Source organism: Chryseobacterium sp. UF-290 (assembly GCF_058245615.1).
In genome coordinates, this window is record NZ_JBSICB010000001.1 from 173,015 (window position 1) to 559,311 (window position 386,297).

The following is a 386,297-nucleotide window of genomic DNA, read 5'->3' on the forward strand; positions in this document are numbered from 1 at the left end:
AATTTATTAAGTTTCATTGTGTATCAAATTTTAAAAATCAACATTAACTCCAAATGTATATATTCTAGGTCTTGGATAGAAGTTGGCGTCTATCGCATTGAAGTTTTCAGGATCCTGTCCTACATAATTATTGGTAATAATGAATGCGTTGTTTACAGAACCATAAATTCTTAATGTTGTCCCTTTAAACAGGTTATCAAATTTATATCCTAACGTAATATTTTCACAACGAAGGAATGTAGCATCATGTAAGTTATAATCAGATAATCCCTCTGCGCTTGCTTTTGTTGTAAATCTTGGATCTGCCGCTCCATCATAGAAATTAAGAACGTTATACAAACTATTACTGTTCACCGGGTTAGAAGCTTCCGTATATCCTCTGTTTACTCTTGCTGCATAATATACTTTTCCTCCAAGCTGCCCTCTGAAGCTAGCTGTCAAATCAAAATTCTTATAATTTAAAGATGTACCGAACCCGAATGTCCATTTAGGTCTTAAAGGAACAAAGGATTTATCTGCATCATTGATGATTCCGTCTCCGTTTTTATCTACAAAGACGCCAGGTAAAACTCTTCCGTCGCTGTCATAAACCTGCTGATACACCCAGGCAGAATACGGCTGCTGCCCAACAGCATGCTGTGCCAAGATCACACCGGTTCCTGCAAATGCCAGAGAAGATTCATTAGCTGCCACTTTATCTCTTCCTTTTAAATCGTCTACATTTCCAATATTATATGCTATGTTTCCATTTAAATCCCAGTTTAGATTCTGTGTTCTTACAGGTGTGGCATTAAGAGAAGCTTCGAAACCTTTATTTGTTAAACTTCCTACGTTATCAATGAACTGGTTGGTCAACATCTGTCCTGACGGAAAAGGAACCTGTGCCAATAAATCGGTAGTTTTTCTGTGATAATACTCAATAGATCCTGATATTCTTCTGTTTCTGGTCCCAAAATCAATCCCGGCATTGTACGTTGTTGTCTTCTCCCACGTCAGGTTCGGATTATAAGCCAAAGCTGTATACAATTCTGGCAGAATAGTTCCATTGGCTAAAACCGTTCTAGGGAAATAGAAATATCTGATATCCCCAATTTCATATAACGGGCTATACGGATAGAAACCTGCTGATCCTGTTATATCCTGCTGTCCCGTTCTACCCCAGCCTAATCTTAGCTTTAATTCTGAGAAGCCAGAGTTTTCCATCCATTTCTCATCATTGATTTTCCATGCAAAAGCGGCTGCCGGGAAATGGCCCCATCTTTTATCTGAAGGAAACAGAGATGAACCGTCAGCACGGTAACTCAAAGTAAATAGATATTTATTCTGAATATCAATATTTGCTCTACCAAAGAATGATTGAATGTTCAGTACATTTCTGTAGTTATTGGCATATTTGCTGTAAGGTGATTCTTCACGGATACCGGTTGGAGAATCCATATTAAACAGCTGCTTCTTTCCTTTATTATCAAAGTTCTGATAAGAGTATCCTCCCTGAATATCAAATTTTGAAATAAATTTATCATCAAATTTCTTACTATATGCCAAATAAGCATCCATAAGCCGGTTGAAAATATTCTGATCTTCACCATAGTTCAGGCCAGGATTGTAAACACCTCCTACAGCAACATCACCCTGATAAACTGGTTTATAAGACTGTAAGGCATTTCCACCATATACTTCACGGATTTTCGCATAAGAAGACTCGGCTCCTAAATTCACCACCGCTCTTAAATCTGGCAGAAAGTGCATTTTATAATCAAGCTCAATGTTTCCTAAAAATTTTTGTACTTCTTCGGGTCTTGTACGCTGCATCAGAACGGCCACTGGGTTTATTGCACCAGTCATTACATATCCGTTAAAGGTCTGATAGTAACTTCCGTCTGCATTATATATTGGTTTTGTAGGATCTGCAGTAATTGCTCCACCAATTGCCCCTTCAGCATCAATGGTATTCTTCTTGGAAATGATATTCTTGATGTTAATATCTATTTTCAAATGATTATCAAATAAAGTCGGGTTCAACTTCATAGAGGCTGTATACCTGTCATAATCATTTGTTTTTACAATCCCTTGTGTATTATTATATCCAAATGAAAATCTGGCCGGAATTGATTTAAACAGGTTCGATCTGATACTCAGGTTATGATCAGTGGAAACAGAAGTTCTGAAAATCTCGTCCTGCCAATTGGTATTGTACATCACCTGTTGTCCATTTTCTGTAACTCCAAGCATATTGGCATATGTCGGATTATACTCATTCATGAATCTCTCAAAAGTAGGACCATCCATTACATCAATAGTCTTGGTTACTTTACCTATAGAGATATTCCCACTATAGTTGATTCTCATTTTTCCGGAAGAGCCTTTCTTTGTCGTGATAATAATAACCCCGTTTGAAGCTCTGGAACCATAGATGGCAGTAGCAGAGGCATCTTTCAATATTGAAAAAGACTCAATATCATTTGGGTTTACCAACGACAATGGATTTGACACTCCTGCCGGATTGGAAGAATCCAAAGGAACACCATCAATCACAATAAGCGGATTATTGTTTGCAGTTAAAGAAGCACCTCCCCTGATCCTGATATTAGGCTTTGAATCCGGGGAACCTCCGTCATTGGTAATTCTTACCCCAGGAGCTTTACCATTGATCAGCTGGTCTGCAGAAACAATGGCTCCTTTGTTAAAGTCCTTTTCAGAAACCGCAGTTACAGAACCTGTCAGGTCAGACTTCTTTTTAGCACCATACCCAATCAGCACAACCTCTTCAATTTTCTTCTCATTGGTGATAGAGTCTTTAGTCTGCGCGTGCATTACTGTGCTGGCCAGTAAAAAAGCAGGCGCTATTTTTAATACTGTTGTAAAATTCTTCACAATCTTATTTTTATAGTTTCGTTTTCAGTTTTATTTTGGCATAAAGCCAGTTTTGCAATTTATAAAAAAAATAGAATTATCATAAAATTAATATAATTTAGGATAAAATTATGTATATTACGATACTTTAATAAATTAATTATCTAAAGTTCAACATTTTAAACGATACTATGCTAAACATAATATACAGTTCAGTTTAACTCAAAGTTAAACAAATGTTTAACTTTATTTCATATTCAACTCCTGAAATCGGGTTATAGCGTTTAAGAATTCCACTGTTAGTGGAATTCGGGAGATAATCCTTATCTTTGCAGTCAAAACTTTACTATAAATGTCAAACAGAAAGATGATTACGGCAGCTTTGCCTTATGCAAACGGACCGGTTCATATAGGACATTTGGCAGGTGTTTATATTCCTGCGGATGTTTACGCAAGATTTCAGAGAAGATTAGGAAAAGATGTAGCGTTTATCTGTGGTTCGGATGAGCACGGAATTCCTATTACCATAAGAGCCAAAAAAGAAGGCGTTACCCCTCAGGATATTGTGGATAAATATCACGAAATCATTAAGAAATCTTTTTCTGACCTGGGAATTTCATTCGATGAATATTCAAGAACGACTTCCAGGAATCATTATGAAACCAGCCAGGATTTCTTTAAAGTTCTTTATGAAAAAGGAAAATTCACTGAAGAGGTTTCTGAACAGTATTTCGATGAGCAGGCAGGAGAATTCCTTGCTGACCGATATATTGTAGGAACCTGTCCAAACTGCGGCAACGAAAATGCTTATGGAGACCAGTGTGAGAAATGTGGTTCTACCCTTTCTCCTTCAGAACTGATCAATCCGAAATCAATGCTTAGCGGAAATGTTCCTATCCTTAAAGATACAAAAAACTGGTATCTGCCTTTAAATGAGTATGAAAGTTTCCTGAATGAGTGGATCATTGAAGGCCACAAAAACGACTGGAAGCCTAATGTTTACGGACAGGTAAAATCATGGCTGAATGACGGATTGAAGCCGCGTGCCATGACCAGAGACCTGAACTGGGGAGTTCCGGTTCCGCTTCCGAATGCAGAGGGAAAAGTACTTTACGTTTGGTTTGATGCACCGATCGGGTATATTTCGTTCACCAAAGAATGGGCAGAGAAAAATGGAAAAAACTGGAAAGATTACTGGCAAAGTGAAGACAGTGATCTGGTACATTTTATCGGAAAGGATAATATTGTATTCCACTGTATCATTTTCCCATCAATGATGAAAGCGCATGGAGATTACATCATGCCTAAAAACGTACCAGCATTTGAATTCCTGAACCTTGAGAACGATAAGATCTCAACGTCAAGAAACTGGGCAGTATGGGCGCATGAATATGTAGAAGATTTCCCTGGTCAGCAGGATGTTTTAAGATATGCTCTTCTTTCATCGGCTCCGGAGACAAAGGATAACAACTTTACATGGAAGGATTTCCAGACCAAGAATAATTCTGAATTAGCAAATATTTTTGGTAACTTCATTAATCGTGTTTCTGTATTAATTAATAAAAACTTTGAAGGAAAAGTTCCTGAGGGGGACATTAATGCACCTGAATTAGAAGAAATTAGCAAAAGAGCTATAGAAATCAGAAATTTTCTTGAAAATTATGAATTCAGAAATGCATTAACAGCATTTATGAATCTTGCAAGATTTGGAAATCAATATTTGCAAAACGAAGAGCCTTGGAAGACAGTTAAAAATGACATTGAAAGAACTAAGAATACGCTGTTCATTGGTGCGCAGATTTCAGTTGCATTAGCAAATTTAGCCGAGCCATTCCTACCTTTTACAGCTCAAAAACTTTATGAAATTTTTAATGTTAAGCAAAAAACATGGACTGAAGTTGAAAATTCAAAAGTTTTAATTGAAGCTGGTCACTCAATAATGGCTAACGCTCCAATTTTATTTTCTCAAATTTCAGATGATGTAATAGAAGCTCAGATTCAAAAGCTGGAAGACACCAAACAAAACAATAAAAAAACAAACCCTAAAGCCAATCCCATGAAAGAAGAGATCACATTTGATGATTTTACTAAAATAGATCTTAGAACTGCGACCATTTTAGAAGCTGAAAAAGTAGAAAAAGCAGACAAGCTATTAAAGCTTACTGTTGATACGGGAGTAGATGTAAGAACGGTTGTTTCAGGAATTGCAGAAAGCTTTACTCCTGAAGAGGTAGTTGGTAAGCAGGTAATGATCCTGTTGAACCTTGCCCCGAGAAAGATCAGAGGAATTGAATCTCAGGGAATGTTGTTATTAACAACCAAACCGGACGGAAAATTATCTTTTGTAACACCGGATGACCATACTGTTGAAAATGGTATCGAAATCGGATAATCATTTGCAACTTAATATATATAAAGGACTGTTTTTAAAAGCAGTCTTTTATTTTTGGATAGGATTGCTTTGTTATTGGATAGAGCAAAGGTTGTATTTCCGATAAAATTGAGTATTGTATATTTTACATCAGACATTTATCCTACTCATTTTTATTTATATTTGCGACCGTAATTTATGGTGAATAGAAATGTTTTAAGGAAACTTTCCAATTTTGAATTGGAAAATTATCTGAAAGAGGAAAACTGCTTTATACCCGAAGCAATTCAGATGGCTTTTGAGATTCTGGAAGAAAGAGGACGTATCTTCACAGAGCAGGAAAAAAATGCGGTGCAACAGCTGATTCGCAGCAAAAAAGAAGCAGAAGAGACAAAACTTGCGAAAGAGAAAGAATTGTGGAAAGATCATATTACTGAGGATCCCAACGCTATCAAGCTTTATTCAAGAGAACTTATCTTACTTATTAGTATCATTCTGGGAACGATTCCCAGCTCAATATTATTGGGATTAAATTTTATTAAGCTCAAAAAATATGGCCCTGCAATCCTGACCTTTATTTTTGGTTTTATATTTTTACCTATTCAGAATTTTGTCGTTCACTTTATGTATCACAATACTCAGCATATTTTTACCTACAAAAGAAAAAGCCCTGAATTTTTTATGGCAGCTACAGGAGCTTTGATCCTATTGGTATTCTGGGTAGTATTTACACCCAAAAAGCTGCCCTACAGAGCAGCTTCCTATATTTTTCCTATTGTCATTTCAGTGATAACGCTGGCTTTAATAGCAACCAATTATCAGGGATGGTTCTCAAGCTATATCTTAGTCAGCCTGGCTAAGTAAGAATCTTCATCCTTTAATACTTTTTCTATTTTAAAACCATTGTGCTGAGCCGCATTTTTTAAAGTATTGAAATCAAGATACAGCCATGTGATCGGTTCCTCAGACTCACCTTTGTAATGAACAACATAATCCAGCTCTCCATAATATCCTCCGGCAGGAATATATACACCTCCATCCTTATCACGGTCAAACATATAAAGGATGTCGGTACTGTCGATCAGGATCTGCCCGTTTTCACTTAATAAAGTATGCAGCTTTTGAAGGTAGGCATCAATTTTAGCCAGGCTTTCAAAAATGCCGGTTCCGTTCATGAGCAACAGGATAGTATCGAAGGTTTCCCCTGAAAGATCAAGTATATTTTTACAGACCGCTTTCTTTATTCCCCTCAGCCTGCAAACGTCAACAGATTTTGGAGAAATATCCAATGCTAATACGTCAAGGTTCCTTTCATTCTGAAGGTATAAAGCATGGGAACCAGCTCCCGCTCCAATATCCAGGACTTTTCCCTGAGACAACTGTAAAGCTTTCTGCTCAATATCATTCATTTCTTCAAAATCTCTGAATAAATAATCTACGGGAAGTTCATCCAGTTCAGAAATTGATGTTTCAGTCTGCAAGTCCTGAGGATCCTCGTTGTGGTAATAATCCCAGATCGCTCTGCCCATTAAGTCTTTCATAAATGCAAAGATAAGGCTTCAGGGCTCAAAGTTCAAACTCAAATATCAAAATCGATTTGCCTGTATTGCAGCTTTAACGGTAACTCTACACAACATATAGAGCCTGTTTAAATTTGTATTAAAATATTATTTCTCGCTGATTTTTCAAATCTCGCTGATTTGATTTACGAATAATTATCTGCTGAATCGGGAAAATCAGTGGGAAAATAAAAAATAAAACGTTAAATTAATCAGACAAAATTTTAGCAATTAAATTTAAACAGGCTTATAAAGTCTTTCATGATTTATAGAAAGCAATAAAACAAACTTAAAATTTATATCATTATCCTTTTAAAGCGTAAAATCCCGGCCTTTATATAAGGACCAGGATTTTACTAGTGAAAAACAAGGTTATTTTTTATACTGCAGGTCCGGCTGCATCTTTTATCTCTTCCAATAGCTGTTTTCTTTCACGGAGTCTTCTTCTTGCAATAACGGATTTACCTCCCAGTACTCTCACAAATCTGAAATACCGGAATCGTTTTGCACCAAAATGGTGCGTTAAAACATAGAACAATACTCCAAAACCAACCAGAATAATATATCCGAATATCTTTTTGGTAGCTATAATAATCGCATTAAGCTGAATCGCCTTCATATTAGCGGCAACATTCTGAGGACTAACTGTCATTCCGTCCATATAAACAGCAAGATCCCCTATCGCAGTAACCTGAAAACGATACTGGAACCATGAATATAAGGTCGAAAAGATACCAACTGCCAGGAACGTTCTCCAAACCAGTACAAGTCCGATGGCCGCAAGCATTTCATCCATTTCAAGTTTGTCCAGCGTATAGAACCATACAGAAATAAATAATGAGCACATCCCATAGCCTTTTAAAAACATAGGCAAATACCAATTGTCATAACTGAACTCCAGCACCATGGAAAAATACATAATGACCGCATAGCCCATCATCCCGGCAAACCCCGAAAAAATATACATTTTCAAAGGTTTTTCTTTTTTAAACCAGAATATGGCAATGACACCGGCTACAATAATTCCGGGAATCATCATCACACTAAGCTTTGCATTCGTCAGCTGATCATATCCCAATACTCCTACTGCAAAGGTATTCTGAATAGAAGCTGTACCTAAAAACATTCCCAGCCAAAACAACATAAACAAGCCATGCTGTACATTGTTCTTTGTAAAGATTTTGAATGAAAGATAAGGTCTCTTTAACGTTAACTGGCGTATTGAAAGCAGAGCAAAACTTACAAAAGCCGCAATGCTCGCATTGATGATGTTCTTCGAATTCAGCCAATCCTGCTGTCTTCCGAATGAATATACATAAGCCGAAAACATAAATGTGGATATGAAAAGAAGGATGCTTAGCCAGTCGATATAATGTAAAGGAACCTTCAATGCAAAGTATTTATCATGCATAAAGACCCAATGTATCAACGCCAGTATAAAGCATAAAACCGAAGTGAAAAGGTAAAATTGCTGCCAGTTGTAAAGAAGGGAAAACTCGGCGGAATAATACACCGCAACCTGGTTCATCACCAATACAAATGTATAGAATACTCCATAGAACATTCCACGGTTTCCGATCATTACCATCAGTGGCAGAAATAGCTCAATGGTTACCATCATCTTCAGAAACCCGATAAGCAGGGACGTAAATACAAAGATCATGGGCTGTAAGGTCGTTCCATTCACATAGCTCAGCAATCCCAGGAGCATCAACAGCAATACCATTTTATCTCTTACCTTGAATCTCATCTTAAATCTGAGAACAACAGGCATACAGGCTCCCATTCCAATCGTGGTGGCATAATTCGCCCACATAAAATATTCTGTCAGCGCTCCGGTACCACTCACCAAATGGCTGATATTTCCCGTATACACCCCACCGAGAGGCATCACTACTGCAAGCAGCAATACGATCAGCAGCAGCTGTACGGGTTTGGGTACCCAATCGCTATATAATCCTTTGTTGTACATGGTAGAGAAATTAGAAGTTAGAGATTAGAAGTTAGAGCTGGAAGCTTTCAGCATAAATATTCCTAATCTTTAAATCTTTCAATTTTTTAAATTTTTTAATTCTGATTGATATTCACATTCATATTCATTCCCGCGCTCAGCTTATCCAGAGCTTCTTTTTTATTGGAAGCGGTAAACTCTATTCTTACAGGAATTCTCTGCTGTACTTTGATAAAGTTTCCTGTAGAGTTATCTGTCGGCACGTTTGAATATCTTGATCCTGTCGCTGCTGAGACAGCTGTGACAACTCCTTCAAACTTCTGTCCGCCTAAAGCATCAGCCGTCATGGTCATTTTCTCTCCTACTTTAATATTCGGCATCTGGCTTTCAAGGAAGTTTGCGGTTACCCATTTCTGACCGTTCAGCACGATAGTGGCAACCTGCTGCCCCGGCTGGATCAACTGTCCTTCAGAAATTGTCCTCCTTCCCATTACTCCATCATAAGGTGCCGTAATGACCGTATAAGAAAGGTTGATCCTTGCCATATCCAGTGCAGATTTAGTTCTTTTGATCTCTGCGTCATTGACCCCCAGTCTGCTTTTTACCTCAGTAGTAGAAAGATTAGCCGATTGCTTTTGATTAACCAACGTTTCATAAGCCGCTTTTTGAGCATCATACTCGGTTTTTACCTGATCATATTGCTGTCTTGTTACTGCTTCTGCCGCCAAAAGGTTTTTATATCTGTTTAAATTCTGTTCAGCATTCCAAAGCCTTGCCTTTGCACCGGCAATATTGGATTCCATTACATTGATATTATTGGAAACCGTATTTACTGAAGAGCTTGTCGCTGTTTTCTGGGCTATTGCATTTTGATAGGCTGCTTCAGCCTGTCCAAGCTGGGTCAGAATTTCACGTTCATCCAGAATCACCAGGGTATCTCCTTTTTTTACTCTTTGGTGCTCAATAAATTTAATTTCTTTGATATAAGCGGAAACCCTGGTATTGATCGGGTTGATAAATTCTTCAACCTGGGCTGCTTCTGTATACGTTTTGTTTCCGATATGGAAATATTCACGGATCAGCCAGAATAATCCGAAGCCGATCACCAGAAAAACGACGATATTGGAAATGATCGCTCTGGTCTTGTTGGTCTTATTTTTCTTTTTATTGCCGTCTCCGCCTGGTCTTGCCGGAGCCTGGGCTGTATTTTGAGTGGTTTGTTCCTTGTTTTCCATTGTGTTGATTTTCAGTTTTAAAAAATTAAAGTGTTCCGGTAGATTTCAAAAGGTTATAATATTGATACAAAACATTGATCTCAGCATTCGCATAATCCAGTTCTGACTGAAGTTTCTGATTCTGAGCATCAATCATTTCTGCCTGCACGGCCAGCTGGTTCAGATATTTGGCTTCAGTAATCTTGTAGTTTTCTTCAGCCAGCCTTTTGGAATCATTCAGTATCTCTGCCTGCTGGATGGCCTCCTGATACTTTGTATAGGCGGCATTTACCCCCATATCTACATTCTGCTGCACCAGAGTCATCGCATCATTGGCCTGTGTCTTTTGCAGCTCACCTAATTTTACTTTTTCTTTTGTTCTGTACAGATTATCAATATTGTAACTAAGAGAAACTCCTGTCTGCCATCCTCCTGAATACATATCTAAAACAGGATTCCTCGTAGTAACAGGTCTTTGTAAAGTATACCCTCCAAATCCTGCCACTGTAGGCATATTATCTGTTTTTACAATTTCAATATTTTTATCAGCTACATCTATATTTTTCCTGGCAGATTTCAGCAAAGGATTGCTTTCATGGGCAAGACTGGCATAATATTCCATTCCGATACCTGATTCTTTGTTCTCTAAACTTTCAGTAGGAATAATCTCCGTATCGGTGGATAAACCTAACGCAATACTTAAATTATAATTAAGGATCTTTCTATTGTTTGAAAGCGTCAGGATTCCCTGGTCCAGGTTTTTAATAGCCAGTTCGCCACGGATGACCTCGTTTCTGGTCACCATTCCCTGCTGATAGAACTTCTGGATATTTTTGAGCCGTTCCTGAGCCAGATTTTTATTATTCCGGAACACCTCTTCCTGGTTCATAATCTTATACACATCCAGATAATTTGAAATCACTAAAAATTTCACATCCTGCTTGTTCTTTTCCAGATCCAGCTCAGAAAGCTGCTCTCGAAGTCCTGCCATTTCGATAGATTTATTTACCAGTCCTCCTTTGAAGATCAGTTGAGTGGCCTGTACAGCATATGAGCTGCCGTAATGTGGCATCGGAACTTTTGTTGAATTTGAAAAATCTTTATCGATCGCTACAGCATCCCCCAAATAGAACTGGCTTGTAGAAGCCGTAATGGCAGGCAGCTTCTGAAGCTTTGCAATATTGATATTCTGTTTGGCTATATCAATATTCTGTGCAGAGACTTTTAGCTGCTGATGATTTTGAATGGCCAGTTCGGCCACCTCACCTGCGGTCATCTGCTTGATCTGTTGCGAAAAAAACAGCGCAGGAAAAGCTGCTATCACAAGTGATAGTGCTGTTTTTATTTTCTTTGTCATTTTACCTTGTTTTACAGATGCAAAGTTAGGTGAACAACAAAATCAATCAAATGTTTGATTTTTGGAAAAAGATGTCCAAATGTAATATTTTAGTTCTCGAACTGATTTCTGTACTGTGTAGGGCTGACTTCCAGATGCTTCTTAAAAAAGTGAGAAAATGAGTATTGATCACTGAAACCAAGAATAGAAGAAATCTCCGAAACCGGCTTATTAGAAGAGTTTAGAAGCACTTTCGCCTCATTGATTACAATTAAAGCAATGATCTGGCTGGCAGACTTACCCGTGATCGCCTTTACCACCGATGAAAGATGTCTGGTTGTAATTGATTGCCGCTCAGCATAAAATTCTACGGTCCTTTCTGTAAGATGATATTCGGAAAGGTCCGTAAGAAATACGAATACGATCTCTTCCTGTCTGGACATCTGATTCATAGAATTATTATCCTCTTTGGAAATAATTCCTGCCATCTGGTAGCAGAATACAGAGAAGAGATGCTCTACCATTTCTTTTTTATAAAGCATTTCCGTATCAGAATCCAATATATATTTAAGGAAATTTACGCTTTTCCAGACCACTTCCATCTCATTTTCAGGAAAGGGTACGCCTTTATTCATCTGCTGTCTGAAATAACGGTACGTAATAAGACGGTTAAACTTTAATGATAAAGCGGAGATAAATTCTCTTTTATAGGAAACCATCCGGGATTGAAAGTCGTCAGTCACCGATACTACCTCATAGATGGTCTGCGGGTCGGTGACCATAAACATATTGGCGGAAACCTCCAGATCGCTGAAGTGCTGGCGAAGCTTTATGGTTCCTGATTTAATAAAGATAAAGGCCGGATTTTCAGGACGGAAAGGCTTATCAACAGCAATTCTCTCGAAAATATTACGTTGTGTAAAAATCTCAACTCCGAACTTTTCTAAGGCAGACATAGCACAAATGTAAGCAATCTTACCAGTGATTACAAAATTTTATTATTTTAGCATTTATCAAATTCCCGCTGCCATGAGAAAGGTTGATTTATTATTTGCGGAATATAGCAAGAGCCATAGAAACGCAACCAACAAATTGATTCACTGGATCTGTGTACCTTTGATTTTCTGGACCATTCTAGGATTTGTATCCCTTATTCCGGCTCCTCACCTCTGCATTTCTTATTTCGGATGCATCAGTATTGTAAGCATCATTACAGTAATTCTTATTACGCTGTTTTACCTGAGATTATCCCTACTCATAAGCGTTATCATGGTTGTGTTGACACTATTAGCGGAACATTCCATCTATCTCATCAATATTCATTTCGAAAGACAATCCTGGATGATCTACCTATCGGTCTTCATTATCACATGGATTTTGCAGTCTATTGGGCATAAGATTGAAGGAAAAAAGCCATCATTCCTTCAGTATCTTCAATTCTTACTGATTGGGCCGATCTGGCTGTTAAGCTTTATTCTGAAAAAGGCCGGAATCAGGTATTGATTCTCAAAATAGCCTTCAATCTGTCTGTTATTTCTTCTATAATATTTTATTCAGCCATTCCTTATCCGCTCAATAGATCCGGGAAGCATAATTTTTTTTGAAAAATAAAAGAAATTCAGGATTTCAGTAGTTTTTTACCTCGTAAAAATCTTTTTTATCATATTCCATGTACTTAATTTACATTTTATCGGTTTTAAGCACACTTTTTGATAATATCCATAAAAAAACTGTATGAAAACTATACTTTTACCTTTATTCTGTCTTATTCTTATCAATTGCAATAAATCAGGAGTTGCCCGGCATGAAGCAGTATTTGAATTGGCTGAGCCTTATTCAAACAAAGCTCCCGTTGCTGATATTCCTCCTCCGTCTGCAGTCAGTGAAAAAAGTTCTGCTGACCAAGGTATCTCCAGTACAGCCAACAGTGCACCAAGGAAAACAGATACTATTTCTAAAAAGATTATCAGAAACGGGGATATGAGAATTCAGGTGGGAGATATTAAAAAAGCTCAGGGCCTTATCGATGATATTTTAAAAAAGAACAATGCCTATATCCAGAAAGAAGATTTTCAAAATACAGATATGAATGAAAACCTTAATCTGACCATAAGGGTTCCTCATAAGAATTTTGATGCGCTGGTGAATTCTTTTTCAGACGGTGTAGGATCTGTTCTCTCCAAGAGCATATCATCTAATGATGTAACCGAAGAATATACTGATGTTTCTATAAAACTGGCCAACAAAAAGATCTATCTTGAAAAATACAGAGACATGCTTAAAAGTGCCGCTACTACAAAAGATATGCTGGAAATTCAGGAAAATATCCGTGAGCTGGAAGACGAGATCGATGTATCTGAAGGCAGGCTTCGTTTTATTGATGACCGGGTGAATTTCAGTACCATGAATTTAAGCTTATACAAAGAAAAAGTAAGAAGTTCAGCTACTTCAAAAATTGGTTTTGGAAGCCGCTTTGTCGATTCCCTGACTGAAGGATGGAATAGTTTTGTAAGCTTTTTCCTCGGTATGATTTCATTATGGCCATTCTTTTTATTGCTTCCTGTGGTTGTCTTTCTTTGGAGAAAATGGAAGGGTAGAAAAAGGAATAAAAATTAATAGTAAAACTCCGGGCATCTGCGATGCCCGGAGTTTTACTATTATAATAACTTAACTATTAAAATGATCTTTTACTGTTTCCAGTACTTTTTCTTCTGTCATCTGCTGGGATGTTCCCAATGTGATTTTCAGATCCCTGAACTGAGCGGTATCATGAAGGAAATGCTTCAGCTCTTCCTGCATAACTCCCGGACCTGTAATGAATACTTCCTGAGAATTTGTCAGTAAACGTTCAATTTCTTTAAAAAACTTATTCCGATTGGTGATCTCAGCATTGTTACCTGCATTTTCACTGGAATTACCATGCTGAATTTCTGCTTTTACAGGTTTGCACAGGGAAAATTCAGAAACATTCTGAGCATCATGATTTTTAGCTACAACAGCTTTCTCTGTATCAATCCAGATTCCTGCTAATTTCTTGTCAGACATAATTGTATTATTTTAAGTGATATCTGGTGAAAAACAAGAATAGTGCAATAAGGATGTTAAGGGGTGTTAAATGTTTTGGAAAGCAAAAAGGTGAAAGGGTAAAGAAAGCGAAGAAAGCTGAGAAGGCAAATAAGCAAATCCGCTATTTTGCTGTTTACTGTTTTGCTGTTTATAATTAACAATGTTTTTTCTTTGCTTCCTTCACTTTCTCAGCTTTCTTTGCTTTAAAATAAAATTATTTCCCCAATACGAATACTGCCGGAATCTTATGAAGTTCCGGTTTTTGCTTTTGCCAGTCTTTTATTGTTTTTGTTTTGATGAATTCGTGCTCCGGATCATTGATATTAGCAGCAATACAGAGCTTTGTATTCGGTGATAAAAACTTACACAGGTCTTCAAAAAGCTGATTATTCCTGTACGGCGTTTCCATAAAGATCTGTGAATATCCGGTTTTCTGAACCCAACCTTCCAGATTTATGATCTGTTTCTTCTTCTCTCCTTTATCGATCGGAAGATATCCGTGGAAGGTAAATTCCTGGCCATTGAAACCACTGGAGATCAAAGCAAGAATAATGGATGAGGGTCCTGAAATCGGGATTACCCTGATATTTTTTTCGTGGCACCATTTTACCATAAGATTCCCCGGATCTGCAATACAAGGCAAGCCTGCTTCTGACAATAATCCGAAATCCTGTCCTTTCAGCATCAGTTCCTGGGCTTCTCTGATATCCGCATTTTCTGTGTATTTATCCAATAAAAACAGCTTCAGGTCGGCCTGCTTTTTTTCAGGAGCAAAGAATTTCACTACTTTTCTGGCTGTTTTTTCATTCTCCACAAAGAAATAATCCGTCTGCATGATATAATCCTTTATAACAGGTGAGAAATGGTTAATAGAGGTATTTTCTGATAAATAAGCAGGGAGTAAAAAAAGCATTGTATTATTTTTTAGTTCTTTCGTTTAATGAGGGTTGTGAGAAATATTCTGTAAGATCCATGGAAAAGGTAACAGAAGTGATTTTCCAGACACCGTTGATCTTCATCAGGGTCCAGATTTCTTTTCCCCAGTTTTCCATTTTGCCATTATACCAAAAGCTGTAATCGAAATTGGCAGAAGCGATTGCTCCATCTTCAACGATCTTAATATTGTCAAATTTTTCTTCAGATTTGTCATCTTTAAAACTTCTGATAAAAGCTTTATAATCATCTGCAAAGTAATATTCCGCCTTAGGGTTTTTGTCCAGACGTCTGGCCTGTGTTCTGTCTTTGTAAATCCCCGTCCAGAGTACAGGTTCCTGAAATAAGGATAGAAATTTGGCTTCATCCCTGGTTTTAATGCATCCCATAAAATCATCCATTACTTTACGGATCTCTATTTCATCTTTGGTTTGGGCAAAAGAGAAACTAAAGCTTAACAGAAACAATAACATTAGTTTTTTCATAATTATTATTCTTGTATTTGGTTTTTTATGGCTTCACATCCTTTATCTAAAAGCTGGAAGACCTCTTCGAAATCTTTCAGATCTCCCCAATACGGATCAGGAACCTCTGCATTTTTATGATCTCCCGATACTTCAAGAAACAATGAAACTTTTTGACGCTCTTCTTCATTTTCAGCCTTAGAAATCACATCTTCAAATACATCAATATCCATGCAGTAAATCTTGTCAAAAGTCTCAAAATCGGCCCTGGTAATAGGTCTTGATCTTTGTCCGGATATGTTGATACCATGGTTTGCCGCTGTTTTAACAGCTCTTTTATCAGGATGCTCGCCTTCATGCATGGAGATGGTTCCTGCAGAATCTACAACGAAACCTTCCGGCAATTTTGTTTTCATAATTCCTTCTGCTAAAGGGCTTCTGCATATATTTCCAAGGCAGACCATCAATATTTTCATATTCTTTTATTTAAAGGCAGACCAAAAGTATAAAGATTCTAAGGTCTTACATCACAAAACTAAATAAAAAATGAAGAATACATCGATTCTTCATTTCATTTTATTTTGGCTTAACGGTGATAGCTTATTGTTTGATTCTTTCCGTAAGATCTTTAACGTATTTCTTGATCTCTTTATCAATTTTTGATACATCCTTGATGGTATCGCACGCATACATTACCGTAGAGTGATCTTTTCCTCCCATTTCTTCACCGATCTTAGTAAATGTAGAATTGGTGAATGCTTTGGAGAAATACATGGCAAGCTGTCTTGGTAATGCAATCTCTCTTTTTCTTGTCTTTGATAAAAGCTGCTCTTTTTTGATACCAAAATATTCACATACCACATCCTGAATATAAGGAATATTGATCACTTTTTTCTGGTTTGCGGCAATCCTGTTAATCGTTTCCTTCAGCAATTCAAGGCTCAGGTCTCTCTTATATACTGTAGAGTAAGCGATCACAGAGTTGATAACCCCTATCAGTTCTCTTACATTGGTCTTTGCTTCAGCAGCTAAGAAGTCAAGCATATCATCAGGAAGAACAATTCCGTCTCTGCTTAGTTTATCTTCAATGATCTGTCTTCTTGTAGACAAATCAGGAGATTTGATCTCTGCAGAAAGACCCCATTTGAAACGGGAAACAATTCTGTCCTGAATATCCATAATATCCGCCGGAGCTTTATCTGAAGTAAGAATAATCTGCTTTCCGTTCTGATGCAGATGATCAAAGATATGGAAGAAACTGTCCTGTGTAGCTGATTTCCCTGACAGGAACTGAATATCATCGATAATCAGCACATCCACCATTTGATAGAAATTCGCGAATTCTGTCTGCTTGTGAGCTTTAGCAGCTGAAATAAACTGCTGAATGAACTTTTCTGAAGACAAATACAAAACTACTTTGTCCGGAAACTGGTTTTTCACTTCAAGACCTACAGCCTGACCCAAGTGGGTTTTTCCTACTCCATACCCTCCATATAAGAATAACGGGTTAAAAGCTGTTGCCCCTGGTCTTTTGGCAATGGATCTTGCTACAGTGGCTGCAAATTTATTGCTTTCCCCTTCCACATAACTATCAAAAGAATAGTCAGGCTTCAGGTTAGAATCTATGTTTACTTTTCTTATTCCAGGAACCACAAAAGGGTTTACAATATTAGCTGAGAATCCTTGTGGCATTGTTTCCTGTGTTTTAGGAGTAGGAACGCTCTGTCCCTTCATATTCATGGTAACCGGCTTTTCTTCACCTTTGGGTCTGTTTTCCATTACAGAATACCATAATTTCACTCCTTTTCCTATATTTTTCTTCAGGGCAGCAGAAAGTAAGGACAGGTAATTGTCCTCAATATATTCCTTATAAAAATCACTCGGTACGATAAGCGTAAGGTTATTAGCGACCAATGAAAGCGGCTGTACCTTATCAAATAACATATCGAAAGATTTTTCAAGTTTTTTCAGGTCAGAATTATCTTCAGCTGCGTTCAAGTTATCACGCATAAACTGAAGGCACTTCTGCCATATCATCATTAAATTGTCATCCATTTTTTATGCCCTGATTATTCTTTGTTTGTACTGTTTTTAGAAGGAAGACAAAGGTCCAATTTTTTCTTTTTAAAAAAAAATTTTGCAGGTATTGATTATTTAAAAATATATTTGTATGTATAATTTAGCACTCAAAATGATACACACAAAACACTCAATACGAGTACGTTACGCAGAAACAGATCCTATGAAATATGTATACTACGGCAACTATGCCGAGTACTTCGAGATAGGCCGGGTTGAGCTCTTCAGAAGCATAGGTATTTCATACGATGAAATTGAAAACCAAGGAATTTGGCTTCCTGTTTCAGAGTATAAAATTAAGTATATCCGGCCAGCTTTGTATGATCAAAAATTAGAAATTCATACCTATGTAAAAAAAATTCCGGGAGTAAGAATTGAATTTGAATATGAAATTTACAATGAAGAGCATATTAAAATAACGGAAGCTTCCACTACCCTCTTCTTCCTTGATGCCAAAACGAATAAGGTCATCAAATGTCCGGATTTTTTGATGGACATGATTGAGGCGAATTGGAAGTAAGGAAGTAGGGATTGGGGGAGAGAGCCAAGATTCAAGAACCAAGAACCAAGACAAGAGATTTAGAGATTTGAGAAGAGGACCGCATAACCGGCAATTTTAGCCCCTGAACCTTAAACTTTAACGTTGTTTGTGAATTAATTCGCACCTTTGTACTTTTATTGATCACACCTTATAATTACTAATTTATGAAGATTGCTTTTTTGGGACCCCATGCCAGTTTCACACAGCTTGCCGCTGCACAGCTTTTCCCGGATGAGGAGCTTTTGCCACAAGCCAGTATTCTGGATTGCTTCAATGCAGTGGAAAGCGGAGAAACATTGAAAGCCGTGGTTCCCCTGGAAAATTCTATTGAAGGAACCGTTTCTATGACACTGGATTATTTATATAAAACCCCCTCCATCAAGATCGAGGCAGAAGCGGTAATGCCCATTGTACACCACCTGATGATCCATCCTGAGAATTCCATAGAAGAGATTGAAAGAATATACTCTCACCCTCAGGCTTTAGCGCAAAGCTTCCATTTCCTAGACACCCATTATAAAGAAATTCCCAAGCAGGATTTCTCCTCTACAGCAGCAGCAGCAAAATATATTTCCGAAAACAAGGAGAGTAAAATTGCCGCAGTAGCCAATCAGTTTGCAGCCAATTTATATGGATTAAACATCATCAACCGAAATATCCAGGATTTTGAGCAGAACCATACCCGGTTTATCATCATTTCAAAGCAGCAGAACAAATACGATAACAGCCAGCTGGAAACTTTAGGAGAGAAATCAGGCATGCTGATTACCCTTCCGGAAGATCATCCGGGTGGACTGCATCAGGTCCTTTCAGTATTTGCCTGGAGAAAGATGAACCTCAGCAAAATCGAATCAAGAACCTTAAAAACAGGATTGGGTAATTATTTCTTCTTTATTAATGTTGAAGGGAAATGGGAAGACATTCTTCATGGAAATGCTCTTAAGGAACTAGAATCCATCAATGCAGATGTTGACTTTCTGGGAAATTATAAAGAATTTCTTTTAGAAAGCTAAAACAGAGCAATAGCCCCACTCAAAATTAACACTGTCTTTTACGACAGTGTTTTTTTATGGATAAATGCCGCAAAATATCTAATCCTGTCATAATCAATACTTGGCCAATATCAGCTTATATGTGATCAAAAACCCCCTTACACAGAAGGAAGAATTATTTCTCATAATACCTCCTGATCCTGGCACAAACCTCAAAAACAACATACTAAATTGTAATCAAATTATGAAATAATATAAATCAAAATACAAACATATATTTAAAAATATTACACCATATTATGATTAAAATTAAAAATTTCACAATGAAGGGTATAATTTTTGTTGTATATTTGCTTAGCAACTAATTAAAAATATTGATCATGAAAACTAAAATCTACAGTCTACTGTTAGCTTGTGCGACCTTACCTTTATTTTCGCAAGTTGGTATCAATACCGCTAACCCGTTAGCAACCCTGGATGTGAACGGAACATTGAAAGTTCGTGACACTCCTCAAGCAACTGCATTACCTGGATTTCAAATTTTAGCGCTTAATCAGGGAGATGCGGCTGTTTACATGATGGACCCTCAATTATTAATAGCTGCCTCTGGAGCCAATACCAGCGTATATTCAGCCAAAAAAAGCTCAGGCATCAGCCTTCTTAGTGTAGGCGTTTTCCCTTCAGCCTTCCAGCCTGTCAATTTTTTAGCAACAGACCGAACGATAGGTAGTGGCACTTTATTTACAGATGCTGACGGCTCTTATAATATACCATCTACAGGTGTCTATGCTGTTGGATTTGCATTCAGATATGGAACAGGGCTGCAGGCATCTTTATTATCCGGAGCTCCGGGTATCGGAATAGCCAGAACCAGATCGGGAGTATCTACTATAATAGACAGTCGTCCCTTCAGTGGTGTCAATCTTGCACTGGCCATTAACCTGACTCTTTCTGATTCCAGCATCAATTCCCTGTATTCATTCCAGCAAGATGATAAAATATCTTTCGGACTTGTAGATTCAGGGAATATTAGTGTAGGATTATTAGGATCCAGCATCGCATCGTTCTACATTTACAAAGTATCAAACTAGTAAAAACATATTGTTAGTTATCTATACCGTTAGCCCGTCACTCATATCATGACGGGCTAATTTTTTGGCAGCATTCCCCAACATTTCTTTATATTTGATAAAAACTATGAAATGAGTGAATATCTTGCTGCCCTATTAATTATAGTTATCATCTTCATTTTCAACAACCTGAACTCCAAAATCAGAAAACTTGAAAAAGAGCTCTCTGATCTTCATTCCAAAATAAATCAGGCTGTTTCTCAGCCTGAAACGAAAGCAGCTCCGGCTGAAAAAACAATCGTCCCCCAACAGGTACAGCTTCACGAAACAGATAAAGAGAATATAATACCTCATGAAAACGGGGAAGTTCCGACAGACATTCAGAAAGACTGGCTAGGTCCGGTATTTGATTTTTTAAAACAAAATGCACTTACCATTGTTGGTATTTTCACTCTGGTTCTGGGGATTGGTTATTTTGTAAAATACGCCATTGACAAAAACTGGATCGGAGAAACCACAAGAGCCGGAATAGGGTTTTGTACCGGCGCCTGCATTATACTCATCGGGCATTTTCTTAGAAAAAATTATACAACATTCGCTTCTATCATTACAGGAGGAGGAATTGCCGTTCTATATTTCACAGCAACCATAGCTTTCCGGGAATATCATCTTTTTTCCCAGAATACCGCTTTTGCTATTACCACTCTGATCACGGCAGTCTCCATCATCCTGTCTTATTATTATAAAAGTGAGGTACTGATCATTTTTTCCTTAATCGGAGGCTTTTCAGCTCCTTTAATGATCAGTACAGGACAAAGCAATTATCTTTTCCTTTTCATCTATCTTAATGTTTTAAATATAGGAATGCTCGCTGCAGCCTTTCTCAAACACTGGAAAAGCGTGGGATGGACAGCCTATATTTTTACCAGTCTTTACCTTTTTTCCTGGACATTTGAGAAACCTGCACTTTTAAGCGTTACCTTTTATATGATCAGCTATGTGATCTTCTATGTTTTCGCCCTGCATGATTATATCAGGAAAAATATACTTTCAACTTCAGATATTTTAATGCTTGCTCTCATTAATTTTTCGAGCATTATAGGACTGGTTTATACTTTCAATGATCTGAGGTATGAACCTGTGATCATCTTCCCGCTCATTTTCGCACTGATCAATTCCATTCTTCTTTTCAGGGAATACGGAAGAAAAAATTTCGGGATTGCTTATTCCGTCTTTACGGGAATAACTGCCAGTCTCATCACTATTGCTGTAGCGCTTCAGTTCCAAACCCATCTCATCACCAGCGTATGGGCTATAGAGGCTACTCTTCTCCTTTTCATCTGGAAAAAGTCAGGACATACAATCTTCAAGGCCTGCTTTTATATCCTTTTTCCTCTGGTAATGATGGCACAAGTCGTTACCTGGACCGAGTATTTCCATACAGAAAAACTGAGCATTATATTCAATCCTGTATTTCTCACCAGCTTGGTTACAGTGATTTCAACAGTTATCAATTTATACCTATTAAAAAACAGCAAAAGGGAAAGTCAGGAAAAAACAGGTAACTTTTTTGAGGACCTCATTACGTTTATCAGCTATGGTGCAGTTTACACGGCTCTTATCCTTGAGATCACTTACCACATCTCTGATATGCCCTGGGCTGCCATTACAAACGTAGGATTATTATTCAGCATCTATTATGTCTTCGTATTATTACTTTTCAGAAAGCATCTGAATATCAGTAACGGGCTTCAGACAGCACTGATCTACCTGATGCTCTTCCTGCTGACCATCAACATCTCTTTTTCCACGTCATCAGTAGTCACCGCCATTTTATTAAAAAAACTTCAGTCCGGTTTCTATTTATTACATCTGCTTCAATGGATCCCTTTTATATATCTATTTTTTACAATCATCCCTTCTTCAGAATTTCATAAACACAGAATATCTTACTGGGTGCTCTCTTTAGCGCTCATCACTGCAGTAAGCTGTGAGCTGCACCATTCATATGTTTTAATAGCCTCACATGACATTCTCCATTCTTATGAGATACAGGAACATTTCAATATCCTTTATTTACCGATAATATGGGCGGTACTGGCCAGTCTTTTTATTTATTTCGGTTTGAAAAAAGATATTCAGGAATACAATAAGATCGGTTTTGCTTTGGTAGGCCTTATGATTTTAAAACTTTACACATATGATGTGTGGCAAATGGACAATATTTCCAGGATCAGCGCATTTATTGTTCTGGGAGTGATCTTATTATTGAGCTCTTTTACTTTTCAGCGATTGAAAAATATCATTAAAAATATGGTTGACAAAAGGGATAAAAATCCGGAAAACCAGGACTAATTTCCCGGGAAAAAGTTTTTATCAGTAAATAGAACTCAAAACAAATCAATATTTCATTCACATTTTACAAAAAATAACTATATTTATCACGTTTTTAATATTTACATATTCTGGTTATGAAAAAATTACTCTACTCTTTTTTAATACTGTCCTCCGCAACTTTATTTGCACAGCAAAAAAATCCTGCTGTAAAGCTTGCAGTAGCTGATAACATTATTGGAACAGTTGATTTGTTCAATGCAAAGAAAAACGTTTTACAGGTTTCGAAAGTATATAATACCGCGGCAAGCCTTCCTCAAAGCTTAAAAAAATACAGTTCTGTTTTTACAAAAGGAGTAACTGAATATAAATTCAAAAACGGAGAAAATATATTTGACAGAATGCCATTGTCAGATATCAATATTCAATATAATCTTCCGGCTGATACCCCGGTATTTATTGAAGGGTATGAATTTACGGATACAAGTACAATGATATACCCGGAGATCAAGAAAAAAACAGAGATCAAAGATCACAACGGAAAGAAAACATTATTCATCTACACTACTGAGTAATTTTAATCGATATACTAAAAAAAGGATACTGCTTTCACAGTATCCTTTTTATTAATATTTATCATTCCACTTTTTCTTCAGCTCATCATAAATTTTCTTTTCGGTAGAATTATTCCCGGGTTCGTACAGCTTCACTTCTTTAATTTCTTCGGGAAGAAAATCCTGCTCTACAAAATTCCCCTGATAGGAATGGGCATATTTATATTCTTTTCCATAATCAAGATCTTTCATCAGCTTTGTAGGTGCATTTCTTAAATGAAGCGGAACAGGTAAGTTTCCGGTCTTCTTTACCAATGCCAATGCATCATTGATAGCCATATAAGCGGAATTACTCTTAGGAGACACTGCCAGATATACCGCCGTTTCACTCAATATGATCCTTGCTTCTGGATTTCCAATGACATTTACTGCCTGAAAGCAATTATTGGCTATCACCAACGCATTAGGGTTGGCCAGTCCAATATCTTCAGCCGCCAGGATCAGCATCCGTCTGGCTATAAACTTAATATCTTCACCGCCGGCAATCATCCTTGCAAGCCAATACACCGCCCCATTAGGATCACTCCCCCGCATTGACTTGATAAAGGCGGAGATAATGTCATAATGCTGCTCTCCATTTTTATCATAAAGAGCCATTGTTTCCTGAAGAACTTCAAGAACCACTGCATTGGAAATTTCTGTAACTTTCGAATTCTTATACTGATTCAAAACCAGCTCTACAGAATTGATAAGCTTTCTGGCGTCTCCTCCTGAATACTGAATGAAAGCTTCTTTTTCAAGAATTTTAAAGTCGGTACCTTCATCTTTATTATATCTTTGAGAAGCGATATCAATCAATTCTTCAAGCTTTTCATAGCTTAAAGCTTTTAAAATATAAACCTGGCTTCTCGACAGCAAAGCGGAAACCACTTCAAAACTTGGATTTTCCGTAGTAGCACCGATCAGCACAATCCAGCCTTTCTCTACGGCATGCAGCAGGGAATCCTGCTGGGATTTATTGAAGCGGTGGATCTCATCAATAAACAAGATAGGAGATTTTCCTGAAAATAAGTTCTGCTTCTTTGCGTCATCAATCACATCACGCACATCTTTTACCCCTGAAGAAACGGCTGAAAGTTTATAGAACTTTCTCCCAGACTGCTCTGAGATAATTTCTGCCAGGGTAGTTTTTCCTGTACCCGGAGGTCCCCAAAAGATCAGGGAATTCAGGGTATTGTTTTCGATCATTTTTCTGACCGTTCCTTTTTTGCCGGTAAGGTGTTCCTGCCCCAGTACTTCGTCCAGGGTTTTCGGTCTTAGTTTTTCAGCTAATGGAATATTTTGATTCAAGGTAATTCTATTTTTTAAGATGAATATTTCAGATTTCCGATCTCTGAAACTTCTAACAAAATTAAACTAATTTTCATTTTTTTACCCTATTTTTGCATTGTTTTGAAACTTACATTCAATAAAATCATTACATTTCCCTTGGTAATTTTGATCAAATTTTACCAGTGGTTTATTTCGCCCTTACTTCCTAAAAACTGCCGTTATGAGCCCACCTGCTCCCATTATATGCTGGAGTCACTTCGGGTACACGGTTTATTTAAAGGTTTCTGGATGGGATTTAAAAGAATTTTAAGATGCCACCCATGGGGAGGAAGCGGCTATGATCCGGTTCCGCCCAAAAATAAAAATCAATAAAAGAACTATTAAATCAATAGAAAGATGAGTCATTTTTTTTTCAGAATTTACCTTATATTGTTTGCATTGATTACCCAATGCCTTTTTGCACAGGAATATCCTGGAGGTTTATCTGACGGTACTTTAGACATCAACGGAAACAATGTTCCGGTAAAGATCTACTCTACTACAGAATTGGGAGACCTCAGCGCTTTTCCGGACAGGGCTATCAGTAATAATGTTCTGGTTATCCTTAATGAATCCAATTTTGAACCTGCCTACTATAGTTACGGCGCATCGACTTTGTCAAGATTCAGGGATTCGAAATACCAGTTCTTTGATAAAAACTTTAAACTCATTGATACTGCTCCTACCAAAGACAATATTACTACATTCAAATATGCTGTAAAATCTGCAAAACCGATCACCGATTCTGATAAAGTAGAGCTTAAAACTCCTTTTAAGATATGGGATCCGTCAAAAGGCCTTCAGCTGGGACCGGTTACCCTGCACTTTTATAGCCTGATGTTTGTATTTGCATTTGGCTTCGGATATGTTTTAATGACCAGAATCTTTAAAATTGACAACGTTAATCAAAAATACCTGGAACCTCTTTTTACATGGACATTAATAGGAACAATCCTTGGGGCAAGATTAGGACATGTTATTTTTTATCAGCCGGAATTGTTTAAAGAAGATTTCTGGAGTGTATTTTTACCGATCAGTACGAAAAACGGATTTAAGTTTACAGGATTTTCAGGATTAGCCAGTCATGGGGCAACAATTGCACTGATCTTTACAACGCTTTATTATTCATTTAGGATTATCAAAAAAAATCCTTTCTGGGTATATGACAGACTGGGAATCGTAGTTGCTTTAGGGGGAGCGTTTGTAAGAATGGGGAACTTTTTCAATTCTGAGATCGTAGGAAAACCTGCAGATCCACACTCTCCGTTCGCTTTACTTTTCCCTCAGCAAAGCAGTGAATATGGACTTACCGTACCACGCTATCCAAGTCAATTGTTCGAAGCTGCAGGATATGTTGCTCTTTTCATCCTGCTTTGGATCCTGTATAGAAAAACGAATAAAAAATATCAGCAGGGCTGGTTATTCGGACTGTTCTTTATCATTCTCTGGGCTATCAGGTTCTTTGTTGAATTCCTTAAAGAGCCACAAGGTGATGAGTTTATCCAAATTGGCAATCTGAATACCGGACAGGTTCTTTCTATTCCATTTATGATTGCAGGAGTCATTATTATGATCGTTTCCAGAAAGTTTAAAATTACTCAGGCAGAAAACGAAAAGCCGGAATAATAAAGACTAAATGTTAAAATATAAAAAGGCAAACTCGCGGATGTGCGAATTTGCCTTTTATTTTTTAGTGAACTATATAAGCTAGATACTTCAAATTCAACTAAAAAACCATGTATCTATAGTTTATATTTTTTAACTACATAGATATTGTTTGTGAAGAAATCTGCGAAATCTGTTTGATCGGCGGAAAAAATATAATCGCCATTAATACACGAATCATTTATCTATGCATTAGCAGCAAATCATCTTCTAAGAATTTTTCAAAAAGAAAAAATCTATTAATTTATGAGCTTAACCGTTATAGATTTCTTGCAACCCTGCTGTTCAGTTCTTCAAAGACACTTCCCAATTCATTGATCACATCTGTTGGAAGCATGGATTCTTTTGAATGTTTCTCCGAAGCGAGTTCAGCCGCCCTTCCATGCAGCCATACTCCTAAAATACAGGTATGCTCTTCAGAATATTCCTGCGCTAAAAGTGAAGTGAGAATTCCGGTGAGAACATCACCACTTCCCCCTTTGGCAAGCCCCGCATTTCCGGTTATGTTATAGAAGACATTTCCTTCCGGAGTAATGACTTGTGTATGATGATCTTTCAATATGATATAAATATTCAGATCCTGAGCTTTTTCTCTGGCCAATTCCAATCTTTTAAAGGAATTTTCTGTGCTTCCGAAAAGCCTTTCAAACTCTTTGGGATGAGGGGTGATGATAGACCTTTTGGGAATTAACTTCAGATTTTGCTGATCTTTGGAAATAATATTGAGAGCATCCGCATCCAGAATCAATGGTTTATCATAATCTTTCAGAAATTCCAAAAGATTCTTTTCTGTATTCGGGTGAGTTCCCAAACCCGGACCGATTCCGTAAGTCAGATCTTTATCATTTCCGAAGTTTGTAACAAAAGCTTCGCCACCTTCCATAAACATCGCTTCCGGACAGGAAGTCTGAAGTATTTCATAGCCACATTTCGGAGCAAGTGCAAAAGTCAGCCCTGCCCCTGTCTTTAAAACGGATTGTGTTGCCAGCACCGCCGCACCAATCTTCCCATAACTTCCCCCTACAATAACAGCTTTGCCATAGTTTCCTTTATGAGAAAATTCGGATCTTGGCTTAAAAACAAGCCCAACAAGACAGTCATCCGTTACAAAATATGCTGTTCCAGCTGTTTCTGAATATTCTTTACTTAAATCAATATCGAGAATCACCGTTTTTCCGGTATATTTTCCGGTTTCAGGGTGTAGGAAACTTCGCTTCCAGCATTGGAAGCTCAGCGTATAATCAGCTTTCAGGACAATATCATTATTACTGAACATTCCGTCGGCAGACAATCCGGAAGGAATATCGATCGATATTTTAAGATTATCCTTATTATTTAACTGTTCCACCAGCATTTTATAGATTCCCGCCAGAGGTCTGGATAGTCCTGTTCCAAAAAGAGCGTCAATAATAATGGTCTTATCATCAAAATTATAGTGGTCAATTTCACTGAACTTTTTCACCGAAATTCCCGAAATATCCCGAAGCCTTTTCAAATTCACCAATGCGTCATCGGAAAATTTACCTTTGGGATCATCCACAAAAACATCTGCATCAAATCCTTTCAGGTAAAGCATTCTTGCAACAGCCAGTCCATCACCTCCATTGTTTCCGTTCCCGCAAAAAACAACCATTTTTTTATGATTCTTACAGTGATCAGAAATCCAGCTGGCAACAGCCAGTGCTGCTCTTTCCATTAACTGAACGGAAGAAACCGGTTCTTGAGAAATTGTAAACTGATCCCAGATGCGTATTTGTTCTGCGGTAAAGATTTTCATAGGATGTTGTCAAAACTTTTAAGCAAATTACAAAAGATTTTTCATTACCACGATACACTCTTAATAAATCCAGAGCCATCATGAATCAGATAAAAAAGTGGCTATGAATCCAGAATAAAAATCCATTTTTTTAAGACAAAAAACTGTGAAAAGTAATGTTTTTTACATTTTTTAATTATATTTTTGTGTGTATACTAATTAAAAAAATATAAATTATGGGATTTGTTAAAGAATTTAAAGAGTTTGCTTTCAAAGGCAATGTTCTTGATCTTGCTGTCGGTGTGATCATTGGGGCAGCATTTGGTAAAATTGTTTCGTCTTTAGTTGAAGATGTTATTACTCCCCTGATCCTGAACCCTGCACTAAAGGCAGCAGGAGCAGAAAATATCGCTAAGCTTACCTGGAATGGTGTTGCCTACGGAAATTTCCTTTCTGCAGTGATCAGCTTCCTATGTATCGCAATGGTTCTTTTCTGGATCATCAAAGGGGCAAATAAAATCAACAAAAAGGAAGCCGCGGCTCCTGAAGGACCTACCGAAGATCAGAAATTATTAATGGAGATCAGAGACCTGCTGAAAAGCAAAAACAATTTATAATCTTTTTGCATTCTACAGTTTAAAAATAAAAAGCACCTTACGTAAGGTGCTTTTACTATTTTTTATCTCAATTATGAATCTGCAGAATACTTGAAATCTGCTCTGCCAGTGAAAGCCCGATCCTGTCCTGCGCTTCAAGGGTGGAAGCACCTGTATGAGGAGTCAGGGAAATCTTGGAATGATTAAGGATCTCTTTAGAAGGTGTAGGCTCATTAATGAATACATCCAATCCTGCAAACCTTACTTTACCTGAATCCAGGGCTTCAATAAGGGCTGCTTCATCAATCACTCCTCCTCTGGAACAGTTTACGATAGCCACTCCCTCCTTCATTATATCAAATTCATTTTTACCGATCATATATCCGTCTTTCTGAGCCGGAACATGCAAAGTGATAAAATCCGAATGCTTTAAAACATCCTGCAATGGCTCGGTTTCTATATCAACATTGATAAACTGGTTATTGTAGAATTTCACTTTGATACTGGCTCTTCCTACATTATTATCAGCAGCTACCACTCTCATTCCAAGTCCTAAAGCGATTCTAGCAACTTCCTGCCCGATTCTTCCCATCCCAATGATTCCGATGGTCTTTCCTCTCAGCTCGATTCCGGCAGCATATGCTTTTTTAAGTCCGGCAAACTCAGTATTTCCTACAGATGGCATTTTTCTGTTGGAATCCTGAAGAAATCTGGCACCTGAGAACAAATGAGCAAAAACAAGCTCTGCAACCGATTCTGAGGAAGCCGAAGGTGTATTGATCACATGGATCCCTTTTTCTCTTGCATAATCTACGTCGATATTATCCATTCCCACTCCGCCTCTGCCGATAATATCAATCGAGGGACAGCCGTCAATAATATCTTTTCTTACCTGTGTAGCACTCCTTACCAATAAAGTACGGATCTTATGCTCATTAATGTAATCCACCAAAAACTCCTGTGGAACTTTTGTAGTAATGACCTCAAAGCCTTTTTCTGTTAATGCATCAATTCCTGATTGATCAAGGCCGTCGTTTGCTAAAACTTTCATAAATACAACTATATTTAAAAATTGAAAGATTTAAAAATTAATGGAACAGGTTCACATTTAATCTTTAAATCTTTGAATTATATTTTTTATTCTCCGTCTTCTTTGAATACTTCAATCATCACTTGTTTCTCTACCAAATCTGTAAATCTGCCTTTATACCTTGTAGCTCTCACCAAATGGTTGTCTATCCAGTGGTAGTTTCCTCCTCTTGGTTTCCCGCAAAGCACACTGTGATATTTGAAGCCATGCTTATCCAGCCAGTCTATTGTGATTTGTTTCAGGTTTTCGGTTCTTGAGGTGAAAAAACAGATCTGATGACCTTCATCATACCATTTATTGATGGTTTCCAGTGCGTCAGGATATGGCTCGCAGGTAACCATTCTTTCCGGTTCTTCGTTGGGAACATCATCAGTAATGGTTCCGTCAATATCTATTAAGTAATTTTTTATTCCATCCTTCAGAATAGGACTAATGTGCTCTATGTATTCTAATTCCATCATTAAACATTAAGCAGCAAAGTTAGCATTTTTACAACTATCAGACTTATTAAACTTAATTTATGTTAAAATTTTACTACAAAAACAGCTATACAATGAATAATATAAATATTTTATTCGTCATTTAAGTGTTTCTGATTAAAAATTTTCGTTTTCAGTTTTGTTTTTATGGTTATGAGCGAGAGGTAAAAAAGTTGAGAAGGGAAAGTGTTTATAGTTTAACAAGCAAATTTTCCTATAAGTCTTTTCTTCCCTATTCATTATCAGCAAAACTCAATATAAAAAAGATCACAGGAATGACCACAGATTTTATATTTAGTTACAGCTTAACAATATATCTGCTTTATTTCATTTTTTAAACCCGCTCTTAAGTATCTGATAATAAGCTCTATTTATACTTTAAATCTGAATATCTTGTACTCAATTTAATTTTTTTTCAAAAAAATAATTGTGTTAAAAAAATAATATTATATTTGCAACTAAGGAGAAGTCAAACATTTGAATTTATAACTCTCGTGGTGCCAAAATAGGGGCGTGTAATCCTCTCTTCTCCTTTTTTTAAAAAAACACCAATCAATGATGACCAGGAAAGAATTTTTATCCTTAAGTTCTTTAGGGATTGCCTCATTACTAATTCCCAACTTTTTACTTTCAAAAGAAAGATCAGAATATCATTCCTCTGATATTAATACATTATTGAAGTCCGCATCAGATCTCAGAAAGCAGAAGAAGTATAATCAGGCAAAACAGATTTACAGACAGATTATTAGTCAGTTTCCTAATGAAATCAGGGCATATGATGGGATGAGAAAAACCCTGTTATCTGAAAAAAATAAAGAATGGGAAGTCATTCTTATGTTCAGGACCGCTTTGGCATTAAAACCAGATAATACAGACCTTAAAAGAAGACTTTACAGGGAATATATGAATGCTTCTTTAGGCAATAAGAAAATTAAAAAAATGATTGCCTTTAACGGGAATCTGCTCTCTGATGTGAAAGAGAAATATAAAGGTTTTACCAATATAAGCGCCACAGGCAAAAATAGTGATAAGCAATATTCCAAAATCTGTAAAATGATTGAGGTTAATGCTGATTCTGAAAATCCCCATAAAAATAAAGCTTTAAAAGCTTATAGAAAAGAACAGTATAAAAACTTTAAGGACAGGTTTGACCCTCTTACTGCCAGCCAAATGGAGGCTAAACTCAGTACTTTACTATCCAAACCTTATTCCAAGGACCGCACTCAGCATATCCGGGAACTTTACGTGCTTTCCTTCAGGAAACTCCGGAAAGAAAAAAATAATACAGAAGCATTGAATAAAGCACTTGCCTATTACAATACAGTAGATAAAAATGATCCATTATTTTTGAAATACATCCGGGATTTATCAAAACTTCAAAAGAAATATGATACATTAATCACTATAGAAACTCAAAATCATGCTTTTAAAAAAAGCTTCTGGTCTGCATTGGCTTTACTGGATGCCCATATAAAAAAGACTGAACATCAGCATATTTCTATTACTTCTACTACTTCTTCCTTAGTATCCTTTTTAGAAACCCAGGCAGATTCTCCTGATAAAAAGTTTGAACTCATTACACGTAAAATTAAACTTGATATTTTGGGAAACCAGCTTAGCGGGGCAAAAGATAAAATATTAAATCAATGTAAAAGCATGTATGGGATCTCCAATACCCATTCCATAGACCGGATGAATATGCTGGCGGCCCATTATTATGTAAAAAATGGAGATCATGAAGGCAAAAACAAGATATTAAGCATTGCCGTTAACCCTCAGTCCTATATTGAATCTTCTGACAATTTTATACAGGCATTAGCCTTAATAAACCAGAATAGAAACTTTACCAAGACTGTTCACACCCAAAATCTTCAAAGGCTGATTGGCAAGCTATAAATGATCCTGACCAGGACAGCATGAAGGTCAGGAACACAAATTACATTAAAACACTGAAACATACGTATGAAAACGAAAGCTATTATTTCTTTTCTTCTCCTTATATCCGGCGGAAGCTTTCTTTATTCCCAACTCCTGATCACAGAGGTTTATAATAATACTCCCTACAATGAAATGCTTCGTTACGAAAAAGAAATCAACGGAGTAGTTACCGATGTTAATGCTAAAAGGCACCACTGGGGAGAATTTGTTGAAATTTACAATTACAGTGATAAGGATATTAGTCTTAAAAACTGGTATTTAAAAGATCTGCAGGGAGTATTTTGGCTTCCTGAAGTAACCATTAAGAGCAGACAGTTTATGATCATTACATACAGTCCTCAAACTTATAACACTGCAGTCTTCCCGGAACTGTTTGCTACTACGGCAGGAAAAGAAAGCCAGATCATCTATCAGGACCAGATCCTTTTAAGAAACAGAAAAGACCGTATTGCATTGGGATATTCCCTTAATGGATATACATTTCTTGAAAAAAGTTCTATGGTCTGGGAATTTAGGAATGAGCCACCTACCAATCTCGTTCCAAGGATATGGAATACTCCTTCAGCCTTCTATACTGTAAAATCCCTACAGTACCATCCCAATCCATTATCTACGATGGACCCCAATGCTCAGCCAAATAATGGTGATATTTATAATTATACCGCCACTCCTAATCCTTTGGAGGCTACATATGTTCCTGACATGGAAAGCTATGACGCACTTGTAAAGGATGAATACCAGCATTACTATTCTTTCCTGGACTGGAGTGATAATGTGAATGTCCTTATTGATAAAATTTGCCCTATCAGTATTGAAAAAATATCTCAGACCCCTTCCGGTTCTTACAGTGGAAACGGGAGCAGTTGTTTTTCATATGACAGTGCCGGCAATATGATCTCCGGCTCCAGTTGCAGTAATAGTGGTACACCATCCCCGGGTTCGTCTGGGTTTTCAGCTGATGAACTGGAGGAGATCAAAAACAACATCACCATATATCCTAATCCTGTTACATCAACCAGTGGTTATAATGTAACCATTTCCTGGTCCGGAGCCGCTTTGGGTAAAATTCAGAGTCTCCAGGTCTTTACATTTACCGGAGTTCAGTTATACAGCTATACGCCCGGAATAAACACGACCTCATTCAATATACAGAATCAGCTTCCGGGAACATTTATAGCCAATTTCATTTTAACCTCCGGGCAGGTAGTATCTAAAAACATTTTAAAATGGTAATTTCACAGATGAGACTAAAAATATATTCCCTACTCGCTTCCTTTATACTGTTTACATTATTTCCTTCACAAGAGATTAAGGAGATCTCATTACAATACAGTACTTCCGGTTATGCAGAAAATCTCGGAGTTTCTGCTAAGAAAATAAATCCTTCCGATATACTGGTTCCCTCTGTGAAAGCGGAAATGAGTGTGAGTGAATCAGGTGCTCTTACTTATACACTCCCTATAGAAACGGTAAAAGGGCTGAATAACTTCCAACCCAATATGGCACTCATTTATAATAGTCAGGGCGGAAACGGACAGGCTGGCTGGGGATGGAATATCGCAGGACTTTCTACTATTACACGGGGAGGAAAAAGCAAAGAAATAGATGGAATTACAATAGGCAGCCAGTTCGATAATACAGATCCTTATTATTTAGACGGTCAAAGACTGATCAAAATTAACGAAACTACTTTTGCAACGGAAAAGTTTTCCAAGCTTAAAGTAAATAAGCCGGCATCAGGAGAATTCCGATTTATCATTCAGTATCCTGATGGAAAGATTGCCAGATATAAGGAGCTGGTAACAGGACAGTTTTATATTTCATCATTTACAGATTCCTTCAATAATGAAATACATTACTCCTATCAGGTAGAGAATAATGTGCCGGTTGTTACAAAAATTTCATATGGAGGAACAAGTCCTGCGAATGATAAGTTTTATATTAATTTTACGTATAAGGCAAGGCAAAGAAACATCCAGATTTTCAGGAAGGGAATATCCTATATTACCTCAAAGGTCTTATCGGAAATAAGTACAGGTTCCCTGTATACTCCTTTATACAGAAAATATGCTCTTTCCCATGACTTTATTGAAGATCATAGTGTAGAGCGTCTAAGAACAATTCTCGTCAATAATGAAAACGGTGAAAGTCTAAAACCCCTTAATTTTAATTATAATACTTCTTCCCAGGGAATCGTAAAAATAAACAGTGGAACTGCACAGTCTGCATTAGGGAGTACCACAACAGGGCTGGGAAGTGTAACGGTGGGAAATTTCCTGCATAGCGACAATGATAAGATTCAGCCTGTTTTTCAGGAAAGGCTTACCAATGGCTATACCATAAAAGTGGGAGCAGGAGAAACCTCTACTCATGTTTCCAATATTTCTACCAATAATTCCGGAACTTTATTATTTTCAGGTAAGGTGTTGGATTTGAATAAAAAGATAACCGAAAAAGACCAGCTGATCGTAGTTAATGAAACATCTGTGGGAGCAGCGGATGATATTAATCCCGGTAACCCTTCCAATCAGCAGCTCAAAGATGAAATCAGTTTTGAAATCAAAAACCTGATTACCGGGGAACAGAGAAAAGTAATTGTTCCCGTGAAAGGAGGGCTGGTAGAAGTTCAGAACTATATTCCACCTGATCCTTATGATAATTACCGTGACGGAACCTATGAAACTACTTATACCCGTGATGAAACCAGAAGGGAATATATACAGGGTGATTTCAATAATGACGGACTTATAGATTTCCTAATCATAGAGCCTAAAAACTTTACCCGGGGAAATCGTCTGTACTGGGTGGAAATTGGGAAACAAAACTCAGGAACTTCTGTACAGGCAGCTCCGGTTATTCTGAATGAGAACTTATTTCTTCATGGCAAAGATATCTATCCCATTGAATTTGATGGGGACGGGCTTCCTGAATTACTTGTTGTAGATAAGTATACTGCAAAATATTCGGTATACAAGATCAATTTCAGTAATAATACTTTAGATACTTTGATATCGGAAGTGCCCCTTTCTAATTTCGGAAACAAAACACCTCTTTTCCTTGGAGATTTTAATGGAGATGGGCTTACCGATTTTATAACTCCACAGACTGTATATGAAATTCCTGAGGATGACAACTCCGGACTGAAGATGGCAGATACCTACTACAGGATGCAGACCGAAACACTACTTTGGTGGAAATATACAGGAAACGGAGTTTCTTTTACTAAAAACCAGGAAGACTATACCGAACAGAAAATAGCGTACCTGAAGCCTTCACAAAGCAATTATATCAAAAAGTCCACTTTCTGGCAGAAGTTCTGGAATGGAAAGCCTGATGAATATGCATATACCAGGTATTCCACTCATAATATTATCATTACTGACTTTAATAATGACGGCCGTTCAGATATTGTCACCCTTAATAAAATAGGAAAGGCTAAATATAATGTCAACGGATCACTGGCAGGTGTTCCCATAGATAACCTGAGCAGTAATTTAACAAGGATGACCGCTCCTCTTGTCTATCAGGAATTTAATTCTGTAATAGCCAACCGTATCAATTTCTATGAAAATAAAACATTAAACGGAGGGACATTCCGGCAGCTATCTACTCTTCCTTTAGAAGGAAACAGGATATCGCCGCTTTCTCTTATTCTTTCTTCCCAAAATTTTGATTACCTCAATACATCCCAATCCGGCGTTTATATTTATGACCCTTTAGTAGGTTTTTCCATGAATATTGCTATTGACAACAGCAATTTCCTTGAAAAACAGATCCAGGAGGTCAATAATGGGACGGAGGTTTTGCAAAAGGTAGAATACAGGAATATGGTCCCTAAAGACAAGTATTTCTCGCAGGATCATAGTGAAGTTACCTACCTTTATAAACCGCAGGGTGAGCTAAGGTACCCTTATTATGTTCACAAAAGCAATCCTGCCCTTTATCTGGCAGGAAAGATCCATACCGTTTTTGACGGAAAAATCCTGACCAGGGAATACCGATATGAAAACGGGATACAACACCTGGAAGGGAAAGGTTTCATGGGATTCCAGAAAACATACTCCAGTGACGCATATGAATCTGAGGTAAAAAACGGGAAATACATCAACAAAAATCCTGCAAAAGCTGTTTTCTGGAATATAGAAACCAGAAACCCCGAGATGGACAATATGGTGATGAATTCCACCTATGGAGGGATCAATAAGTTTTTCACTGAGAATCTGACAAGAAATAAGAAATTTGATCAAGGAAACCACCAGTATCTGATCCTTACAACAGATGAGATCTCCATAGATTATCTTAAAAAAGTCACGATCAGGAAAAAATATGTTTATGATGAGGCAGACGATCTGAAACTTAAAACAGCCTATACAGATTTCGGCGGAGTTGGATCTTCGACATCCCATTATGCCTATAAACCTGAATTCTCAGACGGTGAGCATTATTTCTATGGGAAGATAGCATCTGTAGAAAACACAGTATCCAAGGATGGGCTTTCTTTTACTACCAAAGATGAATCCGATTATTTCCCCAACGGAAGCGTTTCTCAGGTACGGAAGTATGGGAACCAGCCGGGAGCAGCTCCTGTGGTCACTTCATATACCTATGATAATACCGGTAACCTGAAAACCGAAACTCTATCTGCTGCCGGAGTCGCATCACAAACCACTGCTTATGACTATGAAACAACAGGCAGGTATGTCAATAAGACCACCACACCAGACGGATTATATTCCACCGCAGTTATTGATGCGCTGGGACGTACCTCTTCCGAAATATCTCCGTTAGGGCTTACTACTTCCTATACTTACGATTCCTGGGGAAACATTACAGAGATCACCGATTTTTTAGGAAAAAAAACCACGGTGTCAAAATCTGTTGCAGATGCCTCTACAGGAGGAGTATATAACCTTCACAAGAAAAGAGAAGGCGGAACAGAGACCATCGTCACCTTTGATAAGTTTGACAGGGAGATCCAGACCAAAACCCAGTCTATTAACGGAAAATGGACCGCTGTAAAAACAGAATACGATATTTTTGGCAGAAAAGTAAGATTCTCTGAACCTTTCTATGAAGGAGAGCCCGTAAGATGGAACTCCGTAGAATATGATGAGCTGAGCCGCCCGGTAAAGAACAAAGACTTCAAGGGATATGAGATAACGACGTGCTATGAAGGGCTGAAGGTTACTGTAGATGACCTGATAAGCAAAAAAACGTCCAAAACCCTGGATGCTATGGGGCATACCATAAGACAGCAGGACCATGGAGGCGTTATCAATTACTACTATTATCCTAACGGAGCAATTAAGGAAACCAATTACGAAGGAATCAAAACCACCTTTGAAATTGATGGCTGGGGCAATAAAACGAAGATGACAGACCCTTCTGCAGGGACTTTCACCTACGAATATGATGTCTTGAGCAGGATTACAAAGGAAACCACTCCTAAAGGGTACACCTTATACAGCTATGATGACCTCGGAAGGCCACTTACGGAGAAAACCTACGGAAATACCCCTGCTGAAAAGACCTCCATAGAGAAAACCTATACCTACAACGGGCAGACCAAACTTCCAGAAACCATTACAGGGGTAAGTAACGGAAAAACGTTTACCTATACCACCTACTATGACCAATACTTCAGGATAAAGGGCAAAAAAGAGGAAACCCCGGATTTTACCTATACCGCCTCCACTACCTTTGACGCATTGGGAAGGGCTGATATTGTAAGCACATCTACTATTCTTGCAAACCCAGCCTATACATCCAGCTCAGCTGTCAAAAACGTATATGATGCCAACGGAATCCTTATCCAGCAGAATGACAACAGTACAGGGGCTATGATATGGCATCTGTCTGATGTGAATGCCAGGGGGCAGATAAAGCAGACGGAATATGGAAACGGCTATACCTTGGTCAACCAGTATTCCGATCTGAATTATACCCTGTTCAACATCAGGCACCAGAATACCAACAATGGGCATATGGCGCTGGATATGGATTATAACCAAAATACAGACCGCGGAATCCTGAACTTCAGAAGAAACAATATCTTCGGACAAAAAGAGGATTTCACCTACGATCTGCTCAACAGATTGCTGACGGAAGCGGTAAACGGCACCGTGACCAACCAGTATACCTATGATAAAAGAGGAAGGATAACATCCAATACAGAGCTTGGAAAATACAATTATAATGAAACGGATTATAAGCTTCAGGGCATTGACTTTAATACCAACGGGCAGAGTGTAAATGCACAGAGAGGATTTGCCACGGTACAGTATAACGCCTTTAAAAGCCCTGTTCAGATTACCCTTGCAGGTAAGGAAGACCTGAGTTTTGAATATAATATCCTTAAGACAAGGTATTCTATGAAGTCTTCCGTTACAGGCCAGCAGAAATTGTATTCATCAGATTTTGCTGTAGAGATCACTAAAGAGGCCAGCGGAAAGACACAGCTTATCACCTATATTACCGGGGATCCTTACTCTGCCAACTACATCAAAAAAGAAGTTCTGAATGGGGGTACGCTTACAGAAAATGCCAATTACTACCTGCACCGTGACAATATAGGCAGTATCCTGGCTATCTCTAAAACAGATGGCTCTGTAGTGGAAAAACGTTTCTTTGATGCCTGGGGCAACCTGAAAGGGCTGGTAAACGCAGCAGGACAGATAATTACTGATCAGGCGGCTATCAGTAGCTATACGTTATTTTTAGACAGAGGGTATACAGGGCATGAACACCTGTGGAAGACCGGGCTTATCAATATGAACGCCCGCCTGTATGATCCTGTTCTAAGGAGATTCCTGAGCCCTGATAATCTGGTGCAGGATCCTTTCAATACCCAGAGCTATAACCGTTTTGGATATGTGTACAACAATCCGCTGCTGTATGTGGATATAGATGGAAATGAGTTTATATCTATCACTTCTGCTGTGGTCATTGGGATAGCAGTCGCTGTTACCACTAAGGCCATTATGAACATGATAAGCGGTATCCCGGTATGGTATGGCATGGGGAAAGCCGCTGTAATGGGAGCTGTATCCGGCGCTATCAGCTTTGGTATAGGGTCAGCAGCCACTTCCCTGTTCGGGCAGGTCCTCACCGTAGGAAAAGCCCTCTTTGAAGCGGGGGCTCACGCTCTGACAAGCGGAGCCATGTCTGCCATAGACGGAGGGAAATTTGAAGCAGGAGCTTTGAGCGGGGCGGTCTCTTCCCTTATGGCAAGCGGAATACAAAGTTTGGGCATAAATTTTGGTGCAAGTACAGAAACCAGAACGGTTTACAATACCTTTGGAAGAGATTATATGAAAGCTACTATGCTCGTAATGGGAGGATTATCCGGAGGTATCTCCTCTACCATTGCAGGAGGAAACTTCTGGGATGGTTTCAGGCAGGGGATTATAACGAGTGGGCTGAATCATTTAGGGCATTTAGGTGTTGCTGCAATTAAAGCAACTGAACTACGAAATCATATAAAAGATCGAATTGTAGAAAAGTATGGTAAAGATTATTTAAATCAGCCTGTAACTGAAGAAATATTAAAGGATTTATCAGAAACTTTTCCTGAATTATATCAATTAACTGCAAAAGATTTTAGCATTGCAGACCTTCAAAATATTAAACCTTTTGAAGGTGATGGATATAGGTTATTTAAAAATGGCCAAATTTGGAAAAATGGAACAGAGTTAATAAATGGTATAACCGATTTATTTGGAAGTGGCAAAGTATTAATTGCACCAGCAAGAATGAAAGCAGGAGTATTAAAATTTGCAATGACATGGTTTCATGAAGGTATTCACTCTATGCATGCTGTATCGGGATTCATTATTGGTGTATATTCAACTTTTATAAATGCAGGATATGAAAAAAATGCAGGTAGATTAGCAGTAGATGTTTCTGAATTTATTGCTCATAGCTTTGTAAGCTTTCTCACTGGAACGCCAATGAGTACTTATGCGCATGATAATTATAATTCAGGTTTTAATTCTTGGTTAAACTTAAAAAAATAAAAATGAAAAAAATTAGTATAATAATGTTCATCATTACTTTTAGTACCTTTTTTTCTCAAATAACTATTCCTGAAGGATATAAAAAGATACCTGACTCTTTACACTTTAGAGATAATCTTTATCAATTTATAGTTCCTAATATTAAATATAAATATTGGCAAGTCATTCGGAAAGATGATACAATAGTACAAGATCTAATATATGAAAGTGAAAAACATAAAAATGATAAAAACTCAGCTTATTCTCCTGACAAAGGATTTTTCAATGAATGTAAACCTGACTGGTGTTTTTCCTATATAATTGCGTTTAGGAATAATAAACCTCAGTACTTTACTAATGAACAAGAATTGAGAAATTTTATTGGATATGTTGATAATATATCAGAAGCCTTACTCATAGCTAGGACTTATGGCTTCTGGTTTGACGATAAAAATCAAGTTGGAGGTTCCTTTAAAATATCTAATGATTCCATTTACATGTATCTTGCAAGATTTGAAAGTTGTCCTGTTACTCGTGAATCGTTCTATGTAAAAATTGATAGAAAAACAGGAATACTTCAATACGAATCACAAGGCGTATATTATAAAACAAATGATTGCTATAGTTCATAAAAAACATTTAACCCTTTAGGAGTGGTTAATATTATGCAGAAGGTGTCACCAACCCTATTAATGATAAGGTGATTTTAGCTCCATCTTTATTACAAGAATCTGTATATAAATTAGCGAAAATATTTATTCACGAACAAACCCACTCTATAGATTTTAAATTAGGGTACTTAAGTGACTTTTGGAATCCCATCAATGAACTTAAAGCCTATTCTGAAGTTGCAAAGTGGACCGGATTTATAGATTCCGGAGTAAGACATTATATGTCAGGAGTAGCTAATATTTTTTCTTTGTTTCGCTTTTAATTAATTTTTATGAAATATTTTAGCCTTTTATGTATCAGCTTATATGCTTGTATATCATTAAAAAATGAAAAATTTGAGTATATAAAAATAAACAAATCACAAGATGTGGATTTGTTTTACAAAGTAGAAACTGATAGTCTACACTTAAAAAAAATAAATTACTATGTAAAAAATAAAACCAATACCACTTTTATTATTGATCCTTTCGGATACAGAGGTATTACCAATATTTACAAAGATGAAAAACGAATGAAGCCCTATATGCTCAGACTTGAAGGCTCTTATGAAAGATCAAATGATAAATCGTGTAAAAGAGATTTAGTAATTTTATTACCAAAGGAGATTAAAAAGCTAGAAATATTTAACACTAATTATAATGATAATGCAATGTATCATTTTTTCAAAGGTAATAATTATCATGAATCTGTTAAATCAGTACATAACAGACAAACAGCCACTTACTTTGGCTGTGATGAGTATATTCGAAATCTAGAAAAGAAAGGATATCGTGTTTTGGAAGATAGTATCAATACAAAAATACCTATTTTTCCTATAAGGTTTTCAGAAGATAAGAATAACTAAGCTCTGTTTTATTACACAAGATGCTTTTTTGTATTTGTAGAACATACTTTGGAGCTAATTTTTTAACAATTAGAAGATATAGTAATATTAGGATATCTTTTTAGGATATGTTTTTATCAACAAAAGTAATATTTTACATAAATAAAATTAAACATATGAAGACAATTAAAATTGCATTTTTATCAATTGTATTTATCGTTTTTACAAATTGTGCAACTTCGCCATCAAAATCGGGTCTTATTCCTGAAAACTATGCCATAATCCAGAATAAAGGGGTTGTTTTTGGTACTTTTTCAATATATAAAAAGCCTAGATTTTCTACCTACAGTCTAAATTTCAGAAAGGATAATGCCTTTGAAATGGAGAAAGAGCAAGAGAATAGGATTTTCATCTCAACAAATCGTGGAGGATTTACAGCAACATTAGTTCCTGATTTCACATATAACGAAAATATAGCAACATATTACTTCTTTTTTGAAAGAGACCCCGGTAATTATGAATTTAGTACATTAAATGTGCATTCACAAGGGTACATGTATTCAACACTTTATAATGCTACAATAAGTCTACCTTTCAAAGTTGAAGCAGGAAAAATGAAATACTTAGGTGAAATAATATTTAATCCTAACAGTAATGATTTCATATCTGTAAAGGATGAATACAACAGAGATATTCAAAAGTTTGCTGAAAAATATAAATCAATAGACTGGAGTAAATCTGTAAAAAATGATCTATTTGAAGTAAAAGTACTAAAACAGCAATAAGAACATTTCTATTAGACCCTTAAATAAACAGCAGACAGTTCCTAAATTTAACATCAAGCAAAGTCTTGGGAAACTTTGTAAAAGATTATATGAAAGCAACTATGCTCGTAATGGGAGGGTTATCCGGAGGCATCTCCTCTACCATTGCAGGAGGAAACTTCTGGGATGGTTTCAGGCAAGGGATTATAACAAGTGGGTTGAATCATTTAGGACATATTGTGAAAGAAGGATTTGATAGAAGTAATTATGACAGACTTTATAAAGAGGTAAAAAAAGTAATGGGAAATGCAAGTGAGCATTTTTCCGGGAGACCGGAGGATATGTGGAAAATGATGCAGAATGTTCCTACATTAAGAAAATTATTAAATCGTCTCCACGGAACTAAGCTCCATGCTGTGGTACTCAAAAATCATCCGAATCGTGATAAATATAACGGACAAACTGATGAAAATGGAGATGGTAGTCTAAGTATAAAGCTTTATTTAAAAAGCTATTCCACAAATATTGATGTTGCTCTAACTTTAGGACATGAATTGTGGCACGCATGGCTTATAGTAAATGGGTCAGAAACAATATGGAAAAGTATGATAAAATCAAGTGCCGGTAAAACGGTTATTGATAATTATGCAGTGCATCAAAGTGAAGTTGCTATTTACATGAGCTGGAATGCTGTATATGCAGACAGCCAAAGAACATATGACTGGGCTTTAGGACAATCTAACTATAATATGGCACAGGCTAATGAATTATTACAAATGTTTGGAAAATAAAATATGAAGCAAATAATATTACTAATAATCTTAGCAACATCTTTAAGTTGTACCCAAAAAGGAATAAAACTTAACTTTTGTGATAAAACTTATCACACAAATAGAAATTCTTGTTTGGTATTCAAAAACGATACAGATATAAAATATATTTTTTACCCTCCCTCATTTATTAATAGCAATGAATTAGGGATATTTGGAGGAAGTATATTGATAACTGATAAAGAGGGCAAAGAGCCTCTTGTCAATAGAACCTATATTGACAGAATTCAACCTACAGAAATAGCGATGGATCAATTCATTTTAGATGAACATAAAGATTCTTTACTATGGAGAAGTTTATTGGCCCAAGGAGTTCGGATTGACTATTGGGGAGCGAAGAAATATAAAGTAATTACAAAGGCAAAATTTGTTCTTTCCCCAAATAAAGAGAAGAAAATCTCAAATAGAATTTCCTTTTTTAAAAAGGATTTGGAAACTTCAGGTACCTATTATAGTTTTGATAAAAAAAAGGAATATTTTATCCAGATAGAATTAAACTTTGATAGTACAAAAATAAAAGAATACCTTACACCAACTAATCTAGATTCCTTAAAAAGAAATAATATCAAAATATTTCATGGTAAATTAAAGACAGAAAAAATACCATTACTATTAGATTAAAGTGAAAGGGGTGATCTCTTCCCTTATGGCAAACAGAATATAAAGTTTGGACATAAACTTTAGTGCAAGTACAGAAACCAGAACTGTTTACAATACCTTTGGACGAGATTATATGAAAGCTACTATGCTCGTAATGGGAGGGTTATCCTGAGGTATCTCCTCTACCATTGCAGGAGGAAACTTCTGGGATGGTTTCAGGCAAGGGATTATAACAAGTGGGCTGAATCATTTAGGGCATATTGTGAAAGAAGGATTTGATAGATCAAATTTTGAAAAATTAATAAAACAAGTAGAGAAAATTGTTGGTAAAGGTAATGCGTATACAAAGTTTTCCGGTAAAAAAGAAGATTTGATAAAGTTACCCTATTTTAAATGAATTGCTTATGAAGAATAAGCAAGCAAGGGACTGTCGTATGGTTTAAAGTTAAAAATATAGGGACAGATGCAAATAATCCTACTCAAGCTATTACGACACCAAATGGAAATGGCGGAAGCACAGTTGAGTTATGGTGGGATACTGCAGACACATGGATTGGAGTTGCTCGAACTTTAGGACATGAATTAATACATGTTATGAACGAATCTTTAGGAATGCATGATATATGGAGAAGCAATGTAGATCCTCTTTATGCACAAGATTACGCTAGAGCGAATTCCGAAGCAGCTGCTTACATGTGGGAAGCTGCATATTCTGGTTCGGGTAGTGATTATAACTATAGCATACAACAGTCACAAATTTGGCTTAATAAAGCAATGAAACTATTCCAAAATAATGAACGACATTAAAAATAATTTTCTCATGAAATCTGTGTTGATATTTAGTTTAATTTTCCTATGTAATTCATGTAATACTGATATTACATATAACTTTGCCGATAATGAATTTAATATTAATGCTATTAGACATAAATTTATATTGGAAAATAACTCCGAGTTCCACTATGTATTTTACTCTTTTAATCCTACTGGTATTTCAGATCCTTTAATCAGTAAGAATAGTATAATAATCACTGATGATCAGAATAACAGAATAATAGAAAGGCCAGTTTTTATAAATTATAAAGATAATTATAATTACAAAAAGGATTCTATGATAATGAATTATTATAAATCTAAAAATTTTTTAAAAGATCTGTACTGGTTTAGAACAAATAAAGAAATTAAAAAAAATGCTATTTTCTTGAATAAAGAAAACAAAAAAAAATTTAATGGGGACATTGCTTTGTCTTTTAATCAGATTAAAAACTCAAGTTCATATTTTTTATTGGAGAAAAATATGAAATATAGTATACAACTAGTTATAGATTTCGATAGTATAAAAATTAAAGAATATTTAACTCCTGATGATTTAGATTCCTTAAAAAGAAATAATATCAAAATATTTCATGGTAAATTAAAGACAAAAAAAATACCATTACTATTAGATTAAAGTGAAAGGGATGATCTCTTCCCTTATGGCAAGCGGAATATAAAGTTTGGACAGAAACTTTAGTGCAAGTACAGAAACCAGAACGGTTTACAATACCTTTGGACGAGATTATATGAAAGCAACTATGCTCGTAATGGGAGGATTATCCGGAGACATCTCCTCTACCATTGCAGGAGGAAACTTCTGGGATGGTTTCAGACAGGGGGTTATAACAGGTGGGCTGAATCATTTAGGGCATTTGGCTACTACAGCCATAGAAAATGGTAAAGTAAATGGCCAAATTAAACAGAGAATTATAGACAGATATGGAGAAGGTTATCTCAATAAACCTATAACAGAAATGACCTTACAAGAATTAGCAGAAATATTTTCTGAAATGTACAATAAAATATGAATTTGCAAATAGCAGCAATATTTATGACAAGATAGAAATTGAATATGGTAAGCTATACAGTGATGGAAGAGAAGTAAATGGTGTAACAGATTCGTTTTCAGGAAAAGTGCTATTATCTCCCGCTTTTTTGGGAAGTAAAAATGTTTTATCTTTTGCAGCTACTTGGTATCATGAAACTATTCATTCTATTCATGCTGTAAGTGGTTTTTTCATAAATACAGTGAAATCATTTATGGCAAATGGAAACGATTATAATATGTCAGTTAGAAAAGCTATAGATGTATCTGAAACGATAGCACATTTACAAACTCAAAATTTTGGAATAGGTATCCCATTTAGAACCCCAAACAATACCATAAGAAAATATAGTATTAGCTATATAGAATTTTTAAGTTTAAAATAATATAAATTATGAAATATAAAATAAAAATCCCATTTATTGTTAAAATAGCTTCTATATTAATTTTTTGTTTATCTTCTCATTTGGCATTCTCTCAAACAACTATTCCAGATGATTATTTAAAGATTCCTGACACTTTATATTTTAAAGATGGTTTATATAAATCAATAAAACCAAATAAAAAATACACTTATTGGAAAGTTATAAAAAAAGATGCAATAACAGAAAATTTAATTTATGAAAATAAAAAAAAGGAAAATGTAACTTGTAAAGAAAAGCTTTCAATCGAAGATGGCTTTTTTTGGGAATGTTTACCCGATGGGTGATTTACATATATAATTGCATATCAAAACAAAAAAGCAGAGTATTTTACAAATGAAGAAGAATTAAGAGATTTTATAGGATATGTTGATGGTCTGCCTGAGGCATTACTTATTGCAAGAACTCATGATTTATGGTTTGATCGTAAAAATCCAATTGGTGGTTCTTTCAAAATCGAAAAAGATTTTATATATCTATACCTTGCAAAATTTGAAAGCTGCCCAGTAAGTAGCAAAGCTTTTTTTGTAAAAATAAATAGAAAAACAGGAGAACTTGAACAAGAAAATAAAGGTATTTATTATATGACTAGTGATTGTTATACTTCATAATATGAAAGTGCTATAAATGACGCACACTGAGATGAGCTGGAATGCTGTATATGCAGACAGCCAAAGAACATATGTCAAAAGCAATGGATATATAAAAAGCAATAGCTCACTTCCAAACCAGAAAGCGGACTTGTCTATAACTTTTTCCTCTATCCGTCGCCTTTATCCGTCGCAAAAAAACATGATGTTTATCTAAAAATTTCCAAAATACATTTATTACACTTACATTTGTAGAAATGGAAGAATTTGTAGTTTTAGTAAATCCTGAAGATGAAGTTCTGGGTCTGATGGAAAAGCAGCAGGCTCACATCAATGGTCTGTTGCACCGCGCTTTTTCTGTATTTCTGTTCAACAGCAAAGGAGAAATGCTTCTTCAGAAAAGAGCCTCAGGAAAATACCATTCTCCTAATCAATGGACCAATGCCGTATGCTCACATCCCAGAGAAGGAGAAACTTATCTGGCAGGAGCTACACGCAGACTGAAAGAAGAACTGGGAATTGAAACGGAGCTTTCAGAAAAATTCAGCTTTATCTACAAAGCAGATGTAGGTGGTGGTCTTTGGGAACACGAACTGGATCACGTATTTGTAGGAAATCATGAGGCTGATTTCAATCTCAATAAAGAAGAAGTAGAGGAAGTAAGATTCATATCTCCTGAAAATCTGGATAAAGAAATTGCAGAGCACCCGGAGAACTTTACGGAATGGTTTAAAATCATTCTGGAAGAATATAAACACCATTTTTAGTCATGAAAAAAATACTGCTTTTTTCTGTTCTTTTATCAGGAAGCCTGTTTTTTGCCCAAAAAGCAACAACTTATGACAGCCCAAACTATTCTATCAATGTTCCTGAAGGCTGGAAATCTACCAATGACAGTGATATTGTCAATATTTTTCCCACCAATGAGATCGGAGCGATTACCATTTCGGAATATCATGACCTGAATCTTCCCAAGGCCGAAACAAAGAAATTCATACTGGCTCTTTACCAATCAGAAGATCCTGAAAACAAAATAAAAGAGAGCAGAAGTAAAAAAGGATATACAGAATATTTCTACGAATATTTTGATGAAAAAGAAAAACTGTTCTGGATCACCAGAGCCTTTCAAAAAGACAAGGAACTGTATCTGATCACCATCAACTGTGGCCAGAAATTCTGGAACGGAAACTATATGACCCTATTCAATGAGACTTTCAACAGTTTTAAAATAAAGAAATAAAAATTAAATATGAAGAAAACAGCATTGTACGACAAACATGTTTCTTTGGGAGCTAAGATCGTACCTTTCGCAGGTTTTGAAATGCCTGTACAATATTCTGGAGTAACTGAGGAACATTTTGCAGTAAGAGAAAAAGCCGGATTGTTTGATGTTTCCCACATGGGACAGTTTTTCATCGAAGGTCCGGGTTCAAAAGACCTGTTGCAGTTCGTAACGACCAATAATGTAGATGCTCTGGAAAACGGAAAAGCTCAGTATTCTTGCCTTCCGAATGAAAATGGCGGTATTGTGGACGATCTTATCGTCTATAAGATGGAAGATGACAAATATTTCTTGGTTGTAAATGCTTCAAACATAGACAAAGACTGGGATCACATCTCAAAATATAATACTTTCGGAGCTAAGATGACCAATGCTTCCGATGATATGTCATTATTGGCAATCCAGGGACCTAAAGCTACGGAAATCCTTCAAAAACTAACTGACGTCAACCTTTCTGAAATACCTTACTACAACTTTACCGTAGGAAGTGTTGCGGGAGTAAATGATGTGATCATTTCCAACACAGGATATACAGGAAGCGGAGGTTTTGAGATCTACTTCAAAAACGAAAGTGCTGAAAAGCTTTGGGATGAAATAATGAAAGCAGGTGAAGCAGAAGGAATCATTCCTTGCGGATTGGCTGCCAGAGATACTTTAAGACTTGAAAAAGGATTCTGTCTTTACGGAAACGACATCGATGATACGACTTCGCCAATTGAAGCCGGTTTAGGATGGATTACAAAATTTGATAAAGATTTCGTTTCCAAAGAAACTTTTGCGAAGCAGAAAGAAGAAGGTGTTACCAGAAAGCTGGTTGGTTTTGAGCTTACCGACAAAGGAGTTCCAAGACACGACTACCCTGTTGTAGATGCTGAAGGAAATGTAATCGGGAAAGTAACTTCCGGAACTCAGTCTCCAATGAAAAAGATCGGATTGGGTCTTGCTTATGTTGACAAGCCTCATTTCAAATTAGGTTCTGAGATCTTCATTCAGGTAAGAAACAAGAACATCCCTGCAAAAGTGGTAAAAGCTCCTTTTGTATAATGTGTTCTAAAAAGATATTGACTAAAAAGGATGTCCTGAGGACATCCTTTTTAATTTCATTTTACAGGCTCCATTCTCCCGGAAATCCTGATACAGGAAAAATAGACCCAGCCTATAAAAAACAGCTGAAGTGGGATTCTATACCATAGATAGGCTGTTCCGTCTCCGGAAAAGTCACCTGCCTTCATATTGACATGCTCAAATGCCGCATATACATTAGCAGGAAGGATCAGAACAAAAAACAGGATCAACAGCCAGCCAATAGTTTTCTGAAATCCCGGAATCAATATGGCTACTGCTGCTGCAATTTCCAAAACACCGGTGATATAAACCATTCCGGTTCTGTAAGGGATCAGTTCCGGAATCATCAAAGCCATTCCTTGCGTATACACAAAGTGAGCTATTCCGGCTGCTAAAAGCATGACCGCCATAGCAATTCTGGCTGAAAGAGCAACCTCATATTCTTTACGGGTGAGTTTAAAAATGATCAGTGAGATGATCAGAACGATAGGTAAAATAGCTTCGGGCATTTCTTTTTTTGCAAAGTTCTTTCATATATTCCTGCAAAACAATGAACCCAGGTTAAGAAATTCTGCGTCTGATCCGGCTGAGAGCCTGTGGAGTAATTCCAATATAAGAAGCGATATACTTGAGAGGAATATATTTTAAAATTTCCGGCCGCTCTGAAAATAAGGCCAGGTATCTTTCCTCAGCCGTCTGCGTCAGCAGGGATATCTCTCTCTTAAAATTTTCAAGATAAAGCCCTTCGCTCGCCAGCCTTCCTATTGTGTTCCCTATTTCAGTTTCAGCATAGATAGTATTAAGATCCTCAAATGAAATACGCCAGAGAATGGTTTCTTCAAGCGCCTGGACATTATAGCTACATGGCTTACGTGTAAGGAAAGAATCATAGGCACTGACAAACTCTCCGGCAAAGGAAAATGAAAAAGTAAAATCATCCAGATCCCCGGGAATATAAAATCTTGTACTGCCCTTTTCAATGAAGGAAAGATAATTTTCGGTTTCTCCAACAGTAATAAGATGCTGTTTTCTGGAAAATGTCTTCCTTACCAGTTTTGAAGCAAACATTTCCCAATCCTTATCAGACATTGCTACAGTTTTTTCAAAATAAGTGCGGATCTGTTGCATAGCAGAATATAAAGAGTTTATAAAATCTGAAAGCCTTTGTTTAAAAAGCTCTTTCCAATATAATATTTTTTGATGATAATAAAGACAAGAACACTTCTCCTGATCTCAATTAACAACTATTCGTCAATATTTGTACATTCAAAAGACATATCCTTATACCAAACTCGATAAAAAAGCCACAGAATATCTGCAGCTTTTTGATTTCTGTAAGTTGAATATTTCTTACCGGTACACCAGAATATTTTTCACAATCCTGGTTCCGTAATACCGTCTTTCAGATTCTGAGAAATACAACTTGTTTCTTTGATTGTTAAAACTAACAGTTTTGTAAGGTAATCCGGCTTCCCAGGTAATCAGCATTTTGGTTTCATTCATGATCGGATAATTGATATCTGAAAATCTAAACAGAGATTTTGTAACGATCATACTATCCCTTGAGCCCGGTACGCTCCAAATGGTCTGTGGCTGCATCTTGTCCATTTTCGATAACAAATAAGAAAAGCTCTTTCCGATATATTTCTCCTTATTGGTTTCAAAGGTCTTAAGGTAACCAAGCGTATCTATCTTGCTATTCTTAATAGACTTCATTGGTTGTACAGCTTTATTCTGAGCATTGAAATAAGTGTTCAGCAAGCAGAGCAATAGTATTAAAAACTTTATCTTCAATTGTTTTTTCTTATAAAAAATGATAAAAAAACTTTAGAATAAAAGTATTTAATTTACCTCAAAGAACTCCTTCAAAGCTTCAACATTCGTCTTATCATTCCCTACAAAAATTTCATTATCCGTAAGGAAAACCGGTCTTTTCAAAAATGTATAATGATCCAGGAGAAGTTCTTTAAAATCCTTTTCCTGTAAAGACTTTACATCTAAACCTCTTAACTTGATCTGGGTAGATTTTTTACTGAACAGTGCTTCGTATGATTTTGTTTTTTTATGCATTTCTGTCAGCTCTTCTTTGGTGATCGGTTCTTTTTTGATCTCACGAAGTTCCCAGTCTGTAAGGTCAAACTGTGCTAAAATTTTTCTGCAGGTATCACATGTGTTGAGATAAAATACTTTCTTCATTAGTCTTTCTAAATCTTTTATGGGTTAAAATTCTCTTTCATTGAAAGTTTCGTCTTTCAAAAGTAGGATTTAATCTAAAACTTTGGAAATTATTGAATAACTTTATTCAAATTTTATAAAGATGCAGAATAAGCCTATTACTTTTCAGTTTATTTCGGAGCCTTCCGACGTTAATTACGGAGGAAATGTACATGGAGGAAGTGTAATGAAATGGATTGACCAGGCAGGGTATGCATGCGCTACCACATGGAGCGGAAATTATTCTGTAACCGTCTATGTAGGCGGAATCCGTTTTTATGACCCAATCAAAATCGGGGAAGTGGTAAAAGTAGATGCCCAGGTCATCTATACCGGAACTTCAAGCATGCATATCGCGATCAACGTATTTTCAAGAAATCTGAAACAACCTACTTTTGATAAGAAAACCCATTGCATTATCGTCTTCGTTGCCGTAGATGAAAATGGTAAGAAGCTTCCGGTTCCTAAATGGACTCCCACAACAGAGGAGGAAAAACAACAGGAGCAATACGCCAAACGCCTGATGGAGCTGAGAACTCAGATTGAGGATGAAATGAAACCATTTTTATAAAGAACCGGGTTACAGATAATAGGATGAGATTAAGGGCTTCGGACGAGACAGAATGAAAATAAGGCTTAAAGTTCAAGGATTATAAGGCTAACAGCAACCGACCATCAAAAAGGCTATCAAGAAAACAAGATATTCCTATATAAAAAAGCCAGATGAAGGATAAGGCCGGGAAGTCAGCGATATCTCAAGACAGGCAGATAAAAGTCCTATTGAGTTTTAATAACAAAATCTTTTAATCTTTTAATCTTTTAATCTTTATTCATATATTTGCATTATTAAAAGGAAATGGTGTTCTTCCTTCCCCAACCGCTTTACAAAAGCTGATGACGCCTGATTAAGAGATTATTAACAATAACTGATCAGGATTATTATGTCAAAAAATCAACGAACACTTGGTAAAAAAGCAATTTTTCACACTCATTTTTTCTTCAGAAAATTTCCGGCTTTGCCCTATATTTTAAAATGGCTGGTGATCAGCATTATCATTGGTGCTTTGGTAGGAACCGCTTCAGCAGGATTTCTCCTGTCTTTGGAATGGGCTACAGATTTCAGAGAAAGTCATTTGTGGCTGATCGCATTACTTCCGGCAGCAGGTTTTCTGATCGGGCTTTTATATTATTATTTCGGAAAAGACGTTGAAGCCGGAAACAATCTTCTGATCGATAATATTCATGATCCAAAGGAGATTATTCCGTTCAAAATGGCTCCTTTTGTTTATATCGGGACTATCGTCACCCATTTCTTCGGAGGATCCGCAGGGCGTGAAGGAACCGCTCTTCAGATGGCTGGAGCTATTGCAGATCAGCTCAGCAAACCTTTTAAGCTTGATAAAAGCGAAAGAAGAATATTGATTATTGCTGCTATTGCTGCCGGATTTGGTTCGGTTTTCGGAACCCCATTGGCCGGAGCTGTTTTCGGACTTGAAGTTTTTCTGATTGGAAGAATCCGCTATAATGCTATTTTTCCGGCGTTTGCTTCAGCCATATTGGCAGATTGGGCCACTAATTTGTGGAATGTAAAACATACCCATTATCATATTGACCTTATCCCCAAACTGGAGTTTTTACCAATCCTGTACAGTATTTTAGCAGGTATTGCCTTTGGAATCTGTGCTGCGGCTTTCAGCAGGATCATTCATTGGATGGGATCGGTTTTTAAATCAAAGATTAAATATCCTCCATTTCGTCCTGTAGCCGGAGGTATTATTATCGCCATAGCCGTTTTTGCCATGGGAACAACCCGGTATATAGGATTAGGGGTTCCTGTGATTGTAGAGTCTTTTGAAAAACAGCTGCCATTGTATGATTTTGCCTTAAAGATGATCTTTACGGTTGTTACACTTTCAGCAGGATTCAAAGGTGGAGAGGTTACTCCCCTGTTTTTTATTGGTGCCACCCTGGGGAGTGCATTATCCCTCTTTATTCCGCTGCCATTCGGATTACTGGCAGGAATGGGGTTTGTAGCTGTATTTGCAGGTGCAACGAATACTCCCCTGGCCTGTATGCTGATGGGAATAGAGCTATTTGGTGCTGAATGCGGAATTTATGTAGCGATTGCATGTGTTGTATCTTACCTTCTTTCCGGTCATAACAGCATTTATACCAAGCAGAAAATCGGAGAAGCGAAAAACAGGAGATATGAGAGCCAGCAGGATAGATCTATTTCGGATTTTTTGTAGAAGATCACCTCTCTCAACCTTCACCATTACGCTTAATCCCCAACTAGCAACCATAAACCAGCAACGCTCTCCTTTCATCACAAAACTTACCACTATAATTCGTAATTTTGCCCTATGTTTGATTACAGATTAAAAGTCTTCCATACGGTAGCTTCCAGACTCAGTTTTACGAAGGCCTCGGAGGAGCTTCATATTTCCCAGCCTGCTGTTACAAAGCACATCAAAGAAACTGAGATTCAATTGGGTTCCAAATTATTCGACCGCAAAGGAACTTCCATTCAGCTGACCCAAAGCGGGAAAATTCTTTATGAATATGCTGAAAAGATCAGACATATCTACCGTGACCTGGAATTTGAGATCAGTCAGATCAATCAGCAGCACAAAGGAAAACTGATTATCGGGGCAAGCACGACTGTCGCCCAATATATTCTGCCTGAAATCCTGGCTAAATTCAACAGCTACTACAAGGATATCAAGATCGAGCTTCTTACCGGAAACACTGAATCTATTTCCGTTCTTTTAAAGGATGAAAAAATTGATCTGGGAATTATTGAAGGCGAATCCCAGTCTTCCTATTTTGATTATAAATCTTTTAAAGCAGATGAGATTGTGCTGGCTGCCAGATCAGGTCATTCTTTGGCCAATAAAACTCTACATATAAAAGATCTCTATGATATTGACCTGGTTTTGCGTGAGCAGGGCTCCGGAACGCTGGAATTCATACAGAACCGGCTGAGGGAAAAAGGAATCAGTATCAACGAATTAAATACCGTAATGCAGCTAGGAAGCAGCGAAAGCATTAAAAATTACCTTCTCCATTCCGATACAATGGCCTTTCTCTCTATCAGTACGATCCTGAATGAACTGAAAAGCAACACCCTGACCGTTATTGACATCAAAAATTTCAGTATCGAAAGAAATTTCCACTTTATTCTTCCTAAAGGGGAACAATCTGAGCTGATCAGGCTCTTCCTGAGGTTTGCTGAATGACCAGTGTGATTCTGGATTCTGACTGATTTTCCTTATAATCCATAATCAAAGATATAACTTATAGTTATTAAATATAACAAAATACGATTTACTTTGTAATACTAAATTCCGGAATTTTGATGCAGATTTTAAAAGTTTGCATTATGAAAAATTTCATTCAGAATGAAATGACACGGAAAGTAGTTTTTATGGTATTGGCTGTTGTATGTCTAACTCCGGTGGTATCTTCTCCCATAGCTCTCGCTTTAGGCTTCGCATTGACGGTTTTTATCGGGAATCCTTTTGAAAAGCATCTTCATCAGTATATCCACCTGCTTTTACAGATCTCTATTGTGGGCCTCGGGTTCGGGCTAAAACTGGATGAAGCGCTGCATGCCGGAAAGACGGGATTAATGTTAACTGTCATAAGTATTGTAACCGTAATGGTTTTTGGATATTTTTTAGGGAAAGTATTCAGGCTGGAAAGACCTTTATCTTATCTCCTTTCTGCCGGAACGGCTATTTGTGGCGGAAGTGCGATTGCTGCCGTTACCCCTATTATCAAACCTGATACGAAACAGATTTCCCTGGCACTTGCCATCGTTTTTACACTTAATTCTATTGCTTTATTCATTTATCCTGCCATCGGGCATCTGCTGAACCTTTCACAGGAACAGTTCGGATTATGGTGTGCGGTCGGCATTCATGATACAAGCTCTGTAGTGGGGGCAGCCGGTAAATATGGTGATGAAGCTTTAAAAATAGCGACAACGGTAAAACTTGCCCGTGCTTTATGGATCATCCCGGTTTCCGTGATTACCATGTTTATTTTCAAAAGTAAAGATTCTACAATCAAAATTCCCTGGTTTATCGGATACTTCATTATTGCAATCCTTTTGAATACTTACTTTCCTTTTTTTGATCGGTTCAGCGGCTTTATCACTGTTTTAGCAAAATCAGGATTAAACCTGACCTTATTCTTTATTGGTTCCACGCTTTCTATCCGGACATTGAAAACGATAGGGTTCAAACCTTTGTTTACCGCAGTGCTTCTATGGGGAATCATAAGTATAGGCAGCTTACTTTACATCCTTCATTAAAAGAACCGAACCCTTCTGAAAATCAGAAGGGTTCGGCATATTAAATGTGGAAATGTTTATTTCATATCGAAATAATGTCTTAAATAGCAGACTGGTCACAAGTATACACCTGAGGGCAGGCAATATATTCAATACAGTACTTAGGACCTGTCACAGATCCCGAGCAGCTACAGCCGCAAAGGGATATATCTTTTTCAATATTAGCCCAGCTATCAAGGCCTCCGGTAATATTTTTAAGATCCTGTTTTCTTAGCTTTTTAGCATTTTTAATAATGTTCATGTGATTGGGTTTTGATTAAACAATATAGTTTTAGTTACTTCCCAAAGTTAAACAAATATTAAATATTCACAACATAATTTAATATAAATTTCAATAATATATTGATTTTAACCTTATTAATATAAATAAACAGGCAATAATCCATATTTATTTATTAAACAAAATAAATCACTCCATAAATTAAAGCTTCTGACTCAGACTCGCATTGCTGCCAGATATATCTTATGTTTCTGAGAAAAATAAAACCTTTCGATTTCTCAAAAGGTTTTTATAATAAAATGTTTTCTACTTAACAGGTTATTACCTGCAGGCATCTTTTGTATTTGATACAATATGACGGACCTGTTACTGCGCCCGTACAGCTACAGCCGCACAGTGAAAGATCAGGGGTTGCTATACCACTTACACCTCCTGCGATATCTTTAAGGTCGTTTCTTTCCAGCTTTTTGGCATTTTTAAAAATTTTCTGTGACATGATGATTTGATTTTAGTTAAACAATATAATTCAGTTTACTTTCAAAAGTAAATAAATAATAATCATTCAAAGCATAAAAAAATGTTAATTAACTCATAATCTTATATTTAAACCTAAAAAAACTGAGCTATTCAGTAAATTCAAGATCCCTGTCGTGGGTTTCCGAAATAGTAAGTGAGGAATAAAAAGCAAGCCCGAATACCACTACTCCTACAATGGCAGCGCTTTCCACTACTGAAAAACGGCCTTTAAGCGAATCAAAAGCCAGAATCATGACAGGCACAAGCCCTCTGACCATATTCGGAACGGTTGTCGTTGCTGTATTTCTGATGTTGGTTCCGAACTGCTCCGCCGCTAAGGTTACAAACATGGCCCAATATCCTGTTCCAAAACCCAGCCATATGCAGAACATATAATATTTTGTTTCGGTATTGGTATTTCCGAATAACATGATAGCAACTCCGATCAGCGTAAAGATCAGCATATAGAAGATCGCCATTTTACGGGATTTCAACGCATGGGAGATAAACCCACTCAGCAGATCACCCACAGAAATCCCCACATAAGCCCACATAATCGCTTTTCCGGGGTTGATATCCTTTATACCCAATTCAGGGGCAAACTGGTTAGCTAAAACAGCCAGAATCCCTATACAGTACCAGGTAGGCAATCCCACTGCTATACACTTTAAATACCTTATCAGCCTGTCTTTATTCGTGAAAAAGGACAGAAAATTCCCTTGGAGATATTTTTATGCTCCATATTCTTATAAATTCCGGACTCGGATACACTTATCCTCAGCAGCAATAACAGGATTCCCATTATCCCGCCGATGATATAAGAGATATTCCACCCTCCGGCCAGCTCTACCGTCAGTTGGGCCACTACGGCCCCCATCAGTCCGAAACCGGCCACCACTGATGTTCCGATCGCCCTTAAATTCTTTGGCAGACTTTCAGAAACAAGGGTAATTCCGGCTCCCAGCTCTCCAGCCAGACCGATACCTGCAATAAACCTTAAGGCGGCATATTGGTACACTAAATGCTCTTTCGGAAAGTAAGGCAGAAAACCACAGGCGATGTTAGCCAAAGAATACACCATAATAGAGCCGAAGAGTACGGAGAGCCTTCCCTTCTTATCTCCAAAAATGCCCCAGAACACTCCTCCCAGGAGAAGTCCCACCATCTGACAGTTCAGAATAAAGGTTCCGTCTGCATCCGGGTCAAGCCCCAGCGCTTTTAAACTTGGAATTCTTACGATTCCGAATAAAAGGAGATCATAGATATCTACAAAATAGCCTAAGGCGGAAATAATAACGGGAATAGAGAAAATGTACTTCAGTTTTGAAGACAGGGACAGTTCTTGCATTTTTAAGTTTTGATAAAAATAAAAAAACCTTTCAATTTCCTGAAAGGTTTTTATAAAATATCTTGATCTGAATATTATCTTGCAATATTCACGGCTCTCGTTTCTCTGATCACCGTTACTTTTACCTGTCCCGGATAAGTAAGCTCATTCTGAATCTTTTCAGAGATGTCATAGGACAGCTGGGAAGCTACTTCATCATTTACTTTTCCGCTCTCCACCATTACTCTCAGCTCTCTGCCTGCCTGGATCGCATAGGCGCTTGATACACCATCAAAGCTTAATGCAGCAGATTCAAGGTCTTTCAGTCTCTGGATGTAAGATTCCAGTACCTGTCTTCTTGCTCCGGGTCTTGCTCCTGAAATGGCATCAGCTACCTGAATGATCGGAGATAATAATGATTTCATTTCGATTTCATCGTGGTGAGCTCCAATTGCGTTAACAACTTCCGGGTTTTCACCGTATTTCTCTGCCCACTGCATCCCTAATAAGGCGTGTGGCAATTCAGATTCCTGCTCAGGAACTTTACCAATATCGTGTAAAAGACCTGCTCTTTTAGCCAGTTTTACATTTAATCCTAATTCAGCAGCCATTGTTGCGGCAATATTGGCTACCTCTCTTGAGTGCTGTAATAAGTTCTGTCCGTAAGAAGAACGGTACTTCATTCTACCCACGATCTTGATCAGCTCAGGGTGTAATCCGTGGATTCCTAAATCAATGATTGTTCTTTTTCCTACTTCAATGATCTCCTCTTCTATTTGCTTTCTGGTTTTTTCAACCACTTCCTCGATTCTTGCCGGGTGAATTCTACCATCCGTAACCAATCTGTGAAGTGATAATCTTGCGATCTCTCTTCTTACCGGATCGAAGCATGAAAGAAGGATGGCTTCCGGGGTATCGTCAACGATGATCTCTACTCCTGTTACCGCTTCCAAAGCACGGATATTTCTACCTTCTCTACCGATAATTCTACCTTTTACTTCATCAGATTCGATGTTGAAAACAGAGACAGAGTTTTCGATTGCCTGTTCCGTTCCGATTCTCTGAATGGTCTGGATAACAATCTTTCTGGCCTCATTCTTAGCATTCATCTGAGCTTCTTCCATAATGCTCTGAACATGGGCCTGAGCTCTTGTTTTAGCTTCTGCTTTCATGGTTTCTACCAATTCAGCTTTAGCTTCTTCCGCTGTATAATTAGCGATTTTCTCCAAGATTTCAACTTTTTTAGCGGTTGCAACATCCAATTCCTGCTGTTTCCTGTCTAAAATCTCGTTTTTCTTTGCATAATCTGCGATCTGCTTATCCAGATCCTTTTCAAGCTTTCCTGTTTTGCTAAGCTCATCATTCAGCTTGTGCTCCTTGTCCTTGATTCTTTTTTCTACCTCCTGCATTTTCTTTTCACGAACCTGGATATCAGCATCATGCTGAGATTTTAATTCCAGGAACTTTTCTTTAGCCTGAAGGTTCTTTTCTTTCTTTATGGATTCAGCTTGTACGTTAGCTTTTTCTATAAGGTTTTCGGCATTTTTCTTTGCATCATCTATGATAAATTTTGCTTTAGTATTCAGTGAGCTTTTAGAGAAAAAAATCCCTATTACCGCCCCAATAACTAAACAAATAACGCCGACTATAATGGCTGTTGTCATAATATATATTGAGTTTTAATTGTCTTCATATCCAAATAAAAAAGCCCACAACAATTCAGCGATTGAGAGTAAACTCCTAATCAACACGATTTGAACTGATTTCCACTGTCTGTAATCCGGAAGTCCGGCACGCCATTCAATGGACATTTGCTCGGTAATTGTTTAGCGTTGAGTTTACCTTTAATGTGTTAGAATTATTGTAGGCAGTCTGTCCGGGAAAAAAAATCTATTTCCCGATTTCATTCAACGACTGATTAATTTGTGTTAATCTTTCGTTGGTAGAATTAATATTTTTCTCGTAGTTAAGAGACACGACCTCCGCATTGGTTCCCAGTTTCAGGGCACACATCGCCAAAGCGTCCTGTTTATCTCTTACATCGAAGTTCTGTTCAAAATCTTTAATCATATTCTCGATCTGCTTCCCTACCTTACGCAATGTTTCCTCTTCTGCTGCGGGTACGTTCAGCGGATATACTCTTCCTGCAATGTTGATGGTTATTCTCCTTACCTCCATTATAATCCACTGTTTTGAAGCTGAGCAATACAGAAATCAATTTCTTTCACCAATCTGTTGATATGGTTTTTCATTAACCTATTATGTTCAGGATTTCCTGATATTGCTGAATAAAGTTTTATATTTTTTTGTTCTTCTGCTAAGACCTGATTTCTTCTTCTTTCCTCATCATACTTCTTCTTCAACTCTTCATGCTCAATACTTAATTCTGATAACTTTTCAGTAAGGCTCCTGTAGTTCTTTTGCAGAGCCAAAATTTTTCTCTCTAATTCTGAAAAATTGTTTTCTAAGTCTTGAAGCATTTCAGGTTTTGTATATTCTAACTAGAAGCAAAAATAAAAAAATATTAACACTAACAAAAATAAAACGCCCTATATTTTGGACTACCTACAAAAAAGGAGACGCTAAAGCGTCTCCTGTATATTTTCAATATGATATTTTCTTATTCAAATTTCAGAACAAACATAACCGCTCTTGTCTGTAATGTGGAAACCGCAGATGACCAGTAAGGAGGTGTAGTCGCGTTATCCGCCACTTTTTCATTGTTCATGAAGAATGTTCCCCTGATTGCCGGTGTCAATTTAAATTTGTTGAAATAAAACTGAATTCCCATTTCTGCAGACCATGCAAAATTGTGTGTTGTGGATCTGAAGATCCCCTGCATGTTATCATCAGTAGAAGTTGCATTAGACTGGAGGTTTACGATATAGTTTACCCCTGCAGCAACGTAAGGCCTTGAATTGTACCATCTCTGCCCATGAAGTTCCAAAAGAACAGGAATATCGACCAAAGTGGATTTAATTTCTCTTACTTTATCTCTCTCCTGTAAAGGGAACGGCGTGAAGGGAGGATTCGTTAAAGATCCACCTGCATAGACGTCATTAGATTGAGTATTAAAAGTCAACTGTCTTTGTGCGAACTGTAAACCCGGCTCTATTCTTACATCAAGATAGTCGTTCAGCCTCCATTTTGCAATAAGTCCCGCACCGAAACTGTAACTTTCTTTAGAGGTAACAAGATTCTGATTATCATTTGAACCATATCTTGGATGTAATACAATGCGGTAGTCCAGCCTGTTCCCGTTCAAATAAAAACCCCAACTGAATTTCTGTTCGTCGAAATCTTCCAACTTATCCATTCTGTTTCGGGTTCTGAATTGCGCGTCTGCAAAAACGGCAACATTTACTGAGGCTAAAACCAGTGCTCTTAATAAAAATTTATTCATAGGTTACTTTGTTGCTTTATAAATTGTGGCTATACCTAAACTTAGTTTTTTATATTCTACTTTCTTAAATCCCGTATCTAAAAGAATTTGCTTCATCTTCTCCCCGAAAGGAAAAGCATTTACAGAATCCGGAAGGTATGTATACGCCCTATTATCTTTGGAAACCAGTCTGCCTATGGCAGGTAATATATTTCTGAAATAAAACATATAAAGCGGTCCCATGAAACCCTCAACCTTTGAAAACTCCAGTATATAAACACTCTTGTTATCTTTAACAACTCTTCTTAACTCTGCCAAACCTTTGGTAAGGTTCTCAAAATTCCTCACTCCAAATGCAACGGAAACAGCATCGAATCTATTGTCCTCGAAAGGTAAATTTTCTGCATCTCCTTTTTGCATGGAAATTTTGCCGTCTAATTTAAGTTTTTTTATTTTAATAACGCCAACATTCAGCATTTGTTGTGATAAATCTAAACCAACTACTTTAGAACCGGTTCCTTTTTCAATGGTAATTGCCAGATCTCCCGTTCCTGTAGCCACATCCAGCACTTCCTGCGGATTGTCATTTTTCATCCATCTTACCAGTTTATTTCTCCACAGAACATCAATTTTCATGGATAAAACATGGTTCAGAAGGTCGTACTTCGGTGCAATATTGTCGAACATATCCTCTACCTGGCTCTTCTTTGTAGCCTCTGAATTGTAGGGAGTAACTTTGGTGATATCTTTTGTCAAAACTTAAAACTTGTAATATTCTTTATAATAATTTAGGTAATCCTGCTTTCTGAAGATCTTTGATCTTGATTCCACTTTCTGGATGTTTTTGATTACCTTATCGTAATCTTCATCTACATTGTAATAAAAATCTTCTGTGTAAAGCTTATTGAAGCGTTTCGCCCCTCCGTAATAATCCTTTCCGTCAATCACGGTCTTATCAAGTGCCATCAGCAATGAATCCTTTTTAAGATTATAGCCATAATACTGTTCGTTTACGTAGTAATCCTGATGCGCAATATTGACCAGACCACGCAGCTTGTTCACTTCAAATGCCGAATCGTAAAGCATTTTTTTATTCTGATCATAAACCTGAATAGAGTTTTTCCCTTTATTCAAATCCACATGCACATACTGCCCCGCTGAAATGATTCCTTCAGATCCGTTATTGATCTTAAAATAATACGTATTCGGGGTAGGATTATCTACAACATAATAATTCTTCTTGGCTAAAAAAAGGAAGTAGATCCCAAAGGCAACGATAAACGCCACAGCTGCAATGAGTAAGCCTTTTAAGGACGGGTTGTTTTTCATAGATTGTAAAGTACAATTTTTGCAAATTTAATAATATTTTTAATTCTTCGTTATTAATATTAATTATTAACTTTGCATCTTTAAAAAAATCATATAAACGAATGCCGAATACGATCATTATTGGCTCTGGATGTTATATTCCGAACAGAGTTATTGGTAGGGATTATTTCATGAATTCCGAGTTCTACACAGAGGATGGTGTAAAGATTGAAAAGCCTGTGGAAGAAACTATTGCGAAATTTGTAGAAATTACAGAAATCGAAAACAGGAGATTTATTGAAGATGATCTTTCCAATTCAAAAATCGGTTATGAAGCCGCAAAAATTGCTCTGGAAGATGCAAAAGTAGACGGCGAAGAATTGGATTATATTATTTATGCAAGCAATTTCGGAGAAGTTACTGAAAACGGATATGCTGATTTTATGCCGACAATGGCTGCAAGAGTAAAGAACAAACTGGGCATTAGAAACAGAAAATGTGTAACTTATGATATGCTTTTCGGATGTCCGGGATGGGTGGAAGCGATGATCTTAGCTGATAATTTAATTAAGGCTAAAGTTGCAAAAACTATTTTGATCATTGGAGGAGAAACGTTAAGCCGTGTAACAGATCCGCATGACAGAAACAGAATGATTTTTGCTGACGGCGCAGGAGCTGTTGTTGTAAAAGCCACTGATGATGAAAATGTAGGCATTATCGCACACAATACAATCTGTGACAACGGTCCGGAACTGAACTACCTTGAAAATCAACCTTCTATCAACAAAGAAGTAGACCAAAGACGTCTTTATGTAAGAATGCTGGGCAGAAAGATTTATGAATATGCTCTTAAAAATGTCCCGGTAGCCATCAAAGAAACCATTACAGACGCTGGCCTTTCTATTGAAGATATCGATAAGATCCTGATCCACCAGGCTAATGCCAAGATGGATTATGCGATGATCGAGAGACTTCACAAGCTTTATGACGTAAAAGAATATGATCACGCAATCTCTCCCATGACGATCCAGGACCTTGGAAATACCTCTGTAGCAACCATTCCTACTATGTATGATTTAATAATTAAAGGAAAAATGGAGGGTCAATCGTTTAAGGATAAAGGTAACATTGTGATGACTTCGGTAGGTGCCGGAATGAACATCAATGCTATCGTTTACAGATTTCCTTAAAAGTAATTTTAATTTAAAAATATAAAAAGCACAAAGGAAGTCTTCTTTTGTGCTTTTTTTAAACCAGAATATGCAGAAGAATTTTTTAATCATCGCCGGAATCTTCCTGTTTTTGGAGATTTATATTTATCAGGCCATAAGAACCCTGACTGAGAATTCCTGGCTAAGAATTGGGTATTGGGTGATATCCCTGATCATTTACGGAATTTTCGCATACGAAATTACCCATCTCCAAAGATCAGACAGAAGCACTGCCAGAGCCCAGATTATGGTTTCATTGTTTGTGATATTTATCCTTCCCAAAATCTTTGTGGTTTTATTTTTATTGATCGATGACATCGTCCGTATCGGCGGCTACCTGATCGGTTTTGCCCAACCTACAGAAAATTTCTTTCCGGAAAGGAGAAAATTCTTGAGCCTTGTAGGGCTGGGAATGAGCGGTGTGCTTTCCGCTTTATTCATAGACGGAATTACCTTCGGGAAATACCGTCACAAAGTAAGAAAAGTAAAAGTAAAGTTTCCCGGTCTTCCCAAAAGCTTCAAAGGCTATAAGATCATTCAGATCTCCGATGTACACAGCGGAAGCTTCTCTGATCCGGGAAAGCTGCAACACGCTGTCGATCTGATCAATGAGCAGAAACCGGATCTTGTTCTATTTACCGGAGACATGGTCAACAATGTTGCTGACGAGTTTAAGCCTTTTATTCCTCTGTTTTCACAAATTCAGGCTAAAGACGGTAAGTTTGCGGTATTAGGAAACCATGATTACGGAGATTATGTATCCTGGGCTTCCCCTAAAGCTAAAAAAGACAATCTTGAAACCCTGATCGATTATGAAAAACAGGCTGGCTTTGACATGTTGAGAAACGAGCACAGAGTGATTGAGAAAAATGGAGAACAACTCTACATTCTCGGAGTTGAAAACTGGGGGTTAAAACCTTTTCCTCAGTTCGGTAAAATTGATGATGCTTTGAAAAATGTGCCGGAATCCGCAACAAAGATCTTAATGAGCCACGATCCTACCCACTTTGACTATGTGGTAAAAAAACACCCTGGAAACATTCACCTGACCCTTTCCGGACATACTCATGGTATGCAGTTCGGCCTGGATCTTAAAAATATCAAGTGGTCACCGGTTCAGTACCGTTATCCAAAATGGGCCGATCTCTATGAAAGTGAAGGAAAACTCTTGTATGTCAACAGAGGATTTGGAGTTCTTGGGTACCCTGGAAGAGTTGGTGTATTACCAGAGATCACGCTTTTTGAATTGAGCTAGCAGAATGTAGGTTTCAGGTTGAAAAGTAAAGATTGGAAAAGAGAAGATGTAAAATCAGAGTTTAATAAATTGTATATATAGTTTCTGGTTTTATAAGTGTATGTTCCGGTTCTGGCCTCACTACTGATATTCAAGCCTAATCCCTGCTACTACCTACTCCTGACATCAGCAACCTGCAACCTAAAAAACATAATCTTTCATACGGGAAACCGCAAGCTCTTTCCCGTTGATAAAAGTAAGGAGGACATCTAATTTGTCCTCCATTTTTTTGCCCGAAAACAGGCTCCGGTAAAATGGGATATCAAAACGGTATTTCTTAAAATCCGTAAACTGCCAGGAATTGAGATAGATCAGAACAAATTCTTCATTCTGTAGGGTTTCGAGAATCATAGTCTGATAATACTTCATTGGCAGGATCTGAAATACAAAATCATTGTACGGCAGCTGACTGTAAGGAGAGATACTTTCCGGCACCATACTCAGGCCGTTTTCTTCCGTAATTTCCGTATCTCTCTTCAGACGTTTGAAAGGAAAAAGAATATTGGCATTATCAATATTCGAAACATAATTAAACTCCATCATCTTCAAACTTTCCTGCGGCACCTTCATATCCTTCTGACGAATTCCCCTAATCTGCTTTTCCAAAAGATCCTGAATATTCTTCTTCGTATTTTCAATTTCCTCAAGGTTTGAACCTTTATTGTAAAAAGCAATTTCATGCCCTTTGGATGAAATTGCTTTTATAAGATTCTGCAGTTTTTCAGCGATAGAAACTTCGATAAAAAAACTTGCTTTTATGTCATGAATCTCTAAAATCCTGAGAATAGCTTTGGTATTATCTTCTGTAATTTTCAGTCTTTCCTCATCAGTGATCTGAACACCATTTTTAGGTTCAGCTTCAATATTCATGATGTTAAAAGTCAATAATACCATTTAAATTAAATTTTAGATAAAAGTTATAATAAATTAAAAATCAGATGTTAAAACAATAATTAATTAAATCTTTACTTTACATTATTATTTCTTAGCTAATTTTACTTTAAGATTTCTGATCATATCTTTTGTCATTTCAGAAATTCCGAAATCATACGTCAGCCCCCAGTCTTTTTTGGCTACAGAATCATCGATGGAAGCCGGCCATGAATCTGCAATCGCCTGTCTGAAATCCGGGTTGTAATCAATCGAAAAATCCGGGATTTCTTTTTTGATTTCTTCCGCCAGTTCTTTTGGGGTAAATGACATCCCTCCTAAATTATAAGATGAACGAACCGTCAGACTTTCCTTAGGAGCTTCCATCAATTTCAACGTTGCATTGATCGCATCATCCATATACAACATTGGCATTCCTGTATTCTCAGAAATGAAGCTTGTATATTTCCCCTCCTCTATCGCTTTATAGAAAATCTCAACGGCATAGTCTGTGGTTCCACCACCTGCCGGGGTCTTCCATGAGATCAGACCAGGATATCTGATACTTCTTACATCTACTCCATATTTGTCAAAATAGTACTCGCACCACTTCTCTCCGGCCATTTTAGAGATTCCGTAAACAGTTGTCGGATTTAAAACCACATCCTGTCCCACATCATGTTTTGGAATTCCTTTTCCAAACACAGCAATAGAACTTGGCCAGAAGATCTTTTTAAGAAGTCCTTCTTTCGCCATTTCACAGAAATGAAGCAGAGGTTCCAGATTCAGTTTCCAGGCAAAAACAGGCTGCTTTTCAGAAGTTCCGGATAAAAGGGAGGCCAGGTGATACACTGTAGTGATGTCATAGTCTTTGATCACCTGTCTTACGAGCTGCGTATTCGTAACATCCATTCTTTCATAATGCCCTGCGGAAGTAATTCCTTCCTGCCATCTGTCCAATCCTGAAGCAACAACGTTCTCTGCTCCGTGGATTTCAACAAGTCTGTTAGTAAGTTCGGTGCCGATTTGTCCCAGCGCACCTGTAATCAGTATTCTTTCCGTATAGGATTCCATTTTCAGATTTTTTTAGAATTGTACAAAAGTAAAAAAAACATGTCAACCATAATAAAAAAGGGGAATTAAAAAATATACCTTTGAAAATCATCTTAATTCTTCACCATCCTGCTTTCTTCAAATGATAGAAAAAATCAAATATAAAGATCCCCAGCCCCCGTTTACATAAAAATCGATAATTTTGTTTCAAAGAAAAACAATCATATGAAGAAGATTTTAATGGCTTCGGTTCTGTTAGTAAGCCAACTTGGATGGGCGCAGTTTACGGACATCAATATCATAAAGGAAGTACAGGTAAAGAAAAAGGGTGTAGTAGTATCCGCACATCCTCTGGCCAGTGAAGCCGGAGCAAAAATCTTACGGATGGGGGGCAATGCTTACGACGCTGCCACTGCGACACAATACGCATTAGCAGTTGTGTATCCTCAGGCAGGAAATATAGGCGGAGGCGGATTTTTAGTAGGGGTAAAAAACAACGGTGAAAAATTCACACTGGACTACAGGGAAACAGCTCCCAAAAAAGCTTCAAGAGACATGTACCTTGACAAAAAAGGAAAAGCAGACACTGATCTGTCTCAAAACGGAAGGCTTGCCGTAGGAGTTCCGGGAAGTGTGGCCGGCTTTTTTGCCACCTTAAAATACTGTAAACTTCCGATGGAAAAAATCATCCAGCCTGCAATTGATCTGGCTGAGCAAGGATTTGCCATTACGGACAAGGAAGCAGATATGCTGAATAACAACAAAGAGAAATTTCAGAAGCACAATAAATCATCTATCATTTTTGTAAAAGATACTCCCTGGAAGGCTGGCGATATTTTAGTTCAGAAAGATTTGGCAGAAACCCTGAAACTGATTCAGAAATCAGGAGCAAAAGGTTTTTATGAAGGAAAAACAGCAGAGCTGCTGGTTGCTGAAATGAAAAGAGGTAACGGAATCATCACCCTGGAAGATCTTAAAAATTATAAAGTGGCAGAAAGAAAGGCTTTAGAGTTTGATTATAAAGGCAACAATGTTGTATCAATGCCTTTACCGTCCAGTGGCGGACTTCTTCTTGCCCAGATGCTCAGAATGGCAAGCTTTGAAAACCTTGAAAAATACCAGCAGAATTCTACAAAGGCTGTTCAGATCATGACAGAAGCAGAAAGAAGAGCTTTTGCAGACAGAGCGGAATATATGGGTGATCCGGATTTTATCCAGGACAAAACCTCTTACCTGACTTCTGATGAGTACCTGAAAAACCGATGGAAAAGCTTTAGCTTTGACAAAGCGACTCCAAGCGCAGAAGTTGGAAAGATCATAGCACAACCGAAAGAATCTACACAGACCACCCATATTTCCGTACTTGATAAAGACGGGAATGCAGCCTCCGTGACAACAACTCTTAACGGTTATTACGGAAGCAAAGTTCTGGTTTCGGGTGCCGGATTCTTTTTAAACAATGAAATGGATGATTTCTCCATCAAACCCGGAATTCCGAATATGTTCGGAGCGGTAGGCGGAGAAGCCAATTCGATCCAACCCAACAAAAGAATGCTTTCCTCCATGACGCCTACCATCCTTCTGAAAAACGGAAGGCCTTACATGGTAGTGGGAACACCGGGAGGAACCACCATTCCTACCTCCGTCTATCAGTCTATCGTAAATGTAGTTGATTTTAAGCTGAATGCGAATATTTCAGTAAATGCTCCTAAATTTCACCACCAGTGGCTTCCGGAAACCATCAGTGTAGAAAACAATTTCCCTGAAAGTACTATTGCTGAATTGAAGAGCAAAAATTATGTGATAGAAAAGGTAAAACAGATCGGAAAAACCGAAATGATCATCCTTGATGAGAACGGAAATATCCACGCAGTAGCAGACGGCCGTGGTGATGATTCCGTGGCTACTGAATAATTAAATGAGTCAATATATTATTGATAAAGCATGGTTGGATTTGAATATCCAACCTTTTTTGTGCCCATCCACTCGACAAGGCTGAAAACATCAATATTTTTTAACGTATTACTAATACATTCAGAACGCTATGATTTTTGTCATGTTTTAGAAAAAATTCATAATTTCACCTTCTCAAAAAACAATTTCTATTGAAATCAAAAAAAATCTATCAGCAGCTTTATTTCCAGGTAATCATAGCTATCATTGCAGGAATTCTTTTAGGAAGGTTCAATCCTGAACTGGGAGAAAAGATGAAGCCTTTAGGAGACGGCTTTATCAAGCTGGTCAAAATGATCATTGCTCCGGTAATCTTCATTACCTTAACCCTCGGGATCGCCCATATGACAGATCTTAAGAAAGTGGGAAGAATTGCAGTGAAAGCCATGATCTATTTCTTTACGTTTTCAACGCTGGCACTTATTATCGGTTTGATCGTAGGAAATCTCCTCCAACCCGGCCACGGTTTAAATGTTGATCCTTCTACTCTTTCCGGAGATGTTTCGCAATATCAGGAAAAGGCACATGAGACTACCCTTACGGGTTTTGTCATGAATATTATCCCTGAAACCCTTTTTAGTCCGTTGGTAGGGGAAAATATATTACAGGTACTTCTTGTTTCGATCTTAATGGGAATTGCCCTGGTTTTAACAAAAGAAAAAAGTCAGAAGGTCACTGATTTTCTTCAGGACTTATCGACTCCCATATTCAAGATCGTTCATATGCTGATGAAGCTTGCGCCTATTGGAGCTTTCGGGGCAATGGCTTTTACCATAGGAAAATATGGCCTCCATTCTATTCTTAATCTTATCTTTCTCGTTGCCACCTTTTATATTACTTCCATACTTTTTGTTGTGCTGGTATTAGGGGCAGTAGCCTGGTGTAACGGATTTAATATTTTTAAGCTGATGTTCTACCTTAAAGAGGAGCTTCTTTTGGTATTGGGAACCAGCTCCTCTGAGTCTGCGCTTCCCGGGATCATGGATAAACTGGAGAAAGCCGGCTGTTCAAGAACAATCGTCGGACTTGTAGTCCCTACCGGATATTCTTTTAACCTTGACGGAACCAATATTTATATGACACTTGCCTCCCTCTTCATCGCACAGGCACTCAATATTCATCTTCCTATTGAAAAACAGCTGATGCTTCTTTTAGTTGCAATGCTAAGTTCAAAGGGTGCAGCAGGAGTTACCGGAGCAGGATTTGTGACATTAGCGGCAACATTGGCTGTCGTTCCGGAAATTCCTATTACCGGAATGACACTGATCTTAGGGATTGATAAATTTATGAGTGAATGCAGGGCACTTACCAATGTAGTAGGAAATTCTGTAGCGACAGTAGTGGTAGCAAACTGGGAAAAGCAACTCGACAAAGAACAGCTTCATTACTCCCTTAATCACCCTGGAGAAATTGAGAAAAAACTGGAAGTTTAAAAAGCATTAAAATAAAGTATGTTTTTTCATAGGAAATGTTTTTATCATAGTAAAACCATAAACACTTTACAACAAAAACAATATAAATAGAAAAATTCAATAATTAAAATGTAATTTAATTAAAAAATAAATAATAAAATTCGTAATTTATTGAAATATTTACATTCATAATTTCAATATAATGCAGTAATAATGGCTCTCACTCAACCTTGGCATCAGGAACTTATAAAATCAGGATTTATTAAATCTCTTCTATAAAAGCTTTACTTTTCCAGACCTTTCCCCTGTAAAAAGCAGACAGAAAATTTTAAACCAGAATATTCAGACTTGAAGGCTGTACTTTCACGTGGATCGGTGACTGTATTTTATTAAATTCTCCGTCCAGGTGCCAGTTTTTGGTATTTACCTTAAATGAAATCTCAGAAACCGGAAGATAAGTAACATATTCATCATCCTTCAGTCTCTTGGTAAACATCCTGAAAGCAAAGAGCGCAGAATAAGTCAAAGGAAATTTTTTCACCAAAACCATATCAACCAGACCGTCACTTTTACTTGCATTTGGGGCAATGTAAGCATTATTACCGAACTGGCGGGTATTGGCAATATTCAGCATAAGATATTTTCCGCTATACTGCTTGTATTCTTCATCAAAAAACTTGACCTTGATCGGCTTATAATTGAAGAACGTTTTCAAAGATACTTTAATATAGTTTTTGAATCCACGGCTTGTTTTTTCAAATTCTTTAACGACTTTACCGTCAAATCCTGTTCCTGAAACATTGATAGAAAGCCTGTCATTCACAGTAAATGTATCGATCTTTCTGGATTTCTTCGCTTTTATCTTCTCCAAAAGCTCATTAAGGTTTTTACTGAAACGGGTTTCATTGGAAAATCCGTTTCCTGAACCCGCTGGAAAAATAGCCAGAATTTTTTCGGTATTGATCAGATTTTTGGCTACAGTAGAAATTGTTCCGTCTCCTCCGATCGCCACAAAGATGTCCACCTCCTCAAAGTGGTTCTGAATAAACTCATCTGTTGCCGGAATAGATTCGGAGACATAATACAATGGATTGTCAACCTTAGCTTTAAGCTCATTCAAAAACGGCTGATAATTTTTTTTGGCTGAAAAGGGATTGATAATAAAAGCTACTTTGTTCATCACCGCAAAAATAGAAAATGCTTCCTGAACTGGAAGCATTAATTTACTTAATTTTCATTCTTTCTTTAAATTCTGCATTTAATGTTCCCTTTAATTCTTCCCAGGAAACAGGAATCGTAATATCACCTGCTGCAAAAGCAGCAATTTCGTAAGGACTATAGTGAAAATACAGGTTCTTTTCATCAAAATAAAAGTTGTCTGAAGCCGGAATCTTCTCAACCAAAAGCATTTCTGAGTTTTTCACCTCTCCGTCACTATCCGTTGTTCCGCTGTTGATCTTATCGATATTCTTCATCAGGATAGCCTCAATTTTATCTTTACGCATTGAGGTAATATCTTTCAGCTCAAGCCTTTTACTATTCTTAAGGTCAAAAACTCTTTCTGAAAACCCATATTCGTCGTGAGCTCCACCTATATATGCACTTCCGGTATATTGAATGTGCATATATCCGTTGTTATTGGATTTTAAATTCATAAAAGAACTTGAATACCAATTCTGAGCATAGGTCATATCTGAATACCAGTCTTTATTATCCTCCTTCATAGACCTGAAATAATTATTTTTTTCATTTTCCAGGTATGCCTGAAGACCAGCCTTGGAAAAGTCTTTAATTTTTGAATTCTGAAAATATATACTGTCTAAAAGCTTATGATCTTTTAAAGAAGGAAATACCAACAGCTTTGATGTATAAGAAACTTTTAATGAATCGGTAATTTTTATAGAATCATTTACTTTTACAGAATCCACCACGAATTCTTCGGAAGGTTTATTTTCCGTTTTTTCTGCAATCTCTCCTCTCGTTTCATTTTTTTTACAAGCTGTGAAGGCTAAGAATGAAGACAGCACTAAAACTGCAATCGTATTTTTCATAATTATCAATTTTCCGATATCAATACAAAAACCATTCATCTTTTTGAATGGTTTTGAAAAAAATATATTTTTTTAATGGTCAGCGTCCTGCCGTCATTCAAATATTACTTTTGAATCAGGCTTATTACCTGATTTTCAAATTTTGAAGCAACACCCCAAATCTGTTTAAACGCAGAATAATATTCTTTAGGATAATCTGCACTTGCTACTTTTGTAGTGGAAGTAATTTCCAGTTTGTTTCTATATCTCAGATCTGCCTCGTCAAAGACAGGCAGAGAAAGAAATTTATGTAATGAAAATAATATATTAAATACCAGGCAGCTTACCGCTAAAGTTTAGGACTTATTTTCATCATGGTTATTAAAATTATGCAAACATAAGAAAATCTTAATAAATGTTAAAATACAAAAATGAAAAGACTCCAAAAGCATGGAGTCTCATTAATACTTAAAGTACTATCCTAAATCTGCCCGTACAGGCTAAAAACAAAAATAATGGAAGGATGATATGAGGTATTTATTGGTACACCTCATGACATGAAATAATAAACATCATGCATCTCACTGATTCCAAATTTAATATAATTAACTATACAACTCATTCAAATGATGTAGAATTAATTCTAATAGGATATAAAATTAATTCTACCATTTTCTGCAATAAAAAAGACTTCATTTCTGAAGCCTTTGATTTTTAATTTTTATTAGTCATTTGGAATTCTCTTACTATCATAAGTATCGCTTCCAAGCCCAAGAACCGGAATAAAAATAAATCCAAATAAGAGGATCAAAATAGTGTACAGAGGCGTTTCTTTTGCAAAGCCTTTGGCAAGCCTGTCATAAACCACCCAGCATGCATAAATATTGACCAAAGGAATAAAGAACAAGATGATCCACCATATCGGTTTCTTGACAATATCCAGCAGTACTATCGAATTATAGATCGGGATAAAAGCTGCCCATGCATCTTCTCTTCCGGCTTTCTGGAAGATTTTATACATACAATATCCGTAAAACAGATAGGCCAGTAAGCCTATGATCATTGTTCCAATCCCTAATCCCGCAGCAGCTGCACCAGATACCGCATCTACCCCCTCGTAAGGGTCTGTTTGTAAAAGAGTTAACATATTATTATTTTTTTTTTGGTTTATCCAAATATAAAAAAAGCTTCCAAATAATCAGAAGCTTTTGTATTATATTTTTAAAAACGTTTATGCATCAATTTTTGCATATTTCGCATTCTTTTCGATAAACTCTCTTCTTGGTGGAACCTCATCTCCCATCAACATAGAGAAAATGCTGTCTGCCTCCACCGCGTTATCAATAGTTACCTGCTTCAAGATTCTGTGCTCAGGATTAAGGGTTGTTTCCCAAAGCTGCTCAGGGTTCATTTCCCCAAGACCTTTGTAACGTTGTACTTCTACTCCTTTTCCATCCGGAGAGATCTCTAAAGTGAACTCCTCACGCTCTTTTTCGTTATAAGCATAAACTTTTTTATTTCCTCTTTTCAACAGGTATAAAGGTGGCTGAGCGATATAGATATATCCGTTCTCAATAAGCTCCTTCATATATCTGAAGAAGAAAGTAAGAATAAGAGTAGAAATGTGAGATCCGTCAATATCGGCATCGGTCATGATCACGATCTTGTGGTATCTCAGCTTTGATAAATTCAAAGCTTTGCTGTCTTCTTCTGTTCCTACAGAGACGCCAAGTGCCGTATAGATATTTCTGATCTCTTCATTATCATATACTTTATGAAGCATGGACTTTTCTACGTTCAGGATCTTACCTCTCAACGGAAGAATAGCCTGGAAGTGTCTGTCTCTTCCCTGCTTAGCCGTTCCCCCTGCAGAATCTCCCTCTACCAGGAAGATTTCAGATTCAGCCGGATCTTTGGATGAACAGTCAGACAGTTTTCCCGGAAGACCGGAGCCCCCCATTGGAGATTTTCTCTGAACCATTTCACGGGCTTTCTTTGCAGCCTGTCTTGCTTTTGCAGCCAAAACTACCTTCTGAACGATCTGTTTAGCTTCTGTAGGGTTTTCTTCAAGGAAATTGGTAAGCATTTCCCCTACGATTTTATCTACAGCTCCTGAAACTTCAGAATTCCCTAGTTTTGTTTTCGTTTGTCCTTCAAACTGAGGTTCCATTACTTTTACAGAAATTACGGCAGTCAATCCTTCACGGAAGTCGTCTCCTGTAATCTCCACTTTTTCTTTCTGAGGAATTCCCAGATCATCAGCATATTTCTTAAGGGTTCTCGTCAAAGCACGTCTGAAACCTGCCAGGTGAGTACCCCCTTCATGGGTGTTGATATTGTTTACGTAAGAGTGAAGATTCTCGTTGAAAGAAGTGTTGTAACGCATGGCAACCTCTACCGGAATGTTGTCCCTTTCTCCTTCCATGAAAATCACGTGCTCCATAATAGATTCACGGCTTCCATCGATGTATGCAACGAATTCCTTTAGCCCTCCTTCAGAATGAAAAATTTCTGATCTGAAAGAACCGTCTTCCAATCTCTCTCTTTCATCAGTAAGGGTAATGGTAATTCCTTTATTAAGGTAAGAAAGCTCTCTTAAACGGCTTGCTAAAGTGTCATAGTTATAAACTAATTCTGTAAAAATGGTATCATCCGGCTGGAAGAACTGCTTTGTTCCTCTCTTGTCACTATTACCAATTTCTTCAACTCCTGTTTGAGCTTTTCCCTTGGAATACACCTGCTGGTAAACATTTCCGTCTCTGTAAACGGTAGTGATCATTTCGTTGGAAAGGGCGTTCACACAAGAAACCCCTACTCCGTGAAGACCTCCTGAAACCTTGTAAGAATCTTTATCGAACTTACCTCCGGCTCCAATCTTTGTCATTACAACCTCCAGGGCTGATTTTTGTTCCTTTTCATGGAAGTCAACCGGAATACCTCTACCATTGTCACTTACTTCAATTCCGTTTCCTTCTTTAATGCTAACGAAGATCGTATCACAGTATCCTGCCAACGCTTCGTCAATAGAGTTATCTACTACTTCATAAACCAAATGGTGGAGTCCTCTGACTCCTACATCACCAATGTACATTGAAGGACGCATACGAACGTGCTCCATTCCTTCCAATGCCTGAATACTACTAGCTGTATATTGTTTCTGACTCATATCAAATTATTAAATCCTGCCAAATGCAAAGACCTACAAATATCGTGATTTTTTTCGAGGTATGAAAGTTAAAAAATGTCAAAAAAGTATTGTTATCAGCATAAAAAAAGAAGATTAAAGTTTCTCCTTATTTTTAGAGTAATTATTTAAAACATTACAATTTCAAAATCAATTTTTTACCATTTTTGAAAACCATGATATCAGATTTCCAGGTCATTTTAAATATGTATATTTTTCATTAAAATGGCTATTGCTTTCAAAGCAGCAGATTTTTACAGAGGGATAAAGAAAACAAAGTTAATATACTTTTCATCAAGTCATACTGTATTAAATCATACTTGGGATCAATAATTTATACGTAAATTTATTTACTCAAAAGTTGATATTATGGATGATTTTATTGCGGCTCGTGCGCAGATGGCCTTATCTCTGGGCTTCCATATCATTTTCTCCTGTGTGGGTATGGTGATGCCTTTCTTAATGGCCTTTGCCCATTGGAAATACTTAAAGACCAATAATGAAATATATAAAGGACTTACAAAAGCCTGGAGCAAAGGGGTAGCAATCCTGTTTGCCACCGGTGCTGTTTCCGGTACCATGCTTTCCTTTGAACTCGGGCTTCTGTGGCCTGGTTTTATGAAACATGCAGGTCCTATTTTCGGAATGCCTTTTTCTTTGGAAGGAACAGCTTTCTTCATAGAGGCTATTGCCATCGGGTTCTTTTTATATGGCTGGGAAAAATTCAATAAGTGGTTTCACTGGTTCTGCGGCTTCCTTGTTGGCGTAAGCGGTCTTGCCTCCGGAATTCTGGTCGTTGCGGCCAATGCATGGATGAATTCTCCTTCCGGTTTTGATTATATCAACGGACAGTACCTTAATATTGATCCTATTAAAGCAATGCTGAACGACGCCTGGTTTCCTCAGGCTCTTCATATGACCGTGGCTGCATTTTGCGCCACCGGGTTTGCTGTAGCCGGGGTACATGCGTTTTTAATTATGCGGAGAAAAAATGTTGAATTCCATACCAAAGCTTTCAAAATAGCGGTAGGATTTGCGCTTATCGGAGCCTTTGGAGCTCCTTTGAGTGGTGATATTGCGGCCAAATCGGTAGCTGAGAGACAGCCTATTAAATTAGCGGCTATGGAAGCTCATTTTGAAACTGAGAAAGGCGCATCATTCGTTATCGGCGGAATTCCTGATGCGGAAAAAGGTGAAATCAAATATGCCATTAAAATTCCCAAAGTATTAAGCTTTCTGGTCAGCAATGATTTTAATTCTGAAGTAAAAGGGCTCAAGGATTTCCCTAGAGATGAATGGCCGCCTGTTGCCGTTACCCATTATGCATTTCAGATCATGATCTTTTTCGGAGTCGTGATGATCTGCATCGGAATGGTCTATTTATATGCTTTCTTTTTCAAAAAGGAATGGCTGACGAAAACGTGGCTATTAAAAACATTCTTAATCGCAACTCCTTTCGGATACATTGCACTGGAAGCCGGATGGACGGTTACCGAAGTGGGAAGACAACCCTGGATCATCTACGGAATCATGAGAACGATAGATGCCGTGACACCAATGCCGGGAATTCAATATTCTTTTTACTTCTTCACGGCTATCTTCGTATCATTATCACTGATCCTTATCTTCCTTTTAAGAAGACAGATACAGATGGTACCCAGACTTTACGACCCTACTGACCCTCAGTTTAACGATAAAAACAAGAAATCATGATTTACATTGTTATAGGCTTTCTCTGGCTTTCCATCTGTCTTTATATTATCCTGGGAGGTGCTGATTTCGGAGCAGGTATTGTAGAGCTTTTCACAAATAAAAAAGCCCGTCATAAAACTCATGAGATCATGTATGAGTCTATCGCGCCAGTATGGGAAGCTAACCATATGTGGCTCATCATCGCTATTGTAATCCTTTTTGTAGGATTTCCTGAAATCTATACCACCATGTCTACCTATCTTCATATTCCTTTGGTACTGATGCTCGTAGGAATTATCGCAAGGGGAACAGCATTTACATTCAGGCATTATGATGCCGTGAAAGATAACTGGCAGATTTTATATACCCAGATATTTTATTTTGCAAGTCTTTTGACACCTTTCTTTCTGGGATTAATAGCGGCTGCAACCGTTTCACACTCCATCAATCCTGATGCCGTAGGATTTCTGGATCTGTATGTTTTCAGCTGGCTCAACTGGTTCGGTGTTTCTGTAGGCCTGTTTACCGTAGCGCTTTGTGCTTATCTTGCCTCCATCTTTTCATTGAGAGAAACCAAAGACAAAGCTGAACTCCTGCTGATGATCAGAAAGTCTAAACAAACAATGATATTTGTGGTCATTACCGGAATATTAGTGTTTGTGACTGCTTATATTTCAGATATTCCGCTTTTAATGTGGGTATTCTCTAAACCTTTAGGAATTATGGCGATTGCTTTTGCAACGATTGCCCTGTTGCTGATCCTTAGGGCAATGAACCGGCAAAAGCTGCTTCCGGTAAGGGCTTTGGCAGGATTTCAGATAGTCATGATTTTGGTAGCAGCCACCTATCAGCACAATCCTGATATTATTTTATTAGGAAACGGGCAGCATCTTTCACTGTTGGAGCATATGGCTCCTGCAAAGACCATTTCTGTTTTGGGATGGGCACTGATTCTGGGATCATTATTTATCCTTCCCTTCCTGTTTTACCTGATGGCTTCATTCAGCAGACTGAGAAAATAAAAACATGATGCAGAATTATAAGGACAAAACCGAGCTTATCGAGGAGCTGAGAAAAAGATATCAGCTTTACGACCAGGAATTTGATGACATAAAAGAAGCTGACAAAGATCTTCTAAAACCAGGTGTCGATAAAACGCCATCACAAAATATCTCTTATCAGATCGGATGGACCCGTTTACTTTTACAATGGGAATCTGATGAAAAGGAAGGAATGGAAGTGAAAACGCCTACTGCTGATTATAAATGGAATAATTTAAAGGGCCTTTATCAGTCCTTTTACAACCAATATGGAACTTACAGCCTTCGCGAGCAAAGGAATCTATTGCAAATCCAGGTCGATGAGATTATAAAATGGATAGAAAGTCTTGATCATGAAACATTATTCGTACCGGAACAAAGAAAGTGGGCGACAACTCCTGCAAAATGGCCTGTATGGAAATGGGTGCATATCAATACCGCAGCTCCTTTCAAAAACTTCAGAGCACAGCTGCGAAAGTGGAAAAAAGAAATGGGACAATAGAGACTTGAGACAAGAACTGCAAAGATATATTTTAGTCAATAAACAAAAAATCCTCCAAAAATTTAATTTGGAGGATTTTTTGTTTATATAAATCTTGATTAAGCTAATTTCATTAAAAGACTTTCGTCGGTCTTTTCAACTTTCACCAGATTATTCTTTGTCAACGTTTTAGAAGCTTTATCCCACTTCTTACCGGATAGCTGGCTTCTTTCTTTTACTTCAGCTAAAGCCATTGGTTCTTCCTGAGAATTAAGAATTTCAAGGATTACCTTTTCATCTTCTCCTAATTCAATTTGTGGAACTGCTTTTTCAGGTCTCATCTGAGGGAAGAACAGTACTTCCTGGATAGAGGCATTGTTCGTTAAGAACATTGTTAATCTGTCCATACCGATTCCTAATCCGGCTGTTGGAGGCATACCGTATTCCAGAGCTCTTAAGAAATCCTGGTCAATAAACATAGCTTCATCATCTCCTTTCTCTGAAAGCTTCATCTGCTCTTCAAAACGCTCTCTCTGATCAATAGGATCATTAAGCTCTGAATAGGCATTGGCAACTTCCTTACCACATACCATTAATTCAAAACGCTCTGTTAAGCCTTCTTTGCTTCTATGCTTTTTAGTCAGAGGAGACATTTCGATAGGATAATCCGTAATGAATGTTGGCTGAATAAAGTTTTCTTCACACTTTTCACCAAAGATTTCATCAATAAGCTTTCCTTTACCCATTGTTTCGTCTACTTCAATGCCGACAGACTTTGCGAAATCATACAATTCCTGCTCGGTTTTTCCCGTGATATCAAAGCCGGTAAATCTCTGGATTGCCTCTGTCATAGAAACTCTTTCAAAAGGTGCTTTGAAATCAATCTCGTGTTCACCAAATGTAGCTTTGGTTGTTCCGTTTACCTGAATTGCACAGAATTCCAATAATTTTTCAGTAAAGTTCATCAACCAGTTGTAGTCTTTATAGGCCACATAAATTTCCATTACAGTAAATTCAGGATTGTGCGTTCTGTCCATCCCTTCATTTCTGAAGTTTTTAGAGAACTCATATACTCCGTCAAAACCACCTACGATCAGTCTTTTCAGATACAATTCGTTGGCAATCCTTAAGTATAATGGAATATCCAAAGCATTATGATGAGTAATAAACGGTCTTGCTGCTGCTCCTCCCGGAATGGACTGTAATACAGGAGTTTCTACTTCAAAATATCCCGCATCGTTAAAGAAAGTTCTCATCGCGCTGAACAGCTTTGTTCTTTTCACGAAAATGTCCTTTACATGTGGATTTACCGTTAAATCTACATACCGTTGTCTGTATCTTAATTCCGGATCTGTAAACCCGTCATGTACCACTCCGTTTTCATCGGTCTTAGCCTGAGGAAGCGGACGTAAAGCTTTGGTAAGGAGCGTAAAGTTCTTTACTAAAACGGTCTTCTCTCCTACCTGAGTGGTAAACAATTCCCCTTCAATACCGATAATATCACCAATATCTAAAAGGTGCTTATAAACTTCGTTATATAATTCTTTGTCTTCTCCCGGACAGATCTCATCCCTGTTGAAGTAAACCTGAATTTTTCCTTTAGAATCCTGCAATTCTGCGAAAGAGGCTTTCCCCTGAATTCTGCGGGACATCAATCTACCAGCGATCTTCACCTGTTTACTTTCAGAAAAATCCTGTTTTATAGATTCTGTAGTATCTGTAATGGTATACTCATCCGCAGGGAACGCATTAATCCCCATTTCAGTAAGCTTATTCAGCTTTTCTCTTCTAATGATTTCTTGTTCTGATAATTGCATTTCTTATTTTTCTAAAAGCGTACAAATTTAGGCATTTTTGCGCTGTCCGTCAATGGCTTTTTTCAGAAATTTTAAAACGGGAATCATGAAAGGTGTTTTTAAAGATATAAGAACCAAGAGTCAAGACGCAAGACGCAAGATAAGAGACATTGACATATTGAGACTATAGCCGGAAACTCAGAAATTGGCAACCCTATACTAAGGGCCTGTTTAAATTTGTATTAAAATAGTATTTCTCGCTGATTTTGCAAATCCTGCTGATCTGATTTACGAATAATGATCTGCTGAATCGGGAAAATCTGCGGGAAAATAAAAAATAAAGCGTTAAATTAATGAGACAAAATTATTAGCAATTAAATTTAAACAGCATCTAATAGACAATCAAATTTAAGACTTGTATAAGAAATTGATTATTACAACCAATCTTTTTGATTCTGTTGAAGAATAAACGTCCAGGCCAGCATCCGGCTTATTTTCTGTCCCTGGGCCATATCAATAATTTTGAAATACGCTTTATGCTTCTTCAAAAGTGCAGTCAATTTAGGTAAATTGTCTTTTTTTGAAACCAAACAGGTAAACCAAAGAACCTGCGATGGGTATAAAACGCTTTCATTAATCATATTCGTAATAAAAGCGATCTCACCCCCTTTGCACCACAGCTCGGATTGCTGTCCGCCGAAATTAAGAAGGGGTTTCTGTTTCTTTGATTTGTTAAGATTTTTTGTTTTCCTGATATTTCCTTTTATGGCAGATTCTTCAGAATCATGAAAAGGAGGATTGCACATGGAAAATGTAAACCGGTCCTCAGGCATAATTATATTTTTAAAGATATGATCTGAGCCGGGCTGGTGCTTTAACTGAATTGCTGATGCTAAATCCGGATTATGCTCTAAAATTTCATGGGCATTTCTCAGGGAATCTTCGTTGATATCCGTTCCTGTCATCTCCCAGTCATACGACCTGTGTGCAATTAAAGGATAAACAAGATTGGCTCCTGCTCCGATATCCAAACCTCTTATAAGCCTCCCTGTAGGGATTTCTCCAAAGGATTCCGCTAAAAGATCGGCGATATAATGGACATAATCGGCACGTCCGGGTATAGGAGGACATAAGTTGGCATCTGGAATATCCCAATCCTTAACATTATAAAAATGTAAGAGTAGTGCTTTATTGAGCAGTTTAACTGCCTTTGGAATGCTAAAGTTAATGGTTACCGTATGATAAGCATTGACGAAAACATAGTGTTTCAGTTCCGGCACACAAGAAATAAGCCGATCAAAATCATAGGGATTGCGATGCAGGTTTCTTGTGTGCAGACTGGATTTTTCAGCAGGCATATTTTATTTCTTCTGACTTAAAATATATTCCACCATTTTTTTGGCATCTTCTTTAGATACCTGTGGATGAGCAGCCATTGGGACGCCTCCCCAAACTCCACTTCCGCCTTCTATGATCTTGGAAGCCAGCAGTTCGATATCCTTTTCAGAATATTTGGCTGCGATTTCCTGATAAGAAGGTCCTATCATTCTCTCATTCACAGAGTGACATCCGGAGCAGTCTAATGTTTCTATGATCTGATCACCTGAAAGATTAGATTTTGCCGGCTCTGAAACAGATGCTGTTTCAGAAGATGAAGCCACTTCTGCTGTATTTTCTTTTTTAGAACAGGAGAGCATTATAAGACTCAATGCCCCTGCCAAAAGTGTTTTTTTCATTATTTTTTCGCTGTAGAATCTGTTTTTGCAGCTTCAGGGGCAGCAGGAGTTTCAGCAGCTGGTGCAGCAGGTTTAGCAGTAGAGTCGGCAACAGTTGTTACTTCCGGCTCTTCAAGCATAGTGTTGCTGTCTTGTAATGAATGATCTACTTTTTTAGAACAGTTTACTACTAATAAACCTCCGATAAATGCAATTGCTAATACTTTTTTCATTGTTTTCTAATTTGGAAGCAAAAATATAAAAAATAAACTTTTAAACTTATGACAAATGTTTTCTTTGAAAGAAATTTTAAAGATAGAACCTGATTTGACCGGATAAAAAATAATTCAAAATACAGGGAAATTTAAATAAGGTTATTATTTTTGTGTAACAATCAATCAAATCAAGAATATTATCCTTTAATAAAAAACTTATGACCACAAGAAATTTATTTAAAACAGCCTTAATTGGCGTTTCCTCAACCATTCTCCTATCCTGCGACAGTTCTTCATCAGATCCTCAAACCTCAGAGTATTCGGATAAAATAGAATCAGTCACACTATTAAAAGCAACAAAATCATGGGATGGAACATTGTATGGCAGCTATCCCGGCGGACAACCTGAAATATCAGTCCTTAAGATTGCCGTTCCTCCCCATTCAGCTTTAGATTGGCACAAACATCCTGTCATCAATGCAGCTTATATAGAAAAGGGAGAAATCCAGATAGAAAGAAAAGAAGATGGTAAAACACAGTGGGTAAAGAAGGGACAGGTACTTCCGGAAATGGTTAATATCGCCCACAGAGGTAAAACAGGAGATAAAGGAGCTACCCTTATCGTTTTCTACAGTGGCTCTACAGATCTTCCTCTATCAGAACCGGTACATTAAATAATCTGAAGTGCAGGAATCGCAGGCAGTATAAAACTTTTACATTTTGTTTTCAGTTCGCAAAATGACATCTTTCAGCAATGAAAATATTTAAAATAAGCTTTGGGAATATTAATATAATAAAAACAGTCTGCTATATGAAAAGATAATATTAAATTTAAGCAATGATTTTAATCTCAAAAATTCTGTTCTTCACCAGTCATCATGGTTTTTATACTGTGATACTTCTCTTTTTATTTTTTGGATTGCTTTCATATGTAACAAGAAAAGCATTGTTTCTGATCCCGATCATTCCTCTCGCCATTTTAAATGGATTGGGGGGACAGTTTCTCAGCGCATGGTTCCTGAATAAATATGGAGTTGAAAGCACTGCGATCATCACCTCTGATGTAGAAACCAACTCTACTTTGAATGACATGTACATTCATGATTACGAAGCGATTGTAAAGAAACAGGATGGTAAATATGTCACAACCTTCTTTTCTACTACCACTGCCGCAATTTATCCAATTGAGAATGCAATCAGGATTCCAAGAGTAGAGGTCCCATTTCCGGTAAAATATATTCCCGGATACGAAAAGAATATTGTTATCCTTTACACTCTGTCTGAGGAAGGAAAAGCAAATCTGAAATATTCAAAGCTTGCCCCGGTCAATTCTGCAAAGATCAAATATGAGGCAGACAGGACCAATAAGGAATTCATTGAGGAATACATCTCTGCTCTGGAAGATTATACAGCATCCTATGATGATGAGAATTATAAATCAAAACTTAAAGAACTCAAACAGGAACTGGAACACCTGAAGTAACCTTTCTGATGTTAAGTTTCTTTAATTTTGCACTTTTTTATTTTTTGTATTAAAAAATTTTCTACTTTTGTAGCATGTTTAACATGAGCAACAATATTTGGTGGTGGCTTTCAAACTCTTCGTCGGGTCTGGAAGTATTGTCATGTTGTTAACTGTACAGCAGAAATAATCAAAATAAACAATATATAGGCTTTGACGGATACCGTTGAAGCCTTTTTTTATTCCTTAATCTCACAAAAAAATAAAACAGCAGATGCTTACTGATACAATCAAAATAAAAACCGTTTCGAAAAAAACACTGGGAGATATTCATACTCCCATGAATATTTATCTTAAGATCAGAGATAAATTCCGGGATACAATTCTTCTGGAAAGTTCTGATTCAAAGAGCATTGATAATAATTTCTCCTTTATTGCCATCAATGCCATTGCCGGAATAGAAGTGAAAAACCTTACTGAATTTGAGGTAAAGCTTCCTGATTCCGCCCCGGTCAAGGAGCTTATTGGGGAGCGTAACATTACCGATATATTTGAAAAGTTCCGCAAGGTCTTTGATTGTGAAAGAACTCATGATCCTATAGAGCAGACCGCTCAAAGCCTTTTTGGATATACAAGCTTTGAAGCTGTGCAGTTTTTTGAAAACGTAGATTTAAAAGCACAAAGTCCTGAAGTGGAAATTCCTGTTCTCAGGTACAGACTCTATCAATATGTAATTGCCATCAATCATTTTAATGATGAAATGTACATCATTGAAAATCAGATCAACGGAATAAAATCTGAGCTTCATCTTTTGGAAAACCTCATCAAAAATCAGAATACCCCGGTCTACCCTTTTGAAAAGAACGGAGAGGAAACATCAAACATTACGGACGAAGATTATATTGAACTGGTAAAAACAGCTCAGAAGCACTGCATGAGAGGTGATGTCTTTCAGCTGGTTTTAAGCAGAAGGTTCGAGCAGAAATTCAAAGGTGATGAGTTTAACGTATACAGAGCTTTGAGAAACATCAACCCGTCTCCTTACCTGTTTTATTTTGATTACGGAAGCTATAAACTATTCGGTTCCAGTCCTGAAAGCCAGCTGATCATCAAAAACAACAAAGCAATTATTCATCCGATTGCCGGAACAGCGAGAAGAACAGGAAATTTTGAAGCCGACCTTCAGGCGATTGAAACATTAAAAGCTGATCCTAAAGAAAATGCAGAACACACCATGCTGGTGGATCTGGCAAGAAATGATCTCGGAAAGCTTGGAAAAAATGTAACGGTTACAAAGCTTAAAGAAATACAGCTTTTCTCACACGTTATCCATATGGTAAGTGAAGTAACGGCCGATGTCACAGAAGAGATCAACCCGTTGGAAATGGTTTCCGCTACCTTTCCACAGGGAACTTTAAGCGGGGCGCCAAAACATAAAGCGCTTCAGCTTATCAATCAGTATGAAAAAGACTCCAGAGGATATTACGGCGGATGTATTGGGATGATTGGCCTCAATGCAAACTGTAATCAGGCTATTATGATCAGAACATTCTTAAGCAAAAACAATACGCTGTATTACCAGGCAGGAGCCGGTCTTGTTGCAAAATCCATTCCTGAAAACGAGCTACAGGAAGTGAATAACAAACTAAATGCACTCAAAAAAGCAGTGGAGAAAGCGGAAAAGATCGTTGAAAACTAATAACAGGCACTACAAAATATCTGCAACTAGCAAAAAAACAAAAAAGAAATGAGCAACACTATAAACAGTACCCCATCAGCTTCTAAAGTTCTCGTATTTGATAATTATGACAGCTTTACTTACAACCTGGTTCAGATCATTGAAAGAATTCTGAACCAGAAAGTAGATGTCGTGAGAAATGATAAAATAACTCTGGAGGAAGTGGATCAATATGATAAGATCATTCTTTCACCAGGTCCGGGAATTCCTGAAGAGGCTGGAATCTTATTAGACCTGATAAAAACATATGCCCCCACTAAAAGTATTCTGGGAGTATGTCTCGGTCAACAGGCTATTGCCGAAGCTTTCGGAGGAAATCTGATCAACCTGTCTGAAATTTTCCATGGAGTGGCTACAACTACAGACCTGGTAAAAGAAGGTACAAAACTGTTTAAGGATCTGAATTCAGGACTTGAAGTCGGAAGATACCACAGCTGGGCAGTCGATCCTGAAAGCTTCCCTGAAGAGCTGGAAGTTACGGCAATAGATAAGGACGGAATGATCATGGCTTTACAGCATAAAACCTATGATGTACACGGAGTACAGTTCCACCCTGAAAGTATTTTGACTCCTGACGGAGAAGTAATCATTAAAAACTTTCTCCTACAATGAACACCGCGGAAATTTCCTCAACGATAAAAACACCTCAAATGAAAGAAATATTACAATACCTTTTTAACCATCATACTTTGTCAAAATCCGAGGCAAAAGCAATGATGATTGAAATTGCCCAGAATAAATTCAATGCAGCAGAAGTCACAGCTTTTATCAGTGTTTTTCTGATGCGCAATATTACATTGAATGAGCTTGAAGGTTTCAGAGAAGCCTTATTACAAATGGCCGTTCCTGTTGATCTCAATGCCGGTGATGCCATTGATATCGTAGGGACCGGAGGTGACGGAAAAAACACAATCAATATATCAACATTGGCCAGCTTTGTGGTGGCCGGAGCCGGACAGAAGGTGACAAAACATGGAAATTACGGGGCTTCTACCACTACAGGCTCTTCCAATGTGCTGGAAGAGCTCGGATATCAGTTCAAAAAAAATTCTGAACAGCTGAATGAAGACCTTGAAAAGGCTAATATCTGTTTTTTACATGCTCCTTACTTCCACCCTGCTTTACAGTCGGTAGGATTATTGAGAAAATCTCTGGGATTAAGAACATTCTTCAATCTTTTGGGTCCGTTGGTCAATCCTGTAAAACCTCAGTTTTCAATGATTGGAGTTTACAACCTGGAAATTGCCAGGATTTATCAATACCTGCTGCAAAAAGAATCCCGTGAGTTTATCCTGGTACATGGTCTTGATGGTTATGATGAAATCAGCCTGACCCATGACAGTAAAATCATCACGAAGAACGGGGAAGAGATCTTTTCTGCTGAGGGTCTGGGATTCAGTCCTGTAACTCTTGAAGATATCAAAGCCGGAAACACCATCCGGGAAACAGCAAAGATCTTCAGAAATATCCTGGAAGGTAACGGTACTGAGCAACAAAATTCTGTAGTATTGGCCAATGCCTCTGTAGCCTTGTTTCATACCCGCCAATTCGGAACTTATGAAGACTGTCTGCTTTTAGCCAAAGAAAGCCTGGAAAGCAAAAAAGCACTGAAAAGCTTCGAACTCCTGATCAATTAAAAACGAAAACTATAGTAGTTTAACGACCTCTCTAACTTCTAACTTCTAACTTCTAAACACAAAAAATGACCATACTCGATACAATTATTGAAAGAAAAAAAGAAGAAATCGCTGTAGCAAAGTCTGGCACTTCTGTGGAACAATTGAAAGACACTCTGTTTTTTCAAAGAGCGACCTATTCCCTGAAAGAATCGGTCAAAAATAAAAGCGGAATCATTGCTGAGTTTAAAAGGCAATCTCCATCAAAAGGCATTATCAATAACAATGTTCTGCCATTAGAAGTTGCTTCAGCTTATGAAAAATCGGGGGCCAGCGGAATTTCTATTCTGACAGATAAGGATTTTTTTGGAGGAAGCTTTAATGATATTCTGAATGTAAGAGACCTCATCAATATCCCAATTCTACGAAAAGATTTTATGATCGATGAATACCAGTTCTATGAAGCAAAAAGTATCGGAGCTGACGTTGTTCTGCTGATCGCTTCCTGCCTTTCTCCATTTCAGGTTCAGGAGTTCGCTGAACTGGCCCATGAGCTGAATATGGAAGTTCTGCTGGAAATTCATACCGAAGAAGAATTGGGCCACTTCAATTCAGAAATTGATCTGGTTGGAATTAATAACAGGAATTTAAAAGATTTCAAAGTGGATCTCCGGCATTCTGTTCAGTTAAAGAATCTTCTTCCAAAAGATATTTTGTCTGTTGCAGAAAGCGGGATTTACAGCCTTGAAGATTTCACCTATTTAAAAGAACAGGGATTCGACAGTTTTCTGATGGGAGAATATTTCATGAGAAATGCAGATCCGGCCAAAGCTTTTGAAGAATTTACCTTACAAATCTGAAAATGAATAACAATCTGCAAAAACTATCTATCACCAGCAACTAACCGTTATGAAGCATCAACAGGCAGCTAGCAACCTAATTCCTAAACTCAAAGTCTGTGGTCTAACAAAACCGGACCAGATTCAGGAGCTTATTGCTATGAAAGTAAACTTTCTTGGTTTTATCTTCTATGAAAAGTCTCCAAGATATGTTCTGAGCCATTTGACTTTAGAGCATATTTCAAAGATCGATCATATTGGAAAAACAGGGGTTTTTGTAAATGAAAAGATCGATAAAGTGGCTGAGATCGCTGAAAAAGCAAGGCTTAATTTTATTCAGCTGCATGGTGACGAGGATTCAGGATTTATCAAAAAATTAAAAGTAAAACTTCCGGAAATACCCATCATAAAAGCGATCAGAATCAACTCTGTCATTCTGAAGGACGAAGAATCTCTTCTCAACTTTCGACATCGTTTCTTCACTTCATTCCATTCCATTCAGAATGATATTGACTATATTCTTTTCGATACTGATTCCAAAGCGTTTGGGGGGACAGGACAGACTTTTGACTGGAGTATTTTGGAACAACTGGAATTTGACAAGCCCTATTTCCTGAGTGGAGGTATATCAGAAGAAAATATTGGAAATATTGAAGCATTACATCAGAAACCTTTTGCATTGGATATCAATTCAAAATTTGAAACAGAACCGGGTAATAAAGACATCAGCAAAATAAAAAGATTCATATCATCCTTATGATAAGGACATTCAGAACATAATCAGACATTGCCCTAATTAATTGAATTAATCACTAAAGAATAAAGAAAATGAATTATAAAAACCCCGATGAAAACGGATATTATGGAGAATTTGGCGGAGCCTTCATCCCCGAAATGCTCTATCCCAATGTAGAAGAATTGCAGAAAAACTATCTTGACATCATAGAATCTGAAGATTTCCAGAATGAGTATCAGGATCTCCTTAAGAATTATGTGGGACGGGCTACTCCACTTTACCTTGCCAAAAATCTAAGTGCAAAATATAATACCCGGATCTATCTGAAAAGAGAGGACCTCAACCATACCGGAGCTCATAAGATCAATAATGCTCTGGGACAGGTTCTGCTGGCAAAACGTCTTGGAAAAACCAGGATCATTGCTGAAACCGGAGCAGGACAGCATGGTGTTGCCACCGCTACAGCCTGTGCCCTGCTTGGCCTTGAATGTATCGTTTATATGGGTGAAATCGACATTCAGAGACAGGCTCCGAACGTAGCAAGAATGAAAATGCTTGGTGCGGAAGTCGTTGCAGCCACTTCAGGATCGAAAACATTGAAAGATGCAGTAAACGAAGCATTAAGAGACTGGATCAACCATCCTGTTACCACCCATTATGTGATCGGAAGTGTAGTAGGTCCCCACCCTTTTCCTGATCTTGTTGCCAGATTTCAGAGTGTTATTTCAAAAGAAATTAAAGAACAGCTTAAAGAAAAAACAGGAAGAGAAAATCCGGACTATGTGATCGCCTGTGTAGGCGGCGGAAGTAACGCGGCAGGAACCTTTTATCATTTCGTGGAAGAGGAAGGAGTGAAAATCATTGCTGCTGAAGCCGGAGGTCTGGGAGTAGATTCCGGGAAATCTGCCGCTACAACCTTCTTAGGAACCCTTGGAGTACTTCACGGAAGCAAAAGCCTTGTCATGCAGACTGCAGACGGACAGGTTATCGAGCCGCATTCCATTTCTGCAGGATTGGATTACCCGGGGATCGGACCTTTCCATGCGCATCTGTTCAAAGAAAAACGGGCAGAATTCTTCAGCATCAATGATGATGAAGCTTTAAAATGTGCTTTTGAGCTCACAAAGCTGGAAGGAATTATTCCTGCACTGGAAAGTTCGCACGCCCTGGCTGTACTGGATAAGAAGAAATTCAGTGAAGATGATATTGTTGTTATTTGTCTGAGCGGGCGCGGAGATAAGGATATGGAAACTTATTTGAAAAATCTGTAAATTCTGTAAAATGTAAAAAGTATTGATGTAAAATGATTTAAAAACAAACAGTACCAATCATCAACGTGATTTAAAATTACATTAATACATTTTACATCAATACATTAATACAATGAAAATGAAAATGAAAAAACTAAACATATACTTCACAGCAGGTATCCCGCAACTGGATGATACTGCTGATATTATACGACTGATCCAGGATTCCGGAGCGGATATGATTGAGATCGGAATGCCCTATTCTGATCCGGTAGCAGATGGTCCTGTGATCCAGAAAGCTCATGAGCTGGCATTACAGAACGGAATGACCATAGAAAAGCTTTTTTCCCAATTAAAAGCCATCAAAGATGAAATAAAGATACCTATCATCCTGATGGGTTATATCAATCCTGTCTTAAGCTTTGGCTTTGAAAGGTTTTGTGCAGCATGTTCGGAAAGTGGTGTTTCAGGACTGATCCTTCCTGACCTTCCTCCTATTGAATTTGAGAAAAACTATCAGCAGATCTTAAAGAAATATAACCTCAATTTTACATTTCTGGTAACTCCTGAAACTTCCGGTGAAAGGATTATGTATCTTGACTCCTTAAGCTCAGGATTCCTGTATGCTGTAAGCTCTTCTTCTACAACAGGAAATGAAAATGCTGTTTTAAAGAATGAAAATTACCTCAACAGATTAGCTGATCTTGCGCTGAAAAATCCTGTAATGATCGGATTCGGAATCAAATCAAAAGAAGATTTTGAAAATGTGACTGAAAAAGCTGACGGAGGGATCATCGGAACTGCTTTTGTGAATATTCTATTACAGGATAAAGACTGGAAGAAAAGTGCCATAGATTTTATCCATTCCATAAAAGGGTAAAATTCACTAAATTTGTATACCAAAAATTGAAATGAATACAAATCAGAATAAAGCAGTAGAATTTGAAGATTTAGGGATCAGAGAATATCAATCCGCCTGGGATTATCAGGAAAAACTGATGAAAGATATTATCGACACCAAAATAAAAAACAGAGATCTTCCTGCTGAACAGCACATTACCACTCCGAATCATCTTCTTTTGGTTGAGCATCCGCATGTTTATACATTAGGAAAAAGCGGACATGAAGAAAATATGCTTGCCGGTATTGATAAGCTTAAAGAGCTGGAAGCAACTTATGTAAAAACCAACCGGGGGGGAGATATTACTTATCATGGTTACGGCCAGATTGTAGGCTATCCTGTCCTGGACCTTGAAAATTTCTTCACAGATATCCATTTGTATATGAGAAATCTGGAGGAAGTGATTATCAGAACGATTGGTGAATATGGTCTCAAAGGAGAACGTTCCCAGGGAGAAACCGGTGTCTGGCTGGATGTTGGAAAACCTTATGCAAGGAAGATATGTGCAATGGGTGTAAAAGCTTCCCGATGGGTAACATTACATGGCTTTGCTCTGAATGTTAATACAGATATGCGGTATTTCGAATATATTATTCCATGTGGTATCAGGGATAAGCAGGTTACTTCTTTAAAAAGAGAGCTTGAGAGAGACCTGACACCGGAAGAGCTGGAAGATATCAAGGTAAAGATAAGAAAGCATTTCGCCGATGTTTTTCAGGCTGAACTGATCTATAAATAAACCAACAAAAAACTTATTTTTCCTATGCGTCATTACCATTGATACATAGGGAAATTTTTATTTAACGCCATCACTTACACATAAGAAAGATATTTTTACTGATTAACCTGCTATATAATAGCATTTGAAATATAAACATTCCTTCTCCAAAGCCTGTTCTATTATCTATCTTATAAGTTTTTTAAGTTTTTATTAAAAAATATTTGCACGTATTTTAAATTTTCCTACTTTTATTATCACAAAACCGTGAACTATTATTAAGTTTTAAAAGTTCACTAAAACACCACTAACCACCAAATTTTGAGAATTATGAAAAAATTCCTTTTTTCCATGATGGTATTTGTGACCATGCTGTCATTCAATGCCTGCGCAGATTCAAGCGCCAATCAAGATCAGAGTTTACCCTCTAAAGAATCCAGCGACATTGCTCTGAAAGATTTCGGAAGAACTGTTCCGGTAGGGATAGAAAAAGAGAATGGAAAATTTAAAGTTTCGTTTATTGTTACGGCTCAGCCTTATGAAATTAAGGACAGTAAGGAAAATGAAAGCTATATCTCCATGATCACTCAGGCTGTAAAAGATGAGTCTCCGGTTCATATTTTCCTTAAGCCCAATACAAATGAAATTGCAAAAGTAGAAAAGGCGACAGAGGAAGATATTCGTTATTTCAAATCGGTTCTGACGAAAGAAGTAAGGGAAGACTCCAGAAAATTAACCAGTGTGATTCCGAATTTAGCAACTTTAAACAGCTTATTTGCTCAGATCAAAAGCCAGGCTTGCGGTACCACCACTGCTTCTTCGCCTTGCATCACTTTCAGATATCCTGTAGACGGCTGCTATGCAAGAGCTCACAAAATGCGACAAATTTTGCTCAATGCAGGCTATGATTGTGAGAAACAGTTCGTTTATGGAAACCTGAGAGCGTCTACCGGTACCTGCTGCGTATCGTGGGTCTATCACGTTGCCATATTGGTAAGCTTCAAAAATGCTTCCGGAATTGTTGAAAAAAGAATTATAGATCCTTCATTATTCTCAAGCGGACCAGTCACTGACACTGCATGGAGAAGTGCCTGCACCAATACTTCTTGTGGATCTGCTTCTGTCTCTTCTTTTGCCAATACGGCAGGAAATGTTTACTACAGAAGCCCGTCAGGATCTTTATTGTATGACAATAATTACATAAATACCAATTGTGTATTGACCAAATTTTCATCCCTTTCAGGATGCTCCCCTTCCCCTGCACCTAGTGTAGCAAGCTGTGGATTCTAACTAAACTTATAGAGCTCCTGCTTATATAATATTTATATTGCAGGAGCTTTTACTTAATAGCACACTTATGAAAGCCTGGACCTATTTATTATTACTATTCTTTATGATCACATCCTGCTCCGGTACCTCAAGTTCACAGAACCTGACCTGGTATAATAATTCTACCATTACCAATATAACAGAAGATCCGGACAAGCCGGAAGATGTCGTACGTATCTCCATCGGGATAAGTGCCCAGGTTTTTTATATTTCCAAAAAATCTTCAGACTCTAAAGCTCTTCTGGAAAAAGCAAACCAAAGCTTTAAGAACAGTAAACCATTCAATATAGGGATTGAAAATAATACCAATATTATCAAGCAGATCAATGAAGTCAAATAATTAATAAGGGTTCATTACTTTCCACATCCCTTTCGCTTATCTTATCACTGAAATTCCGGCATCTACCTTTATTTCTGCTCCATGAATATAAGAAGCTTCATCCGAGGCCAGGAACAGTACGACATTTGCAATTTCTGACGGCTCTCCCTGTCTTTTAAACGGAATTGCAGGAATAATATCCTGTACTGCACTTTTGATCTGCTCAGAAGTTAAACCTGCATTATTAAAAATATTGGTTTTAATACTTCCCGGACTTACTCCATTTACCCGGATTCCGCGCTCAGTAAGCTCTACTGCGAATGTTTTAATAAAAGACTGTACTGCTGATTTTGCTGCAGAATACACTGAAAAATTATGCATTGCAATATCAGTGGCCACCGATGTATTAAAAATAACGGAACTTCCATTTGCCATCAAGGGTAATATTTGCTGAACTGTAAAAAAAGAACCTTTCGCCAGCATATTGAAAAGTTCATCAAAATGATCCCCATCAACATACTCAATAGGAGCAAATTTTCCATAACCTGCATTTACAAAAAGAATATCAACCTGTTGCGCATACCGCTTTACTTCGTGTTGTAAATTCATCAGGTCTTCCATACTTCCTGCGTTCGATACAATTCCAAAAGCCTTCTCCCCTAGTTTTTCCAAAGCGTTGCTTACAGTCTCTTCACTTCTCCCTGTAATAATCACTGTCCCACCTTCATCAATGAGCTTCTGTGCAGTGGCAAAGCCCATTCCATTTGTTCCGCCAGTAATTAAAGCTGTTTTGTCGTTAAATCTCTGCATTGTTTTTTGTTTAAAATTCGATTACAAAGATTGAAATACTATCACTCTGAAAAAATCCGAATCGTGTGGAAAAAGGGCAGAAAGGCTAAAAAGGATGAGAAAGCAAAGAAGTTTAGCAATTTTTTTTGCCCTTTTTTTGTTTTTTTCTTTATTAAAAATCGTCATCAATAAAATTTTTCAAAATTAAATTGTGTACAATTTAATTTATTGTATATTTGCATTGTTATTTTAATCCATGAAATAAAATCCAGGGATTTTTATAATCATCAAATAGTTTAATTTAAAAACCAAAAGAAAAATGTCATTAATAGAAAACCTTAACTGGAGACATGCCGTAAAGGCCTATGACCCAACCAAAAAAGTTTCATCAGAAGACTTAAATACCATTTTAGAGGCAGCAAGACTTGCTCCTACTTCTTCAGGATTACAACCTTTCCGTATTATCGTTGTAGAAAACCAGGAACTAAAAGAGAAAATGGTAGCAGGGGCATTCAACCCTGAAGTAATGAGAGATTCATCTCATGTTCTGGTATTCGCTGCCTGGGACAGCTATTCTAATGAAAAAATAGACAAGGTTTACGATTATCATACTGATGTAAGAGATCTTCCAAGAGGGCGTTTTGGAAGCTATACCGATAAAATCAAGGAAATATACGGGGCACAGACTCCTGAAGAGCATTTTGCCCATACTGCACGTCAGACCTATATCGCTTTAGGCTTTGCTCTTGCACAGGCTGCAGAACTTAAAATTGACAGTACCCCGGCAGAAGGTTTCAGCAATGCCGTAGTAGACGAAGTACTCGGACTGAAAGAACTAGGATTGAAAAGTGTAAGTCTTTTATATCTTGGATATCGTGATGAAGCCAACGACTGGCTGGCTGCTATGAAAAAAGTAAGGATTCCAATGGATGAATTTATCATAAAAAAGTAATACCTTCATCGAATCTTTCGTCCCTAAACTTATGGAAAATTCAAAAACCCCAAAATTAGAAAACCAGATCTGCTTCCCGTTATATGTGATTGCCAAAGAGATTACCGGGCTTTATCGGCCTTTTCTTGATGAGCTTGACATCACTTATCCTCAATACCTTGTCATGATGGTATTATGGGAAGGTGACGGCCTTACCGTAACCCATATCGGAGAAAAGCTGTTTCTTGATAGCGGAACATTAACCCCGCTCCTTAAAAGACTGGAATCAAAAGGATTTATCATAAGAAAACGGAAAAAAGAGGACGAAAGGGTTGTAGAAGTATTTTTAGCAGAAGCCGGAAAGCAATTGCAGAAAAAAGCCTGCGAAATTCCCGGGAAAATCCAGGAAAGGCTCGGCATAGGACCAGAGGAACTGCTGCATCTTAAAGACACAGTATTAAAAATATTAAACAAAATAGAAAAATAAATGAAAATCTTATATACAACAAAAGTTACCGCAACAGGAGGAAGAAACGGTCATGTAAACAGTGAAAACGGAGTCCTGGATATTGATGTAAAAATGCCTAAAGCTTTAGGCGGGGCCAATGATGATTTTGCCAATCCTGAAATGCTTTTTGCGGCGGGATATTCTGCTTGCTTCGATAGTGCACTGAACAGAGTAATCAGCTTGTCTAAAGTAAAAACAGGAGAAACAAGCGTTACAGCACAGGTAAGTATAGGCCAGCTTGAAAATGGAGGTTTCGGATTGGCAGCAGAGCTGGATGTCAATATTCCCGGAGTTTCCCTTGAAGAGGCACAGGCTTTAACGGAAAAAGCTCATCAGATTTGTCCTTATTCCAATGCTACCAGAAACAATATGGAGGTAAAGCTTTCTGTTACCAACAACGATTAATCCAATTTTTTTAAGCATAGTTATAATGAAATGAGCTGTTTCCGTGGAAACAGCTCATTTTTATTTTAACCACAGATTTCTCAGATGAACACAGATTATTTTAAATATTTTAAAGAAAATATTGCGGTCTTTTTAATAATTTTACTCAGACATCATCATCAATGAAATTGATCATTTATATATTGTTTTTGGGGGTAATTTTTAGTTGCTCTAAAACTGAAAAAGAGGAAAGCAAGTTGTTTATTTCTAAAAACAACTTTATTGTATCTGACTTTAATAAAAAACTGGATAGCCTGGCTCAATCTTACATTAAAAATGACTCTTTGGAATTACCTATTCCTGTTAAATATGACAAAAGGTTAAACAAAAATTATTCGGTGGGAAATATTCATTTTATTGTTCTTGATGAAAATACGTCTTACTATATCATAAACAGTCTGGAACCAAATTTTTTAATCTGCGGAAATGAAGCCTTATTCTCCCAACAAGATTCAATTCACTTTATAGAAAAAAATAATAAGTTAATTGACAAATCTCAACCCATAAAAACATCAGAAATTACAAAAATTTTAAGGCAAAATCAGAAAAGAATTGTAAATACAGAAAGAAACATTCTATTGAACATTTCTTTCGCCTTCAAAAGTGATACTTTACAAGGGCCAACAATGTATAACATTATACACTTCATGGAAAATAACGGAATGAAAATCTACACCATCAGAAGAATAAATGATTATGAACTACAAAGAACAAAACCATAATCATCATCTATTATTCAAATCACTTTTCTGATAAGCATCTACTTTTTTGTATGAGTCATTCTTTTCTTTTTCTTTTTTATCAGAAATCAGAATTCCGAAAAGATGGTCGATTTCGTGCTGGAAAATCACTGCGGTAAATCCTTCTACAATTTCTGAGTATTTCTGACCTTTCAGATCCACATATTCCAGTTGAATCACCTTACTTCTGTAAAACTGATCTCTGAAATCCGGGATGGACAAATCTCCTTCAGGTCCCAGATTCTGCAGATCAGATTTCCATACGATCACAGGATTGATGAAATATTCTAACGGTGCCCCTTCTTTATCAAAGCGCTGTACCCAGATAATCTTTCTGTTAATTCCCACTTGTGGTGCTGCAATTCCTACTCCCCCATCCGTTGAAAGTAAAGATTCCTTCATTCTTTTTACCAAAACTACCGTATTCGGATCAAGCGGATCGATTTCCGTAGAAAGGTTCAGCAATGTTGTATGCTGATTGACATCGGTAGTCTGATAGATCGGTAATGCTTTATTTAAATCTCCCTGGTTAATGATTGAAAGTTCGTTTGGAGTAAGCTTTTGGGCATGGATCAATCCTATAAAAAGGATAAACAATACGGACAGTTTTTTCATATTTTTTGAATGTAATACAAAGGTAAATATTGTGATATAAAAATGATTCATAAGTTTAATTTAATTGGCCAACAAAGATTTTGCATTGCTATTTTCAGGTTTTGGCTAAAACCACTGGATGTTTATCCATAAAAAAACGGGCTAAAGCCCGTTCCTATTGAATTCTGAGATAATTCATTATAAAAATTTATCCATTAAATCTGCAAAATATTCACTCTGCAAAAATTAAAAAGTTTTGGTCATATCTTCAGGAATAATCAGATTAAATTCTGTTGGAATATAATCTTTTGCAGGAACCTTCAGCTCAGGGTCCTCAGATTCAAAAACAGAAATTACCGCCATTTTAAGGTTAGGATTCTTCTGTTTGATATACCAGTAGATCCCTCCAAATTCTTTACTGTGATAGTTTCCGTTATAATGAATGAAGGTCTTGCCTGCCTGCAGGTTTTTCAGGATAGATTCTGCCATGGTGGCATCTTTTGTTGCCTGCGCAGAAATAAAGTTCATCACTTTTGTTCCTTCTGCATGGTCTCCCATCATTTTTTTCATTTCAGGATATCCCGGGGTTTCCAGGGTTACTTTGATGGGTAGCTGCGCAATATAGGATTTCTCTTTATCACTAAGTTTATTTAAAGATTCAAGCCCTTCTTTTGCTGTTTGTGAAGCGTATCTTCTTGGAATATTGGTCGCAACAAAGTTCAGTTTTTTATTTTTAGCAAAATCTACCAACGGCTTATAATCCGTCGTATAATTATTCCATAAACGGGCTGAGTCTTTTAGTGTTTTGGCATCAAACTTTCCATTTAAATATTGGTCAAGCTGAGCCTGGTTGTCTCTTTCAAACATTTCCGCTCCTAAAATAAGCTGTCCGTTCTTCTTTTCATACAAAGCTTCCGTAATCTTTAGCTGCAGCCAGTGATTGATAGAACTGTTATGGTTTTCTCCGAAAAACACCACATCATAGTCAGCCAGTTCTTTGACGATCTTATCCGTCTTTACTTCCTTTCCTTTTTTATCATAAAATTGATATGCCTTAAAATTCTGTGCACCCAGTGAACAGAAACCTATCAGCAGAATCGCTATGAATATATTCTTCATTTTATTTATTTAAACACAAATTACACAAATATTTCGGCACAATAACATTATAACAGCAAATTCACAAATTTACTTTTTCTGCCTTTTGCAATAAAAAAGACCGCTTTGAATTTACAAACAAAACGGTCCCATTCAAATTATCTAATTATTATTGCTCTAATGTTGCTACAAGGTCCTTCCACTCCTGAAGCTCAGGAATTCCAGGTTTTCTTTTTCCGAAGAACTGAACGATAAAGTCTCCTTCTTTGTTGAATACTTCTATAGCAGTAACTTCTCCGTCTTCAGTCGGTTTCTTTACGATCCATGCTTCTGCGATCTTCGTAACATCCAGGTGTAAGTTGAAATCCGGATCCATCACATTGAACCACTGCTGGTGCCAAAGTGTTTTCTTTACATTCCCTGTATGGATCTGAATGATTCCTCTGTTGCCTACGAAAACCATAATCGGAGTCTTCTTTTCAGAAGCATCCTCAATGATATTCACTACTTTAGCATTGTCGATTTTCTTTGTGAATCCTTCCGGAGCCAGTCTCAATGCCTGAGTTCTGCTTACCCCGAATTTTCTTGTCATCATGAAGAAATCGTGAGTATCTTTTAATTCTGTCCATGCTTTTTTGAATCCTTCCACATCAATTTCTGCGTCTGATTTTTCAGGCTGTTTTGGAGCTACCGCTTCAAAAGTAAATGCCTGGTTCTGATCCTCAGCTCTGAATTTTTCTACGATGGCCTCAAAAGCACCTTCATTACTATTCTTTGTCAGATAGATCTTGTGAAGCGCCAGTCCGTCTTTACCGAAAAACTGAAGGCTTTTTTTATCTCCCTCAACGACTGCAAAAGCAAATTTCCAATGGTTAAGGAAAATTCTAAGATCAATATCCTCACCTACGAAAAGCTGTGCATGAGGACTGCTGAAATCACCATTCTGATAAATTCCTTTTCTCTCATGAACACATTCATCATTACGGGTAAGAGCCATTACTTTTCCCAATTGCTCTGCTTCAGTAAGAATAGCCGGAAAATCAGGGTTCAGGACAGTTACACCTTCCCCTACACCTGTCACTAACAGCTCTGCTTCACTTACTCCCAATTGAGCCGCTGCATTTCTTATTCTTATATGTGGATTTTCTGCTTTCAGAGCTTCCCATTTTGCCTTTAAATCATTAACTAATGTGCTCATTATTTTATTTTTTTATGGTTAAAATTGTATAAATTCTTTGTATCGTTTCGTCTCCTGTTTTACTTTTTATCTCTTCTTCCTTTTCAGAAATTTTCATCCTTTTAAAATGGCTTTTAGAAACAAGCTCTTCCATTTCATCATTATTGTACAGTGTAAAATCATAGGCTGTAAATGGTAACTTTTCCATGAAATCCCTCTGTCCGAATGTCAGAACGAAGGTACCGTCATCCTTCAGCACTCTGTAGATCTCATTCAGAAATTCCACCGGATTTTCCCAGAAATACACAGTATTGACTGTAAATATTTTATCAAATACTTTATTATCAAAAGGAAGCTTTTTCCCTTCATACAACACAAAATCAGCCTGCTTATCAAATTCCTTATTCAACTTTTTGGCTTCAGTATGCATGGTTTCAGAAATATCAATTCCTGTATACTTCAGATTGGTGGCTAGCTTTAAAATATTTTTCAGGTGTCCTGCATTTCCGTGTCCTATTTCAAGGATATGCTCATCATCTTCAATCAGAAGGGCTCTGATACTTTCTACCGTCATTCCGATGTTAGTGGCATTCATCATTTCACCGATCTCAATACCTTTTTCCCCCTGAGGGTTAGCAAGATTCCGGGCAAGGATTTTTAGTTCTTTTTTTTCCATGGTTATCCAAAAATGATCATTGGGTTATTGGTAATAGGGTGTTCACAGATGGTACAGGGGAAATTATAAGCATTGCTGATGTTCTCTGCCGTAAAAACTTCCTGTGGGGTTCCATACGCAGAAACCCTTCCCGATTTCATTAATAAGACCTTATCTGCAAATTGTGCAGCAAGGTTCAGATCGTGTAAAACAACAATGGCGCTGTTAGCTTTTTGGGTAAAGTTCCTGATAATTTCCAGTGCTTTATACTGATGCTTTACATCCAGATTATTCAAAGGCTCATCCAGAAAAACCAGTTTATGGGCAATATCATTTTCGAGCTGTGCCATTACTCTTGAAAGATGTACACGTTGTTTTTCTCCTCCTGAAAGCGTGTTGTATTCTCTTTCCTTAAGATGAGTAATATCCGTTTCATGCATCATTTTGTTCATCGCTTCAAGGTCTTCATTTCCGGGCTGGGCATCAAAATAAGGATATCTTCCCATCATGACAACATCTTTCACCTCAAGCGGGATATCATTACTGTTATGCTGTGAAAATTTGGCCTTGTGCTTTGAAAGCTCTTTTACGTTCCACTCCCGGATCGGTTTATTTTTAAACAAAACTTTTTGTTTTCCAACTCTTATTTCATCAGCCAAAACACTTAAAAGGCTTGACTTCCCAGCACCGTTGGGTCCTACAATGGCTAAAAATTCACCATATTCCAAAGAAACATCTACTCCATCCAGAATACGGAATTCCTTATGTTTATAATTGATCTGATGTGCCTTGATCATTACAATGATTTTTTAAATTTAACCAATATAGCGATAAAAATAGGACCTCCCATTAAAGCCGTCAGAATCCCTATCGGCAGCTCTGAAGGAGCCACAATGCTTCTGCTGAACGTATCAGCAGTCAGTAACAGAATACTTCCGCATACAGCTGATAAAGGCAGGATAAAAGCATAGTTGGATTTGAATAAAAGCCTTAAGATATAAGGAACAATAAGTCCCACAAAACCAATGGTACCTGAAAATGCCACACAGCTTCCCACCATTAATGCTACAATAATAATAATCTGCTTCTTCAGCCTTTCGACATTGATTCCCAAATGCTGCGCATCTTTCTCCCCCAGCATCATTGCATTCAAAGCCTTCCCTTTAGGCAATAAAATAATATAGGCAAGTCCCAATACAATGGCCAAAATAATATTCTTCGTCCATGTTGCCGCTGCCAGGCTTCCTAAGTTCCAGAAAGTTAAATCCCTAAGCTGCTCGTCTTTTGAAATATAGATCAAAAAACCGGTAATCGAAAATCCGATCGCTGTAATGGCAACTCCCGTCAACAGCATCATGACCACATTGGTTTTTCCGCCGCTGGTTGAAATTCTGTATACCAACATCATTGATATAAAAGAGCCTATAAAAGCAGAGATCCCTACCAGTGAAAATTGTACAGCTTCAGGAAGATATTCTTTGAAATGTCCTCCTAAAACAATCGCAATTGCCGCCAGCAGTGTTGCCCCCGACGTAAGTCCTATTAAATCTCCCGTTGCCAAAGGATTCTTGAACAGCCCCTGAAGACTTGTTCCTGAAACCGCCAGCATACTCCCTATTAGAATAGCCATAACAATTCTGGCTGCCCTTACATCCCAAACCACATATTTATCACTCAATGATAAACCCGGATCTCCCTGTATTACTTTTCCTAAAACTTCAAACGCGGATCTACCACCAAAATCGTAGACCCCTGTATTAATAGACCATACTGCTATAATAGCAAGCAGTATGGTACTTATTGTCATGTAAAAGTATAATTTACTTTGTGCTTTCAACTAATAATTTGTTTAATCCTAATGCTGCTTCTCCTAGTCTCGGTCCGAAACCTGACACTAAACCTCCATCCATTGCGATGATCTTCTTATTTTTCCCGGCATTCGTTTGAGAAACTCCCGGCATTTTAAGCGCTGCTTCGTTTCCTCCCGCTCCCTGCAGTCCTGTTTCGAAGAAGAATAATACATCAGGATTAGCTTTTACTACCGCTTCAGGTGTCAATGGTTTGAAATCTTCAAAATCATTTATTGCATTTTCCCCTCCCGCAAGGTTGATCAACGCTTCCATTGGAGTATTTTTACCTGCCACCATCAACATATTTCCTCTTGCATAGATGAATAATACTTTAGGCTTTTTAGCAAGCGGCTGTATCTGCTTAAGATCGGCATCTATTTTATCATTTAATTTCTGATAATCTGTATTTCCGATAGCCTTTGCAACATCTGCAATGAGTTTCTTAGTTCCGTCAACGGTGTACTCCTGTTTGAAAACTTCAGTTTTGATTCCTGATGACTTGATTTTTCCTAACAGCTCCGGATTAATGTCTTTATCAGAAGCTAAAATTAAAGTAGGACTTACTGCCATGATCGGCTCTATAGTAATTGATCTTACATGTCCTAAATTTTTGGCTGTAGTCTTTAATGATTCAGGATATGTACTGGTAACATCTGTTCCTACGATTTCTTTTTCGTGACCCAAAGCAGCAACGATTTCTGTAATACCACCGCTTAGAGTTACAATTTTATTATTGCTTTTCGGAGCTTCAGAAACAGCTTCCGTTGTATTTTCTTTTTTGGCATCTTCTGCTTTTTTGCATGAGTATACTGCTATAAGAACAGAAGCTGCAAGAATGAATTTTTTCATGATATACTATTATTTGATTTATTATAAGGGTTCGAATTCAAAGTTAGGATAGCCACGTTCTCCATCCTGGTTTTTCATTTTATTAAATCTAAGCTTAAAATAAAAACCTTCTGCATCTTTTAGTACAAAGAATCGATCTGCATACACAAATGCTCCTTCCACTTCTGTTGTTCCTGTAGTAGTTCTCCACTTATCGCCGATTGCTCTCTGGTCATTAAAAATAAACTTACTAGGATCAACATCTTTCAATGTAAATACACTATAAGCCTGATCAAGACTTCCTGTGACACTCACCTGGTAAGCACCTACTCCGTTAAGAATATTGGTTGATATAAAGTCTGCAAAAAAATAACTACCGGCACTATTACCGTTCATAAATACTTCATTGGTAAATGTCGTAAATACAATGTCCCATTTTTTCTTCTTAGGCTGAATGTTTACGGGAGTACCTGTTTTAAGGTTAAAAAACATAAAGCTATATTCTGTATCTTTTGTAATAATATATTCTTTAATATCTGCACCTCCTGCGTTCAGGTCAGCATATCGGATTTTATATCCGTTCGGTGCTCTTACAATCTGAACTTTCTTCCATCCCCTTGGATCTCCGTTCAAAGAAACCGTTCCAGTTGCTATACCAGTGGATTTAGGTATTTCCCTGCCCAGGTTGATTAAATAAATAGGATTTTCAGCATCATTTTCTTTAATGGCATCAATACCGGAAGTCTGAGTTAGAAAATTACCTTTCGGATTGTCTACGTACTGCAAATTTTCAGGAGTAAATGTTCCCACCTGAGCAATTTCCTTTAACCCTATAACATCTGCCTCCTTCACATTAGTAATATCAGTTGCATTAGGAATTTTAATGACCGTCATTGCAATAGATCCGTTCATAATTACCCTGAATTCATCACCTGTATAAAAGCCAAGATCCCAATCCGTTCTTTTATTGATGGACGGATTTTTATAATCACTTAAATCGATCCATACCTGATTAGGTTCTGTAGGACCACCCACTTCAACATTCACTTCCGACCCTGTCATAGGAGGAACCGCTACTGGATCCTCATCAGCAGAAAGACAAGACTGGGTAGCAATCATCACGGAAAGAAGAGAAAATATTTTTAAAAACTTCATAATAGTAATGTATTATTTAAAATTGAAAAATTAATCTGGCAAAATAGCTTCTGCCGTAATATAAATTAACAGTACCTGATGCGGCAGTATGGGCTGAGCCCGCTATCCCAGTAGAGTTCAAACGGGTTACATCAAATATATTTTTCACTCCTGCAGAAATTTCAAAATGATTGTTCCAGAAAGGCTGACTCACAATGAAATCCATCATATGAAAGTCTTCTGTTTTTCCAAGACGGAACCCACCGGCAGCATCCGACACATAAATTCTTTCCGGGCCGGTATACTTGTAATAAAGGGAAAAATTAGTATTGGTATCTTTCAGTTTATAGGTTGCTGAAGCTCCTGCCTGTACATTGTATTGAAAGTCCTTAGGTGCAGAAGATTTTAAATCATTCATTATTATAGAAGTTCCGTTTAATGAACCTCTTAGAGAAAAGGCAAACTGATCCTTTTTAAAGTTCACATTTGCAGATAGCAACATATTCTTATATCTGTTGATATTCATATATTTGTAGGTAGATGGTTCTTTTACCATAACCATTTCTATCCTGTCTTGTACATCAAGATATAGCGCATCTACATTATAATTTATTTTCCAATCAGCACCTGTAGTAAAATTCTGATCCCAGAAGGCCCCTACTGAAAACCCTTTCTCCGGATCTAAGTCAGGATTGCCCTGTAGATCATGATTGATGTTTACAAAATAGGTGTAAAGTTCTTCATATTTTGGGAACCGGTTTGCTGATCCCACGATGGCTCTAAGATTTGAATTTTCAGAAGTTTTTAATCTGGCAGAAAGGGAATAATTGTACTGATTATCAAAATTTTCGCTAACAGAAAGTCTTACTCCGGGCCTTAAGGAGAACTTGTCTGAAACATTCCATTCTGCAGAAACGAAATTGGAATAAGTAAATATTTTTCTTTTTACAGCTTCCCCAAAGAAATCTCCCGCTATCAAAGCCGCATATCCGTCCGTATAATCCAATTCATATCCAACCTGGAAATCAAAGATTTTACTATCCAGGAAATTACTGAACATTCCTCTGGAGTAGATTACATCTGTTTTATAATACGATCTTTCGTCCTGACTGTTTTTTATTGTTCTATTTGGGATATCATAATTATAATCAAAGTACTTTCTATCCTGGCTCTGATATGAAAAATCACCCATATACCGAATATGTCCCAAGTTGGTCTGAATATTGAACTGATGCACCCAACGTTCAGTATTGTACTCTCGGTCTATACTTTCATATGCTACACCACCCAATCCATCATTAAGGGGATTTCTAATGACTTCAGGATTATAGTAATTGAACTTCTCATGCAGATAAGACAATTTATAAAAGAATGTAGTTTTATTTTTTGTATATCTTATCAATCCGGAAGCATCATACTGATCCTTCGGGTTCCATTCATTCCCTCTTTTGTTATCCTGACCAAAATATTTATATCCTTTGCTTTCTCCTTCATATCCCATAAACTGGTTATGGTTAAAATTCACATTGGCAAACCATTCATTATTAATATTATAATCTAAATTAAGATTCTGAATATGTCTGCCATTACCCTTTTTCTTAATGTCATAGTTATCTCTTACAGTTTCTTCCTGAAGCGAGCCCCTTACATTTATTTTTTTTGTACTGTTTTTCTTTGTAATAATATTGATTACTCCTGCTACCGCTCCATTTCCGTATTCAACCCCCATGCTTCCCTTTACAATTTCAATTCTCTCTATATTACTTAAAGAAATCTTTGTCAGGTCAATATTGCTCCCCAATCCTGTATCACCAACCACCGGTATATTATCTATCAGAATCTTTACATAATTACCATCTAGTCCCATAATATTAGCCGTAGAATTTCCCGATCTTGTATCTGGTGTGATTTGTATATTAAGGCTTTGATTCAAGACATCCGCAACATTGGTTGCTGCCATATTTTTGATCTGCTGTGCATCAATAATTTCTACTTTATATATAGATTTGTTAACAGACTGTTGCATATATTGTCCTGTAATGACAACTTCTTCAATTTTCTTCTGATTAAGAGAATCTTTTTCCTGTGCATTCATCCAAAAAATAGTGGATAATGATAGAATTGAAAGCACTTTCTTCTTCATAAGGGTACAAATTTTCGACAAATATATAACTTTATTTAGAACGATTAAAAATAAATAATCGTTTTGTGGAATTATTAAAGCAAAAATGGAATTATGGATTAAAAACTGCTTTAAAAATCATTCAAATACTATATACCGTAACGACTTTAGAATTATTATGATTTATGTCAGGTGGTAAATAATTGAAGAACAGATTTAACCACCAGAGTTATACTCGAACATAAAAAAGACAAAAATCATGTTTTTATTTAGAACTATTAAAAATAAATATTTACTTTTGTGGAATAATTTTTAAATAAAAGAATATGAAAACAAAGCTACTTTTGGCTTCAATGTTTGCATTAAGTGTAAGTCAAACTGTATTAGCACAAGTAGATGCTAATGGATACACAACGGTTAACTTAACAACAGGGCCTAGCTACCAAAACCGTGTTTTTTTTGATTTAAGTGCTAATAATACCGTATCACAGCAAGCTGATACATGGGACGTTGCATTTTGGAGAGTTAATGTTATGGAATATGGAACAAGAATTAATGATGCTAAAGGCATTGAGGTATATACTGCATCAACAAATCTTGCTGACTGGGACAATATTAATATAGCTAATATCACTTCTTGGGGAGATCCTCTTTACAATCCTGATCAGACAAATAATTTATGGGAAGGAGCATTTGAAAAAGGTCCTATAACCTCCAGCAACCCAATGCTTCCCGCAACAGGATGGGGTATGTATAATGGTCTTACTCACCATATTGAAGGAAAGGTAATCTTTGTATTAAAATATCCTAATGACACATATGTAAAATTTGCTATTGAAGATTATTTTGGAGGATATACATTTAAATATTCGAAATGGAATGGTACTTCTTGGGATGCGACACAAACAAAAACAGTCGCAAACGGCTCAGACGACGCATACTTTAACTATTTCTCATTCACTACAAACGATAAGGTGAGCAATCTTGAACCACCAAGAGCCAACTGGGACTTAATGTTTACAAGATATTGGACAGACTATACATATCCTGGAGGATCCATGATGTACAGAATGGCTGGTGTTATTCAAAATCCAAATATTTCTGTTGCAAAAGTACAACCGGAAACACAGGAAACTGCAACTGCAACTTTACCTGCAACTTATTCTAATAATATCACTACTATTGGGCATTCATGGAAGCCAACAACAGGAATTTATTCTGATGTAGTTTATTATATAAAACAAGGATCAGATTATTACAGAATGTATTTCATTTCCAATGGTGGGCAAACTACCGGAAATATGTACTTCAAATACAAAAAGATCACTGAGACTTTAGGAATCACTGAGGTAGGTAAAAAAGCAAGTTTTGGAATTTATCCTAACCCAACAACCGCAGACAAAAAGGTTACGGTTTTATTTGATGTTAAAGAAAAGACAGGCAACAAAGGGAATGTAGAAGTATATGACCTTACCGGGAAAAAAGTATATTCTGCAGAACTTACCAACCAGACAGGATTCTACAGACAGGATTTGAACCTTTCCCACCTGACTTCAGGAAATTACATGGTAAAAATCACTTACGGAGGGCAATCGGAAACGAAAAAGCTTATCGTAAAATAAACATTTCATTTTAATACTTTCTATTTTTTCTAATAAAAAGGCGGTTTCAGAATCTTGAAACCGCCTTTTATTTTTTAATTAAAAAATATAGAGATTACCATGCGCATATTATATCCAGTCATTAATTTTTTAATCTCTCAATCTCCTAATCTCTTAATTTTACCTAGTATATTTTAAATCCCTTATAAACTTCCACTGAGCTTTCCATCATTTTGGAAGCGTCTCTGCGGAAATCCAGCAGGTGATCCTGGCCGTTATGCCTGTTGTGGTGGTCAACACTTTCCCACAGCTCGATCAGAAAAAAGGTTCCTTTATTATCCTTATCCTCAATAAGATCGTACTGAAGGCAGCCTTCTTCTTTTCTCGTTTCTTTCACCAGATTCTGAAAAAGCTCTACAGCTTCCATCAAATAATTTTCATTAAACTTAAAAAGTGCAATGATATGTAAATTCATGTTCTAATATTTAGTGATGTAAAAGTAAAATATTTTCAAAACCAAATATGTTTTTCATGCTTTTATTTTTTGGAATTAAGCGTATTTTTTAATTAAAAACTGATTTATAAATAGTTATAGAGCTCATGATAATAACAAGCAGGCCAATGATCAGAAACATTTTCTTCACCGGAAGCTTGGCTGTAAGCATTGCAGAGAAGGGAGCGGTAATAATTCCGCCGATTAGAAGCCCCAGAATGATATTCCAATGCTGGATGCCCAGGGTAAAGAAAAAAGTAACAGCAGCTGTTATCGTCAGTATAAATTTAGCGACCGTTGAGCTGCCTACAGCAAATCTGGGGGTAAATGCATTTTTGATCAGCGTTCCGGTTACCAGGGGCCCCCATCCTCCTCCTGCAAATGAATCGATGAAACCACCGATTACTCCAAGCCTGGTAAGATTAGTTTTTCTTTTCAGGGATTTGCTTTGTTTATCCTTAAAAGCATTCGACAGGATTTGTATTCCAAGATAGAGGGTGTAAAATGCAATTATGGTTTTGGTGATTTTAGCATAATATTCCCCAAGATAGGTCAGGGAAACAGCTCCGAGTATGGCACCAATGACAGCAGGAACGGCCAGTTTTTTGACCAGATTTTTGCTTACATTTTTAAGTTTGATGTGGCTTATACTTCCCGCAGCTGTAGTAAAACTTTCCGCAGAATGAATGCTTGCACTTACAACATGTGGCGGAATATTAAGCATCATGAGGGTTGTCGTACAGATCACCCCATATCCCATTCCCATTGAGCCTGCCACAACTTCAGCAAAAACACCTACCAGAAGCATCCAGTAAAAAATATAATTGTCTTTTGCTAAAAGAGTTAAAAGTTCATCCAGATAACCCAATTCATACATGGAAAATACTACAATTCCCAAAACTGTAACCGTTATGAAAAGTACATTAAGCCTTACCTGAATTTTTCTTGAAATTACCATAAATAATATTTCGTTTCAGTGTGTAATTGCTTCCTCTGAAGCATTGCAAATATCTGATAAAAATATTATCCTACCAAAAAGATAGACTAATAATTCAAAAAAAGGATCGGGTCAGTCGACCAGATCCATTAAAGTTTTTCTCTCCAAAATATTCAGGGAAGCATCCCGGACTTCGATCAACACGTCATGCAAGCCGCAGTGATCTTCATTACAGTCTTCACATTTCTCGTAGAAATTCAGACTTACGCATGGAAGCATCGCAATAGGTCCGTTTACAAGACGAATGATCTTTGCCAGCTTCACATTTTCAGGATTTTCCTTAAAAAAATACCCTCCGCCTTTTCCTTTTTTACTATCAAGGATATCCGCTTTTTTCAGTTCAAGCAGAATATTTTCCAAAAACTTTAAAGGAATCTTTTTATGTTCCGCAATTTCGGAAATAAGAATTGGGCCTTCATTCCTTTTTTCTACAAGATATGAAAGTGCCTTAAACGCATATTGAGATTTTTTCGAAAGCATTACAGCAAAAGTAAGAAAATAGTTTAATATCTGAAAAAGGCATAAGAGTGAAACGACGAAAGGGTAAAAGGACAGAATGTGAAACAGTGAAAAAGTAAAGAAGGCTAATAAGCAAAGTAATGTATTAACGGTAACCTCTGATAAAAAGGTAAGTATAATCCCGGAAACTTAAATAGGTCCAATAAACTTCTTTGAATTTTTTTTCTCTGCCATTCGTTTTGATTTAAACAAATAGCCTGTTTTCAAACTGAAGTAAAAAACTTTCTTTACCTTCTCAACTTTCTTTGCCCTCTCAGCCTTACCAGCTTTACCCATCTGCCCACTCTAACAATTTTGACTATTGACCTTTTTGCCTTTTTGCCATTAAATCATTATGTTTGTTCTATGTTCAGTAAACAAGAGGCACAGCAGTTAAAGAAAGACTTTTGGACAGCTTTTGGGAAATCTTTTCCGAGAAAGTGGATTCTCTACGATACCAAAGTCAAGGATATGGCATTCAAATTTTCTGCAGACAATAAAAAAGCAGAAGTGTCATTAGACATCGAAATGAAAGATGAAATCTTCCGTAATGCTTATTATGAAAAGATCTGGTCATTGGAAGATATTTTAAAAGATTTTATCGGGGACTTTTACAAAGAAGAACATTTCCAGCTAGAAAATGGTAAGATTATCAGCAGGATTTGGGTGGAAAAACATGACGTATCGATCTTCAATAAAAATACATGGCAGGAAATTTTTGAATTTTTTGTTGCCAAAATGGATGGATTTGAAAGATTCTACTACGAATATGAGGATTTTATAAAGGATATTTGATATACTTACGAAAATAATACTATAATACACTTAAGGTTAAGATAAAAAAGAAAACTTATCTTTGCTTCATACCACTTAAACTAATAGATGAAACTAACTAACATGATTAAAAATGAGAAAAGTGTACAAAAACATTTTTGGAGAAGTCATCTCCAAAAGCAGTGCTGTAAAGCAAAGTGAACATCATCTGTATTATTATGAAGATGGTTCGGATTTCCTCAAAGAAATTGAATTTATCAGTGAGGACAGTATATACAACATCAATTATTTTCTGAGTGACGGAGAAGATGAGAGCAGGGTATTCAATTACCTGAAGGAAAAGTCCGATTTTTTTGACATTGAAAGAAGAGAAACGTCTGACGGTTTTATTATTTCTACCAACAAACTTTATTCTCTGTCTGTAGGTGATCTGCCTTTAATATCCAAAACCGTCTTTAGAGCAGATGATCCTGAAAATTTTATCTGTTCCCAGGTCATTGACAATGAAACACAGGAGCCACAGCTTGAAAAGACCATAAAATGCTGGTATACTACTGATGAAAATGGTGAAAAGTATGCTGCCATAGAATGCAGCTACCAGGAAGACGGAAAACTGGAACTTGCCATTGACAAGACTTCTGATCCTGAAAATGAAGAAAACTGGGCACATTATGATTATGATACCTTCCAGGATCTTCAGGAACAATGCCCTTCTGATATCAGTTATTACAGAACAGCAGCATTACTTCCTCAGGAAGCCTACCAAGACTAAATCGTTTATTTTATCACCTAATTACAATTCATTGCTTATGGAGAACAGCTCAATTTTTTTTGCAGACGGAAATGACCCGGAAATGATCAGGGCGTATCAGAAAGCACAGGAAACATTTAAGTATTTCTGGCGTGAGCAGTCCTGGGAATATAGAAGAATTATCCCCGGACTCAATGTAGCCTGCGTCAAAACCCTTTTTCAGGAACAGGATGAAGAAACCGGAGAAAATCTGGTTGAACATATGTGGATCAATGAAGTGCTTTTTGATGGTGAGAATGTCAAAGGATACTTGATCAACGAGCCTCACAGCCTAAAAAACATACAGGTTGGCGATTATGTTGAAGTTCCTTTAAACCATATAAGCGACTGGCTTTTCGCGATCACTCCCAATGTACAGAAACCCAAAGGTCTTTCCAGACTGTTTTCTTCGTCATCTCCCGTGCTTCCCAAAGCCTACGGCGGCTTTACCATTCAGAAAATGCGTGCAGATATGTCCGGGACGGAAAGAAAGGAACATGACGCGGCATGGCAGCTTGACTTCGGAGATTTTAACGACATCCAGGTTGTCAACAATCAGAAAGAAAATCCGGAAAACCTCATTGAGCATCCTATGAGCAAAAATATGAAAGAAGAGTTTGCTCAATTTTTACAGCAATATCCCGATGAGATTTTCCATATGGATGAAAATGGACTGACCCTTCTCCACCGGGAAACCATTGCCGGGAATTTAACCATTGTGCAAGCCGCTCTGGATGCGGGAGCTGATAAAAACATTCAATCAGGAAAAGGAAAAACAGCACTGGATTATGCAAAAGAATTTAAATGGGAACACATTATTCCGGTATTGGAAGGGTAAATTAATAATGAAACAGATTAATGCCTAACCGCAGACACTAAGATTAAATACTTTTGAAACATTTAAATACAGAGAGGCATGTGCTTCTCTTTTTTGTTTACGGTTTTATAAATATTGACGAAAATTTCTATACAAGTTTATGGAAAGTATAATCCTCCCGCAGATTTCACAGATGACGCAAATGCTTATATCAAATATCTTCTTATCCTGAAAGATCATTTCTTTTTAGTAATTTACCTGTAACAAAACAGCTTTGACAAATGTCTTATTATAAAAAACATATGGAAAGAATTTTATTATTGATTTTTATTTCTTGGATATTGACCTCATGCCATTCGGTAAAGCAATCCCATCATATCAATCATAGTATCAGTGATTCTTTGAATATGGCTATAGATAAAATATACCAGCAGGGATCATTCAATGGTTTCGCGGTTTCAATTGTTGACGAAAGATCAACTTTATATCAAAAGGGATTTGGTTTTTCAGATGTGAAAGAAAAGAAACCTTATACTGAGAACACCATTCAGAATATCGCATCAGTATCTAAAACATTGGTAGGAATTGCCCTTTTGAAAGCACAGGAACTGGGAAAACTGCATCTGGATGATCCTGTCCAAAAATATTTACCCTTCACAATTACCCATCCGAATTTCCCACAAACCCCCATTACGATCCGGCAACTGGCTACTCATACCTCTTCTATTGTTGATAATGAGTTTTATTTATCCAAAAATTACTTTCTCAAATCCAATCAAAACTTAAAGGATTTAAAGCTGAATTTTGATGATGAGCAGGTATTTAATCCGTCAGATTCTATCATTTCAATGGCTGTATTTTTAGAAAATGTACTGGCAGAAAACGGAAACTGGAATAACAACAGCTTTTCACCCCATAAACCGGGAACGATCTATGAATATTCAAATACAGGAACTGCTCTGGCCGCCTTTATTATAGAAAAAGCAACCGGAAAAAGCTTTAGTAATTTTACCAAAGAATATATCCTGGTCCCTTTACAGATGAAAAATTCCGGATGGTCATTTGACGAAGTAAAGTTTTCAAATTTTTCCAGACTGTATGAAAGCCCCGATACCCCTCTTCCCTACTACCAGACAGCCACTTATCCTGACGGTGGATTTATAACGGACATCAATGATCTGAGTAAGTTTTTAACCGAGCTTATCAAAGGGTATAACGGAAAAGGGACCATCCTGACACAGAAAAGCTACAAAGAATATTTTACACCACAGCTTACTGCTGCCAACTTTATTGAAAGAAATGACCAAAACCCATACAGTGAGTCTTATAATGCAGGAATATTCATGGGATTTGGCTATACCGGATATATTGGCCATACAGGTGGAGATCCCGGGGTAATGTCAATGCTATTCTTCGATCCTGAAAATAATCTGGGAAGAATTATGATCTTTAATACCAATTTTTCAGATAAAAAAGGGAATGATGCTTTTTACGGGATCTGGAACGCGCTGGAAAAATATCAGAATAAGCTAAAGAGCATACAATAAACCTGTAGATTTATTTCTTTTCAATTGATCAATTTTTCAATCAAAAAATTGAGTTTATAGTTTAAATGATCAATTATTTTAAATCATAAAACGCTCAAACTTCATCTGAAAAATCATCATTTTAATATCATTGCGGATTTACATTGTAAATCTCTCAAAAATAAGTATTTCCACGCAAAATAATATTTGGTTATTTATACTCTAATACCCCTCTCTTTTTCTTTGTTACTTTGAGTTATTAAAACAGAAAAGACCAGCTCATTATAATATTATAACGGGTAAAAACTAATCAATAACCAAAAACAAAAAAAATGGAAACAATTGAAATCACAAGAACTGAGGTAGGAATTAATGATCCTTTTAAAAGAGTAATTTTCGAAGAACCGGCAAGACTGGCAGGATCAGCTACAGAATCTTATTCTATCGAGGTAGCAGGGCAAGGTCAGCTTACAGGACTTTCTTATACAGTACCAGCCCATGCAGAAGGAAGAATCAAGGCAAAACTTCAGATCAACGCTATGTCAAGCGAAGATGTAAGAAAACTCAACGAGCTTGCCATGGGTATGTTGAATGCAAGTGCCCAGGAAGAAGTTAAGGAGTTCGAAAAAACAGCTGCGAGCGCCAATCTTTCGATCTGGACCTGGTTCTTCGGTGGTGGCGGTGCTTCTGCATCTTATGAAAAAACAAAAGAGTCAATGAAGTCAAAAGGGCTTACTGAGGATCAGATCACTGCCTTGATGGATACTTTCCTGGCACTGGCCAAAAAAATGTCAACGGTAGAAATTAATTTTTACGTTAATAATTCTACAAACAGTTATTCTGTTTCGGGAGATCTTTATCTGTACACGGTTTCCGGAACTATTAAAACTGAAAAAGGAACAGCACAGTACCGTATGTTAGCAGATCAGGCTTCTGCCGGTGGTCCTCCTCCTGCAGGCGGTGGAGCTCCTTCTTCAGGAACCATTAAACTGAATTAATTGTACCAGGCTGAATAGTATTGAAATAAAAGTCCGGAAGAAAATTCTTCCGGACTTTTTATATTCTATCCAAACTTCTTTTTCCTCAGCCAGAAAAACAATCCTCCAATCAAACCAATAATTGCCAGTGGGAGCAATAAGTTCAGCCACTGCCAGTTGGATTTCTCATCGGTAATTCTTTGCCTGTCCAGAAGTCTTTCTTCAATATTCCTGTTTCTCAGCTCCATCAGGTTACTGTCATCCAGCAGATAGTCTAGTGCATTTCTAAGGAACTGCTCGTTTCCAAACTGTTCGTTCGTCAATAGATCTACCCCTAACGGAAGCGGTTTTCCCTTGATTATTTTATTTCTTCCCACATCTCCGTCTGCAATTACAATCATTTTGTTTTCCGGGCTTGCTGCTTTAAATCCAGGATAAGATTTTCTTTCAATTCTTGATGCATAAGCGGAATTAAACTTTCCTTCCAAAGCTACGGCAAAAATCTTCGGCGTACTCGGCTTTTCCATTTGTCCAAGACTGTCTACACTTGCAATTTCCTTCAGATCCACGTAGTTAGGAACCTGTTTCAGCAATGTTCTTTCGCTGGATTCGAAAAGAACTTTTGTACTGATGTTCTTTCTTCCTCCCAATGTATCGATGGAAGTCGGGAATTCAAATTTTACAGGATTGATATTTTTTGTTACCGGGTTATTGTTTTCAGCAATTCCAAGTGGAAAATAAGGCCACGGTAAACTTGTATATTGTGGATTTCCGCTCACCTCACCTGTGACCAATCTTAATAAAGCAAACTTTTTAACGTCTTTTACCAAAGCATTGTTGATTCTTATTCCATAATTGAAAAAGAAATCTGTCATATTAATATCAACCGGGAAAGGCATTACTTTTTTGGATCTTGTCAGCGTATCCATTTCGGCATTTACAGCATCAATCATCCAAAGGGTTTTCCCGCCATTCATAATGTATTGGTCAAGGATCACCTTTTCATTATCTGTAAAAGCTTTTCTTGGTTTTGCAATGACCAGAGCGCTCATCTGCTTCAGTAAAGGAACATCTTCCAGAGAAAGCTCAGTCTGATTCTTAGGAATAATGGGTCCGGCATCATAATTCTCCATCGCCAATTGCACAAACCCCTGGAACTCATCAGGATTCAGTTCATCATGATTGACCAGAATTCCTATTTTTTTTCTCTCACCAGCGGCAATATTCTTGATGTTTGAAACAAGACTGTATTCAAGACCTTCGATGGATCTTGTAAGCTGCTGGTCCGCATCAATCCCAGCCTGCTGTACCACCAGGGGAATAGAAACCCCATCAGTCCCATATTTGATAACGGCATACGGAAAAAGAGTGATCTGTGAAATCTTTCCGTCTTTAACGTCCGGAAGGATCGAAGGCTGCATTCCCATAGCCATCAGTGTATCCTGAGACATCTTGGTTTTAATCGGGTCGATAAACTTAAAATCGATCTTCGGATTGATCTTCCTGAACTCTTCGAGCATGAACTTTGTTTCACCCTGAAGCTGCTTAAAGCTTGCCGGGAAGTCTCCTTCAAGATAAACCTCAACGGTCAAAGGTTTTTTAACGGATTCCAATACTTTAATAGTGCTGTCTGAAAGCGTATATCTTTTTTCTTTTGTCAAATCTAATCTGATTCCTGAATAGGTCAGGATAATAACCAAAGGAATAATAGCAATTAAGAAAATTCCCAGTGGAGATTTAGCATTGATCTTCTTCATAACTCTACTTCTTTTTATTAATAAAATGATTGGACAATACTAACGAAGCACCGATCACCAGAATAAAATAAGCCACATCCTTAAAGTCGATAAGACCTCTTGTAAAGCCTAAGAAATGCTGGTAAAAACCTATATTCTGAAGAATAAAATCCGCACCACCCAAAAGTTTATAACTTGCCAGCTGCTCGATTCCAAAGTACATGATAAAGCACATGAAAACACCCAGCAGGTAAGCCATGATCTGATTCTGAGATAATGAAGAAGCTAAAATTCCCACTCCTGAAAATGCTGCAATTAAGATGACCAACCCGATATAACTCCCGAAAGTCATCCCAAGGTCAATATTTCCGGCAGGAACCCCCAACACATACACCGTATAAAGATAGATCAATGACGGAATCAGGCACAAAATTCCTACGATCCATACGGAAAGGAATTTTCCTGTTACCAGATCTGAAACTTTTAACGGCTGTGAGAAAAGCCAGTTTAATGTTCCGGTTTGCTGCTCTTCCGCAAAAGTCTTCATTGAAAGGGCCGGAATGATGAACATCAGCAGCCAGGGAACCAATACGAAATAGCTCTGCAAAGACGCCATTCCGATCTCAAAAATATTAGAGTCGTTGTCGAAAAAGAACAGGAAAAGGGTTGCGATCAGACTGAAAGCAGCAATGATCACCCATGCGCTCCAGTTTCCAAAGTAACTCCAAAGTTCTTTCTTTAAAATTGCAATCATAGTTTTTTTTAAAATGTAAAAAGTATTAACGTATGAATGTATACACTACACTTCAACAATTATTTGTTTTTTTTATTTTTATTAACCAGTTTTACGGTCATCATGATCAGAAATACAAGAACGAAAAATCCTGTGATTAATTGCCACCAGTATTCAATTGCCATAGATTTTAAGATGACGGTAAATACTACCAGGAACAGAATGAAAGTAGCAATTTCGTTCGCCTGTCTCAGCTTGATATTGGCAATTTCTAATGTATTTCCGTTCAGTGTCTTTAATTGAAGAACCTTTTTCCAGCACCAGTAATGGTAAACGGCAAGCCCGATAAGGAACGTCAGTTTCAAATGAAACCAGCCCATTTTCATCAGTCCCGGATTTAAAAAGATCATAACCAATCCGCATACCGCCATAATGACACCTGCCGGAACGGTAATGATATTCCACAGCCTTCTGGCCATAAAGGTATACTGCTCTCTCAGAATTTTCTTTTTTTCTTCCGGAAATTCATCAGTATCCTTATAATAAACAAAAATCCTCACGAGATAGAAAATTCCCGCAAAGTAGCTTACCATAAAAATAATATGCAGCGCTTTGATTATTGTATAAAGCATTCAGAAAAAATTAACAGCAAAGATAAGCTTATTATACAATTGTTAAAAATAATTTTCTTTTGATCAGGAAAATCCAATCAAATCTGATTTATATAAAAAATTGTTCGGCTCAGGCAGCTTCGCTGCCCTGAGCCGAACATTATATTTTCATTGTATTGGCCAATCCAAATATTAAGAAATCACTCCTAATTCTCTTCCTACTTTTTCAAAAGCAGCAATCGCTTTATCCAAATGCTCTTTGGTATGCGCAGCGGATAACTGTACTCTGATTCTGGCCTTTCCTTTAGGAACCACAGGATAGAAGAACCCGATTACATAGATTCCTTCATCCATCAGTTTTTCAGCCATTTTCTGAGAAAGCGGGGCATCATAAAGCATTACCGGAACGATGGCAGCATCACCATCCGGAATATCAAAACCTTTAGCTTTCATTTCAGTTCTGAAATAGTCAGCATTCTCCATTACTTTATCTCGAAGTGAGGTATCTGCAGAGATCATATCCAATACCCTCAGGGCAGCACCTACGATTCCCGGAGCCAGTGAGTTCGAGAATAAATAAGGTCTTGAACGCTGTCTCAACATATCGATGATCTCTTTTTTACCGGAAGTAAACCCTCCTAAAGCACCTCCTAAAGCTTTTCCTAATGTAGAAGTGATAATATCTACTCTTCCCATCACCTCATTAGCCTCGTGCGTTCCACGGCCTGTTTTTCCGATAAATCCGGTTGCATGGGAATCATCAACCATTACCAAAGCATCATACTTATCAGCAAGGTCACAAACGCCTTTCAGGTTAGCAACAATACCGTCCATAGAAAATACTCCGTCTGTGACAATAATTTTGAAACGGTGATTTTTTTCAGAAGCTGCAATTAACTGAGCTTCCAGATCAGCCATATCATTATTTTTATATCTGTATCTTGCTGCTTTACAAAGACGAACCCCATCAATGATAGAAGCATGGTTCAGCTCATCTGAAATAATAGCGTCCTCTTCGGTAAATAAAGGTTCAAAAACACCTCCGTTGGCATCAAAAGCAGCCGCATAAAGGATCGTATCCTCAAGACCAAGGAAATCAGCGATCTTCTTTTCCAGTTCTTTATGAATATCCTGTGTTCCACAGATGAAACGTACCGATGACATTCCGTATCCGTGTGACTGGATCATATCCTGTGAAGCTTTCATTACCTCAGGGTTGTTGGATAATCCCAGGTAATTATTGGCACAGAAGTTTAAAAGCTTTTTACCGTTGGCTTCTATTTCCGCACTCTGCTGAGAGGTGATGATTCTTTCTCTTTTGTAAAGTCCGTCATTCTCAATATTCTGAAGTTCGTTCTGTAAATGTTGAAGGTATTTTTCAGAGACCATTTTTAGTAATTTTTAGATGTGCTAATTTACTAAAAAGGCAGTAAAATAAAACCTTTTATAAGTTTAATTCTAAAAATTTGATCTCATATTCAGTTTTAACACTATTAGTCTATAAATTTAGTAGGATAATATTTATATATTTGCTTAAAATACGAGAACATGAAATTAAAGCCGGTAGAAAAAATAAAGAAAATCAGTTCAGAAACTTTTGTTAGCAGCTATATGAAGCCCAGGCTTCCCATTATTCTTGAAGACTTTGTTGATCCGGACAGTCCCGCGTTTAAAAAATGGAATTATGACTATTTCAAAGAAATAGCAGGGAATCATAAAGTCAACATATATGGCAGTGAGCTTGACTCATTAGACAGGGTGGCAAGTGATCCCATTGCGCAGACTACATTTTCAGAATATCTTGACCTGATAAAAGCCGCTCCCACTGAACACAGGCTTTTCTTATTCAATCTGCTCAGCATTCAGCCTGAACTTAAAAATGATATTATATACAATGACGTGACAAATGGTAAAATATTAAAGTGGCTTCCTTTCATGTTTTTTGGAGGCCAGGGATCTGTTACCAGAAATCATATTGATATCGATATGTCTCATGTTTTCATCACTCAGTTTCAGGGAATCAAAAGGATCTGGCTTTTTCCCTGGGAGCAGTCTGATTTGATGTATAAACTGCCCTATAATTTTCATAGTCTGGCACAAATAAAAAATCCTGATTACAGAAAATACCCAGCCTTACTCTATTTAAACGGTTATGAAGCTATTCTTCATCCCGGTGAAACCCTTTACATTCCATCAGGCTGGTGGCATTATATTCAATATGACACTGAGGGGTATTCTGTATCTGTAAGGGCATTGCCTTCAAGTCCTCTTGAAAAATGGAGAGGTTTTAAAAACCTGGTGATCACAAGACATTTTGATAATATTATGCGTAACCTGTTCAAAGAAAGATGGTTCAGGTACAAGGTAAAGATCGCTAAAGAAAGAGGAACAAAAGCAGCAAAAGAACAAAGAAGCTTTCAAATATGAAAGCTTCTTTTATTTTATAATTACATTTATCAGTGTTTAATAAATTTAATATTCTTCTCTTCAACAGTAAAAATATAAGCTCCGGGAACAAGCTCTGCAATTCCTATTGTCTTTCCAGGCTGATAGGTTCCCTTTCTTACCAGCTTTCCGTCAATTGAATGAATAGAATAATCTGTTGCTCTGGCTACTCCCTTCAGGTACAATTCATTCCTGGCAGGATTGGGATATAAAGCAAAACCATCTTTTTCTGCTGCGGAAACACTTAAAGTATTATCCTGAGTAACCGTAGAGTTCTTTTCCAGGATCTGATTCTCATAATTAAACTGTACACTTGCAATCGGGAAAGATACCGACTCCTGGAAATACTGATTATTTGAAGTGTTATTGAGCACCAGGTACGCAGTCTGTCCTCCAGTTCCGTTCACTTTTACAGGTAAAGGCATTTCAAAGAAACTTACCGTAGGACTGCTTTGGGTCTGAATAACATTAAATAAAGTCTGACTTCCGGACTGCTGCCATCTTATTTTATAGGAAGGATATCCTTCACCATACACCCAATCATTAAAAAACTCCGTAAAATCTTTTCCTGTAGACTGAAGCAATGAAGCATTAAGGTCTGAAGTCCTCGCATAGCTGTAAGCCAGAGCCGGCCGTGCATGATATTCTTTAAGCGCCTGATAAAAAGCGTCATCACCTAACACCCATTTCAGCATTCTCAGGATATATCCTCCTTTTGCATAGGTAAGCCTGCTGTCAAATATCCTGCCAATACTGGAAAGACCACTATCAGGAACATAAACACTTCCTCCTGCATTTCCTGTAATATAATCGATCTGATCTCTCAGATAGTTCATAAATTCAGTGTTGGTCATGAGTAATTTTTCATAGGCCACATGCTCTCCAAAGGTAGCAAAGCCCTCATTAAGCCAGATATCGTTCCATGCACCACAGGTTACTTTATCTCCAAACCACTGGTGGGCAAGCTCATGAGCGATAAGCGTTTTATTCCATCCCCCCATGGAAGACATGGTCTGATGCTCCATACCTCCTCCATACAAATATTCCATATGCCCGTATTTTTCATTGCGGAAAGGATATTCCCCAAAATACGTTTCAAAAGTATTCATAATCTGTTTGGTCCAATTGATATTGGTTATACTGGACGGCGTTGCATTGGTGGACGGATAGATATAATTGATAAATGGAAACGGAGGGTTTCCGATGGTATCCGTTAACTTGACAAAATTTGTGATAGACAGTGCGATCAGATAAGCCGGTGTAGGATACATGGTCCTCCAGAATGTAAGCTTTGTGGAACCGGTAGGAAAAGTTTCAGACATCAGCTTTCCGTTGGCAGCTACACTGTATGCGCTAGGGGTAGTGATTTTAAAATCAAAACGGTCGATCTTATCATTCAGGCTCTGCTTGGTAGGAAACCAATCCTGTGCTCCATAAGGTTCGTTTAGTGTGGAAAGGACAGGAACACCTCCCTGTAAGCCGGTAGAAAAAGCATCATTGGCGGAAGAAGGAACTCCTGAATAATAGATTGTAAGAGAATCTAAAGTATTCGCAGGAATAGAAGCCGGAAAATCTATCTTTATTTCTTTGGATGAAAGCTGCTGAAAGGAAGTAATATTGTTCCCGTGGTATTTCACCTGGGAAACTGTAAGGGTATTGGAAAGATCAAAATAAATACTTCCCATATTCTGCGTAGGTTTAAAATGAGAGGTCACCGAACCGGAAATGCTTTTAACTGCCGGATCGAGGCTAACATCCATTCTTTGGTACTGCAGGTCATAATTCAGGGTGTTGGGGTTGACATTACCGATATTCATTTTATGGGTAAAGGATTTTTTTTCTTTTTCGATCAATCCTTTTTTATCAATATTTTCATCCTGTTTCTGTCCGTAAAACGGTTGGGATATCAAAAATCCCAATATCAAAAGATAGAACTTTTTCATACTTACAAATATTTTAATCAAATATAAAAAAAACCTTTTAATCAATGATTAAAAGGCTGTTATAATATATAAAATAAAATAATTTTAAAGATCTAATGCAGGTTCAAGAATTTTTTCCATTCTCTTTTTCACCATATCCACCGACCCGGAATAGTTGTTGACCATTAAAGAAAAAACCAGGGTTTTACCTGAATTTGTTTTCAGATATCCTGCCAGTGTCTTTACTTTGTTTAAGGTTCCCGTTTTAGCAAAAACCTGCCCGTTACCTTCTCCGAGAAACATTCTTTTTAAAGTTCCGGACTGTCCGCCAACCGGTAAGGAAGTAAGATAGGATCTGTAATATTTTTCATCCATTAAAGAGGTCAAAAACTTAACCTGTGAGATCGGAGTCACATTATTGTTTCTTGAAAGTCCGCTCCCGTCCATGTAATTAAGACCGATCATATCAAAACCTGCTTCTTTCAGGTGGTCCGTCACAACTATTCTTCCTGTTTCAGAAGTCTGATCTCCCATTTTCTGGAATCCTACTGTTTTCAGTAGGGCTTCAGCAAGTGAGTTATCACTGCGCTGGTTGGTATAATAAACGATATCTCCTAACGTCGGAGATTTGTAAGCTGAAAGCATTTTTCTGCTCTCCGGTGTTGCATCCGTCATTTTCGGGGTTACTTTTCCTGTTACAGGAATTCCGCTTTTCGCCAATGTCGCCTTAAAAGAATTGGCCAGGTAAGCCGGCGCATCCGGAAGCTTTGTTGTTAAAACCCCATCCCCGTCATACTTTTCTGCATATACCATTTGGTGAGCATATGGAGAAACATAGAAGAACTTCTTATCTGTAGAAAAGCCTCCTTTCTTTACGATCAGCTTTTCATTGGCCGGGTTAATCCCACGGGTAGTTCCTACAGGCAAATAATAATTATTGTTTTCCAACCATACAACATTTTCCGGAAGCATTGATATATTGCCTTTGAAAAGCGCTGTCTGAATGATAATATCACCATTTACCTTTCTGATTCCCTCACGTGAAAGCCCACCTACGAAGTCTGAAATAATGTCTCTGTATGACCATGCCCCTGCCTTATTCGTTCCCAGAGAAGGATCTCCGCTTCCTATGATGTAAAGGTTTCCGTTTAACGTCCCGTTTTCATCAACCGTTCCTGAATACTCAAGCTGAGTCATCCAACGGTAGTTTTCTCCCAGGAGATTTAAAGCAGTTTCTGTCGTCAGTAATTTGGTCGTCGAAGCCGGAACCAAAGGAGTGCTTTCATTATACGAAGAGATCACCTTCTTCGTTTTCGGATCATACACTACGAATCCCCAGTTTGCATTTTTCAGCACAGGATCCGCCATCATTGTGTTTACATTAATATCTACAAGTTCTTTTGCTGACAAAACGGTCTTTTCCACCACCGAGCTAACGGGTGAGGGCAGATTTAAGCTGTTTTTCTGATTGTCATAATTCTGAGAGTAAAGAACGGTAGAAACGGTAGATTGAGCCAGGAAGAAACCGGAAGCCAATACCGCTGCGCTTGAAATATATTTTCTGTAATTTACCATCTATCTTCTTTTTGTTCTGTAGTTTGACACTATAAAAAATGATAGGTTAAATCATTCAATACAAAAGCCAAACACTTAATCAACGTCCAAAAGTAGAAATTATTGTTATATAACGGACCATCGCCGTCTTATAAAAGAGTGTAAATTTTGTTAAAAATTGTTAAAAATCTACAAAAACCTCCTTTTTAATGCTTTGATATGCAGTGATTTCATCAAATTCTTTCAAACTTATCAAAACCATACTCTTGAACTTCTCATAATTTTTTCCACGGGGCAATTTAAGCAGAATCTGGAATTGATATAAATTATTCAGCCTTGCAATCTGAGCTCTTTCCGGACCTAAAACACAATCTTCCGGCAGGTATTTTCTTAAGATAGAACCCAAGAACTGAGACGCACGATCCGCTTTGTCTTCTCTTCTGTGTTTCAGCTCGATCATAATCAGCCTGGTAAATGGCGGATAATGGAATTTCTGGCGTTCTGTAAGGATGTATTTATAGATCTTCGCAGGGTCGTTCATCTTGATCAGCTGAAATACGGAATGGTCTGGATTATAGGTCTGGATTAAAATTTTTCCTTTTCCGGATACCCTGCCCGCTCTTCCTGAAACCTGGGTGATCAGCTGATAAGCCCTTTCTTCCGCTCTGAAATCCTGTACATACAACAGCGAATCCGCTTTTGGAATAGCCACGATTTCAATATGGTCAAAATCAAGACCTTTGGAGATCATCTGTGTTCCCACTATAATATCCGTTTCCCTGTCTTCAATCTTCTCATACAGCTTTTCGTAGGCGAATTTTTTACGCATAGAGTCCACATCCATCCTGTCCACTTCGTTATCCGGGAACAGCCTGGAGACTTCCTCATGGATCTGTTCCACGCCTACTCCTCTTTCATTCAGGTTTTCAGAATGGCACTTCGGACAGGTTTTCGGTTTTGAAGCTCTTTGCCCGCAATAGTGGCATTTCATTTCATTGGCTGCTTTATGGTAGGTCATTACCACATCACAATTGGAGCAATAATTCACATAACCGCAGGTTTCACATTCCACTACATTAGCATATCCACGGCGGTTGTGAAGAACAATAGCCTGATTTTTATCGTCTACAGTCTTTTTGATCTCTTCAATCAGCCTTAAGGAAAAGTTTCCGGAAACTTTTTTAGATTCCTGAGCTTCTTTGAAATTGATCAGCTCATATTCCGGCAGATTCACATTCCCGAATCTTTCATTCAGGAAAACGTATTTCATTTTATCTTTTCTGGCCCGGTAATAGCTTTCAACAGAAGGAGTAGCAGATCCTAAGATCACTCCCGCATTGTAAAGTCCACCCAAAACCAATGCTACATCTTTAGCATTAAAATAGGGAGAAACTTCTCTTGGCCTGTAGGCCGAATCATGTTCTTCATCTACAACTATGAGTCCCAGATTCTGATAAGGCAGAAACAAAGCATTGCGGGTTCCTATCAAAATACGGATATCGTTCTGCTTTATCCTTCTCCATACTTCCACCCTTTCAAAATCAGTCAGCTTCTGATGGTAAAACCCAAGCTGCCTGCCATATTTCTTTTCTAATCGCTGGGTAATCTGCTTGGTTAGAGAAATTTCAGGAAGTAAAAACAAAACATTCTTACCTTGTTGTATACATTCTTCAATTTTTTCTAAATAAATATGCGTTTTCCCGGACGAAGTCACCCCATGAAGCAGAACATTTTTCCCTTCTTCAAAAGCTTCATCAATTTCAGATTTGGCTATTTTCTGCTGTTCGGAAAGCTCTTCCAGCTCTTCAATTTCTCCTTCATAGCTTTCAATCCTGTCCTTCTGCATATGGTACTCCTCTACCAGACCTTTGTCTGCTAAAGCTTTGAAATGAGAGCTGCCAAAGTAACCATCTTCAAACAGCTCTGCCTTCTTTACAGGAATATCCGGATGTTCAGTCTGCTTTTCCAGAATCAGAAGAAACAGATCTTTCTGCTTAGGAGCTTTATTCAGCTTTAAAAGAATTTCAGTAAGATTCTGATTTCCTAAAGCATCATCACTGATCTTTACATAAGCCACTTCTTTGGCCTTATATTTTTCAGCAATTTTCTCATCGATCTCGATATACTGCAGATCGATCAGCGAATTGATGGTTTTGATGATATCTTTTTTGGGTATAAATGCTTCAATGTCCGTCAGGTTGATCAGCTGCCGTACTTCCAAAGCCTGAATCAGGTACATTTCATTGACATCCAGATTTTCAAAATCAACAACCGCACCGGGTTTTAGTTTTAAGTAAGTCTCGCTTTCCAGTTTTAAAGAAGAAGGGAATGAAAACCTGTAAATTTCTCCAAGCCCGCACAAATAGTAATCTGAAAGCCAGTTCCAGAATCTGATCTGCTCCTCAGGCAGAATCGGCTGATCATCCAGCATACTGATGACTTCCTTTGCTACAAAGCTTTCCGGAGCATTGTCATGAAGTTCAAATACAATTCCCGTATAAATCTTCTTTCCGCCAAAAGGCACCAGTACACGCATTCCCGGCCGGATCTCAGCCATCAGTTCTTCAGGAACTTTATAGGTAAAAGATCCTTTCAGGTTCAGGGGTAAAACAATTTGAGCGTATTGCAAGAGAAATTTTTAAAGTGTAAAATTAGATTTTTCTTCAGAAAACTGCAACTTTGTCGGGATGGTTTCGCTTCGTCCAACGAAGATCTGATGTTTTGATTCAACTATTAAAAAAGCAGTTCTGTTACCTTATACCAAAACGCAGAAGTGAAAAATCCCACAATGATGCTGACTCCAATGATCAGATTTGTCAGCTTTGTATTCAGCCTGAACTGCTCTGCAATGATACTTGAAGTCACCAATGTCGGCATTGCTGCTTCAAATATGGTGATTTTAGCTATATCTCCTTTTATTCCCAGCAACAAAGCTAAGCCTAGAACAATAGCGGGAGCCAGCACCAATTTATAAAGCATTGACATTGACATTTGAGGGATCAGTTTTTTCCAGCCATTAAATTTCAGCTGCAGTCCGACAGAAAATAGAGCCAAAGGGCTTACCGTGGCGGCCAGCTTGTCAAAGAATGGTTCTGCTATCGTAAAATCTATGAATTGAGATAATATCAACGCAGAAATACAACCTATCAACGGAGGAAATGTGATCAAACGCTTTAAAATAAATGCTGCGCTTACTTTTCCCGATTTACTGCCACCTTTCACTGCAGCTATGATTCCTAACGTAGACAAGGCAAAAAACATCGTCTGGTCACAGATAATCGCAATACTTAAAAGCCCTTCTCCATAAAACGCGCTGATCAGAGGAAAACCGATGAAAGAGGTATTACTATAGCCGCTTGCCAGCTCCAAAGTACTTCTTGAACGCCTTGAATATCCTCTGCTCTTACTGTAAAACATCATAAAGAAGAAACAGAAAACAGAAATTAAAAACGTAGCGACGATTGGGAACAGCATTTCTGTTGTCCATTTTACTTTAGGCAGATACTTAAATGAAACTGCCGGAAGAGCAAGATAAAGAATCCAGGTATTGATACCCTTGTGGGCATCGGGGTGGATAGATTTTGTTGCTTTGAATATCATCCCTGCAATAATGCACACTGCAATCAGAACAAAATTTACCATAACTGTAAAGGAATATGGTGCAAATTTACGGCTGATTTTTGAGTTGAAGGGGTAAAATTGATATTTTTTTGAGGATGATTCTATTAAAAAAATAAATAAATGAAGGATGTGATAAGAAAATTTATTTTCAGACTTGAAACCTAACAGGTTTTGGAAACCTGTTAGGTTTAGCTTTTTCCAGTATCTTTTTTAAACTCCCGCTGATTACACAGATCTGATTGGTGAAATTTGTTGCAATCTGCAACATTTTTTTAATCTTTGAATCTATTTTTCAGATCGGTTTCCGCACCTAAAATTCTGATAATTTCAAATTCATCAGTTTCGATGATTCTGTAGAAAATGATATGCTTATTTGATAGAAACCCCAGAATATCAGGAGCAACTTCACTGTAGCTTTTTCCCATCTTTGGATTTTCCGCAAGCATCTGACAAAAACAGACCAATTCATAATAATATTTGTCAGCCTGAAATTCCGACCAAAATTCATATGTATATTCGTAAATTTCAGAAAGATCTTCAACTGCCTTATTAGTAAAAATATATTGGCCCATTATTTTTTCATTTTGGCCTTTAAGAATAGCAGGTGTTTTTCCGGATCAAAATCATTGGCCTTTCCACTTTCAACTCCTTCCTGAATTGCATTTTTAAGGAGCTGAAGCTTATTTTCCTCTTCTTCTAATAATCTTAATCCAGCACGAATCACCTCACTTGCATTTTTATACCTGCCTTGAGAAACTTTATGATCAACAAATTCTTCAAAATAATCTCCTAAAGAAACTGATGTATTACGTCCCATATCTTTTTCGATTTTTAAACTCTATATCAAAGTTACCAAAAATTGGTAACTCAATCAAATTTATAAAAAAGTATTGTAATTTTTCTTGAAAATTTATTGCTGGCTTTACCCCTAACAGGTTTTAGAAACCTGTTAGGTTTAGCTTTTTCCTAGTCTCTTTTTTAAACTCCCACGAATTACGCAGATCAATAGGAAAATGTATTTTAATTCTTTATTCCATCCCAAAGGCTCATTACCTCAACTTTTTCCAAAGGCCTGGAAAGTGTAATGATCTTTGAAGTCTTTGGTAACAGATCAAAAAAATTGTCACTGAAATGGGTATCTCCCATCAAATAGACATCTTTCGCCAAAACATCTGTTGACACTTCAATTTTAGTTGGTGATATTTTTCTGATGGAAATATCCGGTTTTGAAAGTTTCAAATCTTTTGGTCTGCTAAAAAAGAACAGCTTTTCAAATTTTAAATCATCTTCAGAACTGATCTTTAAAACAACCTTTGACAAATCGAATTGAGCAAGATCTGATTTACTGACGCTCAATATTTTTTCACTTGCATTTGCCTTCAGGTTACCCGGTTTATTATTTTCCCAAAGCTTTTTACCATCAAAGTCAAACCCTTCTAATTTCAGGTTAAAATGTAAGTCTTTAAGCCAATCGCTTATCAGGTAAATGTCATATGTTTTATCTGTTTCTGCAACGGATATCAATGTTGGCTCAAAGCTTCTTTTTGCCTGATAATGGAATGCTTTCCAGTTTCCGAGATAATCAACAGATGACCATGAAACTACAGGCCAGCAATCATTAAGCTGCCAATACAGGGTTCCCATATTATAGGGTTTTGCTCTACGGTGAGCCTCAATAGCCATCTGCATTCCTCTCGCCTGCAACAACTGTGATACGTAATTGTATTTCACAAAATCAGCAGGGATATGGTAATCACGCTTCATATATTCATTAATGATCTCCCAGCCTCTGCTGTGTTTTTCATGGGCTTTGATGGCTGGATTTTTCAAACTCAGATCCGGAGCTCCTGAAAACATTGCTTTTGTGGTTTCAAGTGTAGGCATTCCCTGAAATCCATATTCGGACATGAAGCGTCCTACTTTTTCGTTGTAAATCTCAAATGGCTGTTCGCCCCACCAAACTCCCCAATAATGGGAGTCTCCTTCCGTAAGGCTTTCTTTATGCCCCCATCCGATCGAAGGAGAACTTGGCCAATAGATATTTTTATCCGCAGTAAGATTTTCTTTTAAAGAACCGGGAATCACTTCGTGAAAGAGCTTTTTATAATCTTTCCAGACCTGTAATGAATCATTTTTTGAATACTTAAACTGCTTCTGATAGCCCCAGTTGACAATGGCTTCATCAATTTCATTATTTCCGCACCATAAAGCTATTGACGGGTGGTTCTGAAGCCTGTTGACCTGATCCTTCACTTCTTCTTTTACGTTGTTCAGAAACTCATCATCCGCCGGATAAAAGCTTCCTGCAAACATAAAATCCTGCCAGACCAGAATTCCGTTCTCATCACAGGCTTTATAAAACTCATCATCTTCATAAATTCCGCCTCCCCAGATGCGGATCATATTCATATGGGCATCTTTGGCATCTCTGATCAGCTTTTGATATTTTTCTTTGGTAACCCGGGGAGAGAAACTATCGGCAGGAATCCAGTTGGTGCCCTTGATATACATAGGTTTACCATTAACTTTAAAGTGGAACGATTTTCCTTTTTCATCCTTTTCCTGTACCAGCTCTATTGTTCTCAGCCCTATTTTCACCATTTCATCAGAAAGCAGCTGAGCCTCTTTCTGCAGTGAAATTTTCACCTCATACAAATATGGCGCTCCCCAACCATTAGGTTGCCATAATTCCGGGTTTTGAATACTATAAGGAACATCGATCTGATTTTGTCCTTTTTTTAATTGAATCGTATGGATTTGATTGTTAACCGTAATTCTGTATTCTCCTGCTTTATCCGCAGAAATCAACGCGTGAACAGCCAGGTCTGCATTTTCACCGGATATCTTTTTCTGCTCAATTCTGACATTTTCCAATATGGCATGATTCCAGAATATGATCTTTGCATCTTTCCAGATTCCTGCCGTTACAAGTCTGGGTCCCCAATCCCAGCCAAACTGATACTGCGCTTTTCTTACAAAGCTTCTTGGAGACTCCGGCATAGTGAACGGAACCGCTTTTGCCAGCTCTTTTCCGGTATTGACAGCAGACTTAAATCTGACCTGTAATACATTATCTCCAGCTTTCAGATGGTCTTTTACCGGGATCTGCCATTTCCTGAACATATTATCCGTTTTTTTCAGCAGTTTTCCATTCAGGTAAATTTCTGAGAAAGTATCCAATCCGTTAAATACTAATTCAATATGATCATTCTTTAATTCTTTCGGAGAAACTTTAAAACCGGTCTGGTAATCCCAATCTTCATTTTCGATCCACTGAACTTCCTTTTCGTTTTCATCTTTGAAAGGATCCGGAATGATATTGTTATTCATCAGATCCAGATGAACTGTTCCCGGAACTTTTGCAGGAAGCCAGCTTTTATCTTTTGCATTTCTGAACTGCCAGCTTTCAGAAGACAAGCTTCTTTGAGAGAACTGCGCAAAAAGAATATTCTGTAAGAAAAAAGAAGCAAAAAGGATCGTTTTATTCATCAATTAAGTTTGTTTACAATTCTATGGATTCCGTACTTAATAAGTTCACTGTTAAATTAATAAGTAGTCTCAGTATATTCAGATATATTGATCTGTTGCTGTCAGGTTTCTATTATTCTTATTGAGATTTCCCGGAATGATAAACTAAATGTATATTATCGTATTATGTATTCTTCAACGCGACCACTTCATCCGGATTGGCAAAAGCTCCGCCATCAGTAATAGCTGAAGAATGGAAATAAGCAGCTTTTGTTATGGCTCTTATCTCTTCGATATTTGAGGAACGGAGTCCGCCTCCTACAAGTATTTCTATTCTTCCATCGGACAATTCAACCAGTTTCTTCAGGTTTTCTTTTCCTTCGGATACATTAGGCTTCTGGCCTGACGTAAGAATGGTTTTAAAGCCACATTCAATTATCTTTTCTAAAGAGTCTTCCAACGTTTTTGCCCGGTCAAAAGCACGATGAAAAGTACAGGGAAGCGGTGCCGCCAATTCTACTAACACCTTATTCTGTTCCATATTCACCTCATCATTTTCGTGCAGAATCCCCAGCACAAAACCGTCTACATTCAAAGACTTCAGCTGAAGCAAATCACTTTTCATCTGTTCAAATTCCGGGTCTGAATAAGTAAAATTACCTCCTCTGGGACGGATCATCACAAAAACCGGGATATTAATTTTCTCCCGGAGCTGTTTTGTGGTTTCAAAATCCGGAGTTGTTCCTCCTTCACCTAATCCGTCACACAATTCTATTCTGTCGGCACCATTCTTGAAAGCGATCAATGCTGACTCAGGGTTGAAACACGCTATTTCTATTTTTGACATTTTATTGTATAGGTTTAATTCAATTTCGGTTCTTCCTGCCATACATCGGCAATCAGAAAAGTTCCATTTTCTTTGATCACTTCTATGCTAACCGGGTATTCTGACTTAAGTTTTTCGTCAGAAAGTAGCACATCGAACCACCACTCCTGCTCAGACTCCACAACGAGTTTACAGCGGGAAATTTTAATTTCCTCCCAGTCCTGTCCGGTTATTAAGAACCCGGTATTAATTCCTGCTTTCTGAACATCAAATTTCATTCTCCATTTTTCATAAAATTCTTTTTTTGTAAGACTTCCATCTACCTCCATATCAACATTCGTGGCATCAGTTTTATATTCGTAATAATCCGGAGTTGTCATTTTTTGCATATTCTTATCTAGATTACCAAGATCAGCTTTAAAATAATCACCGATACTCTTTTTCAGCCACTTTTTTGCTTCCTTGGATTCGTTAACATCAGGTTTAGTCAGGGTCACATTTTCTTTTACCAAAGGTTCTGTTTTCACCATTTCTTTCTTTTCTTCCTTACATGCTAAGATTAAAAACAGGGAAGCAATAATCATTCTTTTCATATTTTTCTAAATGTTGGCCCAAGCCAATAGATTGTCATATAATTGTTTAAACAGGCTAATTGTCTGTTTCTATTGAATTTTAATATTCCATGCAAAGAATGATAGTAGTCTATAATACTGTTTTTAAGGGCGACAGAAAACCAGAGACTTTCAACAAGTTTTTACTCTTGTAGATTAGGAATCAACAGGATACAATTTTATTGAAGATAAAATCCTTGCGTCTTAAAAGCATAAAGTTTTAAAAACGCCCCTTGGTCTTTGCGTTTTCCAACAAAAAACTATTTCAATGCAAATTCAGGCTTTTCAAGACGGTTTCCTTTCTGATCATAAACTGCAAAGTTGAAACCATCCTGAATACAGTAAGAACCGTACTCCCCTTTTTTGTTGATGGCAATAAAACCAACCTGAATATCTTTAAGATTCTTATTCCTTCTCTGATTGATCTTCACAATCCTGTCCACTGCCTCTTTACAGGCTTCCTGTGGGTTTCTGCCCTGTCTCATCAATTCAACGACCAGATGAGTTCCCACTGTTCTGATCACCTCTTCACCATGACCGGTGGCCGTAGCGGCTCCTACTTCATTATCTACAAATAATCCTGCTCCGATGATTGGGGAATCTCCTACCCTGCCATGCATTTTAAAGGCCATTCCGCTCGTTGTACAGGCTCCTGAAAGGTTCCCTTGGGCATCAAGAGCAATCATTCCTATGGTATCATGGTTCTCAATATTGGCGACAGGCTTATACTGACTTGTTTTGAGCCATTCTTTCCATTCTTTTTCTGATTCGGGGGTGAGAAGATTTTCTTTTTTGAAACCCTGAGAAAGAGCAAACTGAAGTGCCCCGTCTCCCACCAGCATAACGTGAGGCGTTTTTTCCATTACAGCCCTGGCAACGGAAATCGGGTTTTTGATATGTTCCAGGCAGGCTACTGATCCGATATTATAATTATCATCCATGATACAGGCATCCAGGGTTACCCTTCCATCTCTGTCCGGCCGGCCGCCATACCCTACGCTTCTTTCTTTAGGATCTGATTCTACCAGACGAACTCCTTTTTCAACTGCATCTAAAGCTTTTCCTCCTTTTCCCAGAACTGTCCATGCCTCTTCGTTCGCTTTCAACCCAAAATTCCAGGTAGAAAGTACAATCGGCTTGTTTACAGCTGTAGTTGGTTCAGGCAATTCGGCAGCCATCAGATCCAAAGGATTTACGGCAAGCGCTGCTGTCGCTATTCCCAGTTTTTTGATAAAACTTCTTCGGTTATTGTTCATGGTATTTCCAATTATTATAATACCTGACAAATCTAAAAAAATACCATCTACCCTGCAGACATTAATTGCTCTACAGTCATAGGGGTATGAATTCCAAATTTATCAGACATCCAGATTATTATGCTGTTTTGATATTTTTCTATTCTAACAATATGATCAGGATTAATCAAATGAGTATTTCCTTGTTGGTCTACAATGCTGATAAATTTCATAACAAAAAATTTTGTTTTAAAAGTACAAATTTTCACGTTTTCCAAGCATAAATTCTCAAGATAACATTGTTTTTTGGTTCCAATTAGTAGATTCACTTAAAATTTTCAGAAATAAGAGGAAAATTCCGAATAAAGTATAGTGTCCTGCATTGGGTAAAATTTTCCCGGAATCAATTAGCTCCAATTTCATCAACAAATAGCCATGCTTTTGAATCAGCTCCCGGATTTCCTGCCGGAATAATCCCAGCATTTTCAATGATCACTTTAAGATATCTGGCATTTTGTGCTCCTACATTTACTTTAATTTTACCTTTGACATTCTGAATTTCTTCTTTTCCGATTTCTCTGATCATTTTAAAATCCCTGTTATCATCTGAGACAAAGATCTTTGCAGCTCTTGCAAGGTGGATCCAGCTTCCTTTATTTTCCAATGTATTAAAATATACCTCAGAAAAACCGGCTTTCTGTCCGAAATCGATTGTCGCTGCTACATCTTTCCCCTGGAAGCCCAGCCATGTTTTACCCAACTGTTTTACATTCCCGATAATGCCATCTACTAAAGTAAAAGCTCCACCAAAAGAATAGTTTTCACTGGGCTGCTGTTCAAGGGTTATATTTTTTCCTGTTGTTTTTGAAATGGTAAACTGCTGTGAAGATACTGCACTTTTCAGTTGATCATCCTCAAAATAAGCAGATTTGACCGTTAAAGAATTAGGAATTGAAACAGGATTCTGATATGTTTTGGAGTTGATTGCAGGAACCGTTCCGTCCAGGGTATATCTTATTCCATTCGAATTCTGTGAAGTGGATAATTCATAGGCGATTCCATTTTTAGCAGGAATTACCTTTCCGGAAATATTGTAAATGCTCTTCGCATAATTCACGTTCATCTTGTCCAGAACTTTGAACTGATTGATCACCCTGTTTTCAAACGCTTTATAGTTCCTAGGATCAGATGTTCCCCATCCTACTTCCGAAAGTGCCATCAGTCTTGGAAATATCATGTACTGTACCTGCTTAAAATCTAAGATATATTCTGTCCATAAATTAGCCTGAACTCCTAAAATATATTTTGCCTGTTCCGGTGTAAGCTCAGCAGGAACAGGATCATAGGAATAAACTTTATCTAACGGCGTAAAACCTCCAAATGCGTTAGGTTCCGATTGTGGATCTCCCTGATAATGGTCAAAATAACAGTAGGCTCCCGGCGTCATCACTGCAAAGTGTTTTGATTTTGCCGCTTCAATGCCTCCGTTTACTCCCGTCCAGCTCATTACTGCTGCATTAGGGGCTAATCCACCTTCTAAAATTTCATCCCATCCGATGATCTTTCTGCCTTTAGCATTGACATATTTTTCAATTCTCCGGATAAAATAGCTCTGTAAGCCATGTTCATCCTTTAAATTATTGTTCTTAATCAATTCCTGGCAGTGGGCGCATTCTTTCCATCTTGTTTTCGGGCACTCATCACCACCAATATGGATATACTGAGACGGAAACAGCTGTATCACCTCATCCAGCACATTTTCCAAAAATGTAAATGTTTCATCTTTAGGACAGAACACATCATCAAAAACGCCCCATTTTGTAGCAGGTTCAAAAGGTCCTTTGGTACAGGCTAACTCTGGATATGCGGATAATGCCGCGAGTGCGTGTCCAGGCATTTCTATTTCCGGGACAACAGTGATATGTCTTTCCTGAGCATATTTCACCACCTCTTTTATCTGTTCCTGGGTATAAAAATAAGGTCCGTAAGGCTTTCCGTCGAATGTATTATCTACATAAGCCCCAATCATGGATTCTTTACGTTTTGAACCAATTTGGGTCAGTTTCGGGTATTTTTTTATTTCAATTCTCCACCCCTGATCATCAGTTAAGTGCCAATGGAACGTATTCAGCTTATACATTGCCAAATAATCTATATACTGTTTCACCTCATCTACCGTGAAAAAGTGACGGCAAACATCCAGATGCATTCCACGCCATGCAAACTTTGGCTGATCTTCAATTTTTAAAGCCGGAATTTTCTTTTCTGTTTTATAATTTTCGAAGAGCTGGATCAATGTCTGAAGGGCCAGAAAATATCCTTGCTGAGTATAAGATTTGATATGAATTTGCTTTGGCGAAACTTCAAGGGTATAAAATTCTTCTTTTCCTGCAGGCGTATCGGACAGTTTTGAATACACCAATTGAGCTTGCGTGCTTTTTGAGTCTTTACATTTTATGATTGAAGCTAATCTTTTTTTGAAATATTCCGTTTCATTTTTAGGCAAAGCATTACTTACCTGCAAAACTTCGGGAATGATAAAACTTCCCTCATTCATCTGTAGATTTTGAGGATAAGGAATCAGGTTCAATGTATTCTGGGCAAAAATCAGGTTTGAAATCAATACAAAAAGAACTAAAAAAGGACGTATCATTAGATGGTGTTAAGGTTTTAGCTAAGATAAATATTTTCTAAAACTTATAATCGCATTTCGACTTATAAAAACCGATTTAGGGAAAATATAATAACCATCTTCTTACATTCTATAAATTCTTAATGGTTAAATAGATCTGATCATGTATAAATACTAAACAAACAGCAACAGTTATTTATGGTTTGCTTTTTGATAAATCTAAGCCAATAAAGAAATTTAACATTAAATTTGTAAAAAAAATACGATGAGAAAAAGCATTTTTCTGGCAGCCGGATTACTTTTTTCAGTTTCCACACAGGCACAGATCTTGGATATGATAAAATCCACAGTTAAAGATAAAACAGGAGTTGACCTTAATACTCCTGTAAAAACGAATGGAACGACACCCTCATCCACAAATACAACAGCCACTACTCCATCCAATAATTCATCGCCCAATCTTGGAAATCTTACTTCAACACAGATTTCATCGGGGCTAAAAGAGGCTTTAAATATTGGGGTAACCGATGGAGTAAAAAAACTGGCGGTAACTGACGGATTTTTTAAAAATGAAGCGGTAAAAATCTTAATGCCTGAAAAATTAAGAAAAATAGATACGACCCTGCGTTCTCTGGGTATGGGAAGCCTTGCGGATGAAGGTGTAAAGCTGCTCAACAGAGCTGCTGAAGATGCCGTTACGGAAGCTGCTCCTATTTTCACAAACGCCATTACCTCCATGACCATTACAGATGCTAAAAATATTCTGTTGGGAAATGACAATGCTGCAACCAATTATCTTCAGGGTAAAACTCAAAGTCAGCTATTCACTGCTTTCCAGCCAAAAGTAAAGGCTTCATTGGGAAAAGTGGGTGCAGACTCCGTATGGAAGAATCTTATCTCAAAATACAATACATTCACAGGGCAATCTGTAACAACGGATCTTAATGAATATGTTACGACAGAAACCATTAATGGGGTATTCAAAATGGTGGCTGAAAAAGAAAGCGGGATCAGAAATACGCCGGCTATGAGAACAACGAGTATCCTGCAGAAGGTTTTTGGGGCACAGGATGGGAGATAAATTAGAAGTTGGATATTAGAGGTTAGAAGTTAGATGACCAACTAGCCGATAAATTTGAGAGATAAAGGCTGTTTCATTGATGAGGCAGTCTTTTTTTATATTATTATCAAACTTTATCCCGCAAGAAGGATTTTCTTAAAGCTAACTGATTTTTTTATGCTATGCTTTTTAAAGTGATTATTCTTTTTGCCACGAATGCACGAATTCTTTTGTGAGTATGTTCTAAAAACAGATCCAAATTATATTTCATTCAATTTATAAAAGGTTTCTTACAACAGCAAATATTTTATATAAATTTCATATAAAGGATATGGCAGAAAAATTCGTGTATTCGTAGCTGAAAAAGAAAGCGGCGGGCCCACAAGTGGGCCCGCCGATCATTTATTTTATCAGGTTTAGAACTGCATTTCAGGAATTTCTCCTTCGATGATCAGATCTGCTTCTGTAGCTTTGATGATGTCTTCTACTGAAACGCCCGGAGCCCTTTCCACAAGCTTGAAGCCTTCAGGAGTGACATCCAGCACTGCCAATTCAGTAACGACTTTCTTTACACAGTTGACTCCGGTAAGCGGAAGAGTACATTTTTTCAGGATCTTACTTTCTCCTGCTTTATTGACGTGCATCATAGCAACAATAATATTTTCAGCAGAAGCTACCAGATCCATCGCTCCCCCCATTCCTTTCACCATCTTTCCCGGAATTTTCCAGTTGGCGATATCTCCGTTTTCTGCAACTTCCATCGCACCAAGGATAGTAAGGTCTACTTTCTGACCACGGATCATCCCGAAACTAAAAGCAGAATCGAAGAATGAGCCTCCTTCTAAAATGGTAATCGTTTGTTTTCCGGCATTGATGATATCTGCATCTTCTTCTCCTTCGAAAGGGAAAGGTCCCATCCCCAAAACTCCGTTCTCACTCTGGAACTCTACGGAGATTCCTTCCGGAACATAGTTGGCAACCAAAGTAGGAATCCCGATTCCCAGGTTTACATAATAGCGATCTTTCAGTTCTTTTGAAATTCTTTTGGCAATTTGTTCTTTTGTAAGCATAATAAAAACTTAGACTGCAATTTAAATATTTTCAACTGAATACAAAAGGGCTTTGTTGCACTAAACAATTAACAGTGTTAATCAAAATTATATCTTTAATTTTGTAACATTATTTAACAGAATGAAAATACTTTTAAGATACCTCAAGCCTTATCAATGGCTGATAATTATTTCTTTATTGCTGGCAACCATTAACCAGGTTTTTTCTTTATTTGCCCCGGCCATTACAGGAAATATTCTGGATCAACTGGTAACCCATCCTAATTTTTTTGATAAAGAAAAACTCTTGCCCAGAGACCTTAATGAATATTTGTATGGAACATCCGTTTACCATGGTGCGTTTTATTTTTTAGGACTCCTCATCGGAACAGCCATGATAAGCAGAATTGCCAAAGCTTTCCAGGATTATGTGGTAAGCGTTATTACCCAGAAATTTGGGGCCAAGATCTTTACAGATGGGCTAAAACACTCAATGGCATTGCCTTATCAGGAATTTGAAGATCAGAGAAGTGGTGAAACACTTTCGATCTTAACGAAAGTAAGGGAAGATTCTGTAAAATTCATCTCCAATTTCATCAATATCTTCTTTGGAATTCTGGTGAGTATTATTTTCGTTTCCATATATGCTATTCGCTTACATTGGTCGATCATGCCTGTATACATATGCGGGATCTTTCTGATCGCCTTTATTACCAATCTATTGAGTAAAAGGATAAAGATCATCCAGAAAAATATTGTTTCGGAAACAACCGCTTTAGCAGGAAGTACCACAGAAAGTCTGAGAAATATAGAAATCGTTAAAAGTTTAGGGCTGACGAATCAGGAAATCATCCGTCTCAATAACAATACGTATAAGATCCTGGGGCTTGAACTCAGAAAGGTGAAAAGCATCCGTTCTTTAAGTTTTATACAGGGAACGATGGTCAACTTTCTTCAGCAGCTGATCACTCTTACTCTTTTATACCTGATCTTTAAAAATATTGTGACTCCGGGACAGTATCTGTCACTTATGTTCTATGGCTTCTTTATTTTCGGTCCTATGCAGGAAATCGGGAACATCATTATTTCTTACCGTGAAGCTGAGGCATCTTTGCAAAATTTTGACCGTCTGATGAAAAAAGAAGTAGAGGAAAAACCGCTTCATCCGAAAAAAATCGGGGCCATTGAAGAGCTGGAATTTAAGCATGTCTCTTTTAAGCATCAGTCTGCACAGTATAAGGCTTTAAACAATATCTCTTTTGGGGTAAAAAATGGGGAAACCATTGCTTTTGTGGGACCTAGCGGCTCAGGGAAAAGTACGTTGGTAAAACTGCTGGTCGGACTTTACAGACCTCAGGAAGGCAATATTTTTTATAATATGATCAATGGAAAAGAGTTTGATTTTGATGAGCTGAGAAATCAGATCGGTTTTGTTACCCAGGATACCCAGCTTTTTGCAGGAACGATCAAAGAAAACCTTCTTTTTGTCAATCCTAAAGCTACGGAACAGGAATTGGCCGTTGCTTTACAGAAGGCGAGCTGTACCGCACTATTGGAAAGAGCTGAAAAGGGTATTGAAACTGTTATTGGTGAGGGTGGACTGAAGCTGAGTGGCGGTGAAAAACAAAGGATAGCCATTGCAAGAGCTCTTTTAAGAAAACCTCATTTATTGATCTTTGATGAAGCGACTTCAGCACTGGACAGCATTACTGAAGAAGAAATAACCTCTACCATCAAGGACATCTCAAAAGAAAAAGAACAGATCACTGTTCTTATCGCCCACCGTCTGAGCACCATCATGCATGCAGACAGAATCTATGTGCTGGAGCGCGGACAAGTGGTAGAAATGGGCTCCCACAAAAATTTAATCGCTGAAAAAGGATTATACTACGCCATGTGGCGGCAACAGATCGGGGAAAGAAAATCGCCCAATCCCCAGACATAAAGAAAGCGCTGAAAATACATTTCAGCGCTTTTTGTTTTTATAGTGTTTTTCAGAAGCTTATTCTTTACTTCTAACCGTTCTCTGCTCAATTCTCTTTTCAAATTTTTCTCCTTGGAAAATTCTCTGGACCATGATTCCCGGAATATGGATCTGGTTAGGATCTAATTCTCCCGGCTCTACCAGCTCTTCCACTTCGGCAATGGTAATTTTACCGGCTCCTGCCATCGGATGGTTGAAGTTTCTTGCTGATCCTTTAAAAATAAGGTTTCCGGCATGATCTCCTTTCCATGCTTTTACGATAGAAAAATCTGCTTCGTAAGCATGCTCCAGAATGTGCGGCTTTCCTTTGAATTCTTTTACTTCTTTTCCTTCTGCAACTTCAGTTCCATACCCTGCCGGTGTATAGAAAGCAGGAATTCCTGCCTGAGCAGCCCTGCATTTTTCTGCTAAAGTTCCCTGTGGGGTAAGCTCAACCTCCAGTTCACCTGAAAGCATCTGTCTTTCGAATTCCGCATTTTCTCCTACATACGAAGAGATCATTTTCTTGATCTGCCTTTTGTGAAGCAGCAGTCCCAATCCGAAATCATCTACTCCTGCATTGTTTGAAATACAGGTCAGATCTTTCACATCACTTTCTACCAAAGCATTAATTGAGTTTTCAGGAATCCCGCAAAGTCCAAATCCGCCCAGCATCAACGTCATTCCGTCTTTAATTCCTTCAATGGCCTCCTTTGCATTTTTTACTCTTTTATCTATCATGAAATATTAGATTTTTCTGTTGGCTAAATTTAATAAATTTTCTCATATATCCGGTTACCGGAAATGTTTCTGAATTTCATCCTTTTCTGAATGATCTGTTTTTTAATATTTAATATAATAGTAATCAAAGTCTTATCTATAAAAGTGAACAGATCTGTTCACTTTTTTGCCCGTTTCTTGTCAAATTGATTTATCTTTGGCGCTGCAAACTTAGAAATACGGTATATTTTATAGTATTTGGATATAATTTATTTAAACACAATTTCAATGTAAAATTATTTCGTGACAGTGTAATTCCTGTCTTCTCTTTTCCCTTTAACAGTTACTTATTTTTCAATATACTAAAGTCCATTAATCAGATATACAATCAAAACTTAATAAAAAAGCATGAAAAAATTATTTACGTCAGCATTACTTGCATTAATACTCAGCGTCAACGCGTATGCACAGGAAAAGACTTATTTTGATGAAAACTGGGAGAAAACCACCCGGGATAATATGGAATACTACCGTGAAACGACTCCTAAGGGCAAACTTACCCTTATCAAAGATTTCTATAAGGACGGAACACTTCAAATGGAGGGGCTTGCTTCTGATATAACTCCCAACAGCGAAGTTTACGACGGAAAAGTAACCTGGTATACGCCTGAAGGAAAGATGTTGAATACCACAACCTATTCCAAGGGAAAGCAGATTGGGCCTTCTCAGTCTTACGATACAAAGGGCAGATTGATAGAAGATATGGTATTTAAAGCTGACGGAACGTTTTCAGGAAAGATGTTCACCTATAAAGATATTGAGGATGGAAGCGACTTCAATATCCTGATCGACTATGAAAACTCTTTGCCTGCCAAAACGACTGTTTATGATGAGGATATCAAAGGGATCAGACATGAATCCATCATCGATAAAGACAGCAATTATGAAACGAAATATTACGGTGAAAAGGGTAAATTTCTAGGCAGCGGAACTTCCGGTTCCGGGGAAAATATGGTGGTGGATTACTACGCTAATCCAATGAGGATCTCCAAGATCGAAAAATACAGAAAGGACGGCAGTGTAAAGGAAGGAGTTATCTATAGCAAAAACGGAAAGATCCTGCAGGAACAGAAAAGAAATAAAAAGGACGGCTATAAAACCACTTATGATGAATCGGGTAAAAAAATAGGTCATCTTGTATATCAGTATGATAAAGAAAATGACCTTTACAATCCTGCAGAGGGTGAGGATTATCAGCTGAGCTATGACTATACTCAGATTTCATCAATTGATGTTTATAAGAACGGTTCAATCGTACTGAATAAGTATTTTGATGAAGACGGAAAATTAGCCACAGAAAAAGTATTGAAGGACGATATTACACAGGAAATCAAATATTACAGTCCTGAGGGAAAACTGAAATCAACTTTAACGTATAAAGATGATATGCCTTATAACGGTACCGCATATGAGGATCTGAGTGAACAGCAGTACAAGGATGGCGTTTTAGTCAATACGAAAATATATACCATAGAGAAAAAACTGAAATTCGAGAAAAAGCTGAATTCAAAGCAAACGGGCCATGAGGCAACCGTTTACGATGATAAAGGAGCGGTCTTATATACCTTTACACAGCCACTTAGCGAAGATGGAGACGATGATTATAGCTTCACCGCGCAAATTGTACAATATGTAAAAGGTAAGCCTGCCAATAAATCTTCTGTGAAAGGAGGAATTATTCAATCCGGCAAGATAAAGCTAAAAACACTAACCGGAGCCAAAGAGCTTGAACGCAGTGGAAAATGGATCCTTTTAAAGCTTTATAATACGGAGGGAAAGCTTATCCAGGAAACTAAAACCTTGGCAGATGCGGAAGATGGATATAGCTTTGGTGAAAACCAAGCAACAATACAGGAGGAGGATTTATATTATCATTTTGACTAATCACCATTATCATATATACAGAGCAGTTTCAATTTTGAGACTGCTTTTCTGTTTATTACTGGTCATTCAGGTTTTCACAAACGATAAGGAAAGATCTGCTGGATCTGCGAGAATATTAAAATATATTTTCTCTCGCAGATTTTGCGGATAACGCAGATTTTTTCATCCGTATGCTTTCAGAAGAATAATAAATGAGAAACAATAAAACAGGCCGTCATTACTGACAGCCTGTTTGTTTTTATCATTAATATTTACTTTTTACTGGATGATCAGCTTTAAAGTAAATAATTTTCTGCTGTGTACTTTTACAAAGTAGACTCCTTTCGGAAGGTTTTCATTCACCAAAGAGAAACGCTGGTTATTGATATTTTTTGATACATAAAGCAATTCGCCTGATGCAGATACCAGTTCGATCTTCTCGATCGGATAATCACTCTTAATGAAAGTTGGCTCTCCCGGTTTGGTAGGATTCGGATATAATACCACATTTTTCTCGGTGCTTCTCGTTTCCTCTGTTCCCAGGGTGGGTGACGTCACCTGGAACTGTACTCTGTTTGAAACCTCAGTATAGGAATCATTGGTAAACATTACCATATAATAATTTCCCGGGGTGACAGGCAGTGCGGTTCCCTGAATGGTTTTGATCCCCTGCGTTACCCCATCAAAATAAGTATAGGAAACAAAGTTGTCATCCGGAATCTGAATGTTTTGCGGATAAATTCCCAGCCAGTCTTTGATGATTCCCGGGGAATCCGTCCATGAAGCGGTAATACTTTCTCCTAATGTATATACCGGCTTGTTGATCCACAGATCGGTAACGATATCCCCTACTTTAAAGAATACTTTTTCCCCGATTCCGTTATATCCGTCTTCCAGTAAATACTGGGCATAATAATATCCTTTCGGAAGCCCGGTAAAATTAAGCGTTCCTGATGCAGCTGTCACATAGCTCCATTTAATAGAAGCTGTTGTACCGGGAGTCTGTCCCATTTTATAGATTCCGATCCAGTCTTTCTGTAAATTAGGTCCGTTGGAAAAATTGATCGTAACGGTTCCTCCTACAGGATAGGTATCTGCTGTTGTTTGAAGCTGTACTATTGGTCCTACATAGAAGTTTTTTCTCGGAGTAATTTCCGTATACCCTCCATTAGCAAAAAATCCTGCGAAATATTGTCCTTTATTGGGTAAGCCGTTGTTAAAGGTAACCGTTCCTGCTGTCTGCCCGTTCGTATAAATATATCCCTGAGATGTTGTAGCCGTTGGTATCTGTCCTATCTTATAAATTCCTACCCAATCCTGCTGGTTTCCGGGACCTCCTGTGAAAGTAGCGGTTATCGGCTCATTTTGAGTATATTCTGTTTTATCTAAAGTGAAAGTAGGGTTTGAAACCACACTTCCGATGATCTCAAATTGCTTTACCTCACTCCAGTCGCTCCACTCCAGGTTCCTGTCCCTGTAACGGGTTTTTACATAATAGACCCCGTTGGGAATAGAGTTTGCAGCTAAAGTTGCCTTGGTAATGTCTACTCCTTCATTTAGATTTTTGGTCTTATCAGGAGTTCCGTTTCCTTCTTTTCCGAACCAGTTTTCAAAATCACGGTAAAATTCTTTTTCAATCACAGAAAAATTAGATGTTTTACTGATCAGAAACTGTGTCGTATTCAAAAGCTCTCCGTTTGAAGAGGAAAATGCGCTTCCATCCAGTGTCAAAGGTAATGTAACAGGCCCTGAGAACGTATTGGCAATGGAGGGCTTTGCCGGTTTAGGCTGATTTTTATACCTGTGAAAGGAATCTACCAGTACATTATCTTTCTTATTGTACACTCCTCCGATAGAGTAACATTCGATATCCACTTTCCCGGTCGGTACATCTACCTCCACAATCTGATAGGTCCAGTCTGTCAGTGTTTTCTGAACATCATCAAAATCTTTTTCATTAGACATTCCCCAATACTGGTCCCAGGCTGTTCCTCCTGAAATAATCTGGTAAGTCGGTGTATTTTTCAGCTGTCCTCTATGGTAAAGGTGATGGTGCGCCCCTACATGCATTAGGTATTTATCGGAAGTTACCAAAAGCGGTACGGCATTATCCCTCACCCATGTAGAAATGTCCCCCACATACTGCTCTGCCTGATAAGGTCTGTGGCTTAAAGAGATAATCCAGTCTACTGTAGAATCGTTGTTGGCTTCATTTAGGATCTGCTGAAGCCACATCTGCTGTGCTGACCCTGTGTGCTCAGAACTTAGACTTATAAACAATACATTACCGGCCTGCTGAGCATAATAATTCTCATTTCCGGAACTGATCCCTTTGTATTTAATTTCATCGATGTAAAAATGGGCATAATAAGAATTCATCCCCAGGCTTCCGTAGGTCTCATGGTTTCCAACTGTAGTCTGGATAGGCAGATAAGGTGATAATTTAATATTCTTCTTAAAATGTACATTTTCATAATGATCCAGCGTTCCTACATCTACCTGGTCTCCTACCATGAAGGTAAGGGCAATATTGTCCGATGGATCTGAATCTGCCCCGAACTTTTGCTTTAATTTTTTGAAAGCGTTTAAAGTAAGGGTGTCATACCTTGGCTCAGCTTTGATCTGGTTATCCCCCATGATCAGAAACCTGATCTTTCCATTGGCAGTTACGGCCTGCCCGGGTAACGGAAGCGTTCTGAAGTTGTAAACAGCAGACTCATTCGTTCCGGTCTTGATCTTATAGTAATATTTGGTATTAGGCTGTAAGTTGGTGATTTTTGCTGTGTGATAATAGTAATTATTATTGTATCCCGTATCTGAAAAGATATTGGTGGTACCCGTTACAGTCACATTCAGATTCGTTGGAGAATCCCCGTAGATCACGGTCGTTTCGTTATTAGAAGCAGTCTTCCAGTTGACGATCATGGAATTCGGAGTCGGGTTTTGTAAATAGGGAAACAAAACCTGCCCGAAAGCCATCTGGACTGCGAAACAAAAAAAGAAGAAATAATGTTTCATAATAGCTTAGTTTTAAAATAACATATAGAGTTTCAATTTGTAAATCAGCAATTAAAAAAACCATTATACGGTTTTATATTTCGGGCAAAAGTATGTTTCCCATATAAACTCTGGCTGATGGAATCTTAAAGAAACTGTTAATTTTTTAGCAAAACCGGAATGAAAAAATTATAGTTTTTAGCACATTAATTATTTGGTATATTCAAAAACTATTTTGTACATTTGCAACCTGTTATTCAACCTCTGACGATAAACGTGTAAGTTGCTTAGCTTTAACATTTTATTTTATTAATAATGGATTTATTAAAGTACGTACAAGACAAGTACATTGCGAAAAAAGAATTCCCTGAATTCAAAGCAGGTGATACCATTACTGTGTATTACGAAATTAAAGAAGGACAAAAGACAAGAACTCAGTTCTTCAAAGGAACAGTTATCCAATTGAGAGGTACTGGTTCTACAAAAACTTTCACTATCAGAAAAATGAGTGGTGATGTAGGGGTAGAAAGAGTATTCCCTATCAACATGCCTGCGCTTCAAAAAATCGAAGTTGACAGAAGAGGTAGAGTTAGAAGAGCAAGAATCTATTACTTCAGAGATCTTAGAGGTAAAAAAGCGAGAATCAAAGACGCTGCTTACAAGAAGAAATAATTCAGACAACAATAAATACAAAAGAGGCTGTTTACCATGGGTAGGCAGCTTCTTTTTTTTCATCAATGAATGAATAGCGAATTTTTCGCCGAAGAAGCTTTATGTCTATGTGTTCGCTAAGAAAACCAACGCAATTGAATTCATCTTTATGAATCAGACTTCAGCTTACTTCCCAACTTTGAGAATGATCGTATGTAATGAACACTATTATTATTCAATATGACCTGATCAGATACTGCAATGGTGTAGACCCGGTATGTTTTTTAAAAAACTCAACAAAAGCACTGTCTGATGAAAAATCCAGGATATGAGACACCTCTCCTATTGAATTTCCTTCCACCAAAAGCTCAATCGATCTCTGAAGACGCCATTGCTGTCTCCATTCCTGATAAGACAGACCGGTTTCCTTTTTGAAAATACGGGTAATCGTTTTTTCAACCGCTCCGGTTTCTACTGCCAGATCTTTTAGCATAGGCGGCATAGAGTTCCGTTTTGTCCAGTCTTCGATCTTTTTCTTAAAACGCCTGTCCTGTGGCATTTTGAGCTCAAGCTTTTCTTCAGGAGCCTCATTTATTTCGTCCCAGAGAACCTTTACAATATTTTCCTGTCCTTCATTGAAAGATGTCCATTCCCAAAAGCAGATCCTTTCAATAATTTCTTTTAATAAGGGACTTACATGCAAAACTTTAAGACCGGAATCCATATACTTCCTTATATGATCCTCTTCAAAATAAATAGATCTGTATGCTACGATATTCCGGAAGTTGACACGGTGTAATTCACCGGCCGGAATCCAAAGCATTCTAAACGGAGGCAGCACAAACTGCCTGTCAGAAGTAGTAACCGTCATACATCCCGATGGCGCATACAATAGCTGAGCTTTCTTTCTATGCGAATGAAAACCCGAGTCATGCATCACCATATCGGAAGCAATTCCAATTACTTTTTCATGAATGGAATCTGCATCAAATTCTTCGTGCTGCTGCAATATAGCCATGTCCTATTTTTGATATTTTTTGTTTTTATATCATTATAAATATACATTGAATTTTTCGAAACTTTGCACAAAAAATGAAAAAGACAAATCCGATCTGGCTGCTGACGCTGCTGGTCATGCTTCCACAGTTCGTAGAAACTATTTACAGCCCTGTTTTACCAATGGTTCAGAAGCAGTTTGGAATAAAAGAAGAATCTGCTACCCTGACGATAAGCCTGTACTTTATAGCATTTGCCCTGGGAGTAGCATTTTGGGGTATACAATGTGACAGAATCGGAAGAAAAAAAGCTTTAGAATACGGACTTATTACTTATGGAGCCGGAACGCTGATTGCTGTTTTTGCGCCCAATTTCATGATCCTGCTTGCTGCAAGGGTTATTTCAGCTTTTGGTATTTCTGTAGGTTCCATTGTCACTCAAACTATTCTGCGTGATATTTATGATAAGGACAGCATCAGCAAAGCATTTTCATGGGTCGGAATCGGCCTGTCTATCAGTCCTGTTATCGGAATGACCACAGGCTCCATACTGGCGTCTGCTACCGGGTATCAGGGTGTTTTCATTACATTGTGCCTTCTGGCTGTTTTGTTTTATATTCTTTCCGGAAAAAGAGTGTCGGAAACTCATCATCAGAAAAAGGAAATAAATCTTAATACACTTGGGAATTTATTAAAACGGATGCTGGGAGATGATGACATTATCAGATGCTGTCTGCTGATCATGAGCTTCAATGTTCTGCTGTTTTCTTACTATTCACTGGCTCCGTTCATATTCAAAGAACATCATTATTCAACCTATGCTTTCGGATACAGCAGCATTATACTGGCTGCCGGAACTTTTGCCGGAGCAAAGCTCAACAGATACCTGTTACTGAGAAACATACAACCTGAAATTTTAGTTAAGACAGGTACATTAACAGCATTCATCGCTTCTGTTTTTGTCTGGATCTTATCCGGCCGGGGAATATATTTTTTAATCCCTTACTTCTTTATTGTCATGGCATTCAGCATTGCTATTCCGAATATTCTAAGCACAGCGCTGGTCAGATATAAGAATGAGACCGGAAGTGCCGGAGCTCTGCTGGGACTTATTTATTACATTCTGATAGGGTTCGGATTGGTGAGTACAGGATTCATTCAGAATCTTGGAGCTTCCTGCTGTATTTTTTCAGGTATAGGAATTATTTCTTTACTGATGTTCCAACAAAGGAAAAAGGCCGTTTAGAACTAAACGGCCTTTTCCGTGATATCATTTCAGGTTTATCTGAATTTTTAGGTTTTAATAAAATCATACAGGGCATCAAAAAATTTAGAATAAACTTCTATATGCGGCAAATGCCCTACATTTTCAAGTTCTACCAGTTTTGAACCTGCAATTTCACGTTGTGTCTTCTTTCCAAGCTCCTGATATTGCCCCATTTTTGGCTGTAGTTCTTTTGGGGCCCTGTCTTTTCCTATCGCTGTTCTGTCTCTTGTTCCGATGATAAGTAAAGTCGGGACCCTTATATTCTTAAATTCATAGCAGACCGGTTGATTGTAAATCATATCTGAGGTCAGTGCTGCATTCCAGGCCACTTGTGGGTAATCTGCATGAAGGGTCCATCCGGCAATCAGATCAAGCCAGGGTTGATATTCTTCTTTCCATTTGTTATCATAGTAGAATTTCAGCTGATAGTTTTTATAGGTTTCCGCTGTATTTTTAAGTTCAGACTGATAGGCCTGATCAATTGTCTGGTAAGCGGCAAAGGTTTTATAATCCTCCAATCCGATCGGGTTTTCAAGAATCAGCTTCTGAACGGTCTCCGGATACTGTAATGCAAATCTCGTTGCCACCATTCCTCCCATTGAGTGCCCCAATACTATAGATTGATCAATTTTTAATTGGTCCAGAACAGCTTTTGTATTTTCTGCCAGCTGTGAAAAAGAAAACTGATAAGCATGAGGTTTTGAAGATTTCCCAAATCCTATCTGATCGGGAATGATCACTCTGAAACCTTTAGCGGACAGATCTTTCGCGGTTCTTTCCCAATAGGCCCCATTAAAATTCTTCCCATGCAAAAGCAGTATTGTTTTTCCGTTCGGCTTTTCCGGCTTTACATCCATATAAGCCATCTTCAGATCATTTCCCTGAGATTTCAGGCTGAGAAAATGAACTTCATAAGGATATTGATAATCAGACAGTGTTGCATCCAAAGATCTTACCTGTGAAGACATAGAACCAGATGCAGCTGCCAATATGAAAGCTATCATTATATTTCTGAAATATTTCATGAAATTTTATTTTAGATTTTAAAATTAAAAAAACCGCTCCAAAGGAACGGTTTTTAACTGTATTTTATTTAAATATTCTTTACGATAATTCCGCCATTGAAACTTCTTTCTCTTTTTTGGAAGGCAGATTCATTAAAACGATGGCAAAAAGAATTAAAATAATTCCTACCCATTGTATTAAAAACACTTTTTCACCCAACAGAACAAAAGCCATGGTCACAGAAACCGGAAGCTCTAAAGATGAAACGATGCTTCCAAGCCCCAATCCTGCATTCGGGAAACCGATATTGAATAAAATCGGCGGAATAATCGTTCCAAACAAAGCCAAAACGGCTCCATATGTCCAGAATATTGAATAATTAAAAGGGTGAATATGTTCTGTATTTTCTGTAAAGTTCAAATAGAATGACTTCAGTCCATCAAAATACATCGGCCCGATCTGAGCAAAGAATAAGAATGCAAAAACCACTACAGAACCTCCCGTCAGCATGATAATACTCTTCCTGAAAACAGGAAGATGGGTCGCCAGGGTATTGGATGTAAACATCGTCAGCGTATACGAAGCTGCCGCCATCAGTCCCCAGAAAACACCATGCCAGTCCAGCTCTATTTCCATATTGATAAGGTTAGTGGCCAGAACAGTTCCTGCTAATACAATGATCACAGAAACAACTTTTCTTGCATTTGGCAACTTTCTTGTCAGAATACTCTCTATCACCACACTGAACCACACAGATTGCATCAATAATACGATTGCAATAGAAACATTAATATACTGAACGGCTATATAATAAAATAAACTTGTTCCTCCTAATGAAGTTCCTGCCAGCATCAGCATTCTTACTTCTTTGGAACTTGGTAATGATAATTTCTTCTTTGAGGTTATGGTTTGGATAAGATTCAGGATCAATAGTCCTGTCAGACCCAGTACAAATTGTGAGGTAGTCACTTCAGAAGTTGTAAAACCATCATGATAAGCCATTTTCACAAAAGTGGCCAACATACCGTATATACTAGCTCCAATTCCTACAAATAAAACACCTTTTAGTATATTTTTCTTCTTCATAATTTTTTTAACAGCCCGCAAAGTTACAACATATAAATTAAAACAGCCGGAAGCGTTGTAGTAATAGATAAATAAAATCGCCACAAGCTTTGCTTGTGGCGATTTTGAAATTGATTATATAAATTAGTTATTTTTTAACAATTACTTTTGAAGCAGCTTCAAAGCCTAAACCTTTTACTTTTACGATATAGGTTCCGTTAATCAGATTCCCTGTAGAAATTACCTTTTTAGCATCAGGTGAAATTTTATCTTCTGAAGAAACCAGCTTACCGGACATATCATAAAGTTCTACACTCACTTTTCCAAGGGTATTACCAGGGAAATTGATATAAAACTCATCTTTAGCCGGGTTTGGATAGATTGAGATCTTATTGTCTTTAGCAGATTTCACTTCATTAGTAGCCAGCATACATTCTGCCGGCACAGTAAAGTCTTCTACCTGATCATAAATATTATTTTTAAGTCCAGCCGAAGCATTGACTCCAAGACCTCTTCTTGCAAAAACGCTCCAGATCATACATTTATCCTGTCCCTGAGTCGTTGCCATTTCTGCTGCCAATATTGCATTTCTTCCGTCAACGAAAGTAGGATTACAAACCTGGAGTTTAAGCGCATCAGTAACTAACTGCAGCACTCGTGAGCTACCATTGGTTGTATTGGCTAACACATCCGAAGAATAGCCATATTTCTCAACATACTTCCAGTGAAGATCCCATAACATTGTTGCCCAAACGAATCCGATTGAGTGAACATTAAGAGATAAACCGCCACTCGAATTGGTATATACCATTCCATTGGTATCTCCATAAGTGAAGCCATTGATATTAAGATTAGGAGAGTATTTTGCAGGTCTGATACCGCCACCATCGATCTGCTGACCTGATGCGTAAGTTCCCATTCCTCTAGACACTGATGCGTTATCTCCTGGCTTATTGGTAAGCATTAAAGCAAAGAAATCAGACCAGCCTTCTCCCATCTGCTCATTACTCGCATTTGCACTCAGACATCCTACTCCGGTACCTGTCATCCTGTTAGAAATACCATGTCCGTATTCGTGAGTTACAATTCCGTTATCAAAGCTTCCATCTGGTGTGATGCTGGTTGCAGGGTCATTTTTAAGGGTAATGTTTACGGTGGTATTGGACGCAAGTAAACCTTTTATGTATTCTCCTTCTGAGTTTTCAATAGAAACGGAAGGAATCGTGATCGTAGAATCTGTTCCTGCCATTACTCCAGGGAAATTAGCAGCTCCTACGTTATTATAGATGACAACTCCTATAGCCCCTGCATTCTGTGCATGCTTTACTTTTACAGCAAAACCGCAGTTGGTACCTCCTCCTCTTTCAATAAGACCTATTTTTCCTTGCAGAGATCCTGCCGGTAATGCTGTACAGGTAGTAAGGTCCGGTGACAACTGTACATTTCCGGTGATTCCGGCTGCCGTTAACGCAGGTCCAAACTGCGCGGTACCTGTCATAGGCTTACGTGGTACAGCCGCAGCAGGTGTATTGTAATAGAATAATTGGTTAACCGGAGACCATAAATACATCTGCATTCTCGGATTATAATTATCTTCCGGTGAGGAGAAATTCGCATTATTCATTCCACCGCCATCCTGTGCTTCTGCATACACCGAATCATCATCAAGTCCTCCTTTTCCAAAGTTATTCTGCTGGAAGTTTCTGGCAGATTCAGTAAATCCGAACTGATAGAAAATATCATGGATTCTGTTATTCAGATAAAATAAATTAGTAATAGAAGCATTTCTGTTGTTTGCTGGAGTTCCATTGATGGTGAAGGGAAAATCAAAATTTCTTGTTGCTCCTCCATTTGCCGGCGTTCCCGGTAAGTAGGAAGGAGGTGTCAAAGCCGTTCCCGCAACATCTTCATAGGCAAATACGTTGTTCCCACGGGTAGTGGTATAATGGGTTGTTCCATCGGAATGCCATCCTTCAGGCGAGGCAGCAAGAACCCACGGATTAGTAATAATTGATCTGGATCCGATAGTCGGCGCTTCAATAGGTAAAGGAAATACGTTATATGAAGCATTATCCGGAGCAAGTAAAGAAAAGCTACCCTGTCCTGATTTATTTTCTGGTCCTATCAATACATTTACAAAATCATGAGCATGATCATGATCTGCTTCTGAAGCATAGGCATCATGACGGAAGTTGCATGATAATGTCAAATTATCTTTTTCAATAATTTTCCCGTTATTAGCATCTACCAGAATTCTCCAGTAATTCGGAGATTTAGGCTCCATTAAAGTATATTCGTATGCTAATCGGAGGTTTTTGTTTTCATCGTTTGCATAGATAAGCCTTTGTCTTGCTGATGACGCAGTATTCTTACTTTTATCAAAGCGCTCGACGATAGTAAAATCGGCAATCTCCGGTTTCGCCAGATCCTCAGCAATTTTTTGAAGAGCGGTACTTTTGTTAATTACTGCAGCGCTTGATGTAGAAGCTGAATAATCTTTCACAAAATTATCTACATAGTACACAATCTTATTATCCTTAATAAGCACTGTTCCTGAAGCACTATGTATGGGCAAACCATTATAGGTCTGTACAAACTTCACAACATTACCATTTAATGATTTTGAATAATCTACATTGTCTACAAGAAAATTGTTAAGATCAGATTTCTTATATTCTCTTATTTTATTTTGAGAAATATAATCCTTTATCAATCTTTCATTATCTTGTCCGAATAATACTGCTGGAAATGCAGAAAACACTGCAAACAAAAGAGGTAGAGTTCTATTTTTCATATCCATTATTAAAGGCGTAAATCTACAAATATTTCATAAATAAAAGTTAATATTTTTAATTTAAATTTAAAATATATCAATATTGATTTTTTTACAAATATTAAAATATGATTACCATTTCTCAATCCAGAGCTTTTTTATGTTTTTTATGCCTTCCACGCTACATTTAACAAAAGTCGATACAATTTAAATTATACTTTTACACACTAAAAAGTGTCTTATAAATAATATCCACAAGAGTAAAATTATATTATTCATATTCAAAATCCGTAACATTTCACTTTCCTTTCTAATACTGTATAAATCTTAATTTCTTAATCTCTCAATCTTTTTAAATTTTTAAAACAAAAAAAGCCGCTCAAATGAGCGGCTCCCTATTTATAAATGGCTTTAAGGATTATTTACCTTCTTCCATTTTTCTTTTCAACTCTGCTAATGCATCGATGTCTCCAAGAGTAGATCTTTCTTCATTATTTGAAGAAGAAGATACGTTTCTGGAAGAAGCTTCTTTTACGTTTTTCTTCTCTTCATCTCTGAAGATACCTGTGTGAGATACTACTACTCTCTTGAATTCTTTGTTGAATTCGATTACTTTGAAATCAGCTTCTTCACCTTTCTTGATTTTAGATCCATCTTCTTTCTCTAATAATCTTGAAGGGCAGAACGCTTCAACCTCAGCATCTTCGAATTGAACAGAAGCTCCTTTGTCGTGAACTTCTACAGCTTTACCAGCGTGGATCGTTCCTTCAGCATACTTAGTTTCGAATTTATCCCATGGGTTTTCAGTCAATTGCTTGTGACCCAGAGATAATCTTCTAGCCTGAATATCTAGTTCAAGAACTACAACGTCCAATTTATCACCTACTGCGCAGAACTCAGATGGGTGCTTGATTTTCTTAGTCCAAGAAAGATCAGAGATATAGATTAATCCGTCGATACCTTCTTCTAACTCTACGAATACACCAAAGTTAGTGAAGTTTCTTACAGTTCCTACATGCTGAGATCCTACAGGATACTTAGCTTCGATGTTTTCCCATGGATCTTTAGACAATTGCTTGATACCAAGAGAAATTTTTCTTTCTTCTCTGTCTAAAGTTAATACTTCAGCTTCCACTTCATCACCTACTTTCACAAAGTCACCCGCAGATCTTAAGTGAGTAGACCAAGACATTTCAGAAACGTGGATCAATCCTTCCACACCTGGAGCGATTTCTACGAATGCACCATAGTCAGCAAGAACTACTACTTTTCCTTTTACTTTGTCACCTACTTTCAGGTCAGCAGAAAGAGCATCCCAAGGATGAGCCTCTAATTGCTTCATACCTAATTGGATTCTTGTTTTCTCATCATCGAAATCAAGGATAACCACTTTTACAGTCTGACCATCTTCAAGGATTTCAGACGGGTGGTTCACTCTAGACCAAGAAAGATCTGTAATGTGGATCAATCCATCTACACCACCTAAGTCGATGAACACACCGTAAGAAGTAATATTCTTAACAGTACCTTCAAGAACCTGACCTTTTTCAAGCTGAGCGATGATTTCTTTTTTCTGACCTTCGATATCTGCTTCGATCAATGCTTTGTGAGATACTACTACGTTTTTGAACTCAGGGTTGATTTTCACAACTTTGAACTCCATAGTTTTTCCTACGAACTGATCGTAATCTTTAATTGGCTTAACGTCAATTTGAGAACCAGGTAAGAATGCTTCGATTCCGTGAACGTCAACGATCATACCTCCTTTAGTTCTTGATTTAACAAAACCGTTAACGATTTCACCAGTTTCGTGAAGTTCGTTTACTTTATCCCAAGCTTTAAGCGTTCTCGCTTTTCTGTGAGATAATTGTAACTGACCAGTTTTGTCTTCTCTCTTGTCAACCATTACTTCTACTTCATCACCTACCTTAAGACCTTGGTTGTAACGGAATTCGTTTAGAGAGATAACACCTTCAGATTTGAAGTTGATGTCTACGATAGCTTCTTTGTCAGTTAATCTTACAACTTTACCAACTAAAACGTCGTTATCGTCTAAGTTGTTCAATGATCCGTTGTAGATCTCTTCTAAATCGCTTTTCTCTTTTCTAGCATCAGCATCAAGACCAGATTCGAAAGAATCCCAGTCAAATTGTTCAGGTGCTACGTTTTGGTTTAATAATAATTCTGCTGAATTTGTCTCTTTTGACATATTCTAATAAAATTTGTATTCCTTCTCTTCCAACGGTCTTAACAAATGTGATTGAAAAATACGGAAGTCATTAATATTTAATATTTTACTTTCTCAGACCTTTACCACAAAAAGTGGGTGCAAAGATACGATTTTTATTTAAGACAAACAATACTTTTGTCTTTGCAAACTTTCTCTTCAACTGACTGACTCTCAATATTTAATATTAAAAGATTCAAAAATTGAAAGATTAAACGATTAGAGGGCAGAGATTATTTAATTCAGAAAAGTATTGTCTAAAGCTCTTATGAATTCGTTTTCATTTCCATAGTTGTAAAATGGAACTGCAGTAATTAAGTAGCTGTCTGTATGAATTTTTATTGATTTTTGCTCGTTTCCTATTTCTTTCAGAAAATCTTCTTTCCATTTATCATGGCCAATCAAATGAGCGCCTTTGGGCTCTATAAAGACCTGAAAAGTCAACGGTTTATCCTTTCGCTGGCTACAAAACAATATAAAATCCGGCTCAAAAGCACGTCCTGATTTATCAAAGATTTTAATTTCTCTTTCATTACGGATCAGATGAATATTCTGAAACTTCTGATGTAAACTTTCAAAACGTCTGGAAAATAATTCAACAAACTTCTTTTCTTCATTGGTTCCATAATTAGCGTTATAAGCATACCAGGGCTCTTCTAAAACCAAATATTCTTGCCCGTCTGCTCTTTCACTTTTCTTATTGACCCTGATTTCTTTATCCTTGAAAACCTGATGAATAGGTTGAGGATAAAATTCAGAACCTTCATATTCCGTAGCATTATTTTTAATATCTGCTTCTATTTTCCGCAGCAGTCCGTTCAACGCCTGAAGATAATCAAAATGTGAAATTTTCTGAAGACGATCATTATTTCCGAGGAATGTTATTTCCAAACCACCCAAATATTGTTCATTTTCCATAAAGTCCCAGATCGACACTATATTCGGAAAATAATGTGAAAGGTTGTCAAAATAATAAAACGGATTCCGGCTTAGCGCATATCTGACAACATGTTTCTGGATATCTTTGATTCTAACTCCCACAGACTTTATGACCTCTGTCAAAGAGACAGGCTTTTCCAATTCAAGAAATACATTGGAAGTTCTTCCACTCCCGGAAGAAAGCTGATAACGAAAACTGGTTTTAGTTACTCCCAGATCGGCAAAAGACTTTATATGATCAAAATTTTTAGGAATTTTTTTGTTCGAAAAGACAAAGCCTTTTTTATATAATTCGGAGGCTTTGAATATAGGTTTCAATTTCAGTTGTCTGGTTTCAAGATCGGCCTCATCTTCATATATCCCGGATTCCACCAATGCCCTTTTAAGCTCTGAAATATAACGGCTGTCTTCTTTGGTATGATAATACAGTTCCTCCAGAATTTTTAAGTCATTAGAAACGTCATCATCATATTTCCGAACAAATTTATCATCCCCTTCTTCCAACGCAAAGGGATAATATCTGGCTCCCCTTCCAATAAGCTGGGCTTCCGAAAGCGTCGTTTTTCCTGGCTGGCCATTGCTCCCGTCACGGTCTTCATATAATCTTACAATATCAAATAAATTTAAAACATCCCAACCTTCATTGAGCTTCTGAACAGCAAATATGGCCCGGATCGGATTATTTTCATCTTCTAATGTATTGAGCAAAATCTGATTTTTCTCTGCTTCCGAATCATTATTCGCACTCAAACAATTTTCTTCCCGGAAATGGGATTGTATGCGTTTTACGATATCATTTTTTGAAATATTTCTAGTTTCAAAAAAATCAAAAGCCTTTTGCACAACAGGAACGGTAGACGTTTTTCTGATTTTCTCTACCACCTTTTCAGAAAAACCATCAATCAGTTTGTGGAAATTCTCTTTATTTTGCTCAGATTCTTTGATCGTTTTTTTGGCTTTGAAAAGAATAACCGGCTTTAAATTAATATGGCGAATTGCCGCTAATTCCTGACGATACAAATTTAAAATCAATGCCTGAACAATCCTTTCCTCCTCATTATACAGGGAGCGGACCAGATTGATCTCTTTAGAGAATTTATCTGTTCTGAACTGAGCAAGATCATATTTATAAATAACCTTATCTTTATACTTATCGGTAATTTCCCGACTTTCATAATCCAAAGTTGCTGTAAATTCCAAAAGGATATTTTTCAAATTCTGATGAAGAATCTTCAGAACAGTTTCCTCCCAGCTCCCAAATAAGTTTCCACTTCTTGTGCCGCTACTCAGATGGTGTGCTTCATCTGCAATGAGTACTATCTTTTTATCTTTAAAATCTTCATAGGTAATGCTATTCTCCTTCGTATTATTTAAATCAATATGGAGCTGCTGAATGGTTGTAAACTTGATATTAATATTTTCATGATCAGATTCATCAAAGTTATCAATCTGTTTCATCAAAACTTCTTTGCCGTTTATGATTATTTTATCATTAAACAGATATTTGGAAGTATTGGAATTGAGGAAGTTATCTTTTGTTTTTTGAATAATGTTGTTACTGTTCACGAAAAACAAAAAATTCCGGTATCCTTTTTCATATAAATGAAGGATCAATCCTCCCATTATTAATGTTTTTCCACTTCCTGTTGCCATATTGTACAGGAGATGAAGAGGCTTGTGCGGTTTTCCATCAAAATCTTCCTGCTCAATATATAAATAACGCCTGAACGCCTCTTCCTGATAAGGGCGGGGCCCGAATTTCAAATTACCAGTAATTCCACCAGGCAAAGCAACTTGCGATAAGGCTTTACGTGCAAACGGATTGTTAAATATCTCGTGTAAAAATGCCATTTGATTAGTTTTTAATTTGGTAGAATTCCCTGGTTACATTTTGCTCTTCCTGTGTGCACTCAAAACTTCTGTCGTTAAGAGAAGAAAGATTGACATATAGCTGGTTTTTGTCAAGCAGTTCACAAAGATGTTGTTTTTGCTCCTGCAAACTTAATGTCTTAAAATCCTCAATATATTGTTCCTGCTTTTGGATATCTACATTGTAATTAAGAAAAGATTTGGCTTTCATTTCCTCCCAAATTTGAAGAAGCATTTCTCCATCTTCCGCTTTTTCTATTTTTTCAATGAAGATCTGGTTGTATTTTTTGAGCTCGAGGTAAATGAATGATCCACCTCCCTGCCAGTTGACATCATTATCTTTTGAAATTCCAGTTGCATCACCGTTGATTACATTCTTCATCCTATTCATTGACAAATCTATTTGACCTTGCAGTTGCTCTATACCTATATATTGTCGTCCTAATTTATGTGAAATAGCAGCAGTTGTTCCACTGCCTAAATGATAGTCAAGTATAGTATCTCCCTTATCACTAAATATCTGAACTAAAAACTTTAAAAGTTCTTCAGGTTTTTTGCCGTTTCGAAATTCTACTCCCCCTTGTTTTGCAACATTGTTATATTCTTTTTCAAAATTATAAAAGTTGGGGAATTGCTTCTTGGTAACCTGACTGCTTGTTGGCATACCCTGATAATAGCCTCCATTCTTATTTCCTTTTGGCGCTGAATAAAAAAATCTATAGTTCACAGCATCATCTCCCATATCAGGAACTTTAAAAAGTGTTTCCGGAGGATATTCATTTAGTTTCTCTAAATATTTAACGAAAAACCTCCCACTGCTATTTTTTTCTCTTATTGAACCACGAATACTGATTTTCTTGAGTCCATCTTTACTCGATGGTATTTTAACGACTTTATATTGATGAGGTAAGTAGACTTCTACATTTTTTGATCCACATTGAATTGTTTCAACTGTAGCTTCTACATCTATTTCTATTTGCAAGTTATAATCATCAATTGTTTTTTGTTCTTCTATAAAAGGCATTTTTTTATTTCTGTCATTTGAATAAATGAGAATATATTCAATAACGTCATTAAATTCCTTATCTCCTGTTAATGCTCTATCTGGGTGTCTAACCTGGATATTAAAGTCACACAGATGTTTTTCGAACAAATCATTCATAAGAACTTTCAAATAAGCATATTGATGAAAAGAGCACTGGACCAAAAAAACTCCTGACAAAGACATTAGTTTTTTAGCTGACTCTATTCTATTTTTCATAAATGTCAGCCAAGTTGACTGATTAAATGAATCGTTATAACTAAATGAATCACTTCCCGTATTATAAGGGGGATCTATATAAATCAGCTTCACTTTTCCGGCAAATTCCTTTTTCAGAGAATGTAATGCCAAAAGATTGTTTCCTTTGATAATCAGATTATCCGTAATGGTTCCATTTTCATTTCGGTTGAATTGGCTAAGGGTATGTTCACCATCTTTGTCAAACTGTTTAGCATTGGTTAAAACTTTTGGATCAAACAGCTCGGTAATTTCGTCCTGTGCCAGAATTTCATTAAAGAAAATTTCTTCTCTTTTATCTTCTTCACGGCTTTGTCCACCTTCCAGAATGCAGTCTTTAAATGGCCAGACCAATGCTACTTCATTCCGTTGTTTCAGGTGTTTGCCATCAATTGTTAAGCCTACTTTATTTTTAAATTGAGTATAGCTGTCATTCAGATAATTTTTCTGCTCTAAAAATTGGATGAAAAGATTCTGCTTAAATACCCAAACATCTTTTATCTTAACAAAAAATTTTTCTTTCAAATCGGAATCCTCCAGTAGCAATCCGATCAATTCTTCATCCATATTTTGTGCTTTATTAAGTACCACCCATTTTTTTATCTCTCCGTTATCAGAAACATAATTGGGCTCTTTTTTAATTCGTTTTTCAAGCGTTTGATAGAGTTTCATGGTATACATTTTATTATCCCAAATCTATTATCAAAAACCGTCCGGACATTACGGTAAACCGTAAATCAGATAAACAATGATGAGAACAGTAAACAAAGGCAAACTTTTAGACATGAGATCTGAGAAAAGGTCAAATCTATACATCCTGAACTTTGAACCACTCAACTATCAACTATCAACCACTCCAAAACTGTGTTCCCTCCAACCTACCCTCTGCAACCTACTCCCTAATTCACTACCTTTGCACCATGGAACTACAATCGATCTATGAAAAACTGCAGATTCAGGATATGAATCAGATGCAGAAATCTGCTTATAAAGCGTCTGAAAACAATACAGATATTGTCCTGCTCTCACCCACCGGTTCAGGAAAGACTCTTGCTTTTTTATTTCCGGTTCTCAGGAATCTGAAAAAGGATGTTCAGGGAGTTCAGGCATTGATCCTGGTTCCTGCCAGAGAGCTGGCGCTACAAATCGAGCAGGTTTTTAAAGCAATGGGAACCGATTTCAAAGTTTCTGTTTGCTATGGCGGTCATGATAAAAAGATAGAGGTCAATAATTTAATCGAAGCACCTGCCGTTTTGATCGGAACCCCGGGAAGAGTTACCTATCATGTAAGGAATAATAATTTTGATCCTAAAACAATCAGAACATTAGTTCTCGATGAATTTGACAAAGCGTTGGAACTGGGCTTCCATGATGATATGGAACTTATTATCAGCTCATTGAAAGGAATTTCCCAGAGAATTCTGACTTCAGCAACCGTAATGGAGGAAATTCCTGCCTTCACAGGTTTAAAAGATGAGAAAGTCATCAGCTTTCTGAAAGAAAGTGAAATAAAACCGGATATTCAGTTGAGAAAAGTTATGACTATTCCTGAAGAAAAGCTGGATACCCTCTTCAACCTGGTATGTAAGATCGGAAATAAAAGAACCCTGATCTTCTGCAATCACCGTGACGCCGTAGACCGTATTTCTGAGCTCCTTCATCAGATGGGAATCGACAGGGAAACCTTCCATGGCGGTATGGAACAGGATGAAAGAGAGCGAGCCTTACTGAAATTCAGAAATGATTCCGCAAGAATCCTTATCACCACTGATCTGGCAGCCCGGGGGCTTGATGTACCGGAAGTGGAATCTATCATTCACTATCAGCTTCCTCCAAAAGAAGATGCTTTCATTCACAGAAACGGGCGTACCGCAAGGATGAATGCCAAAGGTTTTGTATACCTGATCATGACTGAGGAAGAAAATTTTCCGTTCATTAAAAACAATACTCCGGAAGAGAGCGTTGCCGGATTTACCAAAGTTCCGCACAAAACACCTTTCCAGACCATTTACATCAGTGCAGGAAAAAAGGATAAAGTCAATAAAGTTGATATTGTGGGATATTTGATTAAAAAAGGAGAGCTGCAAAAAGAAGATGTGGGAATTATCGAAGTAAAAGATACAACCTCATATGTCGCTGTCGCCAGAAACAAAGTAAATGCCGTTTTGAGAAAACTCCAGAATGAGAAATTAAAGGGTAAAAAGGTAAAAATGGAAATTGCTTATTAAGGCTTGTTTTACACAATACTTACACTAATGTCATTGCGAACCTAGGTGAAGCAATCCCGAATAAACAATCATGTTCAATCAGGAGATGCTTCGTCGCTATGCTCCCCGCAATGGCATTAACACTACTTTATTCCCTTCACCCTTGTCGGGAAAGTATACACTGACCTAGAAGCTGTAATGAATAGGATATCGTTATTTTCTCCTCCAAAAGTCACATTGGATGTCCATTTTTCAGGAATAGTAATATGGTAAATTTTCTTTCCGTTACGATTAAATATATGGACTCCGTTTCCTGTTAAATAAAGGTTTCCGTGTTTATCCAGTGCCATTCCGTCAGAACCCATTTCACAGAAAAGCTTCTTCTCTGATAGTCTTCCTTCTCCCAAAATGTCATACACATAGGTTTTTCCGGCATCAATATCTGATACATACAATTTTTTCAGGGTTTCGCTTCCCACAATTCCATTAGGTTGTGTAAAGGTTTCCAATTTGGAAATTTTTCCGTCTTTACTTCGGTAATAGAGGCTTTTATGTGGTAGCTCCTGCTTAAAACCCACCCAATAATCTCTTTCATATAAAGGGTCTGTAAAATACATTCCTCCTAAGATGTCATTCCAGACATCGTTGGGACCGTTTAATCTTTTTCCTTCAAATCCCTTTAATATGACCTCAACCTTTTTATCTTTTGATATTTTCCATATTTCACCCTGGTCATCAGAACAGGTGATCAGATAATCGTCTTTATCAAAATGGGTTCCGTTGGCTCTTCCTGTTTTATCCAAAAACATTACGATCCGGTTGCTTTTCCAGTCCCAATAATAGATCTTATCATTAGGCTGATCAGTAAAATAGACATTCCCCTCTTTATCTGTTGATGGTCCTTCCGTAAAACTAAACTGATCCGAAACTCTTTCCGGCTTTACACCTTCATAAAACATTTTACTACTCTTTACTGATTGACAGTTTACTAATGCGAAAACCAAACCAATCATTCCTATTTTACAGATATTCTTCATATTCATTTTTGAACCTGCAATTTACGATATGCAAAACAGGATTCAAAATGCCTGTCGAAACCTTATACCATAGCAATTAATGTCCTAATAGTCCTATTTTTGAAGTAGATCATATTAGTAACAGATCAATATAATCCTGAGCTTTGCAGTAACGGGATCGGCTACTTTTTTCCTACAGGGATAATGACTGAAAAGCAAGGCTGATCCGGATGAAAATATCACCAAAATACTTTTATAGCCTATCATAATGAGTGTAGAGTCCAACCATATCAAATCTTTAGAAATTGAAAATGAAGATTTTAGAAATTCAGTAGGAACCATGGATGAAACCGGGAAAAGAAAATGGATTTTCCCGAGAAAGCCCAAAGGAAAATATACCCATTACAGGAATTACACCAGCTATTTCCTCCTTGCTTTATTTTTCGGATTGCCTTTCGTAAAGATCAATAATAATCCTTTTCTGCTTATCAATGTCATTGACAGAAGATTCTTTATCCTAGGACAGCCTTTTTATCTGCAGGATTTTTTCATCCTTGCGCTGGGAGCCGTAACTTCCGTAATCTTTGTGATGCTCTTTACTGTAGTTTTCGGAAGAATATTCTGTGGCTGGCTATGTCCTCAAACCCTTTTTATGGAAATGGTTTTCCGGAAAATCGAATATTGGATAGAAGGCGACCGGAATAAGCAGATGAAGCTTGACAGACAGGAATGGGACACTGAGAAGATCAGAAAAAGACTCACAAAATGGTCTGTTTTTCTTTTGATTTCACTTATCATCTCCCATTTTATGTTTATGTACATCGTAGGTTATGAAGAGATTTTCCGTATTATGAACGAAGGTCCGGCAGAACATTCACTGAAGTTTATCACCATGATATTTTTTACGATGACCTTCTATTTTGTTTTTGCGTGGCTGCGTGAACAGGTGTGCACTTTGGTGTGTCCTTATGGAAGACTTCAGGGGGTACTGATCGATAAGCAGACGATCAATGTATATTATGATTTTAAAAGAGGAGAAGGCCGTTCAAAATGGAGAAATAATGAAGACCGGAAAGCAGCTGGAAAAGGTGACTGTATCGACTGTAATCAGTGTGTGGTAGTCTGTCCTACAGGAATTGACATCAGAAATGGACAACAGCTGGAATGTGTAAATTGCACAGCCTGCATAGATGCCTGCGACGAGGTAATGGAAAAAGTTGGATTGCCTAAAGGACTGGTCCGTTATGCCACAGAGGCTGAAATTGAAAACCGGGATAAGTTCAGGTTTACCCCGAGAATGAAAGCGACAACCGTTATCCTTGCTCTCCTGATCGGATTCCTTGGGTTCTTAATGTATGACCGTGGTTCTATGGAAGCCAAATTCATCAAACCTGCCGGATCTACATTCTTCATTAAAAATGGTAAGATCAACAACACTTTTATTTATACATTACTGAATAAGTCGAATGAGAAAAAAACACTGACCATTAAAGTCATCAGCCCAGCTAATGCTGAGATCACGTATTTCGGTTCTGAAAAGATCATGCTGAAAGGAGACGAAATTCTGAAAGGAAACATCAATATTGCTTTCCCTGAAGAAGATATCAAATTTTCCAAACAAAATATGGTGATCGGTGTTTTTGATGAAAAGGGAAAACTGGTAGATTCGTTTGAGACTACTTTTGAGGGACCGTTTAAACTGGTATTATAGGTGGCAGATGCTGGATTACAGGGATTAAGGAAAAGAAATGAGACCTGGGAACAGGAACTGCATCACTAACAACCAGCAACATTGAATTCGGAACTTTGAACATTCAGAACCTATATTTCTTCATAAACTGAGTGGGAGTCATTCCGGAGCTTTTCCGGAAGACTCTTACAAAGTAAGAATATTCTTCATATCCCAGCCTGAAAGCAATCTCAACCAGGCTTTCATCCAGATACATCAGCATTCTTTTCGCTTCCAGCACTATTCTTTCCGTAATGACTTCTGTAGCTGTTTTCTGAACTACCGTCTGCACGATTCTGTTCAGATGCTTTGATGAAACCCTTAATAAAGAGGCATAATAGGCAATAGATTTCTGTTCCGTGAAATGCAGCTCAATAAGATTTTCAAAATCCTGATAGTGTTTAAAGTACGAAGGTCCGGCAGAAGAGGCTGAAGCATCAAAATCCCTGGAAAACAAACGGGTTGCATTGATAAAGACCCGGGACATTAATGACAGGATAAGACCTTCTTTCATAATATTTTTGGATTGATGCTCTTTTTCCAGCTCCTGAAATAAGCTGACATTTTTCTCCAGCTCAGAAGCTTCCAACTGAAGTTTTCTGGGAAAAGACACTGATCCGAAAAAAGGAAAGTTCCTCAGCTTCTGATTCACATAATGCATTTCATAAAATTCCTGAGAACAGAAAAAAATATAGCCTTCTATATCTTCCGAAAGCTCCCAGCTGTGAATCTGCCCGGGCGACAGAAAGAAAAGGCTCCCTTCTGAAACTTCATATCTCTGGAAATCGATCTCATGTACACCTTCTCCGTTGGTAAAAAGAACAGCTGCATAAAAATCATGCCTGTGAGGCTTTTCGATGTGGCTATGCCCTACTACCAAATGATTTTTCATCGTATTAAAATAAAAATCCGAAGTATTTTTACCTGCCTGAAAAAGGTCAATATGAAGAACGGAGATCGGATTCATCATCTATATTTTAGTAAAAAACAATATTATTATCCATTATAAAGGTCCTGTCCTTAAGAGCCTGTTTAAATTTGTATTAAAATATTATTTCTCGCTGATTTTGCAAATCCCGCTGATTTGATTTACGAATAATGATCTGCTGAATCGGGGAAATCTGCGGGAAAATAAAAAAATAAAGCGTTAAATTAATTAAACAAAATCATTAGCAATTAAATTTAAACAGGCTCTAAGGGTACACAAATTTAGGCAAAAAAAGGACCGGTATATACCGATCCTTCATATCTGTAAAAATTAATACCTGTTATTTAATAATCAACTTGCTGTTGTATACTCCTTTTGAAGAGCTGATGCTGATCACATAAACTCCTTTAGGAGCGTTCACATTAAATTCTTTGGTATCGTTGCCTTCAGTCTTATAAGCGGAAGAATAGACCAGCCTTCCACTGGCATCAAGCATGGATACTTTAATGTCTCCTTTTATATTTCTGGATTTGATAAAGAAGTTTCCATCGCTTGGATTAGGATAGATCCTGATATCATCGGCTAATGGAGAAGGAGCTTCTTTGGTTCCTAAACTTTGTGTTTCCTGAGTACACACCTCAAGGGACCAGCCCGTAATAGTTCCTACACTTCCAGGGTTATTGTCTGAGGCAAACAGCTTCCATGTTCCCTGGGCTTTATGTCCTTTAAAGATACTTAAAGGTTCATTCGGCTTTATTTCTCCCTGCACCGGTGAAGCGCAGGCAACAGCTGCACCCGTATCACTGAATGTGGCTGTAATTCCTGAGTTATTGTTACAACTGCGGTTCCAGATCAAGGCAGAGGATCCAACCGGGCTTTCAATACCGATAGAAACATGTCTTACATTTGGATGAGTAACAGCTGGAGTGACTTTTATTTTGGTAATCGTTCCCGGATTATTTACCACCAACGGAATGGTTATTTTTGGAGAGGATATATTGTTCCCTCCCGGACCATCAGGAATTGCTACTGCAGATCCGCTATAGGTATAGGTGTTACAATTTTCACCCGTCACCGTATAATCAATCACAAAACTGGGACTCACTGCATAATATATATTCCCCACAGGTTCTATCATAATGAATGCATTCGCAGAAGTAGATCCTGAAGGAATGGTCACCTGCTCACTACCATCATTGGGTGTATTGGCCGCGATGGTGGTAAATGTCTGACCACCGTCTGTAGATAATTTGATATTGACATTGGCTGTATTGACCGGAGCCTGGTTGGTATTGGCAACATCCCAGGTTATATTGACAGTTCCTCCTGAGCTCAGTGACTGTCCGAATGTTGGAGCCGTTACCTGAAAAGGTCCTGCTCCGGCATTCACCGTCACTACCATTTCATCTTTACTCGTCTGTGGGGCTATCGGGTTGTTATTCCTTGCAGTCAATGTGAAATTCATACTTCTGGCTACATCGGAAACCGATTCCCAACGTGTTGATAATACGCCTGCCAATACTTTATTAAAGTCAGGTAAGTATCTCACCGGACTATTATTGGGTGCTAAACTTCTGAAATTCGGACCAGCCGGCTTAGCCAAATAAGTTATACAATTCGTATCTGTCTCAGAGTTACTGGCAGGGTTCATTTGTTCCCATGTATAAGTATATGATGAGCTGTTAACATCATCCACTATTGCTTTTAATACATAAGGGGTAGATTTAGGAATGGTATAATCCGCACCTGCATTGATATTGGGTGCCGGAGCTGCAAAAGGGGTATTGGCACCACAGGTCACACTGTTGATCTTATTTTTGATCTCTGTAACATTAAAAGTATGATAATAATCATTTGAATTGAACTGAACGTCATAATTATTTCCGATAATACCGGTATAAGCCATGATGGTAGAACCGCTTCCAGGTTCTACTTCTGACGTTCCTGAACCATCCAGGTAATAAGAAAATGTATGATTGGCTCCTAGCTGATGTCCCATTTCGTGGGCTACATAATCTATATCAAAACTATCGCCTTCAGGAAAGTTACAGGAAGTATAGCCACGCGCTTTTTGATTGTTGATACATATTACGCCTAAACCCGCTACTCCATTTGCATTTCTTTTATCCAATAAATGGCCCATATCATAATCAGTGGCCGGAACACGGGCGGATATAGCCGCCTGTGCCGAAGCTGTACCGAATGAGGTATAAGGATCTGTGGCAGGATCCAGAAATATAATTACTTCATTATTGGCAATCAGATTAAAGTGTAATGACAAATCTTTCTCAAAAACACTGTTCATTCTGGTTAAGCTGGCGTTCATTGCGGCAAGAATCACAGCTTTTTTCTGTGCGTCTGTAGCTGTAGCCGGAGTTCCGGCAGCTGTTAAATGATACTGTGCATATTCTCCTGTACAGGAAAGTGCCATTCTGAAAATATTAAATCCTGCTGCTTTTTTATTCGCAGCATCGTTTTTTTTTTCTGCAGGAGCATGTTTTTTCATTTCATCCGTAGTGGAACATTCAAAAGGCTCTTTATCCTGTCCTCTTCTGGCATTAGAGTCAAAAACGGCATATACCGTTCTGTCTTCTGTGTATGGTTCAATAAATTCAGATATTCCGGAACGGGTAATCATGGATGAAAATCCTACCGGAGAAACACTGAACCTCAAATATACCGTTGGGTCTTCTACCCCGGTTCCCACATAAGACCTGATATCCGGAAACTTAGCCTGCAGCTCGGGAGCCATATTTGAAAATTCCCAAACCTGGAAGCGCTCCAATCTTCCACTGGCTGTCGGAAGCGAGATAATAACTCCTTTGTCTTTTGAAAAACGTGCAGGAGCATTCTTTAAACTCTCTCTGAGCTGGTCTGCATCCAGGGTATAAAGCCCTGCAAATTCCAGTTTCTCCTGTGAGGGTTTCACTTTCTGAGACCTGAGCTCAGTTCTTGACCACTGTGAAAATCCTAAAAACGGAATCAACAGGGTAAAAATAAAGAAATAATGTTTCATATAAAGTGGCTTTTGGTTTTACCAAATTAATAAAAATAATTCAAAACAAGCAGAAATAAACCAATTAGAACATAATTTCATTAACATGAAACCAACAAAAACAATATCAATTTAAAATTTTAACATATAAACTAAATATATCCTAATCATTACATAAAATACTTGTTTATACAGAAAAATATTCACAAATCAAAAAGCTCTTATTTAATACCTGTCACCACACAGGCACAAATTCATAAAAAAAGACCGGTATATGCCGGTCTTTAATAATCTATAAACAATTAAAATCTGTTATTTGATAAGCAGCTTGCTATTGTAAACTCCCTTTGAAGAGCTGATGCTGATCACATAAACTCCTTTAGGAATATTCACATTAAATTCTTTGGTATCATTGCCTTCAGTCTTATAAGCGGAAGAATAGATCAGCCTTCCACTGGCGTCAAGCATGGATACTTTAATGTCTCCTTTTATATTTCTGGATTTGATAAAGAAGTTTCCATCACTTGGATTAGGATAGATCCTGATGTCATCGGCTAATGGAGAAGGGGCTTCTTTAGTTCCTAAACTTTGTGTTTCCTGAGTACATACTTCAAGAGACCAACCTGTAATAGTTCCTACGCTTCCAGGGTTATTGTCTGAAGCAAAAAGCGTCCATGTTCCCTGGGCTTTATGTCCTTTAAAGATAGCCAAAGTCTCCTCTGATTTAAATTCTCCCTGCACAGGTGAAGCACACGCTACTGCACTTCCTGTATCACTAAATGATGCTGTAACTCCTGATCTTCCCGGACATTTTCTATTCCATACAAGAGCTGATGCTCCTGCCGGACTTTCAATCCCTATTGCTAAATGACTAACATCTGGATGAGTAATGGATGGAGTTACTTTTATCTTTGTAACTGTACCGTTATTATTGACCATTAAAGGAGCATTTACTCTAGGAGCAGAAATATCTGAGCCACCAGGACCATCAGTAATAGCTATAGAAGCTCCGCTATAAGTATAGGTATTACAATTTTCACCTGTAACATTATAATCAATAACAAAACTTGGGCTTATAGTATAATAAACATTTCCTACCGCTTCTATCATAATAAATGCATTTGCAGAAGTAGATCCTGAAGGAATCGTCACCTGCTCACTACCATCATTGGGTGTATTGGCCGCGATGGTGGTAAATGTCTGACCACCGTCTGTAGATAATTTGATATTGACATTGGCTGTATTGATCGGTGCCTGATTGGTGTTGGCTACATCCCAGGTTATATTTACCATATTATTTGAACTCAGGGACTGTCCAAACGTAGGAGCTGTAACTTGGAATGGGCCTGAACCGGCATTTACAGTTACCATCATTTCGTCTTTACTGGTTTGCGGGCCCAAAGGATTATTATCTCTTGCAGTCAATGTGAAATTCATACTTCTTGCTACACTGGAAACTGACTCCCAACGGGTAGTCAATACACCGGCTAACACTTTATTAAACTCTGGGAAATACCTAACTGGCGTGCTGACAGGAGATAAAGTTCTAAAGTTTGGTCCGGTAGGTTTTGTAGCATAAGCGATAGAATTATTCCCTCGTTCGGAGGCAGCAGCAGGATCCATCTGTTCCCAAGTATAAGTATAGGATGCGGTATTTGAATCCGTGGTCGTTCCCTTGAGTACAAATGGTGTTGATTTAGGAATTATATAATCTACACCAGCATTAATCTGAGGAGCCGGGTTTGCAAAAGGAACATTCACACCGCAAGCAATACTATTGATCTTATTTTTAATCTCTGCCAGATTAAAAGCCTGATAATAATCATCCGAATTAAACTGAACATCAAACATATCTCCCATAATCCCCGTATAAGCCATAATCGTAGATCCACTGCCCGGCTCCACTAATGACTGGGTTGTGAAACTCCCGTTATAAAGAGAAAATGTATGATTGGCTCCCAGCTGGTGCCCCATTTCATGGGCTACGTAATCTATATCAAAGGTATCTCCCTCAGGAAAGTTACTCGCAGTCCATCCTTCAGCTTTTGAAGCATCGTCACATATATCCCCTGGAGCAAAGCCATTTCCACCTTCTTTATCAAATATATGACCCATGTCATAATTAGCTGAGCCAATTTTTGTATCAATATCATTTTGTACATCTGATATTTCATCTCCGGGAGTATAAGGATCTGTAGCGGCACTTGTATAAATAATCATATCATTATCAGCTACCAAATTGAAATGAAGTGATAAATCTCTTTCAAAAACTCCGTTCATACGTGTAACGCTGGCGTTCATTGCAGCTAATACAGCTGCTTTTTTTTGAGCTTCAGTAGCTGTTCCGGGAAGACCTGCTGCAGTTATATGATACTCTGCATACTCATGTGTACAGGCTATAGCCAATCTGAAAGTATTAAAACCCGCTACCTTTTTATTGGCAGCATTGTTTTCTTTTTCAGCATTTCCCGTCTCCGGCTTATCAGATGTCTTGCATTCAAAAGGTTCTTTATCCTGTCCTCTTCTGGCATTGGAGTTAAAAACAGCATATACCGTTCTGTCTTCTGTATACGGTTCAATAAATTCGGATATTCCGGAACGGGTAATCATGGATGAAAATCCTACCGGAGAAACACTGAACCTTAAATATACCGTTGGGTCTTCTACTCCGGTTCCCACATAAGATCTGATATCCGGAAACTTAGCCTGCAGCTCGGGAGCCATATTTGAAAATTCCCAAACCTGGAAGCGTTCTAATCTTCCGTTTGCTGTCGGAATCGAGATAATAATTCCTTTGTCTTTCGAAAAACGTGAAGGAGCGTTCTTTAAACTCTCTCTGAGCTGATCTGCATCCAGCGTATAAAGCCCTGCAAATTCCAGTTTTTCCTGTGATTGTTTCACTTTCTGAGACCTGAGCTCAGTTCTTGACCACTGCGAAAATCCTAAAAACGGAAGCAGCAGTGCGAAAATTAAGAAATAATGTTTCATATAAATAAAATGGTTTTTGGTCTTGCCAAATTAATAAAATAAACCCATATAAAAAATGAATAAATTACCAAAATTAAATTTAATTAATATAAAATTCAATAAAATAAATATTAATTTAAAATATAAACAAATAAAATAAATATATTCTAATCATTACATAAAACACTTATTTATATAGAAAAATATTCACAAATTAAAATTCTTCCTGATTTCTGTAGCTATAGGCACAAATTCACACAAAAAAGGACCGGTATATACCGATCCTCTATATCTGTAAAAATTAATACCTGTTATTTAATAACCAACTTGCTGTTGTATACTCCTTTTGAAGAGCTGATGCTGATCACATAAACTCCTTTAGGAACATTCACATTAAATTCTTTGGTGTCATTGCCTTCAGTCTTATAAGCGGAAGAATAGATCAGCCTTCCACTGGCGTCAAGCATGGATACTTTAATGTCTCCTTTTATATTTCTGGATTTGATAAAGAAGTTTCCATCACTTGGATTAGGATAGATCCTAATGTCATCGGCTAATGGAGAAGGGGCTTCTTTGATTCCTAAGGCCTGGGTTTCCCGGGTACATACTTCAAGGTACCAACCTGTAATGCTTCCTGTGCTTCCGGCATTATTATCTGTTGCAAAAAGCTTCCATTCTCCTTGTGCGGAATGTCCTTTAAATATTGCTAAAGACTCGTTGGATTTTGTTTCTCCCTGCACAGGTGAAGTACAGGCCAAAGCATTCCCCGCATCACTAAATGAAGCTGTGATTCCTGACTGTCCTGAACATTGTCTGTTCCAGAAAAGCGCTGAAGACCCAACCGGACTTTCGATTCCCACCGCCAATTGGCTGATGTTTGGATGGGTAATGGATGGAGTCACTTTTATTTGGGTAATCGTTCCCGGATTATTTACCATTAAAGGTATCGTTATTCTAGGTGCGGATATTCCTCCCCCTCCAGGACCATCTGTAATGGCCACCGGTGCCCCGCTATAAGTATAGGTGTTACAATTCTCACCAGCCACCGTATAATCAATGACAAAGCTTGGACTCACCGCATAATAAATATTGTCAGCGGCTTCTATTAAAATATAAGCATTGGATGAGGTAGATCCGGCAGGTATTATTATCTGCTCATTGCCATCATTGGGTGTATTAGCTGCAATCGTAGCAAAGGTCTGTCCGCCATCTGTAGATAATTTGATATTGACATTGGCTGTATTGACCGGTGCCTGATTGGTACTGGCTACATCCCAGCTCACATTTACAGTTCCTCCTGAGCTCAATGACTGTCCGAATGCCGGTGCTGTCACCTGGAAAGGACCTGATGCAGCGTCTACGGTTATCGTCATGGCATCTTTCGAGACCTGTGGCTGCAGCGGGTTGTTATTTCTTACAGTAGCTGCAAAGTTTAGATTTCTTGCTACGCTGGATACACTTTCCCAACGGGTTGACAGCACTCCTGCCAGCACTTTATTGAAGTCAGGAAAGTATCTTACCTTAGAGCTTACTGGCGAGAAAGTTCTGAAAGTAGGTCCTGTAGGCTTTGCAGGATAGGCAGCTGAAATATCCCCGGCTCCAATTTGAGCCGTTGCAGCCTGATCTGTCTGTTCCCAGACGTAGGTATACCCCGCATTATTGGTATCTGTAGTAGAGGCTGTTAATACAAACGGAGTAGATTTGGGAATGGTATAATCAGCTCCTGCATTGATATTGGGAGCCGGGTCTGAAAAAGGGGTATTGGTACCGCAGACAATGCTGTTTATTTTATTCTTTATCTGGGTTATACTGTTGGTATGATAGTAATCATTGGAATTAAACTGAACATCTGAAGCTGTAGTAATCCCCGTATATGCCATTATGGTGCTGCCGCTTCCCGGCTCAACTTTTTGATCGGCCTGCGAAGTTCTGTATGTATAGGTATGTCCTGCTCCTAACTGATGTCCCATTTCATGAGCTACATAGTCTATATCAAATTTATCACCTTCAGGAAAATTATGGGCTGTCCAGCCGGCACCTTTTGAATTATTATTACAAATTACGCCTACTCCTGCTGATCCGTTTCCACCTTTTTTATCAAGCAGGTGTCCCATATCGTAGTTTTCCGCAGATATTCTTGCCGATATCTGGGCATGTGCCTCATTGGGTCCGCCGTTTGTATAGGGATCTGTTGAAGGATCCAGAAATATAATAATGTCATTATTCACAATCAGATTGAAATGAAAAGAAAGATCTTTCTCAAAAACGCTGTTCAGCCTGGTTAAGCTGGCATTCATTGCAGCAAGGACAACGGCTTTTTTCTGTGCGTCTGTAGCTGTAGCCGGAGTTCCCGCGGCTGTTAAATGATATTGTGCATACTCTCCCGTACATGACAATGCAAGTCTGAATATATTAAATCCAGCAGCTTTTTTATTTACAGCAGCATTTTTTTCAGCCTCATCTATCGTAGAACACTCAAAAGGTTCTTTATCCTGTCCTCTTCTGGCATTGGAATCAAAAACGGCATATACCGTTCTGTCTTCTGTGTACGATTCAATAAATTCTGATATTCCGGAACGGGTGATCATGGATGAAAATCCTACCGGAGAAATACTGAACCTTAAATATACCGTTGGGTCTTCTACCCCGGTTCCCACATAAGATCTGATATCCGGAAATTTAGCCTGCAGCTCGGGAGCCATATTTGAAAATTCCCAAACCTGGAAGCGTTCTAATTTTCCACTGGCTGTCGGAAGCGAGATAATAACTCCTTTGTCTTTTGAAAAACGTGCAGGAGCATTCTTTAAGCTCTGTCTGAGCTGGTCTGCATTCAGAGTATATAGGCCTGCAAATTCCAGTTTTTCCTGTGATTCTTTCACTTTCTGAGACCTGAGCTCAGTTCTTGACCACTGTGAAAATCCTAAAAGCGGAAGCAGCAGTGCCAAAATTAAGAAATAGTGTTTCATAGTATTGTAATTTTTTGAGATTCACTAAGTTATTAAAAATAACATCACGTTAATTTTTTTTCACTTAATTATGAGTAAAATAATTATACATTCCGCAAACAAAAGTCATACAGCAGTTTTAAAGATATATTTGGTTCAAATTTTAAAAAATTTCTATCTTTGAAGTTTAGGAGCCGTAAAATGAAAATAAATTTACCTGATAAACTGTACTATTCTATAGGAGAAGTCGCGAAAGCATTCGATGTAAACACTTCATTAATACGTTATTGGGAACAGGAATTTCCCATCATCAAACCTAAGAAAAATAAAAAGGGGAACCGGTATTTCACTCCTGAAGATATCAAGAACCTGCAAATGATCTATCACCTTGTGAAGGAAAAGGGATATACTTTGGATGGAGCACGTGTCGCTTTAACGACCAACAGTAAAATCTCCGAAACGATTACCATTATTGACAGGCTTGAATTTGTAAAAGCGGAACTTCTGAAACTGAAAGAATCTTTAGGGGAAAAAGATGAAGAGTAATCCTAATATTCAGATAAAATACAATTCAAATTATTAAATTTAGAAACAGTATCCATACCATAATCCCCTGTAAAGCAGGGATTTATTTTTGGATAAAATCTTGAACAGTGACTTAATTTCAGAAGAATCCTAAAATTTTTCTAACGCCATTTATCTTTAAATAATTCTATATTATGAATATATGGATACATATTTAAAACCAATATATTCAATCTATATCCCAAACTTAATCATTTAACAGTTCATTATTGCGGTGCATTATTTTTATCAATATGTTTACTGCATGATGAGAAAAAGTTATTACCATAAACTGGCAGGTATGGTTATACTATTAACTATACTGTTAGCCTATCAGAGCTATACCAGCAGGGAAAAGGAACCTTTTCCTGAGGTGAAGTTTATTACAGATGCATCATTTCCGGCAAATATATCAGATTTTGACCCCAATATTTTAGATCAGGAGCAATGGCAAAAGCTTGGATTTTCTGAAAAGCAGGCATCCATCATTCTTAAGTATAAAGATATTGTCGGAGGACAATTCACTTCAAAGGAACAGTTAAGAAAATGTTATGCTATTTCCGGAGAGAAATTCAGTGAACTGTCATCATTCATATTACTTCCTGAAACACTGAAAAAAAACAGTTCAAAGGAATTCAATAAAGCCGAAAGGAAAGAAATTACTGTTACAGGAAAATTCAATCCTGATCAGTTTTCTGTCAATGACTGGCTCAAAATGGGCTTCAGTGAAAGACAGGCAGCAGCTATTTTAAAATACAAAAATTATCTGGGCGGGAGCTTTGTCAGCAAAGAAAAGTTTAAAGAATGCTTTATTATTTCCCCTGAAAATTACAGCAAAATTGAGCCTTACCTGCTATTGCCCGCCCATACACCGGAAAGCTTTAAAAACTCAGGTAAAAACTATCCCGTAAAGGAAAAGATCCGATATTACACTTTTGATCCCAACCAGCTGGATGCTGAAGGCTGGAAATCTTTTGGCTTTTCAGAAAAGCAGGCTATTACTATCATCAATTACCGTAACAGAAATTTACAGGGCAGTTTTAAAAGTATGGAAGAACTGCAAAAATGTTTTGTTATCTCCTCTGAAAAATTCCAGGAACTAAGACCTTATGTAAAATTGAATCCCGTTTCTCTAAAAAAAGAGGAGATCAGACAGGAAAAAACCGACTTCTCAAAAACCGATCTTAATACGATCACTTTCAGGCAGCTGCTGGAATTTGGTATGGACGAAAGAAGCGCCGGTTCTATTATTGGTTTCAGGAAGAAGCTGGGAGGCTTCGTCAGTAAGCAGCAGATTCTGGACACCTATAATATTGATAAGGAAACAGTCCAGAAATTGATTTCCACAGCACAGCTGGATACTTCAAATGTCCCTAAATATTCTTTAGCGGATGCTCCTGAACAATGGCTGAAAGATCACCCTTATTTCAAATATTCAGCAGATAAAATTATATTCTATCGGACGACTTATCCTGATGATAAGAAAATTCTAAAGTTTCTGAAATTAAAGCCTGAATACGAAGAGAGAATGAAATTATATTTAAAATAATCTGATATTGAAAAAACATATCATACCGACCAATACAAAACAGTATCTACTATTTTGGATAGTTTCTCATCTGGAACATGACTTAAATCTTAATGATGCATGTAATTGCCGGGACCATTGGTTCCTTCAATTGATTCAGGCAGTATTCCATATTTGGTGCGTAAATTAACAGTACCTAACGTTTTTCCAGTCTGGATCTCAATTATACTAATGGTTCCGGAATTTAAGTTAGGAATATCCAACAGGTTATTTTGTACCGCTACAACTTCTTTCCCTGATTTAGTTTTAAAGAAAGCCATGTGATGAGCTCCCTTATCTGCGTAATTAAAAAACCGAAATATTACACCAATGTGTGAATATTATTAAATAACTATATTATCCATAGCTTTATTATTTAATAATATATAATCTTAATCGATTGTTTTACTTGAATGTGCAAGCAAAGTGTTCAATGCATTGAGCTCATCCTCGGTTAAATCTCTCCATTTTCCGACCGGGAGGTCCAGCTTGATATTCATGATACGAATCCTTTTCAGCTTTTTCACGTCGTAGCCAAGGTATTCGCACATTCTTCGGATCTGCCTGTTGAGCCCCTGGGTAAGGATGATCCTGAAGTTCATTTCATCAATTTTCTCAACTTCACATTTTTTTGTTACCGTATCCAGAATAGGAACTCCGTTTCTCATTTTTTCAAGAAATCTCGGAGTAATCGGCTTGTCTACACGCACCAGGTATTCTTTTTCGTGATTATTTCTGGCTCTCAAAATTTTATTTACAATATCTCCATCACTGGTCAGAAGGATCAATCCCTCACTGGGCTTATCAAGTCTTCCGATCGGAAAAATTCTTTTCGGATGATTGATATAGTCTACAATATTGTTTTTTTCGCGTTTCGTATCTGTGGTACAGACAATTCCTACGGGTTTATTGAAAGCGATATATACAGGTTTCTCCTGAGGTTCTCTGATTGGCTTTCCATCTACTTCTACAAGATCTTCATCAGAAACTTTTGTTCCAAGTTCAGGAATTTTTCCGTTAATTTTTATTCTTCCTTCTTCCAGCAGTTTATCCGCTGCCCTTCTTGAGCAGTACCCTACTTCTGATAAATATTTATTGATACGTGTCTTTTCCATTAGTTGTTTCCGTAACCGGTATAATCTTTATTACTGAAAATTGATTGCAGAGCTCAGTCTTTTAGAAAATGAAACCTGCTTTCCAAGTTTCAATCCCAAAAATCAACATTACAAGCCTTCAAATCTGAAATCATTATTTAAAAACTGATCTGTAGCATTTTCAATTGCATAATCTCCAATTTTTGTCCGCCTCAACTGTGTCAGATAAGCTCCTACTCCCAATTCCTGCCCTATATCATGTGCGAGACTCCGGATATAGGTACCTTTAGAACATCCCACAATGAAGCTTACCAATGGAAAGTCGATCTTTATATCTTTGATATAGTGAATGGTCGTTTTTCGTGACTTCATTTCCACTTCTTCGCCTGCTCTTGCCAGATTGTAGGCTCTTTCTCCATCAATTTTGATCGCTGAATAGACAGGAGGCTTCTGTTCTATTTCTCCAACAAACTTATCCAATACTTCTTTTACCTGTTCTTCTGAAATCCGGGAAATATCCTGATGAAGAATTTCCGGCTTTTCCGTATCGTAAGATTCCGTCTGTACCCCTATTTTAATTTCCGTCCAATATTCTTTGGGAGCATCCTGGATCTCAGGAATTTTTTTGGTAAACTTTCCGCAGCATACAATAAGAAGGCCTGTAGCCCTTGGGTCAAGCGTTCCTGCGTGTCCGATCTTGAATTTTTTAGGGAGATCAAATTCCCTTTTGAGTTTATATTTCATTTTATTGACTGCCTGGAAGGAAGTCCAGTCCAAAGGCTTGTCCAATAAAAAAATGTATCCTGATTTCAGTTCTTCCGCTGTCATGAATAGGTAAAATGAATATTTTCTTATTTAAAGAAATAAAAATAGATCAACAAAGCAACCCCAACAAAGATACGGTACCAGCCCCAGGGCTTAAAGCCATACTTATTGAGTACTCCAATGAATGCCTTGATGGCAATAAGAGCCACAATAAATGCGACAACGTTTCCTATTACAAAGATCATAATATGATCCTGCGATGCCATGATCATCTCATATCCTTTCTGAGGGTTTGCAGTCTCTTTTCCCCATGTTTTAACAAAAACAGAGTATACTGTAACCGCCAGCATGGTAGGTACCGCAAGGAAAAAAGAAAATTCTGCGGCAGCCTTTCTCGTCAGCCCCTGTGCCATACCTCCAATGATAGAAGCCGCACTACGGCTTGTTCCAGGCATCATGGCAAGGCATTGCCAGAATCCGATCGTTATCGCATTTCTGATCGTTATCCCTTTTTCATCATCAATTTTAGGATTCTTAAACCATTTATCAGCAAACAGCAATACTACCCCTCCTAATACGAGTACTGAAGAAATAGCAATCTGGTTACCAAGAACAGCCTCAATTTTATCATCAAACAAATATCCCAGTATCAATGCCGGAACTACTGCAAAAGCAAGCTTAAAATAAAACTGAATATTATTCAGATCGAAAAACTTTTTCCAATAGGCTACCACAACAGACAGGATGGCTCCAAACTGAATGGAAACCTGAAACATCTTCAAAAATTCATCATCCGGCATACCCAAAAGGTTTGCTGTAAATCCCATATGTGCTGTAGAAGAAATTGGAAGATACTCCGTAAGCCCCTCTACAATGGCAATAATAATTGCTTTGATTAAATCCATATTCTTAAAAAAATTAAAAGATTAAAGAATTAAGGAATCAAAAAGACTGGTCTAAGCCAATATAAATATTAATTATTTTATAAATGAAAATGTATTATTATTGAATATACATTTCAAATTAATATTTAATTTAATCTTTTAATTCTTTAATTTTTTAATCTTTAAATAAAGTTATTTTATCTATTTTCTTTTTAAAATCGCATACACTTCTATTGCAAATCCTATGACAACAAAAAGTGGCGCTATTCTGATCCTTCTGATGGAAAAGATATCGTCATTCCATGAGTTGGGATCAAATTTACCGTCAACCGTATTGGCATCAGGTCCCATCATCAATAGAAAGCCAACAACAATAAATGCCAATCCGATCAGCATCCATTTAAAGTTATGCTGTCCGAAATAGAAAGTGTTTTCCTGTGGTACTTCAGCTTCATTTCCAAAATCTGAAGCGGAAAATTTATTTGTTTTTTTGCTCATTATTAAGAGTAATATAAGTCGTCAACGTTTGATTTTAAGAATCTCCATGTAGCGAAAATCGTACTTAAGACTGAAATAAAGATTCCTACTCCAAGCACTAAGATAACCAGCCAGAAATACTGATTGGTATCCTGCACGAAAGCTGAACCGATCTGACTTGTGAAATAATACCAGACCCCACCTAAAGCAAGAAGACCTATTACGGAACCAATAGCGCCCAAAATAATAGCTTCTATGATAAAAGGTTTAAGGATAAATCTTCTTTTTGCCCCTACCAGCTGCATGGTTTTAATAATAAATCTCTTTGAAAATATTTTCAGACGGATCGAGTTATTGATCAATACGACAGCCAATATCAGAAACAGGATTGAAAATCCTAAGATCCATTTTAAAATTCTGTTCAGGTTATTGTAAACATCCACCATTAAAGTACTGTCATTTTTCACATCTACAATACCTGGAACGGATTTGATCACCTTGATCGCTTCGTCAATTTTAGCAGGATCTACATACTCGGGTTTTAAAGCTATTTCAATAGACGAAGGGAAAATATTTTCTTCAAATAACGCATCACTGTCAATCCCCATACTTTTTTTGGCTTCTTTTGCCGCCATACTTCTTGAAATGTAGGTCGCTTTCTTTACAGGAGCTAATGTCTGTACCTTTTTAAAAGTTTCGTCCTCCAGTTTTGCAATCTTCACAGAATCTTTAGCATCATAATTTTCATCAAAGTAGGCGTTCACCACCAATTGCTCTTTGATATAGTCGGAATACTTTTGGGCATTGATTAAAATAAGCCCCATTAATCCCAACAAAAACAGCACTAAGGCAATACTTATCACTACTGTAATATTGCTGGACCGAAGCCTTTTCTTATTAAACTCATCTACAGATTTAGCCATTAATATTAAAATTTTTGGCTAAAATAGAAAAAAACTTCCGAAATTTGGGACGAAATAAAGAAAATCATTGTTAATAAAATCATAAAAAACTTTGAGTGTAAAAGCAAAAAAACATCTTGGACAGCACTTCCTGACAGATGAAAATATCGCGAGAAAAATCGTAGAAGGTCTTAGTTTTGAGAACTATAATAATATCATGGAAGTAGGTCCCGGAATGGGAGTTCTTACCAAATATCTTCTTGAAAAAGATCAGAACATTTACCTTGCGGAAATCGACACGGAATCTATCGAATATCTGAAAAACAATTATTCGAAGGTTACAGAAAATACTTTCGTAGGGGATTTTCTGAAACAGGACTTCAACTTTATCAAGGATGAGCAGATCGCTATCATTGGTAATTTCCCTTATAATATTTCTTCACAGATATTATTCCAGATCGTAGACCATTATGAGCTGATCCCTGAAATGGTGGGAATGTTCCAGAAGGAAGTCGCTGAAAGGACAGCGGCTGTACCCAGAACTAAAGATTACGGGATTCTTTCTGTTCTGATACAGGCGTATTACGATGTGTCCTATATGTTTACCGTTCATGAAAATGTCTTCAATCCCCCACCAAAGGTAAAATCGGGAGTGATCAGGCTTACAAGAAACCCGAAAGAAGGATTAGCCGGCAATGAAGTCCTCTTTAAGCAAATTGTAAAAGCCGGGTTTAACCAGAGAAGGAAAAAGCTTTCCAATGCACTGAAAATATTAACTATTCCTGAGGCTTTAAAAGGTCATGAATTTCTGGATAAAAGAGCGGAAGAATTAAGCGTAACAGACTTTATACATTTTGCCAATCTCTGGAAAAATAATCAATAGACTTTCTATAAATTGAACTCCTCACAAGGGAGTTTTTATTTTTCGGCACTGAATGCAAGAATCTTTTTATCTGCGTATTCGGAGCTAAAAAACAAGAGGCTCTCTCAAAATGAGACAGCCTCTTTCTTATTATTTATACATTATCAATTCTAATTTCTGTTTTTCAGCATAATCCATCCGGACCAGTTCATCTGTGCTTTTGATTTAGGATATTCAAAATTAAACTTATACCAGTAGGTTGCTGTAGGCAGTCTCTTACCTCCTACGGTACCATCCCAAACCGGATTTTCTTTTGAGAATCTGAACATTTCCACTCCATATCGGTCATATATGGATCCTGTGAAATTATTAAACTCACCAAGAGCTTTAAGATCCAGAACATCATTAATTCCATCCTCGTTCGGAGTAATGATATTATTGATCTGCAATGTAAAGAATTCCAGGCTTCCGACACAATGTGTACCTACTCTTCTAACCAATACAGTATACTTTGTGTTATCTAAAAGATTGGTAAACACATTAGAATCCTGCCATGAAATTCCGTTATCAATAGAATATTCCAGTGTACTTGGCATATTGTTCATCGGAGGATTTTCCGCGGTAACAGTTACTGTCTTTTTAATACTCTCATAGTTCAATGCGGTAACAAACGGAGTTGCTGCTCCCATTACTTTGGCTTCGAATATTTTTGTACAGATGCCGTTATCAATTTCCACGCTATAGATTCCCCACTGATCTACTTCGATCTTCTGAGTGGTTGCTCCTGTGCTCCACAGATATTTATAGCCAGTGCCTTCTCCTGCATCCAGGATCACCTTATCTCCCACACACATTTCAACATCTTTTAAAGGTGAAGTGATCTCAGGGGTTACTTCTATTCTTATTGTTGCCGGATTCAGGGATTTACATCCTTTAGGTCCCAGTGCATATACTGTAAATTCAGTAGTCTGGTATAAAGTTACCGTCTGCATATTTCCGGTTCCCATGAAGTTGCTCCACTCATAGGTATCTCCCCCTTCAGCAGTCAGGGTTACTGATTCTCCAGGACATATTTTTATTCTGGAAGCTTTTACTTTAGCAGTTGGGGTCACTTCCTTCAATAGTTTCAGCTCAACCATTTTGCTACAGAAGCTACCGTTTGAAACTACAACGTAAAGGATCTGACCGTCATTTCCGTTATAGTTTAATATATTTTGGATATAGTTATCATTTTGTGCAACAGCATCAGCCTGGTTTACATAGAATTTGAAAACGGCTCCAGGCGTTGGGCTTATGGAAGGCGTAATGGTACTTAAGTCAAGGGTCGTTATATCCGGAGTGGTACACAGCAATAATGTCGCGTCCTGAGCCTGTGGTGTAGTTCCCCCGTGAATTTCTATTGAAGCTTTACCAGGACATGGATTTCCCGGAACACTTACTTCAATCGTATAAGTACCGGGCTGTACAGCCGTAATTGTATTGGTAGTGGCGTTAGGTATCGGATTTCCGTTATGATACCATTGGTATACCAGGTTAGGATCGCTTACAGACGCTGTGATCACCTGAGGCTCATTGTCACAAACGTTGATATCAGAAGGCAATTTCGCACCGGAAGGGTCTAAAAGATCTACCCCGATGTTGAAAGATCCTCCTTCTAAAAATACAGCAGTATCGTAACTATGGTCGCTATAGTCAGCCACTACCATTTTGAAGTGATATTGCTGCCCAGCCACCACATCGGCCGTTGCTGTAAGCGGAACTGTTCTTCCGTTAAAATTTGTCTCAACATTCGTCGTATTATATCCTGCAAAATATTGTTCATTAACAGCCCCACAAGATGAACCTATCGCCGGGTGAATATTGGTGATACTTACCGGTCCTGCTCCATTGGGAAGGACAGCCATATTTACATAAGGTCCACCCGAAGTCGGTCTCAGCAATATCGCAAAAGCATCCGCAAAGGTACAGGGAAATGAGCCTGTATATTCTTCAGATGCAATTAAATAATTAAATTTGATTTGACTCGTTGTAGGCACGAAATCAAATTCCAGAAGTACGGCATCATTCAGCCTGCTTTCTACAACTCCAATGATCTGTGCCAGGTCAGCATCAGATCCTCCTCCATTGACATCATTAAGAGCCCCTTCGAAAGTATTACCGGCTCTTCTTGCATATCCTGTAGAAAGGATAAGTCCATCTTTGAAAGGGAAGTTGGTCGCAGCCTTATGAAAGTACCCCCAGGCTCTGTTGGCATCAGATGGCGCATGATTGGGAGTAATCGTTACATTCGTTACATTTGGTGTCAGACAGGTATTGGTCCCTGATGAGATCAATACGTCTTTTACCATTTTCTCAATGTTATAAGAGCTCTCAATGTATCCCGGAGCATTCACATCAATAAAAGCGCCTGCTCTTCTGGACTGTGCAGTACCTGTTTCCTTTACAGGTTTTCTGGGCTGCGTGGGCTGATTCTGTGAAAATAAAAAAGTCGAGATGACTGTAAAAAATAAACAAAGCGGTAGAAATCTTCTCATAATATTTTTGTTTCAACAAATTTAATTTTTTTTTAAATATACCATATACATATTTATATTTTTTATAATAAAAAATCAAAAAAAACAAAACTCTTAAGACAATTCCCATTATCCTAGCCTAAATTTCTCAAAAAGACAAATCACAGGGTTTCTCTCGAAACATTAAATATTTAATAAAACCATTCTGTCTAAAATAGGCCTCATTTCCCTATACAGAGGTCTTAAATTAAAGAGCTTATGATAATAAACGCAACAAGGCCATCTAAAAAAAATCTGCTGAAAATACTTCTTATCATATCCTTCATCATTACCATTTAAAAACAAAAAATCTTTCAGTACTGAAAGATTTTTTGTTTTTATTTTAGAATTATTTAGTTTCTGTTTTTCAGAAGTATCCAGCCTGATCGCTGCTCCAGTTTTCGGCTGGCCGGGTTCTCCCACTGTACCCTGTACCAATACGTACCGGTAGGAAGATTTATTCCTTTTAAAGATCCTTTCCATACCGCATCACTTTTTGTCGCCTTATATACTTCTGCTCCGTATCTGTCGAAAATAGAAGCCGCAAAATCTTTATATCCGCTGATTCCTGTGAAGTCTATCGTATCATTCACTCCATCCATATTAGGGGTAATCGCATTGCTGATAACAAACGTAAAGTAATCCAGTGAATTACCACATTTTGCACCCTTCACCCGAACCATCAGATTATAAGTCGTGTTATTTAAAACCCCATAAAATATATTAGGCTCCTGCCATGTAAGCCCTCCGTCTATAGAATATTCTAAAACTCCACCGGTAGGATTGCTTGCCGTAACCGTAAGAATATGGTTATCAAAAACCACATTTGTAAATTGCGGAAGATCAGGATTGATCAGCTGGGCAGAGAAAGTGTTTGAACACACTCCATTGCTGATGGTCACAGAATAAGTTCCCGGAATGTTGGTCGTTATTGTCTGAGTGGTTGCTCCCGTATTCCATAAATAGGTATAATTAAGTCCTGCTCCCGCATCCAGAGTCCCACTATCTCCGGCACAAACGTAAACATCCTCCAATATAGAAACAATAGCCGGAACAACTTCAATTTCGATTTCAGCTGCTACCAAAGAGCTACATCCGTTTCCTCCCAATGCAAATACCGAGTATATTGTAGTTATTGTAGGGCTTACAGTCTGAGTATTTCCATTTCCCGGAAGTCCGACCCAGTTGTAAGTAATTCCTCCTGAAGCGGTAAGGGTAACAGATTCTCCTACACATATTTTTGTTTTAGACGCTGAAATTCCTGCGACAGGTGGCCCTACCTGAACGGTCACGGTTGCCGGCGTTGCAGAGACACATCCATTAGCACCTACGGCGTATACCGTGTATACTGTTGTACTGGTAGGTGAAACTACCTGGGTATTTCCATTACCCGGAAGACCATTGCCCCAATTATAGGTCACACCTCCCGAAGCGGTAAGAGTCACGGACTCTCCTTCACATATACGAGGCTGTGATGACACAAGGGCGGCAACCGGCAGCACCTTATCTTCCTGCACTGTTACAGTTGAAGTATAGGTACAGGTCAGATTCCCTGGCTGAGATACATTAGTTACGGTCAGGGTATACACTCCGCCTGCACTCACTACCGGGGTAAGTGTATTAGCTCCTGAAACGATATTTCCGCCAGTAGTTGTCCATGCAATGGTAGATCCTGCCGGTATTACAGAAGCGGAAGCATTCAGGGTTACCTGAGGAGCTGTACAGGTGACTGTTTGCGGTGCTGCTATCGTCAGTGTAGTCTCAGCGGTTCTCAATAATTGTAAAGTAACTACATAGCTGCACCCTCCATTGCTTACCAATACATATATAGTCTGGTTTCCCGGTGGCGAATAAGCTGCAGGAGTCGCAATAAAGTTTCCATTGGCGGCATTTGCATCAGCCTGATTGACATAATAGGTAAAAGTAACTCCCGAAGCGGAAGTGATTTGGCTTTCTGCCTCTGTAAGATTATAAGTCAGTCCAGCCTGATAACACTTATGCAGCGTTGCGTTTTGTGCTGTAAAAGGTTCTGATACCTCAATTGTTATCGTACCCGGATTCTGAGCAGGACATCCATTGGCACCTACAGCAGTTACGGTATAAGTAGTGGTAGTAGTAGGGGATACGGTCTGCGTATTTCCTGTTCCCGGAAGTCCTGTCCAGGTGTAGCTCACTCCTCCTGAGGCAGTCAATACTACAGATTCGCCTTTACAGATCTTCACTTTACTTGCTGTAAGCCCGGTAACCGGTGGCGCACTGTTGCCTGTCACTACGACATTTGCCGTGGCTGTACAGTTAATATTTCCCGGTTGATAAGTTTGCGCTATAGTTAAAGTATAGGTACCGGGAGCATTGATCACAGGGTTTAAAGTATTTCCTCCTGAAACAATGTTTCCTCCTGTTGTAGTCCAGTTGAATGTGGCCCCTGCCGGATAAACAGAAGCGGAAGCATCCAGGGTAATCTGGGAATTGGTACAGCTCAGCTCTACCGGAGGTGCAATAGACGCTGTCATCTGCGGAGCCTTTACCAATTGCAGCTCAGCTACTTTTGCACAACTACCGTTGCCGTTTCTTACTCTGACGTATACTGTTTGTCCACCAGGACTTGAATAAGCGGCAGGATTAGGAATGGTGTTCGCATTTCCTGCATTCGCATCTGCCAATGTTGTATAATATGAAAATATAGCTCCTGGCGTTGTACTTATTGAAGGTTGTGCCAACGGTAAATTAAAAATTGTATTTCCAGCAGCATAGCAGGCCGTCAGCGTTGCATTCTGCACTGCAGGAGATGCCACGCTTGTTACCGTGATTGTTGCCTCTCCGGGACATGGGTTTCCTTGTATATAAACTTTAACCATGTATACCCCTGGTTGTGCTGTGGTGTAACTTGCATTAACGGCTCCCGGAATTGGGTTACCCCCTAAAAACCACTGGTAGGTAACATTCGCACCCTGAACAGAAGCGGTAAAGGTTTGCGGTGCATTATCACACACGGTGATATTAGCAGGAAGCTGTACTCCGGCAGGGTCAAGAATTTTAACTCCTATATCAAATGATCCGGCTTCTAAAAATACTGCCGAATCAAAATTCATATCACTATAATCTGCCAATACCATTTTAAAATGGTAGGTCTCTCCCGGAATTACAGTTGCTTTTGCCGTCAATGGCACCGTACGTCCATTAAAGTTGGTTTCGATCTGAGGATTGTTCAGGCCCCCGAAGTATGCCGCATTTTTAGGTCCGCAATTTAAAGCGGCCGGAATAATATTGGTTACACTCACCGGCCCTGCTCCTCCCGGCAATACTGCAAGGTTTGTATAATTAGGGTCTCCCACTTTTTTCAACAGCAGGGCAAAACCGTCAGATTTTGTACATGGAAAAGGATTCTGGTATTCTTTGGATGCAAATAAATATCTGAATGAAATTTCAGTAGAAGACGCTACGAAATCAAATTCTATAGAAGTAGCATCGAACAGCTCACCATTGGATATTGATAAAGCAGCTGCCAAATCAGCGTCACCTCCTGAGTTTAACGCATCACTCAAGCTGCTCTGAAAGGAATTTCCTGATTTATTGGCATATCCGGTAGAAAGTACAATTCCTTGACTGAAGGGGAAGTTGGTTGTTGCTTTGTTAAAGTACCCCCAGCTTCGGTTTCCGTTAGTTGGCGGCAAATTGGGTGATACCGTTACATTGCTTACAACAGAGCTACCGCAGCTGCCTCCTGATATCAGGACATCTTTTACCAACTGGGTGATGCTGTAAGCGGACTCAGGGTAAGCGGAAGTGTTAACATCTATAAAAGCTCCTGCTCTCAAAGAGGCAGTACTTGGCTTTTTAGCAGCCTCTACCCTTTCCCTGTCCTGGGCAAAGGTGAGATTTCCTATAAAGGCAAGAAATAACACTAAAAATAAACTTCCTATCCTCCTATTTAACATTTTATATTATTTTGAACAAAAATACTATTTTTTTTAATTAAAATTTAACCCGATATAATTTACATTATTACTAACGCAAATTTATTTATCGTAGAATATCAACTTTATTTATTTCAAAATAATAAAAAAAGACTGACAAAACAGTCAGTCTTTCAATTATAGTTTAAAATTACTCAACATTTTTAAGTAGTATCCAGCCTGTTTTTACAGTGACCTGCTTACTTGCAGGATCTTCATAGGTTACCTGATACCAATATGAGGAAGTAGGCAGTTTTTTCCCCTGGAAATATCCATCCCAATAAGGCCTGATCTTCTCTGCTTTAAATACTTCCTTTCCGTATCTGTCAAAAACCTGTCCGCTGAAATCCTTATAGTTGATCACTCCGCTGAAGTCAATGACATCATTGATATTATCTCCGTTCGGGGTAATTACATTTTTCATTACGAATGTAAAGAATTCAATAAATCCTACACAGCTCGTGTATTTTACTCTCACACGAATGGAGATCACTTTATTCTTAGGAACATTGTTAAATACATTTGAGCTCTGCCATGTTACCCCATTGTCGATTGAATATTCCAGGATACCGTTACTAGGATTGGTTGCTGTAATGATCATCGTACCTCTATCATTATAATCAACTTTTATCACTTCAGGAATAACAGCCTGGATCACCTGTGTTTTGAATGTCTGTGAGCATACCCCATTGCTTATGGTCACTGTATATTCTCCCGGCGTACTTGCTGTAATGGTCTGGCTTGTTTCTCCCGTACTCCACTCATAAGTATATCCCGGTCCTGAGCCTGCATCCAGAATAATATTATCTCCCTGACAGATATGTCCTCCTTTCAGGGTGGAAACAATAGCAGGTATAACTTCAATAGTAATACGAGCCGGCTGTAGAGATTTACATCCCTGAGCTCCGATAGCATACACTGTATACGTTGTTGTTTGGGTTGGGCTTACAGTTCTTATTCCTCCTGTACTTGAAGTATCACTCCATTCATAGGTCACTCCACCTGAAGCTGTTAATAATACTGATTCTCCCAAACAAATCTTAAGCCTTGCCGCATTAAGCTGTGCTACAGGTGTTTCTTCTTTTCTTAAGGTCAGAGTTGCTATTCTGCTGCAGAAGGCACCATTGGAAACAAGAACATACAGTATCTGGCCGTCCGTTCCGTTATAGCTGGCAAGATTGGTAATATAACTGTCATTCTGAGCCTGCGCATCAGCCTGATTGGCATAGAAACGGAATACCGCTCCCTGGGTTGTACTGATCAAAGGTTTTGCGTCCTCTAGATTAAAAGTAGCGAGCGTAGGCGTTGTACAAAGCTTAAGAGTTGCATTCTGTACAGTAGGGCTTGTTCCTCCTACAATTGTAATGGAAGCTTCTCCCGGACAGTTATTTCCCGGAATCATCACTTTTACCGTATATACTCCCGGTGCAGTAGCGACATAAGTAGCATTGGTTGCTCCCGAAATCAAAACCCCGTCTTTATACCATTGGAAAGTCATCCCCGGAATTGTAGCAACCTGAGCCTTTAGCACCTTTGGGGTATTGTCACACATATTAATACTTCCTGGCAGAGCAGCTCCTGCTTCATCCACAATTTTAATTCCGATATCAAAAGATCCTCCTTCCAGGAAGACCGCAGAATCATGAGTCCTGTCTATCGCATCCGCCAGTACCATCTTAAAATGATAAGTCTGCCCGGGAATTACATCAGCAACAGCAGTTAATGGAGTTGTTCTTCCAAAATAGTTAATGACTACATGCGGATTACTCAGCCCTCCAAAAAAATTAGCATTAATAGGACCACAGGAAAATCCGTTTCCTGCAGGTACAATATTAGTTACGCTTACAGGCCCAGCACCCCCCGGTAATATAGCAAGGTTAGTATAGGTAGGATCTCCCACTTTCTTTAAAAGAAGTGCAAAGGCGTCAGAATAATCCTGGCACGGAAAATTGGAGGTATATTCATCTGAAGCGAATATATAATTAAATTTCACCTGCGTGGAATTGGGAACGAAATCAAATTCAAGAGCCACCGCATCCTGAAGATTGGTTGTAGGATTGGTGGCTGTCACAAGATCAGGATCACTTCCCGTTCCTACTGAAGCTCCAACATCTGATACATAGGTGTTTCCTGCTTGTCTTGCATATCCCGTTGTCAATACAATCCCGTCAGTAAAAGGAAAATCCGTTGTTCCCTTATTAAAATACCCCCAGAATCTATTGTTATTATCTACGGTATGATTAGGTGAAACAGTAACATTTGTAATGTTCGCATTTGTACAGCTTGTCCCTCCGTTGATCAGGATATTTTTCACCAGATCTTCAGGAGTATAATCTGAACCTGCATAAGGTGGTACATTGACATCTATAAAAGCTCCTGCTCTCAAACTTTCCGCAGAAGGTTTCGCTTTTGCAGCTTTTCTGTTAGGTGCAATTTGCGAAAACACAGAAACAGAAGCCAGTAAAAACATGAAAAGAAAAAAGTAGTTTTTTAATCTATAGTTTAACATTTTATTTTCATTTGTTCAAATGTAGCAAAAATATTCATATTAGGTCTTCCTTTAACATGAGTATTTTCCACTTTGACCTAAGCATTCATAATATTTTTTTCTTATTATTACATATTCCACAAATTAGCGAGATAAACATTCAGGTTATAAAAAAGAGACTGTCTCAAAAGTCAAATAATTCGGCTTTTGTCATTCTGACGAAGGAAGAATCTCATTGATGGTCAGTTGTTTGAGATTCTTCATTACATTGCATTTCATTCAGAATGACACTTTTGAGACAGCCTCTTGCTTTTTTGGTAATCATTTTGCCATACCTATTCTTCTCTCTTCAGCTGATCGATCTCGTTCTGCAGCTGAGTGATAATATCTTTTAAAGCTTTGATCTCATTTTTATTTGAGCTTACATTGCTTTTCAATATTACATTTTTTGCTCTTTCATTATGATCTTCTTCCTCCTCTTCATCGTTGATCTCTTCAATATCTTCCTGAATGTCTTCGATATCTTCATTGATCTCCTCAATATCCTCACTGATCTCTTCAATATCTTCCTGAATATCCTCGATATCTTCACTGATCTCTTCGATATCTTCCTGGATATCTTCAATTTTTTCGTGACTCTTGTTCACTGACATCTGAATAAAGATGGCCAGATAAATTGCTTCCAGAGAAAGTACCGTCGTAAGAATAAGAAGCATTTTGTCAAATTCAACAAGATCCACCATAGGAAGCAAAAAGGAAGTCAGAAAAAGCAGGGTATGTACAATCAGTGACTGAATAGATCCTATCCATGCTGTAATGCTGTCTGCTATTTTTTCAAGAATTTCTGTTTTCTCGTTATATTTTTTCATCCTTAGTTATTTTTTACAACAGTTCTTTAGTAACACCTAACCCGAACAATGCAAAATCATATTTTGCAGGATCATTTTCATCAAATTTGCGAATGACCACATCCAGTTCCTCCACGGTCTTCCAGTCATTCTGGGCTCTTGATACCAATCCTAATTTCCTGGAGATATTCCCCGTATGGACATCTAAAGGAATAGACAGGTATTTCTGATCTGTATGTTCCCAGATCCCAAAATCTACTCCCCGCTTATCTTTCCGCACCATCCATCTCAGAAACATGATGATCCTTTTGGCTGAAGAGTTTTTATAAGGTGAACTGACATGTTTATGACTTCTGTGCTTTTCAGCTTCCAGAAAGCTGCTTCTGAACCTTTCTATAGCATGCAGAAAATTGATTTCCGGTTCTTTGACTTCAAACAGGTTTTCCAGGCTTTCATGTTCTTTATAAATTCTGTTGAACTGTCTGATAAAATAGGAAAAATCCTGTCCGTTGAACGTTCTGTGAATACTTTTATCCTGAATATCTCTCAGATCCTTTTCGGAATAATTCAGCACGAAATCGTAAGGAGAATTCCCCATGATATCAAGCATTTTCTCCGCAGACTTAATGATCGATTTTCTGTTTCCCCAGGAAATGGTGGCGGCTAAAAATCCGGCAATTTCAATATCCTGCTTTACTGAAAAACGATGCGGAATCTGTATCGGGTCATCTTCAATAAAACCGGGAGCATTGTACTGGTCTGCCTTTTCGTCAAGAAAGCCCCTTAATTCTTCAAATCTCAGCATATATATTTTAAATCTTTACGCTTTCCAACGCTTTGGGTAAATAAGAGTTGGGAAAGATATTTCTGGCTTCATCGGTAAAAACGGTCAGATCTGCATATCTGTTCGAGAAATGTCCTAAAATCAATTTACCAACCTGTGCTTTCTGAGCGATCGTTGCCGCTTCCAGTGCTGTAGTATGTCCTGTATAATCAGCCATTTCCTTCAGATCATGTAAAAATGTAGATTCATGATACAAAACCGTTACATTTTTAATGATAGGAATTACACTCTCCAGGTACCGGGTGTCGCTACAGAAGGCATAAGATACAGAAGGAGCCGGATCTACCGTCAACACTTCATTTTTAAGAACATAGCCATCACTTAATACGAAATCTTTCCCCGCTTTTATATTGTGATAATCACAGGTTTCAATTTCACTGTACTTGGCGATCTCTTTCATATTAAGATGCCTGTCTTTGGGCTTTTCTTTAAAAAGGTAACCGTTGCAGTAAATTCTATGATCCAAAGGAATGGTATATACTTCCACCCTGTTGTCTTCATAGATTTTTTCAGAATAATCCTTATCGAGCTCATGATATACCACTTCAAAACCACGATGGGTCTCCGTAATCTGAAATATGGTTTCCAGCATCTTTTTAATTCCTTTCGGGCCGTAGACATGCAACGGATTTTCTCTTCCTAAGAGACGGAAAGAGGCAATAAGCCCCGGAAGCCCGAAACAATGGTCCCCATGGAGATGGGAAATAAAAATATGATTGATCTTTGAAAATCTCGCTTTTGCTTTTCTCAGCTGTACCTGTGTACCTTCTCCACAATCGATCAGGAAATGTCTCTCCTCCATTTCCAGCAGTTGGGCCGTAGGTGAGGAATTGATGGTCGGAATCGCTGAATTAAAACCTAATATCGTTAAATAAGTACTCAAATCAATAGTTTATTGTAACAAATGTACGACAGAAAATCTAAATAGATAATTTTACCTTATCGTTAAATTTAATCTGTCACTTTTAAAAAATCCATAAACAGATCCAGTGCCTGTCTACGGTGGCTGATCTTATTTTTATCTTCAGGATTCATTTCTGCAAAGGTTCTGTCGTTACCTTCAGGAACAAAAATAGGATCATATCCGAATCCTTTAAATCCTTTGTTTTCAGTCAATAAATTTCCATGAACCCTACCTTCAAAATATCGGGCTCCATTTTCATCATAAAAGCATAGAACAGTAACGAAATAAGCTTTCCTGTTTTCTATTCCCTGCAACTCCTCCAATACCTTTTCGATATTTTTAGCAAAATCATGGTCTCCTGCATAGCGGGCTGAGAATATCCCGGGTCTTCCGTCCAGAGATTCAACTACCAAACCGCTGTCATCTCCCAGGCTTGGAACTCCGGTTTTTTCAAAACAGTACTTTGCTTTGATCAGGGCATTGGCGTGAAAAGAATCACCATCTTCTACAATTTCCTCGTGAATATCATAATCTGTAAGACTTTTTACAGCACAATCATTTCCCAGGATCTGTTGGATTTCTTCTTTTTTATGTTCGTTGTGTGTCGCTACTAATAATTCCATTTCTATATTCATTTTCAATTTTACTTTTCAACGGTGATCCATTACATTTCGGCATAGTGTACTTTATACTTTTTCATAAAAAGATAATAGAATAAAGAAAAAAGTACAAGTCCTACGGCCAGTATCAGCCACTCTGAAACCTTAAAAGCCTGTGCAAAACTTTCATTTTTACCATAAAGCACCAGTAATGAAAGGGTCAGATTGTTAAAGCCATGCAACAGTATCGGTATCAGTAAAGATTTTGTTTTATCATATACCAGTCCCAGAACGCATCCCAACATTACGGCACTGATAAACTGCCATGGATTCCCATGAACAACTCCAAAAATAATGGAAGCATACAGAATTGCTTTCCAGGGTGCAACGCCTTTATTGATCAGTCCTTTCTGAATAATTCCCCTGAAGATAATTTCTTCAAAGATCGGGGCCATGATCACCGTCATAATAAGCATGATGACCGGATCATCGGTCAGCTGATTCATAAGCTGGACGAAATATTCGTAAAATTCTCCGAAAAAAGGTCCTGTGGTAGGGATCTGGGCGGTGACAAACTCTGAAATAAACATCATTCCCGCCATCATAGGAAAAACAAGGAGATAGGTGTAAAAATTGACTGATGAGAAATTGAAATTAAGCTTCATATTCGTCGTACGCCTTACAATAAAAAAATCAAAAAAAGCAATAGCCGTAAGGAATCCTACAGAATTGGCCACCATCAGAAACCAATCTTTAAGCTCAAGATTTTCTTTGAAAACAACTTTCCAAAAAGTACTGAAGAAGGAAACAGCCATCGTTCCTGCAAACAATCCAACCACCAAAGCAACAGCGCCCAACCATGTAAAAGTAAACTTCGGATACCTGCTATTTTCCATTCTTGTTCTGTAAAAGTTTATTGAAAACAAAGATAATTTTTTTGAGTGCTACAGGCAACTAAAAAAGAAAATACTTAAATTCGTGCCGCAACCATGGGTATCATCAAAACAAATACAGAATTATCGTTTCCAGGTGTTGGGTCTAAAATCAACAGATTCGTTACTTTTATTTTGCAGGCAACATTGTATTGGAAAGTATAGATTTCAATTTTGAATATGTCATTCTCAGCAACCAATATGAATTGTACCGCCATTTTCTAAAAAGCATTCAACACTTCCGTCCCGATCTGAAAATAAGCCCACAAACCATAGAACAATACAATCTTACTTCAGAACATCCGCCCGCCAATGAATTTGGAGTATTTGAGTATATCATGACGGCTTTTTTCTGTTTGTTGCTCTCGGATTGGTTTATGCTTTTATATTGATCATAAGGACTCTGGTTTGATGTGAAAAGTCGATGGCCAAAATACGCTGCGCGTGTGAATTTCATAGCACATTCCCAATTCACTATTGACTTTGGGCAGTAAAAACGGATTAATGATAAATGAGAATTTACGGTATTACATTCCCCCTTTTGTTTACGATTCTCAAACCCTCCTGCCCAGCAGCTCTTTAACCTAATAAGCATTGTTATCATTTAAATTTGAAAACTTCGTAAAAAATCACGATTTTTGCAACTTCAAAATACGATATGTCAGACTTAATCAAAGAAATACAAAAAAGAAAGACTTTTGGAATTATCTCCCACCCGGATGCAGGAAAAACAACTCTTACAGAAAAGCTACTACTTTTCGGGGGGGCAATCCAGGAAGCCGGGGCGGTAAAATCCAACAAAATAAAAAAAGGAGCGACCTCCGACTTTATGGAAATTGAAAGACAGAGAGGAATCTCTGTAGCGACTTCCGTATTGGCTTTTGAATATAAAGACCACAAAATCAACATCCTTGATACTCCCGGTCACAAGGACTTTGCGGAAGACACCTACAGAACCTTAACTGCCGTAGACTCTGTAATTGTTGTCATCGACGTTGCAAAAGGGGTTGAGGAACAAACTGAAAAACTGGTTCAGGTCTGCAGAATGAGAAACATTCCGATGCTGGTATTCATCAACAAGCTTGACCGTGAGGGTAAAGACGCTTTTGATCTTTTGGATGAAGTTGAACAGAAATTAGGATTAACGGTCTGTCCTCTTTCTCTGCCAATCGGTATGGGAAGTGACTTCCAGGGTATTTATAATATCTGGGAAAACAACATTCAGCTGTTCCTGGAAGAGAAAAAACAGAAAGTTGGAGATTCTATAAAGTTTGATGATATTAATGATCCTTCCATTGATGAAGTGATTGGTGAAAAAGCAGCAGCAACTTTAAGAGAAGAACTTGATCTGATCCAGTCTGTTTACCCGGAATTCAGCCGTGAAGACTATATGAAAGGTGATCTCCAGCCGGTATTCTTCGGTTCAGCTTTAAATAATTTTGGAGTCCGTGAATTATTGGATGCTTTCATCGACATTGCTCCAATGCCGCAGCCCAAAGAAAGTGATACACGTCTTGTAAAACCTGAAGAGAATACTTTCACGGGATTCGTTTTCAAGATCCACGCTAATATGGATCCTAAGCACAGAGACAGGCTTGCCTTCGTAAAAATCGTATCAGGAACATTCAAAAGAAATGAAAACTATTTATTGGTAAGAGAAGGCAAAAAGATGAAATTCTCTTCTCCCAATGCATTCTTTGCTGATAAGAAAGAGGTAGTAGAAGAAAGTTTCCCTGGTGATATTGTAGGGCTTCATGATACAGGAAGCTTCAGAATCGGAGATACCCTTACAGGTGGTGAAAAATTAAGCTTCAAAGGTATTCCAAGCTTCTCTCCTGAGCACTTCCGTTATATCAACAATAATGATCCTCTAAAAGCCAAGCAATTGGCTAAAGGAATCGATCAGCTGATGGATGAAGGGGTTGCACAGCTGTTTACCCTGGAAATGAACGGCAGAAAGATCATCGGTACTGTAGGAGCGCTTCAATATGAGGTTATTCAATACCGTCTGGAACATGAATACGGGGCTAAATGTACTTATGAGCCACTTTCTATGCATAAGGCATGCTGGGTGGAAGCTGATGAGAAATCTGAAGAATTTAAAGAGTTTGCAAGACTTAAGCAGAGATTCCTTGCGAGAGATAAATACAACCAACTGGTATTTTTGGCCGACTCGTCATTCACTATTCATATGACACAGGAGAAATTCCCTAATGTGAAATTACACTTCATCAGTGAATTTAGAGAGAATTAATGAAAGGGTGAAATCGCAAAAAGGCGAAATTGCTTAAAAAGTATAAGATCCGTAGAAATTTTCTGCGGATTTTTTCATGTCGAGTCCCTGGAGTAGAATTCTTATGTCTCCAACTGTGATATTCACCCTCAGTAAAAAATTCCTGAAAACTTATTACGTACGCTCCCGATAAGTAAAGCTCACTTTAGAAATAAATTCAGTATTAAATATATAGCGTTTTTTGATTATAGTTTTTCAACTTTAGAATTATCCACCTTAAAAATCCGGATCATCCAACATAGAGTATTTTGTAAAACTCTTGTAAAACAAATACAAATATCTGAAAATATGATCATTACAATTTTACTACGATAATACATTCTATTTACAATCTTTACAAGAGCCTCTCTCCTAATTTTACTTCATCAAAAAATTAATCTTATGAAAAAGTTCATATTACTAGTCGTGGTATCAGGTACCTTTATAATGTGTAAAAAGAATACTGTCCCGTCTCAGATCGAAGAAGCTGTACATTCCATAGACAGTGCCTCCACCATTGCTGCAGAAGCTATAGACAATGCGGGCAAAACAGCTGACCAGGCTCTTGATTCTGCCAGTATCAGAATAAAAGATTTTGAAAATACGAAGAACGATATTCAGCAGAAAATAGAAAACACCTCAAAAATGGTAGATTCCCTATCAGCGAAAATTGCTTCAACAAAGCTGGAATCCAAAATTGAGAAAAAAGATTCTGCTGCCAATACACCTGAAAAGATCGTTGTCAATGTCCCTGCCCCAAAAGTAATCAGAGAAACCAAAATCGTTTATAAGGACAAACCGAAAAACGACAGCTATGAGCTGAACATCAAGGACAGGATGGTAAAGTCAGGATATCTTTCTATAAAAGCGGATAATGCAGAAACGGTAAAGGAAATCATCAGAGAAGAAGCGATCAGAAATAACGGATATATTAAAAGTGAAAACCTTTCTTATGTAGAGTCTGCCAACCGACGGGAAGAAAATCAGAAGTTGTACAGCATGGACATCAAAGTACCCATCCAACATTTCGATGGTCTGATGGAAGCTTTAAACAGCAGTGTCGGGGATATAGAAACCAGAGACATTCAGGTTTCCGGACGGCAGTATGCAGACAACACCATTTGCAGCATCAACGTAAGTATCCTGGATAAAACCGGAGCAGAAAAGGAACCTAAAACTTTCGGTGGAAAATCGCTGGCCGCCATTGAATCCGGCTGGGATGTGATCATGTCCGTTTTCCTGTTTATCCTTCCGCTATGGCCTTTATTTCTTATTGCCGGTATCGGATATTATTTCTACAAAAAGAAAAACATTCCTAACAACGACGCCCAATAAATAGCAGATGTATCTTTGTAATGGATTTTTTTAATTTTTTTTTAATAATATTTAGAATTTTGAACAAATTCTTATTTTTAAATTTATCAAGATATTAATCATTACAAGCACCGGTTCATGAGCAAAAGACTCCCAAACTTCAAGTATGAATTAGAAAAAAAGAAGCCCAGACTAGGTCCCGGTGGAATCACAAGAGGTGTTTCTGTAAAGGAATTTAAAGCCTCTCAAAACCTTGCCGGAGTCAGTATGCATCTGGAGCCGGGAGCTATCCGTGAACTGCATTGGCATGCCAATGCAGCGGAATGGGGCTATGTTTTGGAAGGACAAATGCGGACCACCGTTATCGACCCGCAAGGAAATGTTTTTATTGATATTTTTAATCCGGGAGACGTCTGGTACTTTCCGAGAGGTTATGGACATGTTCTACAATGTATCAGCAGTAAAAGTTGTCATTTTATATTAATTTTTGACAATGGTGATTTTTCTGAAGATCATACCTTTAGCATTACAGATTTTATCTCCAGTGTTCCGGTAGAAATCGCGGCTCAGAATTTAGGATTGACTATAGATGAGGTAAAGCAGCTGCATCAGGGAGAAGCTTATTTTGCAAAATGTGAGCTTCCTGACATTCATTCCGGATTGGCTTCTGCAAGAAATGAAATCTCACTGGTCTCAAAACATCGGTATCCGTTAGGAGCTCAACAGCCCATAGTAGTTCCCGGAGGGGGATTACAGAGAGTGGTTACCCAAAAGGAATTTGAGATTGCCAAGACCATCACCGGAAGTATTTTCGAAATAGAACCCGGAGGGCTAAGGGAGCTGCACTGGCATCCCAATGCCGACGAATGGCAGTATTACATTCAGGGAAAGGCGGAAATGGGAGTTTTTCTGGCTGAGGGACAGTTTGTAAAGGATGAATTTAACAAAGGAGATGTAGGCTATGTTCCGATGGGAGCCGGCCATTATATCAAAAATACAGGAACAGAAAAGCTTATAGTTCTTCTTGGATTTAATAACGGTTTGTATGAAGCCATTGATCTCAGCAGCTGGATCAGTGGAAATCCGAAAGACATTTTAAAAGGAAATTTTGGGGTGGATAACGAAATTGTTGATCAGTTCCCGGCATCCGATAAACTTATTATCAAATAAACCTTCGTAACCGGACGAAATTCAAAATGAATCAGAAAATTTTTATTTTATATATTAATATTTTGTGATTGGGTGTAAAAATAAGGCTCTCAAATTGAGAGCCTTATTTATTTTTATTTCATGTTCACTACTTTGTCTACAACGAACTTTGTGTTTCCTCTCCACGGAAGAGCCCCATTGTATTCTTTGTAATGCAGGTCAAAAGTTTTACCACTGTTGTTTTCAAGCTGTCTGAAAACTTCAGGGTCATCTACAGAGAACTCAAACTCATAGCTTGTAATAGTTCCTGTTTTTCCTTTTCCGAAACCTTCCTGAATCAGTTTGCCTTCATAAGTTTTGAAAACATAGCCTTTTTTCATGGCATAATTCAGGTATCCGGATTTCACGCCTTCTCCGAAAACGAAGAAATACTTATACCATACAAATACTCCCAGTAACAGCAGTACGACACCGAGGGTGATCCACAAAGATTTTTTCATAAGCAGTGTGTTTTAAAATGTTTTATTTTGCAATGCTTCTTGAGATCACGATCTTCTGGATCTCAGAAGTTCCTTCGTAGATCTGAGTGATTTTTGCATCTCTCATTAATCTTTCTACGTGGTATTCTTTCACATATCCGTATCCACCGTGAATCTGTACAGCTTCAATCGTAGTATCCATTGCTACCTGAGAAGCATATAATTTTGCCATAGCACCGCTTTCAGAGATATCTTTTCCGGCATCTTTCTCACATGCCGCTTTGAAGCAAAGCATTTTTGCCGCTGTAATCTGAGTAGCCATATCCGCCAATTTAAACGCAATAGCCTGGTGGTTAATGATCTCCGTTTTGAAAGCTTTTCTTGTTTTGGCATATTTCAAAGCCAGCTCATAAGCTCCGGAAGCAATTCCCAAAGCCTGAGAAGCGATACCGATTCTTCCTCCATTCAATACTGCCATAGCAAAATTGAAACCAAATCCGTCATCACCGATTCTGTTTTCTTTCGGAACTTTTACATTATTGAAGATCAAAGAGTGCGTATCACTTCCTCTGATTCCCAGTTTATCCTCTTTTGGTCCGATTTCAAAGCCTTCCCATCCTCTTTCTACGATGAAAGCGTTGATTCCTTTATGCTTTTTCTCAGGATCTGTCTGAGCGATTACAATATAATAAGAAGCGGTACCACCGTTTGTGATCCAGTTTTTAATACCGTTTAAAAGATAATAATCTCCTTTGTCTTCAGCGGTTGTTTTCTGAGAAGTTGCGTCGGAACCTGCTTCAGGCTCAGATAACGCGAATGCTCCGATCACCTGCCCGCTTGCAAGAGGAGTAAGATATTTTACCTTTTGCTCTTCAGAAGCAAATTTTTCAAGACCGGCGCAAACCAATGAGTTGTTTACAGACATCACAACAGCTGCAGAAGCATCTACTTTTGCAATCTCCTCCATTGCCAGCACGTAAGAAACACTGTCCATACCTGCACCTCCGTATTTTGGATCAACCATCATTCCCAAAAGGCCCATTTCACCCATTTTCTTCACCTGCTCTGCAGGGAATTTCTGATCACGGTCTCTTTCAATAACTCCAGGTAATAGTTCGTTTTGTGCAAAGTCTCTTGCTGCCTGCTGAATCATCAGCTGTTCTTCCGATAAATTAAAGTCCATAAAAAAAATAATTAGATAGCCGTAAATTTACACTTTTTAAGCAAATCTGAAAATAGAATCAGTAATCAGGCATTATTAATCTGTTCACCTACATGAATTATGATAAAAAAACAGCATATTGATATGAGGAGCAGAGTATGTATAGTATTGATTTAATGTGTAGATTTGACAATTAAGAATATTTTAATTCCAGTATGATGACAGAACTTGAGCAGTATATTCAATCTTATTTTAAAGTTCTCCATCCGGAACCATTGAAACAGATAAGCTCACTTTTCAAACCGGCAATTTTGAAAAAGGGAGATTACTTTTTAAAAGAGGGAGAAGTATGTGATCAGTTATGTTTTATTCAATCCGGATTATTAAGGGTCTTTGCAGCAACAGATGGCAAAGAGATCACCCAATGGATTGCAACGAAAGGGTATTTTGGAACAGATCTGCCAAGTTTCTTTTTTAAACAGTCATCCCGCTGGACCATTCAGGCATTATCTGATACGGAAATTTATTTTATTACCAACAATGACTATAGTAAAATTACCAATATAGTTCCGACATGGAATGAACTGGAAAAAAATTTCATCATACAATGCTTTACCTATATGGAAGACCGTATTTTCAGCCACCTCTCCATGTCTGCTGAAGAAAGATATAACTCCTTTTTTGAAAACAACAAAGAATTATTTAATCAGGTCCCGTTACAATACATTGCATCAATACTGGGGATGGCTCCGGAAACTTTCAGCAGAATCAGGAGAAAACAGGTCATATAATTCTTGATTTTTATCAAGTGTATCCCTTGTTCTATATTTTAACTTTGTATTTGTTATTAAACACAAAAACAACATTATCATGTTTATAGGACACTTCGGTTTATCATTCGCCGCTAAAAAAGCAGCTCCAAAGGTTTCACTGCCAACTCTATTTATAGCCACTCAATTTGTAGACATTCTTTGGCCGTTTATGCTTATCTTTAATATAGAAAAAGTAGTAATTGTACCGGGGTACACTCAGGTGAATGCATACGAATTTCTTTATTTTCCATATACACACAGCCTTTTAATGGGAATTATTTGGGGGATTGTTATCGCATCCATATATTTTTTAATTAAAAAAGATATTCGCAGTTCTGTTGTCATTGGCTTATGTGTCCTTAGCCATTGGTTCTTTGATTTAATAGTTCATACTACAGACCTTCCCATTACTCCATTTGGGGATTATAAAGTGGGATTCGGGTTATGGAACCATGTTGCGGCCACCCTTATTATTGAATTTCTTATCTTTTTCGGCGGATTGTTTGTATATACATCCATAACAAAAGCTAAGAATAAAAAAGGCATGTGGGGACTTTGGGGATTGGCAATATTACTTGTGATTGTGACTCTCTCCAATACATTTGGACCTCCCCCGCCTGATTCTGTTAAAATTTTATTTATATCTTTTATCATCCTTATGATCATCATTATTGTTCTTGCTCGCTGGGTTGATAAAAACAGAGAAATAAAACCTTTGAAAGATCAGTAAAAATATCGTTACCCTCAATAAATGAGCAATTTAAAAGAAACAGGGAGTTCCTACATTTTTCCGAGCTGAATTTGAAATTAATATGTTAAGCATTCAACTAATCTATAATTCATAAGGTTCGGTTTTTTCAATTAAAAAAAATGCTTATATTTAAAATTCTTTAAAAATTGCTTAAAAAATCATGACAATCAAAAGATTATTCGATATTCCACACTACGCTTTAGAGAAATTTCCTAAAACGGATATGTTCGTAACGAAATATCATGGTGAATGGAAAAAAACTTCTACGCAGGAGTTTATAAATGAGGGAAATAAGGTATCCCGAGGACTGCTAAAGCTGGGCATAAAACCGGGAGATAAGATCGCTTTGATCACCACCAATTCCCGTACAGAATGGGCTATTATGGATTTTGGGCTTTCTCAGATCGGAGTCGTTTCCGTACCGGTTTACCCAAGCATTTCTCCGGAAGATTATGAATTTATCTTCAATAATGCCGAAATTCAGTACTGCTTTGTGTCAGACAAAGAGCTATTGAATAAAGTAATGAAGGTAAAACATAATATTCCAAGCCTTCAGGGAATCTTTACTTTCGATAATATAAGCGGTGCCGCCAACTGGAGAGAAATTCTGGACCTTGGAAAAGACGAATCTACCCAGATTGAGGTGGATGATCTGTCCAATGCCATTAATACTGAGGATCTGGCAACCATTATTTATACTTCCGGAACTACGGGAAAACCGAAAGGAGTAATGCTTACCCACAACAATATTGTTTCCAATGTATTGGGATCTATACCGAGAATTCCAAAGAAAAGAAGCCTGGATTACAAGGAAACCAGAGCCTTAAGCTTCCTTCCTATCTGCCACATCTTTGAAAGAATGCTGTTTTACCTTTACCAATACAATGGCTTTTCTCTCTATTTTGCTGAAAGCATCGAAAAAATGGGCGAAAACGTAAAAGAAGTAAAGCCTCATTATATGACCGTAGTCCCAAGACTGGTAGAAAAAGTATATGATAAGATCTACAATACGGGATCTTCTGCCGGAGGACTGAAATCAAAAATATTTTTCTGGGCTCTGAACCTGATCAGCAAAAAGAAAAGTATTTCAAAGCCATCCGGACTGCAAGAAATCATTGCCGATAAGCTTGTATTTTCTAAATGGAGAGAAGGTTTAGGCGGTGAAATCGTTACTTTGGTTTCAGGATCTGCCGCATTATCAACAAGATTGAATCTGATGTTCCAGAATGCCGGAATTCCTATTTTGGAGGGCTATGGCCTCACAGAGACTTCACCGGTAATTTCCGTGAACAGCTTTGATAAAATGAAAGTAGGTACGGTAGGGATTCCATTGGACAATCTGAAGGTAAAAATTCAGGAAGATGGTGAGATCACGGTAAAAGGGCCTTCTATTTTCAAAGGTTATTTCCGGAATGAAGAGATGACCAAAGAAGCATTTACAGAGGACGGATTCTTTAAAACCGGAGACATCGGTCATATCGACAGTGACGGATTTTTACAGATCACAGACCGTAAGAAAGAAATGTTCAAAACTTCGGGCGGAAAATATATCGCTCCCCAGACTATTGAAAACTTAGCCAAAGCATCCAAGTTCATTGAGCAGATCATGGTAGTGGGTGACGGAGAAAAAATGCCATGCGCCCTGGTACAGCCTGATTTTGAATTTGCGAAAAACTGGGCGATGAGAAACAATCTGAACATAGGTTCCACACCTGAAGAGATTGCCAAAAGCCCTGAGCTGAAACAAAGAATCGAAAAAGAAATTGACGGAATCAACGAACATCTCGGAAACTGGGAAAAGATCAAAAAGATCGAGCTGACTCCTGAAGTATGGAGCATTGAAACCGGGCTTCTTACACCAACCTTAAAGCTGAAAAGAAAAGCGGTAAAAGAAAAGTTTATCGCCTTGTATAATAGGATGTATGATCATCAGGAATAATATATGATATGGACCGCTTCATAAAAATGAAGCGGTTTTTTTGTATTGGAAAGATCAGAGAAGCCAATGCAGAATTCAGTTGTGATATTGATGAAGAAATTTGTGATATTCGTGTTTAATAACGGGATTTAGAGTCAACGTTTCTTTTCGTTTTGCTCTGTAAAGATGTAAATATTATAAAAAAAGCTGCTTCATTTCTGAAGCAGCTTTCGTATTATTGATGCTCAATAATTAGAATTTAATTACAGATTTCATTCTTTCGTTTTCTTCCATTACCAACTCGTCATCTACAAGGATTTTCCCGGAATGCTCGTCAATAATGATTTTCTTTCTCTGAGCAATTTCCATTTGCTTTTGAGGCGGAATCGTGAAGAAAGATCCTTTTGGAGCTCCTCTTTCTAATCCTACTACAGCAAGACCGTTGATAGAGTTTGTTCTGATTCTGTTGTAAGAAGCCAATAATCTTTCGTCAATTTTACCGGCGAATTCTTTAGACTGCTCTAAAAGATATTCTTCTTCTTTCTGAGTTTCAGAGATCAAACCATCCAATTCTTCTTTCTTGAATTTCAGGTGATTTTTCAAATCATTGATCTTTTCATTCAGTTCGCTTAAAGTTTCGTTTTTATGAGCAATTTTAGCTCCGAATTCTTTAATTCTTTTTTCAGCAAGCTGAATTTCCAGATCCTGGAATTCGATTTCTTTTCCTAATGCTTCAAACTCTTTATTGTTTCTTACATTATCCTGCTGAGATTTGTATTTCTCAATTAAAGTTTTAGCATGGTTAATCACTTCATACTTCGTTTTGATCTGATCTTCCTGATCTTTGATATCTGTATGAAATTTTTCAGCTCTTTTTTCAAGACCTTCGATCTCGATTTCAAGATCTTCAACTTCAATTGGCAATTCTCCTCTAGTATTTCGGATTTCATCCAATCTTGAATCAATGATCTGTAAATCGTATAAAGCTCTTAATTTTTCTTCAACTGAAATATCGTTGGTTTTTGCCATATTTAAATGAAATAATTTACTGGGTTTGTTTTTTCAATAGATTTTGAAATTGCAAATGTACTAAATTTTTGTGATAAAATTTCAAATAATTGTTGACTTACAAATTGTTCTGATTCATAATGTCCTATATCGCAAATCAGCATTTTAGACTCAGCTAAAAAATAGTCATGGTATTTAAGATCTCCCGTAAGATAAGCATCACATTTTTGGGCAGCTGCAGATCGTATCCCGCTGGCTCCGGAACCTCCGAGAACGCCCACTCTTTTGATTTTTTTGTTATTAAAAGACGAATGTTTTATCACTTCAAGCCCAAATTTTTCTTTTACAAGCCTCAAGAAATCCCTTTCGTCCATTTCTTCTTCCAGCTCACCATACATTCCCAGTCCTGCGTGATGGTTCCTGTTATCCAGACTGTACACCTGATACGCTACTTCTTCATAAGGATGAGCCGCTTTCATCATACCAATGATCTTCCCTTCCTTATATCCTTCAAATATTACGGAGATCATATCCTCATCAGCCTTTTCACGGACATTCTGCTGTCCGGAGAACGGGTTCGAGCCTTCTGTTGGGCGGAAAGTCCCGTTTCCATTCACGGTAAAGCTGCATTCATCATAAAATCCGATATTTCCTGCTCCGGCTGAGAACATGGCTTCTTTCACCTTTTCGGAATAGTCTTTCGGTACAAAAACCGTTAGCTGCTTTAGATTATTTTCTTTCGGCTGAAGAATCTTCATATTCTTTAATCCCAACTGACGGCAAATACCATGATTAACTCCAAAGAAATCATTGTCAAATGCCGTGTGAATGGCATAAATGGCAATTTTATTTTCTATAGCTTTTAAAACGGCTCTTTCTACATAGTTTTTCCCTGTCAAAGATTTTAATCCGGAAAATATAATAGGATGAAAACATACAATAAGATTACAGTTTTTCTCTACTGCCTCATCTACTACATTTTCCAACGCGTCATGGCAAACCAGAATTCCACTGACGTTACGACCGGGAACTCCGCACAGCAATCCCACATTATCAAAATCTTCTGCCTGCTGTAAAGGTATACGGTTCTCTATTTTTGATATTACTTCGCTTATTGTCATTTTATTCTGTATGTTTGCTACGAAAATAACGATAATTTGTTAATTTAAAAAAAACATTCTAAATGGAAAGAGAACATAATCTTGTTCCTGAAGATACGCTCTGGAAAAGATTTCTTTACAGGATTATCTACCGTTCCGACACCAGACTCGGAAAGTTGTTTGATATCATCTTATTATCTCTGATCCTGGCAAGCACCGCCATTATTATGATGGAAAGCGTACCCAAGCTCGATAAAAGGTTTCATTATATATTCCTTATTCTTGAGTGGATCATTTCCATTTTTTTCACTGCAGAATACTGGATGCGTATCAGCGTGGTAAAAAACAAAAAAAGTTATATTTTCAGCTTTTTCGGGATCATCGATTTCCTTGCTTTAGTCCCATTTTATCTGAGCTTCTTTTTTCCTGTCACCAAATACTTCCTGATCTTCAGAATGCTGAGAATGCTGAGAATCTTCAGGATTTTCAACCTTCTTGATTTTATGAATGATGGCTATCTCATCGTTCGTGCCCTGAAGAACAGCTCAAGGAAAATCTATATATTCCTTTTGTTCCTCATTATCTTCTCCGTCATTGTTGGCTCTCTCATGTTTATGGTAGAGGGAGGCAGACAGGGTTTTGAAACGATACCGCAATCTATTTACTGGGCTGTCGTAACGGTAACAACCGTAGGCTATGGGGATGTTTCCCCTATTACTCCCATGGGAAAGTTTTTCGCCGTAATTCTGATGCTGGCAGGTTATTCCATTATTGCAGTTCCTACCGGGATCGTAACAGCAGAAATGCGGAACAAAAGACAAAACCTGGAAAAGGTATGCGACCGCTGCGGTAATGAGGATATTGATGATGATGCAAGATACTGTAAACAGTGTGGCAAGAAATTAGCTTGATAATTGATATAAGTGTAATCTATTCACCAAATACCACAAAATCATGGAACCAAAAAAGAAAAACAAACCGAATAGTTTAGTCATCATTCTTTTTGCACTCATCGTGCTAATGATCATCATTTACTTTATATTAGCAATGTTCTTCCCCAGCATTTTTGACCTTATGAATACGGGAGACATACAACCTGTACCTGATAAATAATGAGTGATGAATAATAATACGTAAAAATTAATATAAAGATGAGTGAAGACATTTCATTCATCTTTATCTTTTTACAAAAAAAGACGGATCAAATAATCCGTCTTCTTAATTTTCCGTAAGTGATTAATTATTTCTTAATAACTTTCACAGTCTGTCTTGATCCATCCTTCATCTCTAAGTTCACAATATACATACCTTGTTTCAGGTCATTTAAATATATTGTTGAACCCGGATTTGCAATGGTTTTCACTAACCTTCCTGAAGCATCCGTTACTGAGATATTCTTCACATTTTTACTATCAGAAATATTCAGCACGTCGGTAAACGGATTCGGATATAATTTAATCTCATTTTTCTTTTGAGAAACTTCCGATACGGCCAGATTCAAATCACTGATACTGATGTCATCAAGGTATAGGCTCGCCTGATCAGCATCTGAATAAGCATTAAATCCAAAATAATAAACACCGGTTGAAGGAACCGTAAACGTTAAAGTTTCCGTATGTGCAGTTTCATCGTTGATCGATGGATAATCCGCTATCGGATTGATCATTGCATCTGAAGTGGCAGAAGCTCCGAAAGCGACCTTCAATTTTTCAGTATATGATGTTGAATTATTTCCATATCTGTAGCTGATGGTATATTGTACCCCTGCCGTCAGATTCAAGCCCTGGGTAAAGAACCATGCGTCTGCAGGATCAGCATAATCATACGAATAGCTCAACACATTTGTTGGAAATCCCTGATTTCCAAAAGGTGCAGGTGCTGTTTCCCAGTTATTCCCTGATCCCATATTGGCACTTGTAGTACAGCCAGGAAGTTCCGGAGTCGAAACATTTTCAAAATCCACAACATAAGGAAGGTTTGTACTTGTACATGCAGTAGTAAATGCAGCAGGATCACTCCAGGCACTTGCATCAGTAGTACTGCATACAGATCTTACCCATACATAATAAGGAGTGGAAGGTGATAAACCAGGTATATCATAAGTAGTCGCAGTAATGCCTGTGAAATTAGGAGTACTGGCTGCTGTAGGAGGTGTACTGGTTGTACTGTAATAGATATCATATCCATTGGCAGGAACAGGATTCGCAGCTGTCCAGGAAACCGTAGTCCCGTTTATTGTTGTGTTTGAAATCGCTACTGCATTAGGTTCACTACAAGTAGGGGTTACATCTACTTTAATATCATCAACATACAACTGATTCATATCTGCATCAGAGTATGCATTAAAGCCAATATAATACACTCCTGTAGTGGCAGGAGTAAAATCCACGAAATTATTTGTAGCTGTACTTATAACAATATCCGGATGATCGGCTAATGTATTGGTCATTCCTGCACCCGTTGCCGAAGTACCATATGCTACTTTTAATTTTTCAGGATAGACTGTAGTTCCCGGTGAATTAGCATATTTGTATTTAACTCTATAGCTAACTCCCGCAGTAAGATTGATACCTGGAGTAAAAAACCAGGCATTTGCAAGCTCTGAATAATGGTATGAATAATTAAGCACATTGCCTGTAAATCCATAATCATCATAATCATAAGTTTCCCATTCATTTCCTGTACCATCATTCACAACCATTGTACAAAGTGGCAGATTAGGTTCGGTTACACTTTCAAAATCCTGCACATAAGGTACATTCACGGTACTACACGCTGTAGTAAATGTTGTCTTTTGGGACCATGCACTCTTATCTGTAGTACTGCATACCGAACGTACCCATACGTTATAGACGGTAGCCGCTGTAAGCAACGATAAATCGGTACTCAGTGTGCTACTGCTTCCTGAAGCAACTGTAGCCGCAGTAGGAAATGTACCGGATGTGGAATAATAATATTCATACCCGCTACCCGGAGCAGATGACGGAGCTGTCCATGAAATCTGAGCTGAATCCGTCGTAATTACTGATACACTTAAACCGCCTGGTGCAAAACAGCTGGGAGCCGCCCCAATAACTACCGTATAATCATGCGCTTCACCATAGCCATCTGTATTACAAGGAATTGGATCATCCGAATATCGGTCTGCCACCCTCATTCTATAGGTACCAGGTGTAACGGTAACAGGAATGCTTATGGTCCCTGAAGTTATATTATCCCCACCCACTTCAGTACTGCTGGCGGAAGCAACAAGCTCGGAATTGGTATCATCAAAAGTTCCATCATTATTAAAATCTATCCAGATACGTACATTTTGGCTGCTGTAATCATGGGTAACGGAAAAGTCATAATTTAATCCGGCATTCATATTAATGGTCATAGAAGTATAGTCCCCATATGCTCCTGAAGAACAGCCTGTATCCTGATGATCAAATCCAGCTGCCGGAATCGTAAAAGAATCAATTACATCTCCAAAACTACATCCGCTGCCGAACGCTGGCGTACAATAACTTTGCGCAAAAGAAAAAACGCCTACCGCTAAAAAGCTCACAAGTAAAATATTTTTCATATAAAATAGTATTAGTTACCCAAAACTAACAAAATATCATAATAAAAACATTAAAAAATTAAACAAAATTCACTAAAAAAAGAAATTTAATCAACGAACCACAAAACCAACACCTCATTGATCATTAACAGGATTATCAGCCTTTAAGATTGGCCAATAAAAAAGAGGCTCCCTTATGCAAAGGAAGCCTCTCTTTATTTTTTAGCTAAAGAATTTTATTTCTTAATGGCCTTAACGGTTTGCTTAGTTCCGTCTTTCATATTCAGAATTACTAAATACATTCCTTCTTTTAAGTCTCTCAACTGAAGTGTAGAGTAAGGATCTTCGATCGTTTTCACCAATCTTCCTGTAAGGTCAACTACTGAAACTGATTTTACTTTAGAAGCATCAGAAATATTCACAACGTCTGTAAACGGATTTGGATAAATTTTGATCTCTTTTACTTTTTCTTTTGACACCTCAGAAGTTGCCAACATATTAGTAGTGGTAATGTTTATATTAAAGTTTCCTTCTGTAGAATCTGAGGTACCGCTATAATAGGCAACATTTACATAGTAATCGGTTCCTGCCACAGAGGTAAATGTATACGTTTCAATAGCACCTGTGCTTGAATAATCACTATCTGCACTTCCTACGCAAGTAAGGGCATCGCAGCTTCCGGTATATACTGATACTTTATGATCCCAGCTGTTTGTAGTAGTAGCTTTTACGGTAATATCACCTCCATCTCCTGTAAACTTAAACCACAGTCCGTCATTAGAGCCTGTACCACAAGCTAAAACGAATCCTGAACCATTTGTAGAACCCGCTCCATCAGTCTGAGAATATGAGTAAGGGAAAGATGATGCTACCAACGCACCTAAACAGTTATCATTTACCGGCGCCGCTACACTATTTACAGTGAATGATCTTTCTGTACAACCTGATGAAGTATTAGTATTAACGGTATAGTAATATTTGGTACCTAATGTTAGAGGAATTGTAAAAGTATAGGAAGTAACATTACCTACATTCACATTATTCATAATATCAGATCCTCCTGCAGTAGTTCCGACTGTTAAAGTATAATAAGTTGCTGTTGAAATAGCGTTCCACTTGATCGTCGGTGTTACAGGCTGGAGTGTCGCCGAAGCCGCAGGGTAAGTAACTACAGGACAAGCTCCCTGTGTTGTAAAGCTTCTTTCAGAGCAAGCAGTACCTGACGTAGCTCCGGCATAACCAGTTACTGTATAATAATATTTTGTGCTAAATGCCAGAGGTGTAGAAAGTGTATAGGAAACAACGTTACCCACATCTACATTATTCATAATATCTGTACCTCCTGCAGTAGTACCCATTGAAATTCTGTATCCCGTAGCTCCTGTGATCGCTCCCCAAGTGATAGTTGGTGTAATAGAAACATTCGTTGCACTCGCTGTAGGTGCTGTAACTGACGGGCACAGCGTTGCTGTTGTAAAGCTTCTTTCACTACAGCCGGAAGAGTTTAACGTAGCATTATACGAATTAATTGTATAATAATATTTCGTATTAAAGTTCAGAGGAGTATTATAAGTATAGGTTGTTACATTTCCTACATCAAAATTATCTAAAATGTCTGAACCTCCTGCAGTTGTTCCTATGCTTATCTTATAACCTGTAGCATCTGCTGCTGCTGACCAGGTAAATGTAGGAGTTATCGAAACCCCAGTAGCAGATGCCGATGGTGCAGAAACTGACGGACAAGGAATATTTCTTGTTGTAAAGCTTCTTTCCGTACATCCCGTTGCCACACCTGCAGCATTTTTAGGAGAAACAGTAAGATAATATGTGGTAAGATAAGACAATTGCGAAGCTACAGGTATAGTATAACTTGTAACCAAGCCTACATCTACACCATTCATAACATCTGTACCTCCCGGTGTAGTTCCAAGACTCACCAAGTATGATGTAGCACCGTCCGCTGCTGACCAAGTCAGTGCAGGAGTTATCGAAACCCCTGTAGCACCTGCTGTAGGAGCGGATATTGTATTACATGCCGGAGCGGAAGCCGGTACCAACCCCAAAATCTGCATTACAGCTCTAGTTCCTACTCTTGATCCTGTAATAGTAGGGTTTGCAGGATCCGGATTTGTATTGTCATTTCTGTAATAGAGAGTAGAGTTTGATGCTACTGAATATTTATAGAAATATTCGGTGGATCCGCCAGCAGTATCGTAATCATCTTTATTTTCATCTATAGCAACCACAAGGTTATCCACATTATTATAAGCAAAAGGTGTGGTAAACGTAATTTCCACAACACCGCTATTATTGGTTACCGTACCTGCAAATACCTCTGTCAGGGAAGACAAAGGTATCCATGAAGTCGTAGATGCAAATGTATCATCAGAGGTATGCCCCAGATAAACTATAATTTCATCAGAATTTAGTAAAGTTCTGGAGCTTCCAAGAAAGAACTTCAATCCTGTAATATTGCCGGCACTTGTATTCAGTTCTGATTTCTTAATAATCTGCTGGCAGTAAGAAAACTTATAATAGTTACTCCATGGCACAGCCTCGGAGCTACCGCTTGTGGATGTTCCACTTCCTAATTGTAACTGTGCAGAGATCCCTATGCCAAGGATCATCAGACACGATAGTAGAAATTTTTTCATAAATAGTAAATAACAATAATTAGGTGGTAAATGTATAAATATTAATTCAAATATTAAAAAATATCATAAATTATTAAACAAAACAAAATAAAAGAATCATAATATTAAGACAAATTCAAACACTTATTTAATTTTAACATTTATTTCATAATTTGATGAAAAATATATAAAAAATTGAAATACAGTATATTATATAAAATAATTTACAAAATAAATTCTTGAAAATTTTACTATTTAACATAAAAAAATTAGTAAAATTTTATAGTATTCTTCATGATAATAAAACAAAAAAGCGACTCAAAAAGCCGCTTTTTAAACTGATGTTTAATTTTGTTTTTTAATTCAGATAGAACTCATATTTATTGAGCAATTGAATTTCTTTGATAAGATCTCCGTTCAGATCTACAGAATGCTTCATAGACTGAACTTCAATATGAGAATCATCTTCAATATTTTTAATAAAGAACTTCAGCTTCTGGTTTCCTTTATTCCTGTCAAGAACTTTTCTGAAAAAGTCAAGATCCTCAGGCCTTACATCCATAACATCCATCACCAAAGAAATACTTTTCGCAAATCTTTCAAAAGCCTCCTGAAGCTCTATTACATCGTTTACATTCACAAAGACTCTTCCATCTTTTACCTGAGCAAACTTAATTTTAAAAATAACAAACCTCTGAACCTCAAGCTTTTCCTTCAGCCTCATATAATCCCTGTCTCCCAGCCTGAATGAATAAGAACCTGAATAATCTTCCAGTGTAACAAAAGCTACCTTCTCACCACTTCTGAAGCCATCCTGAACTCTGTATTCCGTGATCAGGCCGGCTACCGTATATTCTTTTCCTCCGCCACCGTTCTCTCTTTCTTTCTGAAGGGTTTTCCAGTCTTTCTTTTTTTCTTCAAATAACTCTGCCTGCTTATTGGCAAAAGCCTGTTCTTTGTAGGCATCAACCTCATCAAGGTTCAGGAACAAAAAGTTCCCTCTAGGTTCTGCTTTTTTTGTTACCTCTTCCACAATTTCCTCATCTCCTACAGAAAGCTCATCAGATACGATCTCTATAAGATCAACCGTTTCATCCTGTGCATCCTGTTCCAGAACCGGAGCTTCATCCGTCACAATCTTTTCTTCATCTTCTTTTTCCAGAACCGCTTTCTTTGAAAGCTGCCCCTGCATAAACTGGAACTGATATTTGAATTCATCCAACGGATGTGCTGAAAGATAGAAGCCAATAATTTCCTTTTCCTTATTCAATTTATGCATATTCGGCCATTCCGGGCATGGTGCTAGTTTCGGTTGCTCGATCTGAACTTCTTCTGCAAAATCCGCAAATAAAGAATGCTCCATCTCGTTCTTGCTTTCCTGGAAGCTTTGTCCATATCTGATCAGTCTTTCCAGATTGGTTTTACCCGCCATATCAATATCAAAATACTGCCCTCTGTGAAACGTATCCAGTTCATCGAAAGCCCCAGCCAGCACTAAACTCTCGGCGACTCTTTTATTCATCTGGGAAGGCAATATCCTTTCGAAGAAATCGTAAATATTTTTAAATCTTCCGTTTTCCCTCTCTTTTGTGATCGCTTCACTCGGCCCTTCCCCGATCCCTTTAATCGCTCCCAGTCCGAAACGGATCTGGCCTTTTTCGTTTACCGAGAATTTATATTGAGATTCATTGACATCCGGTCCTAATACATCAACTCCCATACTCTTACAATCTTCCATGAACATCGTAATAGAATCAGTATTGTTAATGTTATTACTCATCACACTTGCCATATATTCTGCCGGATAGTTGGCTTTCAAATACGCAGTCTGATAGGCAATGAATGCATAGCAGGTAGAGTGAGATTTGTTGAAAGCATATTCTGCGAAGGCTTTCCAGTCATTCCAGATTTTTTCGAGCCTCTCTTCATTCAGATTATTCTTTCTTCCTCCTTCAATGAATTTAGGGTACATTTTATTCAGAACATCGATCTGCTTTTTACCCATCGCTTTTCTCAGCGTATCGGCTTCACCTTTCGTAAAGTTGGCCAGCTTTTGGGATAAAAGCATTACCTGCTCCTGATAAACGGTAATTCCGTATGTTTCCTTTAAATATTCTTCTGTTTCCGGTAAGTCATAAACAATCTCCTCAATACCATGCTTTCTGTTGATGAAATTTGGAATATACTTGATCGGGCCTGGACGGTACAATGCATTCATCGCAATAAGATCGGCAAAAACCGTAGGCTTAAGCTCTCTCATGTATTTTTGCATCCCGGGACTTTCATACTGGAAAATCCCAACCGTTCTTCCTTCTTTAAACAGCTGATAGGTTTTAGCATCATCCAGCGGAATAAGATCCGGGTCAATATCCACCCCATATCTTGCCTTCACAAGCTTCAAAGCATCTTTAATGATCGTCAGAGTCCTCAGTCCCAGGAAGTCCATCTTCAGAAGTCCTGCGCTTTCCGCTACCGAGTTGTCAAACTGTGAAACCAGAATATCGGCATCCTTTGCAGCAATGGTTACGGGAACCAGATTACTTACATCCTCAGGAGTAATAATTACCCCACAGGCATGAATTCCCGTATTCCTGATACAGCCTTCCATCTTCTTTGCGCTTGCAAGCACTCCATGACGGGCATCATCCGGACTTTCAAGAACATATCTCATCTCATCGACAAGCATCTGCTCTTCAGGCTTTAACTTATCATATTTTGCCAAAGCTTTTGCAATATTCATCCCTGGTGTGGAAGGAATCAGCTTGGCAATATTATTCGTATCGGGGATCGGAACATCCAATACCCTTCCGGCATCCTTGATCGCAGATTTCCCACCAAGAACCGAGTAGGTAATAATCTGAGCCACCTGGCTCTGACCATATTTTTCAATTACCCATTTAATGACCCTGTCTCTACCCTCATCATCAAAGTCAATATCAATATCGGGCATGGATACCCTTTCCGGGTTCAGGAATCTCTCAAAAAGGAGATCGTATTTAATAGGGTCTACATTGGTAATTCCGATACAGTACGCCACAGCAGATCCGGCAGCAGATCCCCTTCCGGGACCTACCCAAACTCCCATTTTACGGGCTTCATTACAGAAATCCTGTACGATAAGGAAGTACCCGGGATATCCGGTATTGGCAATGACTTCCAGCTCAAAGTCAAGACGTTCTTTAATGTCAGCAGTAATACCATCTTCACCATACCTTCTTCTTGCCCCTTCGTAAGTAAGATGTGTAAGATACGCCATCTCTCCTCTTTTTCCTCCGTCTACCTCATCTTCCGCATGGATAAACTCTTCAGGAATATCAAACTTAGGAAGAAGTACATCTCTCTTCAGAGTATAAGGCTTAAATTTTGCGGTGAACTCCTCATAGGCATCAAAGGCATCAGGATACGCAAGAAAAGCTTCCTTTATTTCATCCGAATTTTTGATATAATATTCTCCTGTTACCAGTCCTCTTCTTTTGCCAAAACCTTTTCCAATGGGCGTTGTCAGCTTCTCTCCATCTTTGATACAGCTTACAATATCCTGGATATTGGCATCGTCTTTATTGGTGTAAAAAGTCTCATTCTGGGCTAAAATCTTAACATTATATTTATCTGCCAGATACAGAAGTACCTCATTCAAATGTTCTTCTTCCGGCAGTTGATGATTTTGAAGCTGTACATAGAAATCATCTTCAAAGGTGTCTTTCCACCATTTGAACAGCTCCTCCCCTTTCTGTTCACCGGTATTTAAGATCGCATCAGGAATATCTCCGTGGATTCCGGAAGTCAATGCGATCACTCCTTCTTTATACTGGGCGATCAGTTCACGGCTTATCCTTGGAACCCCAAAGTAGAAACCCTTGAGGAATCCGATGCTTGAAAGTTTTGCCAGATTTTTATATCCGTTAAAGTCTTTCGCCAAAAGTACTACCTGTGTCCTTTTGTCGGGATCATCTTTGGTAAACTGCTTCTGCTCATAACGGTCTGAAATATAAAACTCACATCCCACTACAGGAATTAACGGTTCAGAAACAGGCTCCACTTCATTGAACTCTGTTCCGTTCTCTTCTGCTTCCTGCTTTTTGGCTAAATATTCTTTATGTTTTTTTGCTCTGTCTCCGTTTGCTCCTTCTACTGCAGAAACGAACTTGAAAGCCCCCATCATGTTTCCGAGATCCACCATTCCGACAGCCGGGAAATTTTCTTCAGTAGCTTTTCTGATCAGATCATTGATGCTGGAAGTAGCCGTCAGCGTTGAGAAAACACTGTGATTATTAAAATTGAAATATTTACCTATATCAATTTCATCAATGCTTCCAAAATCCTGCTGTTTTTTCTTATTATGAAAATCAGCAACCTGTCTCCGGATAACAATTCCGAAAGGTTTGATCGGATCAGGATAAAGGCTTTTGAAATACGCTAGCTGATCTTCGGAAATCTTTAATGTTTCTGCAGGAACCACTCCAATCCTCATCATTTCAAAGAAAACCTGAGCAGTAGCATTTACGTCGGCTGCAGCGTTATGGGCTTCATCAAACTTATTTCCGTATAATTTTTCATAAAGTTCTTCAAGTTTCGGAGGTTTAAATCTGCCTCCCCGTCCTCCTCCAAGCTGGCAAAAGTCCGTTCCCAGGATCATTGTATCTGCTCTGGGCTTTTCCTGAAGATTATCTTTCATATTTTTTCTGTAAAATTCTGCTCCTACGATATTGTAGTCGAACTCTACATTGTGCCCGGAAACCACTCTTACCTTTTCCAGGACTTTGGAAAACTCTTCTAAGATCTCCTGCAGATCGCGTCCTTCTTCATTGGCAATCTTCGTTGTGATCCCGTGAATCCTGGCCGCGTTGAAGGGAATATCATATCCTTCAGGCTTTATAATATAATCCTGATTTTCAATCAAGTTCCCATCATCATCGTGCACTTGCCATGCAATCTGAACCATTCTTGGCCAGTTATCCGAATCTGAAAGCGGAGCGTTGAAATTTTTTGGTAGACCTGTTGTTTCTGTGTCAAAAATTAAATACATATAATTTTCTAACTTTTTTATAAAAAAGAGAATGTAAAGTTACTTCATTTTTTCCAATTATAGCTTATACCAAATATAAAGAACTAACCATATTTACGACCACAAAATTGTTACATTTTATAAAAATAATAAACCATTCAACCAACTATAAAATAAAATATTAAAATATTATTGAAAAAATTAGAATTATTTACCGAAACTATCTAATTGTCAGTTTTTTGCTATAAATTTGACTAACTATATTTTTTTATAATTTATTACTCAAAATGAAGAAACAATTACTTTTACTCAGTACTTTAGTCATTACATTAGCAAGTGCTCAAAATAACGAAGAATTAATTAGAAAGTTCGAACGACAAAGAATAGACAACAATGAGAGGCTTGATGCTTATGTGTCAAAACAATATGGTTCTGACAAAACTCCTGAAGTTTTAAAAGAGATTGAAAAGCAAAGAACCAATCTGGCAGGATTTTTACCTGATAATAAGCCGTATTTTTTTCAAGCCCATGACATGGATCAGATTAAAAACTCCAATTCTGATTTTTTACAGGGAGGAAATATTACAGGTTTAACAGGATCTTTTAATGGAGAAGGCATTAAATTTTCCATTTTTGATGGCAGTACCTCATCAAACGTTGCAAGAGTATTTGCAGATCATGTCTTTTTTAACAACCTCCCTAACAGGATAACAAATAAAGAAAACAGCAATGTCAATTATGGCGATCACGCAACAGCTGTTTCCAGCTTTATAGGGGCAAAAGATTATCCATACACCGTAACATTTACGAACGGTACAACAAGAGAGGTTAATTTCAAAGGTATTGCACCAAATTCTACGATAGACGCCTATGCTTTTGGAGCTTCTGTTTTGGATGGTGAGACTACCCAAAGCACCGTTTTTCAAAAAATTGTAAAAGCACAACCCAATATTTCCAACCATTCCTATGGAAGCAATCAGGGATGGGCAGATCCTCAACTGATTAATAATGAACCTGCATGGGTATGGAACGGAGCGTTTTCAAGCCCTAACACTACGTTTGACGCTCAGGGAACGTATCACACAAACGACCGTGATTATGACCAGATTGTATACAACAACCCTTCATATATCATAGTAAAATCTGCCGGAAACTCATTTGGAAACGGACCTAGTGCAACCACAAGCACTTATAAAAAATATTACAAAAATAGTGCAGGCAACCTTGTGGAATTCGCAGCAACTGACACTCTGCCTCCTAATAATTGCGCACAGGGGTATGACTGTATAGGAATTGGCTCCCTAGGGAAAAATATTATTGTTGTAGCTGCTGCGGATAGAATTACGACTAATGACGGAAGATATGCTAATTCTTCAGATGTCATTCATTCCAGCTACAGTAGTGCAGGGCCAAGGGATGACGGAGGCATCAAGCCGGACATTACAGCTGTAGGAACAAGTGTTGCCAGTGCCTGGACTGATAATACCTCTACGGGAGGAAGTAAAATTGACATAGGAAATGGCACCTCTTATTCAGCTCCTGTAGTAACTGGTATTATTGGACTTTGGACACAGATTAATAAACAGCTATTTGGAGGCAACCTATTAAATGCGGCTTCAGCAAAAACCTTAATGGTTCATTCAGCAAAAGAAGCAGGTAATATAGGTCCTGATCCACAATTCGGATGGGGCTTTATTGATGCTAAAAAAGGAGCCGAGCTTCTTGTAGGAAAATCCAACAACAGTATCATTTTTAATGATGAAACGTTAAATAGTGGAGTTGCCAATATAAAAACAGTAAAAGCATCAGGTTCAGAACCGTTAAAAGTAACAATATCCTGGGTAGATCCTGAATTTACAAACTTTACCAATCAGTGGAACAATATTTACAATAACAGAAATTCAAAGCTGATTAATGATCTGGATCTGAAAATTACAGACACCACTACAAACACGGTTTACTATCCATGGAAACTGGATGCCAGCAATCCAATGACCCCCGCAACCAAAGGAGATAATACAGTAGACAATGTAGAACAGGTTATAGTTGACGCTCCAACTGCCGGAAGAACTTATAAAATAGAGATCACCAATAAAGGGATATTAAAAAACAATTCAGGAGATAATGCACCGCAAAACTACTCTATCATCGTAACAGGATTTACCGAATTGCTTGGAACCAAAGAAACAGGATCAGCAGTATTGGATGGTATAGCAATCGCACCAACCATTGTAAAAGACATCACCAATATACTGAAAGCACCTAAAAAGTCTATATACAATGTATATGATCTTTCAGGTAAAAAACTACAAAGTGGTACTATCAACAACGATAAAGAACCAATAGATTTATCCGCTAACACAAAAGGAATTTACATCATTGAAATAAAAACAGACAAAGATGTTATTTCTAAAAAAGTGATCAAGGAATAACCTGCATATCCAAAGATTTTACACAAAATACTAACAGTTGTTAGTATTTTGTTTTTTTATGTATATTTGCTTCCTATGGAAAATATACTTCACGAAAAAGTTTCTCAGGATATTTTACTTAAAGCGTACAATCATATGATGCTGGCGAAAGCAATGGCTGACATTTATGAAGAAAACAGAAATGTATGTAAATACGTTCACAGCACTTCAAGAGGTCACGAAGCCATCCAGCTGGCAACTGCTTACCAGCTCAAGAAAGAAGACTGGGTTTCTCCTTACTACAGAGATGAAAGCATTTTATTAGGAATGGGCTTTGAGCCTTATCAGCTAATGCTTCAGTTACTGGCAAAAGCTGACGATCCTTTTTCCAGTGGAAGATCCTATTATTCGCATCCTTCAAGCAGGGATGAGAACAAGCCGAAGATCATTCATCAAAGTTCCGCTACAGGAATGCAGACCATCCCTACGACAGGAGTTGCACAGGGGATAAAATACATTCAGGAATTTAATCTTCAGAATTTTGAGAATAATCCTGTTGTAGTTTGCAGCCTTGGAGATAACTCCGTAACTGAAGGTGAAGTGAGTGAAGCTTTACAATTTGCAGCACTGCATCAGCTTCCTATTATTTTCCTTGTACAGGACAACGAATGGGGAATTTCCGTAACGAAAGATGAGGCCAGAACCTGTGACGCCTATGATTTTGTGGCTGGATTTACAGGTCTGAGCAGAATGAGAGTGGACGGAACGGACTTCGTAGAAAGCTTTGAGGCAATGAAAAAAGCTGTTGATTTTGTAAGAACAGAAAGAAAGCCTCTGGTTGTCTGTGCAAAAACCGTATTGATCGGCCACCACACTTCAGGAGTAAGAAGAGAATTCTATAGAGATGAGGAAGATCTAACTAAACATAGAGCTAAAGATCCGGGAGAGATCCTTAGAAAACATTTGCTGGAAGCAGGTATTGATGAAGATCTTTTGAAGCAAATCACAAAAAAAGCACGTCTTGAAGCAGAAGAGGCTTTTGAAAAGGCCAAAAATGCTGAAGATCCAAAACCTGAAACCGTAATGCAGCATGTTTTTGCTCCTACTCCGATTACGGAGGAAGCGGGAACACGTGAACCGGCTGACGGAGAGAAGATCGTAATGGTGGATGCTGCTATCCATGCCATACAGGAACTGATGTGGAAGCACCCTGAAGCCCTTCTTTACGGCCAGGATGTAGGGGAAAGAATCGGCGGTGTTTTCCGTGAAACAGTTACGTTAGGAAAAAAATTCGGAAGCAAGAGAGTGTTCAACACGGCCATTCAGGAAGCTTATATTATCGGCTCTACTGCCGGAATGAGCGCTGTAGGGCTAAAACCGATCGTTGAAGTTCAGTTTGCCGATTATATTTATCCGGGGATCAACCAGCTGATTACAGAAATTTCAAAATCAAATTATCTGAGTGGCGGAAAATACCCTGTCAGCAACATCATCCGGGTTCCAATCGGAGCTTATGGCGGTGGTGGTCCTTATCACAGCGGCAGTGTTGAAAGTATTTTAGCCAATATAAAAGGGATTAAAATAGCATATCCAAGCAATGCTGCGGATTTCAAAGGCCTGCTAAAAGCAGCTTATTATGATCCTAACCCGGTAATTATGCTGGAACACAAAGGGTTGTACTGGAGTAAAGTTCCGGGAACTGAAGATGCCAAAACAATAGAGCCGGCTGAAGATTACGTTCTTCCGTTCGGAAAAGGAAAAGTAGTCATTGAAGCTGACAAGCATGAAACAGAGAAAGGAAGAACCTTATTGGTGGTTACCTATGGAATGGGTGTTTATTGGGCTAAAGAAGCAGCTAAACAGTTTGACGGAAGAATTGAAGTGATCGATTTAAGAACTTTAATTCCATTGGATGAGGAGCTTGTTTTTGAAAGAGTGAAAGCTCATGGAAAGTGTATCGTTCTGACCGAAGAACAGCTTAACAACTCTTTTGCAGAAGCATTTGCACACCGCATCTCTAAAAACTGTTTCAAATATCTGGATGCTCCTGTAGAAACAATGGGTTCTCTGGACGTTCCTGCTGTTCCTATCAACCTGGTACTGGAAAAAGAAATGCTTCCGAATGCTGAGAAGCTTTCCAGAAAAATCGAAGAAATCTTGAAATATTAAATTTCTATAAATTATTAAAACCTCTAAATTTTTTAGAGGTTTTTTTATGCGTTTTTTTTACTAATTTTATTTAAGATTATAAATCTCAATTCTAGGCTATTATAACTCAGTAAAATCCGGAACATCACTTATGACAGACATTGTAAAGTAAATCTGATCACAGTTTGGTACTTATTTTGTCTGTACACGCAAAACACATTCTTCTTTATGATCACAACCAAATACGTCAACTATAAACAGGTTCTCAATCTATCCGGGGTACATCTTATCTTAATTTCTATCTGGTGTACACTGATTGCTGTACTTTTTTATTTCTTCAACTGGCACTGGATGACGATTCCATGGGTTCCTGTTGCTCTGATCGGTACGGCAGAAGCATTCCTCGTGGGTTTCAAAAACAACCAGGCCTATGACAGACTTTGGGAAGCCAGAAAGATCTGGGGCGGAATTGTAAATTCCAGCCGTTCATTTGCTTCAATGGTGTATGCCTTTGATACCCAAAATGAAGAAATTGGCATTTTTGACCTTGAAGATCGCAAGAAAAGGATCGTCAACCGACATATTGCATGGTTATATACTTTCCGTGAACAGCTTTTGGTTCCTACGGAATGGGAACATATCAGCACTGAAAATGACAAATTCGGAAATATCAACCTGAGAAGAAACCGGATGATCAAAGCTGGATTTCCTGATTACGGCAGGGCTCCTATTTTCCTTCATAAATATCTTTCTGAAGAAGAATATGACCTTAAAAATCATTATAAGAATTTTGCTACCTATCTGATCTCCCAGCAGGCAAAGGACATCAATGAACTGAAAAACATGAATGCCATTACAGATTTCAACCAGATGCAGCTTCAAAACAGCCTGAATGAATTCTACGGCTTCCAGGGACAGGCGGAAAGGATCAAAAAGTTTCCTTCACCAAGACAGTTTGCCAGTACGGCATTCGTTTTTAATATTCTGTTTATTACATTACTTCCATTGGGGTTGGTCAATGAATTTGCAAAGCTGGGAGATTGGGGAATCTGGACCTCTATCCCCTTCTGCATTGTTATCGGATGGATCTACATTATCATGGAGCTGGTAGGAGACTATTCTGAAAATCCTTTTGCAGGGCTCATGTTTGATGTTCCTATGCTTTCCATCTGCCGGACTATTGAAATCGACCTTCTTCAAATGGGTGGAGAAACTGACCTGCCGGATCCTATTGCTTCTAAAAACGGAGTACTGGTGTGATACCTCCGGGTTCATCATTTAAGAAAAAAACAAAAATATTTACCTTATAAAATAATGGCCGTTGTATTTTTCACCTCAGAGATCATAAATGAACTGTGGGTACTGGCAATATGCTGAAGCGTTGTCAGCTTGGTCAGCATAAAATTACGGTAATCCTCAATGTCTCTGACTCCAATTTTAAGGATATAATCGTAGTCTCCGCTTACGTGAAAGCACTCTGTAACCTCCTGGAGATTCATCACCTCCTTTTCAAACTGCAATACAAATTCTTTCTTGTGCTGTGTTAATTTCACATGGCATAAAACAATAAAGTTTCGGCTGATCTTATTTCTATCCAGCAACGCAACATACTTTGAAATAACACCCGCATTTTCAAGCTTTTTTACACGCTCATAAACTGCTGTAACCGACAATCCAAGCTTACCGGACAGTTCTTTGGTGGTTTGCTTACAGTCTTCCTGCAAAAATATGAGCAGTTTTTTATCCGTTTCATCCAGTTCCATAGATTATTTTTTGGCAAAGGGTTAATATTCCCGAAGATAACAATTATTTTTTCTAAATAAACAACATTTTACAGTTTTATATTCTATAGATTCAAATTTATATTGTAATAATTAGGAAAATAATGCAAATTAGGCCGATAAAATAAAAACAATGCTTATGGAAAACTTTAACGCAGCCAACGAGATCCAGGATCTTCAGTATTTTGGTGAATTCGGAGGAGTGAATCCTTCTATCTCAGACAGTTCCACTTATACTTTCCTTTCAGCGAAGACCATGTTTGATACTTTTGAAGGAAATGCAGAAGGATGTTATCTCTATTCCAGACATTCATCACCGATGAACCTCTATCTGGCTCAGGCTCTTGCAAAGATGGAAAATACGGAATCGGCCAATGTTACAGCCTCCGGAATGGGAGCGATTACTTCCGTTTTACTGCAATTATGTAAAAGTGGTGACCATATCATTTCAAGCAGAACCATTTATGGGGGAACCTATGCTTTTCTTAAAAACTTCTTACCACAATTCAATGTAGCCACTACATTTGTGGATATCAATAATTTTGATGCTATAGAAAATGCAATTACCCCTAACACGAAAGTGATCTACTGCGAAAGTGTAAGCAATCCGTTGCTTGAAGTGGCAGACCTTAGGAAGCTTTCCGAAATCTGTAAAAGGCATAACTTAAAACTTATCGTCGATAATACTTTTTCACCGCTCTCTATCTCTCCACAGCTATTTGGAGCAGATGTCGTTATTCATAGCTTAACGAAATTCATCAATGGAAGCAGTGACACGGTAGGTGGCGTATATTGCGGAGCACAGGCATTTATTGATGATACTAAAAATGTAAATTCCGGTGCATGCATGCTCCTTGGCCCTACTATGGACAGCTTAAGGTCATCAAGTATTTTAAAGAATCTGAGAACATTACATATCAGAATCAAACAGCATAGCTACAACGCCATGTATCTTGCTGAAAGATTCGAACAGGACGGCTTAAAGGTCTCTTATCCGGGATTGCCTTCTCATAAGAATCATGAACTCATGAAAAGCATGATCGATGAAGAATACGGGTTTGGAGGATTACTGACCCTGGATGCCGGAACAACGGAAAAAGCGAATGAACTGATGGAAATGATGCAGGATGCGAATCTGGGGTATCTGGCAGTAAGTCTGGGCTTCTATAAAACTTTATTCTCCTGTTCAGGAAAATCAACCTCATCCGAAATTCCGGAAGAGGAACGGGCTGCCATAGGGATTTCTGACGGACTGATCAGATTCTCCATCGGCTTAGACCACGACATCAAAAGAACTTACCATAAGATGAAAGAATGTATGCTGAAAGTAGGGGTTCTTAACCATGAAAACATCTCCATATCCTAAATTTATTGTAAAAAAGAAGGCTGTTTCCAGTGAAACAGCCTTCTTTGTATTTTTAGCTTAAACCTCTCTCAAAATAGCATTTATCTCTTTATTTTTTATAATAATGGTGAGGGAAAGCCTCTTCAGGTTTCATTCTGAAAACATTCAGAAGAATCCAGGATTTCAGAAATCCATACCCATAGGAGAACATCTGGATATAAGTGGAAATAACCGCCATACCGGCAATGCTTATATTTTTAGTCAACAACAGGGCGTGGAAAAATACCAGAAATGTATACAATCCGTAAAAGGTAAGGATAACTCCTCTCCCCATCATAAAATACTCCAAAAAGCCCATAACATACCCTAACATGAATAAAGAAGGAAACGCAAAGGAAATTTTCACATAGTTAGGATGCCTCTGATTAAGAATAGGTCTCGCGCAGCCAAACTGATAGACCTGCCTGGAAAACTTTCCAAAATCAACTCTACGTTTATGGTAAACCGCAATATCATCAAAAAAAGCTGTGGTAAATCCGTTTTCCCAAAGCGTCATAGACAGATCCGGATCCTCTCCTATTCTCATCTCCGAAAATCCGCCTACCTTCTCAAAGACAGCCTTTTTCACTCCCATATTAAAACTTCTGGGCTGAAATTTTGAAACCGCTTTCTTGCTTCCTCTGATCCCTCCCGTTGTAAAAACAGAGGTCATGGAATAAGAGATGGCCTTCTGCATCAGATTAAAACCTTTGTGCGCTTTATCTGCCCCTCCAAATGCATCGCAGGGAATTGTAAGAATATCATTTTTAATATGCTCAATATAATCTTTCTCAACGATCACATCACTGTCTACAAAGACCAGCCATTCGTTTGCCGCCCTTGCCGCCCCGTAGTTTCTTGTAAGCCCCGGCCCCGAGTTATTCTTTCTGAAATACTTAATATCCAGACTTTCCTCAAAATTCCTTATCGTAGGCTTCAGATCGATCAGGGACCCATCATCCACGATAATGATTTCAAACGCCTTATCGGTCTGTTGGGTCAAAGAGGTCAGCAGCTCGAAAAGTTCATCCTTCCGGTTATAGATAGCAACGACAATGGAAATAGTAGGCTTCAAATTAAAAATTTTTCAAAATTACCTATTCACGGAAAAAACCGCAAACAGTTTAACAGCTTATTCGGAGAAATTAACTTTTCAAGGTTTAAATAAATATTCCCGATTTAAAATAAATATACAATACCACCGAAATAAAAAATACAATCACTGAACCACTAAAAAGAAGCAGCTTGAATAAAGTTTTAAAATAATAAAGTTCCAGTATGTACAGAACAAAAAACAGTAAAAAAGAAATTCCTGCCCCTATCAAACACACTACAATCAAAGTTAGTGTATTGTTTTCTGCCGGCAGAGGATCTTTAAAAACAGTAATAGAAAATAAGACTGCTGCTGCAATAAATCCTGCACTAATCGTTTCTGTAAAATATTTAGTTCTTTTTGAAGCCTTCTTCTGAGGCTTCTCATCATAATTCAAACTCTTTCTATCTGAAGTTGAACGTGATGATTCTCCTGAACAGGAACTAAAGAGTTCCAATACATCAAAAATTACGTTAAACCCGTCAAGAAAATTCCAGGACATTGATTATTACTTAAACGTCAGATTTAATTATTTATTCCCTTCGGTTTTATGAACCTTCTTCGTTCCTTCATACATTTCATACTGTAAAAATCTGGTTTCCAGCTTACCGTTGAAAAGCTTGATCTTTCTTGAAGGACGCAGACCGATCTTCTTCACCGCTTCCAGATCAGATGAAATCAGCCAGGCCAGTGTATTGGGATAATTAGTTTTAAAGGTATCCCCTATTTTTTTGTAGAAATCATCGTCATTAATAGAAATTCTCTCATCATACGGAGGATTGAATACCATTAATAGCGGGAAAAGCTCTTTTTTAGAATCAAAGAAATTCTGCTTTTTAATCTCGATAACATCTTCCATTTCTGCCGCTTCCACATTCATTCTGGCAGCATTCAGCATTCTTGCGTCAATATCATACCCTACGATCTTTCCGTCAAATTCTTTGATCCTGTTCACCCTGAATTCTTTAATTTTTGAAAACAGTTCAGCATCATAGTTTTTCCAGTTCTGGAATCCGAATCTCTTTCTGAAGATCTGAGCCGGAAGATCCATAGCGATCATTGCCGCCTCTATCAGCAATGTTCCTGAACCGCACATCGGATCAAGGAAATTGCCTTTTCCGTCCCAGCCTGCCAGCTGAAGCATTCCGCTTGCAAGAACCTCATTGATCGGAGCTTCTCCCTGCTCTCTTCTGTATCCTCTTTTAAATAAGGGATCTCCTGAAGAATCCAAAGAGATCATAACCAATTCCCTGTCAATATGGAGATGGAATTTAATATCCGGAGTTCTGGTTTCCACATTCGGGCGTCTCTTGAATTTTTCCTGGAAATAATCTACGATCGCGTCTTTCATCTTTAAAGTAACGAACTGGGAATGTTTGAATGTTTCGGAATTTACCGTCGCATCGATAGAGAAGGACTGGTCAACATCCATAAACTCGTCCCATTCAAATTTGAAGAGCCTGTCATAGAACTGATGCTGATTAAAAGCCTTAAACTGATGGATAGGCACCAAAATCTTTAATGCCGTTCGTGCCGAATAATTGATCTTATAAAGAAAGCCAAGATCTCCTTCACAATTTACCGCTCTGTTTTTGATTTCAACATTTCGTCCGCCCAATTTTTTGATTTCCTCGGCAAGAATCTGTTCCAATCCGAAGAATGTCTTTATCTGTATTTGTAGATTTTCTGTATCCATAATCATGAATTAAAAGATTTAAAGTTTTAAGAATTAAAAGATTAGCCCTCCAACGTATTGATCAATTGAATTTTTCAATCTTTTAATGTTGTAAAATACTTTGCTTTTAACCGCACAAATTTAGTTATTTTTGCATTATGGAATGGTTTGAATCTTGGTTTGATACCCCTTATTATCATTTACTTTATAGCAACAGAGATTATACTGAAGCTGAAAACTTCATCACAAAGCTTACTGCGGACCTTCAGCTTCCGCCTCAGTCCAGGATCATAGATCTTGCGTGCGGGAAAGGAAGACACTCTGTTTTTCTCAACAAATTAGGATATGATGTCTTAGGCCTTGATCTTTCAAGACAGAGCATCGAATCTGACAAACAATATGAAAATCAGACCCTGATCTTTGAAGTTCATGATATGAGAAACCCCATTGATGCGGATCCTATGGACGCTGTTTTCAATTTATTTACAAGTTTCGGGTACTTTGATAATGAAAATGATGATAAAAAGGTTTTCCAGTCGGTATACAACGTCTTGAAACCCGGAGGATTTTTTGTATTGGATTATCTGAACGAGCAGTATGTAAGAAATACTTTGGTTCCGGAAACGGTAATTACCCGTGGCAATATCGACTTTAAGATTCTGAAAAAAATTGAAGGCAGACACGTGATTAAAGATATCCGCTTTGAAGTAGGCGGTAAGCCTTATCATTTCTTTGAGAAAGTAAAACTTCATACCTTAGAAGCGATTCATGCTTACGCTTCAGAATGTGGCTTTGAGAGAATAAAAATCTGGGGAGACTATCAGCTGAACGAATTTAATAAAGAAAGCTCTCCACGTTGTATCAATTTATTTAAGAAAAAATAATGATAACAGTACTTTTACTGATTTTAAGTGTCCTCGCAGGAGTATTTCTGGGAAAACATTTTGGTAAAAAAGAAAAGCTGGCCAAAAATTTATTGATATTGAGCGCCGGTTTTTTGATTACGATCTGTCTCAATGAAGTTTTTCCACAGGTCTATACTTCAGAAAAAAGCAGTAATCTCGGGATATTCGTCATTGCAGGAGTACTTCTGCAGATGATCCTTGAAGCTCTTACCAAAGGGTTTGAACATGGGCACTTTCATCATCATAACGAACATAATATCCTTCCTGCGGCCTTAATGGTTGGACTTTTCATCCATGCTTTTATCGAAGGAATTCCCCTTGCCAATGACCAACATACACTGTCTCCTTATCTTTTGGGAATTGTGTTTCACAATCTGCCTATTTCATTTATTTTGGGCGCTTTTTTATTCAACGGGAAAAAGGATTCAAAAAGCTCATCCTACCCTTCCCTACTGATCATAGCTCTTTTTGCACTGGCTTCTCCGATGGGAATGCTGTTGGGAAATTATTTTAATCCGGACCTTCAGCCTTATTTCCTGGCAATCGTAGGCGGGATCTTCCTTCATATTTCATCAGTGATTATTTTTGAAAGCAACAAGAACCATAATATTGACTGGGTAAAGATCGGCCTTGTTGTTTTAGGAGTTTCCCTAGCATTGGTAATGCATCTTTTCCATCAACATCCCTAAACCACTCTACATTAAAAAATAAAAAAGCTCCGAAAACCGGAGCTTTAATTATATATTTTTAAGATCTTAAGACTTAGAACTTCCATCCTAAAGTAAGGAAGAAAGTGTTTCTGCTGTTCTTCACATTACTTACCGCATAAGAATCACTTTCTGCGATACCGGTTGCAGAATAATAGGCAGAATCAAAATTATCACCTATATATCCTCTCATAAAAGGATTGCTGTATTTGGAAGTGATATTCTGATAAGAGGCGTCAATATAGAATGATTTGAAATCATATCCTATACCGAACGAAGCCGTATTTCTATCATTAAGCATAAGGTTGCTGTATGACTGATCTCCTATATCACCCGCATCATTAAATCTGCTGATCGTAAGAGCATCAAAAGGACTTGACTGATAGGAGTATCCACCTCTCAGCCTGAACTGCTTCACTCTATATTCAGCTCCTACTCTCACTTCTGAAAGATTTTTGTAATTATCCTTAAAGAAGTCATTCAATTCTCTTTCTGCAGGTCCGTATACTTTATAATCAGGCTTTGTAAGTCCCAATGTATAGTCTACGTTCAACGAGAAGTTTTTACTTGCTACAAACGCCGCACTTACGGTTGCTTTAAGCGGTGAAGTAAATTTTCTGGTTTCAGCTCCTCTGTCATCACCATAAACAGGATCATTATAGAAGTCATATGTTCTGTCTATATTCCAGAATGTAGGTGTCTCAAGGGCTGCCCCAAGTCTGAAATTAGGACTAAGCTTTCCGATGACCCCTAATGAAGCTGAGAAACCTGAAGATCTCTCGAAGAAAGGAGTATCCTGTTTTCTGTATTCTTCTATACTGTTAGTCTGAAGACGTCGATAGAATAACCGGTCATATTGATCAACCGAAGCATTAAAAAAGTTTAATCCTGCTCCTATGTAAAGGTTATGATTATAGTTGGCTCCTACACCAAAGCTCATTTTTGAAAGATCCCCATACCTTTCATAATTATGTCCGGCAAGTGATCTTCCTGTAGCCGGATCATCAACATCTGTATAATAAACTACATTGCTGTTTCCCGGAGACTGTATTACATTATCAAGAGATTGATTGGAAAAATTAATACCGATATTGATAAACTTCCATCCAGTCTCGCTCATCAAAGGAAAAGCAATAATCCCTCCTGCATTTCCAAGATCACCTCTTGTCTTGCTGTAGTCTATTGTAGATCCAGCCCAAGAGCTGCTGTTTTTATTTCCTGAAACAGATAAGGTTCCTGAAACCTCTCCTGAAATAGCAACTCCTAAACCTGCAGGGTTTGTCAGCAGGGAGTTCGCATCTCCTCCTAATGCACCATTTGATCCGGCCATCGCATTAAACTTGGCCGATCCCACCATAGGAGTACTTGAGTAAACATCTACAGTATTCCTGATCACAGAAACATCCTGAGCCTGCGCAAAAAATGCGGCAGAAATACTCATTAATACTAAAGATTTTTTTAACATTATTTTTAAATAGTTTATTCGTTTGAAAATTATCTGAAGCCACCTCTGCCTCCGCCACCGGATCTCATACCTCCGCCACCGCCAGAGTTAAACCCTCCGCTGGATCTGAAGCCGCCGGAATCTCCGGATCTGAAGCCACTATTATTATTGTATCTTGGCTGTGACTGCTGCTGATAATTATAGTTGGGTCTTGTTTGGGGAGTAGAATTACGGAATCCTCCATTAGGCTGCGTATTTCTGAAACCTCCGGAATTACCCTGCTGTCTGAAGCCACCGGAATTACCTTGTTGTCTGAATCCGCCGGAATTGCCCTGTCTGAAGCCTCCGCTCGAATTAGCGTCTCTGAAACCACCGTTGGTATTGGTATTTCTGAAACCGTTATTATTTCTAAATCCTGAATTGGCAGTATTGGTTCTGTAAACGGCATTATTCACACCAGGATTCACGAAACCTCTTCCGTTTGCACCGCTTCTTCTGTATACAGGAGCATAATACCCTCCGTATCCCCAATATGGGTTGCCATAATAGCCTCCCCAGAACGGATCATAAAATCCACCCCAATACGGGTTACCCCATCCGAAAGAGCCTCCCCAGCCCCAGCCGAATGAACCACCCCAACCCCAGGACATGCTCATACCCCAGCCCCAGCCGCGGTTCCAGCCCCAATATGGGTTATAACCTCCATACCAGCCCCAAGGAGAGCCCCAGCCCCAGGAATTATCGTAATAATTGGTCTGGGAACCAGCATACATTCCCCAATCAGAATCTGTAGCGTTGGAGTTCCAATTCGTATTGTCTCCTCCCCACTCGTTATATCTGTTCTGCTGTTCTCTGGAATTCGTCTGTGCATTCTGAATCACATTAGAATCCTGATAGTAGTCATAATATTCGCCTACTCTGTTTTCGCCACCATTGATGATCACTCCTTCCGGCAGCGTATCCTTATTAGGGTCATAATATACCCCATCTGTCTCGCTATACCCTCCCATCTGAGCACCACAAGACATAAGCAGTAATCCACCTGATATTGCCAAGACCCCTTTGGATTTTAGCAGACCAAGCAAATTTTTATGTATATTTCTTTTCATGATAACGTAAAAATTTTTAATTTAAATTATATTTGCAATCAGTACCAAAAATGTACCAATACTGATTAAAAAATCTATCAAAAATAGAGTTTTATTTTTAGATAACAATAATGTGCAAAAGTTAAAAAAAATTTTAAAAGATAATGGCAAAATTAACCTCAAGAAGCGAAGATTACAGCAAATGGTATAATGAGCTTGTTGTAAAAGCTGACTTAGCTGAAAATTCAGGTGTGCGCGGATGTATGGTAATCAAACCATATGGCTATGCAATCTGGGAAAAAATGCGTGATGAAATGGATAAGAAATTCAAAGAAACAGGTCACGTTAACGCATACTTCCCGCTTTTTGTGCCCAAGAGCCTGTTTGAGGCAGAAGAGAAAAATGCGGAAGGTTTTGCAAAAGAATGCGCTGTAGTTACTCATTACAGATTAAAAACCGATCCCAACAACCCTTCAAAACTGATTGTAGACCCGGATGCGAAACTGGAAGAAGAACTTATTGTACGTCCTACTTCTGAAGCAATTATCTGGAATACTTATAAAAACTGGATCCAGTCATACAGAGATCTCCCTATCCTGATCAACCAATGGGCAAACGTTGTACGTTGGGAAATGAGAACCCGTCTATTCCTTAGAACGGCAGAATTCCTGTGGCAGGAAGGGCATACTGCTCATGCTACAAAAGAAGAAGCCATTGAAGAGGCTGAAAAAATGAATAAAGTATATGCCGATTTTGCAGAAAACTTTATGGCAATGCCTGTAATTCAGGGATTAAAAACACCTTCTGAAAGATTTGCAGGAGCTGATGAAACTTACTGTATCGAAGCATTAATGCAGGACGGAAAAGCTCTTCAGGCCGGTACTTCTCACTTCTTAGGTCAGAATTTCGCGAAAGCATTTGATGTAAAGTTCACCAATAAAGAAGGAAAGATCGAGCATGCATGGGCTACATCCTGGGGAACTTCAACCCGTTTGATGGGTGCATTGATCATGACCCACTCTGATGATTTCGGATTGGTATTGCCTCCGACTCTTGCCCCTATTCAGGTGGTTATCGTTCCTATCTTTAAAGGTGAAGAACAATTGGCACAGATCAGTGAGGTAGCGTTGGATATCCAGGCTAAACTGAGAGCTAAAGGAATTTCCGTGAAATTTGACAATGACACTCAGAATAAACCGGGCTGGAAGTTTGCGGAATACGAACTGAAAGGTGTTCCGGTAAGAATTGCAATGGGACCAAGAGATCTGGAAAACAATTCTGTAGAAATTGCAAGAAGAGACAACCTTACCAAAGAAGTTCGTTCCATTGAAGGATTGGATTCTTATATTGAGGAGCTGTTGAAAACGATTCAGCAAGATATTTACAATAAGGCAGTTAACTTCAGAAAAGACAATATCACAAAGGTTGATACATATGAAGAGTTCAAGAAAGTTCTTGAAGAAAAAGGAGGCTTCATCTATGCACATTGGGATGGTACTGCTGAAGAAGAAGAGCAGATCAAGGAAGAAACCAAAGCTACCATCAGATGTATTCCTTTGGATGATGATATCGAGGAGGGAGTTTCACTGATCTCCGGGAAACCGTCTAAGAGACGTGTATTATTCGCAAAAGCCTACTAAAAATTTTAACGATTTTAAGGAACTTCGTTAATTTTTAAAGAAATATTCAAAAAAAAGTGACATTTGGACGGATTTTTGTTTAAATTTATCTCAACATTAATCTAAAAAAATTTATTATGTCTTTAAATGTCATTGATTTAATTAAAGGGCAATTAGGTCCCGCTTTGGTTTCACAGGCTGCATCACAGTTTGGAGAAAGCGAATCCGGTATTTCTAAAGCAATTGGTGGCTTATTACCTGCTGTCGTAGGTGGATTGGCCAATAACGCAGACAATCCTGGTGTTTTGGATGCTATTACGAAAGCCTCTTCAAGTGGAATCTTAGGAAATTTATTAGGGGGATCTTCTAATAATCCTATCATTACCTCTTTACTTTCTTCACTTTTTGGAGATAAGGTAGGTGCTTTAATAAATTCCATCGCCAGTTTTTCAGGAATCAGCAACAATTCTGCAGGTTCTTTGTTAAACCTGGTTACCGGGGCTACTGTAGGCACTGTAGGAAAATATGCGACAGACAATAATTTGGGTGCTTCGGGTATTTCCAGCTTACTGAATGATCAGAAAGGCATTATCTCTTCTTTATTGCCGGCAGGTCTTTCTTTGGCTTCCTTTGGACTGGGAGCTGAAAATTGGTTTGGTCAGGCTAAGGAAACTGTTTCTTCAGTAGCTTCTACTGCTAAAGACAACATCGCTGAAGGGGTTGCTACGGCAAGAGAAAATGTATCTGAAGGAGCCAGAGAAATAAGAGAACAATTTGAAAATAATAACAACAATCAAGGCGGAGGATCAATCTGGAAATGGTTGCTTCCGCTTTTATTATTGATTGCCGCTGCCTATTTCTTATGGAAGCAATGTGAGAAAAAACAGACAACTACAACGACGACGACGTCTGACTCAACAACCATCAGCTCAGATACGGATACAGCATCTGTAGCAGGAACAGCGACTCCGGCAACCGCTAAAACCGATGAAGACATTGACCTTAACGGAGTAGTGCTGAAAGGTTACAAAGGTGGTATGGAAGACCAGATGATTGCATTCCTGAAATCTGACAGCTATAAAAACGCAGCAGATGATGCAGCACTGAAAGACAAGTGGTATGATTTTGACCATGTTAATTTCAAATTGGGAAGCGCTACTGAACTGGAAGCAGGTTCACAAGGACAGCTGGATAACCTGGTGGCTATCCTGAAAGCTTTCCCGGATGCAAAAATCAAAATTGGCGGTTACACTGACAAAACAGGAAACGAAGCCTCTAACGTAAAATTATCCCAGGCAAGAGCTGATTATATCAAGGCTGCCTTAGCAAAAGCGGGAGTTGGAGCTCAGGTACTTGGCGCTGAAGGCTATGGAAGTAAATTTGCTACGGTAGATGCAAAAGCTTCGGATGCTGAAAGAGCTGTTGACAGAAAAATGTCTGTAAGATTTGCAAAATAATCTTTAGAATCAATAAAAATTAAGTCCCGGGAAGTCATTTCCGGGATTTTTTCGTTCCATGATTTTTGTGTTTACATTTATTTAATTAAATTTGTTAGTCATTTCTAACATTTATGAATTTCAATTTAAAAAGCGCCTGGCGAAAAGATAAAACATCCCATTCTCTATCAGAAGTCTATTCTTCTATTAAAGTACCTAAAAAAGGTAGTTTTTGGAGGAAATACCTTGCCTTTGCAGGGCCCGGACTTATGGTTGCTGTTGGATATATGGATCCCGGAAACTGGGCTACGGATATTGCCGGAGGAGCACAATTTGGGTATACCTTACTTTCAGTCATTCTTATCTCCAACATTTTTGCAGTGGTTCTGCAGCATTTATCCGTTAAATTGGGAGTCGTAGCAGAAAGAGACCTTGCACAAGCCTGCAGAGATCACTTCAGCCCTACGACAAACTTTATTCTCTGGGTATTTTGCGAAATAGCGATTGCTGCCTGTGATCTCGCAGAAGTTATCGGTTCTGCAATCGCCTTAAATTTACTGTTTCATATTCCATTGACCTGGGGGATTGTCATTACAACAGTGGATGTTCTTATCATACTCCTACTTCAGGCTAAAGGTTTCCGCTGGATCGAAAGTATTGTCGGGGGACTTATTTTCATTATCCTCGCCTGCTTTGTTTATGAAATAGTGATCTCACAACCTGCATTCAACGAAATTATGGGCGGACTGGTTCCTCAGAAAGAGATTATTCAGAACCCTGCAATGCTCTATATTGCCATCGGAATTTTAGGAGCGACCGTCATGCCGCACAACCTTTATCTTCACAGCAGCATTGTACAGACCAGAGATTATACCCGTGACAGGGAAGGAAAAAAAGAAGCAATAAAATTTGCCACCTTGGACAGTACAGTTTCTCTGATGCTGGCTTTCTTTATTAATGCTGCCATTCTTATTCTGGCAGCGGCTACTTTCCATACGACAGGGAATGAACATATCGCAGACATTCACGATGCCTACAAAATGCTTACTCCTATTTTGGGAGCTTCAATGGCAAGTATTGCATTTGCAGTTGCCTTATTGGCTTCCGGGCAAAATTCAACGCTTACCGGGACCCTTGCCGGACAGATCGTTATGGAAGGCTTTCTGAACATCAGACTGAAGCCGTGGCTGCGAAGACTGATCACAAGACTTATTGCTGTTATTCCGGCATTGATCGTTGCTATTCTTTATGGCGAACAGGGTACAACCGAATTATTGGTTTTAAGCCAGGTTATTCTGTCTATGCAGCTGAGCTTTGCTGTGGTACCGCTCGTTATGTTTACCAATGACAAAGCAAAGATGGGAGAATTTGTCAACAAACCTTTTCTGAAAGTCTGTGTCTGGATCATTTCAATCATCATCATCATCCTAAATCTGTATCTGTTGTACCAGACGTTCACGGGAGAATAGACATGAGTAATGAGCAATGGATATAACTCCTCATACTCTCATACTCTACCCCTCTCAAACCCTCAAGTAATTCTATTCTTATTTTTCTGCCTAAATGTCCTGTTTTTTCCTTTGGCAGGTTCTTTGTCAAACAATTCAGTAAATAAATATTGAATTATGGAAAATCAGGATATTAACGAAGAAAGCATCAATAATCAGGAAGAAAACAATGTTCAGAACGAAGCAACAGCTCAGGACAATGTGACAGCTACTCCTTCTGCAGAAGAACTTTTGGCAGAAGAAAAAGACCGTTACATCAGGTTGTATGCTGAATTCGAAAATTATAAAAAGAGAACCTCTAAGGAGAAAATGGAATTCTTCCAGTATGCCAACCAGGACATGATGGTTTCTATGTTGGGCGTTTTGGATGATTTCGAAAGAGCATTAAAGGAAATCGCTAAGAACGGAAATCCTACTGATCTGCAAGGTGTAGAATTGATCTATCAGAAATTCAAAAATAAACTTACCGAAAAAGGATTGAAGGCAATGGAAGTGAATGCCGGTGACAGCTTCAACGTAGATTTTCACGAGGCTATCACACAGATTCCTGCTCCGTCAGAAGAATTAAAAGGGAAGATCGTAGATGTTATCGAAACAGGTTACACTTTGAATGATAAAGTGATCCGTTTTGCAAAAGTAGTAACAGGAAACTAAAATTCATAAATGATAAATGATGAGTGATAATTGATGAACATTTCGCTTATTAAATTTAAAATATCTTTTATCATTTATCAATAATCAATTATATAATTGTCATGTCAAAAAGAGATTATTACGAGGTTCTTGAGATCAGCAAATCTGCATCGGCCGACGAAATAAAGAAAGCATACCGTAAAATGGCCATCAAATATCACCCTGATAAAAATCCGGGAGATAGAGATGCTGAAGAAAAATTTAAAGAAGCGGCTGAAGCCTATGAAGTGCTAAGCGACGATCAGAAACGTGCAAGATACGATCAGTTCGGTCATGCCGGAATGGGCGGAAACGGAGGTTTCGGAGGTGGAGGCTTCGGAGGCGGTATGAACATGGAAGACATCTTCAGCCAGTTTGGAGATATTTTCGGTGGTGGTTTCGGAGGATTCGGCGGTGGCGGAGGCCGCCAGCAGGTAAAAGGTTCTAATTTAAGAATCAGAATCAAGCTGAACCTTGAGGAAATGGTAAACGGAACTCATAAAACCATAAAAGTTAAAAAAATGAAGATGGCAGAAGGAGCCACTTCAAAAACCTGTCCTACGTGTAACGGTTCGGGTGTTCAGCTTAAAGTAATGAATACCATGTTCGGACAAATGCAGACGCAAACGACCTGCGGTACCTGTCAGGGAATCGGAAAAGTTGCTGATAAAATTCCGGCAGGAGCAAATGCGCAGGGTCTTGTAAAAGATGAAGAGGAAATTACCATCAATATTCCGGCAGGAGCAAGAGACGGGATCCAGCTTAATGTAAGAGGAAAAGGAAATGATGCTCCTTTTGGCGGAACACCGGGTGACCTGTTGGTGATCATTGAGGAAGAAGTCGATCAGACAATCAAAAGAGAAGGTGATAATCTTCACCAGGAGTTATATATTTCATTTGCAGAAGCCGCTTTAGGAACGAAGAAAGAAATTCCTACCGTTGGCGGAAAGGTGAAGATCACGGTTGATCCCGGAACACAGTCCGGAAAGATCTTAAGATTGGCTGGAAAAGGACTTCCAAGCATCGACAGTTATGGTAAAGGAGATATGTTCATCCACATCAATGTATGGACGCCTCAAAAGCTTACAAAAGAACAAAAAGATTTCTTTGAAAAGCAGATGTCCAGCGGGGAAATGGTTGCAGAACCATCCGGAAAGGAAAAAACTTTTTTTGATAAAGTAAAAGATTTATTCAATTAATAAAAAGAGGTCATATGACCTCTTTTTTTATTGTATCAATGTGTATATTAGTTTTTATTAAAATACCGGAAATGAAAAAAGTACTACTTCTTATCATGTTTCTTATTTTTTCAATAAAAACATTTGGACAGCAAAATGAAGATAATGAGTTCAAACTTATGGTACCGCATTGGTTTTCTGCATGGTCATTAGTATATAAGGACATTTATAAAATTGACAAACTTCAGCCTGTACAATTTGTATTTTTTGATGATCAATACGTGTATTCCACATCTTCAGTTACTATTCCTAAAGGCATACCAATAAGAGGCTTTAATCTTTTAAATCTGAAACTAAACTGGAAAAAAGCACTCCATCATAACTTTATTACCCTACCTGATCAAACCTCTGTTCCAGTAGGGATTATGTCATTCGCAGCAGAAATTCCAACAGGTCAGCATCAGTCATTTTTTGTCATGCCTTTACCCAGCTTCTGGAAAAAAATGGGAGTTGAAAGCAAAGAACTCGGATTGGATAATTTGACTACCGGTATTTTCCTCCATGAGTTTTCCCATTCCCAGCAAATGAAAAATTTTGGAAAAAAAATCACACAATATGAAAAAGAAAATGAATTCGGAGTGGATGTCAATGACGATATGATTCAAAATATTTTCAGCAAAAACAAGACTTATGTCGATCTGTATCATTCAGAAACAGATAATCTTTATAATAGTATTATCGACAAGGAACTTAACAGAGAATACCTCTCAAAAGGAGTAAGCCTGTATGATGAAAGACAAAAGACCTATTTTAAAGACAAATACCAAAAACTTACGGAAATGGATGATATTTTCCTCACCATGGAAGGTCTGGGACAATATTCCATGTATCTGTGGCTTATCCATCCACAAGGAGGAAAGCTTGATCAGCATACTGCTTTGGAAGGGGTAAGACGAAATAAGAAATGGTGGTCGCAGGACGAAGGTCTTGTTCTTTTTCTGATTCTGGAACGAATAAAAGATCCGAAATTCTGGGCAAAAGATATGTTTGGCTCAGAAACGACAACCGCAATTGAATTGATCAGGTCCAATATGAAATAAAGAAATCCTGTACTGTTTCAGTACAGGATTTCTTTATTAAATCTTATTTGTTTCTTATTTTTTTGTAGCTAAGGAATATATGGCCTTTCCCATAGTAAACACAAGAACAGCGGCTAATCCCCCTACAATTCCAAAGGTAAATTCCTTTAGCTTCGAAGGCCATGTTGGAAGCAGATCGTGTAAGTAGTGGATGTTATGAGCAAAAATTCCTCCCGAGACCAGGATCAAAGCAATGGTTCCAACCACCCCTAAAATTTTGATAATAACAGGCAATGATTTTACCAATAAATGTCCAAGTTTGGAAACCACTCCTTTATCATGACTTTTCCTGATAAGCTTAAATCCTGCATCATCCATTCTTACAATAAGCGCTACAATTCCGTAAACTCCTACAGTAGCCAGAAATGATACGAAAGTAACGGTCAGGATCTGTGTAAGAAGCGGATGATTCTCCTGAATAACAGTTCCCAAAGCAATAATAACAATCTCGATAGAAAGAATAAAATCTGTTCTGATCGCTGAGTTTATTTTAGTTTTTTCAGAAACTTCAGCGTTTTCATCTTCCTTACTTTCCTCTACCACTTCATGTCCTTTTTTAGAACGGTGAAACAGAAATTCGATGATCTTTTCTACGCCTTCAAAGGCCAGGTATACTCCTCCCAGAATAAGAATAATCTCAATAGCGGGTTTATACAGCCAATTGAGCAGAAAGGCAACAGGCAGGATAATAAGCTTATTGATAAATGATCCTTTGGTAATCGCCCATAGAACAGGAAGTTCCCTGGAAGAAAGAAAGCCGGTGGCTTTTTCTGCATTTACAGCCAGATCATCTCCCAAAATACCTGCTGTCTTTTGTGTAGCTATTTTACTGGTAACCGCTACATCATCCATCAATGCGGCAATATCATCTAAAATTGCAAAAAAGCCTGATGCCATATTTTAATGTTTTTTTAATATCTGTTAACTTCAGCAAAAATAAATATTTAATTCTATTTACAAATGGTTTATTAAAACAATAATTTCAGGAATCAGCCATACGGTCGCTTTACATAGCCTGAGAAATAAACGGAAATCAATTATCACCCTCAAAAATCATAAGTTTTAATTATTTTTGCTGCTTCATTTTCTGTATTTTTAGTGTATGAAAAGGCTCATTCTCAGGTACCATTTTTTCATGATGGGTTGCATCAGCTTCCTGTTGCAGTCCTGCAATACGAAGTTCAGAGTTTGGGTAGGTCCTGATGGCCAGCAGAAGATCTATAATTTAAAATACGGGGAGCATAAAAGACAGAAAATGGATGTTTTTCTTCCAAAAGATTATCCGGTAAATGCTCCGGTTGTTTTAATCGTACATGGCGGAGCATGGACCATGGGAAGAAAGGAACATATGATCCATATTCAGAAAATGCTTTTTAAGAACAAGATTCCGAGCATCAATATGAATTACCGCCTGGTTTCGGCACGTAAGAAAATCACTTATAAGCAACAGCTTGAAGATATTAGCTCTGTCATTGACAAATTTAATTTCTTGGCAGAGAAAGCTGAACTCCTGCCCAACAATTATATTATCCTGGGCGAGAGTGCAGGCGGTCACCTTGCGCTGCTCTATGGATATCAGCATCCTGATCAGATCAGAAAGATCATCTCCCTGAGCGGTCCTACTGATTTTTACAGTCGTGAATATCTTAATTCTTTTTATTCCAGGTATACTTCCCCTGCTTTTCAAAAGGTGGTAGGGACAAAGTTTCTCCGGAAAAACATGTCTGAAGCCTTTAGGGAAGCCAGCCCTATCGCCAATATTACAAATGTACCTACTCTATTGTTTCAGGGAAACAATGACTTCCTGGTCAATCAGCATCAGGGACTGGCAATGGATTCTGCTCTTACCCGTCTGAATGTTCCCCACAAGTTCATCTTTATGAAAAGAACAGGTCATGTACCAAGATTTTTCAGCAAAAAGAAAAGGGACAGTATTATTTATCCCAATATTCTGGACTGGATAAAAAGTGACTCTCTATCAAAACTCTAAAGCTTTAAATCACTCTTTTATTTCTATATAATATAATTTTTATAGTCGGCAACTCAGGGATAAAAAGGATTCGTGCCTTCGTGGCAAAAAAAAGCTATCCCAAAAATGAGATAGCTTGTGTATTTTTTAGTTACATTGAATTTTTATTCAAAGTCGTTGTCCTCATATTTAGAGAAATCATCCTTTTTTCCGAACATGAATTTAATGATTACCGGGAGTGTTGTCACCAGCACGATAACGATAATGATATATTCCAGCTTTTCTTTTAAGTTGATTCCGAACTGTTCCATGAATAATTTATCCAGATAATGACCGGCAAAAATCAAAATAAAAGACCATAAAACCGCTCCGATGATATTATCTCTCAGAAATTCTTTTTTATCCATCTTTACGATCCCCGCAACAATTGGAGTAAAGGTTCTCACCACAGGTAAGAATCTGGCCATAATAATAGCTAATGCTCCATGCTTTTCAAAGAAATCATGAGCCTGGTAAAGATATTTCTTCTTGAACAGCATTGAATCCGGTCTTTTATATAAAGCGGGCCCTGTCTTTCTTCCAAAATAATATCCTACCTCATTTCCTATAATAGCAGCAATGGCTACCCCGGTGGCTAAAAGCGTTGTATCCAGAAAATCACTCCCTGTGGAGCTAAAAGTCTCTTTGATGATTTCAACGGCGTAGATTCCTGAAACGAACAGGAGTGAGTCTCCGGGAAGAAAAAAACCTACAAAAAGGCCCGTTTCCGCAAAAACAATAAATAAAATAAGCCAAAACCCTCCCATTTTAATATAAAACTCCGGGTTTAATAAATCCTTCCAGCTATTGAAATCTTCCATATATATCGATGAACAACAAAAATAAGTCTAAAATGTCTGAAACAAAAATTAATTATAAGATTTTAACTAAAATTCAGGATAATATTTTACAGGTCCAGATCATCATCGGAAACTGCGGTCCCATCGGCCATCAGAAAAGCTTTTAAGAAAGGGGTAATATTTCCGTTCATGACAGCATCCACATCTGACGTTTCATGGCCTGAGCGTACATCTTTTACCAATTTGTAAGGATGCATCACGTAGTTTCTGATCTGGCTTCCCCACTCGATCTTCATTTTGTTGGCTTCAATCTCATTTCTGGCCTTCATACGCTCTTCCAATTCCATTTCATATAATCTTGAACGAAGAAGCTGCATTGCTTTTTCTTTATTCTGAAGCTGGGAACGGGATTCTGAGTTTTCAATGATAATTCCGGTTGGCGCGTGGCGAAGACGTACCGCGGTTTCCACTTTGTTTACGTTCTGACCCCCTGCTCCGGATGACCTCATCGTTTCAAAAGAGATATCGGCCGGATTGATATTGATCTCAATGGTATCATCCACCAAAGGATAAACATATACGGACACGAAACTTGTATGACGTTTTGCATTACTGTCGAAAGGAGAAATTCTTACCAGTCTGTGTACTCCATTCTCTCCTTTCAGGTATCCGAAGGCATATTCTCCTTCAATTTCCAATGTAACGGTTTTTACACCGGCAACATCACCTTCCTGGAAGTTCAGCTCCCGGATCTTATAGCCCTGCTTTTCCGCCCACATGGTATACATTCTCATCAGCATAGACGCCCAGTCACAGCTTTCTGTTCCTCCGGCACCTGCTGTGATCTGAAGAACAGCGGAGAGCTCATCACCTTCGTTGGAAAGCATATTTTTGAATTCCAGGTCTTCAATTTTCTCTACCAGCTGAGGGAAAGTCTCGTCCAGCTCTTTCTCAGAATCCGGATCTTCTTTGGCGAAATCCGCTAAAACCTGAAGATCTTCGAACTGTGTCTGAATTTCATCATAGCTTTCCACCCATTTTTTCTTGGAACGAAGCTGTTTCAGAAAAGCCTCTGCAGTCTTGGGGTTATCCCAAAATTCAGGAGCTGCTGTTTTTTCATCATCATTGGCAATTTCTATCTTCTTTTTTTCAATCTGAAGATACTTGTGTAAATCTTCAATTCTGGATTGAACTTCTTTTATCTGGTCGTTGTTGATCACGATTTTTTCTTTTTTGCAAAAATAAGGATTTCTTTCCACACCGGGAGGGTTGGAGGATTATAGAATGAAAGAGTTTGAAGATAAGTAATTCGGGCTCCTGGATACGGAGTATGAAAGTTTAAAATTCAAGATTTAAGGTTACTTTATAATCTTGGCTCTTGATTCTTGGCTCTTGGCTCTCTTCAAACCATTTCAGCCACAACCTCCCCTATTTTAGGAGCAAGAGCCACTCCCATTCCGGAAAGTCTTACGGCGCAGAACTGCCTTTCTGAGATTTGTTTTACGATCGGTGTTTTTTCATTCCCCATGGCCATGATTCCCGACCAGCGAAGGGCAATCTTAAATTCAAAATCCGGCAGGACAACCTCCTTTAAAAAGGTTTCCAGATGGTTTTGCAGAAACGTTGTGGTTTCAAAGGCTGTAGTTTCTTCAGTTTTAAAATCCTGATTTCTTCCGCCGCCTAACAAGACACGACTTCCTAAGTTTCTGAAATAATAAAATCCTTCATCATAATGAAAAGTTCCTCTCAGCTTTAAATCTTCTATAGGTTCCGTCAGCAGAATCTGTCCTCTGGCAGGAATAATATTTTCTTTTTCCAGGAGCTTTGAACTGAATGCGTTGGTACAGTAAATAACTTGATCTGCTTTTACAGAAAGTTCCCCTGTAAGATGAGCTTCAGCTTCTTCAGGGTTTTCTTCAATATTTTGAACTTCCGTTCCGAATAGAAATTCTACTTTCAGTTCATTACACTTTTCTAAAAGTTTCTGTAGCAGCTTTCCTGAATGTAAAGCGCCTTCACATGGGTTCTCAACCAAAAATCGGGATCTTCCCAATCCAAATTCTTGAATTTTATGCTGTTTCAGACCATATGTTTTGTCAAGTCCGGTAATAGTCTTTAGCTTTCTATTGACCTCATCTATATATAATAACGGCTCTTCATTATTTAGAATTTCATACCCTCCGCTGAGCTCAAAATCAATTTCATTACTTTTAAAATAGTGCCTGATCTTCTGAAGGCCTTCAAATCTCATTCTGACAAGGTCCAGCGTTTTTTCCCAACCCATCCTCTGAGAATCCGCTATCACCTCTGTAAGACTCCCAAAGCAGGCAAAACCGGCATTCCTTGTTGAAGCTCCCAAAGGAATCGTATTCCGCTCTATAACCAAAACAGATCTTTCAGGATATTTTTCTTTAATGGAAACAGCGGTCCAGAGCCCGGAAAATCCGGCTCCTATGATAATGATATTTCTTTTCCTGTAAAAGGTTTCAAGTTCCCAGATGCTGTTCATTTTTTTGTAAAATGTAAAAAGTATTGATGTATTATGATGGGTGAAAGATTGAGAAACGAGAAATATAGAGAGTGGGCGATGTGAAACTAATTCACCTCATAAAGTTCGATACCTCTCACACCTTGACACTTTCTTCATCCCTTCAAGCTCTCAAACTCTCCAACCCTCAAACTCAAAAATTCCTATTCCTCTTTCTCCCCATTATGGTGGAAGCCTATTGCTCTTCTCGGTTCTTCAACGATCTGATAAGTTTCCAGTTCACTCCTCAGAGCCTGGATTCTGAATTTGAATTCGTCAAGATTATTGATAATCACGTCTGCCAGGAATCTGGCAACCTGATCAAGATATTCTTCGGTAAGTTTCCCGGCAGCATCCCGTAAAGCTGAGTTCAGCAGATTCTGATCTATCTTAAGCTTTTCATTTCTGGTTCTCTGGTAAAGATTTTTAATGCGTTTCTTCAGACTTTGGGTAAAATCGATCAGCATGGTATTGCTGAAGGCTTTCATTTTGGAAGCTATATCATGCCAGAAAGGAACTTTATCCGCTTTATTGTTCTTCAATATTTTGTAAAGTAAAGAATCTTCTTCAAGTCCTTTTGTCATAGAGTATAAGATAATCTCTGAGCGTTCAGCGGCATTGGGCGGAAAAATAGGGATCAGCACGTCAAATCTTCCCGGAGCAAGAATTTCTTCATCTATTTCTGAAACGGAATTGGCGGAACCTACCATCAGAACTCCTTCTTTTTCAAATTTTCCGATGTAGTGAAGAATAAGCTCCTGCGCCTCAAGATTACAGGATGCAATATCGGTTTCGGCTGTTCTCTGCATCATGATCTCATCAAAATCATCGAGAAAAAGCAGCATTTTGTTTTCTTTCATCATTGTCAGAAGAAAGTCGCTAAAATTGATCTCATTACCATCGATCAGTGAGGTTCCGAGGTAATGTTTTTTAACTTCTTTAAACTGATATCCGATGATCTCAGCTATTTTATTTGCCCAGAAGATTTTACCGCTCCCCGGAGGTCCGTACACAATGATCCCAGCAGGCTTACTGATTCCCCAATCTTTGATCTGCTGAGGATTCAGGAAAGGTTCCAGCACAGAAGAAATATAAAAGAACAAGTCTCTGTACCCTATGAAATCTCTCTTCTGTAAACTGGTTTTATGTCCAAAATAATTATAGACAAACTTATAATTACCTCCCAGCTTGTTATCGATTCCATAGCTTGAAATGGATGATTTATAGAAGCCGTTATCAAAAATATTAAGGTTGTTATCTTTAATGGCTTTTTCAACCTTATCTTTAGGCTGATTGATCACTTCCGCAATCTGTTCCAGCGTTTTATTTTTATCCAGGTCCTTTTCATACAGTCTTAAAAAATCTACATTTTCACGGGCAAATTTTTCAAAATCGTCCTTTATTTCAAAGTTTGTGCTGATACAGTCTACCAATTCAAGGTCAAAATCCTGTATAAACTGTTTTATGGCTTCTGCGGAAACATTCAGTTCTTCTGCCAGTTCAATTAATTTCATAACTCCTGATTAATTCTATCAAATTTAATGTAATTTACAAATAAATTGAAGTTGAATGATGATAATTCTGTAACATTCTCTAATTTAGATAGACTACTACTATGTAAAACAAATTACATGGAAAAAATTTTATCAGTAAAGAATCTGACGAAAAAATTCAAAAGAATTGCAGTCAACAATATTTCTTTTGACGTCGAAAAAGGAAATGTCTACGGACTTCTGGGACCAAACGGAAGTGGAAAATCCACTACTTTCGGCATGTTGCTTTCAACCATTAACCCTACAAGCGGAGACTGGTTCTGGTTTGGAAAGAAAGGAACCGATCCCGAAACCCTGAAGAGAATCGGAGCGATCATCGAACAGCCCAACTTTTACCCTTACTTAAGTGCTGAAACCAACCTTAAGATCGTTGCAGAAATCAAAGGAGCTTCCTATGCAAGAATTGAAGAAGTGCTGAAAACCGTGAAGCTATACGAAAGAAGAAATGATGCTTTCAAAACCTATTCCCTGGGAATGAAGCAGCGACTTGCCATCGCTTCAGCCATGCTGAACAATCCTGAAGTACTGATCTTAGATGAGCCTACCAACGGGCTTGATCCCGAAGGAATCATCCAGATCAGGGAAATTATCAGTAATATTGCCAGCCAGGGGATTACAATCATTATAGCGAGCCACCTTCTGGATGAAATTGAAAAGATATGCAGCCATGTCATCGTGCTGAAAGAAGGAAATTCCATCTATTGTGGAAGAGTGGATGAAATGACATCAAATAACGGTTATTTTGAATTAAAGGCAGACAACAATCCATTACTTCTAAGCGCTTTGAATGAGCTTCAGTGGTTTACTTCCATCAACCAGGAGGGAGATCTCATCAAAGCTCAGATCCGTGATGACGCATCGATCTCGGCTTCCACCTTAAACCAAAAACTGGCCGAGAAAGGGATCTTCCTGTCTCATCTGACCAAGAAAAAGCTGTCTCTTGAATCTCAATTCCTTGAACTTGTAAAAAACACAAACTAGCCATGATAAAATTATTAACACTGGAATATTATAAGAATCTGAATTACAGACCTTTTAAAGTTTTCACCGTACTCTACTTTGCCATTCTTATCGCCTTGCTTTTCATTGGATTGGTAGATTTTGATATGCTCGGAGGAACTGTCAATTTAAAAGAACAGGGCATTTATAACTTCCCTGAAATCTGGAATTTTACAACATGGATCGTTGCTTTATTAAAGATCTTTTTAGGGCTGATCATTGTTTTCTCCATCTCACAGGAATTCAGCAACCGGATGTTCAAGCAGAATACCATCGATGGGCTGAGCAGAAAAGAATTCATCACATCAAAGCTTCTTACCATAGGTATTTTTACGATTGTTTCTACTTTTATCGTATTGGCCATCACCTTATTTTTAGGGTATCGGTATTCGAATACAACCGAATCTGCAAAAGTATTCGGCGAAATTTTCTTCATCGGAAATTACTTTGTTAAGTTGTTTACATTCTTCTGTTTCTTGATGTTCCTTTCCATCTTACTGAGAAAATCGATTTTCGTATTTCTGGCCCTTTTTGTTGTCTGGATTGGTGAAGGTATTTTAACCGCCGTTGAAGTATTTACAAAAGTAAAAGGAATGCAAGGCCCTCAACGGAATGAAATACTGCAAAATGACTTTTTTGTAACGCATCTTTTACCCCTGGAAAGTATGTCCAGCCTTATTCCCAACCCTATAATGAGACTGAATATGGCCAAAATGATGGGCATAAAACATGAATTCCACTACCCTACAGAAAGCCTTATCGCATGTTTGGTATGGTGTGCTGTTTTTATTTTCGGATCGTATTGGATATTGAAAAAACGGGATTGGTAGGCAAAAGATTAAAGAATTAAAAATGTAAAGATTATTTTAAAAGTGGTTCGTAATGGATCACTTTTTTTGGCTTAAAATTTTCATTCGATTTTATCTTATAAAAATAGATCTGTGAAAAAAATATACTACTTCCCCGGATTGATCAGTGCTGTATTGATCCCTGTTTTGTTCTGGTATTACGGAAATCAGAGGGTCCATCCACAATATACGGTTATGGATCTGGGACTGCCTGCTAAAATAAGGCCCGACATCCCTGTAGACAACACCTTTGAGCCCTATAGAAACTGGGCCTATAAAAAGATCATTGTACAGCCCAATACCGCTTTGCAAAATCAGAATCTATATGTTTCTGAGTTGAAAAAGCTTCAGGAAAGAAATGAAAAAGAAACCGGTATTGAATTCGTGATCGGGAATCAAAATAATTTTCAGGATTTCATCGCTTTAATAGATGCAATGCTACTGGCAAAACAGGAATCTTATGGTGTTGATATGGAAAAAACAGGTCATTTTTTTGCGGTTCATTTTTATAAAGACCCGGATGAGGAAATAAAGCCTATTTGTGGAGGGTCAATTGGATATGAACCCTATAATAAAAAGGAAACACTCAATTTGATCAAACCGGAAACTTTTGTCCATACTATTCCAAAGCAATCTCTTTATATGATCTTCGGCTTTCTATTCTTTTTAAATATTTCCATGTTCAGCATTAAAGAAAATCTCCAAATCAACAAAAAAAGATAAGTATGAAAAAGATATATTATTTTCCAGGGTTAATAAGTGCATTGGTGATTCCTGTTTTATTATGGCACTATGGAAACAGGAAAATTGAAGAAATCACTACTTCAGTCATAGATATTGGAATTCCTGCCAGACTAAATGAAGACAAAAGCAATTATAACAGTACACTTGAACCCCTAAGAAACTGGAATTATAAAAAAATAACCGTTCCTCCCGGTAAAGCAAAGGAAAATTCGGCCTCATATGTTTCAGAAGTTAATGCGCTGCAACAAAGGAATGAGAAAAATACAGGTATTGAATTTATCTTAGGAAATGAAAACACCTATGGAGACCTTGTTTCTCTTTTAAACGACATGGCCATTTCAAAACATGAAGAGTACGGACTGGACCTCGAAAAAACAGGACATTTACTGGTTCCCGTCACCTATCAAAGTCCATATTCTGAACCTTGTTACCTTTGCCATGATGTAGTAGTTGAAATTATAGATTCAGGCCCAATTATACATGGTACTACACCTGAGCCTAATCTTCTTGATCAAACTCAGGAATTTTTCAGTCATCTGACAAAAGAAGCCTATTACCTTATTCTGGGATTCCTGATCTTGTTCAGTATCTCTATGTTCAGCATCAGAGAAAGGGATCAGATCGATGACTCTTCCCTCCCATCATAGATATTTATTCAGCTAATGCTGGAAAGCGTAAAGGCACAAGTTTTTTCTTTTCGGCATGTTGTCAAGTGGCAGGATTTTATCTGTAATGTATACTTAAAGAATCTCATATATCCATGTATTCGTAACCTAAAATGGTGTATCAATTAAGCGGCTGAACCTTTTGGTTCAGCCGCTTAATTGATAATCAGAGTCTAAAAAACATCTTACTTTTTATCCAATAGCGGAAGATATTCTCCGTATCCTTTGGTTTTCATTTCCGCTTTTGGGATAAATTTTAGGGAAGCACTGTTGATACAGTAACGAAGACCTCCTTTATCTGCGGGTCCATCCGTAAAAACGTGCCCCAAATGAGCATCTCCCGTTTTACTTCTCACCTCCACTCTTGCCATTCCGTGGGTACGGTCCAGCTTTTCTTCGATCAGACTTTTGGTAATCGGTTTTGAAAAACTTGGCCATCCGCAGCCGGATTCAAATTTATCTGTTGAAACGAACAAAGGTTCACCTGTTGTAATATCCACATAGATTCCTTCACGGGTTTCATCCCAATATTCATTTTGGAAAGGTCTTTCCGTACCATTCTCCTGGGTTACGTTGTATTGTTCAGCCGTTAATTTCTGCTTTAAAGCCTTTTTATCCTGCTTTTGGTAAGTAGCTGTCGGAAGCGGATTGGCTTTTCTGGCCATTTCAAAAAGTCCGGGTTCGATATGACAGTAGCCTCCCGGATTTTTATCAAGATAATCCTGATGATAATCTTCCGCTCTGTAGAAATTTTTCAGTGGAATGGTCTCCACCACTACCGGTTTGCTGTAATTTTTTGCCAGCTTCTGAACTTCATCTTTCACAACCGTTTCATCGGCTTTGCCGGTATAATAAATCCCTGTTCTGTACTGATTACCTCTGTCATTTCCCTGTTGATCTTTACTGGTAGGATCAATGGTTTTAAAATACAGATCGATCAGCAGTTTCAGATCGACCTGCTCAGGATCATACTTCACTTTTACGGTTTCAGCAAAACCTGTGGTATGGCTTACCACTTCTTCATAGGTAGGATTTTGAGTATTTCCGTTGGCATATCCCACTTCTGTACCTACTACTCCACGAATCTGCTGAAAGAAATGCTCTGTTCCCCAGAAACATCCGCCTGCAAAGTAAATCTCTCTGACGTTCTTGTTATCCATAATTTCCTGTTTTTCTTTTTTCACTTCCACTTCACCGGGCTTACTTTTCTTAAAAAGCCCGGATCCTGCGGCAAACACCGCTATACCCAGAATAATTCCGAGTATGATTAATATATTTTTCATATTTAGCTTTTTATTCATTATTTCTTATTTTGAATGAGCATGAATCCAAATCCTAAAAGCATCAGATCTTTTAAAATAAAGAAATCCGTCACAGGAATACCGTCTACTATTTTCCACATTCCCGGTGTAGTAAACAGATAGCTGAGCGTCACCAGAAAGGTTATGATCATTCCGGTTCCTGCGTACTTTTTCAGTACAGCAAATTTCGCACTAAATATCAGCAGTAAGGCAATGATAATTTCTATTGCTCCGATAAGATTTGACACTGCCTGCACGCTCAGGATCTTATATACGAAAAAAGTTAAGAAATGGTTTTCCACCAGAGGTTTTATAGCAGCAGCCTCCGTAGGGGTAAACTTGAAAATACCGATCCAGAGTAAAATAAGTGCGGCTCCGAAAAGCGAGATGTAATACCCCACACGGGATAATTGATTTTGATTAGATTTCTGTACTGTTCCGACCATGTTTTAAAATTTTACATTAATACTTCATTGTTTTCAGAAGTATAGTCGGGGCATTTTTAAAATCCTGACAAAATTTTCTTAAAAATTTAATTTATTGATCATTTTATTTTTAAAATCCTGAATTTCAGACTCATTAATTTCAGTTTTCTTTTCTGAAAATGTCTTTTCGAAAATGGCATCCAGGACTTTCAGCTTTTCATTATATATCTTGCACCATTTGCAGATCATCAGATGCAGACTCAGTCTCCTGTTTTCTTTGGCAGAAATAGATTGGGCATTCCGCTTCTCCATCAGCAGTGTAGCCTCACTGCATGGCAGAAATAATATATGTAGGATCTTTTTTATCATTTTACGCTTTTACAATCTTGAAAACCAGTTAAATTCCAGACATTCACGGAGCTGCATCCGACTCCTCTGGAGGATCTTCCATAAGTTAGTCGTTGAAACATTTAATTCCTGACTCACTTCTGGTGCTTTTTTTTCTTCGATATAATACATTTTTAGCAAAATTTTCCACCTGGCGGGTAATTCCTCGATACATTCTTCCAGTGTTTTGTTAAAATCATTATTATCTAAGAGCTCATCTCCTTTTCCTGAGACATTCCAATCTGTCAAAACATCATTACTTTTCCATGATCCTGTTTCATCAAAAAAATGATCGAGTCTGACATTGGGTTCAGATCTGTATTTCTTCCGGTAAAAGTCTGCAACTTTTCTGTTGAGAATAGCCATCAGCCAGGTTAAGGGCTGACTTTTTCCTTCAAAAGAGTCATAGGCCGAGTAGGCAGCCAGAAAAACTTCCTGAACGACATCCTGTGCATCTTCTTTATTGGACAATACATACAGGGCTTTCTTTAAAAGAGGCCCGGAATATTGTTCGATCCAATCTTTAAATATTTCATCTTTCATCATTTTGGATAAGGTGTATTACAGTTTTATACTCATAAAAAAGGGTAAAATTTTGTCTCCAAGGTAAGGTATTTCAATGGATTATCCCGCAAAATGAATTCTTGTTATCTCCCGGATATGCGACCTGTTATTCAAACATACAATGTTGTATTTCATTTTTAACCGGATTTACACTTATGAATAAAATTATCTTAAATTTCCTTGTAACCCTACAAATCTTACAGGTTTAAGAAAAAATACGACATGAGCTTCCATTTATCACAAAGCAAAGCGCTTTTGCCAAGTATTTTATTGTCTAAAATTTCACTGACCTTACTTTAAAAAACATCAATCCACCATCTGTTTCCTCCATTACAACCTTTTCCGGCTAACCCCTATCTCAGGAATCATTTAAAACGATGACTCATTATTATGTCCGGCATTTAATAAAACATCTTCGAAAATATTGAATATTGAATATTAAATCACCTAAAAATCTTAAATTTGCATCTTATCAAAATTTGATATTAAAAAAAGCAAAAGCAATACTATGACATCACAAGAGATACGTCAAAAATTTTTAGATTATTTTAAAAGTAAAGATCACCTTATCGTTCCTTCAGCTCCTATCGTGCTGAAAGACGACCCTACCCTTATGTTTTCCAACTCAGGAATGACGCAGTTCAAGGATTTTTTCCTGGGCTACAAAACGCCTACCGCCCCTAGAATTGCCGATACACAGAAGTGTCTGAGAGTTTCAGGAAAGCATAATGACCTGGATGATGTAGGTAGAGATACTTACCACCACACCATGTTCGAAATGTTAGGAAACTGGTCTTTTGGGGACTACTTCAAGAAAGAGGCTATTGCTTTTGCCTGGGAATTACTGACTGAAGTATACGGAATTCCAAAAGAAAATTTATATGTAACGATCTTTGAAGGAGATGCTTCCGAGAATCTTGACAGAGACCAGGATGCTTATGACTTCTGGAAATCTCATATTTCAGAGGACAGGATCATCAACGGAAATAAAAAAGATAACTTCTGGGAAATGGGTGAAAGCGGACCATGCGGACCATGCTCAGAGATCCATATCGATCTGAGAACTCCTGAGGAAAAAGCGGCAGTTCCGGGAATTACATTGGTCAACCAGGATCATCCGCAGGTGGTGGAAGTATGGAACCTGGTTTTCATGGAATTCAACAGAAAGGCTGACAAGTCTTTGGAAAAACTTCCGGCTCAGCACGTAGATACGGGAATGGGCTTTGAGCGTCTTTGTATGGCACTTCAGGGGAAATCCTCGAACTATGACACAGATGTTTTCACACCGTTGATTTCTAAAGTTGAAGAACTTTCAGGCAAGAAATACACAGGGATTTTAGAAGATGAGAAAGATATTGCGATCCGCGTGGTAGTAGACCATATCAGAGCGGTTTCTTTTGCTATTGCAGACGGACAGCTGCCTTCCAACGGAGGAGCTGGCTATGTGATCAGAAGAATTTTGAGAAGAGGAATTTCTTATTCTTACAGATTCCTGGATATGAAAGAACCTTTCCTTTACAAGTTAGTTGCTGTTTTACAGGAACAGATGGGAACTTTCTTCCCGGAAATCGAAAAGCAGGGTAAGCTGGTTGCTGAAGTGATCAAGAGTGAGGAAGATTCATTCTTAAAAACGATTGAAAACGGATTGATCAGAGTTGAGAAACTGATCCAGCAGACCATTGCCAACAATGCTAAAGTGCTTCCAAGTGAAGAAGTATTTGAATTATATGACACCTATGGTTTCCCTGATGACCTGACAAGAATTATCGCAGAGGAGAAAGGGCTGACCATTGATGAGAAAGGGTTCGAAGCGGAAATGGAAAAACAAAAGCAGCGCTCCAAGGCTGATTCTGCTCAAAAAGTATACGACTGGGTTACTTTAGAGGAAAGAGACGAAAATTTTGTCGGTTATGACCAGATCGAATCTGAAACTTATATTACAAGATACAGAAAGGTAGAAAATAAAGACGGAGAATTTTACCAGGTTGTATTAAGCAGCTCTCCTTTCTACCCTGAAGGCGGTGGACAGGTTGGAGATAAAGGAGTTCTTGAGAATGCTGCTGAAAGTTTTGAAGTATTGGAAACAAAGAAAGAAAACGGACTGATCATATCACTGATCAACGGTCTTCCCAAAGATGCCGGAGCTGTTTTCTATGCTAAGGTAAATGCCGCTGACAGAAAAAACTCTCAGGCTAACCACTCTGTAACTCACCTACTTCATGAGGCATTAAGAGAGGTTTTAGGAACTCATGTAGAACAGAAAGGTTCTTATGTAGGTCCTGATTATCTGCGTTTCGACTTCTCTCATTTCAACAAAATGACAGAGGAAGAACTCGCATTGATTGAAGAAAAGGTAAACAAGAAGATCAAAGAGCGTATTGCTTTACAGGAGTTCAGAAGCATTCCTATTCAGGAGGCTTTGGATAAGGGAGCAATGGCTTTGTTTGGGGAAAAATACGGTGACAACGTAAGGATGATCCAGTTTGGAAGCTCTAAGGAACTTTGTGGTGGGACCCATGTAAAGAACACCAGTGAAATCGGTCATTTTAAGATCGTTTCCGAGGGTTCTGCAGCTGCAGGGATCAGAAGAATTGAAGCCATTTCGGGAGATAAATCTGAAGAATACTTCAACAATCTTGAGAAACAGGTCCTTGAACTTTCCCAACTGCTAAAATCCAAAGATGTTGTAAGATCTATCGAGAAACTGATCGAAGAAAATGCTTCATTAAAGGCAGAAGTAGATGCCCTTAAAAAGGAAAAGGCAAAAGGAGAAATCAGCGACTGGAAAAACGCTTATGAGCAGAAAGGCAATAAGCAGCTTCTGGTAAAGAAAACTTCTCTGGATGCAGGCTCTGTCAAGGACATCGTATTTCAGCTGAAAAGGGAGATCCCGACTTCAGTGACCGTTATTCTTTCTGATGCTGATAGCAAACCAATGATTACGGTGGGGGTTTCCGATGACCTTGCAGCGGATTACCAGGCCGGAGCCATCGTAAAAGATCTTGCCAGAGAGATCCAGGGTGGCGGAGGCGGAAACCCGGGCTTTGCTACAGCAGGGGGTAAAAATCTTGACGGTTTGGAAAACGCTTACCAAAAAGCTTTGACACTTTAGGAATATAAAGCTTCCTTTACAATATTAAGCTCCTGAATGCATTAAGTTCAGGAGCTTTTTTATGGGAAATTATCAGAAAAACCAGAAAGATGATCCGGTACCGGATATGTCCGTCAATATCAACCTCAATATTTGATGAAAAACACCCATCAGCACATTAGATTAAATCAATGTTAACCTCTCTTAAAAACTTTTCTAACAGAATAAATATTACTACTTTTGACCTAGTTTTTTTACATGAAAAGGGGGTTACTGTTATTATTTTGTCTGATACACTTTTTGGGGTATTCGCAATCAAAAATAAAAGTTTTGGATGACACCAGCCAAAGCCCTGTCCCCAATGCTAAAATCTCGTGTGACAATAAAATCCTCGGCTATACCAATGAGCAGGGAATTCTGGAATTCAAAACAGTATGCAACAGTATAGAGATCGAGGCAGAATCTTATCAGAAAGAAAATACGGCCTTTGAAAGTAGCATGGAAGTTTCTCTCCGCAGAAAATCTTCAAAAACAACGGCTATTGATGCCATAGTCATTGAGGATAAAAGTGATCCCAGGGCTTTGGAAATTCTAAAAAAAGTCAATCAGCTATTCAATGAAAATTCACCCAAAAGCTTAGGCTCCTACTCCTTTAAATCCTACGAAAAAATTTCCCTGGATATTGATGAAGACAGCATCTCTCAATTTCAGGAGTATTTCAATGACCTGAATGTTTTCAAGAAAAAAAGGGAAAAGGATTCTTTAAATAACATCAACGCCAGAAAGATCTTTTCAAAAAGTAAACTCTTCCTTTGGGAAAGAGCTCAGGAATTTCTGTACTCAAAAAAGTACGGAGAGAAAATTAATATCCTCGATAACCGGATCTCCGGTCTGAAACAGCCTATCTATGAAATGATCGCTCTTCAGCAGAGCAACAGGGACGTTATTCCTGAACAGGTGAAGCTGGAGAACAGAGGGCTTTACAGGTATTTCCTATCCGATACGATTGAGCTTGACGGAAGAAAAAATTTTGTGATCCGTTTCCGTGAGGTCAATTACAAAAACCCTGACAGGAAAAGGAAGTACAACGGCTCCATCTATGTAGATACAGAGACCTACGGGATCAAGAAAATTGAAAATTTCAGCAAAAATAAGAATGACGGGATCATCACCAGTACCTGGATCTTTTACAATAACAAATGGTTCCTTGCCCACGAAAAAGCAAAGCTTAAGATGGGTAAAATGGCTATGGATGATAAAGACCGCCTCAACAAAAAAAACAAGAAAAGCTTTGGGACCTATGCCTTCCTGACTTCCAAATATTTTGATTTTGAATCTCCTATCGACGAAAATTCTAAAGATTTCAAAGGGTATACCTTTTCAGTAAAAAGCATTGACGGGCATTCAATGGACAAGTACAGAACCGATTCTCTGACCAGCAGAGAACAGAATACCTATAAAACGATCGACAGCTTAGGAAGAAAATACAAAATAGACAGCAAGGCACAGATATTATCCGGTTTACTGAATGGACAGATCAGAGTGGGATCTGTAGATTTTGCAGTAGATGAAATTGTAAACTACAACTCTTATGAAGGGTTCAGACTTGGATTAAAAGCCAAAATGAATGAAAATTTCAATCCTTATTTCTCTCCGGATTATTATTTTGCATATGGTGTAAAAGACAGAAGGTGGAAATACGGAATGGGGCTCGATATGAAGACCACCCTAGAGAAAAATTCATTTTTCAGATTTGAATTTTACGATGATGTAACCGCTTCAGGGGAGTTTTACAGAAGACTCTGGAATTTCAAAATGCGAATGATGAACTTTGGAAATAACCTGAATAATGATAAATATTTCCATTTTAAAGGGGCTTCTCTGTCTTATCTGAATGATGTAACGAACGGCCTTACCCTTGCTTTTGCGGTAAGAAGAAATATAGAGGAAGCTGAATTTGACTATCAGTTCAGAGACAGAGGAACTTCCTATAAGAATTTCAACACCCTGTTTACCTTAAAATATTCTCCGAACTCCACCAATATCATGACTCCTCAGGGAAAATCGCTGATCGATCAGAAATATCCTGAGCTTTATTTTAATTATGAGCAGAGCTACAGAATGCTGGGCGGGGATTTCAATTACTCACGTTTTGACGCGCTTTTTGTTCATAATTTCAAAACACCGATCGGAACTACCGGTTTCAGACTGTATGGCGGAGTTGTTTTAGGCGAGGCACCGATCTGGAAAAACTTTACCATGAACGGACTGGCTTCTCCGGGGAAAGATTTTAATTTCAACCTTACCTCTTTCCTCGGTTTTGCAACGCTGGAAGGCGGAAAGTATTACAATGATAAATTCGTAGCTTATTATTTCACCCATAAACTACCCTGGTATTTCAAAAGTTTTGGGCATAATGTTTCCAGCTTTGATTTTGTATTAAGGGGAACCATAGGAGATATGGAACACAGGGAATACCACCAGTTTAAGTTCAGAAAGCTTGATCATTTATACCAGGAAGTGGGATTGGAATGGAACAATTTCCTTTCCAGCTATTTCAATCTCGGGGTATTCTACAGGGTGGGCTATTATGCGACTCCTCATTTCAAAGAGAACTTTGCCATCCAGTTTAAACTGAAGTTTTTGGAATTTTAATGTTCCGGGAAGGGTAAAATCTTTAATTTTGAAATGTTTTTCAAAAGTATTCAACGACAATAGATAAAAAAGAGCATGCAGAAAATCGAAATCAAAGCCGAACAGTTTTTTGAATTATTAAAGTTAAAAGACACTCCGATGTGGGAAATTTTCTCACAGATGATCGATGGAAATGAAAAGGAAATCATCTTTTTAGACCCTGAAGACAAGATCCTTTTTAATTATATTTTACCTTCTACACAGGAAAAGCTGGAAGAAGACCGAAAGGAATTTTCAAAACAGTTCTCTGAAAAATTGGCTAACTTCAATTAAAAATTCTGATGAATAAAAGTTATATTTTTTCTTTACTGAGCTTTTTACTATTCACTATTGGAAATGCTCAGAATTATAAGAAGCCATTGGTCTCCGCTATCAAAGAAGCGGACCTGCGGAAAGATATGTATGAGTTGGCCGCTGATCAGTTTTGGGGACGTGAAGCAGGAACTTTAGACGAATTAAAGGTCTCTATGTGGCTTGCCGACAAAGCTAAAGAAGCAGGAATGAAGCCCGCCGGAGATAACGGGACATTCTTCCAGTTCTTTGATATGTACAGGCATCAGATTATTCCTCAAAGCAGCTTAAAGATTGAAGATGCCAATCTGAATCTGTGGAAAGACTTTCTGGTTGCAGAACCTGTAAATGCATCTGTTGATGCTGAAATTGTATACGCCGGAAATGCAGAGCCGGAAGAGCTTTCCCGATTAAATGTTAAGGGAAAAGTTCTTGCCATACATGCTTCTGACAAAAACATTCCGAAAGATATGACCCTTTTTGTAAGACGATATCCCGGATTTGTGCGGATGAAATACTACGACACAGCTTATCAGCTGGGAGCCAAAGCAATTATTTTCATTACAGATGATATTTCTGAACAAAGCTGGGCAGAGGTACTTCCTCAAATGACCAGAGGCAGCTATGGCGTGGAAGGATTAAGGGAAAAGATCACCAATAATATTCCCGTTCTCTGGATCAAAAGAGAAAATGCAGACTGGGTAAAAAACAATCCTAAAGTTTCTTTGAACCTGATCACAGAAACATACAAATACCCTTCTGTAAACATCATCGGAAAAATAGAAGGTACCGATCCTTCTCTTAAAAACGAATATGTATTGCTAAGCGGACATCAGGATCACGACGGGATCAGACATCCTGTAAAAAATGATACCATCTACAACGGTGCCGATGACAATGCCAGCACATGCGTGGCTATGCTGGCCATGGCAAGAGCCTACAAAAAACAGCCGGGAAAAAGAAGTATTCTATTTGTATTCCATGGTGCCGAAGAAAGAGGTTTACTGGGCTCCAGATGGCATGCCGCGCACCCCGTCGTTCCGAAAGAGAAAATCGTAGCTGTTCTGAATGGTGATATGATCGGGAGAAATGACAATAATGAAGCCGCCCTGCTGGGAGGAAATACTCCTCATAAAAATTCTGAAGAACTGGTAAAAATGGCTGAAGAGGCTAATAATGAAAGTACAAAGTTCAAGTATCTGAAAGATTGGGACTCCCCAAATCATGCCGAATATTTCTACTTCAGAAGTGATCATCTGCCTTACGCTAAAATTGGAATTCCTGCCGTATTCTTTACCAGCGTACTGCATGATCAATACCATACGCCACAGGATGAATCTGAAAACATCAACTACAAAAAGCTTTATAAAATGACTGAATGGATGTACAGAACATCCTGGAAAGTAGCTAATGAAACGGAACGTCCGAAGATCATTCCGGATTTTACGCTTGAAAGATAAATAATAAGAATGCGGCTCACTTCGTGAGCCGCATTCTTATTATCATTGCCACTGAAACATAGAAAATAATACCACGGATACATGAATTGATTTGCTAAAAGAGATCCGTGTATCCGTGGCTGAATTTAAAATCTTAACATCATAAGGCTTTCAGCGTCTGCCTGATTGTGTTTTTCAGATAAGAAGATTCATTAAAGACGGATCATTGTTCAGATAATTCACAAAAAAATCATACTTTTTCATCTTATCGATCAATGGACTGAAGTCCGTGTTTTGTTTCAAGGCAATCCCTACAACCGCGATCCCCTTTTCTTTTGAATTTTTCTGGGTGTATTCGAAGTAGGTAATGTCATCATCAGGCCCTAATACATCCATGACAAAAGCTTTCAATGCTCCGGGACGCTGAGGAAATCTGACCAGGAAGTAATGCTTCAGGCCAGCATACAGCAGCGCTTTTTCTTTGATTTCCTCCATACGGGTAATATCGTTATTGCTTCCACTGATGATGCAGACTACATTTTTCCCTTTAATCTCTTCCCTGTACTTTTCCAGAGCCGCCACAGAAAGTGCTCCTGCGGGTTCTACAACAATCGCATCTTTATTATATAATGAAAGAATAGTCTGACATACCAGCCCTTCATCTACCGTCACCATATCAGACAGCACATTTTTACAAAGCTCAAAAGTAATCTCTCCTACCTGCTGTACAGCTGCCCCATCCACAAACCTGCTTATTTTTTCAACAAGTACCGGCTTGCCTTTTTCCATTGCCTTTTTCATACTTGCAGCCGCTGAAGGCTCTACTCCAATGATCTTTGTCTGTGGTGACAGCTCCTGAAACACGGAGCAGATTCCTGCCGCTAATCCTCCCCCTCCGATCGGGACAAAGAGATAATCTATTGGCTCTTCCGTCTGTTCAAGGATTTCCATTCCTACTGTGGCCTGTCCTTCAATAATCGCAGGATCATCGAACGGGTGAATAAACGCTCCGTTATTCTCCCTGCAAAACCTCATCGCAGCATCTTTTGCTTCATCAAAGGTGTCTCCATACAAAACAACATCGATATAGATACCTCCAAACATTTTTACCTGTTCCAGCTTTTGTCCGGGAGTAGGCAAAGGCATGAAAATAGTTCCTTTTACTTTCATCGTATTGCATGCAAAAGCTACTCCCTGGGCATGATTCCCTGCACTGGCACAGACCACTCCTTTGGCAAGGTTTTCCGGGGACATCGTTGCCATTTTGTTATAAGCTCCCCTGATCTTGTAAGATCTTACCTGCTGAAGGTCTTCCCTTTTAAAGCTTATTCCTGCTCCATAAACGGAAGAAAGATTATTATTGACGGCTAAAGGGGTTTTTACAACTACATTTCTGAGCCTTTCCTCTGCTTTACAGACATTCTCCAAAACAGAGGAGCCTATTTCTTCTTTCATCATCTTTTTCAGGTTGTTTAATTATTCTCCGGCCTAAGACTACGAACGGTTTTCCCGGCTTTCCACATTTCACTTTCCCTCAACTCAGTCAATTCCGCTTCCAGCTTTTCCCTGTAATCAGGTTTGCTGTTGCTATCAATTGAACGCTGGGCTTCATTTCCTTTGGCTACATTATCATACAGCTCTTCAAATAAAGGCGAAGTAGCGTCTCTAAAGCGTTTCCACCAATCCAGTGCTCCTCTCTGAGCGGTTGTACTGCAATTCGCATACATCCAGTCCATTCCGTTTTCAGCAACCAGCGGCATCAGTGATTGGGTAAGTTCTTCAACGGTTTCGTTAAAGGCTTCGGAAGGACTGTGCCCGTTTTTCCTTAATACATCATACTGTGCTGCAAATATTCCCTGTACCGCTCCCATCAGCGTTCCCCGCTCTCCGGCAAGATCACTGTATACTTCTTTTTTAAAGTCGGTTTCAAACAAATAACCGCTTCCGATCGCAATTCCCAATGCAGTTACCCTATCCCCTGCCTTTCCTGTAGCATCCTGGTATACGGCAAAACTGCTGTTCAGACCTCTGTTTTGCAAAAACATTCTTCTTAATGAGGTTCCGGAACCTTTTGGCGCTACCAGGAATACATCCACATCTGCAGGAGGAACAATTCCTGTACGCTCATTAAAGGTAATCCCGAAACCATGAGAGAAATACAATGCTTTCCCCGGCGTAAGATGCTTTTTTACTGTAGGCCAGTATTCTATCTGTGCTGCATCACTCAAAAGGTAGCAGATGATCGTTCCTTTTTCCAGCGCTTCTTCAATCTCAAATAAAGTTTCTCCCGGTACAAATCCGTCTGCAACTGCCTTATCCCAGGATTTTGAGTTCTTTCTCTGTCCAACAATGACATTAATTCCGTTATCTTTCTGATTGAGCGCCTGTCCAGGTCCCTGTACTCCATATCCGATAACGGCTACTACCTCCTCTTTTAATACTTCCTGAGCCTTTTCCAAAGGAAACTCATCTCTTGTTACTACGTTTTCTTCAACTCCGCCAAAATTCAATTTTGCCATTTTTTTGATTTTATTTGTTATTTGATTATTTTGATTCATGAAATTGTCTAAGCCCTTATTACACCACATTTTTTATTTTAAGCACTCCGGTTCAATGAGCTTAAAATGATACCGGATAAGTTATAAGACAAAACTTAAGTGAACGAACCTGTCACTTAAAATAACTTCAATGGTCATCTTCATGGTTTTACATAAAGCTTTTAAACAACTTTAATTTTATATTTAGCTGGCATATTCCATTGCCGTGAAATGTGGATTTTTATGATAATGTACTTCCAGTACATCCACCTGCTTTTCCATCTGCCGGGTAATCTTCTGAACTGATTCTTCAGCTTCCCGTATCACGATCACGAACTTTTTTACACGATCTGTTTCAGAAGGTCCTACATGAAAAGTCACCATGGAAATCCTTCTTCTTGAAAAAATGGCATTGATCCGGCTGATCAGCCCTAAATAATCTTCTGTATATGCCGTAATGGTATATTCTTTATGTTCTGTTCTCATCTTTTTCTTTTTTTAATCTATTTATTACTCAATACAATCTCTGAAACACTTTTCCCCTGTGGAATCATCGGAAATACATTATGCTCTTTTCCTGTCATCACTTCAAGAAGGAAAGCGCCTTTATGATCAAGCATTTTACGAAGGGCATTATCAAGCTCTCCTCTCTGAGCTACCCTGCAGCCTTCAATGCCATATCCTTTGGCCACCTGCACAAAATCCGGGCTCTGGATATCTACGGACGAATACCTTTCTTCATGAAATAATTCCTGCCACTGCCTTACCATTCCCAGATAGCAGTTATTAAGAATTAAAATTTTGACCTCAGGACGGTACTGCATAATGGTTCCCAATTCCTGAATATTCATCTGGGCACCTCCGTCTCCCATTATGGCAATGACCGGACGGTCCTTTTCTCCATATGCCGCTCCTACTGCCGCGGGAAGACAAAATCCCATCGTACCCAATCCTCCACTTGTAATATGGGTTCTGGAGTGCTTAAAGCGCGAATACCGGCAGGCAGACATCTGATGCTGTCCCACATCTGTCACAATAACAGCTTCACCTGCTGTCATATCATTAAGACAGCGGATGACCTCTCCCATTGTAATCTCTCCTTCCAACGGATATAATTCTTTACTGATCAGGGTACTATCCTCAATTTCAAAACAGTATGCAAACTTCTGGCGCCATTCCGGATGTCTTCTTTCTCTGATCAAAGCGGTAAGAAGAGGCAGGGTTTCTTTGCAGTTTCCCAATACCGGTACGTCTGCTTTTACATTTTTATCGATCTCCGCCTTATCAATATCCAGATGAATGATCTTTGCCTGTGTGGCGTATTGATCAAGCCTTCCGGTAACCCTGTCGTCAAAGCGCATTCCGACTGCAATAAGGACATCACATTCATTGGTCAGAACATTAGGGCCATAGTTGCCGTGCATTCCCACCATACCAACAGCCTGCGGATGATCTGTAGGAATAGCACTCATTCCTAAGACAGTCCATGCCACCGGAATTCCTGACTTTTCAGCAAACTTTATAAATTCTTTTTCAGCTTTTCCCAACATGATCCCCTGCCCGGCAATAATGAAAGGTCTGTCTGCATTATTGATGAGATCTGCCGCTTTTTCTATATTTTCCCTACAGGGAACAGGATCAGGTTTATAGCTCCTTAATGAATGACATGGAGAATAGCCTTTAAACAGGATATGCTGCAATTGGGCATTTTTGGTTACATCAATCAATACAGGCCCGGGACGGCCCGATCTTGCGATATAAAATGCTTTTGCCAGTACTTCCGGCAGCTCATTAGCATCGGTGACCTGATAATTCCATTTGGTAACAGGACTTGTCACATTCATCACATCAATTTCCTGAAAGGCATCTGTTCCTAAAAGATGTTCAAATACCTGTCCTGTAATACAAACAACAGGTGTATTATCCAATAGCGCATCAGCAAGACCTGTTACAAGGTTGGTCGCTCCGGGCCCGCTTGTTGCCAGTACCACTCCTACTTCACCTGATACCCTCGCAAGTCCCTGTGCCGCATGTACAGCTGCCTGTTCGTGGCGGACAAGAATATGTTCCAGTTTATCCTGATAATCGTAAAGCGCATCATAAATAGGGATGATCGCTCCTCCCGGATATCCGAAAACTGTTTTTACCCCTTCCTGAAGAAAAGCTTCCAGTATGATCCGGCTTCCGCTAAGTTCTGTTATGGTCGATCTGTTTAAATTCTCCATGATATTGTGATTATGAGATTTCATCCGTTACACAGCCTTCAGCAGCTGATGATACGGTTAATGCATATTTATAGAGTAATCCTTTCTGTACTTTAAGTGAAGGCTTTTTCCATCCCTGTTTTCGTCTTTCAATTTCCTGTTCTGAAACTTTGAGCTGTATGGTATTGTTGACCGCATCTATTTCGATAAGGTCATCATTCTCAACAAAAGCAATCAGACCTCCTTCATAAGCTTCCGGCGTAATATGCCCTACTACGAAACCATGAGTCCCTCCACTGAACCTTCCATCCGTGATCAGAGCAACACTGCTCCCCAACCCTGCTCCGATCAGAGCACTGGTCGGCTTCAGCATTTCCGGCATTCCGGGAGCCCCTTTAGGCCCTTCGTTCCGAATGACGATGACATCTCCATGCCGGACCGTTCCATCCTGAATACCTCTGATAAGATTTTTCTCACCATCAAATACCCGGGCCTTTCCTACAAAGCGTTCCCCTTCTTTTCCGGTAATCTTGGCAACACTTCCCTTTTCGGCAAGATTACCATATAATATTCTCAGGTGCCCTGTTACTTTTACCGGTTCTGAAAGAGGTCGTATGATCTTCTGCTTATTAAAATCCAGATCAGGAATATTTTCAAGGTTTTCGGCTAATGTCTTTCCGGTAACCGTCAAGCAGTCTCCGTGTAAGAATCCCTCCTTTAAAAGGTATTTCATTACTGCCGGTATTCCTCCATGATTATGCAGATCCTGCATAAGGTATTTTCCGCTTGGCTTAAGGTCTGCCAGAACAGGTGTACGGTCGCTCATCTTTTGAAAATCATCCTGAGTCAACGGTACCCCCACGCTTTTAGCCATCGCTATAAAATGTAATACTGCGTTGGTGCTTCCTCCAAGAATAACGATCATACGAAGTGCGTTTTCGAAAGCTTTACGGGTCATGATATCAGATGGTTTAATATCTTTTTCCAACAATGTCTTCAGATATCTTCCGGCTTCATGACATTCATCCTGTTTCTCTTTGCTTAAAGCAGGATTGGAAGAGGAATACGGAAGGCTCATTCCTAACGCTTCTATTGCTGAGGCCATAGTATTGGCGGTATACATCCCGCCACAGGCTCCTGCACCGGGGCAGGAATTTTTAATCACCCCGTTAAAATCTTCTTCAGAGATCTCTCCGGCAATCTTTTTACCTAAAGCTTCAAAGGCTGAAACAATATTGAGCGGCTCCCCTTTATAGCATCCCGGAGCAATCGTTCCTCCATATACCATTATGGAAGGTCTGTTCAGCCTCCCCATTGCAATGATGGTTCCAGGCATATTCTTATCACAACCCGGCAAGGCGATAAGTCCGTCGTAATACTGTGCTCCGCAAATCGCTTCAATACTGTCGGCAATCACATCACGGCTTACCAGTGAATAGCGCATTCCGTCTGTCCCGTTGCTCATTCCGTCACTTACTCCTATTGTATTGAATATCAGCCCGGCTAGCCCATGATCCCATGTTCCTTTCTTTACCATTCCGGCCAGATCGTTGAGGTGCATATTACAGGTATTTCCGTCATAGCCCATGCTGGCAATTCCGACCTGAGCCTTGTTCATATCCTCTTCTGTAAAGCCTATCCCGTACAACATTGCTTTTGCGGCGGGCTGTTCACTGTTTTGTGTGAATGTTTTTGAATATTTATTTAACATATTATCCTTCATTTGTTATTCTTCTCATCTCTTTAAAATCCTGTTCTCCGGTACCTTGCCCCCTTTTTTCGGAATTCATAAATGATATTTTTTATTTAATTTTGGTCCAAAACTACAGCTTGTAATATTGTTTTCATTTTCAAATTTTCTGAAAACTACAATATTCAACTGTTTGAAAAACACATTTATTTAACTGGTAATCAATTATTTAAATTCCAAAAATTTACAATGACAAAACTCTCACCAGCTTCAGATAAGCCTGCTGTACCTTTTCACTGGCTGTATCTTCCCAGTTTTTGGTGAAAGGCACATCATCCAAAGAATCCAGGGCAACGATTTCAGCTGCAGTACCACAGAAAAATGCAGCATCGGCTCCTCTCATTTCTTCGGGCTTAAAGAAGGTTTCCTGAACAGGAATATCCAACGTATCACATATCTCAAATACCGTCTGTCTTGTAATTCCGGGAAGGATGCTTCCTTTTGCAGGGGTAAACAGCTTTCCATCCTTTTCGTAAAAAACATTCGCTCCGGAACTTTCGGCTACATATCCGTTTTCATCCAAAACAAGGGCTTCATCGTAGCCTTTATCTTTCGCGTCCTGGCAGGCAAGGATAGAGTTTACATAATGGCCTCCAACTTTTGCTTCTACTCTGAACGCTTTAGGATTGGGACGCTGAAATGCTGAAGTCATGATCTTCATTTTATCTGCCAGATATCCGTTATTCCATTCCCAGGCTAACAGGGAGAGATAAGATCTTTTCCCTTTTGAAAGGGACATATTGGGTGAACACGTTATTAAAGGACGGATATAAGCATCTGTGAATCCGTTACGTTCTAAAAGCTCATAAGTAAGCCCTGTAAGCTGCTCCACAGAATAGTCGAACGGAATATGCATCAGTTCTGCTGATCTTTTCAGTCTTTCATAGTGTTCTTCTGCTTTAAAGATCCTTGTTCCATGATCTGTGCTGTAAGATTTTATCCCTTCAAAAACAGAATATCCGTAGTGAAGCGATTGCCCGTACAGATCTGTTCCTGCTTCTTTGGCTTTCATGAAATTTCCGTCAAAATAAATGACTGTGTCATCGTTGTAATACATATTATAGTGGTTAAAAATTAACAAATGGGAATAAAAAAAGCCCTCTCACGCTGTGAGAGGGCTCAATATATGTACGGTCATACACCTTCCTTCTCACAGACGCAAGGGAATAATAATGACGATAATAATTACTACTAATAGCTGATACATATTCTGTACAAATAAAAAATTAAAACAAAAAAAGCCGTTTCAAATATGAAACGGCCTGTATATAATTTAAATTAAAATCTATTTTAAAATGCCGTCTCCTTACTGTTATCAATGACAACAGCAATAATAGAAATGACAATACTATTTTTCTGATTCGTAAAATTCATGTTGCAAATGTATAAACATTTTAATTACTCACAAGTTTTTTTAACACTTTTTATTTTTTCTGTAAAAATCGGGTGAGCGTCGCCTTTGCTTCAGCGACATCATGAACCCTTAAAATTTTCGCTCCCTGTTCCAATACTTTCAGGTGAAGCTTCTGGGTTTCCTCATTGATATCCAGAGGTGACTTACCAAGAGGCTTATAAATAAATGATTTTCTGGAAATCCCTATCAGCAAAGGAAGTTTTCCAAATCCAAGATACCTGACTTCACCAATCATTTTCATCTGATCTTCCACGGTTTTGCCAAAGCCGAAGCCAGGGTCAAGAATAATATCATTCACTCCTTTTTGCAGGAGCATATTGACCTTTTCAGAAAAATACCGGTTAAGCTCCAATATGACATCTTCAAATCTGATTTTATCATGCATGGTCTCATAAGAAGGGTTGACATGCATCAGAATATAAGGAAGCTTCGTTTCTGCTGCTGTGGCAAACATTTTTTCATCATACTGCCCTCCTGAAATATCATTGATCATGTCAATTCCTTCATTAAATCCAAACTTCACGGTATCAGCGTAAAAAGTATCGAGGGAGATCAGTACTTCCGGAAATTCTTTCTTAATCCTGGAGATCATATTTCCGATCCTGCTTATCTCTTCTTCACTGCTTAGAAATTCAGCATTGGGCCGGGTAGACTGCGGACCGATATCGATAATCTCCGCTCCTTCTTTCAACAGTTTTTCAGCTTGCTCCAATGCGGCTTTTTCATTATTGAACCTTCCTCCATCGGAAAAAGAATCAGGAGTAAGATTCAGGATGCCCATGATTTTTGGAACGTCGAGCTGTATCAGACGGCCGTTACAGTTGATTGAATAGGTGGGAAAATCTGAGGGTTTGAGAGTTTGAGGGTTTGAGGACATGAGAATCTATTATTTACTGCAAAATTAGGAATTTGTGAGATGTATTGGTCTATTTATGTAAAACGTATTTATGATGAAGACCAGAAGACAGAGAAATTAGAGATATTATATGGTTCCATATCTCAAACATTAAACTCAAAACTTTACACACTCTCTTCCATCCCGAATCCCTCAACTCATTACTCATAAACAAAACCGAATTCGTATATTTGGAAGATTAAGAAAATTTATGCTAAAAACGTCAGTACAATTCGAGAAAGTTATTAGTCAGTGTCGTGATCTTTTCGGTAAAAAGCTACAGGATTACGGTGCAGCATGGAGGGTTTTAAGGCCAAGTTCCATTACAGATCAGATCTACATTAAAGTCAACAGGATCCGTACACTGCAGATGACCGATAAAAAAATGGTGGATGAGAGTGAAGAAGATGAATTTATCGCAATTGTCAACTATTCGATCATTGGGCTTATCCAGCTTGAGAAAGGACTTTCCAATGATTTTAACGAAAATAAGGAAGAAATTTTAGGTCTGTATGACAAGTATGCTAATGAAGCCAGAGCCTTAATGGAAAAAAAGAACCATGACTATGGCGAAGCATGGAGAGATATGAGAATCTCTTCCATCACAGATCTTATTTATCAGAAAGTTTTAAGAACCAAACAAATTGAGGACAACCAGGGAAAAACCATCGTTTCTGAAGGCCTTGACGCCAACTATTTCGATATGCTGAATTATGCTGTTTTCTGTCTGATCAAGTTCTCTGAAAAAAATAATCAATTCGAACCCAAAACTATTTAACATGATCAAAGGTTTATTACGCTTTATTATTGCTGTTATCTTCATCCTTTCAGGCTTTGTAAAGGCTGTGGATCTGGTAGGATTTTCTTTCAAAATGGAAGAATATTTTTCACCTTCTGTCTTCAACATGCCGTTTTTTGAAAAGTTTGCCCTTCTGTTTTCAATTATTGTGGTTGTGCTTGAGCTTTTCCTCGGATTTATGCTTTTGCTGAAAATAAAGCTGAAATTTACCTTATCATCATTAATAGCCCTTTGTGTATTCTTTGGGTTCCTTACTTTTTATTCTGCCTACTTCAACGTGGTAACGGATTGCGGATGCTTTGGCGATGCGATCAAGTTTACGCCTTGGCAAAGTTTCTTTAAAGATGTTGCCCTTTTGGCAGGACTCATTCTTCTGTTTGTATTGTACAGAAAAGAGTTCCGCAAAAAAGATGAGTACGGGAACAGCAGAAAAGAGTCTTCAGGCAAATTTAAATACTACATTCTGGGTGCATTTTCTTTGATCATGATCTACATTATGGCTCAGGGAATCATGCATGAACCGATCATTGATTTCCGTGATTATAAGATCGGGACGGATATCAGAGGTGAAAAGGAAAACATCAATAAAAATCCTTCTGAATACAAAACTTTCTACTCTCTGAAAAACCAGAAGACGGGAGAAGTTTTAAGAGTAAACCAGGACGATTATATTAAAGAAACCAAATACTGGGAAGAAGGTTCCCCATGGAAAATTGAGGAAGGAAAAAACGAGTCTGTACTGGTAAAGGAAGGATATAAATCCGAGATCGTAAAATTTAAGATCGAAGATCCTACGGGAATGGAGATTACGGAAGAGATCATCAAAGCTCCAAAAGCCATTCTGGTTTTCTCATACCATCCAAAAGAAATTCCGGCTGATCTTCTTCAAAAAGTGGAGGCTAAAGTAAATGTTCAGAAAGGAGCCGTGATCTATGGAATTTCGACGGACCCGAATACCTTTAAAACCATTAAAAACGCAATGATGGACGGGACAGCCATCAAAACGATTGCAAGAAGCAATCCATTTGTACTGATCCTGGAAAACGGAAAAATTGCTGATAAACAACCTGCAAAGGACTACGTTAAATAGTATAAAACTATGGAACAAAATTTCGATTATATTAATGAGAATTACATTACAGAAGAAAAGCTATGCAATATAGCCGGTATCACAAAAAACGAGCTGGCAAAGCTGATTCAAAATCAATTGATTCCCCAGGCTTCTTATGTTGTCAGCCGTAGTATAAAAATCACTTCTCCTCTTAATGATGAGTTTCAGAGTGAGATTACAGAAAAATACTTTAGTAAAAGCTGTATTTCACTCATTGAAAAGAATAAAGAACTGAATGATTCCCAACAATATAAAGCAGAATTCAAGAAAAATTTCATTCAACATTTAATGAAACATCCTGATAAGGATTTTGCTTATCATAATATCTTCGACAATGATCTGCCGGATCAGGAAAGACTTCATGAAATCTTTGAAAGTGAGTGGGCTGCTTATTGTGACGGAATCTATGGAATCTGCACACTACATTCTACAGAAGAAGAAATTGTAAAAAAGGAAATTGCAGTAAGAAAGCTAGTACAATTCAATACCCGATTTTCTCAAAAGACTCTTAGTACGGACGAAATTGAAGAATTAATAGAGCTGAATAAAGAATTCAACGAAGTTGCAGAGATATTTGCTCCATATCAAAGAGCTTCCAGCAGCAGAGGTAAATACCTTGATAAAATTTTAGAAAACAACAGTTTAGATTATTTAGTAAAGAAATATTAAAACAATTATGCAAAAGTCAAATAAATCAATTGCCGGTTACCACTTATTAATGATCCTTTCTTCTGTAGACGGGGAATTTGCTCCTGAAGAAGGAATGCTTGTACAGCAATACCTGGCGGAAGAATTTCCGTTCAGAATGAACCTTGACAATGAGCTGGAAACCCTTGCGCTTCTACAGCCTGAAGAATGGAAAGACCACTTTGAATTTCATGCAAGATGCTTCCATGAAGACTCTACGGAGGAAGAGCGCGTAAAATTTGCACAGTTTGCCAAATCACTGATCAAAGCAGATCATAAAGTAACGGATGAGGAGCATACATTTTATGTACTTCTTAAAAATCTGTGGGGACTATCATAGACATCAATCCAAAATCAAAAAAATACCATGAAAAAAATTTATTTAGGATTATTAGTAATGAGTGCATCAACATTTCAGTCTCAGCAGTTTCCGAACCTGAAGGCACCTGTTGCAGACAAACAGGAACATATCAGAGAAATACATGGTGATAAGGTAAATGACCCTTATTACTGGATGATCGATTATTTTAAAAAAGGAAAAGATTCTACAAAGGTCGTTGATTATTTAAAGGCTGAAAACACTTACTGGGAAGGTATGATGAAAGATACTGAACCTTTCAGGGAAAAGCTGTTCCAGGAGATGAAAGCCAGAATCAAGGAAAAGGATGAGTCGGTACCTGTTTTTAAGGACGGATATTATTATTACAGCCGGACAGAAACCGGAAAACAATACTTCAAATACTGCAGAAAAAAAGGCAGCCTTACCGCTCCTGAAGAAATTCTTCTGGATGTAGACCAGCTGGCGGAAGGACATTCTTATTATGCAGCATCAGGCTTCAACATCAGCCCGGATAATATGAAAATGATCTACGGGGTGGATGATGTGTCCAGAAGACAGTATAAATTATTTTTAAAAGACCTTTCGACCGGAAAAACGACCGATCTCGGGATTAAAAATACAACGGGTTCTGCAACATGGGCCAATGATAACAAAACGATTTTCTATACTTCAAAAAATCCGGAAACTCTTTTAACGGAAAAGATCTTCAGGCATACCTTAGGTACAGATCCTGCTAAAGATGTTCTGGTGTATGAAGAGAAAGATAAAACCAATTATATCGGCGTAGGGAAATCGAAGAATAATAAGTTTATTATGATCGAGTCCCGGGCAACGACTTCGTCTGAGACAAGATATCTGGATGCTAATGATCCTAACGGAACGTTTAAAGTTTTCCAGCCGAGAATAAAAGATGTTCTGTATGATGTCACCTCCCTGGAAGATAAGTTTTTAATTACAACCAATAAGGATGCTCTTAATTTCAAGGTAGTGGAAACACCTTTGGATAAGACAGGTATTGAAAACTGGAAAGACTTTATTCCGCACAGGAAAGATGTCCTGATGCAAGGGATCAGTGCCTTTAAAAATTATCTTGTATTCAGTGAAAGGCAAAACGGGCTTTCCCAATTGGTGATCTACGACCGAAAGACCGGAAAAAAAGAGTTTTTAAAATTTGATGAGCCGGCTTATACCGTCTATTCATCAGGAAATCCTGAGTATAATACGGATAATTTCCGTTTCGGATACACTTCCATGATTACTCCGAGTTCTCAATATGAGCAGGATCTGAAAACCGGAAAAAGAACATTGCTGAAACAGCAGGAAGTGTTAGGTGGCTACAATAAAGACAATTATACTACGGAAAGACTTTTTGCCACAGCAAAAGACGGGACTAAAATCCCGATCTCTATTGTTTATAAAAAAGGCTTTAAAAGAGATGGCAACAGTCCTTTACTGCTGTATGCATACGGTTCTTACGGAAGTTCTATGGATGCGACATTCAACAGTAACAGGCTGAGCCTTCTGGACAGAGGTTTTGCCTACGCTATCGCTCACATCCGTGGCGGACAGGAAATGGGAAGACAATGGTATGAAGACGGTAAAATGATGAAAAAGAAAAACACATTTACCGATTTCATCGATGCCGGAGAATATCTTGTGAAAGAAAAATATACCTCTCCGAAACATCTGTATGCTCAGGGCGGAAGCGCGGGCGGATTACTGATGGGAGCCATAGCTAACATGAGCCCAGGTCTCTGGAATGGAGTGATCTCTCAGGTTCCTTTCGTAGATGTAGTCAATACCATGCTTGATACAAGCATTCCTTTAACGACCAATGAATATGACGAATGGGGAAATCCAAACAATAAAGAGGCTTATTTCTATATGAAATCTTATTCTCCCTATGAAAATATAGAAAAGAAGAACTATCCCAATCTATTGGTAACAACAGGTCTTCATGATTCTCAGGTACAGTATTTTGAACCAGCCAAATGGGTGGCAAAACTGAGAGATATGAAAACAGATAAGAATGTTTTATTATTAAAAACTGACATGGAATACGGTCATGGAGGGGCTTCAGGAAGATTTGATTACCTGAAGGATCTTGCACTGGTGTATGCGTTCATGTTCAAATTGGAAGGAATTAGTAAATAATAAGGTTCTCGCAGATTTTGCAGATAACGCAGATTCATATTTGATGACAGAAAATGAAATCTCATATATTGTACGAAAGTGTGTTTTCAATGTTTATAATCAGTTAGGACCTGGTTTACTTGAATCTGTATATCAAAAAATTCTAATCTATGAATTAGAAGAAAATGGACTGTGTGTTAAATCTGAAGTTATACTTCCTGTTTATTATGACCACAAAAAATTTGATATTAATTTTAAAATTGACATCTTAGTAGAAGATAAGGTTATTTTAGAACTGAAATCAGTGAAAGAACTAGATAATATTCATTATAAACAATTATATACTTATTTAAAATTAGCTGATAAAAAACTGGGATTGCTGATTAATTTCAATACTTCCAGTATTTTAGATAATATAAAAAGAGTTGTAAACAACCTATAAATATGTAATGATGTTAATCTGCGAAATCAAACCAATCAGCGAGAGATAGAAAATAAAGCTCGCAGATTTTGCAGATAACGCAGATGTAAGCGAGCTTAATCAGAAAAATAAAAAATAAATCAATCAATATTATAAATCTTATGAGAAGAAAAATAGTTGCAGGCAACTGGAAAATGAACAAAAATGTAATTGATGCACAACAATTAATGATTCAGTTACTAAGCTATAAAAACAATAATGCTACCAACTGTGAGGTTTGGATCGCTCCACCATCGTTGTATCTGATGATGGCAAAGGATATCTTTGAAAAGGATGAAATCGGGGTCTTTTCTCAGGATATGAGCGAGCATGAAAGTGGTGCTTACACAGGTGAGATCTCTGCGGATATGCTGGAATCTATCGATGCAAACGGGTCACTGATCGGTCACTCTGAAAGAAGACAATACCACGGAGAAACAGATTCTCACTGCAACAGAAAGATCAAATTGGCTTTGGATAAAGGTCTTACGCCTATCTACTGTAACGGAGAAACGCTTGAGCAGAGAAAGGCAGGACAACATCTTGAAGTGGTAAAGAATCAGACTGAAGTGGCACTTTTCACACTTTCTGCTGATGAGATCAAAAAGGTAGTGATCGCTTACGAACCGGTTTGGGCTATCGGAACCGGAGAAACAGCAACACCGGAACAGGCTCAGGAAATCCACGCTCACATCAGAAATATCATTGCTTCCAAATACGGACAGGAAGTTGCTGATGAGGTTTCTATTCTTTACGGAGGTTCTGTAAAACCTGATAATGCAAAAGAGATCTTCTCTCAGCCTGATATCGACGGAGGTCTTATCGGAGGAGCAGCTTTAAAGCTGGAAGATTTCTCTAAAATTATTGAGGCTTTTAATTAAAATAAAAGAATCTTAATTGTATAGACATGAAAAAAATTATTTTAATATTCTTTGGAATTCTTTTATTTGATATAATTTATGTCTGTATTTATGATCAGTTTTTAATTGGTTTAAAACCTGTTTTTTTAAATTATCCTTTACTTTTGATAAAGGCCCTGGTAAGTTCTCCGGCAATTTTATTTAATAAATCACTGCCTTTTTATGCTGCCATTCCGACTTATCAAACAGTATTAATATTTATAGGCAACGTTTTAATACAAACGTTTTTAATTTATAGAATTTTCTTTAAAAAGAGAGAAGCTAGCTAAAAAATATTATAAAAATAAAAAACGGCGGAATCTTCGATTCCGCCGTTTCCTTTAAAAAAATCTAATTATTGAATTACTGAATATCGACTACGTACATCGTTCCTTTATCTGCCTTACCTGTTTTAGGCAAGATCTTCGCTTTAGGGTTTCCATTTCTGTCATGGTTATTTATTACCTGTATCATCTTTACATGATGTCAATGCGCCAGCACCAAAACAAATAATAATACTTTTTCATATTTTCTTTTATGGCTGCGAAAGTATACATTGATTATAAACTGATCTTAAATACAATGACAATTGTACTTTAACAATACAACCTGTAAAGTGAATTAAATATAAACATCAGTATTCCTCATTACGATCCGAAAATAAAAATACAGGCACAGATTCTTTATTAATTTGAAAAAAACATTCCCCGGTGGATATACCGAATAGCATAATAACGGAAAACAGCTGTATAATTCACAAAATAAACATCAAAAATTTATATGATATATTTGCGGCGATTTAAGGTTGAACGCTGTTCATTAATAGGGAATCAAGTGAGAATATACTATTCAATTCTTGAGCTGTACCCGCAACTGTAAACTGTTTCACCTGTAGCTTTACATACCACTGGATTGCAAATCCGGGAAGGTCTGCTATAGGATGTGAGCCAGGAGACCTGCCTTGAATGCATTTTTAATTTCAGGAATAAAGGCTTTATGCTTTACCTGCAACTGAGTTTCGGGAATAAAACTTTAATTTAAATATATCATGAGGAAAATCTATTTCTTTTTCTTACTGCTTGTAATGCAGTTCCTGTCGGCCCAATTTACAGAAAGCGACATTAAATTCTGGGTAGGAACCGGTTCTAAGAAGGCTTATTTCATTGCCGACTTTAATGACAGCAATACTCCTAAATCTTATGCATGGGGATATCGCTTTGATGCTGACAATTTAAAGGCGGAAGATATGATGAATGCTATTATATCAGCAGAACCTAAAATGGAAGCGGATATTTTATCAGGATTTCTATACAGCTTCAAATACAACCACCATACTCCAAGCACCGATGATTCCTGGATACCCTGGATCGGATCAGATGCGGAAAATATGTCTAATAACAATAATGGCGCAGGTTATGTTGATTTAACAGATGGGTTATGGTTTGGTATCAAATATGGTTTGGATGATATGGACATTCCTCCATCCATACCTGTTCCTGCCTACAGTTCCCAATGGTATACTTCATCTCAGATAACCAACTGGATCGGAGCCGGAGCTAATAAAAGCCTTGTCGTTATTGATTTCGGAACAGATAATGCTAACGGCAATGGTAATTCTTTTGTGTTTGGAATACAATATAACGGGGTATTAACAGCTGAGCAGGCTTTACAGCTCATTCAGTCACAGGCTTCGTATTTTAATTTTACCTCAGCTAATAACCAGATTTCCACACTGTCGCTGAACAGTTTCACCGGCAATACTTCCGGACCTGACAGCTGGAAATTATACAAAGGAAAAGATCTATCAAGCTGGCAGAATAAAGCCGATCTTTCCCAGATTCAATTGGGTAATAATGATTGGTTAGGATTAAGCTTTGGACAGAGAAGACCTTTTACTCCAACAGAAGCTTCGAATGCCACACTGGGAGTTGCTAATGTTAATAGAAAAGTAGTTGGTATTTATCCTAACCCTGCAAGTGATTTCATTCAGATCGACACCCCTGGGAAAGTTAAAGAGGTAAATATCTATTCCGCTTCAGGTCAGAAAGTAATGACATCCCGGGAAACTAAGATCAATATTCAGCCTTTAAGCTCAGGAGGTTATTTCATTGAGATTAAAACATCTGATCATTCAACGATACATAAGATCGTGAAAAAATAGTAATAGCGCCTTTTTAAGGCGTTTTTTTATTAAAATCTAAAAATCCGCAGATTAGTGGCAAAACAAAAAACGCATCCATTGGATGCGTTTTTACTATGATTTTATGATCAATTATTTTTTATCTGCGGCTCTCTGTAAAACCTCATCTACCATTCCATAGCCTTTGGCTTCTTCAGAAGTCATCCAGTAGTCTCTGTCAGAAGATTTTTCAACCCACTCGTAAGTCTGTCCTGAATGGTGACCGATGATTTCATAAAGCTCCTGCTTTAATTTTAACATCTCTCTCAAGTTGATCTCCATATCAGAAGCAACCCCTTGCGCTCCTCCTGAAGGCTGGTGAATCATTACTCTTGAATGCTTAAGCGCGGAACGTTTTCCTTTTTCTCCGGCAACCAATAACACCGCTCCCATTGAAGCAGCCATACCTGTACAGATTGTTGCTACATCAGGCTTGATGATCTGCATTGTGTCGTAAATACCTAATCCGGCATACACACTACCACCAGGCGAATTGATATAGATCTGAATATCTTTTGAAGGATCTGCACTTTCAAGGAATAAAAGCTGCGCCGTAACGATGTTCGCTACCTGATCATCAATTCCTGTTCCCAGGAAGATAATTCTGTCCATCATCAGACGGGAGAAAACGTCCATCTGAGCAACGTTCAATCTTCTTTCTTCCATGATGTATGGAGTAAGATTCGTCGGGCCATACATTCCCATATACTGATCGGTAACCAGACCGTTGTTTCCTAAATGTTTTACAGAGAAATCTCTGAATTCCTTTTTAATGTCCATATTTCTATTATGTATTATTTTAACAAAAATTTTCAAAGTTTAAATTACAATATTTATTCCTAAAATTTTATAGGACTTTTTGTCACAGAATACAAAAATATTTGTCTTTAAACTATCTCTTTCGATCCGCATAGATCCCTTTGATCGGTGAATATTCGATAATATTGCTTAGCCGTATCGAGGCCTGCTTCAGCAAAGTGATCTTTTTGATCAGTTCATAATACTTCATTTCATCGGTATTGCTGTACTGGTCGAGCTCCTTTGCCGTTTCCGTGATCAGATAATCAATATACCGGTATTTATGCAATAAAACATCCCCTTTGATCTGATCTGCCACCTTATCACCATAATTCGGCGGGTAAATATTTCTGGAAGCCCAGTTTTCAAGCTCATCCATAGGGATCAGGGCGTCTACCACCTTCGTTGTGATCTCTTCATCCATAAAAGATACAAAAAAGTTTCCACTTCTGAGCTCATCTTTCTGAATCCCCTCCCTCACCTGATTGATAATGATCTCATTTTCTTTAACTAAAAATGTATACTGCTCCTCTTCAAAATGGTGCAGGATCTCTTCAATGACCGTGATCTGGTATTCCTCATTCTTTTCATTTCTGCGTTTCAGAACGATATCGCCGAACATCAGCATATGATCTACCAGTTTATTCTCCATAAACAGTAAATCGAAGAGGAATGGATCTTCTTTTTCCTTGTCCAAAGGAACGATCTCCATCTTTGGTGCAGCTTTTTCTTTTTGCTGCTGAACATGATGCGTCTGGTTCTGGGTAATCTGCTTCTGAACATCCAGCTCATTGAAAAGACTCTGCTCAGAAAGCCCGAATTTATTGGAAACTTCCTTCAGATAGACTTCTCTTTTCAGAGCATTCTGCACAAAGGAAACCGATTTTACAATATCCCGTATCGCTTCAGCCTTTTTGATAGGATCATTTCCAACATCTCTCAACAGGATTTCTGCCTTGAAGTCGATGAAATCCATCGCTTCATTTTCGATGTATTTTTCAACATATTCCTGTGGATGTTTTCTGGCAAAAGAATCCGGGTCATCTCCATCCGGGAAAAGCAGGACACGGATATTCATTCCCTCTGTCAGCAGCATATCAATGCTTCGGAAACTGGCTTTGATGCCGGCATTATCTCCGTCGAAAAGAATGGTTACGTTTTCCGTAAGCCTTTTGATCAGCTTGATCTGCTCAGTAGTCAGAGAAGTTCCGGAACTTGCCACCACATTTTCTATTCCGGCCATATGAAGTGAGATCACATCCATATACCCTTCTACCAAAAGACAGCCGTTCTTTCTCGAAATAGCCTGCTTACTTTGGTTTAATCCATAAAGGACATTGGATTTATGGTAGATCTCCGTTTCCGGTGAGTTGAGATACTTTGCTGTTTTAACATTATTCTTCAGAATCCTGGCTCCAAAACCTAAAACCCTTCCTGAAAAACTATGGATCGGGAAAATGACCCTCTCACGAAACCGGTCGACTCCTCCGGGAGTATTTTCCGGGAAGATGGAAAGTCCGGATTTTTCAAGGATATCCTTGTTATACCCTTTCTCCAGCGCATAAGCCGTAAAAGCATTCTTCTTTTCCGGAGAATATCCCAGCTGGAATTTTTTGATAATATCATCCTTAAGTTCTCTTTCTTTAAAATAAGAAAGACCTATACTTTTCCCCTCCCGGTCATCCCAGAGTGTTTCCTGGAAATAAGTATTGGCAACTTCATGAATTTTATACAGAAGATCCTTTTCTGTCTGGGCATGCTTTGCCTCTTCAGAAATTTCACGATGGTCTTCTTCGACTTCAATTCCGTATTTTTTGGCAGCATGACGAAGCGCTTCAGGATAAGTGAAATTCTCGATCTCCATCAGGAAAGAGATAGCTGTCCCCCCTTTTCCGGTAGAGAAATCCTTCCAGATCTGCTTGCTGGCAGATACTACAAAACTCGGAGTCTTCTCATCATGAAACGGACTGAGCCCTTTGTAATTAGACCCTGCCCTTTTCAACTGCACATATTCACCTACAATCTCTTCAACCCGGATTGTGGAAAATATTTTATCAATGGTCTGCTTGGAAATCATATTGCAAAAATACACATTAAAAAAAACCTTACAATTATATATAGCATACTTATATATTTGACATGTTTTTATGATTATTTTTGCAAACAAATTAGTCTATGCAATTCACTACACATACCATCAAAGACTGGCAGGAAGTTGTTGACAGCATCATTCCTGAATTAAAGCACAATATCCTTTTATTAAAGGGAAACCTAGGAGCCGGAAAAACCACTTTCACTCAGTTTTTACTTAAAAATCTGGGCAGTGAGGATGAGGTCAGCTCCCCTACTTATTCTATTGTGAATGAATACGGCACTTCCAAAGGAAAGGTATATCATTTTGATCTTTACCGCCTGAAAAACATTGAAGAAGTATATGATATCGGGATTGAGGAATATCTGGATAATTCTTTTCTGTGCATCATTGAATGGCCGGAAGTGTATGAAGAAGAGCTGTACGGGCTCAACTACCACACAATGAGTATTGTGAATACGGATGAAAACAGAGAAATTTCATTCGATTAAATATTATGTATCTTTGTTCATTAATTGAGTGTAAAATAACAATCTGTAAGACATAATTTAATTTAAAGGATGAGCACAAATATTTTTACTCCTTTCACAGAAGAAGAATTGATGCCGAAAGAGGAAAAATTGGAGGTTATTAAAAAAGGGAAACAGTTCAGTATTGGGATTCCTAAAGAAACCTGTCTCAACGAAAGGAGAACCTGCATTACTCCTGACGCCGTACAGGTGCTGGTAGAACACGGTCATGAGATCATCATAGAATCAGGGGCCGGACAGGGTTCATTTTTTACAGATTTACAATATTCTGAGTCAGGGGCAAAGATCACGAACGATCCTAAAGAAGCCTTCGGGCAGGATCTTATTTTAAAGGTCAACCCTCCTACTGAAGAAGAAATAGATTATATGAAGCCAAATACTTACATGGTTTCAGCGCTTCAGATCAATCTCAGGGATAAGGACTATTTCTTAAAACTTGCAGAGAAAAAAATTAATGCCATCGCTTTTGAATTCATCGTGGATGAGTACAAGCAATTGGCGCTGGTAAGATTAGTTGGTGAAATTGCAGGAACCGTTTCCATTTTATATGCTTCAGAATTATTAGCCTTATCAAACGGTTTAATGCTTGGGGGCATCACAGGGGTAAGACCTGCTGAAGTGGTGATCCTGGGAGCCGGAATCGTAGGTGAATTTGCTACAAAAGCAGCGATAGGACTTGGAGCCAGCGTAAAAGTTTTCGACAACTCATTATCCAAATTAAGAAGGCTCCACACGATGGTTGACAGCCGTGTTCCCACTTCTATTATTGATCCTAAGGAGCTCAGCAAGAGCTTAAGACGTGCAGACGTGGTCATCGGAGCACTTCCAAGATTAAATATGACGCCTATCGTGACCGAAGATATGGTCATGAAAATGAAAAAAGGCAGTGTCATCATCGATATCACCATAGACAACGGTAAAGTGATTGAAACTTCAGAACTTACCACGATGGAAGACCCTTATATTATCAAACATGGTGTCATCCACTGCGGACTTCCGAACCTTACCTCCAGAATGCCAAGAACCACCACCAAGGCCATTTCAAATTTCTTCCTTTCCTATATCCTGAACTATGATGAAGAAGGCGGTTTTGAAAATATGCTGATCCGCAAAAACGAAATGAAGCAGAGCTTATATATGTACAAGGGAAGACATACCAAAAAGATCATCTGTGACCGTTTCGGACTTACATACCACGATATCAATCTTTTAATTTTCTAATGAAAAAACTGAAATTTTATGCGATAGGCTTCATACCGGGGCTTTTGATTGTATTTTTTATTTTGAACAAAAAAGGGGCAAGCTGCAGCGGCTATCTACCCAACAGCCGTGTGATCGCTGAAACTCTTTCCAAAGAATTCAAATATTCCGAAAGTTTTAAAACCGGAATGGATACGTACAAAATAGACGAAAAATTTGTAAAAGACAGTATCATTACCAACGGGAAAGTAGATTTTGACCGTAGCCATGCGCAAAAAAAGCCATGTCCGGATTATCTGATCTCTTATCCTGAAAAAAATCCATCTTACGAGATCACTTTTGAAAAGTGTGAAGAAACAGTGACTTTAAACAGTCTGAAGAAACTCAAATAGTTCTTTGTAACTGATTACGATATGGGAGGCAATTACTATATGATTCATGACTATCTGATATTCATCGGAGTTTTTGCCATTTTCTTTTTTCTGACCACAAGCATTTACCTGTTCAGCCAGCATCAGAAGCTGAAACAGAGAAATATCAAACTGTCAGAAACCAATAAGATCATCGAACAGCGTCTGAATGAAGTCCGTCTGGAGCATATCAGCACGAAACTGAACCCTCACCTTTTTAAAAATATTCTTAATTCTGTTCAGTCGCATGCTTACCAGACGTATATGTCACTGGATAAGCTGGCCAATGTTCTGGATTATATCTTATATGAAAGCAACAACAAATTCGTAAGTCCAAAAGAGGAGCTGAACTTTGTACTGAGCCTTATTGAAATTAATAAGATCAAGATCAATCCCCTTTTCGATTTCAGGATCAAGTCCAGGGTCAATAAATCCGATTCTGTGTATGAGGAAAAGGTATTTGCCCCGTTGATCTCTGTTGATCTCATTGAAAATGCTTTCAAGCACACCGATTTTCTGGCTCAGGATTCTTTTATTTCCATTTATATGGAGCTCGAAAACGGTATTTTCACCATGAAGGTCAGCAATAAGGCTTCTCTGAAAAATATCCTTGAAAAGGAAAAGAGCGGCTTCGGGAGCCAGTCTTTCGACCAAAGGCTTAAAATGATCTACAGTACTTACTACCAGCTGGAAAGAAGTTCAAAAAATGGAATATTTACAGCGGAATTAAAAATTAATTTAGGAGAATTCTATGATAAAATGCGTTATTCTGGATGATGAATTGCTGGCGATAAGCTATCTGAAGCTTCTGTGCGAGCAGATCGACGATGTAGAAGTGGTAAAGGCATTCAATGATCCTAAGGTCTTCCTGAAAGAAATTGATACCCTCGACTGCAACCTTTGCATACTGGACATTGAAATGCCCGGAATGACAGGCCTTCAGGTAGCCGAACTGATCTCCGGTTCTAAAAAAATTATTTTCACTACCGCTTATAAAGAGTATGCAGCCGAAGCTTTTGATCTGAATGTTGTAGACTATGTAAGAAAACCTATCAAAAAAGAACGCCTGATCCAGGCTTTTGAAAAGGCTCAGGAACAGATCAGCACCATTCAGAAAAAAACCTTCATTGAATGGAATACCAATATCGGTAAAACCATTATCCCTACCGAGCAGATCGTCTACATCAAAACATCAGAAATAGACAGCCGTGACAAAGATATTACCCTTAATGACGGAACGGTAATTGTTTTAAAAAACCTCAACTTCAAAAATCTTCTGGAGATGCTTCCTGCCAAAGATTTTGCACAAATCAATAAAAAGGAGATCATCGCATTGTCCTCTATCAAGGTATTTACCACCAATGAAATCATCACCTCTATCCATACCGAAGGAGAAAACTTCCTGAAGCTCCAGATTGGAGAGACTTATAAAAATTCACTGATGGAACTGTTCGGAAAATAGACTTTTCAAACATTTCCCGTTTCGTTACAGAAAACTTTCTCTTTATTACATACCCATTTTTTGAAGCCTCAGGCAAGCGTACTTTTGCTTCAGATTAAATGATTAATAATGAAAAACTTTCTTTATGCAGTGGGAGTTCTCTTATCCGGACTGTGCTTTTCTCAGGAAAACACATCAAAAATTAAAGCCTCGTTTTTTGAGGGAATCGCAGTCGCCGGATATGTAGATTACGGAGCTTTCATCAACTTTACGGGGCCTAACGTGAATGCTACCTATAAAGGGTTTAAATTCATCGTAGGAATGCTTCCTTCTCTGAGAATTAAAGAGGATAATTCTCCGGGGACCAAAAACAGCCCTATAACACCTAATCTGGGGGCCGGACTCACAATGGTGTATAAAAAAATGGTCCTTCAGATCCCTGTCTACTACAATACCAAAACCGCTACACAGAACGGAAACTGGAAAATGGGAATCGGGCTTGGATATTCTTTCAAATAATTTTTATTACATTTTTTGAAACATTCATTACATTTTAATGAAAAGGGTATTTAACATAAGTATATTCTTATCAACTTTGCAAAAAATATTGGAATCATGAATTGGGGAAAATACAGAAATTTAATTTTCTACATTACTACGATAGCAGCCTTTTCCTGCCTGATGTACTACTTTATCATAGAAGGGCAAACGCTGGAAATCAAAGAAAATATTGTTACCAAAACAACCAATGGCTCTACCTGGGAAAACTTCCAGGAATCTTTTAAAGCCAATCTTCATCATCCACTTGCCTTATTGCTGGCACAGATTGTCACCATTATTCTGACCGCAAGACTTTTCGGATGGATCTGTATGAAGATCAAACAGCCTACTGTCATCGGAGAAATGATTGCCGGTATTGTACTGGGACCATCGCTTGTAGGAATGTACTTCCCGGAATTTTCAGCTTTTCTTTTTCCAAAAGAATCTTTAGGTAATTTACAGTTTCTAAGCCAGATAGGCCTTATTCTTTTCATGTATATTGTGGGGATGGAACTGGACCTGAGTGTTTTAAGAAAGAAAGCTCACGATGCCGTGGTCATCAGCCATGCCAGCATTATTATTCCTTTTGCACTGGGTATTGGCCTTTCTTATTTTATTTATCAGGAATTTGCTCCTGATGGGATTCAGTTTACCTCATTCGCTTTATTTATAGCAATTTCCATGAGTATTACCGCTTTCCCCGTATTGGCAAGAATTGTACAGGAAAGGAATCTTCAGAAGACCAAATTGGGAACCATTGTTATTACCTGTGCCGCAGCAGATGATATTACAGCGTGGTGCATCCTTGCTGCTGTGATTGCTATTGTAAAGGCAGGCTCTTTCACAAGCTCCATATATGTGATCATTATGGCCATTGCTTATGTATTTTTAATGATTAAAATCGTAAGACCTTTCCTGAAAAGAATTGGAGACCTTCAGGCCGGGAAAAATACGATCAGTAAACCTATGGTCGCTATTTTCTTCCTTACGCTGATCTTATCTTCGTATGTGACAGAGGTTATTGGAATTCATGCTTTGTTCGGAGCCTTCATGGCCGGAGCAATTATGCCGGAAAACGCGAAATTCCGAACCCTGTTCATTGATAAGGTAGAAGATGTGGCGCTGGTCCTGCTTCTCCCATTATTCTTTGTTTTCACAGGACTTCGTACCCAAATCGGCCTATTGAATGACAGCCATCTTTGGATGACGGCAGGGTTCATTATTTTAACCGCTGTTCTTGGAAAATTTGCAGGAAGCGCGCTGACCGCCAAGTTCGTGGGGATCAACTGGAAAGAAAGTTTAACGATCGGAGCCCTGATGAATACAAGAGGGCTAATGGAACTTATCGTACTGAACATAGCATATGATCTTGGAGTATTAGGCCCTGAAATCTTTGCAATGCTTGTTATCATGGCTTTGTTTACCACATTCATGACGGGACCGGCCCTAGACTTTATTAATTTTATTTTTAAATCCAAAAAAGAGGAGGAACCTGTTTATGAAAATGACTCCAAGTACCGGGTTCTCCTTTCCTTTGACAAACCTGAATCCGGAAGTACGCTGCTAAAGCTTGCCCACAATTTCACCAATAAGATGAACGGTAATAAAAGCATCACAGCAATGAATATCGCTCCGGTGGATGAAATGCACGCATATGATATCAATGAGTATGAAGAATCTCAGTTCCAAAATGTCATTGAAACTTCCCATGAGCTCAATCTGGAAGTCGCTACCCTGTTCAAAGCCTCCACCGATATCGAAAACGATCTTACCAGCATTACCAATAAAGGGCATTATGACCTTTTGCTGATCATGCTTGGAAAATCGATGTATGAAGGAAGCTTACTGGGAAGGTTGTTGGGGTTCACTACCAAGATCATCAATCCGGAAAAGCTTCTGAATACGGTAAAAGGTAAAGGAAACATCTTCAACAACTCTCCTTTTGACGATTTTACCCTGCAGATCTTAGACAAAACCAATATCCCGGTAGGCGTATTGGTGGAAAAAGATTTCAAGACTGCAGACAAGGTATTTGTCCCGATTTTCAATCTGAGTGATTTTTACCTGCTTGAATATGCTAAAAGGCTTATCAACAACAATAATTCTCAGGTGATCATCCTGGATGCTGCAGGCCAGATCCGCAACAATATTGAAGTGAAAGAGCTGATCCGAAGTATTGAACAGGTCGCCCCCAATCATATTACATTATATAATGAAAAAAAGATTGAGAAAGAATTCCTGAACTCCCAGGATCTGATGATCATCAGCAGCAAAAGCTGGAAGAGCCTGATAGACACCAAAAGTTTGTGGTTGTCTGATATCCCTTCCACATTGATTATTTCAAATCCATAATACACCGATATTTCTATTTCTACCTGAAGCTGTAAATATTACTCGTTGTCTGTAAAGAAAAAACGGGTATATTTATGGCTTCAATTTTTTTGGATATGCTGATCAACAGTGAAAATGGAACGATAGAGCTGGAAGCTTTCAATACCAGCCTGTATAAGGGTATGTCGTTTGAAGAGCTGAAGCAGACTGGTCTTTATAAAGCAAAATACCACAATATGTGGGATGTCAAGACCGGATTTTTCTGGTATTATTTTAATACCAAAGAAATACAGGGATATCAGGTGTATCTTCACCTCTGCTTCTTCGGGGATCGGCTGCACAGCATCCATATGAATACGTGGGAAAGCAGTGATGCCAAAGATTGGAACGAATGGACAGAGGAAAAGGAAATGCAGGTTTTCAACCGGAACAATACATTTCTGACCCTCATTCTGGGAACCTCTCCTACCCGGAAAAAGAAAACACCATATCCAAACTGGTCCTTCAGCTTTCCCTGGGGAAATGTCTGGTCAGTCTATGATCCCAGAAGTGCCAGCAGCCTGATGGGAATCAGCTTTAATGAAGAGGAAAATAATATAAAATAACTAATAACCAAAGAATAAGATCGTAATATGTGCCGATATGCCATGATGGTTTACAAACGTCATTATGCTTGTTTTAACTGCCAGAAGACATTCAAACGCCGGGTTCTGAAAGATGTGGACAGAGATGCTGTCACTTCTGTGGAAGCCAAATGTCCTGAATGTGGAGATCTGATGGCCAATATGGGGCTGGATTTTGAGTCTCCGGCAAAAAATGATCATAAGCAGTGGACTCACATCCGGAATCTGTATACTGTGGGGATCACCTTCCATTCGTGTGGCTGCTCAGGTCCCGGATATATTCCGCAGGACCGCAAGGCCATCATCTCTTATCTGGAAAAGATCCGCTCAGAATATATGCACGAACTGGTATTCTGGAGATACCGTACAGAGCCGGAAAATAAAAGAGAACGTGAAATAGAATATCAGAAAAACGGATCTCACCTATGGGCCGTTAGCCGTAATGCGTTTAAAGAAACCGTCACCAACCAGGAAGGGATCAGCTATTGGATCAATAAGATCAAAGAGGTGGAAGAGCGGCTCAATCTTATCCGGGAGACCAAATAATGCAATCGTCTGGTAGTCAAGCAATGAAATCTCCCTTGATATGTCCTTCATTTCCAACCGTAAAGTAAAGATTGGGCAAAATCAAAGAAAGTCAGAAAAGTTTTTTAAACACTTAAGTTTATTTTTAAGTGATAAGCTTTGCATGATATAAAGTACACTTAAGTTTTTTGAAAATTTACAATTTTCTTTGTCATACTTAGTTTAAAAATCTGCGTTATCATCTCAATCTGCGAGAATATAAATTTGAAACCAGAAGCTTTCAAACACCTCGGCTTATTTTAAAAGTACAATCAAAAACACATATTCTTCAAGAGATTGCCAATCAGAAATTTAACAGTGTTCCTTTACTTCTCCTGTGAAAGTTTCAGCAGTCTTTTAAAATCTTCCTGTATACTTTTCTCTTCCTGAGCCATATAATCACCGCTAAACGGTGCACCACAGTCCTGGCTGTTCACAATATGGATCAGGTTTCCTTTTTCAAAATAATTCCGGGTTTCTGTAATTTCCGATTTTTCCAAATCAAAGGCTTCCGTATCATTGTTTTCCTTCATAGCTTTTTCATCGTAGAACAAGGGACGGTTGTACCGGTAATCTTTTTCAAAAACAAAAGACAGTCTACCGTTCAACAGATAATATTCTGTCAATACCTGCCCCATTTCTCCATAGTGTCTTGCTATAATCTTTTCCAGACGTTTATTCTTATAGTAAAATACAGCCTCCCCTCCTTCTGCCGATTCTCCTTCAATATCTTTCTTTTTGATGGAAGACCATTTCGTGGTGGAATTGATTCTCTTGAAATTGGCCTGTACAGGCCTCAAGCGGTCCTTTACATATTCATTCGCATCAATATCTTCCTCATTAAAGGTTTCTTTGATTCTGGCCGTATCTTTTGCTACAAGACCGGGATAATATGAAGATTCATCACTGAGACTTCCGGCATATCCCCAGTTCACGAAGGTTAACAAAATAATGAACCCATACCAATAACTGTTTTTCATAGCATTTCGCTTTTTACAATATCTTTAAAGCAGTTTAAAATTATAAAAAAATAACCAACTTCCGTACAGATCAATGAATGATGTACTACTGGAATCCCTTTGAAATAGTTTTTTCAATTACAAACCTTAATAATATTGTTTTAAAAAATAATTATTTTACCTTAGAAAAAATAGTATCAGAACAGAGACAATACCCTTTATATGAAAAAAATAAGCTTCATCGCTTTCACACTGCTAGTTTTGACAGGCTGTAAAAACGATTCAAAACAGGCAGAAAAGGTAGGTCATGAAAATGAATCCCGTGAAAAAGACAGCCAAGTCGTAAAAGCTACCACAGCAGAAGTGACGACATCCGAAAACAAAGAAATTCCGACCCTGAAAAAATGCACGGAAAAGGTGGTTGAATACGGAAGTGAGCAGGAATGTATCTTTCCGAAAAGTACAATGGAAGATGTTTATCAGAAGACCATCAGGGAAAAAGAAGTGGAAAAAGCGGAACTTCTGATGGCAGAATTACCTAAAAAAAGTGTAGATAAGGAAATCAATCAGGACGGATTAGACTTCATCCATTATAAAGTCTCTGCTAACAAAGTGGAGATCGAATTTCAGTTCGCTGGTGGAGTGACAACATTAGAGTTTGAACAGCAGGGAGAACATGTAAAGAGAACCATCATTCACAGTGCAGATTAAAACAATGAATCAACAAGAAATCATAAAAATTTTTCAACTTAAAAAAAATTTTATACCTTCGCTTTGTGAATTTTAACAACGGAACATATTATTATAGAATTTTTACCTCAGATCTGGGATAGGGATTCTTATGAACATAACTTAAAACCTCGTCCTTGACGGGGTTTTTTATTTTAAAAAAATTAAAAGATGAAAATAGGTATTATAGGAACCGGATTGATCGGAGGTTCGATAGCGTTAAAATTAAGAGAAAAAGGAATCGCCAGCTTCATTTACGGTATTGATAACGATCAGCAGCATATTAACGAGGCATTAGCACTGAAGATCATTGATGAAGGAGCCGACCTTGAGCAGGGGGTGAAAAATTCTGATCTGATCATCATTGCCATTCCGGTAGATGCGGCCCGGAAAATATTGCCGGGAGTTTTGGATCTTATATCAGACCATCAGACCGTTATGGATGCCGGTTCTACAAAGGCAGGAATCGTAGGTGCCGTAAAAGATCATCCGAAACGATCAAGGTTTGTAGCTTTCCACCCAATGTGGGGTACGGAAAACAGCGGTCCGAAATCTGCCATTGCTGACAGCTTCTCCGGAAAAGCGGGCGTGATATGCAATAAAGAAGAATCTGCAGAAGATGCCCTGCAAACAGTCGAAAAGATCGTTGAGGCTCTTGATATGCACATGATCTACATGAATGCAGAAGACCATGACATCCATACGGCTTATATTTCCCATATCTCCCACATTACTTCTTATGCCCTTGCCAATACCGTATTGGAAAAGGAACGGGAAGAGGAAACCATTTTCCAGCTTGCCAGTTCAGGTTTCTCGAGCACCGTGCGTCTCGCCAAATCCCACCCTGAAATGTGGGTTCCTATCTTTAAACAAAACAAAGAAAATGTTCTGGATGTTTTGAATGAACATATCACCCAGCTCAGAAAATTCAAATCTGCTTTGGAAAAAGAAAACTATGAATACCTTGAAGAGCTGATTGCCAATGCCAACAGGATCAGGGGAATTTTAAGGTAAAAAGGCTTATTTAACAGGTGGAAGCCGGAAGAAAGAGGTTGGAAGTCACGATCAGACTCCCTTTTTCTTCCGGTTTTTGTTTTCATACCTGCAAAAGGTATTGCAATGCTCACAAATACTTCAGTTGGAGATATACCTTTCCTTGAAGGTTGGCAAACCGTTAGATTTAACGGAACGTTTTAATACAATTCCTCTTTTCCCATAAATCATTTATCTCTCAGTTACCATTAATCTATTTACTTTTACAAATAAAATTTTAATAAAATTAAAAAATATTTTAACTTTATTAAAAAAATATTACATTTGTAAAAAAATAATCCATGAAACTACCTATAGTCTGCCCGAGTTGTGACCATACTCTTAACGTAAGCCAGATGAGATGCCCGAGCTGCAAAACAGAAGTAAGCGGCGATTATGAGCTTCCGGTCCTTCTTAAGCTGAACCGTGAAGAGCAGGATTTTGTGCTCAACTTCTTCCTGTCCAGTGGAAGTATCAAAGAAATGGCAAAACAAGCCGGACTTTCCTACCCCACTATGAGAAACAAAATGGATGACCTGATCACCAAAGTTGAACAACTGAAAGCTAATCTGTAAATCTCATTGATATGAACTGGAAAACTATTTTTAATCCGTTTGAAAGATTTGATGAGAAATTACTTCTTATTGTCGGAATTCTCACTATAATCGTTTCTATTGCTACAGGATACTGGACCGGAACAGCTTTCAACAGCATCTATAAGATCAGTAATCTGGAACAGGTTTCGTTTCAGACTATAGCCCTGTCAACCTTAGTCAGCTTTACTTTTGCGATCATTATTCTTTTTGTGCTGGGTAAAATATTAAATAATAAAACCAGAATGATAGATATTGTCAACACAGTTCTGGTTTCACAACTTCCGCTCATTGTTTTACAGTGTACAGAAAAAATTCCTTTTATACATGAAGCAAAAGAAAGAATGATCAGTTATTCTAAGCATCCCGATGATTCTATTCCTTTACCGGATACTCTCATTATAGTGGGGATGGCTTTGTTCAGTATCATCATTCTTACATATAGTATTGCCATCTTTTACAACGGCTTCAAAACAGCGACCAACATCAAAAAATGGCAGCATATCACGCTCTTTGCAGTGGTATCATTAATCTCTATTTTGATCTGCCAAATATTAATCTCTAAACTCATTTAATACCATGAAAACCAAATTATTTTTAGTGCTGATCTTTTTAGCACACCTTTGTCATGCCCAAATTGAAGGCACCTGGAACGGTGAACTGGACACTCAGTCCATGAAGCTTCCGGTTATCGTTAGGATATCAAAAAAGTCAAAAGATTACACTGCTGTTCTGATAAGTCCCAAACAAAGTTCAAAGGAAATTCCCGTAGATAAGCTCAGTTTCGATCACAATGAACTCTCTTTTGATATAGAGAATATAAGAGCGGGCTACAAAGGAATTTATAAGACAGATCATTTTGAGGGAAGCTTACTTCAAAATGGAAAAACAATGACTTTAAATCTCTACAGGGATGTTAAACCTGAAGGTTCTGATGTTTCCTACCTCAACGGAAAAGCCATCAACACACAGAAAATTGATGATTTTTTAGCGTACATGACGCAAAATAATCAGGCGATAGGAAGTATTTCCATTTTCAGAAACGGAGCAGAGGTTTATCATAAAGATTTCGGCCAACAGCTTTTACCTAATGCCGTGTATGATAAAAATACAGGATATCAGGTAGGTTCTGTCAGCAAGCTTATTACGGCGGTGATGCTTATGCAGCTCGTGGAAAAAGGAAAACTGAACCTTACCGATCCGCTTTCAAAATTCTATCCTGACATGCCTAATGCCAAAAAGATAACCATCCACCATATGCTGAACCATACCAGCGGATTGGGTGATTATGTCGGAAAAAAAGAAAACAACTGGCTTTTTGAAAAATCTGTAGGTAATGCCGCTATTATGGCAAAGATCAAAAAGCAGGGAGTAAGCTTTAAGCCGGGAGAAAAAATGACCTATTCAAATTCAGCTTACTTCCTTTTGAGCAGAATTCTGGAAAAGACAGAAGGAAAACCTTATCATCAGATCTTAAAGGAAAATATCCTGGCAAAGGTCCCGATGCCCCATACTTTCTCCGCACTTAATAATCCGAAGAATGTTTTTAAATCATATGGATTTAAAAATGACAAATGGAGTGAAATACAGGATTTCAACTTTCAGAACTGTATAGGATTGGGAGATATCACTTCTACTCCGGAAGATCTTAATATTTTCATTAATGCCCTCTTTAATGGTCAGTTCATAAAGAAAGAGACTCTTAATATGATGATTTCCAATAAAAATGAAAAGTTTTTTGGTCCCGGAATCATGAAAATGCCATTTTACAACATCATCTGCTACGGACATGGAGGCGATACGGCAGGGACACACTCTACGTTAGGTTTCGAGCCGACAGATCAATTATCTTATGCAGTGACCATCAATGGTGAAAACTTTAATCATAACAGCTTCTTTGTGGCCCTTTTGAATTTAATCTATGACAGGGAATACAAATATCCGGTGTTTGGTCAGGCTAAAGCTCCGGCACCTGAACTGGAAAAATACACCGGTGATTACACTTCAAAAGATATTGATCTGGGATTAAAAGTATTTGTCAGAGACGAAACATTATATGCCCAGGGCACTAATCAGGCTGAATTTATGCTGGCTCCTGCAGAGAAAGATCAGTTTACATTTGACAAGGCGGGTTTGAAGCTTATGTTTATCCCGGAAAAGAATCAGCTTACCCTTACACAGGGCGGAAGAACTTACCTGTTTGATAAAAAATGACAGTAAAGCTTAATGGCTCGAAATCAATTGTAACTATCAGTTGATCCAATAAAAAATCCTCAGACCATTATAATCTGAGGATTTTTATTTTTTTTAAACAGTTATTTTTATTAACATTCCGGAACGTTCACCGCAATGGCAAGTCCGCCCTCGGAAGTTTCTTTAAAACGGTCACTCATAGATTGGGCTGTTTCCCACATGGTCTGGATCACCTCATCTAAGGTTACTTTTGCTTTGGTGGGATCACTTTCCAGGGCAATATTGGCCGCAGTAATCGCTTTCATAGCACCCATTGTATTTCTTTCGATACATGGGATCTGTACAAGACCTTTGATAGGATCGCAGGTTAGCCCAAGATGATGCTCCATCGCGATTTCTGCCGCCATCAGAACCTGTCCTACACTTCCCCCTAAGATCTCCGTAAGGCCTGCAGCTGCCATCGCTGAAGACACTCCGATTTCAGCCTGACACCCTCCCATCGCCGCAGAGATCGTTGCGTTTTTCTTGAATAAAGTGCCGATTTCTCCCGCAACCAATAGAAAACGTACAATATCATCATCGCTTACCGAATCCGTAAAAGCCTGAGAATACATCAAAACTGCCGGAATTACCCCACTCGCCCCATTCGTTGGCGCAGTAATGATTCTTCCGAAGCTTGCATTTTCTTCATTGACTGCCAATGCAAAGCAGGCGATCCATTTATTGATATTGGTAAAATTCTCTTCCGCATCTACTACAAGCTGGAACCATTCATCCAGATTTTTATAGATCTTATCACCTAAAAGCTTTCTGTTAAGCCCGGCAGCCCTTCTCGTCACATTCAGACCTCCCGGAAGAATACCTTCTTTATTGACTCCTTTATAGATACATTCTTTGATCTGCTGCCAGATATATAAGGCCTCCTGTCTGGTTTCTTCCTTGGATCTCCAGCTTTCCTCATTGATGAAGATCAGATCTGAAATTCTGTTAAATCCCAGCTTATCACAATACTTTACAATATCCGAAGATCTATGACAAGGATATAATGTACGTATGCAGTGTTTTTGAATAGAATTTTTTTCCTGGCTTGCAATAAAGCCGCCTCCCACAGAATAAAAATCCTGAATGAGCTCAGTACCATCTTCAAAGACAGCTCTAAAGATCATTCCGTTAGGATGAAAATCAAGGGATTTCTGCATATTTAAAATCAGATGATATCCATAGATAAAGGGAATTTCTTTTTCCCCTCCAAGATGGATGGTATGATCCTTTTTTATCTTTTCGACTTTTTCATCAATTTTTGTCGTATCAATGGTCTTAAAATCTTCACCGTTCAGCCCAAGCATTCCTGCGATATCCGTACCATGCCCGATTCCTGTTTTGGCTAAGGAACCGAAAAATTCGAGGAAAACTTCCTTCACCTCTTCAATTGACCTTTCCCTTTTTATAATTCTGATAAATGCAGAAGCTGCATTCCAGGGCCCCATTGTATGTGAACTGGAAGGACCTATTCCTACTTTAATAATCTCAAAAACCGATATTGATTCCATAAATATATCTCCATTTTCCTCAAAAGCAAAGATACATGATAAATCTTAATAAAAATCAGGATATGAATGACGTTTAACGGTGAATTAACCTAAACGTTTTATTATTTACTCCGGATTAGGATTAAGAAATTTAAGATTCATGGGTTGGATACTGAAATAATGCTTGTCTTTTCTCCTCCAATATCTTTAGTTTTCTTACCTCATTAAAAATAGATCAGTTCAGGCTTTCTTCATGTTGGGAAAGATCAAGCCCCCTATTTTCAGATTCTTCAGAAACCCGCAGTGTAATGATAGAATCCGTAAGCTTATACAGAAGCAGTGATCCGAAAAAGGTAAAGGCAGAGACCAGAACAAGTGCCATCATATGATGAAGAAATACCTCAATACCTCCATGAAGCAAACTTGCATTTTCACCATGAGCAAAAATAGCCGTCAGGATCATTCCCATAATTCCTCCTATCCCGTGACAGGCAAAAACATCCAGCGTATCGTCAATTTTCTTTAAAGCTTTCCAATTGACCATCAGATTAGAAACAATGGCTGTTATGAATCCAATGAAAAGACTTTCCTGAATGCTGACAAATCCGCATCCCGGAGTAATGGCCACCAGCCCAACAACAGCTCCGATGCAGGCTCCTAATGCGGAAACACTCCGCCCATTGATCCTGTCAAAAAATATCCAGGTTATCATCGCTGACGCGGAGGCAATAGTAGTGGTTCCAAATGCTGTTGCAGCTGAGGCTGACGCACTCAACGCTGATCCCGCATTGAACCCGAACCAGCCAAACCACAGCATACCCGTTCCTAAAATGACATAGGGAATATTAGAAGGCTCATGATGCGGATTTTTTCTGTTGCCAACCACCATAGCTCCTGCAAGTGCGGCAAAACCGGCACTCATATGCACTACTGTTCCTCCTGCGAAGTCTTTCACTCCAAAATATTTGTTCAGAAGTCCATCGGGATGCCATACCATATGACAAAGCGGTGTATAGATGAAAATAGAGAAAAGAACAATGAATAAAAGATAGGAAATAAAACGGACCCTCTCCGCGAAAGATCCCGTAATAATAGCAGGGGTAATCACGGCAAACTTCATCTGAAACAAAGCAAAAAGTATAAAAGGAATAGTTGAGGCCATTGCTTTATGGGGAAAACCTCCCACTCTATTAAAAAACGCATAGCTCAACGGATTTCCAATGATTCCGTAATGATTTCCATGGACACTGAATCCCAATGAATCCCCGAAAGACAGAGAGAAACCTATAGCTACCCACAGAATAGAAATAACTCCCAAAGCAATAAAGCTTTGCAGCATTGTAGAAATTACGTTTTTCTTTCCTACCATTCCTCCATAGAAAAAAGAAAGCCCCGGTGTCATCAGCAATACCAAACCAGCAGCAGCAAGTATCCAGGCTACATCCGCCCCAACAATCTTATCTTCGCTCAAAAATTCTCCTGTATTGGTAATATCTATAGTTGGTTTATAAAACAAACTACCCACCGCAACCAAAGTAATAAGGGAGAATGAAACAATCCACTTTAATCCTATTTTCATAAAATTTATATTTAACCCTATCAAATTTAAACATAAATTATAAAAAAATACAATTTTTCACAGATTACCCCTATAAAAAACTATACACAAAATAACAATCGATATAAATTCAGGTTAAAAGAAAGCAGGATTACATGAGTGCGCTATTCGGATTCAGATTATTTTGCTGCTACTTATGAAATATTTCTGCCAGTATTTTGGAAACCTCTTTGTGCTTGGTAGCAGGGAAAAGATGAGTTCCCCCCTTAATCACATAATTCGGCTTTGAATAACGGACCGGGAAAACGATATCCTTATCTCCAAGAATCTGGATCACATTGGGATTTTCTTCGAATTTCCATTCAGATACCTTTTCTACGGACCATTTCAGGTAATAAGGATCCCTTACTTTGAAATATTGAAGAATTTTAGGGTTTTTAGGATCAAACAACTTTCTGACCACACCATATACATTCGCCGCTTTATCGTTGAACAATCCTACCGGAAGCATTCTTGGGATCTTTGTAACTTCTCCTGTCTTGATGAATCTGGATTTTTCCTTGTCTGATTTTATGCTTCCCATGATCACGACTTTCTCAGCAGGTTTCAGCTGATTCATCTCCTGCACCATAATTCCGCCAAAAGAATACCCCAACAGGCAAAACGGCTCCGAATCATCTACTTTTTCAGCCATTCTTTCAACATATGTATGAAAAGACTCATTTTTTTCCGGGATGAGCCAATCTATAAAGACTATTTCACAGTGCTTGGGAAACTCGATTCTTTCAAGTACTTTAAAGTCTGCCCCAAGTCCGCTTACAATATAAATTTTCATAGGACTAATTTATAAAAAATACAGACAGGATAACAGTTTACGCTGAAAAAGAATCGGAGAAACCTATCAATTTTTACCACAAAATATCTTATCCTTGACGTACATAGATCTGTCCCGGTGGTTCAGAAACAAAAAAAGAGCGGCCTTCAGAGCTGCTCTTTTATATCAATGGAATTTAATCTTATTTCTTTTTCACAGGAACTCTGTTCTCGTTATCCAACTTTTCGGTAGAAACCTTGAACTGGATATCCATTTCGTTCTTGATGAAATAATCTTTCAGTGAAGACTGGTAGAATACCTTAAAGTCTCTTCTGTTCAGAGAGAATTTAGCAGATTCTATCACTACCGTAAACTGGGTAACATATACATTCGCAGGGAAAGAGATCGTCTTTCTTACTCCTTTAATGGTAAGGTCCCCGTATACTGTAGAGTTATACTCACTGTTTGCTAAAGGAATAATTTTAGTCAGATGGAATTTGGCAACCGGGAATTTCTTTACTTCAAAGAAATTGGTACTCTTCAGGTCATTGGTAAGCTTGATCTGATCTTCATCAGAAACATCTCCTGCCATCATACTTCTCATATCTATCACAAACTCACCATCTACCAAAACAGTATGATCAAAGTTGAATTTTCCGCTTTTCAGCTTTACCGTTCCTGAATGGGAGGAAGCTTCAGTTTTTACAACCTTATATCCCCACCACCTGATCTCTGATGAAGTCACTTTTGAAACTTTATCAAATTTCTTTTGGGCAGAAACAAATGATATGCTTGCGCACACCATAGCAAACAATAGTAATCTTTTCATTCTTTTTTATTTACAATTCAACAAAAATAAAAAAAAGTGTAGAACTTCTACACTTTTAACAATCTTTTTTTGATTAATTTATTGAGCAGTCACCTTTACAAGCATATCAATATCATCTTTCACAAAAACATCCTGCATCGTAGACTTGTAAGCTACATCAAACTTCTGTCTGTCAAAAGAGAATTTGTTTGATACCAGACTTACTACTCCTTTGCTGTAAGAAATTTTAGCTGGGAAAGTCACCGGGCTTGTTTTTCCTTTCAAAGTAAGGTTACCTGTTACTAAAGAGTTGTAGATCTTGTCATTGTTTTTCTTTACAGATGTAATCTTGAAAGTTGCCGTAGGGAATTTTTCCACTTCAAAGAAGTCACCGTTTTTAAGGTGCCCGTTTAGTTTCTGCTGATATTCTCCTGTAAGGTCCGTTGCATTAATAGAGGTCATATCCAGAACGAAGCTCCCTCCTACCAATTGGTCTCCTTTCATTACCATATCTCCCGATTTTACCTTTACCGTACCATCGTGAGAGCTTGCTTCAGACTTTGCTACTTTATATCCCCACCAGTGAACATCAGAAGCTACAACTTTTTTTGACTGTCCGAAAGCCAGACCACCGGCTAAAACCGCTAATAAAAATATTTTTTTCATTGAATAGAATTTTTACTTATTTAATACTGCAAATGTAGCCATCTTATTCAATAGATACCGTTGATGTACATCAAGAAATCCAATTATTTTTATGAATAATATCATCCCACAAAAAAACTCCGGATTGCTCCGGAGTTTGTATTTTATTCTTGATAGTAGGCTGTATAAAGTGCCATCCCTTTCAATGCCGTATGATTTTGCTTGATCAGGTAGATCGGGATATTTCTAAGCATTTCCTCCATCTTATCACTGATCTTGAACTTTTCATAGAATTTGGCCTTATCGATATATTCCCTCACGATCTGCGGGATATCTCCGGCAATCAGCAATCCTCCGGTAGCCTTTACTTTTAATGTTAAATTATTCGCTTCACGTGCCAGGAACTCAAGGAACGTATCCAAAGCAATCCTGCAGATCAGTACATTGTCTTCCACAGCGGCTCTGTAAAGCTCTTCTACAAAATTACCCTGGGCAAGACGTTCTCCCAGCCACTCCGGTTCAGGATGTCTTTTTACATCTCTCAGGAATCGGTAGATATTGAATAAACCTGTTTTGGAAAGTACATTTTCCCAGCTTACAATTCCATAGATATTATTTAAGAACTGGTAAAACTCGACTTCCACATTGGTCCTTGGTGAAAATTCAGAATGTCCTCCTTCCGTAGCAAAGGGTCTCAGGTATTTTCCGTCAAAGAAATATCCTGCTTCTCCTAACCCGTTTCCAGGGGCAAGGATGGCAACATTCCCTTTTTCAAGATGCCCGCTTGTATAGATGGCTTCAAGATCATCATCTTCAAGAAGGGCCATTCCATAGGCTGATGCTTCCAGGTCGTTCAGCATTTCTACTTTTTCAAACCCGAAATCTCTGGCATATTCTTCAATATCTAAGCTCCACCCCAACCTTGCCGGGCTGCTTTTCCCGTTCAGTACAGGACCTGGCACTGCCATTCCCAGACGTTTTACATTTTCCAGCTGATTATCCTGAATAAACTTCTTCAGAATATCTGAAAAAGAAGCATATTCTTTTGTGGGATATTCATTCTGGAGTTTCATCTCAAGACCTCCGTTACCGGAAACAAAATAGCCTAAGATTGTTATATCTTCACGAAGACTTGCTCCAATGATAGAAACGCTATCATTATTACTGCTTCCTACTCCTGGTAAATAAAGCGGAAATTTTGGATTCAGAATCATAACCTCAAATTTTACCAAATATAATAATTGTTTTCGTAAATCCTGCACAGAACAAAAAAACCTTTCCACTTTCGTGAAAAGGTTTTGGTTAATAATTGTTTATATTTAAATCTAACTACTTTCCTAATGGAATATTATAACCGAATCCTACTCCGATATTTCCCACATTATAATCCTGACCAGCTAAATCTCCTTTTGTTCCTACAAAAACCTTCTGGTATTGTACAAAGAAATTCCAGTCTTTGTTGTGGTATCCGATCTCCGGTTTAAGGTAAAAACCTCCGCCTGCTCTTTCTACACTCGTATTGGAAGCTACCTGCTTATCTCCAACCAGGAATCCGTAACCTAAGTCTGTTCCGAAATAAAATCCGGTTTGTTTAGGATAAATTCTTACTAAAGCTGCTACAGGAACTACTCCTACATCATTATTTTTATAACCGTTGTTATCTTTTCCGAAATAGTGAGTATATCCTGATGCAATACCTAATCCAAATCCAGGTGTGATCAGGTTCTGATAAGCAACATCTACGCCTACGGCAGCAGATAAATTATCTGCAGGAACTGCTAAACCAACATTTGCGCCCACTTTGATCATATTATTCATCTTAGAATCCTGTGCGCTTGCCACTCCTGCTGTTAAAATTCCAGCCAGCAATATTGCTTGTTTAAACATTTTCATAACTCTAATTTTTAAATTTTACTAAACAATAGGATGTAAAAATCGTGCCAAGCAAAGCTCTTCCATTTATTTTAACACTCCACAAAAACATAAAACAATGAATATCAACATCTTATTTTTAACAAAATTTAAATGTTTGTTTAACAAAAATTATCAAAAAAAGGGTTAAAAAAGTGGAATTAAAGAAAAAACGGAGAAGCTTAAATGGATGACAGACCAGACAATATATTATATGGAAAAATTATAACCCTTTTTTGACGTAGTGGTTCAAAAGTTTCCCTATCTATAAAAAAGAGACTGTACAAATAGGACAGTCTCTTTTCAATAATTTTAAATTTAACTACTCTTACATTTAAGCAGTAATCTGCTTTGGTTCTTTTTCTGTCTGATCTTCTTTTTTATCAAGTTTCTCAGATATTTTTTTAACAATATATTCTATTGCTATAGGGGCTATGATTGCAATTAATGCTTTAAATATTCTTGATTTCATAATTTGTATGGTGTTATTATGTGAAATGTGATATTTTTTGTTATGTCTATGCAATTTCCAAGCCAAGATAAAATCAGCCACCGATTAATGAGCAATTCCCTCCTGCATATGATATAAGTTAACTTTATTCAGGAACGATCAGATTCTGATAGTTTTTAATTCCTGCTTTGAACTTTTCTTCCATTTTCACCCTTAATTTTCTGGGCTTATGGACGATCAGGGAATCACCGAATCCAAGCAGCAGTCTTTCCAGCTCGAAATTGATCTGAACACAAATTTTAAATAGCGTTCCGTCATTATCTTCACTTACGATTTCCTGGCTTTTATGCAGCGGTTTGGTTTTCACATAAGGAGCATTGGCTGAATCTACCCAAAACACCACATCTTTAGGCATAATTCCCTCTGAAACCGTAACGCCTACAATATCCTTGAAGTATTCATCACCGTCCATATTTTTGTCAATATACTGAAGCCTTTCATCAGCTTCTATATTTTCCATCCTGTCCAAAGCCAGATTGTACATTTTCTGTTTGTAGAGACAGATCAGGAACCAACGGTTATTGAACTCCTTCAACAGTTGCGGATGGACGGTATAAATATTGGATTCTCTTGCGGTAAAGCTTTTATAAAGGATCTTCAGCACTTTCTTATTGGCAATACTTTCATACAGAATATCAATATGTTCCAGCCCCTTCAACTGTTCATTTTTATCCAGGTGAATAATGGATTTCTGGTTGGTCGCATGAATGGAGTCTTCCAGCTTCTGAATAACCCCGTTCATTTCTTTAAACATTGAGAAATCTTTAAACTGCTTTAAGATCTGGACCGCATTATTCATCGCTTTCAGATCACTTTCGTTCACAGAAATATTATGAATGCTGTAATCCGGATCGCTATAACGGTAATATTTCCTCTCATAGACTTCAATGGGAGCTTCATACCCGAATTTTTCACTCCGCATATTCTGCAGATCAAGCTGTACCGTCCGTTTGCTCACATAAGATTCCTTACCTTCAAATTCAAATAATGCTTCGGAACATTCATCAATAAGATCTTCAAGGGTGTATTTCCGGTATTTGTTTTTAAGGCATTTATCCAGTGTTTTATAGCGGATCAGAGCGTTTTTATTGGATGACATGATTTTATTTTTGTAAAAAAGCAAAAAAAGCGAAAAGGAAGATCTGCTTTCTGTTGGTCGTTATTATATACTTATCATTTACTTACAATTGATAAAAAGCGCTTTAATAGCCATTTTGCTATTTCACCTTTCTGCCTTTTTACCTAAAAATTATTTTTTCACCAAAGCATCTCCATCAAAAGTAATCCCGTCCCAGCCATATATCATAAAGTTTCTGATATTCTGGTGATCACTTCCTTTCGGATTTTTCAAAACATCATGCCTGTAAAATTCTCCAAAAAGCAGAAGAGTCTCATCCTTTGTCAGTTCCTGAAGCTTAGCAAAGCTGAAAACTTTGCATGAACCGTTATTCTGTCCTGCCTGATTTGTTGTGTCACCATTTTTAAAGGCTGTAGGAGTAAAATTGTAGTTTTCATCGATATAGGCAATGACCTCACTAAACTGAATAGTCTCAGGGAAATGTTTTAGCTGTTCTAATAATACCATAAATGCAGGTTTTAATAAATAATACAATCAGACAATAAGCAAATTCGTCCTTTCGCTTTTGCTTTTTTGCCCTATTTTTTAATTTTTTGTAAAAATAATTAAATTTTTCATATCTACGCAAAACTATTGCGCAACAACAACCTTACTTTGCATCATCAAAATGAAAAAAAGATGGAATTTAATGGAAATCATTTAATCGAATTAGGATATAGACCCGCAAAATGGTTTAAAGATGCCATTGCTTATATCAATGAGAATAATCTGGATGAAAACCAGATCGCAGAATATCTGGTACAGTTCAGACAGCCGGACCTTATTCCGCTTCATGATACGGCTAAAGATTTTGCCATCAACATCAGAGCAGAGCACGAAAGTGAAAATGATAATGTAGAAAAGGTGATCAGAACCATGAAAGTCCTGATGAGAACACCAACGCTTACAGCCGGAGCTTTAATGCCGGATGCCTGTCCCACAGGCCCTGAAGGCCAGATTCCTGTAGGAGGTGTGGTGGTTGCGCAAAATGCGATTCACCCGGGATTCCATAGTGCAGATATCTGCTGTTCCGTAATGCTGACCGATTTTGGAAAAATGAATCCCAAAGACGTGTTGGATGCTGCCCATGCAGTCACTCACTTCGGATACGGAGGAAGACCAAGAGGAGAGCAGATGCCGATGTCCCAGGAACTGATGGATGCTTTCAGAGAAAATGATTTTTTAAATGATGAAAAGCTGATCAGCATTGCCCGTTCTCATATGGGAACACAGGGAGACGGAAATCATTTCCTTTTTGTAGGGACTTCCAAAAATACCGGAAATACCATGATGGTTACTCATCACGGATCAAGAGCTCCGGGAGCAGCCTTATATGATAAAGGAATGAAAGCAGCCAACCGTTTCAGACAGGAAATTTCTCCGGAAACATTAAGGGAAAATGCATGGATCCCATATGATACTGAAGAAGGGAAGTCTTATTGGGAAGCGCTGCAGCTGATCAGACAATGGACCAAAGAAAACCATACTTCTCTACACGATGCCGTACTGAATAAATTGGAAGCGGAGAAAAAAAACAGATATTGGAATGAGCATAATTTCGTTTTCAAAGATGGTGATCTGTTCTATCATGCTAAAGGAGCCACTCCGCTGGATGATAAGTTCATGCCTGATATTACAGGACCAAGACTGATCCCATTAAATATGGCAGAACCGGTATTGATCGTACAGGGAAAAACCAATGAAAGAAACTTAGGTTTTGCACCGCACGGAGCCGGAAGAAATTTCAGCAGAAGCCAGCATAAAAAATCACTGGCCCATAAGACAGCTGAAGAGATCTTCAACGAGGAAACGAAAGGATTGGATATCCGTTTCTACTCCAATGAAATTGATATCTCCGAGCTTCCAACCGCCTATAAAAGCGCTAAAAATGTGAGAGCACAGATTGAAGAGTACGGACTTTGTGAAGTTCTGGATGAAGTAATGCCTTACGGATGTATTATGGCCGGAGACGTGGGTAAAAATGCGCCATGGAAGAAAAAGAAAAAATACAGAAAAGCATAATTTGTAATTTTTAATTTTTATCTGAACCTTACAGGTTTTGAAAGCCTGTAAGGTTATCAAAAAACTAATAACCAAACCTTATCAGTGTAAAAGCCTGTAAGGTATATGAAAACTTTTCATAATGGCAGGAGCAGTAGCTCAGATGGTAGAGCAGCAACATTACTTTTCGCTACCGGCAAATAAAGTTCCTATGAATCACAATTGTGCGTCACAGGTTCGAATCCTGTCTGCTCCTCAATACACTGAAAATGCCTATATTAACCTATCAGTCATTTTCATTAGTTAAAAAAAATTTAAGGCAAAGAAAGTTCCTATATTTCCAGACCATACTTTCCGCCTTTTTACAAATTATAAGGCAAAGGGAGTTCCTATATTATTTGGATACACTACTCCCCGCTTTTTATAAACTATAGGTAAAAGGAGTTCCTATACACTTCACTTTTAATGAACATACTCCTCACTTATTTTTAAACTAAAAAACAATGAAAACCCTAAAATTATTCAATGCCGTATTGGCCAGAAAATCAGATGAAAAGCCATTTATTTCCAACGACGGTTTTATCATTGAACCTGATGCGCTTTGGGCAAAACATGAAATCACTACCTATTATGCAAAGGAAAAACTGAATGGAAATGATTTGAATAAGACCTTTCATAAATCCTGGGAAAAAATAAAAAATACTTCCAGAGCAGAATTGTTTTTTGAACAGATCAACCATTATTTATCAACATACGGAAGCGATTTTCAAAGTGACATTTATATTCCAAAAGAAATATTGAATATTCCCGGTCTGAATCTTGTTTTCAAAGTAATCAAAGCTTACACCGTAGAAGAAATGCAGGAAAAATGTCTTTCTCTTTTAAGATCCGGAATTGCTTTGAAAGAGGAAACAATTGATGATCTGCTTTATATTTTGCATACGGAACTGGAATATGATTTTACAGGAAAAGAAAATATCAGAAATAAGGAAGCTGTTATAAAAATAGCCGATCTGTACGATATCTATCCCGAAAATCCTGTTGAGTTTTTCCGTTATGTGATTTATAAAACAACCACGACAACGCTTTTAATAAAAAACGATGAGCTGATAGATCTGATCAAACAAAGCAGGTTCAATCCCACGTACCTGTTCGAAAGCTTTGGACTGGAAAAACTGGCAGAGATTTTTAACAGATTTAAACCGTTATTTCTGGCTTATAAAAACAAAGCGCCGAAAACGATTAATAAGATTTCGAAGCTATCTAAACTTCACCATAAGCCATTAATTTCAAATCCGCTGAACGATGCCACCAATACATTGCTGGAAAGCAGCGACTGGCATTGGATGGAAAATGCGACTCCGTTCGCGTTATTTAAAGCTTTGTCTGCCTGCTATTCAAGAATATACGGTCAGGATACTTTTGTTTACAGGATCAGAAACGGAAAATCATGGGTTAAAAAAGGTAAGGAAACGTATGTGAACCAATTAAATTATGATTTCATTCTGGATTATCTGAAACTGAAATATGAAAATCTTTCCGGAAAGAAATTCTATTTTCCAGAAAATGTAGAGTTTGCATTGCCAACTTCTGAAAAAATGTTTGTCGGAAATATTCCTACCGGAACCCGTTTTTATGGTGACAGACTGGCTGTCGGAATTTATTGGGAAAACAAATGGGGGGCTTTTGACCTTGACCTTTCAGGATTGAACATCACCGGAAAAATAGGTTGGAATGCTGCTTATAACCATGGTGAAGGACAATTGATGTATTCAGGTGATATGACTTCCGCGCCTAATGGTGCCGTTGAATATCTTTATGCCAATAAAGGACTGAGTACGCCTACACTTGTTATGAATAACGTTTTCTACGGTGATGCAAATTGTGGGTATAAAATCATCATCGGAAAAGGAGATAACATTTCCTACGACTATATGATGAATCCCAACAATCTTTTTGCTGAAGCTCAATGTAACTCGGTTCAGAAACAAACGATTCTGGGAATGCTGCTCCCAAAAGACCAAAAGCAATGTTTTGTATTGCTGAATTTTGGTGCGGGACATTCTCATGTTTCAGGAAATACTGAAATCTCCATGATGGCGACAAGTGCGCTGTATCAGCAATGGTATGAGGCAATATCTTTCAATGACCTTATAAAAGAACTGGGAGCAGAGATTACCACGGAAAAAGCTGAAGCTGATTTTGACTTTTCACTGGAAACTCTGGAAAAAGATAGTTTTATCAGGGTCTTTAAATAATTCCCAAACGTCATCTGATTATACTATATCGGATGGCGTTTTTTCAACGGATGATTCTGAATGATACAACACATTCAGTAACAAGTATATTACTTTTTTAAAATATTTATAAATATAAAAACCGCTAAAAGAATAGCGGTTTTTATTTTAAAGAGTATTTTGAAACGAGCTTATACATTTACATTCTTAATTGAAAATAATTGGTGCTCATTTTTCACAATTACCTTTTTGCCATAGTCGATCTGAATATTGAACATATTTTCCAGTGGAAACTGAAGCACAGCCTGAAGAATCAGACGAATCACCCCGGCATGGGTTATAATAAGCACTTTATCAGCATCTTTTTTCTGAATCAGTTCATTCCAGAAGCTAAGTACCCTTGTTTGCATTTCAAGAAGGTTTTCGCCGCCTGAAGCTTTTACCCTGATAAAATCTTTATACCAGGGATTGATTTCTTCCTCCGGAATCTCGGTCCATTTTTTCAGCTCCCAATTCCCGAAATTCATCTCCCGAAGCCTTTCATCCGTTTTATAGTCAAATTTAAAATAATCAGCTAAAAGACAGCAGCGCTGAGAAGGGCTTGAAACAATAAAATCATAGTCTTTGCTTACTTGCACCTCGTTAAAATCCTGCAGATAATTCTTACGCAGGAGCATTTCAGCAAAACCGTAACACAGGTTTTCAGGATTTTCCACAGCAGTATGACGGATCAGATGAATTTCCATACGATCAGTGTTCCTAAATAAAACAAGACTTCACAAACCTGCTGTACAGCTCCCAGACAATCTCCTGTATAGCCTCCGATATGCTTTTTAAAATACCATCCCATATAGATCTTACCCGAATATGCCAGAGCAAATACAAAAATCAGCCTCCAGTCCGGAATAAGGGCAAAAGCAATTAAAACACTGATAAATCCTACCAATAAAGACATTCCATCCAATGGTTTATTGGCCAGAGGCTTCGATTTGCTGACATCAATATCAGTAACATACTGATGCGTATAAATCATTGTTCCTGAAATAAACCGGCTTACTGTATGAGCTAAAATAATAACGGCTAAAACTCTTATCGGAGCGACAGCTCCCAAAGCCTGGATACTGTAGAATTTTAAGGCAAAAAGCAGTATAATCCCAATAGTACCGTATGCCCCTACCCGGCTGTCTTTCATAATGGTAAGGATCTTCTCTTTTCCATATCCGCCTCCGAAACTGTCACACATATCTGTAAAACCGTCTTCATGAAACGCTCCGGTCAGCAGAACACTGGAAATCATCATCAAAACGATCCCGATTTCCAGATTAAAAAGCTGAGCAGACAGATAAAGAACCACAGCATTAATCAACCCGATTACCAACCCGGCCCAGGCAAAATATTTCTGAGATTTATTCATGATCTCACCGGAATATGGAATCGTAAATGGAACCGGAATTCTTGTGAAGAACATCAGTGCCGTTGCAAAGTAGATCAGTTCATTTTTAAGGACTTTCATCTGTTGTCTTATGTATAATAACTTGTCTTAATCAATTCCCGTAAAATTATAAAAGCTTTTAAAAATGGGGAAGGTATCGATTAAAAAAATAAAAAACATGAATCTTATCATCTGGAATTTACACTTTTTATTTCCGGAGTATTTTTAGTTTTGCACCGTAATAACCATGAAAAAAAAATCAAATGAAAAAATCTTATTTCATTGCATTATGTCTTATATCCCTGGTTAGCTGTTCAGCTCCGGGTGATGAATTACAAAACTTTAATGAATCCGAAAAATTAGAAAGCCTTACTAAAACTGACAACAGCATGTTAGCGAGAGGAGGTTTCAGAGGCGATCCAAGTACTGAGGCTCCTCCTGAGGGAATATGGTCTACCTCTATTTACCTGACTAAGCCTATTTACGTTTTTTACAGTCCTTATACCAAAAAGTATTTATATGGAAACTCTCCTTTAGCATCTGAACTTCCTAAATCATACCCAGGTCTGGGGTTTTATGGTATGGATAGATTTTTAGGATCTGCAGATGGAAATGGTCCGGTTATTTCAAGCTGGTTTAATACAGTTACCAATGATTTAATATTAACGACCAATCCTAATGAATTTACCGGACAAAGTAACTGGGAGAAAAGAGAGGTTGGGACAAGCTATAATGGAGATGAGCCGGGAAGTTATCCAATTTACAGCTATTTCAATTCTGACAACAGAACTCACTTTTACACCAGAGACAAGAATGAACTGGGGGATGGAAAAAATGGGTTTGTTTATCAGGGAATTTCCTTCTACCTGAAAGAATCAGGACCTAAACCTTTCAGAGTTCGTGACGGAATTTTTTTCCAGGATAACAAAACCGGAGCCGTATATATTGTATTTGAAAGTACATTAAGACGTATTGATTCCTGGTCTGTTGTTAATGGACTGTTTGATTTTAAGCCAGATCCACGAACCGGAAAGCCTAAAGACTGGAAGATTCTGAAAGTGAACATCGAAGAATATACCGGAGAAAGAGGAGCTGATATCAATTCAGAAACGAAATTGGTACAAAATACAAATGATGGTAAAATATATATGGTTGATGGAGGTTTTTTCAGATACATTCCTACTATGCAGATATTTAATATCTACAATTTTAATGAAGATGCTATTCAAAAGAAACCTATACGAATGATGGCTACGGATAAAGATATCGCCCATACCTACTAATATATTTAATTTCAACAGATAAAAGGGGCTTCATGCCCCTTTATTATTTTATAAAAGCTTCAGGTGATTTGTTTGAAACATGGGCCTCTTCAAAGCTTGACATTTCATTCAAAAAGCTGACAGCACTTTGGATCAACGGATATGCCAAAGCACAGCCTGTCCCCTCTCCAAGACGTAAATTAAGATTAAGGAGAGCCTTCTGTCCCAGCAGTTCAAGAAGCTGTAGATGGGCGTTCTCGTCACTTACATGACAGAAAATACAATTATTAAGAATTTGAGGATTTTTTTTCCAGACAATGGCTACAGCAATAGTAGCAATAAATCCATCCACCATGATCAGCATATTCTGACGGAATGCCTCTTCCATCGCCCCGGTCATCTGGGCGATTTCCAATCCGCCAAATGTTTGAGCAATGCCAACAGCATCTTTGATACCCGGATATCTTTCTATTGCCTGGGTTAAAATATTGATCTTATTCTGCAGCTGGTCGTCATTCAATCCTGTACCGCGACCTATACAGCTTACAATAGGCAGATTAAACAGCTTACTCATCACCAGTGAAGAAGCCGAAGTGTTCCCTATTCCCATTTCACCAAAACCAATAATATTACAGCCTTGTTGAGCTATCTCATAAACCACTGACTTCCCATTTTCCAAGGCCTGCTGATATTCTTCAGAAGTCATTGCAGGTTCTTCCAGAATATTACGGCTGGATTTTCTGATTTTTTTATCTACCAGGTTTAAGCCTGTCGGAAAGTCAAAATTTACTCCGGCATCTACAATTTTGATCTCAATACCGTTCTGCCTGCAAAAAACATTGATGGCCGCTCCTCCGCCCAGGAAATTCATCACCATCTGATAGGTTACCTCCTGCGGATAAGCGCTTACGCCTGCTGTGGCAATACCATGATCAGCAGCAAAAACTACCATATGAGGATTCAATAACCGGGGCGAAATCGTCTTCTGAACCATTCCGATTTTGTGGGCAAGATGTTCCAGATATCCTAATGCGCCTAAAGGTTTTGTTTTAAAATCAATTTTATGCTGTAATTCGTTCGATAACATCGTTGTAGATATGATTATGTTAAATAGAGAAAGTGCAATATTAGGGAAATGAGGGGTATTTTGTATAATGTATTCATGTATTTGTGTAAAATGTATTGATGATGGAGGATTTGAGCTAAGAGCCAAGCCAGAAGCCAGAATCAAGAGCCAAGAGCCAAGAGCCAAGAATCAAGAATCAAGAGTCAAGAGTCAAGAGTCAAGAGTCAAGATAAGAGACTTAAAAGATAGACTTTAGACAAGAGCTGAACAACAAGAAACAAGTAACTTTAATCTTTAAATTTTAATTTCTCAAAAATCTGCGCAAGATCACTGCGTACCTGTTTCGTTACTTTGCAGCATACATTGAAAACAATGACACCAAAAATATTAGAAAAAATAAAAGAAGTTGAGGCAAAGCGGGGCGTAGAAGTCCTTCTTGCAGTAGAATCAGGAAGCAGAGCCTGGGGTTTTGCATCGCCTGACAGCGATTATGATATACGTTTTATATACCGTCATGAAAAAGACTGGTATCTTTCCCCCTGGGATAATGATGAAACGATAGAATTTATGACAGAAGACGATCTGGACGGCTCCGGGTGGGACCTTCGAAAAACATTTCATCTTTTGCTGAAATCGAACGCTGCCCTGCTGAGCTGGTTCTATTCTCCTATCGTTTATAAAGAAGATGAAAAGTTTACAGAACTGTTTAAACCTTTGGCAGACACCTGTTTTTCACCAATAGCAGTTTCTTATCACTATCTGAGTATGAGTAAAAAGTACCTGGAAGCCTGCAGAAGCGATGAAGTAAAATTAAAAAGTTATTTTTATTGCCTTCGGACTGCATTGACTGGAAAATGGATCATAGAAAAAGGAACGGTTCCTCCTGTATTGTTCAGTGAGCTGTTGGTATTAGTGGATGATAAAACCGGAAAAAAAATAGACGATCTGATCACCTTAAAAGCGACCAAAGGAGAAGCATATTACCATCCGAACGACTGGGATTTGTTTGAGCTTTTAGAAAAAATAATAGCTAATAATGAAGAGAGATCAAAGGCTCTACCCGGAAGCAAAGCAGATAAGGCTGAAATGGAAAGGGTTTTTAAGAAAATATTGTATCTATAAAACCAGAATTTAAAGAAAAATAAAAAAATAATCTCATGAAAAACATCATCGCACTCTCTCCTATGTACACGGAAGACAGTAACAATCTGAAAAAGGCATCGCTCAATTCACCTTACGAACTGAGCCGTTTTAATGCAAAATGGAATGTTCCGGAGGAATTTCGTGCAGATGTGATTGCAGTGTATGGTGAAGATATTTACGCGGAAATTGTTTCTGAACAGTGTAACTTAACATTAATGAAACCTGAAGACAATTGGCTTGCCGACATCTCAGAAGAATTTACAAAACGTAAAATTTCCTATGGCCAGCTAAAAGGTTTTATTCATGAAGAAAATATTTTCATCAAATGTTCAGATTTTAAAAGCTTTAAAGCAGGCGTTTATCAAAAGGTAACGGATATCAAAGGTTTTGATTCTCTCGATCCGGAGATCACCGTCTTCACATCAGAAGTTGTGGAATGGGAACTTGAAGTAAGATGTTTTGTGCTCAATAATGAAATAAAAACCTGTTCTTCTTATTGGCGAAATGATACCTTTGACACCAACCCGCTTTCGGAAAAAGAGCAGAAAGACATGTTTGCTTTTTTTGATTCATTTATCCAAAAATACACTTCCTCCCTGCCAACAGCTATTGTGCTTGATTTTGGGATTATCAAAGGAAAAGGCTGGGCATTGATCGAAGCTAATCCTGCATGGTGCTCCGGGTTGTATGCGTGTGATGCGGAAAAAGCCTTGGAGGTGATTGTGAAAAGCTGTATTAAAAGTTAGAATCATGGAAATGCTCATTTTTACAGGAATCCCTGCCAGTGGAAAAAGTTCTTTATATAAAGAGTTTTTTTTTAATTCCCACATCAGAATAAGTATGGATCTTCTCAATACCCGGAACAAAGAAAGTAAATTGCTTCAGTATTGTTTTGATACTCAATCCAGGATGGTTATAGATAATACCAATGTATCTAAAAAAGAAAGGAAAAAATATATTGATCTTGCCCGGCAAAATCAATATATGGTCATCTGTTATTACTTTGAGTCCAATATTCAGGAGTGCCTTGAAAGAAATAAAAACCGTAAGGATTCTATTAATGAAATTGGAGTAAAAGCAAAATATAAAGAACTTGAAATTCCCTCATTAGAGGAAGATTTTGACAAAATAGTAAAGGTAAAGATCGTTAATACCCAATTTGAAATCTACGATTATGAAATTTGAAGAAATAGAAATCTTAATGCGAAAAAATGAAGCTCTTTCTGAACAGTATATACTGCCTGAAAACTTCATTATCGTGAGGTTGGATGGAAAAGGTTTTACAAAACTGACCAAAGAAAAGCTTTCATTAGAAAAGCCTTTTGATAAAGGTTTTAGCCAGGCGATGATTGACACTGTAAAACACCTTTTCAATGCAGGCTTCAGAGTTCTGTATGGCTATACACAAAGTGATGAAATCTCATTGCTTATCCATAAGGATGATAATACATTCAGCAGAAAAACAAGAAAGATCAATTCTGTCCTGGCAGGAGAAGCCAGCGCTTTTTTCAGCCTTCAGTTCAGTCAGGTCTGTGTATTTGACTGCAGGGTTATTTCTGTTCCGAACCGGGATATGATTTTGGATTATTTCTGCTGGAGACAAGAAGATTCACACAGAAACGCTCTTTCAGCATACTGTTACTGGACTTTAAGAAATAATGGTTCTAATGCAAAACAGACTACAGAAAAAATTGAAAAAATGTCTATGTCTGATAAAAACGAACTGCTTTTTCAATATGAAATTAATTATAATGATGTTCCTCTCTGGCAAAAAAGAGGGGTAGGAATCTTTATAAGAGAAAAGAATAAAACAGGATATAATCCTCTCACAAAGCAGAATACTGATTCTATAAGAAAAATTCTGTATGTTGAACAGGAATTACCAATTAGAGAAGACTACAGATTATTTATAAATAATATTGTGAAGAATTCATTAAAGCGAAGGTGAAGTTAAAATTATATACAAAACACTGTGAAATTTTTTTACCATCAAAAAATAGCTAAAATGACCATATCCGATCTCAAAAATAAAAACCTCATCCTCTTCGAAGCCGTTTCCGGAAGCCGTGCCTTTGGATTGGCTACAAAAAACTCAGATACCGATATCCGGGGAATCTATTACCTGCCTAAAAAAGATTTCTTCGGACTAAACTATATTCCACAGATCTCTAATGAAACGAATGATATTACGTACTATGAAATCGGAAGATTCGTCGAGTTATTGCAGAAAAATAATCCTAACATTCTGGAGATTCTGGCAAGTCCTGAAGATACTGTTTTGCACAAAGACCCATTGATGGATCTTTTAAAACCGGAAGATTTTCTATCCCAACTCTGTAAAGATACCTTTGCAGGATATGCGATTTCACAGATCAAAAAAGCAAAAGGTCTCAACAAAAAGATATTAAATCCTGTCGGGAAGGAAAGAAAATCGATGCTGGACTTCTGCTTTATTCTTGAAGGCCAGGGTTCCGCTCCATTGAAAAAGTGGCTCACAGAAAATGAAAAAAGTCAGGAAAACTGCGGTTTGGTCAGTATTGATCATACAAAAGGAATGTTTGCTTTATTTTATGATGAAACCAAAACTTTAGGATATAAAGGAATTATTCATCATGAAGAAGCCAACCAGGTTTCTGTATCCTCTATTCCCAAAGATGAAGCTCCGGTCGCTTACCTTTACTGCAACTTAGATTCTTATTCCACTTACTGTAAAGACTACAGGGAATACTGGAAATGGGTTGCCGAGCGCAATGAAGACCGTTACAATGTCAACCAGACCCATGGGCAAAATTATGACAGTAAAAATATGATGCATACCATCCGGCTGCTGCAGTCCTGTGAGCATATCTTCAAAACCGGTTCACTGGAGATCCGTGTTACAAACCGGGACGAACTGCTGGATATCAAAGCAGGAAATCAATCCTATGAAAACGTAATGCAGAAGGCAGAAGACCTGATCACATCTATTGAACATCATCATTCAACGTCCAGTCTTCCGGAATTGCCTGATCTGGAAAGAACAACCGGAATTTTAGTAAACATCAGAGAGAAGCTATATGGTAGAGAGTAAAGAACCAAGAGCCAAGAATCAAGAGACAAGACAGGAGACTTAAAGATATGAGACAAAGTTGAGCAACGAGCAAAACTAAAACATTCACAATATCATTCTTTCGCTGTTCACTTTTTCTTCGAAGCTTTCGCCATCGGATTATACTCAAGGCAAATCTTCATCCAATACTCAAAATCATCAGGCTTTTGAAAGCCGGCAGGCTCTACATAGCAATAATCTTTAAGCTATTTTCCTCTCATCATCATGGGAAGAAAGCCTGTTTTTTCTGAAACCTCATCCTGTAATTCGGGGTTATAGCGGCACATCAGGTTATCATGACTGATATTGATGCACATCTTCCCATTCACCAGAAATGCTAAACCACTGAACATTTTCTTCTCTTCGACCTCAATATCGTCTATAGTGGAAAGCCATTCCCGTACCCTGTCTGCGAGTTCAATATTATAAGCCATAATCTTATCCTTTTTATCATCTAAAATTAATTAAAAACAGGGGTCAATACAATATTTTATCTGACATTTAATGACTATCAATTTTAGAAAAATAAAATTTTATTTAAATTAATTATTGTTTTACGATAATTAATTATACATTTGCAATATCAATTAATGATCGTGACATGAACCAAACCAAAATTATTTCAAGAATATTATTTTATATCTGCTCTTTGCTTTCAGCCGGATATTTAATTACTCTGCTGTATTCCCTCCTTTGTCTTCTAACAGGATTTTCTGTTACTCCATACAAAGAGAACCGATATCTCCATATCAATTATCCGTTTACGGAGCAGCCCTTTCTGAATATTGAAAATAACTATCCGTATATGATCTTTTCATTTCTGCTGGTATTAATTTCCTATGGAATCTTTTTCTGGCTTTCTGCAAAAGTTTTCAGAGTATTCTTCCAGCAGAAACTTTTCACCAAAGAAAATATACGGGAACTTAAGAAATTTTACCTGTACAATATTTTTGTCCCGCTTCCACTGGTGATTATTGCCAGCTTCTTTGTGGAAGTGGAAAGTATAATATGGGGACTGGTGTTTATTCACTTTATGCTTGGAATTTTCTGTCTGTTTCTTGCGAATATCTTTAAGCAAGGACTACATTTGCAAAACGAACAAGACCTATTTATATAAAATGCCAATTATAGTCAACCTAGATGTGATGCTTGCCAAACGAAAAATGCAGAGTAAAGAATTGGCAGAAAAACTCGGAATCACTCCTGTAAACCTTTCTATCCTGAAAACCGGAAAAGCTAAAGGCGTTCGGTTTGATACGCTGGAAGCCATCTGTAAGATCCTGGAGTGCCAGCCGGGAGATATTCTTGAGTATCAGGAGTAGGTTCTCTAGGATTAGAGATTCGGAAAGGATACACAGTTGCTGATTTCTGGTTGTTCAGCTCTTGTCTAAAATCTATCTTTTAAGTCCATTGTCTTGACTCTTGGCTCTTGGCTCTTGGCTCTTGATTCTTGGCTCTCTGCCATCCAAATAGTCCTCATCACATATCACTTTAGCAGTAGTCCAAAAAAGGCTGCCTGTCATTCTATTACCCAAACACAGCATTATGAATACACTATCAATCAACCATCTGAGTCTCACTTACAAAAATGGCTTTCAGGCGATTAAGGATATTTCTTTAGACATTAAAAATGGAATGTTCGGCTTATTGGGGCCAAACGGAGCCGGGAAATCGTCTTTGATGAAAACCATCGTCGGGCTTCAGAAACCGACTTCAGGAAGTATCCTTTTCAATGAAGCGGATATTGTCAAAGATCCTGATCACATTAAAAAGAATCTGGGATTTCTCCCCCAGGATTTCGGGGTTTATCCGAAAGTTTCCGCTTATGACCTGCTGGAGCATATTGCAGTGCTGAAAGGCATTACAGATAAACATCAGCGGAGAAACCAGATCCTGAACCTGCTTGAAAAAGTCAACCTTTCAGATTTTGCAAAAAAAGAGGTTCATACTTTTTCAGGAGGGATGAAACAGCGTTTCGGTGTAGCCCAGGCTTTATTGGGAAACCCGAAGATCATGATCGTAGATGAACCTACTGCGGGCCTGGATCCGGAAGAGCGCAACCGTTTCAATACCCTGCTGAACGATATCAGCCAGGATGTTATCGTCATTCTTTCAACCCATTTGGTGGAAGATGTGAGAAATCTCTGTTCAGAAATGGCTGTTATGAATTCCGGACAAATCCTTAGAAAAGGCAACCCCGGAATATTAATCGCTGAGCTTGAAAATAAGATCTGGTCCAAACCCATCGACAAAAGTCAACTGGAACAGTATGCCTCCAGCTACGAGATCATCAGCAGACAGCTGATAGAAAGAGAACTTCATATTACTGTGTTTTCTCAAGAGTCCCTCAACGACTTCATACCAGTGAGCCCTTTACTGGAACACGTTTATTTTCATTCTTTAACTCAAAAACCTTAGACATGAACGCCATATTCTTATTCGAAGCCGGACGCAGCATACAGCACCGGCTCAGCTATCTTATTGCTTTAATTTTAGTATTCATAGGCATTTTCTGTGGCAGCCAGTTTAATCTTTCCGTAGGAGAAGGGATCTATTTAAACTCACCTTATACCATTGGATATATGACGGGAATGCTAAGCCTTGCAGTCATTTTTTTTGCAACTGTTTATGCATTACAGCTGCTTTTTAAAGATCAGGATTCAAAATTTGATACCATTCTGTTTTCATTTCCGTTTTCAAAGCAAACCTATCTGAAGGATAAATTCAGCATGTACTTTCTCCAGACCTTTGTAAGCTTTTTCTTTTTAATAGCAGGATTTATCATAGGCCAGACTATGCGCAGCGGAAGTGAAATGCAGGACAGCTTCAATATCATATATTATTTATATCCGCTGCTGATCTTCGGGCTTATCAATACTTTTCTTGTCTGCAGCTTTCTGTTTCTGCTCTCTTTAACGGTCAGTAAAAAGCTCTTAGTGGTAGTCGGCGGACTGTTTCTCTACATCTTTTATATGATCGTTCTGCTGTTCTCCAACTCACCGTTTATGGCGGGAAGCATCCCTCAGTCACTGGAAGCTCAACAGATTTCCGCATTGCTCGACCCTTTCGGGCTGTCGGCCTATTTTCTGGAATCCCGTATGCTTAGCGCCCAACAGAAAAACTTACAACGGGTTCCTTTTACAGGATATTTATTATTGAACAGAATATTATTTACCCTGGTATCCGGAGGTTTTCTGCTGCTTTCTGTAAGATTATTTTCTTTCTCAAATACTTCCGGACAAAAAAACAAAAAATCAGCTGTGAAGTTTCAATCATTGCCTGAAACCAGGATATCAGAATATATGATTACCACAACAGATTTTGGTCCGGCAGCTTCTTTTCGCTCACTGCTGTCTTTTGCAAAAATTGACCTGATCTATCTGTTTAAAGGCATTACCCTGCCTGCTCTTTCCGTTCTGCTGCTATTTTGTGTGGGAATGGAAATGTATGCAGAAATTGAAAAGGGCATCCGTCTTCCGCAGAAATATGCAGGCTCAGGGCTTATGGCAACTACAATATCTGAGAACTTCCATCTGCTTGGATTGCTGATCTCTGTCTATTTTCTGAATGACCTGTACTGGAGAAGCCGCTCATCAGGATTCTTTCTGATCGAAAACAGTACGTTTCTGTCGAAAAACCGCTTAACCGGACATTTCATTTCTATCAGTATTTTGCTGTTCCTCTTCACCGGAATCTTAATTTTTCAGGGAATTATCTTCCAGGCTGCCTATAAGTATCTTCATATTGACTGGAATGCTTATCTCGGAGTTTTCCTTTTCAATACTTTTCCTCTGATCCTGTTTTCCGGATGTATTCTGCTGATCAATGACCAGGTTCCCAATAAATTTATTGCCCTGGGGATTTCTATCCTTGCCGTATTTGTACTGGCAGGTCCGGTTTCCGGCAAGGTTATCACCTATCCGCTTTTGAGAGTATTCTCCAATTTTAAAGGCAGCTACAGCGATTTCAACGGATATGGAATTTATACAACGGCTTTTGCACAAAGGCTGTTATTCGGTGCCGGTGTAATAGCTGTTTTATGGATGCTGAACAGTTTTATCAGAACCAAAAGATTCTCCCTCATCCAAGCTGTTTTAAGTCTTATTCTGTTCTTTTCGGGGATTTGGACAGGTACCTTGTATATGAACGGATATATTCCCAAAGATCAGGCAAAAGCAGTTTTAAATTCAGTACAGTATGAAAAGCAGTTCAAAAAATATGAAAGCCTTCCCCAGCCGGAAGTCACTGATATCACTACAGAAATTCAATTGTATCCTTCTAAAGGTTCTTATCGGATCATCGGAAAATATATCCTTAAGAACCAGACCAACCAGCCGGTCACTACAGTCCTCATCAATTTTAATGAAGATTTAAAACTGGAATCCGCAGTATTGAAGGCTGGAGCTGAAACCATAAAAGTGAATGAGAATACAACCGAGATCACATTAAAACAACCTATGCAGCCTGGTGACACAGCCTCTTTGAATTTCCTGATATCTTATCAATGGTATGCCGTAAACGGTCACCAGTCCTTTAATGCCATCATTGAGAACGGTTCTTTTATGAGGATCAGCAGATATTATCCGGCCATCGGTTATCAAAAGGCTTATGAAATTCAGGATGAAAAGCAGCGGGGCCAGTATCATCTCGGAAAACTTACAGGATTGAAAAAACCTGAAGCGCCTGAAGTCTTTAAAAGGGATTTTATCAATTTAAATATGACCGTTTCCACTGAAAAAGGACAAACAGCCGTAGGAACCGGAGATCTGGTAAAAAAATGGACAAAAGGAGAAAGAAACTATTTCCAGTATATGGCCGGTCAGATCCCTTTCCGCTTTGCAGTCTCCTCTGCCGAATATAAAATGAAAAGCATGAATTATAAAGGCATTACAGTCAACATTCTGTATCATCAAAAGCACTTTGAAAATGTGGACCATCTCTTTCAAAATGCAAAGCTTACCTTAGATTACTGTCAGCAGAACTTTGGTGCATATCCTTTTAGGAGCATCACCTTTGCAGAGATTTCCTCCTTTACCAGAGGTTTCGCAGCTACCGCTTATCCATCTACGGTTTTTATGCCTGAAGATATGGTATTTCACTCCAATATCCATGCTGATCAGAAGCAGGATGTCATCAATGAACTTGCAGGGCATGAGCTCTCCCATCTTTGGTGGGGCAACAGTCAGATCGATCCCGATGACAGAGAGGGTTCCGTCATGCTTACGGAAACCCTGGCCATGTATACCGAAATGATGCTGTATAAAAAGATGCATGGGAAAGAAAAAATGATGGAAAGAATACAGATGCATCAGCAGATCTATGATAATGAAAAAGGTCTGTCTGAAGATCTCCCGATCTATAGAGCTACCGGTGATGTACCCCATATTTCTTATTCGAAAGGAGCTATGGCAATGGTAAAATTGAGTGACCTGATCGGCGAAGAGAAAGTGAATACCGCTTTGAAGAATTTCCTCAGAAACAATCAATATCCGAAAAAACCAGTTTCATTGGATCTTATTAATGAGTTTTATAAAGTTTCCCCTGATCTCAATACCAGGAAACAAATTGACAGGTTATTCAAAACAACTGAGCATTAGTCCCTTCTGCAAGACTCTTTATTATGATAAAAATAAGTGGTCTTACCGACAGTTTTTTAATTTTTATGAAAATATTTTCAGGAAGCTGTAACAAAGTAAAAATGTAACCAACTAATTAATTGATATATCAATAATTGATACATCATTTTAAATCTAAAAATATGGAAAAGTTAAATTCAATTATATTCTACAATATAGACAAAGCGATCAGGGCTTATAGAAACTATGCACAACGTCAGCTGAAGGCCAATGGCTTCACTATTACCATCGACCAGTGGCTCATCATCAAAGCGGTTCTGGAAAACCCGGGAATTACCCAGAATGAAATTGGTGACCTTGTTTTTAAAGACAACGCATCTGTAACGAGAATAATTGATTTAATGGTAAAGTCCGAGTATATCACACGGCACATTCATCCTCAAGACCGCAGAAAGACTAATCTGGAAGTGACAGATTCCGGAAAGAAAGTCATCAAAGAGGTTCAGGATATTGTTGAAAAGAACCGGAAAACGGCTTTGAAAGGCATTACACAAGATGAGCTTGAAGTGATGTATTCCTCTTTACTGAAAATTTCAGAAAACTGTCTTACCCCTAAAAAATAAACACTATGGTCAGAATATTTACTCTTATTTTTATCTGGCTGCTGATCTTTTTCAGCAGTATGCTCTCTGCCCAGACCACTCTACAGAACTTTACCCTGTCCGGGAATATCAGATCCGATAAAGCGGAACAGATGGAGATCAGCCTCCTTGATGCTGATAATAAGCTAATCAAAACCGAAATTGCCGATTCCGGTGGTAGGTTCAGTTTTAACAATGTAAAAGAAGGAACTTATCATTTAAAGATTAGCAGGAACGGTTCTGAAGTGTATCATGCGGAAAATATTTCGTTAGCGGAAAATACGGTTCTCCCTTCTATCGACCTGAACGTAAAATCAATTGAAGGGGTAACGATCACCAAAACCAAACCTCTGATAGAAAGACAGGAAGGGAAAATGATCATGAATGTGGAGAACAGTATAGCCAGCACCGGAAGCTCAGCTTTTGAAGTCCTGGAGAAGGCTCCGGGAGTCAATATTGACAGCAATGACAATATCATCCTGCGTGGTAAAGGCAATCTCCTGGTACAGATCGACGGTAAAAATACGCCGATGACCGGAAGTGATCTTGCCAACTACCTGAAAGGAATTCCATCCTCTACCATTGAAAAAATAGAGTTCATCACCAATCCTTCTTCCAAATATGATGCGGCAGGATCTGCCATCATCAATATCAGGCTTAAAAAGGAACAGAGAAAAGGAACCAACGGCAGCATTTCCACTTCTTTGGGAACAGGGAAATATGTAAAGAACAACAACAGCTTCAGCATCAATCACAGAAATAAAAAGGTCAATATCTTTGGTAACTACAGCTTTGCTTACAGGGAAGCATATAACGGACTGGTACTGGACAGAAATTTCTACGAAGCCAACAATTTCCAAAAAGCCTATATACAGGATAATTATATGGAATTCAGATTCAACAATCACGTTGCCAAAACCGGTATGGATTATTACCTGAATGATAAGAATGTTCTTGGGTTTTCCGTAGGTTTTGTGTCTAATAAGTTCAATGTCAATGGTGATAATTCAAACCTGACGCTGGGCAGTGACCGCCTTCCTCTAAGTTCATTCATCACAGAAAACAGATCGAATGACCGCTGGACCAATATTTCTCTCAATCTGAATCATAAATACACGATCGATTCCCTTGGGTCTGAAATATCAACTGATTTTGACTACATCAATTATTCAAATTCTTCTTTACAGAGCTTTGATACAAGAACTCATGAAATAGCCAGCGGTATGGACAATCTCGAGATCATTAAAGGTGATATGGACGGAAAACTGAATATCTATTCCTTAAAATCGAATCTTACCAAAAATTTCAAGAACGACTGGAAGCTGGAAAGCGGTATTAAGACCAGCTTTGTAAAGACTGACAATGACCTGAAATTTTTCAATGCCAGCACAGGTATCTCTATTCCTGATCTTTCGAAGACCAACCATTTTATTTACGAGGAAAACATCAATGCCATCTATGGAAATGCCTCTAAAAAATGGCAAAAATTTAAGGTGACCGGTGGCGTTAGACTGGAAAATACCAATGTAAAAGGAACACAGCTGGCCACCAGTCAGATCAACAAACGAAATTACACCCAGCTGTTTCCAAGTGCCGTTGTTTCCTACGATCTGACAGAGAAAAGCAACCTTGAAGCCAATTTCAGCAGAAGAATTACCAGGCCAAGCTACAACCAGCTGAATCCTTTTAAGTTTTATCTTGATCCTACCACCCTGAAAGCAGGAAACCCGGATCTGAACCCACAGATCACAATGAACTATGAGTTGACATACGGGCTGAGCAATAAGTATTTCGCAACATTAAGCTATAGTAAAAATTCTGATAATATTACAGATATTTTAAAGCCTGTAGTGGAAAACGGACAAAATATAACGGTACAGACTATTGAGAATCTCAACTCAGCTTCTTATTTCGGACTGTACCTGATCGCTCCGGTAAAGGTGGCCCAATGGTGGGATATGAACAACAGCGCCAATTTCTATTATGGTTCGTACACAGGAAATGTCTCCAATACAGAGATCAACAACAAAGGGAATTTTACTTTTAACATCAACAGCATCCATTCATTCAAGCTGGGTAATGGCTTTACAGCTGAAGTTACCGGAAATTATAGGGCAAGGGAAATCTATGCCTTCCTCAATGTAAGTCCTAACTGGTACCTGAATATAGGGGCCCAAAAGAAATTTAAGAATAACAGCATTCTGAAGTTTTCCTTCAATGATGTATTCTTTACGAGCAATATTAAAGGGCAAACCGTTTACAACGGCTATATAGAGAACTTTGCGGTAAAAAGAGATTCCCGTGTGGTGACGCTTGCTTACACTTATAATTTTGGTTCTTCCAAAAACGGACAGCCGAGAAAGACTGGTGGTGCTGAGGACCTTAAGCGGAGAGTCGGAAATTCCTGATAGAATAATTTTTATCTGATCTCCCGCTGATTTCACAGATCATACAGATGACTATAAAAAATCTGCATAATCGCCTGGACTTGAGAGAATACAAAGATCAATTGCTTTAAGACACAAAATTATCTTTTTATTGCCACTAATGCACGAATAAATCCATTCGCATTAGTGACTAAAAACAAAAGATTCTGCATCTTAAAAACAATATCTGTTAAAGCCTCTTGTTGTTATTGTGCTAAAAACAAAAATCCCTCATAAAACTGAGGGATTTTCTATATCTAAGAATGAATCTTAATTATGCTTCATTAGAAGGCGCCGGATTTTCAGCAGGTTTCTCTCCCTGTGGCTTTCCTTGTCCTTCCGGTCTTGGTTTTCCTTCCGGTTTTGGAGGTCTTGGTAAAAGAACTTTACGGGAAAGCTTCATTTTCTTACGGTCATCATACCCCATGAACTTCACTTCTACTTCATCACCTTCCGTATATGGAACCTTATCTAAACGCTTCCACTCAATTTCTGAGATATGAAGAAGTCCTTCAGTACCTTTAGCGATAGCAACAAAAGCTCCGAAATCCATTACTTTCACTACTTTACCTTTGTAAACTTCACCTACAACCGGTACAAAAGTAATTTCATTGATCTTAGCAATCGCTGAATTGATCTTTTCTCTGTCTGTTCCTGCGATTTCGATACGTCCGATCTCTCCGATCTCTTCGATAGCGATAACAGTATCCGTATCTTTCTGTAATTGCTGGATAATTTTTCCACCAGGTCCGATTACTGCGCCAATGAAATCTTTCGGGATCTCCATTACCACCATTTTCGGAGCGTGAGGCTTCACGTCTGCTCTTGGCTGGGAAATGGTTTCTGTGATTTTATTTAAGATGTGTAATCTTCCGTCTTTAGCCTGCATCAAAGCTTTCTCCATGATATCCATGGAAAGTCCCTGGATCTTGATGTCCATCTGACAAGCTGTGATACCGTCTGCAGTACCTGTTACTTTGAAGTCCATATCTCCAAGGTGATCTTCATCTCCTAAGATATCAGAAAGTACAGTCCATTTTCCTGATTTTTTATCAGTGATCAGCCCCATTGCAATACCGGAAACAGGTTTTGTAATCTGCACCCCTGCATCCATTAGCGCTAATGTTCCTGCGCACACTGTTGCCATTGAAGAAGAACCGTTTGATTCTAGGATATCGGAAACAATTCTGATCGTGTATGGATTTTCTGCCGGAATAACGGCTGTTAAAGCTCTTTGAGCCAGGTTTCCGTGTCCTACTTCTCTTCTTGAAGTCCCTCTTAAAGGTCTTGCTTCACCTGTAGAGAACGGAGGGAAGTTGTAGTGCAGGAAGAATCTTTCATCGTGCTGCGTCATTACGCTGTCGATCATGTTCGCATCTTTTACAGAACCTAGTGTTACGGCAGTCAGTGACTGGGTTTCACCTCTTGTAAAGATCGCTGAACCGTGAGCTCCAGGAAGATAGTCGATTTCTGACCAGATCGGACGGATTGTCTGTGGATCACGGCCATCAAGACGGATATTGTCTTCAAGGATCATCTGACGCATCGCTTCTTTCTCCACGTCATGGTAATATACTTTAACGAAAGGAGTTACTCTTGCCAATTCCTCTTCATCTTCAGCATACTGTGCCAAAAATTCTTCAAGAACCGCTTTGAATTTTTCTCCTCTTTCTTCTTTATTGGATGGAGTTCTTGCTACTTCATATACTTTGTCATAGCACTCTTTCCATACTTTTTCACGAATTTCTTCATCGTGCTCTTCATGGCTGTATTCTCTTTTAGGGAAAGACTTTCCTACTTTCGCAGCTAATCTTTCCTGAGCTTCGATCTGCTTTTTGATCTCCACGTGAGCGAAGTTGATTGCTTCAAGCATTTCCTGTTCAGAGATCTCCTTCATTTCTCCTTCTACCATTACGATGGAGTCTTTAGTCGCTCCAACCATGATATCGATATCAGCTTTTAACAGGTTTTCATAGCTTGGGTTAACAGACAATTCTCCGTCGATTCTTACTACTCTTGCTTCAGACATTGGTCCGTTGAAAGGAATATCTGTAATAGCGATCGCTGCAGAAGCTGCCAGACCTGCTAATGCTTCAGGCATTGTTTCTTTATCATAAGAGATCAATGAGATCATCACCTGTACTTCCGCATGGAAATCTTCAGGGAAAAGCGGACGCAATACTCTGTCCACCAATCTCATGGTAAGCACTTCATCATCAGATGGTTTTGCTTCTCTACGGAAGAAATTTCCAGGAATTCTTCCACCTGCGTAGAACTTTTCTCTGTAATCTACCGTTAAAGGTAAAAAGTCTACACCAGGATTTGCTTCTTTATTGGCTACAACAGTTGCTAAAAGCATTGTTCCGCCACATTTTACCACTACAGATCCGTCAGCCTGCTTAGCAAGCTTCCCAGTTTCGATAGTGATTTCCCTGCCGTCTGCAAGGGTAATCGTTTCTGTAAACGCTTGAGGTATACTCATAAATTTGCTTCTTTATACTCCGTATTGAGTATGATTAATATTTAAACTCTTTAAATTTTCGTTTGCAAAGGTACTATATAATAATGATATATTAAATTTTCGTTTGCATAAATCAGGCATCAAAATACAAAATTTTGGCTATCCGTTTTGTGAAAGATTCAAAAGTTTCTACCTGTATTCGCCACTTATTTATTATCCGGAAAAATAAAAAACTGTTTTTCTGAAGATATTATATTGAAAAATCCTGCTGTTTTTGTATTATTGTCTCAAAAAGTGAAAATAACATTTAAGACCGATAAAAAGTATATATTTTCGTATAAAAGAAGTCAAAATAATTGCAAAACCATAGGCTGATCCCTATATTTGCCCTACTTCACCCAATACCATGCTGTAGGCAAAAAAAGTTAAGGTCTTGTCCTTACCACAGATAAATAAATGTTTATGATTAATAAAGAAGTACAACCACAAAGCAGGAATTACACGGTTCCGTTGATCACCATCACCCTGCTGTTTTTTATGTGGGGATTCATTACGTGTATGAATGACATCCTGATCCCCTATCTGAAGCAACTCTTTAAGCTCACCTTTTTTGAATCCATGCTGGTACAGTTCTGTTTCTTCGGAGCTTACTTCATCGGGTCACTGATCTATTTCCTGATCTCTATCTCCAAAGGGGATCCTATCAACAAATTAGGGTATAAGAAAGGAATTTTATTCGGGATCTTTCTGGCTGCCTTAGGCTGCATCCTGTTTTATCCGGCGGCTACATTTTCTTACTATCCCCTGTTTTTAGGAGCTTTGTTTATTCTGGGACTGGGCTTCACGGTATTGCAGATTACGGCCAATGCTTATGTTTCTTTATTAGGGAGTGAAGAATCCGCTTCCAGCCGTTTGAATATGACACAGGCATTCAATGCATTCGGAACCACCATTGCCCCGGTACTTGGAGGCCATCTTATTTTTGAGTTTTTCTCATCACCGGACGGATCTTTCAGTGCTGTAGCGACCAGGATTCCTTACCTGATCTTTGCCGGAATCCTATTATTGGTAGCCCTATTGATTTCCAGGGTAAAGCTTCCGTCATTCCGGATGGGAGAAGAGGAAATCGTAAAAGGCTGGGGAGCTCTTGAATTCAGTCATCTGAAATTTGGAGTATTTGCCATGTTCTGTTATGTAGGGGGAGAAGTTGCGGTAGGAAGTTTTATCATCAGTTTCCTGGAGCAGCCACAGATTATGGGTTTTAATGAGATCATCAGTAAAAATTACCTTTCACTGTATTGGGGAGGAGCCATGATCGGCCGTTTCCTTGGGGCTATCTCTTTAAACCAGTCGTTGAGTCAGGAAAAAAAGGCTATTTATATGCTGGGAGCAGCAGCAGCCGTTTTTCTTGTGATCTTCAGTATCGTTAACCTTAGCTTTGCCCAGATCAGCTTTTTCCTTGTTTTTATTGCTCTTAACTTCATTGCCTTTTTCGTTGGTAAAGCTGCCCCGGCAAGAACTTTATCGATCTTTGCAGCAATCAATGTTGTACTATTGATCTCCGCCATGGTAAATCACGGAGAGCTGGCGATGTACAGTATTCTGGGTATCGGAATTTTTAACTCCATCATGTTCTCCAATATTTATACCCTGGCGATCTCAGGATTGGGAAAATATACCAGTCAGGGATCTTCTCTGGTCGTCATGGCTATTCTGGGAGGAGCAATCGTCCCTATTATCCAGGGTTATCTTGCTGACCAGTTTGGGGTACAGCATTCTTTTATCATTCCTGTGTTCTGCTATCTTGTCATTCTGATCTTTGGGGCTTATTGTACCAAATATCTTGGACATGTAGAAAATACGGAAGCAAAATCAGGTCATTAAAATATATGATCTAAAATAAAAATAACAGAAGGCTTTCTCAAATTGAGAAAGCCTTTTTTTTGCCACGAATGCACGAATAAAAGAAAAATTTGTGCATTCGTGGCAAAAATATAAAATAAAGAAAAACGTCTCTTTTTTTCATTGGCATCAAAGTGTAACTTTACTCCGAAAAATCCTACTTATCCAATATCACTTAAGCCTATCCTATGAAAATCCAGCTAAAACTTGAATATGCAGCATTCTTAATTTTAGGAATCCTTGCTTTTGCCCAAACGGAATATTCCTGGTGGTGGTTTGCAGGTCTTTTCCTCGCACCTGATATTTCCATGCTGGGATATACGGTCAATACTAAAGTGGGAGCATTTTTTTACAACCTTTTTCACCACCTTGGAGTGGCTATCATTGTTTATCTTGCCGGTACAGCTTTATCTCTACCCTATTTACAGATGATTGGGGCCATCCTATTTTCTCATTCCGCTTTTGACAGAATTTTAGGCTATGGTTTAAAATATCCGGATAGTTTTCAGAGTACGCATTTGGGGAAAATTGGTAAGAAACATCCTTAAATTATGATAACGTATAACTTTAAATAGTAAAAACCAGAAAGAGTTCAAATATCATACGCCAGCTCTTATTGATGAGAGTTATTTAAACTTGATTATTTTATTTTCTTCCTGATAAAGGTATAACCAAGCTTCCACTCAAGATAATTGGCCACATGCATGTCATATGCATTAATTCCAAATGAAGCAAACAACCTGTCCGTAATCTGGTACTGTAAGGCTATTCTCTGGAAAAAAATGGAATTATCATATTTTCTCTGCTTTTTGGCAAGATAATATCCTGCTCCGAAATTCACATATAATCTTCCCATGATCAAACGGTAAGAAGGCATTATACTCAATAAAGGCTGATCAGCTGAAAACCGTTTTTTTTGATAGAGTGTACTATCCGATACATACATCTCATGATTATAATGATCATCCATCGTAATTCCCACCCCGATTCCATATGCTGATTTCCGGGAATACTGCCGCATGTACAATACTTCTGTTCCATACACAGAATAATTAAATCCTGAATAGTAATTCTTCAGATCTCCATGACTCTCCCCTCTGTAAAAAGCATTCTTACGGCCTCCGAAGACAGAAACTTCAAGAGAGGTATATTTTTTATTATCAACAGCAGCGGTATCTGATTTTTGAGGCGTTATCCGTTCAGGATAATAGGTAAGGCTAAGCTGTGGTGCTATTGTATTCAGTCCTTTATTAGGTATCTTTAAGCCTCCGTTGGAAAGATGATTGAATTTGAAATTCAATCCAATATCAAAGTGTTTTCCCAGCTCATAATAAATTCCGGTTCCCAGGCTGATAAACATATTGGTTCTCGATCCCAATGAAATATTATAGTACTTTTCATCTTCATCAAAAGGCCTGGCATTGAATGAAATTCCAAAATTCACCGTATGAAACCATTTGAGCTTTCCCCATTGCTTTATTTTGGCATTATAAATTCCATATATGGCAAAAGGACTTTTCATTTCACGGTTTTTCATAAAATCAAAAGCAAAAAAACCGATCCCATACTGTGGATAGCTGAAGTCTTTTTCCCACTCATTTTTTCCTGTCGGCTGCTTCATTAACTGAAAGGAATACCCCCTGTAATTCCTGTTCTCATAATCCTGCAATGCAATATTAGTGGGCAGGATCGTTCCATATTCGACTCCTGCAGAATAGATAAGGGTTCTTTTGGGAAGTGAGTCATTTTTTTGGGCTTTGCAGAAAAATACCGCTACAAGGAAAAATAAATAAAAGTGCTTCAAAACAGTAAAATAATTTAAAAGCGGTAAATCTAGGAATCTATCGAATAAAAATCAAAAAAAACGTCATAAAAATAATGATTATGTTTATTTTAAATAGTATTACAACACATAAACGTAAACTAAAGCTCTATTTTATAAAAAGAATTAAAAAAATAAATACAATGACAGGCGGTCTCTGGCATTATCTGCGGCTCGTGAAACTTCATAAAAAAAGCAACCTCTTTCGAAGTTGCTTTTTGTTTTTGAAAATCTTTATAGATTATTTTCTTAAACCTAGTTCAGCGATGATCGCTCTATATCTTTCGATATTTTTATTTTTAAGGTAATCTAGTAATCTTTTTCTTTTACCTACCAATTTAACCAGAGATTTTTCAGTGTTGAAATCTTTGTGGTTGCTCTTTAAGTGAGCAGAAAGGTGGTTGATTCTGAAAGTGAAAAGTGCGATTTGTCCTTCAGCACTTCCTGTGTCCTGTGCAGATTTTCCGTGTTTTGCGAAAATTTCCTGCTTTTTTTCTGTTGTTAAGTACATTCCAATATTGTTTAATGATTATTATGTAACGGCTGCAAAATTACGACTATTTTTTGATTCTGCAAACATTATTGATTTCATAAATCAAAATTGATAGAAAAAAATGTTAAAAAAATCTTAATAAATTTGATGTAATCCAACGAAAAGGCAGTAATTTTGCATTCGAATTACAAATGAGAAAAATTATATTCTTTACAGCAGTGATCACTTTTTTATTCATCGGTTTTACTTCGGTAAAAGCACAGAAAAGTGCTGATGATAAGATAAAAAAAGTTCTCTACTTCAATCCCGAGGTAGAGCCCGATATTGATGAAATAAAAGATCCTACCAATACTGCTTTTTTCGATGCCGTTTCTGACAATTTCAGCGGAAGAAAAAACAAAATGCTCCGGGCTGAAGTTCAGGTTCCCTTTGACAGTATAGATAAGCAGACCATCATGGATTACTGTGTCAACAACGATGCTGATTTTGCCATTGTTTCCAAAGTAAGGTATTTCAAAGTAGGTCTGGGTAAATATGTTTTCTCCAATCAGGTTGTGGTAAGCATGAAGCTTTTCGGGGCTGATGGTAACCTAGTCACTGAAACCGACTATGATACCTACAGAAAAAACATGCGTTTGCTGGGCTCTACGGTCAATTCCATTAAAATAGGAACGGACGGTGCTATCAAAGGAATCATTAAACAACTGAGAAAACTGAAGCCTACGGAAACAGAGCTTTGAAGTTCAGGGTTTAAAGTTTTGTGGTTCAGAATTTAAAATTTCAACGGTTTTACTGTTATTGGCGATTTGCTCGAATTATGGAGCTCATTTCTATCTGCTTGATCTATCCGGTACCTGAAATCTCATTTACTCTTGATTGCTGCCTCCCATTGATGTCTTTGTACCAAAACTAATTCATAATTCTATTCCCGTCATTCATAGACTCTTCCCTTCCGAACATCTTCAATTTGCAGATGATGCTCAGGTCTTTCATTACTTTAGTTTTACATTACATCCAAACCGCTATGAAAAGTTCAAATTTAAAAAGACTGAGCAGGAACGGTCAGAAAGAGATTCCGGGAGGAGGCAAAGGACTTCAGAAATGTAATTATTCATTCGAATGTCCGGGTGGATCATGCTGTGGAAAAGTCTGTGTTTATTACGTATCTCCTGAGCTGTAGTATTTTTTTCGTAAAATACAAAGTCTTTGCTATTATTTTACACAGGCGCTTTTTCCATTACAATTCCAACAAAATATATCACAAACTCCTGAATACCATATAAATAAAATCACCAAATGATGAATAATTGAAAAATATTCATTACTTTAGTATTTACATTAAAATCTAAATCATATGAAAAATTTAAAGAAACTCAGTAGAGAAGCTGCAAAACAAATTAATGGAGGTATCGGACCTACCAAATGCAGCGAAACCAGACCATGTTTTATAGGATTTTGCTGCAGAGGAGCCTGTATGGAATACGCCTGCATTGAAGAGTAAATCCGGCATCTTGTCTCCTAACATCAAAACTCATCGGTATGAAAAACTCAAACTTCAAAAAGCTCAACAGAAACGAGCAAAAGGAGATCAAGGGCAGCGGTCCGATCAAAAAATGCAGTACCAGCGCACAATGCGATCCTGGTCAGTGCTGTGAAGGAGGAATGTGTATCTACTCTCCTGTTATACAATGCGAACCTATTTTTTGATTAACGCAGGCCATTTATGATTTTTTAAAATTTAATTTTTAAACATCCGCTCCGGCGGGTGTTTTTTTATGCTTATTCTGAAGCGTTACATTTTAATTAATCCTTAATTTTCCCAGTTTATTACTCAGTCTTAAAAATTTGAATTATTTTTGCATATCCAAAAATTTCACGTTTTGAATTCTAGAGACGAACTTATCTTCAACCCTGCCGATATTGCCGAAACTCTTAGCAACCTTCCTGCTGATGAGAGGCTACTCGCGTTTTTGAAAGTTCCGAAAGAATACAAAGCAGAAGTTTTTTCGCACCTTGACCCTGACTTTCAGGAAGATACCATCAGAAGTATCGGAAGCGATGAAGTTTCTGAAATTCTGAATGCCATGACTCCCGATGACAGGACAGCTCTTTTCGAAGACTTTCCGGATGAGCTTATCAAGTATTCTATCAATCATCTTAATCCACAGGAAAGAAGGATCGCTTTAAAGCTCTTGGGATATAATTCAGATTCTATTGCCCGTCTGATGACCCCTTATTACATCCAGATCCGTAAGGAATGGACGGTAAAGCGATGCCTTCAGCAAATAAAAAAGGTAGGAAAAAGAGTGGAAACCATGAACTACCTGTATGTAGTGGATGAAAGAAACCGCCTGATCGATGACCTTGCCATCGGAACGTTACTGCTGGAAGAAGAAGATACGCTGGTTTCTGATATTACGGATAATCATTTTGTAGCGATCACCACAACCACTTCCAAAGAAGACGCGGTCACCTACTTTGAAAAGTATGACCGTGGCGCCCTTCCTATCATTACGGAAGCCGGTGTTTTGGTAGGAATTGTGACCATTGATGACATTCTCGATCAAATTGAACAGCAGAATACGGAGGACATCCAGAAATTCGGGGGATTGGAAGCCCTTGATCTTCCCTACACCCAAACTTCCTGGACCGAAATGATCAAAAAAAGAGCGACATGGCTGATCATTTTATTTATTTCAGAAATGCTTACCGCTTCGGCAATGGGATATTTTGATAAGGAAATTGAAAAAGCTGTTGTATTGGCTCTATTTGTACCGTTGATCATTTCCAGTGGAGGAAATTCCGGTTCTCAGGCCGCAACCCTTATTATCCGGGCCATGGCCCTTCAGGAAATCGGGCTGAAAGACTGGTGGTACGTCATGAGAAAAGAAATTATTTCAGGAATATGCCTGGGAGTCATCCTGGGAGCCATCGGATTTATCAGAATTATGCTATGGCAGCAGGTAGGGCTTTTTGATTATGGTCAGTACTGGGTATATGTTGCATTAAGTGTATCTGTTTCCCTGATCGCCATCGTATTATGGGGAACTTTATCCGGTTCTATGATCCCGTTTGTTTTAAAGAAATTAAAGCTTGACCCTGCCACTTCTTCGGCTCCCTTTGTAGCAACATTAGTGGACGTTACGGGGCTGATCATCTATTTTACGGTAGCCGGACTTTTCTTAACCGGAAAACTTTTGTAATTTTAGGCATCATCTAATATGCCAATATGAAAATCGTTTCGCTTGTACCCTCTATTACTGAGGCTTTATTCGATCTGGGACTGACTGAAAATGAAGTTATCGGCAGGACAAAATTCTGTATTCATCCTAAAGACAAAGTAAAGAATGTAGCCATAATCGGCGGTACCAAGAACATCAATATTGAAAAGATCAAAGCTTTAAATCCGGATCTTATCCTTGCAAATAAAGAGGAAAATGTTAAAGATCAGGTAGAAACTTTAATGGATGATTTCAAAGTAATGGTAACCAATGTTGAAACGATTGAAGACAATTATTATCTCTTAAAAAATCTAGGAAAGCTCTTCGGTAAAGAGGAAAGAGCCCAGGCTTTCAATCTTAAAATTTATGATATTCTCCATCAGGCAAAACTGGACACGCCTGTAAAAGCAGCTTACCTTATCTGGAAAAACCCTTATATGACGATTGGCTCTGATACTTTTATCCACCGGATCTTATCGGAAATAGGATTTGAAAATATATTTAAAGGGCAGACAAGATATCCTCAAATAACAACTGAGGATCTGGCCGATGCTGATCTTATTATGCTGTCATCCGAACCGTTTCCTTTTAAAGAAAAACATATTGAGGAGCTAAGGGTACTTTATCCTGACAAAAAGATTATGATCGTAGATGGTGAGGCGTTTTCGTGGTATGGAACGCACATTGCAAAATGTGAGCATTACTTTAAAGAATTGCTGACAGAGATCCATATGACACAGAAAGGCTGATTTTTTATTATCCTTAAAAAGCATAGAAGTTTTGTATTATTCTATAATTTTTGGTACATTGAACTGTCCTTATTATAAATTAATACTTAGTCCGCATGTCTGATACCACTATATTATCCGAAGGAGCAGAATTTGATCACGTAATACAAGAAGTCTCAAAATATATCCACCTCTATGTAATGGCGTTTGAAAAAAAAGAAAGAACCATTACACGGGTAGACAAACGGGAAAGAATGTATGGCGGAAACGGAACCGTATATATGATACAAATGTTCGATCAGAAGGAATTAGCCAATAATCGTCTGGCTGCTTATATGGTTTTATTGAACAAAGGTGACGAATCCGGATTTCATACTCACAATGAAAGAAATGAGGAAGAGCTGTACGTCGTAGTACATGGAACCGGAGAATATCGTGAAAGAACCGGAACACAAGGACCGGTGCGCAAAAAAATACTCCAAAAAGGAGATATTACAGCCATCAGCTCTATAGGCTATCATTCTATTGAAAACACAGGTAATGAGCCTTTAATAATGTTTGTCATCACTACTAATAATCCATAATAAATGAATTGCAAGCCTGAATTCAGCAGATAATAAACAAAACTCCCGCTTATAAAAGCAGGAGTTTACTATATATTCTCGTAGAATCTTAATTACAAAATTTTGGAAACTTCATTACAAAGCCATTCCAATAATTCACGGTCTTCAGCAGTAAAAGGATCTATAGTGTGGGAATCAATATCGATCTGGCCAATATTCTTTCCATCTTTAAAGATCGGAACTACGATCTCTGCTTTTGTATCAATTGAACAGCTTAAATAGTTACTTTCTTCATGCACATCAGGAACAACAAATGTTTCATTGGAAACAGCAACCTGACCGCAAATTCCTTTTCCATAAGGAATAATGGTATGATCTGTAGGAGCTCCCACATAAGGGCCTAAGATCAATTCATCCTTATCCCCGTTTTTGAAATAGAAACCTGTCCAGTTGAAATAGGAAATTTCCTGATCCAGCAGGTGGCAAACTTTTTCAAGCTTTTCTTCTGTATTATGTTTAGGACTTTCAAGAATTGAGGAAAGTCTTTTTTTTAATTCTGACATTGTATTTATTATTTTAAGAGAATTGTTTTAAGGAAAGCTCTTCTTTGTAGCCGAACATTCCACGCTCTTTGATCATTTCTGCCACACCGTCCGGAACCTGTGTTTCCCAGCCTTTGATACAGCATGCTATTTTTCTCAGTATTTCTCTCGAGTAAATTTCCAAGAAGTCCGGATTATAATTGGTAATATCTACAATACGGTTGTTACGTTTGAAATACTTGTATAATTCTTTAAGGTTCTCCTCCACTTTAAGGTTTGAAGAGTCCAATAGCTGATGGGTTTCAGGGTCTTTATAAGGATACAGATACACTCTCATCCCGTTTCTGAAAAATTTACCGAATGCTTCCAGAATTCCACCTGACAAATCTTTATAATACTTCTCATCAAATACCATCAACAGGTTATTTACTCCCATTGCCACTCCGATGTTTCCGCCTGTATAAGAGGCAAAGTAATCGATCAGCCTGTAATATTCAGAGAAGTTTGAAATAATAACGGTATATCCCAGTTTCCCCAGAATATCTACCCTATCCAGGAAGTCCCTTTCATCAATATCTCCGTCTGCTCTGAGGTTGGAGATAGTAATCTCAATAAGGACTTCAGTTTCTTCATGGGTACAGATGGCGTCTTTTAAGAACATATCCAATCCATTCTGAAGCATATCGATATTGACTTTAGTTACCGGTCTGAAGCTTCCTCTTACAGCAAAAATATTTTTCTTATATAAAACGTCTGCAGGAAGCATATTATTGCCCTGAGAATTGAAAATCACAGCGTCTGTCATCCCGTTTTTCACAAGCTGTAAAGACATCAGCCTGTTATCTACATAGGCGAAAGCAGGTCCGCTGAAATCGATCATATCAATTTCCAGATTGTCTTTTGCGATATCATCGTATAATGATTCAACCAAAGTTCTTGGATTATCATAATAATTGAAAGCCCCAAAGATCAGGTTTACTCCCAGATTACCTAAGGTTTCCTGCTGCAGAGTAGCATCGTTTTCCTTGAATTTTACGTGAATTACGATCTCATTATAATCTTCATTTTCTTTTGTCTGAAAACGGATTCCTACCCAACCGTGCCCTCTAACGGTTTTATCAAAGTTGATCGTCGTTACAGTATTCGCATAGGAAAAGAATTTACGGTCAGGATTATTATCCCTTGAAATCCTCTCTTCGATCAATGCTACTTCATAACGAAGCATTTTGCGAAGCCTGTTCTGGGTAACATACCTGTTTTTTACTTCTTTTCCGTAAATGGCGTCACTAAAATCTTTGTCATAAGCAGACATTGCCTTAGCAATTGTACCGGAAGCTCCTCCTGCTCTAAAAAAGTGACGAACAGTTTCCTGTCCTGCTCCAATTTCTGCGAAAGTACCATAAATAGTAGGATCTAGATTAATTGTTAATGCTTTTTGTTTAGGAGTTAGTTTCTGATACATTAGGACATTAAATTTTTTGTAAATTTACCAAAATTAAACCAACCTCAAAACAAAATGAAGTTGAAATTTTTAGGAACCGGTACTTCCCAGGGCGTGCCCGTTATAGGCTGTACATGTGAAGTGTGTACTTCCGAAAATCCCAAGGACAAACGTTTACGCTCTTCCGTGATGGTAACTACGGAAGAAAATAAAAAAATACTCATCGACTGCGGTCCGGATTTCAGGCAGCAAATGCTTATCAACCATGAACATAACGTAGATATTGCGCTGATTACCCATGAACATAATGACCACGTGATCGGGCTGGATGATATGCGTCCGTTAATCTTCAAAAGTGGAAAAGATGTTCCTCTCTACTGCTACTCAAGAGTTGCCCACGAGATTAAAAACCGCTTTCCCTATGCTTTTGCAGACGTAAGATATCCCGGAGCTCCCGCATTTGAACTTCATGAAATAGAAAACAAACCGTTTCGGGTTTTAGATACCGAAATCACTCCTGTTGAAGTAATTCATTATAAAATTACCGTTTTTGGATATAAGTTTAAAAACCTGGCTTATATTACAGATGCCGGCTTTATTTCTGAAACAGAAAAGGAAAAACTGAAGGATCTGGATGTCCTGGTCTTAAACTGCATCAGAAAATTTGACCCGCATCCCGCTCATTTTATTCTTCCGGACGTTATTCAATTGTTTGAAGAACTAAAACCTAAACAATTATTTTTAACCCACATCAGCCATCATTTAGGCGTACATGATATTGAAGATAAACAACTTCCCCCCGGAATGCACCTTGCCTACGACGGTTTGGAAGTAAATTTCTAAAAAAATTCTGCAAAAAAACTTTTGAGTTTTAATAAAAGTTTCTATATTTGCACACCGATTTACAGCAGCCCAGGTGGCGGAATTGGTAGACGCGCTGGTCTCAAACACCAGTTCTTAGGAGTACCGGTTCGATCCCGGTCCTGGGTACAAAAAACCTCTGAAATCATTTGATTTTCAGAGGTTTTTGATTTTTTAGGGTGGTTAAAAGGGTGGCAAAATAATTAATTGAAATTATGATTTAATAATTTTAATTAATTTGTCTAGCAAATACTCTGCTGTTAAATCCTCTTCGTCTTTTAACATTTCAACAAATTTTGCTTCAATTGCAATAGTAATTGCCAAAGAGCTGTCAATTAGGCTTTTAAAAAATGCTATATCTGGAGGGGATATTGAAAGTTTTGTTTTAAAAAAGTCAAGATCAATATCTAGAATATAGTTTTTTTCCCATAGAATAGGGTTAACACAATTATCAAAAAACTCAAAGCAAGGCTTCAGGTTTTCAGTATTTATAACACTATTACTTTCTTTTACACAAATTGAATTTACAATAATTCTTTGACCTTTATATTCTTCATCAAAATTAATTGTATAAACTCTATTTTTTCTCCAAAACGAATCATAACTGTATATTAACGCCTTCTCAATATATCCCAGCTTCAGTGCTGCATCAACATGCTCATCATTCTTTAATTCTGAAATATTATTAAAGTTATTTTCTTCAAGCTCTAATAATAACTCTTTTTGTATTTGTAAAAATTCCTCTTGTGATTCGGGCTTATATTTACTACCAATGCCATTAATTTTGCTTTGGAAGGCACAATGTACATCTGTATGATGATCAAAGGAAATAAGATATGGTTTAATATTTTTAAACCTACTCCAAAATGGCAATACTTCATTGTGTTTTTCAACAATATAAATTAATTTTCCACGATGTTCAAATTGTGCTGTCATAGTAACTAAATTTTATTCTCCAAGAAAATAGATTGAGTGTAATGGAAGGTGAACTTTCTGAGCGTCATCGAGTTTATAATAATATGACTGCCATAAAGAAATCAATCTTTCAAAGTCTATTAGCTCAATATGCTCTCTTGATTCTCTTGCTTCTTTTATAGCCGGTTTTGAAAATGTGCCAGAAGTTACAAATATTCCAACATCTGAATTACGTTTTAATGTTCCAGCAAGTTTTTGCACTTCATCAGAGGAAACAGAGTCAGTAGGTCTATGCTTAACTTGTACTATTATTCTTGGTTGGCTTGTCCCAAGAGGATCTGTATAAGCTATAATATCAATCCCTCCATCAGGTCCCCTTTTTGCGACATCAGAGATATAATATCCCATTGCTTTTAGTAACTCAGCTATAAGATCTTGAAATTCATAAGGATTTTTAGCACAAATAAAATTACGAATACCATTAGAAGCTTCCTCCTCATACTGACTCAATAAAGATTTTTGAATTTGTATACTATCCTCCTCACTACCATCACTTAAATCATTTTCAATCGTATCTGATTTACGTTTACCATCCCATTCTCGATAAAATTTTGTAGCAGTAGATAAAAGCTTCTCTGGTCCTAGGTTGATTGCTTTTTCTCCCTCTTCGGTAAGAATCCAAATTCCTTTTTGTTTACGTAAAAAACCAGCCTTCATACAATCAATAGTATAAAAGTGTAGTATCGATTCCCATCTTATATAACCTGTTTTTTCATATCTGTGACTTTCATATTCATCAAAAGTAACAGTTTTGCGAATTTTATCTACAACATCTCTTCCTCTCATTTCACCTCCATTATCTTTTATGATTTTGAAAGCTGCATAAATGGTCTTTTCAGCTATTTTCTTGGATTTAGATTTAGACATTTAAAATGTATAGTTTTATTGTTTTTATGTTTAATCTTGTGTTGTTGCGAAATCTAATGGTCATTTTCTACATTCGTGAGATAGCGATAAATCACATTTTCTTTGCGTTTATGAGTATTCAATAATACATTTTTTGCTTGCTGAATTTTCTCTTTGCTTTGCTCTATATTAAGTAACAATTGCTCTTGTTTCTTTTTGTCTTCAGGAACCGGTATTAAAATTGACTTATAAAATGTATCTGGAACTCTTCTATGCCCACTCGAACCAGTCATATTTTTTTCAGCTTCTATTCTAATAGATTCTCTATTCAAAAATGCAAATAGGTATTTGTTACTAACTTTTTTCTCGTTAGCTCTAAAAACATGAAATTCTGAGCTTCCAAACCCTATATGATTTGTTAAATTTTCGGCAATAGCACATTTTCCATTTTCCATACAAGGAGTAATTTTCGCTATAATTATATCTCCTTCTCTAAAATATTTGTAGCTTCCTGTTCTAACATCTTTTAATGAGCGATCCTCTTTATGAGATATAAATCCTTCTTCACTTACAGATGCCATCTCAACAAACGAAACAAGACTACTATCATCAATTTCACGAGTTTCAGTTTTTGATGGATTGATTTGTGATAAATCAGAAAGTTTTTCTAATGGATAATCTTTATTATAAAACTCTACAATTAATTTTTCAATTTTATCTGATTCTGTTTTGATCTTCTTTTCTAAATTTTCATCTTCTTTATCAATAGCCTTACATTCTTCAATGATTTGTTTTTGAATATCAATTGGTGGAAGAGGAATTTTCACTTCATTTCTTAAATAACTACTATTTAAACTTTTACCAAATGTATTCAATCCTACATTTTCCAAATCAATTAATTTTGCATTGAATAAATAAAACAAGTAAGAATCAATTACCTTATCTTTTTCAGTCGGAATCAAGCCAGCAATAGCCTCATTTGTATACAAGTCTTTTCCTGCAATAGCTGTTTTTCCTATAGAAAGCTTAAAACTCAATAATGTGGTTCCTTTTGGGATTAACTTAACATTTGAATCTTTAATTGCTTGCTCGGTAATTTTCTCTTTAGTATCCTCAATTAATTTTCCATTCATTTCAGATATTGACACCCATAAGTTACTTCCTGTAAAATAATTTGAATTACTTCTTGAAGGGGTACCTCCAATTGTCACATCCACTATGTCCCCTAATCTTACGACATCCCAAATCGTTTCGACATCAGATGCTATTCTATTAGGTGTTAAACTAATAATTTTAGAAAACTCGATACTTTTAAAATCAATCATATCTATCAAGCTAGAATAGGTAACATTTTTTTTAAGACTTTCAGGAATCTCAAATTCATTCCCTTTAAAATTCTGGTGAATTAAATAATTGATTTTTTCTGAATTCTTCTTATTACTAGGATCATAAAGAGGTGTGTTTATATTATTTAAGTTAAAAATATTACTTAATACACGTTTATCTTCTTCTTCTAAAGCAACATTCCCTTCATCTTCATTTTCTCCTTCTAATGGAGCCAGATTAATTCCCCCTAAATATTTGATTCCTTCATTTCCTTTTGCAGCGCTCCATTCATAACCCAAAAATTTTTTAATTTCATTAGTTTTCGTAGGGCTTTTTATTATTACTACTTTTTGAGGATTATGGCTCGCCAAAACAAAATAATAAAGCCTATCAATCTCATTTTCAACAACGTAAATAAAAAACCTCTTATTTAGCTCTTCAATTTGTTTTTCAGTACTCAATTCTTTGAAGGTTTTTCTTCCTTTTAGATTTTTTATTTCTGTCCATTTATCAAATTCATTTCTATAATCCTTAAAAATATCATTGTTCAATAATACTTCATTTGGACTACCTTTTAAAAGAGTTTGATAATCTTCAAAGTTTATCTCTAAGTGATTACAATACAATTTTAACAAATGCTCATCTTCAAAGATTCCATCTTTTGATTTATCAAAATTAAACCAAGCATTAATTCGGTTTTTGAAATGATCCGCTGGTGCAGGATTCTCTTTTTTACGTCTTATGAATAATGTAACAGTATTTGTTCCTGTTTTACCAAAAGTACCACTTCCAAACTCAGCTATTGCGACAATATCAAAATATTTTAGTAAAACTTCTCTAGTTGCAACATAAATATTTGTTGATTTAGATGTACTTTTTGATTTTCCTTTTGTTAAAATAGAGGATGGAACAATTATCCCAGCCACTCCACCAGGCTTTAGAAGTTGTTTCGCTCTCTCAATAAAAAATGCTTCTATGCTATTATTATTAGGATAACTTTTTTCGGTAACTGTTTCTAATAATTTAAATTTTTTCCTTTCAAGATCATTAAGAGTTTCAAGAAAACCCTTTACACTGTATGGGGGATTTGCAACCAATACTGAAAAACTATTATCCTTAATGTCTTTATCATTCATAGCTTTTCCTGATGACAATGCATCAGCGTAAACAATATTAATATCATCTTGACCGTACATAAAAGCAGAGACCTTTGCTACTTTAGATAAACGATATTCTTTTTCAACACCATAAATACTTTCATAATAGTCTGAAAGTTTAGCATCTTTTTTTAATTCAATAATATCTTTTATTTCTTTTGCATATTCATTTAAAAAGTGACCAGCACCACAGGCATAATCAATTGTTTTAGGAATATCTTCACTATTTTCAATTATATCTTCTAACGGTAAAGACTTTAATATAAACTTTACAATTGGCATTGGGGTAAAAAACTGTCCTTCAGATTGTTTTACACCTTGATCTAAGAACCCTTCAAACATATCTCCCAAAAATTGGTTTTCTTCGCTTGCAGAATCTGTATCTGTTTTCAAACGGATATCTTGAAGCATCTGAACTATTCTCAATAATATTTTAAAGTTTTGTTTAAATAACTTTTCGTTATGCACATCAATAAAGCCGAAATCGTTATTATTAAAAAACTTTAATTCTTTAAAGTATTCTTTAATTTTATCTTTTGTAGCATCTTTATCATTTTTAAAAAAATCAAAAGCTTCTTCGATTTGGTCATTGCTTATATATACAACGTCCTCTCCTAGGAACTTTTCCATTCCTATTTGATAAAGCTTTTGAAGGCGATCAATCAGACTAAAAGGATCATCATAAGCTATCCCTTTCCAATAGAATTTTAAATCATCAGAATTACTACTTTCATCAACTATTTTGCATAGAAATAGATTAACTAACTTATCAAAAGCATTTTCTCTACCTGAAACGTTATGCTGACGAAGAATTGTAGCAAACTCATGATATTTACCTTGAATATCATTACCATTAATTTTATCTAAATCTGTTAATGTATATTTTGTTTTTCCAATATCATAAGGAGGAATATCGGCTTCAAATAATCCTTTTGTTGCATAATCTTGTTCATAAATATCCTTCCAAACATTATAAATATCTTCAACATCAAGACTTTTTGCTTTTTCATAAGATAAAGGAGACTTACTAATTAGTTCCTTTAACAAATCTTCATTATCAATTAATGTTACTATGTTAGACCTGTAAACCACCTTATCATTATCAAGATTAGATGTATAAAGACAAACAAATTTTGTACTTCCTGCCTGTTTGACATATGATAATAACTGTCCTCCGTTTATTAACGTTTTTTTCCATGCATCATCAAATTCTTTTCCTTCAGTTTTACATTCAATAATTAATAATGATTTTCCAGAGTTGTCTTTAATCATAATATCAGCACGCCCTCCACTAGCTCCATGCCCAACTTTCCAACGGGGTTCTAATTCAATATGCTCTGGTTTATATCCTTTCTCGAGAAGTCTATTAACACATTCAAACACTACAAAATTTTCCTTTTGAGAAAAATTACACGTTTGTTTTTCATTTATCTTTAGTCCTTTATCTTCAGGATATATAAGTTGTTCGTTTTGAAAATCAACTTTTAGATAAGTATCAGAATCAGGAAATTTTTTGGAATAAATATTCCCGGATTTTGAAAAATCTAATACTTCTAAAAGTGCTTTAAAATTATCTTTAGTTATCATTATTTAGTCGAATTCAATAAGTCTGTAATGTTTACATCTAAAAGCTTCGCAATCTCTTGTAAAGTCTGTACTGATGGTTGTACTTCATTTCTACACCATCTTGAAACTGTCGTTTCTGATTTGTTCAACTGGTTTGAAAGCCACTTGCTCTTCTTTTGTTTTTCTGCTAAGACAGCTTTTAATCTATTAATTGGAATATTATGCATAGAAATATACATTTGATGTAAAGATAAAAATACTTAAAATTGTATTAGCATTTTTTGTTATTTTTATTTGTCTATGGAGTTGGCAAAATTAATTAGTTTATATCTAAATAAAATTTTGAACAAAGAAGCAACGAGTGACAAGCGTTTTGAAAAAACGAGCAGTCTGAGGAAGTGACGACTGAAAAATTTTTAATACTTTGCAACCGTCAGGAATTTGTTTTTTAAAGAAGTATGCTTACATTCACCAACGAAAAAACAGGGTAAATAAAATCTGAACAGCTTAACGGCAGGATTTCTAAAATCTGAACAGTTTTTTCATTTTGAGTTACTTGTAACTCTTTAAAAAGAATCCATCTCATAAAATAGTTATGAGATGGATTCTTTGTTTTACAAAAAAATTAAATTATAAGACTATTTAACTATAAATTTATTTATACAATCCTCTATATTAATAAAATATATTCCGTTTGGAAGATTATCAATTAATACTGAATTCCTCTTAACATTGGACTTTTTAATCATTTTGCCATCACTATTATAAATAATAATCTCTTTTACTGTTTTATTAAAATGTAAATATTCCCCGTTTTAATGGGGGTTAGGATAAATTAGAAGTTGAGAATTCTTATTATTAACTTCATTGGCTGCCAAAGTTGAATAACATGTCCAGGATATATCATCTATTGCAATTCGTTGTCCTGTATTTGGGTTCAAAATTTTAATTATAAAATCGCCGTTTACATTCAGATTATCAATAGTTGTTACGGTTACATTGGAACTGAATGGTATTATTCCAACCTGGATATCATTTATTTCCACTATGAGTTCACCAGGATTTTCAGCAAATTTTAGCTGTGTAGTTACGGTAAGGCTTTTAATTCCTCCATTAATTGTAGAACTCATTAAATTACCATTCCGGATAGTAATTGCTTTACCATTAATCGACTGATCAGTTCTTGAGTCAGAAGCTGTCCAGGTAATATTATTGTTAATCCAGGTATTTGTTTCAAAAGAACCCGAACCTATAGGAATATTTTCAAAACTTTCTGCTCCACCACAGGTAAAAGCTATTTTTGGCAAAGGCTTTTCTTCGATAAATAAATAAGATCTATAATAAAGCATATTAAAAACTCATTAAACATAATGCATTTATTATTAGCATATAAATTCTATTTTTCATTTCAAATATTTAATCGTAATATTGCGATATAATTATTTTAGTTATGGGAGTGACGAAAACCGACCAATTTACAGATCAGCAAAACAAGATGGCTATCATTACAAAAGCATTAGGTCATCCTGCCAGAATTGCGATCATCGAATATCTGCTAAAAGTAAATACTTGTATATGTGGAGATATTGTGAATGAATTACCATTGGCACAGGCAACAGTTTCCCAACATCTGAAAGAGTTGAAGAATGCAGGTCTTATAAAAGGGAATATTGAAGGAACTGCCATTTGCTACTGTATTGATGAAAATACATTTGGAATATTGAAAGACTACTTTTCAACTATTATTCTCACTACTGCCAATCAGAAATGCTGTTAAAGCATTTTTTTAAGTAAAATATCGCAATATTGCATTTAAACGATAAAAAAGAAAAATATGAAATTATCTGAAATCAAAGAAATTTTACCAACATTAGACAATGTTGAATTTCAATTAGAAAACGGAACTTTTGTTCCGGAGCATTTTCATGTTACAGAGATAGGAACCGTAACAAAACATTTTATTGATTGTGGTGGTACAATCCGCAATGAAAGAGTGGTTAATTTCCAATTATGGAATGCAAATGATTTTGAGCACAGATTAAAGCCCGGAAAGCTTTTACATATTATCAAACTTTCAGAAGCAAAGCTGGGTATTGGAGAGGGTGAAATTGAAGTTGAGTATCAAAATAACACGATTGGAAAATATGATTTAGCATTTAATGGGAAAACTTTTGTTCTTAAAAATAAAACAACAGCTTGTTTAGCTAAGGATGCTTGTGGTATTCCTGCTGAAAAGCAGAAAGTCAACTTGTCAGATCTTTCTTCTAACAAAGGTTCTTATTGTACTCCAAACTCTGGATGTTGTTAAGCTGAATTATACTAAAATTGAATAAATTATGTATCCTCAACTATTAGAAACAATAGAGCTATTAAAAAAGCAGCTTGTTATTCCGTACATGTTCCCTAGGGTTCTCTAAAAAATATGAGAACCCGTTTAATCCGACCTGCAATTTTGCCGCTATAATGACTTGTTCACAAGCAGACAAAGGCTACCCTTTCATAGCAGGAGCAGAAATATTTTATGTCTTTTCACAGGTAAGCAATTAAGGCTGAAAATGTTTCACCTCGTATATTCTTTGCAAAATGGAATAGAATTCTTATACATGCTGAAAGATTTTGAAACCAGCCAATTGATCACCAAAAAGCCAAAAATGCCCCATAAAATACCCCGCCAATTCCTGAAGATCAGAATATCTGTCAGCATTAAGGCTATAAGAGTGAAAAGTCCTATCCCCCATTTGGATAGCTGCAACCATTTAAAATGGCCGAATGTAAATTCCGGGTTGCTTGCATGTAAAAAACAGTAATTTTCCGTCCAGTCCAGAGCCATATAAACGATCCCAAGAAATAATAACAGGATGAATACAGCAGACCAGAAAGGCTTTTTCTTCGCTTCTCTTTTTTCGTTTTTCTGCTTCAGAGCATACAACACTAAAAAAAATCCCCCGAAAAATATAGCGAAATTATCATATTGTAAGGTCAGCACATCCAATTGTTGCTGGCACGTGCTCAACTTGCTGAACTCATCTCTGAAATGATCTATAGAATCATATATTTGCGGAAGTTTAAGGCATTTATTCTTCTCAAACTGAAGAAAACCCATGACTCCCCATAGAACGGATGCTGTAAAATAACAGATCCGAAGGAGCAGTCTGATTAAAAAGTTATTCATGGCTCATATTTTCTTTTTGGTTTAACCGTTCACGATCCAGCTTATACTGCTTCCAGTCAAAATCTTCCAGAAAGCTTAATGCCGCTTCTACACCTTTCAGGAACAAAATCTCTTTTTCTTCAAAAGAAAGTCCGAAATTCAGCCAATTGGTCTTCGTCTCATAAGCTTTTATTTCAGCAATGCTATGTTTTCTGTAAAACGGGTTGACTGCCAAAAAAGAACTGTCTTCATTATTCCGAAGGGTATTGATCACATTACCGACATAACTGCTGAAGGTCAGTCTCTGTTTCTGGTTGACCACAGGTTTTTCATCCATGATCCGGCCCCCCAATACCGGGACTCTTGGTTCCTGAATATGGCTGATATGAAATAAGTTGATAGGAAAATTAGATAAAGACCCGCCATCAATAAGTATCCCATTTGTTGACCGCCTCACGATTCCTTTGGCTTCCAGCCAGTCTGTACTTTTATTAGCAGGAATAATTTTCGGTTCGAAAAACATAGGAATAGCCATAGATGCCCTTACAAAAATTGAAGGATTGAAAACGGCTGAACCGAAATCATATAATTTTTCGTCCCGGGGAAAAACAATTTTACACTGATTGGCAATATCTGTGGTTACAAAAGAATAATCAAAGTCAATCTTTTTTTCATCTTTTTCTTTGAGCTTTTTATCTTCTGTTCCCTCACTATCAGAGTCTTCATTCAGTACATTTTTTTCAACCGTTTTTTCTTCGTCTCTTATAAGGTATAATTTCGGAAGTTTCAGGCCCTTATCCGAGTTGAATTTTTCCGTACTTAACTTAGCTTGAATTTGCGGAGGATCATCCATTTCGGAAATGATATTGGAATACCACTTATGCTCATGGTTTACCTCATTTTCCGGCATTGCATCATCATTAAAATACTCTTTTCTGCCTGCAAAAGACTTAAGCCTCACCTGCTCTGTTTCTGAAATCACTTTCCCCTCATCAGTATTCACAAATTTCCTGGAATCAAATTCCATATATCCTTCTGCTTTTTTTCTCAAATGTTCCTGAGTTGTAATTCCTGATTTTTTCAGCTCTCTTTTCAGAAAATTTTCAAAAACTTTTCCGGGATTGATTCCATACCTGTATTGGTGAAGTCTCCACAATAATATCACAATTATTGCTGACATTCCAATAAAAAGAGCCATAAAAATAAGATAAGCAGGAGCCATGTCAACCCCAGCATAACTTAGCAAAGGCAATATCACCAATGCCAAAGCAGCGACTGCCAGATACGAAATCAGGATATTATTGACAAGCCCAGGGCCTCTGCTCAAAGAAAATATCATAAACCTGACAATCCCCAGTTTAGCATCGATAAAGCTGCTCATATCGAACCTTTTCTTATCATACATCATCATATCAAACAATTCCGCTGATTTCGGCTCATCCTTTTCTCCCATAGATGCCAGAAACAGGGTATTGATTGCCCCAGCACTGGTACCGGCTAATCTTAAAAATCTGATCCCCAAATATTCAAGGACAAATACATAACCAACCAATGAAATCCCCAATGTTCCTCCTCCTTCCTGTACAAAATGTACCCATTGAAGTATTTTACCGTTCTTATCTTTTGAAATTGTATCTGAAAATCTTTTATTTTCAAGTTTTTCTAATCGCTCTGCAAGCGTTCCCTTCCTATCTTTAAATTTCATCTTTCCATACTTGCTTTTGATCTCTTCTAAATCTGTTTTCATGGTTAATGGTTGATTTTAGTTTATAGCTTTTTATTTCACATTGACATACCAAAGCTTCCATTTTTCATCAATAAGCGGGACACTTGCTTTGATCTGCTCTACACTGTAACAGCAGTTTTATTCTTACCACAAATTTTACGATTATATATTCGCACGTCAATTACCCGTTTGGGTAATAAATATATGATGCTATTTAAATAAATGATAAATGAATATAGCCTGAAAAACGTATATTTTTCAGATTATTAAAGCATTTGTTTTATAGGGGAATAACAATCTATCTTTAGTGGATAAATGAGTATTGATTTTCGGGTCAGACAAACCCTTGTACTCTTTTGGCCTTAGCTCAGGAGAAAGACTGACTTGAAGAGTTAAGTTATTTTTCAGGTTTCCTAAAGCAGAAACTGCATGGTTGGCGTTGGAGCTCGCTTCATTTTTCATAACACCATGCCCCGGATCTATTATAATGATTCCAGTTTTCATGATATAAGTTTTTATAAAGTTAATAAAAATTTATATACATTTTAAGAATACTTCATATATCTAAAGCTATTTATGCGAAGAAAAGAAAACCATAATCTGTTATTATAGCAATATTTAGCATCACTATCTTATCCTTTCTTCAACATACTTTGGAACTTTATTAAGATCTTTTTTTTGAGATTTCATTAAAGAAAGATATGTTTTATAATTTTCTATAGCCTTTTCTTTTTTTCCTATATTCCAATAGCTATTTGCAAGATTAAGATACGCTACAACCCGATCAGGATATTTTTGAATTATTTTTTGAAGTACATTAATTGATACTGAAGGATTAATACTTTCAAGATTAAAGGCAAAATCATTTATTTTAGTAATGTTATGGGATGAAATAACTACATAATCCAGCCAGCTTTTATCCGCAACCCAATCATAATAATTAAACTTTATCTTAGAAAAATCACCCGCATCTAATAGTATTGTCGCCTTATCGTCTGCTTCAACTGAAAAATAACTTTCCTTATATGTAAAGAGATCAAAGGTATTGTTTGAAAATTTCAATGTGAAATCAATGACAGAATATTTATCAGAGGCAAAAGGGGCAATACAGGTTGTGTAGGAAAGTAAATTATTTTCAAATTTCAGATTATCAATATTCACATTGGATTTTCCGCTGCATTCTTTGCAGGGAAAAATAGTATTGCTTTCATAAGTAGATCGTTCGGTATTATTTTTATTCTTAAAAACAATAATAAGCTTTCTTTGAGTGAGTTGCTCAGACTCTTTTTTAGCATTCTTTAATGTTAAAATATATAAATCATCACGAACACCATCATTGTTAAAGTCATTATGAAGCTGGGCTACAATCTCATTTGATTGTAATAAAGACTCTACTTGAGAATTTTGGGAATTACAACTTATTCCTGAAAGAAGAAGTAATAAAGAAATTTTATTTATCATCTTTAAATATTTTAACCGTTCTATCAAAAGCATCCCTTCTGTTGCTATATGATATAACATAGAATCTTATCAAAATATCACCTTCCCATCATTAATCCACCTATTTTTCCTATCCCATTTTCCACCACAATCTGATTGTAATTCTGTCACAACTTTTTTCTTCACTATATCAACAATAACACATAAATAATTCTCGTATAATGTTTTATTAGTTCCGTCTTCTACATATCCTTTAGAAATGTAATCCATAACTATAAATCTTTTATTAGGTGATATGCTTAGAATTTGTCCTCCGGAATAATTTGAATTATCATAGCCTTGTATTTTATATTTCTTACCGCTTTTCAGAATAAAAGGGTTTTGATACATATTAAATTCTTTATTATACTCATTAAACCCTAATTTGCAACATTTAGAAATGGAAATAAGGGGCAACCCTTTTTTCGTTTGTGAATAGGTTATACAAGTGATTAGTAATAAAAGTACTATTAGCGTTTTTTTCATTATTCTCAATATCAGACAAAATAGAAGAAACTACAAAATCTTAAAGCTTTTTTCATCAGTTAACTTGACTAAGTGGATATACATTTCATCACATTCTCTGAAATGTGTATACTGGTTCATTGAATTGCCAGAATTTTGAATAGAGATTGTGTCATTTGAATACATACCTCCTATACCCTCATTAAAATCCAGATAGGTTACACTATCTTCTTTAGAGATCTTGACAGTCCCTTTATATTTTTTTATTTTTCCCATACTAAAAATAAAACTATTATCATGAGCTATTTTTAGATTGAGCTTACACTTAGGCTCTACCGATGAATAAACACCAATAATACTTTGAGAATAGGCAAAGTGGGAAATGAAAAAAATTAAAAATATAAATGGTCTAATCATCAAGTTTTTCAATTTTGGCTTTATTGTTTTTACCCCATTTGAGATTTTTAATATTTGTTCCATATTACTTTCTTTTCATCACTTTCATTCAAGGCTGTTTTTCGAACACTTTACCCAATATTTCTTATTATCTAATAGCTTTTCCTGAACGTTATCAAAGTTATTTTTCGTCAAAGAAAAATTCATTTTCCTTGGTATTTTATACTGACACTTTTCAGTCATTAACCTTTCACTTAAAGGATTAGTTCTTGAACTTAAAATATCCGTCAAAATCCAATCTTTTTTTAGTTTATCATAGCTAAAGTTTAATAAATCAAAATCGAGATATTTAGGCGCGTAAGTGAATTTAACACTGATAAGACTTTTTATTACTTTGACATTTAAACTTCCTGCTTCTGAATTATAATTTGAGAAAAAAAATATTGAATCATTTTTCCTGTTCTCAATTGACTTCCCATATTCAAAAATTAGTTTATTGGTAACTGAATCTTTATAAATAACATCCTGGATTTTATCTAAATTCAGATCTTTTTTGGCAATAATCTGATATTGTGCGTTGCTAAGCAGAGGAACTAGTACAAGCCCAATTATTTTACTTTTTTTTAGAAATACACAATTCGTCATACTTAAAAAATAATTTTAGATTTTTCGTAAATTCTTTTCTTTCTTTCAATCCATAAGGATGTTTCACTTTTCCATTTATGTATTGTGAGAACTTTAATACATCATCTTTTTTATCTGCATTTTAAATTTTTATCTTACGGGACCAGACCTTTTTTTCTTGGGGTATTTCTTATTATCGATAGACAAAAAGTAGTCTTTAGGTAAATTATTTTCTATTTTCCCATTTTCATATTTGTAAAGAGTTTGATCTTTTGTAAGTATCCAACTATTATATTTTGAACAAAATGACTATTTATAACTACAGTTTACCTATTCTTTTTTAAATAATATCCTTTTTAATTTTGAAGTACTTTCTTTTACCAAGCCAAATTGAAAATGATTTTGTATAGCTGAATAGGTATTTTTATCTATATCAAATGTTACTTCATCCTTGTCTTCAAATCTGCTCTCTACATTATTATAAATCTTATATTTATATTCATTTCCATTTTTTGACAATAATTTTTTATTAAAAGAAGGTTCTCCCTCTGTTGAATTTTTTGTAACAGACTGCAATATATTTTTACTATACTTGTAGATAACATCCCATGTATCCATTTCATCAGATTGTGTTCTTTTCGTCACTAACGAAGCTTTTAATATCTTTAAATCATGATTTTTGTATTTTTTATAGGAGGATATTCTATTCAGATATTTTAATTGATATGGATAATCTCCTAAATTATCATCCAATAAGTCTACTAAGTCCAAAATATTCTTTTCTCTAGAAATGCTATTCTTAAGTTCAGTATAATAAGATTTATTCAAAAAATAAGTATCCTTTTGATTTAGAGTTACTGTTTGGTTTTGGTCTGTAAATCTCACAGTAAGACTATCTGATATTTTTGATTGTTCATATATTATTAAGCTTAAGGTATTACTTGATTGTTTAATGTTCTTTAGTACAAAAATTATTGGAATCGTTTTATCCAATGATTCATAAGTATCATTATAATACCCCACACTATCTTTTTTTAAATTAAGAGTATAGACATATGAAAACACTTCTTTTTTATCATCATTTTTTATGAGTGTATCATTTTCATATGTTTTTAAGGGAATGTATTGTTCTTTTATTCTTATTATTTCTTTATTCTGAGAAAAACAAGAATTAAATACAATAGTAAATAAAAATAAAATATGTAGTCGATTCATAATTCAAATATTAATTTTCTTTCCAAAATATAGAATATCCTGCAATTTGAGTTGCTGTTATTCCTTTAGGTTTTTTAATTTTATTTTTATAATAAAAATCACCCGTCGTCCAATATTCTTCTCTGCTAAAATCACTTGAAGGTATGGAATATATCGCCCTCATACCTCTACTTGTTTCTTTATGAACATGAGAGCCTTTATCAGTTTGAGGATTATGAGAAGAACCATAAGGTTCACCATTTGGAAATTTTTGCTTTATTTTTGCAACAAATTGATCATATAATTCTTTTTTGATTTTTATATAATCATAATCATCAAATTTGTTATGACCAGTTTTAAGATTACTATCTGCTTTTAGCTCTGTATCAACTCCCCAGGCTAGAAAATCAACACCATCCCAAAATCTAGCACCATCTGTAGGATCAGTTTTTGAAGTATCAATATCTCTTAGTAAGGCATCAATTACTCCTTTTCTTGAGTACTTACTCAAAAGATCTACAGCATTATCTGATAATGGAAACTCCTTATCTCTTAATTTAACTGAAGAATATGATGTCATTAGTCTTGCTAACATTGTAGCTCCTTTATCTTTACCTTCGTTATAATTAGCATGCGCAATAAAGATATATTCATTTTCTTCATTTGATAAGCCTTCATGTTTGACTATATTGCATACACGTTGAAAATCACTATGTGTTATGTTCAACTTTTTAGGGTTCTTGTAAACATCATTTTCCAAACCTTTTCCGTTACAAGCATATACATCATTTTCTTTTCCTTTTTTCTGACCCGTAACATTTCCTTCATAAGCTCCATTATAGTTATAAAAATATCCATTCACCTTTTCCTCCTGTTCAGGTACCGGCGCTCCCTTCGCATCAATACTTTCAGGCTCATTAACCTGCCCCGAAGTAACAAACTCTATCTTTCCAATTTCCGGAGGGATATTACCAGGCATCTTGCCTTCAGTTCGTTATTGTTCTGCGCTGTACTCTGATTTTGAGTTTCCGGACGGGAGCTTCTCAAATAAATATTCTTTTGAAGCTGTTAATGACAAGGCTTATTCTTATTAAAATACAATGAAGGAAGCGAACACCCATAGAACCTTTTAGAGTATAAGTTTTTGTATAGTCTATTTTACCTTCTTTATTATAATTAATATCGCTTCCCACCAAAGATCACAACTCCAGGGCATCATTGCTATATTTTGATTATTTCAAACTTATCTACATAGGTATTTGTAGAGTTGCTATCTTGTATTGAAGTAATTATTTTTTTTAATTTCTTACCATTATAATAATAGACTCTTTGATAAAAAATATTTTGCCCCATATATTCTGCCTTAATATCAAGTTTTTTCAGATAATTATTTTTCCTCGTTAAATTAATAGAAATTATTCTTGAATTTATAGGTAAATATGATAATTCGTCTTCTTTTGGGAGGATAAAATCGCAATGATTATAGCTATTTGAAGTAAAATGACAATTCTGCTTTGCAAGCAACTCCAAGTCTAAATCTTTTTTTATAAAATTAAAATTTATTATAGGAACTTCATTTATGAATAAAGGATTTCCCGTGGAAATAATATCTGAAACTGAAGAAAAATAGTCAACATATCTTATATTACCATTAGATTTTTTTTCCTTTTCAATAATTGTAAACTCTTCCATTATCAAATCATTCCCTTTTTTGATAAAAGTTAATGAATCTTTTGGCGACGTATCTCCATAAACTCGTGCAAATTCTTCATTATTAGAATGAAAATAATAAATCGAATTTATTATGTTATTACTTGTATGAATTACCTTATAATCCTGTGCTTTACAAGCAATAAAAATAAAAAACAAAAGAAAAAATATATTATTTTTTTTCATCAGGTTTCTTTTTTCTAGTTTTTAATTCTTTCCAAAATATGGTTCCTAAATAAACAGCTCTAGACTCTAAGGCGATTGTATTTGCTGTTGCATATTTATTATTTGGATTTTTTCCGGGAGTGTATTTTTCAGCAGGTGCATTAAAAGTCGCTCCTAATCTTTCTACTCCTGCTTTCCACTTGTTGTGGTGCTCTTTTGAAATTGTCCACCCCATTGTATTCATATGGATTTCAAATTTCCCTGTAGAATATCTATCATCAGTTATTGGGAAAGCAGCCTGTTCTGCACCATCCCACATTGTTGCTCCGTTACTAGGATCATTATCAGAAGTTAAAGAAAAAATTATTGCATTAATGGCTAATTGCTTTTTCGTAGTATTCCTTTTTGCTATTTGAGTATTTCTAAAAAGTTTTGCTTGTGTACTATTTACACCATAAGCAACTTTGTTTATTTTATGAACACTTGCAATAGCCATCATTTCTAAGGCTAATTCTTCTTCAATATCAATATTCCCTCTATACGCAGAGCTTTCACCATATATTGTTGATGCTTTTTCTACAAATTTTGTATGTGGAATATCTAGACCTTTTTCTTTCAGCAAATTATTTTCTTTATTGATTAAAGACCATTTTTTGTTCTTTTTTGCTTTGTCATATTCTTCTTGTGTAGAGAGGTAAACTTTTATACTGCTTTCGCTACCACCTAAATAAAATCCATCTTTTGTATAATAAATATACTCTGTATTATCGTCTAAATTTTCCGGCACCGGCGCACCCTTCGCATCAATACTTTCAGGCTCATTAACCTGCCCCGAAGTAACAAACTCTATCTTGCCTGTCTCAGGAGGTATATTGCCCGGCATCTTGCCTGTTCCCGGTAAGGTTGATTTTTTTAATAATACATAATTCTCCTGTACTTTAGCTGTCCCAAAATCCTGCCATTCTGTGAGGGCAATCATTTGGAAACCGTCATCAAAGATAAAGTTGGGAATCTGTTTTTCCACAATAGTTCCGGTAAGCTTGTCCTGGGTAGTCGGAACATTATTTAAAACTTTAAAGGTTCCCGAATGGGCATTAAATTTTATTTTCGCACCATCTATTGCCAATAATAAACCTTCATCTTTATTATCTTTCTCTTCATTTTCAGCACGTTTATCATCCATCTTTTGCTTATTATCAGCCTTCATTTTGTCGTTATCCTGTGCAGTATTTTGAGTTTGAGTTTCCGGAGTATTGCTTTCTCCCTCGTTCTTTAACCTATCCATAACAATGAATGTTTTAAATGAGAATTCTGTTTTTTGATTTCTATAAAACCTTCTTCATAATGATCTCCTTTGCAGACGAATAAGCCTCTAAAGTCATCAATATCTGTCTGCTCCAGATTCTGGGCTGAGATTTTCAGCATTATTTTATCTCCCACTTTTACAGGAGTCATTATTTCTGTAAATCCATCTAAAGATTCTCTTCCCCTTTTGGTTTCAAATGATTGTAACAAACCATTAAAAAGCAGTCCGAACATTTTATAGCTTCCCAGAAAATCTATCAGCTTCGCTTCATCCCCGAGCAGGTCGCTTATCTGGTTGAAATAATGTTCTACCACCTCACCTTTATGGGTCTTTGATAATTCGGCCTGTATTTTCGTCCATCTCAATCTAAGAAAAAGCAGATTATCTACTGCTGTGATATTTCCTTCTGCATCTACCTTACATTCCAGTTCATCAAATAAGTAGCTTATCTTTTTTAAAAACTTACCCATTGCATCTTCATCATCAGAAAAATCAAAATCTACAACCAGGACCTGAAACTGGTGTTCTTCCTTCAGCTTTCCCCAATAATATACCTCAACCTGTCTGGCAAAGCTTTTTTGGGTAGAATAAAAAGCGTTTCGCTGTTCTGTGACGATCGTTTCCAGCCTGTATATTTTCCGATGAAGATTCTGCAATATATTGGAGGTCATTCTTAGTATATTCTTCTTTGATAATCATTATTGGGATCCATTCCCATCCAGTCTCTGTTCGCTGACCAATGAAGGTATTCGTTGCGGATAATCCTCAATAGTTTCTGAGGATGATAAGCAGTGACTACAACTTCTTCTAAAGTTACGGTCTTAATTTTATTGCCATATTCATCCGTCACCTCATCGGGAAAGCTTTCCTGTACCGGTTCTTGTACGGGCTCCGGATTGTATAATTTTTCTCTTGCCCGCTCCTGTTTTTCTTTTTCTACCTGTTCATCTGTCTTGAAATTCCATTTGTCTCCACCTGTAAAGACATACTCATGTAAAAGATCTTTTGCATGAGGCAGATATTGATCATGTTCTATGGAATAGCTTGTTTCTGTTTTTATGATCAGCTGATGGTCATACAGATTAAGGCCAAGCTCTTCCATAAAATGAAGCGGAATATAGCTGTATTCTTTTCTTAAAAAACGAGTCCCTGTAATCTTTCGATATACATTTCCGAAGCTTATAGCATTCAGAAACTTATTGTTGATTTCTATTTGCTCTTCATTATACCAATGCTCATCAATCAATTGTTGTCTGCGTTTATTTAGGAACCATAAGGGTTTGTGATTGGAAGTTTCTATTTCATCCACGACTTCCATTCCGTTTTCGTAAGCACCTCCAATATCACAATGCACTCCCGGGAATTCTTTTTCTACACTGCCTGGAAACAGGGTTAATGAAAAATTTTCACGATGCTCGTTAGCCGCCGTAAAATGAACAGCTCTAAAATAAGGCCCGGGATTTTTAAGCTGAAGCTGCTCTACATCATCTCCAAAGTTATATTTTGGTCCCAGAACAGAATGTTTCATTCCTTCCCATCCCACACGTCTCATTCCTCCCATATCCCCATACTCTTCATAAGATGAAACAGTATCATACACTCCAATAAAACGAACATCCAGATCTAGATCTTCGAGCTCTTCTCTTGTCAAAATATCTTTACTCAAAAGATAATATCCCAAAAAGCCAAATTTTGGAAGCTTACCATCTATTATATATTGGGGATCTATTTCTGTATTATCTTTATCTATCCATATATCTCCATATTCAGGTACCGTTACCGGGTCTTCATAGGAATCCATCTGAGTATAGCCTATGATCTTTCTTGATTTTTTTATCTCAACATCTTTGGCTCTTTTATTCCCATTGATTTCATAGGCAAAATTCCTTGCTGCAGCAGCTCCACGGCTGAATCCAAAGGTATCGATTGTGATTTTGGTCAATACTTTTCTCTCACGCTGCTGCTTTTTTAAAGCACCAATCCTGTCAGCAGCCATTTCACATCCAATCCTTACCTTTCCTCTAACTCCTGTTTTACCGGAACCATACTGGAATCCGTCATCGACATCCCTGCTGTTATTCAAGGTCCCAATTCCTTCCACATACACACCATAACCTTTTTGCTCGCAACATTGGTACATTCTTGCCACATTGGTATAATCATTACTAAAACTGTTATCAACTCCCTGACTATCAAGCCATGACCGATGACTCGCCTTAAGATAGCGTTCATACTCAGAGTCATTATCAGATATTTCTTTATTTTTAAGTTTTTTGTATTCTTTTTCCTGTAAGGCTCTTGTATCTTCAATTGCCTTTTCTTTTCTCAGGATTTCTTCTTTATTGTCGGTACTTTCTATCTTATTCTTTCCATCCCTATACTTCATTCTTAACTCGCTATTTTTCAAGTTGTTCAAAGTACCGTCGAAGAACACTCCTATTTCAAGATGTAGTTCGCCTATAGGAGGCTTAGCATTGCCCGTATTGTATACGAATGTTTTTCCCATAACCAATTTGATTTTTGTTATCAATTAGTATTTTTATACTTTACTTTAGATTTATACATCTCCAGATTATCTGTTTTAATAAAAGCTTCTTTTCCATTCTCCCCCTTCAATAAAACAGTAAAAAAGCTGTATGCCTCATTCACCTTAATGATGATACTTGCCTTAGTTGATTTAGGATCATCACCAAATACTTTGGTAAAAGCCTCAAAACTGGATTTCTCATCCAGATTGCATCCTGCTTCATATTTGGTTTGGTCTGCCGCAACCAAAGAAAATGATATTAAAGTTGGTATTGCCCTCCATTCACTCTCTGTTAATGGATTTTTTTCCGCATCAAGCTGCTCCCATTCACCATTAATTGTTGATATTCCAACATCGGTCAGTGGATTGAGCTTAGCATTTTCCGGCAGCTCAAAAACAGGTTTCCAGCTGTAGCGTATTCTGTAGGTATCCCACAAGCCAAGCGGAATAGGCTTTTCTTTATTTTTCTCTCTTATCTCAGCAGGAATGACCTTACCATTATTAAATACTTCATCAAGATAATCTTTCCTCCAGAAGCGGTTCTCATGGCTATCCAGCTTAGCAATTTCCGATTCAGGGATCGTTACTTTTTTTCCTTGATATCTTCCTACTTCTTTCTGAACCCCAACACCTGCTACCCAAACTACCACCACACCTCCAGGAGCCATTCCCACACAAATTTCATTATAATTCAGATGTTGAATATTCCCACTACCACTGTTTGCTTTTATCTGATAGCCCTTACTGAAATATTCTTTAATTTTAGCTGTATCAATAGCTGTATCAATCATGTAAAACTGGTTCTCCGGATAAGACATCCAGATAAAATCCAAACGGGAAGGAAGACTTTTAAAACCATTCCCCATCCCATGATTAATGGAGCCCCAGGAACCATTTCCAGGAATGATTCCAAAACCCAAGCTTACCCATTCTCCACCTTCACATTCTATTCCTCCCTTGTATACTTCCATCGGATATCCTAAAGGGGCAGAAGTTCCTTCAGTCCATTCATATTTTGTCATAGTGTTAGTTTTTTGATGCTCTTTCTTTTCCTGACACGAAATCTGTGTAAAGAATAAAAAGCTTAACAGATATTTTATTAGTCTATTCATTATTAATACCTTACATTTTTTTTTAACAACTCACTCTTCATTGTCGCTACTTGATTATTCTTATGACATCAACGGAAGGATAATCACTAAAATTAATGATATCACAAGAAAACATATACAAAAAGAGTAAAAACAAAATAAAAGAAAGTCGCTTATTTCGTTTTGTTTACGTTTAGAGGCAATCACAAATGGCAGAGCAAATAATACCGGAAAAAAAGCGAGGATCAACCAAAGGGCAACCCATCCATAATCTCCTTGGCTATACTGTGTTGTGAGATCCATAAAACCTAATTCAATAATAACAAGAGCCACTACTGCCAACACAGAGGAAAAAAAGGAAATAAGGCCTTTTTTTAACATATTTATCCTTTATTTACTTTCGCATCTATTTTACCCAGCATTTTGGCAACCCCTGAGCTCTGTAATAAAATATCACCATTCTTTGCTTTGTGAGTGGTTGTAGAAGTAGTCTCCTGCAAATCACCTGTGACATTGATGGTTTTATTTTCATTAATGGTCTGCTTGTAATTTTTTGAGGTAAACCTGTGATTATTGATAATATTGACAGCGTTATCATTACCGACACTGGTTTTCATATCCTTCCCTACATTGATCGCCAGGTCTTCTCCTACATTAAAAGTCATATTTTTAGGAGCGGTCACAATAATATTCCCTTTACCATCCATAAAATAATTGTTACCGCTCGGATCAATAATATTGACACTTCCTTCGGCATCATTCATTAAAATACGGATCCCGCTACGGGTCTGTATGGATTTCAGATGGTTATCCACACCTCCTCCCAATGCTGTACCGCCGTGAAACATTCCTCCCATCACGAAAGGACGGTCCGGATGGTTATGGACAAAGCCTACCATGACCTGGTCTCCCACTTCGGGAACAGCAACATATCCTCTGTTCTGAGTGATCTGATCTGTTCCTCCCGCATCAGGGGCCATCATTCTGATAAAATTGGTGGTATCATGTAACTGCCAGTCAAATTTTACGGTTACTCTCCCTTGTCCCAGGGGATCTGTATTGGATATGACCGTTGCAATCTGTGGCTGTGCAATAGGTATGGTAAAATCTGGTGTCGGGATATATCCTGTATCTGAGGCGATCGCTTCAAATCTTCCTGTATAACGTCCCAAAGTATCCACTTCATGGATTACTTCCGTCATCATCAGCTTGGTAAAATAGGACGTTTTATTCGTATCTGTTTTCCGCATATTGATATCTGCAACACATCCCGGATACAGAAAAGGGATCGTAGTTCCTCCTGAAACAGTAAAAACCTCTACTGCTTTACTTCCTGCCATACTTGTCTGGGAAATGACCACATCCATATCCGTAGCTGCTTTTATAGGAGCTACCTGTAGTGAAGGTGTTTTGAATATTCCGTCATTATTTTTATAGGCTGTTTTGGCAAGATTTCCGACATGGTTTATTGGGGTATCTCCGGAAGTGAGCTTTGTATTGGAACTGCTGTTGTACCCATAGAAATGAGGTTTAATGTGTACAGCTTTCAGTTCTACATTGACATCGGAGACATTGCTCCCGTAGATCAGTTCCAGTGCTTTATTCTGAGGAGGCATATTTCCGAAATGCAGGATCTCACCGTCATAATAAAACTGTTCACCATAGGCTTCCGCCATTCTGCAAAGATAATTGTAGTGGGTCTCGTTATACTGGGCACTGTAAAGGATCTGAGAAGACGCCTTTGCATTAACATTCACGTCAAATTTACTGCTATCTATTCCCTGTTTGATAACGTCCGTAGCAATGATTCCCATATTGACAGGCTTTTCTCCTCCAAAACTCTGGGTATGGGGAGCTGCGTCCAGCAAAACAGTAGGGCTGTAACCTTTTAAAACAATATTTCCGAGACTGTGACTTTCCTGGCTGAACCCTACTTTTGTGATCACTCCTACAAAGGTTCTTTCCGGGCTTCCTTCTACATCTTTATATTTAAATACTACGGTCAAACGTTTTCCTAAAAACTGCTGGGCTTCTTCCAGGTCATGGTTCTGTACTCCGTCTAAGGTGTCATGCGCCAGAGTAAGCTCAAATTCATGATGCTTTTTCACACTTTGCAGCAAACGGAAGTGTTTGAAGTGCTTTATTATTTTGCCTTCAATCACGATATCCAGCTTCACCACACGGTTGATTCCAGGAATATGATTCTCCGAAATCTTTTCGGAATTCGAGATATTTTTATTCATATTATGTAAGGTGTTTGGTAAGATCTTTATTTTTAAAATAAATTCTAAAAACAGGCGATCTTAATATAAAGTTATAAATTTTTCACAATATAAAATTTACTTTCATTAGCTTTATTTTTAAAATCACAATATATTTCGCAAGAGAATTTTTACCGATCTGTTTTGCCCGGAAAGGAATCAGCAGAGACAAAAAAACAGAACAGCATTCCCATTATCGGATGTACCATTCTGTTTCATGTTTGTTTGATTTCCAGAGATCAGGTTCTTATGCTGAAGGCCATGCTCCGTCGTAAGAGGAATCTCCAAGCTCAATCTGTTCTGCACTTACAACAAAGCTGATGTACATACTGTTTTCATTCACGGCATCGAAGTCTACTTCGTGCTGAATCACATAGCCGTTATTCCATTTTAATGTTGTAAGTGTTCCTTCTTCGTGAGATTTGTTGAAGGTAACTTCTCCTACGGTTGGCTTATATTTTCCGTTGAGTAAGCTTTCCAGGATATCAGACTTTTCAGTAGCTTCTACTGTAATCTTGATTAATGCATTGGAAGGGTCTGATGCTACACGTCCTGAAACGTCTGTAGATCTTGCTACACTATAGTTAAGCTTTAATAGCTTCTGCCCTTCACCGTTGTTGAATTTTAAGATTCCTCTTGAATTTCTTTCTGCCATGATCGTAAATTTTAATCGTTAATATTTTGTGATTTGTTGTTGGTTATATCACCAAATTTAGATCTATTTATCTTACTGAAAGCATCTTTTCATTTAAATCTGAAAAAGTGTAGTACTTCTACGACTAACAATCGTTAGGCATATTATTGATTGTAAATCAAAAACTTACCATTAAACCTAAACATTGATGTGCTTAATAAGATCCGGCTTACTCGAAAGAATTGACAGGTTTTCACATAAAAAGGTTACCCCCGCAGAGATAACCTTTTTATCATATTACCATGAAAGCTTCAGACTTCCTGCTCAAGGTGAGCTGCAGTCCTGTGCTTGTGGTTGTTTTTAACTTCCTTTTTCTTTTTGGATGATTTGTTTCTCCTTCCCCACCAGATCAGAAACCCTGTGATCGGTAATGAAGTGGCAATGATCCCTGCCAGGAAGGTAGAAAGTTTTCCGATCTGTCCCCACCATTGTCCCATATGCAACTGCCAAACTATATTTTCGGTTTTTTCATGCTGCAGGTATTTTTGATCAACATTGATTTCTTTTCCTGTATAGCTGTCATATACATCAATAGATGCATGCTCAATGCTTTTGAGTCCCACTTTTCCTGAGGTGAAAATATAAGCACCCAACTTTTTCCTTTCAAAATTCCAGATGCTGACTTCTTTCTCACCAGTTTTATTAAGTACAGCATAAGCAAACGGAACGATATCCTTCGCTGTTTTCGTGGAATCCAGCTTAGGAAGCTTATCCATCATGTGTTCTGTGGTACCATTCGTCATTTTAACTGTAGTTTCCATCAGAGGCTCAAAGAAGATAATAAGCCCTGTCATTCCCAGGATAAAGCACACGATAAGCGAATAAAAACCATATACATTGTGAAGGTCATAGTTAAATCTTTTGAAACGGGCTTTCCATTTGATAGTGAAGCTGGCCTGTCTGGTAGTTTTATTCCATTTCTTAGGCCACCAGAGGATAAGTCCGGTGATCGTACTGATCACAAAAACAATGGTCGCAAGTGCCACGATCCAGCCTCCTGTTTTCCCTGCCAGAAATGAGGCATGAAAATGGGCCATCACAAAGAAAAACTGCAGTGATTCATCCTTTTTAAGGATTTTTCCGGTATAAGGATCTGCATATACCATAGCCAGCTTCGGTCCTTTAGGGCTGAATGCCCTTATACGCACACTCCTTTCCGGATCTTTAAAGAATACGAATTCCGAAATGTCATATCCGGGATTGGCTTTACTGAAATTGGCTTTTAATACCTCTGAAGAAACCCGTTCCGCATCCTTAGGCACATTCACATATCTTGCTTCTCCTGCACTCCAGTCCATAATTTCATCACAGTAGACGATGATGGTCCCGGAAAGCGATACCACAACCAGGATCACCCCAGCCACAATACTTGGCCAGAGATGCAGCCAGGCCACAACTCTGCTGAAAAGTGATTTTCCTTTTTTCTTCGGTACTTTTGCTTTATTGTTCGTATTCATCCTCAGATTATCTTTTGATTATGGATAATATTGTTTTTGCAGTTTCTCCAATTCCCTCACCGAATCCGGCGTACCTCTTTCTTTCGCTATATCAATTATTTTTTTGAAAAATAGTTCTGTGGGCTTGAACGAATGGCTCAAATCCTTAGAAAGCTCCTCATAATGCCGGGTAATCAACACAGGGTTCTTCAGCGCTTCTCTGAAATTCCATTTACTGGATTTGAAGATGAAACGCAGTCCGTCATTATTACCGGGTAATGGTACTGTTCCATGATCATCATTCTGATAGAATCCATATTTCCACTGCAGATTTTTCAGCTTCTGCTGTTCCAATAGCGTTTTAAATTTTCCAATGGCTATTTCATGCTCATCCTCTTTAACGTTTCTCGCCTCAGCATTATTGGCCTGAGCCAGGAAAAATTTAATGTCTTTAAAATCTGCCGTAGAGCTTTCCGCTTTCTTAACCATCAGTTCCTTATCCCACCAAAGGCTCGGATCATTGGCAATATAAGCATTAAAAAATGGCTCTGACAAAAGGTTATTAACACCTGCAAGGCCTCCAAATGAATGGCCTACCAAAACTTTATAGCCGTTTGAACGGTATTTCTTTTCAATAAACGGATATAATTCGTCTTTGATAAATTTCATAAACACCGCATTGCCTCCGCTTTCTTCAAACATCGTCTGCTTTTTGCCTGCAAAGTTCATTTCCTTTGAAGCTTTTGTAGGGGTAAGGTCTCTCGTTCTGTTGGTATTGGCTATTGCTACCAAAATTGCCTGTGGCAGAACTCCGAAAGGTTCTTTACTCAGATAGTGATATACTGAGGAAAGGTAATTGAAGTTGTTTTCAGCATCCAGCACATAAATCACAGGATAAGCTGTTTGGGTATACTGGTCATATCCTTCAGGCAGAGATACCCAAACAGAGCGCTCTTCATGAAGAAGTTCTGACTTCAGCGGAATTTTTACTCCTATGCTGATATTCTCAGGCTGTGCAGTCTGCGCATTGAGCTGCAATACACCTGTGACAAAAAATAATATAAATAATAATCCGGTTCTCATTTTATCTTTAATTATCTTACAGAATACGTTTTTGATTAAAATTTATAGTTTAAAGAAAGTAAAAGCTGTCTTGGATTTTGAACATAGGTCCAGGAATCCCCCAGATAATATTTCTGATTGGTAAAGTTATTCAGCTTAAGAGCAACTCTGTAGGAAGAATGTTCGTAGAAAACAGAAGCGTCAAATTTCGCGTAGCCATTGGATACTACATCAGAGCTGTCTACAAGGTAGAATTTGGATTGCGTATTTCCTCCCATACCTATACCAAAACCTGAATATCTTCCGGATGGAACGGTATAGCTTAGCCAAAAGTTTCCGGCATGTCTTGCCTGGCCTGCAGGTCTTCTTCCCTCTACATCAGCTTTAGCTTTTTCATAAACACTGTCATTATAACCATATCCAAGAATAATATTAAATCCATGGAAAGGTGAGGTGATCAGATCCATTTCCACCCCCTGGCTTCTTTGGGTTCCGTCCTGAGTAGTCAGTGTAGGATCTTTTTCCGTAGGGGTATTACGCACCTTATCTTTTACCAAGATATTATAGTAGCTCACAGTTCCTGAAAGTTTTCCTCCCAGCAATTCATACTTTACTCCTCCTTCCCACTGATTGGCCTGCTCCGGCTTGTAAGTTCTTACTTCTCCCAAAGAGCTGCTTGGAGCAATATTTTTGAATCCGTTCATATAGTTTCCGAATAAGGAAACTCTATCCTTTACCACCTGATATACCACTCCTAATTTCGGAGACCAGGAATTTTGTCTGTAATCATCTGAAACACTGTTAAAATTGTCAAATCTCAGGGAAGCCATAGCAAACAATCTGTCTGAGAAGCTTATAACATCAGATACATACACACTGAAATTTCTGTAATCACGTTTATAGCCTCCATAGACTGTTTCACCTAATATTCTCTGATAAGCAGCCTGGGAAATATAAGGTGAATTTTTATCATTAAATGCTATCGGGACAAATTCTTTTGGCTTATTTTTTTCCATTCTGTCATAGATTTCTTTATCAATATCCCTTACTACCCCTCTTTTATCTGTAGTTTTGGTTGTTGTATAATCGAAACCTACCAACAACTTGTTTTTAATATTTCCGCCAATATTAAAATTACCTATAAAATTCTGTTGAATCTCAGTCAGGTTAAATGTACTCGGAATATGGTAATAATCTCTTCTTATCGTTCCTTTGTTAGATAAATTCAGGAAAAGATAATTGGCATCATTTTCTGTTTTTGCAGAAGAGAAACTGGTTTGAGAAATCCAGTTATCGGAAATCTTATAATTCGCCGTAGCAAAAGTATTGAATATTTTAGCCTTACTCTGGATCTCGTCACTCGCATAAGAGATTTTTTTATCCAGATTAAAGTCATTAATGCTCTTATCTTTAAAGATCAATGGATTCCCGGCAGCATCCTTTCCCGTGATCAGTCCCATATAAGTGGTATTCCTGCTGATATCAAAATATTCAAAATCAAGGTTAATGTCCAGGCGGTCATTTACTTTAAATGAAAATGAAGGAGCGATCGCAACTGATTTTGACTTCCCGAAATCCTGGAAGCTTCCGTCATTATTATAGGCCGCATTAATACGGGCCAGGAAAGTCTTACTTTTATTCAGCGGAGTGCTTACATCCATTGTAACCCGGTTACCACTCCAGCTTCCTGCCGTGTATCCTACTTCACCTTTAAACTGATGTAATGGTTTTTTGGTCACTCTATTGACAAATCCGCCATATCCTACCAATAAAGCAGACCCGAATAATGTTCCGGAAGGTCCTTTGATAACTTCAATAGCTTCAAGGTTGACAGGGTCAGACAAGGAAACAAAATTGGTCGCCATACCATTTCGCAACGCTCCTGCTGAGGCGTTGGAACTGAATCCACGCATGGTAAGTCCCAATCCTACCCCTCCACTTCCGACACTTACCGATACGTTATTAACTCCCGGAAGCAGATTCAGTGAACTTTGCAGATCGGTAGCCACCTGCTGCTGCATTAATTCTTTAGGAAGAACAGTGTAAACCTGTGGATTTTCAAGATTTTTAAGGGGCATTTTAGCAACATATTCAGATTTTTTCTCTGCATACTTTTTTACCCCGGAAACAATTACTTCTTCAATGTGTTTTGACTGAACAGCTGTGTCTTTTTCTTGTTGTGCTAACACCAATACTCCTGATAATAAGGAAATCGAGCACATTAACTTCTTCATAGTTTATTTTTGCTGCAAAGGTATTTATTTTAATTAATTCTAAATAATAATTACCGCAAATATTCTAGCTCTCCCATAATTTACAACCCAAATTCAGGGTTAATTTTGAAAAAAATTCAAAATTTCTGTTTTAGCCACAAATATGAGAATTCTTTGGTGCATGTAGAGCCTGATTACATTTGTATTAAATATTATTTCTCGCTGATTTTGCAGATTCAGCAGATCATTATTCGTAAATCAAATCAGCGAGATCTGCAAAATCAGCGGGAAAATAAAAAAATAAAGCGTTAAATTAATTAGACAAAATGATTAGCAATTAAATTTAAACAGGCTCTTACATCCGTAAGACAAAGCATTGTATAAAAGGAAAAAACAGTTCTTTATTTACTATTAAGACCTCCGGATTCCTTTATGCCACATTTATTCCAAAAAGATGTCCTACCAATGCGGTAATACCCATGGCTACGGTTCCCCAGAAGCAGATTCTCAGCATTGCAATTCCGATATGTGAGCCCCCTGTCTTTGCAGAAACAGCCCCCAGGAGCATCAGAAAGATAATGGAAAAACCATATTGAAAATATACCATCTGCTTGATAGGTGCCAGGAGAGATACGGTAAACGGAAGCAAGGCTCCTACAGCAAATGAACCAAATGATGCAACAGCCGCCTGAAAAGGTTTTGCCTGCGTAATTTCATTAATCCCAAGCTCATCACGGGCATGAGCCTCCAGAGCATTATGTTCTGTAAGCTCAGCAGCGACCCGCATCGCTGTTTCTCTACTCACTCCCCGGTTTTCATAAATTTTAGCGAGTTCCCTGAGTTCGATTTCAGGCATTTCTTCCAATTCGCGCTTTTCCCGCATCAGATCTGCTTTTTCAGTATCCTCCTGAGAGCTTACAGAGACATATTCTCCGGCAGCCATAGACATTGCTCCGGCAATCATTCCGGCTAATGCGGCGAGAATAATAATATGACGATCCGGCTCTGCTGCTGCAACACCGATGACAATACTTGTTGTAGACAGTAACCCGTCATTTGCCCCCAATACGGCTGCCCGAAGCCAACCTACCCTATTTACATAATGTTTTTCTAGCTGATGATGCATCGTAAAAATATTTCTGTGTTGATATTGCTATTAAAGTTATACAATATTTCTTCAAGAATCATTTTAAATTGAGATGCAGCGTATCAGCTCAGTTCAAAGCTGAGAGTGTGTATTCACTCTTGAATCTGTTAAAATCTTCGAGAGTATATTCAGGGCATGCTCCTTCCTGTGATGTAATAAAAGCTCCGAGCGAGACAGCCTGCACCATTATTTCATGCACAGAACTTCCTTTTTCCAGTTTTTTTGATAAAAATCCTGCTAAAAAAGAGTCTCCGCTTCCAACGGTATCTTTGATCTTAACCGGGATCGTGGGATAGAGATAAAAATCGTTCTTATCAGCATACAGAGCTCCTTTGCTTCCTTTAGAAATAATAATTTCCTGAAGGTCAAACTGATCCTGCAAATATCGTATGCTGTCTTCTTCATTCGTATATGTTTTCCCTAAAAAATCCAGCATCATACGCAATTCGGCCTTGTTAAATTTCGCAAGATGTGTTTTGTGCAACAGATCCTTAATCAGGCTAACCTCATAATATGGCTCTCTAAGATTAATATCAAAAACATTGTAAGAGCTGATCTCCAGTAACCGGAATAAGGTATTTTTGGATTTCTCACTTCTTGCTGCCAGTGTTCCAAACACCAAAGCATCTGTTTTATCAAGGATTTCCTGATTGGCCTGGGTGATATCAATAAAATCCCACGCTACATTTTCTACAATATCATAATGAGCATCATTATTTTCATCCATTGAAGCAATAACAGTACTGGTAGGGTACTCTGCGCTTATCTGGATGTGCTCTGTGGGAATTTTCCAGTTTTTGATTTTCTGTAAAAGATCATGCCCAAGCTGATCATCTCCAACACTACTGATCATATTGACATCAACTCCCATTCTGGAAAGATGATAGGCAACATTAAAAGGGGCTCCTCCCACTTTTTTTTGTTGTCCCGGAAAAATATCCCAAAGAACTTCTCCAAAACAAACTGCTTTATTCTTTTTTGCTTCCATTATTTTAAAAATGATAAATATATTGGTTTAATAAAAATACTATTTTTCAGAATGAATAGGCCTGTACAGAAAACTGCAGAAAAGCATTATTATTCACAGGATTCCACATTCCCCATATTCCGATGGGTATTTTATATCCTCCAATGGTAAAGCTTTTTGAAATCATAAGGCTCACCTCATTGAATCCTGCTTCTTTAGCAAAAAAATTATTCTTTTCACCGTTGCTGTTGTTTAATGCAAAGCCATATCCTACTCTTCCTCTTACTTCCAGATTTTCTTTGTGATACACCGGATATTCACCCGATACAAATGATGAATATTTATTCTCCGTATTGTCACCGTTTCTGTCTCTCCCGAAAACAACAGTGTTCCAACTCAGAACTAACGGAAACTTTTCGCTTATGATGTAATAAGATCTCAGATCCCAGAAACGTCCGGTTTCCCTCGCTGAATAATTAAAAAATTCTTTATTATTGTATGAGGCCCCTGGTGAAAAATTATAAATATCCCATAATTCCAGGGTAAGGTGCTTGTTTTTATATCCTACATAATTATTAAATTCTTTATAGGAACCATCCACATGACCACCCGCCCAGAACCCTGCATAGAAATTTTTATAATCCAGATGTACATCTCCGGTATAGATCAAACCTGCAGATACTTCAATACCACGCCATAAATGGCTGTTTCGAAGCTGTAAAGCAGAATGTATCTCCTGTGCATTCAAAAATAAATTTCCTATCATCACAGAAAAAAGCAATACAATAAATTTTAACATGATATAAGTCTTTTTTAATATAAACAACAGGTACCCTCTATCCGGTAATTATTTACAGGATAATAAACTGATACCAGGAAAATGTATGATTGTCAGCTAGTGAATGAGATCTTTTTCTCTTATCCTTGATCCAAACAGAGCATAAGTGAGCATTAGCAATTCACAGGTTACAGTAAGCCACCAGGTCCATCTCCATGAGCCTAAAACATCCGCTAAACCACCCTGGATAAGGGTAAACACAGCTCCGCCAAATACTGCAGAAATAAAAATACCTGATGCCTTTGAAGTATACTTATTCAACCCCTTTATAGAAAGGGTATAGATACAGCTCCACATAGATGAATGCAGAAGACCTATTGCTACCAGAAACCAAAGGTTCTGTGTAACCATAGATAGTATAGCCAGCATTGCGGCAAGAATTGTTGTGGCTATCAATTGTGTTCTTGCAGAAATCTTACTGAAGAAGCTCGATATCGCTCTTCCTACAAGAAAGCCACCCCAATATAACGTAGACAATAGTGCATGAATTCCTAAATCCATACCGCCAATAATAATATCTGTTTTCCCAAAAAATGTGATCGGGTGCCCGGAATCCATCAGCTCAAAGGCATACAGGTTAATATTGGCTCCGATAGCGACCTCAGTCCCAACATAAAAAAAGATTGCCAGAACACCCAGCACAAAATGCCTGAATGACCAGATGCTTCTTTCCAGCTTTTCTTCTCCTACGATTCTTGTATGGGCAATATCAGGAAGATGAAGCTTCCTGGTAATCACAATGATAATTAATATGCATATGATAAGTACCAGGAGCGGAAGCAGCAATTGTCTGATTTCTATATTTTCAATGGAAATCCCGCTGAACATGACCACAGTAACAAAAAATGGAGCGGAAGTAGTTCCGATAGAATTAATGGCTGTCAGAATATTCAGACGCTGTACCGGCTGGGTTCCCTTCAATTCATAGGATGCCGCATAAGGATTTACCACTACCTGAATAATGGCAGCAGCAGTCCCCATTAAATAAGACCCTATAATGAAAATGATAAATCCGAAAGGAATAACAGCATCCTTAATGCTGAACTTTAAATCAGGGTACCGATCACCAAACCAGGATGAGCATAAATACATGAAAAGACCTGAAATCATAAAGAAAAGTCCCCGCAGGATCGTATTTTTATATCCAAAGGCATTTACCCATTTACCTCCCAGCATTCCGTTCAATAGATAGCCAAGAAAGAAGAAAAAGGAAATCAAAGTGGTAAATGTATTTTTCAGACTGCCCGCATGGCTTAGAAAAGTAAATTTTAAGGGTGCCTGCAGCTGTTCATTCACGGTTGTCAGAAAACCTACAATGAAATAAATAAAGGTAATGATCGCAAAGGGCAATATGGCATTGTTTGTCTTGTTTTCTGAAGACCCTGTATTTGTATTTATTTGCATAGCCAATTTATTTTAGGATTGATGTTAAAACAGAACCGATTCCTGAGTCTCTAATATCCTGCACAAACCGGGTATACAGATCTATAAATGGTTCAGAAGCTTTCAGATGAACTCCTTTAAAAGCTGATAATTCTAAAAAGTCCAGAGGATTTACACTGTCAATAAGCAATTCATCATTGGTAGCCAGCCAAGGTTCCGACACTTCAAAAGTATTTCCATGGTCGTCTGTTTTGTATTTCAGATAATGCCTGTATGAAGCCATAAGAAAAGCAGGCCTTGTAAGGTCTTTCCCTTCTTTTATCATTTTATCGAGGTTGGGAATAATGTATACCGGAAATTTTGAAATTCCGTCAGAGCATAACCGGCTTATCTGGTCACTGACACTATGATTGGCAAATCTTTCAATAAGGGTTGCTTTATATTGTTCCAAGTCTGTGTTTTCAGGTATGGGAACAAATGGTGTAATATCGATATCCATAAAGTTTCGGATAAACTGTACCAGATCTTTATCTTCCATGGTCTGGTCTACTTTACGATATCCCATCAGAAAAGACGGATAAGATAATAGGGTGTGCGAAGCATTCAACAGGCTCAGCTTCATATTTTCAAATAAGGTTACATCATCCGTAAATTCCACTCCTACCCGCTCCCAGGCAGGTCTTCCTGCAATAAAGCGATCTTCTATGACCCATTGTGCAAAATCTTCACAATAAACAGGAGCTTTATCATCTGTCCCATTCAACTTGTTCAGTCTTTCAACATCTTCAGGAGTCGTAGCTGGAGTAATACGGTCTACCATGCTATTGGGAAAAGTCACATTTTCTTTTACCCATTCTGCAAGGTCTTTATCCTGAGCTTCTATAAATGCTGTAAAAGCTCTTTTCGCTGTATCTCCGTTATGCTGAAGATTATCACACGAAAGGATTGTAACTGCTCCTCCATTGTTTACTTTTCTCCGGCGTAATCCTTCTGCAACAAAACCAAAAACGGTAGAAGGGCTGGCAGGGTTTTCCAGATCATACTGTATTTTTTCATCGTGCAGAACAAATTCACCAGTTTCCTTATCGAGATTATACCCTCCTTCTGTAATGGTTAAAGTGATAATTTTAATAGAGCTATCGGCAATTTTTCTGATCACTGCATCCGGATCTTCAACTCCCCAGATCAATTCCCGTAATGAATATATAGTATACACCTCATTCATGCCGTTTCTTCCGCAAACCGTTAGCGAGTATCTGAGATCCTGGGATCTTAAATTGCTGACTATCTTGTCATCTGAAGGCAATAAGCAAACTCCACAGATCCCCCAGTTCTTCTGATCTTTATCATGTAACAGCATATGGGTATAGAATTGTTGATGAGCTCTGTGGAAATTTCCAACACCAATGTGTAGAATTCCTGCACGAATTTCCGAAACATCATGATTACAATATATCTTATTCATAAGTAAAAAATTATTAACAGATTAATCAATTCGCTAAAACTATATTAACAAATAGTTAATTCATTAATTTTTTTACAAAATTTAAATTGGGAACGTTCCCAAAGTTTAGGGAACGTTCCCAATTGCCTATTTTTTTTACTAATTTTAGCCAAAAAGATAGCCGGATGAAGCGTATTACGATTAAAGATCTGTCTAAATTTTTGTCATTATCGACCTCTACCGTCTCCAGAGCACTCCTTCATGACAAAAATGTAAATGATGAAACAAGAAAAAGGGTATTGGACGCAGCAGAAAAAATGGGCTATAAACCCAACCTTACCGCTCTAAGTCTGCAATCCGGCCAATCCAAGACCATAGGGTTTGTCGTCCCTGAAATGATCACTCCTTTTTCAGCGAAAGTTCTTAAAGGAATTCAGAATATACTGTACCCGCTTGGGTATCGGATCATCATTACCCAGTCTGATGAAGATCCCCTTATAGAAAGAAAGAATCTTCAGCTACTGGAAGAGTTTAACGTGGATGCTATTATTATCAACCTTTGTCATGAAACCTATAACAACGATATATATCAGCACATTATGGGACAGGGAATTCCTTTAATATTCTTCGACAGGCTCCCTCATCAATCCTTAGATGTTTCGAAAGTAATTGTGAATGATTCTATTAAAGCATCATTAATGGTAGAATATTTAATCAAAACAGGGAGAAAAAGAATTGTCCATATCATGGGTCCCGCAACGATCCGGAATGTTACGGAAAGAATGAATGGGTACAAGCGCATTCTTATGAAATACAACCTCTTTGATGAAAACCTTATCATACAGGCCAATGGAATGACTGTTCAGCATGGAAGAGATATCATCCAGAAACTGTTAAATAAGAATATAGAATTTGACAGTATTTTTGCATTCAGTGATACCTTAGCAGTAGGTGTGATGAATTATCTTCTTGAACAAAAGATAAGAATACCTGAAGATGTAGCTGTAGCAAGCTTTTCGGGAACTGAATTATCATCAATGGTATATCCCCAATTAACCAGTGTAGAACAGCCTTTGGAGAAAATGGGTGAAAAAGCCGCAGAGCTGGCACTGGAAAAGATCAAAGATAGTTCAGCCCCAAGCCGGTCAGTCTTAATGGATGCAGAACTGGTCTACAGAGCGTCCACTTAATAAAAAGTATGGGCAAAAGATACTGCTGTTCATATACTACCAGCTCATTTCCTGTCTGATTACAAATCACAAAGGTCATATATTAATTGCTGCACTGCCTTTCAAAAGTAAGAGCACCCTGCTAAAACTTTATGAATCAAATGATAGCCTTCTAAAACTGACCCAAACTATTCAACAGTTCCTATTTTCTTATATTTGCATCTTTAAATCAGACAACATTATCAATGAGTTTACTATACATCAACTGGGATGTCAATCCTGAAATCGCCCATATTTTGGGAGTTCCTTTAAAATACTACGGAATATTATTTCTTACAGGTCTTATTTTATGCTTTAACATATTAAAAGGCATCTATAAAAAAGAAAACCTGAGCTCCCAGGCTCATGAAGCTCTGTTTTCTTATGCCCTTATAGGGATTTTGGTGGGAGCCAGGCTGGGACACTGTATCTTTTATGATTTTGATTACTATTCCCAGCATCCGCTTGAAATATTTCTCCCGATTCAGAAAGGGCCGGACGGCGTTTACCACTTTACAGGTTTTGCCGGGCTGGCAAGTCACGGAGGCGGCATCGGGCTGGTGATCATGCTTCTGTTATATGCAAGAAAATTTTCTATTCCGTTCATGACGGTTCTGGATGCCATTGCTATTGTACTTCCTCTGGGCGGCACTTTTATCAGGCTGGCCAATCTGATGAACTCAGAAATAATAGGAGTTCCTACAAATGTTCCATGGGCTTTTGTATTCAGGCAGGTAGATGATCTGCCAAGGCACCCTGCCCAGCTTTATGAAGCGATTTCCTATGTTATTATTTTCCTTCTTGTTTATCTGATATACAAAAAAGATATTTTCAAGATCGGGAAAGGGTTTTATTTCGGGATCAGTGTTCTTTTAATTTTCATCATGCGTATCCTGATTGAATTCATCAAGGTAGACCAGGTAGAATTTGAACATGGAATGAGTCTGAATATGGGACAGCTGCTGAGTATTCCTTTTGTTCTTTTAGGGTTATTCTTTATCATTAAGAGTATATTGGAAAAGAGAAAAATGAAAACTTTATAATTCTGATATTTACATTAAAAATTTCATCATAAAGCTGTTTAAACTTTTCCAATGAAAACCCAAAAAGCAAAAAAAGATTAAACACTTAAGTTGCTTTTAAGTCACAAGCTTGCTGCACAATAAGTACACTTGAGCTTTATGAAAATCTTTGATTTTTTTCTTATGTGAACTTTTTATACAGTATCATTTTAAACTAACTTAAGTGGACTGAAATGTTTAGAATAAAAGCTTTTTCAAGTCAAAAAATAGCTATGATTCTTATGAGATAAAAAGTTTAAACAGATTCCATAAAAAAACTCACTGAAAACAATTTTCAGTGAGTTTTTTTATGAATTATTTAAAAGATTACCTTGTGGTATATCCTCCGTTAGCAAAAATGGTCTGTCCGGTGATCCACCAGCCGTCAGTTACTAAAAATTCTACCAATGGTGCAATATCTTTGATATCAGTAAGCCCTCCCAACGCAGCTGCCGATTTGTGATAAGCTACGGCATCATCAGTTTCCTGACCGTAGAAGAAAGGAGTATCCATTGGTCCGGGTGCTACAGCAGTTACGGAGATTCCTCTTGCCCCGAATTCTTTGGAAGCCGCTCTGGTGAAATGTTCTACCGGCGCTTTTGCTCCCGCATAAGTGGAATATAATCCGGTATAAGCTGCCAGCAATGAGGTAACAATCGTACAGATCTTCCCATTATCATTCAGCTTTTTCCCTGCTTCCTGTAAGAAGAAATAGGCAGACTTTGAGTTGACATTGAACATCGTATCATATTCCGCTTCCGTAGTTTCAGCAAACGGTTTTTTCAATACCATTCCTACTGTATTGATCGCAATATCAACGCCACCAAAACGAGAGATCGTTTCGTCAAAAAATTTAGTCAGATTCTCCACTTTAGTAAGGTCTGCCTGAAACAGAAACGCTTCAGCTCCTAACGCCTGAACTTCTGACAGTGTTTTTTCACTTTCAGCCTTAGAACTCTCACTATTGTAGTGTATAGCCAGCTTCGCTCCTTTTGCTGCGAAGTCCTTACTTAATAATCCGCCTAAGTTCTTACCACCTCCGGCAATTAAAACAACTTTTCCTTTTACATCTTGTGTTGACATTATTTTTAATTTTTAAATGTTAATAGAACAAAGATGAATAATAAATTGCATCTCAACATGGTGAATTTTTCGGGAGTTGTATTAAAGATCAGTATGATACTTTTAAAATGCTTCTTTTCAATTACAATTACAGCAAAATATTTAAAATTTATATAAACAAGCTTTTTCAACATCCCCTTATTTACCAGACAGATAAGGTTTGAAACACGGTCTTTATATTAAACAAATTCTATCATTCTCTAACATTAGTGAATTTTAGGCATAGGATTTGATGCTTTCCCACCCGTATTATACATACACCACTTCATTCTGTAATATATTTTTTTATAATCCTCAGCCTGCTGGGGATTTTTTACAGGAATATCAAAGTAACTTTATCAGTCTTAAACTCTGCTAATAAGGTCTCCATACCGGTTCTGCCAAAAACCATTTCTGATAATCAATCATTTAAAACCGCATTATTCATTTTATTGTTGTATATTTGTACGCTAGTAACCAAGTCACTACTTTGTTTTCTGTAACGACCAGAATATCTTTTTATTCAGTCTTTGCTTTTTGAGCAGCCATATTTTTTAACTTTTATTCTTCTATTAAGAACAATACTTGTCGGAATTTTAAAGCTCTGTATGATTGGGGAATCCAAAGCAGAAAACATCGGCAGGCTTTACAGGTCTAAGGAAGACCAGATTGAACCAATACAATTTATAGAAACTAAATACTTAAATAATTTATGGCAGATTCTTTTTCTAAAAAGGAAAATTTCAAGAAAAAAATTCAAAAGCAAAAAGAAAAGGCGCTAAGACGCGAAGAACGTAAAACGAACAACAACAAAGGAAAGGATATGGAGGATGTATTCATGTATGTAGATGAATTCGGAAGATTAACTTCTACTCCACCTGAGCAAAGACAGGAAGTGAACCTTGATGAAATTCAGCTGGGTGCAGCTCCTATTATTGAGGAAGATCCGAGAAAAACAGGAATCATTACCTTCCTGAGCGAAAAAGGATACGGCTTCATTACTGAAGATAATACCAAAGAAAATATCTTCTTCCACAACAACAACTGCAAAGAACCGGTGAAAAAAGGGAACAAAGTCTCTTTTGAAAAAGAAAAATCTCCAAAAGGATTTTCTGCTGTTGAGATCCAAATCGTTAAATAAAAGATCAGCACTTTCTGCATGATGCAGAAAGTAGCGTAAAAAATACAGAAAGCCACCTTTTCAGGTGGCTTTCGTCATGCATTATAAAAACGGTCTCCGGAACCGGTAAAAAGAATATTTTTTTAAAACATTAAGGACAGCCTTATTTCAAGACGACATTGCTTCCATCTTTGGTTTACAATAGCTATCCTTAATAATTTCATTTTCTGAGTGATCTATTCCAGCTTTCCTCCCAGGGCTTTAAACAGCAAAACATTATTCCGGGTATTCTGATGCTGAAACTGTAAAAGATCCAATTCAGCGGTAAGCTTGCTTTTCTGGGAATTGATCAGCTCAAAATAGTTTGCATATCCTGTCAGATACAGATCATTAGACACCTCTACACCACGGTCAAGAAAGCCTACCTCTTCTGATTTCAGCTTCAAAACACGTTCATAGATCCTGGTCTGCTTCAGAATAGACTGAAGCTCATTAAATGCTGTTGTAACACTTTTCTGATAATTTAAAAAGGCAATCTCCTGTTCTTTACTTGCTACTTTAAACTCGTATTTCAATTGTCCTTTATTGAAAACAGGAACCATTAATCCTCCCAGCAATTGTCCTGCCAGCGAACTTGGCTTGAACAGGGTTTCAACAGAGAAAGAATTCAGTCCAAAGCCTGCTCCGAGATCAATCTTCGGGTAAAAAGCAGCTCTTGCAGCCTTGGCATCAGCCTGGGAAGCTTCCAAGACATAATAATTAGCCGCCACATCCGGTCTGGAGTGAATCACTGCTTCTACATTAATACTTTTGTTTAAAACCTCCATATTGGTAGGCATCAGTGTTTTCCCACGTTTGACCTCTCCTCCATAGCTTCCTGTAAGGGTGGTAATCGCTTGTTCTACCGTAACAATCTCTACTTTGATATGCTCAATTTCCGCCAGCCAGTTATTATTCTGCGCTTTAAACTGCTGTACGGCAAGCTCCGTAGCTTTTCCTACTTCACGCTGTGCCAGCACAATTTCAAATGCCCTCTGCTGAAGGTTATAGTTCTTCTGATAAATGGCCAGACGGTTATCCAAAGCCACCAGCTGATAATACAGGTTGGCAATATCCGTGAAAAGCTCCACCTGAAGTAATCTCAGCCCTTCCGCAGAAGCCAGGAACTTTTTCTGTGCCGCAATTTTTTTATTTTTCAGCTTGCCCCAGGCATCAATTTCCCAGCTGCTTCTTGCACCCAGCCAGTAGTTAGGAGTAAAATCCCGGTTGATCTTCTGTTCTTCGGTAATATTGGGAGAGAGATTGGTATCATAGTTTCCTACGCCTTCCATGGTATATTTACCATACCGGTTCCCGGAAACTTCCGCCCCCACTTCAAGAGAAGGTAAAAGGTCCATTTTTGAGCGCTGCAGAAAACTGTTGGCTATTTCCACCCTTTGCTGCGCAATCTGGAAATCCGGATTGGCCTGTACCACTTTATCAAAAAGCTCAAGCAGATGAGGATCTGTGAAATAGGCCTTCAGATTGAGCTGCCGGAATTCTTCCGAGTCTTGTCCCGTTTTCACAGGAGCTTCAGGCAGTGTCTGAGCCTTTTTCAAACCAGCGACCTGCGGGACAGCACATGATACTAAGCTTAATGCAGCTATCCCGTATAATATATTTCTATGATTTAATCTTTTCATCTTTCTTCTTATTTTCAAGTTTTGCAAAGAATATATACAGTCCCGGAATGATCACCAATCCGAAAACAGTTCCCAACAGCATTCCTCCTGCTGCCGCTGTACCGATGGAACGGTTTCCTATCGCTCCTGCTCCCGATGCAATACACAATGGAATAAGTCCGGCCACGAAGGCAAAAGAGGTCATCAAAATAGGTCGCAGACGCTGTCTCGCTCCTTCAATGGCCGCCGGGATAATATCAAAGCCCTGCTTATTTCTGGCTACCGCAAATTCTACGATCAGAATAGCGTTTTTAGCCAGAAGCCCAATCAGCATGACCAAAGCTACCTGTGCGTAAATATTATTATCCAGCCCAGCCAGCACCAAAGCAATATAGGAACCGAAGATCCCTGTAGGAAGGCTTAATAATACAGGCATCGGAAGAAGAAAACTTTCATACTGAGCTGCTAATAAAAGATATACGAACAGCAGACAGATCAGGAAGATATAGACGGTCTGGTTTCCTGATAAGATTTCTTCCCTGGTCATTCCGGACCATTCGATATCAAAACCTCTCGGAAGGGCTTCTTTTGCCACACGCTCTACAGCTGCAATCGCATCTCCCGAGCTGTAGCCATCCGCAGGCTCTCCGTTGATCATTGCAGACATATACATATTATACCTTGTCAGCACTTCAGGGCCGTATACTTTTTCGATGGTAATAAATGTTGAGAACGGAACCATTTCTCCCTTATCATTTTTAAGGTATAAATTCAGAATACTTTCAGGGGTATCGCGGTGCTCAGGGCTTGCCTGAACCATTACTTTATACATTTGACTGAAACGGATAAAATTAGTTGCATAATAAGACCCTAGCATTGTCTGTAACGTAGACATCGCATTGTCTACAGAAACACCTTTCTTTGCAGCCATATCGTAATCAATATTGATCATATACTGTGGGAAAGTAGCGTCAAAACTGGTAAAATTGTTCTGCAGTTCGGGTGCTTCATTCAGCTTTTTAACAAAATCTTTGGTGATCTTATCCGTATTCTCAATAGTTCCGCCGGTCCTGTCCAGCAGGCGTAGTTCAAAGCCACTGGTATTTCCGAATCCGGGAACGGTTGGCGGTGCAAAGATCTCGATCTGGGCATCTGCAATGCTTTTTGTTTTTTCTGAAAGTTCTGAGATGAGATCATTTACTGAAATATTTCTTTCCTTCCAGTCTTTAAGATTGATCATCGCCATTCCGTAGGAAGAACCTGCGATTTCCGTTACAATACTGTATCCGGCGAGGGTTGTTACGTTTTCTACACCTTCAATTTTCTTTGCCATCACCGTCACCTCATCCAGCACTTTTTCCGTTCTTTCCACAGTCGCCCCTTGTGGAGTAGTTACGCTTACATATACCATTCCCTGGTCTTCCATTGGAATAAAACCGGTTGGCAGGAATTTGCCGGTTACAAAGGTCAGCCCGATAAACAGAAACAATAAACCAAAAGTAACGGTTGTTCTTGTTGCAAATTTTGATAAAATGCTCACATAACCATTGGTCAATCGGTCAAAACCGGTATTAAAGCTTTGGAAAAACCGGTCTGCAAGTGTTTTCTTTTTGTTGTGATCATGAGGTTTTAAAATAATAGCACAAAGTGCCGGAGTCAGTGTCAATGCATTCACTCCGGAAATAACAATACTTATCGCCAGTGTCAATGAAAACTGCCTGTAGAATACTCCTACCGGACCATCAAGAAATGCTACAGGAATAAATACCGCAGACATTACGATAGTAATTGCAACTACTGCTCCTGCAATTTCTTTTGTTGCGCTGATGGTGGCATCCATGGCATTCATCCCTTCTTCCATTTTAACGTGGACAGCTTCTACGACGACAATCGCATTATCCACTACAATCCCGATGGCAAGTACCAACGCGAATAAGGTCAATAGGTTTACTGAGAAATCCAGCATGTTCATAAAAGCAAAAGTTCCTACAAGCGCTACAGGAACCGCCAATACGGGAATCAGGGTTGAGCGCCAGTCCTGAAGGAAGATGAACACTACGATCCCTACCAGGATAAAGGCTTCGATAAGCGTTGTCAGTACCGCACTGATAGAAGCATCCAGGAATCTGGAAACGTCATAAGCCATATTATATTCCATTCCGGGAGGAAAGGAAGAGACTTTCAGTTCTTCCATTTTAGCCTTTACACTCTCAATTACCTCGGAAGCGTTAGATCCCGGACGCTGCTTCATCATAATAGACGCGGAAGGTTTACCATCTGTTTTGGAAACCATGCCGTAGTTCATCGCCCCGAATTCCACTTTAGCAATATCTTTCAGTTTTAAGATCGTTCCGTCTACATCAGACCTGATGGGAATCTCTTCGTATTGTTTAGGCTCAAAGAATTTTCCTTTATATTTAATCACATACTGAAGCTGGCTGGAAGTTTTCCCGGAGGTCTCTCCTACTTTTCCCGGCGCCGCTGAAATATTCTGCTTTTGTAATGAAGTGATCACCTCATCTGCGGAAATATTATAGGCAGCCATCTTCTGCGGATCCAGCCAGACCCTCATCGAGTATTCTTTCTGTCCCATGATCTCCGCACGTCCTACTCCATCAATACGTTTCAGCTCCTGGAGAACATTGATATCCGTAAAGTTGTAAATAAACTGCTCGTCCTGGCTGGGATCTGTACTTGTAATATTGAGGTACATCAGCATACTGTTTACCTCTTTTTCAGTCGTTACTCCGGCACGGATCACCTCTTCAGGAAGCTCATCAAGGATCGTAGTCACCCTGTTCTGAACGTTTACCGCTGCAACATCCGGGTCTGTCCCCACTTCAAAGAAAACCTGAATCAGAGTGAGACCATCATTAGATGTTACCGTCGACATATACGTCATACCCGGCACTCCATTGATGGCACGTTCCAGCGGAAGCGCTACCGCATTGGCTGATACTTCGGCATTAGCTCCGGTATATTTTGCCGTAACCGTTACAGAAGGCGGTACAATATCCGGAAACTGAGTGATCGGCATCTTCAGCAATGCCATAATTCCCAGAAGCACAAATAATATGGAAATAACCAACGAAAGGACCTTTCGTCTTATAAACATTTCTACCATTGTCAATTGATTTAAAGATTACGAAAGGTTAATACTTCTTTTTGATTCTGATCACATCACCGTCTTTCAAAGACTGGGTCCCTTCATAAATGATTACATCTCCTTTTTTAAGACCGCTTTCCACCATATAGGAATCTCTCAGGGTGGTTCCGATCTTAATATTGGTCATTTTCACCTTGTTCTGCTTATCCACTACAAAAACATAGGTTTTATCCTGGATCGAGAATGTTGATTTTTGCGGAATAAGGATCGCATTATTCTGCTGCTCGGAAATAATAAGCTTTCCTGAGGTACCATGCTTGATCAGGCGATCAGGATTGGGGAAAAGTACTTTATAACGGATAGAGCCTGTCGTTCTGTCAATTTCTCCTTCAGCTGTTTTTAATGCTCCGTTGAACTGATAATTAACGCCATTAGGCAACGTAAGTTCAATCTTTTGATGGTTCCCGATCTTATCATTCGCTAAAAGTTCAAAGTATAAGTTTTCCGGAATTGAGAAATAGGCGTAGACTTCATTAAGCTGGGACAGTGTTGTCAGTAACGTACCGTTTTCCACCAAACTTCCTTCCTTATGAGGAATCACGTCAATCACTCCATCAAAGGGTGCGGTGATCTTTGTAAAGCTTATTTTCTGAAGAACCGCTCTTTTTTCCGCATCGGCAAAGGCATGCTTAGCCTGAGCAGATGACAGTTTAGCTTTTACCATTTCCAGCTCGTTGTTAGCCACAAACTTCTTGGCATGAAGGCTCTGGATCTGTTTCAGCTCTACTTCTGCAATGCGTACATCGGCTTCTGTCTGCTTCAATGCAGCATTCGCCTTAAGAAGTTCCATCTGCAGTTCGGCATCATTGATCTTGAATAAAGCCTGCCCCTGCTGTACAAACTGCCCCTCGTTCACATAGATATGCTGGATAATACCTCCGATCCTGGAACGCATTTCTACATTTTTTTTAGCCTGGATATCAGTGACAAACTGGTTATTGACCAGAGTATCTTTTTCTTTGATCTCCAGTACGGGAAGCTCTTTCTCTTTCTGATTGTTTTTTTTCTTGTTTTTACTGCATGACACAGCGAATAATATTGCAAAACTGCAAATTATTACGTTTTTAAAATACATTTTTAAATGTTTAAGTTAAGAATTTCGTTAAAATGATTTGGTATTCAACAACTTAAACGTTAATACAACTGGAGGAGATGGAGAAAGGATTTGACCCCACAGATAACAGAGACGGCAATTTCAGGAAGTATAATTTTAGGAATCCCTTTTAATATTCCTGAAAAGTTCCCAACAGCCAGATCATCTTTACGGGTAGAATATTTTACAATTTTAGAGGCTGCAGGCAGCGCATGCGTGTTCATATCCGCCTCTTCATAAACATCGAGCAGGTGAATATTACTCACATGAGGAACATAAGGAATATTCTGCAATGATTTTTCCGCCCAATTCGAATTGAAAAGGGTAAAAACCAGCATGATATAAAATAAGAAAAACGACCTCAGCCCTGCCATGTCAATCAGAACACATTAGTTTTTTAGTAAAAAACGATAGTTCAGCAAAATTAGGGATTTTTACCGGAGCTGAGGCTCCTTTAATTGTTAAAAAAACTTAAACTATGGGAAAATATCAGATATTTTTGGATGTCTGCACATTTTCTAAATGATCTTGAAACCGGTAAATTTTTAATATTCTTTAGGCTAAGACTAAATCAGAGTAGGAATAATTTCTGAAAGAGTGACAATCATTTTTTTATAAAATCATTATTTTACCTTAATGCTTACTAGGAAAAAACAAAACTTCTAAGCATTAAAATTTTCATCTGAGACATCTATCTGTGCTGTTTCTGAAGAAACTTATTCAAAATTAGGGTATTGAAATCAATACCCTAATTATTTATAATAACTCTCTTAATTTAAAACGTATAAGAAAGATAACTTTTTTGTAATAAAAAAAGTACCTATCTAATATTATTTAGATATAAACGAGTTAATCACTTACCCAAAGTCAGATAAGTTGATTAAGAACCATCATTAGCTCTGATAAAAGTCTACTATTTTGTTTTATTCCAGTCTTTATCCAACGCTTTTTTTGTATAATTGGTGATTAATTCTTCATCAGCTTGTAATTTATTTTTAATTGTAATATTTCCCTTCTCTGAAATTTTAAAATCTTCATTATAATATTCTAAAACTTTTTTCAAATTACTTTCGAATTCTTTTTTATTAGCAATTTTTTTAATTACATAATTGCTTCCATCAAATGAAAGAGGCTTGAATTCTGTATAAGAATTTTCATAAAACCAATACACAGATACAACACTTATTATAAATATTAAAACAATTAGAATTTTCTTTTTATTCATATTAATTATATTATTTCCAGTTAATATTTTTAGAATCAAACCAATAAGGTCTAATTGTAATAATTCCAGATACAGTAGAATTCCATTTTGATTCTAATAAGGAAGGGTCTTGCATTACCATATTCTACTAAATAATTTCCATCATCATCAGATACATCGCCAAACCCAGGAAATATAAGCAGACATGCCGGCATTCCAATTATAAGGATCATACCACCTATTTTGAACCGAACCAGAGACTGTAATTGTATTTCCTTTCCTTAAAACTTTTTGATGTTACCTGACTCATACCGCTAGCATAGTACAACTCTGAAAAAACACTAGGATCAATGACTGCATCCCAATAATCATTAATGATAATAGATTGTCCATCTTTTAATTTAGTAGCAGCATTATATAATTGATCTTCAAATCTAGATTTGTTTCGATTGACACCATCATTAAAAGCTCCAAATTGCGCTAAAATTGCTATATCTATTTTTTTTGTTCCTCCTTTTCCATCCAAAAAAAATTGTAGATTATCTGCTGCAAAATTTTTTCCTTTTTTTCTTGCATCAATAATCATCATTTTATATCTATCCTCAATTTCCTTTATTTTTTTGGGATCCCCTTCCTGTAAATATGCCATTATATCTTTAAACAGCTTAGTTTTTCCAAAAGCAATACTGCCTCCACCACCTTGCATACCCATAGTTCCGGTCAACAAATCCTGAAAAGCTCCCAATCCATTATTCTGAGCAATAAAATCCATAAGGGCAGCTGTATCTTTCTGGCCTCCTGACATAAAGAATCCCCAAAGAGATTTAGGATACATCACCGTTGCTGCTTCCCGATCCGGTGCCATAGGTTTCCTACCATCAGGATCTGTAAACTTTACAGGATTGTTATAGGCATAATTATATGGGGAATATCTTCTCATCTGCTCTGCCAAAGGATCTATCACACCCCATCTTCCAAGATCAGGCATATAAAACCTGGCTCCGAAATCAAACATTCCCGTTTCCTGAAGCTCCTTACCGCCAAACTTATAGCTCCTCCAATTTCCAAAGCTTGCCATTCCAAATGCTCCTTCAATATGGTTTAGCCCGAAAGGGTAGTAATTAATTTCAGGAACATTTGTGCTGTTTCTGTCGAAACTTATTCAAAATTAGGGTATTGAAATCAATACCCTAATTATTTAATTTAAAGTGTATAAAGAAGGATAAACTTTTTGTCCTAAAAAAGGTATCAACTCCATTTTTTATCTGCTCAAAGTCGAGAGACTTTTAAGAAGGTCAGTCTTTTTTGAACTTCGCAATACACTGCTCAATAAATTGTGTTGATGTGAAGATTACTTTTTTTTCATTTGTAAACATAAATAACGAATCGCTTTTAACTGTATTGGATTTTCTATCATGAACATTTAAAAGAAAAATTGCCTGATAATTACCTGTTTTAATATTTTTGGGTTTCAAATACTCCACACTTTTTATAATTTTTATTTCGTGTTTCATACTGTCCTCTACTTTTGCATATTTTGATTTGATTCGTTCCAAATCCTTTATTGTTTTAACATTTTCAAGTTCTTTTGCTAACTGTTGCTGTTGTTTATTTAATATTATCAATCTTTGAGTAGAATAGTTAGATACAAAGTCAGCTTCTTGCCATTCTTTTAAAGTATCAAATTTTATAAGTTGAATGGATTCTAAAGTAGAACCATCTTGTTTAAGCTCTTGTGTAATTTTTTTTTGGATAGATTGGGTTAATTCTTCTTTATAACT

Annotated in this window: 336 protein-coding genes, 2 tRNA genes, 3 pseudogenes and 2 riboswitches (1 of these 343 cut by a window edge); of the genes and pseudogenes, 156 read left to right on the forward strand and 185 right to left on the reverse strand. The window is 37.7% G+C overall.

Annotation, left to right across the window (positions count from 1 at the left end):
- Together AC4IF5_RS00745 and AC4IF5_RS00750 are read right to left on the reverse strand one after the other, a co-directional pair.
- Positions 1-17 carry the 5' end (the start) of a RagB/SusD family nutrient uptake outer membrane protein gene (locus AC4IF5_RS00745; RefSeq protein WP_490730735.1) on the reverse strand. Its footprint begins 1,576 nt before the window's first position, so only the first 17 of its 1,593 coding nucleotides appear in the window; its start codon is at positions 15-17; the stop codon falls past the left edge of the window.
- A 13-nt stretch (positions 18-30) separates the two neighbouring features.
- Positions 31-2,874, reverse strand: a complete 2,844-nt coding sequence (locus tag AC4IF5_RS00750; RefSeq protein ID WP_490730736.1) for a SusC/RagA family TonB-linked outer membrane protein — start codon at positions 2,872-2,874, stop codon at positions 31-33.
- Between the two features lie 331 nt (positions 2,875-3,205).
- Here AC4IF5_RS00750 and metG point away from each other — a divergent pair, with 331 nt between their 5' ends.
- Positions 3,206-5,245 carry a methionine--tRNA ligase gene (gene metG / locus AC4IF5_RS00755; protein ID WP_490730737.1) on the forward strand — a complete coding sequence of 680 codons (2,040 nt, stop codon included), beginning with the start codon at positions 3,206-3,208 and terminating at the stop codon, positions 5,243-5,245.
- Between the two features lie 177 nt (positions 5,246-5,422).
- The gene (locus AC4IF5_RS00760) at positions 5,423-6,088 is read left to right on the forward strand and encodes a hypothetical protein (RefSeq protein ID WP_490730738.1); all 666 of its coding nucleotides are present in this window, start codon (positions 5,423-5,425) and stop codon (positions 6,086-6,088) included.
- Here the strand turns inward: AC4IF5_RS00760 and AC4IF5_RS00765 are convergent.
- The 5 genes from AC4IF5_RS00765 to AC4IF5_RS00785 all read right to left on the reverse strand — a co-directional run bounded on the left by AC4IF5_RS00765 (position 6,061) and on the right by AC4IF5_RS00785 (position 12,240).
- A complete protein-coding gene (locus AC4IF5_RS00765; protein WP_490730739.1) occupies positions 6,061-6,765 on the reverse strand; it encodes a class I SAM-dependent methyltransferase in 705 nt (234 codons plus the stop codon). The genes AC4IF5_RS00760 and AC4IF5_RS00765 overlap by 28 nt on opposite strands.
- Positions 6,766-7,162: 397 nt before the next feature.
- Positions 7,163-8,755 (reverse strand): MFS transporter, encoded by a 1,593-nt coding sequence (locus AC4IF5_RS00770; RefSeq protein WP_490730740.1) that lies wholly within the window; start codon positions 8,753-8,755, stop codon positions 7,163-7,165.
- Between the two features lie 95 nt (positions 8,756-8,850).
- Entirely contained in the window at positions 8,851-9,969 is a 1,119-nt protein-coding gene (locus tag AC4IF5_RS00775; protein ID WP_490730741.1) for an HlyD family secretion protein, read from the reverse strand.
- 25 nt (positions 9,970-9,994) lie between these two features.
- Complete coding sequence (locus tag AC4IF5_RS00780; protein WP_490730742.1) at positions 9,995-11,305, reverse strand: TolC family protein; 1,311 nt, start codon at positions 11,303-11,305, stop codon at positions 9,995-9,997.
- 89 nt (positions 11,306-11,394) lie between these two features.
- On the reverse strand, positions 11,395-12,240 hold the full coding sequence (locus tag AC4IF5_RS00785; protein ID WP_490730743.1) for a helix-turn-helix domain-containing protein: 846 nt from the start codon (positions 12,238-12,240) through the stop codon (positions 11,395-11,397).
- 73 nt (positions 12,241-12,313) lie between these two features.
- Here AC4IF5_RS00785 and AC4IF5_RS00790 point away from each other — a divergent pair, with 73 nt between their 5' ends.
- The gene (locus AC4IF5_RS00790; protein WP_490730744.1) at positions 12,314-12,787 is read left to right on the forward strand and encodes an Mpo1 family 2-hydroxy fatty acid dioxygenase; all 474 of its coding nucleotides are present in this window, start codon (positions 12,314-12,316) and stop codon (positions 12,785-12,787) included.
- Positions 12,788-13,018: 231 nt separating this feature from the next.
- A complete protein-coding gene (locus AC4IF5_RS00795; protein ID WP_490730745.1) occupies positions 13,019-13,900 on the forward strand; it encodes a DUF4349 domain-containing protein in 882 nt (293 codons plus the stop codon).
- A gap of 51 nt (positions 13,901-13,951) precedes the next feature.
- Here the strand turns inward: AC4IF5_RS00795 and AC4IF5_RS00800 are convergent, their stop codons facing one another.
- From AC4IF5_RS00800 to dnaA, 5 genes are all read right to left on the reverse strand, one after another.
- Complete coding sequence (locus AC4IF5_RS00800; protein WP_490730746.1) at positions 13,952-14,329, reverse strand: hypothetical protein; 378 nt, start codon at positions 14,327-14,329, stop codon at positions 13,952-13,954.
- Between the two features lie 235 nt (positions 14,330-14,564).
- A complete protein-coding gene (locus tag AC4IF5_RS00805) occupies positions 14,565-15,263 on the reverse strand; it encodes an SAM-dependent methyltransferase (protein WP_490730747.1) in 699 nt (232 codons plus the stop codon).
- A gap of 4 nt (positions 15,264-15,267) precedes the next feature.
- Positions 15,268-15,768, reverse strand: a complete 501-nt coding sequence (locus AC4IF5_RS00810) for a Cif family virulence factor (RefSeq protein ID WP_490730748.1) — start codon at positions 15,766-15,768, stop codon at positions 15,268-15,270.
- A 5-nt stretch (positions 15,769-15,773) separates the two neighbouring features.
- The gene (locus AC4IF5_RS00815) at positions 15,774-16,223 is read right to left on the reverse strand and encodes a low molecular weight protein-tyrosine-phosphatase (RefSeq protein WP_490730749.1); all 450 of its coding nucleotides are present in this window, start codon (positions 16,221-16,223) and stop codon (positions 15,774-15,776) included.
- A 124-nt stretch (positions 16,224-16,347) separates the two neighbouring features.
- The gene (gene dnaA / locus AC4IF5_RS00820) at positions 16,348-17,802 is read right to left on the reverse strand and encodes a chromosomal replication initiator protein DnaA (protein ID WP_490730750.1); all 1,455 of its coding nucleotides are present in this window, start codon (positions 17,800-17,802) and stop codon (positions 16,348-16,350) included.
- A 136-nt stretch (positions 17,803-17,938) separates the two neighbouring features.
- On the opposite strand from dnaA, the gene AC4IF5_RS00825 reads away from it, so the two are divergent.
- The 5 genes from AC4IF5_RS00825 to AC4IF5_RS00845 all read left to right on the forward strand — a co-directional run bounded on the left by AC4IF5_RS00825 (position 17,939) and on the right by AC4IF5_RS00845 (position 23,338).
- Entirely contained in the window at positions 17,939-18,346 is a 408-nt protein-coding gene (locus AC4IF5_RS00825; protein ID WP_490730751.1) for an acyl-CoA thioesterase, read from the forward strand.
- Positions 18,347-18,531: 185 nt separating this feature from the next.
- Positions 18,532-19,380 carry a prephenate dehydratase gene (pheA, locus tag AC4IF5_RS00830; RefSeq protein WP_490730752.1) on the forward strand — a complete coding sequence of 283 codons (849 nt, stop codon included), beginning with the start codon at positions 18,532-18,534 and terminating at the stop codon, positions 19,378-19,380.
- 359 nt (positions 19,381-19,739) lie between these two features.
- A complete protein-coding gene (locus AC4IF5_RS00835) occupies positions 19,740-20,450 on the forward strand; it encodes a hypothetical protein (RefSeq protein ID WP_490730753.1) in 711 nt (236 codons plus the stop codon).
- A 111-nt stretch (positions 20,451-20,561) separates the two neighbouring features.
- Positions 20,562-22,784, forward strand: a complete 2,223-nt coding sequence (locus tag AC4IF5_RS00840) for a DUF2339 domain-containing protein (protein WP_490730754.1) — start codon at positions 20,562-20,564, stop codon at positions 22,782-22,784.
- Positions 22,785-22,900: 116 nt separating this feature from the next.
- Positions 22,901-23,338: a hypothetical protein gene (locus AC4IF5_RS00845; protein WP_490730755.1), complete on the forward strand. Its 438-nt coding sequence runs from the start codon at positions 22,901-22,903 to the stop codon at positions 23,336-23,338.
- Between the two features lie 51 nt (positions 23,339-23,389).
- Here AC4IF5_RS00845 and AC4IF5_RS00850 read toward each other — a convergent pair whose 3' ends face one another.
- Positions 23,390-24,667: a replication-associated recombination protein A gene (locus AC4IF5_RS00850; protein ID WP_490730756.1), complete on the reverse strand. Its 1,278-nt coding sequence runs from the start codon at positions 24,665-24,667 to the stop codon at positions 23,390-23,392.
- A 102-nt stretch (positions 24,668-24,769) separates the two neighbouring features.
- On the opposite strand from AC4IF5_RS00850, the gene yidD reads away from it, so the two are divergent.
- Positions 24,770-25,021, forward strand: a complete 252-nt coding sequence (yidD, locus tag AC4IF5_RS00855; protein ID WP_490730757.1) for a membrane protein insertion efficiency factor YidD — start codon at positions 24,770-24,772, stop codon at positions 25,019-25,021.
- 444 nt (positions 25,022-25,465) lie between these two features.
- Positions 25,466-26,314 carry a prolipoprotein diacylglyceryl transferase gene (gene lgt, locus AC4IF5_RS00860; RefSeq protein ID WP_490731336.1) on the forward strand — a complete coding sequence of 283 codons (849 nt, stop codon included), beginning with the start codon at positions 25,466-25,468 and terminating at the stop codon, positions 26,312-26,314.
- 298 nt (positions 26,315-26,612) lie between these two features.
- Here lgt (AC4IF5_RS00860) and AC4IF5_RS00865 read toward each other — a convergent pair whose 3' ends face one another.
- Positions 26,613-28,130 (reverse strand): NAD(P)H-hydrate dehydratase, encoded by a 1,518-nt coding sequence (locus tag AC4IF5_RS00865; protein ID WP_490730758.1) that lies wholly within the window; start codon positions 28,128-28,130, stop codon positions 26,613-26,615.
- 215 nt (positions 28,131-28,345) lie between these two features.
- On the opposite strand from AC4IF5_RS00865, the gene mscL reads away from it, so the two are divergent.
- Positions 28,346-28,726 (forward strand): large conductance mechanosensitive channel protein MscL, encoded by a 381-nt coding sequence (gene mscL, locus AC4IF5_RS00870; RefSeq protein WP_490730759.1) that lies wholly within the window; start codon positions 28,346-28,348, stop codon positions 28,724-28,726.
- 67 nt (positions 28,727-28,793) lie between these two features.
- Here the strand turns inward: mscL and AC4IF5_RS00875 are convergent, their stop codons facing one another.
- Both AC4IF5_RS00875 and AC4IF5_RS00880 read right to left on the reverse strand, forming a co-directional pair.
- On the reverse strand, positions 28,794-29,756 hold the full coding sequence (locus AC4IF5_RS00875) for a D-2-hydroxyacid dehydrogenase (protein WP_490730760.1): 963 nt from the start codon (positions 29,754-29,756) through the stop codon (positions 28,794-28,796).
- Positions 29,757-29,842: 86 nt separating this feature from the next.
- A complete protein-coding gene (locus tag AC4IF5_RS00880) occupies positions 29,843-30,253 on the reverse strand; it encodes an LNS2 domain-containing protein (protein ID WP_490730761.1) in 411 nt (136 codons plus the stop codon).
- 576 nt (positions 30,254-30,829) lie between these two features.
- Here AC4IF5_RS00880 and AC4IF5_RS00885 point away from each other — a divergent pair.
- The 16 genes from AC4IF5_RS00885 to gcvT all read left to right on the forward strand — a co-directional run bounded on the left by AC4IF5_RS00885 (position 30,830) and on the right by gcvT (position 49,094).
- The gene (locus AC4IF5_RS00885; RefSeq protein WP_490730762.1) at positions 30,830-32,170 is read left to right on the forward strand and encodes a tetratricopeptide repeat protein; all 1,341 of its coding nucleotides are present in this window, start codon (positions 30,830-30,832) and stop codon (positions 32,168-32,170) included.
- A 66-nt stretch (positions 32,171-32,236) separates the two neighbouring features.
- A complete protein-coding gene (locus tag AC4IF5_RS00890) occupies positions 32,237-33,445 on the forward strand; it encodes a lamin tail domain-containing protein (protein WP_490730763.1) in 1,209 nt (402 codons plus the stop codon).
- Between the two features lie 8 nt (positions 33,446-33,453).
- Positions 33,454-40,227: an RHS repeat-associated core domain-containing protein gene (locus AC4IF5_RS00895; RefSeq protein ID WP_490730764.1), complete on the forward strand. Its 6,774-nt coding sequence runs from the start codon at positions 33,454-33,456 to the stop codon at positions 40,225-40,227.
- 2 nt (positions 40,228-40,229) lie between these two features.
- Positions 40,230-40,838 (forward strand): hypothetical protein, encoded by a 609-nt coding sequence (locus AC4IF5_RS00900; protein WP_490730765.1) that lies wholly within the window; start codon positions 40,230-40,232, stop codon positions 40,836-40,838.
- A 311-nt stretch (positions 40,839-41,149) separates the two neighbouring features.
- Positions 41,150-41,722, forward strand: coding sequence for a hypothetical protein (locus tag AC4IF5_RS00905; RefSeq protein WP_490730767.1), 573 nt, complete (start codon positions 41,150-41,152; stop codon positions 41,720-41,722).
- Positions 41,723-41,877: 155 nt separating this feature from the next.
- Positions 41,878-42,486 carry a hypothetical protein gene (locus AC4IF5_RS00910; RefSeq protein WP_490730769.1) on the forward strand — a complete coding sequence of 203 codons (609 nt, stop codon included), beginning with the start codon at positions 41,878-41,880 and terminating at the stop codon, positions 42,484-42,486.
- Between the two features lie 89 nt (positions 42,487-42,575).
- Positions 42,576-43,256 (forward strand): hypothetical protein, encoded by a 681-nt coding sequence (locus tag AC4IF5_RS00915; protein ID WP_490730771.1) that lies wholly within the window; start codon positions 42,576-42,578, stop codon positions 43,254-43,256.
- 3 nt (positions 43,257-43,259) lie between these two features.
- Entirely contained in the window at positions 43,260-43,916 is a 657-nt protein-coding gene (locus tag AC4IF5_RS00920) for a hypothetical protein (protein WP_490730772.1), read from the forward strand.
- 573 nt (positions 43,917-44,489) lie between these two features.
- On the forward strand, positions 44,490-44,702 hold the full coding sequence (locus AC4IF5_RS00925; protein WP_490730774.1) for a hypothetical protein: 213 nt from the start codon (positions 44,490-44,492) through the stop codon (positions 44,700-44,702).
- On the forward strand, positions 44,689-45,345 hold the full coding sequence (locus AC4IF5_RS00930; protein WP_490730776.1) for a hypothetical protein: 657 nt from the start codon (positions 44,689-44,691) through the stop codon (positions 45,343-45,345). The genes AC4IF5_RS00925 and AC4IF5_RS00930 overlap by 14 nt, the downstream gene beginning before the upstream one ends.
- A gap of 46 nt (positions 45,346-45,391) precedes the next feature.
- Positions 45,392-45,739, forward strand: a complete 348-nt coding sequence (locus AC4IF5_RS00935) for a hypothetical protein (protein ID WP_490730778.1) — start codon at positions 45,392-45,394, stop codon at positions 45,737-45,739.
- Positions 45,740-45,866: 127 nt separating this feature from the next.
- Positions 45,867-46,142, forward strand: coding sequence for a hypothetical protein (locus tag AC4IF5_RS00940; RefSeq protein WP_490730780.1), 276 nt, complete (start codon positions 45,867-45,869; stop codon positions 46,140-46,142).
- An 8-nt stretch (positions 46,143-46,150) separates the two neighbouring features.
- On the forward strand, positions 46,151-46,465 hold the full coding sequence (locus AC4IF5_RS00945; protein WP_490730782.1) for a hypothetical protein: 315 nt from the start codon (positions 46,151-46,153) through the stop codon (positions 46,463-46,465).
- A 560-nt stretch (positions 46,466-47,025) separates the two neighbouring features.
- Positions 47,026-47,535, forward strand: a complete 510-nt coding sequence (gene idi, locus AC4IF5_RS00950) for an isopentenyl-diphosphate Delta-isomerase (RefSeq protein ID WP_490730784.1) — start codon at positions 47,026-47,028, stop codon at positions 47,533-47,535.
- A gap of 2 nt (positions 47,536-47,537) precedes the next feature.
- Positions 47,538-48,008, forward strand: coding sequence for a hypothetical protein (locus tag AC4IF5_RS00955; protein ID WP_490730786.1), 471 nt, complete (start codon positions 47,538-47,540; stop codon positions 48,006-48,008).
- A gap of 9 nt (positions 48,009-48,017) precedes the next feature.
- The gene (gene gcvT, locus AC4IF5_RS00960) at positions 48,018-49,094 is read left to right on the forward strand and encodes a glycine cleavage system aminomethyltransferase GcvT (RefSeq protein WP_490730788.1); all 1,077 of its coding nucleotides are present in this window, start codon (positions 48,018-48,020) and stop codon (positions 49,092-49,094) included.
- A 56-nt stretch (positions 49,095-49,150) separates the two neighbouring features.
- Here gcvT and AC4IF5_RS00965 read toward each other — a convergent pair whose 3' ends face one another.
- The 4 genes from AC4IF5_RS00965 to AC4IF5_RS00980 form a co-directional block, all read right to left on the reverse strand.
- On the reverse strand, positions 49,151-49,624 hold the full coding sequence (locus AC4IF5_RS00965; RefSeq protein ID WP_490730790.1) for a DoxX family protein: 474 nt from the start codon (positions 49,622-49,624) through the stop codon (positions 49,151-49,153).
- Between the two features lie 52 nt (positions 49,625-49,676).
- Positions 49,677-50,243: a Crp/Fnr family transcriptional regulator gene (locus tag AC4IF5_RS00970; RefSeq protein ID WP_490730792.1), complete on the reverse strand. Its 567-nt coding sequence runs from the start codon at positions 50,241-50,243 to the stop codon at positions 49,677-49,679.
- Positions 50,244-50,465: 222 nt separating this feature from the next.
- Positions 50,466-50,831 carry a hypothetical protein gene (locus tag AC4IF5_RS00975; RefSeq protein WP_490730794.1) on the reverse strand — a complete coding sequence of 122 codons (366 nt, stop codon included), beginning with the start codon at positions 50,829-50,831 and terminating at the stop codon, positions 50,466-50,468.
- 126 nt (positions 50,832-50,957) lie between these two features.
- Positions 50,958-51,311 (reverse strand): arsenate reductase family protein, encoded by a 354-nt coding sequence (locus AC4IF5_RS00980; protein ID WP_490730796.1) that lies wholly within the window; start codon positions 51,309-51,311, stop codon positions 50,958-50,960.
- A 121-nt stretch (positions 51,312-51,432) separates the two neighbouring features.
- On the opposite strand from AC4IF5_RS00980, the gene AC4IF5_RS00985 reads away from it, so the two are divergent.
- The 4 genes from AC4IF5_RS00985 (at position 51,433) to AC4IF5_RS01000 (ending at position 55,647) form a co-directional block, all read left to right on the forward strand.
- Positions 51,433-51,900 carry an acyl-CoA thioesterase gene (locus AC4IF5_RS00985; RefSeq protein WP_490730798.1) on the forward strand — a complete coding sequence of 156 codons (468 nt, stop codon included), beginning with the start codon at positions 51,433-51,435 and terminating at the stop codon, positions 51,898-51,900.
- Between the two features lie 272 nt (positions 51,901-52,172).
- Positions 52,173-52,240: riboswitch (Fluoride riboswitch) on the forward strand.
- A 30-nt stretch (positions 52,241-52,270) separates the two neighbouring features.
- Entirely contained in the window at positions 52,271-53,578 is a 1,308-nt protein-coding gene (locus AC4IF5_RS00990; protein WP_490730800.1) for a voltage-gated chloride channel family protein, read from the forward strand.
- A gap of 114 nt (positions 53,579-53,692) precedes the next feature.
- Positions 53,693-54,568 (forward strand): LysR substrate-binding domain-containing protein, encoded by an 876-nt coding sequence (locus tag AC4IF5_RS00995; protein WP_490730801.1) that lies wholly within the window; start codon positions 53,693-53,695, stop codon positions 54,566-54,568.
- A 143-nt stretch (positions 54,569-54,711) separates the two neighbouring features.
- Entirely contained in the window at positions 54,712-55,647 is a 936-nt protein-coding gene (locus AC4IF5_RS01000) for a YeiH family protein (protein WP_490730803.1), read from the forward strand.
- 79 nt (positions 55,648-55,726) lie between these two features.
- On the opposite strand, the gene AC4IF5_RS01005 is transcribed toward AC4IF5_RS01000, so the two are convergent.
- The 9 genes and pseudogenes from AC4IF5_RS01005 to AC4IF5_RS01045 all read right to left on the reverse strand — a co-directional run bounded on the left by AC4IF5_RS01005 (position 55,727) and on the right by AC4IF5_RS01045 (position 62,460).
- Positions 55,727-55,927: a hypothetical protein gene (locus tag AC4IF5_RS01005; protein WP_490730805.1), complete on the reverse strand. Its 201-nt coding sequence runs from the start codon at positions 55,925-55,927 to the stop codon at positions 55,727-55,729.
- Positions 55,928-56,216: 289 nt separating this feature from the next.
- A complete protein-coding gene (locus AC4IF5_RS01010; RefSeq protein WP_490730807.1) occupies positions 56,217-56,402 on the reverse strand; it encodes a hypothetical protein in 186 nt (61 codons plus the stop codon).
- A 127-nt stretch (positions 56,403-56,529) separates the two neighbouring features.
- A pseudogene (locus AC4IF5_RS01015) lies at positions 56,530-57,770 on the reverse strand (MFS transporter).
- Between the two features lie 74 nt (positions 57,771-57,844).
- The gene (gene rny, locus AC4IF5_RS01020) at positions 57,845-59,413 is read right to left on the reverse strand and encodes a ribonuclease Y (RefSeq protein WP_490730809.1); all 1,569 of its coding nucleotides are present in this window, start codon (positions 59,411-59,413) and stop codon (positions 57,845-57,847) included.
- 226 nt (positions 59,414-59,639) lie between these two features.
- On the reverse strand, positions 59,640-59,927 hold the full coding sequence (locus tag AC4IF5_RS01025; RefSeq protein ID WP_490730811.1) for a cell division protein ZapA: 288 nt from the start codon (positions 59,925-59,927) through the stop codon (positions 59,640-59,642).
- Positions 59,927-60,229 (reverse strand): hypothetical protein, encoded by a 303-nt coding sequence (locus tag AC4IF5_RS01030; RefSeq protein ID WP_490730813.1) that lies wholly within the window; start codon positions 60,227-60,229, stop codon positions 59,927-59,929. Before AC4IF5_RS01030 ends, AC4IF5_RS01025 begins: the two co-directional genes overlap by 1 nt.
- Positions 60,230-60,369: 140 nt before the next feature.
- Positions 60,370-61,152, reverse strand: a complete 783-nt coding sequence (gene porT, locus AC4IF5_RS01035; protein ID WP_490730815.1) for a type IX secretion/gliding motility protein PorT/SprT — start codon at positions 61,150-61,152, stop codon at positions 60,370-60,372.
- Positions 61,153-61,155: 3 nt separating this feature from the next.
- Positions 61,156-61,887 carry a bifunctional demethylmenaquinone methyltransferase/2-methoxy-6-polyprenyl-1,4-benzoquinol methylase UbiE gene (gene ubiE / locus AC4IF5_RS01040; protein WP_490730816.1) on the reverse strand — a complete coding sequence of 244 codons (732 nt, stop codon included), beginning with the start codon at positions 61,885-61,887 and terminating at the stop codon, positions 61,156-61,158.
- Between the two features lie 3 nt (positions 61,888-61,890).
- Positions 61,891-62,460 carry a hypothetical protein gene (locus tag AC4IF5_RS01045; protein WP_490730817.1) on the reverse strand — a complete coding sequence of 190 codons (570 nt, stop codon included), beginning with the start codon at positions 62,458-62,460 and terminating at the stop codon, positions 61,891-61,893.
- A 101-nt stretch (positions 62,461-62,561) separates the two neighbouring features.
- Here AC4IF5_RS01045 and AC4IF5_RS01050 point away from each other — a divergent pair, with 101 nt between their 5' ends.
- Entirely contained in the window at positions 62,562-63,629 is a 1,068-nt protein-coding gene (locus AC4IF5_RS01050; RefSeq protein WP_490730819.1) for a 3-oxoacyl-ACP synthase III family protein, read from the forward strand.
- Positions 63,630-63,699: 70 nt separating this feature from the next.
- Positions 63,700-64,905 (forward strand): metallophosphoesterase, encoded by a 1,206-nt coding sequence (locus AC4IF5_RS01055; protein ID WP_490730821.1) that lies wholly within the window; start codon positions 63,700-63,702, stop codon positions 64,903-64,905.
- Positions 64,906-65,085: 180 nt separating this feature from the next.
- Here the strand turns inward: AC4IF5_RS01055 and AC4IF5_RS01060 are convergent, their stop codons facing one another.
- Together AC4IF5_RS01060 and AC4IF5_RS01065 are read right to left on the reverse strand one after the other, a co-directional pair.
- A complete protein-coding gene (locus tag AC4IF5_RS01060) occupies positions 65,086-65,838 on the reverse strand; it encodes a polysaccharide deacetylase family protein (RefSeq protein WP_490730823.1) in 753 nt (250 codons plus the stop codon).
- A gap of 84 nt (positions 65,839-65,922) precedes the next feature.
- Positions 65,923-66,888, reverse strand: coding sequence for an NAD-dependent epimerase/dehydratase family protein (locus tag AC4IF5_RS01065; protein ID WP_490730825.1), 966 nt, complete (start codon positions 66,886-66,888; stop codon positions 65,923-65,925).
- Between the two features lie 204 nt (positions 66,889-67,092).
- Here AC4IF5_RS01065 and ggt point away from each other — a divergent pair, with 204 nt between their 5' ends.
- Positions 67,093-68,781, forward strand: coding sequence for a gamma-glutamyltransferase (gene ggt, locus AC4IF5_RS01070; protein ID WP_490730826.1), 1,689 nt, complete (start codon positions 67,093-67,095; stop codon positions 68,779-68,781).
- Between the two features lie 191 nt (positions 68,782-68,972).
- Entirely contained in the window at positions 68,973-70,253 is a 1,281-nt protein-coding gene (locus tag AC4IF5_RS01075) for a dicarboxylate/amino acid:cation symporter (RefSeq protein ID WP_490730828.1), read from the forward strand.
- A 307-nt stretch (positions 70,254-70,560) separates the two neighbouring features.
- Here AC4IF5_RS01075 and AC4IF5_RS01080 read toward each other — a convergent pair whose 3' ends face one another.
- From AC4IF5_RS01080 to gyrB, 4 genes are all read right to left on the reverse strand, one after another.
- Positions 70,561-71,451, reverse strand: a complete 891-nt coding sequence (locus AC4IF5_RS01080; RefSeq protein WP_490730830.1) for a diacylglycerol/lipid kinase family protein — start codon at positions 71,449-71,451, stop codon at positions 70,561-70,563.
- A 4-nt stretch (positions 71,452-71,455) separates the two neighbouring features.
- Positions 71,456-72,283 carry an RsiV family protein gene (locus AC4IF5_RS01085; RefSeq protein WP_490730832.1) on the reverse strand — a complete coding sequence of 276 codons (828 nt, stop codon included), beginning with the start codon at positions 72,281-72,283 and terminating at the stop codon, positions 71,456-71,458.
- A gap of 703 nt (positions 72,284-72,986) precedes the next feature.
- Complete coding sequence (locus AC4IF5_RS01090; protein WP_490730834.1) at positions 72,987-73,409, reverse strand: DUF5684 domain-containing protein; 423 nt, start codon at positions 73,407-73,409, stop codon at positions 72,987-72,989.
- Positions 73,410-73,493: 84 nt separating this feature from the next.
- Complete coding sequence (gene gyrB, locus AC4IF5_RS01095; RefSeq protein WP_490730836.1) at positions 73,494-75,428, reverse strand: DNA topoisomerase (ATP-hydrolyzing) subunit B; 1,935 nt, start codon at positions 75,426-75,428, stop codon at positions 73,494-73,496.
- Between the two features lie 387 nt (positions 75,429-75,815).
- Here gyrB and AC4IF5_RS01100 point away from each other — a divergent pair, with 387 nt between their 5' ends.
- From AC4IF5_RS01100 to AC4IF5_RS01110, 3 genes are read left to right on the forward strand one after another with little or no spacing between them, the layout of a single operon-like run.
- Positions 75,816-77,159 carry a cytochrome ubiquinol oxidase subunit I gene (locus tag AC4IF5_RS01100; protein WP_490730838.1) on the forward strand — a complete coding sequence of 448 codons (1,344 nt, stop codon included), beginning with the start codon at positions 75,816-75,818 and terminating at the stop codon, positions 77,157-77,159.
- Positions 77,156-78,160 carry a cytochrome d ubiquinol oxidase subunit II gene (locus AC4IF5_RS01105; RefSeq protein WP_490730840.1) on the forward strand — a complete coding sequence of 335 codons (1,005 nt, stop codon included), beginning with the start codon at positions 77,156-77,158 and terminating at the stop codon, positions 78,158-78,160. Before AC4IF5_RS01100 ends, AC4IF5_RS01105 begins: the two co-directional genes overlap by 4 nt.
- Before the next feature lie 4 nt (positions 78,161-78,164).
- The gene (locus AC4IF5_RS01110) at positions 78,165-78,680 is read left to right on the forward strand and encodes a ClbS/DfsB family four-helix bundle protein (RefSeq protein ID WP_490730842.1); all 516 of its coding nucleotides are present in this window, start codon (positions 78,165-78,167) and stop codon (positions 78,678-78,680) included.
- A 98-nt stretch (positions 78,681-78,778) separates the two neighbouring features.
- Here AC4IF5_RS01110 and lysS read toward each other — a convergent pair whose 3' ends face one another.
- The 4 genes from lysS to AC4IF5_RS01130 form a co-directional block, all read right to left on the reverse strand.
- Entirely contained in the window at positions 78,779-80,476 is a 1,698-nt protein-coding gene (gene lysS / locus AC4IF5_RS01115; RefSeq protein ID WP_490730844.1) for a lysine--tRNA ligase, read from the reverse strand.
- Between the two features lie 413 nt (positions 80,477-80,889).
- Complete coding sequence (gene rlmF, locus AC4IF5_RS01120) at positions 80,890-81,813, reverse strand: 23S rRNA (adenine(1618)-N(6))-methyltransferase RlmF (protein WP_490730846.1); 924 nt, start codon at positions 81,811-81,813, stop codon at positions 80,890-80,892.
- A gap of 3 nt (positions 81,814-81,816) precedes the next feature.
- Positions 81,817-82,191 (reverse strand): c-type cytochrome, encoded by a 375-nt coding sequence (locus tag AC4IF5_RS01125; protein ID WP_490730847.1) that lies wholly within the window; start codon positions 82,189-82,191, stop codon positions 81,817-81,819.
- Positions 82,191-82,403: a hypothetical protein gene (locus AC4IF5_RS01130; RefSeq protein ID WP_490730849.1), complete on the reverse strand. Its 213-nt coding sequence runs from the start codon at positions 82,401-82,403 to the stop codon at positions 82,191-82,193. The genes AC4IF5_RS01125 and AC4IF5_RS01130 overlap by 1 nt, the downstream gene beginning before the upstream one ends.
- 200 nt (positions 82,404-82,603) lie before the next feature.
- On the opposite strand from AC4IF5_RS01130, the gene AC4IF5_RS01135 reads away from it, so the two are divergent.
- The 12 genes from AC4IF5_RS01135 to AC4IF5_RS01190 all read left to right on the forward strand — a co-directional run bounded on the left by AC4IF5_RS01135 (position 82,604) and on the right by AC4IF5_RS01190 (position 93,314).
- A complete protein-coding gene (locus AC4IF5_RS01135; RefSeq protein ID WP_490730851.1) occupies positions 82,604-83,059 on the forward strand; it encodes a cupin domain-containing protein in 456 nt (151 codons plus the stop codon).
- 164 nt (positions 83,060-83,223) lie between these two features.
- Complete coding sequence (locus tag AC4IF5_RS01140; protein WP_490730853.1) at positions 83,224-83,868, forward strand: hypothetical protein; 645 nt, start codon at positions 83,224-83,226, stop codon at positions 83,866-83,868.
- Between the two features lie 253 nt (positions 83,869-84,121).
- A complete protein-coding gene (locus AC4IF5_RS01145) occupies positions 84,122-85,546 on the forward strand; it encodes an anthranilate synthase component I family protein (RefSeq protein WP_490730854.1) in 1,425 nt (474 codons plus the stop codon).
- Between the two features lie 48 nt (positions 85,547-85,594).
- On the forward strand, positions 85,595-86,197 hold the full coding sequence (locus tag AC4IF5_RS01150) for an anthranilate synthase component II (RefSeq protein ID WP_490730856.1): 603 nt from the start codon (positions 85,595-85,597) through the stop codon (positions 86,195-86,197).
- A gap of 38 nt (positions 86,198-86,235) precedes the next feature.
- Positions 86,236-87,222 carry an anthranilate phosphoribosyltransferase gene (trpD, locus tag AC4IF5_RS01155; RefSeq protein ID WP_490730858.1) on the forward strand — a complete coding sequence of 329 codons (987 nt, stop codon included), beginning with the start codon at positions 86,236-86,238 and terminating at the stop codon, positions 87,220-87,222.
- Positions 87,223-87,287: 65 nt separating this feature from the next.
- Positions 87,288-88,061, forward strand: a complete 774-nt coding sequence (gene trpC / locus AC4IF5_RS01160; protein WP_490730860.1) for an indole-3-glycerol phosphate synthase TrpC — start codon at positions 87,288-87,290, stop codon at positions 88,059-88,061.
- A gap of 49 nt (positions 88,062-88,110) precedes the next feature.
- Complete coding sequence (locus tag AC4IF5_RS01165; RefSeq protein ID WP_490730862.1) at positions 88,111-88,800, forward strand: phosphoribosylanthranilate isomerase; 690 nt, start codon at positions 88,111-88,113, stop codon at positions 88,798-88,800.
- 68 nt (positions 88,801-88,868) lie between these two features.
- Positions 88,869-90,047, forward strand: a complete 1,179-nt coding sequence (trpB, locus tag AC4IF5_RS01170) for a tryptophan synthase subunit beta (RefSeq protein ID WP_490730864.1) — start codon at positions 88,869-88,871, stop codon at positions 90,045-90,047.
- 124 nt (positions 90,048-90,171) lie between these two features.
- Entirely contained in the window at positions 90,172-90,906 is a 735-nt protein-coding gene (gene trpA, locus AC4IF5_RS01175; RefSeq protein ID WP_490730866.1) for a tryptophan synthase subunit alpha, read from the forward strand.
- A 31-nt stretch (positions 90,907-90,937) separates the two neighbouring features.
- A complete protein-coding gene (gene lipB, locus AC4IF5_RS01180) occupies positions 90,938-91,666 on the forward strand; it encodes a lipoyl(octanoyl) transferase LipB (RefSeq protein ID WP_490730868.1) in 729 nt (242 codons plus the stop codon).
- A gap of 309 nt (positions 91,667-91,975) precedes the next feature.
- Complete coding sequence (locus AC4IF5_RS01185; RefSeq protein ID WP_490730870.1) at positions 91,976-92,935, forward strand: protein-glutamine glutaminase; 960 nt, start codon at positions 91,976-91,978, stop codon at positions 92,933-92,935.
- A gap of 67 nt (positions 92,936-93,002) precedes the next feature.
- Complete coding sequence (locus tag AC4IF5_RS01190; protein WP_490730872.1) at positions 93,003-93,314, forward strand: hypothetical protein; 312 nt, start codon at positions 93,003-93,005, stop codon at positions 93,312-93,314.
- A gap of 36 nt (positions 93,315-93,350) precedes the next feature.
- Here the strand turns inward: AC4IF5_RS01190 and AC4IF5_RS01195 are convergent, their stop codons facing one another.
- A complete protein-coding gene (locus AC4IF5_RS01195) occupies positions 93,351-94,103 on the reverse strand; it encodes an SDR family oxidoreductase (protein ID WP_490730874.1) in 753 nt (250 codons plus the stop codon).
- Positions 94,104-94,401: 298 nt separating this feature from the next.
- Here AC4IF5_RS01195 and AC4IF5_RS01200 point away from each other — a divergent pair, with 298 nt between their 5' ends.
- The 4 genes from AC4IF5_RS01200 (at position 94,402) to AC4IF5_RS01215 (ending at position 96,687) form a co-directional block, all read left to right on the forward strand.
- Complete coding sequence (locus tag AC4IF5_RS01200; RefSeq protein WP_490730876.1) at positions 94,402-95,034, forward strand: NAD(P)H-dependent oxidoreductase; 633 nt, start codon at positions 94,402-94,404, stop codon at positions 95,032-95,034.
- 31 nt (positions 95,035-95,065) lie between these two features.
- A complete protein-coding gene (locus tag AC4IF5_RS01205; protein WP_490730878.1) occupies positions 95,066-95,500 on the forward strand; it encodes a MarR family winged helix-turn-helix transcriptional regulator in 435 nt (144 codons plus the stop codon).
- Positions 95,501-95,926, forward strand: a complete 426-nt coding sequence (locus AC4IF5_RS01210; RefSeq protein ID WP_490730880.1) for an organic hydroperoxide resistance protein — start codon at positions 95,501-95,503, stop codon at positions 95,924-95,926.
- A gap of 161 nt (positions 95,927-96,087) precedes the next feature.
- Complete coding sequence (locus AC4IF5_RS01215; RefSeq protein ID WP_490730881.1) at positions 96,088-96,687, forward strand: hypothetical protein; 600 nt, start codon at positions 96,088-96,090, stop codon at positions 96,685-96,687.
- 3 nt (positions 96,688-96,690) lie between these two features.
- Here the strand turns inward: AC4IF5_RS01215 and AC4IF5_RS01220 are convergent, their stop codons facing one another.
- From AC4IF5_RS01220 to AC4IF5_RS01260, 9 genes are all read right to left on the reverse strand, one after another.
- On the reverse strand, positions 96,691-97,320 hold the full coding sequence (locus AC4IF5_RS01220) for a peptide deformylase (RefSeq protein WP_490730883.1): 630 nt from the start codon (positions 97,318-97,320) through the stop codon (positions 96,691-96,693).
- Between the two features lie 225 nt (positions 97,321-97,545).
- Entirely contained in the window at positions 97,546-98,418 is an 873-nt protein-coding gene (locus tag AC4IF5_RS01225; protein WP_490730885.1) for a ChaN family lipoprotein, read from the reverse strand.
- A gap of 148 nt (positions 98,419-98,566) precedes the next feature.
- The gene (locus AC4IF5_RS01230; protein WP_490730887.1) at positions 98,567-99,595 is read right to left on the reverse strand and encodes a hemin-degrading factor; all 1,029 of its coding nucleotides are present in this window, start codon (positions 99,593-99,595) and stop codon (positions 98,567-98,569) included.
- A gap of 4 nt (positions 99,596-99,599) precedes the next feature.
- Complete coding sequence (locus AC4IF5_RS01235; RefSeq protein WP_490730889.1) at positions 99,600-100,250, reverse strand: class I SAM-dependent methyltransferase; 651 nt, start codon at positions 100,248-100,250, stop codon at positions 99,600-99,602.
- A gap of 2 nt (positions 100,251-100,252) precedes the next feature.
- Entirely contained in the window at positions 100,253-101,026 is a 774-nt protein-coding gene (locus tag AC4IF5_RS01240) for a heme ABC transporter ATP-binding protein (protein WP_490730891.1), read from the reverse strand.
- On the reverse strand, positions 101,026-102,066 hold the full coding sequence (locus AC4IF5_RS01245) for a FecCD family ABC transporter permease (RefSeq protein WP_490730893.1): 1,041 nt from the start codon (positions 102,064-102,066) through the stop codon (positions 101,026-101,028). Before AC4IF5_RS01245 ends, AC4IF5_RS01240 begins: the two co-directional genes overlap by 1 nt.
- Positions 102,050-102,928, reverse strand: a complete 879-nt coding sequence (locus AC4IF5_RS01250) for a heme/hemin ABC transporter substrate-binding protein (RefSeq protein WP_490730895.1) — start codon at positions 102,926-102,928, stop codon at positions 102,050-102,052. The genes AC4IF5_RS01245 and AC4IF5_RS01250 overlap by 17 nt, the downstream gene beginning before the upstream one ends.
- Before the next feature lie 21 nt (positions 102,929-102,949).
- Complete coding sequence (locus tag AC4IF5_RS01255) at positions 102,950-104,062, reverse strand: HmuY family protein (RefSeq protein ID WP_490730897.1); 1,113 nt, start codon at positions 104,060-104,062, stop codon at positions 102,950-102,952.
- Between the two features lie 16 nt (positions 104,063-104,078).
- The gene (locus tag AC4IF5_RS01260) at positions 104,079-106,184 is read right to left on the reverse strand and encodes a TonB-dependent receptor plug domain-containing protein (protein ID WP_490730899.1); all 2,106 of its coding nucleotides are present in this window, start codon (positions 106,182-106,184) and stop codon (positions 104,079-104,081) included.
- A 305-nt stretch (positions 106,185-106,489) separates the two neighbouring features.
- Here AC4IF5_RS01260 and AC4IF5_RS01265 point away from each other — a divergent pair, with 305 nt between their 5' ends.
- Positions 106,490-107,785 (forward strand): T9SS type A sorting domain-containing protein, encoded by a 1,296-nt coding sequence (locus tag AC4IF5_RS01265; protein ID WP_490730901.1) that lies wholly within the window; start codon positions 106,490-106,492, stop codon positions 107,783-107,785.
- 163 nt (positions 107,786-107,948) lie between these two features.
- Here AC4IF5_RS01265 and AC4IF5_RS01270 read toward each other — a convergent pair whose 3' ends face one another.
- From AC4IF5_RS01270 to AC4IF5_RS01280, 3 genes are all read right to left on the reverse strand, one after another.
- The gene (locus AC4IF5_RS01270; RefSeq protein WP_490730902.1) at positions 107,949-108,239 is read right to left on the reverse strand and encodes a putative quinol monooxygenase; all 291 of its coding nucleotides are present in this window, start codon (positions 108,237-108,239) and stop codon (positions 107,949-107,951) included.
- Between the two features lie 88 nt (positions 108,240-108,327).
- On the reverse strand, positions 108,328-109,215 hold the full coding sequence (locus AC4IF5_RS01275; protein WP_490730904.1) for a sulfite exporter TauE/SafE family protein: 888 nt from the start codon (positions 109,213-109,215) through the stop codon (positions 108,328-108,330).
- Between the two features lie 111 nt (positions 109,216-109,326).
- The gene (locus AC4IF5_RS01280) at positions 109,327-109,734 is read right to left on the reverse strand and encodes an RrF2 family transcriptional regulator (RefSeq protein WP_490730906.1); all 408 of its coding nucleotides are present in this window, start codon (positions 109,732-109,734) and stop codon (positions 109,327-109,329) included.
- 384 nt (positions 109,735-110,118) lie between these two features.
- Here AC4IF5_RS01280 and AC4IF5_RS01285 point away from each other — a divergent pair, with 384 nt between their 5' ends.
- The 5 genes from AC4IF5_RS01285 (at position 110,119) to AC4IF5_RS01305 (ending at position 114,657) form a co-directional block, all read left to right on the forward strand.
- The gene (locus AC4IF5_RS01285; protein ID WP_490730908.1) at positions 110,119-110,547 is read left to right on the forward strand and encodes a DUF4268 domain-containing protein; all 429 of its coding nucleotides are present in this window, start codon (positions 110,119-110,121) and stop codon (positions 110,545-110,547) included.
- A gap of 112 nt (positions 110,548-110,659) precedes the next feature.
- Positions 110,660-111,298, forward strand: coding sequence for a hypothetical protein (locus tag AC4IF5_RS01290; RefSeq protein ID WP_490730910.1), 639 nt, complete (start codon positions 110,660-110,662; stop codon positions 111,296-111,298).
- A 37-nt stretch (positions 111,299-111,335) separates the two neighbouring features.
- Entirely contained in the window at positions 111,336-112,154 is an 819-nt protein-coding gene (locus AC4IF5_RS01295) for a DUF2314 domain-containing protein (protein ID WP_490730912.1), read from the forward strand.
- Positions 112,155-112,435: 281 nt separating this feature from the next.
- Entirely contained in the window at positions 112,436-113,680 is a 1,245-nt protein-coding gene (locus tag AC4IF5_RS01300) for a serine hydrolase domain-containing protein (RefSeq protein WP_490730914.1), read from the forward strand.
- Between the two features lie 311 nt (positions 113,681-113,991).
- A complete protein-coding gene (locus AC4IF5_RS01305) occupies positions 113,992-114,657 on the forward strand; it encodes a hypothetical protein (RefSeq protein WP_490730916.1) in 666 nt (221 codons plus the stop codon).
- 65 nt (positions 114,658-114,722) lie between these two features.
- Here the strand turns inward: AC4IF5_RS01305 and gldG are convergent, their stop codons facing one another.
- The 4 genes from gldG to kbl all read right to left on the reverse strand — a co-directional run bounded on the left by gldG (position 114,723) and on the right by kbl (position 119,105).
- Positions 114,723-116,393 carry a gliding motility-associated ABC transporter substrate-binding protein GldG gene (gene gldG / locus AC4IF5_RS01310; RefSeq protein WP_490730918.1) on the reverse strand — a complete coding sequence of 557 codons (1,671 nt, stop codon included), beginning with the start codon at positions 116,391-116,393 and terminating at the stop codon, positions 114,723-114,725.
- A 4-nt stretch (positions 116,394-116,397) separates the two neighbouring features.
- Positions 116,398-117,126, reverse strand: coding sequence for an ABC transporter permease (locus tag AC4IF5_RS01315; protein ID WP_490730920.1), 729 nt, complete (start codon positions 117,124-117,126; stop codon positions 116,398-116,400).
- A 59-nt stretch (positions 117,127-117,185) separates the two neighbouring features.
- Entirely contained in the window at positions 117,186-117,737 is a 552-nt protein-coding gene (locus AC4IF5_RS01320) for a CopD family protein (RefSeq protein ID WP_490730922.1), read from the reverse strand.
- A gap of 171 nt (positions 117,738-117,908) precedes the next feature.
- Entirely contained in the window at positions 117,909-119,105 is a 1,197-nt protein-coding gene (kbl, locus tag AC4IF5_RS01325; RefSeq protein WP_490730924.1) for a glycine C-acetyltransferase, read from the reverse strand.
- Between the two features lie 159 nt (positions 119,106-119,264).
- Here kbl and AC4IF5_RS01330 point away from each other — a divergent pair, with 159 nt between their 5' ends.
- Positions 119,265-120,143: a cupin-like domain-containing protein gene (locus tag AC4IF5_RS01330; protein WP_490730926.1), complete on the forward strand. Its 879-nt coding sequence runs from the start codon at positions 119,265-119,267 to the stop codon at positions 120,141-120,143.
- A 29-nt stretch (positions 120,144-120,172) separates the two neighbouring features.
- Here AC4IF5_RS01330 and AC4IF5_RS01335 read toward each other — a convergent pair whose 3' ends face one another.
- The 12 genes from AC4IF5_RS01335 to AC4IF5_RS01390 form a co-directional block, all read right to left on the reverse strand.
- A complete protein-coding gene (locus AC4IF5_RS01335) occupies positions 120,173-122,104 on the reverse strand; it encodes a M1 family metallopeptidase (protein WP_490730928.1) in 1,932 nt (643 codons plus the stop codon).
- Positions 122,105-122,188: 84 nt separating this feature from the next.
- Positions 122,189-123,658: a D-alanyl-D-alanine carboxypeptidase/D-alanyl-D-alanine endopeptidase gene (dacB, locus tag AC4IF5_RS01340; protein WP_490730929.1), complete on the reverse strand. Its 1,470-nt coding sequence runs from the start codon at positions 123,656-123,658 to the stop codon at positions 122,189-122,191.
- Between the two features lie 160 nt (positions 123,659-123,818).
- Positions 123,819-126,266, reverse strand: a complete 2,448-nt coding sequence (gene priA / locus AC4IF5_RS01345) for a replication restart helicase PriA (protein ID WP_490730931.1) — start codon at positions 126,264-126,266, stop codon at positions 123,819-123,821.
- Positions 126,267-126,370: 104 nt separating this feature from the next.
- On the reverse strand, positions 126,371-127,279 hold the full coding sequence (locus AC4IF5_RS01350) for an AEC family transporter (RefSeq protein ID WP_490730933.1): 909 nt from the start codon (positions 127,277-127,279) through the stop codon (positions 126,371-126,373).
- Positions 127,280-127,530: 251 nt separating this feature from the next.
- Positions 127,531-127,830: a type II toxin-antitoxin system RelE/ParE family toxin gene (locus tag AC4IF5_RS01355; protein ID WP_490730935.1), complete on the reverse strand. Its 300-nt coding sequence runs from the start codon at positions 127,828-127,830 to the stop codon at positions 127,531-127,533.
- Positions 127,830-128,075 carry a type II toxin-antitoxin system ParD family antitoxin gene (locus AC4IF5_RS01360; protein WP_490730937.1) on the reverse strand — a complete coding sequence of 82 codons (246 nt, stop codon included), beginning with the start codon at positions 128,073-128,075 and terminating at the stop codon, positions 127,830-127,832. The genes AC4IF5_RS01355 and AC4IF5_RS01360 overlap by 1 nt, the downstream gene beginning before the upstream one ends.
- Before the next feature lie 203 nt (positions 128,076-128,278).
- A complete protein-coding gene (locus tag AC4IF5_RS01365; protein WP_490730939.1) occupies positions 128,279-130,747 on the reverse strand; it encodes a beta-mannosidase in 2,469 nt (822 codons plus the stop codon).
- 163 nt (positions 130,748-130,910) lie between these two features.
- Positions 130,911-131,573: a copper homeostasis protein CutC gene (locus AC4IF5_RS01370; RefSeq protein ID WP_490730941.1), complete on the reverse strand. Its 663-nt coding sequence runs from the start codon at positions 131,571-131,573 to the stop codon at positions 130,911-130,913.
- A gap of 14 nt (positions 131,574-131,587) precedes the next feature.
- Entirely contained in the window at positions 131,588-132,145 is a 558-nt protein-coding gene (locus AC4IF5_RS01375; RefSeq protein ID WP_490730943.1) for a hypothetical protein, read from the reverse strand.
- 278 nt (positions 132,146-132,423) lie between these two features.
- The gene (locus AC4IF5_RS01380) at positions 132,424-133,419 is read right to left on the reverse strand and encodes an isoaspartyl peptidase/L-asparaginase family protein (protein WP_490730945.1); all 996 of its coding nucleotides are present in this window, start codon (positions 133,417-133,419) and stop codon (positions 132,424-132,426) included.
- A 47-nt stretch (positions 133,420-133,466) separates the two neighbouring features.
- Positions 133,467-133,631, reverse strand: a complete 165-nt coding sequence (locus tag AC4IF5_RS01385; protein ID WP_490730947.1) for a hypothetical protein — start codon at positions 133,629-133,631, stop codon at positions 133,467-133,469.
- A 170-nt stretch (positions 133,632-133,801) separates the two neighbouring features.
- Positions 133,802-136,051, reverse strand: coding sequence for a family 20 glycosylhydrolase (locus AC4IF5_RS01390; protein WP_490730948.1), 2,250 nt, complete (start codon positions 136,049-136,051; stop codon positions 133,802-133,804).
- Between the two features lie 244 nt (positions 136,052-136,295).
- Between AC4IF5_RS01390 and AC4IF5_RS01395 the strand changes: the two genes are divergently transcribed.
- The gene (locus AC4IF5_RS01395) at positions 136,296-137,111 is read left to right on the forward strand and encodes a DUF4197 domain-containing protein (protein WP_490730950.1); all 816 of its coding nucleotides are present in this window, start codon (positions 136,296-136,298) and stop codon (positions 137,109-137,111) included.
- Between the two features lie 395 nt (positions 137,112-137,506).
- On the opposite strand, the gene AC4IF5_RS01400 is transcribed toward AC4IF5_RS01395, so the two are convergent.
- A complete protein-coding gene (locus tag AC4IF5_RS01400) occupies positions 137,507-138,160 on the reverse strand; it encodes a CoA transferase subunit B (protein ID WP_490730952.1) in 654 nt (217 codons plus the stop codon).
- Positions 138,161-138,281: 121 nt separating this feature from the next.
- On the opposite strand from AC4IF5_RS01400, the gene AC4IF5_RS01405 reads away from it, so the two are divergent.
- Positions 138,282-140,084, forward strand: coding sequence for an ABC transporter ATP-binding protein (locus AC4IF5_RS01405; RefSeq protein ID WP_490730954.1), 1,803 nt, complete (start codon positions 138,282-138,284; stop codon positions 140,082-140,084).
- 57 nt (positions 140,085-140,141) lie between these two features.
- Here the strand turns inward: AC4IF5_RS01405 and AC4IF5_RS01410 are convergent, their stop codons facing one another.
- Positions 140,142-140,843, reverse strand: a complete 702-nt coding sequence (locus AC4IF5_RS01410) for a CoA transferase subunit A (RefSeq protein WP_490730956.1) — start codon at positions 140,841-140,843, stop codon at positions 140,142-140,144.
- A 387-nt stretch (positions 140,844-141,230) separates the two neighbouring features.
- Between AC4IF5_RS01410 and AC4IF5_RS01415 the strand changes: the two genes are divergently transcribed.
- Positions 141,231-142,766, forward strand: a complete 1,536-nt coding sequence (locus tag AC4IF5_RS01415; protein WP_490730958.1) for a toxin-antitoxin system YwqK family antitoxin — start codon at positions 141,231-141,233, stop codon at positions 142,764-142,766.
- A 258-nt stretch (positions 142,767-143,024) separates the two neighbouring features.
- Here the strand turns inward: AC4IF5_RS01415 and AC4IF5_RS01420 are convergent, their stop codons facing one another.
- Complete coding sequence (locus AC4IF5_RS01420; protein ID WP_490730960.1) at positions 143,025-145,763, reverse strand: fibronectin type III domain-containing protein; 2,739 nt, start codon at positions 145,761-145,763, stop codon at positions 143,025-143,027.
- Positions 145,764-146,057: 294 nt separating this feature from the next.
- Here AC4IF5_RS01420 and rplS point away from each other — a divergent pair, with 294 nt between their 5' ends.
- Positions 146,058-146,414 (forward strand): 50S ribosomal protein L19, encoded by a 357-nt coding sequence (rplS, locus tag AC4IF5_RS01425; RefSeq protein WP_002980648.1) that lies wholly within the window; start codon positions 146,058-146,060, stop codon positions 146,412-146,414.
- Positions 146,415-146,628: 214 nt separating this feature from the next.
- On the opposite strand, the gene AC4IF5_RS01430 is transcribed toward rplS, so the two are convergent.
- On the reverse strand, positions 146,629-147,411 hold the full coding sequence (locus tag AC4IF5_RS01430) for an AraC family transcriptional regulator (RefSeq protein ID WP_490730964.1): 783 nt from the start codon (positions 147,409-147,411) through the stop codon (positions 146,629-146,631).
- A gap of 74 nt (positions 147,412-147,485) precedes the next feature.
- Here AC4IF5_RS01430 and AC4IF5_RS01435 point away from each other — a divergent pair, with 74 nt between their 5' ends.
- Positions 147,486-148,634, forward strand: a complete 1,149-nt coding sequence (locus AC4IF5_RS01435; RefSeq protein WP_490730966.1) for a multidrug effflux MFS transporter — start codon at positions 147,486-147,488, stop codon at positions 148,632-148,634.
- Between the two features lie 47 nt (positions 148,635-148,681).
- Here the strand turns inward: AC4IF5_RS01435 and AC4IF5_RS01440 are convergent, their stop codons facing one another.
- The 6 genes from AC4IF5_RS01440 to AC4IF5_RS01465 all read right to left on the reverse strand — a co-directional run bounded on the left by AC4IF5_RS01440 (position 148,682) and on the right by AC4IF5_RS01465 (position 160,484).
- Positions 148,682-149,680, reverse strand: a complete 999-nt coding sequence (locus AC4IF5_RS01440; RefSeq protein ID WP_490730968.1) for an alpha/beta fold hydrolase — start codon at positions 149,678-149,680, stop codon at positions 148,682-148,684.
- Between the two features lie 79 nt (positions 149,681-149,759).
- A complete protein-coding gene (locus tag AC4IF5_RS01445; protein ID WP_490730970.1) occupies positions 149,760-150,746 on the reverse strand; it encodes an EamA family transporter in 987 nt (328 codons plus the stop codon).
- Positions 150,747-150,873: 127 nt separating this feature from the next.
- On the reverse strand, positions 150,874-153,519 hold the full coding sequence (locus AC4IF5_RS01450; RefSeq protein ID WP_490730972.1) for a T9SS-dependent M36 family metallopeptidase: 2,646 nt from the start codon (positions 153,517-153,519) through the stop codon (positions 150,874-150,876).
- A 397-nt stretch (positions 153,520-153,916) separates the two neighbouring features.
- Positions 153,917-155,707, reverse strand: a complete 1,791-nt coding sequence (gene rpsA / locus AC4IF5_RS01455) for a 30S ribosomal protein S1 (protein ID WP_123274805.1) — start codon at positions 155,705-155,707, stop codon at positions 153,917-153,919.
- A 255-nt stretch (positions 155,708-155,962) separates the two neighbouring features.
- Positions 155,963-158,515: a DEAD/DEAH box helicase family protein gene (locus tag AC4IF5_RS01460; protein WP_490730974.1), complete on the reverse strand. Its 2,553-nt coding sequence runs from the start codon at positions 158,513-158,515 to the stop codon at positions 155,963-155,965.
- Between the two features lie 4 nt (positions 158,516-158,519).
- Entirely contained in the window at positions 158,520-160,484 is a 1,965-nt protein-coding gene (locus tag AC4IF5_RS01465) for a DNA methyltransferase (protein ID WP_490730976.1), read from the reverse strand.
- Between the two features lie 248 nt (positions 160,485-160,732).
- On the opposite strand from AC4IF5_RS01465, the gene AC4IF5_RS01470 reads away from it, so the two are divergent.
- Entirely contained in the window at positions 160,733-162,040 is a 1,308-nt protein-coding gene (locus AC4IF5_RS01470; RefSeq protein ID WP_490730978.1) for a DEAD/DEAH box helicase, read from the forward strand.
- A gap of 122 nt (positions 162,041-162,162) precedes the next feature.
- On the opposite strand, the gene AC4IF5_RS01475 is transcribed toward AC4IF5_RS01470, so the two are convergent.
- A complete protein-coding gene (locus AC4IF5_RS01475) occupies positions 162,163-163,056 on the reverse strand; it encodes an SMP-30/gluconolactonase/LRE family protein (protein WP_490730980.1) in 894 nt (297 codons plus the stop codon).
- 247 nt (positions 163,057-163,303) lie between these two features.
- Between AC4IF5_RS01475 and ccoG the strand changes: the two genes are divergently transcribed.
- Positions 163,304-164,746: a cytochrome c oxidase accessory protein CcoG gene (gene ccoG, locus AC4IF5_RS01480; protein WP_490730982.1), complete on the forward strand. Its 1,443-nt coding sequence runs from the start codon at positions 163,304-163,306 to the stop codon at positions 164,744-164,746.
- 103 nt (positions 164,747-164,849) lie between these two features.
- On the opposite strand, the gene AC4IF5_RS01485 is transcribed toward ccoG, so the two are convergent.
- The 4 genes from AC4IF5_RS01485 to AC4IF5_RS01500 form a co-directional block, all read right to left on the reverse strand.
- A complete protein-coding gene (locus AC4IF5_RS01485; protein WP_490730984.1) occupies positions 164,850-165,734 on the reverse strand; it encodes an AraC family transcriptional regulator in 885 nt (294 codons plus the stop codon).
- A 298-nt stretch (positions 165,735-166,032) separates the two neighbouring features.
- Complete coding sequence (locus tag AC4IF5_RS01490) at positions 166,033-168,708, reverse strand: zinc-dependent metalloprotease (protein WP_490730986.1); 2,676 nt, start codon at positions 168,706-168,708, stop codon at positions 166,033-166,035.
- 291 nt (positions 168,709-168,999) lie between these two features.
- A complete protein-coding gene (locus AC4IF5_RS01495; protein WP_490730988.1) occupies positions 169,000-171,675 on the reverse strand; it encodes a reprolysin-like metallopeptidase in 2,676 nt (891 codons plus the stop codon).
- Between the two features lie 290 nt (positions 171,676-171,965).
- The gene (locus tag AC4IF5_RS01500) at positions 171,966-174,620 is read right to left on the reverse strand and encodes a zinc-dependent metalloprotease (protein ID WP_490730990.1); all 2,655 of its coding nucleotides are present in this window, start codon (positions 174,618-174,620) and stop codon (positions 171,966-171,968) included.
- 180 nt (positions 174,621-174,800) lie between these two features.
- On the opposite strand from AC4IF5_RS01500, the gene AC4IF5_RS01505 reads away from it, so the two are divergent.
- Together AC4IF5_RS01505 and AC4IF5_RS01510 are read left to right on the forward strand one after the other, a co-directional pair.
- Positions 174,801-175,145, forward strand: coding sequence for a MerR family transcriptional regulator (locus AC4IF5_RS01505; protein WP_490730992.1), 345 nt, complete (start codon positions 174,801-174,803; stop codon positions 175,143-175,145).
- Between the two features lie 319 nt (positions 175,146-175,464).
- Positions 175,465-176,712 carry a helix-hairpin-helix domain-containing protein gene (locus AC4IF5_RS01510; RefSeq protein ID WP_490730994.1) on the forward strand — a complete coding sequence of 416 codons (1,248 nt, stop codon included), beginning with the start codon at positions 175,465-175,467 and terminating at the stop codon, positions 176,710-176,712.
- Between the two features lie 89 nt (positions 176,713-176,801).
- On the opposite strand, the gene AC4IF5_RS01515 is transcribed toward AC4IF5_RS01510, so the two are convergent.
- From AC4IF5_RS01515 to AC4IF5_RS01540, 6 genes are all read right to left on the reverse strand, one after another.
- On the reverse strand, positions 176,802-177,011 hold the full coding sequence (locus AC4IF5_RS01515; protein WP_490730996.1) for a hypothetical protein: 210 nt from the start codon (positions 177,009-177,011) through the stop codon (positions 176,802-176,804).
- Positions 177,012-177,122: 111 nt separating this feature from the next.
- The gene (rluF, locus tag AC4IF5_RS01520; RefSeq protein WP_490730998.1) at positions 177,123-177,845 is read right to left on the reverse strand and encodes a 23S rRNA pseudouridine(2604) synthase RluF; all 723 of its coding nucleotides are present in this window, start codon (positions 177,843-177,845) and stop codon (positions 177,123-177,125) included.
- A 108-nt stretch (positions 177,846-177,953) separates the two neighbouring features.
- Positions 177,954-178,652 carry a tRNA pseudouridine(55) synthase TruB gene (gene truB / locus AC4IF5_RS01525; protein ID WP_490731000.1) on the reverse strand — a complete coding sequence of 233 codons (699 nt, stop codon included), beginning with the start codon at positions 178,650-178,652 and terminating at the stop codon, positions 177,954-177,956.
- Between the two features lie 23 nt (positions 178,653-178,675).
- A complete protein-coding gene (locus tag AC4IF5_RS01530) occupies positions 178,676-179,494 on the reverse strand; it encodes an undecaprenyl-diphosphate phosphatase (RefSeq protein ID WP_490731002.1) in 819 nt (272 codons plus the stop codon).
- Between the two features lie 180 nt (positions 179,495-179,674).
- Positions 179,675-179,971, reverse strand: a complete 297-nt coding sequence (locus tag AC4IF5_RS01535) for a DUF3098 domain-containing protein (RefSeq protein WP_490731004.1) — start codon at positions 179,969-179,971, stop codon at positions 179,675-179,677.
- A 2-nt stretch (positions 179,972-179,973) separates the two neighbouring features.
- Positions 179,974-180,873 (reverse strand): cell division protein FtsX, encoded by a 900-nt coding sequence (locus tag AC4IF5_RS01540; protein ID WP_490731006.1) that lies wholly within the window; start codon positions 180,871-180,873, stop codon positions 179,974-179,976.
- A gap of 91 nt (positions 180,874-180,964) precedes the next feature.
- Between AC4IF5_RS01540 and rsmA the strand changes: the two genes are divergently transcribed.
- Positions 180,965-181,735 carry a 16S rRNA (adenine(1518)-N(6)/adenine(1519)-N(6))-dimethyltransferase RsmA gene (rsmA, locus tag AC4IF5_RS01545; protein ID WP_490731008.1) on the forward strand — a complete coding sequence of 257 codons (771 nt, stop codon included), beginning with the start codon at positions 180,965-180,967 and terminating at the stop codon, positions 181,733-181,735.
- Between the two features lie 149 nt (positions 181,736-181,884).
- Here the strand turns inward: rsmA and AC4IF5_RS01550 are convergent, their stop codons facing one another.
- From AC4IF5_RS01550 to AC4IF5_RS01585, 8 genes are all read right to left on the reverse strand, one after another.
- On the reverse strand, positions 181,885-184,248 hold the full coding sequence (locus AC4IF5_RS01550; RefSeq protein ID WP_490731010.1) for a choice-of-anchor L domain-containing protein: 2,364 nt from the start codon (positions 184,246-184,248) through the stop codon (positions 181,885-181,887).
- Positions 184,249-184,619: 371 nt separating this feature from the next.
- Positions 184,620-188,204, reverse strand: coding sequence for a choice-of-anchor L domain-containing protein (locus AC4IF5_RS01555; protein WP_490731012.1), 3,585 nt, complete (start codon positions 188,202-188,204; stop codon positions 184,620-184,622).
- A gap of 169 nt (positions 188,205-188,373) precedes the next feature.
- On the reverse strand, positions 188,374-190,731 hold the full coding sequence (locus tag AC4IF5_RS01560) for a choice-of-anchor L domain-containing protein (RefSeq protein ID WP_490731014.1): 2,358 nt from the start codon (positions 190,729-190,731) through the stop codon (positions 188,374-188,376).
- Between the two features lie 314 nt (positions 190,732-191,045).
- The gene (locus AC4IF5_RS01565; RefSeq protein ID WP_490731016.1) at positions 191,046-191,579 is read right to left on the reverse strand and encodes a DUF1003 domain-containing protein; all 534 of its coding nucleotides are present in this window, start codon (positions 191,577-191,579) and stop codon (positions 191,046-191,048) included.
- A 13-nt stretch (positions 191,580-191,592) separates the two neighbouring features.
- The gene (locus AC4IF5_RS01570) at positions 191,593-192,363 is read right to left on the reverse strand and encodes a TIGR02757 family protein (protein WP_490731018.1); all 771 of its coding nucleotides are present in this window, start codon (positions 192,361-192,363) and stop codon (positions 191,593-191,595) included.
- Between the two features lie 7 nt (positions 192,364-192,370).
- Positions 192,371-193,285, reverse strand: a complete 915-nt coding sequence (locus tag AC4IF5_RS01575; RefSeq protein ID WP_490731020.1) for a ribonuclease Z — start codon at positions 193,283-193,285, stop codon at positions 192,371-192,373.
- 68 nt (positions 193,286-193,353) lie between these two features.
- Positions 193,354-193,929: an RdgB/HAM1 family non-canonical purine NTP pyrophosphatase gene (gene rdgB / locus AC4IF5_RS01580; protein WP_490731022.1), complete on the reverse strand. Its 576-nt coding sequence runs from the start codon at positions 193,927-193,929 to the stop codon at positions 193,354-193,356.
- A 41-nt stretch (positions 193,930-193,970) separates the two neighbouring features.
- Entirely contained in the window at positions 193,971-194,801 is an 831-nt protein-coding gene (locus AC4IF5_RS01585) for a CPBP family intramembrane glutamic endopeptidase (RefSeq protein WP_490731024.1), read from the reverse strand.
- 694 nt (positions 194,802-195,495) lie between these two features.
- Here AC4IF5_RS01585 and AC4IF5_RS01590 point away from each other — a divergent pair.
- The 3 genes from AC4IF5_RS01590 (at position 195,496) to AC4IF5_RS01600 (ending at position 199,593) form a co-directional block, all read left to right on the forward strand.
- Positions 195,496-197,091, forward strand: a complete 1,596-nt coding sequence (locus AC4IF5_RS01590) for a peptide chain release factor 3 (protein WP_490731026.1) — start codon at positions 195,496-195,498, stop codon at positions 197,089-197,091.
- A gap of 420 nt (positions 197,092-197,511) precedes the next feature.
- Positions 197,512-198,444 (forward strand): DUF4349 domain-containing protein, encoded by a 933-nt coding sequence (locus AC4IF5_RS01595; protein ID WP_490731028.1) that lies wholly within the window; start codon positions 197,512-197,514, stop codon positions 198,442-198,444.
- Positions 198,445-198,561: 117 nt separating this feature from the next.
- On the forward strand, positions 198,562-199,593 hold the full coding sequence (locus AC4IF5_RS01600) for a cupin domain-containing protein (protein ID WP_490731030.1): 1,032 nt from the start codon (positions 198,562-198,564) through the stop codon (positions 199,591-199,593).
- 113 nt (positions 199,594-199,706) lie between these two features.
- On the opposite strand, the gene AC4IF5_RS01605 is transcribed toward AC4IF5_RS01600, so the two are convergent.
- Together AC4IF5_RS01605 and AC4IF5_RS01610 are read right to left on the reverse strand one after the other, a co-directional pair.
- Positions 199,707-200,072, reverse strand: coding sequence for a hypothetical protein (locus AC4IF5_RS01605; protein WP_490731032.1), 366 nt, complete (start codon positions 200,070-200,072; stop codon positions 199,707-199,709).
- A gap of 22 nt (positions 200,073-200,094) precedes the next feature.
- A complete protein-coding gene (locus AC4IF5_RS01610; protein ID WP_490731034.1) occupies positions 200,095-201,234 on the reverse strand; it encodes an acyl-CoA dehydrogenase in 1,140 nt (379 codons plus the stop codon).
- 194 nt (positions 201,235-201,428) lie between these two features.
- Between AC4IF5_RS01610 and AC4IF5_RS01615 the strand changes: the two genes are divergently transcribed.
- The 3 genes from AC4IF5_RS01615 to AC4IF5_RS01625 all read left to right on the forward strand — a co-directional run bounded on the left by AC4IF5_RS01615 (position 201,429) and on the right by AC4IF5_RS01625 (position 204,715).
- Positions 201,429-202,004: a Crp/Fnr family transcriptional regulator gene (locus tag AC4IF5_RS01615; protein WP_490731036.1), complete on the forward strand. Its 576-nt coding sequence runs from the start codon at positions 201,429-201,431 to the stop codon at positions 202,002-202,004.
- A gap of 79 nt (positions 202,005-202,083) precedes the next feature.
- Positions 202,084-202,755 carry a metal-dependent hydrolase gene (locus AC4IF5_RS01620; protein ID WP_490731038.1) on the forward strand — a complete coding sequence of 224 codons (672 nt, stop codon included), beginning with the start codon at positions 202,084-202,086 and terminating at the stop codon, positions 202,753-202,755.
- A gap of 181 nt (positions 202,756-202,936) precedes the next feature.
- Positions 202,937-204,715 carry an AMP-dependent synthetase/ligase gene (locus AC4IF5_RS01625; RefSeq protein WP_490731039.1) on the forward strand — a complete coding sequence of 593 codons (1,779 nt, stop codon included), beginning with the start codon at positions 202,937-202,939 and terminating at the stop codon, positions 204,713-204,715.
- Positions 204,716-204,946: 231 nt separating this feature from the next.
- Here the strand turns inward: AC4IF5_RS01625 and AC4IF5_RS01630 are convergent, their stop codons facing one another.
- Positions 204,947-205,723 carry a zinc ribbon domain-containing protein gene (locus AC4IF5_RS01630; protein WP_490731041.1) on the reverse strand — a complete coding sequence of 259 codons (777 nt, stop codon included), beginning with the start codon at positions 205,721-205,723 and terminating at the stop codon, positions 204,947-204,949.
- A 2-nt stretch (positions 205,724-205,725) separates the two neighbouring features.
- Positions 205,726-206,823 (reverse strand): Nif3-like dinuclear metal center hexameric protein, encoded by a 1,098-nt coding sequence (locus tag AC4IF5_RS01635; RefSeq protein ID WP_490731043.1) that lies wholly within the window; start codon positions 206,821-206,823, stop codon positions 205,726-205,728.
- A gap of 62 nt (positions 206,824-206,885) precedes the next feature.
- Here AC4IF5_RS01635 and AC4IF5_RS01640 point away from each other — a divergent pair, with 62 nt between their 5' ends.
- On the forward strand, positions 206,886-207,713 hold the full coding sequence (locus AC4IF5_RS01640; protein WP_490731045.1) for an ion transporter: 828 nt from the start codon (positions 206,886-206,888) through the stop codon (positions 207,711-207,713).
- A 329-nt stretch (positions 207,714-208,042) separates the two neighbouring features.
- Here AC4IF5_RS01640 and AC4IF5_RS01645 read toward each other — a convergent pair whose 3' ends face one another.
- The 3 genes from AC4IF5_RS01645 to dnaE all read right to left on the reverse strand — a co-directional run bounded on the left by AC4IF5_RS01645 (position 208,043) and on the right by dnaE (position 218,008).
- Positions 208,043-210,370 (reverse strand): GEVED domain-containing protein, encoded by a 2,328-nt coding sequence (locus tag AC4IF5_RS01645; protein ID WP_490731047.1) that lies wholly within the window; start codon positions 210,368-210,370, stop codon positions 208,043-208,045.
- Between the two features lie 215 nt (positions 210,371-210,585).
- Complete coding sequence (locus tag AC4IF5_RS01650; protein ID WP_490731049.1) at positions 210,586-213,003, reverse strand: T9SS type A sorting domain-containing protein; 2,418 nt, start codon at positions 213,001-213,003, stop codon at positions 210,586-210,588.
- A 337-nt stretch (positions 213,004-213,340) separates the two neighbouring features.
- Positions 213,341-218,008, reverse strand: a complete 4,668-nt coding sequence (gene dnaE / locus AC4IF5_RS01655; protein WP_490731051.1) for a DNA polymerase III subunit alpha — start codon at positions 218,006-218,008, stop codon at positions 213,341-213,343.
- Between the two features lie 266 nt (positions 218,009-218,274).
- On the opposite strand from dnaE, the gene AC4IF5_RS01660 reads away from it, so the two are divergent.
- The 3 genes from AC4IF5_RS01660 (at position 218,275) to AC4IF5_RS01670 (ending at position 223,806) form a co-directional block, all read left to right on the forward strand.
- Positions 218,275-220,419, forward strand: a complete 2,145-nt coding sequence (locus tag AC4IF5_RS01660) for a S8 family peptidase (RefSeq protein ID WP_490731053.1) — start codon at positions 218,275-218,277, stop codon at positions 220,417-220,419.
- A gap of 75 nt (positions 220,420-220,494) precedes the next feature.
- Positions 220,495-222,567 carry an alpha-ketoacid dehydrogenase subunit alpha/beta gene (locus AC4IF5_RS01665; protein WP_490731055.1) on the forward strand — a complete coding sequence of 691 codons (2,073 nt, stop codon included), beginning with the start codon at positions 220,495-220,497 and terminating at the stop codon, positions 222,565-222,567.
- 207 nt (positions 222,568-222,774) lie between these two features.
- On the forward strand, positions 222,775-223,806 hold the full coding sequence (locus AC4IF5_RS01670; RefSeq protein ID WP_490731057.1) for a bestrophin family protein: 1,032 nt from the start codon (positions 222,775-222,777) through the stop codon (positions 223,804-223,806).
- Positions 223,807-223,850: 44 nt separating this feature from the next.
- Here AC4IF5_RS01670 and AC4IF5_RS01675 read toward each other — a convergent pair whose 3' ends face one another.
- Positions 223,851-224,309 carry an Lrp/AsnC family transcriptional regulator gene (locus AC4IF5_RS01675; protein ID WP_490731059.1) on the reverse strand — a complete coding sequence of 153 codons (459 nt, stop codon included), beginning with the start codon at positions 224,307-224,309 and terminating at the stop codon, positions 223,851-223,853.
- 157 nt (positions 224,310-224,466) lie between these two features.
- Here AC4IF5_RS01675 and AC4IF5_RS01680 point away from each other — a divergent pair, with 157 nt between their 5' ends.
- Positions 224,467-225,693, forward strand: a complete 1,227-nt coding sequence (locus tag AC4IF5_RS01680) for an aminotransferase class I/II-fold pyridoxal phosphate-dependent enzyme (RefSeq protein ID WP_490731061.1) — start codon at positions 224,467-224,469, stop codon at positions 225,691-225,693.
- 88 nt (positions 225,694-225,781) lie between these two features.
- Here AC4IF5_RS01680 and AC4IF5_RS01685 read toward each other — a convergent pair whose 3' ends face one another.
- On the reverse strand, positions 225,782-226,786 hold the full coding sequence (locus AC4IF5_RS01685; RefSeq protein WP_490731063.1) for a glycosyltransferase family 2 protein: 1,005 nt from the start codon (positions 226,784-226,786) through the stop codon (positions 225,782-225,784).
- Between the two features lie 203 nt (positions 226,787-226,989).
- On the opposite strand from AC4IF5_RS01685, the gene AC4IF5_RS01690 reads away from it, so the two are divergent.
- On the forward strand, positions 226,990-227,181 hold the full coding sequence (locus AC4IF5_RS01690) for a hypothetical protein (RefSeq protein ID WP_490731065.1): 192 nt from the start codon (positions 226,990-226,992) through the stop codon (positions 227,179-227,181).
- A 152-nt stretch (positions 227,182-227,333) separates the two neighbouring features.
- Here AC4IF5_RS01690 and AC4IF5_RS01695 read toward each other — a convergent pair whose 3' ends face one another.
- Positions 227,334-228,500, reverse strand: coding sequence for a THUMP domain-containing class I SAM-dependent RNA methyltransferase (locus AC4IF5_RS01695; protein WP_490731067.1), 1,167 nt, complete (start codon positions 228,498-228,500; stop codon positions 227,334-227,336).
- A 137-nt stretch (positions 228,501-228,637) separates the two neighbouring features.
- On the opposite strand from AC4IF5_RS01695, the gene AC4IF5_RS01700 reads away from it, so the two are divergent.
- Together AC4IF5_RS01700 and AC4IF5_RS01705 are read left to right on the forward strand one after the other, a co-directional pair.
- Positions 228,638-229,363, forward strand: a complete 726-nt coding sequence (locus tag AC4IF5_RS01700; RefSeq protein WP_490731069.1) for a class I SAM-dependent DNA methyltransferase — start codon at positions 228,638-228,640, stop codon at positions 229,361-229,363.
- Positions 229,364-229,365: 2 nt separating this feature from the next.
- Positions 229,366-230,073: a ZIP family metal transporter gene (locus tag AC4IF5_RS01705; RefSeq protein WP_490731337.1), complete on the forward strand. Its 708-nt coding sequence runs from the start codon at positions 229,366-229,368 to the stop codon at positions 230,071-230,073.
- A gap of 73 nt (positions 230,074-230,146) precedes the next feature.
- On the opposite strand, the gene AC4IF5_RS01710 is transcribed toward AC4IF5_RS01705, so the two are convergent.
- Together AC4IF5_RS01710 and AC4IF5_RS01715 are read right to left on the reverse strand one after the other, a co-directional pair.
- Complete coding sequence (locus AC4IF5_RS01710; protein WP_490731071.1) at positions 230,147-231,532, reverse strand: OmpP1/FadL family transporter; 1,386 nt, start codon at positions 231,530-231,532, stop codon at positions 230,147-230,149.
- Positions 231,533-231,585: 53 nt separating this feature from the next.
- Positions 231,586-232,644, reverse strand: coding sequence for a prolyl-tRNA synthetase (locus AC4IF5_RS01715; RefSeq protein WP_490731073.1), 1,059 nt, complete (start codon positions 232,642-232,644; stop codon positions 231,586-231,588).
- Positions 232,645-232,787: 143 nt separating this feature from the next.
- Here AC4IF5_RS01715 and proS point away from each other — a divergent pair, with 143 nt between their 5' ends.
- The 6 genes from proS (at position 232,788) to AC4IF5_RS01745 (ending at position 240,136) form a co-directional block, all read left to right on the forward strand.
- Positions 232,788-234,263, forward strand: a complete 1,476-nt coding sequence (proS, locus tag AC4IF5_RS01720) for a proline--tRNA ligase (RefSeq protein ID WP_490731075.1) — start codon at positions 232,788-232,790, stop codon at positions 234,261-234,263.
- A 116-nt stretch (positions 234,264-234,379) separates the two neighbouring features.
- Positions 234,380-235,699 carry a DUF937 domain-containing protein gene (locus AC4IF5_RS01725; RefSeq protein WP_490731077.1) on the forward strand — a complete coding sequence of 440 codons (1,320 nt, stop codon included), beginning with the start codon at positions 234,380-234,382 and terminating at the stop codon, positions 235,697-235,699.
- 113 nt (positions 235,700-235,812) lie between these two features.
- Positions 235,813-237,147, forward strand: a complete 1,335-nt coding sequence (locus AC4IF5_RS01730) for an Nramp family divalent metal transporter (protein WP_490731079.1) — start codon at positions 235,813-235,815, stop codon at positions 237,145-237,147.
- Between the two features lie 156 nt (positions 237,148-237,303).
- Positions 237,304-237,840, forward strand: a complete 537-nt coding sequence (locus AC4IF5_RS01735) for a nucleotide exchange factor GrpE (RefSeq protein ID WP_490731081.1) — start codon at positions 237,304-237,306, stop codon at positions 237,838-237,840.
- Positions 237,841-237,941: 101 nt separating this feature from the next.
- Positions 237,942-239,057 (forward strand): molecular chaperone DnaJ, encoded by a 1,116-nt coding sequence (dnaJ, locus tag AC4IF5_RS01740; protein WP_490731083.1) that lies wholly within the window; start codon positions 237,942-237,944, stop codon positions 239,055-239,057.
- A 71-nt stretch (positions 239,058-239,128) separates the two neighbouring features.
- Positions 239,129-240,136 carry a hypothetical protein gene (locus AC4IF5_RS01745; protein ID WP_490731085.1) on the forward strand — a complete coding sequence of 336 codons (1,008 nt, stop codon included), beginning with the start codon at positions 239,129-239,131 and terminating at the stop codon, positions 240,134-240,136.
- Positions 240,137-240,190: 54 nt separating this feature from the next.
- Here the strand turns inward: AC4IF5_RS01745 and AC4IF5_RS01750 are convergent, their stop codons facing one another.
- Positions 240,191-241,072 (reverse strand): DUF808 domain-containing protein, encoded by an 882-nt coding sequence (locus AC4IF5_RS01750; protein WP_490731087.1) that lies wholly within the window; start codon positions 241,070-241,072, stop codon positions 240,191-240,193.
- Between the two features lie 238 nt (positions 241,073-241,310).
- Between AC4IF5_RS01750 and AC4IF5_RS01755 the strand changes: the two genes are divergently transcribed.
- Positions 241,311-242,165, forward strand: coding sequence for an alpha/beta hydrolase (locus AC4IF5_RS01755; RefSeq protein WP_490731089.1), 855 nt, complete (start codon positions 241,311-241,313; stop codon positions 242,163-242,165).
- A gap of 143 nt (positions 242,166-242,308) precedes the next feature.
- Here AC4IF5_RS01755 and AC4IF5_RS01760 read toward each other — a convergent pair whose 3' ends face one another.
- From AC4IF5_RS01760 to AC4IF5_RS01775, 4 genes are all read right to left on the reverse strand, one after another.
- On the reverse strand, positions 242,309-243,004 hold the full coding sequence (locus AC4IF5_RS01760) for a DedA family protein (RefSeq protein ID WP_490731091.1): 696 nt from the start codon (positions 243,002-243,004) through the stop codon (positions 242,309-242,311).
- 86 nt (positions 243,005-243,090) lie between these two features.
- Positions 243,091-244,203, reverse strand: coding sequence for a peptide chain release factor 2 (gene prfB, locus AC4IF5_RS01765; RefSeq protein WP_490731093.1), 1,113 nt, complete (start codon positions 244,201-244,203; stop codon positions 243,091-243,093).
- Between the two features lie 182 nt (positions 244,204-244,385).
- On the reverse strand, positions 244,386-245,492 hold the full coding sequence (locus tag AC4IF5_RS01770) for an NAD(P)/FAD-dependent oxidoreductase (RefSeq protein ID WP_490731095.1): 1,107 nt from the start codon (positions 245,490-245,492) through the stop codon (positions 244,386-244,388).
- 182 nt (positions 245,493-245,674) lie between these two features.
- Positions 245,675-247,024, reverse strand: coding sequence for an AAA family ATPase (locus tag AC4IF5_RS01775; protein ID WP_490731097.1), 1,350 nt, complete (start codon positions 247,022-247,024; stop codon positions 245,675-245,677).
- A 117-nt stretch (positions 247,025-247,141) separates the two neighbouring features.
- On the opposite strand from AC4IF5_RS01775, the gene AC4IF5_RS01780 reads away from it, so the two are divergent.
- The 4 genes from AC4IF5_RS01780 (at position 247,142) to AC4IF5_RS01795 (ending at position 250,301) form a co-directional block, all read left to right on the forward strand.
- The gene (locus AC4IF5_RS01780; RefSeq protein ID WP_490731099.1) at positions 247,142-248,044 is read left to right on the forward strand and encodes an ABC transporter ATP-binding protein; all 903 of its coding nucleotides are present in this window, start codon (positions 247,142-247,144) and stop codon (positions 248,042-248,044) included.
- Positions 248,045-248,046: 2 nt separating this feature from the next.
- Positions 248,047-248,892 (forward strand): ABC transporter permease, encoded by an 846-nt coding sequence (locus AC4IF5_RS01785; RefSeq protein ID WP_490731101.1) that lies wholly within the window; start codon positions 248,047-248,049, stop codon positions 248,890-248,892.
- Between the two features lie 111 nt (positions 248,893-249,003).
- Positions 249,004-249,633 carry a hypothetical protein gene (locus AC4IF5_RS01790; protein WP_490731103.1) on the forward strand — a complete coding sequence of 210 codons (630 nt, stop codon included), beginning with the start codon at positions 249,004-249,006 and terminating at the stop codon, positions 249,631-249,633.
- Between the two features lie 2 nt (positions 249,634-249,635).
- A complete protein-coding gene (locus AC4IF5_RS01795) occupies positions 249,636-250,301 on the forward strand; it encodes a hypothetical protein (RefSeq protein WP_490731105.1) in 666 nt (221 codons plus the stop codon).
- Positions 250,302-250,504: 203 nt separating this feature from the next.
- On the opposite strand, the gene msrB is transcribed toward AC4IF5_RS01795, so the two are convergent.
- The 4 genes from msrB to AC4IF5_RS01815 form a co-directional block, all read right to left on the reverse strand.
- Positions 250,505-251,602, reverse strand: a complete 1,098-nt coding sequence (msrB, locus tag AC4IF5_RS01800; RefSeq protein ID WP_490731107.1) for a peptide-methionine (R)-S-oxide reductase MsrB — start codon at positions 251,600-251,602, stop codon at positions 250,505-250,507.
- Positions 251,603-251,619: 17 nt separating this feature from the next.
- Positions 251,620-252,066 carry a DUF417 family protein gene (locus AC4IF5_RS01805; RefSeq protein ID WP_490731109.1) on the reverse strand — a complete coding sequence of 149 codons (447 nt, stop codon included), beginning with the start codon at positions 252,064-252,066 and terminating at the stop codon, positions 251,620-251,622.
- A gap of 78 nt (positions 252,067-252,144) precedes the next feature.
- Entirely contained in the window at positions 252,145-252,414 is a 270-nt protein-coding gene (locus AC4IF5_RS01810; protein WP_490731111.1) for a hypothetical protein, read from the reverse strand.
- A gap of 9 nt (positions 252,415-252,423) precedes the next feature.
- Positions 252,424-252,978, reverse strand: a complete 555-nt coding sequence (locus AC4IF5_RS01815) for a sigma-70 family RNA polymerase sigma factor (RefSeq protein WP_490731113.1) — start codon at positions 252,976-252,978, stop codon at positions 252,424-252,426.
- 526 nt (positions 252,979-253,504) lie between these two features.
- Between AC4IF5_RS01815 and alaS the strand changes: the two genes are divergently transcribed.
- The 4 genes from alaS to AC4IF5_RS01835 all read left to right on the forward strand — a co-directional run bounded on the left by alaS (position 253,505) and on the right by AC4IF5_RS01835 (position 260,532).
- Positions 253,505-256,108: an alanine--tRNA ligase gene (gene alaS / locus AC4IF5_RS01820; protein ID WP_490731115.1), complete on the forward strand. Its 2,604-nt coding sequence runs from the start codon at positions 253,505-253,507 to the stop codon at positions 256,106-256,108.
- Positions 256,109-256,417: 309 nt separating this feature from the next.
- A complete protein-coding gene (locus tag AC4IF5_RS01825) occupies positions 256,418-258,742 on the forward strand; it encodes a hypothetical protein (RefSeq protein WP_490731117.1) in 2,325 nt (774 codons plus the stop codon).
- A gap of 75 nt (positions 258,743-258,817) precedes the next feature.
- Positions 258,818-259,054: a hypothetical protein gene (locus AC4IF5_RS01830; protein ID WP_490731118.1), complete on the forward strand. Its 237-nt coding sequence runs from the start codon at positions 258,818-258,820 to the stop codon at positions 259,052-259,054.
- Positions 259,055-259,062: 8 nt separating this feature from the next.
- Positions 259,063-260,532: a M20/M25/M40 family metallo-hydrolase gene (locus AC4IF5_RS01835; RefSeq protein ID WP_490731120.1), complete on the forward strand. Its 1,470-nt coding sequence runs from the start codon at positions 259,063-259,065 to the stop codon at positions 260,530-260,532.
- A 174-nt stretch (positions 260,533-260,706) separates the two neighbouring features.
- Here AC4IF5_RS01835 and ilvA read toward each other — a convergent pair whose 3' ends face one another.
- The 7 genes from ilvA to folP form a co-directional block, all read right to left on the reverse strand.
- Complete coding sequence (ilvA, locus tag AC4IF5_RS01840; RefSeq protein WP_490731121.1) at positions 260,707-261,969, reverse strand: threonine ammonia-lyase IlvA; 1,263 nt, start codon at positions 261,967-261,969, stop codon at positions 260,707-260,709.
- 14 nt (positions 261,970-261,983) lie between these two features.
- Positions 261,984-263,030, reverse strand: coding sequence for a ketol-acid reductoisomerase (gene ilvC, locus AC4IF5_RS01845; protein ID WP_490731123.1), 1,047 nt, complete (start codon positions 263,028-263,030; stop codon positions 261,984-261,986).
- Between the two features lie 222 nt (positions 263,031-263,252).
- Entirely contained in the window at positions 263,253-263,534 is a 282-nt protein-coding gene (locus AC4IF5_RS01850) for an ACT domain-containing protein (RefSeq protein WP_490731125.1), read from the reverse strand.
- A gap of 17 nt (positions 263,535-263,551) precedes the next feature.
- Positions 263,552-265,273 carry a biosynthetic-type acetolactate synthase large subunit gene (ilvB, locus tag AC4IF5_RS01855; protein ID WP_490731127.1) on the reverse strand — a complete coding sequence of 574 codons (1,722 nt, stop codon included), beginning with the start codon at positions 265,271-265,273 and terminating at the stop codon, positions 263,552-263,554.
- A gap of 10 nt (positions 265,274-265,283) precedes the next feature.
- Positions 265,284-266,963, reverse strand: a complete 1,680-nt coding sequence (gene ilvD / locus AC4IF5_RS01860) for a dihydroxy-acid dehydratase (protein ID WP_490731129.1) — start codon at positions 266,961-266,963, stop codon at positions 265,284-265,286.
- 223 nt (positions 266,964-267,186) lie between these two features.
- A complete protein-coding gene (gene ilvE / locus AC4IF5_RS01865; RefSeq protein ID WP_490731131.1) occupies positions 267,187-268,059 on the reverse strand; it encodes a branched-chain-amino-acid transaminase in 873 nt (290 codons plus the stop codon).
- A gap of 367 nt (positions 268,060-268,426) precedes the next feature.
- Complete coding sequence (folP, locus tag AC4IF5_RS01870) at positions 268,427-269,293, reverse strand: dihydropteroate synthase (protein WP_490731133.1); 867 nt, start codon at positions 269,291-269,293, stop codon at positions 268,427-268,429.
- A gap of 229 nt (positions 269,294-269,522) precedes the next feature.
- On the opposite strand from folP, the gene AC4IF5_RS01875 reads away from it, so the two are divergent.
- The 9 genes from AC4IF5_RS01875 (at position 269,523) to AC4IF5_RS01915 (ending at position 277,901) form a co-directional block, all read left to right on the forward strand.
- Complete coding sequence (locus AC4IF5_RS01875; RefSeq protein WP_490731135.1) at positions 269,523-270,089, forward strand: DUF1599 domain-containing protein; 567 nt, start codon at positions 269,523-269,525, stop codon at positions 270,087-270,089.
- Between the two features lies 1 nt (position 270,090).
- Positions 270,091-271,200, forward strand: coding sequence for a BT_3928 family protein (locus AC4IF5_RS01880; RefSeq protein ID WP_490731137.1), 1,110 nt, complete (start codon positions 270,091-270,093; stop codon positions 271,198-271,200).
- 9 nt (positions 271,201-271,209) lie between these two features.
- A complete protein-coding gene (locus AC4IF5_RS01885) occupies positions 271,210-271,890 on the forward strand; it encodes a DUF6058 family natural product biosynthesis protein (RefSeq protein ID WP_490731139.1) in 681 nt (226 codons plus the stop codon).
- 7 nt (positions 271,891-271,897) lie between these two features.
- Complete coding sequence (locus AC4IF5_RS01890; RefSeq protein WP_490731141.1) at positions 271,898-272,248, forward strand: tellurite resistance TerB family protein; 351 nt, start codon at positions 271,898-271,900, stop codon at positions 272,246-272,248.
- A 27-nt stretch (positions 272,249-272,275) separates the two neighbouring features.
- The gene (locus tag AC4IF5_RS01895; protein WP_490731142.1) at positions 272,276-274,402 is read left to right on the forward strand and encodes a S9 family peptidase; all 2,127 of its coding nucleotides are present in this window, start codon (positions 272,276-272,278) and stop codon (positions 274,400-274,402) included.
- 43 nt (positions 274,403-274,445) lie between these two features.
- Entirely contained in the window at positions 274,446-274,823 is a 378-nt protein-coding gene (locus AC4IF5_RS01900; protein WP_490731144.1) for a GxxExxY protein, read from the forward strand.
- Positions 274,824-274,963: 140 nt separating this feature from the next.
- Positions 274,964-275,722: a triose-phosphate isomerase gene (gene tpiA, locus AC4IF5_RS01905; RefSeq protein ID WP_490731146.1), complete on the forward strand. Its 759-nt coding sequence runs from the start codon at positions 274,964-274,966 to the stop codon at positions 275,720-275,722.
- 26 nt (positions 275,723-275,748) lie between these two features.
- The gene (locus AC4IF5_RS01910; protein ID WP_490731148.1) at positions 275,749-276,030 is read left to right on the forward strand and encodes a hypothetical protein; all 282 of its coding nucleotides are present in this window, start codon (positions 275,749-275,751) and stop codon (positions 276,028-276,030) included.
- Positions 276,031-276,525: 495 nt separating this feature from the next.
- A riboswitch (cobalamin riboswitch) is annotated at positions 276,526-276,718 on the forward strand.
- Positions 276,719-276,788: 70 nt separating this feature from the next.
- Positions 276,789-277,901, forward strand: coding sequence for a T9SS type A sorting domain-containing protein (locus tag AC4IF5_RS01915; protein ID WP_490731150.1), 1,113 nt, complete (start codon positions 276,789-276,791; stop codon positions 277,899-277,901).
- A gap of 111 nt (positions 277,902-278,012) precedes the next feature.
- On the opposite strand, the gene clpP is transcribed toward AC4IF5_RS01915, so the two are convergent.
- Positions 278,013-278,699 carry an ATP-dependent Clp endopeptidase proteolytic subunit ClpP gene (gene clpP / locus AC4IF5_RS01920; protein WP_490731152.1) on the reverse strand — a complete coding sequence of 229 codons (687 nt, stop codon included), beginning with the start codon at positions 278,697-278,699 and terminating at the stop codon, positions 278,013-278,015.
- A gap of 112 nt (positions 278,700-278,811) precedes the next feature.
- A complete protein-coding gene (gene dnaG / locus AC4IF5_RS01925) occupies positions 278,812-280,794 on the reverse strand; it encodes a DNA primase (RefSeq protein WP_490731154.1) in 1,983 nt (660 codons plus the stop codon).
- Between the two features lie 98 nt (positions 280,795-280,892).
- Here dnaG and tsaE point away from each other — a divergent pair, with 98 nt between their 5' ends.
- The 9 genes from tsaE to AC4IF5_RS01970 all read left to right on the forward strand — a co-directional run bounded on the left by tsaE (position 280,893) and on the right by AC4IF5_RS01970 (position 288,430).
- Positions 280,893-281,300, forward strand: a complete 408-nt coding sequence (gene tsaE, locus AC4IF5_RS01930) for a tRNA (adenosine(37)-N6)-threonylcarbamoyltransferase complex ATPase subunit type 1 TsaE (protein ID WP_490731156.1) — start codon at positions 280,893-280,895, stop codon at positions 281,298-281,300.
- A 69-nt stretch (positions 281,301-281,369) separates the two neighbouring features.
- Complete coding sequence (locus AC4IF5_RS01935; RefSeq protein ID WP_490731158.1) at positions 281,370-282,560, forward strand: alanine dehydrogenase; 1,191 nt, start codon at positions 281,370-281,372, stop codon at positions 282,558-282,560.
- Positions 282,560-282,931, forward strand: coding sequence for a hypothetical protein (locus AC4IF5_RS01940; RefSeq protein ID WP_490731159.1), 372 nt, complete (start codon positions 282,560-282,562; stop codon positions 282,929-282,931). Before AC4IF5_RS01935 ends, AC4IF5_RS01940 begins: the two co-directional genes overlap by 1 nt.
- A 21-nt stretch (positions 282,932-282,952) precedes the next feature.
- On the forward strand, positions 282,953-283,726 hold the full coding sequence (locus AC4IF5_RS01945; RefSeq protein WP_490731161.1) for a histidine kinase: 774 nt from the start codon (positions 282,953-282,955) through the stop codon (positions 283,724-283,726).
- Positions 283,701-284,411, forward strand: a complete 711-nt coding sequence (locus tag AC4IF5_RS01950; RefSeq protein ID WP_490731163.1) for a LytR/AlgR family response regulator transcription factor — start codon at positions 283,701-283,703, stop codon at positions 284,409-284,411. Before AC4IF5_RS01945 ends, AC4IF5_RS01950 begins: the two co-directional genes overlap by 26 nt.
- A 108-nt stretch (positions 284,412-284,519) precedes the next feature.
- A complete protein-coding gene (locus AC4IF5_RS01955) occupies positions 284,520-284,909 on the forward strand; it encodes a hypothetical protein (RefSeq protein ID WP_490731165.1) in 390 nt (129 codons plus the stop codon).
- Between the two features lie 96 nt (positions 284,910-285,005).
- On the forward strand, positions 285,006-287,282 hold the full coding sequence (locus tag AC4IF5_RS01960; protein WP_490731167.1) for a cation:proton antiporter: 2,277 nt from the start codon (positions 285,006-285,008) through the stop codon (positions 287,280-287,282).
- 74 nt (positions 287,283-287,356) lie between these two features.
- Positions 287,357-287,866 carry a hypothetical protein gene (locus tag AC4IF5_RS01965; protein WP_490731169.1) on the forward strand — a complete coding sequence of 170 codons (510 nt, stop codon included), beginning with the start codon at positions 287,357-287,359 and terminating at the stop codon, positions 287,864-287,866.
- Between the two features lie 42 nt (positions 287,867-287,908).
- Positions 287,909-288,430 carry a hypothetical protein gene (locus AC4IF5_RS01970; protein ID WP_490731171.1) on the forward strand — a complete coding sequence of 174 codons (522 nt, stop codon included), beginning with the start codon at positions 287,909-287,911 and terminating at the stop codon, positions 288,428-288,430.
- 344 nt (positions 288,431-288,774) lie between these two features.
- Here the strand turns inward: AC4IF5_RS01970 and AC4IF5_RS01975 are convergent, their stop codons facing one another.
- Positions 288,775-289,428: a hypothetical protein gene (locus AC4IF5_RS01975; protein WP_490731173.1), complete on the reverse strand. Its 654-nt coding sequence runs from the start codon at positions 289,426-289,428 to the stop codon at positions 288,775-288,777.
- 201 nt (positions 289,429-289,629) lie between these two features.
- Between AC4IF5_RS01975 and AC4IF5_RS01980 the strand changes: the two genes are divergently transcribed.
- The 5 genes from AC4IF5_RS01980 (at position 289,630) to AC4IF5_RS02000 (ending at position 293,975) form a co-directional block, all read left to right on the forward strand.
- Positions 289,630-290,118 (forward strand): hypothetical protein, encoded by a 489-nt coding sequence (locus tag AC4IF5_RS01980; protein ID WP_490731175.1) that lies wholly within the window; start codon positions 289,630-289,632, stop codon positions 290,116-290,118.
- 189 nt (positions 290,119-290,307) lie between these two features.
- Positions 290,308-291,150, forward strand: a complete 843-nt coding sequence (locus AC4IF5_RS01985; RefSeq protein ID WP_490731176.1) for a prephenate dehydrogenase — start codon at positions 290,308-290,310, stop codon at positions 291,148-291,150.
- A gap of 320 nt (positions 291,151-291,470) precedes the next feature.
- Positions 291,471-291,743 (forward strand): DUF2089 family protein, encoded by a 273-nt coding sequence (locus tag AC4IF5_RS01990; RefSeq protein WP_490731178.1) that lies wholly within the window; start codon positions 291,471-291,473, stop codon positions 291,741-291,743.
- Between the two features lie 11 nt (positions 291,744-291,754).
- Complete coding sequence (locus AC4IF5_RS01995) at positions 291,755-292,336, forward strand: YIP1 family protein (protein WP_490731180.1); 582 nt, start codon at positions 291,755-291,757, stop codon at positions 292,334-292,336.
- A 4-nt stretch (positions 292,337-292,340) separates the two neighbouring features.
- Complete coding sequence (locus tag AC4IF5_RS02000; RefSeq protein WP_490731182.1) at positions 292,341-293,975, forward strand: serine hydrolase domain-containing protein; 1,635 nt, start codon at positions 292,341-292,343, stop codon at positions 293,973-293,975.
- Positions 293,976-294,085: 110 nt separating this feature from the next.
- Here the strand turns inward: AC4IF5_RS02000 and AC4IF5_RS02005 are convergent, their stop codons facing one another.
- From AC4IF5_RS02005 to AC4IF5_RS02050, 10 genes are all read right to left on the reverse strand, one after another.
- Positions 294,086-295,504: an L-serine ammonia-lyase gene (locus AC4IF5_RS02005; protein ID WP_490731184.1), complete on the reverse strand. Its 1,419-nt coding sequence runs from the start codon at positions 295,502-295,504 to the stop codon at positions 294,086-294,088.
- A gap of 214 nt (positions 295,505-295,718) precedes the next feature.
- Positions 295,719-297,062: an ammonium transporter gene (locus AC4IF5_RS02010; RefSeq protein ID WP_490731186.1), complete on the reverse strand. Its 1,344-nt coding sequence runs from the start codon at positions 297,060-297,062 to the stop codon at positions 295,719-295,721.
- Between the two features lie 169 nt (positions 297,063-297,231).
- Positions 297,232-297,876 (reverse strand): alpha/beta hydrolase, encoded by a 645-nt coding sequence (locus AC4IF5_RS02015; RefSeq protein WP_490731188.1) that lies wholly within the window; start codon positions 297,874-297,876, stop codon positions 297,232-297,234.
- A gap of 181 nt (positions 297,877-298,057) precedes the next feature.
- Entirely contained in the window at positions 298,058-298,684 is a 627-nt protein-coding gene (locus AC4IF5_RS02020; RefSeq protein ID WP_490731190.1) for a YceI family protein, read from the reverse strand.
- Between the two features lie 78 nt (positions 298,685-298,762).
- Positions 298,763-299,329 (reverse strand): YceI family protein, encoded by a 567-nt coding sequence (locus AC4IF5_RS02025; RefSeq protein WP_490731192.1) that lies wholly within the window; start codon positions 299,327-299,329, stop codon positions 298,763-298,765.
- 143 nt (positions 299,330-299,472) lie between these two features.
- Positions 299,473-300,522 (reverse strand): glucokinase, encoded by a 1,050-nt coding sequence (locus AC4IF5_RS02030; protein ID WP_490731194.1) that lies wholly within the window; start codon positions 300,520-300,522, stop codon positions 299,473-299,475.
- Positions 300,523-300,637: 115 nt separating this feature from the next.
- A complete protein-coding gene (locus AC4IF5_RS02035) occupies positions 300,638-301,201 on the reverse strand; it encodes a hypothetical protein (protein ID WP_490731195.1) in 564 nt (187 codons plus the stop codon).
- 352 nt (positions 301,202-301,553) lie between these two features.
- Positions 301,554-301,691, reverse strand: coding sequence for a hypothetical protein (locus AC4IF5_RS02040; protein ID WP_490731197.1), 138 nt, complete (start codon positions 301,689-301,691; stop codon positions 301,554-301,556).
- Between the two features lie 124 nt (positions 301,692-301,815).
- A complete protein-coding gene (locus AC4IF5_RS02045; protein WP_490731199.1) occupies positions 301,816-302,829 on the reverse strand; it encodes a helix-turn-helix transcriptional regulator in 1,014 nt (337 codons plus the stop codon).
- A 150-nt stretch (positions 302,830-302,979) separates the two neighbouring features.
- Complete coding sequence (locus AC4IF5_RS02050) at positions 302,980-303,315, reverse strand: HopJ type III effector protein (RefSeq protein ID WP_490731201.1); 336 nt, start codon at positions 303,313-303,315, stop codon at positions 302,980-302,982.
- A gap of 753 nt (positions 303,316-304,068) precedes the next feature.
- Here AC4IF5_RS02050 and AC4IF5_RS02055 point away from each other — a divergent pair.
- The 3 genes from AC4IF5_RS02055 to AC4IF5_RS02065 all read left to right on the forward strand — a co-directional run bounded on the left by AC4IF5_RS02055 (position 304,069) and on the right by AC4IF5_RS02065 (position 307,106).
- Positions 304,069-304,869 (forward strand): RtcB family protein, encoded by an 801-nt coding sequence (locus AC4IF5_RS02055; protein WP_490731339.1) that lies wholly within the window; start codon positions 304,069-304,071, stop codon positions 304,867-304,869.
- 127 nt (positions 304,870-304,996) lie between these two features.
- Positions 304,997-305,104: transfer RNA gene (locus AC4IF5_RS02060), tRNA-OTHER, on the forward strand.
- Positions 305,105-305,351: 247 nt separating this feature from the next.
- Positions 305,352-307,106 carry a hypothetical protein gene (locus tag AC4IF5_RS02065; RefSeq protein ID WP_490731203.1) on the forward strand — a complete coding sequence of 585 codons (1,755 nt, stop codon included), beginning with the start codon at positions 305,352-305,354 and terminating at the stop codon, positions 307,104-307,106.
- 170 nt (positions 307,107-307,276) lie between these two features.
- On the opposite strand, the gene AC4IF5_RS02070 is transcribed toward AC4IF5_RS02065, so the two are convergent.
- Positions 307,277-307,831, reverse strand: coding sequence for a histidine phosphatase family protein (locus AC4IF5_RS02070; RefSeq protein WP_490731205.1), 555 nt, complete (start codon positions 307,829-307,831; stop codon positions 307,277-307,279).
- Positions 307,816-308,598: an adenosylcobinamide-GDP ribazoletransferase gene (locus tag AC4IF5_RS02075; protein WP_490731207.1), complete on the reverse strand. Its 783-nt coding sequence runs from the start codon at positions 308,596-308,598 to the stop codon at positions 307,816-307,818. The genes AC4IF5_RS02070 and AC4IF5_RS02075 overlap by 16 nt, the downstream gene beginning before the upstream one ends.
- Positions 308,599-308,780: 182 nt before the next feature.
- Here AC4IF5_RS02075 and AC4IF5_RS02080 point away from each other — a divergent pair, with 182 nt between their 5' ends.
- Positions 308,781-309,800: a hypothetical protein gene (locus tag AC4IF5_RS02080; RefSeq protein WP_490731209.1), complete on the forward strand. Its 1,020-nt coding sequence runs from the start codon at positions 308,781-308,783 to the stop codon at positions 309,798-309,800.
- A 43-nt stretch (positions 309,801-309,843) separates the two neighbouring features.
- Here the strand turns inward: AC4IF5_RS02080 and cobT are convergent, their stop codons facing one another.
- Positions 309,844-310,866, reverse strand: coding sequence for a nicotinate-nucleotide--dimethylbenzimidazole phosphoribosyltransferase (gene cobT / locus AC4IF5_RS02085; RefSeq protein WP_490731210.1), 1,023 nt, complete (start codon positions 310,864-310,866; stop codon positions 309,844-309,846).
- Between the two features lie 351 nt (positions 310,867-311,217).
- Here cobT and AC4IF5_RS02090 point away from each other — a divergent pair, with 351 nt between their 5' ends.
- The 5 genes from AC4IF5_RS02090 to AC4IF5_RS02110 are packed head-to-tail and all read left to right on the forward strand — an operon-like array spanning position 311,218 to position 315,058.
- On the forward strand, positions 311,218-311,967 hold the full coding sequence (locus tag AC4IF5_RS02090; protein WP_490731212.1) for a nucleotidyltransferase domain-containing protein: 750 nt from the start codon (positions 311,218-311,220) through the stop codon (positions 311,965-311,967).
- A gap of 35 nt (positions 311,968-312,002) precedes the next feature.
- Positions 312,003-312,734 (forward strand): ATP-grasp domain-containing protein, encoded by a 732-nt coding sequence (locus tag AC4IF5_RS02095; RefSeq protein WP_490731214.1) that lies wholly within the window; start codon positions 312,003-312,005, stop codon positions 312,732-312,734.
- 4 nt (positions 312,735-312,738) lie between these two features.
- Positions 312,739-313,173 carry an AAA family ATPase gene (locus AC4IF5_RS02100; RefSeq protein ID WP_490731215.1) on the forward strand — a complete coding sequence of 145 codons (435 nt, stop codon included), beginning with the start codon at positions 312,739-312,741 and terminating at the stop codon, positions 313,171-313,173.
- Positions 313,163-313,936 (forward strand): tRNA(His) guanylyltransferase Thg1 family protein, encoded by a 774-nt coding sequence (locus AC4IF5_RS02105; RefSeq protein WP_490731216.1) that lies wholly within the window; start codon positions 313,163-313,165, stop codon positions 313,934-313,936. Before AC4IF5_RS02100 ends, AC4IF5_RS02105 begins: the two co-directional genes overlap by 11 nt.
- 57 nt (positions 313,937-313,993) lie before the next feature.
- Positions 313,994-315,058, forward strand: coding sequence for a nucleotidyltransferase domain-containing protein (locus AC4IF5_RS02110; protein ID WP_490731218.1), 1,065 nt, complete (start codon positions 313,994-313,996; stop codon positions 315,056-315,058).
- 224 nt (positions 315,059-315,282) lie between these two features.
- Here the strand turns inward: AC4IF5_RS02110 and AC4IF5_RS02115 are convergent, their stop codons facing one another.
- Positions 315,283-315,510 (reverse strand): TfoX/Sxy family protein, encoded by a 228-nt coding sequence (locus AC4IF5_RS02115; RefSeq protein WP_490731219.1) that lies wholly within the window; start codon positions 315,508-315,510, stop codon positions 315,283-315,285.
- 167 nt (positions 315,511-315,677) lie between these two features.
- Between AC4IF5_RS02115 and AC4IF5_RS02120 the strand changes: the two genes are divergently transcribed.
- The 6 genes from AC4IF5_RS02120 to AC4IF5_RS02145 all read left to right on the forward strand — a co-directional run bounded on the left by AC4IF5_RS02120 (position 315,678) and on the right by AC4IF5_RS02145 (position 323,701).
- A complete protein-coding gene (locus tag AC4IF5_RS02120) occupies positions 315,678-316,193 on the forward strand; it encodes a DUF2975 domain-containing protein (protein WP_490731221.1) in 516 nt (171 codons plus the stop codon).
- Position 316,194: 1 nt separating this feature from the next.
- Entirely contained in the window at positions 316,195-316,398 is a 204-nt protein-coding gene (locus tag AC4IF5_RS02125; protein ID WP_490731223.1) for a helix-turn-helix domain-containing protein, read from the forward strand.
- A gap of 223 nt (positions 316,399-316,621) precedes the next feature.
- Positions 316,622-317,494 carry an ABC transporter ATP-binding protein gene (locus tag AC4IF5_RS02130; RefSeq protein ID WP_490731225.1) on the forward strand — a complete coding sequence of 291 codons (873 nt, stop codon included), beginning with the start codon at positions 316,622-316,624 and terminating at the stop codon, positions 317,492-317,494.
- A 2-nt stretch (positions 317,495-317,496) separates the two neighbouring features.
- Positions 317,497-320,673 carry an ABC transporter permease/M1 family aminopeptidase gene (locus AC4IF5_RS02135; RefSeq protein WP_490731227.1) on the forward strand — a complete coding sequence of 1,059 codons (3,177 nt, stop codon included), beginning with the start codon at positions 317,497-317,499 and terminating at the stop codon, positions 320,671-320,673.
- 161 nt (positions 320,674-320,834) lie between these two features.
- A complete protein-coding gene (locus AC4IF5_RS02140; RefSeq protein WP_490731229.1) occupies positions 320,835-321,275 on the forward strand; it encodes a MarR family winged helix-turn-helix transcriptional regulator in 441 nt (146 codons plus the stop codon).
- A 5-nt stretch (positions 321,276-321,280) separates the two neighbouring features.
- Positions 321,281-323,701 carry a TonB-dependent receptor domain-containing protein gene (locus AC4IF5_RS02145; protein ID WP_490731231.1) on the forward strand — a complete coding sequence of 807 codons (2,421 nt, stop codon included), beginning with the start codon at positions 321,281-321,283 and terminating at the stop codon, positions 323,699-323,701.
- A 292-nt stretch (positions 323,702-323,993) separates the two neighbouring features.
- Here the strand turns inward: AC4IF5_RS02145 and AC4IF5_RS02150 are convergent, their stop codons facing one another.
- A complete protein-coding gene (locus AC4IF5_RS02150; protein WP_490731233.1) occupies positions 323,994-326,201 on the reverse strand; it encodes a polyribonucleotide nucleotidyltransferase in 2,208 nt (735 codons plus the stop codon).
- A gap of 441 nt (positions 326,202-326,642) precedes the next feature.
- On the opposite strand from AC4IF5_RS02150, the gene AC4IF5_RS02155 reads away from it, so the two are divergent.
- A complete protein-coding gene (locus tag AC4IF5_RS02155) occupies positions 326,643-328,064 on the forward strand; it encodes a sugar MFS transporter (RefSeq protein WP_490731235.1) in 1,422 nt (473 codons plus the stop codon).
- Between the two features lie 206 nt (positions 328,065-328,270).
- The gene (locus tag AC4IF5_RS02160) at positions 328,271-328,630 is read left to right on the forward strand and encodes a DUF4260 domain-containing protein (protein WP_490731237.1); all 360 of its coding nucleotides are present in this window, start codon (positions 328,271-328,273) and stop codon (positions 328,628-328,630) included.
- Between the two features lie 92 nt (positions 328,631-328,722).
- On the opposite strand, the gene AC4IF5_RS02165 is transcribed toward AC4IF5_RS02160, so the two are convergent.
- Entirely contained in the window at positions 328,723-329,886 is a 1,164-nt protein-coding gene (locus AC4IF5_RS02165) for an acyloxyacyl hydrolase (RefSeq protein WP_490731239.1), read from the reverse strand.
- 259 nt (positions 329,887-330,145) lie between these two features.
- Positions 330,146-330,415, reverse strand: a complete 270-nt coding sequence (gene rpsO, locus AC4IF5_RS02170) for a 30S ribosomal protein S15 (protein ID WP_292014268.1) — start codon at positions 330,413-330,415, stop codon at positions 330,146-330,148.
- 173 nt (positions 330,416-330,588) lie between these two features.
- On the opposite strand from rpsO, the gene AC4IF5_RS02175 reads away from it, so the two are divergent.
- From AC4IF5_RS02175 to AC4IF5_RS02205, 7 genes are all read left to right on the forward strand, one after another.
- Positions 330,589-331,137 (forward strand): pyruvate decarboxylase, encoded by a 549-nt coding sequence (locus tag AC4IF5_RS02175; RefSeq protein ID WP_490731241.1) that lies wholly within the window; start codon positions 330,589-330,591, stop codon positions 331,135-331,137.
- Between the two features lie 284 nt (positions 331,138-331,421).
- Complete coding sequence (locus AC4IF5_RS02180; protein ID WP_490731243.1) at positions 331,422-331,577, forward strand: hypothetical protein; 156 nt, start codon at positions 331,422-331,424, stop codon at positions 331,575-331,577.
- Positions 331,578-331,751: 174 nt separating this feature from the next.
- Positions 331,752-331,898, forward strand: coding sequence for a bacteriocin-like protein (locus tag AC4IF5_RS02185; protein WP_490731245.1), 147 nt, complete (start codon positions 331,752-331,754; stop codon positions 331,896-331,898).
- A 38-nt stretch (positions 331,899-331,936) separates the two neighbouring features.
- Positions 331,937-332,104, forward strand: coding sequence for a bacteriocin-like protein (locus AC4IF5_RS02190; protein WP_490731247.1), 168 nt, complete (start codon positions 331,937-331,939; stop codon positions 332,102-332,104).
- A gap of 173 nt (positions 332,105-332,277) precedes the next feature.
- Positions 332,278-333,600, forward strand: coding sequence for a magnesium transporter (mgtE, locus tag AC4IF5_RS02195; protein ID WP_490731249.1), 1,323 nt, complete (start codon positions 332,278-332,280; stop codon positions 333,598-333,600).
- Between the two features lie 26 nt (positions 333,601-333,626).
- Positions 333,627-334,367, forward strand: a complete 741-nt coding sequence (locus AC4IF5_RS02200) for an ABC transporter substrate-binding protein (protein ID WP_490731251.1) — start codon at positions 333,627-333,629, stop codon at positions 334,365-334,367.
- A gap of 95 nt (positions 334,368-334,462) precedes the next feature.
- Complete coding sequence (locus AC4IF5_RS02205) at positions 334,463-334,930, forward strand: cupin domain-containing protein (RefSeq protein WP_490731253.1); 468 nt, start codon at positions 334,463-334,465, stop codon at positions 334,928-334,930.
- A gap of 92 nt (positions 334,931-335,022) precedes the next feature.
- Here the strand turns inward: AC4IF5_RS02205 and AC4IF5_RS02210 are convergent, their stop codons facing one another.
- Positions 335,023-335,472 carry a GAF domain-containing protein gene (locus tag AC4IF5_RS02210; RefSeq protein WP_066695598.1) on the reverse strand — a complete coding sequence of 150 codons (450 nt, stop codon included), beginning with the start codon at positions 335,470-335,472 and terminating at the stop codon, positions 335,023-335,025.
- 13 nt (positions 335,473-335,485) lie between these two features.
- A complete protein-coding gene (locus AC4IF5_RS02215) occupies positions 335,486-336,913 on the reverse strand; it encodes a TonB-dependent receptor (protein ID WP_490731256.1) in 1,428 nt (475 codons plus the stop codon).
- Between the two features lie 54 nt (positions 336,914-336,967).
- Between AC4IF5_RS02215 and AC4IF5_RS02220 the strand changes: the two genes are divergently transcribed.
- Positions 336,968-337,735 carry an MBL fold metallo-hydrolase gene (locus AC4IF5_RS02220; protein ID WP_490731258.1) on the forward strand — a complete coding sequence of 256 codons (768 nt, stop codon included), beginning with the start codon at positions 336,968-336,970 and terminating at the stop codon, positions 337,733-337,735.
- Between the two features lie 67 nt (positions 337,736-337,802).
- Positions 337,803-337,882: transfer RNA gene (locus tag AC4IF5_RS02225), tRNA-Leu, on the forward strand.
- An 84-nt stretch (positions 337,883-337,966) separates the two neighbouring features.
- On the opposite strand, the gene AC4IF5_RS02230 is transcribed toward AC4IF5_RS02225, so the two are convergent.
- The 6 genes and pseudogenes from AC4IF5_RS02230 to AC4IF5_RS02255 form a co-directional block, all read right to left on the reverse strand.
- Positions 337,967-338,689, reverse strand: coding sequence for a hypothetical protein (locus AC4IF5_RS02230; protein WP_490731260.1), 723 nt, complete (start codon positions 338,687-338,689; stop codon positions 337,967-337,969).
- Positions 338,690-338,701: 12 nt separating this feature from the next.
- Positions 338,702-339,595, reverse strand: a complete 894-nt coding sequence (locus AC4IF5_RS02235) for a restriction endonuclease (protein ID WP_490731262.1) — start codon at positions 339,593-339,595, stop codon at positions 338,702-338,704.
- A 53-nt stretch (positions 339,596-339,648) separates the two neighbouring features.
- Complete coding sequence (locus AC4IF5_RS02240) at positions 339,649-343,644, reverse strand: N-6 DNA methylase (protein WP_490731264.1); 3,996 nt, start codon at positions 343,642-343,644, stop codon at positions 339,649-339,651.
- Positions 343,644-343,862 carry a helix-turn-helix transcriptional regulator gene (locus AC4IF5_RS02245; protein ID WP_490731266.1) on the reverse strand — a complete coding sequence of 73 codons (219 nt, stop codon included), beginning with the start codon at positions 343,860-343,862 and terminating at the stop codon, positions 343,644-343,646. The genes AC4IF5_RS02240 and AC4IF5_RS02245 overlap by 1 nt, the downstream gene beginning before the upstream one ends.
- Positions 343,863-344,261: 399 nt before the next feature.
- Positions 344,262-344,414: pseudogene (locus tag AC4IF5_RS02250) on the reverse strand (T9SS type A sorting domain-containing protein); the annotation flags it as partial.
- 24 nt (positions 344,415-344,438) lie between these two features.
- Positions 344,439-344,972 (reverse strand): hypothetical protein, encoded by a 534-nt coding sequence (locus tag AC4IF5_RS02255; RefSeq protein WP_490731268.1) that lies wholly within the window; start codon positions 344,970-344,972, stop codon positions 344,439-344,441.
- A 101-nt stretch (positions 344,973-345,073) separates the two neighbouring features.
- Between AC4IF5_RS02255 and AC4IF5_RS02260 the strand changes: the two genes are divergently transcribed.
- The 3 genes and pseudogenes from AC4IF5_RS02260 to AC4IF5_RS02270 all read left to right on the forward strand — a co-directional run.
- On the forward strand, positions 345,074-345,400 hold the full coding sequence (locus tag AC4IF5_RS02260; protein WP_490731270.1) for an ArsR/SmtB family transcription factor: 327 nt from the start codon (positions 345,074-345,076) through the stop codon (positions 345,398-345,400).
- Positions 345,401-345,457: 57 nt separating this feature from the next.
- Entirely contained in the window at positions 345,458-345,931 is a 474-nt protein-coding gene (locus AC4IF5_RS02265) for a DUF6428 family protein (protein WP_490731272.1), read from the forward strand.
- 95 nt (positions 345,932-346,026) lie between these two features.
- Positions 346,027-346,137, forward strand: a pseudogene (locus AC4IF5_RS02270) (protein-tyrosine-phosphatase); the annotation flags it as partial.
- A 46-nt stretch (positions 346,138-346,183) separates the two neighbouring features.
- Here AC4IF5_RS02270 and AC4IF5_RS02275 read toward each other — a convergent pair.
- The 24 genes from AC4IF5_RS02275 to AC4IF5_RS02390 all read right to left on the reverse strand — a co-directional run bounded on the left by AC4IF5_RS02275 (position 346,184) and on the right by AC4IF5_RS02390 (position 372,923).
- On the reverse strand, positions 346,184-346,795 hold the full coding sequence (locus AC4IF5_RS02275) for a hypothetical protein (RefSeq protein ID WP_490731274.1): 612 nt from the start codon (positions 346,793-346,795) through the stop codon (positions 346,184-346,186).
- Positions 346,788-348,521, reverse strand: a complete 1,734-nt coding sequence (locus AC4IF5_RS02280) for a patatin-like phospholipase family protein (RefSeq protein ID WP_490731276.1) — start codon at positions 348,519-348,521, stop codon at positions 346,788-346,790. The genes AC4IF5_RS02275 and AC4IF5_RS02280 overlap by 8 nt, the downstream gene beginning before the upstream one ends.
- Positions 348,522-348,758: 237 nt before the next feature.
- Positions 348,759-349,004 (reverse strand): hypothetical protein, encoded by a 246-nt coding sequence (locus tag AC4IF5_RS02285; RefSeq protein WP_490731278.1) that lies wholly within the window; start codon positions 349,002-349,004, stop codon positions 348,759-348,761.
- 123 nt (positions 349,005-349,127) lie between these two features.
- Complete coding sequence (locus AC4IF5_RS02290) at positions 349,128-349,961, reverse strand: tetratricopeptide repeat protein (RefSeq protein WP_490731280.1); 834 nt, start codon at positions 349,959-349,961, stop codon at positions 349,128-349,130.
- Between the two features lie 69 nt (positions 349,962-350,030).
- On the reverse strand, positions 350,031-350,465 hold the full coding sequence (locus tag AC4IF5_RS02295) for a hypothetical protein (protein ID WP_490731282.1): 435 nt from the start codon (positions 350,463-350,465) through the stop codon (positions 350,031-350,033).
- Between the two features lie 30 nt (positions 350,466-350,495).
- Positions 350,496-350,924: a hypothetical protein gene (locus AC4IF5_RS02300; RefSeq protein WP_490731284.1), complete on the reverse strand. Its 429-nt coding sequence runs from the start codon at positions 350,922-350,924 to the stop codon at positions 350,496-350,498.
- 21 nt (positions 350,925-350,945) lie between these two features.
- Positions 350,946-351,485, reverse strand: a complete 540-nt coding sequence (locus AC4IF5_RS02305; RefSeq protein WP_490731285.1) for a hypothetical protein — start codon at positions 351,483-351,485, stop codon at positions 350,946-350,948.
- Between the two features lie 309 nt (positions 351,486-351,794).
- On the reverse strand, positions 351,795-352,679 hold the full coding sequence (locus AC4IF5_RS02310) for a hypothetical protein (protein ID WP_490731286.1): 885 nt from the start codon (positions 352,677-352,679) through the stop codon (positions 351,795-351,797).
- A 10-nt stretch (positions 352,680-352,689) separates the two neighbouring features.
- Entirely contained in the window at positions 352,690-353,637 is a 948-nt protein-coding gene (locus tag AC4IF5_RS02315; RefSeq protein WP_490731287.1) for a hypothetical protein, read from the reverse strand.
- Positions 353,638-353,879: 242 nt separating this feature from the next.
- Positions 353,880-354,554 (reverse strand): hypothetical protein, encoded by a 675-nt coding sequence (locus AC4IF5_RS02320; RefSeq protein WP_490731289.1) that lies wholly within the window; start codon positions 354,552-354,554, stop codon positions 353,880-353,882.
- Positions 354,541-355,818 (reverse strand): hypothetical protein, encoded by a 1,278-nt coding sequence (locus AC4IF5_RS02325; protein WP_490731290.1) that lies wholly within the window; start codon positions 355,816-355,818, stop codon positions 354,541-354,543. Before AC4IF5_RS02325 ends, AC4IF5_RS02320 begins: the two co-directional genes overlap by 14 nt.
- On the reverse strand, positions 355,806-356,510 hold the full coding sequence (locus tag AC4IF5_RS02330) for a hypothetical protein (protein ID WP_490731291.1): 705 nt from the start codon (positions 356,508-356,510) through the stop codon (positions 355,806-355,808). Before AC4IF5_RS02330 ends, AC4IF5_RS02325 begins: the two co-directional genes overlap by 13 nt.
- A gap of 2 nt (positions 356,511-356,512) precedes the next feature.
- Positions 356,513-358,345: a phospholipase effector Tle1 domain-containing protein gene (locus AC4IF5_RS02335; RefSeq protein WP_490731292.1), complete on the reverse strand. Its 1,833-nt coding sequence runs from the start codon at positions 358,343-358,345 to the stop codon at positions 356,513-356,515.
- Positions 358,346-358,365: 20 nt separating this feature from the next.
- A complete protein-coding gene (locus tag AC4IF5_RS02340) occupies positions 358,366-359,478 on the reverse strand; it encodes a DUF2931 family protein (RefSeq protein WP_490731293.1) in 1,113 nt (370 codons plus the stop codon).
- A gap of 362 nt (positions 359,479-359,840) precedes the next feature.
- The gene (locus tag AC4IF5_RS02345) at positions 359,841-361,700 is read right to left on the reverse strand and encodes a type VI secretion system Vgr family protein (protein ID WP_490731294.1); all 1,860 of its coding nucleotides are present in this window, start codon (positions 361,698-361,700) and stop codon (positions 359,841-359,843) included.
- Between the two features lie 265 nt (positions 361,701-361,965).
- A complete protein-coding gene (gene tssD / locus AC4IF5_RS02350; protein ID WP_490731295.1) occupies positions 361,966-362,373 on the reverse strand; it encodes a type VI secretion system tube protein TssD in 408 nt (135 codons plus the stop codon).
- A gap of 290 nt (positions 362,374-362,663) precedes the next feature.
- Positions 362,664-363,869 carry a PepSY-associated TM helix domain-containing protein gene (locus tag AC4IF5_RS02355; protein ID WP_490731296.1) on the reverse strand — a complete coding sequence of 402 codons (1,206 nt, stop codon included), beginning with the start codon at positions 363,867-363,869 and terminating at the stop codon, positions 362,664-362,666.
- An 18-nt stretch (positions 363,870-363,887) separates the two neighbouring features.
- Positions 363,888-364,931 carry an alpha/beta hydrolase gene (locus AC4IF5_RS02360; RefSeq protein WP_490731298.1) on the reverse strand — a complete coding sequence of 348 codons (1,044 nt, stop codon included), beginning with the start codon at positions 364,929-364,931 and terminating at the stop codon, positions 363,888-363,890.
- A 35-nt stretch (positions 364,932-364,966) separates the two neighbouring features.
- Positions 364,967-367,144, reverse strand: coding sequence for a TonB-dependent siderophore receptor (locus tag AC4IF5_RS02365; RefSeq protein WP_490731300.1), 2,178 nt, complete (start codon positions 367,142-367,144; stop codon positions 364,967-364,969).
- Between the two features lie 409 nt (positions 367,145-367,553).
- Positions 367,554-368,249 carry a VIT1/CCC1 transporter family protein gene (locus AC4IF5_RS02370; protein WP_490731302.1) on the reverse strand — a complete coding sequence of 232 codons (696 nt, stop codon included), beginning with the start codon at positions 368,247-368,249 and terminating at the stop codon, positions 367,554-367,556.
- 88 nt (positions 368,250-368,337) lie between these two features.
- Positions 368,338-369,258, reverse strand: coding sequence for a carbohydrate kinase family protein (locus AC4IF5_RS02375; protein ID WP_490731304.1), 921 nt, complete (start codon positions 369,256-369,258; stop codon positions 368,338-368,340).
- Positions 369,259-369,304: 46 nt separating this feature from the next.
- Positions 369,305-370,036 carry a hypothetical protein gene (locus AC4IF5_RS02380; RefSeq protein WP_490731306.1) on the reverse strand — a complete coding sequence of 244 codons (732 nt, stop codon included), beginning with the start codon at positions 370,034-370,036 and terminating at the stop codon, positions 369,305-369,307.
- A 96-nt stretch (positions 370,037-370,132) separates the two neighbouring features.
- Positions 370,133-371,479, reverse strand: a complete 1,347-nt coding sequence (locus tag AC4IF5_RS02385; protein WP_490731308.1) for an MFS transporter — start codon at positions 371,477-371,479, stop codon at positions 370,133-370,135.
- A gap of 7 nt (positions 371,480-371,486) precedes the next feature.
- Entirely contained in the window at positions 371,487-372,923 is a 1,437-nt protein-coding gene (locus tag AC4IF5_RS02390; RefSeq protein WP_490731310.1) for a mannitol dehydrogenase family protein, read from the reverse strand.
- Between the two features lie 164 nt (positions 372,924-373,087).
- On the opposite strand from AC4IF5_RS02390, the gene AC4IF5_RS02395 reads away from it, so the two are divergent.
- Both AC4IF5_RS02395 and lgt (AC4IF5_RS02400) read left to right on the forward strand, forming a co-directional pair.
- Positions 373,088-374,092, forward strand: coding sequence for a LacI family DNA-binding transcriptional regulator (locus tag AC4IF5_RS02395; protein ID WP_490731312.1), 1,005 nt, complete (start codon positions 373,088-373,090; stop codon positions 374,090-374,092).
- 224 nt (positions 374,093-374,316) lie between these two features.
- Complete coding sequence (gene lgt, locus AC4IF5_RS02400; protein WP_490731314.1) at positions 374,317-375,153, forward strand: prolipoprotein diacylglyceryl transferase; 837 nt, start codon at positions 374,317-374,319, stop codon at positions 375,151-375,153.
- A 345-nt stretch (positions 375,154-375,498) separates the two neighbouring features.
- Here lgt (AC4IF5_RS02400) and AC4IF5_RS02405 read toward each other — a convergent pair whose 3' ends face one another.
- A complete protein-coding gene (locus AC4IF5_RS02405; protein ID WP_490731316.1) occupies positions 375,499-376,254 on the reverse strand; it encodes an SDR family oxidoreductase in 756 nt (251 codons plus the stop codon).
- 730 nt (positions 376,255-376,984) lie between these two features.
- Here AC4IF5_RS02405 and AC4IF5_RS02410 point away from each other — a divergent pair.
- Entirely contained in the window at positions 376,985-377,413 is a 429-nt protein-coding gene (locus tag AC4IF5_RS02410) for a cold shock domain-containing protein (protein ID WP_490731319.1), read from the forward strand.
- A gap of 215 nt (positions 377,414-377,628) precedes the next feature.
- Here AC4IF5_RS02410 and AC4IF5_RS02415 read toward each other — a convergent pair whose 3' ends face one another.
- The 7 genes from AC4IF5_RS02415 to AC4IF5_RS02445 all read right to left on the reverse strand — a co-directional run.
- On the reverse strand, positions 377,629-379,074 hold the full coding sequence (locus AC4IF5_RS02415) for a TolC family protein (RefSeq protein ID WP_490731320.1): 1,446 nt from the start codon (positions 379,072-379,074) through the stop codon (positions 377,629-377,631).
- The gene (locus tag AC4IF5_RS02420; protein WP_490731322.1) at positions 379,055-382,177 is read right to left on the reverse strand and encodes an efflux RND transporter permease subunit; all 3,123 of its coding nucleotides are present in this window, start codon (positions 382,175-382,177) and stop codon (positions 379,055-379,057) included. Before AC4IF5_RS02420 ends, AC4IF5_RS02415 begins: the two co-directional genes overlap by 20 nt.
- A 28-nt stretch (positions 382,178-382,205) precedes the next feature.
- Positions 382,206-383,294 carry an efflux RND transporter periplasmic adaptor subunit gene (locus AC4IF5_RS02425; RefSeq protein WP_490731324.1) on the reverse strand — a complete coding sequence of 363 codons (1,089 nt, stop codon included), beginning with the start codon at positions 383,292-383,294 and terminating at the stop codon, positions 382,206-382,208.
- Between the two features lie 59 nt (positions 383,295-383,353).
- The gene (locus AC4IF5_RS02430) at positions 383,354-383,650 is read right to left on the reverse strand and encodes a hypothetical protein (protein WP_490731326.1); all 297 of its coding nucleotides are present in this window, start codon (positions 383,648-383,650) and stop codon (positions 383,354-383,356) included.
- Positions 383,651-384,225: 575 nt separating this feature from the next.
- Positions 384,226-384,537: a hypothetical protein gene (locus tag AC4IF5_RS02435; RefSeq protein WP_490731328.1), complete on the reverse strand. Its 312-nt coding sequence runs from the start codon at positions 384,535-384,537 to the stop codon at positions 384,226-384,228.
- Positions 384,538-384,754: 217 nt separating this feature from the next.
- Positions 384,755-385,678, reverse strand: a complete 924-nt coding sequence (locus AC4IF5_RS02440) for an RHS repeat domain-containing protein (RefSeq protein ID WP_490731341.1) — start codon at positions 385,676-385,678, stop codon at positions 384,755-384,757.
- Between the two features lie 133 nt (positions 385,679-385,811).
- On the reverse strand, positions 385,812-386,297 hold a 486-nt coding region (locus tag AC4IF5_RS02445), incomplete at its 5' end, for a hypothetical protein (protein ID WP_490731330.1).

Excerpts from the sequence above, each read along its gene's own strand:
- metG (WP_490730737.1), top strand. The coding sequence starts at position 3,206 with ATGTCAAACAGAAAGATGATTACGGCAGCTTTGCCTTATGCAAACGGA.
- AC4IF5_RS00760 (WP_490730738.1), top strand. The coding sequence starts at position 5,423 with ATGGTGAATAGAAATGTTTTAAGGAAACTTTCCAATTTTGAATTGGAA.
- AC4IF5_RS00765 (WP_490730739.1), bottom strand. The coding sequence starts at position 6,765 with ATGAAAGACTTAATGGGCAGAGCGATCTGGGATTATTACCACAACGAG.
- AC4IF5_RS00770 (WP_490730740.1), bottom strand. The coding sequence starts at position 8,755 with ATGTACAACAAAGGATTATATAGCGATTGGGTACCCAAACCCGTACAG.
- AC4IF5_RS00775 (WP_490730741.1), bottom strand. The coding sequence starts at position 9,969 with ATGGAAAACAAGGAACAAACCACTCAAAATACAGCCCAGGCTCCGGCA.
- AC4IF5_RS00780 (WP_490730742.1), bottom strand. The coding sequence starts at position 11,305 with ATGACAAAGAAAATAAAAACAGCACTATCACTTGTGATAGCAGCTTTT.
- AC4IF5_RS00785 (WP_490730743.1), bottom strand. The coding sequence starts at position 12,240 with ATGTCTGCCTTAGAAAAGTTCGGAGTTGAGATTTTTACACAACGTAAT.
- AC4IF5_RS00790 (WP_490730744.1), top strand. The coding sequence starts at position 12,314 with ATGAGAAAGGTTGATTTATTATTTGCGGAATATAGCAAGAGCCATAGA.
- AC4IF5_RS00795 (WP_490730745.1), top strand. The coding sequence starts at position 13,019 with ATGAAAACTATACTTTTACCTTTATTCTGTCTTATTCTTATCAATTGC.
- AC4IF5_RS00800 (WP_490730746.1), bottom strand. The coding sequence starts at position 14,329 with ATGTCTGACAAGAAATTAGCAGGAATCTGGATTGATACAGAGAAAGCT.
- AC4IF5_RS00805 (WP_490730747.1), bottom strand. The coding sequence starts at position 15,263 with ATGCTTTTTTTACTCCCTGCTTATTTATCAGAAAATACCTCTATTAAC.
- AC4IF5_RS00810 (WP_490730748.1), bottom strand. The coding sequence starts at position 15,768 with ATGAAAAAACTAATGTTATTGTTTCTGTTAAGCTTTAGTTTCTCTTTT.
- AC4IF5_RS00815 (WP_490730749.1), bottom strand. The coding sequence starts at position 16,223 with ATGAAAATATTGATGGTCTGCCTTGGAAATATATGCAGAAGCCCTTTA.
- dnaA (WP_490730750.1), bottom strand. The coding sequence starts at position 17,802 with ATGGATGACAATTTAATGATGATATGGCAGAAGTGCCTTCAGTTTATG.
- AC4IF5_RS00825 (WP_490730751.1), top strand. The coding sequence starts at position 17,939 with ATGATACACACAAAACACTCAATACGAGTACGTTACGCAGAAACAGAT.
- pheA (WP_490730752.1), top strand. The coding sequence starts at position 18,532 with ATGAAGATTGCTTTTTTGGGACCCCATGCCAGTTTCACACAGCTTGCC.
- AC4IF5_RS00835 (WP_490730753.1), top strand. The coding sequence starts at position 19,740 with ATGAAAACTAAAATCTACAGTCTACTGTTAGCTTGTGCGACCTTACCT.
- AC4IF5_RS00840 (WP_490730754.1), top strand. The coding sequence starts at position 20,562 with ATGAGTGAATATCTTGCTGCCCTATTAATTATAGTTATCATCTTCATT.
- AC4IF5_RS00845 (WP_490730755.1), top strand. The coding sequence starts at position 22,901 with ATGAAAAAATTACTCTACTCTTTTTTAATACTGTCCTCCGCAACTTTA.
- AC4IF5_RS00865 (WP_490730758.1), bottom strand. The coding sequence starts at position 28,130 with ATGAAAATCTTTACCGCAGAACAAATACGCATCTGGGATCAGTTTACA.
- mscL (WP_490730759.1), top strand. The coding sequence starts at position 28,346 with ATGGGATTTGTTAAAGAATTTAAAGAGTTTGCTTTCAAAGGCAATGTT.
- AC4IF5_RS00875 (WP_490730760.1), bottom strand. The coding sequence starts at position 29,756 with ATGAAAGTTTTAGCAAACGACGGCCTTGATCAATCAGGAATTGATGCA.
- AC4IF5_RS00880 (WP_490730761.1), bottom strand. The coding sequence starts at position 30,253 with ATGGAATTAGAATACATAGAGCACATTAGTCCTATTCTGAAGGATGGA.
- AC4IF5_RS00885 (WP_490730762.1), top strand. The coding sequence starts at position 30,830 with ATGATGACCAGGAAAGAATTTTTATCCTTAAGTTCTTTAGGGATTGCC.
- AC4IF5_RS00890 (WP_490730763.1), top strand. The coding sequence starts at position 32,237 with ATGAAAACGAAAGCTATTATTTCTTTTCTTCTCCTTATATCCGGCGGA.
- AC4IF5_RS00895 (WP_490730764.1), top strand. The coding sequence starts at position 33,454 with ATGAGACTAAAAATATATTCCCTACTCGCTTCCTTTATACTGTTTACA.
- AC4IF5_RS00900 (WP_490730765.1), top strand. The coding sequence starts at position 40,230 with ATGAAAAAAATTAGTATAATAATGTTCATCATTACTTTTAGTACCTTT.
- AC4IF5_RS00905 (WP_490730767.1), top strand. The coding sequence starts at position 41,150 with ATGAAATATTTTAGCCTTTTATGTATCAGCTTATATGCTTGTATATCA.
- AC4IF5_RS00910 (WP_490730769.1), top strand. The coding sequence starts at position 41,878 with ATGAAGACAATTAAAATTGCATTTTTATCAATTGTATTTATCGTTTTT.
- AC4IF5_RS00915 (WP_490730771.1), top strand. The coding sequence starts at position 42,576 with ATGAAAGCAACTATGCTCGTAATGGGAGGGTTATCCGGAGGCATCTCC.
- AC4IF5_RS00920 (WP_490730772.1), top strand. The coding sequence starts at position 43,260 with ATGAAGCAAATAATATTACTAATAATCTTAGCAACATCTTTAAGTTGT.
- AC4IF5_RS00925 (WP_490730774.1), top strand. The coding sequence starts at position 44,490 with ATGAACGAATCTTTAGGAATGCATGATATATGGAGAAGCAATGTAGAT.
- AC4IF5_RS00930 (WP_490730776.1), top strand. The coding sequence starts at position 44,689 with ATGAACGACATTAAAAATAATTTTCTCATGAAATCTGTGTTGATATTT.
- AC4IF5_RS00945 (WP_490730782.1), top strand. The coding sequence starts at position 46,151 with ATGAAATATAAAATAAAAATCCCATTTATTGTTAAAATAGCTTCTATA.
- idi (WP_490730784.1), top strand. The coding sequence starts at position 47,026 with ATGGAAGAATTTGTAGTTTTAGTAAATCCTGAAGATGAAGTTCTGGGT.
- AC4IF5_RS00955 (WP_490730786.1), top strand. The coding sequence starts at position 47,538 with ATGAAAAAAATACTGCTTTTTTCTGTTCTTTTATCAGGAAGCCTGTTT.
- gcvT (WP_490730788.1), top strand. The coding sequence starts at position 48,018 with ATGAAGAAAACAGCATTGTACGACAAACATGTTTCTTTGGGAGCTAAG.
- AC4IF5_RS00965 (WP_490730790.1), bottom strand. The coding sequence starts at position 49,624 with ATGCCCGAAGCTATTTTACCTATCGTTCTGATCATCTCACTGATCATT.
- AC4IF5_RS00970 (WP_490730792.1), bottom strand. The coding sequence starts at position 50,243 with ATGCAACAGATCCGCACTTATTTTGAAAAAACTGTAGCAATGTCTGAT.
- AC4IF5_RS00975 (WP_490730794.1), bottom strand. The coding sequence starts at position 50,831 with ATGAAGTCTATTAAGAATAGCAAGATAGATACGCTTGGTTACCTTAAG.
- AC4IF5_RS00980 (WP_490730796.1), bottom strand. The coding sequence starts at position 51,311 with ATGAAGAAAGTATTTTATCTCAACACATGTGATACCTGCAGAAAAATT.
- AC4IF5_RS00985 (WP_490730798.1), top strand. The coding sequence starts at position 51,433 with ATGCAGAATAAGCCTATTACTTTTCAGTTTATTTCGGAGCCTTCCGAC.
- AC4IF5_RS00990 (WP_490730800.1), top strand. The coding sequence starts at position 52,271 with ATGTCAAAAAATCAACGAACACTTGGTAAAAAAGCAATTTTTCACACT.
- AC4IF5_RS00995 (WP_490730801.1), top strand. The coding sequence starts at position 53,693 with ATGTTTGATTACAGATTAAAAGTCTTCCATACGGTAGCTTCCAGACTC.
- AC4IF5_RS01000 (WP_490730803.1), top strand. The coding sequence starts at position 54,712 with ATGAAAAATTTCATTCAGAATGAAATGACACGGAAAGTAGTTTTTATG.
- AC4IF5_RS01005 (WP_490730805.1), bottom strand. The coding sequence starts at position 55,927 with ATGAACATTATTAAAAATGCTAAAAAGCTAAGAAAACAGGATCTTAAA.
- AC4IF5_RS01010 (WP_490730807.1), bottom strand. The coding sequence starts at position 56,402 with ATGTCACAGAAAATTTTTAAAAATGCCAAAAAGCTGGAAAGAAACGAC.
- rny (WP_490730809.1), bottom strand. The coding sequence starts at position 59,413 with ATGACAACAGCCATTATAGTCGGCGTTATTTGTTTAGTTATTGGGGCG.
- AC4IF5_RS01025 (WP_490730811.1), bottom strand. The coding sequence starts at position 59,927 with ATGGAGGTAAGGAGAATAACCATCAACATTGCAGGAAGAGTATATCCG.
- AC4IF5_RS01030 (WP_490730813.1), bottom strand. The coding sequence starts at position 60,229 with ATGCTTCAAGACTTAGAAAACAATTTTTCAGAATTAGAGAGAAAAATT.
- porT (WP_490730815.1), bottom strand. The coding sequence starts at position 61,152 with ATGAATAAATTTTTATTAAGAGCACTGGTTTTAGCCTCAGTAAATGTT.
- AC4IF5_RS01045 (WP_490730817.1), bottom strand. The coding sequence starts at position 62,460 with ATGAAAAACAACCCGTCCTTAAAAGGCTTACTCATTGCAGCTGTGGCG.
- AC4IF5_RS01050 (WP_490730819.1), top strand. The coding sequence starts at position 62,562 with ATGCCGAATACGATCATTATTGGCTCTGGATGTTATATTCCGAACAGA.
- AC4IF5_RS01055 (WP_490730821.1), top strand. The coding sequence starts at position 63,700 with ATGCAGAAGAATTTTTTAATCATCGCCGGAATCTTCCTGTTTTTGGAG.
- AC4IF5_RS01060 (WP_490730823.1), bottom strand. The coding sequence starts at position 65,838 with ATGGTATTATTGACTTTTAACATCATGAATATTGAAGCTGAACCTAAA.
- AC4IF5_RS01065 (WP_490730825.1), bottom strand. The coding sequence starts at position 66,888 with ATGGAATCCTATACGGAAAGAATACTGATTACAGGTGCGCTGGGACAA.
- ggt (WP_490730826.1), top strand. The coding sequence starts at position 67,093 with ATGAAGAAGATTTTAATGGCTTCGGTTCTGTTAGTAAGCCAACTTGGA.
- AC4IF5_RS01080 (WP_490730830.1), bottom strand. The coding sequence starts at position 71,451 with ATGCTTCCAGTTCAGGAAGCATTTTCTATTTTTGCGGTGATGAACAAA.
- AC4IF5_RS01085 (WP_490730832.1), bottom strand. The coding sequence starts at position 72,283 with ATGAAAAATACGATTGCAGTTTTAGTGCTGTCTTCATTCTTAGCCTTC.
- AC4IF5_RS01090 (WP_490730834.1), bottom strand. The coding sequence starts at position 73,409 with ATGTTAACTCTTTTACAAACAGACCCTTACGAGGGGGTAGATGCGGTA.
- gyrB (WP_490730836.1), bottom strand. The coding sequence starts at position 75,428 with ATGAGTCAGAAACAATATACAGCTAGTAGTATTCAGGCATTGGAAGGA.
- AC4IF5_RS01100 (WP_490730838.1), top strand. The coding sequence starts at position 75,816 with ATGGATGATTTTATTGCGGCTCGTGCGCAGATGGCCTTATCTCTGGGC.
- AC4IF5_RS01105 (WP_490730840.1), top strand. The coding sequence starts at position 77,156 with ATGATTTACATTGTTATAGGCTTTCTCTGGCTTTCCATCTGTCTTTAT.
- AC4IF5_RS01110 (WP_490730842.1), top strand. The coding sequence starts at position 78,165 with ATGATGCAGAATTATAAGGACAAAACCGAGCTTATCGAGGAGCTGAGA.
- lysS (WP_490730844.1), bottom strand. The coding sequence starts at position 80,476 with ATGCAATTATCAGAACAAGAAATCATTAGAAGAGAAAAGCTGAATAAG.
- rlmF (WP_490730846.1), bottom strand. The coding sequence starts at position 81,813 with ATGCCTGCTGAAAAATCCAGTCTGCACACAAGAAACCTGCATCGCAAT.
- AC4IF5_RS01125 (WP_490730847.1), bottom strand. The coding sequence starts at position 82,191 with ATGAAAAAAACACTTTTGGCAGGGGCATTGAGTCTTATAATGCTCTCC.
- AC4IF5_RS01130 (WP_490730849.1), bottom strand. The coding sequence starts at position 82,403 with ATGAAAAAAGTATTAGCAATTGCATTTATCGGAGGTTTATTAGTAGTA.
- AC4IF5_RS01135 (WP_490730851.1), top strand. The coding sequence starts at position 82,604 with ATGACCACAAGAAATTTATTTAAAACAGCCTTAATTGGCGTTTCCTCA.
- AC4IF5_RS01140 (WP_490730853.1), top strand. The coding sequence starts at position 83,224 with ATGATTTTAATCTCAAAAATTCTGTTCTTCACCAGTCATCATGGTTTT.
- AC4IF5_RS01145 (WP_490730854.1), top strand. The coding sequence starts at position 84,122 with ATGCTTACTGATACAATCAAAATAAAAACCGTTTCGAAAAAAACACTG.
- AC4IF5_RS01150 (WP_490730856.1), top strand. The coding sequence starts at position 85,595 with ATGAGCAACACTATAAACAGTACCCCATCAGCTTCTAAAGTTCTCGTA.
- trpD (WP_490730858.1), top strand. The coding sequence starts at position 86,236 with ATGAAAGAAATATTACAATACCTTTTTAACCATCATACTTTGTCAAAA.
- trpC (WP_490730860.1), top strand. The coding sequence starts at position 87,288 with ATGACCATACTCGATACAATTATTGAAAGAAAAAAAGAAGAAATCGCT.
- AC4IF5_RS01165 (WP_490730862.1), top strand. The coding sequence starts at position 88,111 with ATGAAGCATCAACAGGCAGCTAGCAACCTAATTCCTAAACTCAAAGTC.
- trpB (WP_490730864.1), top strand. The coding sequence starts at position 88,869 with ATGAATTATAAAAACCCCGATGAAAACGGATATTATGGAGAATTTGGC.
- trpA (WP_490730866.1), top strand. The coding sequence starts at position 90,172 with ATGAAAAAACTAAACATATACTTCACAGCAGGTATCCCGCAACTGGAT.
- lipB (WP_490730868.1), top strand. The coding sequence starts at position 90,938 with ATGAATACAAATCAGAATAAAGCAGTAGAATTTGAAGATTTAGGGATC.
- AC4IF5_RS01185 (WP_490730870.1), top strand. The coding sequence starts at position 91,976 with ATGAAAAAATTCCTTTTTTCCATGATGGTATTTGTGACCATGCTGTCA.
- AC4IF5_RS01190 (WP_490730872.1), top strand. The coding sequence starts at position 93,003 with ATGAAAGCCTGGACCTATTTATTATTACTATTCTTTATGATCACATCC.
- AC4IF5_RS01195 (WP_490730874.1), bottom strand. The coding sequence starts at position 94,103 with ATGCAGAGATTTAACGACAAAACAGCTTTAATTACTGGCGGAACAAAT.
- AC4IF5_RS01200 (WP_490730876.1), top strand. The coding sequence starts at position 94,402 with ATGTCATTAATAGAAAACCTTAACTGGAGACATGCCGTAAAGGCCTAT.
- AC4IF5_RS01205 (WP_490730878.1), top strand. The coding sequence starts at position 95,066 with ATGGAAAATTCAAAAACCCCAAAATTAGAAAACCAGATCTGCTTCCCG.
- AC4IF5_RS01210 (WP_490730880.1), top strand. The coding sequence starts at position 95,501 with ATGAAAATCTTATATACAACAAAAGTTACCGCAACAGGAGGAAGAAAC.
- AC4IF5_RS01215 (WP_490730881.1), top strand. The coding sequence starts at position 96,088 with ATGAAATTGATCATTTATATATTGTTTTTGGGGGTAATTTTTAGTTGC.
- AC4IF5_RS01220 (WP_490730883.1), bottom strand. The coding sequence starts at position 97,320 with ATGAAAAAACTGTCCGTATTGTTTATCCTTTTTATAGGATTGATCCAT.
- AC4IF5_RS01225 (WP_490730885.1), bottom strand. The coding sequence starts at position 98,418 with ATGAAGAATATATTCATAGCGATTCTGCTGATAGGTTTCTGTTCACTG.
- AC4IF5_RS01230 (WP_490730887.1), bottom strand. The coding sequence starts at position 99,595 with ATGAGCACATTAGTTAATGATTTAAAGGCAAAATGGGAAGCTCTGAAA.
- AC4IF5_RS01235 (WP_490730889.1), bottom strand. The coding sequence starts at position 100,250 with ATGGAAAAAAAAGAACTAAAAATCCTTGCCCGGAATCTTGCTAACCCT.
- AC4IF5_RS01240 (WP_490730891.1), bottom strand. The coding sequence starts at position 101,026 with ATGATCAAGGCACATCAGATCAATTATAAACATAAGGAATTCCGTATT.
- AC4IF5_RS01250 (WP_490730895.1), bottom strand. The coding sequence starts at position 102,928 with ATGAAAAAATTCATTCTTGCAGCTTCTGTTCTTATAGCAGTATACTCA.
- AC4IF5_RS01255 (WP_490730897.1), bottom strand. The coding sequence starts at position 104,062 with ATGAAGTTTTTAAAAATATTTTCTCTTCTTTCCGTGATGATTGCTACC.
- AC4IF5_RS01260 (WP_490730899.1), bottom strand. The coding sequence starts at position 106,184 with ATGAAGAAGAAAGTGCTTTCAATTCTATCATTATCCACTATTTTTTGG.
- AC4IF5_RS01265 (WP_490730901.1), top strand. The coding sequence starts at position 106,490 with ATGAAAACAAAGCTACTTTTGGCTTCAATGTTTGCATTAAGTGTAAGT.
- AC4IF5_RS01270 (WP_490730902.1), bottom strand. The coding sequence starts at position 108,239 with ATGAATTTACATATCATTGCACTTTTTAAGTTTAATGAAAATTATTTG.
- AC4IF5_RS01275 (WP_490730904.1), bottom strand. The coding sequence starts at position 109,215 with ATGGTAATTTCAAGAAAAATTCAGGTAAGGCTTAATGTACTTTTCATA.
- AC4IF5_RS01280 (WP_490730906.1), bottom strand. The coding sequence starts at position 109,734 with ATGCTTTCGAAAAAATCTCAATATGCGTTTAAGGCACTTTCATATCTT.
- AC4IF5_RS01285 (WP_490730908.1), top strand. The coding sequence starts at position 110,119 with ATGTTCAGTAAACAAGAGGCACAGCAGTTAAAGAAAGACTTTTGGACA.
- AC4IF5_RS01290 (WP_490730910.1), top strand. The coding sequence starts at position 110,660 with ATGAGAAAAGTGTACAAAAACATTTTTGGAGAAGTCATCTCCAAAAGC.
- AC4IF5_RS01295 (WP_490730912.1), top strand. The coding sequence starts at position 111,336 with ATGGAGAACAGCTCAATTTTTTTTGCAGACGGAAATGACCCGGAAATG.
- AC4IF5_RS01300 (WP_490730914.1), top strand. The coding sequence starts at position 112,436 with ATGGAAAGAATTTTATTATTGATTTTTATTTCTTGGATATTGACCTCA.
- AC4IF5_RS01305 (WP_490730916.1), top strand. The coding sequence starts at position 113,992 with ATGGAAACAATTGAAATCACAAGAACTGAGGTAGGAATTAATGATCCT.
- gldG (WP_490730918.1), bottom strand. The coding sequence starts at position 116,393 with ATGAAGAAGATCAATGCTAAATCTCCACTGGGAATTTTCTTAATTGCT.
- AC4IF5_RS01315 (WP_490730920.1), bottom strand. The coding sequence starts at position 117,126 with ATGATTGCAATTTTAAAGAAAGAACTTTGGAGTTACTTTGGAAACTGG.
- AC4IF5_RS01320 (WP_490730922.1), bottom strand. The coding sequence starts at position 117,737 with ATGCTTTATACAATAATCAAAGCGCTGCATATTATTTTTATGGTAAGC.
- kbl (WP_490730924.1), bottom strand. The coding sequence starts at position 119,105 with ATGGTCTCTGAAAAATACCTTCAACATTTACAGAACGAACTTCAGAAT.
- AC4IF5_RS01330 (WP_490730926.1), top strand. The coding sequence starts at position 119,265 with ATGAAATTAAAGCCGGTAGAAAAAATAAAGAAAATCAGTTCAGAAACT.
- AC4IF5_RS01335 (WP_490730928.1), bottom strand. The coding sequence starts at position 122,104 with ATGAAAAAGTTCTATCTTTTGATATTGGGATTTTTGATATCCCAACCG.
- dacB (WP_490730929.1), bottom strand. The coding sequence starts at position 123,658 with ATGGTAAATTACAGAAAATATATTTCAAGCGCAGCGGTATTGGCTTCC.
- AC4IF5_RS01350 (WP_490730933.1), bottom strand. The coding sequence starts at position 127,279 with ATGGTAAATTTTGTTCTGATTGCAGTGTGCATTATTGCAGGGATGATA.
- AC4IF5_RS01355 (WP_490730935.1), bottom strand. The coding sequence starts at position 127,830 with ATGGGCCAATATATTTTTACTAATAAGGCAGTTGAAGATCTTTCTGAA.
- AC4IF5_RS01360 (WP_490730937.1), bottom strand. The coding sequence starts at position 128,075 with ATGGGACGTAATACATCAGTTTCTTTAGGAGATTATTTTGAAGAATTT.
- AC4IF5_RS01365 (WP_490730939.1), bottom strand. The coding sequence starts at position 130,747 with ATGAATAAAACGATCCTTTTTGCTTCTTTTTTCTTACAGAATATTCTT.
- AC4IF5_RS01370 (WP_490730941.1), bottom strand. The coding sequence starts at position 131,573 with ATGTCAAAAATAGAAATAGCGTGTTTCAACCCTGAGTCAGCATTGATC.
- AC4IF5_RS01375 (WP_490730943.1), bottom strand. The coding sequence starts at position 132,145 with ATGAAAAGAATGATTATTGCTTCCCTGTTTTTAATCTTAGCATGTAAG.
- AC4IF5_RS01380 (WP_490730945.1), bottom strand. The coding sequence starts at position 133,419 with ATGAACAATAACCGAAGAAGTTTTATCAAAAAACTGGGAATAGCGACA.
- AC4IF5_RS01385 (WP_490730947.1), bottom strand. The coding sequence starts at position 133,631 with ATGAAATTTATCAGCATTGTAGACCAACAAGGAAATACTCATTTGATT.
- AC4IF5_RS01390 (WP_490730948.1), bottom strand. The coding sequence starts at position 136,051 with ATGATACGTCCTTTTTTAGTTCTTTTTGTATTGATTTCAAACCTGATT.
- AC4IF5_RS01395 (WP_490730950.1), top strand. The coding sequence starts at position 136,296 with ATGAGAAAAAGCATTTTTCTGGCAGCCGGATTACTTTTTTCAGTTTCC.
- AC4IF5_RS01400 (WP_490730952.1), bottom strand. The coding sequence starts at position 138,160 with ATGCTTACAAAAGAACAAATTGCCAAAAGAATTTCAAAAGAACTGAAA.
- AC4IF5_RS01405 (WP_490730954.1), top strand. The coding sequence starts at position 138,282 with ATGAAAATACTTTTAAGATACCTCAAGCCTTATCAATGGCTGATAATT.
- AC4IF5_RS01410 (WP_490730956.1), bottom strand. The coding sequence starts at position 140,843 with ATGATAGATAAAAGAGTAAAAAATGCAAAGGAGGCCATTGAAGGAATT.
- AC4IF5_RS01415 (WP_490730958.1), top strand. The coding sequence starts at position 141,231 with ATGAAAAAATTATTTACGTCAGCATTACTTGCATTAATACTCAGCGTC.
- AC4IF5_RS01420 (WP_490730960.1), bottom strand. The coding sequence starts at position 145,763 with ATGAAACATTATTTCTTCTTTTTTTGTTTCGCAGTCCAGATGGCTTTC.
- rplS (WP_002980648.1), top strand. The coding sequence starts at position 146,058 with ATGGATTTATTAAAGTACGTACAAGACAAGTACATTGCGAAAAAAGAA.
- AC4IF5_RS01430 (WP_490730964.1), bottom strand. The coding sequence starts at position 147,411 with ATGGCTATATTGCAGCAGCACGAAGAATTTGATGCAGATTCCATTCAT.
- AC4IF5_RS01435 (WP_490730966.1), top strand. The coding sequence starts at position 147,486 with ATGAAAAAGACAAATCCGATCTGGCTGCTGACGCTGCTGGTCATGCTT.
- AC4IF5_RS01440 (WP_490730968.1), bottom strand. The coding sequence starts at position 149,680 with ATGAAATATTTCAGAAATATAATGATAGCTTTCATATTGGCAGCTGCA.
- AC4IF5_RS01445 (WP_490730970.1), bottom strand. The coding sequence starts at position 150,746 with ATGAAGAAGAAAAATATACTAAAAGGTGTTTTATTTGTAGGAATTGGA.
- AC4IF5_RS01450 (WP_490730972.1), bottom strand. The coding sequence starts at position 153,519 with ATGAAAAATAGAACTCTACCTCTTTTGTTTGCAGTGTTTTCTGCATTT.
- rpsA (WP_123274805.1), bottom strand. The coding sequence starts at position 155,707 with ATGTCAAAAGAGACAAATTCAGCAGAATTATTATTAAACCAAAACGTA.
- AC4IF5_RS01460 (WP_490730974.1), bottom strand. The coding sequence starts at position 158,515 with ATGGCATTTTTACACGAGATATTTAACAATCCGTTTGCACGTAAAGCC.
- AC4IF5_RS01465 (WP_490730976.1), bottom strand. The coding sequence starts at position 160,484 with ATGAAACTCTATCAAACGCTTGAAAAACGAATTAAAAAAGAGCCCAAT.
- AC4IF5_RS01470 (WP_490730978.1), top strand. The coding sequence starts at position 160,733 with ATGGAACTACAATCGATCTATGAAAAACTGCAGATTCAGGATATGAAT.
- AC4IF5_RS01475 (WP_490730980.1), bottom strand. The coding sequence starts at position 163,056 with ATGAAGAATATCTGTAAAATAGGAATGATTGGTTTGGTTTTCGCATTA.
- ccoG (WP_490730982.1), top strand. The coding sequence starts at position 163,304 with ATGAGTGTAGAGTCCAACCATATCAAATCTTTAGAAATTGAAAATGAA.
- AC4IF5_RS01485 (WP_490730984.1), bottom strand. The coding sequence starts at position 165,734 with ATGATGAATCCGATCTCCGTTCTTCATATTGACCTTTTTCAGGCAGGT.
- AC4IF5_RS01490 (WP_490730986.1), bottom strand. The coding sequence starts at position 168,708 with ATGAAACATTATTTCTTTATTTTTACCCTGTTGATTCCGTTTTTAGGA.
- AC4IF5_RS01495 (WP_490730988.1), bottom strand. The coding sequence starts at position 171,675 with ATGAAACATTATTTCTTAATTTTCGCACTGCTGCTTCCGTTTTTAGGA.
- AC4IF5_RS01500 (WP_490730990.1), bottom strand. The coding sequence starts at position 174,620 with ATGAAACACTATTTCTTAATTTTGGCACTGCTGCTTCCGCTTTTAGGA.
- AC4IF5_RS01505 (WP_490730992.1), top strand. The coding sequence starts at position 174,801 with ATGAAAATAAATTTACCTGATAAACTGTACTATTCTATAGGAGAAGTC.
- AC4IF5_RS01510 (WP_490730994.1), top strand. The coding sequence starts at position 175,465 with ATGGTTATACTATTAACTATACTGTTAGCCTATCAGAGCTATACCAGC.
- AC4IF5_RS01515 (WP_490730996.1), bottom strand. The coding sequence starts at position 177,011 with ATGGCTTTCTTTAAAACTAAATCAGGGAAAGAAGTTGTAGCGGTACAA.
- rluF (WP_490730998.1), bottom strand. The coding sequence starts at position 177,845 with ATGGAAAAGACACGTATCAATAAATATTTATCAGAAGTAGGGTACTGC.
- truB (WP_490731000.1), bottom strand. The coding sequence starts at position 178,652 with ATGACAGCGGAAGAACTGAAATCAGGATACATTTTTTTATTGGACAAG.
- AC4IF5_RS01530 (WP_490731002.1), bottom strand. The coding sequence starts at position 179,494 with ATGGATTTAATCAAAGCAATTATTATTGCCATTGTAGAGGGGCTTACG.
- AC4IF5_RS01535 (WP_490731004.1), bottom strand. The coding sequence starts at position 179,971 with ATGAGCAAAAAAACAAATAAATTTTCCGCTTCAGATTTTGGAAATGAA.
- AC4IF5_RS01540 (WP_490731006.1), bottom strand. The coding sequence starts at position 180,873 with ATGGCTAAATCTGTAGATGAGTTTAATAAGAAAAGGCTTCGGTCCAGC.
- AC4IF5_RS01550 (WP_490731010.1), bottom strand. The coding sequence starts at position 184,248 with ATGAGAAGATTTCTACCGCTTTGTTTATTTTTTACAGTCATCTCGACT.
- AC4IF5_RS01555 (WP_490731012.1), bottom strand. The coding sequence starts at position 188,204 with ATGTTAAATAGGAGGATAGGAAGTTTATTTTTAGTGTTATTTCTTGCC.
- AC4IF5_RS01560 (WP_490731014.1), bottom strand. The coding sequence starts at position 190,731 with ATGTTAAACTATAGATTAAAAAACTACTTTTTTCTTTTCATGTTTTTA.
- AC4IF5_RS01565 (WP_490731016.1), bottom strand. The coding sequence starts at position 191,579 with ATGAAAAAATATAACGAGAAAACAGAAATTCTTGAAAAAATAGCAGAC.
- AC4IF5_RS01570 (WP_490731018.1), bottom strand. The coding sequence starts at position 192,363 with ATGCTGAGATTTGAAGAATTAAGGGGCTTTCTTGACGAAAAGGCAGAC.
- rdgB (WP_490731022.1), bottom strand. The coding sequence starts at position 193,929 with ATGGAATTATTAGTAGCGACACACAACGAACATAAAAAAGAAGAAATC.
- AC4IF5_RS01585 (WP_490731024.1), bottom strand. The coding sequence starts at position 194,801 with ATGGAAAATAGCAGGTATCCGAAGTTTACTTTTACATGGTTGGGCGCT.
- AC4IF5_RS01590 (WP_490731026.1), top strand. The coding sequence starts at position 195,496 with ATGTCAGACTTAATCAAAGAAATACAAAAAAGAAAGACTTTTGGAATT.
- AC4IF5_RS01595 (WP_490731028.1), top strand. The coding sequence starts at position 197,512 with ATGAAAAAGTTCATATTACTAGTCGTGGTATCAGGTACCTTTATAATG.
- AC4IF5_RS01600 (WP_490731030.1), top strand. The coding sequence starts at position 198,562 with ATGAGCAAAAGACTCCCAAACTTCAAGTATGAATTAGAAAAAAAGAAG.
- AC4IF5_RS01605 (WP_490731032.1), bottom strand. The coding sequence starts at position 200,072 with ATGAAAAAATCTTTGTGGATCACCCTCGGTGTCGTACTGCTGTTACTG.
- AC4IF5_RS01610 (WP_490731034.1), bottom strand. The coding sequence starts at position 201,234 with ATGGACTTTAATTTATCGGAAGAACAGCTGATGATTCAGCAGGCAGCA.
- AC4IF5_RS01615 (WP_490731036.1), top strand. The coding sequence starts at position 201,429 with ATGATGACAGAACTTGAGCAGTATATTCAATCTTATTTTAAAGTTCTC.
- AC4IF5_RS01620 (WP_490731038.1), top strand. The coding sequence starts at position 202,084 with ATGTTTATAGGACACTTCGGTTTATCATTCGCCGCTAAAAAAGCAGCT.
- AC4IF5_RS01625 (WP_490731039.1), top strand. The coding sequence starts at position 202,937 with ATGACAATCAAAAGATTATTCGATATTCCACACTACGCTTTAGAGAAA.
- AC4IF5_RS01630 (WP_490731041.1), bottom strand. The coding sequence starts at position 205,723 with ATGGCAAAAACCAACGATATTTCAGTTGAAGAAAAATTAAGAGCTTTA.
- AC4IF5_RS01635 (WP_490731043.1), bottom strand. The coding sequence starts at position 206,823 with ATGACAATAAGCGAAGTAATATCAAAAATAGAGAACCGTATACCTTTA.
- AC4IF5_RS01640 (WP_490731045.1), top strand. The coding sequence starts at position 206,886 with ATGGAAAGAGAACATAATCTTGTTCCTGAAGATACGCTCTGGAAAAGA.
- AC4IF5_RS01645 (WP_490731047.1), bottom strand. The coding sequence starts at position 210,370 with ATGAAAAATATTTTACTTGTGAGCTTTTTAGCGGTAGGCGTTTTTTCT.
- AC4IF5_RS01650 (WP_490731049.1), bottom strand. The coding sequence starts at position 213,003 with ATGAAAAAATTTCTACTATCGTGTCTGATGATCCTTGGCATAGGGATC.
- dnaE (WP_490731051.1), bottom strand. The coding sequence starts at position 218,008 with ATGTATTTAATTTTTGACACAGAAACAACAGGTCTACCAAAAAATTTC.
- AC4IF5_RS01660 (WP_490731053.1), top strand. The coding sequence starts at position 218,275 with ATGAAGAAACAATTACTTTTACTCAGTACTTTAGTCATTACATTAGCA.
- AC4IF5_RS01665 (WP_490731055.1), top strand. The coding sequence starts at position 220,495 with ATGGAAAATATACTTCACGAAAAAGTTTCTCAGGATATTTTACTTAAA.
- AC4IF5_RS01670 (WP_490731057.1), top strand. The coding sequence starts at position 222,775 with ATGATCACAACCAAATACGTCAACTATAAACAGGTTCTCAATCTATCC.
- AC4IF5_RS01675 (WP_490731059.1), bottom strand. The coding sequence starts at position 224,309 with ATGGAACTGGATGAAACGGATAAAAAACTGCTCATATTTTTGCAGGAA.
- AC4IF5_RS01680 (WP_490731061.1), top strand. The coding sequence starts at position 224,467 with ATGGAAAACTTTAACGCAGCCAACGAGATCCAGGATCTTCAGTATTTT.
- AC4IF5_RS01690 (WP_490731065.1), top strand. The coding sequence starts at position 226,990 with ATGTACAGAACAAAAAACAGTAAAAAAGAAATTCCTGCCCCTATCAAA.
- AC4IF5_RS01695 (WP_490731067.1), bottom strand. The coding sequence starts at position 228,500 with ATGGATACAGAAAATCTACAAATACAGATAAAGACATTCTTCGGATTG.
- AC4IF5_RS01700 (WP_490731069.1), top strand. The coding sequence starts at position 228,638 with ATGGAATGGTTTGAATCTTGGTTTGATACCCCTTATTATCATTTACTT.
- AC4IF5_RS01710 (WP_490731071.1), bottom strand. The coding sequence starts at position 231,532 with ATGAGTATTTCTGCCGCATTTTTTGCGCAGGCTCAGGATGTTTCTGTG.
- AC4IF5_RS01715 (WP_490731073.1), bottom strand. The coding sequence starts at position 232,644 with ATGAAAAGAAATATACATAAAAATTTGCTTGGTCTGCTAAAATCCAAA.
- proS (WP_490731075.1), top strand. The coding sequence starts at position 232,788 with ATGGCAAAATTAACCTCAAGAAGCGAAGATTACAGCAAATGGTATAAT.
- AC4IF5_RS01725 (WP_490731077.1), top strand. The coding sequence starts at position 234,380 with ATGTCTTTAAATGTCATTGATTTAATTAAAGGGCAATTAGGTCCCGCT.
- AC4IF5_RS01730 (WP_490731079.1), top strand. The coding sequence starts at position 235,813 with ATGAATTTCAATTTAAAAAGCGCCTGGCGAAAAGATAAAACATCCCAT.
- AC4IF5_RS01735 (WP_490731081.1), top strand. The coding sequence starts at position 237,304 with ATGGAAAATCAGGATATTAACGAAGAAAGCATCAATAATCAGGAAGAA.
- dnaJ (WP_490731083.1), top strand. The coding sequence starts at position 237,942 with ATGTCAAAAAGAGATTATTACGAGGTTCTTGAGATCAGCAAATCTGCA.
- AC4IF5_RS01745 (WP_490731085.1), top strand. The coding sequence starts at position 239,129 with ATGAAAAAAGTACTACTTCTTATCATGTTTCTTATTTTTTCAATAAAA.
- AC4IF5_RS01750 (WP_490731087.1), bottom strand. The coding sequence starts at position 241,072 with ATGGCATCAGGCTTTTTTGCAATTTTAGATGATATTGCCGCATTGATG.
- AC4IF5_RS01755 (WP_490731089.1), top strand. The coding sequence starts at position 241,311 with ATGATGGGTTGCATCAGCTTCCTGTTGCAGTCCTGCAATACGAAGTTC.
- AC4IF5_RS01760 (WP_490731091.1), bottom strand. The coding sequence starts at position 243,004 with ATGGAAGATTTCAATAGCTGGAAGGATTTATTAAACCCGGAGTTTTAT.
- AC4IF5_RS01770 (WP_490731095.1), bottom strand. The coding sequence starts at position 245,492 with ATGAACAGCATCTGGGAACTTGAAACCTTTTACAGGAAAAGAAATATC.
- AC4IF5_RS01775 (WP_490731097.1), bottom strand. The coding sequence starts at position 247,024 with ATGAAATTAATTGAACTGGCAGAAGAACTGAATGTTTCCGCAGAAGCC.
- AC4IF5_RS01780 (WP_490731099.1), top strand. The coding sequence starts at position 247,142 with ATGGAAAAAATTTTATCAGTAAAGAATCTGACGAAAAAATTCAAAAGA.
- AC4IF5_RS01785 (WP_490731101.1), top strand. The coding sequence starts at position 248,047 with ATGATAAAATTATTAACACTGGAATATTATAAGAATCTGAATTACAGA.
- AC4IF5_RS01795 (WP_490731105.1), top strand. The coding sequence starts at position 249,636 with ATGAAAAAGATATATTATTTTCCAGGGTTAATAAGTGCATTGGTGATT.
- msrB (WP_490731107.1), bottom strand. The coding sequence starts at position 251,602 with ATGAAAAATATATTAATCATACTCGGAATTATTCTGGGTATAGCGGTG.
- AC4IF5_RS01805 (WP_490731109.1), bottom strand. The coding sequence starts at position 252,066 with ATGGTCGGAACAGTACAGAAATCTAATCAAAATCAATTATCCCGTGTG.
- AC4IF5_RS01810 (WP_490731111.1), bottom strand. The coding sequence starts at position 252,414 with ATGATAAAAAAGATCCTACATATATTATTTCTGCCATGCAGTGAGGCT.
- AC4IF5_RS01815 (WP_490731113.1), bottom strand. The coding sequence starts at position 252,978 with ATGATGAAAGATGAAATATTTAAAGATTGGATCGAACAATATTCCGGG.
- alaS (WP_490731115.1), top strand. The coding sequence starts at position 253,505 with ATGACATCACAAGAGATACGTCAAAAATTTTTAGATTATTTTAAAAGT.
- AC4IF5_RS01830 (WP_490731118.1), top strand. The coding sequence starts at position 258,818 with ATGCAGAAAATCGAAATCAAAGCCGAACAGTTTTTTGAATTATTAAAG.
- AC4IF5_RS01835 (WP_490731120.1), top strand. The coding sequence starts at position 259,063 with ATGAATAAAAGTTATATTTTTTCTTTACTGAGCTTTTTACTATTCACT.
- ilvA (WP_490731121.1), bottom strand. The coding sequence starts at position 261,969 with ATGATGAAAGAAGAAATAGGCTCCTCTGTTTTGGAGAATGTCTGTAAA.
- ilvC (WP_490731123.1), bottom strand. The coding sequence starts at position 263,030 with ATGGCAAAATTGAATTTTGGCGGAGTTGAAGAAAACGTAGTAACAAGA.
- AC4IF5_RS01850 (WP_490731125.1), bottom strand. The coding sequence starts at position 263,534 with ATGAGAACAGAACATAAAGAATATACCATTACGGCATATACAGAAGAT.
- ilvB (WP_490731127.1), bottom strand. The coding sequence starts at position 265,273 with ATGGAGAATTTAAACAGATCGACCATAACAGAACTTAGCGGAAGCCGG.
- ilvD (WP_490731129.1), bottom strand. The coding sequence starts at position 266,963 with ATGTTAAATAAATATTCAAAAACATTCACACAAAACAGTGAACAGCCC.
- ilvE (WP_490731131.1), bottom strand. The coding sequence starts at position 268,059 with ATGTATTACAACGATGACACAGTCATTTATTTTGACGGAAATTTCATG.
- folP (WP_490731133.1), bottom strand. The coding sequence starts at position 269,293 with ATGTCCTCAAACCCTCAAACTCTCAAACCCTCAGATTTTCCCACCTAT.
- AC4IF5_RS01875 (WP_490731135.1), top strand. The coding sequence starts at position 269,523 with ATGCTAAAAACGTCAGTACAATTCGAGAAAGTTATTAGTCAGTGTCGT.
- AC4IF5_RS01880 (WP_490731137.1), top strand. The coding sequence starts at position 270,091 with ATGATCAAAGGTTTATTACGCTTTATTATTGCTGTTATCTTCATCCTT.
- AC4IF5_RS01885 (WP_490731139.1), top strand. The coding sequence starts at position 271,210 with ATGGAACAAAATTTCGATTATATTAATGAGAATTACATTACAGAAGAA.
- AC4IF5_RS01890 (WP_490731141.1), top strand. The coding sequence starts at position 271,898 with ATGCAAAAGTCAAATAAATCAATTGCCGGTTACCACTTATTAATGATC.
- AC4IF5_RS01895 (WP_490731142.1), top strand. The coding sequence starts at position 272,276 with ATGAAAAAAATTTATTTAGGATTATTAGTAATGAGTGCATCAACATTT.
- AC4IF5_RS01900 (WP_490731144.1), top strand. The coding sequence starts at position 274,446 with ATGACAGAAAATGAAATCTCATATATTGTACGAAAGTGTGTTTTCAAT.
- tpiA (WP_490731146.1), top strand. The coding sequence starts at position 274,964 with ATGAGAAGAAAAATAGTTGCAGGCAACTGGAAAATGAACAAAAATGTA.
- AC4IF5_RS01910 (WP_490731148.1), top strand. The coding sequence starts at position 275,749 with ATGAAAAAAATTATTTTAATATTCTTTGGAATTCTTTTATTTGATATA.
- AC4IF5_RS01915 (WP_490731150.1), top strand. The coding sequence starts at position 276,789 with ATGAGGAAAATCTATTTCTTTTTCTTACTGCTTGTAATGCAGTTCCTG.
- clpP (WP_490731152.1), bottom strand. The coding sequence starts at position 278,699 with ATGGACATTAAAAAGGAATTCAGAGATTTCTCTGTAAAACATTTAGGA.
- dnaG (WP_490731154.1), bottom strand. The coding sequence starts at position 280,794 with ATGATTTCCAAGCAGACCATTGATAAAATATTTTCCACAATCCGGGTT.
- tsaE (WP_490731156.1), top strand. The coding sequence starts at position 280,893 with ATGCAATTCACTACACATACCATCAAAGACTGGCAGGAAGTTGTTGAC.
- AC4IF5_RS01935 (WP_490731158.1), top strand. The coding sequence starts at position 281,370 with ATGAGCACAAATATTTTTACTCCTTTCACAGAAGAAGAATTGATGCCG.
- AC4IF5_RS01940 (WP_490731159.1), top strand. The coding sequence starts at position 282,560 with ATGAAAAAACTGAAATTTTATGCGATAGGCTTCATACCGGGGCTTTTG.
- AC4IF5_RS01945 (WP_490731161.1), top strand. The coding sequence starts at position 282,953 with ATGGGAGGCAATTACTATATGATTCATGACTATCTGATATTCATCGGA.
- AC4IF5_RS01950 (WP_490731163.1), top strand. The coding sequence starts at position 283,701 with ATGATAAAATGCGTTATTCTGGATGATGAATTGCTGGCGATAAGCTAT.
- AC4IF5_RS01955 (WP_490731165.1), top strand. The coding sequence starts at position 284,520 with ATGAAAAACTTTCTTTATGCAGTGGGAGTTCTCTTATCCGGACTGTGC.
- AC4IF5_RS01960 (WP_490731167.1), top strand. The coding sequence starts at position 285,006 with ATGAATTGGGGAAAATACAGAAATTTAATTTTCTACATTACTACGATA.
- AC4IF5_RS01965 (WP_490731169.1), top strand. The coding sequence starts at position 287,357 with ATGGCTTCAATTTTTTTGGATATGCTGATCAACAGTGAAAATGGAACG.
- AC4IF5_RS01970 (WP_490731171.1), top strand. The coding sequence starts at position 287,909 with ATGATGGTTTACAAACGTCATTATGCTTGTTTTAACTGCCAGAAGACA.
- AC4IF5_RS01975 (WP_490731173.1), bottom strand. The coding sequence starts at position 289,428 with ATGAAAAACAGTTATTGGTATGGGTTCATTATTTTGTTAACCTTCGTG.
- AC4IF5_RS01980 (WP_490731175.1), top strand. The coding sequence starts at position 289,630 with ATGAAAAAAATAAGCTTCATCGCTTTCACACTGCTAGTTTTGACAGGC.
- AC4IF5_RS01985 (WP_490731176.1), top strand. The coding sequence starts at position 290,308 with ATGAAAATAGGTATTATAGGAACCGGATTGATCGGAGGTTCGATAGCG.
- AC4IF5_RS01990 (WP_490731178.1), top strand. The coding sequence starts at position 291,471 with ATGAAACTACCTATAGTCTGCCCGAGTTGTGACCATACTCTTAACGTA.
- AC4IF5_RS01995 (WP_490731180.1), top strand. The coding sequence starts at position 291,755 with ATGAACTGGAAAACTATTTTTAATCCGTTTGAAAGATTTGATGAGAAA.
- AC4IF5_RS02000 (WP_490731182.1), top strand. The coding sequence starts at position 292,341 with ATGAAAACCAAATTATTTTTAGTGCTGATCTTTTTAGCACACCTTTGT.
- AC4IF5_RS02005 (WP_490731184.1), bottom strand. The coding sequence starts at position 295,504 with ATGGAATCAATATCGGTTTTTGAGATTATTAAAGTAGGAATAGGTCCT.
- AC4IF5_RS02010 (WP_490731186.1), bottom strand. The coding sequence starts at position 297,062 with ATGAAAATAGGATTAAAGTGGATTGTTTCATTCTCCCTTATTACTTTG.
- AC4IF5_RS02015 (WP_490731188.1), bottom strand. The coding sequence starts at position 297,876 with ATGAAAATTTATATTGTAAGCGGACTTGGGGCAGACTTTAAAGTACTT.
- AC4IF5_RS02020 (WP_490731190.1), bottom strand. The coding sequence starts at position 298,684 with ATGAAAAGATTACTATTGTTTGCTATGGTGTGCGCAAGCATATCATTT.
- AC4IF5_RS02025 (WP_490731192.1), bottom strand. The coding sequence starts at position 299,329 with ATGAAAAAAATATTTTTATTAGCGGTTTTAGCCGGTGGTCTGGCTTTC.
- AC4IF5_RS02030 (WP_490731194.1), bottom strand. The coding sequence starts at position 300,522 with ATGATTCTGAATCCAAAATTTCCGCTTTATTTACCAGGAGTAGGAAGC.
- AC4IF5_RS02035 (WP_490731195.1), bottom strand. The coding sequence starts at position 301,201 with ATGAAAATGTTTAAACAAGCAATATTGCTGGCTGGAATTTTAACAGCA.
- AC4IF5_RS02040 (WP_490731197.1), bottom strand. The coding sequence starts at position 301,691 with ATGAAATCAAGAATATTTAAAGCATTAATTGCAATCATAGCCCCTATA.
- AC4IF5_RS02045 (WP_490731199.1), bottom strand. The coding sequence starts at position 302,829 with ATGTCATCCAATAAAAACGCTCTGATCCGCTATAAAACACTGGATAAA.
- AC4IF5_RS02050 (WP_490731201.1), bottom strand. The coding sequence starts at position 303,315 with ATGGTATTATTAGAACAGCTAAAACATTTCCCTGAGACTATTCAGTTT.
- AC4IF5_RS02055 (WP_490731339.1), top strand. The coding sequence starts at position 304,069 with ATGGGAACACAGGGAGACGGAAATCATTTCCTTTTTGTAGGGACTTCC.
- AC4IF5_RS02065 (WP_490731203.1), top strand. The coding sequence starts at position 305,352 with ATGAAAACCCTAAAATTATTCAATGCCGTATTGGCCAGAAAATCAGAT.
- AC4IF5_RS02070 (WP_490731205.1), bottom strand. The coding sequence starts at position 307,831 with ATGGAAATTCATCTGATCCGTCATACTGCTGTGGAAAATCCTGAAAAC.
- AC4IF5_RS02075 (WP_490731207.1), bottom strand. The coding sequence starts at position 308,598 with ATGAAAGTCCTTAAAAATGAACTGATCTACTTTGCAACGGCACTGATG.
- AC4IF5_RS02080 (WP_490731209.1), top strand. The coding sequence starts at position 308,781 with ATGAAAAAATCTTATTTCATTGCATTATGTCTTATATCCCTGGTTAGC.
- cobT (WP_490731210.1), bottom strand. The coding sequence starts at position 310,866 with ATGTTATCGAACGAATTACAGCATAAAATTGATTTTAAAACAAAACCT.
- AC4IF5_RS02090 (WP_490731212.1), top strand. The coding sequence starts at position 311,218 with ATGACACCAAAAATATTAGAAAAAATAAAAGAAGTTGAGGCAAAGCGG.
- AC4IF5_RS02095 (WP_490731214.1), top strand. The coding sequence starts at position 312,003 with ATGAAAAACATCATCGCACTCTCTCCTATGTACACGGAAGACAGTAAC.
- AC4IF5_RS02100 (WP_490731215.1), top strand. The coding sequence starts at position 312,739 with ATGGAAATGCTCATTTTTACAGGAATCCCTGCCAGTGGAAAAAGTTCT.
- AC4IF5_RS02105 (WP_490731216.1), top strand. The coding sequence starts at position 313,163 with ATGAAATTTGAAGAAATAGAAATCTTAATGCGAAAAAATGAAGCTCTT.
- AC4IF5_RS02110 (WP_490731218.1), top strand. The coding sequence starts at position 313,994 with ATGACCATATCCGATCTCAAAAATAAAAACCTCATCCTCTTCGAAGCC.
- AC4IF5_RS02115 (WP_490731219.1), bottom strand. The coding sequence starts at position 315,510 with ATGGCTTATAATATTGAACTCGCAGACAGGGTACGGGAATGGCTTTCC.
- AC4IF5_RS02120 (WP_490731221.1), top strand. The coding sequence starts at position 315,678 with ATGAACCAAACCAAAATTATTTCAAGAATATTATTTTATATCTGCTCT.
- AC4IF5_RS02125 (WP_490731223.1), top strand. The coding sequence starts at position 316,195 with ATGCCAATTATAGTCAACCTAGATGTGATGCTTGCCAAACGAAAAATG.
- AC4IF5_RS02130 (WP_490731225.1), top strand. The coding sequence starts at position 316,622 with ATGAATACACTATCAATCAACCATCTGAGTCTCACTTACAAAAATGGC.
- AC4IF5_RS02135 (WP_490731227.1), top strand. The coding sequence starts at position 317,497 with ATGAACGCCATATTCTTATTCGAAGCCGGACGCAGCATACAGCACCGG.
- AC4IF5_RS02140 (WP_490731229.1), top strand. The coding sequence starts at position 320,835 with ATGGAAAAGTTAAATTCAATTATATTCTACAATATAGACAAAGCGATC.
- AC4IF5_RS02145 (WP_490731231.1), top strand. The coding sequence starts at position 321,281 with ATGGTCAGAATATTTACTCTTATTTTTATCTGGCTGCTGATCTTTTTC.
- AC4IF5_RS02150 (WP_490731233.1), bottom strand. The coding sequence starts at position 326,201 with ATGAGTATACCTCAAGCGTTTACAGAAACGATTACCCTTGCAGACGGC.
- AC4IF5_RS02155 (WP_490731235.1), top strand. The coding sequence starts at position 326,643 with ATGATTAATAAAGAAGTACAACCACAAAGCAGGAATTACACGGTTCCG.
- AC4IF5_RS02160 (WP_490731237.1), top strand. The coding sequence starts at position 328,271 with ATGAAAATCCAGCTAAAACTTGAATATGCAGCATTCTTAATTTTAGGA.
- rpsO (WP_292014268.1), bottom strand. The coding sequence starts at position 330,415 with ATGTACTTAACAACAGAAAAAAAGCAGGAAATTTTCGCAAAACACGGA.
- AC4IF5_RS02175 (WP_490731241.1), top strand. The coding sequence starts at position 330,589 with ATGAGAAAAATTATATTCTTTACAGCAGTGATCACTTTTTTATTCATC.
- AC4IF5_RS02180 (WP_490731243.1), top strand. The coding sequence starts at position 331,422 with ATGAAAAGTTCAAATTTAAAAAGACTGAGCAGGAACGGTCAGAAAGAG.
- AC4IF5_RS02185 (WP_490731245.1), top strand. The coding sequence starts at position 331,752 with ATGAAAAATTTAAAGAAACTCAGTAGAGAAGCTGCAAAACAAATTAAT.
- AC4IF5_RS02190 (WP_490731247.1), top strand. The coding sequence starts at position 331,937 with ATGAAAAACTCAAACTTCAAAAAGCTCAACAGAAACGAGCAAAAGGAG.
- AC4IF5_RS02200 (WP_490731251.1), top strand. The coding sequence starts at position 333,627 with ATGAAAATCGTTTCGCTTGTACCCTCTATTACTGAGGCTTTATTCGAT.
- AC4IF5_RS02205 (WP_490731253.1), top strand. The coding sequence starts at position 334,463 with ATGTCTGATACCACTATATTATCCGAAGGAGCAGAATTTGATCACGTA.
- AC4IF5_RS02210 (WP_066695598.1), bottom strand. The coding sequence starts at position 335,472 with ATGTCAGAATTAAAAAAAAGACTTTCCTCAATTCTTGAAAGTCCTAAA.
- AC4IF5_RS02215 (WP_490731256.1), bottom strand. The coding sequence starts at position 336,913 with ATGTATCAGAAACTAACTCCTAAACAAAAAGCATTAACAATTAATCTA.
- AC4IF5_RS02220 (WP_490731258.1), top strand. The coding sequence starts at position 336,968 with ATGAAGTTGAAATTTTTAGGAACCGGTACTTCCCAGGGCGTGCCCGTT.
- AC4IF5_RS02230 (WP_490731260.1), bottom strand. The coding sequence starts at position 338,689 with ATGACAGCACAATTTGAACATCGTGGAAAATTAATTTATATTGTTGAA.
- AC4IF5_RS02235 (WP_490731262.1), bottom strand. The coding sequence starts at position 339,595 with ATGTCTAAATCTAAATCCAAGAAAATAGCTGAAAAGACCATTTATGCA.
- AC4IF5_RS02240 (WP_490731264.1), bottom strand. The coding sequence starts at position 343,644 with ATGATAACTAAAGATAATTTTAAAGCACTTTTAGAAGTATTAGATTTT.
- AC4IF5_RS02245 (WP_490731266.1), bottom strand. The coding sequence starts at position 343,862 with ATGTATATTTCTATGCATAATATTCCAATTAATAGATTAAAAGCTGTC.
- AC4IF5_RS02255 (WP_490731268.1), bottom strand. The coding sequence starts at position 344,972 with ATGCTTTATTATAGATCTTATTTATTTATCGAAGAAAAGCCTTTGCCA.
- AC4IF5_RS02260 (WP_490731270.1), top strand. The coding sequence starts at position 345,074 with ATGGGAGTGACGAAAACCGACCAATTTACAGATCAGCAAAACAAGATG.
- AC4IF5_RS02265 (WP_490731272.1), top strand. The coding sequence starts at position 345,458 with ATGAAATTATCTGAAATCAAAGAAATTTTACCAACATTAGACAATGTT.
- AC4IF5_RS02275 (WP_490731274.1), bottom strand. The coding sequence starts at position 346,795 with ATGAATAACTTTTTAATCAGACTGCTCCTTCGGATCTGTTATTTTACA.
- AC4IF5_RS02280 (WP_490731276.1), bottom strand. The coding sequence starts at position 348,521 with ATGAAAACAGATTTAGAAGAGATCAAAAGCAAGTATGGAAAGATGAAA.
- AC4IF5_RS02285 (WP_490731278.1), bottom strand. The coding sequence starts at position 349,004 with ATGAAAACTGGAATCATTATAATAGATCCGGGGCATGGTGTTATGAAA.
- AC4IF5_RS02290 (WP_490731280.1), bottom strand. The coding sequence starts at position 349,961 with ATGATAAATAAAATTTCTTTATTACTTCTTCTTTCAGGAATAAGTTGT.
- AC4IF5_RS02295 (WP_490731282.1), bottom strand. The coding sequence starts at position 350,465 with ATGAAAAAAACGCTAATAGTACTTTTATTACTAATCACTTGTATAACC.
- AC4IF5_RS02300 (WP_490731284.1), bottom strand. The coding sequence starts at position 350,924 with ATGGAACAAATATTAAAAATCTCAAATGGGGTAAAAACAATAAAGCCA.
- AC4IF5_RS02305 (WP_490731285.1), bottom strand. The coding sequence starts at position 351,485 with ATGACGAATTGTGTATTTCTAAAAAAAAGTAAAATAATTGGGCTTGTA.
- AC4IF5_RS02310 (WP_490731286.1), bottom strand. The coding sequence starts at position 352,679 with ATGAATCGACTACATATTTTATTTTTATTTACTATTGTATTTAATTCT.
- AC4IF5_RS02315 (WP_490731287.1), bottom strand. The coding sequence starts at position 353,637 with ATGCCTGGTAATATCCCTCCGGAAATTGGAAAGATAGAGTTTGTTACT.
- AC4IF5_RS02320 (WP_490731289.1), bottom strand. The coding sequence starts at position 354,554 with ATGAAAAAAAATAATATATTTTTTCTTTTGTTTTTTATTTTTATTGCT.
- AC4IF5_RS02325 (WP_490731290.1), bottom strand. The coding sequence starts at position 355,818 with ATGGATAGGTTAAAGAACGAGGGAGAAAGCAATACTCCGGAAACTCAA.
- AC4IF5_RS02330 (WP_490731291.1), bottom strand. The coding sequence starts at position 356,510 with ATGACCTCCAATATATTGCAGAATCTTCATCGGAAAATATACAGGCTG.
- AC4IF5_RS02335 (WP_490731292.1), bottom strand. The coding sequence starts at position 358,345 with ATGGGAAAAACATTCGTATACAATACGGGCAATGCTAAGCCTCCTATA.
- AC4IF5_RS02340 (WP_490731293.1), bottom strand. The coding sequence starts at position 359,478 with ATGAATAGACTAATAAAATATCTGTTAAGCTTTTTATTCTTTACACAG.
- AC4IF5_RS02345 (WP_490731294.1), bottom strand. The coding sequence starts at position 361,700 with ATGAATAAAAATATCTCGAATTCCGAAAAGATTTCGGAGAATCATATT.
- tssD (WP_490731295.1), bottom strand. The coding sequence starts at position 362,373 with ATGGCAGAAAGAAATTCAAGAGGAATCTTAAAATTCAACAACGGTGAA.
- AC4IF5_RS02355 (WP_490731296.1), bottom strand. The coding sequence starts at position 363,869 with ATGAATACGAACAATAAAGCAAAAGTACCGAAGAAAAAAGGAAAATCA.
- AC4IF5_RS02360 (WP_490731298.1), bottom strand. The coding sequence starts at position 364,931 with ATGAGAACCGGATTATTATTTATATTATTTTTTGTCACAGGTGTATTG.
- AC4IF5_RS02365 (WP_490731300.1), bottom strand. The coding sequence starts at position 367,144 with ATGAAGAAGTTAATGTGCTCGATTTCCTTATTATCAGGAGTATTGGTG.
- AC4IF5_RS02370 (WP_490731302.1), bottom strand. The coding sequence starts at position 368,249 with ATGCATCATCAGCTAGAAAAACATTATGTAAATAGGGTAGGTTGGCTT.
- AC4IF5_RS02375 (WP_490731304.1), bottom strand. The coding sequence starts at position 369,258 with ATGGAAGCAAAAAAGAATAAAGCAGTTTGTTTTGGAGAAGTTCTTTGG.
- AC4IF5_RS02380 (WP_490731306.1), bottom strand. The coding sequence starts at position 370,036 with ATGTTAAAATTTATTGTATTGCTTTTTTCTGTGATGATAGGAAATTTA.
- AC4IF5_RS02385 (WP_490731308.1), bottom strand. The coding sequence starts at position 371,479 with ATGCAAATAAATACAAATACAGGGTCTTCAGAAAACAAGACAAACAAT.
- AC4IF5_RS02390 (WP_490731310.1), bottom strand. The coding sequence starts at position 372,923 with ATGAATAAGATATATTGTAATCATGATGTTTCGGAAATTCGTGCAGGA.
- AC4IF5_RS02395 (WP_490731312.1), top strand. The coding sequence starts at position 373,088 with ATGAAGCGTATTACGATTAAAGATCTGTCTAAATTTTTGTCATTATCG.
- lgt (WP_490731314.1), top strand. The coding sequence starts at position 374,317 with ATGAGTTTACTATACATCAACTGGGATGTCAATCCTGAAATCGCCCAT.
- AC4IF5_RS02405 (WP_490731316.1), bottom strand. The coding sequence starts at position 376,254 with ATGTCAACACAAGATGTAAAAGGAAAAGTTGTTTTAATTGCCGGAGGT.
- AC4IF5_RS02410 (WP_490731319.1), top strand. The coding sequence starts at position 376,985 with ATGGCAGATTCTTTTTCTAAAAAGGAAAATTTCAAGAAAAAAATTCAA.
- AC4IF5_RS02415 (WP_490731320.1), bottom strand. The coding sequence starts at position 379,074 with ATGAAAAGATTAAATCATAGAAATATATTATACGGGATAGCTGCATTA.
- AC4IF5_RS02420 (WP_490731322.1), bottom strand. The coding sequence starts at position 382,177 with ATGGTAGAAATGTTTATAAGACGAAAGGTCCTTTCGTTGGTTATTTCC.
- AC4IF5_RS02425 (WP_490731324.1), bottom strand. The coding sequence starts at position 383,294 with ATGTATTTTAAAAACGTAATAATTTGCAGTTTTGCAATATTATTCGCT.
- AC4IF5_RS02430 (WP_490731326.1), bottom strand. The coding sequence starts at position 383,650 with ATGCTGGTTTTTACCCTTTTCAATTCGAATTGGGCGGAAAAATCATTG.
- AC4IF5_RS02435 (WP_490731328.1), bottom strand. The coding sequence starts at position 384,537 with ATGAATAAAAAGAAAATTCTAATTGTTTTAATATTTATAATAAGTGTT.